Source organism: Actinacidiphila sp. DG2A-62 (assembly GCF_035825295.1).
In the GTDB taxonomy this organism is placed as follows: domain Bacteria; phylum Actinomycetota; class Actinomycetes; order Streptomycetales; family Streptomycetaceae; genus Actinacidiphila.
Genome location: NZ_JAYMGI010000002.1, coordinates 743,407 through 1,204,779 on the forward strand (window position 1 = coordinate 743,407; position 461,373 = coordinate 1,204,779).

Here is a 461,373-nt window from a genome sequence, read left to right on the forward strand (position 1 = left end):
GCCGCACGTGTCGGTACGGGTGCACCGCGCCCGCGCGACGGCCCTGGACGACGCGGACGACGCGGACGACGCGGACGACGCGGAGGGCACGGACGCCGCGGAGGGCACGGACGCCGCGGCCGACACGGACAGCACGGACAGCGCGGACCCCGCGAGCGCCGTCGCCTACAGGCACGGCCCGAACGACGCCGACCCCCAAGGACCGTCCCCGCGGCAGACGCTGACCCTCTCCGACGGCCTCGCCCTCACCGGCATCGACGCCGTCGTCCTCGCGCAGGGCCACGTGGCGACCCGGCCCGCCCCGGACGAGCGGGCGCTGGCCGACGCCTGCGCCCGGCAGGGCCTGGTCCTGCTGCCCCGGGCCAACCCGGCCGACCTCGACCTGTCCGTCGTGCGCCCCGGCGAGCCCGTCCTGCTGCGCGGCCTCGGGCTGAACTTCTTCGACCACATGGCGCTGCTGACCGAGGGCCGCGACGGAACGTACACCCGCGTCGCCGGCCGCCTCGTCTACCGCCCGTCGCACCGCGAGCCGCGGCTGTTCGCCGGCTCCCGGCGCGGCGTGCCGTACCACGCCCGCGGCGAGAACGAGAAGGGCGCGTACGGCCGGCACCTGCCCCGGCTGCTCACCCCGGACGCCGTCGCCCGGCTGCGCGAGCGCGCGGCGGCCGGGGACCCGGCGGGCTTCGGCAGGGACCTGTGGCCGCTGATCGACACGGAGGTGCGGAGCGTCTACTACGGCGCGCTGCTGGCCGCCGACGGCCGCGGGGACCGGCGGGAGGAGTTCGTCGCGGCCTGCCTGGCGACGCCGCGGGGCCGGCGGAGTCCGCGCTTCTGGACGCGTACGGCATCCGCCCGCGGGAGCGGTGGGACTGGGAGCGGATCGCCCGGCCCTACGGCGACCGGCGCTTCGCCGACCGGTCCGCGTACCGCGCCTGGCTGCTGGAGTACCTCGCCGAGGACGTGCGGGAGGCGCGCCGCGGCAACGTCGGCGGGCCGCTCAAGGCCGCCCTCGACGTGCTGCGCGACCTGCGCAACGAGGTACGGCTCGCCGTCGACCACGGCGGCATCGACGGCGGCTCCTACCGCGACGAACTCGACGGCTGGTACACGCCGTTCAACGGCTTCCTGTCCATCGGGCCGCCGGCCTCGCGGATCGAGGAGCTGATCGCGCTGATCGAGGCGGGCGTCGTCGAACTGCTCGGGCCCGGCCTGTCGGTCCGGGTCGGCGACGGCGCGTTCGTCGCCTCCTCGCGGCGGGTCGGCGGGGAGCCGGTCCGGGCGCGGGTGCTGATCGACGCCCGGCTCCCGCAGCCGGACCTGCGCCGCACCGACGACCCGCTGCTCCAGCACCTGCTGGCGACCGGCCAGTGCCGCCCGTACGTCATCGCGTGCGCGGCCCGCGCCTCCGGGCCGGCAGTCGCCGCGGGCGGCGCGGACGTCCCCGGCACGGCGGACCTCCCCAGCACCGCGGACCTCCCCGGCACCGCGGACCTCCCCGGCACGGCGTACGAGACGGGCGGGCTGGCCGTCACCGAGCGGCCGTACCGTGTCGTGGACGCGCAGGGGCGGCCGCACCCGCGGCGTTTCGCCTACGGTGTCCCCACCGAGGCGGTGCACTGGGTCACCGCCGCGGGCATCCGGCCCGGTGTGAACTCGGTGACGCTCGGCGACTCGGACGCGATCGCCCGAGCGGTCCTCGCGCTCACGCCGCTCTCCGCACCTGGCCCGCTCCCGCCGCCGGGCCGGCTGGTCCCGTCGCAGGCGGGCGGCGGCGGGAGCCGGCGAACCGGCATCGACCTGACGGAGATGGTGACATGACGCGGACCGGGGGCGCCCTGCCGGGGCCCGCCGTCGACCTGGGCCTGCTCTCCCCCGTGTGGGCGGGCACGCCGGTGGAGGCCGCGGCGGCCGACGGCGCCTGGCTGCAGGCGATGCTCGACGCCGAGGCGGCCCTCGCCCGGGCCCAGGCCCGGCTGGGCACGCTGCCCGGCTGGGCCGCCGAGGCGATCACCGCGGCGGCGCGCGCCGAGCGCATCGACCTGCGGGCGGTGGCGCTCGCCGCGCGGGAGACCGCGAACCCGGTCGTCGCCCTGGTACGGGAGTTGACCGCGGTGGTGGCCGCGGACCGCCCGGAGGCGGCGGAGTACGTCCACCGCGGCTCGACCAGCCAGGACATCCTGGACACCGGCGCGATGCTGGTGTGCACGCGATCACTGGCCCTGGTCCGGGCCGATCTGGACCGGACCGCGGACGCGCTCGGCCGCCTCGCCGGCGAGCACCGCGACACGCTGGCCGCCGGCCGCACCCTGGCACTGCACGCGGTGCCCACCACCTTCGGGCTGAAGGCCGCCGGCTGGCGGGAGGTGGTGCTCGACGCCTCGGAACTGGTCGGCCGGGTGCTGGACGGCGGCCTGCCGGTGTCGCTCGGCGGGGCGGCGGGCACGCTCGCCGGGTATCTGGAGTACGCGGCGCTCGACGGGGCGGCCGCGAGAGGGTCCGGCGACGGCAGCGACGCGGGTCGCGCAGGCGAACAGGGCCGGCCTGCCGTCGGGGACGTCCGGCGGCCGGACCCCGGGGACTACCTCGACCGGCTGACCGCCGCGTTCGCCGACGAGACGGGCCTGGCCGTACGGCTGCTGCCCTGGCACGCGCTGCGCACGCCCGTCGCGGACGTCGCGGCGGCGCTGGCGTTCACCGCGGGCGCGCTGGGCAAGATGGCCGCCGATGTGCAGACGCTCGCCAGGACCGAGGTCGGGGAGGTCTCGGAGCCGGCCGTGGCCGGGCGCGGCGGGTCCTCGGCGATGCCGCACAAGCGCAATCCGGTGCTCTCCACGCTGATCCGCAGTGCCGCGCTCCAAGTGCCGGTGCTGGCGGCCGGGTTGACCCAGTGCCTGGTGTCGGAGGACGAGCGGTCGGCGGGGGCCTGGCACGCCGAGTGGCAGCCGCTGCGCGCGTGCCTGCTGCTGACCGGCGGGGCCGCGCACACCGCCGTCGAGCTGGCCGAGGGCCTCGTCGTCAGGCCCGAACGGATGCGCGCCAACGTGGAGTTGACGGGCAGCCAGGTGGTGTCGGAACGGATCGCCGCAGTCCTCGCGCCCCTCGTCGGCAAGGCCCGGGCCAAGGCGCTGCTCACCGACGCCTCGATCGAGGCGGACCTGAGCGGGCGGCCGCTCACCGCGGTGCTCGCCGAGGTCCCCGAGGTCGCGCGGCGCCTGGACGCCGAGGCCCTCGCCGAGCTCGCCGACCCGGCCGGATACACGGGCGCGGCCTCCCCCTCGTCGCCCGCGCCCTCACCCGTCAGCCCCCGAGTTGACCCGGCCCGGCCCGGACCCGGCCGTTCGGCCGGCCCCGGCGGCCGACTCCGGTCAGGCGGATGACGTCGGCCGGATCGAGCCGGGTCGGATCGGATCAGGCCGGATCATGCCGGATCGGGCCGGCACAGGATTCCCGTGCACCTCGTGCAACCGTTCAGCCCCTCCAGGCGGTGAGCGCTGTGAGCGCGCCGTCGCGTCAGCGGCCGCTGCCCGGATCAGCTGTGGGGTGTCGCGGCGACCGCCTGCTCGGCGGTCCAGCGGTCGATCCGCTCCCACTGCCGCAGCAGCCACTCGCCGCGCGCGTGGTCGCCGGGCGGGACGTCCGCCGCCGCGACCCGCCACCAGTGGACGCGCACCGGCCGCCGCAGGGGCAGTTGGGACCAGACGGCGCGCGGTGAGGCGAGGGTGTCGAGGCCGGCGTGGGCGACGAAGACCACGTCGGCGCCTGGAGCCGCGGCCAGCGCCGCCAGGCTCCCGCCGGGGCGCGGCGGCAGCACGTAGCGCAGCCGGGCGGCGCGCGCCGCCCAGCGGTACCGCCCGAGGCGCAGCAGCCGCGCCACGGCCCTGCGGTGGCGCCCCGGGGTGAAGTTGCCGCCCTCGGGGAAGATCACCAGCGCGTCCCGCGGCCGCAGTCCCGCCGCCAGTCCCGCGACCGCGTCCTTGGCGGTGCCCCGGGCGGGCGGCAGGAAGCGGTGCGGGACCCGGCCGAGCAGGACGTCGAGGCAGGGGTCGGCGCGCAGGATGCCCTTGAGCACGGTGTGCGGCCGCAGGCCCGCCTCGCCGAGCAGGATCTGCAGGAGCAGGAAGGAGTCGCCGAGTCCGGCGTGCCGGACCAGGAACAGCAGGGGGACGTCGGCGTCCCGCCCGGCGGCCGGCAGCCCGGGGGTCAGCCGCACGTCCAGGCGGAACAATCGTTCCGCCGCCCGGCGCAGCACCGCGAGCAGCCGTGTCAGGAGGGCGAACGCGTCGGTCGCCCGGCGGGCCCGCGCGCCCGGTCCGGGCAGCGGCCGGCGCAGGAAGAGCGCGGCCCCGGCCAGCAGCCCGGCGAGGTCGACCACGAGGTAGAGCAGCGCGAAGCAGGCCAGCCGGGTCGCCCGCCACGGCCCCCGCGCGGCCAGCGACACGGGCGCGCCGACGACTGCCACGACGACGAGCAGCGCCGCGGCCGACGGGACCGCGGCGAGCAGCAGGGCCGTGGTGAGGGTCCGCCGCGCGGTGGTGACCAGCGCGGAGGCCGACGCGGCGACAGCGCGGCGGGTACGGGAGCGCGCCGGCCGCTCCGGGCCGCGGAGGGGACCGGCCCCGACCTGGGCGGCTCCGGCCTGGGCGGGCGCGGGCTGGGCGGGTGCGGCCGGTGCGGGCGCGGGCTGGGCGGGCGGGGCCCCCTCGGGCGCGAACTCCTCGGAGCTGAGCGGCGCGGACGCGGACGGCGCATGCGCGGACTCGGACGCCGACGGCGCGGACGCGGACGGCGCGGGCGGTGCCGCTTCAGGCGTGAGCGGCTGCGCGGGCGCGGCCTGTGCGGGAATGCCTGCCGTCCCGCTGGGCCGTGCCGGGGGCACCGGGTCGCCGGGGGCCGCGGTCCCCGGATCCCCGGAAGCGGCTTCGGGCTCGGTCACGCCGGACCGCCCGGCGCGTCCGGCGCGTCCGGCGGGTCCGGCGCGTTCCGCGCGTCGAGTGCGGTTTCCAGGTAGCGCGAGGACGCGGCGTAGGCGCGTTCGATGCGTTCCGCGGTCTGTCCGAACGCGCGGTGGCGCAGCTGGCTCAGTGGCCCGCCCGCCTCGCCGGCGCCCGCTCCGCTCGGCAGCACATGGACGGTGACGTCGGGCGGCAGGTCGGCCATGTCGCGGGCGAACCGGTGCCTGCGGGCGATCTCGAAGGCGACCGTGGCGACCTCCCAGGGGAGCCTCGGCGGGGTCAGCGGCCGTTCGATCCTGCCGACCTGCAACACGTAGATCTCGCGGGCGCCGAGGGCGACGGCCCGGCCGACCGGGATGCTGTTGACCAGGCCGCCGTCCACGAAATGCCCGCCGTCCAGGGCGACCGGCGGCAGCAGTCCCGGCACCGCGGACGAGGCGAGCACCGCGGGGACCAGCGGCCCCTTGTCGAACCAGTGCTCCGCGGCCAGTTCGATGCTGGCCGCCACGCACTGGAACGGCAGCGGCAGATCCTCGATCGACGCCGCCCGCAGGTGGGTGCGGAGCAGGTCGACGAGCGGCGCCGGCGGGTACAGGTGGGTACGGCTGCGGACCGCGGTGGAGACCCGCCCCACCAGCGATCCCGCGAACACCCCGGCCCGGCCCAGGCCGGTCCACAGCTCGATCAGCCGGTCCACGGACGCCTGCGAGGGTTCGGCGGCCACCGCCGCGCCGTTGATCGCGCCGACGGAGGTTCCCAGCACCAGGCCCGGCCGCACCCCCGCGGCGAACAGCGCCTTGAGCATGCCGACTTCGTACGCTCCCAGCGCGCCGCCGCCGCCCAGTACGAAGGCGGGGCCGGCTGCTTCGTGCCCGCGGTCGTCCATGCCTGCCGCCTGCCCCGCGGCGGGCCCGCCACGCCCACGCCTGCGCGGACGCGCCGGGGCGGCCTGCCGGGCCCCGCCGCCCGGCGCGGCCCGAAAAAATGAATAAAACACGCTAATCGGGCAGGCGTCAGGCACGTCAACCGCCGGAGGGCTGCCATGTCGAAGAGCAGGAAGATCTCCAAGGGCGACCGCGTGTCGTGGCGGAGCCACGGCGGGACAGCGGTGGGCACGGTGACACGCAAGATCACCGATCGCCGCCGGGCCGCCGGCCGCACCGTGGACGCTTCGCCCGACGATCCCCAGTTCGAGGTGGAGAGCGAGAAGTCGGGCGGCACCGCCGTGCACAAGCCCGGCGCCCTGCACAAGGAAGCCCTGCACAAGGAAGGAGACGGCTGATGGCCTCGGACCCCAGCGGTCGGCAGCGCGACGAGATCCGCCGCGACTTCCGGGAGGCGGTCAACATGACGCCCGCCGAGCTGGAGAAGTGGCTCGCGACCGACGAGTCCAAGGCGGTCGGGCAGCACAAGGACGGCGGGGAGAGCGTCGGCCACGCCTCCGGCCGCCGGATCGTGACCCTGCTGCGCACCGCGAAGGACGACCTGGACGACGACGACCTCGGCCACATGCGCAAGGTCACCGGCTACGTGCACCGGCACATGGCCCAGCGCCCCGCGGGCGACACCTCCGGCTCCACCTGGCGGTACTCGCTGATGAACTGGGGCCACGACCCCGAGAAGTGACCGGCACGCGGTTTGCCCCCTCATGCCGCGGGAACGCGCGCAGCGTGCAGAAGTCGACGACACACCCGGCCGACCGGTTCTACCGGGACATCGGCGACGACGTCGGCCGTCGCGCACAGCGACTGTGGCAGATCGCGCTGGACCTGCACCGTCGTCCTGAACTCGCCTTCCAGGAACGCTACGCCGCGCGGCTGCTCACGGCCGAGCTGGAGGGCGCGGGTTTCGCGGTGGAGCGCGGGGCGGCCGGCATGGACACGGCCTTCGTGGCCCGTACCGGCACCGGCGGCCCGCCCCGGGTCGCGCTCCTGCTGGAATACGACGCCCTGCCGGAGATCGACCACGCGTGCGGGCACCATCTGATCGCGACCGCCGGACTCGGCGCCGGGCTGGCCCTGCGTACGGCGCTGGCCGGCGTCGACGGCACCGTGCTGGTCGTCGGCACCCCGGCCGAGGAGTCCGGCGGGGGCAAGGTGATCGCGACGCGGGCGGGGCTCTTCGACGGCGTGGACGCCGCGCTCATGGTCCACCCCGGGGTGCACGACTGGGCCTGGGCTCCCCTGGCGGCCTCCGGCCAGGTCCGCATCGGGTTCCACGGCCGCGCCGCACATCCGCTCGGCGCGCCCGGGGAGGGCATCAACGCGCTCGACGCGCTCGTGGACCTGTATGCGGACGTGCGCGCGCTGAACCGCACCCTCGGCCCCGGTTCGCACGTCCAGGGCATCGTGACGCACGGCGGCGAGGCCACCAATGTCATCCCGCCCTACGCGGAGGGCCTGTTCGGGCTGCGCGGCGCGACCACGGCGGTCCGCGACGAGCTGGCCACGGACCTGGCCGACCGTGCCCGCCGGGTGGCCCGCGCGACGGGTACGAGAGTCGAGATCTCCACCGCGGACCGCGGCTACCACCACTTCCGTGACAATCCCCCGCTCTCGGGGCGGTTCGCCGGTCATCTGGCCCGCGCGGGCATCGAGCTGCGCGAACCGGAGCCGGGGGTGTTCCTGGGCTCCTCCGACATCGGCGACGTCAGCACACGGGTGCCCGCGCTGCACCCGTTCGTCGCGATCACCGACTCCGGCTCCGACCACACCCCCCGGTTCGCCGCCGCCGGAGCGGGCGACCGCGCCCGCGCCGTGATGCTCGCCTGCGCCGAGGCCCTGGCGCGTACGGCCGCCGACGTACTGGTGTGCGACGGCTTTCGCGAGGAGATCTGGAAGCGCTGGCGTGACGCGCCCGGCTGACCGTTCGGGAACCCGCCCACCACGAGCCCGCGCGCTCACCCGTCGCGGGACCTGACGTCCTCCGCGAGCGGGCCTCGGTCTCGAACGCTTCGTGCCCGCTGGGCGCGCTCGGGCCGCGCGCGCCCAGCGCGGTGTCACCGGGGTCAGCGGGCGGCGGGGCGAGGGACCGTGGCCGGGGTCGGCGCCGGCGTGTCGGTTCCGGCCGCGGGCCGGACCGGGCGGCGGATGCCGACGAGGAAGAAGACCAGCACGGCCGCGGCCAGCAGGGCCGTGCCGCACAGCGCGAGGCAGACGTGCAGCGCGTCGGTGAAGGACAGGGCGAGCGCGTGCCCGGCGTCGGCGGTGCGGTCCGGCCGCAGGCCGAGGCGGGCGACGACGGCCGCACCGTGGCGGGAGACCTGCTCGTGCACGAGGGTCTGCTCGCGCGGGGACAGGCCGGAGGAGGCGAGGTGCCCGGGCAGCGCGCCGGACTGCCGGCTGGTGAGCACCGCGCCGAGGACCGCGGGCCCGAGCGCGCCGCCGGCCTGCCGCAGGGTGTTGCTGCCCGCGCCCGCCATGCCGGCCAGGTGGTGCGGGACGCTGCCGACGGCGATCGCGGTGATCGGGGTCATCACGAAGGCGAACCCGACGCCGACCGCGACCAGCGGCAGCGCCTCGGCGACGAAGCCGCTGTCGGCTTCGACGGAGAACAGCGCGAGGCAGCCGCCCGCGGTGACCACCAGGCCGAGCACGAGCAGCAGGCCGGGGGCCGCCCGGTTCATGAGCCGGGCGACCACGGGGCCGGAGAGGACCATGAGTCCGAAGGGCACCAGGAACCGCCAGGCGATCTGCAGCGCCGACAGCCCCTGCACCTGGCCGAAGAACAGGCTGAGGAGGAATATCAGGCCGACCAGCGCGAACATCGCGAGCACGATCGCCACGCCCGCCCCGGAGTAGGCGCGCGAGGCGAACAGGCTCATCCGCAGCATCGGCGCATCGGAGCGCTGCTCGACCAGCACGAACGCCGTCAGCGACACGGCCGCCACGGCGAACGCCGCGACCACCCTGCCGAGCCCCCAGCCGGACGAGCCGCCCTCGATGACCGCGTAGACCAGCGCCGCTATGCCCAGGAGGGCGGTCACCTGGCCGGGGACGTCGAGCCGGGGGGCCTGCGGCGCGCGGGAGTCCTCCAGCAGGAACACCGCGGTGGCCAGGCCGGCCGCCGCGACGACGAGCGCGGGCAGGAAGATCCACCGCCAGCTCGCGTGCTCCAGGATGACGCCGGTCAGCAGCGGCCCGAGCGCCATTCCGAGCCCGAGGCAGGTGGCCCACGCGGCGATCGCCTTCGCCCGGGTGCGGAAGTCGGGGTGGGCGTGGCTGATCAGCGCCAGGGTCGAGGTCAGCAGCGCGGCGGCGCCCGCGCCGGAGACCGCCTGGCCCACCCACAGCTGCGCCGCGCCGTGCGCGGTGAGGTTGACGGCGCAGCCGACGGCGAACAGGACCATCCCGCCGAGGTACGCCTTCTTCCGTCCGTACTTGTCGCCGATCAGCCCGGAGGTGAGGATCAGCGCCGCCATCGCCAGGACGAAGGAGTCGCTGATCCACTGCAGGTCGGAGGTGGACGCGCGCAGTCCCCGCTGGATGGTCGGCAGCGCCACCGACACCCCGCCCACGGGGACGTACGCCACGAAGACCCCCAGGCAGGCCAGGAGGGTCGTCAGCGTGGCGCCCCTCCCGCCCTGGTCGGCCACCGGCCGGTGGGGACCGGCTGTCGTCGTCTCGGTCATGGGCTTCCCCGCATTCACAGATGGTGGATTAGTTATCAGGTACCTGCGATCATCGCACATGTCTGTCATGAAGGGTGATTCCCTAGACTGGAGGCGCCGCCCGGGCCCGGAGGGAACGCGGACGCACGCCGGAGCAGAGAGGTGCTGACATGCCGACCGACTTGCCGACGGACCCGCACGCCGAGCCGGGCCCCTGGCGCGAGGGAATGCCGCATCTGCTGTGGCGGGCGCAGCAGGCGGCGCAGCGGCGGCTGCAGGAGTCGCTGGAGGATCTGGGGGTGACCACCACGCAGCTCGCCCTCGCGGCCAACATCCAGGACTACGGCCCGCTGTCCGCCGCCGACCTGGCCCGCGCGCTGCGCCTGACCCCGCAGAGCGTGACCACGGCGATGAACCAGCTCGTCGAGCACGGCTGGCTCACCCGCCGCCCCCACCCGGTGCACAAGCGCGTCGTGCTCTTCGACCTGACCCCGGAGAGCGCCGAGAGTCTCAGGGAGGGCCGGCTGCGGGCGGCGGAGCTGGGCGACCGGATGAGCCGCGCCCTGGCCGGTGACGACACCGGCGCCTTCCTCGGCCAGTTGCGCCGCATCAGGGACGAGCTGGAGGGCGACGACCCGCCGGTGGCGCCGCTGTGGCCGGAGCGCGTGGACGCCCAGAACCGCCGGACCTGACGCGCGCGCGACACCCGCATCGGCCACCCCGGCGCGCCGGCACCGCACCGCGCCCTGACCGCCTCCCGGCTGGTCACGTTGTTCCCGCTGACCGGTGGGCCGGAGACGACCGCGCTCAGCCGGGGCCGAGGAGGTAGGTCCCCTGCTCGACGCCCTTCAGGACGGCGTCGGCGGTCGCCTCCGCGGTCAGGCCGCTGGAGTCCAGAACGTGGGTCTCGTAACCGCCCAGGCCGCTGAACTGCTCGTGCAGCGACCGGATGGGTTCGGGGTCGGTCAGGACGTCGCCGGTGCGCCCCGTCGCCCGTTCCAGTGTGGTGTGCCGGTCGGGGCGGAGGACGACGTAGTCCAGCGGCACGTCCTGCTCGTGGGCCGCGGTGCGGAACAGGTCGATGAACCAGGGGCCGACGACGCCGTCGCAGACCACCTGGAAGCCGCCGCGGGCATAGCCGAAGGCCGCCGCGACCAGGACGTCCAGGACCACTTCGTTCTGCCGGTGGGCCTCGGGCAGGTAGGGCGCGATCCGGCCCTGCTTGATGTAGTGCCAGAAATCGTCGCCGTGCAGGTTCACGCTGGGCCTCAGCCGGTCGGCGAGCAGGGCCGCCACCGTGCTCTTGCCGGCTCCGGGCGGCCCCGTCAGCACGGTCACTCGACCACGCCGCAGGGACGTCGGCCGGACGGTCGGGGAGGTCATGCCACCACCGTGTCACGCGGTCCCGGCGAAGGCATGGGCATTGCGTGCGCACCAGTTCGCGAACGTCCTCGGTTCGCGTCCCAGCAGCCGTCGCACGGTGTCGCTGCGTACGCCCACGGTGTCCTGGCGCATCAGCGTCAGTCCCTCGACGAGCGCCTCGGCCAGCGCCGGCGGTGCTCCGCCGGGATAGCGGAACCGGACGGCGTCTGCGGTAGTGGCCACCGGCCGTACGTCTATGGCGCGGCCGATCGCGTCGGCCAGGATCCGGACCTGCTCGGCGACGGTGAGGCTCTCGCCACCGGTCAGCAGGTACTCCCGTCCTTCGTGGCCGCCCTCGGTGAGCGCGAGGGCGGCGACGGCGGCGATGTCGGCCGGGTCGATCGGCGCGGCGCGTCCGGGCCCGACCGGGTCGAGGACGCAGCCCTCGGCCCGAAGGGTGGGCAGCCAGTCGAAGGCGTTGGTCATGAAGCCGGTCGGCCGCAGGACGGTGGCGGGGATGCCGGACCCGCGGATCGACTGCTCCCGCTCGTGGTGCCAGCGGCCCATCGCGGGCATCGGGTCGCCGATGACGGCGTACGAGGACAGGTACACGATGCGCCGCACCCCGGCCGCCGGGGCGGCGGCGAGGATGTTCTCGGTGTGCTCCAGGCCGGTGCCCGGGACCAGCAGGAACAGGCTTCGCACGCCGTCGAGGGCCGCCGTCAGGGTCGCGGGCTCGCCCAGGTCGCCGACGACGCGCTCAGCCGATTCCGGGAGGCCGGCCGCACGTGCCGGGTCGCGCACCAGGATGCGCAAGGGCGCGCCCAACGCGTCCAGTTCGCCGACCAGTTCGCGGCCGATGTGCCCGGTGGCACCGGTGACCAGTAGCATGACGACCCCCCAAATCGTTTACCGGTTTACGAATGCAAGAACGTTAACCGGTGAATGAAATCCCTGTCAATCGGCGCCGACGACCCCGCCGCCCGTCGGCCCCACCCACCCGGAGGTCCCTGGTGCCGGAATTCCTCGACCTGCACGGCCGGACGACGAAGGCGATCCGATCGGCGGCCGACGACGCGCTACGGCGCCACGGGCTGCGCCTCGGCCAGGACCACCTGCTGGCGGCCCTGTGGGAACAGGACGGCCGCACTCCCGGGGAGATCGCGGCCGCCACGAACGTCACGACGCCCGCCGTCACCAAGGCCAGTGCCCGCATGGTCGAGGCCGGGCTGATCAGCCGGCGTCGCGACGAGCGGGACAACCGCCTCGTGCGGCTCTACCTCACCGACGCCGGACGTGCCCTGCGCGCACCGGTGGAGGCCGAACGGCGACGGCTGGAGGAGAAGATCACCGAATCCCTCACCGCGGACGAACGCGAGCACCTCATGAGCGCGCTGGCGAAGATCCACCGGTCGGCCGTCGAACTGCTGGCGGCGCAGCCACCGCAACCGGCCGCCGCCCCTGACCGGCGGACCACCGGGTAGCGCGCTCCCGCCGACTCCACCTGCCGCGGCCGGCCCGAGTCGTTCCTCGCCATGGGTGACGTCGCGTCACCGGGCGGCGTGTTCAGCCAGTCGGCGACCGAGGGCGAGAACCGCCGCTTTGAGGGCTTCCGGCTGTTGGACGACGAAGGGCCGGTCCAGCATGGCGAGTGTGCCGGCGACCCATTCGAGGCGTTCGGCCCGCAGGAACACCCGCAGCCAGTCCTGACCGTCCGCACCCTCGGGCGGGGACGCCGGCGTCATCGTCCCGAGCGTCTCCGGGATCCAGCGCCGCACATGGGCCGGATCGGCGCGGATGAGCACGCAGACGTCGTATCGCGAAGGCGCCGCCGACAGCGGCCCCAGCACCTGGGCCACCGGGTCGACGGTCGCGGGCGCTTCGAAGGCGCCGGGCAGAAGCCGCAGATCGGCCATCCGGTCCAGGCGGTAGGTACGCTGCGCCCGGCGGTCGGCGTCGAAGCCGGTGAGGTAGAGCAGGTTTCGGTGCGCCACGATGCCGTGCGGCTCCACGTGCCGCGTGGCCGCGCGCCCCTGCCGCGTGCGGTACGCGAACGCCACCGGGCGCCGGTCCCGTGCCGCCTCGGCCAGGCCGAGCAGCGTCCGAGCGCCTTCGTCGGCACCGGGGCGAGCTTCGGCGTCGTCGTGGTCCTCCGCGTCCGGGTGTCGCTCGCCGGTGAAGTCCACCGCCCGCAGTACCGCGTCGATGCGGCGGGCGAGCGCGGCGGGCAGCACTCGGCGCACCTTCGCCGTGGCCGTCTCCATCGCCAGCGGGGTCACCGGACCGCTGTGCGCGTGCTGGGTGACCAGCAACGCCCACACCACGGCCAGGCCTTCCTCGTCGTTCAGCATCAGCGGCGGCATGCGGTAGTGACGGGCCAGCCGGTAGCCGCCGTACCGACCGCGGACCCCCTCCACGGGGATGTCCATGTCGCGCAGCTGCTCGACATAGCGACGCACGGTGCGCTGGTCGACTCCGAGGCGCTCGGCGAGGTCGACGACAGTGCGCGTCCCTCCCGCCTGCAACAACTCCAGCAGGGCGAGGACGCGCGCGGTTGGTCGGGCCATGCCTGCGATGATGCGCCATTTCCGGGCGGAATATGACCTGTATTCGCTCTACGGTGACCACATGACCGCCTCAGCCGCAGTGCAGCTCGCCTCCGTCCGTCTCATCACCGAGGACATTCCGCGGCTCGTCCGCTTCTACCAGGCCCTCACCGGTGCGACCCCGCAGTACCTCACCGAGGATTTCGTCGAACTGGTGACCCCCTCGGCCACCGTCGCCGTCAGCGGCTCCGCCCGCGTCGCTTTCATCACCGCCGACACGCCCCGCGCGGGCGCTAACAGCAGTGCGATCGTCGAGTTCCTCGTCGAGGACACCGACGCCGTGTACAAGAGGCTCGCGACCGAGTTCGGCGACGATCTCGATGTGGTCCAGCCTCCGACCGTGATGCCGTGGGGCAATCTGTCGGCTCTTGTCCGCGACCCCGACGGATCCCTCGTCAACCTCTACACGCCGGTCACACCCGAGGCATGGCAGCTCCAGCGCAACCGGACGCCGAAGCCACCGCACGCCGGCCGGTAGAGCGGCCGGCCGCCGTTTCGCGTCGGCCTACCCGCGCGGGCGGGCGCGCGAGCGTTGCGCTCGCCGAACCCTGCCGCGCTCGGGGCCTACCCGCGCGGGCGGGCGCGCGAGGGCGCTCGACCGGCCGGGGGCGGGACACGGCGGCGAGCGCGCGCCGCGCGTACGTCCCGCACCCACCGCCCCAGCGCGGCACGACCGCCCCACAGGACGGCCACCAGGGGGAGGGCGCCGAAGAAGATCAGGGCGATCGGCGTCGCGATCGTGGCGCCGTCCGTGGCGGAGTAGTCGTGGCCGGACACGTGCCGGACGTCGATGGTGCGGCCCTGCACGTTGCTTGAGGGTTTGACCCGGGCGTGCGGGTCGACGGTGCGCTGGTCGCCGGAGTGGTAGACGCCGGAGCACGCCCACGACGGGTCGGAGCCGCCCTCGTCGTGGCACGAGGTGACATGGATGGTTCCCGGCGTTCCGGCCCAGCCCGCCGCGTAGGCCAGCTTCCACGCGCCCAGACCGATCAGCCCCAGGCCCAGCAGCACGAAGACGACCGTCAGCGCGGCGCTGCCCAGCAGACGGCGCAGGCTCGGTGGCCGGCCCGCACCTCCTTTGCGCCGCGGTGCGGCTGTCGCGGGCTTGCGGGACTTCGCGAGCGACACGGGCTTTCGGGCCTGCTTCCGGCCGCTCGGCGCCGCCTTGGTGCTTCTCGCCACGTCACGCCTCCGTCGCTGACCGCCGCCCATGGCGGCCGGGTCGGTGCCTGCCTCGGATCAAGGTAGCCCCTCTCGGGCAACGCGCGTCCTGGTTGCGGAAATCGAACGCCACCGGCGGCTCCTCTCCCCGCCGGCTCACGGCGCCTCCCTGGCCGGCCCGGCAGGTGGAGCGGGCGCGCGGCATAACCGGTTGGTGCCCGCCAGGGGCCCTGGGAGCATGGCGGGCATGCACCGGCTCAGCGACGCCCTCGGGCACCTTTGCTACGACGTGGCCGGCGACGGGCCGCCCGTCGTGCTCGTGCACGCCGGGGTGGCCGACCACCGCATGTGGGACGCGGTCGTGCCCGCCCTCGCGCGGCGGTACGCCGTGATCCGCTACGACCTGCGCGGCTTCGGCGCGTCCCCGCCGCCGACCGGCCCCTTCCGCGAGACCGACGACCTGCGCTCCCTGCTGGACCACCTCGGCCACGACCGCGTCCGGCTGGTCGGCGCGTCCTGGGGCGGCCGGGTGGCCGTGGACTTCACCCTCACCCACCCCGACCGGGTGCGCTCCCTGGCGATCATCTCCGCGCCCTGGCCGCGCTACCCCTGGTCCGGACCGATGATCGCCTACGACGAGGCCGAGACCGCCGCCCTGGAAGCCGGCGACCTGGACGCCGCGGTCCGCGTCAACCTGGACATGTGGCTGCGCGGGCCGGCCCGGAGCTGGGACGAGGTGCCGGACGGCCTCGCCGACCGGCTCCGCGGCCCCCTGCGCACCTCGCTGGCCCATCAGGCCGTCCTGGCGGAGCACTCCCAGGGCCCGGCGAGCGGCGACCTCGGCGCCCTCTGCGTGCCGGTGCTGGTCGGCGTCGGGGCCCTCGACGTCCCCGACTTCCAGGACATCGCGCGCCGCTACGCCGCCGCGATCCCCGGCGCCACCCTGGTCGGGTTCCCCGCCTCCGCCCACCTCGTCGCCCTCGACGCACCGGCCGAACTCCTCGCCGCCCTGCGGCCGTTCCTCGCCCGCTGACGCAAGCGGGCGGTTCGGGGTTCACGCCGGCGGTTCGGCCGGACCGCTCCGGGCGATCTGATCGGCCGCGTAGTCGCACAGCGCCGACCGGTGCGGCAGGCCGGTCTTCTCCAGCAGCCGCGCCACGTGCTTCTCCACCGTCCGCGGGGAGATGTAGAGCCGTTCGGCGATCTCCTGGTTGCCCAGGCGCGGCGCCAGCAGCAGGAACACCTCGTACTCGCGCGCGGTCAGCCCCTGGCGCAGCAGCGGGGCGGGGACGGCCGGCGTACCCCGGCGCCGCTGGCGGACCGTCGCGCCCGCCCGGCGCAGCAGGTCGCGGCAGCTGTTGGCCACCGCCGGGACGCCCGCGCCGTGGAAGTACTCCTCCGCCTCGCGCAGCCACCCCACCGGGTCGCCCCAGCCGCCGGCCAGCGCCGCCGGCGCCACCAGCCGCTGGCCGAGGCGGCGGGCCATCAGGAACGGTTCGCCCGCCTCCTGCGCCTGCGCCACCGCGGCCTCGGCCTGCGCGCCCCGCCCGGCCCGCCCCTCGTGCACCGCGAAGGCGAGGCGTTCGAACTGCCGGTTCCACGGCAGGGCCGCCGAGGGGTCGGCCGTGACCGCCGCGTGCTCCCGCGCGTCGGCCTGCCCGGTCAGCGCCCGCAGCAGCGGGCGCAGACCGTAGCGGCCGTTGAGGTAGTGCACGGAGGGGTTCCCCTGCTCCCAGGCGAAGGCCTCGTCCAGCTCGCGCAGCGCCCGCTCGTGGTCCTCCTCCAGCAGCGCGCAGATCGCGCGGCTGCCGAACGCCTGCGGCGACTGCAGGGACTCCTCGCCGCCCCAGCGCCGGAACTCCGCGAGCTCCTGCTCCATCTGCCGGCGCTGTCCCTGGTGCGCGGCCAGCGCCACACGGGTGAGCAGGACGAACTGGTGGTTGTCCGCGTCCCGCAGCCGGGCGGTGCCCTCGGCGCAGCGGTCGGCCAGTTCCCTGGCCGCGGCGTAGTCACCGCGCAGCACCTGCTGCATGGCCATCGCGGCCTCGGCCCGGTACATCAGGGCCAGGGCGCCGTGGCCGAGCGCGGCACGGTGGGCGCGTTCCAGCCGTGCGGAGGAGCCGGTGCACATGAAGTCGTTGACGCCCAGCCACATCAGGGTGTCGAGCTGCCACGCGGTCAGCCGGTGCTCGTTGGCGAGCACGAGGCACTTCTCCAGGTACGCGTCCGACTGCTCGAAGCCGTGCCGGCGGGCCAGCACGGCGAACAACTGCCATGCCTGGCAGGCGATCTCGGGAAGCCCCTCGCGTTCGGCGCCGTCCGCCGCCTGCCCGGCGAGCCGCTCCGCCTCCCGGGTGCGGTCGCCGGCGCTCTCCCGCACGCCGGCCAGGATCAGATGGGCCTCGACCATGTCGACGGCCGGTCCCAGCGCGGCCGCGGCGGACGGACCGTCGCTGTCGGGGACCAGCCGCAGCAGTTGGCGGACCTGCCGCACCCGCCGTGCGGCGTCCTCGAACCGCGCGGCCGTCACCGCGACCCAGGCCAGGCGCGCCTGCAGACGCGCCGCCCGGACCGCGTCGAGCGCGCCGGGACCGGCCTCGGGCAGTTCGTCGGCGAGCGCGCACGCCCGGTCCAGCTGGCCGTTCTCCGCGAGTGTGTCCACCAACTGCTCTACCAGCGGCGCCCGCTGGGCGGCGTGCTCCGCGCCGGGCAGCAGGTTCACGGCCCGTTCGAGCAGGGACACGGCGGAGTCGACGGCGCCGCTCTTCCGCGCGGACCTGCCCGCCTCGGCGAAGCGCAGCGCGGCGGCGTGGGCGTCGCCCGCGGTCTGCCGCAGACCCGCGACCAGGACGCACCAGTCCCCGGGCAGTCCCGGGTGCGCGCGTTCGATCGCGTCGGCCCCCCGGGCCGCGATGGCGGCGCGTTCGGCCGGTACGAGCCCGGCGACCAGCGCCTCCGCGGTGAGTGTGTGCCGGAACTCGTACCAGTCGCCCACCGGACGCCCTGGTACGACCAGATGAGCGTCCATGCACGCCCGCAGATGGACCAGCAGATCGCGGTCCGGCAGCCCGCTGACCGCCTGGAGCACGGCGAGCGAGAACCTCCGCCCCAGCACGGCCGCGCTGTTGAGCACCGACCGCGTGTCCGGGCCGAGCCGGGCGCAGCGCTGCGCGACGCTGTGCACGACCGTTCGGGGCACGTCGATGTCCAGATCGCCGCAGACGTCCCAGCTCCCGTCCGGCCCGCGGCGCAGCACGTCGGCGCCGACCATGCCGCTCAGCAGCTCCTCGACGACGAACGGGTTCCCGTCGGCGTCGCGGGCGAGCCGGTCGGTCACCTCCTGGGGCAGCCTGCGGGCCGCGTCGTCCGGCGCCGGCCCGGTGGCCGCCAGCGCCGCCTCGGCCATCGCCCGCACCGCCTCGCCGGTCAGCGGGCGCAGTTCGCTGAGCACCGCGGACCGGCGCTGCGCCAGCCGGCGCGCCGCCTCCTCGCCAGGGCCCGGCCCCGGCCGCAGCGTCGCCAGCAGCGCGATCGGCTGCCCCCCGATGTTGTCGCACAGGTACTCCACCAGGGCGAGCGTCTCGGTGTCGGCGTCGTGGACGTCCTCCAGCACCAACAGGCAGCCGGGGCGGGCGTGTTCGGTCAGGTCGCGGCCGATGGCCACCAGCAGCCGCAGCATCGCCTCCGCGGTCTCCACCGGGGAGGCCGGCGCGCCGGCGCGGTCGGCGGTGCGCCATTGCGGCAGCAGCCCGCCCAAGGCCGAGCGGTAGGGGCTGAGTTCGGGATCCTCGGGGAGCCCGCCGAGCCGCACGAAGGACAGCAGTGCCTCGGCGACCGGCCGGTACGGGGTCACCGGTCCGCTCCCCGCGCCCGATCTGCCGCGGAGCACCGCCATACCGAGGGTGAACGCGCGGTAGGCGCACTCCGCGGCCAGCCGCGACTTGCCGATCCCGGCCTCGCCGAGCAGGAACACCGCCCTGCCTTCGCCCGCACTGGCCGCGTCGAGACCCGCGTCCAGCACGGCGAGCTCGGCGCGGCGCCCGATCACCGCCGGCGAGGTTATGAGCACCAACGGAGGGTATCTCCGGATCTCTTCTTCTGCCAGGTCCGAGAGTCAGGACGGGAGCGCGGCCCTCAGTATCCGCCGGTGTCGCTCAAGGACGTCAGCGTCAACGAGTAGGTGGGCAGGTCGTCGGCGACGCTCTCGCCGGTCAGGCCCGCCAGCAGCCGAGCGCGGCGGCCGACGATCGCGCCGGCGCCCAGGCGGATACTGCCTGCCGGGTGGTCGGATACCGCTCCGCCGCGGGCGGCCGGATTCTTCCACGCGTCGACGCGGGCGTTGTCGCTCATCGGTTGCTCTCCTTCGAAGGGCCGGGGGCGGAAGGTCGCGAGGCCGGCGACTGCAACAGCAGCACCGAGGGTACGCGCGCACCGAAGCCGAGCCGCAGCAGCTCGTACCCGATGCCGGCCAGGCCGGTCAGCAGCCCCGGACTGCTGACCGAGTCGGGGGTGGCGCAGCGAGGACCGAACCGGTCCAGCGCGGCCAGCAGCGCGCCCGCGGGCGGGTGGGACACGCCGGGGTCCGCGTGTCCCGCGCGGGTCGCGACGAGGAGGAGGTCGAGGGCTCCCGCGGCTCCGGCGCCCAGGCTGTGGTTCCCGGCGGTCGGCGCGGCGGCGTGCTCGACGGCGTGCTCGACGGCGCGGTCCAGCAGCCGGGCCAGCTCGGGCACGCCGGCCGCCGCCGGGCTGTCGGCCGTCGCCAGTGCGAGGCCCTGCAGCTCGTCGCACCAGCCGGTCCCGGCGGGGGCCGCCGCGCACCGGGCGGCCGCGGTGCGCAGCGCCGCCAGACCGGCCGAGGCGTACCCGGACCCGCCGCCGGCCGCGGCGAACCGCAGCAGCGCCCAGCCGACCCCGGCGGCGCCGGCGCCGAGGCCGCCGGCCGGCAGGGACCGCGGCGCGCGGGCGGCGAGCCGGTCGGCGCAGGCGCGCGCGGTGAGGCCGGCCGTCGCCGAACCCGTCGTCTGCCGCACGGCGAGCATCGCCGCCAGGCAGCCCGCGTCGCCGTCCAGGACTCCGGGCTCCGGATCGGGGCCCGCAGCGGCGGCGGCCAGGTCCACCGCATCGTCGGCCCAGCGGGTCACCTCGGAGTCGTCCAGCAGGTGGGCGAGGCGGTGGAGCGCGTAGGCGATCCCGCCCAGACCCGCGAAGCCCGCGCCGATGTCGGGCAGGTCGGCGGGCCGGGCCGCCAGGGCGGCGAGCAGGCCCGGCAGCGGGGCCAGCGCCCGGCGCGCGACCGCGGCGTACCGCTCGGTGCCGGTCAGGTCGGCGAGCTGCGCCAGGAAGAGCGCGGTGCCGCAGTAGCCGTGGGGCAGTCCCGCGCCCTGCGGTTGCACGCTCCAGATCCGGTCGGTCACGTTCCGGTCGGTCCAGATCCGGTCGGTCACGTTCCGGTCGGTCCTGTCCCGGTCCGTCCGGATCCGGTCGTCCAGGGGTTCCAGGCACAGCCAGTTGACCCGTCGTCCGTCGTCCTGCGCGCGGGCCAGGATGCGGTCGGCGATCCCGCAGGCGGCGGCGAGCAGCCGCTCGGCGTCCGGCACCGTGGCGGCGGGGCCGCCGCTCGGCGGGTGGAGTGCGCGCGCTTGCCCGGCGCGGCGCCGGGTGGCGAGCGTCGCGCGGATGACCCACTCCTGGTCGAAGCGGTCCGTGTCGCCCATCGCCGCGATGCGGCGCTCGGCGCGGGCCAGCCCTGCCTCGGCGACCAGCCCGCCGTCGGTCACCATGCGGCCGTCGGCCAGCGGCCCGATGGCCAGCTCCGTCGACCCGGGGGCGCCGGCGGCCAGCGGGACGTCGCCCGCCCACAGTTCGGCCAGTTCGGCGGCGACCAGGGCGGAGGAGGCCGGGCCGCCGCCCGCCGGGTCGCGGCACATGTCGGCGAGGAGGCGGTCGCGGTCGCGGGCGTCGCGGAGCACGTCGGGGTGCGTGGACTCGTCGAGCAGGGTCGTGTACCAGCGGGTGGGGCGCAGCACCGTCCTCGTCGCGTCCCCGGCGAAGCGGGCGAGCAGGCCGCCGGGGCCGGTGAGTTCGCCGCGGTGGCGGACGATCACGTCGTAGCCCGCCCGGAAGCCGGCGACGAGCGCGTCGACGTGGAGCACGGCGTCGGTGCGGTCGGCCGCGGCGTCGGCCGCGTGGTGGGCCGCGCGGTGGGCCGCCGGGCCGGTCGCGGTGGGGGCGCCGCCGGCCGCGGGGCGACCGGTCGCGGCGGTGGAGCCGGCCTCCTCGGCCCGCAGCCGTGGCCGGTTGGCCGCACCGCGGAACGTCCCCACGGTCCGTACCAGGCGCATCGTGTCCGTCCCGGGCTCCGACCAGCCGGTCACCTCGTCGGGCAGCGGGCTGTCGCGGTCGCCGCCGAGCCCCGAGACGTCCAGCACGCCGTGCTCGCCGACCAGGAAGACCGGCAGCAGCGCGGTCCGCGCGACCGACGCGGCCAGTGCGGCCTGTGCCGGGTCCCCGCCCGAGGGCCGGCGCAGGTCGGGGTGGAAGAGCGTCTCCAGATCCACCAGGACGGGCTGGTCCGCGCAGGCGATCACATTCTCGAAGTGCAAATCGGTGGCGCCCAGCGCGTGCACCAGCGCCAGCAGGGCGCCGAGCCGCCGGTAGAACCGGTCCACGTCGGCGGCGCCCTCGCACGGCGCGGCCGACGCGTACTCGACCCAGCCGTGGTGCGGCCGGGTGAGCACCGCCAGACGGCGCAGGCCCAGCCCGCCCAGGCGGGAGTCGAACCAGGAGACGGCGTCGTTGAAATGCCGGTGCACGCCCAGCGGCCGGGGCTTGTACACGACGCGCGCGCCGCTCTCGAAGGTCAGCACGGCGACGGCCCGGCCGCCCCTGTGACGGTCCCCGGCTCCGGTGTCCACCCGCGCCAGCCGGCCGGGGTCGACGCCGCCCAGGATCCCGGCGACCAGTTCGGCCCTGTCCTCGGCCAGCCGCTCCAGCAGCTCGGCCCACGCGGCGACGGCCTGGTCGCACGCCTGCGCCAACAGCCGTGCCAGCACCGGGTACTCGGTGACCAGGGCGGACAGGCCCCGGCGTCCCGAGGTCTGCCGGACGAAGTCGCGGAACCGGGCCTGCGGGGTGGCTCCCGACAACTGCCCGCGCTCGCGGGCCACGTTGAGCTCCAGCACCAGGGTCCGCCGGGCGAGGCGCACCAGCGACCGGCTCATCTGCTCGGTGAAGCACTCCCGCAGGCCCTCGGCGTCGGTCGTCCCCGCCGCACCGCGCGGGGCGCGGGCCCACGGGACCCGGTCGGCGGCCGTCCTGGTGAACGGCGCGAGCACCGCCGCGAAGCCCGCCGACCACGAACCGTCGGCAGGGAGCGGCGGATCGAGTTCGGCACGCGCCAGCGCCTGTTCGACCGTGGCGGCCCAGGCGGGCTTGCCGACCGGGTCGGCGAGAGCTGTGGACGCCCCGGTTTGCGCCGCGCTCTGGGCAGACGGCCGCGGCGACGCCGCCGAGGGGCGCCTGGTCCTCGCCTGCGCCGCGGGACCGGCTGCGTCGGCGGGGGCGGGGGGCCGAGCCGGCCGTTCGGCCGGAGCCACGCCGCCGGTCCACCAGGTCTGCGGAACGATCACGCCCGCGATCATGTCATCGCCCGCCCGCACGCCCTATGGGGGACGGCCCCCATATTTCGGCCGCCGCCGCGCACGCGGCCTTCGCGCGCGGCGAATGCGGGGGGCGGTCCCCATAGGAAGCCGGCACGGCGCGGACGATGCTCGGTCCCGTCACGCCGACCGCCCCTCGGCAGGACGTCGGCAGAACGTCGGCAGAACGTCGGCAGAACGACGGCCCCGGCACGGCGGGGCGTCGGTCCCGGGGGTTCCCGGGACCGCTCGGAAGAGGACCGCCGGACGGGACGACCGCCCGGAAGAGGACCGCCGGACGGGGACGACCGCCCGGAAGAGGACCGCCGGACGGGGACGACCGCCCAGCACACGAACTCCGTGGAGGCACGCCATGAGCGACGACCGGACCGCGCAGCGGCCGGCGCAGGGCTCCGACACCGCAGGAGAGTCCGCCGCGAGATCGCCCGCCGCCCGCGCGGCCGGCCGCCGGCTCGCCCGGCGACGACGGCACCGGACCGTGCTGGCCTGCCGCCGTGCACACCGGTCCACCGTCGCGCAGGCGAGGGACCGGGCACGGGCGCGGGCGGCGCTGCCGCTCGGCGGCCCCGGGCCGGCACGCGGGTCCGACGCGGCGCGCCCGGGGGCCGCCGTCGCCGAGGCCGACGCCCTCGCGGCGGTGATCGACGCCCCGCACGGGCAGTTGATGCCGGCGATGGACGCCTTGTTCCTCGGCCGTCTCGCCGGGGCGGACGCGCCGGCCGCCGCCTCACCGCGCTTCGACGCCTGGTACGGGGACCGCGAGGACGGGGTGCCGGTCGTGGCGGGAGGCGGCCCCGCGGTCGGCGCGTCGGCGCACGGCGAGGGCGGCGCGGCGCGCGGACGCCCGCACCGGCCGCGGCCCCGCGGCGGCGACCGCGGCACGAGCGCCGGGCGCTCCGCCGCGCACCAGTGGAGCGTGCCCTACGGTCTGGCCCTGCTGCTCGGCTGCCTGGACGCGGCGGCAGGCCGGGCGGAGCACACGGCGCTCGCCGCGCGCCCGGCGGGCCAGCTGCCGTGGAACGCCCACTTCGCGCACCTCGCCGCCGCGGTGCTGGCGGGCCGTGAGGGTGACTGCGACGCCGCCGAGGAGGAGCTGCGACGGGCGGTCGCGGTCGCCGCGAGCTGTCCGCCGGTCCGGCACCTCGGACTGGGACTGGTCGCCCGCACCGCCGCGCGCGACGGCTGGGGCGAGCCGATCCGCTGGCTCCAGGAGGCCGAACGCTTCTACTCGGAGCACGCGCTCCACCCCGCCGCCCGCCACTGCCGCGACCAGTTGCGCGCGCTCGACGACCGCACGCGCACGCGGCAGCGCCGGCCCGGCAGCGGCGACGTGCCGGAACACCTGTGGTCCCTCGGCGTGACCGTGCGCGAGTTCGACGTGCTCACCCGGCTCGGCCGCCGCCGCACCAACCGCGAGATCGCGGCCGAACTCCACCTGTCCCACCGCACCGTCGAGCGGCACGTGGCCAACCTGCTGGAGAAGACGCACGCCTCCAACCGCCGCGAACTGGCCGCGCTGCTCGTCCCCGAGCGCAAGGAGCCGGCCGGCGCGCAGGGATGAGCCGTCGGCGGCGCACCGCGACGCCCCCGGCGTCCGCGGGCCGTTCGCGCGGCCGCGGCCCCGCGCCGGATGAACAGGCCGCACACGGAGAGGACCCCGCAACCGCGATGTACCCCACGGAACCCCATTCCCCCGTCACCGTCGCGGAGTTGGTCGCCGCCTGCCGCGCCGGCGCGTCGCTGCTCGTGGAGATCGTCGGGGAACCCGGCAGCGGGCGCAGCCGGCTGCTCGGCGCGCTCGCCGACGACGCGCGGCGCGGCGGACTGCACGTGGTCCACGGCCTGCGGGCGGCGCCGCCCGGAGGCCGTGGCGTGGTGCGATGTCTCGACGACCTGGACCGGGCCGGACCCGAGACGGCGGGACCGCTCCGGCGGCTGCTGGCCGGGCCCCCGTCGGCGCCGACCGTGGTCGCATACGCGAGGGCCGCGGGCCCGGCGCCCCAGGACCTGGTGTGGTGTCTCGACGCCGCCGGCGCCGCCTACCGCCGGAACCGGATATCGCTCGGGCCGCTGACCCGCGAGGAGTTCGCCGCCCGGCTGCCGCCCGGCACCGACCCGGTGCGCGAGGCCCTGCTGTACGAGGTGAGCTGCGGCATGCCCGGCTGGCTGGACATGTTGTCCGCCCTGACGTCCGCCGAGTTGCGGGAGCTGGCGACCACCGACCACGCGCCGGGCGGTCTCCCGCTGCCCGCGGACGGCCCGCCGCTGCGCGAACTCGCCGGACTCGCCCCCGACCGGATCGAGGTGGCGCGCTGCGCGGCGGTGCTCGGCGATCCCTTCGCCCCCTCGCTGGTCGCCGCCGTCGCCGACCGGAGCACGGCGGCGGTCCTGACGGTGCTCGACGAGCTGGTGGCCCGCGGACTGGTCCGCGCGGTGGACGGCGCAACGCCGTTGTTCCGCTTCCGCCATCCGCTGCTGCGCACGCTGCTGTACGCGCGGACGCCGCCGGGACGGCGCATCGCCGCGCACACGCGGGCCGCGGCGGCGCTGGAGCGTGTCGGCGCGCCGCCGGCGCAGCGCGCACCGCACCTGGCGCGCTCCGCCGCGCCGGGCGACCGCGGGTCGGCCCGGCTGCTGGCCCGCGCGGCGCGGGACGTCCTGGACACGCGTCCGGCCGCCGCGGCGACGTGGTTGCGGGCGGCGCTGTACATCCTGCCCGACGACGCCCACGCCCCCGACGACGCCCCCGCCCACGCCCGCGACGTCGCCGACGTCGCCGATGGCACCCCCGGCTCCCCCGGCTCCGACGAGCGCTTCCGCATCGAGGCGCTGCTCTACCACGCGGCCGAACGCACCGGCCGGCACGCCGAGTGCAGGCGCCTGCTGCCCGGACTGCTGGAACGGGCGGTGCACCGGGCGCCGTCCGCGGCCGGCCGCGAGGACCTGCTCGACCGGGCCGTGCTCGTGGACCTGCACGCCCGGCTGGAATGCGGCCTCGGGCGGCACTCCTTCGCGCGGGCCCTGGTGGACGCCGAACTCGCGGCCCCCGCGCGGCCCACCGCCCGCGGCGTACGCCTGCTACTCCTGCGCAGGGCCGCGACGGCCGCGGCCCAGGGGGACGCGCCGACGGCGTGCGCCGACGCGGAACGGGCGCTTCGGCTCGCCGCCGGCGCCCCCGGCATGCTGGAGGTGGACGCCGCGGCCACGCTCGCCCTCGCCGGCCGCCGCGCCTCCTCGGCCGCTCCGCGCGGCGCCGGCGGGACGGAAGCGGCGGTCCGCACGGCCGACGCCCTGGGCGACGCCGAGTGGGCCGACCGGCTCGACGCCGTCGCCCGCCTCGGCCGCGCCCTCGACCTCGCGGAGCGGTACGGCGACGCGCTGCCCCTGTTCACCCGTGCGCTGGGCGTCGCCCGCCGCACCGGGCGCGTCGCGGCCGTGCCGACGCTGCTGCTCGGCCGCGGCCACGCCCGCGCCGCGCTCGGCGACCTGTCCGCCGCCCTGCGCGACGCCCGCGAGGCCGAGGAGACCGCGTCCCTGCTGGGCGACGCGGAAGGCGTCGGCTGGGCCCAACTGTCGCGGGCCCGCGCCGCCTTGTGGTGCGACGGGCCGGACGAGGCGGCCGACCTCGCCGCGCGGGTCCTGCGGCGGCACCCCGCTCCCGGCGCGCCGGCGGCGACGGCCGCCGGCGTGCTCGGACTGGCCCGGCTGGCCCAGGGCCGCCCGGAGGAGGCCCTTGAGCTGATTCTGCGCGCCGCCCGTGACGCGGACCGCGCGGCGCCGTGCGGCGCGGGGGCGCTGTGGTGGTCGGCCGCGGCCGACGCGGCGTGCCGGACGGGCGCCGCCGCGGCCGCCGGCGAGTACGCCGCCCTGGCCGCCGACCGCGCGGACGCCGAGGGCACGGCGGAGGCGCGGGCCGAGGCGCTGTGCGCGCGGGCCGGGCTCGCGCCGGACGGCGCCGCCCTGCCGATGCTGACCGCCGCGGTGGAGCTGTCGGCCGCGGCCGGTCTGGCGGTCCTGGAGTGCCGGGTGCGCCTGGAACTGGCCCGGCGGCTGGTCGCGTCGGGCCGGCTGGAGGAGGCGGCGGCCGAGGCGGGCCGGGTGAAGGAAGAGGCCGACCGGATGGACGCGCGCGCACTGCGCACGGCCGCCGTCGACGCGCAGCGCAGGATCGGGGCCTGCCGGCCGCGCGGGACGTCCGCGCCGCGCGGCGCGGGCGCCTTCGCCGGGCAGGAGCTGTCGGTGCGGGAGGAGGAGATCCTCGGCATGGTCTGCCAGGGGTTGTCCAACCGGGAGGTGGCGGGCGCGCTGTTCGTCTCGGTGAAGACGGTCGAGGCGCACCTGACGAGGATCTTCCGCAAGACCGGCGCCCGTTCGCGGGCCGCCTTGGTGGCCGCCTTCGGCGCGGCCCGCACGGTCGGGGTGTGAGACGGCGTCCGGCCGGCCTGCTGCCGGGGCGGGGCGGGGCGGCCGGCCGGGCGTGCTCAGGGGACCGGGACGGGGAGAGGGGCGTTCCAGTGGCCGACCAGGGCGGCGTACCCCGGATGTCCGGCGAGCAGTTCGGCGTGGCTGCCGAACGCGTGGCCGTCCGCGTCGAGGATCAGCACCCGGTCGGCGCGGGCGGCGCTGCTCAGCCGGTGGGCGATCACGACGAGGGTGCCGGGACGGCGGGCGAACGCGGACTCCACCGCCGCCTCGGCGGCGGGGTCCAGGTGGCAGGTCGCCTCGTCGAGGATCACCAGCGAGGCCGCCGAGGTGTACACCCGGGCCAGCGCGATCAGTTGACGCTCCCCGCTGGACAACGCCGCTGCCGGGTCGACGAGTTCGGCGTCGTAGCCGCCGAGTCGCGCCGCCAGCGGGCCGAGGCCGACCGCCGCCGCGGCCCGGTCCAGCGCCTCGTCGTCCGCGTCCGGCGCCAGGTAGGCGACGTTCTCCCGCAGGGTGCCGGGGAAGACGTACGCCTCCTGCGGCACCAGGGCGACCGTGGCGGCCCGTTCGGCGTCGGTGAGTCCGGCGATGTCGCGTCCGCCGACGGCGATCCGGCCCGCGTCCGGCCGTCCGATCCCGGCCAGCAGACCGGCCAGCGTCGACTTGCCCACGCCGCTCGGTCCGACCAGGGCCAGATGGCCGCCCTCGGGAAGGGTGAAGGACACGTCGCGCAGGACGGGAGCGGCGTGCGGGCCGTGGGCGAAGGTGAGCCCGGACACGGCGAGTTCCGCGCCGGCCGGGTTCCCGGCGCCCCCGGCCGGCCGGTGCGGGGAGGCCGGACGCGGCTGGTCCGCCGGGCCGGCCGGGGCCGACGTCGCCGCCAGCCGCGCGGCCAGCACCCGCAGCTGGATGACGTAGCCGGCCGCCACCCCGGTCATCTGCTGGAGGGCCGGGATCAGATAGGCGGTGACGTAGCTGATAGCGCCGATCACGTCTCCGGGCGAGACCGCGCCCCGGCGCACCAGCGACGGTCCGGCGAGCAGCAGGCCGAGGACGGGGAGCTGCCCGCCGATCAGCAGCACCGGGACGCGGAGCGCGGTCGTCCACGCCACCGTGTTCGCCGCGCGGACCGAGGCGTCGGCGGCCCGGGCCACCTCCGCGAGCGCCTCGCGGCGGGCCCCGAGGGCGGCGACGTCGCGCGCCGCCTCGACCACCGTGCCGGTCGCGGCCGCCACCCGCTCCTCGGCGAGCAGGAAGGCCGCCCTGCGCCGGGCCAGGGCCCGTGCCGCGGGGACGAACGCCGCCACGGCCGCCAGCAGCGGCGCCGCCACCACGAGCGCCATCCGCGGGTCCAGGGACGCCAGGCCGATCAGCGCGGCCACGAGGTTGACGCCGAGCGGCAGCGCCGTGCGCAGCAGGGCGCCGAGCGTGCCGCGCACCGCGTCGACCTGGCTGCTCAGCCGGTTCACGCCCGCGGCGTCCGGGCCCGCTCCCGGCAGGCCCTCGTGCACCGCCCGCCGCAGCGCGCCGCGCACGACCCGCCGCACCAGTTCGTCGCGCATCGGCTCGACGATCGCGGACAGCGGGTCGAACACCGCGCGCTGGGCGGCGGCGCGGACGCCGTACAGGGCGGCGATCGCGGTCAGCCAGAGGAGGCCGACGGCCGGGCGTCCGGCCAGGAAGCCCCGGTCGAGGGCGGTGGCCAGCATGCGTCCCGAGGCCAGCGCCGGCGCCGCCTGGACGGCCGACCAGCCCAGCGCCCGGAGCACGGACCGGCGGAGCCGGCCGTCGCCTCCCGCAACAGCCGCAGCCCCGGGTCACGCCCCACGATGTCCCGCATCACGCCCCCTGCTCCTCTCGTCGTCCACGTCGCCGCCGGTCTCTCGGGCACCGGTGTCCCAGGCGTCGGTCTGCGCCGCGTCCGCGGCGAACACCGCCCGGTACGCCGGGTCGCGCCACAGTTCGGCGTGCGTCCCGCGGGCCCTGATCCGGCCCGCTTCGAGCCAGACCACCTGGTCGCAGCGCGCGGCCGTGGCCATTCGGTGGGCCACCACGATCCGGGTGCGTCCGGCCAGCGCGCCGGTGACCGCCGCGCTGACCTCGGACTCGGTGACGGTGTCCAGCCCCGAGGTGGCGTCGTCCAGCACGTAGACCCGGGCCGGGCGGGCCAGGGTGCGGGCCAGGCCGAGCCGCTGCCGTTCGCCGCCCGAGAGCGGCACCCGCTCCAGCGGCGTGTCGTAGCCGTCGGGCAGCCGCCGGACGAAGCCGTCCGCCGCGGCCGTGCGCGCCGCGGCGTGCACGGCGGCCGCCGGCAGCGCGGGCCGGCCGTAGCCGATGGCCTCGCGGACGGTGCCGCCGAGCAGGACGGGACGTTCGAAGGCGTAGGTGACCGCGTCGCGCAGCGGGTCCTCGGCCAGCTCCGCGACGGGCCGTCCGTCGAGCAGCACCTCCCCCTCGTCGGGGTCGGTGAGCCGCCCGGGGAGTCCGGCCAGCGCGCTCTTGCCCGAGGCGGTGCGGCCGACCAGCGCCACGCAGGCGCCGGCCGGGATGTCCAGGTCGATCCGGTCGAGCACCGCCGTCCCGGCCGCCGGACCGGCCGCACCGCTCCCGGCGGCCCGTACGGTGACGGACCGGAAGGACACCGCTCCCGCGCCGGGAGCGGCGGCCGCGGTCCCGTACCCGACGCCGGGATGCGCGAACGTCCCGGCGAGGCGGCTCGCGGCGGCGCGGGCCTGGGCGAGCATGAAGAACGCGTCGATCTGCTGCACGGCGGGGAAGGCGAGCTGGAGGTAGCCGGCCACCGCCACCAGTTCTCCCGGCGAGAGTCGGCCGTCGGCCACGCCGAGGCCCGCCAGGGCGAGCACCAGCGCCTCGGTCAGCGAGGTGAGCAGGCCGAACTGCCAGACGGTGCCCTTCTGCAGCCGCCACATCCCGTACCCGGCGGCGGACACGTCCCGCAGCGGGGCGAGCACCCGGGCCGCCTCGCGGTCCAGGGTACCCGCGGCCCGGATGGTCCGCGCGCCGGAGAGCGCGGAGAGCAGCCGGCCGGCGATCTGGGACTGGGCGGCCAGGTACGCGCCCTGGACCGCGGTCACGTTCCCCACGAAGCGGCGGGCGGTCAGCGCCGTCGTCGGGACGACCAGCAGGAAGGCCAGTGCGCAGCGCCAGTCCAGCCACCACAGGGCGGCCAGCGCCGCGGCCGAACCGGTCACCGTCACGCCCCAGTCCGCTATCGCGACGGGCAGCGCCCCGGCCTGCTGGGTGGCCTGCGTGACCTGCGTGACGGCCTCGCCGGCCGGCACCGGCGAACGGCCGCCCTGGTCCAGCAGGTGGCCCACGGTGCGCAGTTGCAGCCAGCGGGTCCCGTAGGCGGCGCAGGAGACGCCCAGCGGCGCCATCACCGCGTCGCAGACCGCGCTGCCGGCCATCGTGGCGCCCCAGGTCAGCGCGGGGCCAACGCCGTCCCTGCCGTGCAGCACCGCGTTCACCGCGGCGGCCAGCAGGGCCGGCAGGGCCAGCGCGGCGGCGGTGCGCACCACCATCAGGGCGACCAGCAGGGACAGCCGGCCGCCGGTGTGGCGGACGGCGCCGGCCAGCAGCCGGCCCGCGCCCGGTGGCCGCTCCCCGCTCCCCGCGCCCGGATCGTTCCGTGTCACCTCTCTCGTCCCTCCTTCCCTCGCCCCCGGGGATGCCCCCGGCGACGTCCCCGGGGATCTCCGCCGGGGATCTCCGCCGGGGATCTCCGCCGGGGACGTCCCCGGGGACGGGGAGGGACGCCGGCGGTGTTCCGGCGCCCCTCCCCCGCCGCCTAGTTGGAGACCGTGCAGGTGGGGCCGCCGCAGGTGCTGCCGGTGCCGCAGGTGGGTCCCCCGCAGGTTTCCGTGGTGTTCAGCAGCGACGAGCTCTCCCAGTCGGCCGGCAGTGCTTGCAGGGCGTCCAGGTCGTGTTCCATCGCGTTCCTCCTCTCGTGGGGTCTCGTGGGGTCTCGTGGGGTCTCGTGAAGTGTTCGGGGTCGTCAGACGGTGGTGCGGGTCCCGGAGGCCGTCAGCCGGTGACCAGACAGGTGTCCGCGCACGTCTTGTTGGAGCAGGTCCAGGTGCAGATCTGCATCTCGGTGGTCTCCTGGCCGCCGGGCAGCGTCTGGAGCGCGTCGAGGTCGAGTTCCACGGTTCCTCCGGCTATTCGGTGAGCGTGCAGGTGGCGGGGCAGGAGTACGTGCTGCAGGTCCAGGTGCACTCCATCTCGGTGGTGTCCTCACCACCGGGGAGCAGCTCCAGCGCGTCGAGGTCGGCGTTCACGGCGTCCTCCTCTCTCGTGTCGTCTCGTGTCGTCTCGTGTCGCCTTCCGGTGCGTTCCGGCCGGCGCCGGAACGTCCGGGCGGGTGTGGTCAGTTGGTGGAGGTGCAGGTCTCACCGCCGCAGGTGTGGCCGAGGCCGCAGGTGACGGTGCAGGCCAACTGCGTCGTGGGCTCCTGCTCAGCCGGCAGGGCCTGCAGGGCGTCGAGGTCGATGTCCACGGGTTCCTCCTCTCGGTGTGGTGCCGGGTGGGCGGCCGCGCGGGGGCGCGGCCGGGTTTCCCTCCGCGGTCAGGGGCGGTCCGCCATCCAGGGGCGGGGGCCGCCGTGGTCGAGCCGCAGGAGGAAGCTGATGACGCCGGCGGTTCCGGTCTGGTAGCCGGCCGTGAAGGCGGCGGCGCTCTCGTCCGGGACGAGGCGCAGGCCGCCCACCACCGCGTGGCGCGAGTAGAGCACGGTGGCGAGATCCTCGGCCCAGGCGCGGTAAGCGCCGTCGGGCTGGGCCGCGGCGAGGTCGAGCAGGAACTCGCCGTCCCCGGCGAGGCCGTGGCACACGGCCGTCGGGGAGGTCCAGGCCGCCGCGCGGACGGCCTGGGCTGCCTCCCGCGCGAGTCTGAGGTGCCGTTCGTCCCCGGTGGCCTGCCACAGCCGCAGCAGGAAGGTGCCGACGCCGGAGGAGCCGCTGCACCAGTGGTAGATCAGCCCGCTGCCGGGCTTCTCGTCCACGTCGGAGCGCCACCGCGCGCCGACCGGTCCGCGCTCGGCCTCCGCCGCCAGGGTCTGCCCGGCCGTGACCGCCAGCTCCAGGGCGGAGCGCTGTCCGGTCGCGTCCGCCGCGGCCAGCAGGAACGCGCCGATGCCGGCGACACCGTGCGCGAATCCGAGGTGCCGGATGCCCGCCAGTTTGGAGTCGAAGTCCGGGGGGATCTGCCAGATCACCCGGTCTGCGGTGCGGTCGGCCGCGGCGGCGAGCGCGTCGGCGCACTCGGCGACCCGCTCCAGGAACTCGGCCGGCCGGTCGCCCGCCAGAACGTCAGCTGCGCGAGTCCGGAGCCGGCCGCGCCGTGGCAGATGTCCGGGTTGGGCCACACCACCGGGAGCGAGAGCGCCAGCTCCACGGCGTGGTCGGCGAGCGTGTCGTCGCCCAGGTGCCGGGCGGCGTCGTACAGCGCCCAGGCGGTGCCGGAGCGGCCGAAGTACAGGCCGGGCAGGAGCTGTGGGGCCTGCGTGCGGCGCCGGTCGATCCAGGAGGCGACGCGCCGTACGGCGTCCCGCAGGTCGGGGCGTTCCAGCGTCCGGTCCGCGCGGACCAGCAGCCCCAGCACGCCGGCCGCGCCGTACTGGACGTTGAGCGGGTCGGTGGAGTCGCCGAAGGCGCTGCCGGACCACAGGCGCGAGGCGGGGCCCTCGGGGTCGGCCATGTCGCGCAGCAGGTGGGCCAAGCCGTCGTCGACCAGTCCGGCCCGCAGTTCGGGCCCGGCGGTCGGGCGGTCCCGGCGGTCGCCGGAGCGCCGGACGGGGACGGGGGCGGGTTCGGCGACGGCCGCCGGCCCCGGCCGGGCGTCCTGTCCGCCGTCCGCCGCAGCCGTGCCCGCCGCCTCGACCCCGGCTTCGGCCTCGACCCCGGCTTCGGGTCCGGCCTCGGCCTCGGGTCCGGCCTCGGCCTCCGCCGCGGCTTCCGCGTCCGCATGCGCTGCCGCCTCCGCCGCCGCGTCGGCGAGGAATCCGGCCAGGCGCTCCAACGTCCAGCGGTCCTCCGGGCGTTCGGCCATCAGGCCGAGGATCGCCGGGGCGAGCAGCCGGGCCGCCGGACGCTCGTCGCCGACCAGCGACAGCACGCGGGCGATGCGCTCCCCCGCCGTGCGCTCCCCCGCCGTGCGGTCCGTCGGCCCGTGGGCCGGCCGCGCGGAGCCGGGGGCGTACGGACCGCCCGGGGCGAAGGACGGCGGGATGCCGGTGGCCAGGAAGTACAGCACTCCGCCGAGGGCGTAGCGGTCGACCTCGGTCCCGTACGCGGGCCCGACCCGCGGCTCCGCGGTCTGCTCGGGCGCGCCGAACCCGGGGGTGTGGGCGCGCAGGATGCGGGTGCCGGGGGTGGTGGCCCACTCGGCGTCGATCAGCACCAGCCGGTCCTCGGGCGTGACCATGATGTTGTTCGGCGTGAAGTCCTGGTAGACGACGCCGCGCCGGTGCACCGCGTCGAGGAGCTCGCCGAGTTTGCGTGCGAGCGCCAGCACCTGGGGGACGGGCACGAAGCCGGGCTCCGCCCGCCGCTCGGTGACCCAGGAGGTGAGCGGCTGCCCCGGCACCAGGCTCTGCACCAGGAAGGCGTGGCCGTCCTCCTCGAAGGAGGCGACCAGCTCCGTGCACAGCCCGCTGAGCGCGGTGAGGTTGGCGGCTTCCCGCCGCAGGCAGGCCCGCGCGTCCTCGCCGGTCACGTTCACCGCCACGTGGGCGCGGGCCTGCTTGACGATGACCTCGGCGCCGGTGCGCTGGTCGAGCGCCCGGTACACCCCGCCGCGGGCCGAGTGCCGGATCGCCTCCCGCACCACGAACCGGCCGGCCAGCAGCACCGGCTTGGCGCCCTGGACGGTGGCCGGGCGCCCCGGCTCGCCGGGGAACGGCAGCGGCGCCCACGGCGGCGGGCTGAACCACGCCTTGCGGTGATCGTCCGTCAGCGTGCCGTCGGGGGCCCGCAGGCGCACCTCGAAGGAGCCGTCGTTGGTCAGCACGGGCACGCCGCTGAAGCCGCCGAACCGGTAGTGGACCAGGCTGCCCTTGCGGTAGGGGCGGTCGGACAGGATCGCCGGGCCGGGCAGCCCGGCGGTCGCGTCGTCCAGCCGGGCCGCCAGCTCCCGCAACTCGTCGTCGTCGCGCGGGTAGACCGTGACGATCTTGCCGCACTGGGCGCGGTCGTAGTTGCCGGAGGTCATCTCCTCGACGGTCTGCAGGTCCCGCGCCGTCTTGAAGGCGCAGCCGGCCCGGACCAGCACCGCCGCCGCGCGGTGCACGACCTCCGGCGCGGACAGCCGGGTCGCCGAGACGTGCAGCTTCCACCCCTGGACGCGGCGCTCGTGCTCCGGTGGCGTCGCCCGGCACCAGACGCCGTCCTCCTCGACCTGCCAGTCCTGCTCGTCCAGCGTGGTGAGCACGGAACGCACCACGTCTGCGAGAGAAAATGTGAGCAACAGACCCCACTCCCCACGTCCGGCTGCCAGAGCCGGAGACCCGGCCCGCGAACGGCTCCACACTGGCGCGGCCGACGGGGGCCGAGCATTGGGGGAATCCCTAGGCCCGCCCCGCGCTCCCCCGCGGGGTCCGCGAACGCCGTGTGGGCCGCACCCCCAGGGGTGCGGCCCACACGGACTCACTCGGACGTACGCCCCGGCCGGCCCGGCGCAGGGGTCGGGCCGGCCGGGGCGGTCAGTGGATGGAGCAGTCGGAGCACAGCGTGGTGTCGCAGCAGCTGAACGACCACTGCCAGCTGCCGCCGATCACCCCGCCCCGCGCGACGTCGTCGATGTCGTACGAGCTGACGGGGCTGGGGGCGGACGCTCCTTGGGGCGCGTAGCTCTTCCACGCGTGCACGACGCCGTTGTCCAGGTCCATGGGGCGACCCTTCCTTTCGTTTCTGTCTCGGTGTCGGATGTGGTGCCGCGACCGCGCCGGGGGTCCCCGGCGCGTGCGCGCTTGGCGGTCCGCGCGAGCCGGTGAAGGGCCCTGTGCGCGGACTCAGACGAGGGGCGGCGGTGCCAGCAGGAGGACCGGCGGCACCTGCCGGGGAGCGGCGATCCGGAGCAGGCCGTGGCCGATCCCGGCCAGACCGGTCATCAGCCCCGGCGTGACCACACCGCCCGGGGTGCCGCACACCGGCCCGTCCCGCTCGATCCCCGCCACCGCGGCGGACGCCTCCAGGGCCCAGGCGCGGCGGGCCCCCGGCTCGCCGAGGTCGGCGGCCGCGGCCGGCAGTTCGAGGTTCCCCAGCGCGCCGTGGCACAGGCTGTGCCCGCGGTGCCGGCCGAAGCGCGCGGTGCTGTCGAGCGCGCGCCGCAGGTCCGCGAGGTGTTCGGGCGGGGCGTCGGCCCCTGGCGTCCGTGCCTGGACGCGCAGGGCCGCGGCTCGGGCGAGGCCGACGCCGGGGGCTCCGTGGCACCAGGTGTGCTGGCTGCCCGGCGGCGTCCTGCGGTGGTCGGGCCAGTTGCCCGACCGGGCGTCGTACGCGCCGTGCTCGTACGCGAACGCGCCCAGTCCCGCGGCCCTGGCGCCGTCGTCGCCGGTCCTCGCGGCGTACGACAGCAGCGCCCAGCCCGCACCGGCCGCGCCGTGCGAGAAGCCGAGCAGCGGGACGTGCCCGGCGCCCGGCCACGCCAGCGCGGCGCCGGCCGGCACCGCGGCGGCGACCAGCGCCTCGGCGCTGCGCTCGGCCAGCCGCCGCGCCTGCGGGCCGTGGCCGGCCGACAGGGCCTCGGCGACCGCGAGGCAGCCGGCGGTGCCGCTGATGACGTCGTGGGCGGTGTCCGGCCCGATCCGTTCCGCGGCGCGTGCCAGCAGCGGTCCGACCAGTTCGGCGGCGGGCGCGTCGTCGAGCAGCGCCGCGCACCAGGCGAGCGCGTACGCGACGCCGCTCAGTCCGGTGAACGCCCCCGCGGCGGCCTCGGCGCCGGGCTCGCCGCCACGACCGCCGCCGAGCGCCTCCCGGGCGTGACCGACCACCGGCGCCAGGGCGCTGCGGGCGAGGGCGGCGTGGCGCGGTTCGCCGGTGACGTGTGCGAGTTGCGCCAGGAACAGGGCGATGCCCGCGTACCCGTTGTACAGGTCGACGCCCAGCGGCCGTACCGACCAGCGCGATTCCTGCCACAGATCGAGGCCGAGCCAGCCCAGGCGCTTGCCGTCGGTGTACGCCGACGCCTCCAGGCGGTCCGCGACGGCCCGCGCGGCGGCCAACGCCCGCCGGGCCAGGTCCTCCTGCCGCTCGTCCGGTGCGCCCGGCCCGGCCGGTGCGCCCGCTCCCGGACGCGCGGGGGCCGGGTCGGGCGGTGCCGGCTCGGCTCCGTCCGGGCGCGTGGCCAGGTGCGCCGAGACGATCCACCGCTGGTCGTCGAGGTCGCGTTCGCCCATGCCGGCGAGGGTGTGCGCGACGCGGGCCGCGCCGGACTCCGGCAGCAGGTCGGGGACGGTCGCCCCGCCGGACGCGCGCACGTCGCGGGAGCCGACGCGGGCGGTGAACAGCGGGACGTCGCCCGACCACAGGTCCGCCACCTCGTGCCGGACCAGCCGGGCGCGGGCCGGATCGTCCGCCGTCCTGGCCCACAGCACGCCGAACACCTGGTCCCGGTCGAGCGCGTCGCGCAGCAGGTCCGGGTGCGTGGTCTCGGCGAGCAGCGTCGCGTACTCGTGGGTGGGGCGCGCGATGACGCGCGTGACGTCGCGGTCGAAGCGGGTCACCGCCCCGTCGGCGGACAGCAGTTCCCGCCGCCCGGCGAGGATCGCGCGGTAGCCCTCGCGGTAGCCCTCCAGCAGCGGGGCGGCGTACCGCGCCGCGTCCAGGTCCGTGCCGTCGAGCCGGGGCCGGTTGCCGGAGCCGCGCAGCACCGGCCGGACCCGTTCCAGGCGCATCGTGTCGGTGCCCGCCGCGGTCCAGTCCGCGACGCGGTACGGCAGGGCCGCGTCCTTGTCGCCCCCCATGCCGCCCGCGTCGAACGCCTGCCCGTCGGCGCCGACGACAAAGGAGGGCAGCAGCCCGACCCGGCCCACCGACTCGCGGTAGGCCGTCGTGGCCGGGTCGCCGTCCAGCGTCGGGCTGCCGAAGGAGCGCGGCAGGTCGGCGCAGAAGAGCGTTTCGAGGTCGATCGGGACGGGCTGGTCGCCGGCCGCGATCAGGTTCTCGAAGTGGAAGTCGACGCCGCCGAGGGCGTGCAGGAGCGCGAGCAGCGCGCCCTGGCGGCGGAAGTAGCGGGTCGCCGCGGCGGCGTCCGCGCAGGGCGCGGAGTCGACGAACTCGACCCAGCCGTGCTCCCCGCGGTCCACGACGGTCAGCGTCCGCAGGGCCGAGGAGGCGGGCAGCCGCCGGTTGTACCAGTCGACGGCGTCGTTGAAACGCAGGTGCATGCCCAGCGGCCGGGGCTTGTAGACGGCGCGGGCGCCGGAGGCGAAGGCGACGACGCCCACGGACCGGCCGCCGGCGTGGGTGTCGCCCCTGCCCAGTTCGACGCGGGTGAGGGGGCCCGGGTCCGCGCCGGCGAACAGCCGCCCCGCCAGCTCCGGCCGGTCCTCGGCCAGCCGCCGCAGGAACTCCGCGTGGACCATGGCCACTTGCTCGGCCGTCGCCGCCATCAGGCGGGCCAGCACCGCGTACTCGTCGAGCAGCGCGGCGAACGGCCCGGGGCGCTCGAAGTGCCGGACGAAGCACCGGAAGCGGTCCTCCGGCGTGTCGCCCTCCAGCCGTCCGGTGACGCGCAGAACGTTCAGTTCGAGCACGAGCACCCGGGTGGCGAGGCGCACCAGCCGCCGGGTTGCCTCGGCGCGCACCGCGTTCCTGACCAGCGCGCGGTCGGCGGCGCCGTACGGGTCCGCCGCGTCGGCCACGGCGTCGTGGGGGTTGGCTGCGTCGTGGGCGTCCGCCGCGACGTCGGGGGTGGTGGAGTCCGCGGCGGCGCGGATCTCGCCGGCGTCGCGGATTTCGCCGGCGGCGCGGATCGTCCCGGCGTCCCCGTCCCCGGCGTGGTCCGCCCCGATCCTGCCGGCGGCGTCCCCCACGTCCGTCCCGCCCGTGATCGCGTCGAACCGGCGCAGGGCCTCGCGCACGAACGGTTCGACGACGCGGGCGAAGCCGCGCTGCCATCCGTCGTGCGGTTCCCGCGAACGGCCCTGGTCTGTGCCCCGGCCCTCCGACGCCGCGGGCGGGCCCACCACCGGACTCGCCGCCGGACCCGTCGCGACGGCGGTACGGCCGTCCGCACCGCCGTCCCGGGTCGCCGCCGTCCCCGCCGTCCTCGCGATCCGCTCGACGTCCCGGGCCCAGGCGGGCTTGGCCAGCCGCCGTGCGAGGCGTTCGGCCGGTTCGGCGAGCAGCGCCCTGAGCTGTTCCGGCGTGCCGCCGTACTCGGCCGCCTGGCGGTCCAGGGCGTCCGGCGCGAGGTCGGCGAAGGCGTCGCGCCAGCGGCGGAAGCGGATGTCGGCCACGGCCTCGGCGTCACCGACAGCCACGACCTCGGCGTCGCCGCCGGCCCGGTGCCTGCGTCACCGACAGCCCCGGTGCCGGCGTCACCCCCGCCGCCCGCGCCCGCGAAGCCGGCCTCCGCGTCCGGCCACCCGGCGGCGCGTTCGTCGAGGCGCATCCCGCGGACCCACCAGGCCCCGGTCAGGGCGGGCCGGCCGCGGCGCTCCCAGGGCATGGCGAGCGGCCGCGCGGCGTGGTGCTGGCTCGTCGACACTGTCATGGCCTTCCTCGTGGCGGTCGGGTGACCGCCCACCAGTCGACCGCGAACGCCGCCGCGCCGCATGCGCGTTCACCACTCATATTTCGCGCCGGGGCGCGGGCGCGAGTTCGGCGTCCCGGCCGCCGGTGGGCGGCCGTCGGCACCGTCCGCACCGGCGCGCGGGCCGAAGCCGCCCCGGCGGGACGGAACTTGGGTGATCACCACTCATGCCCGGGACGCGGACTGCTGACATCGTCTCTCCCGGTCACGCCGCTCCGGCTCGTGGCGGCGGCGCAACGACCCGCCCGCCGAGCCCGAGCGACCCACCGAACCCGACGTCGCCGATCCAGCCCGAACGCCCACCGAACCCGACGTCGCCGCTCGGGCCCGAACCCCCACCGAACACCCGCCCCGTCCACCGGAGGGACCGTCATGAGTTCCATGCCGCTCGCACGCCGGCCGCTCCCGGCCCGGCGGGTCCCGCTCCGCGCCCCGCTGAGCTGGACCGGGCACGGCGCCGCGTGCCCGGCGGGGGTGCCGGGCTACCCCGGCCGGCGGGCATCCCTGCCCGGCAGGCGCGTGCGCCGGGCGACGGAACCCGGCGCGGCCTGCGCCCGTGAGATCCTCCGCGCGGCCGACCGGGGTCCGCTCGGCCGGCCGGGCGCCCACCGGGACCGGTTCGGCGCCGACGCGACCGGCGGCGCGGAACCCCTCCCCGCGCCGAGCGGGATCGCCCGGCGGACGGGGGTCGCCGCGTGAGCATCGACGTCTTCACCCTCGCCGACCCCGACGTCTACCTGCCGCCGTCCGCCGTCCCGGACCGCGCCCCGCGTCTGCGGCCGGGCGCCGTGCCGCCGGACTGGAGCGATTCGCGCACCGGGTGGTGGACGCAGTGGGCGCCGGCGGGCGGACCGCGGTTCGCCGACAGCGACCTGCGCGTCCACGCCGACGCGTACCGGGAGCCGCTGCAGCCGGTGCTGGACGCGTTCGCCGCGGCCTGCTTCGCGCTCGGCGTGCCGTTCCGGCACGTCACGCACCCGGAGGCGCACCGCCGGCTGAACCACCCGCGCGGATCGCGGGCGCAGGCCGGCAGGTTCGCCGTGGCGGCTCCCGCCGACGCCGCCGCGTCGGACGCCCTGCTGCGGGCCCTGCGCGCCACGGCGCTCTTCGAGACCGAGTCCGCCCCGCCGACCGGGGAGCGCCGCGACGGGCCGTCGCCCGCGCACCTCGGGCGGAGCCTGTCCGTCCTCCGCGCGGGGCGCACGCCCGACCCATCGCGCGCCGCGATCAGCCCGGACGGCACGCCGTCCGGGAGGACTCGCTGATGGGCGGCCTCCCGCCCGCTCCGACACCGCCGCCCGGCTACGAGGTGCGGCGGCTCAAAGCGGCCGGTCCGTCCGGGTACGCGTTCACCGCGCGCGACGTGCTCAGCGGCGCCGACGTCTTCGTGAAGCAGGTGCTCGCGCCCGCAGGGCCCGCCGGCCACGGCTTCCCGTCGGTCGCGCGGCTGCACGAGGAGTGGCGGGTCCTGACCAGGCTGCACCGCGAGGCGCCCGGCCTGTGCCCGCGTCCGCTGGCCCTCGTCGAGGACGGCGCGTATCCGTATCTGCTGACCGAGTGCGTCCCGGGCGTGCCGCTGACCTCCTGGGCCGTCGCCCACAGTCCGCTGGCCGATCCGGCAGCCACCGCGGAGGACTGGGCGCGCTACCACCGGCGCGTCGCGGACCTGCTGGTCAGGCTCGAACGCGACCTGCGGCGGCTGTGGCTCCTGGGCTGCCCGGCGGACGCGGTCCAGGCGCGTGACGTCCTCGTCGACGGCGCCGACCGGATCCGGCTGACCGGGGGTCACCTCCCCGCGCACACCGCGGGCGCCGGCCCGTCGCGCCGGTCCGCTCCCGCCGCCGACCCGTCCGCGACGGCCGCGCGCCTGGGCCTGCTCCTGCTGACACCGCTGGCCCCGGTGGCCGAGCGCCACCCGGGCGCGTTGGCGCACATCCGGCGCGACCTCACCGCGCGGGCCCCGGTGCCCTCGGAGCTGTGGCGCCGCGTCACGCGCCCGGCGGGGCCGCCTGTCGACGGCGTGGCGGGCGACGCCTTCCCCGGCCCGGAACAGGTCGACCTCCCCGGCCCGGAACAGGTCGACGCCGACGAGCGCGGCGCCCTCGCCGAGCTGCGCGACCGGGTCGCGCGGGGCATCCTCGACGCGGCGGCCGACCGGCCCTGGGGCGTCTTCCCGACCGTTCCGCAGGGCTACGAGACCAACACGCTCGGCGTGGCCTACGGCACCGCCGGGGTCCTCCACGCCCTGCGCGCCGCGGGCGCGGACGTGCCGGAGTGGATCGTCAGGCGGCTGCGCGCGGACGCGCTGGCGCGGGCCGACGCGCTCGCGCCCGGGCTGTACTCGGGTCTCGCCGGCATCGCCTGGGTGCTGGCCGACCTCGGGTACCCCGAGGAGGCGTGCGAGCTGCTCGGCGCGGCCGACCGCCATCCGCTGACCCGCGAGTCGGCCACCCTCGCGTGGGGCGCGGCCGGGGTCGCCCTGGCGCACCTCGCCCTGTACGGCCACACCCGCGACGCCTCCCACCTCGACCGCGCCCGGGCGCTGACGGCGCTGCTCGAAAGCGGGGCGGCCCGGCTGCTCGGCCCGCACGACATGACCGGCCTGTGGTACGGGCGCACCGGTCTCGCGTACGCCCTCCAGCAGGTGGCGGCCGTCACCGGCGAGGACCGCCCGCTGCGCGACGGCCTGCGGCTGCTGCACGCCGAGCTGGACCGGGCGAGGGAGTCCGGCGGCGAACTCGTCTTCCCGGTCTCCGCGAAGGACCGCAGGGGCGTGTACTACCTGTACTGCGGCACCGCGGGCTTCCTCACCGCCGCCTCCCGCCAACTGGCCGCCGCCCCGGACGAGCGGCTCGCCCGCGCCGTCCCGAAGCTCGTCGCCAAGGCGTCCATGACGTACGTGGCGCACGCCGGGCTCTTCCAGGGGCTCGCGGGGCTGGGGTTCGCCCTGGCCGAGTGCGGGCGGCTGCTGGACGACGAGCGGGCGCGGGCGGCCTCGTGGCGGTCGGCGCGGACGCTGTTCGCCCACGCGCTGCCCAGTGGCCGCGCCGTCCGCTTCCTCGGCGACCTGCGGCTGCGGCACAGCTGCGAGCTGTGGAGCGGGGCGTCCGGCGTGCTGCTCTTCCTGTCGCACCTGCTGCGCCCGCGCCCCGACCCGCTCTTCAGCGTCGACGCGCTCGCCGGCCGCGCCGGCCCGGCGTCCCCGAAGTCGCCGGAGCCCGCAGCGTCCCCGGAGTCCCCGGCGCGCACCTCCCAGATGTCCGCCCGTCGCCCGACGGCGCGGCAGCCCTGAAGAACACGAGAGATGAGGAGATTCCCATGAGCGAGGTTCTGAACCTCCAGGAGATGGACGTCCCGGCCCCCGAGGAGCTGCAGGACGAGCAGGGCAGCTGGTTCATCTGCAGCGACGCCAGCTGGTTCCTCTGCGCCTGACAGGCGCCGCAGGGGCGGCCCGTTCCGCTGTCGCGGTGCGGGCCGCCCCGGCCGTCCGCAGGTGGACCGCCGCCTGCCCCCCGCCCGGACGACGCGAGGCAGCAATGATCGAACAGACATACGCGATGGCCGACCCCGACTACTACGCGCCCGTCGAGACCCTCGCGGACCGCGGCCGGGTGTACGCCCCGTCGAAGGTCCCGCCCGGCTGGCACAGCGCCGACCGCCACCTGTGGCGCTCCTGGGGGCGCCAGAACGCGACGCTCCCGGACCAGGGCTGGAAGGTGCACGTCTCGGCCCGCGCCGAGCGGATCCCCGCCGTCCTCGACGTGGTCGCCGAGGAGTGCTTCGGCCGCGACATCGCCTTCAAGCACGTCGTGGCCGAGCGGTTCGTCCTGCTGCTCCAGCACAAGCACGCCTCCCGGACGCAGAGCGGCAAGCTCATCGTGGCCTACCCGCCCGACGAACGCGCCGCCGGAGCGCTCATGAGCGCCCTGGCCGCCCGACTGGAGTCCGAGCAGGGGCAGTTCATCCTCACCGACCGCCGCTACGGCGACTCGCGGGTGGTCCACTACCGCTACGGCTCCTTCACCCCCCGCCGCCGCCTGCTGCCGGACGGCACCGGCACACCGGTGCTGCGCGACGGCCGCGGGCGGCTCGTGGCCGACCGCCGCGAGCCGCGCTTCCACCTGCCCGAGGGGATCACCGACCCGTTCGCGGCCGGCGCCGCGCCCGCGGCGCCCGGCACCTCCTTCCACGGCTTCGCCTTCGAGCGGGCCCTGCGCCACAGCAACGGCGGCGGCGCCTACGCGGCACGGGAGATCGCCACCGGGCGGAAGGTCTTCGTCAAGGAGGCCCGCGACCACACCGGGCTCTCCTGGGACGGCCTGACCGCCGTCGAGCGCGCCCGGCGCGAGTGGGAGATCCTGCGGACCCTGCACCGCGCGCACCCCGGGATCTGCCCCGAGCCGATCGCCTACTTCCGGGAGTGGGAACACGAGTTCCTGGTCACCGAGTTCGTCGAAGGCGTCACGCTCACCTCGTGGGTCGCCGCCCACAGTCCGGTGACCCGGGTGGAGGCCGGGCCGCTGGAGTGCGAGCGGTACACGGCCGACTGCGAGGCGATCATCGCCTCGCTGGAGGGCCAGCTGCGGTCCTTGCACGCGTCCGGCTACCTCTTCGGCGACGTCAGCCCAGGCAACGTCCTGGTCGGCGAGGGCGCCCGGCCCCGGCTGGTGGACTTCGAGGCGGCCCGCGGCCTGCACGAGCGGGCCGTCTCCGTGGCCACCGACGGTTACGCGCCGTCCGCCGGCCTGGTCGGGGACGACCCGACGGTCCATGACCTGTACGGGGTCTCGGCGCTCGTCCGGCTGATGCTCGGCCCGACGTTCGCCGTCGCCGACCGCTGCCCCCACTCGCTGGACCATCTGCGGGCCGACCTTCAGGACCGGATGGCGGTGCCCGCCGCGCTGTGGGAGCGGGCCGTCCGCTACCACCCGGCCGACGGGCCGGCGCCGCTCCCCGGCCCCGGCGAGGTGGCGGCCGACCCGGAGCGCCATGTCCGCGGGCTGCGCGACGAGGTGGCGCGGGCGCTGACCGCGATGGCCGACCCGGAGCGCGCGGACACGCTGTTCCCCACCGTCCCCGACGGCTACGCCAGCAACACCGTCTGCGTCGCCTACGGTTCCGCGGGCGTCCTGCACGCGCTGCGGCACGGCGGCGTCGCCGTGGACGAGCGGGTCGTCGCGCGTTTTCGCCGCGACGCGCTGGCCGCGGCGGAGAGCCGGCCGCCAGGGCTGCACGTGGGACTGGCCGGCATCGCCTGGGTGCTGGCCGACCACGGCCGGCTCGACGAGGCGCGCGACCTGCTCGCCGCCGCGACCGCGCACCCGCTGACCGCCGGGCGGGCGGGCTTCGGCGAGGGCGCCGCCGGGGTGGCCATGACCCATCTGTCGCTCTTCGGCCACACCGGCGACGAGCGGCACGTCGAGACCGCGGAGCGGCTGCTGTCGGCGCTGCCGGAGGACGACGCGGAGCTGGCGGCGCTGCTCGACCGCGACGACCCGACCGGCTGGCTGCACGGCCGGTGCGGCATCGCGTGGGCGCTGCTGCCGCTGGCCGCGGTCACCGGGGACGCCCGCCACCTGCGGCGCGGGGTGCGGCTGTTGCACCGGGAGCTCGACCGGGCGACGCCGGGGGCGTCGGGGTCGCCGCACTTCCCGGCGTCGGCGAAGGACCGCAGGTCGATGCCGTACCTGTTCTGCGGCACCGCGGGGATGCTGCGCACCGTCGCCCGGTACACGCGGGCGTGCGGGGACGAGCGCCTGGCGTCCGTCGAGGGCGACCTGCTGCCGCGGCTGCGCACCACGTACACCGTCATGCCGGGCCTCTACCAGGGCCTGGCCGGACTCGGCTTCGCGCTCGCCGACCACGCGGGCGTCAGCGGCGACCAGGCGTCCGCCCGCTCCGCGCTGCGCACGGCCAGGGCCCTGTTCAAGTACGCGGTCCCCGGCGACACCGGGGTCAGGTTCCACGGCGAGCGGCTCAAGCGCTTCAGCGCGGACCTGTGGAGCGGCGGGGCGGGGATTCTGCTCTTCCTCGACCAGGTCCTCGACGCGGGCGACGACCGGCTGTTCAGCCTGGACCGGCTGAGCGCGCGCCTCGGCGCGAGCGTGGGCGTGGGCGTGGGCGCGGGCGCGAACACGGGCGCGGCGCGCGGCCCCGGCCGCGCGAGGATCGGCTGACGCGACGTCCGGGGAGTCCGCCGCCGCGACGTCCGGGGAGTCCGGGGTGCGCGCCGGCGGCGCACCCCGGTCTTGGCGACGACCGCCGCCGAGTTCCGCGTCGGCCTATCCGGTGGCCTTCGCCGCGTTCCGGAGCGCGGCCTGAAGCTGCTGCCTCACCTTGGTCAGCGCGGGCTGGTGCTGCTGAATCTCCTTGCGTTGCAGCGCCGCGTCCGCCTGGTACCACACCCGCACGAGCCCCGTCGTCGCCTTGCACGACACGTCCGCCACCGCCTGAGCGATCTCAGGGCCCGAGGGGGTGTCGCCGCCGATGCGATCGCCGGCGACCAGCGGATTGGCGATCGTGTAGCCGTTCTTCTTCATGCATGCCGACCAGGCGCCGATGGCGGCTCGCACCCGCGGCTGGGTCTGGGACATGTCGAGGCTGTCCTTGTTGAGCCGCTCGACGAGGGTCTGGTCGACGTTCTCCCCGGACTTTCTCGCAGCCTCTCCGAGACAGCCCCCCTGGGGAATGTCCTTGCCCCGGTAGTTCAGCCGCGCACCGGACTTCGCGGGCCCGGCGTCGGCTCTTCCGGTCAGGACCATGTACTCGGCGCGCGTGAACCTGGACGGCGCGGGCGGCTGCCCCGGGGGGTGCGCCAGGTGGTAGCCGTATGTACCGGCCTGCGCGGGGTCCATGATTCCGTAGCGACGCACCATGTTGGCGGCATCGACGCTCGGCGGCGGGTTCCTCCCGGCGGGCGTCGGCACATAGTGGAACCCGTATCGGGCCATGCACTCCGCCGTCATGCGGTGGCTCACGTTGTCGAGCGTCACCTCCTCCGGGTACGTCACCATGTACTCCTCCAGCGGCAGCACCAATCCCTTCGCCAGGCCCGCATCGGGTACCGCGGCCGGCCAGTTCTGCTGCGCGGCCGCGCCGCCGGGGCCGCGCGACACCGCGACAGCAGGCCTGTTCTCACGACCGGCTTCCCGCGGACCCGGCGAGCCGCACGCACTCGCGACCGCGACGACGGACAGCACGATCACCGCGCCTGTCATCGCCCGTCGACCGGGCCGACGTGGAGCACCGACGTTCATCGCCATCCCTGTTCTTCCCCCGTGATCATCGCAACGGCAGTCCGCCTGATCCGGATCACCGGTCCTCGGGCAGGTGTGAGCGGCTGCGTTTCGTCGGCCCATGGCACCTCGGACGAGGGATGGCGCTGATGCAACCGTGTTCACACAGGCACTCGGCGCCTAGCAGATGTGCTCCGCCGACGCGTTCTCGTTCTTGAGCGTCGAGTTCAGATTGGCGTTGGTGTTGACTCCGATGGTCTGGTAAGCCCCGGAGTAGTAGCTGTTGTAGTAGATGCGCACCGCGCAGGTGCTGCCGTTGTTGACCGAAGCCGCGTTGTTCTTGACGGCCTGCCCCGAGCCGTTCGTCCATCCGTCGAGGGGCTCGAAGACGTAGATGTAGTTGTTGATGTCGAGCCCGCCGTTGTAGGTCGTCGAGTAGCCGGCGAAGTTCGGAATGTCCTTCGCGAACGGAAAGGCCGCGCCCTCTTCGTTCGAGTTGTAGCGCATCGTGGTGCCGTAGTAGACGCAGTCCTGCGTCCCGAGCCCGTCGCATTCGTTGGACAGGTAGTACGTGTGGACGCCGGAGGCTGCGGCTCCTGGCGCGACGGCGAAGCCGCCCGCGGTGATCGCCATGAGCGAGACCAGCGAAAAGAGTGCACGCCTGGCGTTTCGAGTGGAACGCATGTCCATCCTTCGGTGAAGTGTGAGATGTGCTCGGCCGCCCTCGCGACTCGTCGCGGACGTGTCGGCGCCTTTTACCGGGAACTGCCGGAATCGATTCACCCATGACTCGCACCACCCCCATTGCGCCCCACACCCCCAAGAGCGAGGTCCCCGGATCCCACGACGGCATGTCGGCGTGATGATTCACCAGAGATCAACACAGCGTCAAGACCCGACTCCCCCGTCTCCGTCTGCGCACCCGTCGGTTGGGCGATGGGATCTGACCACGTCGCGCGCCGCGTGTCAACGACTTTCTTTTGGCCGCCGCGTTACGCGGTACCACCGTGGATGTAACCGGAAAGCACAAAGATGCCGCCAGCGACACAAGGTCACAATTTGGCGGGGTATGCCCGATTCGAAGCACGCATATGAGTCAAGCGCCGGTAAAAAGTCGCGCCGACGCCAAAAAGAGTCAACCGGAAGCGATTATTCACCTTTGCAGAGTGCAAGGTTGTTGCCGGGCCGCGCACGGGGCGCGTCCTTGGGAGGGGGACGGCGTGAGCCGGCGCGTCCGAGATGCCCGCCCGCAGACGCACCCGCACCCGCGGCTCCCGTTACTCCCGGGGGAGTAATCCGCGCCCCCCGCCACCCCGGGCAGTACCCGCAGGCTCCCCCTCGCGTCCGACGCGAACGGCTCCCCGTGCCGGAAGGCTGACAGGCGTCGATAGTCGCCGTAGCGAGGGAGAACTGCTCATGACGGTCGGGAAGACGGCCACGAGAGGCGTGGCGCGCGGGCGGGCTGTGCCCTGGGCGCTGCTCGGGCTATGGGTGGCCGCGCTGGTGCTGGTCCTCCCGTTCGCGGCGAAGCTCGGAGGGGTGCAGCACGACCGGGCCACCGACTACCTGCCCTCCAGCGCCGACTCGACCCAGGTGGCCCGGATACAGGACGCGCTGCCCGGCGGCGAGAGCACCGAGATGGTGATCGTGTACCACCGCGGCGGCGGGCTGAGCGCCGCCGACCGGCGGGTGGCGGCCGGGCAGGTCGAGGAGATCGCCAGAGCGCACGCGCTGGTCGGCGGAGTGCCCGAGGGGGTCGCGTCGCACGACGGCACGACCCTGATGTACCCCGTCGTCAGCAACGAGCCCGGGAGCGACGAGAAGCTACGGGACGCGCTCGTCGAGGACGTCCGGAGCATCGCCCGCGACCAGGGCGGGCTGAGCGTCGACGTGGGCGGCACCGCGGCGCTCAGCACCGACGCCGGGAAGGTCTACAACTCGCTCGGCGGCCCGCTGCTCTACACCACCGTCGCCGTCGTCGCCCTCCTGCTGATCCTGATCTACCGCAGCCCGGTGCTGTGGCTCGTGCCGCTCGTCGTCGCCGGCGTCGCCGACGCCACGTCGATGGGTGTCGCTTACGGGCTCAACCAGGCCTTCGGAACCACCGTCACGGGCCAGAGCTCCGGCGTGATGACGATCCTCGTGTTCGGCGCCGGCACCGACTACGCGCTGCTCCTCGTCTCCCGCTACCGGGAGGAGCTGCGGCGCATCGAGCGCCCGTACGAGGCCATGGTCGCCGCCCTGCGCGGCTGCGGGCCCGCCGTGCTCGCCTCCTCCGGCACCGTCGCCGCCGGGCTGCTGTGCCTGCTCGCCGCCGACCTCAACAGCAGCCGCGGCATGGGCCCGCTCGGCACAGCCGGCGTGCTGTGCGCGCTGATCGCGATGCTGACGCTGCTCCCCGCGCTCCTCGTACTGCTCGGGCGGCGGGTCTTCTGGCCGCTGGTGCCGGTCTACGGCAGCGAACCGAAACAGCGGCGGAGCCTCTTCGCGGCGATGGGCGACTCCGCCGGACGCAGGCCGCTGACCGTGCTGGCGACCGGAGCCGTCCTGCTCGGCGCACTCGCCCTCGGCACGCTCAACCTGCCGGGAGCGGTCAAGCAGGAGGACTCCTTCGTCACCAGGCCGGAGGCCGTCACCGCCATGGAGACCCTCGCCAAAGCCTTTCCCGACCGCGGCACCCAGCCCATCGACGTGATCACCCCGGCGGACCGCGTCGACCGCACCCTCGCCGCGATCCGGGACACCCGCGGCGTCGAGAGCGCCGAGAAGGGCCGCGCCGCAGACGGCTGGGCCGAGATCTCCGTCATCGCGAAGGACGCGCCCCAGTCGGCGGGAGAGACGGCCACCATCACGACCCTGCGCGGCGAGCTGAAGGGCTCGTACGTCGGCGGGGACAGCGCCGAGCAGATCGACCTGGAGAACACCAACAGCCGGGACACGAAGATCGTCGTACCCCTGGTCCTCGTCTCGGTGCTGCTCATCCTGCTGGTCCTGCTGCGCAGCCTCGTCGCGCCGCTCGTCCTGGTGGCCGCCGTGGTCGCGGTCTGGGGTGCGGCCCTCGGGATCGGCGGCCTGGCCTTCGGGCCGGTCCTCGGCCTCAAGGGAACCGATCCGGGGCTCCCGCTGCTGTCCTTCGTCTTCCTCGTCGCGCTCGGCGTCGACTACGGCATCTTCCTCATGCACCGGATGCGGGAGGAGTCCCTGGCCGGCGCGGAACCGGGCGCCGCCGCGCTCACCGCCCTGCGGAGCACGGGCGCCGTCATCGCCTCGGCCGGGCTGGTCCTCGCCGCGACCTTCGCCGTGCTGATGAACATGGGGCTCGTGCAACTCGTCGAACTCGGCTTCGTGATCGCCGTCGGCGTGCTCCTCGACACCTTCCTCGTACGGACGTATCTGGTGACCAGTGCCAGCGTCGCCCTGCGCCGGAGGATGTGGTGGCCGGGCAGCCTCTCCCGCGAACCCGCGCCCGGCGCCGCGCCGTCCGAACCGACGGAGCCGCCGCACCGTCCGGAACAGGTCGGCGCGCCCTGACCCACCGGGCCCACCGCAGCCGACCGGGCGCCTCTCCCGCCTTCTGCCGGAGGGGCGCCCCCCGTGACGGAGGATGGAGCCGTGCACGATCGGGAAGCGATTTCAGCCGCAGCGGACCTGGGCACCACCGCCGTGCGGGGTGACGCGCGGCCCCGCCGGATCGAACGCGTCATGGCGGTCGTCAACCGGGACCCGCTCACCGCTCCGCACCGCACCCGCAACGACGCGCTCCTCGCCGTCGGCGTCGCCGTGCTGGCCGTCGTCCTCGCGCTGTTCGTCGACGTCGACGACGGGCTCCCGCTCGGTCCGGCCGGCTGGGCCCTGCTGGCCGGCGCCCATGTGCCGCTGGTGTGGCGGCGCAGCCGTCCGCTGCTCGTGCTGCTCGTGGTGGCGTGCTGCGTCACCCCGTACCACGCCCTCGACTACAACCACGCCGTACCGATCCCCGCGACCCTCCTGGCGCTACACGGTCGCGGCGACCGGCACGGTGCGCCGCTCGCTGCTCACCGCTGTCGTCGTCATCGGCCCGACGCTGGTCATCAACAGCTTCACCAATCCCGACGGGGCACTGGAGCTCCTGCGGATCTCCGGCTGGATCATCGCGGTCCTGTTCTTCGGTGTCGACGCCCGCTTCTACCGCCAGTACGTCGCCTCCATCGTCGAGCGGGCCGAGCGGGCCGAACGGACCCGCGAGGAGGAGGCGCGGCGCCGGGTCGCCGAGGAGCGGCTGCGCATCGCCCGCGACCTGCACGACCTGCTCGCGCACAGCATCACCCTGATCGGTGTGCGGACGTCCGTGGCGGCGCACGTCCTCACCGCGGACCCGGACCGGCTCGACCGCGAGGCGGTCGCCCAGGCGCTCGACGACATCGCGGAGACCTGTCGGACGGCCCGGGGCGAGCTGCGTACGACGCTGGAGGTGCTGCGGGCCGACGACGCGGGCGGGAGTGTCGCAGGGGAACGGGAGCGGGAACGGGAGCGGTCTGCCGGGCCCGGCGCCGGCGCGGGTTCCGGTTCCGGGCTCGGCTCTCCGGACGAGCGCGGGCCGCTGCCCGGACTCGACGGGCTGGGCGCGCTCGCGGCGGCGGCCCGGGCGGCCGGGGCCACGATCGACCTGTCCGTCGACGCCGACGGCGTACCGCCCTCGGTGGGCGCCGCCGCCTACCGGATCGTGCAGGAGGCGCTCACCAACGCCGTACGCCACGGGGGCCGCGACGACCTGACCGTCCGGGTGGGGGTGCGGGCGGCGGGGGGACTCCTGCGGGTGACCGTCACCGACGACGGGCACGGCCGGGCGGCGGGCCACGGGGCGAGCGGCACGGTGCACGACCGGGTGGGGCGCGGGCAGGGCGGCGTCGGCGGAGCGCCGGGGTTCGGGCTCGTCGGAATGCGCGAGCGGGCCCGCAGCGTGGGCGGCACACTGGACGCCGGACCGGGCCCCGCCGTGGGCTTCGAAGTGACCGCCGTACTGCCGCTGCACCGGGAGGAGCCCTCGTGACCGTCCCGACGCCGATCCGCGTCCTGCTCGCCGACGACCAGACGCTCGTACGGGCTTCGTTGGCGATGCTCGTCGCGTCCGCCGGGGACATGGAGGTCGTCGCCGAGGCGGGCACCGGGCGGCAGGCGGTGGACCTGGCCCGTTCCGCGCGGGCCGACCTCGTCGTGATGGACATCCGCATGCCCGACCTGGACGGCATCGAGGCGACCCGGCTCATCGCCGCCGACGAGGACCTGGCGGGCGTGAAGGTCCTCGTCCTGACCACGTACGACACCGACGAGCACATCGTCGACGCGCTGCGGGCCGGGGCGTCCGGCTTCCTGGTGAAGGACATCAGGCCGACCGACCTCCTCGACGCCATCAGGACCGTGGCCGCCGGGGACTCCCTGCTCTCGCCGGGACCCACCTCGCGGCTCATCGCCCGTTTTCTGCGCGTCCCCGACACGCCGACACCGGCGGTGGGCGGCCCGGACGGGCTGTCCGAGCGGGAGCGGCAGGTGCTCACCCTGGTCGCGCGCGGGTTGAACAACACCGAGATCGCCGAGGCGCTGGGGCTCAGCCCGCTCACCGCGAAGACCCATGTCAGCCGGATCATGGGCAAGTTGGGGGCACGCGACCGGGCGCAGCTGGTGATAGCGGCCTACGAGTCGGGGCTCGTGACGCCGGGGACGGTCTGAGCGCCGCCGCCCAGCCGCGTCCCCGCGTGTCGTCCCGCTCTACCCGCTGTCGCCCGACGCCTTGCCCGCCACGGCGGCGGCCGCGCGGACGAAGCCGGCCAGGGCAGGGGAGGTGGCGTGCTCGGGCCAGGCGAGGACGAGGGTGGTGGGCTCGGCGTCATCGACCGGGACGGCGACCAGGTCGTCGCGGAGCTGTCCGCGGATCGAGGAGGGGAGGACGGCGACCATGCGGCGCAGAGCGATGAGGTGGAGGAGCTGCCCGAGGTCGTGGACCTCGGGTCCGGGTGAGCCGCCCTCGGACGCGCCCGGCCAGCGCGGCAGCGGCTCCCCGGCGAGGTCGTCCAGGCGGACCCGGGTACGGCCGGCGAGGCGATGCGAACGCGGCACCACGAGAAGTTGCGTCTCGGTCAGGAGGTCCTGGGTGTCCAGGCCGGTGAGGTCGTGGCGGGGGCGGTGGAGCAGGGCGGCGTCGGCACGCCCCTCCCGCAGGAGGACCTCACGCTCGCCGAAGCTGCACACCAGCTCGACCGGCAGCGCACCCGGCTCGGCCTGATAGGCGTCGAGGATCGCGGGCAGCAGGCCACCGTCGCCGCCCGGCTTGATGACCAGGACCAGACGCGGGTCGGCGCGGCCGGCCCGCCGGGTGCGGCGTGCCGCGGCCGACGCGGCGTCGAGCACCGTACGGCTCTCGCGGAGCAGGACGGCCCCCGCCTCGGTCAGTGCGACCCGGCGGCTGCCACGCTCCAACAGGGCTACGCCCAGCCGTCGTTCGAGCTGCCGGATGGCACGGGACAGCGGCGGTTGGGCCATCCCCAGTCGGGCGGCCGCCCGGCCGAAGTGCAGTTCTTCGGCGACAGCGGTGAAGTAGACGAGCTCGCGGACCTCCAGTCTTTCCATACCCGTACGGTATCGCTGGGTACCTGGTCGGTGTTGGAACTCCCGGCCGCCCTCGTGATGGGCTGGACGCATGACAGAAACCACGACTGCCCTGGTCACCGGCGCCAACAAGGGCATCGGGCGCGAGGTCGCAGCCCGGCTGGCCTCGCTCGGCACGAACGTCCTGCTGGGCTCGCGCGACCCGCACCGCGGTGCGGCAGCCGCGGCCGACCTGGGCCCGCGGGTGCACCCGGTCACCCTGGACGTCACCGACCGCGCCGGCGTCCTGTCCGCCGCCCGCTGGATCGAGGAGCGCTTCGGCCGGCTGGACATTCTGGTCAACAACGCCGGCGTCTCCGGCGACCTCGCCGCCCAGAACCCTGTCAGTGTCGAACTTTCCGCTGTACGCGAGGTGTTCGAGACCAACGTGTTCGGCGTGATCACCGTGACCACTGCGATGCTGCCGCTGCTCGCCCGCTCCCCCGCCGCCCGGATCGTCAATGTCAGCAGTGGACTGGGCTCCCTCGCCCGGATGACCGATCCCGAGGACTACTTCACCACCCGGCCCCCGTTGGCCGCGTACGTCCCGTCCAAGACCGCGCTCAACTCGCTGACCGTGCAGTACGCCAAGGCACTGCGCAGCCGCAACATCCTGGTCAACGCCGCCGATCCGGGGCCGTGTGCGACCGACTTCACCACCGCCTTCCCCGGCCTCACCCGCACCGCGGCCGACGGCGCGACCGTGGTTGTCCGCCTCGCCACGCTGCCCGACGACGGGCCGACCGGCGGCTTCTTCGACGAGCACGGCTCGGTTCCCTGGTGAGCTGCCTGTCAGGGAACCGAGGAACGGACCGTCAGGCGGCCTTGCCCTCCTGACCGAGAGCCCGCGGAACGACGTCCGCGGGCTCGACGACAGGGTCACCCCCTGCCGCGTGGTGGACGAGACCATCTGCCACTGCCACGCCGTCGACACGTTTTCCCGGCTACGGCGGCGGCGCAGGTGCGGCTGCTGAGAGGATCGCGTCCCGTGGCAACCGTTCCTTGGAGTACTCACACCGTCGACCTGCGGTCCGACAGCGTCATCAAGAGGTTCCGGCCCGAGGACAGTGGCAAGTGCGAGCGTGAGTGGCGTGCGCTGACCTTGCTGTCCGCGCACGCTCCCGGCTTGGCCCCGGTCCCTCAGAGCGTGGATCTCGCGGCAGAAGAGCCGGTGGTGGTGATGTCGCGCCTGCCGGGTGAGCCGTTGCGGGGAGAATCGCTCAGCGATCAACAGCTCAAAGCTCTGGCCGCGGCGGTGAACGAGCTGCATGCGGCTGTTCCGGCGGATGTTCTGGCCGAGGTTCCCGTCCGGCCTGGCCGGCAGCATCGGCTCATCGCCCGGATCCGCTCCTGGACGCCACACCTTCGACCGCGGATCAGCGACGCGATCGGGGAGGCGATGGACCAGGGTCTCACGTGGCTCGCCCGTTCAGGCATGGAGCACGTCGGCAGACCGGACGTCCCGATGGCCTTCGGCCCCGGGGACGGCAACCTCGCCAACTACCTGTGGGACGGCACTCGCGTGCGCGTCGTCGACTTCGAGGACTCCGGTCTCAGCGACCGGCCTTTCGAGCTGGCGGAGATCACGGAACACGTGGCCAGCTGGGTAGGCCCGCCGCTCGACGTCGAGACGTTCCTGGACCTGTTCGACCTGGACTCTGCCGAACGTGTGCGGTTGCTGGAATGTCGCAGACTGTTGGCGCTCGTGTGGTTGTTCCTCCTGTCCTTCGACGACCCCCGGCGTCCTCGCAACCCGCCGGGGACGGCCGAGCGGCAAGCCGTCCGGCTTTCCACCCTTCTCGCTTGAGATCCCGCGCCCGGTCGGCCTTCCCGTGACCCGGTGGGGGCGCTCCGACGCGGGAACGCAGATCCCGGAGATCGCACGGCGCCCCGTGACGGGGACACCGCGCTCGGGCGGAGCTTCGACGACGGGACCGACCTGTCCGGCGGGCAGTGGCAGAAGCTCGCCGTCGCCCGCGCCATGATGCGCACCGACCCGCGGCTGCTCCTGCTCGACGAGCCGACGGCGGCCATCGACCCGGCCGCCGAACAGGCGCTGCTGGACCGGTACGCCGCCGCCGCGCGGGCCATCGGCATGGCCACCGGCGCGGTCACCCTGCTCGTCTCGCACCGGCTCGGCACCATGCGCGACACCGACCTGATCGTGGTGCTCCGCGAGGGCCGGATCGCCGAGGCCGGCACGCACCGCGAACTCCTCGCACGCGACGGCTCGTACGCACAGCTCCACGCACTGCAACGCCAGGCGTACCGGTGAGCGGCGGGCCCGGCGGCCCGGTCCCGCGACCTGGTGCCCCGGCCACGTCCGCGGATCACGGGGTACCCGTCCGAAAGGGCGGATGGATGCGGCGCCCGAAGCCGGGCAGATGTGTCCGTACGACGAGACCAGCAGGAGGCTGTCGTGTCCGAACCCGCACTCGCCGCCCCCTACCGGGTCGAGGCCGTCGCCGCGGACGGCCAGTGGCACCTGACGGTACGCAGCCTGGACGACCATCCCGACCGGGGCGAAGTGGACGCCGTGGTGGTGACCGTGACGCCGGACCAGCGAAGCGACGGCCTGCCCGCGCGGGCTCTCGACGACATGCTGGGCCGGTGCGGTTTCGCCCGGGACGGCGCCTGGGAACGGCGCAGGGAGCAGGGGGACCACGGGGATCGTCAGGGGGACGAGGGAGCCGCGGAGCGGTGGAGCGCCCCCTGCCGGCAGTCGAACACCTGGAGCGCTCCGTCAGTCCCCGCAACGCCACCAGGTGCGGCTCACGACACGTCCGCGGACTGACGTGTCCTGACACGTCCTGACGCGTTCTGACGCGTTCTGACGTGTGCCCGCCGACGCAACCGCCGTCGGAGCCGCCCGTGAGGGGCCGGCTCCGACGGCGGCTTCGTCACACGGAGTGCGAGGCGCTCGGGCGGCGCCGGACGATCGCCCGGACGGCCCGGTCCCGCACCAGTGCGATGGCGATCACCACGGCGGCGGCCAGCAGGGAGAAGAGCACCTGCTTGCGGCCGTCGTGGTCGGTGAGCATGTACACCAGCACGAAGAGGATCATCGCGATGGTGGCCCACGTCAGGTAGGGGAACAGCCACATCCGCACGACGAGCTTCTCCGGGTCGTCGCGGAGGATCATCCGGCGCATCCTCAACTGAGTGCAGCAGATGACCAGCCAGATGAACAGGGCCACCGCCCCCGAGGAGTTCAGCAGGAAGGCGAAGACGCTGTCCGGCCACTTGTAGTTGAAGAACACCGCGAGGAACCCGAAGGCCACCGAGGAGAGGATCGCCACCTGCGGGACGCCACGCGCGCTCGTCCGCGCGAACGACTTCGGGGCGTCGCCGCGCCCGCCCAGCGAGAACGCCATCCGGGAAGCGGTGTAGAGACCGGAGTTGAGGCAGGACAGCACCGCCGTGAGCACCACGACGTTCATCACCTGCCCGGCGTGCGGGATCCCGACCGAGTCCAGCGCCGCGACGTAACTGCCCTGCTGGACGATCGACTTGTCGTTCCACGGCAACAGCGTGACGACCACGAAGATCGAGCCGATGTAGAAGACCGCGATGCGCCAGATGACGCTGTTGGTGGCCCGGCTGACGGCCCTGCGCGGGTCGGCGGACTCGCCGGCGGCGAGCGTGACGATCTCGCTGCCCATGAAGGAGAAGACGACCATGAGGATGCCGGTCAGGATCGCGCCGGGACCGTTCGGCAGGAAGCCGCCGTGGGACGTCAGGTTGGACAGCCCCGCCGATCCGTGCCCGGAGCCCGCGCCGTCACTGTGCAGCACCCCGCACAGCGCCAGCACGCCGACCACGATGAACGCGGCGATCGCCACCACCTTGATGCCGGCGAACCAGAACTCGAACTCGCCGTAGGAGGCGACCGAGGCCAGGTTCGACACGGTGAGCACGGCCATCACGATCAGCGCCCAGCCCCACTGCGGCACCGCCGGCATCCAGCCGTGCAGGATCGTCGCGCCCGCGGTCGCCTCGACAGCGAGCACGACGACCCAGAAGAACCAGTAGAGCCAGCCGATGGAGAACCCCGCCCAGCGCCCGAGCCCCTGGTCCGCGTACGCGGAGAACGAGCCCGACGTCGGGTAGGCCGCCGCCATCTCGCCGAGCATCCGCATCACCAGCACGACCATCGCGCCGACCAGAGCGTACGAGACCAGGATGGCCGGACCGGCGGCGGCGATGCCCGAACCGGAGCCGACGAACAGGCCGGCGCCGATCACGCCGCCGATCGCGATCATCGACAGGTGCCGGCTCTTGAGCCCGACCCGCAGGCCGCCGGAGACGGACTCCCCGGCGCCGGCGGATTCGAGGCCGGCGGCTTCGAGAGCGGAGCCCGGGGAACCCGGGGAGCCTGGTTCGGGACCGGAAGCATCGGTCGTCTGCTGTGTGCTCATGGGGGTCCTCAGCGATCGGTGGGGGACGGTGGGGGAACGCCTGTGTCAGGCCGGTCCGGGGCACGGCCGGCTGCCGGGAGCGGAACGGGCCGGTGGCGGGGAACGCGTCCCCGGTCCTCGCGGCGGACCGGAGGCGGACGGGGCGGATCGGGGCCCACCGGGCGCGGCAGTCGAGCCCCGCACCAGACGTGCCGTGGCGTCCCACCAGCACCAGCCGACGCGAGACTTCCAGCACTTTCGTGCTCACGTCAACGGCGGCCTCGTCCTACGGCGACGACCGCGGCCGTGGACGATCCGTGGCGACCAGAGGCATGTCCGGTTGCGCGTGCGACGCGAGGACATGCGCCCAGGTCAGACCCCCGCTCGCCCGAAACGGACGGCTCCGCTCCCCCACCACCCGCCCTCCGCCGCCCGTTTCGGCGGTGAGAAGATCGTCAGCCGACCGCAGCGCACGAGGGCAGGCCACGTCGGCGAGGTCGCCGTGCCCGCCCTGTTGCGCCCGGTCCACTGTTCGGCCGTCGCCGACGCACCAGTTCTTCGGTGGTCGCGACGGCCGGTGGCCGAGCGGCTCGACCACGCCGGCCGCCGGCACCTGTTAGGTGACGGCGGCCGGTGTCTGGGTCAGCGGTGCGAGCAGTCCATAGGTCCGCACGGTGGCGCCGAAGGCCCCCCGCGCAGCCGGGCGGGGCGCCCGCCGCGCCCATCCGGGTCACGAGGGCAGCAGGCGCAGCAGCTAGGGGCAGCGGCGTTCGAGGAGCGTCGTCACGCCGTACTCCCCGCCGGAGGCGACGACCGCCGCCCCGCGGAACCGTGGCGCCCGGTCAGGTGGCGTAGGTGCACTGGCTCCCGAGCAGCCACCCCTCGTCGACGGTGACCGTGGGGCAGGTGGCCACCGCGTTGACGAAGTAGTAGTGCAGGGGCGGATTGACGAACGTCGCGGTGACGTTCAGCTTGGCCACGGTGATGACGTAGGGGGCGCCGGTGTCGGTGAAGGCGCAGCCGGATGAGACCCACAGTTTTCCGTCGAGGATGCCTCTGAAGGGGCTGGTGGTGTAGCCCTCGGCGCACGAGGCGGTCGTACTCGCCTGCGCGACGGGGGCGTTGACGGCCAGGGCGGCGGAGCAGGCCACGGCGGCGGCCGCGGCGGCCAGCGCGCGGCGTGCGGAGCGGAGCGTCACAGGGTCTCCCGGGGGGCGTCGGGTCACAGGCTCGGCAAGTGTGGCGTACCCGCGCCCCCGCGCGGAAGACGGCCTCGACCAGGCCCCACACCAACCGCCCGTCACGGCGGGGCCGTTGCAGGTGACAGGACCGGCTGGTCGTTCACAGGCGCCCCCTGCCAGGACCGGTCAGTCCAGCGCCTGGTGCAGTCGCACGATCAGGCCCGACGGGGGGTTGCGCATCTCGACCAGGTCGCACAACTGGTGCATCATCCAAATGCCTCGGCCGCCGGCCGGGACAGCGGATCGGGACGGCGGCGGCCGACGAGCGCGTCGGTGAGCTGTCCGCGGTCCGTCACCTCGGCGATCAGGGTGCTGGTCGTGCGCCACAGCCGCAGGACGCCCTGTCCTCCGCCGTGCCGCACCGAATTGCCGGTGGCCTCGTTGACGGCCAGCACCCAGTCGGTGTGTCGACGCGGGGACAGGCCGGCCGTCCGTCCCCAGCGCCCTGCCGTGTCACGGACATCGGCGAGGTCCTGCTCCCTGAAGTGCAGGACGAGTGGGTCCGCCGGCTCGTCCAGGGGCTCGTCGCAGTCGCGGCAGACCGTCAGCGGGTCCTCGTAGCGCGGGCTGTGCCGGAAGCCGTCGGGGTCTCCGACAACAGGGTGGGTGCGGTGCGCCTCCGCCAGTACCCGCTCCGGCAGGGCGGTGTCGTAGGGGCACAGGATCGTGACGGGGCGGCCGTCGAACGCGAGGTTGATCAGCGCCTCGTGACGAGTCGCCTCGCGCACCTCCGCCGCGCTGCGCCCGACCCAGATCGGTTCGCCCACGACGGATGGGCGTCGGTCCCGGTACCGGTCGGCGAAATGCTGCAGCAGCGACAGGATGCGTCCGGGGTTGCGTCCGGCCTCCCGCATGTCGACGAAGGTGACGTCCTCGTGTCCGGTGTCGGCGGCGTCCCGGAGCAGTTGCAGACGTGTATCGGGAACGGCGACCAGGACAGGGCGCCCGGCGGCCACCCCCGCGCGGACGAATGCCGCGACGCCCCGCAGGTAGTCCTCATCGGTGGTGTAGAAGAGGGCGGGGTGATGGAAGGAGGGGGCGCTCCGGTCCTCGGCCGATGTCGGTGTGTAGGTCGTCACTGGCCAACTCCTTGGAGGGCGGCCCGCAGCTCGGGGAAGAGCTCCAGCATGCGGTCGAGCGCGGGCGGCGCTCCGACGAGTCGCAGCGCCGATCCCGGCACGCGCCGCCGCGCGGCGTGGGCGATGTCGGCGAGTGCGGAGACGTCCAGATGGTCGAGGCCGGACAGGTCCAGAGTGACCTGTTCCGCCGTGGACGCGGCGAGTGCGGCTGACGCCGCGGCAACCACGCGGCGACTTTCGTAGCCCGCGGAGCCGGACAGCCGGAAGCCGGGCTGTCCGGCCAGAGGCGCGACCGAGAGCCCACGCCGACTGCCGGAGCTGCCGGAGCCGGACGCGGCGCCCTTCCGCGTCAGATGGGCGCCCGCCAGCACGTCGAGGACCTGGGGCGCCAGCAGACGCCGGTCGTAGAGACACCAGGCGGTCAGCGGCAACTGCTCGAAGACCTCGTGGTGGATCCGCAGTTCGTACTCCAGCAGGCGCTCCGCGCCGGTTATGTCCCGGGTGGCCCAGGACATCTCGCCGATCACCCGCAAGCTCCTGTACCCGTCCCCCACGGCGCTCTCGACGGCGCGGTGCCACAGTCCGATCACGGTGTCGGGGTCGAACCGGCCTCCGGCCAGGTAGGTCTCACCTGCGGTGGTCACCACGAACTGCCCTCGCCGGACCGCGGAATCCGAATCCACGCCACGCTCGGCGAGCGTACGGATCACGAAACCGGGGTCGGTGGCATCCGCGACGTACTGCACCTGCTCGCCCCTTTCGAGGCCCGCACAAACGAAGGGCACGAGGAGAGCGGCCCACTCCTCGTCGGTGGAGTACTCCACCGCGACATGCCGCTCCGCTGCGGCGTCGCAGTCGGCCGATCCGCTGTGCCGCATCAGCCTTCCTTCTGGTCGCGCGTGGTTCAGCCACCCGCCGATGGGGCTGCTACCACCTTATCCATTGCTGAGCTCCGCGGGCAGCTGATCTGCTGCTCGACGAGGCAGAACTCTCCGAGTGCCCCGGCCTCCCGGGGCCGTCGCCCGGGCAGACGTGTACGGACCGTGCCCGAGTGGCGCACTGTCTGTGCCCGGAAGGCGGCGGGGCGCTGAGGAGGAGGTCGGCGGTGCGCCAGCCGGGGTGGGAGGATGGGGGCATGGACATTCGCGCGCGGAACAATGTGACGGTGCTCGGCCGGGCCGGGCGGCCGGTGGTGGTGCTGGCGCATGGGTTCGGCTGCGATCAGAACATGTGGCGGTTGGCGGTGCCGGCGCTGGCCGACGACTACCAGGTGGTCCTGTTCGACTACGTCGGCTGCGGTGGTTCGGATTTGTCGGCGTTCAGGCAGGAGCGGTACGGGTCGCTCGAGGGCTATGCCCGGGATGTGGTAGAGGTCTGTGACGAGCTCGACGTGCGGGATGCGGTGTTCGTCGGGCATTCGGTCAGCGCGATGGTGGGCGTGCTGGCGGCGCGGATGGCGCCGCAGCGAATCGGTGCCCTGGTGATGGTGGCGCCTTCGCCCCGGTACATCGACGACGACGGCTACCGGGGCGGTTTCAGCGCACAGGACATCGATGAGCTGTTGGTGTCGCTGGAGTCGAACTACCTGGGTTGGTCGGCGGTAATGGCCCCGGTGATCATGGGGAATCCGGAGCGTCCGGAGCTGGGGCAGGAACTGACCAACAGCTTCTGCGCCACCGATCCCGACATCGCGGCGGTCTTCGCCCGCACCACGTTTCTGTCCGACAGCCGCGAGGACCTTGCACACGTGACAGTGCCCACTTTGATCCTGGAGTGCGCCCAGGACGCGATCGCCCCCCGCCAGGTCGGCGCATACGTACATGCCGCGATCCCCTCGTCACGGCTGGTCACCCTCGACGCCACCGGTCACTGCCCGCAGCTGAGCGCGCCGGAGGCCACCAACAAGGCGATCGTCGAGTTCCTGGCGGCGCTGCGGTGATGGACCGCGCCGGCGACGGGGTCGGTGACCCGGCCGGTACGAACGCCGCGTTCGCGGCCCTGCTGGAAGACAACGCCGAGGACCTGTACGAATCAGCCCCCTGCGGCTACTTGTCGACGCTCATGGACGGCACCATAGCCAAGATCAACACCACGTTGTTGGACTGGCTGGATCTGCGGCGCCAGGCTGTGGTGGGCCGTCTGCGCTTCCCGGATCTGCTGACCATCGGGGGAAAGCTCTATCACGAGACACACTTCGCGCCGCTGCTGCGCATGCAGGGCGAACTGCGCGGCATCGCACTGGAGATGAAGGCCGCTGACGGGCGCCGACTGCCGGTGCTGGTCTCTTCCGTGGTCAAACACGGCAGCAAAGGCGAGTCGCTGCTGATTCGCACAACCGTCTTCGACGCATCCGACCGCCGCGCCTACGAGCAGGAGCTGCTGCGCCGCCGCAAGGAAGCCGAACAGGCCCGCGCCGAGGCGGAGGCGGCGCGCCGTCAGGCAGAGGAGGATCGGGCAAGGCTGGCCGACGCCCTCACCGCGCTGCAGCAGTCCCTCGTGCCGTCCTCGCTACCCGCCGTACCGGGGGTGGAGACAGCTGCCCACTATCACACCGCCTCTCCCGACCAGCTGGGAGGTGACTTCTACGACCTGTTCCCGCTTGCCGACGGGCGATGGGCGTTCTTCCTCGGCGACGTCAGCGGCAAAGGGCCCCAAGCAGCGTCCGTGACCTCGCTGACCCGCTACGCCCTGCGTGCCGCAGCCATCCACGACCCCGACCCGACCGCCGCGCTAACCACTTTGAACACCGTCCTGCACGAGCGCTACGCACGCGGCGGTGACCCCCGCTTCTGCACCGCCATCTTCGGCGTCCTCGACACCACCCGCCGCGACCACGCCACCGTACGCCTGGCCTCCGGCGGACACCCCCCGGCGCTGGTCGTGCGGGCCGACGGCCACGCCCACTACCTCCCCACCCCCGGGGGGCTCCTGGTCGGCGCCCTACCCACCGCGGGCTTCACCACCGCGCACACCACTCTCCGTCCCGGTGACATGTTGCTGCTCTACACCGACGGCCTCACCGAGGCCCGCACCGGCCCCACCCGCCGGCACCTGTTCGGCCACGACGCCCTGCACGCCTTTGCCACCGACCACGCACCCGCCACGCCCCAGGGCATGATCGCCTCCCTGACCGGCCTGCTGGAAAGCTTCGACGACGGACTCGACGACGACACCGCCCTGCTCGCCATCGGCCTTTCCCCGGCCCCCGCCATCACGAGCACGAGAGCGAATCCGCCGCTATGAGTCCGCTGACCGTCACCCGCCGCAGCACCGCGACCGGCCTGTGCTGACCGCATGCGACCTCGGATCTCCAGGAGCTGTTCGCCGAGCACGGTCGGAGAGCTGAGTGCCAGCCATGATCCACTGGGTGACGCCCTGGGCGGACTCCTCGTTGATCCAGCGTGAAGGACCAGCAAACCACTCCAGACCGTGCGAACCAGGCGAAGGCGCCGTCCTCTCTCACGGACGTCGCCCGGCCCTATGGGGCAGCGCCGGCACGAGTGGCGCTGCGCTTCCGGCTGGAGGCCGTGCTCGCCTACAGGCTGGGGGTCGGCTCCGCGCCGCTGCGCAGCACGCGGCCGTGCTGAAGCGCCCCTACGGCCCGGCTAGGTTCGGTCCCTGGCCGACTCGTATGCTGCGGCCATGACCGAGACCCGAAACCCGACACCGCATGAGGCTTTCGAGCTGCTGCTGGCCGGCAACCAGCGCTTCGTCGCCGGTACCCCCGAGCACCCGAACCAGGACGCTGCCCGCCGCGCCGAGACCGCTCCGTCCCAGCAGCCCTTCGCGGTGCTGTTCGGATGTTCGGACTCCCGGCTGGCCGCCGAGATCGTCTTCGATCGCGGCCTGGGCGACCTGTTCGTCGTGCGCACCGCCGGCCACGTCATGGGCCCGGAGGTGCTGGGCAGCATCGAGTACGGCGTGGACCTGCTGAACTGCCCGCTGGTGGTGGTTCTCGGCCACGACTCGTGCGGCGCGGTCAGCGCGGCGTGCGCGGCACTGGATGAGGGCCTGGCGCCCGCCGGATACATCCGCGACGTCGTCGAACGGGTCACCCCTCACGTGCTGGCCGCACGCACCGCCGGACGCCTCCAGCCCGAAGAGATCCTCACCGAGCACGTCGGCCGCACCGTCGACATGCTCCTGGACCGCTCCCGGATCCTGGCCGACAGAGTCACTGCGGGCCGGACCGCCGTCGTCGGCCTGTGCTACCGCCTCAGCGACGGTACTGCCCAGGTCGTCGCCGCCCGCGGCCTCGAAACGGCAATCGCCCCCGCCTCCTGATCCTGCGGTCGCCCGGGTGCAGAGCGCCGGGCCCATGGCCGGTCACCCGGCCGTCCAGGGCCCCGCGGCCCGGCGCAGACGATCGACGATCGCCAGCCCGATACCGTTATACCCGACAGGCGCGCGGCGACGAGGTCGCGCCCCTGCCGGTCGAGCTCGCGCAGGTACTCATACAGCACAGGCCTCCGCCCCCCACCGGGTGCCGAGGAACCCGGGTCCGGCACAGGAAGCACTGACCGCCAGCTGGCAGAGCAGCAGGAACGGCCTGTGCCAATAGCGCGCCAAGTCCGAGCCCCCTGCCGTGCTCAGACCACGACGAGCCAATCGGCGGAACACCTGAAGGCCAGAATGGATGGCCTCGAAGCTGTGGGCAGATCACAGGTCGTGGTCGTGGCCTACGCGTACGGCATGGTCAGCCCCGGCTGACTCAAGGACTGAACCCCAGGGTCCCACGGGCCGCTTTCCGCACGGGCGGCTGTACGGTGTTGAACGGGCAACGCAAGCCGTCCCGCTTGGAGCGGTACAGGGTGGGAGAATTGCTCGGGTGAGGGAACCGGGCAAGGACATCGAGGCGGCAGCCGGGGTACTGCGCTCCGGCGGGCTGGTCGCGCTGCCGACGGAGACAGTTTACGGGCTGGGTGCGAACGCGGAGGATGCCACTGCGGTGCGGCGGGTTTTCCAGGTCAAGGGGCGCCCGCCGTCCCACCCGCTGATCGTGCACCTCGCGAGCGCAGGGCAGTTGGGTGAGTGGGTCGAGGAGGTGCCGGACACGGCTCGTGTGCTGGCCGACCGGTTCTGGCCGGGGCCGTTGACCTTGGTGTTGCCGCGCGGTCGCCGGGTGCCGTTGGAGGCGACGGGCGGTCTGGAGACGGTGGCCGTGCGGGTGCCTGACCATCCGGTGGCACTTGCGTTGCTGGCAGCGTTCGGCGGGGGTGTGGCGGCGCCGTCGGCCAACCGTTTCGGCTCGGTCAGTCCGACCACCGCCGACCACGTCCGGGCGGAACTCGGTGATGCCGTTGACTTCATCCTCGACGGTGGTCCCTGCCAGGTCGGTGTCGAGTCGACCATCGTCGATGCCAGGGGCGGGGTTCCGAGCATCCTCCGGCCCGGCGGGGTGACGCGCGAGGCGCTCGAAGACGTGGTGGGGTCAAAGGTCGCGGTGACGGCCGAGGCGGCCGGCGGTGTCCGGGCCCCCGGCCAGCACCCGTCGCACTACGCCCCGCGGGCACGGGTGGTCCTGGTGGAGCCGGAGCAGGTTGCCGCGCAGGCGCACGTGGCCCAGGAGCAGGGGCACCGGGTGGGCGTTCTTCTCCCACCACTCGTTGCCGCTGGTGTCGTGGTGAAGGCTGACGCGGTAGTGGAGGTTCCCGCTTCGATGGGCGCCTTCGCCCGCGGGTTGTATGAGTACCTGCGCGAGTTCGACCGGCAGGGGTGCGACCTCGTCGTCGCGTCCCTGCCGGCGCGGGACGGTCTTGGACTGGCGATCGTCGATCGTCTGCGCCGGGCCGCGGGGCCCCGGACGGCCGGGTGACCGGCAGCAAGCCCGGAGGCGATCGGCATCCAGGGTGGTTTCGGGGCCAGGAGGCGGTAGGCAGTTCTGCTTGACAGGCCCGCAACAGGTCCCACAGGCAGGTCCGCGCCCGTGTCGATCACGCCTTCGCCCGCATGAAGACCTGGAAGATTCTCCGCGACTGCCGCCTCGGAGACGACGGCGTCCACCACGCCATGCTCAACATCGCCCGGATGCACGACCTCCGCCTCGCGGATAGGCGAGCGGTCGGGCCGGTCACCGAGCACGTCCGCGTCGGGCAGAGCTTATGCACGGGACGGGGCTTCGGTGCGGCGCTCGCAACGAACCCGGGCGCAAGGGGGTGGCGGTCGGCTCGAGCCCGGCGGGCGAGCCGCGCACCAACGCGCGCCGCTCCCCGAGATGCCCGGTCCGCAGTCCTTCCGCTCCCCTCCTCTACCAGCATGAACAGGGGCACAGAGGGGATGTCAGCGTGCCGGAGCGGCCCGGTGGACATCACTACCGCAGGTCAGACGCGAGCTGCGAGGCGACCTTGACGAAACGGTGCGCGCAGTCCGTTGTTCAGTCCGCTGCGTAGTCCCTTGCTCCGGCAGCCTCCCCCGTCGGCGGCCGGGCCCCCGCGCACCCAGGCAGGGTCATGGACTGCCGGGCCGGGCGGTGTGATCGCGGTGGTGGCGGGTGCGGCGGGCCTCTTTCAGCTCGGCCTCGTAGAGGTGCCGACGGCCTCTGGCCAGGTCTTGGCGGATCTGCTGCTCCAGTGTGGTGAAGGGACGGTAGTACGTGGCGTCGTACGCTTCGATGATTTGAAAGGTCCAGTGGCCGGGGATGACGTTGCGTCCGAGGATCTCCCGTTCCACCTGATCGGCGTATTTGTCGTGCCCAGCCTCGCGCAAAAGCCGGACCGCCTCGTCCAGCTCGAAATCGGCGCCACCGGTCAGCTGGTGGAATTCGTGAAGAGCGCCGCGGGCACGCTCGGTGGTCTCCAGCGCCTTCGACAGCGCGCCGAGCGCCTCGACGGTTTCGTCGCTCATCCCGGCGGGGCGCTGATGTGCCCGGTCCGGGCCGTCGTCTTCATCGCTCATTACTTTCACCTGCCCGCCCGCGCCTACCGGAGCGGTCCAGTCGTCCACCGCCTGCTGGACCCACTGCACACCAACGGCAGCGGCGCGCAACACGACCTTCGCCTGCACCTCGCGCAGACACCCACCGCCGCTCGTCGGGAGCGCAGCCGAACAAGGTCCGGCTCCCGGTATGCCCTCGACCCGGCCTCCGACATGAGCCCGGGGGCTTGCAGAACGCATGCCCACCGCGGTGCCGCTCGCCGCAGGGGCCCCCGCAGCAAGCGGCGGACACGTCGTGGGGGGCGGAGGCCCCGGAGACACCGCCGTGCCTCCCATGGCTTCGGCTCACTGGTTGCCCGGTCAGTCCTCGTACTTTGCCAGCGCCAGGCCGAGGCCAAAGAATGTGGGCGCCCATTCCCCGACGAAAATTCCCCACCGGTCGGCACGCGCCAGGCCCTTTTCCTCCGCCTGGAGAGATCCGGCCCACGACAGGACCGTCAGGCCGATCGATGCGAATGCGGCGGTGTAGCAGTGCTCACTGCGCAGACCCTTGTCATGCAGCGTCTTGACAACCATGGGTGACCTCCTCGGTTTGGAACTCCAGCCTTGCCCGCGCCGGCCGTCAAAGCGCGCGATGGGCGTCCAGACGAGTGACGGATCAGTCCGGCCCGGGCCGCGCCGCGCACAGTTGCCCGCCGGGTCACACAACTGTCATGGTCCCCGCGCCGGGCGCGATCACCACCTCTTGGCCATGCCGCCAGGGCACCACCCAAGCGGGGCTGCGGCGCTCGGCGGCGCTCAGGAAGTCGGACAGCGGCGACTTCATCACGGTGTAGTCGTCGTAATGCACCGGCAGCACGTGATGTGGCCGCAGCATCCCGGCGAGCGCGGCTCCGCGCTCGCCATCCAGGGTGACGGTGAAGCCGCCCGGCAGCCGGGTGCCGCCCAGGTGCAGCACGCCCACGTCGAGGACCGGAAACCGGCGGGCGATCTCGCGCAGCCCGCCGAAGAGCATGGTGTCGCCCGAGACGTACACGCGTACCCGCACTGGGCCGTCCGCAGGGCCGAATTCCAACAGGCTGCCCATGACGGGGGGCAGCAGCAGCCGCAGCGGGCCGTGGCCGGCGTGCCGGGCGGGCAGGGCGGTCAGCCGCACCTGGTGCCGTCCGCGGGTGAGTGTGTGCTCCTGCCAGTCCCGCAGCCCCGCGGCCCGGTGGAAACCGTGCAGCAGGTGCAGCCGGCGGGCCGCGTGCGGAGTGGTGAGGACCGGCAGCGAGCGGTCCAGTTCGCGCCGCGCCGTCCGGTCCCAGTGGTCCCCGTGAAGGTGCGATAGCAACACGGCGTCCAGGGCGGGCAGTTCCCTGACCGACAGCACCGGTTCGGTCAGCCGCCGCGAGAACAGTCCGTAGCCCAGGTAGGCGTACTGGCCGCGGTGCAGGAAGTTCGGGTCGGTCAGCAGAGTGAGTGCGCCGTACCTGATCAGCAGGGTCGCGTTTCCGATGAAGCGGATTCGGACCGCTGGATCGTCTCCGGTGCTGGTGCCGGAACCGTTGCCGCCGTCAGTGCCGTCGGACATCGTGCCTCCTCGCGGTGGCGGGGTCGCTCCCGCCGCAGCAAATGCCGCTGCGGCTCAGCCGCCGCCATGTGCCGGACGCCGGGCCCGCCGCGGCGTCGCCCCGGTGCGACGGCACCCGCCTGCCGCAGGACGGTCATGGCCGACGGGGGTAAGGTCATGTCCCTGCCCGGGCCCGCGGGCCAGCGGCCCGGCGCCACGCGGCGAGCCATCCGGCTTCCAGCGCCGCATCGAGCAGGTAGGTGGGCGAAATTCGGCCCTTGGGCACATAGAGCAGGTCGATGGCCAGCAGCGTCAGGGCGGTGCCCGTCCCGGTCACGCGGGCCTGTGCAGTATCTTCGGGGTTGCGCGCGGCCAGGAGCTGCGCGACCCCCGCGGAGGTCAGCAGCCCACCTGTGGTCATCTGCAGCCACTCGTCAGTCTTCGAGCCGAAGACCCACTCAAAGCTCCTGCGGTGCACCAGCGGCCACAGTCCGCCGACGAGGTTGAACACGCCCTGACCGACGGCCACCTGTACGGCGGCCCCGGTCTTCCGCTTCCCGTGCCGGTCCGGTCCGCCGCCGGACCGTCCGCGGCGCCAGGTCCTGCCCGCGACGCCGAGCGCGAGGGCCGCGGCGCCCAGGGCCGGCGGGACGAGCCTTCGGTACGCCGGTTCCCCGGTGGAGCCGGACGAGGCGTCGCGGAGCCGGTCGAAGGGGCTCAGTGGGATGCCCAGAAGGGCGTTGCCCGGCGGGCGCCGCGGCACGGCCGGATGCGGGTGGGTGGGCGCCGTGCGGCGTACCCCCTCCCAGGCGGCACCGATCTCGCGCAGCCGGCGCGTGTCCAGGCCGTCGCGCAGGCGCGGCAGCAGCAGGTCCTCCTCGTCGCGGATGTCCTGTCGGATCAGTGCGCAGGCCCGCTGCATCCAGGCCCGGCGCCGCGGGTCGGCATCGCCGGCCTTCTCGATACGGGCGACCAGGTCGTTGATGGCCTGGTGCTCCTGCTCGACCCGCTCGGTGAGCTTCTCGCCGTCCGGTGCGAGCCGTCGCAGCACCGGCCACAGGACCGTCTCCTCCGCGAAGGCATGGGTGAAAACCAGCTGCACCAGGCTCTTCCACGCCTCCCGACTCGGAGCGCTGTCCGGGGCATCGGAGAGACAGGCGGTCATCAAGGTGTCGATATCGGCGTGGTCACGGCGCTGCCGGACCAGGATGCTGTCCGGCCCGCCGAGTTCCTCGACACTCTGCTCGCTGATGGAGACGGTCATGATGTTTCCTCCTCCGGGCGAACGCCCTTCTGGCCGGCCGCCAGCTCATGCGGGGTGTGTGCGTCCGGCTCGATCATGGTGGTGCCCTTTCGCGTACGGGGACCCGCCGCGGTTCTCCGCCTCGGCCCCGGGCCTACCCCGTCGGTGGTGGGTGATGCGGCTGCTCATGGACGCCTGTCCCGCTGCCGGGTCCCGGGCCCGCTCGCCGCGTGGCCGGCGAGTGCGGCCGGCTCACGGTCCGGGGTCCGGCGGCCAGTCGTCAGGCCGCGTCGGCTCGTCCGTCCGGCGCTGGTCCAGCCAGAGGTGGACGGCCGCCTCGATCGCCTCCTGCCCGGCCAGTACGGTGCCGGCCTCGGGTGCCCGCCTGTCTATGCGGATCAGGCGCGCGCACAAACCGGCGTCGGAGCAGCGCCAGGTACGGATGAGCAGGGAGGCCGTGCGGTCCTCGTCGGACGCGCCGGGGCCTGGGGTGTCGGGGCCGAATGCGTGTGCGCTCATGATTCCGTCCTGGGTTGTGGCGTCACCGCGGTGTCGCTGTTGCCGTCGGGCCGACCGGCCCGAGGGCGGTACGGCCGCGTGACGAGGAGGGCGGCGAAGGCGCGGGCGAAGCTGTCGCGCCGCCGCGGCCGGTACGCCGTCTGGTGGGCCGGCGCCGCGCCGGAGCGGCGCGCCCGGTTCCGCAGGCGCGTCGCGAGGCTGCCGTCTCCCGCCCCTCACGACAGCAGCGGCCGGATGAGCAGGAAGACATTGAAGCCGCTGATCAGCGCGGCGACCGCGGAGGCGGCCAGCGTGGTGGCCCGGCGGTTGGCCCGGCAGCCCATGACCGACCGGCTGGCGGTCAGCCACACCAGGGGCACCAGCGCGAAGGGGATACCGAAGGAGAGCACGACCTGGCTGAGGACCAGGGCGCGGGTGGGTTCAGTGCCCGCCGCGAGCAGCGCCAGGGCGGGCAGCAGCCCGGCCAGGCGGCGGGCCGCCATGGGCAGGCGGCGGCGCAGGAACCCGCTCATGATCGCGTCACCGGCGCTGACGCCGACGCTGGAGGAGGCCAGGCCGGCGGCCAGCAGCGCGAGCGCGAAGGCAACCGCGGCGCCCCTGCCGATCTGCCTGCCCAGGCCGGCGTGCACGGCCGCCAGGGTGTCGGCGGGCACGGGTGAGGCGTGCAGCGCGCCGGCCGCGACGGCGAGCATGGCGGCGTTGGCGAGCCCTGCCGTGCCCAGGGCCAGTGCGATGCCCCCGAGGCGGGTCCGGGGAGCCCGGCCGCTGCCGCTGCCGGCGGAGCGGCTGGTCAGCGCGGAGTGCAGGTAGATGACGTGTGGCATGACGGTGGCGCCGATGATGCCTGTGGCCAGCAGCAGACTGTCCTGGCCGGCCAGGCGTGGGAGCATCCCGGCACCGGTTGCGGACGCGGTGCCCGCGCGCAGCGCCTGGTAGAGGAACCCTGTCAGGACGACCAGCAGCATCCCGGCGACCACTCGTTCGAAGCTCCGTCTCCCCCACGGTGCCAGCACCAGGACGGCGAGCGCCGCCCCGGCGGTGAGGGCGGCGCCCGCGAGAAGCGGCACGCCGAACAGCAGGCGGAGGGCGACGGCACCCCCGATGATCTCGGCGAGGTCGGTGGCGATGGCCACCGCTTCTGCCTGGGCCCACAGCAGCCAGGTCACCGGACGGGGGCAGTGAGCGCGGCACAACTCGGCCAGGCTGTGTCCGCTGGCCTCGCCGAGCTTCGCGGACAGGTACTGCACCAGTACGGCCAGACCGTTCGCCGCGATGACCACCCACAGCAGCAGGTAGCCGTAGGAGGCGCCCGCGGCGGTATTGACGGCGAAATTGCCCGGGTCGACGTAGGCGACGGACACCACGAACGCCGGCCCGCAGCAGGCCGTCCATTGCCTCAGGCGGCGGTATGCGGATCCGCCCCGGGAGGAGCTCGCGTCTCGGGGTGTCGCCGGCGGGGGCGGCACCGGCCGCCGCACGGGGACGGCGGCCGTCCTCTCCACGACCGGAAGGTCCTGATAGCGGCCGGGATCCAGCATGGGACTCAGCCCCTCCGTGCGCGGTGTGCGCGCACCGTGATCCGGGCGGTGGTGCAGCCGACCAGTGCCAGCGCCGTGATGCTTCCGGCGACGGTCCGTGCGGACACGGCCGCCGCGAGCGCGACCGCCTGCACCACGAGCAGCACGGGCAGCGGCCCGCGAACCGCACGACGGGTGGAGGACGAGGGAACAACCATGGGAGGACTCCCGGCGGGAAGGGAGGGCGCGTCACGTCGGACGGGCCGGGACGGTGCGGTGGGCGGCCGGAGGGGGCGGGGACCGGAGCTGTCCGACGCGGGTGGCCGGCCGGGCCGCGGACGGGTGCACGGCGGGTGCACGGCCCGCCGGGTTGGGGCTCCGGCGGGCCGGCGCAGCCTTAGGTGAGCTTGTCCTTGAGCTTGCCCATGGGGCCGGTCTCGGTGCCCAGCGCGGGAGAGGCCGGCGCGCCGCGGCTGCCGTCGTAGGTCGCGTACAGCTTGGGGTCCGGCGGAGGGGCGATGCCGGTGTCCCCCTGCGCCACGGGCTCGGCCACGTAGGTGATCGGATCGCCGTTGGGAGTGGGCGTACCGATCCATCCACCCTGATCGCCGGCCTGGCCGTCGGACAGGTGCCACACCGCGTGGGCGTCGCCAGTCTTCTCCTCGTCGAACAGCGCGTTTGGGGCGACCGGGGTCGGCTCCAGCCCGTCGGCCTGGAGCTCCTCGATGGCTTTCAGCCACTGCAGCTGGTGCACGGTGTCGCGGGCGAGGTTGAATTGCAGCATGTCCCGTACTCCGGCGTCGTCGGTCATCTGGTACAGACGGGCCGTCTGCAGCCGGCCGTGGGCCTCGGCCGCGGCGTTGGCCTGGAAGTCGGCGAGCAGGTTTCCGCTGGCCACGACGAACTTGCCGCTCCACGGGTAGCCGTTCGCGTCGATGGGCATCGCACCGCCGCCGGAGACGATGGCGTGCTGCGGGTCCATCCCGCCCAGCACGGCGCCGACCACCGGATCGGCGGCGGCCGCCTTGGTGGTGGCGGTGGCCGGCGCGCCCTCCAGGAGCCGTGCGACCATCGTGGCGAGCATCTCTACGTGACCGATCTCCTCGGTCGCAGTGTCCATGATCAGGTCCTTGTACTTGCCCGGTACTCGGCAGTTCCAGCCCTGGAACAGGTACTGCAGGGCGACCGTCATCTCGCCGAAGGCCCCTCCGATGAGTTCCTGGAGCTTGTGGGCGTAGACCGGGTCGGGCTTGTCGGGCTTGGCTGCGTACTGCAGCTGGGAGGTGTGACGGAACATCGTGTACGGCTCCTCGACTCCCCCGCGCGGGGGGCTGGGATTGGCAGCCGCGGTCACCGGCGGGAACCGGGACGCGGCCGGGCTTCACTGCCCAGGGGAGCGTGTCGCCGTCACGGGCCCGTCACCGGATGCGTGTGCAATTCATCCGCATATGTCCGCCGTCGGCCGGGCACGCGACCGACGTAGGCCCCGGGCATGTGCGGGGATCCCGCCCTCGCCCCCCGACCGACAAGGAGGCGATGTGCCCCCGCCCGCTCACTCCCCCGCCCCGGCCGCGAGCACGGGCTCCCACTGGGACCTGCACCTGCTGGGTTCCTTCGCCCTGACCCACGGCACGCGCGGCGTCGATGTCCCGCCGCTGCCACAGAAGCTGTTTGCCTTCCTGGCCGTGCACACCCGTCCCGTGCCGCGCATGGAGCTGGCGCACGCGCTGTGGCCCGACCACGAGGAATCGCGTGCCTCGGCGAACCTGCGCTGCGCCCTGTGGCGGCTGCCCGGCGGCCGCCGGCCCGGCCACGCGCTGGTGGACGAGCACCGCACGGGCCTGCAAATCGCCCCGCACGTGGCGATCGACGCGCGGCTGCTTCAGCAGCAGGCCGCGGTGCTGGGCAGAGCTGCCGAGGCGGGAGCGACGGCGGCTCTGCCCAGCACCGGGACGCTGTGCCAGGATCTGCTGCCCGACTGGCACGACGACTGGCTGCTGGCGGCCCGCGAATGGCATCGGCAGCTGCGGCTGCGAGCCCTGGAGCAGTTGGCCGCGCACCAGTGCCGGGCCGGTCGGCTGGAGGAGGCCCTGGAGGCCGCGATGGCGGCGGTGGCCTGCGAGCCGTTGCGGGAGAGCGCGCACCGCGCGGTTGCGGCCGTCCACCTGGCCGAGGGAAATCCTTCCGAGGCGCTGCGGCACTACGACCGCTACCGCGAACGCCTCCGTGACGAGCTGGGCATAGCCCCCTCCCCCCGCTTCCGCGACCTGCTCGCTCCCTTGCTGGCCCGCCCCCTCGACCGGTGAGACCCAAGCCCACTTCGTGGCGCCCGATGCCCGGGCGGCGGTGGGTCTGCCGCTGGGCAGGGACACCATCCGAGGGACGGGTTCTCAGCCGCCGTGCGCACAGGTGGTGAGCACAAGCGTCGCGGTAAGGGCAGCGGTCAGCGCGAAGGCTGCCAGTACGGTGGCGGTGCAGCGGCGCAGCAGGCGGGTCCGCAGGATGTGGTACCGCTGTTCGTATTCCTGCCGCAGTTCGCCGGCACGGACAGCCGCGGCCCTCAGCTGGTGGCGGGAGATCTCCAGACGGGCCCGCGTGTAGTGGTGCACGACCTGCTCGCGCTGCGCAACCAGCAGCCAGGGCATGAGCTCGGCGAAGGCTTCGGCTTCCTCGCGGGCGAGGGAGCGTTCGCGTTCCGTGAGCAGATAGACCTCGATCCGGTTGATCTCCGCCGCGATGTCGGATCCGGCTCGGGGGATGTCCTGGTCCCTCACGGATTGTCGCCTTCGGAGGGAGACGCCAGGCCCCTGCCGGGCTCGACGGCGTCGCGGCGCCCGCCCTGGAGTTCTTTCTCGGCGGTGGCGATGCCGGGATGGTGAAGGTCGAAGGCGGGGGATTCGGAACGGATGCGAGGCAAAGTCAGAAAGTTGTGCCGGGGCGGCGGACAGGACGTGGCCCATTCGAGGGACCGGCCGTAGCCCCAAGGATCGTCCACCATGACCGGCTTGCCGTACTTGGCGGTCTTCCACACGTTGTACAGGAACGGCAGGGTGGACAGGCCGAGCAGGAACGAGCCGATCGACGAGACGGTGTTCAAGGTGGTGAAGCCATCGGCCGCCAGGTAGTCGGCGTAGCGACGGGGCATGCCCTCGGCACCCAGCCAGTGCTGGATCAGGAACGTGGTGTGGAATCCGACGAACAGCGTCCAGAAGTGGATCTTCCCGAGCCGTTCGTCGAGAAGCCTGCCGGTCATCTTCGGCCACCAGAAGTGGAAGCCGCCGAACATCGCGAAGACGATCGTACCGAACAGCACGTAGTGGAAATGGGCGACGACGAAGTAGGAGTCGGTCACGTGCCAGTCCAGCGGCGGTGAGGCAAGGATGATCCCGGTCAGGCCGCCGAACAGGAACGTCACAAGGAAACCGACGGACCACAGCATCGGGGTCTCAAAACTAAGGGAACCGTTCCACAAGGTGCCGATCCAGTTGAAGAACTTCACTCCCGTCGGGACGGCGATCAGGAACGTCATGAACGAGAAGAACGGCAGCAGGACCATACCGGTGGCGAACATGTGGTGCGCCCAGACCGTCACCGACAGACCGGCGATGGCCACGGTCGCGCCGACCAGGCCGACGTATCCGAAGATCGGTTTGCGGGCGAACACCGGGAAAATCTCGGTGACCACCCCGAAGAACGGCAGCGCCAGGATGTAGACCTCGGGATGGCCGAAGAACCAGAACAGGTGCTGCCACATGATCGCGCCGCCGTTGGCGGCGTCGAAGACGTGGGCGCCGAACTTGCGGTCTGCCTCCAGGCACAGCAGCGCCGCCGCCAGAACCGGGAAGGCGAGCAGGACCAGCACCGAAGTGAGCAGCACATTCCAGGTGAAAATCGGCATGCGGAACATCGTCATGCCCGGGGCCCGCATGCACACGATGGTGGCGACGAAATTCACCGCGCCCAAGATCGTGCCGAACCCGGCGAGCCCCAGGCCCATGATCCACATGTCGGCGCCCACAGTGGGGCTATGCGCCTTGTCGCTGAGCGGGGCATAGGCGGTCCAGCCGAAGTCCGCACTTCCGTTGGACGTGAGGAAACCGGCCACCGTGATCAGCCCGCCGAACAGGAACAGCCAGTAGGAGAACATGTTCAGACGAGGGAAGGCGACATCCGGCGCCCCGATCTGCAGCGGCATGACGGCGTTTGCGAACCCGGCGAAAGTGGGAGTGGCGAACAGCAGCAGCATGACCGTGCCGTGCATGGTGAACATCTGGTTGTACTGCTCGTTCGACAGGAACTGCATCCCTGGCCGTGCCAGTTCCGCGCGCATCACCATCGCCAGCGCTCCGGCGAACAGGAAGAAGCAGAACGACGTGATCAAATAAAGGTGCCCGATCTTCTTATGGTCGGTGGTACTGAGCCAGGTGACCAGAATGCGGCCACGCCGGCCCGAGACGGGGCGCTGCGCCGACGCCTCGGAGGGTGCTGTCACAACCATGGGTTCCGCCCCGTCCTGATCCGAACCGCTCGGCGGCAGCCATCTCGGCCACCGGCCGCGCACATGTGGCACCGCGTGCGTCATCGACGGCGCCCACGGCAGCGACCGCTCCCGACACCCCACATACCTACGCACGGCAGCGATCAGGTCACTCATAGTAGTCACAGTTGGTTCGCTCGACACGCAGGCAGGGCAGCGACACGCGGGCGCCCGCCGTCCTGCGAGCCAATACCGACACCCTCGCCGCCGACGCCGGCGACCACATCTGGCCGGGTGGGAGGGTTGGCGCCCGGCAACGTCCGAGCGTCCCCGGAAGCGCGAGCGCCCGCAGGTCCTCCGGCGAGTGCCCCACGATCTTTGCGGCGCACTCGGCGCAGCGGGACGGGGCACGCGCTTGCCGTCCCCGGAAAGCCCGGTCACGTCGAACAGGACCCCGTCGCCCGGCTCGATGTCGCCGTCCCGGCTGCGCTCCGGGCGCCGTTGACGTTCTGCCGGTCGCCGGTGATCGGCCGGACTGGGACGAGCTGACCCGCCGAGCGCCAGGGCTCCACACGCTCGTATGCCGAGCGCCCGACGATCCGGTCGCACACCTCGGCGCGCCGCCTGGGGCGCGGCTCGTCAACCGCGTTGGCCCAGTGGGTGCCGCCGCAGTGCAGATGCCTTCCGGACTGTGACCGCGCAGGGCGTTTCGGGCACGGGCACGACGTAGCGAATCGTCTCGTCGCACCCGGCGTCGTCCGCCGCCAGGTCCCCGCCCGCCGCGGTGTCGACCGCCGTTGGCTCCTGGGCCGGGTCCGCCGGCCGGGGCGGCTGATTTGCCGCTCCCAACCGCACGGCCACGCGTGGTTGCATTAGAGCTCGGGGTAGCATCTCTGCCGGGCCGCCGCTTGGGGAACTCCTCCCTCGTCAACGGCCTGACGCCCAGCTCCGCGAACGCGCTGCGGTTTCAGCCGGACGCCGGTCCGCGACGAATTCCCAGTCGGCACCCTGCGCGGCGGGGTCGACGGACTCCGTCCAGTGCAGCGCGGACGACGTCCACGACGTGCGCGGGTCCGAGCACACTTGTACCGCATCCGCCCGCCGCATCCACCACGCACCTGCAACCGCCCCGGGTTGCTGTGCCGCGACGCGATGAACACCGCCACCGGCCCCTCGTCAGATGCCGGGACGTTCTCGGCGGCCGCGGCCACCCGGGAACCGGAGGGGCCGGCAGAGTGGGGGTCGGACGCGGCGGCCGGACGTACCGCCGCCCACGCCGCCTCCTTCGCCGCGCGCGCCTTGACCAGCTGCCGCTTCCCGCCCGCCTCGGAGACACCCGCGCCCGCCTTCCGCTCCCCCTGCGGTTCGGCGCTCGCAAGCTTCTGTCCCAGCCGGGACGCACCGTCGAGGGACTTGCGGGGCACCTCGTGCAACAGCTTGCCCGTGCTGGTGGCCGAGCTGGCGCCCGGCATGGCCGAGCGGGGAGCCGGCGTCATCGTGAACATCGGTTCGTGGATGGCCCGCGTGGGCGTCCCCTACAAGGCCCTGTGCCCGGCGACCAAGGCAGCCGTGGAACAGCTGACCCGGGCCTGGGCGGCGGAGTACGGGCCTCGCGGCGTCCGTGTGAACACCGTCGCGCCGGGAGCGACGGCCACCCGCGGCACGTCGGCCGACGCCGACCGGATGGCGGAGCTGACGAAGGGGACCCCCGCGGGGGCTCCGGTACGGCCCGTCGACATCGCCTACGCGGTCCGCTTCCTCGCCTCCGACCAGGCCGCGCTCGTCCACGGCGCGACGCTCGACGTCGACGGCGGGATCGCCGCCACCCGGCTGCGCTGACCGCCGGCGGCTCCGCGCCGTCGCCTCACCGCGACAGCCGGCGGGAGCCGTCCGCGGTGAAGACGTGGCGGCGCGCCGCGGTGATGTCGACGCCGACCTCCTGGCCGGGGGCGACGTTCAGGAAGCCGGGGGCGCGGGCGAGCAGGTCGGTGCCCGCGACGGTCACCGCGACGTCGGTGGCGTGGCCGAGCGGCTGGGTGAGTTTGACCGTGGCGCGGATGTCGCCGTCGCGCGGCTCCTCGTGCACGGCCAGTTCGTCCGGGCGCAGCCCCAGCCGCACCTTCTTCTCCGTGATGCCCTCGCCGGGGACGGCGATGCCGGTGCCGGGCACGACCAGCCGGTCGCCGTCGGCCTCGGCGTCGAAGAGGTTGATGGATGGCTTGCCGACGAAGACCGCCACGAACTCGGTGGCCGGGCTGTCGTAGATCTCCTGGGGCGTGCCGTACTGCTCCAGCCGGCCGCGGCTCATCACGGCGATCTTGTCGGAGAGGGTCAGCGCCTCCTCTTGGTCGTGGGTGACGTAGACGCTGGTGGCGCCCAGCTCCTGGTGGAGCTGCTTGAGCTCGGTGCGGGTGCGGTCGCGCAGCAGCGCGTCGAGGTTGGACAGCGGCTCGTCGAAGAGGAACACCGCCGGGCGGCGGGCGATGGCCCGGCCGAGCGCGACGCGCTGGCGCTGCCCGCCGGACAGGTCCCTGGGCTTGCGGTCCAGGAACGGTTCGAGCGACAGCCGCGCCGCCGCGTCCCGCACCCGCTGGTCGATGTCCTGCCGCGGGGTCTTGCGCATCCGCAGGCCGAACGCCATGTTCTCGTAGACCGTCATGTGCGGGTAGAGGGCGTAGTCCTGGAAGACGAACGCCAGGTCCCGCTTGTCCGGCGGGAGTTCGTCGACCCGGCCGCCGTCGATGGTGATGGTGCCGCCGGAGACGTCCTCCAGTCCGGCGATCATGTTCAGTGTGGTGGACTTGCCGCAGCCCGACGGCCCGAGCAGCGTCACGAAGTGGCCCTGCTCGACGGTGTAGGAGATCTCCTCCACCGCGGAGGTCTTGCCGTCGTAGGACTTGTGGACCCGGTCCAGGACGATCTCGCCCATCAGCCCTTCACTGCTCCTTCGGTAAGGCCGCGCACGATCCAGCGTTGTGCGGCGAGGGCCAGCAGCATGACCGGCAGCGTGGTGATCACGCCGGCGGTGGCCGCCGAGGTGTAGTCGTTGGCGAACAGCCCCTGGAACGACGCGGTCCTGACCGGCAGCGTCGTGGCGTTGCTCGCGGTGAGGATCTTCGCCAGGAAGAAGTCGCTCCAGGCGGTGATGAAGGCGAAGACGCCGGTGGCCGCCAGGCCCGGCGCGGCGAGCGGCGCCGCGATCCGCCACAGGATCTGCCACCTGCCGCAGCCGTCGATCCGCGCGGCCTTCTCCAGGCTCAGCGGGATGTCCTCGAAGAAGCCCACCATCATCCAGACCACCAGCGGCAGGATGAACGCGGTGTAGGTGATGATCAGCGCGGCCGGGGTGTCGAAGAGGCCGAGCGTGCGGATGACGATGAACAGCGGCACCGCGAGCACGATCACCGGGATCGCCTGGGTGGACATCATCGCCAGCAGCAGGACCTGCTTGCCGCGGAACCGCAGCCGGGCCAGTCCGTAGGCGGCGATCGAGCCGAGCGCCAGGCAGATCAGCGTGGTGAGCAGGCCCACCATGGCGGAGGTGAGCATCGGCTTCAGGAAGCTGCTCTGGCCGAGCAGCCGCCGGTACGAGGACAGGGTGAGGTCGCCCGGGTCGAGCCGCGGGTTCTCCCGCTGGAGGTCGTGCGCCGGGAAGACGCTGTAGACGACCATCCACACGAACGGCGCGATGAAGTACAGCAGGGCCACGACGAGCAGGAAGCGGTGCAGCACCGTGACGGCCCGCTTCCTGCCCCTGCGGGACAGTCCGCGGCGGCGCGGCGAGGGGGCCGGGGGCGCCTGCGTCGCCGGGCCGCCGGCGGGCTGGCCGCCGCCCGGTGCGGTGGCGGTGCGGAAGGTGGTCACGCGGTCCTCCTCCTCGGGCCCAGGCCGCCCGGGCCGCGGCGGCCGATGCCGCGGGCCACGAACCACGACGGCGCGCGGAACAGCAGCATCCAGAAGACGGCGATGAGCAGCACCAGCGCCATGATGCTGATGGCGATGGCCGCGCCGTAGCCGCGGTCGAGGTTGCTGAACGTCGTCAGGTAGGCGAAGAAGTTGACGGTGGTGGTGCCGCCGGCGGGACCGCCGGAGCCGCCGGTGAGCACGTAGATGGTGTCGAACACCTTCAGCGACCACATGCTCTGCACGATGAGGGCGAACAGGATCGTGGTGCGGATGCTGGGCAGGGTGATGAAGGCGAACCGGCGGATCGCGCCGGCGCCGTCGATGCTGGCCGCGCGGTAGAGGTTGGCCGGCACGCTCTGGAGCGCGGCGATGAACAGCAGGGTGAGGAACGGCAGCAGCTTCCACATCTCGGCGAAGATCAGCACGTTCATCGCCGAGGTGGGCGAGGACAGCCACTGCTTGTTGCCGTCGATGATGCCGAGGCCCCGCAGCACGGTGTTGGCGATGCCGGTGTCGCCGTCGAAGATGAGGTGCCACATGATCCCGTTGACCACCGGCGGCACCGCCCACGGGACGAGCAGCAGCACGCGTGCCAGGGCGCGGAAGCGGAACTGCTGGGTGAGCAGCACCGCGAGCCCGATGGCGAGCGCGACCCCGGCCAGCACGGTGATGACCGAAAAGTACACCGTGCGGTTGAGGGCCTCGCGGTAGGCGGGGTCGGTGAACAGCTGGTGGTAGTTGTCCGTGCCGGTGTACGGGTGCACGGGGCTGATCTTGTCGTTCCACTGGTGCAGCGACAGCCAGCCGGCGTAGCCGATGGGGTAGGCGAACAGGGCGAGGACGACCAGCACGGCGGGCGCCATCAGCAGCAGGTTGAACCGCCTGTCGCCGCGTTCGGCGCGCCCGCGCCGGAGGCGCCCGCCGCCGGGGGCGGTCGGGGCGTGCGGGCGGCTGGGTGTGGTCAGCGTGGTTGCCGGCATGAGGTGACCTACTTGTACTTGGCGATGATCGCCGACGCCTGGTCGGCCGCCGTGTCGAGGGCCTTCTTGGGGGTGGTCCTGCCGAGCATCGCCGTGGTGATGCCGGTCGACAGCTGCTGCACGACGTCGCTGTACCAGGGCGCGCCGAAGCGCTTGATCGGGTAGCGCGACTCCTGGAGGTAGGTGCTGACGATGGGCAGGTGCGAGGTGACGGTCTTCTCCTGGAGCAGCGAGGTGGTGACGGGGAACCAGCCCTCCTTCTGCACCATCTCGCGCTGCACGGGCGCGGTCGTGACGTACTGCAGCCACTTCAGCGCCGCGGCCTTGTTCTGGGAGAAGGCGTTGATGGCGAAGCCCTCGGAGCCGTCGATGGACGCCGACTTCACCGTGATGCCGGGCAGGATCCCGTTGCCGACGGCGGACGCGCCGAGCGCGCCCTGGGCGACGGCCACGGGGTACTGGGCCGGCCAGTTGAAGACGATCGCGGCCTTGCCGTTGGCGAAAAGGGTGTTCAGGTCGCTGGAGTTGGTGATCTGCAGGCTGGAGGGGCTCATCACCTTGTCGGTGCGCAGCAGCCTGACCAGCCGGTCGAGGGCGTCGACGCCCTTGTCGCTGTTGAACGCCGGCTTGTTGTCGGCGTCGTACATGGTGCCGCCGTTGAGCAGGAGGACGCGCAGGAAGTTCTGGTAGGCGCCGTCGGTGTTGCCCATGTCGGCCGCGTAGCCGTAGACGCCGCCGCCGGTCAGCTCCTTGGCCGCCGAGACGAAGTCGTCCCAGGTGGCGGGGGCGGTGTCGGGGGCGAGTCCGGCCTTGTCGAAGAGGTTCTTGTTCCAGAACATGGTCTGGGCGCTGGCGAACTTCGGCAGGCCGTAGACGGTGCCGCCGTAGGACACGGCGTCCAGCGCGGCCGGCAGGACGCCCTGGGGGACGGCGGAGCGGTCCAGCGGCTGCAGCCAGCCGGCCCGGCCGAACTCGGCGGACCAGGCGGCCCAGGTCATCACCACGTCGTAGGAGGAGTCCTGCGCGGAGAAGAGGGTGGCCAGCCGGTCGTGCAGGTCGTTGAAGTTGGCCTGCTCGTACTTCTCGACCTTGATCCCGGTGTCCTTCTCGAACTGCGCGACGACGCCCGACTGGAAGATCTTGTTGGTGTTGTCGTCGAGGATGCGGATGCTGCCGCCGGCGGAGGAGGCGGGGGCCAGCGGGCTCGCGGACGTGCCGGCCGTGCCGGTGCTGCCGCCGGAGCACGCCGTGAGTCCGGCGGCGGCGATCAGGCCACCGCCGAGGGCGAGCGCCGAGCGGCGGCTCGGCAGCGAGTGCGAGGACTGCGTGTGCTGCGAGTGATGGGCCATGGTGGCTGCTCCATAGGGGTGGCGCTCAGGGCGGCGCTGGGGCGGTGGGGTCCGGCGCGCTGGGGTCGAGTCTCCATCCGCTGACCGGATACATGCGACATACGGTGATGTGAGTCATATCTCCGACGGTCCGGGGCCGGCGGATCGGGTCGGGAGGCTCGGGCCAGGGCCCGGTCGGGGCTCGGTCGGGGCTCGGGAGTCTCAGGCCGCGGGCGTCGCGGCGAGCGGTACGGCCTCGCCGGTCCGCAGGGACTCCAGGACGGCCAGGACGACGTCGGTGACCAGCGCTCCCTGGTCGAGGCCGGGGCCGACCGGCTTGCCCTCGGCCAGCGCGGCGACGAAGGACTGCACCATCCAGGTCGGCGGGCCCTGCAGCCGCCCGTCGATCTCGCCGCCGAGCATGCCGGGCCAGGTGTAGGAGTCCCCGGCGTGGCGGAAGCTCTGGTCCTGCAGGTCGACGTCGACCGCGGAGCGGCTGCCCACCACCTTGTACTGGAAGTCGATGATCGACGGCGAGGACTCCGGCAGCACCCAGGTGGAGGTGAGGTTGGCGGTGGTGCCGTCGGCGAAGGTCAGCAGCGCGTGCACGACGTCCCAGGTGTCCACCCCGAGTTCGGCCAGCCTGCCGCGCGAGCCGCGGGCGACCACCGAGGCCACCGGCTTGTCCGCGACCCACAGGGCGGCGTCGACGGTGTGGCTCATCAGGAACCAGGCCGGCGACGACCTCGCCGCCCACGGGATCATCCGGGTCGGCACGTAGTAGGTGTTGCTGAGCAGGATGTTCTGCGTCAGCACGTCGCCCAGCGCGCCGCCGGCCGACAGGTCGTGGATGCGGCGGATGGCGGGGTTCCAGCGGTTCTCGAAGCCGACCATGCACTGCACCCCGGCCTCCCGCACCGCCTCGGCGATCGCGCGGCAGTCCTCCGCGGTCGTGGCCAGCGGCTTCTCCAGCAGCAGGTGGGCGCCGCTGCGCGCGGCGTCGACGGCGGCCTCGCGGTGGGCGAAGTCGGGCGTCGCGACGATCACCGCGTCGAGGCCGCCGCGCTCCAGCATGGCCCGGTGGTCGGTGAAGGCCGCGAGGCCGAACTCGTCCGCCGCCTTCTGTGCCGTCCGCGGGTCGAGGTCGCAGACCGCGGTCACCCGGGCGCCGGGGAAGCCGGCGAGCGACTGCGCGTACATCTGCCCGCGGATTCCGGCGCCGACTATGCCGACGTTCACCATCGAGGACTCCTGACACGACTGTTCGGGGAGCGAGGGCTCCGGGATGCGCACCCGCACTGCGTCCGCGGGTCGGTTCACCCCGCAACCACCGGGGCGAGGGTTTGTAAGCTATCCATGCGAACCTGGGAGGTCAAGGGTTGCGCTCGACCGTGTCCGTCGCCTTACATCGCAGGTAGCGCGCGTGATGTCGGGCGCGTTTCCCGCGTGTGACCGGTGGTCGATCCACAGAACAGCCCGTTCGTCGCCTGGGTTTGTATGATGACGAGCCAATTGCTGTACTGGTCCGGCTACCCAACCGATCGATGGAGCCGCCTTGAGGTCCGATCACGACCGCCGGGACGCCCGCACTCCCGCGGCGCCGCGGCCGACACAGCCCCCGGTCCCGATCCCGGCGTCGGCGCCCGTGCCGGCATCGGCCCCGGTCCCGGCATCGGCCCCGGCACGGCCGCGGCGCGCGGCCACCCCGCTGATCTCGCCGAGCCTGGCCAGCCAGGTCAACCGGGCCCGGGTGCTGCAGTCGCTCTACGACATCGGCCCGCTGTCCCGCTCCGACCTGGCGCGGCTCACCGGCACCACCCGGGCCGCGATCGGCACGATCGTCCAGCCGATGATCGACAGCGGCATCCTCGCCGAGGGCGATCCGCGCTCCAGCGGCGCGTCGGGCGGCAAACCGGCCCGGCCGCTGTGGTTCTCCCCCTCCGGGCCGTCCATCGCCGCCGTGCACCTGCTGCCCGGCCACGTGAAGGCCGCCATGGTCAGCGCCGCGGGCGAGATACTGGCCACCGCCGAGGACCGGTTCCGGCCGGACGGCACGGACCCGGACGCGGTGGTGGAGACGGTGCTGGCCTGCCTGGAGCGGGTGCTGCCGTCGCGGGGGACGCCGCCGATGGGCGTCGGCATCGCGGTCGGCGGCATGGTCGACACCGACACCGGCACGGTGGTGAAGGTCAACCTCGCGCCGGTGCTGGACGGCCTGCCGCTGGGCCCGCTGCTCTCCCGCCGGCTCGACCTGCCCGTCTACCTCGACCACCACCCGCGCGTCCAGGCGCTCGGCGACCGCTGGTTCGGCCAGGCGCGCGGGGTCCAGTCGTTCGCCTCGCTCTACCTCGCGGACGTGCTGGGCGTCGGGCTCGTCCTCGACGGCGCCGTGCAGCGCGGCCAGGCCGGGGCCGGCGGCGAGATCGGGCACACGGTGGTCGAGCTGGACGGCCGCGAGTGCGAGTGCGGGCGGCGCGGCTGCTGGGAGACGATCGCGACCGACCGCTGGCTGCGCGACGAGGCGGTACGGCTGGGGCTGCCCGCCGCCCCGAGCATGACCGCCGGTTCGCTGGCCCGGCTGGCCGCCCGCGACCACCCCGGCGCCGCGGACCTGCTTGACCGGTTCGCCCGCAACATCTCCGTGGGCATCGTCAACCTCCAGCAGATCCTGGCGCCCGGCCTGTTCATCCTGCACGGCAACGCCATCGCCGGCGGCGACGCGTTCCGCCGCCGGATCGAGGAGCACGTGGGCTCCCGCATCCCGCAGCGCGCGCCCGGCCCGCCGCAGATCGTCTTCGCCGAGGCCAACGACCACGTCACCGCGCTCGGCGCGGCCGGCCTGGTCCTCTCCCACACGCTGCGGCTCATCGCCTGAGCCCGGGGCCGCGGGAGGGCCGCCGTCCACCGGAACCGCCGGGCCGCCGGGTCCGACCAAGGCGCCGGGGGCGCCCGGGGCGTCGGGGTCGCCCGGGCCTCATTGGAACGCGGGCGCGGCCCCCTCCGTATCTGCACGTCAAGACTTGGCAACGATTTTCATCACGCACCTCACGAGCTGGTCATGGCAATCATTGTCATTTAGCGTGGTCGGTGTCCGGCTCGGCGCGGCCGGACCAGGACACACCTGTGATGACCCGCCGCTCCGACCCCGTTCGTGGAGGACCCCATGCACCCGTCCCCGTCCCGCAGCCTGGCGCTCGTCGCCGGCGCCTCCCTGGCCCTCCTGGCAGGCTGCGGCAGCTCATCGGACTCCGGAGGCGACGGGGCGCCGGCGTCGTCCGGTTCCGCGTCCGCCTCCGCGTCCGGCGCCACGATCTCGGTGGTCGCCTCCACCAACGTCTACGGCGACATCGTGAAGCAGATAGGCGGCGCGCGGACCGACGTCACCTCGATCATCAGCGACCCGGACCAGGACCCGCACTCCTACGAGGCCAACACCCGCAACCAGCTGGCCCTGTCCAGGGCGAAGGTCGTCATCGAGAACGGCGGGGGCTACGACGACTTCGTCGACCGGATGCTGAAGAGCAGCGGTTCCTCGGCCGAGGTGATCAACGTCGTGAAGTTCTCCGGCAAGACCGCCCCCAAGGGCGGCGAGCTCAACGAGCACGTCTGGTACGACTTCCCGACCGTCGCCCGGCTCGCCGACGACATCGCCGCCGTCCTCGGCCGGGCCGACCCGAAGGACGCCGCCGCCTTCACCGCGAACGCCGCAGCCTTCAAGTCCCGGATCGCGCCGCTGGAGGCGCAGGAGGCGCAGATCAAGAAGGAGCACGGCGGTGAGGGCATCGGCATCACCGAGCCGGTGCCGCTGTACATGACCGAGGCCAGCGGGCTGGTCAACAAGACGCCCGAGGAGTTCAGCGAGGCCGTCGAGGAGGGCAGCGACGTCTCGCCCAGGGTTCTGCGGGAGACCCTCGCCCTGTACAGCGACAAGCAGGTCAAGGCGCTGGTCTACAACGCCCAGACCTCCGGCCCGCAGACGGAGAAGGTCCAGAAGGCGGCGAAGGCGGCCGGCATCCCCGTCGTGCCCGTCACCGAGACCCTGCCGGACGGCAAGGACTACCTCGCCTGGATGACGGCGAACGTCGACGCGCTCGCGAGCGCGCTGGCCAAGTGAGGGGGACGGCGGTGGCTTCCGTACCCCCGGCACGCCGGAGCGGGGCCGGCGCACACCACGGCGCTCCCGGCGGCGCACCCGGCGGCGCCCGCGACAGCGCACCCGGCGGCGCCCGCGACGGCGCTCCCGGCGGCGCGCCGCTGATCAGCCTGCGCGACGCCGCCGTGTCCTACGGTTCGCGCACCGTGTGGAAGGGACTCGAACTGGACCTGCGGCCCGGGGAGTTCCTGGCCGTCCTCGGACCGAACGGTTCGGGCAAGACCAGCCTGGTCCGGGCCCTCCTGGGACGGCAGCCGCTGTCCGCCGGCACGCTGACCGTGCTCGGCCGGCCCGCGCACAAGGGCGGCCGGCACATCGGCTACGTCCCGCAGCAGGCCGCGCTGTCCGCGCAGGCGATGGTGCGCGCCCGCGACCTGGTGCGCTTCGGCCTGGACGGACACCGCTACGGGCCGTGGCCGCGCACCGGCGCGGTCCGCCGCCGGGTGGACGAGATCCTCGCCTCGGTCGGCGCGTCGGCCTACGCCGACGTCCCGGTCGGCATGCTCTCCGGGGGCGAGCGGCAGCGCGTGCGCATCGGCCAGGCCCTGGCCACCGACCCGCGCATCCTGCTGTGCGACGAGCCGCTGCTGTCCCTCGACCTGAACCACCAGCGGGCCGTCACCGAACTCGTCGACGCCCGGCGTCGCTCCCACGGCACGGGGATCGTCTTCGTCACCCACGAGATCAACCCGGTGCTCGGGCTGGCGGACCGGGTGCTCTACCTCGCGCGCGGCGGCCACCGGATCGGCACGCCGGACGAGGTGCTGTCCTCGGAGTCGCTCTCCCGGCTGTACGGCACCCAGGTCGACGTCGTACGCGTGCGCGGCCGGGTCGTGGTCGTCGGAGCGCCGGACGAGACCGCCGCGCCCCCGCACCATCCCGACCCGGGGGCGGTCGAGCCCCGCGGCACCGCACGAACCCACGAGAGCGACGGAGTCCGGTCATGATGCTCGCCGACGGGATCTGGCACCAGATCTTCGCCTTCGACAACTACGGCGACCTGCTGTCCCTGGTCCGCAACTCCCTCATCGCCGGCGCCGCGCTCGGCCTGGTGGGCGGCCTGGCCGGGGTGTTCGTCATCATGCGCGACCTGCCCTTCGCGGTGCACGGCATCAGCGAGCTGTCCTTCGCGGGTGCGTCGGCGGCGCTGCTGATGGGCGTCAACGTCGTGGCGGGCTCGATCGTCGGCTCGCTCCTGGCGGCCGGGGCGATCGGCGTGCTGGGCGCCCGGGCCCGGGACCGCAACTCGGTGATCGGCATCCTGATGCCCTTCGGACTCGGGCTCGGGGTGCTCTTCCTCGCCCTGTACAAGGGCCGGGCGGCCAACAAGTTCGGTCTGCTCACCGGGCAGATCGTCGCCGTGGGCACCCCCGAGATGACGTGGCTGCTCGGCACCTCCGCCCTCGTCCTGGTCGTCCTGGCGCTCATCTGGCGCCCGCTGTCCTTCGCCAGCGCCGACCCGGACGTCGCCCAGGCCCGCGGGGTGCCGGTGCGCAGCCTGTCGTTCGCCTTCATGCTGGTGCTCGGCCTGACCGTCGCCCTGTCGGTGCAGGTGGTCGGCGCGCTGCTGGTCCTCACCCTCGTCGTCACCCCGGCCGCGGCCGCCGCCCGGGTCACGGCGTCACCGGTGCTGCTGCCCCTGCTCAGCGTGGTGTTCGCGGTGGCCTCCATCGAGGGCGGCATCCTGCTCGCACTGGGCAGCAGCATTCCGATCAGCCCGTACGTGACCACCATCTCGTTCACCGTCTACGTCGTCTGCGCGGTGGCGGGCCGCTACCGCACTCAGCGGTGGGGCAACCGGAGGACGGTCCCGCAGCCGGCCTGAGCCCGTTCGCCGTCTTCCGCTCTCCCCTGCCGACGCACGCTCGGGGAGAGCCGGGGCGGCGGGAGCCGGAGTGCCCGGACCGTGCCGGGAAGAAGCCGCGGGTCTGCCCTTCCGTACCTGGTGGGGGCCGTCGGCGTGCCGTATACCGGTCACTGGTCCCGGGCGTTCTCGCCCCGAAGGAAGGAGCAACATGCGCGCCACCGCTCGCGCCGAAGAGCCGAGCCGTACCCCGGCCACGCCCGCGCCGCGGCCGGAGCGCCGTCCTCAGCACGGCCTGCTCCACCTCCAGCGCACGGCCGGGAACACCGCCGTGACCACCTCCGCCCTCGCGCGGGGACACCACCTCGTGCAGCGCGCGCGGGACGAGACGGCGACCGAAGGCCCGGCGTCGACGAGCGCGGAGGCGTCCCCCTTCACGTACAAGAACTTCCGGTTCACCAACCTGAACCACACGGAGGGGAAGTACCGCGACAAGGCCGTCCGGCTGCTCGGGCTGCTCGACAAGCACGCCTCCGTCAGGAAGTACGTGGGCGGTCGCCCCTGCCACATCACCCTGCGGCTGCGCACCATGGAGGCGCCGGCCGACATCAGCGACCGGGGCGAGATGATCGAGATCAACCTGGCCAGCTACTACTTCGAGAAGTACGACATGGGCTACATCGCGGGCATGCTGATGCCCGAGTTCGGCATCCACCCGATGGCCGCCGCCGCGGCGGCCCCGACGCCGCGGCCGGCGTGAGCACGACGCGTGGGCAGCGGGGGCGTCAGAAGGCAGCGAAATCCAGGACCAGACGCCCGCGAACACCGCCCGCGGCCAGCCGTCGGTGGGCCTCGGCGGCCTGGCCGGCCGGCAGCACATCGGCCACCCGCAGCGTCAACTCGCCCGCCTCGGCCTGATCCCGCAGCCGAAGCAGCCGGGCGTGGTCGGTCGCCACGTCGGTGACCAAGACCTTGTGCAGGTGGACACCGCGGTCGACGGGGCCGTCCCAGAAGCGGACGACGGCAAGCCCGCCACCGTCCCGGACCGCCGCAACGACCTGCGCGTGCTGCGCGGCGCCGTCGATCACGGCGTCCACCCCGTCCGGCACGAGCGCGCGGAACCGGGCGGCGACGCCGTCGCCCCGGGGCACGACCTCGTCCGCGCCCAGTTCCTTCACCAGCCGGCGGTCGGCCTCCGAGGCGTCCGCGAGCACCCGCAGCCCTTCGGACGTGGCCAGTTGCACGGCGTATCCGCCGAAGGCGCCGGCCGCTCCGGTCACCGCGACGGTGCCGCCGGCCGGCGCGGCCACCAGATCCAGCGCGCGCCGGGCGGCCAGGGCGTTCATCAGCAGTGTCGAGGCGGCGGGGAAGTCCGCGCCGGACGGCATCGGCACCACTGATTCCGCCGGCGCCACGACGAGTTCGGCGTAGGCGCCGCCGCGCGGGCCGTATGCCTGCAGGATCGCGACCACCGGATCGCCGGGCCGCAGCGAGGTGTCGGTGTCCGGGCCGATCGCGTCGACCACGCCGGCGGCGTCCATGCCCGGCACGTAGGGACCGGGGCGGCCGTCGAACCATGCCTTCACGGCGCCGGCGCGCAGCATGGTGTCGGTGGGGTTGACCGCGGCGGCGTGCACGCGGATCCGCACCTCGCCGGGACCCGGGACGGGATCGGGCAGGTCGATCACTCGCAGCACGTCGGGGCCGCCGAACTCGGTCAGGCCGATCGCACGCATGGCCGGTCCTCCCTTCTTGGTTGTGTTCTCGACGCGGGTTCGACGGTCACTGCTCGACGGGGATCCTGGCCGCTGCGGGATTGCCCACCGACCAGCGCGAGCTGACCCGGTTGCGGCGGACCAGCCACACGTGGTCGTGGTCGCGGACCAGCTCGGTCTCGAACCGGTTGCCCAGCAGCAGGTGGTCCTGGAAGTCGACCGAGGGCCCTTCGCCGGTCCGGTGGTGCTGTCCGATCAGGTAGCAGGTCAGCGTGGCGGTGTCGCCGTCCACCCACACGCGGATGTTGGACAGGGCGTGGAAGGTGTCCATCGCCGTTCCCACGGTCCGCATCAGCGTCTCGACGACCTGTTCGCGGCCGACGTAGGGCTCGAACACGTAAATGCTGTGGTCGATGCCGCCGAGGTCGAACACGGCGTCCTCGGTGAAGGCGGAACGCAGCAGTTCCTCGTCGCCGAAGTCGATTCCCTCGACGATCCGGGTGACCGCGTCCACGATGCCGTCCCGGTCGGTGTATGCCGTCGTCTCGGTGAGAGCCATCAGGTGTCTCCGCTCATCAGCAACGCCAACGTTGGCGTTGGTCATTCGCCGAGCGTAGTACCCGCCACCGCCAACGGCAACGTTGGTGTCGGTGCTAGCCTTCGCACATGAAGCGAACCGTCGACGACACGCGCCGCCTGCTGCGGGAAGCAGCGCTGGTCGAGTTCGCCGAGCACGGGCCCGACGGCACCACCGTGACCCGCATCGCCGCTCGGGCCGGCGTCAACAAGGAACGGCTCTACGCCTACTTCGGCGACAAGGACGCCCTCTTCGACGAGGTGCTCACCGAGGCCCTGGAGGAGCTCTCCCGCGTCGTCGCCCCGGACGGCCTGAGCTTCGGCGACATGGGCGAGGTCGCCGGCCGCACCTTCGACTACTACGGGGAGCACCCCGAACTGGCGCGCCTGCTGCAATGGGAGGGCCTGCGCGGCGCGCCACCGGTCAGCGCCACCGTCCGCGTCGAGCACTACAGCCGCAAGGTCGCCGCCACCGCCCAGGCCCAGCGCGACGGGACCGTCGACGGCGGCATCGACGCCGGCCACCTCATGTTCATGATCATCGGACTCGCGGCGTGGTGGTTCAGCGTCCCGCAACTCGCCGCCATGATGACCGGCGCCGAGGCCGCCGACCCGGACGAGCGGGCCCGACGGCGCGCCTTCGTCGTGGAGGCGGCCCGGCGCCTGACCCGGCCGCGGCCGGACGTCACCGCTTCCTGAGACGACGTTCGGATGTGGCGGATCGTGCTACGCGGCACCGACGCGCGTAGCACGATCCGCCACATCGCTCAGACGCGGTGCCGGCCCCGCGCGGCTCCTTTGCGCCGTGGGTCGCAGACAGGGGACCGGGGCCGATGAGGGCCAGGCGGCGGCCGTAAGGAGGTCGACCCCGCCGCGGCCCGCGGTGGGCCTGGAGCGGGGCCAGGCCCTGGACCTGATCGCCGGTCCCCCGGCCTCGCCGTAGCGTACGCCGTCGTACGTTCCCACCCCGGGGGTCGCGCGGACCCCGGCATGCCCCGGCGTGTTCCGCGGCCCTACACTGCGGCGAGCCGCTCTCGCGGCACAGGGATTGGGGGGGCGGATGCGGAAGAGGCTGCGAGCTGCCGTTGTCGCGGTGGCGAGTGCGGTGGGGGTGGTGGCCGGCGGCACGGCGCCCGCGCACGCGGTGTCCGGCTGGGACCGGTGCCCGAGGGGCAGCGTGTGCCTGTTCGACGGCGACGGCGGCACGGGGTCGATGATCGCCTACTCCAGTCCGCAGGCCGGCCTGGGATCGTGGGACAACCGGGCGAACTCGGTGTACAACCGCACCGGCCAGCACTTCATGTGCATGTACCCGCAGGCGCAGTACAAGACCACCGTGCCGAACGCAGACGACTCCATCTGCTACCTCGGCAGCGGCAACGACCAGGTGGAGCTGAAGGGGGACGGCGAACCGCTCTGGAACGGTCTGAGCTCGATCCGGTGGGCCCACACCTGGCGCCAGGCAGCGGGCGGCCCGGAGTACCGGTCGTGGGCCACCCCGCTGGTTCTCCCGCCCGGACCGGCCCAGCCCTTCGCCGACCTGAACGGCGACGGCACACCCGACCAGCTGAACCGCACGTGGAACGGGCACTTGTGGTTCCTGAAGGGCGACGGCTCCGGCGTGTACGTGGGGTCGGGCTGGAACCAGATGACCGCGCTGACCCGGCACGGGGACTTCAGCGGAGACGGACACGAGGACCTGCTGGCGCGCGACGGCTCGGGCAAGCTGTGGATCTACCCCGGCAACGGCAAGGGCTGGTTCGGCGCCCGCAAACTCATCGGCACCGGCTGGAACCAGATGACCGCGCTGCAGGCCGCCGGCGACATGAACTCCGACGGCCACGACGACCTGCTCGCCCGCGACTCCACCGGCCGCCTGTGGATCTACCCCGGCGACGGACACGGCCGCTACGGAACACGCAAGCTCATCGGCGCCGGCGGATGGTCGATGTTCCCCACTGTCCTCGGCATCGGCGACGTCGACCGCGACGGCCGCCCCGACCTCCAGGCGGCCGGCGACGGCGACTACTACACCGAGGCCCGCCTCTACTACGGCACCCCCGGCGGCAGCATCGCCCAGTACGGCGACAACTCCCCCGTCGACCTCGGCGACCGTCTCTTGTAGCACTTGTAGCAGAGGCGGACCCGGGGCCGGCGGAGGGCGAAAACGACGCGGACCACGTCGCCGTGCTCGTGTCCGGGCGGCCGCATCCGGCGTCTGGGGCGATCGCCGCAGGAGGCGCCCGGCCGGGCACGGATCAGTAGCGGGCGCCGACGACCTGCTCGGCCAGGGCGTCCAGCACCGCCAGGTCCTCCTCGGTCAGCCGCACGTCGAGGGCGGCGGCGTTCTCCTCCACCCAGCGCACGCGCTTGGTGCCCGGGATCGGCACGACCGGGACGCCGAGGCGGGGCGCCTGGGCGGCGACCCACGCCAGGGCGACCTGGCCCGCCGTCGCGCCCTTGGCGGCGGCGATCCGGGCGGCCTTCTGGGCGATCGAGCGGTTGGCCGCGGCCGCGTCCTCGGCGAACCGGGCCAGCCGGCGCCGCCCGTCGCCGGACGCGAGCGCGCCCGCCTCCACGGTGCCGGTGAGGAAGCCGCGGCCGAGCGGGGAGTACGCGACCAGGCCGACGCCCAGCTCCCGGGCGGCGTCGGCGACCGTCGCCTCCGGGTCGCGGGTCCACAGCGAGTACTCGCTCTGCACCGCCGCGACCGGGTGGACGGCGTACGCGGTCCGCAGCTGCTCGCCGGTGACCTCCGACAGCCCGATGGCGCGGACCTTGCCCTCGGCGACCAGCTCGGCGAGCGCGCCCACCGACTCCTCCAGCGGCACCTGCGGGTCCACCCGGTGCAGGTAGTACAGATCGATCCGGTCCGTGCCCAGCCGCAGCAGGGAGGCGTCGGCGGCGGCCTTGATCCGCTCGGGGTCGTTCCTGACCACGAGCCGGCCGCGGCCGGTGGTGAAGTCCATGCCGGTCTTGGTGGCGATCTGCGCCTCGTCGCGCCGCCCGGCCAGTGCCCGGCCGACCAGCACCTCGTTGTGGCCGAGCCCGTAGGCGTCGGCCGTGTCGATGAAGGTGACGCCGAGGTCCAGGGCGCGGCGGACCGTCGCGACCGACTCGTCCCAGTCCGCCGCCCCGTACACCGAGCTCATCCCCATGCACCCCAGGCCCTCCGCGGACACGGTCAGCCCGCCCAGTTCCACTCGCTGCATCACGGCGCTCCTGTCTTCTGCCTGCGGGACCCTCCCGCCCTTCCACCCTGGGCCGCCCGCACGGTCTCGGGCAGTGCCGGAAACTTCCTGGGAGAAGCAGGACCAGGCCGGCGGCCTGGACGGCGCCTACCGTGGAAGGCATGGACAGGCCGAACACGCTGGGCGAGTTCCTGCGGGCGCGCCGCGAGCAGGTGCGCCCGCGGGACGTGGGGCTGCGCGCCATCGGGCAGCGGCGCACCCCGGGGCTGCGCCGCGAGGAGGTCGCCCTGCTCGCCGGCATCAGCACCGACTACTACCTGCGTCTGGAGCAGGGCCGCGACCGCACCCCCTCCGCGCAGGTGGTCACCGCCCTCGCCCGCGCCCTGCGCCTGGACCCCGACGAGACCGCGTATCTGCACGGCCTGGTCCGCCCCCGGCCCCGCCCCGGGCGCACGCGTCCGCAGCAGGTCCCCGCGGGCACCCGGATGCTGGTCGACGCCCTGCCGATGCCCGCCTTCGTGGAGGACCGCTGCCTGGACGTCCTGGCCGCCAATGCCGCCGCCCAGGCGCTCTCGCCGAACCTCCGGCCCGGCGCCAACCGGCTGCTCGCCGCCTTCCTCGACCCGGGTGAACGCGAGCTGTACGAGGACTGGGAGCAGGCCACCGCCGCCGCGGTCGGCCAGCTGCGCGCGGTGCTGGGCGGGTACGCCGACGATCCGCGGATGACCGCGCTGGTCGGCGAACTCGCCCTGAAGAGCGAGCGGTTCAGAAGGCTGTGGGCCCGGCACGACGTCGTGCGGCGGGCCGGCGGCCCGGCCCGCCTGCGCCATCCCGCGGTCGGGCCGCTGGAGCTGCGCCGCGAGAAGCTGGTGGTCGCCGGGACCGACGACCAGGTGCTCGTCGTCTACCACGCCGAGCCCGGCACCCCTTCCGCCCGGGCGCTCGCGCTGTTCGGCCCGGGCGCTCGCGCTGTTCGGCGCGAGCGCGGCCGACGCCGGAGCCGGGACGGAGTCGGCGGGGCCGCGCGAGCCCGCGCGGGACCGGCTGCGGCGCCCGCCCGCCTGACCCCGCCGTGCCGGCGGGCGCCCGCCTGCTCCCCCTCGGCGGCCTCGGAGCACCCGCGCCCGCCCGGCCCGGGCCGCCGCCTTTGGAGGCCGCGGCCCGGGCCCCCTCGCATCCCCCGTGGAATCGAACGGTCAATCGAACTAGGTTGGAGGGATGAGCGAGGACCAGGATGTGGGCGAGCACCGGCGGCCGGCACGCCTGCCGCGGGCCGACGGGCCGCTGGTCGACGTGACCCTCCCGGACGGGCAGCACCTGTACGCGGTCGTGCGCTCCCGCCGCCGCGAGGACGACGGCTCCTGGTGGTACGACCTGCAGATCCACCTGCCCAGCCAGGGCACCGAGCGCGACCGGCTCCTGGCCGTCCCGGCCGCCGTCGACTTCCGCGCCCCCGCCGGCGCCTGCACCCCCCTCGACGGCCAGGACTACGACCACGTGCCCACCGTGCGCGCCGGCGTCACACCGCCCTGGCGGATCGAGGAGCCGGTCTACTTCACCAACGACCCGGGTCCGGCCCGCATCGTCCACCGCGGCGACTGCCGCGCCGTACGCGACGTCTCCCACCCCGCCACCGCCGACCAGGCCCGCGCCGCCCTCGAACACCCCGACACCGCCCCCTGCCCCCTGTGCCGGCCCGACCGGCCCCTGCGCGCCGCCGCTTAGCGGGTCGTCCGGAGCTGACGCACGGCGCCGATGCCCGTACCGGCTGCGCGGTCCCGGGACCGGCGGAGTCGGGACCGGCGGGTCCCGGGACCGACCGTGCGGGTCAGCGACCGTGCGACATCAGCACTCGTGCGTGGCCCCGTGGTTGCTGAGATAGACGTCGCTGAACCAGCCCTCCTGGCTCGTACCGGAGATCCGGCCGTAGGTCCAGGTATCCATCGTGATGCCGTTGCCGGTGACCGAGCTGCCGTAGTCGTAGCACCAGTAGTAGATCTTCGTGCCGGCGGCGGCGTATCCGTACGCGTCGCAGTACGTGTACGGGCCCTCGCGGCGGGCGAGGCTGTCGGCGGTGACCGTGCCGCTGCCCGCGTCGGCGTTGTGGTGGTAGAAGCTGCAGGCGACGTCGGGCGATACGTCGGCCGGCGTCGACGCCGACGCCGATGGCGCGAGGACGAGGCCGCTACCGAGCAGCGCGGCGCCTGCCATGAGTCCGATGTGCGTCTTTTTCAGCACGTGGGTTCCCTCCCCGTGGTCGAGTGTGATGTCCGGTTCAGGTCTGCCGCACCCGTCCTGCGGCGGCAGAGACTTGACTGGGACGCGTCACAGCGTGCGCGTCGGGCGTCGCCCGCGGCAAAGTGTTCAGCTGCCGCTGAACTGTCGGACGGGGGCAGGCGCGGGACCGGACGTCGGGGGGGCCGTGTGCTGAGGGTGCGTTTCACCGCGGAGGACCTGTTACGGGTCCGGATGGCCGAGGAGCCCGCACCTCTGATGGAGCTGGGCCTCGCGCTCATGACGCTCACGCGTCCGGCGGACCCGGTGTTCCTGCGGTGGCGGCGCCGCGCCCAGCAGTCCCTCCCGCCGCAGGCCCGGCCCATGCTCGACCTGCTGTCGCCGACCGGCAAGAGCCCGCTGTTCCTCGACCCGCCCACCGCGGGCTTCGCCGAGGGAATGGACGCCGTCCGCTCGACCCCGCGCGCGTACGTCCGCTCCGAGCTGCTCAGGGTGCGCGCTCCGGAGCGGCCGCGGGCACGGTGGGCCCGCGGGCTCGCCGACGGCGACCGCGAGTCCTGGCAGCTCCTCGACCGGTCGATGACCGCGGCCTACGAGAGCCTGCTCGCCGGGGCCTGGCCGCGTGTCCGGGCCGGATTCCACGCCGAGGCGGCGTGGCGTGCGCGGTCCCTGGCCCGGCACGGGCTGCTCGCCACCCTGACCGGGCTGTCCCCCTCGGCCCGGTGGGACGGCATGACCCTGGAGTTCCCGCGCGCGTACAACCGCGAGGTCCGGCTCACCGGCCAGGGCCTGGTGCTGTTTCCCTCGCTGCTGTGGACCGCCTATCCGCTGATCGCCCCGCAGCCCGAGGGTCCCGCCGTCCTCGTCTACCCGGCCGTCACCCCGCTGCCGCTCCAGGAGGCCGCCACCGCCCCGACCCCCTCGACGCCCTCCTCGGCACCACCCGCGCGGCGATGCTCCGGCTGCTGACGACGCACCACACCACCACGGGCCTGGCCAAGGCACTCGACATCAGCCCCCCGGCGGCCTCCATGCAGGCCAAGACCCTGCGTGACGCCAGGCTGATCACCACCCAGCGCGACGGCAGGAGCGTGTCGCACTACTGCACCGCGCTGGGCCTCGACATGATCTCGGCATCGACGCCCCCACTGCGCTGAGGGCCGCCGGCGGCACACCTGCCGACGCCGACGCACACGGGCGTCACATGGTGCCTCCCCCTCCCCGCAGGGCTTCACACCCTGCGCCGCGGCGTCCGGTGCTCCCTGGCCGCCAGGCCGGGGTGCGCTGGGCATCAACGGGCAGGCACGACGTCACGCCCGTGGCCTACGGCTCTCGCCCGAGGATGTCGTGCCACAGCGCCTGCTCGCGGGCGTCCGGTGGGGTGGCGCCGGGCATCCGCTCGGGGTGGCCCGGGGGCGGGCCCGTCAGGGGGCGCGGGGCGGGCGGGGGCTGGGCGGTGTCCCCCGCGCACAGCCGGCCGATGAGGATCAGCGTCTCCCAGAACTCCCGCAGCGCGCGCAGCACGGCGCGGCGCGCCCGCGCCCTGGCGCGCAGCGTCGCCGCCCGCAGCCGCGCGGGCCCGGCCGGCGGCGCCGGCGTCCGCACCCGCGCGGACCCGCCGCTCACTGCGGCGGGTTGCCGTGCTTGCGCGACGGCAGGTCAGCGTGCTTGGCGCGGAGCATCGCGAGGGAGTCGATGAGGACCGCCCGGGTCTCGGCCGGGTCGATCACGTCGTCGACCAGGCCGCGTTCGGCCGCGTAGTACGGGTGCATCAGCTCCTGCCGGTACTCCTTGACCATCGTCGCGCGCACCGCCTCCGGGTCGTCCGCCTCCGCGATCTGGCGGCGGAAGATGACGTTGGCGGCGCCCTCGGCGCCCATGACGGCGATCTCGTTGGCCGGCCAGGCGAACGCGAGGTCCGCGCCCACCGAGCGCGAGTCCATGACGATGTACGCGCCGCCATAGGCCTTGCGCAGGATCAGCGAGATCCGCGGGACGGTGGCGTTGCAGTAGGCGTACAGCAGCTTGGCGCCGTGCCGGATGATGCCGCCGTGCTCCTGGGAGATGCCCGGCAGGAAGCCGGGCACGTCGACCAGGGTGACGATCGGGATGTTGAACGCGTCGCACATCTGGACGAACCGCGCGGCCTTCTCCGAGGCGTGGATGTCCAGGGCGCCGGCCATCGACATCGGCTGGTTGGCGACGATGCCGGTGACGTGGCCGCCCATCCGCACCAGGGTGCACAGGATGTTCGTCGCCCAGCTGGAGTGCACCTCGAACTGCTCGCCGTCGTCGGCCAGTTCGGCGATGACGGCGCGCATGTCGTAGGCCCGGTTGGGGTCGGCCGGCACCAGGTCGAGCAGCGCCGGCGTGCGCCGGTCCGCCGGGTCGTCGGCCGGGTGGTACGGGGCGAGTTCGCGGTTGTTGGCGGGCAGCAGGGAGAGCAGGTAGCGCACGTCCTCCAGGCAGCTCTCCTCGTCGTCGTGGACGAAGTGCGCCACGCCGGAACCGGTCGCGTGGACGTCGGCGCCGCCGAGGCCGTCGTGGCCGACCTGTTCACCGGTGACGGCCGCCACGACGTCGGGACCCGTGACGAACATCTGCGAGGTGCCGCGGACCATGAAGACGAAGTCGCTGAGCGCCGGGGAGTACGCGGCCCCGCCGGCGGACGGGCCGAGCATCACCGAGATCTGCGGGATCACCCCGGAGTTGCGGGTGTTGCGGCGGAAGATGCCGCCGTAGCCGGCGAGCGCGGTGACGCCCTCCTGGATGCGGGCGCCCGCGCCGTCGTTGAGGGAGACCAGCGGGGCGCCGGTGGCGGCGGCCAGGTCCATCAGCTTGTGGATCTTCTCGGCGTGCGCCTCGCCGAGCGCGCCGCCGAAGATCCGGAAGTCGTGGGCGTAGACGAAGACCCGCCGGCCGTGGACGGTCCCCCAGCCGGTGACCACCCCGTCGGTGTGCGGGCGCCTGGCCTCCATGCCGAAGCCGGTGGCGCGGTGCCGCCGCAGCTGCTCGATCTCGGTGAACGAGCCGGGGTCCAGGAGCAGTTCGATCCGCTCGTAGGCGGTCAGCTTGCCTTTGGCGTGCTGCTTGGCGGTGGCCGTCGGGTCGGTTCCCTCACGGGCCGCCAGCTTGAGCCGGAGCAGTTCCTCGGGGCCGGAGCCCGTGTGTGCCTGGTCCACGAGACGCATGGATGGGTCAACTCCCGTTCGGGTGGCGGCGGTCGCACGGCCGGGGCGCGGCGGCGCCCGGCCGTGCTCGGTCAGGCGGCGGCGTCCGCGAGCAGGCGGGCCGCTTCGTGCAGGTCGCGCGGGGCGGCGCCGGAGGAGGCGACGAAGCCGTCGGGGCGCAGCAGCAGGAAGGAGGCGCCGGGGCGGGCGACGTGCCGGTGGACGGCCAGGCCGGGCCGCTGCGCGGCGAGGTCCCGGGCGGCCCGGGCCAGGGGGCCGTCGGCCGGCCCGGTGGTGACCAGCCGGAAGGGCGCCGGGTCCGGGCTCGCGGTCTGCTCGGCCCAGTGCGGGGTGCGCGCGCCCGGCGCGGTGACGCGCCGGGCCCGCCGCCCGCCGCGCTCGGCCGCGGCGGTCAGCGGACCGGCCGGGTACTGCACCCGCCAGCCGGCCAGCAGCGGTATCAGCCGGCGGCGCAGCACCCCGGTCGCCTCCAGCAGCCGCCAGCCGGCGTTGCGGGCCCGCGCCGCGCGCGGTCCGAGGGTGAACATCCGGGTGAAGCGGCCGGTGTTGGCGACGGTCAGCTCGGCGGCGTGGCGCCGCTCGACCGCGTAGGTGTCGAGCACCGCGGGGTCGAGGCGGCCGTCGATCACCCCGGCGAGCTTCCAGGCGAGGTTGTGCACGTCCTGCAGGCCGAGGTTGAGGCCCTGGCCGCCGATCGGCGAGTGCGCGTGGGCGGCGTCGCCGACCAGGAAGACCCGGCCCCTGCGGAAGTCGGCGGCGATCCGTTCCTGGCTGCCGAAGGTGGTCAGGGTGTCCAGCTCGCGCACCTGGAGGCCGCCGGGGCCGCGCAGGTCCAGCAGGTGCTGCACGGTCTCCGGGGTGACCGGTGTGTCGGGCCCGACGGGGGTGCCCAGCCGGGTGATGCCGCCGGTGAGCGGGGCGTAGACCATCGGCCCGGTGGAGCGCAGGAAGTAGTGCACCGCGCCGCGCTCCGCCTCGCCGTCGATGCAGCCCTCGGCGGCGAGGTAGGTGGTGGGCAGGCTGGAGCCGGGGAAGTCGATGCCCAGGCTCTGCCGCACGGTGCTGCCGATGCCGTCCGCGCCGATCAGCCAGTCGGCCTCGATCAGCTCGGTGCCCTCCGGCCCGGTCGCCTTGACGGTGGCGCAGTCGCCCTCGGCGGTCACGTCGGTGACCCGCGTCGAGCGCTCGACCCGGCCGCCCAGCCGGACCAGCTCCTCCTCCAGCAGCGCGCTGGTGCGGTCCTGCGGCAGCAGCAGCGCCTGGTTCTCCTCGCCGATCTCGCTGCGCAGCCGGCGGCCGCCGTCGAGGTGGTAGACCAGCGCCTTCAGCGGCAGGCCGCGGCGCACCGCCTCGTCGTGGAGCCCGAGGTGCCGCAGCACCGCCAGGCCGAGCGGCCACAGCAGGATCGCCCGGGAGCCCTGGTTGGGCCCCGCCTCGGCCTCCAGGACGCGCACCGGCACGCCGCGGCGCAGCAGTTCGCAGGCGGCGGCCAGTCCGCAGGTGCCGCCGCCGGCGATCAGCACTGGGACACGCTTGGTTCCGGGATTCATCGCTCTCCTCCGCGTAGTACGTGGTCGAGCCAGTCGCCGATGGCGCGGGCGGTGGGCTGCGCGTGGTCCTCGATCAGTGCGAAGTGGTCGGCGGGCAGGTCGCGGACCTCGTGCGGCTGCGGCCAGTCCGCCCGCCAGCGGTGCTGCTCGCTCCAGCCGGGCACCGGCTGCGCGGCGCATACCAGCAGGGTCGGCGCCTTGACCTGGGCCGGGACGAAGTCGCCGAGCAGCCGCAGGTAGCCGCCCATGGCGGTGAGGCGGGCGTCGTCGAGCGGGCCGAGCGGCGCGAGCCGGTCGGCCATGCCGCCGATCAGCTGGGCGCCGAGGCGGTCGAGGACGCCGTCGCCGAGCACGTGGGCGTCGATCAGCACCAGGGCCTCGGGGTGCGTCCCCCACTCCTCCAGGCGCTCGGTGACCGCCTGGGCCAGCAGCCCGCCGGAGGAGTGGCCGAGCAGCACCGCGGGCCTTCCGGCGGCCTGTTCGCGCACCGCGGCCGCGGCGGCCTCGACCAGGGCGTCCAGGTCGGCGGGCAGCGGCTGGCCGGCCTCGAAGCCGGGCAGCGAGAACGCCGACACCGTACGGTCCCCGGGCAGCGCCGCGGCGAGCCGCACGTACTGCGTCGGCCCCGAGGTGGCGAGCACGGTGGGGAAGCAGAACACCTGGGCGCGGCCCGTCCCCTCTACCAGCGTCACCGCGTCCAGGGCGGCCGGCCGCGGGGTGGCGCGGAAGAGCGGCCGGAAGGACGCGGCGGAGCCGAGGAGGTCCAGGAAGGCGCCGGTGCGGCCGAGTTCGCGCGCCCGGGCGAGCATCGGCGCCAGCAGGACCGGCGCGAAGGAGGCGGGTTCGCCGAAGGCCGGGGGCTGTCGAGCGGCGACGGCTTGCCCGGCCGCGGGGTCCGCTTCGGTGACGCCGGCCGCCGCGGGTGCGGCCGGGCTGTCCGGGCCGGTGTCGGCCAGCAGCCGGGCCAGGCCCGCGGGGGTGCGTCCGCGCAGCACGGTGTCGGCGGCCAGCCGCAGTCCGGTGCCCGAGGCGAGGCGGTTGCGCAGTTCCAGGGTGGTCAGGGAGTCCATGCCCAGGTCGAGGAAGGGGCGTTCCGGGTCGACGGCGTCGGCGTCGGCGTGGCCGAGCACGGCGGCGGTCTCGGCCCGTACGTGGTCCAGCAGCGCCGCGCGGCGTCCGGCCGGGTCCAGGCCGGCCAGGTCCGCGAGGCGGCCGCCGGGCAGTTCGGCGGGCCGGCCGGGGGCGGGCTGCCGCCGGTCCCGGACGTCGGGCAGGTCGCCCAGCAGCGGGCTGGGCCGCGCGGCCGTCACCCGCGGCAGGTAGCGGTCCCAGTCGACGTCGACCACGACGGTGGTCCGCTCCCGCCGGTCCAGGCACTCCATCAGGGCGGTGAGCGCCAGGTCGGGGTCGAGGGCGGGCAGCCCGCGCTGGACGAGGCGCTCGCGCCGGGACCGCTCGAAGGCGCGCTCGGCGTCGGTGGCGCCCTCGTTGTCCCAGCCGCCCCAGCCCACCGAGGCGCCGGGCAGTCCGAGCGCGCCGCGGTGCACGGCCAGGGCGTCGAGGTACGCGCTGGCCGCCGCGTAGGCGCCGACGCCGACCCCTCCGCCGAGGGTGGCGGCGAAGGAGGAGAACAGCACGAAGGCGGACAGGCCGCGGTCGGCGGTGAGTTCGTGCAGCAGCCGGGCGGTGCCCGCCGTGACCGCGAGCACCCGCGCGAAGCGGTCGGCGGGGAACTCGGTCAGCGGCCCCTCCTCCAGCAGCTCCTCCAGGTGGAAGACGGCGTCCAGCGGCGCGGTCGCGGGGATGCCGTCGAGCAGCCGGGCCACGGCGGCGCGGTCTTCCAGGTCGCAGCCGACCAGCTCGGCCCGCGCGCCCAACGCGGCCAGCTCGGTGGACAGTTCGGCGTCCAGGACGGTGAGGGCGGCCGGGTCGGCGTCGGGCGGCGCGACCAGCAGCAGGTGTTCCGCGCCCTCCCGGGCCAGCCGCCGGGCCAGGTGGGCGGCGGCGGGCTGGAGGGCTCCGGTGATCAGGACCGTACCGGAGGGGCACCAGGTGCCGGCCGCCGCCGTGGGCCGGCCCGCCCGGGTCAGCCGTGCGGCGAGCAGCCCGGCCCGGCGCAGGGCGAGCTGGTCCTCCTCCGGCGCGGCGAGGGCGTGCGGGAGCAGCGCGAGCAGCCGCTGGTCGGGGGTGTCCCGCGGGGCGCCGCCGGGCAGGTCGACCAGACCGCCCCAGGTGGCCGGGTGCTCCAGCGCCGCCACCCGGCCCAGGCCCCACACCTGCGCGTGCCGGGGGTGGGTCAGCGGGTCGGAGTCCGAGGTGCTGACCGCTCCTCTGGTCAGGGCCCACAGCCGGGCGTCGAGGCCGGCGTCGGCGTGCGCCTGGATCAGGGCGAGCGTGTCCAGGACCGCGTCGTCCTCGCCGAGCGCCAGCAGCGAGAGCACGCCGGCCGGTGCGCGGCCGGCGGCGGCCTCGCGGAGCCGGTCGGCGAGGACCCGCCGGTCGGGGTGGGCGGCGACGCGCACCGGGCGCACCCCGGCGGCGGCGAGCGCGTCGAGGACCGCGGCGACGTGGGGGTGGTCGTGGGGGCTGTCGTGCGTGGCGTCGTGGGAGCTGTCGTGGGAGCTGTCCTGGGAGCTGTCCTGGGAGCTGTCGTGCGTGGCGTCGTTCCCGGCGGCGGGCGCGGCGGGGACCACGGCGAGCCACTCGCCGCTCGCCACGGGGGCGGCCGGCGCGGACCCGAGGGCCTGCCAGGTCAGCCGGTAGCGCCAGGAGTCGATGCGGGTCCGGGCGTCGCTGCGTTCGCGCCAGGCGGCCAGCGCGGGCAGCACCTTGCGCACCGCGGCGCTCGCCGGAGTCTCCAGCAGGCGGGCCAGGCCGTCCGCGTCCCCGCTCCCGACCGCCTGCCAGAACGGCGCGTCGGCGGCCGGACCGGCGGCCTCGGACGCCGCGGTGGCCTGTGGGGTGGCGACCCAGTAGGGCCGGTGCTGGAAGGGGTAGGTGGGCAGGGTGAGCAGGGGCGCGGCGGGCAGTGCGGGCGTCCAGTCGACGCTCAGGCCGGTCGCCCAGGCGGCGGCCAGGGCGGCAAGCAGCCGGTGGAGGCCGCCGTGGTCGCGGCGCAGCGTCGTCAGCGTGGTGACCGACGCCCCGGCATGGTCGGCGGTCTGCTCGATGTGCTGGGTCAGCACCGGGTGCGGCGACGGCTCCACGAACACGGTGTGCCCGTCGGCCAGCAGCGCCTCCACGGTCTGCCGGAACGCCACCGGACGCCGCGCGTTCTCGAACCAGTACCCCGGCGTCAGTTCGGCGCCGTCCGCGATCCGTGAGGTGAGGGTGGAGTAGAAGGGCGTCGTGGTGGCGGTCGGGACCAGCCCGGCGATGCGGGCCGGCACCTCGTCGCGCAGCGGGTCCACGGCGGCGCTGTGGCTGGGCACGGTCGCCGGCACGACGCGGGCGGGCACGTCGCGCGCCCGCAGCCCGGCCACGATGTCCTCCAGGTCGGCCACCGGGCCGGCGAGGTTGGTGGCCGTCGGACTGTTCACACCCGCGACCGTCACAGCCGGGCGGTCCCCGATCAGCTTCTCGACGTCCTCCGCCGGAAGTTCGACGGCCGCGATCGCACCACGCCCCACCAAGTGCTCCGCGAACACCTGCGAACGCGATGAGATGACGCGGGCCGCCTGATCGAGCGTCAACGCACCCGCGAGGTGCGCCGCCGCGATCTCCCCCTGCGAATGCCCCACATACGCATCCGGCACCACCCCATGGCCCAGCCACATCCGCGCCAACGCCACATTCACCACGAACAACAACGGCTGAAGAACATCGATCCGCTCCAGGACCTCCGACCGCTCCGCGGTGGCCCGCAGCATCTCCTCGACATCCCACGGCACATGGACCCGCAGCGCCGCCGCCACCTCCCGCACATGACCGGCGAACACCGCGCTGCCCTCCAGCAGATCCAGCGCCATCCCCGCCCACTGCGACCCCTGACCCGGCAGCACGAACACCGCCTTGCCGGACTCGGCCGCCTCGTCCTGCACCAGCGCCGGGTGCGGACGGTCCTCGGCCAACGCACCCAGCACGTCCAGCAGTTCGTCCCGGTCCCCGGCGACCGCCACCGCCCGGTGCGACAGCGCCGCACGACCCACCGCCAACGTCCGCGCGACAGACGCGAGGTCGAGTCCGGGGCGCTCCGCGAGGTACGCGCGCAGCCGGGCGGCGTACGCGCGCAGCGCCTCGGGGGTCTTCGCCGACACGAGGAAGGGCAGCGCGGACGGGACCGCCGTCCCCGCAGCGGCGGGCCGGCCGGCGTCGGGCGACGGTGTGGCGGCCTCGTCCCGGTCGGCATCCGCCGCCGGGCCGGCGGGCTCGCGCCGAGCGTCGAACTCCGTGTCGTGCGGGGGTTCTTCCAGGATGGCGTGGGCGTTGGTGCCGCTGATCCCGAAGGAGGAGACCCCGGCGCGGCGCGGCCGGCCGTCCCGCGTCGTCCAGTCGCGCTCCTCGGTCAGCAGCGCGACCGCGCCCGACTCCCAGTCCACCATCGGCGTGGGCTCGTCGACATGCAGCGTCCGCGGCAGCCGCTCGTGCCGCATCGCCTCGACCATCTTGATCACGCCCGCGACGCCCGCCGCGGCCTGCGTGTGGCCGATGTTCGACTTCACCGAGCCGAGCCAGAGCGGGCGTTCCCGCGGACGGTCGGCGCCGTAGGTCGCCAGCAGCGCACCCGCCTCGATCGGATCGCCCAACCGCGTACCCGTCCCGTGCGCCTCCACCACGTCCACGTCCGCGCCGCTCACCCCGGCGTCGGCCAGCGCCTGGCGGATCACCCGCTGCTGCGCCGGACCGCTCGGCGCCGTCAGACCATTGCTCGCACCGTCCTGGTTCACCGCCGTGCCCCGCACCACCGCCAACACCCGATGACCGTTGCGCCGCGCGTCGGACAACCGCTCCAGCGCCACCATGCCGACGCCCTCGGACCAGCCCGTGCCGTCCGCGGCGGCGGAGAAGGACTTGCAGCGGCCGTCCGCCGACAGGGCGCGCTGGCGGGTGAGTTCGACGAAGATGCCGGGCGTCGACATCACGGTGACGCCGCCGGCCAGCGCGAGGGCGGACTCGCCGCGCCGCAGCGACTGGCAGGCCAGGTGCAGGGCGGTCAGGGACGCCGAGCAGGCGGTGTCCACGGTGAGCGCGGGGCCTTCGAGGCCGAGGGTGTACGCGATCCGGCCCGACGCCACACTCGGGGTGCTGCCGGTCATCAGGTAGCCCTCGGTGAGGGCGGTGCCCTGGTCGAGCCGGGGCCCGTAGTCCTGGAAGGTCGCGCCGACGAAGACGCCGGTCGGTGAGCCGGCCAGGCCGGCCGGGTCGATGCCGGCGTTCTCCAGCACCTCCCAGGACGTCTCCAGCAGCAGCCGCTGCTGCGGGTCCATCGCCTGCGCCTCGCGCGGGGAGATCCCGAAGAAGGCGGCGTCGAAGCCGGTCGCGTCCGCGAGGAAGCCGCCCTCGCGGACGTAGTGCCGGCCGGGCAGCAGGCCCTCGGGGTCGTACCGGCCCTCCAGGTCCCAGCCCCGGTCGTCGGGGAACGCGCCGATCCGCTCCTCTCCCCCGGCCAGCACCTGCCACAGCTCGTCGGGCGAGGAGATGCCGCCGGGGAAGCGGCAGGCCATGCCGACGATCGCGACCGGGTCGTCGTCGGCCGCGGGGTCGCGGACGGCGGGGGCGGACCCGTCCGCGGGGGCGGCGTCCGCGGTGCCGAGCAGTTCACCGGTCAGGTGGCGGATGACCGCCTCGGGGGTCGGGTGGTCGAAGACCAGGGTCGTCGGCAGCCGCAGCCCGGTGGCGTCCGCCAGCCGGTTGCGGAGGTCCACGCCGGCCAGCGAGTCGAAGCCGAGCGCCTTGAACGGCCGTGTCAGGTCCAGGCCGTCCGGGGTCTCGTGGTCCACGGCGGCGGCGACCTCCTCACGCACCAGCCGGGGCAACTCGGCGGCCAGCCGCACCCGTTCGGCGTCCGGACCGGCGGCGGCCGGGTCCGCGGGGACGGGCGGCGCCTCCGCGGCGCCGCCGTCCACCGCGCCGGCCGCCGGACCGGCGAGCGCGCCGACCGCCGCACCGGCCCGCGCGCTCGCCGGAGCCTGGGAGCCGGTGGCGGTCGCGGACGTCCGCACCCGCCGGGCCAGCACCCGCCCGTCCCGCAGCGCGAACTCGCCGGGCCCCGCCGACAGCGCCGACGCCAGCGGTCGCAGCGACGCGTGGGCCGGACCGAGGTCGACCAGGGTCAGCCGCCCGGCGTGCGCGTCGGCGACCGCCCGCAGCAGTGCCCACAGCCGGGCGGGACCCGGCTCGGGGACGGGGTCCGCGGCGGTCGCCGCGACGGCGCCGCGGGTGGCCACGACGAGCCGGGCCGCGGCGAACCGCTCCTGCCCGAGCCACGCCTCGATCCCCGCCGCCGCCTCCTGCGGATCGGCGCCGTCCGCGGGCACGACGACCACCGGCGGCACCGGGGTCCCGCCGTCGACCGCGCGGCCCAGCGCCTCCAGGCCGGCGTGCAGGGAGACGCCCGAGGCGGCGCCGGTGAGCACCGCGGCGAGTCCGAACGGGTCGGGGCCGGCGATCACCCAGTGCGCGCCGACGGCGCGTTCCGATGCGGCGGGCAGCGCCGTCCAGCCGGCCGCGGGGCGCGGGCCGGCCGGGGCCAGCCAGTACGGCAGGCGCTGGAAGGGGTACGTCGGCAGGGGCAGCCGGCGCCCTTCGGGGCCGGCCGTCTCGGCCAGCACCCGGCGCCAGTCCCACCGCACCCCGTGCACGTGCAGGTCGGCGAGCGCGGCGAGCAGCGTCGGGACCTCCTCGCGGCCGGCCCGCTGCGTGGCGGCGAACACCGCGCCGCCGCGCTCGGCGCTGTCCCGGCCCATCGCGGTGAGCACGGCGTCGGGGCCGACCTCCAGGAAGGCGGTGACGCCCTCGGCCTCCAGGGTGCGTATCCCGTCCAGGAACCGGACGCCCTGCCGGGCGTGGCGCACCCAGTGGTCGGCGCTGCCGAGCGCGGCGGGGTCGATCACGCCGCCGGTCAGGTTGGAGACCACGGGAATGCGCGCGGCGCCGTAGGCCAGCCCGGCGGCGACCGCGCGGAAGTTCTCCAGCATCGGCTCCATCAGCGGCGAGTGGAAGGCGTGGCTGACCTGGAGCCGCCGGGTCTTGCGGCCGCGCTCGCGCCACAGCGCGCAGACGGCGGCGACCGCGTCCTCGTCGCCGGCGACGACGCTGGAGCCGGGCGCGTTGACGGCGGCGACCACCACCCGGCCGCCGTGCGGGGCCAGGGTCGGCAGCAGTTCCTCCTCGCCCGCCTGGACGGCGACCATCGCGCCGCCGGCCGGCAGCCGCTGCATCAGCTCGCCGCGCGCGGCGACCAGCGCGCAGGCGTCCGCCAGCGACAGCACACCGCTGACGTGGGCGGCGGCCAGCTCGCCGACCGAGTGCCCGAGCAGCAGGTCGGGGGTCAGACCCCAGCTCTCCAGCAGCCGGAAGAGGGCGACCTCGAAGGCGAACAGGGCGGGCTGGGTGTACCGGGTCCGGTCGAGCAGGGCGGCGGCGTCCGCTCCGTCGGCCCCGCCTCGCGACGCGGCGGACGCGGCCCCCGCCTCCTCCGCCGTGCCGCCGCGCAGCACCAGCTCGGCGAGCGGCCGGTCGAGGTGCTCGTCGACGTGCGCGCACACCGCGTCGAACGCCTCGGCGAACACCGGGAAGCGGCGGTGCAGTTCGCGCCCCATGCCGGGCCGCTGGCTGCCCTGGCCGGTGAACAGGAACGCGGTCCTGCCGGCCGTCGCGGCGTTCCCGGACGCTCCCGCCGCGGGCCGCCTGCCCTCGGCGACCTGTCGCAGCCCGGCCAGCAGGCCGTCCCGGTCGCGCGCGAGCACCACGGCGCGGCGGTCGAAGGCCGTGCGGTGCACCGCCTGCCCGTACGCCACCTCCGCGACGTCGATGCCGGGCCGGTCCTCGACGAACGCGGCCAGCCGCCGCGCCTGGTCGCGCAGCGCCCCCTCGGTCCGCCCGGACAGCGGTACGGGCACGCGCTCGCCGGCACGTTCAGCCGTACGGCCGTCCGCGGCGGCCGGGGCGCCGGTCGGGGCGGCGGTCGCGGCGGCGGCCGCGGCGGCGGCCGGCGCGTCGGGTGGGGCGGTGGTCGCGGCGGGCGCGGCGGCCAGCACCAGATGGCAGTTGGTGCCGCCCATGCCGAAGGAGCTGACGCCGGCCAGCAGCGGAGCGGGGCCGGCTCCAGCGGCAGCAGGGTGTCGGCGACCCGCAGCCGCAGCTCGTCGAGGGGGATGCGGGGGTGGGGGGCGCGGAAGTTCAGGCTCGGCACCAGGGCGCGCTCGTGCAGGCACAGCACCGTCTTGATCAGCCCGGCGATGCCCGCCGCGCCCTCCAGGTGGCCGATGTTGGTCTTCACCGAGCCGACCAGCAGCGGGTTCGCCGCGTCCCGGCCGCCGCCGAGGACCGCGCCGAGCGCGGCGGCCTCCACCGGGTCGCCCACGGGCGTGCCGGTTCCGTGCAGTTCGACGAAGCGCACCTGGGCCGGCGCCACGCCGGCGCTGCGGTACGCCGCGCGGACGACGTCCTGCTGCGCCTCGGCGCGCGGTGAGGTCAGGCTGTCGCCGCCGCCGTCGTTGTTCACCGCGCCGCCGAGGATGACCGCGAGCACGGTGTCGCCGTCGGCCTCCGCCTGCCGCAGCGTCTTCAGCACGACCAGTCCGCCGCCCTCGCCGCGGACGTACCCCGAGGCGCGCTCGTCGAAGGTGAAGGTGCGGCCGTCCGGGGAGAGCGCGCCGAACCGCTCGCCGAGGGTGAAGCCGTCGGGGTCGAGCGCCAGGCTGACGCCGCCGGCCAGTGCGACCGTCGAGGCTCCGCTGAGCAGGCTCTCGCAGGCCAGTCGCACCGCCACCAGCGAGGAGGACTGAGCGCTGTCCACGACCATGCTGGGGCCGCGCAGCCCGAGCGCGTACGACAGCCGGTTGGCGATCAGGGCGCGGCTGGTGCCGGTGATGCTGTGCGGGGTGATCGCGTCGGTCCCGAGCGTGCCGGCCAGCCGGGCGTAGTCGTCCCAGATCGCGCCGACGAACACGCCGGTGGCGGTGCCGGACAGCGTCGCGGGGACGATCCCGGCGTGTTCCAGCGCCTCCCAGCCCAGTTCCAGCAGCAGCCGCTGCTGCGGGTCCGTGGCGGCGGCCTCGCGGGCCGAGAGGCCGAAGAACTCCGCGTCGAACGCGTCCACCCGGTCCAGGAAGCCGCCGCGCGGGGCCCCGCCCGGCCCGCCGGACGCGGCGTCCGCCGGCCAGGGCCAGGCCGGCGGCGGCCCCACGGCCTCCCGGCCCTCGGCGAGCAGGGACCAGAACTCCGCCGGGCCGGACGCGCCGGGGAAGCGGCAGGACAGGCCGACGACGGCGACGGCCTCGGTGGTCGGCTCGGCGGACCCGGACGCGGACCCGGTGGGCTCGGGCATGCTGGTGCTCCTCCTCAGCGGTCGTACTCGTAGAAGCCGTGACCGGTCTTGCGGCCGTGCCGGCCCGCCTCGACCATCCGCAGCAGCAGCGGCGGGGGCGCGTACAGCGGCTCCTTGAACTCCTGGTAGAGGGCCGCGGCCACGTCGGCGACGGTGTCCAGGCCGACCAGGTCGGCGAGTTTGAGCGGGCCGACGGGGTGCGAGCAGCCGAGCACCATGCCCCGGTCGATCACCTCGGGGGTGGCGAACCCGGACTCGACCATCCGCACGGCCGACAGCAGGAACGGGATCAGCAGGGCGTTGACCACGAACCCGCTGCGGTCCGCCGAGCGGATCACCTCCTTGCCGAGCACCCCTTCCGCGAAGTGCCGGGACCGCTCGTAGACGGCCTCCTCGGTCTGCAGCGAGCAGATCAGCTCGACCAGCGGCATGGCCGGCACCGGGCTGAAGAAGTGGGTGCCGACCACCTGGCCGGGGCGGGTGGTGGCGCGGCCGATGCGGGTGATGGGCAGGGAGGAGGTGTTGGTGGCCAGGACCGCGTCCGGGTCCTTCACGATCCGGTCCAGCTCGCCGAACAGCTCCAGCTTGAGGTCCTCGCGCTCCAGGACGCTCTCGATGACGATCTGACGGTCGGACAGGTCGTCCAGGGCGGTGGTGAAGGTCAGTCTCCGCAGCGCGTCGTCGCGTTGCGAGCCGGTCAGCCGTCCCTTGCGCACCCGGCGGTCCATGGACGCCTCGACGCGTTCGCGGCCGGCGCGGGCGGAGGAGGGCCGGGAGGCGACCACGGTGACCTCGCAGCCGGCGAGCGCGGCGACCTCGGCGATGCCGGAGCCCATCAGCCCGCAGCCGACGACGCCGACCCGCTCGATCGGCTCCGCGGGGACGGCGGCAGAGGTCGCGGCGGTCATGCGTCCACCGCCCAGCGCATCACGCAGGCGCCGACCGCCATGCCGCCGCCGAAGCCGGCCAGCACCACGGTCTCGCCCTTCTTCAGCCGGCCCTCGCGGTCGGCGTCGGCCAGCGTCAGCGGCACCGACGCGCTGCCGACGTTGGCGTACTTCTCCACGGTGCGGTGGGTGACCGCTCCGCCGAGCCCGCTGGCCTCAGCCAGTTCCTGGATCAGCGCCCCGTTGGGCTGGTGCGGGACGAAGTGGTCGACGCCAGCGGCCTCGACGCCGGCCGCGTCGAGCAGCCGCTCCAGCACGGGCGGCACGTGCTCCAGAACGAACTGGCGGACCCCGCGGCCGTCCATGCTGACGGTGTGCGCGGCGGCGTCGACGGTCTCGTGGGAGGCCGGCAGCCGGCTGCCGCCGGCCTCGATCTTCAGCAGGTCGTGGGCGTCGCCGGCGCTGGACAGGTCGACGGCGGTGATGCCGTAGCCCTCGGGCACCACGCCGACCACGGCCGCCGCGGCGCCGTCGCCGAGCAGCACCGCGGTGCGGCGGTCGGCGAAGTTCGCGAACCGCGAGTACACCTCGGTGGAGATCAGCAGGACCAGCGCCTCGGGGCGGTTCTGCAGCAGCGCGCGGGCGAGTTCCAGGCCGTAGACGAAGCCGCTGCAGGCCACGCTGATGTCGAAGCAGGCCGCGTTCCTGGCGTCGATGGCGTCCTGCACCAGGCAGGCGGTGGGCGGCTGCGGGGAGTCGCCGGTGCCGGTGGAGACGATGATGTAGTCGATCCGCTCCGGTCCGAGTCCGGCCCGCAGCAGGGCGTCCTCGGCGGCGCGGGCGCCCAGGTCGGAGGCGGCCTCGGCAGGGGCGGCCCACCGCCGGGTGCGGATGTGGGTCTTGCGCTCGATCCACTCCTCGGTGGCGCCGACGCGCCGGGCCACCTCCTCGTTGCCGATCTCCTCCTTCGGGACGTACGAGCCTGTGGCCACGATGCCGACGGGATGTCCGGTCACCTTGGGGACCGCCTTTCAACGGGTCGGGGCTCAGCGAGCCGGCGCGGGCGCGGAGAGGTCCCCGGCGGGCAGCCGGAGGGGGTTGATGCGGTCGTCCCCGCCGAGGCGGGCACGGGTGGCCAGGTCGGTGACGCCGAGGCCGGGCTCCGGGGCCAGGCAGAGCACGCCGACCTTGCCGATGTGCCGGTTGAGCTGGACCCGGCGGGACGCCTCGGCGGCGTCCGCCAGGGTGTGGGTCTCGGAGAGCGCGGGCATGATCCGGCCCTGCTGGAGCAGCCGGTTGCACTCCCACGCCTCCTGGTAGTTGGCGGAGTGGCTTCCGACGATGCGTTTGAGGTTCATCCACAGGTAGCGGTTGTCGTAGGTGTGCTGGTAGCCGGTGCTGGAGCCGCAGGTGACGACGGTGCCGCCGCGGCGGACCAGGAACACCGAGGTGGCGAAGGTCGCCTGGCCGATGAAGTCGAAGGCGATGTGCGGGTCCTCGCCCAGCTCGCGGCGGATGATCCGGCCGATCCGCTTGCCCAGGTCGATGGCCTGGGCCGGATCGGGGGGCCCGCCGCCGTCCGCGCCGAGTTCCGCGCGGTTGATGACGAGGTCGCAGCCCATCCGGCGCAGCACCTCGGCCTTGGCCTCGGAGCTGACCACCCCGACCGGGATGCCGCCGCCGTTCTTCACCAGCTGCACCGCGAAGGCGCCGAGGCCGCCGGTGGCGCCCCAGATCAGCACGATGTCGCCCTGCTTCATCCGCGCGCCGTGCTCGCCGGCCCTGAGCCGCCCGGTGCGGTGGGCCTCGTCCAGCGTGATGGGGATGGAGGCGCTGCCGACGTTGCCGTACTTGTGCACGGTGCGGTGGGTCTCCGCTTTCGTCAGGCCGCTCTTGCCGACGAGTTCCCGCAGCAGCGCGCCGTTGCCCTGGTGCGGGATGAAGTGGTCGACGTCGGCCAGCGGCACCCCGGTCTTCTCGGCCAGGTGCTCCAGCCGGGGCGGCACGTCGCGCAGCACGAAGTCGCGCACCTCGCGGCCCTCCATCCGGAAGTAGTGCTCGCCCGCGGCGACCGTGTCGTGCGAGGCGGGCTTGCGGCTGCCGCCGGCCTCGACGCGGATCAGGCGGTGGCCGTCGCCCCGGCTCTTCAGGTCCACGCCGACGAATCCGTAGGGCCGCTCGACCGGACCGACCAGGGCCGCTCCCGCGCCGTCGGCGAAGAGCACCGCGGTACGGCGGTCGTCGAAGTCGAGGATGCGCGAGTACACCTCGGCGGCCAGCACCAGCACCAGGCTGCCGGGGTTGAGCGCGATCAGGTCGCGGGCCAGCGCGAGCCCGTAGACGAAGCCGCTGCACACCACGTTGAGGTCCAGGCAGGCCGCGTTGAACGCGCCGATCTCCTTCTGCACCAGGTTGGCGGTCGGCGGCGACGGGGAGTCGCCGGTGGAGGTGGAGACGATGATGTAGTCGAGGCGGGCGGCGTCCACGCCCGCCTGGGCCAGGGCGTTCTCGGCCGCGCGGGCGGCGAGGTCGGACGCGGCCTCGTGCGGGGCCGCGTAGCGGCGGGTGCGGATCAGCGTCTTGCGCTCGATCCACTCGGCGGTCGTGCCGACCCGCGCAGCCAGCTCCTCGTTGCGGATCTCGTCCTTGGGCAGATAGGAGCCGGTCGCGAGGATGCCGGCGGAGTCGTTCGCCACGGTCGGAAACACCTTTCGTCGAGACGGGTCGGGGGCCCTCACTCGTGGGTCGGCCCCTGGTGCTCAGGCGGCGGTCACCGCGGTACGCAGCGGGTTGAGGCGCTCCTCGCCGATGCGTGCGCGGGCGGCCGGGTCGGTGACCCCCAGGCCGGCCTCGGGCGCGAGGCAGAGCACGCCGATCTTGCCGATGTGCCGGTTGAGCTGCACCAGCCGCGTGGCCTCGCCGATCTCGTCCAGCGGGTACACCGCGGACATGGCGGGCATGATCCGGCCCTGCTGGACCAGCCGGTTGCACTCCCACTGTTCCTGGAGGTTGGCGGCGTGGCAGCCGATGATCCGTTTGAGGTTCATCCACAGGTAGCGGTTGTCGTAGGTGTGCTGGTAGCCGGTGCTGGACCCGCAGGTGACCACCGCGCCGCCGCGGCGGACCAGGAACACCGAGGTGGCGAACGTGGCCCGGCCGTTGTTGTCGAAGGCGATGTGCGGGTCCTCGCCCAGCTCGCGGCGGATGATCCGGCCCATCCGCTTGCCCAGGTCGATCGACTCCTCCGGCGTGGGCCGGCTGCCGCGGGAGGCGCCCAGCTCGGCCCGGTTGATGACGACATCGCAGCCCATCCGGCGCAGCACCTCGGCCTTGGCCTCGGAGCTGACCACCCCGACCGGGACGCCGCCGCCGTTCTTCACCAGCTGCACCGCGAACGCCCCAGGCCGCCGGTCGCGCCCCAGATCAGCACGATGTCGCCCTGCTTCATCCGCGCGCCGTGCTCGCCGACCAGCATCCGGTAGGAGGTGCCCGCGCACTGGGTGGTGGTGGCCGCCTCCTCCCAGGTGAGGTGGGCCGCCTTGGGCAGCAGCTGACTGGCGCGGGCCACCGCGTAGTGGGCCAGGCCGCCGAAGTTGGTCTCGTAGCCCCAGGCCCGCTGGTCCGCGCCGAGCATGCCGTCGGAGTGCGTGGCCGGCTCCTGGTCGTCGACCTCGACGGCGCTGAGCACCACGTGGTCGCCGATCCTCCAGCGGCGCACGCCGCTGCCGGTGCGCACCACCACGCCGGCCGCGTCCGAGCCCAGCACGTGGTACGGCTGGTCGTGCCGCGCCGCCCACCCGCCCCTGCGTCCGTAGCGCTTGAGGAAGTCGAAGGTCGGCAGCGGGGAGAACGTGGCGGACCACACGGCGTTGTAGTTCACCGAGCTGGCCATCACCGCGACCAGCACCTCGTCCGGGGCCAGTTCCGGCATCGGCACCTCACCGACCCGCAGGGTGCGGCGGACGTCCTTGTCCGCCCCCTCCCCGCGCCGTCGAACGTGCCCACGTCCTCCACCCGCAGATGCGCCGCCAGGTAGCGGTCGGGCAGGGGTGCGTGCTCCAGGCGGTCGCGGTCCCCGCCCGCGAGTACGGCCTCCGCCAGAAAATCCATGGGTGTTCCCTCACGATGATTCGGAAAAAACCGGATGGAGAACCGAGAGCGCGGCCCGTGCGGGCCGGCGGCACAAAAGAAGGAGGGCGATTTCCCGCATCTGCGGATCTGCCGCTGCATTCGATTCTAGAGTGCGGTGAGGTTCGGGCCAACGCCCGTTGACCCTTACTGCCCCCTACTGGAATTCCCCCCTTTCCCGCAGCGGGGAAAGGGGGAATTCAGGGGCCGGGACACGGAGAATTGAAGGGGCCGAAACCCCGCGGTAACCGGTGCGCGGTGCGCCGCTCGCGGCGCCTTACGCCGACACCGGGCCGCCCAGGCGCACCGGCAGCTCCGCCAGCGTCCTGATGACCAGCGCGCCGTTGAACACCGGCTGGTCGACGGCCAGTTCGACGTCGTGGGCGGCCAGCGCGTTGAGCACGACCTGGGTGGCGAGCCGGGCGACCGGCGCGGCCACGCAGAAGTGGATGCCGTGGCCGTAGCCGAGGATCTTGGTGGGGGTCCGGGACAGGTCGAGCCGGTCGGGGTCGGGGTAGACCGCCGGATCGTGGCTGGCCGAGCCCATCGCGAGGAAGACCTGTTCGCCGGCGGCGATCTCGTGGCCGGCCACCTCGACCGGTTCCAGCGCCGCGCGGGTGAGCAGGAACAGCGGACCGTCGAAGCGCAGCAGTTCCTCGACGGCCGGGCCGATCCGGTCGGCGTGCTCGCGCAGCCAGCGCAGCTGGTCGGGGTTGCGCAGCAGCGCGAGGGCGGAGTTGCTCATCTGCGCCGCGGTCGCGCCGAAGCCGGCGGCGAGCAGGTTGACGCAGATCACCGCGAGTTCGTCGTCGGTGAGTCCGTCGTCGCCGTCCTGCACCCGCACCAGGTCGCTGATCAGGTCGTCGCCGGGCTCGGCGCGCCGCCGCCTGGCCAGCTCGGCGGTCAGCCGGGCGAACCACAGCCGGCCCTCGTCGCGGCGGGTGGCCTGCTCGGGGGTGAGGGTGAAGTCGGGGTCAAGTCCGCGGGCGCTGTCCGCGGAGTAGTCGAACGCCTGCTGGTGGAACTCGTCGGGGATGCCCATCATCTCGGTGAGCACCAGTCCGCCGAGCGGCCGGAAGACCGTGGAGACCAGGTCGACCGTGCCGTCTCCGGCCTCGGCGACGGCGCGTGCCTCGGCCAGCAGCCGGTCGGTGTGGGCGCGGGTGCGCGAGCGCAGCCCCTCCACCATGCGCGGGGTGAACGCCCTGGACACCAGGCCGCGCAGCCGGGTGTGGTCCGGCGGGTCCTGCATCGCCAGGAACCGGGTGGGCGGACCGCCGTCGATGGACAGCTCCTGGCTGCGCACCGCCTCGCTGTCCCCCAGCCGAAGCGGGGGTCGGACAGCACGGAGGTGACGTGCTGGTGGTCCAGCAGGGTGACGATGCCGGCCGGGGTGCGCACCGCGCCGCCGGTCTCCTCGCGTATCTTCCGGAACACCGGATAGGGGTCGGCGTGGAAGGCCGGGTCGAAGGGGTTGAACGGCAGGAGCTGGGTGACGAACGCGGGGTCGAAGGCGGGAGCCTCGGTCATGTGGTTCTCCGTAGGTCGTCAGGCGGAAGCGGCCCGGCGCCGGTCGGGCACCAGCCGGACCGGCAGGTCGAGCACGATCGTGTGCTTGTTGCTCGGCTGGTAGGCGACGTCGCCGGTGAGCTGGATCTCGGTGACGCGTTCCAGGAGTTCCTCCAGCAGCAGCCGGACCTCCAGGCGGGCCACCTCGGCGCCCAGGCAGTAGTGGTTGCCGTGGCCGAAGGTCATGTGGGGGTTGAGCACCCGGCCGATCGCGAAGCGGTCCGCCTGCGGGAAGACCCGTTCGTCGCGGTTGGCCGACGGCCACCACAGGGTGACCTTCTCCCCGGCCCGGATCAGGGTCTCCCTGACGTGCACGTCCCGGGTCGCGGTGCGGCGGTTGTACGGGTTGGGCGGCGCCCAGCGGAGCATCTCCTCGACCGCCCACCCCGCCTTGGAGCGGTCCGCGCGCAGCTGGCGCCACTGCTCGGGATGCCGGGCCAGGGCCAGCAGCCCGCCGGCGATGGTGTTGCGGGGCTGCTCGGCGCCGGTCAGCAGCAGGAGCAGCAGGTTGGCCTCCCGCTCGTACGGGGTGAGCGGCGGCTCGCCGGCGTCCTGCGGGATGTCGCCGTTGGCCAGCGCCGAGCCCAGGTCGGGGCCGGGGTGGGCCTGCTTGTGCAGCAGCAGCTCGTGGGCGTAGTTCTGGGTGGCCAGGAACGTCTCCTTGGAGCGCTCGCTGGGCAGGCCGGAGCGGCGCTCGATGAAGCCGGTGGAGTCGTGCGCCCACGACGCGATCTTCGCCCGATCGGCCGGGGGCACCCCGAGCAGCACCGCCAGGTTGCCGAAGGCGTACGGCTCGCAGATGTCCGAGGCGAGGTCGATCTCGCCGCCGCGCTCCAGCGCCGCGTCGATCAGGGAGGCGGCGAAGGCCCGCATGTCCGCTTCGAGCGCGGCGACGGCGTCCCCGGTGGCCGCCGGCGTCAGCAGGTGCTTCATCAGGTGGTGCCGGGGGTTGTCCAGCATCGGCATGATCACCCCGGCGAGCACCCCGAACGCCATGTCGTCCAGGTGCGAACCCCCCTTGGGCCGGCCGCCGCCGCCCTGCGCCGAGAAGATCTCGGGGTGGGTGGCCGCGTACTCGATGTCGTGGTACCGGCTGAGCACCCAGAACCCCTCGCCGTCCTCGGTGAGCCCCGGCGGGTGGAAGAACACGGGCGCCTCCTCCCGCAGCCGGGCGAAGACGTCGTACGGGAAGCCCTCCGGCGCGCGCGCGAAGCGCTGATGGTCGGTCAGGTCGAAACCGCCCAGCACAGGCGGGAGTTGCTCGACGATGTCGGTCATGAGGGTCCTTCGGTCGGAAGAGTCCGGGAAGGCCGCGGGTCAGGAGACCGCGGCTGCCGACAGCCGGCTGATCTTGGCGTAGTCGGGCTCGTCGGGGGCGCCCAGGCGGCGCCAGAGGCCGGCGAGCCGGTGGCGGGCGGCGGTGCAGTGGACGTCGGCGAGTTCCTGCTGCTGGTCGCCGCCCTCGGTGGCGGCCCTGGCCAGGACCGCGGCGACCGAGAACAGTTCGGCGGCGATCCGGCCGAGCAGCCGCAGCGTCTCCTGGCGGGCGAACAGTTCCTCGGGGTCCTGGTGGCGGGCCACCAGGCGGGCGCTGACCCGGTCGAAGCGGCGCAGCCCCTGCCGGGCGGCGGCCAGATGGGCCTGGTTGGCGGGGATCAGGTCGGCCCCTGGGCCCGTGGCGGCCACTCCGGACGCGGCGCCGGACGCGGCGGACGCGGTGCCGGCCCCGCCGCCGGTCGTCACGCCCGGCGCTGCGCCGGCCGCCGCGGCGGCCGCCGTGGCGTAGCGGCCGGTCAGCAGCAGCCTGGCCGCCTGCACGTCCAGCAGGAAGTCGACGTTGCCGGAGATCCGCAGCCCCCGCGCGTCGCGGAACAGCCGCTCCACCGGCAGGGGCACGGCGCCGCGGCGCTCCTTGCTGTGCGCCGTCTCGAAGCCCTCGCCGCCCAAGAGGCTGACGGTCCGGTCGACGATCCGCCACGCGGTGACCGTGACCAAGTTCTTGGCCGCGGCCCGCTCGAACCACCGGTCCTCCAGGCCCGCGTCCAGCAGGCACCAGCGGACGACGGTGTCCATCGCGAAGACCTCGGCCGCGGTGGTCGCCAGGATCCGCTGGACCTGGTCGTAGTCGCCCAGCGGACGGCCGTTGACGGAGCGCCGGGCGACGAAGGAGTGGGACCACTCCAGGCACTGCCGGGCGATCGCCAGCGCCGGCGCGGCGTTGAAGAACAGCGCGCTGAGCAGGGCCACCGAGCCGACCGGCGGCGGGAAGCGGGGCAGGTCGGGCTCGCCGAGCAGGACGTGCTCGCGCGGCACGCGCAGCCCGTCCAGCGTCAGCGCCGCGTTCGGCAGGCCGCGGCCGCCCATGAACTCCAGCCGGGAGCGCACCCGGAAGCCGGGGTCGGAGGTGTCGAGGAAGAACACCCCGACCCGGCGGTGCCCGTCCTCTCGCGCGGTGGCCAGCACCGCCAGCAGGTCGGCGATGTCGCCGTTGCCGGTGAAGACCTTCTCGCCGGTCAGCAGGTAGCCGGTGCCGTCCTCGGTCGGCACCGCGGTGGTCCCGGGCCAGGCGTTGTTGGCGCCGGCCGGCTGGTGCCGGCGAAACCGGAGACCGTGCCGGCCGCGATCCGCTCCTCCACCCAGCCGCGCAACGGCCCCTCGGGCAGCGCGGCCAGCAGTGCCGCCGCGCCGACCGCGTTCTGGATCGCCAGCGTCTGGCCGACCGGCAGCGACACCGCGCTGATCCGTTCGACCAGCCGGAAGGCGTCGTAGTCGGACATCTCGCGGCCGCCGAGCGCGGCGGAGTTGCGCACCCGGAACCATCCGCCGTCGCGCAGCCGGTCGAGCAGGCCGGCGGGCAGCTCACGGGTCCGGTCGATCCGCTCGGCGTCGACGAGGCCGCCGACCAGCTCCGCCGCCTCGTCGATCAGCGCGTCCGCGGCGGCCGCGACCGCCGGGTCGGGCGCCGGGAAGGGGTGCAGCGCGTCCCGGTCGAGCCGCCCGGTCTGCAGGGCGGTCACGAAGGAGGCGGGGGGTCGGGGAACGTCTTCCGCGGGGTTGACAGGCATGGTGCGCACGCTCCTCTCGCGGCCCGGCGCCCGTTCGGGCCCGGCTGGCTGGCACGCTAGGTTCGCGCGCCCCCTACCGCCAACCCCTCACTCCCCGCGGAACCCCCCTAGTCACAGCGCAGATGAGCGGGCGTCACCTGCCGGAACGCACGAACCGGGCCCCAGCGGGACCCGGTTCGGTGGAGGAGGCAGGCGTGTCCGGTCAGGACGCGACCTTCTCGCGTTCGGCGTCGAACACCTCGCGGGAGGCGACCACCTCGTCGCGGTGGCGCAGCGCCCAGCGGGCGAGCGCCGACAGCGGCTCCTCCAACTCCATCGTCATCTCCGACGCGGTGTACTCCACCTTCGGCGGTACCGTCGGGTACACCGTCCGGATGATGAGGCCGTCCCGCTCCAGATTCCGCAGGGTCAGGGTCAGCATCCGCCGGCTGATGCCCTCGATGCCCCGCTCCAGCTCGGTGAAGCGGACCGGCCCCTGGGTCACGGCCAGGATGATCTGAACACTCCACTTGCTGCCCACCCGGTCGATGATCTCCCGGACCGGGCACGCCTCGGCATGGGCCGCGAGCCGCACGGACACATCGGTGTTTCGCTGGGACATAAAAGTGCCTCCTTACGCGCCACTTCAGCATCACAGATGATGGCCTCAGTAACAAGACGTGCCCTAGGGCGCACTTTCCGTGCTGCCCGACGCGGGCCCGCCCGGCCCGCGCCGCGGGCCCGGCCCGCCGTGGGCACACGACCCCCCTGACGATCCGAAGGACGAGTCCCTTCCATGGTTGATGCTGCCCCCCGCCCGCCTTCGAGCCCCGGGACCAGGCTCGCCCTGCTGGCGTTCGCCCAGTTCATCATCACGTTGGACTTCAACATCGTGTACGTGGCGCTGCCCGACATCGGCAGCGACCTGGGCTTCACGGTCCAGTCGCTGCAGTGGGTGGTGAGCGCGTACATCGTGGCGCTCGGCGGGCTGCTGCTCTTCGGCGGCCGGGCCGCCGACCGGCTCGGCGCCCGCCGCATGTTCATGGTCGGCCTGCTGATCTACGCCGTGTCCTCGCTGACCGGCGGCCTGGCCGGCGACTCCGGTGTCCTGCTGGCCGCCCGCGCGGTGCAGGGCATCGGCGGCGCGCTGCTCTTCCCCTCCACCCTGCGGCTGGTGTTCACCAGCTTCGAGGAGGGGCCGATGCGCAACAAGGCCCTGGTGGTCTACGGCGCGATCGGCGGCGCCGGCCTGTCCGCGGGCGCCCTGCTGGGCGGTGTGCTGACCAACTACTCCGGCTGGGAGTGGGTGTTCTTCGTCAACGTGCCGCTGGCCCTGGGCGCGGCGGCGCTGGCGCCGCGGGTGCTGCCCGCCGACACCTTCTTCCCCGGCTCCGGCAAGGGCTTCGACCTGCTCGGCGCGCTGATCGCCACCGCCGGGGCCACCCTGGTCGTCTTCGGCCTGGCCAGCGGGCCGGACGCCGGGTGGACCTCGTTGCGCGGCCTCGGCTCGATCGTCGGCGGCGCGGTGCTGCTCGCGCTGTTCCTGCTGGTGGAGTCCCGCGCCGGCAGCCCGCTGATGCCGCTGCGGCTGCTGCGCCACCGCAGCCTGGCGGTGACCATGCTGGTCGCCTTCATCTACCAGGGCGGACTGGGCGGCGCGTACTACCTGTTCACCACGTATCTGCAGGACGTGCTGCACTACAGCCCGCTGGCCGCCGGCGTGGCGTTCCTGCCGCCGACCTTCGCCTCGATGGCCTTCGCCGCCAAGTTCAGCACGTCGCTGCTGAACAAGCTGGGCATGCGCGGCGCCCTGTTCGCCGGCACCCTGTGCACCGGCATCGGCATGGCGGGCCTGTCGCTGGCGTTCACCTCGGACGGCTCGTACTGGATGCTGCTGCCCGGTCTGATCGTGTGGTCGGTCGGCGGCGCGCTGGCCATCCCGGCGATCTTCGCCGGCGCCGGGGCCGGGGTCGCGCTGCTGGAGCAGGGCGTCTCCTCCGCGATGGCGACCACCGCCCGCCAGATCGGCGGCGCGGTCGGCCTGGCGGCGCTGGTCGCGGTGGCCAACGCCGGTGTGCACGTCCCCAAGCACGGCATCCCGCCGGTGGGCGACCTGACCGACGGCTTGCGGGTGGCCGGCCTGGTGGGTGCGGCCGCGACCGTCGTCGGCGCTTTCCTGGCCCTGCTGCACCGCAAGGCCGAGCCGGCGCTGGCGCCCGCGGCCGCCGCGGTGACCACCTCCGACGAGCCCGCCGCCGCGTCCTGAGACCGGCGGCAGACTCCCCGACAGAAGGCAGGATGCGATGGCCGCGGCACCCGCGCCCGCCGGATCGCAGGCGTCCGTCGCCGCCATAGCGGAGCTGAGCGCCGCGCTGGCCGACGTCGCGGACGCGGTCCGCCCCGGGCACCTGGGCGAACGCACGCCGTGCAGCCGGTTCTCGGTGGCCGGACTGCTCGCCCACCTCGCGTACTCGCTCGGATCGTGCGAGCGCGCGGCGCGCAAGGACGCGGCGTTCGACACGGCGCGCGGCGCGCAGCCGGGTGCCGCGCCGACCACCGCGCGGGACGTCGCGCGGGACGTCGCGCCATCCACCGCGCGGGACGTCGCGGCGGCCTCCCGCCGGACCGGCGCGGCCTGGCAGCGGCCCGAGGCCCTGCTGGGCAGCACCGAGTTCGGGCTGGTCCCGGGCCGAGCGCGCGGCCCGGAGAAGCTGCCCGCCGCCTTCGCGGTGCTGGTGACCGTGCAGGAACTCGGGCTGCACGGCTGGGACCTGGCCTCGTCGATCGGCCTGCCGTTCCGCGTCTCGCAGGAGACCGGGCGGGTGCTGGTCGAGGCGGTGGGCGTCTTCGCCGCCAGGGCCCGGCCGAGCGGGAGTTACGGACCGGCGCTCGACGTCTCGCCCAACGCGCCCGCGCTGCTGCGCGCGCTGGCGGCGAGCGGCCGCAGCCCGTCCTGGAGCAGCCGGCCGCGCCTGCGGCCGGTCGACTGAGTTCCCCGAACCGCGCTTCGCCGCGCCGGCCCCCGTACGGCGCGGCGGAGCGCTTTTTCCACTGCCCCCAGAAAGGCGGCGGAGGAGATTTCTGGGGTTGGTTATAGGGGTCGGCCGTCGATAGCGTCCGAAGAGGCGAGTCGGCCGTGACAATCCGCTGGAAAGGTCGAGACGATGCGGTGGGACGACATTTACGTGGGCGGCGTGGCCGCTTTCCTGGGGCACAAAGAGGATGTGCACGAGGCGCTGGCGGACGGCCGCTACGACGCCGAGGAGCACGAGGAGAACGACTACCTGTTCGTGCGGGTGGAGGACGAGTTGACGCCCGCCGACATGGCGGTGCGGGCCGCCCGCGAGGCGCTGGGGCGGGCCGGGACGCCGGACGGCGGCGTCGGGCTCTACCTGCACGCGGCCTCCACGTTCCAGGGGCTCGACCACTGGACGCCCGGCTCGTACATCCAGGAGCAGACCGCCGGCGGCACCGCCCCGGCGCTGGAGGTCCGGCAGGCGTGCAACGGCGCGATCATGTCGCTGGAGCTGGCGGCGGCGTACCTGACCGCGAAGCCCGAGCCGTCGTCGGCGCTGATCACCACCGGCGACCGCTACAACCCGCCGGCCTACGACCGCTACCGCACCGACAAGAACATCCTGCTCGCCGACGGCGCCACCGCCCTGGTGCTCTCCCGCGGACGGGAGGGCGTGGCCCGGCTGCTGTCCACCGCGACGGTCGGCGACACCGGGCACGAGGCGCTGGGCCGCGGCACCGGCGGCTGGCAGCAGTCGCCGGGCGACGCCGGGCTGCCGATCCTGCTGCGCGAGCGGAAGAAGGAGTACCTGATCGGCGGCGGGAAGATCGAGGACATCATCCGCACCCTGACGGTGCGTCAGCAGCAGGCGATGGACACCGCGCTGTCCGACGCCGGGGTGACGGCCGCCGACGTCGCGCGGTTCGTCTACCCCAACATCGGCCGGGTCGCCCAGGACTGGGAGATCCGCAAGGCCGCGGGCATCACCGAGGAGCAGACCACCTGGGCGTGGGGCCGCGAGGTCGGCCACATCGCTGCGGGCGACCAGTTCGCCGGCCTGGCCCACCTGCTGGAGTCCGGCGCGGTGCGGCCCGGCGACCGGGTCGCGCTGGCCGGCGTGGGCAGCGGCTACAACTTCGGCTGGGCGGTGGTGGAGATCCTGCGGACCCCCCAGTGGTCGACGACGGCGAGCTGACGCCGCGGCGCGACCCACGCTCGGCATGGACACGCGGACCCGCGCTCGGCAGGGAAGGGGAGGCACGTGCACCTCACCGACGGAGTGACCCTGGTGACCGGCGGCGCGTCCGGGCTCGGACTGGCCGTGGCCCGGCACGTCGCCGCGGCCGGCGGCGCGGTGGTCATCGCCGACCTGCCGGGGTCGGCCGGGCGCGAGCGGGCCGCGGAGATCGGCGGCAAGGTGCTCTTCGCGGCGGCCGACGTCACCGACGAGGCCGACGTCGAACGGGCGCTGGACCTGGCCGGGACGCTCGGCCCGCTGCGGTTCGTGGTCAACTGCGCCGGGGTGATCAACACGATCAGGACCGCGGGCCGCCACGGCCCCTTCCCACTCGCCGAGTTCGCCCGCGTGGTGCAGGTCAACCTGGTGGGCACCTTCAACGTGATCCGGCTGGCGGCACAGCGGATCGCGCGGGCGGAGGCGGTGGGCGGCGAGCGCGGAGTCGTCGTCAACACCGCCTCCGTCGCGGCCTTCGAGGGGCAGGTCGGCCAGGCCGCGTACGCGGCGTCCAAGGGCGGCGTGGCCGGCCTGACGCTGCCGGTCGCCCGCGACCTGGCCGGTCTGCTGATCCGGGTCGCGGCGATCGCGCCCGGACTGTTCGACACGCCCATGCTCGGCGAGCTGCCGGAGGCGGCGGTGGCCTCGCTCAGCGCGCAGACCCCGCACCCCTCCCGGCTGGGCGCGCCGGCGGAGTACGCGGCGCTGGTCGCGCACGTCATCGCCAACCCGATGATCAACGGCGAGGTGATCCGGCTCGACGGCGCGATCCGCATGGCGCCACGGTGATCCTGCCGTAGTCTCGCCGGCGGCCGGCCGGCACGCGGCGCGGCGCGGCGATCCACCGCGGTACCCGCACCCGTACCCGTCGAACAGGAGCGAGCGATGCGCATCGGCATGCAGCTGGACCACCGGCGCGGCTTCCTGGAGGCCGTCGAGGAGCTGCGCGACCTGGAGCGGGCGGGCCTGGGGATCGTGTACGTCTCCGAGCTGTACAGCTTCGACGCGGTCAGCCAGCTCGGCTACGTCGCCGCCGTCACCGACCGGCTGGAGATCGCCTCCGGCATCCTCCAGGCGTACACCCGCACGCCGACGCTGACCGCGATGACCGCCGCCGGACTGGACTACGTCTCCGGCGGCCGGTTCACGCTGGGCATCGGGGTGTCCGGGCCGCAGGTCGTCGAGGGCTTCCACGGAGTGCCGTACGACGCGCCGCTGGGCCGCACCCGCGAGATCGTGGAGATCTGCCGCAAGGTGTGGCGCCGGGAGACCCTGGTGTACGAGGGCCGCCACCACCGCATCCCGCTCGGGCCGGACCGGGGCACCGGCCTGGGCAAGCCGCTGAAGCTGCTCAACCGGCCGGTGCGCGAGCGGATCCCGGTGATGATCGCCGCGACCGGGCCGAAGAACACCGCGCTGGCGGCGGAGATCGCCGAAGCGTGGGAGCCGATCTTCTTCCACCCCGAGCGCGCTGGGGAGGTCTTCGGCGCCGCCCTCGGCGAGGGCGGGGCCCGGCGCGACCCGGCGCTCGGCGAGCTGCAGGTCCACGTGGACGTGCCGGCCGCGCTGGGCGACGACGTGGCCGACGCCCTGGACGCCGCCCGGCTGCGGCTGGCGCACTACATCGGCGGGATGGGCGCCCGCGGCCGCAACTTCTACTTCGACCTGGCCTGCCGCTACGGGCACGGCGACGCCGCGACGCGCATCCAGGACCTGTACCTGGACGGCCGGCGGCGCGAGGCCGCGGCGGCGGTGCCGGACTCCCTGGTGCGCGGCGTGTCGCTGATCGGGTCGCCCGCCGAGGCGGCCGACCGCATCGCCGCGTTCGCGGCGGCCGGGGTCACCACGCTGTCGCTGAGCCCGATGGGCCGGGCGGCCGGCAGCCGCGAGGGGCGGCTGCGGCTGGTCGAACAGGTCGCCGCGCTGGCCGGCTGACCGCGAGTGGCCGCCCGCGGGCCGGCCGGAAGGAGCGCTGGGTCCGATGGAGCGCGGACTGTTCGACGAGGACCACGAGGCGTACCGGAAAACCGTGCGGGCGTTCCTGGACCGCGAGGTGGTGCCCGGCTACCAGACGTGGGAGGAGCAGGGCCTGATCCCGCGCGAGGTGTGGCGGGTGGCCGGCCGGCAGGGGATCATCGGCCTGTCGGCGCCGGAGGAGCTGGGCGGCGCGGGCGAGTCCGACTACCGCTACCGGGTGGTGGTCGCCGAGGAGATCGCCGCCGTAGCCGCCACCTCGCTGGGCGCGGGCCTCGGCGTGCAGGACGACATCGTGCTGCCCTACCTGCTGGATCTGGGCACCGAGGAGCAGCGGCGACGCTGGGTGCCGGGGCTGGCGGCCGGCGAGCTGATCGGGGCGATCGCGATGACCGAGCCGGACGCGGGCAGCGACCTGCGCGGCATCCGCACCCGCGCGGTGCCCGACGGCGACGGCTGGGTGCTCAGCGGGCAGAAGACGTTCATCAGCAACGGCGTCCACGCCGACGTGGCGGTGGTGGCGGCCAGGATCGGGGCGGCCGACGGCTCGGAGGGTCCGGGTGGTCCGGGCGGGGGCGGCTTCGGCCTCTTCGTCGTCGAGCGCGGCGATCCGGGCTTCCGGCGCGGCCGCAAACTGGCCAAGGTCGGACTGCGTGCCCAGGACACCGCGGAGCTGTTCTTCGACGACGTGCCGCTGCCGGCGCTGGCTGCTCGGGACGCCCGGCCGCGGCCTGGCTCATCTCATGGAGCGGCTGCCGCTGGAACGGCTGTCGGTCGCGGTGCAGGCCCTCGCCTCGGCCACCGCGGTCCACCGCACGACCGTCCGCCACTGCTTCAGTCGCCGCGCCTTCGGCCGGCCCATCGGCGACTTCCAGCACATCCGCTTCGTGCTCGCCGAGACGGCCACCGAGCTGGACGTCACGCGCGCCTACGTGGACCGCGCGGTGCTCGCCCTCAACGACGGCGCGCTGGGCGCGGTCGACGCCGCCAAGGCCAAGTGGTGGGCCACCGAGCTGCACAAGCGGGTCGTCGACGCCTGCGTCCAACTGCACGGCGGCATGGGATACATGCTGGAGCACCCGGTCGCGCGCGCGTTCGTCGACGCACGGGTGCAGACGGTCTACGCCGGGACGACGGAGATCATGAAGGAGATCATCGGCCGCGACCTGGCGGGCTGACCGGCCGCCGGGGCGGCCGACCGACCCGGCCCGGTGGCGGGACCTCGGCCGCGCCGCGGGCGCCGCCGGACCGGGCATCCGGTCCGGCGGCGCCCGTCCGGTCAGCTGGCGTGGTACTGCGCCGGCGCCTCGGGAAGCGCCTCACCGCCGGGGGGCGGCTCGGTGGCCAGGGGCAGCAGGGCCAGCTGGTCGCGGCGGGTGACGTTGAGCTTGCGGTAGATCCTGGTGAGGTGCTGCTCCACCGTGCTGACGGTGATGAACAGCTTCCTCGCGATCTGACGGTTGCTCATCCCGCGCGCGGCGAGGACCGCCACGCGCTGCTCGGCCCGGCTCAACGGCACCGGCCGCGGCATGTCGGCCCGCGCCGCGCCCAGGGCCGACGCCTCGGCACGGACCTGCGCCCCGGCGCCGGACGGCGCGGTGGGCGGTGTGTCGGCAGGCGGTGGGCCGGCCGACGGCGCCGCCTCGCCGCGCGGGGCGGGCACCAGGGTCCGGCCGCGCGTCCCGTTCTCCGCGCCGCCGCGCACCGGCTCGACGGCGGTGCGGTCGAGCCCGAGCAGCCGCACCTCGCTGCGACCGCCGATCCGTTGGGCCCGGCGCAGCACGTCCCGGGCCTGGCCCCCGCGACCGGCCCGGTCCAGCGCCCGGCCGAGGTCGGCCGCGGCGTGCGCCAGTTCCAGCGTCTTCTCGCTCTCCTCCAGCACCCCGACGGCCTGTTCGAGCAGCGCCACCGCGCGCTCCGGGTCGTCCTCCGCGGCGGCCAGCAGCCGCAGCGCCTGGGCCTGCTCCTCGTGCTGGCCGGGGGCGCTGAGGGAGGACTGCTCCCGGGCCAGCTTCCTGGCGTCGGCGCGGCGGCCGAGCGCCAGCAGGCTGCGGGCCGCGTCGGCGCGCCAGGACACCGGCTCCACGCCCCACTCGGCGACCCGGTCCCCCAGCCGCCGGAAGTCGTGCAGGGCGGCCTCGTAGCGCCCGGCGGCGTGGTGGTAGCGGCCGCGGGCCCGCAGGTAGTACATCCCGACGGTGGTCGTGAACGTCGCCTCCGGCACCGGCACCTGCAGGAAGGCGCGCACCTCGTCCAGCCGGTCCAGCTCGGTGTAGGCCTGGATCAGCACGCCCAGCGGCAGTCCCACGCCGATCCCCCAGCCGCGGGTGGACATCGAGTCCAGCGCCGCCCTGGCGTCCTCGGCGGCGCCCAGCACGTCACCGCGCTGCAGCGCGGCCAGGGCCTCCGCGGTGCGGAAGAACGCCCCCCAACTGGTCGCGCCCTGGGCCTCGGCCTCGGCGCGCAGCCGCGCCGACCACTGCCCGGCCATCGCCAGCCGGCCGTTGCGCAGCAGCACCATGACCGCCAGCAGGGACAGGCCGACGGTCCGCTCGCGCAGCGGGTGCTCGTGCAGGTACTTCTCGGCGATGCCGGCGGACTGCCGGGACGGCGGTTCGTTCATGCCGCTGCGCAGCCGCAGGTAGGTCTCCAGCAGCGGGGACGGGCCGCCCGACTCCGCGGACCCGGCGCCGTGGCCGTCGATCCCGTCGGGGAACAGCTCGCCGGCGAGCCCGGGGAACAGACAGCTGAGGAAGATGCCCAGGAGCATCGAGCTGACCGAGCGCTGGTCGGAGACGAGTGTGGCGCGCCGCATCGCGGCGCGCCACACGTCCAGGGCTCCGGTGACGTCCCCGGACCACAACAGCAGTCCGACCGGCGCCAGGCTGTCCTGGCTGGTCAGATGGCCCGCGTCGGCCGCGGCTCGCAGCGCGGGCAGCCGGCGCAGCGCCGTCTCCGGGTCGATCCGCCACTCCGCCCGGGCCATCCGGGCCAGCACCGCGGCCAGTTGCCGTTCGTCCGGGCCCAGTTGTCTCACCCGGCGCAGCAGGCTGACGGCCGGCCCCACCGTGCCCTCGCCGAGGGCCTGTTCCGCGCCCTGGAGCAGGAAGGACACCAGCGCGTGGTCGGTCACCTCCACCGTCGCGATCTGCTGCGCGACGGTGGCGGCGTCCGCGCCGACCGCGTAGAGCAGGGCGCCGGCCCTGCTCTGCAGGGCGGCCAGCAGCTCGGGCGCGGTGTCCGCGAGCACCGCGGCGCGCGCCTCGGGGTGCCGGAAGCGGCCCTCGTGGATCACGCCGGTCTGCTCCAGTAAGGTGACCGCCCGGCAGACCGAGCCGATGTCGATGCCCATGAGCTCGGCCACCCGCTCGCCGCAGGCGTTCTCACCCAGCACGGCGAGCGCGCGGGCGACGTCGAGGACGAGCGGGTCGCTGCGGTGCAGGCAGCTCAGCAGCGCGTGGGTGAACGCCATGCCGACGAAGGGTCGCGCGGTCGTGCTGCGGCGCTCCGCCTCGCCCCGGCCGCGCCAGTCCTCGATCAGCGCGTGCAGCAGCAGTGGGTTGCCGCCGCTCACCGCGTACCAGTGCGGCACCGCCTCGCGCGCGGCCCGGTCGCCGAAGTGCTCGGTCAGCAGCTCCGCCACCCCGGCCTCGGACAGCGGTCCCAGGGCGATGCGCCGGGTGGGGAACTCCGAGGGGAACTCGGCCCGGAACAACGGCGTCGCGGCGCGCAGCCGCGGTGACTCGGTGAGCACCATCAGCACCGGGACGCGGGCCAGCCGCCGCAGCAGGACGGCGAGACAGTGCAGGGACGGCGCGTCCGCGTAGTGCACGTCGTCGATGGTGATCAGCACCGGCCGGCCGGCGCCCTCCAGCAGGTCGAGCATGGTGGCGCAGAGGCGGTGGAAGGCGTAGATGGCGTCCTGGCCGACGGTGTCGGGTTCGAACCGCCGGGAGGTGCCGAGCGTCTGCAGCAGATTGTCCATCCGCGTGCTGTCGGCCTCGGGTATGTCCGGCGTCCGCAGCATCTGCCGCAGGACGGCGGTGGGCATGCGGTGCTCGGCCCGTGAGGCGGCGGCGCTCAGATGGACGGCGCCGGCGCGCACGGCCTGCTCCGCGAAGAGGCGCAGCAGTTCGGTCTTCCCGCTCGCGACCGCGCCGCTGATGATGGCAACCTGTCGTCTTCCCTCCAGTGTTTCGGTGAACAGTCGATTCAGCATGGCCAGATGGTGGTCTCGCTCGAACAGCATCATCGAAGCGTTTCTCCCAGAGTGAGGCCCAGCCTGCGCGGAGCCCCCGCTACGCGTGGCAGAGTGTGCAGCAGGTTCCCGTGCACTGGACTCAGGTCGATCGATGCATACCAACGGGCCTTGGCCCCCGTGTTGGTCCTTCAGTCGTTTCAAATGCAACTGTAGCAACGCGCGCAGCCAGGTCCGGCTTTCTCCCGGACGTTTACAGGCTTTTGACGCGCCAAAACCGGAAGCACTCGATCAAAGTATGAGGTGACAGACGCGCGGGGACCGGGCAGCCCAGGGCGCGAGCCTCGCAACATAGGGGTTTTTCTGGAGCTCTAGGGGTGTTCCGGCGGGCGCGCCGGGCATGACGTGAAACATCCCGGCGCCCGGGGGCCGAGGACTGGACCCGCGTACAGCGGCAGACCCGAGTCCGGCGGCCGTGCATCCGGTATACGATCCGTGACCGTCGTCCTTGCGGCCACAGCGGAACGGCCCCGCCGCACCCGGGTCGTCCGGGTGCGGCGGGGCCGTTCGCGGCGGTGCCGCCGGCCTCAGCCGGTGTAGTGGGAAAGCACTTCGAAGTACGCCGACTCGGGCGCCTGGACCCAGAACGGGTCAAGCAGGTTCTTCCACTGGCCGTAGAGGTCCGAGCCGCGGAATTCGGCGACCGCCTGCTCGTCCGTCGCCCAGGCGAGAATGAGCAGATACCCGCCGGTCGCCTTGGTTTCCCGGAGAAGGTCCACGAACTGGAATCCGGCGGCCTTGGCGACGACCTCCTGAGCCTCAGTGAAAGCCCTCTCGAATTTCTGCTGCTGGTCCGGCTTCACCGAAAGGAGTGCGTGTTCGATCAGCATCGCCAAAAATCCTCTGCGCTGGGTGTTCCGTACGGAGAAGACCACGCGGCCTCTTTCACGCCGCATGCTCCTCGTCCATGGTCGAGCGAAAAGCAGCACAAGGGAAGAAGGCACATTGATGTCACAGGGTTACCAGCCTGTGCCCCCAGCATGTGCCGGGCACGCGGCGTCCGGTCTGCCCTGTCCAGGTGACGCGGTGGGGAGCGGCGGTGTGGCGGCTGCCGGTCGGGGTACCCGCTTGCCACCGTGAATCGCGGGCGGACGACCGACAGAATCGAGGAAGCGTGCAGATCGGCTACAAACTGGCCTCCGAGGCGTTCGGCCCGGAAGAGCTGGTACGGCAGGCGGTGCTCGCCGAACGGGCCGGGTTCGATTTCGTGGAGATGAGCGACCATTTCCACCCGTGGCTGGACGCGCAGGGTCACTCGCCGTTCACCTGGACGGTGCTGGGCACGATCGCGGCCAGGACCGAGCGCATCGGGCTGGCCACCGGCGTCACCTGCCCCACCGTCCGTTACCACCCGGCGATCATCGCTCAGGCCGCCGCGACGCTGGCGCTGCTCTCCGACGGCCGCTTCACCCTCGGCGTGGGCGCCGGCGAACGGCTCAACGAGCACGTCGTCGGGCCCGGCTTCCCCGGCTCGGTGCCGGAGCGGCACGCGCGGCTGCGCGAGGCGCTGGAGATCATCCGGCTGCTGTGGCGCGGCGGTTACCAGTCGTACCGGGGCGCCCACCTGACGCTGGACGACGCCCGCGTCTTCGACCTGCCGTCCCGACTGCCGCCGATCGCGGTGGCGGCCGGCGGCAAGGAGGCGGCGCGGCTGGCCGCCGAACTCGGCGACGGTCTGTTCGCGACCGAGCCCCGCGGCGACCTCGTCGAGACGTTCCGGGAGGCCGGCGGCAGCGGGCCGCGCTACGCCGAGGTGCCCGTGGCCTGGGCGGGCGACGAGCACACCGCCGCGCAGGCGGCGCTGAAGACGTCGCGGTGGGCGGTGACCGGCTGGAAGGTGATGAGCGAGCTGCCCAACCCGGCGAACTTCGAGGCCGCGTCCGCCACGGTGCGCGAGGAGGACATGCTGTCCCAGTTCGCGTGCGGGAACGATCCGGCGCGGTACGTCGAGGTGGCGCGGCCGTTCGCGGACGCCGGGTTCGACCACCTGGTGATGCAGAACGCCGGCCCCGACCCCGACGGGTTCATCGACTTCTACCGCTGGGAACTCGACCATCGGCTGCGGGCGCTCACGCCGTCGGGCGCCGCCGCCTGACCGCCGCGCGCGGGGCGGGCGGCGGTCACGACCGGGAGGCGTCGAGGGCGTAGGCAGGAACCGGGAGGCGCCGGCACCGGGGCGGAAGGCTCCCGCGTCGCGCCGACGCCGACGTCAGGGCCGTGCAGGGCCGGAGCCGCGCAGCCGCTCCAGGCGCAGGACGGCCAGCAGGGCGAGCGTCTCGCGCCGGGTGTCCCCCGTCTCCCGGAACAGCCGCGCCGCGTCGGCCTGCGCCCGGATCGCCTGGCCGAACAGCCCGCCGGCGCCCAGGCAGCGGCCGAGGTTGGCCAGCGCCTGCGCCTGGCCGTGGCGGTCCCCGAACTCCCGCGCCACCGCGAGGTCCTGGCGGTGCGTGTCGGCGGCCTCCTGCCAGCGGCCCAGCGCCAGCAGGGTCAGGCCCGCGTTGTTCAGCGCCCGCGCGCGGGCGTAGCGGTCACCGGTCTCCTCGAAGACGGCCAGCGCCCCCGTGTGGGCGGCGTGGGCGGCCGTGACGTCCCCCGCCTCCTGGAGCGCCACTCCCAACTGGCTCAGCGCGGTGGCTTCGTGGTGGCGGTCGGCACTCTCCCGGAAGCCCTCGCCCGCCCGCCGCAGCGCGTCGACGGCCTCGGCGGTCCGGCCGAGCGCGGTCAGGGCGACGCCGAGGTTGAGCAGCGCCTTGGCCTCGCGGTGGCCGTCCCCGACCGCGCGGTGGACCGCGCCGGCGGCCCGATGGGCGGCGGCCGCCTCCGCGTACCGGCCGGACTCCATCAGCGCGAGACCCAGGTTGTTCAGCGCCTGCGCCCGGCCGTGGGCGTCGCCGGCCTGCTCCAGGACCTCGGCGCCGGCGCCGGCGTCCTCGACCGCCTGCGGGAAGCGCCGGGTCTCGATCAGCGTCAGCGACCGGCTCACCAGCGCCATGCCCAGGTCTGCGGGACCGCCCGCGCGACGGATCAGGGCCAGCGCCTCGTCGTGCGCGGCGAGCGCGGCGTCGTACTCCCGCAGATCCCGGTGCGCCCCGGCCAGGTTGCTCAGCACCAGGCCCTCCTGCCGTGCGTCGCCGGCCTGCCGGAACAGCCGCAGCGACGCGCGGTACGCGTCGGCGGCGGCCGAGAAGCGGCGCGAGGCGCCCAGCGCCATGCCGAGGTCGTTGAACGCGTTGGCCTGGTGGGAGGCGCCGCGCGGCTCGCCGCGCTCCACCGCCGCCTGCGCCAGCGCGACCCAGTCGGCGAGGTGGCGGCGCAGCCCGAAGAAGCGGCGCAGCACGTAGAGGAGGATCGACAGGTCGCGGCCGGGCGCGGACAGGGCGGTCGCCACCAGGGCGGCCCGCTCGCCCTCCAGCCAGGCCAGTGCGTGCGCGCGGTCACGGAAGCGGTCGGGCGGCGGGTCCCGCCGGGCGGGGTCCAGATGGGCGTCCGCCTTCGCCGCGTCGACGGTGAACCGCGTGCGCAGCCGCTCCAGCGCCTCCTCACGCCGGTCGGCGGCGGCGTGGGCACGCCCTTCCTCCTCGGCGAACAGCCGGACCAGGTCGTGCATCGACCACCGCTCGCCCTCGTGCGCGGACAGCATGGGCGACGGCGCCGGAGCGGCCGGCTGGAGGAGGTGGGCGCGGGCGAGCCCGGCCAGCAGCCGCCGCCCCGCGCCGGGCGGGGCGCCGAGCAGGGCCTCGGCCGCGAGCGTGGAGACGTCCGCGCCGGGCGCCGCCGCGAGCAGCCGCAGGGCGCGCCGCAGCCGTTCGTCCCCCAGCCGCCGGTACGACAGCCCGATCGACGCGCGCACTTCGAGCGGCCGGCCCTCCTCGTCGTCCCCGTCGTACGCGAGGGCCTCCAGCCGAGCCTGCTCCAGTTCGGCCGCCGCCTCGGACAGCGGGCGGCGCGGCGGTTCGCGCAGACCCGCCGCCACGATGCGCAGCGCCAGCGGCAGGCAGCCGCACAGCCGCGCCACGCGCTCCGCGTCCTGCCGGTGGTCCCCGACCCGGTCGTCGGCGACGCCGCCGACGCGCAGCGCCCGGTCCAGCAGATCCACGGCGTCGGGCAGGTCGAGGGGCCCGAGCAGGACGCGGTGGGCGGGCAGCGAGGACAGCGAGTGCCGCGACGTGACCAGCGCGCGGTGCGGGCCCGCCGGGAGCAGCCGGCCGATCTGGCCGGGCTCGTGCACGTTGTCCAGCACCATCAGCAGCGGCCGGCCCGCACGCGCCAGCTCGCCGAGGTGCCGGCGCCAGCGGTCGCACTTCTCCTCGGGGTCGTCCGGCACCTCGGCGCCGGGGACGCCGACCGCGCGCAGCAGCCGGTCGGCGACCGCGCCGGTCCCGACTGCGGGCTGGTTGCTGTAGCCGCGCAGGTCGGCGAAGACGACGCCGCCGGGGAACCAGCCGCGGTCGCGCGCCAGGCCGGCGGCGTACAGCGCCAGGGCCGTCTTCCCGACGCCGCCCATGCCGGCGACCGCGGACACGACGACGGCGCCGACGTCGGCTTCGCCTTCGGCTCCGGTCGCGGATGCGGCTCCTGTCGCGGATGCGGCTGCGGTCGAGGCGCGCGGCGCGTGCGCGGGCCGCCCGGGGTCGAGCCGGTCCAGGATCTCGGCCAGCTCGGCCGCCCGGGCGGTGAACGCGGAGGGCAGCGGCGGCAGGGTGTCGACGGCGGGCGGCACGCTCTCGCCGGCGGCGTCGGCAGCCGCAGCCGCACGGCTCCCGGGCCGGCCGCCCGGCGCGGAGCCGGCCGCCGCGCGCGCCGCGGCCGGCTCGGCCCGTAACCGCTCCGCGTCCCCGCCCATCCGCCCCTCCCGGCCCCAGCTCCCGCTCCGGCTCCGGCTCCGGCTCCGGCTCCGGAACTTCTCGGACGCCGTCGCGGACATGGTCCCACGGCCCGCGGGCAGGGAGCAGAGTGGTCGGCCCGCCTGTGCGGAACCCGGCCTGCCCGTGGGCCGGGCGGCCGGCGCCGCCGCGTGGGCGTGACCGGCGGGCTTGGGGCGCGTTCACAGCGTGTGACGCTCCCGGCGCCGAGGCCTTCGCGGAATCACCGCCGGGCGTCCGGGGTTGGGGGAAGGGTCACGACCACCAGAGGGAGAATCGATGAAGTTCGGAATCTCGACGTTCGTCACCGACGACGGCATCGGACCGGCGGATCTGGGGCGCGCGATCGAGGAGCGCGGGTTCGACGCGCTGATGATCGCCGAGCACACCCACATCCCGGCGAGCCGGGAGTCGGCGTACCCGGGCGGTGGGGACCTGCCCGCGCCGTACTTCAAGACGCTCGACCCGTTCGTCACGCTCGGCGCGGCCGCGGTGGCGACCGAGCGGATCCAGCTGGTCACCGGCATCGCCCTGCTGATCCAGCGCGATCCGATCGTCACCGCCAAGGAGGCCGCCACCATCGACCTCATCTCCGGCGGGCGTTTCGTCTTCGGCGTGGGCGCGGGCTGGAATCTGGAGGAGATGCGGAACCACGGCACGGACCCGAAGACCCGCGGCAAGCTGCTCGACGAGCGGATCGAGGCGATCAAGGCGCTGTGGACGGACGAACCCGCCGAGTACCACGGCGAGTTCGTGGACTTCGACCCCGTCCACCTGCGTCCCAAGCCGGTCCGGCGGCCGCACCCGCCGATCTTCGTCGGCGGGGACTCCGCCGCCACCGAGCGGCGCGTGATCCGGCACGGCGCGGGCTGGATCGCCAACCCGCTGCCCGTCGAGCGGCTCGCCGCCCGGATCTCCTCGATGCGCGAGGCCGCGGGCCGAGAGGTCCCCGTGGCGATGTTCGGCACCCCGGTGGACCCCGACCGCTGGCACGCCTACCAGGAGCTGGGCATCGAGACCCTCGGGCTCATGCTGCCCTCCGTGCCGCGTGACGAGAGCCTGAAGCTGCTCGACGAGTTCGCGGAGGCGGTCAGCCGCTTCGAGCGCGGCTGACCCCGGGGGGCGACGGGACCGCCGCCCGGGGCGGGGAGGCCGCCGCCGGACTCGCCCCCCCGCACCGGCGTGCTCGACCGCGGGGCGAGCCCCGACACGCTGGGCCATCAGGGTGCCGCGAGTCGGCCGCCCCGGGGCGTCGGCCCGGTCAGCGCGTCGGTGCGGGAGCGGATCTGGGAGTGTGTGACGGGACCTGCGCCCGTTCCCGTGCCGCTCTCGTCAGGAGGCTCCGCGTGCCCGACGTGCCGCTGTGGCTGTGGCTCGCCTTCGTCGCGGCCGTGATCGGGTCGCTGGCGGTCGACCTCCTGGCCCACCGCGACACCCATGTGATCGGCTTCCGGGAAGCCGCGCTGTGGAGCGCGTTCTGGGTCGGCCTCGCGCTGGCCTTCGCCGGGCTGGTCTTCGGCGTCCTGGGCAGGACGGCGGGGGTGGAGTACACCACCGCGTGGCTGCTGGAGAAGAGCCTGTCGGTCGACAACCTGTTCGTCTTCGCGCTGATCTTCGGGTATTTCAGGGTGCCGCGGGAGTACCAGCACCGGGTGCTCTTCTTCGGCGTCATCGGAGCGCTGGTCTTCCGCGGGCTCTTTCTGGCGGCGGGCGTGGCGGTGGTCACCCGGTTCTCCGCGGTGCTGTTCGTCTTCGCCGCCATCCTGCTGTACAGCGTCTACAAGATCCTGCGCGGCGAGGACGAGAGCTTCGACCCGGGGCGGAGCCTGGCCGTGCGCCTGCTGCGCAGGGTGGTCCCGGTCCGCGAGGAGTACAGCGGGGCGAAGTTCTGGGTCACCGAGGGCGGCAGACGCCTCGCCACGCCGCTGCTCGCGGTGGTGGCCGCGGTGGAGGCGGCCGACCTGGTCTTCGCCGTGGACAGCGTGCCCGCCGTGCTGGCGGTCAGCGACGACTCCTTCATCGTCTACAGCAGCAACGCGTTCGCCATCCTGGGCCTGCGCGCGCTCTATTTCATGCTGGCAGGGCTGCTCGACCGCTTCCACTACCTGGGCAAGGGGCTGGCGCTGATCCTGGCGTTCATCGCCGTCAAACTCATCCTCCAGGCCGCCCACAAGACGATCGACCACGCGGTGCCGGAGATCCCGTCCCTGGTCAGCCTGGCCGTCATCGTCGTCGTCCTGGCCGCGTCGGTCGTCCTGAGCCTCGTGCGCCCGCCCGCGGCCGCGTCGTCCGGCAGCGCTCCCCCGCCGGACGCGGGACCGGGCGCGTGAAGCACGCTGCCGGGGCCCGGCGGGCGCGGCTGCCCGTTCATCCCCGCTGTGCCAGGGCGATCAGGCGCTGGAGGTGCAGGCCGCGGGCGGCGTCCAGCGGACCCGGGACCTGGGCGCGGACGGCGGCGGCGAACTCGGCGCGCAGCAGCGGCCAGCTCTCCCGGTGGCTGGCGCCGTGGCTGTCCCACACCAGTTCTCCCGCGTCGCCGAAGAGTTCGACCCGGGTCCGGGCGCGCGGCAGGCGGACCGCGCCGGACAACGACGCCTGGCTGACCGCTCCGTTCTCGTGGCGGCAGGACAGCTCGATCCAGCGGCGCGGGTCGCCGGTGGCCTCGACCGCGACGATGGTGCCGACGGCGGCGTCGAGCAGGTCCAGCAGATGCGGACCGAGGTCGAGCAGCGCGCCCTCGGTCAGCCGCCAGCCGGTCGCCGCCTCGCCGCCGAGGAAGGCGCCGTGCAGGTAGCAGGATCTGGCTCCGGTGACCGGGGTCCTTGCTGCCTGCTCCAGGAAGGCCCGGGTGGTGGGGTGGTAGCGCTTGGTCAGCACCATCTGCGATACGACCCCGGTCTCGGCGACGGCGGCGGCGACCGCCTCGGCCGCCGGCAGGTCCGCGCCCAGCGGCTTGTCCAGCAGCAGGGCGCGGCCGGCGCGTGCGGCCCGCACCGCCAGGGGGGCCTGGACGGCGGGCGGCACGGCGAACGCCACCGCCTCGCAGGAGGCGAACAGGTCGTCGACGTCGGTGACGGCGGTGGCGCCGTGCGCGGCGGCGAGTGCGGCGGCGGCCTGCTGCCGCCGGGCCCAGACGGCAGTCAGGGTGGTCTCGGGCCCGGCGGCCAGCATGGGGGCGTGCATGTCGCGCGCCCAGGGGCCCGCGCCGACCAGACCGACGCGGACCGGCGCGGGGGCAGGGGGAAGGGAGGTCATGGGAAAGGCTCCGCGGCGGGAGGAGGGCGCCGGCCGGTCAGCCGACGAGGGTGTCGTCCCCGCCGGCGCGGGCTCGGCGGGACGGGTCGTATCGGGTTGGGCCGTATCGGGCTGCACCGTATCGGGCTGGGCCGTTGCCGCGAGCGCTTCGGCGGGCGCGCTCGCGGCGAGGCCGCTCAGCCGCAGATCCGCCTGCTCGGGGGCGTAGAGGTGCTCGACGACCATCTCGCACGCGCCGATCAGCGCGGCCCGGTCGCCCAGCCGCGAGGTGACGATCTGCAGGCTGCGGGTGGCCCGCGGCAGCGCGCGCTGGTACATCAGCTCCCGCACACCGGTGAGGAACTGGGTCTCCGCCAGGTCGCCGGCGATCATCAGCACGCCGGGGTTGAGCAGGGTCACCGCGGTGGCCAGAACCTCGCCGCAGCGCTGACCGGCCTCGCGGGCCAGCCGCACGGCGTCCGGATGCCCGTCGTCGAGCAGGGCCCGTACGTCGGTCCCGGAGGCGGCGGGGACGCCGAGCGCGGCGAGCTGCCCGGCGACCGCACGACCGCTGGCGACCGCGGCGAGGCAGCCGTAGGAGCCGCACATGCAGCGAGCGTCCGGCCGGTCGTGCAGGCGGATGTGGCCCAGGTCGCCGGCGCCTCCGTCGATGCCGCGGAACGCCTTGCCGTCGACGACGACGCCCGCCCCGATGCCGGTGGAGACCTTGACCAGCATGAAGGTCGAGCAGTCGGAGTGACCGCGGCGCTGTTCGCCGAGCGCCATCAGGTTCGCGTCGTTGTCGACCAGCACCGGCAGGGCGGCGTCGGTGCCGGCCCGTGCGGCAAGTGCCGCGCGCAGCCGTTCGCGGATCGGATGGGCGTCCCAGCCCGGCATGATCGGCGGGCGGATGACCAGGCCGGAGTCGAACTCGACGGGTCCCGGCACCGACAGCCCCACGCCGCAGACCTTCGCGGCGGGCTGCCCGCTGCCCGCCAGCAGGTCGGCGAACCACCCGGCCAGGGTGTCCAGGACCGTGTCGGGGCCGTCCGCGATGCGCAGTTCGCCGCGCCGCTCGGCGACGACGTTCCCGGCGAGGTCCAGGACCGCCGCATGGGCGTGGGTGGTGTCCAGGTCGGCGCAGAGCACGGCGGCGTGCCCGGTGTCGAAGGCCAGCCGGACCGACGGACGGCCGCCGGTGGACATCTGACCCGGTGTCGAGGTCACCCAGCCCGCCTCGAAGAGCTGGTCGAGCCGGTTGCCGACGGTCGAACGGGACAGGCCGGTGAGGGTCTGCAGCTCGCCGCGGGTGCCGGCCTGGCCGGTCCTGATCAGCTCCAGCAGGTACCCGGCGGTGCTCCGGGGGGATGGCATCGGACGGGTCTCCTCCGTACGGGTGGGGCGCGGTGGGCAGCGGCGCGGGCGGTGGCGCGGCGGGGCGTGCGGCGGGTGCCGCGGGTTGCGGCTCAGCTCTTGTCAGCGCCGCTGGTCAGTCCCTCGGTGAGGAACCGCTCCGCGGCGTAGAACAGAACTATCACGGGGATGGTCAGCACCACGGACCCGGCCATGAGCACCGTGGTGGGCACCTCGATGGCGTTGTCCATCTGCGACAGCCCCAGCGAGACCGTCCACTTGGAGGGGTCGGCGGCCAGGAAGAGCAGCGCGAACAGGAACTCGTTCCAGGCGATCATGAACACGTACAGGCCGGTGGCGATCAGCGACGGCGCGGCCAGCGGCAGCACCACCCGCCACAGGGTGCGCAGCCGCGAGCAGCCGTCCAGGGCGGCGGCTTCCTCGATGCTCGCCGGGATGGTGGTGAAGTAGTTCCTGAGCATGTAGATGGACACCGGCACGGTCTGCGCGATGTACACCACCGCGAGGCCCACCAGGCTGCCTTGCAGGCCGAGCCGGGCGAACATCACGAACAGCGGCACCGCGAGCAGGGTCGACGGGAACAGGTAGACGGCCAGGAACAGCGCGCTGATCTGGCCGTTCCCGGTGAACTTCAGCCGGCTGATCGCCCATGAGCCGGGGATCGACGCGGCCAGGGTGAGCACCACCGTGCCGAGCGAGACCAGGGCCGAGTTGCGCAGCATGCCCAGCAGCCCCTGGCCGCCCTTGGACGTCGGTTCCAGGATGTCCTTGTACGTGCTCAGGGTGATCTCGTGCACGGGCACCCACAGCCGGCCGGGGTGCAGCAGCAGTTCGCCGGTGGGCCGGAACGACAGCATCACCATGTAGTAGAACGGCAGGACCGTGGCCAGCAGCAGCGCGGCGATCACCACGTACCGCAGCGCGCCGAACAGGCGGTCCTCGAACTGTGCGCGGCTCATGCCTCTTCCTCCTGGACGCGCTTGGCGAAGAACACGAAGTAGACGCCGAGGAGCACCATCAGGATCACCGCGAGCACCAGGGCCTGCGCGGCGGCGGCGCCGACGTCGTAACTGGCCGTCAGGAAGTCGTAGACGCGCACGGACACCACGTCGGTGCCGGAGTCCCCGCCGGTGAGCAGGTAGACGTCGTCGAACTTGTTGAAGGTCATGATGAACCGCAGCACCGACAGCAGGGCGATGACCGGCATCAGCTGCGGCAGCAGGATGTGGCGGAACCGCTGGGTGACGGTGGCGCCGTCCACGGTGGCGGCCTCCTCGATGCCGGCCGGGACGGCCTGCAGCCGGGCCAGCAGGAAGAGGAAGGCGAACGGGAAGTAGCGCCAGATCTCGAAGGCGACCACGGTCAGCAGCGCGAGCGGCAGGTGCATGTGGACGCCGAGCACGTTCGCACGGTAGGAGTCAGTGGACAGGAACGCGATCGGCTTGTGCCAGCCGAACAGGTGGCGGCCCCAGTTGTTCACGATGCCGGTCTGCGGGCTGAGGGCGGTCTCCCACACGAAGGTGACCGCCACCACCGGTGCCACGTACGGCAGCAGCATGGTGCTGCGCACGATCCCGCGTCCGCGGAACGGGCGGCGCAGGGCGAGCGCCGCGACGAGCCCCAGCACGATGGAGCCGACGGTTCCGCCGACGGTGTAGAGCAGCGTGGTCCACAGCGAGGACCAGAAGCCCGGCGAGCTGAAGACCAGGTTGAAGTTGCGCCAGGTCCAGTTGCCGAAGAGGTTCATCGTCTGCAGGTCGATCAGCCGGGCGCGCTGGAAGGCCAGCAGAACGGTCCAGGCGATCGGCAGGACGACGATCACCAGGACGACCAGCAGGGTCGGCGAGATGAAGGCCAGCCCGGCCCGGTTGTCGCGCCGCTGCGAGGGCGAGCGGCGGCGGCGCCGTACGGCGGTGGGTGTGCTCATGGGGGTTTCCTCGGGTCTCGGGCGCGCGTCCTCGGGCGCCGTGCTGCCGCTGCCGCGGGGGACGTCCACCTGCTCCCCGACCGGGCCGCTCACTGGGCCAGCGTCTTCCGCAGGGCGGAGACGGCCCGCTGGGCCTGGTCCGCGGCGTCCTTCGCGGACGTGCCGTCGCCGCCGGTCATCGAGCCGATGGCCTGGGGCACCGGGAGCGAGCCCTCGGTCGCCCCGACCAGCGCGCCCTGTCCCTGGGTGATGCCCCAGCGCTGCATGTTGCCGACGCCGGCCAGCAGTCGGTCCAGGAAAGCACCGGGGAACAGCTGGTCCATCGGCTTGAGGGTGTCGACGCCGATCTTCATGGTCCGCCAGTCGGTGACGTACTTGCGGGGCTCGGCGGCGGTGCCGTCGCGGACCGGGATCTTGCCCTCGGGCTCCATGCCGATCCAGCCCTCGTAGCCGCCGGACATCATGAACTCGACGAACTTCTCAGCCGCGGCGGTGTGCGCGGTCTTGGTGATGGTCCAGGACGAGATCTCGCCGAACTGGGCGGGGGCGGCGCCGTCGGGTCCCTTGATCGCCGTGACGATGCCGGAGTTGCGCGACAGGAACGTCTTGTCGGACCTGCACTGAGGGCAGTTGGGCAGCACGTCGTCGCGCAGGCCGGCCAGCGAGTCCAGCAGATAGGTGGACCAGACCACCATGGCCGACTGGCCGGCCTGGTAGGTGGCGCGGGTGGTGTCGACGGTCTGGGTGCCCGCGGGTCCGGTCGCGGCCAGCCGCGCGTAGGTGCTGAACGTCTTCTCGCAGGCCGGGCTGGTCAGCGAGACCTTGCCGGCCGCGGTCACCAGCTTGCAGCCGTTCGCCACGGCGAAGTCCTCGAAGCTCTGCTGGGTGAAGACGTCGCGCGGGTCGGTGGCGAGCGAGATGCCGCTCGTCGAGCCGGTGTCGAGGGTCTCGGCCGCCTTGACGATGGCGGCGTACGTGTCGGGCACGGGCAGGTGCGCCCGGGCGAACAGGTCCTTGCGGTAGACGAGGATCTGCTGCCACGAGTCGCTGGGGACGGCCAGCGGCGCGGCGCCGTCGCTGGTGAGCTTGAGCGCGTTGGGGTTGAAGGTGGTGCGTCCGAGCGCCTGCAGCACCCGCGCGGTCGCGCCGGTGTCCAGCAGGCCGTTGGTGTACATCTGCCAGACGGGGGCGAGCGGGATGCCGCCCATGACGTCCGGCAGCTTGCCGGCCGCGGCGGCGGACTCCATGAGCTGCGGGAGCTGCCCCTCGTCCACCCCCACGAGCTTCACCTTGACGCCGGACTGCCGCTCGAAGACGTCGATGAGCTTGCGCGTCGCGGCCATCCGGTCGGGGAGGTTCTCCTCGCTCCACACCGTGATGCTGTTGCCGGTGCGCGAGGTGGCGCCCTGGCCGCAGCCGGCGAGCAGGCCGGCGCCCAGGGCGACGGCGGCGGCAGCGGCGACGCCGCCGGTGAAGCGGCGTCGGAGCCGGCGTCGGGGCCGGGCTCCGGTGCGGCGCCCGGGCCGGCTCCCGGCCGCGCCGACACCCCCGTCCCTGCCCGCGCCTCTGAGCAACCACATGCGCATGAACCGTCCTCACTTGCACGACGTGCGTTAACGACGTGTTGCATAACAGCACCACTTTTGCGTGTTGACAAGACTTAAGTCTGGGATATCTTCGACACAAGTCGACGTCATCTGCCTGTCAGTGGCGCTCATCTCGGAGCCCGGAGTCATCGTGGAACGCATCGTCCAGTTCACCGGCCCTCGCCAGGTCGAGGTCGCGCCCGTCGAACCGCAGCCGCTCCCGCCGGGGCACCTGCGCGTCCGCACCCGCTTCTCCGGCATCTCCGCGGGCACCGAACTGACCGCCTACCGCGGCACCAACCCGTACCTGACCCGCACCTGGGACCCCGGGTCCCGGCTCTTCCGCGACGACGAGGCCGGCATCGCCTACCCGGTCGCCGGCTGGGGCTACTCCGAGGTCGGCGAGGTCACCGAGGTCGCCCCCGACGTGGCCGGCGCCCAGGGGTGCCGGCCCCCGGCGACGTGGTCTGGGGCATCTGGGGCCACCGCAGCGAAGGCGTGGTGCCGGTCGCGCGGATGACCGGCCACCTGCTGCCGGCCGGACTCGACCCGCTGGCCGGCGCCTTCGCCCGGGTCGGCGCGATCGCGTACAACGCCGTGCTCGCCGCCGACATCCACCTCGGCGAGCAGGTCGCGGTCTTCGGCCAGGGGGTCATCGGGCTGCTCGCCACCCGGCTCGCCCGGCTCAGCGGCGCGGAGGTCATCGCCGTCGACGCGCTGCCGGCCCGGCTGGAGGCGGCCCGCGGCCACGGCGCGTCGCACGTCCTGGACGCCCGCGCGGGCGGCGTCGCCGAGGCCGTCAGGGAGCTGACCGACGGGCGCGGCGCGGACGTGGCGATCGAGATCAGCGGCGCCTACCCCGCGCTGCACGAGGCCCTGCGCACGGTCTGCGTCGGCGGCCGGGTGGTGGCGTCCGGCTTCTACCAGGGCGAGGGCGTGGGACTGCGACTCGGTGACGAGTTCCACCACAACCGGGTGCAGCTGGTCTGTTCGCAGATCGGCGGCGTGCCCGCGCAGTTGGCGCACCGGTGGGACGTCGAGCGACTGCAGAGCACTTTTCTGCGCCTGGTCGCGGCCAGCCGGGTCGACACCGGCGGCCTGGTCAGCCACCGGGTGCCCGTCGCCGAGGCGCCGGCCGCGTACGCGCTGCTCGACGAGCGGCCGGCCGAGGCGCTCCAGGTCGTCCTGGAGTTCTGAGACCCGGCGGCCCGTTCCCGGCCCGCGTCACGCGTCGCGCGCGGCCCGCCGCCAACCGCCTTCCCGAACCGCCCCCGAACGCCCCGAATCCCCGCCCTCCGGACCGCTTGAGAAAGGCTCTCCCCTCCATGCTCAACCTCGCCTGCCAGGAGCAACTGCTCCCCGGCGACACCCTTCAGGCCAAGTGGGAGTTCGCCCAGGAGGCCGGGTACGACGCCATCGAGCTGCGCGGCAAGGGCGGCTTCTCCTTCCGTGACCGGCTGCCGGAGCTGCGGGCCGCGCTCGCCGACGGCGTGGTCATGCCCACCGTGTGCGTGGACATGCTGCACTTCTTCGGCGCCTTCGACGCCGAGCAGCGCCGTGACGCGATCGAGCAGATGAAGTCGCAGCTGAGCGTGATCGCGGAACTGGGGGGCCTGGGCGCACAGACGCCGGCCTCCTACGGGATGTTCTCTCGCCGCCTGCCCCCCTTCGAGCCGCCGCGCTCCACGGCCGAGGACCGCGAGGTGCTGCTGAGCGGCCTGGCCGAACTGGGCGAGCATGCCCGGGCGGAAGGCGTCGCCCTGTTCCTCGAACCGCTCAACCGCTACGAGGACCACATGGTCAACCGGCTGGAGCAGGCCGTGGAGCTGATCCGGGACGTCGGTCTGGACTCGGTGCGGATCGGCATCGACAGCTACCACATGAACATCGAGGAGGCCGATCCCGCCGCCGCGATCCTGGCCGCCGCGCCGTACATCGGCCACGCCCAGGTCAGCGACTCCAACCGGTTCCAGCCCGGTGCCGGGCACCTGGACTGGGGGGCCTGGCTCGGCGCCCTGGACGCCGCCGGCTGACGGCGGATACCTCGCCGTGGAGTGCCGGCTGACCGGCGATCCGGAGCAGGCGGTGGCTTCGGTGCCGGCGTTCCTGCGGCGGGCGGCGGCATGACGGCCCTGCTCGACGCCGGCGTCCGACCCGGCCGCGAGCGGCGCCGACGGCTGCGCGCCGACGCGGCCCGCGTGCTGCTCGCCAACTGGTCGGGCGCGGGCACCGTCCCGTCCCGATCGCTGTACCCGCACCAGTGGAGCTGGGACTCCGCCTTCATCGCCATCGGCCTGCGGCACCTCTCGCCGCGCCGCGCCCAGCAGGAGCTGGAGTGGCTGCTGAGCGCACAGTGGGCCGACGGCCGTATTCCGCACATCGTCTTCAACCCCTCGGTGCCCGCGGGCGCCTACTTCCCCGGGCCGGACTTCTGGCGGTCCGCCGACGCGGGCGCGGACCGCGGTGCGCCCGCGCTCGCCCAGACCTCGGGGATCGTGCAGCCGCCGGTGCACGCCCTGGCCGCCTGGCTGGTGCACCGGGCCGACCCGCGCGAGTCGGCACGCCGCGGCTTCCTGTCCAGGGTCGCGCCGCGCCTCGCCGCCTGGCACGCCTACCTGGGCGAGCGGCGGGATCTCGGCGGAGGCGGGCTGAGCGGCGTGGTGCACCCCTGGGAGCCGGGCTTCGACAACAGCCCGTGCTGGGACGCGCCGCTGGCCCGTGTCGTGCCAGGCCGCCGAGGACTCCTACCGGCGCGTCGACCTCGACCACAGCGTCCCCGCCGACCGGCCGACGGACACGGACTACGCGCGGTACGTGCGGCTGGCCCGGGACTACCGCGACCACGGCTACGACGACGCCGCGCCGCACGCCTTCCGCGTCGAGGACCCCGGGTTCAACGCGCTGCTCATCATCTCGGAACACGCGCTGGCCGACATGCTCGCCGAGCTGGGCGACGACCCGGAGCCGGCCAGGTCCCGCGCCCGGCGGCTGACCGCGGCTCTCGTGGGCCGGTTGTGGGACCCCCGAAGGGGCCTGTTCGCGCCGCGCGACCTGAGCGACGACCGGCTGCTGCCCGTGGCCTCGGTGAGCGGCCTGCTGCCCCTGGCCGTCCCGGGACTGCCCCCGGAGACCGCCGAAGCCCTGATCCGCACCGCGACCGGCGAGCGCTTCGGGCTGGGCCGCGTCCACATGGTGCCCAGCTACGACCTGACCGCGGCGGAGTTCGACGCCAACCGCTATTGGCGCGGCCCGAGTTGGTTCAACACCGCGTGGCTCGTCCACCGCGGGCTGCGCGCGCACGGCGATCCGCAGCAGGCGGAGGAGTTGCGCCGCGGCATCCTGCGGGACGCCTGGGCGAGCGGTTTCGCGGAGTACGTCGATCCGCACACCGGTGCGGGTCGCGGCATCCGCGACTTCAGCTGGACCGCGGCACTGGCGCTCGACCTGCTGGAGGATCCGGGGGACGAGCAGTGAGCCGGGAGGAGGGCACGGCCGGCGACGGCGACCGCGTGCTGGTGGACCGCGGCACCTTCGCGCTGCTCGGCCGCGACGGAAGCGTCACCGGCCGCCGCGGCGCCACACCCGACGGGCTGTTCGTGGACGACGCCCGGCACCTCAGCCGCTGGCGGATCACCGCCGACGACCGACCGCTGACCGTGCTCACGGCCGGCGGGGGACTGCCGTCTGCGTCCTGCCGGCCACTCGGGACGAGCCCTCGCCGTTCACCGTGACGCGGGACCAGGCGGTCGCCTCGGGCGTCCTGGCGGAGCGGCTGACCGTGCTCAACAACCTGCCGCGGCCGGTGACGGTGGTGCTCGGCCTCGACGTCGACGCCGACTTCGCCGACCAGTTCGAGCTGCGCTCCGACGGCAGGACCTACGACAAGCCGGGCGCCGAGCGCGGCACGGAGATCGGCACCCCGGCTGCGGGCGGCACGGGTGTCACGTTCCACTACCGGCGGCCGGGCGGCTGGTCGGCCGCCACGTCGGTGAGCTGCGACCCGCCGCCGGACGCGATCGCCGAGCCGGACCCCGGGACGGGATGTGTGCTGACCTGGCGTCTGCGGCTGCCCGCGCACGGCGCCAGCCGGATCGACCTCACGGTGCGCGCCACCCCCGGCGGGCGGACTGTTCCCGCCGGCGGCCCGGCGAGGCCGCAGATGCTCACGAGCGCGCAGCCCTCCCGCGCCGCCTCGCCGCCCGCAGCCGTGCGCGCGGACCTGGCGGCCGACGCCGCCGCGTACGCCGACGGCTTCGCGCTGCCGGCGCACGGTGGGACGCCCGGTGCGGCACCGGGCCTGCCCGGCTTGGAGAAGTCGGTCCGGCGCGGCATCGCCGACCTCGCCGCGCTGCGCGTGCCCGCCGCGGGGCCCGACGGCGAACCGCTGCTCGTGCCGGGCGCCGGAGCCCCGTGGTTCCTCACCCTCTTCGGCCGCGACTCGCTGCTCACCTCGCTCTTCTGCCTGCCGTACCGCCCTGCCACGGCCGCGGACACCCTCCTGGCGCTGGCCGCCGCGCAGGGCTCGGCCCGTGTCGCCGCCCGGCTCGAAGAGCCGGGGCGGATCCCGCACGAGCTGCGCCGCGGGGAGCTCGCGCACTTCGGGCAGGTGCCGTACGGCCGCTACTACGGCTCGGTCGACGCCACCGCGCTGTTCCTCGTGCTGCTGCAGGCGTACACGGAGCGCACCGAGGACACCGCTCTCGCCCGCAGGCTCGAACCGCACGCCCGTGCCGCCGTGGCGTGGATGTTCGCCGACGGCGGGATCGACGACCACGGCTGGCTGGTCTACCGCTCCGACGAGCAGGCGGGCGGCCTGGCCAACCAGAACTGGAAGGACTCGGCGGGCGCGGTGTGCTTCGCCGACGGCAGGCAGGCGACCGGCGCGATCGCCGTGGCCGAGGCGCAGGGCTACGCCTACGACGCGCTGCGCCGGACCACCGCGCTCGCCGAGGAGGTGTGGGCGGACCCGGAGTGGGCCCGGTCGCTGCGGCACGCCGCGGCGGACCTGCGCCGGCGCTTTCCCGAGGAGTTCTGGCTGTCGGCCGCCGACTTCCCGGCCCTCGCCCTCGACGGCGAGCGGCAGCGGGTCGACGCCCTGGCCTCGGACGCGGGACACCTGCTGTGGTCCGGCATCCTGGACCCGGACCGGGCGCGGCGGGTCGCGCGCCGCCTGCTGGAACCGGACTTCTTCTCCGGCTGGGGCATCCGCACCCTGGCCGCCGGCCAGATCCCGTACCACCCGCTGGCCTACCACCGCGGCGCCGTCTGGCCGCACGACAACGCGGTGATCGCGCTCGGAATGGCGGCGCAGGGACTGACGTCCGAGGCCCGCACCGTGGCGGAGGGCCTGGTCGCCGCCGCGCGGGCCCGCGGCTGGCGTCTGCCGGAGGTCATCTCCGGGTACGGCCGGGAGGTGCATCCCGAGCCCGTGCCCTATCCGCACTCGTGCTCGCCCCAGGCCTGGGCCGCGGCCACCCCCCTCGCCCTCCTCACCGCCGTGGGCCCGCGACCCGCCGGGTCCGCCGGGTGAGACGGTGCGGCAGGGGCGGGCACGCGGGTCGCCGGGCCGGCGCGGGGCGTCCCGTCGTCACGGGTGGTCCGGCTGCTGCTCGGGCGGGACGCCGCCGCCGGGTCCGCCGCCCTTGTCGCCCTTCTCCATGCCGTGCGGGCGGGCGCTGGGGCCGCCGGGCCCGACCTTCCCGTCCTGGCCGGCCTTCTCCTGGGCCGACTCCTGTACGGCGGCGCCGCGGTCGCTGCGCCGCACCTCGTTGGACTGCGGCTTCTTGCCCATGTCGGGTCCTTCCTGCCGTAGGAGCGGAACCCGCCCGGTCCCCCGCGCCCCCGTGCGTGCGGCGAGTCCCGTGGTCTTCGCGACGCCTTTCCGCGGCGTGTCCCGCGAAACCCCCGTACGAGCAGCAATCGATCCCTCCCCCGCGCTCATGAGCGCCCCGGAAGCGGGTACCGGGAGGCCGTGACCGCGACGCGGACCGCGGGGACGCCCGGGGCGCGCCCCGGGAGTCGGCCGGGGCGCCGCTGCGCCGGTGCGCGCGAGAGCCGAGTCCGACAGCCGAGTCCGACAGCCGAGGAGGAGCGAAGCCATGACGCAACCGCCGCAGGAGCAGAAGCTGCCGGGCACCGAGGACCGGATGGAGCCGCGACCGGACCACGGCGAGCAGAGTTACCGGGGCTCGGGCCGGTTGGCGGGCAAAGCCGCGGTGATCACCGGGGGCGACAGCGGGATCGGGAAGGCCGTGGCCATCGCCTACGCCCGCGAAGGCGCCGACGTGCTGATCTCGTACCTGGACGAGCACGAGGACGCCCGCGACACCGCCCGCTGGGTGGAGGACGCCGGCCGGAAGGCCGTGCTGGTGCCCGGCGACCTGGCCGACCCCGCGCACTGCCGGGCGGTGGTGGCCGAGGCCGTGTCCGCCTTCGGCAGGATCGACGTGCTGGTCAGCAACGCCGCCTACCAGATGACCCACACCACGCTGGAGGAGATCCCCGACGAGGAGTGGGACCACACCCTCGCGCTCAACCTCGGCGCGCTGTTCCACCTGACCAAGGCGGCGCTCCCGCACATGAGTCCGGGCTCGTCGATCATCGGCTCGTCGTCGGTCAACTCCGACCAGCCGTCCCCGACCCTGCTGCCGTACGCGGCGACGAAGGCGGCCATCGCGAACATGATCGCCAGCCTGGCCCAGCTGCTCGCCGAGCGCGGCATCCGCGCCAACAGCGTGGCGCCCGGTCCCATCTGGACGCCGCTCATCCCGGCCACGATGCCCGCCGAGCACGTCGGGGAGTTCGGTTCCAACGTCCCGCTCGGACGTCCGGGCCAGCCGACCGAGGTCGCCCCTGTCTACGTGATGCTGGCCTCCGACGAGGCCTCGTACGTCTCGGGCGCGCGCGTCGCGGTCACCGGCGGCAAGCCGATCCTGTGACGCGCGGCGCCGGCCCGTCGTCGGCGCGGGCGGGCCCCCGCGCGGTCAGGGCGCGGACGCGGAGGTGCTCTCGCGCACGACCAGGTGGTGCGCGGTGGTGACGCGGCGTGCGGGCAGGTGGTCGAGGCGGCCGTAGACCCGGTCGGCCAGGCACTGCAGGGCCGCCGCGGCGATCTCCTGCTTGTGCGGGGAGACCGTGGTCAGCCGCGGGGTGGAGTAGCGGCCGTCCTCGATGTCGTCGAAGCCCGCCACCGCGAGGTCCCGCGGCACCCGCAGTCCGCGCCGCAGCGCCTCGTAGAGCGCGCCGAGGGCCAGTTCGTCGCTGAAGCAGAACACCGCCTCGGGGGCCGGCCGGCGTCCAGCAGGCGGCTCATCGCCCGGCGGCCCTCCTCGCGGTGCAGGGACTCCACCGGGACCTCCAGCCGCGGGTCGGCCGGCACGCCCGCCGCCGCGAGCGCCTCGCGCATGCCCTGCGCGCGCAGTGCCGCCGTGCCGTTGGCCAGGTGCGGCTGCAGGCCCACGGCGGCGATCCGGGTGCGGCCGGGCGCGAGCAGGTGGGCGGTGACCTCGCGGGCGGCGGCCACGTTGTCGATCGCGACGTGGTCGGCGGCGCCGCGCGGGTCGCTCTCGCCCAGCACCACCAGCGGTGTGCCGTCCGCGTGCCGGCGCAGCTCCCGGGTGCCGATCGACCACGGGCTGATGATCATCGCGTCGACCGCGTGCCGCCTGCTCTCGGACAGGAACCGCAGCTCGCGCTCGGCTGATCCGCCGGTCTGCTCGATCAGCAGCGTCCAGCCGCGCTCCTCCGCGGCCTCCACCAGCAGTCCCGCCAGCTCGCCGAAGTAGGGCGAGTGCAGCTCGGGGATGGCCAGGCCGATCAGCCCGGTGCGCCCCTGGCGCAGGTTGCGGGCGGCGAGGTTGGGCCGGTAGCCCAGCTCGTCGATCGCGCGCTGGACCCGCTCGCGGGTGGCGGCGGCCACCGGCGCGGTGTTGCTGACGACGTTGGACACGGTCCGCATGGACACGCCGGCCCGCTCGGCCACGTCCTTGAGCTTCGCGGCCACCGCCACCACCTTCCGCCTCAACGGGCTCCGCAGACGCCCCGATCATTCCACGCCCTGCGTGACGCCTGCGCGCGGTCGCCGCGACTGGTCGGCCGGGTCGCCTCCACCGACTATTGCCACGTTGCATTCTTCGTTGCAATAGTAGCCGGACACCGTGGCCGGCACCGGACGCCGGCCGCGTCCAGGACGAGGAGAACGCCATGCAGTCCACCCCCCGAAACACCGCCGGCGCCGCCGGGAACACCGACGCCGCGGGCGCCACCGCCGGCACCGGAGGCGCCGCCGACGCCGCCGCCACCGCCGCCCCCACCGCCACCGCCGACGTCGCCGCGGCCGTCGAGGCCCTGTACACCGACGGCATCACCGCGCTCCGCGGCGCCTTCACGCCCGAGTGGGCGGACCGGATGCGCGAGGACATCGAGGCCGCGTTCGCCGAGGCGCGGCAGCGTCCGGGCGGCGCGGTCGGCCGCGGTCCGAACCGCTACTACGTGGAGATCCACCCGGAGCAGATGCGCGGCTTCGCCGACCTGGCCGGCCACCCGTGGGTGCAGGGCGTGTGCGAGGCCGTTCTCGGTCCCGACTACCGGATCGTCGAGTTGGGCTTCGACGTGCCCCTGGAGGGGGCTGTGGACCAGCCGTGGCACCGCGACTTCCCCTCCCCGCGCGAGACGTGGGGCGAACGGCGGCTGACCTCCCTGGCGTTCAACGTCACCGGCGTCGACACCCGCGAGGACATGGGCCCGTTCGAGATCGCGCCCGGCACGCAGTGGGAGCGCGGCGACGACTTCGACCACGAGATGTTCCCGCCCCGCTCGTCCTTCCCGCGCTACGCCGCGCGGGCGGTGCGCAAGTACCCGCGGCGCGGCGACGTCTCGGTGCGCTCGGCCCTCACCATCCACCGCGGCACCGCCAACCACTCGGCCACCGCGCGCCCGGTGCTGGTCCTCGGCGTCGACGCGCCGGGCGCGGGCAACGACGCGCACCACGGCATGGCGATCACCCCCGCCGCCCTGCGCGGCCTGCCCGAGTCCGTCCGCGCCCACCTGCGCTGCCCGGTGGTGGACACGCTGCCGCCGCTGGTGCAGAAGCACACGATCGAGGGCCTGGTGATGGGCGAGGCGTGACGCCGGTCACCGACGGTCCGCGGCACGGCGGTTGAAACCGCCGCAATTCGCTGAGCATACGTTCGAAGGGTCCAGGGCAGGCGACCTGCAACCGTGACCCGCACGGTCCGGTCTCCGGCCGGCCCGATCCGTCTGGACGAGGCATGACGACAAAGGACAGCAGCAGCACTGACGCCGAGGCCCGGGCTTCCATGCCCGAGGTCATGCGCACCATCACCCGGCAGATGAGCGAGATGTTGGGGCTCCAGCCCGCGGGCGTGTCCGCGGTGGAGTCCACGGAGCAGGGCTGGCGGGCGCACCTCGAAGTGGTCGAACTGGAGCGCATCCCCGAGACCACGAGCGTGATGGCCACCTACCGCGTCGACGCGGACGCGAGGGGAGAGGTCGTCGGCTACGAGCGGATCCGCCGCTACTCCAGGGGCCAGGTGGACCGTTGACCGGTGCTTCGCGGGCCCGACGGACCGACGTGTCCGTACGGCGGCGGCAACAGCCGCGCCAAGGCGCGCCTCCCCCGGCCGGTCCCCGAGCGGCCCGGTCCCGGAGGCGCTACGCAACGGAACAGGAAAGAGATGATCCGACGTGAGTGTCGTCGCACAGAGCAGCTCGTCCGTGTCCCGTGGAGGGGGCTCGGGCAATCTCTACGACGTACTTGAACTGATCCTCGACCGGGGCCTGGTGATCGACGCCTTCGTCCGGGTGTCCCTGGTCGGGATCGAGATCCTCAAGATCGACGCCCGCATCGTGGTGGCGAGTGTGGACACGTATCTGCGCTTCGCCGAGGCCTGCAACCGGCTCGACCTGGAGTCCGGGCGCAAGGCGCCCTCGCAGCTGACGGACCTGGTCGGCGAGGCCACCGAGTCCGGCGCGAAGGGGAAGTCCAAGGGGGCGCTGAGCGGCGCCGTCGAAGCCATCACCGAGTCGCTGCACGGTGGCGACGACGACTCCGACGACGAGAAGAGCGGGCGCCGCAAGTCCGCGTCCTCCTCCTCGTCGTCCTCGTCGGGCGCCGGCCGTCGCACCGCGACCCGACGCAGGGAAGAGTGAGCCGTGGCCACCTACGTCTACGCGATCGCCGGCCGTGAGCACCCGCTGCACCTGGACGGCGCCGGCGGTGTCGGCGATCCGGCACGCGAGTTGAGGACGCTGCGGGCGGACGAGCTGGAGCTGGTGGTCAGCGACGCGCCGGAGGGCCTGCGCGCCAAGCGGCGCGACGTGGTGGCCCACCAGGGCGTGCTGGAGCGCCTGTTGGAGCAGGGACCGGTGCTGCCGATGCGCTTCGGTCTGGTCGCTCCCGACGACGGCCGGGCGGTCGAGGCGGTCCGCGAGAAGGCCGGCGAGTACGCCGACCGGCTGCGCGAACTCGACGGCTGCCGCGAGTACAACGTCAAGGTGACGCGCGTCGAGGAGGAGTTGCTGCGGCAGATCCTCGCGGAGGTCCCCGAGGCCCGCCGGCTCCAGGCGCTCAGCCGCGAGCGGCCCGACGACCCGAACCGGAAGATGGCCCTGGGCGAGTTCCTGGCCCACCAGGTCCAGGCGCGGCACGAGCAGGACGCCGAGCGGATCGTCGCCGGCCTCGCGCCGTCCGCGGTGCGCTGCACCGTGGGGCAGGCGACCGGCGACGCGTTCCTCAACGTCTCCTTCCTGGTGTCCCGGGACCGGGCCGCCGCGTTCGTCGAGGCGGTGCACCAGGAGGCGGAGCGCCGCGGCGACGGCTACGCCTTCCGCACCCACGGGCCGCTGCCGCCGTACAGCTTCGTCTGACCCGCCCGGTCCTTCTCCGGCGCCCGGCCGCCGGCCGTTCCTCCGGCCGGTCCGGCCGCCGCGCCCCCGACCCTCCAGGAAGGTCTCCACGCCATGGGACTCGTCACCGGGCTGCTCACCCTGCCGCTGGCGCCGGTACGCGGCGCGATGTGGGTCGTCGACCAGGTGGTCACGCAGGCCGAGCGGGAGCTGTACGACCCCGCGCCGGTACGCGAGGCGCTGGTCCGGCTGGAACAGGAGCTGCTCGACGGACGCATCGGGGAGGAGGAGTTCGACCGGCGCGAGGACGAGCTGCTCGACCGGCTGGAGTGGCTGGAGGCGCGCTCCCGGTCGCTCCCCCCGGACTGAACCACCACCGCCCGCGGCCGTACGGGCCGCGGCGACGACAAGGAAGCGCAAGGCACGTGATGACGAATGCGAAGATAGGGATCGCCCTGGCGGGCGGCTACGTCCTGGGACGGACGAAGAAGGCCAAACTCGCCCTCGGCCTGGGGATGTACCTGGCCGGCAAGAAGCTCGATCTGAACCCGGCGGCGCTGGGCAAGGCGCTCGCGGGCTCGCCCGTGCTCGGCGAACTGCGCGGGCAGGCGGGCGAGCAGTTGCTCACCGCGACCAAGAGCGCGGCCAAGGACGCGCTGACCAAGCGCGTCGGGAGCATCGCCGACTCGCTGCACAGCCGTACGCAGGGCCTGGGTCCGGGCTCCGACGAGGCCGCGCAGGCCGAGGGAGCCGACGAGGCCGACCGGGCCGACCGGGCCGGCGACGACACCGAGGACGACGCCCAGCGGGACGGCGGGCGGGACGCCGCGCCGAGCCGCGGCACCACCGCCGGGCGGACCGCGAAGAAGACGGCCAAGAAGGCCGCGAAGCGCCCCGCGAAGAAGACCGCCGGGTCGGCCTCCGGGCGGGCGGACGGCGCCCGCTCCTCGGCGTCGTCCGCCCGCAAGTCCGCGTCGGCGTCCGGCCGCAAGGCGGCGGGCACGGCGCGCGGCGCGGCCTCGCGGACGACCCGGGCCACCCGCGGCACGGGCGGCAGGGGAGGCGACCGTGGCTGACACGAAGCTGAGCACCCTCAAGGGCGCGCTCACCGAGACCCCCGAGGCGCAGCGGCTGAAGGAGGAGCTGTCCGGCTACCTCCAGGCGCGCGCCCGCAAGACGGTCAGCGACCTCGGCGACCGACTGGGCCAGGGCCTCAACCGGCTCGGCGAGTCCGGCGGCGGCGCGGCGTCCACGGCGGTGGCCAAGGGACGCGAGGCGCTGGACGAGGGCCGCTCCCCGGCGCGGGCGCTGGCCGCGGCCGGCAAGAGCCACCTCAAGGAGACCCTGAAGGGGAAGGCCAAGGAGATCTTCGGCAAGGGACGCAAGAGCGGCGGAGGCGGAGGCGGCGCCAAGCGGGTCACGATCGTCGAGGACATCGACGTCGGCGTCCCGGTGCGCGAGGCGTACGACCAGTGGACGCAGTTCCAGGAGTTCAGCACCTTCGCCAAGGGCGTCGTCAGCGTCGAGAGCGTCGACGACACGTCCGCCAACTGGAAGGTGAAGGTCGCCAAGTCGACCCGCAGTTGGCGGTCCAACGTCACCGAGCAGGTGCCGGACGAGCGGATCGCCTGGACCACGGAAGGGGCCAAGGGGACGGTCCGCGGGGCCGTGACCTTCCACCCCCTCACCGAGGACCTGACCCGGGTGCTGCTGGTCCTGGAGTACTTCCCCAAGGGCTTCATGGAGAAGACCGGCAACATCTGGCGCGCCCAGGGCCGCCGTGCCCGGCTCGACCTGAAGCGCTACCGCACGTTCGTGATGCTGCGCGGCGAGGCGCCGGACGGCTGGCGCGGCGAGATCCGCGACGGAGAGGTCGTCGTGGACCACGAGGACGCGGTCCGCGAGGAGGAGGCGTCGGCCGGGGCCCGTGACGAAGAGCCCAGGGACGACGAGCCCCGCGAGGAGGAGCCCCCCGAGGACGAGCTCCCCGAGGACGAGGCCGCGGAGGACGAGGCTCCGGAGGACGAGGCGGCCGAGGACGAGCTCCCCGACGAGGAGTACGCGGACGACGACGAGTTCGCGGACGAGGACCTGGCGGAGGACGCCGAGCCGGACGAGGACGAGCTGCCCGAGGACGAGCCGGCCGAGGACGACTTCCCCGAGGAGGACGTGGAGGCCGCCGAGGACGCCGAGGACGAGGACGCCGAGCCTGTCGAGGACACCGACGACCCCGACGAGGAAGAAGAGCCGGCCGAGGAGGGCGGCCGGCGGCGGGCCGGGGCGCGCACCGGGCGCGGAAGGAGCTGATCCCACGTGAACGGATCGATGGCCGAGCGGATGGGGTCGCCCATGGCCGCGGCCCCCTACGGCCAGGCCGCCGGCACCGCCAACCTGGCCGACATCCTGGAGCGGGTGCTCGACAAGGGCATCGTCATCGCCGGCGACATCCAGATCAACCTGCTCGACATCGAGCTGCTCACGATCAAGCTGCGGCTCCTCGTCGCGTCCGTGGACAAGGCGAAGGAGATGGGCATCGACTGGTGGGAGCACGACCCGTCGTTGTCGTCGGGCGCCCACGGCGGCGGTGCGGTGGCGGACGGCTCCCGCTCCCGCGGCTCCGACGCCGTGCCGGCCGGCCGCGGCTCGGCCGGCGCCCTCCCCGGTGAGCCGGGCGCCGACCAGGACGCCGGCGCTGGCGGGAGCGCCGACCGGGACGCCGACCAGAGCGCGGAGATCGAGCGGTTGCGGGCCGAGGTCGCGCGGCTGCGCGCCGGCCGCGACGACTCCGGGGAGGCGGACCGATGAGCGCGCCGACCCGGACGGCGACGCTCGTCTACGTGTACGCGGTCGGCCGCGACGTGGCGGCCCTGGACGCGGTGGCGCGACGGTCCGGCGCCGCCGGGCACGGCGGCGCGCCGCTGCGGGTGGTGGAATCCGGCGGCCTGGGCGCGCTGGTGTGCGACGTCCCGGCCGACCGGTTCGGCGAGGAGGGCCTGAAGCGGCGGCTCGACGACCTGGCGGCGCTGGAGGAGCTGGCGCGGGGACACCACGGCGTGGTGGCCGCCGCGTTCGACGCGGTGACCGTGCTGCCGATGCGGCTGGCGTGCGTCTACGCCGACGACGCGGGCGTGCGCGGCATGCTGGCGACGGAGGCCGGCGGCTTCTCCGCCCTGCTCGACTCGCTGGAGGGGCACCGGGAGTTCGGCGTCAAGGTATACGCCGATCCGCGGTCGGCGGGATCTCCGCCCTCGCCCGCCCGGCCCGAGGGCGCCGAGGGTGAGGGCGCGCGCCGCGCGGGCGGCCCGGGCATGGACTACCTGCGCAGGCGCCGCGCCCAGCGCGACGGCGCGCGCCGCGCGTACGCGGAGGCCGAGGCGATGGTGCAGCGCGTCGTGGAACGCGCCTCCGCGTTCGCCACCGCGCACGCCCGCCACCGGCCCCAGCAGGGCGCCCTCGCCTCGGGGCCGGGCGAGAACGTCGCCAACCTGGCGTTCCTGGTGCCCCGCGCGCGGCAGGAGGCGTTCACCGCCGCGATGGAGGCGCTGGGGGCCACGCGTCCCGGCGTCCGGGTGGAGGTGACGGGCCCGTGGGCCCCCTACTCGTTCGCCACCGCGCAGGACGGAGCGGTCGATGGGCCGTGACGAGCCGGGCGGCGCGTCCTGGGCGGACCGCACGCTCCCGTCCCCGCCTTCGCCGCCATCGCGGGTGCCGGCGTACGAACCCGCGCCGGTGGGGCGGCAGGTCGCGCTGATCGATCTGCTGGACCGGCTGCTCAACGGCGGCGCGGTGCTGACGGGCGACATCGTCCTGTCGATCGCGGACGTGGACCTGGTCCACATCGACCTGCGGGCCGTGATCCGCTCCCTCGGCCCCGACGCGCCGTCGCCGTGGGCCTGATCCACCCGCCGGACGCGGGTCGTGTCCATGCGCGGGCCGCGGGTCGCGTCCATGCTCGTGCCGCGGGCCGTGCCACCGAGGGGAGGCCGTGTCGATGACCGACGGGGAAGCCGTGCCGGCGGCCGACGAAGAAGCCGTGTCTGCGGCCGGCGACGCCGGGTGGGAGGAGCTGGCCGCGGCCGCGTCCCAGGCCGTCACCCGGGCCGCGTCCCGGGCGGGGACGGGGCTCGCCGCCCGGCTGGACACCGACCCGGACACCGTGGAGCGCGACTTGATGAAGCTCGTGCTGACGCTGGTCGAGCTGCTGCGGCAGCTCATGGAGCGGTCCGCCCTGCATCGCGTCGACAAGGGCGACCTGAGCGAGGAGCAGGAGGAGCGGATCGGCCGCACTCTCATGGTGCTGCACGACCGCATGCGGGAGCTGTGCGCGCAGCAGGGGCTGACGATGGCCGATCTCAACCTGGACCTCGGGCCGCTCGGCTCGCTGCTGCCGTACGACGGGTGAGGGCGGTCCGGCCGTGACGGCGACGCGCGGGCCCGGCAAGGGGTTTGCGAACAGGTGAGCGGTAAGACGAAGTGTCATGGACGACGACAAGAGCACCTCGCGAAACGAACCGGACACCTCGTCCTCCGGCGCGGCGAAGAGCCGTGGGACCGCGGCCGAGAGCGGCACGGAAACGCGCGCCCCGGCGTCCTCCCGGTCCGGGAGGACCGGCGGTTCCAGCACGTCGGGCGGGTCGGCGAAGAAGACCGGCCCCGCGCGCACGTCCGCCGCCAGGAAGGCCACGGCCGGCAAGGCCGGCGCCCGCAAGCCGACCACCCGCAAGGCCGCGGCGCGCAAGCCGGCGGCCTCCACGACCGCGGCCCGCTCCGGCGACGCGAGCCGCGGCGCGGCAAGCGGCGGCACGGCGAGCGGCGGCACGGCGAGCGGCGGCACGAGGGCCGGGAGCACGGCGCAGCGCGCCGCGAAGGCGACGTCGAAGACGACATCGAAGGCGGCGTCGAGCGCGGCCGGCGACTCGGCCGTCACGGACGCGGCGCACACCGCGAAGTCCACCGTCGCGGCGGCCAAGAGCGCCGGCGGCGACACGGCGCGCGCGGTGGCCGGCACGGCCGCCGCCCGGCTGGACGCGGGTCGGCGCGCCGTCGCCTCGCTCCCGAAGGCCGCCACGTCGGGCGTGCTGGCCCTGAACCGGCTCCTCCACCTCAAGGGGGCGGTCGTGGCCGGCGCCGGAGCGACCGCCGCCGGCCTCGTCGCGGTCGGCTACACGGTCGGGCGCAAGTCCGTGGACCACGCCTTCGGGCCCCTCACCCGCGCCACCGGCGGCCGTCTCTGAGGCCGTTCGCCCGCTCCCGCCCCGTCGCCCGCAGCACGGGTGTGCGCCGACGGGGTGAAGGACGCCGCGCCGGGGAACCCGGCGCCGCCGCGGACCGACGGGTGGTGTGACGGCGCCGACCGGCCCCGTCACACCACGACCGGAGGCGCGGCACGCGCCTCCCGGACACCAGGAGCGGCGCGATGAGCACCAAGGACTACCTCGTCACCGGCATGACCTGCGGGCACTGCGCGGACAGCGTCCGCCGCGGACTCACCGCCGTGCCCGGAGTGGCGGACGTGACGGTCGACGTCGCGGCGGGCGCGGTCACCGTCGCCGGAACGGACCTCGACGACGCCCTCCTGCGCGCGGCGATCACCGAGGCCGGATACGAGGTGGCCACCCCTGTCGCCCTCTGACGCCGCGACGGCGCGCCGTCCCGGCCGGGCCGTGCCCGCCCGGGACGGCGCGTGGCCGGTGGCGCGCGAGGCGCAGGCGTGCGGCGGAAGGGCGGGGAAAACGCCCGGCATGGACGCTGAAGAGCAGGAGCCGCGCCCGGAGCGCGGGACGGGGCGGGAGGGCGGACCGGGGCCCGCGCGGCCGGCGGTGCTGGCCGGCGTGCTGATCGTGGCGCTGGGCGTCGTGGCGGCCGTGGTGCTGACCGGGAACACCGGCGGCCACTCCGACCACGGGCCCGCGGCCGGGCTGTCCGGCCTGTCGGCGCGTGGCGCGTCGCCCTTCCGGGCCGGCGACGCCGGGACCGTCGTCCTCGACGGGGTGTCGGGCAGCGTGCAGGTGACGGCCGATCCCGACGCGGACACGGTGAGCGGCAGCTTCCACCGCCAGGACGGCACCTCGGCGCCGCTCCAGGGCACGATGAGCACCGCGGGCGACGGCGCCGGGCCGGGCGGCCGCACCCTCACCGTCCGCTGCCTGGACGACGACGGCCCCGCGCCCTGCGCCGGGACCCTGCGACTGACCGTGCCCGAGCACACCGCGCTGCGGATGCGCCAGACGTCGGGGTCGACCGTCATCGACGGGCTCGGCGGCGATCTCGACCTGGACGCCGCGTCCCTCCAGCTCACCGTGCGCGGCCTGCGCTCCCCGCACGCCGACGTGAACGTGGTGTCCGGCAGCGCCGACCTCGGCTTCGCGGACGCCCCGGCCGACCTCGACCTGCACGCCTCCTCGGCCTCCGTCGCGGTCCGGCTCCCGCAGGTCGACGGCGGCTACGCGGTGACGACCGCGGCGGCCTCCGCGAACGTCCGGGTGGGGGTCCCGCGCGCCTCGGGGGCCGCCCACCGGGTCGCCCTGACCGTGACCTCCGGCTCCCTGTCGGTCCAGAACGCCTGCGCCGGCGGGCGGCGATGAATCCACCGGGAAAAGCGGGGAACGCGCACGTCATGACCGATCACGACGACGACGTCAAGACGCCCCACGCCCCCGGCTCCCAGCCGAGCACCCGCCCGGACTCCGACGAGCCGCAGACGATCACCGCCCCCACGCCCCCCGTGGCGTGGACCACGGGTCCGCCGAAGGAAGGCGACGTGACCGACGAGGAGCACCCGCCGAAGCACGCCGGAAAGCACGCCGGAACCGGCGACGACGACGCGGCGACCGGCGACTGACCCCGTCCGACGCGGCGACCGGCGGCCCGGCGACCGGCGCCTGACCGGCCACGGCCGCCGGGCCGGTGTCCGGTGCTCCCTCGCCTGCGTGCGCTGGGGCGGGCGGACGCCCCAGCGCCGTTGCCGCTACTCCCGCAGGTACGTCTCGCTGAAGCTGGTGCCGCTGGAGCCGAGCGCGCTGGTCCGGGCCTCGTAGGCGCCGTTCGACGGGTCGAGCGCGACCGGGTTGAAGGAGCCGAGCGAACTCCCGTTGACCGTGGCCGAGGTGAAGGTGAGGGTGCCGAAGTTCGGGTAGGCCCCGGTCGGCGACTCGATGATGACCTCGGCGCTGGTCCGCTGGGCGGACAGGGACTTGGACGTGGTGTAGGTCCAGCCGCGCGTGGAGTCGGTCAGCTTCAGGGTGTACTTGCTGCTTCCCGCGTAGGTCACCGAGGCGGTGATGTGGTCGCCGGCCGACACCGGGTACGAGGTGCGGCTGAGGTAGACCGGGTTCGCGGGGTACATCTCGTACCAGGCCTGGTGCACCGGGCTGCCGCTGGAGCAGTCGGTCGCCACCCCGGTCTGCTCCACCGTGGACGAGCCGTATCCGTCGATGCCGACCCAGGGGGCGTAGAGGTCGTCGGTGGAGTTGCAGGTCGCGTTGGCCTCGGTCCAGGCAGCCGAGACCGAGGTGAAGCCGCTGCCCTGGGCCGCGTACCCGCCCCAGTTGTAGCCGTTGATGTTGTAGTGCAGGGGGCGGAAGGACAGCCCCGTCGCGGCCGCCGCGCTGGCCGGCACGGCGGGCGCGGCGAGGGTGGCCGCCGCGACCGCGACGGTGGCGACGCGGGACAGGAATCTGCGCATGCTGGCTCCTTCGTGGGGACGATCAGGATGCTCGAAGCGCCAACCCCTGAGCCGTGTGGGGGATTTGGGGCGGCAGTACAGAATCACCGACCGCCATGCACCTGTCAATATGCTCTCGGCACGGGGTGCCGCGGCGCCGTCCGGGCCCGCGCAGGCAGGCCCCGCACCGACAGACCCCGCGCTCAGAGGAAGGCCCGGGCTTTCGCCCGGGCCTTCCTCGTCCGTTCCGGCGTCACACGCTGGTGAGCGCCTGCGCGGAGAGCTGTTTGACGAGGGTGTCGGTCCACCGCATCTGACGCAGCGTCTGGGGGTGGCAGTCCGCGGCCAGTTCGAGCAGGCGGCGGTCCCTGGACGCCTGGGCCGCCTGCGCGAGCATCTCCCAGTACAGCGAGTTCCCGGCGGCGGACAGGTGGAGTTCGCGCAGGTCGTGCAGGAGGAGCAGGGCCGGCTCCGGTCGTCTGCCGACGGCCTCGCCGGCTTTCTCCCGCAGCGTGGCGACCAGGCCGGGCGGCCGGCTGCGCGGTCCTGACAGGTCGAGGCCGTAGTGGCCGGCGATGTCGGCGAGGCGCCGGGTGTGCTCCTGCGACCAGCGGGCGAGGTCGGTGGCGATGTGGCGCACCTCGTGCTCGGCGCCGTGGCGTTCGGCGACGCGCAGCAGGTCGTCCGCCAGGGAGCGTTCGCCGTGGTGGAGGGCGCGCAGTGTCAGTTCGAGGCCTTTCACGACCGTCCTCCTCGCTCGCCGGGGACACTGCTGTGCGCGTGCGCCCGGGGGCCTCCGGCGGTCGCCGGGACGCCCCGCGCGCGCACGGGGGCCGAGGCCGTGGTCGTCGGCGCGGGCGCGGGGCGCCCGTCACCGCGTTCCAGCAGGCGGACGCCGGCCGTGCCCGTCTTGAAGATCGGCTGTTTGGAGACGGGGTCCCAGTCCGTGATCGTGGTCTCGTTGGCGGCGCGGGGCCCGGCGGGGTCCGCCGCTCCGCCGGACCGGTCCCAGTAGCCGTAGTGGAACGGCAGGAACAGGACGCCGGGCCGCACCGCGCTGATCCTCAGCCGGGCGCGGACGGCGCCGCGCGGGCTGCCGACCTCCAGCAGATCGCCCTCGGCGAGGTCGAGCGCCGCCGCGTCCTCCTCGCTCATCTCGACCCACACCTCGGGAGCGGCGGCGTCGAGCTGGGGCGCGCGGCCGGTCTTGGTCCGGGTGTGGAAGTGGTACAGCGTGCGACCGGTGGTGAGCCAGAAGGGGTGGTCGCGCGACGGCGTCTCGTGCGGCGGGCTGTACGCGGCGGCCCGCAGCATCGCCTTGCCGTCGGGGTTGAGCGAGCGGTACTCCACCTCGCTGATCTCCGCCCCGGTCACCAGGTCCTTGCCGAACGACTCGCAGGCGTCCGGGTGCGCCCACCGGACCCCGTCGGCGTAGAGCCGCTCGGTCCCCTCGGGGTGCTGCTCGTCGCACGGCCACTGGATGCCGCTGGGCGCCGCCCGCAGCCGTTCGTGCGACAGGCCGGTGTAGTCGCAGGGGCGCCCGGCGCTGCACCGCTTCCACGCCTCGAACGCCGAGGACGGGTCGTGCCAGCCCACCAGCGGCCCGCCGTCCTTGTCCCGGAAGTCCATCCGGCGGGCGTAGTCCAGGAAGATGTCCAGGTCGGGGCGGGCCCGGCCGGGCGGCTCGACGGCCTTGTCCGACAGGTGCACGGTGCGGTCGGCGTTGGTGAAACAGCCGGTCTTCTCCCCCAGGTGGCCGCGGGCAGCACCACGTCGGCGAACTGCGCGGTCTCGGTCACGAAGAGGTCCTGGACGACGGTGAACAGCCCCGGCCTGCCGAGGACCGAGCGGATCCGGTCCAGTTCGGGCAGCGAGACCGCGGGGTTGGTGCCGCTGATCCACAGCATCTTGACGCTGCCCTGCTCGGCGTAGCGGAAGATCTGCATCGCGTGGGTGGGCGGCGCGTAGTGCGGAATGGTCAGCGGGTCGACGTTCCAGACCCGGGCGAGGTCCGCCACGTGTTCGTCGTTCTCCCAGTTGCGGAAGCCGGGGAGGTCGCCGTCGGCGCCGCACTCGCGGGTGTTCTGCGCGGTGGGCTGCCCGTTCATCTGCAGCACGCCGCAGCCGGGCCGCCCGAGCATGCCGCGCAGCACGTGCAGGTTGTCGACCTGCACGGCCGCGGCGGTGGCCTGGTGCGACTGGTAGAAGCCCTGCAGCACCGTGGACAGGAGCCTGCGGGCGCCGCTCAGCAGCTCCGCCGCCTCCTCGATCCGGGCGGCCGGCACGTCGCAGACGTCCGCGGCCCACGCCGGGGTGCACGCGTCCACCTCTTTCGCCAGCTCCTCGTACCCGACGGCGTGCGCGGCGACGTACTCCTCGTCGATGGCGCCGGTGCGGATCACCTCGTGCAGCAGGGCGTTCATCAGCGCCACGTTGGTGCCCGGCCGCGGCGCCAGGTGCACGGCCGCGTGGGCGGCGACCACCGTGCGCCGCGGGTCGACCGCCAGCAGCCGCGGCGGGTCGGCGCCCTCCAGCCGGTCCAGCATCCGCATCCACAGCACCGGCTGGGTCTCGGCGACGTTGTGCCCGAAGAGCGCGATCACGTCGGCGTGGTCGACGTCCTCGTAGGAGCCCGGCTGGCCGTCGCAGCCGAAGCTCTGCTTGAGCGCCTCGTCGGCGGTCGCCGTGCACAGCCGGGTGTTGCCGTCGAGGTGGTTGGTGCCGATCCCGGCGCGGGCGAGCACCGCGAGGGTGTAGTACTCCTCCAGGAAGAGCTGGCCGGTGGTGTAGAAGCCGATCGACCCGGGCCCCGACGCGGCGAGCAGCTCCTTGGAGCGGGCCACGATCCGGTTCATCGCGGTGTCCCAGTCCGACTCCACCAGCCGGTCGCCCTCCCGTACCAGCGGCCGCGTCAGCCGGTCGGCCGCGTGGTTCGCCTGCCAGCCGAAGAGGTCCTTCGGGCCGAGGCGGCCGCGGTTGACCCGGTCCTCGGCGCGGCCCCGCACCCCCACGATCCGGCCCTCGGCCACCGCGATGTCCATCGCGTCACCGTTGGAGTGCAGCAGCGACGCCGACCGCACCCACGACCGGACCTGCGAGGCGTCCACCCCCTCGGCCAGGTAGCTGTCCACCCGCTCGGGCCATCGCCCGCCCGCCGCGTAGGGGGTGCGCTCACCCCACGGCCGCGCGATCCGATCCGTCGTCGACTCCATCAGTCCGCTGCCTCTCGCCTGAGCTTTGGTCCACGGGTACCCGCACAGGGCGACACATGCCCCGGGGGCGACGGTCTTTCCGCGGGCGCGACCGCTCCCGGCGTGCGGGCCCGGCGGACAATCGGCGGGATGCCCGGCGGGCGGTCGCGCGTGCGTCGCGCGGGCCGGCGCACCGGTCGTCGCGAGGGCCGGAGGGCGGGCCGGCGCGGAGCCGGCGCGCGGTGGGCGATCACGCCCGTGCTCGTACGATGGTGTGATGCGTGAGGCTGACGCGACGACGCCGCAGGGGCCGACGGCGCACGTGTCCGTACTGCGGCTGCTCGCGGCCGGCCTGGAGGGGCTGGCCGGCGCGGGGCCGGGCGGGGCGAGTCCGGTCGGGGCGAGACCGGTCGGCGCGGGGCCCGGCAAGCCGGCGGAGCTGGCGCGTCCGGAGGAGCTGAACCGTCCGGAGGAGCTGGACCGTCCCGTTGACGGCGCCGCGCCGGACCGCCCGGCCGACGCCGCGGGGCGCCTGCCGGCCGACGACACGGTCCGTGTCCCCACCGCCTCCCTGAGCAGACTGTGGTCGCTCGGGCTGGTCGCGACCGACGACCCCTGCCTGGGAGTGAAGGCCGCCGGGCGGTGGCGCCTGGGCCGGCTCCAGCTGATGGACTACCTGGTCGCCAACGCTCCCACGCTCGCCGAGGCGCTCAGGGTGATGGAGCGGTACGCGGCCCTGCTGAACACCGCCCCCAACGAGATCCGGCTGACCGGCGGCGCGGGGAGCCCGGGGACCGTCACCTACCAGATCCGCTCGGGCGACCCCGAGGTCGACGCGGTGGCCAGCCAGTACGCGCTCGCGGCGGCGCTGTTCCGCGCGCGGTACGTCGCCGGGCGGGAGATCCGCCCGTTGCACGTCGGGCTGACCTCCGCCGCTCCGCCGCGGCACCGGGAGCTGGCCGACCGCTTCGGCGCGCGCCGGATCGACTTCGGCGCCGAGACCACCACCATGACCCTCGCGTCCGCCGACCTGTCGCTGCCGCTGCCGGATGCCGACCCCCGGCTCGGCGCCGTCCTGCGGCAGCACGCGGCCGAGGTGATCGCGGCGCAGGCGTCCGCGCCGGCCGGGGCGGTCCCCTCGCCCTTCACGGACCGGCTCCGGCGGGTGATCGCCGCGCATCTGGCCGACGGCGGCCTGTCGCTGCCGGAGGTGGCCGGGGCGCTGGCGCTGAGCCCGCGCAGCCTGCAGCGCCGGCTGGCCGGGGAGGGCACGACCTGGAGCGATCTGGTCGACGAGGTGCGCCGCGAGCGCGCCGCGGCGCTGCTGGCCCGGGGGCTGAGCCGGACGGCGGTCGCGGCGCGGCTGGGCTTCGCCGACGCGCGGGCACTGCGCGGCGCGCTGCACCGCTGGCGCGCCGGCCCCGGGCTGTGAGGTCCCCGCACACCCGTGAGAGCGGCACGTCGCCGCCACAGGTGCGGGTGGCGCGTCACCACCGCTGAGGGTGGCGCGCCGCCGCCCGTGAGATTGGCGCGCCGGAGCCGCCTCGTGGCGCGCCGGAGCCTCCGGGCGGGCGGGTCGGGCTCGCGATGATCGAACGCAGATCACCGCGAGCGAAAGGCACGCACATGACAGTCGCCGATCAGGAGATCGTCGAGCGGTTCCCGGTGGGTTACCACCCGCTGCACCCGAACGTCTCGCTCAACTTCCAGCTCAACCGGTTCTACGGCTGGGCGAACGAGGAGCGGATGCTGGAGGAGATGCGGGCCGCGGGACGGCGCATCCACAGCTACTCCGACTGGACGCGGGAGATACTGGCGCTCAGCGACGAGGCGCTGGCCGCCGAACGCCACCTGCCGGCCGCGTACTACGCCCGCGCGGCGCAGTTCTTCCTCGACCCGGACGACCCGCGGTTCGAGCCCGCCGGGCAGCGCTTCCTCACCCACGCCGAGGCCGGGAACCGGGTCACCGCGGCCGACCGCCACCTCGTCCCGTACGGGGCGGCGCGGCTGACCGCCTACCGCTTCACCCCGCGGCGGCCGCGCGGCGCGATCGTCGTCTTCGGCGGCTACGACAGCTACATCGCGGAATGGCTCCCGGCGGCGCTCGCCCTGCGCGACGCCGGGCTGGACACCGTCGTCTTCGACGGCCCCGGCCAGGGCACGGTGCTGGAGGCGGGCACCCCGATGACCCCCGAGTGGCACCTGCCGGTGGCCGCCGTCCTGGACCACTTCGGCCTGTCCGACGTGACGTTGGCGGGCTTCTCCCTCGGCGGCGGCCTGGTCATGCACGCGGCGGCGTACGAGCCCCGGGTCAGCCGGGTCATCGCCTGGGACATCCTCCCCTCCCTCCTCGAAGCGTCCGGCAAGCTCTTCCAGTCCATCGGTCTGGGCGCGATCACGGCGAACCTCGACACCCTCCCCGCGACGGTGTTCGACGCGGCCGTCGAGGAGGCGTGCGCGAACGACCTGCTGACGCAGTGGTTCGTCCGGCAGGGCAAGCGCGTGATGGGCGCGGCGACGCCGGCCGAGCTGTTCAGGGCCTGGCGCGCGTACCGCACCGACGAGGTGTCGCCCCTCGTCACCCAGGACGTCCTGCTGCTGGCGGGCGCCGCGGACCACTACGTGCCGCTGCACATGCTCGGCGACCAGGTGCTGACGCTGCCCGCCGCGCGCTCGGTCACCGCGCGGATCTTCACGGAGACCGAACAGGCCCAGAACCACTGCCAGATCGGCAACCAGGGCCTGGCGCTCCAGGTCATCCTCGACTGGCTCGACACGTCCGGCGGCCGCACGCCCGCCCCCGCCGCCCGCTGATCCGCGGGGCGGCGCGGAACCGGCCCCGGTGGCTCCCCCGGCCGAAGCGTCCGGGCTTCGGCTTCGGCGGCCCCGGGGACGGTCAGGGAGCAGCCCGCGGCGCTTGCGCCGGGACACCGCATGAGCTCCGACGGCCCCGGGAGCGGTCAGGAACGACGACGCCGACGTGCGCCCCACGACCGGACGGGGTGACGCTCCAGCAGCGCCGCGACGATGATCCCCGCACCCCCGGCCACCCCCACACCGCCGACGACGCGGTACGCCCAGTCGCCGTTCAGCACCGCCCACACCGACCACAGCAGGCTGAGGCCGAACCTCACATGCCCGACAGCCCTGCGCCACCGCGGAACCGGCTCCGCCACGACCGTCCCCCTCCCCGGCCTCCGGGGCGCCTCCGGCAGCTCGCCGGCACCCGGGTGCACCGCCTAGTGCGCCAACACCACAGCGAGCCAGCACAAGCAGAGCCCCGCGGCGGTGAGGCCCGCGCGCGCCGCCCGGGACGGCACGCCGCGTCGCAGCGTGCGCGACGCCAGCGCGCAGCCGCCCAGCATGAGCACGCTGACGGCCAGAGTCCGACTCTCCGTCATGACGCCTTCCCCCCTCGACGCACCGCCCGCCGCGGCCGGCCCGGTCGTCCCCGGCCCGGTTCCCTCCCCGCTCGCGTGTGGCGCACCCGGAGTGTCTCATCGCCCACCCGCCGGCGGACGCGCGAGTCCAGCGCGGCCCCGGCGGTGCGCTGCCCACCATCGCCCGCCGACGCGAGCCGCGCCGCGCCGCCGCCGCGTCCCGCCACACCCGCCCCAGGAGTTGACTGCGCAGCACCAAAGCGACCAGGATCGACCGCGCGAGAGTGACAACGTTGTCGCACGGAAGGATCGCCATGAGAACGTTGAAACGCGTGCTGGCCGCCCTGACGCTGGCCACCGCGGTGACCGTGACCTCCGCCGCGGCCGGGGGTGTCGCCGACGCGGCCGAGCGAGGGCCGGCGTTCGCGAAGGACCCGACCACGCTGGTCGACACCTCGATCGGCAACAACGGCGACGGGACCACCTTCCCCGGCGCCGCGGTCCCGTTCGGCATGGTGCAGTTGAGCCCCGACACCCAGCTGAACCAGTACGCCTCCTACGACTACGCCCAGCACAGCATCCTCGGCTACAGCATGACCCACCTGTCGGGCGTCGGCTGCCAGACGATGGGCAACTTCCGCTTCATGCCCACCACCGGCGCCGTCACGTCGTCGGACCCTGCGCGCTACGCCGCGCAGTTCAGCCACGACCACGAGACCCGCGCGCCGGGCTACTACGGCGTGACCTTCGACAACGGCATCCACAGCGAGCTGACCGCGACCGAGCGCACCGGCCAGCAGCGCTACACCTATCCCGCCGGGTCGGGCGCCGAGAACGTGCTCATCGAGGTCGGCCAGAGCAACGGCAGCACCTACGCGGGCGACGTCCACGTGGTCGGCGACGACACCGTGGAGGGGTGGCTCCAGGGCGGCGACTTCTGCGGCGAGACCGGCAAGGAGCGCTACCGGATCTTCTTCAGCGCGAGATTCGACCGCCCCTTCGCGAGCTTCGGCACCTGGACCGACGACACCCTCACCGCGCACAAGAGGGACGCCTCCCGCGGCAGTTCGCGGGCCGGCGCGTGGGTCACCTTCGACCCGGCCAAGGGCGGCCGGGTCGGGGCGTCGGTGGGCCTGTCGTACACCTCGATCGACGGCGCGCGGCTGAACCGCGGGGCCGAGCAGCCCGCGTCCTTCGACAAGGCCCGCGACGCCGCGCACCGTTCGTGGCAGGACGAGCTGGGCCGCATGCGGGTGGCCGGCGGCAGCACCGCCGACCAGCGCACGTACTACACCGCGCTCTACCACTCGCTGCTGGACCCGGCGATCGGCTCCGACGTCGACCACCGCTACCGCGGCTTCGACGACGCCGTGCACCGGGCGACGTCGACGTACTACCAGATGTTCTCGCTGTGGGACACCTACCGCTCGCAGAACCAGCTGGTGGCCCTGCTGGAGCCCGGCCGGGCCGCCGACATGGCCAGGTCCGTGCTGCACATCTACCAGGACGGCGGATGGCTGCCGCGCTGGGCACTGGCGAACAGCGAGACCAACGTCATGAGCGGCGACCCGGTCACGCCGTGGATCGTCGACATCTACAACCGCGGCCTGCTCGACCGGACCACCGCCGACCAGCTCTTCGACGCGCTGTGGAAGAACGTCAACGAGGTCCCCGCCGACCAGTCGATCTTCCGCGGCCGCGACGGCAACCCGTCGTACGTGCGCAACGGCTGGGTCGCCTACCAAAACCTGCCGGGTTACACCTACGGCGACAGCCGTCAGGCGGGCTCGGCCACTCTTGAGTACGCGCTCGCCGACTGCGCGCTGTCCACGATGGCCAAGCGGCTCGGCCACCGGGACCAGGCCGCGACGCTGGCCTCGCGCTGCGACAACTTCACCAAGCTGTGGGAAACCGGCGTGACTTCGCACGGCTTCACCGGCTTTCCGGTCGCCAGGAACGCCGACGGCTCGGTGGCCGGCGACCCGGACCCGACCCAGACCGCGCCGTTCCACGAGGGCACCGCGTGGCAGTACCAGTGGCTCGCCCAGCAGGACCCGCAGACCCTGTTCGGGCTGATGGGCGGCCGGGCGCAGGCCGAGCAGCGGCTCGACACGTTCTTCGACCTGCCGACCGTGCTCACCGACCCGGCGAAGGCGGCGTCCGACTCGTGGGTGACCGGCGCCTACGACTACCACAACAACTTCGCCTTCAACCCGAACAACGAGCCGGACTTCAGCGCGCCGTGGATGTACGCGTGGACGGGCGCGCCGTGGAAGACCTCGGCGGTGCTGCGCGCGCTGCGGACGCTCTTCACCGACGATCCTTACGGCATGCCCGGCAACGACGACCTCGGGGCGACCTCGTCGCTGCTCGTCTTCGCCATGGCCGGCGTCTTCGAGCCGCAGCCCGGCTCGGCGGCCTACGTGATCAGCGCGCCCATGTTCGACAAGGTCGAGATCAGACCGGCGCACGGGCGGACGATCAGGATCGAGGCCCCGGGCGCCGACGCGTCGAAGCTGCAGTACGTGTCCTCGGTGCGCACGAACAGGGGCGCGCTGGACCGCAGTTGGCTCTCCCACGCGGATCTGCTGCGCTCCGGCACGATCCAGGTGGGCCTGTCCGACCGGCCCTCTAACTGGGGCGTCGACGCCGCCCCGCCCGCCCTGGCCCAGGACTGAGTCCCGTGGTGCGGTCCCTCGCGCGGGGGCCGCACCACGCGCCTCGACGCCGGGCCGGCGGCAGGACAGCGGCGGATCAGCGACAGATCAGCGGCGGGCCCAGTGCTGGCCCCACGTCCCGGTGCAGGTGTAGAGCTTGACCGCCGCGCCGTCCGCGGAGTTCGCCTGCCACAGGTCGACGCACTTGCCGGACTGCTCGGCGTGGATCAGGCCGTCGCTGCCGAGGGTGAACTGCTGGGCGGGGTTGCCGCTGCAGTACGCGATCTGGACCACCGTGCCGTCGGTGGTGGCGCCCCAAGCCGCGTCCATGCACAGGCCCTTGGTGCGGATCGTGCCGTCGGAGGCGAACGTCCACTGCTGGTTGACGTTGCCGTTGCAGGACCACAGCTCCAGCGGGGTGCCGTCCGAACCCGCCGAACCGCTCAGGCACTTGCCGGACCGCGGGTTGTAGATCGTGCTGCCCGCGGGCGGCTTGGGCGCGGCGGGCGCCTTCTGCGTCGGCGCCTTGGTGGTGGTGGCGCTGCGCGGCTTCGAGGTGGTCGTGGTCGTCGTGCGGTGGGTGGTGGTCGTGCGGGTGCTGGTGCCGCCGCCACTTGCGGAGCCGCCGGTGCCGCCCGCGCCGCTGGAGCCGCCGCTGCCTCCGGTGCCTCCGGCGCCGCCGCCGGAGACGTGCTCGGGCGGCGCGGTGGGCGCGTGGGTGCGGGCGGCCGGATGCGCGGTGGTCGCGGACGGCGTGGGCGTCGTCGTGGTGGCGCTCGCGGCGGCCGTGGTGGCGGGGAGGGTCGCGGACGGTACGGCCGCGGTCCGCGCGGCGTCGGCGACCGTGTCGGCCGCGGGTCCGCCCTTGGCGCCGGAGCCGGCGGTGAGCAGCGAGACGAGCAGCACGACGGCGCCGACCACGGCGGCCGCGCCGGTCACGGTCGCCCAGACGCGGACCCCGGGCAGCAGTCCGCGGGGCGGGTCGCCGGGGTTGCGGGCGAAGGTGTCGGAGAAGCGGCTCGGGCGGTCGGGGCCGGTCACGGGTGACTCCGGGGGTCTGAGGGGCGGGGGTGCGGGTGGGGTGCGGGTCGGCGGTCGGGTCGGGGCGGCGGTCTCACAGGTGCCTCACAGGTGCGCCGCCACCTGCTGCGGCAGGTCCTCGGTCTGCAGGCGCACCAGGTCCTCCGCGGTGGGGTCGGCGAGTTCAGCCACCCGCTGGGCCTGCCGCGCGGTCATCTCCTGGAAGACCTGGCGGGCCGAGCGGCCGTTGCCGAAGCCGCGGCCGCGCGGCAACCGGCCGAAGAAGGCGGCGAGTTCGGTGCGCGCCTGCTCGGTCAGCTCGTAGCAGTGCTCGGCCGCCTGGTGCTCGACGATCGAGACCAGTTCCGCGTCGTCGTAGTCGGTGAAGGTCAGGGTGTGGCTGAACCGGGAGGCCAGGCCGGGGTTGGAGGCGATGAAGCGGCCCATCTCGTGGGGGTAGCCGGCGGCGATCACCACGATGTCGTCCCGGTGGTCCTCCATCAGCTTGACCAGGGTGGCGACGGCCTCGGTGCCGAAGTCGTTGCCCATGTGCGCGGGGGCGAGGGCGTACGCCTCGTCGATGAACAGCACACCGCCCAGCGCCTGGGTGAAGGCGGCGGTGGTGCGCGGCCCGGTGTGGCCGACGTACTCGCCGACCAGGGCGCTGCGGTCGACCTCGACCAGGTGGCCGCGGCGCAGCAGGCCGAGCGCCTTGAGCAGGCGGCCGTAGAGCCGGGCGATGGTGGTCTTGCCGGTGCCGGGGTTGCCGGCGAAGACCAGGTGGCGGCCGAGCGGCGGCGCGGGCAGCCCGGCCTCCTCCCGCCGCCGGACCGTCTGCATCAGCTTGACCAGGGCGCCGACATCGCGCTTGACGCTCTCCAGGCCGACCAGCGCGTCGAGTTCGGCGAGCAGGTCGTCCAGGTCCTCCTCGACGGGCTCGGCGGGTCCGACGGCCGATTCGCCGGCCGGGTCCCCGGCCGGCGCGGCGGGCGCGCCGCCGTACGGCACGGGCTCGGCGGACGGCGCGGGTCCGCCGGGGCCTGTCGGGCCGCCGGGGGCGCCCGGTCCGAGCGGGTGGCCGGGTCCCGCGGGGCCCACCGGGCCGCCCGGCGCCCCAGGCCCACCGGGCCGTACGGGTCCGCCCGGTCCCCCGGGGGCGCCAGGGCCGCCGGGGCCCACGGGCCCGCCCGGTCCCGTGGGGCCGCCGGACGCGGCGGCCGTGTGCGGCATGCTCGGCCGCCGCACGCCGTATGAGAAGCAGCCGTCGAAGGCCGGCCGCGCGCCGTCCTCCAGGCGGAGGTCCTCGGCGCAGTCGCGGACCCGGCAGCGGCGGAAGTGCGGCGCGGCGTCGCGCGCGACGTGCAGGGCGGGGAAGCCGGAGCCGGCCACCTCGCAGGAGGCGAACACGCCGCCGGCGCCCTCGGCGAGGTAGATGCCGGTCTTGGCGCAGCCGTCGACCAGCAGCCCGGTGACGTCGGGGGCGGCGCCGGTCCACACCACCACGCCTGAGCCGGCGCTGGCCTCGACCGAGCCGCCGCGCACCCGGGCCGTGCCGCCGGTGTCGACGACGATGCCGGCCGCGCCGGGCCCGGCGACCCTGACCTGCTCCAGGGCCGCGGCGCCGCCGCCGGCGATCCGCACGCCGATGGTCCCGGCGCGCAGCACCGCGCAGTGGTCGAGCACGGTGGGCGTCTGCGACTCCGCGTGGACGCCGGTCCCGGCTCCGGCGACCCGGCAGCCGCCGGCGGTGACGGCGGCCCGGTCGGCGGCGTGCAGGCCGGACATCGCGGCGCCGTCCACGGCGCAGTCGGCGAGTTCGACGCGGGCCGAGCCCACCGCGTGGACGCCGTGCTCGGGGCTGTCGCCGATCCGGCACTCGCGCAGCCGCACGGTGGCCTCGTCGGCGGCGTGCACGGCGCTGAACGCGGCGCCGGAGACCCGGCAGTCGACGAGTTCGGCGACGGCGGCGCCGAGCACCAGCAGGCCGTTGGCGCGCGATCCGGTGACCGCGCAGCCGGTGGCGGTCAGCCGCGCGCCGTCCTGGACCAGCAGGCCGCTGGTGGCGGCGCCGGTGATCCGGCAGTCGGCGAGTTCGGCGCGGGCCGAGCCGGTGAGCCGGACGCCGACCGCGCCGGGCGCCTCGATCCGCAGGCCGGAGGCGACGACCCGGCCGCCGTCGTCGGCGAGCAGGGCGCTGCCGCCGGTGTCCCGCACGGTGCAGTCGGTGAGCGCGAGGCCGGCGCGGTGGCGGACCCGGATGCCGGAGCCGGTGGCGCCGAGCAGCCGCAGCCGGTCGGCGGCGAACCGGGCGGCGCCGGTGAGCAGGATGCCGATGCCGTCGGCGGCCTCGACGCGGGTGTCCTCGGCGCGGCCCCTCGCGGTGCCGGACAGGTGGAGGGCGGCGCCGCCGGTGGCGGTGACGCGGCAGCGCTGGAGGAGCAGCGCGGGGTGCGCCGGGCCGTCCATGGCGTCCGGGTCGTCCCGGCCCGCGGGACCGGCCGGGCCGCCGCCCGGCTCGTGGAGACGGCGCAGACCGCCGAGGCCGCTCCCCCGGTCGAGGCCGTCGCGACCGCGCGGGCCGCCCGAGCCCGCGCCGCCGGAGCCGCCGAAACCGTCCTCGCCGCCGAAACCGCCCGCGCCGCCGGCGTCGCCCGCGCCGCCGCCGTCCTCGGTCCCGAAGGGGTCCCCGCCGCCGACGCCGTAGTCCGGATCGGCCTGCGGGCTGCCCGGGTGCGCGTCGCCGCGTCCCGCGCCCTTCGCCTCGATGCCGCCGCCGGAGACCGCGCAGTCGTGCAGCGCGAGCGCCGACCCGTCCAGGACCAGCACGGCCGGGGTGTACGAGCCGGCCGCGTCGCCGCCGCGCACCGCGAACCCGTGCACCGCACAGGTGCGGGCGGTGACCGTGAGCGCGGGCGTCTCCTCGTCGTCGGAGAGCAGCACCACGCTGCCGGGCCCGTGCTCGGTCATCAGCGTCAGCGACCGGTCGACGGTGAGGTTCTCGCGGTACTCGCCGGGCGCGACGAGCACGGTGTCGCCGGCCCGGGCGGCGCGCACCGCGGCGGTCAGCGTGCGGTGGGCGCCGCGGCCCTTGGGCGCGACGGTGTGGACGCGGTCGGTCACGTCTGCGGCGTCCCTTCGCCGTCGGGGCCCGGCCGCGGCGCGGGCTGCGGGGTGGGTACTGGCGCCGGTTCCGGTACGGGGGCGGGCTCCGGCACGTACCACGACGGGTGCAGGTCGGCGCGGAACAGGTTGGTCAGCGCCCAGGTCGTCATCTTCTCCGGCAGCTTGAAGGCGAACTGCGCGACGAAGTCGCCGAAGCCCTGCCGGTGCCACAGCCGCGCGCCAAGACCGTTGAGCACCAGGTTCTTGCCGAGTCCCGTGGTGACCGTGCCGGTCAGCGAGGAGGCCGCGCTGATCAGTCCGTCGAGCGCGGCCGCGCCGCCGGACAGCGTCACGGAGTGGCCGTCGGCGTCGGTGACCCCGAACACGGCGGCGTTCATGCTGCCGTTGACCCAGCCGCTGAGGACGCTGACGCCGCCGCTGTAGGCGAAGTCGTAGGTGCCGCCGCGCCAGCGGATCGGCGTCTCGTTGCCGGCCCACTCGTTGGACCAGTGCTTGTCGTGGTTGAACGGGTGCCGGTTCCAGCCCTTGCCGCCGTCGACGTTGGCCAGGCCCATCCGCCAGTCGCCGCTGTGCCGGAGCATGTCCAGGCGGTTGTCGTGGACGAGGGTGCCGACCGCGGTCTTCAGCCCGGAGCTGACCGAGGCGTTGGCGAACGCCTTGAGGGCGTCCTTGCCGGTGAACGGCTTGTTCTGGATGTCGGCGACGATCGCGTTGATCGCGAGGTTCGCGGTGAACTCCAGGATGAACTCCTGGAAGAACTCGATGGCGGCCTTCTCCGCGATGAGCTTCCACTGCGGCTGGTACAGCGCCTCGCCCAGGCGCGGCGCGTCGAAGCCGGCGAAGTCCCACTGGAGCCGGTTGGCCTCGCGGATGCGCCGGCCCAGCCGCGCAGCTCGGTGAACGCGCCGCGGAAGTCGACCTCGCGGCCGGTGAGGTGGAACCGGCCGAAGGCGTCGGACTCCCAGACGAAGCCGCCCGCGGTGCGCTGGGCGATGACGTGCCCCGCGGCGTCGTAGTGCCGCCACTGGCCGAGCCAGCTGTCCTTCTCCAGGAAGCCGCCGCCGGGCAGTGCCGTGCGCTCCCTGACCACCGCGCCGTGGTCGAACTCCTTCCAGGTGCCGGCTGGCGGGGCCTGGTCGCCGCCGCCGAGGAACTCCCTGACCCGGCCGTTGACCGCGGTCGCGGGCACCTCGCGGACGACGACGGGGGCCGCGCCGTGCGCCACGACGGTGTCCTGGAAGCGGGTGGCGCCGTCGACCCAGGTGTTCGACCAGCCGCCGCGCCCGTCGCCCAGGGAGGGGTCCCACCACTGCCGTACGTGCGCGCCGTCGCCGTAGTCCACCGGCCGTCCGGCCCGGTCGAACTTCTGCCACTGCCAGCTGTGCGCGCCGGTCGCCGGGTCGGTGACCCGCCAGGAGTCGACGTAGTGGCTGTCCAGGACGGTGCGCACCCGCACCGCCTGGTCGCCGGCCGGGCCGCGCTCGAAGTGCACGAAGGAGTCGTCGTACGGGGTGGGGCCGTTGTAGCCGCGGCCGTACCTCACCGGTCCGGTGGCGGGCGCGCCGGCGCCGTCGCCGCGGTCGGTCCAGAACCACGAGCGGGTGTCGGCGCGGCCGTCGTAACCGGTGAAGTTCCAGCGGGTGTTGCCGCTGGGGACGCTCATCTCGACGGTGTGCGGGGCGCCGTCGGCGCCGGGCCATTGGTCGGTGCGGCCGACGATGGCGCCGTGCGGGTCCTTGAGCACCGAGACGTGCGGGTCGGCGAGGCCGCCGGTCACCTTGAACTCGCGGACCGTGCCGTCGGCGTAACCGGCCCGCGCCACCTGCCAGTTCGCCGCCTGGTTCGGGTGGTACCAGTCGTTCGGGCCGGCCGCAGGGTCGAAGCGGTCCTCCCAGATCCGGCCGTCGGGCATGCCGGCGGTGTCGACGCGGTGGCCGGAGGGGTGGCCGGCGCCCTCGGTCCACGGGGTGAAGTGCGGGTCGGCGTGGACGCCGGCGGGCAGCGGCACGGTGTCGCCGACCTTGAGCGTGTTGCCGTTGCCGAGCTTGAACGAGCCGCGCACCAGGGTGCCGTCGGGGGCCAGGTCGAAGAAGCTCTCGTTCATGCCGGTGAAGCGGTAGCCGTGGGTCTGCGCGCCGGTCGCCGTATCCGTCCGCGTCCAGTGCGACATCTGGAAGCGGGTGTCGCCCTTGAGCCAGGCGCGGCCGTCGAAGGCGGCCTCGGGGATGCCCATGCCGATCACCGGGTTGCGGCGCACCCACTGCGGGGGGCGCTGCTCGGACCAGCGGGTGACCTCCAGCAGGCCGCCTCCGCCGGGGAGTTGCTCCAGGGCGCCGGTGGGCTTGCCGTGCGGGGACTGGGAGTTCCACAGGGTGTGTCGGACCGGGCCGCCCGGCGTGGTGACGGTGACCGTGCGCGGGGCGCCGTTCGCGTCGAGGGTGAACTCCTTGTACTGCAAGGCGTTGCCCTGCGGCAGGTGGGCCGGTCCCCACTGGCGCTGGGCGACCGCGCCCGCGCCGTCGTGGCCGAGCCGGTCGGTCCAGCCGCCGTCCCAGTCCCAGGTCCGCGTGCCGGTGGCGTTCGGCACCGGGACGCGGTCGGGCTTGTCGTAGCGCATCCAGCGCCAGATGCCGCCGTCCTTGTAAGCGAAGACGCTGCCGCCCACGCCCTGCCGGAAGTCGTGCACGGTGCGCAGGTGGTGGTCGACGCCCTTCCAGTCCTTGCCGTCCATGGTGCCGTAGTGGCGGGTGCCCCAGTTGACGGTGGCGCCGGTGCCGTCGACCTGGGTCCACCGGGTGCGCTGGCTGCCGTTCCAGCGGACGAAGCCGGTGCTGTCGATGGAGCGCACCGAGTCCAGGGCGCCGCCGCCGGGCAGCGGCCTGCGGTCGAAGATCTCCACGGTGGTGCCGCCGGGCTTGGCGACCAGCCGGACGCGCCCGGCGTCGTCGGCGACGTCGATGGCGCCGGAGTGCAGCAGGTCGCGGCCGGCTCCGGTGACGGCGGCGCCGTTGCCGTCCACCAGCTGCCAGCTGCGCTGCCCCGGCCGCAGGTCGAAGTGCCGGTCGGGGACGGCCCGGCCGTCGCGGGTGACGTTGATCCGCTGCACGGTGAGCCTGCCGTCGGCGCCGAACTGGCGGTACTCCCCCGCCGTCGGGCCGCCGCCGGGGCGGGTGATCCGCCACTCGCCGCCGTGGTGGGTGAGGTCGGCGAGGGGGTTGCCGTGCGCGTCCAGGCCGAGGTGGACGGGGCCGGCGGGGCGGCGCCGGCCGCGGCGGGCGCCGGATGGCGGGTGACGCCGAACTGTCCCAACTGCCGGTCGTCGAAGCCGTGCAGCATCACCGCGTGGTCGCCGAGCGCGCCGGTGGCCGGGTCGAAGGTGCGGTAGTCGCCGCGGGCGGTGTCGGTGACCCGCACGGTGGCCGGGGCGCCGTCGGCGGCCAGGTCGACGCGTACGGCCTGGTGCGGCACCGGGGCCCAGTCGCCGTCGACCAGGGTGCCCGCGTGCGCGCCGGGAGGGGTCTCGGCGTAGCCGAAGAAGTGGCCGTTTTCGTCCAGCAGTTGCCGGCCGTCGCCGATGTGGGTGCGGGTGGCGTCGTAGAGCGTGTACGCGGCGGGGCGGCCGGGGGCGCCGCCGGTCTCGACGCGGATGCCGCCGCCGAGGTGGTCCATCGCGCGGCCGGGCCGCAGGTCGCCGGCGAGCCCCTCGACGTGGCCGGCGCCGATGGCGTCGGCGGGCATCACCGCGAAGCCGTGCACGGTGCCGTCGGCGCCGCGCAGCGGGGCGCCGATGCCGACCGCGGCGCCGGTCGCGGGGTCGTAGCGGACGAACTCGCCGCCGGTGCCGTCCTGGATGACCTTCAGTCCGGTGACCGTGCCGGCGCCGTCGGTCTCGGCGACGACAAAGTGGCCGGGCACCGGCGTGCCGTCCGGGCCGATCCAGCGGGCCGGGGCGCCGTTGCCGGGCGCGGGGAACTCCAGGGCCCCGGTGTCGATGCCGCCGGTGGTGATCCGGTGGCCGTCCCACAGGTGGTCGCCGATCGGGTCGAAGACCTGGTAGCCGGGCGCGGCGCCGGCCGCGCCGGGGTGGTCGACGCGCAGCGAGCCGTCGCCGAGCACGGTGACGGTGTGCGGGGCTGCCGCGCTCTCGCCGGGCAGTTCCAGGTGGGCGTGGACGCCGTCCCGGGTGTAGGCGATGTGGACGGCGCTGCCGCGCGGGACGCCGCCTCCGCCGCCCAGCGGCACGACCTCCACGAGCCGGCCGCCGTCGACGCCGTCGACCGTGATGACCGGCACGTCGGAGGCGCCGCCGGGCAGCCGCGGGCGCTCCTTGAGCGACTGGAGCATCAGGTCGCGCAGCGCGTGGTCCATCGCCACCGGGTTGACGCCGACCTCCCGCAACTGCCGTACCGCGTCGGCGAACGTCTGCCGGGCCTCGCCCAGGCGCACCTGAGCGTGCTCCAGGGGACTGACGCCGTGGGAGGGACCGCCGGGGAAGGAGGCGAGGTAGTCGACGTGCTGCTCGGCCTGTCGCAGGTCGTGCGCGGCGAGCTGGAAGCGGCCCCACGCCTCCGTCCGGGGCGCCCGCATCGGGTCGTCGGCGGCGCCGAACAGCGCGGCCCTGCTCTCGCTGTCGGCGTGCCATGCCTGGTCCAGCTCGCCGCCGGTCAGCCGCGGCGGCCGCGTGCGCGGCGGCTGCGCCGCGGGCAGGGCCTGCGCGGCGGCGACGTGGGCGGGCTCGACGTTCGCGGCCTCGACGTTCGCGGCCTCGACGTGGGCGGGCCGCACGGCGGCGGGCTGTCCGTGCGCGCCGTCGACGTGCGCGGGCGGCACGGTGGCCGGGTCGACGCGCGTGGGCTGTCCGTGGGCCGGGTCGAGGTGCGCCGGGTCGACGTGGGCCGGATCGACGCGCGGCGGCTCGCTGTGTGCGGGCGTGGCGTGGACGGGTGTGGCGTGGACGGGTGTGGCGTGCACGGGTGTGGCGTGCACGGCCTGCGGAGTGGGCGCGGCGTGCACCGGCACGGGCGTCGGCGCCGCCTGGAAGCCGGACCCGCCGAAGTGTCCCAGGCCGCCGTGGTCCAGCAGGTCCATGGCCGCGCCCAGGCGCTGCGCGGGCGGCAGGTCGAGGCCGCCGGGCGCGGTGAAGGCGGCCGGCGCCTTGCCCTTGCCGCCGAGGCCGGCGACCGGCTCGGCCGGCTGCGGCAGGTCGGTGCCGGCGTGGGTGCCGTAGTGCGCGGTGGCCACCGGCGGGACGCTCGCCCCGGGCGTGGGCGCCGTGGCGGCGGCGACCGTGTGCGGCGTCACGTCGTGCGTCGGCGCGACCGGCGTCGTGTTCACGTTCACGTCCACGGAGTGCGGGGGCGCGGTCGTCGCGCGGACGTCGACGGTGTGGACGCTCGCCGCGTTCACGGTCGTCGTGTGCACGTCCACGGAGCGCACGTCCACGCCGTGCACGTCCGCCGCGTTGACACTCGTCGTGTGCACGTCGACCGTGTGGACGTCCGCCGCGCTCACGGTCGTCGTGTGCACGTCCACGGCGTGGATGTCCGCCGTGTGCGGCGCGGCCGGGGGCGGGGCGGCGGTGACCGGCGTGGTGGTCGCGTCCACGGTGTGGACGACGGACGGCGGCGGGGTCGCCGTGATCGTCGCGGGGGTGACGTCGGCCGTGTGGGCGAGGACCGGCGTCGGCGTGATGTCGGCGATGGCGTGGCCGGCGCCGGCCGTGGCGGCCGGACCGAGGTCGGCGGCCACGTGGTGCGCGATGGTGGCGGTGATGTGACTGTCGGACAGGCCGCCCAGGTGCGGGGTCGGCACGGTCGCGGTGGTGACCTCCAGGTGCGAGATCGGCGAGATGTGGACCGTGGCGCCCGCGTCGACGCCGACGTGCACGGCGGGCGGCGTGGTGGTGGCGATGTGCGCGGCGTCCGGGACGGGGATCGCGGCGTGCACCGCGGCGGGCGGCAGCACCAGGTCGGTGGCCTGGTGGATCACGGCGGGCGGCGCGATGCTCGCGGTCAGCTGGTGGATCGTCGGGTTCGGGATGCCGCTGACGCCGGCGTGTTCCGCGCCCACCGCGATGTGCACGGGCGGCGGGGTGAACAGGCCCGCGACCGGCTCGGGCAGCTTGCTGAACGCGGGCGCGGCGTCGACGGTGACGCCGTCCGCGCCGTGCGTGATGGTGGCCCAGTCGCCGATGGTGACCGAGGACAGTTTGCCGACCGGGATGTCCAGCAGCGCGTCCATCCGCAGGCTCGCCTGGTGGGAGAAGGTCAGCGGCGCGCCGAAGTCGGTGCCGATGGTGAGCGCGGGCGGGTTGGGCACCAGCAGACCCGGCGCGGTGAAGCCGGCGGCGCCGGGCGCGTGCGGCAGCGGCATCGGTCCGAGCGCGTTGGTCCACTGGTCGACCTGGATGCGGGTGGCGGCCAGGTCGTGGGTCGGGATGTCGACCAGCGGGTTGACGTTGTGCACCGTCGCCGGGGTCGGGATGTGGCTGACCCCGCTGCCGACGGCCTGCACGGTCGGCCGTACGGTGGCCGGGGGCACCGCGCCGAACCGGAACTTGCCGAAGACGCCGCGGTCGATCACTGCGATCTTGGTGGCGCCGAAGACGCCGAACTCGCCGATCTCGTCGCCCTCGGCGGGCAGGAAGATCCGCAGCCACTTGGCGCCGCCGAACTCCGCCTTGGCCCAACTGGCGGAGTTGACGCCGAACTTGGCCACCGCCGGGCCGATGCCCTTGACGAGTCCGGGGATGCCGGTGATGCCCTTGATGACGAACAGCGCGCCGGACTTGACGATGGTCGCGCCGAGTTGGCCCAGGCCCTTGCCGACGCCCATCACCCACAGGCCGCCGGCCTTGGTCCAACTGCCGGTGGCCAGCGCGAGGTCGTGCAGCGACGGCAGCGCGACGAACGGCTTGGCGATGCCGCGCAGCATGTCCTTGAACAGGTCGAGGGAGGCGATCGAGGCGGCCTTGATGCCGTTCTTGAGGAGGTTGGCGCCCTTGGTCAGCAGGGAGAGGATCGGCAGCGCCCGGGTGCTCGGAGCGATCAGGCCGAGCGCGGACAGGAACAGGTCGAGGATGCCGGCCTTGCCCTCGGCGAAGTCCACCGCGGTCTTGATGAACAGCGTGAGGTTGACCGCGATCGCCAGCAGCGCCACCGGGCCGCCGAAGATCAGTGCGGGGATCACCAGGGCGATGGCGATCCACTGGAAGATCTCCCAGAACTCCGCGCACGGCGACACCGGGGACTTGATGTGCCCGGAGGACTTGCGCAGCGTGGAGGTCGCGGTCTTCGCCGCCTCCGACTGGGCGCTGCCGGCCGCCTTGGCGTTGGCGGCCAGGGTGTCGCGGTCGGGGTCGTCCTGGGACAGGCCTCTGCCCTGGTCCAGCGCGGCGTCGGCCTTGCTCTGCGCGTCGGACATGGCGTCGGCGTAGGTGCTCAGGGCGCCGCTGGACCACTCGAAGGCGTCCGCGATGCTCTGCACGAAGCCGCGCAGCCGGCCGCTGATCTGGTTGCGCAGCTCCTCCGCGGTCTGTCCGACGAAGGTCTCGGGGCCGGTCTTGTTCAGCACCGTCTCCATCGCCGTGTCGATCTTCCTGGCGGTCTTGCCCAGGGAGCCGATGGACTCGGCGACGGTACGGATGCGTGCCGGGTCGCCTGGCGTGGGGTCGCCGTGCAGACCGAGGGCGTCCCAGTCCGTCGGGCGTGACATCCGGGCCTCCTGGTGCCGCCGAGTGGTGCCGAGTGGTGCCGAGTGGTGCCGAGTGGTGCCGAAGCGCGTCCGCCTTGACCACGTACGGGAGCGCGCCGCGGTTCAGTCCCGCCCCGGTTCTCTTTCCGCCCGCCCCGCCCGCCGCGGGAGTCCGGTCGAACGCCCCGGCGCGGGCCCGGGATCGGCGGCGACACAGGCCCCGGGGGCGGCGGCGCGGGCGGGCTCCGAGGGCGGCGGCGCGGGCGGGGTGAACCGTCCGGGGCGCTGGGACGTGAAGGGAGGGGGCCGCACGGCCCGCCCCGGGGCACGCCCCGGCCCGCAGCGGACCGCCGCGCGCACCGAGCCGGCAGCCAAGGAGGACGGACAGTGGTCGACTTCGCCCTCGACTACGGGGTCCTGCACTCGGCCCGCAAGGACCTGCACGACCTCGCCGACGAGATCGGCCCCACCCTCAAGAGCAGCGACTACGCCACCCTCGGCGAGGACAGCTCGGGCGTGGCCGGCGACGTGTTCGGCAACGCGGAGCTGGCCGCCGCCTTCAGCACGCTGTACTACCGCTCCAAGCACCCGATGGAGAAGGCCGAGGACGACCTGCGCAAGCTCGGCGACACCTTCGGCGCGGTCGCCGACGGCTTCTTCAACATCGACGCGCAGATCGCCGAGGGCGCGGGCGTGATGGGCCAGAACCTGGGCCTGGACGACTGGCGCGGCAAGCACGACGCGTGGCTCGGCCACGACAAGTGGGTGGCCGACAACAAGCTCTGGCAGCAGTACCTGGCCAACAAGGGCGCGTGCGACGTGGACGACATCTCCACGCTGCCGGACTTCTGCAAGGCCACCGACCCCGGCCCCGAGCCCACCGATCCCGGCCCGCCGCCCACCGACCAGGTGATCCACACCCCGGACGGCGGCACCGTGCACACCACGCTGACGCTGGACGACAAGTACAACGTGACCACCGAGAAGACCACCGTCACCACCGGCGGCGGCCAGACGTACACCTCCACCACCGCGTACAAGCCCGACGGCCGCTCGTACGTCACCGACACCACCTACGCCGACAACAGCAGCAGCCACGCCGACGTGACGATCAACGCGGACGGCACCGGCACGATGACCGTGACCGACGGCGACGGCAAGGTGAGCACCTACTCCCGCAGCGGCCCCGGCGCCAAGTGGGACCAGACCTCCGGCGAGGGCATGGACGACGACTGACCGACGCCGCCCCCCGCGCTCCGCGCTCGCCCTGCCGCCGGCGCGCTCCCCCGCTTCCCTCCGCTGTCACCCTTCCGACCGACGATCCCTGGAGCCTTCCGCCATGCCCAACATCTCCCTCGACTACGAGCAGATCGACACCGTCTCCGGCAAGCTGGACGCCGCCAACGAGAACATCGTCCCGATGCTGAACCAGCTGCTGACCGACGTGAACGGGCTGCTGGACAACGGCCTGGTCTTCGAGCAGTCCAGCCCGGCGCTGCGCGAGTCCTACCAGAAGTTCAACACCGCGCTGCTGCAGGCGGTCCAGGGCATCAAGGACTTCGCCTCGCAGTTCCGCGGCATCAAGGACTCGATGTCGCAGAACGACGCGGACATGGCGCAGAAGATCCGCGACGCCGCGAACAAGGGCTGACCCCGCGCGGTCCGCTCCGCCCGGCCCGGCCCGGAGCCGGTCCGCCCGGTCCGGCTCCGCCCGCTCCACCGACGCCGCGCCGCCCCTTTCTGCCAGGGGGCGGCGCGGTCGGCGTTGCGCGGGAAAGCCTTCAGCCGGACGCTGCGCGACGCCTCTCCTGCTCGGACGAGTCTTGCTCGGGCGAGCAAACGCGCGTACCGTCTTGCTCATGCAAGCAAGAGATAGCGCGGTCAAGCAGACGGGCGGGCGGGGGCAGCGCGGCACCTTCACCGAGGCAGGGCGCCGCGCGCAGATCGTCGCCGCCGCCATCGAGGTCATCGCCGAACTCGGCTACCACCGCGCCTCGTTCGCGCGGATCGCCGATCGGGCGGGGCTGAGCAGCACGGGGCTGATCTCCTACCACTTCAACGGCCGCGGCGATCTGATGCGCGAGGTCGTGAGCGAGGTGATCAAGCTGGCCGACGGCTATATGCGCCCCCGTATCGAGGCGCAGACGAGTTACGCCGCCCGGCTGCGGGCGTTCATCGAGGGCAACCTCGACCTGTGCGCCGACCACCCGCAGGAGCTGGCCGCGCTGGTCGAGGTGATCGCGAACTCGCGCGGCGAGGACCCGGGGATGGTCGCCTTCCTCGACGTCACCGAGGGCACGCTCGCGATCCAGGTGGAGCAGCTCCGCAAGGCCCAGGCCGCGGGCGAGTTCGGCGCGTTCGAGCCGTGGACGATGATCCGCGCGATCCGCGCCGCCATCGACGACGTGGTGCGGCGCGCCGTGCGGAACCCCGCACTCGACGTGCGGGCCGCCGGCCGCGAGCTGGCGGACCTCTTCGACCGTGCGACCAGGAGGACGGCATGACAGCGGCGCGGACGCAACGGGAAACGGCTCCGGCACCGGCACCGGCCGGCGATGCCGGCACCGCCACCGGGCCCTGTGCGACCGGCACGGCGGGTGACGAGCAGGCCGCCGCGGCCGAGCGCCGCCGGCGGACGACCGCCCTGCGCCGACGGCTGGTGGGCCAACTGGTCTTCGAGCTCGTCCTGCCGCTCGGCTCCTACTACGCGCTGCGCGGGATCGGGGCCGGCCAGTGGCTGTCGATGATCGTCGGCAGCGTGCTGCTCCTGCCCTGGATCGGCTGGGGCCTGGTGCGGCAGCGGCGGCTGGAGACGATGGCGGTGTTCACCCTGAGCATCGTGGTGGCCGGCAGTCTGATCTCGCTGCTGACGGGCAGCCCGCGGGTGCTGATGATCCGCGACAGCTGGCTGACCGGCGCGATCGCCGTATGGGTCCTCGGCACCCTGTTCACCCGCCGCCCCTTCATGATGACGGCCTCGCGCGGCATCGTCATCGCCAAGGTCGGCGAGGAGGGGCTGGCCGCGTGGGAGGCCCGCTGGGACGTCGAGCCCCTCTTCCGCCACCACCTGCGCTTCATCACGGCCGTCTGGGGCGCCGGCTTCCTGCTGGACGCCCTCGCCCGCATCGCCCTCGCCTACACCATCCCGGTGGACGCCTTCCCCCTGACCAGCACCCTCCTGTGGCTGGCGATCCTCGGCTGCCTGATCGTGTTCCACAACGTCTACATCACCAGGAACGGCCTCAAGCTCTGAGCGCCGCACCGCCGGGGCGAAGACCACGGATCAGTCCTGCTGCTTGAGCGGGGTGAGCGGCACCTGCACGGTCTGCACGGTGCCGGCCGGGCCCGAGGTGAAGGCGCGGCCGGCCGGGGCGTAGGACCGCACCTGGTTGAACGACAGCCGGGCCCCGATCAGGTCGCCGTCGCCGGTGGCCTTGGGCGACAGCAGCAGACCGCGCCGCGAGCGCTTGGCCGCGGTGAGCCAGCTGCCCAGACCGAGTGTGAGGGTCTCGGTGGGGGCGGCGGCGACCAGGCCGAGACCGCGTTCGCGGCCCGCGACGGCGACGCCCTTGAGCACCTGCTCGGCGGCGCCCATGGCGATCAGGTCGGCGTCGTCGACCATCACGACGCCGGGCCCGCCCAGCGCCTCCAGCGCCTCGCGCACCGCGTCGGCGGACGGGTCGGGATCGCTGAACACCCGGGCCCCCGGGTGCGCCGCGAGCGAGCGCAGCGGCGAGTCGCGGGGCGCGAGCACCACCAGCGAGGTGCCGCCGGCCAGCAGGGACACGGCCAGGCAGGCCAGCACGTTGCTGCGGCCCGAGCCGGGGCCGCCGGCCACCACGAAGGTCGGCGCGGGGCCGGTGAAGTCGACGCCGACCGCTCCCCCGTCGTCGCCGCCGATGCCCAGCAGCCCCCACAGCGGGCGGCGCAGTTCCCGCGGCACCTTCTCGTAGGCGTCGGCGAAGGCGACGGTCGCGGGCAGCGGCGCGACCGGGAAGGGCCGCCGGGCGGCGGGCACCCGGGCGTCGCGGGAGGCCGCCGCCGCGGCGATCTCGCGCAGCGCCGCGGCCTGCGCCTGGCCGCTCTCGTCGTCGGCGAGCACCGCGATCTGCGTCTCGGTGCGGCTGATCAGGTGCCAGCCGCGGCCGTCGGGCACCGAGGCGGGCACCTGGCTGGGCAGCATGCCGAGCAGGCTGTAGTCGGAGCGGTCGCTCTGCCGCAGCAGCACCTTGTTGTCGTTGTGCGCGGCGATCCGGCCGGCGATCAGGGAGCGCTCGGAGGTGGCGATGACGTGCACCCCGGCCGCGGCGCCCTCCCGCAGCAGCCGGGTGACGTCGTTGAACAGCCGCCCGTTGTCGTAGTCGTCCAGCACCGGGGCGAGCGCGTCCCAGCCGTCGATGAACAGCATGACGTGCGCGGGCCGTTCGGCGGCCGGCAGCAGTTCGCGCAGCTCGACCAGGCCGGAGCAGGCGCGGGCCGCGCACATCTCCTGACGCCTGGTCAGCTCCGAGGTGAGCCGGTTCAGCAGCCGGTCCAGGTGCTCCAGGTCGTGCCGGGAGACCACCGCGCCGCAGTGCGGCAGCTTCGCGACCGCGGCCAGTCCGCCGCCGGCCGCGTCGATGCCGTACATGTGCAGGTCGGCGACGCCCACCCGGCGGGCCGCGGAGCCGGCGATGGTGCGCAGGGCCTGGGTGCGGCCCGAGCGCGGCGCGCCGATCAGGTACAGGTGGCCGAAGGTCGCCAGGTCCACGGTGGCCACCCGGCGCTCCTGGAGCTGCGGCACGTCCTCCAGTGCGTACGGGATCAGCGGCGGCAGCGCCCCGGAGCGGCCGCCGGCGGGCGCGCCGGGGCGTTCCACCTCGGGCAGGTCGTCCAGCCGGACCTTCTCCTCCAGCGCGGGCAGCCAGGGGCTGGGCTGCGGGGTGAAGTCGTCCAGCAGGCCGGCCGCCTCGCGGATCGCGCCGACCAGCGCCTGCAGGTCGGTGGGGTGCAGCGGTCCGGGGGCCTCGGCGCCGTCCTCGTCGCCCGAGGGCAGCGCGACCGGGCGACCGAGCCGGTTCCACGGCAGCGCGGCGGCGCGCACCGCGGCCCGCGCGGCGTTCGCCTCGCCGCCGTCGGCCGGCGGTCGCTCGGCGCCCACCCACGCGGACTGGAAGGGGATCGCGGACCGGTGCCCGTAGCGGACCAGGGCGCGGCCGGGGGTGCCCGGGGAGATGTGCACGGCGTCGCTGGTGTCGATGATGTCCTGGCTCTCCACCACGTCGGTGACGCGCAGCGCGATGCGCAGGTTGGTGTTGGCCTTGATGTCGGGGGTGACGGCGCCGGCCTGCCGCTGGGTGGCCAGGATCAGGTGGATGCCGAGCGAGCGGCCGCGCTGGGCGATGCTGATCAACCCGGTGATGAACTCGGGGACTTCGCGCACCAGCGTGGCGAACTCGTCGATGACCAGCAGCAGTCGGGGCAGCGCGGGCAGTTGCGGGTCGGCGGCCCGCTTGGCCCGGTACTCGGGGTGGTCCTTGGCGTCGTGCTCGGCCAGCAGCCGCTCCCTGCGCCGCAGTTCGGCGCCGAGCGACTCCAGGGCGCGCTGCACCAGGTGGGCGTCGAGGTCGGTGACCATGCCGAGGGTGTGCGGCAGGTGGGCGCACTCGCGGAAGGCGCTGCCGCCCTTGTAGTCGACCAGCACGAAGGTGAGTTCGTCGGGCCGGTTGGTCGCCGCGAGCGAGGCGACGAAGGTCTGGAGCAGTTCGGACTTGCCGGAGCCGGTGGTGCCGGCGACCAGGCCGTGCGGCCCGTCGCGGACCAGGTCCAGGCTGAGCGGCCCGTCGAAGCCGGTGCCCAGCACGAAGGAGGTGGTGGCCGGGCGGCGGCGCCAGCGGGCCGCCAGCGCCTCGGCGTCCGGGGGTTCCTGCCGCAGCAGTTCCAGCAGTCGGACCTGCTCGGGCAGTCCGCTGTCGTTGTCGGGGCTGACGTCGTGCAGCGGCGCGAGCGAGCGGGCGACCCGCTCGCACCAGGCCGGCGCCACCAGGTCGGCGCGCACCCCGGACACGTCGGGCATGCCGGTCCTGCGGATGGTCAGGTCGGCGCCGGCCAGGGTGAGCACGGCCGCGCACTCCTCGGGCAGCAGCCGCTCCTGCTCGTCCAGGCACAGGCTGAACACCCGCACGGCCGGGCCGTCGGTGAGCACCTGCACCATGCCGGGCACGTCGCGCAGCCGGCGGGCACTGTCGGCGACGACGAGGATGTCGGGCGCGGTGAACATGGCCCGGCCCATGGAGGAGCCGAGGGCCCGCTGCCGGGCCTGGATCTGCGAGACGAGTTCGGTGACGCGGTTGGCGACGCTCTCGGAGTCGTTGCCGACCGCCACCAGCGGGCCGCCCGCGCCCGGCGGCCGGGCGTGCGGCAGCCAGCGCACCCACGCCCACTCCTGCGCCCGGGTGTCCTCGGTGAGCAGCACGACGTGCAGGTCGCGCGGGCTGTGCAGGACCGCGGCCTGGGCCACGCACCAGCGGGCCAGCGCCTGCACCGGCGCCGCGGGTCCCGCGACGCCGACCACGCCGAGTTCGGCGATCTCCACGCCGATCGGGATGTCGGGCAGCGTCCAGCGGATCTTGCGGTGGTTCTCGTCCCTGGCGGGGTCGTCGACGGCCTTGACCGACGGCAGGTCCACGGTGCCGACCCGCAGCACCAGGTGGTCGGGGTCGCGGCGGCGCCGCTCCCACAGCCGGACGCCGGGGCCGGTGGCGGCGAGCCCCACGGCGGCCGGGTCGGGCCCGGTGACGCAGCGCACCCAGCGCTCCCTGACCACCGCGGTACGGATCTCCCGCTCCACCACGCGCCGCCGGGAGCGGTAGCGGCGGTGCGCCTCCTCGGTGGCCTTGCGGTTGTTGCGACGGCCCGACACCCAGTTGGACAGCGCCATCAGCGGCGTGAACACCAGGAAGACCAGGTAGTAGTACGACTTGAAGACGCCCACCATGACCAGGCCGAGCACCACCGGCGCGATCATGATGACGAGCGGGAACGGCGCCTTGGCGCGGGCGCCGGGCCGGCTGGGCATCTTCAGCGGCTCGGCGTCCAGGTGCGGGACGATGCGCGGCGGACGGTTGTAGTCCAGGCCGAGCCCGTCGGCGGACTCGGTGACCGCGGCGTCCGGCTCGACCGGGGCGACCAGGCGCAGCAGTGTGCCGCCGCCGACCGCGAGGTCCACCTCGCGCGGCCAGGCGAGCCCGCCGTGCGGCGGCTGCGGCGCGCCGCCGGCCGCGCGCCGGTCCGCCGCGAGCCGCGCCTCCTCCTCGGCGGCCTTGACGGCCTCCAGCTTCTCCTCGGGCGTGGAGCGTTCGGGGGCGGCGCCGGTGAACGGATCGATGTCCGGGGGCGGTTCGGGCAGGCACAGCCGGACCGCGCCGTCCTCGCGCGCGCCGGGCCGCTCGTCGTGCACGTACGCGCCGCCGTCCGCGGTCACCGTCACCCACACCCCCGACTGCGGGGCGTCGGCGCCCGGGGCGACGCGGATCGCGCAGCCGGCCGCGGACCCGATCTCGTAACTGCCCTGCGCCAGCCGCCAGCTGCGGCCCGAGCCGGGTCCCGAGACGCTGTGCACCTCGGCCAGCACCGGTTCGCCGGCCGCCACGGTGACGCGGCCGGCGGCCTGGTCGCGGTCGGTGGCGGGGCCGCCGAGGCCGAGCACCGAGCCCTCGCGGATGCCGCTGCCGCGCACCGGCAGCTCGGGGTCGAGCGCGGTGGCGCCGAGGTACAGCCGCGGGGTGCCGCCGTGGTGTTCGCCGGCGAGGAAGGCGTCGAGGCCGCCGCCGGGCGCGCGGGACCCGGTGGGGGGTGCGGCTGCGGCCGCGGCTGAAGCGACGGCTGGGGCCGAGGCGGCGGAACGGCCCGCGACGGCGGCGAGCAGCGCGTCGGGCTCCGCGTCCGGGTCCGCGTCCGGGTCCGCGTCGAGGTCCGCGAGACCGGCCGGCGGCCGGGGGCGCGCCGCGAACGGCGCGTCCTCGTCCTCCTCGCGGCGCGCGACGGCAGCCGCCAGCTCCCCCACGGTGCACCCGTCCGGGAGGTCCAGCAGGTGATCACGCCGCGTGGCGTCCGCGGCGTCGACGGTGGTGATGATCAGCTTCACGGTGTCCAAGCAGGTCGCAGGAGAACGGAGTTGACGCCCGGCGCCGGCCGACCCGGCGCGGCGGGACGCGAGCCGCCGCGCGCCGCGCGGCGAACGGAGGAAGAGCCGCCCACCGCGCCGGCGGACACGCCCGAAGGTCCCGAGCGCCGTCCCACCGCCGCACCCGGACCACGGCCCGCCCCGCGCCCGGCACCGGAACACGAGCGGGGTCCCGGGCCGCGCTCGCGCGAGCGAACCCGCGTGACCGGCGTGACCGGCCCCGAGCATCGGCCACCGAGCAGGGCCGCAGCCGCCGCCTCCGACCATCGGTCAGCGCAGCCACGGACCACGCGCGGCGCGGCGCCGGAGCACGAGCGGGGTCCCAGATCGCGCTCGCGCGAGCCGACCCGCGCGACCGGCCCCGAGCATCGGCCACCGAGCAGGGCCGCAGCTGCGGCTGCCGCCTCCGACCATCGGTCAGCGCAGCCACGGACCGCCCCGCGCCCGGCATCGGAGCACGAGCGGGGTCCCGGATCGCGCTCGCGCGAGCGAACCCGCGCGACCGGCCCCGAGCATCGGCCACCGAGCAGGGCCGCAGCTGCGGCTGCCGCCTCCGACCATCGGTCAGCGCGGCAACGGACCGCGCCCGGTGCGGCGGGGTTCGCAGCGGCTGTGCGGGTCGCCTCTGGCAGAGGCAGCGCAGCGTGTGCGAGGCGGGCGGTCATGGCGCGCCCGGGGACCTTGTCGGTCTCGGCGAGGTCGTCCCGCGCGCCGACTCCGGAGGTCGGGACGGCTGTCGGAAACGTCCGCGGAAGGCGGCGCGGGCCGGCGGCACGACGGGCGGTCATGGGGCGCCCGGGGAGGTCGTGGCGCCCGGCGAGGTGGTTCCGCGCGCCGGCTCCGGGGCCGGGGGTGCGGCGGCGGGCGCGGGGGCGTCCGCGGCCGACTCGGCGGGGGCGGCGGGGTCCGCCGCGAGGGCAGGCTCGGCGGCGGGGGCCGGTGCGGAGTGCGCCGCGGAGACGCCGGTCGGCCAGGGCTCCTCGGCCGACGGCCGCGGCCGCGCGAGCGCCGCCGCGCGCTCGTCGCCGCGCGGGCGGGCCGCGGCGGAGCGGCCGAGGGCCGCCCCGCCGACGAGGACGCCGGACTCGGCCGTGGCGGCGGCACGAGCCGGCGGGCGGAAGGGCGGCAGCGCGCCGATCGCCCTGGCGACCGCGCGCGGCAGCGCGGTGGACTCCGGGCGCACCGGCGTGCCGTGCACCACCACCGCGTCGTGGCGGCCCACCGACACGAGCCGGGCGCGGCCCTGCGCGCGGCCGCGCAGCAGCACCGAGGGGCCGTCGGGGTCGAGCAGCGCGGCCGGCGGCTCGGCGCAGACCGCGAACGCCGGCATCCCGCCGTGCGCGCGCCGCCAGGCCGCCGCGTCGCGCAGCGCCTGCTGCGCCGGCGGCCCGCTGAACCGCGGGTGCACGCCGTCCGCGACGGTCACCGCGCCGTCTGGCAGCCGCCGCTCCAACTGCGCGGCCAGCGCCTGGAGCAGCGCGTCGGCGGTCTGCCGGTCGCCGTAGAGGGCGGTCAGCGCGGGCCCGTCGAACAGGTCGAGGAAGACCACCCGGTCCTCGTCGGCGCCGAAAGCGGCCAGCAGCACCGGCGGCGCGGGCGCGGGGTGCGGACCGGGCGCGGCGTGCGCGTCGGGCGCGGGCGCCGGCTCGTCCCACGTCTCGCGCAGGCTCCACCACAGGTGCGGGTCGCTCTCGTCCGCGGTCCACGGCGCCGGCGGCGCGACCGCGTCGAGCCCCGCGGTGTGCACGCCGACCAGGTCGGCGCCGACCACCGCGGCGTAGGGCCTGCGCCGCCCGCGGCCCGCCTCGTACGCCGCGCGCATCGCCCGCTCCCCCGCGTGCCACACCGCCGCGTCCCCCAGCATCCGCGCGAGCAGCCGCAGTTGGCGGCGGTAACGGACCCACCGGCGGACCGGCGCGGCGAACGCGGCGGCGGTCAGCCGCAGTTCGCGGCGGGCCCGGCGGCGCACCACGTACCAGCCGCCGACCCGGCGGGCCAGCCGGTGCGCGACCACCAGCAGCGCGACGGCCAGGCCGATCACGCCGAGCACCTGGGTGATCCCGGTGCGGTGCTCGGTGACCGCGTGGAAGGGGCCGCTCGCCGCGACGACCGTGGCGCCGGTCATGCGGCCGCCCGCCCGCCGCGGCCGTAGGGGCGCTCCTCGTACGGGTCGTCGTCCTCGAACGGCTCGTCCTCGTAGGGGCGTTCGGGCGACGGCCGGTCGTCCTCGTACGGCTCGTCCTCGTACGGCGAGCCCAGTTCGCGGCGGAGCGAGCGGACCGCGTGGTACGTCCGCGACTTGACCGTGCCGCGCGGGATGCGCAGCGCCGCGGCGACCTGCTCGCCGCCGAGGTCGAGCATGTAGACGTACACCAGGATCTCGTGCTGGGCCCGCGGCAGCCGGTGCAGGGCCGGCAGCAGCCAGCGCCGGTCGACCACGCGCTGCTCGACGTCCTCGCCGTGCGGGCCGTCGTCGCGTACGTCGCCGGCCCCGCCGACCGGGATCGCGCGGTCCTTGCGCCAGGTGTCGACCGCGAGGTTGCGGGCGGTGCGGAACAGCCAGGGGCGGATCGGCCGCTCCTGCCACTCCAGCCGGTCGGCGTGCAGCCAGGCCCGCAGCAGCGTCTCCTGGACGACGTCCTCGACGTGTCTCATGTCCGGCGCCAGCAGTTTCACCACATATCTGAGCAGTGCGTCCCGCTCGTTGCGCAACCTGCCGGCAATGATCTCAGCTCCGCCCAAGGGCGGCCGAGTCCGCGTCGTCACGGCGTCAAGACCCCGATCCATGGGAACCCTGTTTCGTCAACTCACCGTAGTTGCACCGGAGTTCACAAACCGCGACGGGTGATCCAACAGCCGATGGCGATCGTCCGACCCACAGGTGAACGCCCCCACCCCGCACGTCCCGGCCCCGCCCCCGCGCGCCTGCGGCCCGTCACCGCGCGTGCGGGCCGCCGGCCTTTGAGCGGTCATCAGCGGCCCTTTGCGCCTCCTCCGGGCGTGCGCTCGGGCTCCAGCCGGAGCCCGCGGCCCTGCCAGCGGCGGCGCAGCCACCGGTCGTGGCTGGCCAGGACGATCGCGCCGGGGCCGGTACCGAGGGCGGCCTCCAGCTCGTCGCACAGCGTCGGCGACAGGTGGTTGGTGGGTTCGTCGAGCAGCAGGAGCTGCGGCGGGCGCGCGACCACGAGGGCCAGCGCGAGCCGCCGGCGCTGTCCCACGGACAGCTGTCCGACGGGTCGGCCCAGATCGGCCTCGTGCAGCAGGCCGAGCGAGGCCAGCGGCACCTCTTCCGCGCGCTCCGGGCCCAGGGACCGCAGGTAGGTGTCGCGGACGGTGCGGTCCGGCCGGTCGAACACGGTGTCCTGGGCGAGCAGCCCGACAGTCAGCCCGTGCCGCCTGCGCACCTCGCCCTCGGCGGACAGCCGCCCGGCGAGCACGGCCAGCAGCGTCGACTTGCCGGCCCCGTTGCCGCCGGTGACCAACAGCCGGTCGGTGGCCGACACCTCGAGACCGCCGAGCGCGAGACGGCCTGGCACCCGCACCCCTCGCAGGGACACCAGCGGCTGCGAGGACGCCGCCGCCGGCGCGGCCAGCTCTCCCGCGGCGAACCGCAGCGGCCGCGGCGGCTCGGCGACCCGGCCGCGCTCCAGCTCCTCCAGGCGTCTGGTCGCGTTGCGCACCCTCCGCGAGATCTGCTGCTGGACCCGCCCGCCGCGGTGGCCGTAGCCCATCTTCTCGTTGTCGCGCCGCTCCCGGTCGGGGGCGAGGCGGTGCGCGCTGATCTGCGCGGAGCGGCGCAGGGCGGCCAGTTCCTCCTGTTCCTCTGCGTACTGCCGCTCCCAGCGCTCCCGTGCGGCGCGCTTCTCCCGGACGTAAGCGCTGTAGCCGCCGCCGTAGCGGACGGGGCCGGCCGCCGCCGGGTCGAGGTCGATCAGGTCGGTGCACACGGCGTCCAGGAACGCCCGGTCGTGGCTGGCGACCACGACGGCCCCGGGCAGGCCGCGCAGCTGCTCCTCCACGAAGGCCGCCGCGTCGTCGTCGAGGTGGTTGGTCGGCTCGTCCAGCAGGAGCGCGCCGGGCCTGCGCACCAGGAGTGCGGCCAGGGCCAGCCGGCTGCGCTGCCCGCCGGACAGTGATCCCAGAGCGCGGCCGTGGTGCAGCGCGCCCAGTCCCAGGCCGTCCAGGACCAGGGCCGCGCGCCGGTCGGCGTCCCAGACCCCCCGGTCCCGGGCCCGGTCGAGTCGGCTGCCGTAGGCGTCGAGGAGTGCGCGATGCTCGGGGTCGTCCTCGGGGACGCGGGCGAGCGCGGCGCCGAGCCGTTCGAGTTCCGCGAGGTCCTCGCGGGCCTCGCGGAGCGCCTCGTCGAGCACCGAGGCGATCGTCGCGCCTGCCTCGAAGGGCATCTCCTGACGGAGGAAGCCGAGATCGGCGGGGCGCGAGACGCTTCCCGCGTCGGGTGCGTCGACGCCGGCGAGCACCCGCAGCAGGGTGGACTTGCCGGCGCCGTTCTCCCCGATCAGGCCGACGCGGCGGCCCGGCGCGGCGGTCAGCGAGAGGCCGTCGAGGACGCGCCGGCCTCCCGCGGCGCGGACGATGTCGTGGGCGAGCAGGGCGGCTAGGGGCATGGGGGTTTTGTTCGATGTGTTCGGTGGACGGCCCGCGGGGCGCACGGCGCCTCGGACGCGGGCCACGGCGCATGCCGGCGGCTCACACCGCGGGCGCCCCGGTCTCCTCCAGCGCCCCGCCGGCCAGCCGCAGCCAGCGGTTGACGCCGATCGCGGCGAGGAACCGCTCGTCGTGGCTGACCACCATGAACGCGCCCCGGTAGGCGTTGAGGGCGCTTTCCAGCCGGCCCACGCTGACCAGGTCGAGGTTGTTGGTCGGCTCGTCGAGCAGCAGCAGGTGGGGCCGGCTCGGCGCACAGCACGCAGGCCAGGGTGGCCCGCAGCCGCTCGCCGCCGGACAGGACGCCGACCGGCAGGTGCGCGCGGACGCCGCGGAAGAGGAAGCGCGCGAGCAGGTTCATCCGCTCGGCCTCGGGTCGCTCCGGCGCGAAGGCGGCGAAGTTCTCCGCCACGGTGCGGCCGGGGTCCAGCAGGTCGAGACGCTGCGACAGGTACGCGATTCGGCCGTCGTTCCGGGTGATCTGCCCGCTGTCGGGGGCGAGTTCGCCGGTGATCAGGCGCAGCAGGGTGGTCTTGCCCGCGCCGTTGGGCCCGGTCAGGGCGATGCGCTCGGGGCCCCGGACCGACAGGCCGACGCCGCCGTCGGCGAACACCGGCCGTCCCGCGTGGTGGACCTGCAGGCCCTCGCCGAGGAAGAGGGTGCGACCGGCGGGCACCTGCGTGTCGGGCAGGTCCAGGGTGATCCGCTGCTCCTCGCGCAGCGCGCGGCCGGCCTCGTCGAGGCGCGCCTTGGCCTCGCCGACCCGGGACGCGTGCATCTGGCCGGCTCGGCCCGCCGACTCCTGTGCGCCGCGCTTCATGGTGCCGGCGAAGATGCGGGGCAGTCCCGCGCTCTTGAGGTTGCGGGCGGCGTTGCTCGCGCGGCGCTCGGCGCGTTCACGGGCCTGCTGCAGTTCCCGCTTCTCCCGCTTCAGTTCCTGTTCGGCGTTGCGGACGTTCTTCTCCGCGACCTCCTTCTCGGCCCGCACCGTCTCCTCGTACTCGGTGAACGTGCCGCCGTAGAAGCGCAGTTCGTCGCCGCCGAGCTCGGCGATGCGCTCCATGCGGTCGAGCAGCGCGCGGTCGTGGCTGACCAGCAGCAGGCAGCCGGTGACGTCGGACAGCACGTCGTAGAGCTTGTGCCGGGCCTCCAGGTCGAGGTTGTTGGTCGGCTCGTCCAGCAGCAGCACGTCCGGGCGCCGCAGCAGCTGGGCGGCCAGGCCCAGCGAGACGACCTGGCCGCCGCTGAGGGTGGCCAGGCTGCGGTCCAGGGCGAGGTGCGCCAGGCCCAGGCGGTCGAGCTGGGCGCGGGTGCGCTCCTCGATGTCCCAGTCGTCGCCGATGGTGGCGAAGTGCTCCTCGCTGACGTCCCCCGCCTCGACGGCGTCGATCGCGCGGATGACGGCGGCGACGCCGAGCACCTCGGCGACGCTGAGATCACCGGTCAGCGGGAGGGTCTGCGGCAGGTAGCCGAGCGTGCCGCCGACCGACAGCGAGCCGGAGGCGGGGGTCAGCTCGCCGGCGATCAGCTTCAGCAGGGTGCTCTTGCCGGAGCCGTTGGGGGCGACCAGGCCGGTGCGGCCGGCGGTCAGGGCGAAGGACAGGTCCTGGAAGACCGGGGTGTCGTCGGGCCAGGAGAACGACAGGTTCGAGCAGACGACGGTGACATCGGACATGGGGCGACCTCGAAGAGGTGGCGGGCAGACGGAGACCTCTGCCCTGGGCAGACGGGGAACGCGGCACCTGCGGTCCACGCGGGACCGGGGCGGCCGGAAAAGGGGTACGACAAACGGGCCACGGCAGCGCTCCCGAGCGCGTCCGACGGCCGTCAGATCCGGGTCTCACCCGGAGATGTCGTCGTCACCCGCCACGTCTGTCACTCCTCGCCTGCACGGTCTGTGTCGCTGCCAGTTTAACAGCCGCCCCCGTTCTCGCCCGGAGCCGCGGCGCTCTCCCAGGTCCTTGCGGGCGCCCGGGGCGGCACACACGCGTGCGCCGCTTAGGACCTGGACCTCCCGCGTGACCCCTTCGATCGGTCGTCTCCGCCCGAACGCCGTCCCATCGGCGCGGAGCACCCTTGCAGCGGAAGCCGGTCGCCTCCCCTTCCCCAACCGTTCAACTCCCGTCCCCTGCCACGGCCGTGTGGTGTCTCTAAGTTCCCTGAGGGTCGTGCGCGAAAGAAGGGACTATGGACACTCTGCTCGCCGTCCGGGCTCGGGGGATCACCAAGTGCTTCGGTGACGTCGTCGCGCTCGACGGCATCGATCTCGACGTGGCCCGAGGGCGCGTCCACGGGCTCGTCGGGCCGAACGGCGCCGGCAAGACCACTTTGCTGGGCATCCTGCTGGGTCTGGCCGCGGCCGACAGCGGCGAACTCGACGTCCTGGGCGTCACGGCGGGCCGGGCGCTCGCCGCGCCGGCCGGGGTGGCGGGGTTCGTCGACGGTCCCGGACTCTACCCCACGCTGACGGCACGTCAGAATCTCTCCGCGCTCGCGGCGCTGCGCGGCCTGGACGCGCGGACGCCGGGCATCGACGCGAGCCTGCGCGAGGTGGGTCTGACCGAGGTGGCCGACGACCGGGTCCGCGGCTTCTCCCTCGGCATGCGCCAACGCCTCGGTCTGGCCGCCGCGTTGCTCACCGGGCCGCAACTGCTGGTGCTGGACGAGCCGGCGAACGGCCTGGACCCGGCGGGCAAGAAGCACGTGCACGGGGTGCTCACCCGGCTCGCCGCGGAGGGCACGGCGGTGGTGCTGTCCAGCCACCGGATGGACGACCTGGAGGCGCTGTGCTCCGAGGTCACCATCCTGTCCACCGGGCGCGTGGTCTTCTCCGGCCCGCTGGGCGAACTGGCCGCCGAGAACCGCGAGCTGGACTACCGGCTGCTCACCTCCGACCCGCGGGCCGCGCGCGAGGCGGCGGCCGGCGCGGCCGGGGTGCGCGTGGTGACCGGCGCGGTGGAGTGGCGCGGCGCGGAGGCGCTGGTGGTGCGCGCGCTGGTGCCGGCGCTGGACGCGCTGGTCGCCGACCTGGTGCGCGACGGCGTCGCGGTGCGTGAACTGGCGCCCGTGGTCTCGCCGTTGGAGGCGGCCTTCCTCCGCCTGACCGACACGGACGCCGACGCCGGGACCTCGGGCGCCGAGGCCGGGACCGGTGCGCGCGCCGCCGACGCGGACACCGATGCCCGCACCGGCGCCGCGGCCGAACCGCCCGCCGAGCCCCCGCGCCCCGCGGCCGCGGCGCAGCCGAAGGAGACCGCCCGATGACCGCCACCGCCACCGCGACCGCGCGCCCGGACGCCGGAGCCGCCACCGCCGCCGCCGTCCGCCCGGTCTCGGTGCTCCGCGGCTACCGCTTCGAGGTCGTCAAGCTGGTCTCGCAGTGGCGCGTCCGGCTGCTGGTGCTGGCCTGCTGGCTCGCGCCGGGGCTGTTCGTCGCGGCGGTGGGCCAGCAGAGCACGCTGCCCACCGACACCCTGTTCGGCCGCTGGATGCACGCGACCGGCTGGGCCGGCCCGCTGGTGGTGCTCGGCTTCTCCGGGACCTGGGCGCTGCCGCTGCTGACCTCGGTGGTGGCCGGCGACGTGTTCGCCGCCGAGGACCGGCTCGGCACCTGGCGCCATCTGCTGGTGGCGGTCCGCTCGCCGCGCCGGATCTTCGCCGCCAAGGCGCTGGCCAGCCTCACCGTGATCGTGCTGATGCTGGCCGGGCTGGCGCTGTCCGGTGTGGCCGGCGGCCTGCTGGCGGAGGGCAATCACGCGCTGGTGGGCCTCGACGGCCGACTGCTGCCGCCCTCGCACGCCGCCGGCGCGGTCTTCCTGGCCTGGGCCTGTGTGATCGCCCCGACGCTGGCGCTGGCCGCGATCGGCCTGCTCGGCTCGGTGGCGCTCGGCCGGTCGCCGATGGGGCTGCTGCTGCCCGCGCTGGTGGCGCTGGCGATGCAGCTCGCCCAGATGCTGCCGCTGCCGGTGGCGGTGCGGGTCTCGCTGCCCGGCTACGCCTTCATCGCCTGGAACGGCCTGTTCACCGGCCCGCGGCAGACGACGCCGCTGCTGATCGGCATCGTGGTCGCGCTGGTGTGGGCGGTGGTGGCCACCACGCTGGCGTATCTGCTGTTCCTGCGGCGGGACTTCACCAACACCGCGCACGACGCCTCGGGCCGCCGCGCGATCGGCGCGGGCCTGGTGCCGCTGGCCGCGCTGCTCGGCGTGACCGTCGCCGTGGTCGGCGTGTCGACCTCGTCGTCGGGCACCGGGATCACCCAGGCGAAGGTGCAGCGCTCGGTGTCGGTGGCCTTCGCCCACCTGTACCGGATGCAGACCCGCGAGCTGCACCGCCCCGCCGTCACCGAGGCGCAGCTGCGCACCTCGGCCGCGTGCAGCAAGGGCGATGTGCGGGACGACGCCCACGGCGCGGGCAACGACTGGCGCTGCGTCGTGTCCTGGCACGTGCCGGGCGTGTCGATCACCGGGACGGCGATCTACCAACTGGATGTCACCGCGGACGGGAGGTACGTCGCCGACGGCGACGGCCCGAAGGAAGTGAACGGCTACTTCCTGCTGCACACCGATCAGGGTGATGCGCCCAACCCGCTGTGGCAGTTCGACGGCAACGTCGATCTGCTCTCCACCACCCCGAAGGGATAACCATGCAGGTAACACGGCAGCGTCGGACGACCGAGAGGGAGTTCACCCTTCTCGGCCGGCGCGTCGGCCGCCGGACGACGCTGGTGACGGCGTGCATCGCCGTCGCCCTGGGCGTCACCGGGACGGCTGTCGCCTCGACGACGCAGTTCGGCACCCAGCAGGTCGGCCAGGTCACCCCACAAGGCCAGGTTGTCTCCGACGATCAGTACATCAACCCGTACGGCGACCGCACCGTGATCAACGACGGCAAGATCATGTCGTCCGCGGTGAGCCCGGACGGGAGCACGCTCGCGGCGGCCGTCACCGACGGCGACGCGGCGCTGGTGCTGATGGACCTCAAGACCGGGCAGGTCAAGCAGCGGGTCGGCACGAACGCCGCCGACACCCTGAAGATCAAGAGCGCGTCGATCGGCCAGGAGGGGCCGACGTACTCGCCCGACGGCAAGCAGCTGTGGCTCGGCCAGAGCGACGGCTACACCAAGTTCACGGTGGCCGCGGACGGCACCCTGTCCAACCCGGTCGCGGTCTCGATCCCGGCCGACGGCGGCAAGCAGGCGCTGGTGGGCGGGGCGGTGTTCTCCGCCGACGGCTCCACCGTCTACGCGGCGGTCAACGGCCAGAACCGGGTGGTCGCCATCGACGCGGCCACCGGTGCGATCGAGCAGAGCTGGGCGACCGGCATCGCGCCGCGCGGCCTGGCCCTGGTCGGCGGCAAGCTCTACGTCAGCAACGAGGGCGGACGCCAGGCGAAGCCCGGCGAGACCACCATCAACTCCTACGGCACCGACGTGCAGGCCGACCCGAAGACCGGCGCCTCGACCACCGGCACGGTCAGCGTGATCGACGTGGCGAACCCCGCCGCGGCGGTCGGCACCATCGGCGTCGGACTGCACCCGACCGCGGTGTACGCAAAAAACGGCACGGTGTTCGTCACCAACACCGCCGACAACAGCGTGTCGGTCATCAGCACCGCCCGCGGCAAGGTCGTGCAGACCATCTCCACCCAGCCGTGGCCCGAGGCCTCGGTCGGCTACGAGCCCGACGCGGTGACGCTCACCGACGACGGCCGGCTGCTGGTGACGCTCGGCCGCGCCAACGCGGTCGCGGTGTACCGGTACAGCGGCGCCCAGCAGCCGGTCTCCTACGTGGGCCTGCTGCCGACGGACTACTTCCCCGCGGAGATCACCACCGTGGGCAAGCAGGTCGTCGTCTCCAACACCCGCGGCGTGGACGCCCGCCGCCCGGACGCCTCCGGGCACGCCACCCACGACACCACCTCCAGCCTGACGCAGTTCACGCTGCCCAGCGACAAGGTGGTCAGGTCGTACACCGCGAAGGTCTTCGCGCAGAACGGCTGGACCGAGGGCGACGTCAAGCTGGCCAAGGGCCACAAGGCCAAGGCGGTGCCGGTCCCGGCCAGGATCGGCGACCCGTCGACGATCAAGCACGTGTTCCTGCTGGTCAAGGAGAACCGGACCTACGACCAGGTCTTCGGCGACATCCCGCAGGGCGACGGCGACCCGGCGCTGACCCAGTTCGGCGAGAACGTCACGCCCAACCAGCACGCGCTGGCCGAGCAGTTCGGGCTGTACGACAACTTCTACGACGTCGGCACGAACTCCGCCGAGGGCCACAACTGGCTGATGCAGTCGGACAACCCGGAGTACACCGAGTCCTCGGCGGGCGAGTACACCCGCAGCTACGACACCGAGAACGACGTGCTGGGCCACCAGAAGTCCGGCTTCATCTGGACCGGTGCGCAGGCGGCGGGCAAGTCGGTGAAGGACTTCGGCGAGTTCCAGTCGATCGAGAGCAAGCCGGCCGGCGCGACGTGGCAGAACCTGTACTGCGACGCCAAGACCATGGACGCCACCGGCGCGCCGACGCAGTACCCGATCGCGACGGGTTCGGCGATCCCGTCGCTCAACGACGTGTCGGTGCAGGGCTTCCCGCAGTTCGACCTGAACGTCCCGGACGTCTACAAGTACCAGGTGTGGAAGCAGGACTTCGAGAAGAACGGTCCGGCGAACCTGAACATGTTCTGGTTCTCCAACGACCACACCGGCGGTCCGGCGAACGCCGCCGCACAGGTCGCGGACAACGACCTCGCGGTCGGCAAGGTGGTCGACGAGATCTCGCACAGCAAGTACTGGAAGGACTCGGCGATCTTCGTCGTCGAGGACGACTCGCAGGCCGGCCTGGACCACATCGACGGCCACCGCGCGCCGGTCCAGGTGATCAGCCCGTACGCCCAGCACGGCGCCGTGGACAACCGGTACTACTCGCAGATCACCATGGTCCGCACCATCGAGCAGATCCTCGGCATCCACCCGATGAACCAGAAGGACAGCGCGGCCACGCCGATGTACGGCGCGTTCACCAAGCGCCCGGACTACACGCCGTTCACCGCGGTGCCCAACCGCACCTCGCTGACGCTGGGCCTGTCCACGCTGCCGCCGTGCGGCGCCGACACCCCGGCGCCGCAGGACCCGACGGCGGCGCCCGCGCCGACCAGGGTCTTCGTGCCGGCCGCGGAGAAGCAGGTCGCCGCGCAGTGGCAGACCTGGAAGTCCCACCAGCGGCTGACCGGGAACAAGGCGGTGCCCGACTTCGCCAACCCCGAGCAGATGAACCGCTACACCTGGTACGAGACGCACAACTGGACCACGCCGTACCCGGGTGACCACAAGATCTACGCGCCGAACGACGTGCCCGGCGCGTACGTGCCGTCGGCCGACGCGGACGACCAGTAGGAACCGCGGCCGGACCTCCGGCGGGATCGCCGGGACAACGGCCGGAGCGCCACCGCACCACCGCGACACACCCGGGCCCCGGGCCGGCTCACCGCCGGCCCGGGGCCCTTCGCAGGTCGTCCCGCGCGGCGCCTACGGGTACGAGGTCAGCGTCTCGTGCGTGTGGCTCGCGGTGACCGCCGCGCCGCTGCCGTCCACGATGTGGTTGATGGTGCCGGCGCCGCCGAGCACCGTGGTGACCATGTCGTGGAACTTCACGCCGGCCGTGGTGGGCGTCTCGATGGCGTGGCCGAGGACCAGGTCGGGGTGGTCTCTGAGGTAGGCGTAGACGCCGACGCCCCACGCCTCGTGCCTGGTCACCGAGTTGGCGACCTTGTACGACGCGTAGCCCAGGTCGCCGCCGCTGGTGGTCCAGCTTGCCTGGTCCGGGACGTCGTAGGGGGTCTCGCTCTGGTAGAAGTACACCCGGCCGCCGTTGGCGTTCCAGGTGGTCTGGTACTTCTCGTAGTGCTCGACCGCGAGGCCGTAGAGCGTGGCGTTCGCGCCGTTGACGACCAGGCCCTGTGCGGCCGGGTTGGTGCTCCAGCCGACGCCGTTGGAGTGGTCGCCGCGCCACAGCCACAGGTCGTCGCCGACCACGTCGGCGCTGTTGATCACCAGGGTGGTGGTGGCCTTGCCCGCGATGTCGCCGCCGACGCGGAAGAAGACGTCCTGCAGCACCGTCGGGTCGGCGGCGTGGCTCGCCGTGGAGCCGCTGGGGCCGATCTGCATCAGGGTCGCGGAGTTGGTGGTGTTGGCGCTGATCAGCAGGCCCGCGATGTCGATGCCGTCGACGTCGGCGGTGGTGATCGCGGTGACGCCGTTGTCCGGGACCAGCGTGGCCAGCCCCATGCCCAGCACGATGGTGTCGGGCCGGGTCACGTCCAGCGGGGCGGACAGGTGGTAGACGCCGGGCGTGACCAGGAGGTTCTTGCCCGCGGCCAGCGCCGCGTTCATGGTCGCCGCGGTGTCGCCGGGCTTGGCGATGTAGAACCGGTCGATCGGGACGGAGGTGCCGGGCGCGGTGCCGTTCACCCAGTCCGGGCCCTGGACGCCGGTGCGCAGCGCGGGGGCGAAGACCTGCCAGTCGCCCGCGGAGTCGACGTACAGGAACGGCTTCTCCTTGGAGACCGGGCTCTGCGCGACGGCGGTGTCCGGCGGGTTGGGGAAGGTGGTGCCGGGGGCGCCGGTGTCGCCGACGAAGACCATGTTCCAGTTGGAGCCGTTCCAGCTGCCCATCGAGGAGTTCTTGGTGAGGAACTGCTGCTGGGTGCCGGAGCTGATCTGGCCGGTGACGCGGGAGTCGCCGATGTAGCCGCCGCTCGACCAGTTGCCGGAGGTGCCGTGCGTGTTGTCGTACAGCAGCATGCCGCCGTGCACGTCCATCCGGCGGAACGGGTCGGCCTGGGAGACCGCCCACATGGTGCTGCCGGAGCTGGGACTGAGCGACATGTTCTCCACGTCGCGCCAGAAGTTCTGGGTGGCGTTGCCGTCGCTGGTGTGCCCGGCGACGTGGACGCCGCCGCCGGTGATGGACACCTGGTCGGGTGACAGGCCGAGTCCCGCGACCTGGGTGTAGTAGCCGACCGGGATGTCCACGTTGTAGGTGCCGGGGGTGAACAGCAGCGCGTTGCGCTGGGTGCCGAACTCGTTGCCGGCCTGGGCGTTGTAGACCGAGGTGATCTTCGACTGGATGGCGGAGGCCGACATCGACGGGTCGAAGACGGTGACGTTGGGGCCGAAGTCCGGGGTGCCGGGCGGGTTGGTGGGCGGGGTGCCGCCGGTGCCGAGGCCGAAGGACTGCGCGGCGGTGCCGTTGCACGTGTACTGCTGGAGCTGGACGCTGTCGGCGGTGGAGGCGCCCGGCACGTCCAGGCACTTGCCGCTGTTGCGGTTGACGAAGTGGAAGGCGCCGGAGGACTCGGCGACCGGCAGCCACTGCTGGTTGGCGCCGCCGCCGTACAGCCACAGCTGGGTGGGCGCGCCGTCGGCGGTGGACACGTCGGTCTCGTCCCAGACCTGGTCGGGCGCCGCGGCGAGGCCGATCCGGTAGTAGCCGCTGTCGGTGGCGGTGAACTGCCAGGACTGCGCGGAGCTGCCGTTGCACGTGTACTGCTGCACGGCGGTGCCGTTGCCGGTGGCGGCGGCGCGGGCGTCGACGCACTTGCCGCTGCCGGCGCCGACGACCGTGGTCGGGGCGGTGGGGACCGTGGCGGCTCCGGCGTCCCGGGCGGTGGCCAGGGCGAGGCCCGCGCAGGCCGGCAGCAGGAGCGCCGCGGCCAGCGCGGCGGTTCTCCTGCGGCGCCGCGGACGGCCGGGGGGTTGGGGAGCGTGGGGTACCTGGGGCACAGGTGTCTCCTCGTCGCGTTGTGGGGGTCGCGATGCGCAGTGGACGCTAGGGGCCCGGCTCGTGAGGAGTCAATACACATCAAAAAATAAGTCGTGAACTATGCGCGCGGGGGCCGTCGCGCACGTGCGCGACGGCCCCCGGAAGCACGGAGTCCGCAGGTGGAAGCCGGTCAGGCGTCCAGGACGTTGGTGGCGAGCAGGCCGATCAGCACGAAGCCGACCACGATCCGGTAGATCACGAAGGAGTTGAAGGAGTGCCGCGCCACGAACCGCAGCAGCCAGGCGATCGAGGCGTAGGCGACCACGAACGACACCAGCGTGCCGATGGCGAGCGCGGGCATGCTCACGCCCCCGCTGGTGGCGTCCTTCAGCTCGTACAGCCCGGCGCCGGTGAGCGCGGGCAGGCCGAGGAAGAACGACAGCCGGGTGGCGGCGGTGCGGTCCAGGTCGCGGACCAGCGCGGTGGAGATGGTGGCGCCGGAGCGGGAGAAGCCGGGGAACAGCAGCGCCAGGATTTGCGAGGTGCCCACCAGCATCGCGTCCTTGACGGTGACCTCGTCCTCGCCGCGCTTGAAGCGCGCCATCTGCTCGGCGCACCACATCACGACGCTGCCGCCGATCAGCGACAGGGCGACCACCCACAGCGAGCCGAGCGGTCCGTCGATCAGCGGCTTGGCCGCGAGGCCGACGATGACGATGGGGATCGTCGCGTAGATGACCCACCAGGTGAACTTGTAGTCGTGGTTGTCGCGCTCCCTGCTGTTCGTCAGCCCGCGCAGCCACGCGCCGACGAACCGGGTGATGTCCTTGAAGAAGTAGACGAACACCGCGGCGATCGCGCCGACCTGGATCACCGCGGTGAAGCCGACGACCGCGTCGTCGTCCACCGGGATGTTCATCAGACCTTCGGCCATCTTCAGATGTCCGGTCGAGGAGACCGGCAGGAACTCGGTCAGCCCTTCGACGATGCCGAGAACGACGGCTTGGCCGACGCCGATGACGCTCATGGGTTGTGTGGTCCCGTCCCCTGCTCTGCCGGTGCTCATCCCGGCGCCCGCGACGACTACATTCGCGTAGACGTCCGAGCAGACTCTAGAGGATCAGCGGCCGGACCCCGAATCCGGGGCCCGGCCGCCGGGACCTGGCGCCCGGGGCGGGTCAGCAGGGACCGAGGTCCTGCCAGACGCCCCACTGGCCGGTGGTGCCGGGGGTCTCCCCGGTGGTCCACCACTTGGCCTTCCAGGTGTGGCCGCCGTAGGAGACGGTGTCGCCGCCCACGTAGACCGCGGAGGACTGCCAGGGCTGCGCGGTGCAGGCCGAGGAGCCGCCGGTGACGGTGAGGGTGAAGGTCGCCGTGTGGGCGGCCGAGCCGGCGGCGCCCTTCACGGTCAGCGCGTAGGTGCCGGAGACCGCGGCGGAGGTGGTGGCCACGGACAGGGTGGCGCTGCCGCCCGCGGTGACCGAGCCGGGGCTGACCGAGGCGGTCACGCCGGCCGGCGCGCCGCTGACGGTCAGGGCCACCGACTGCGCCGAGCCGCTGGTCACCGCGGTGTGCACGGTGGAGGTGGTGGAGCCGCCCGCGGCGACGGTGGCCGAGGCCGGGGAGAGCGACACCGAGAAGTCGTTGGCCGGCGGGGTGGTGGTGCCCGCGCTGGTGAACGGCTCGAAGGTGTGGCTGAACTGCCAGGTGCTCTGGGTGGTGCCGGAGCAGGAGTCGGAGCCGCCCTGGCCGGGGCAGTTGCCGTTGTCGCGCTGCAGCGCCCAGAAGGACAGGGTGTTGATGCCCTTGCCGACCGCCCAGTTGTAGACGGTGGTGGCGTTGGCGGTGGTGAAGGTCTCGGCCGCGCCGTAGTCGTCGATGCCGGGCATCTCGGTGACGCCGACCATGCCCCACAGCTGCGCGTCGGTCTTCGACGGGTAGAGCTGCGCCAGTTGGTCGTGCAGGCCCTGCGCGGCGGTCTCGGTGTCGGTGGCCATGTTGTGCGTGGCGCCGTCGTAGTAGTCGAACGTCATCAGGTTCACGACGTCGAGCTTCACGCCGTTGGAGATGGCGTTGCGCAGGATGGGCAGCGTCGAGCCGTCGCCGAGGGTGCCGTCCACCAGGCCGTGGGTGGTGGTCGGGAAGGTGTACGAGAACTGCACGGTGCGGCCGTTGGCCGCCGCCCAGTCCTGGACCTGCTTGACGGCCTTGTTCCGGCGGTCCAGCGCGGCGGACTTGGTCAGCGAGTTGTCCTCGACGTCCAGGTCGATGCGGCTGACGTCGTAGGTGGTGATGACCTTCTCGTAGGCGGCGGCGATGGAGTTCACGTCCGTGCAGCTGTCGGCGATGTCGGTGCCGCTGTTGTCGGCCGCGTAGCCGCCGAAGGACGGGATGACATCGCCGCCGCCGGCCTGGAGGGCGTCGATGTCGGAGCCGAAGTTCGCCTGCGCGATCGGCATGCCGCTGTCGCCGTTCCAGTAGGCGGTGCAGGACCCGGCCGAGGCGGTCTGGATGAAGGCCATGGTGAGGTACTTGTTGCCCGAGGCGGAGGCGAGCCCGGACAGGCTGTCGCCGTTGTACGCCTCGAAGTACGGGGCGAACACATGGGCGGGCAGCGGGGTGGCGGCGTGCGCGGCGCCGGCTCCGGTCAGTGCCAGTCCGGCGGAGGCCGCGACGGTGGCCAGTCCGGTGAGCACGGCGCGCGGGCGGGCCCAGCCCCGCGCGCGGCGGGCTATGGGGAGGGATCTGCGAACGGGTCCGGTCATGGACCGCGCTCCCTTCGACGGTGGGGGCGTCAGCACGGGAGGGTGCTGGTCTGGACCAATACTCTTGGTCCGACCCACCGAACTGTCAAGACTCCTAACAGATAATCCGCGCACCGCGGCCGCATCCCGCGGGCTCCCGCACCCCGCCGCCGCGGGTCACCGCCGCGCCGCTGCGGACGCGGCGGTGACCCCTCATGAGCTGCCCGGACGCACCCGGACCGGCTCAGCGCCCCCAACTGGTCAGGGCCAGCGCGGGCACGAAGCGCGCGGCGTCCGGCGTGCCCACACCGGTCGCCATGTCGTAGCCCTTGACGGCGGTGTAGCCGGTGACGCCGTCGTAGGAGTTGTTCGTGCCGTCGGCGACGTCGACCACGCCGCCGAACTTCGCGCCGCCCTTGGCCAGGGCGTAGAGGGCCTGGTGGATGTCGCCGACCCGGTGGCCGCCGAACTGGTCGGCCAGCGCGACGATCCCGGAGAACAGCGGGCTGGCCTCGCTGGTGCCGCCGTAGACGTCCCAGCCGACCGCGGTCGGGTCGTAGCTGGAGTACACCCACGCGCCGCCGTCCACGGCCGCGGACATCGAGATGTCCGGGGTGCCGCGCCGGTCGCCGACCACGTTCCTGACGCCGTTCTGGTACGAGGGCCGGGTGAAGACGTGCGACTGGCCGCCGCCGCCCGCGCCGTAGTCGTTGTAGACGCTGTCCGGGGCGGTGCGGTCGCCCGCGTCGTCCAGGTGCAGTTGGGTGCCGCCGATCGAGGTGACCAGCGGGTCGGCGGACGGCCAGGAGTTCACCGGGTACGGGTAGTTGCCGCTGCCGTCCTCGGTGGCGTCGGTGGCCCCGCCGTCCCCGGAGGACGCCAGCACCGTCACGCCGTGCTTCTGCGCGTCCTTGAACGCGTACCTGAGCTTCTGGATGCTGGAGAAGTCGCCCTGGTCGAAGCCGGGGAAGGTGTTCTCGGTGGCGCCGAAGCTCTGGGTGATGACGTCGCCGACGCCGCGGTCGATCAGTGCCTTCTCCGCGTCCATCATCTCCGGCAGGCCGGTGACGCCCTCGGTCTCGGCGACGCCGGTCTCCACCAGCACGATGTGCGCGTCCGGCGCGACGGCGTGCGCCATCTCGACGTCGAGCGTGGACTCCCCGGCCCACCCGGTGTGGTCGGGGTCAGTCGGGTCGAACGGCGGCACGTCGCCCCACTTGACGACCTGCACCTTGCTGCTGGGGATGCCGAACTGGGCGCTGTAGACGTCGAGGTCGTGCTGGATCGTCGGCGAGCCGAACGAGTCCACGATCACGATGGTGCGGCCCTTGCCGGTCACCCCGGCGCGGTACAGCGGCTTCAGGTCGTACGCCTGCCGGTACTGCAGCGGCGTGTAGCAGTTGATGCCCCACTTGGCCTGGCACTGGGCGCTGCTCAGCGGGCTGCTGACGCCGTGCACGAGCCGGTGGCCGGTGACCGCGGGCACCGCTTTGACGGCCGGCGCGGCCTGGGCCGCGGGCGCCGACCGGGCGGGCGCGGCGAGCGCCGGCCCCGCCGACGGAGCTGCGATCAGAGCGGCGGCGGTGAGGGCGGTGACGCCGGCCGCGGCGGCCACGGCGCGCGGCCGCGGACGAAGTCTGTGCATGGACGCTCCTTGTGTCGACGATCTCCACATGTGCCGTACGACCGCGCAGGGCGGTTGACGCGATCACATATCCGGATCATCGGCTGAACAAGCGAATACGCCGTTTGCAGGGCTGCGCTTTACCCGGACGGCCGAATCCTTGGGCAAATCATGGGCATGACAGGTCTGGACACGCCGCCCTCCGCGTGCGGGACGCCGCCCGCGAGGCGACGCCGCGTCAGGGACACCGCCGCGGCGCCGGGGAGGCGACACGCCGTCAGGACACGATGTCCTTGGTGCGAAAGCCCCGGAAGGCGAGCGCGCCGAGCACCAGCGCGTACGAGACGGAGACCGACAGGCCCTGGAGCATGCCGGTCCACTCCATGGTCGGCTGGATCGCGTCCGCCCAGGCGAACTGCCAGTGCGCGGGCAGCACGTCCCGCCACGAGCCGAGCGCGGTCACCGCGTCCAGCACATTGCCGACGATGGTCAGCCCCACCGCGCCGCCGACCGCGCCCAGCGGCGCGTCGGTGACCGTGGAGAGCCAGAACGCCAGCGCCGCGGTGACCAGTTGGCCGACGAAGATGTACGCCACCACGACCGCGACCCGCGGCAGCGCGCTCCCGGCCGGCAGCGCCCCGCCGGCCGGCAGCTCCAGATCGCCCCAGCCGTACGCGACCGTGCCGGCCGCCAGCGCGACCGCCGGCAGCAGCACGATGGCGGCGGCGCTGAAGCCCAGCGCCACGGTCAGCTTGACCGCCAGCAGCCGCACCCGCGGCACCGGCGCGGCCAGCAGGTAGCGCAGGCTGGACCAGCCCGCCTCCGAGGCCACCGTGTCGCCGCAGAACAGCGCCACCGGCACCACCAGCACGAAGCCGGCCGAGACGAACAGGCAGGTCGCGGCGAAGTTCGCGCCGGAGGCGGTGGCGGTGTCGATCAGCGTCGGGCCTCTGCGGCCGCCGCCGTCCGGGGTGCCGCCGATCGCGAACGCGGCGATCAGGATGAACGGCAGCGCGACCAGCAGCGCGAAGACGATCAGCGTGCGCCGTCTGCGCACCTGGCGGCGCGCCTCGACCCGCAGCCGCAGCGTGCGGCCGGGCCGGTAGCCGGGCGCGGTGCCGCCGCTGCCGCGCGGATCGCGCGGCGCGAGGGCCGGGCCGCCGCCGGGAGCCGGACCGTCCGGGGGCGGTCCGGCGGCGGGGGTGCGGCCGGGCGCGCCGCCGGGCGTGCTCCCCTCACCGGGCGTCGGCGCGGGGACGGGCGCGGGTGCGGGCGCGGCGCTCATGCCGGGCCTCCGATCAGGGTCAGGAAGGCGTCCTCCAGCCGGCGGTGCGGGCCCACCTGGGTCACCGCCACCCCCCGCCGGACGAGTTCGGCCACCAGTTGCGGGGCGGTCATGCCGTCGAGCACGGCGAGCAGGCCGTCCTCCTCGCGGACCGCGGTCGCCACGCCGGGCAGCGCGGCCACCTCGTCCACCAGGGTCTGCGGCAGCTCGCCCTCGACGCCGATCAGGACGGTGTCCGCGGACCCGACGATCTCGGCGACCGGTCCCGCGGTCACCAGCCGGCCGCGGTCCATCACCACCAGGTGCGAGCAGGTCTGCTCGACCTCGGACAGCAGATGGCTGGAGACGATGACCGTGCGGCCGGTCCCGGCGTAACGGATCATCACCTCGCGCATCTCGCGGATCTGCGGCGGGTCCAGGCCGTTGGTCGGCTCGTCGAGGATCAGCAGGTCGGGCAGGCCCAGCATGGCCTGGGCGATGGCCAGGCGCTGCCGCATGCCCTGCGAGTACGTGCGCACCGCGCGCTCCAGCGCGTCGCCGAGCCCGGCGATCTCCAGCGCCTCGGCCAGGTGGGCGTCCGTCCCCGGTCGCCCGGTGGCCTGCCAGTACAGGTCGAGGTTGGCGCGGCCGGTCAGGTGCGGCAGGAAGCCGGCGCCCTCCACGAACGCGCCGACCCGCGAGAGCACCGGCGCGCCCGGCCGCACCGTCTCGCCGAAGACCCTGATCTCCCCCTCGTCCGGGCGGATCAGGCCCATCAGCATGCGCAGCGTGGTGGTCTTGCCCGCGCCGTTCGGCCCGAGCAGGCCGAGCACCTGCCCCGCCTCGACGCGGAAGGACAGCTCGCGCACCGCGTAGCGGCCCGACGCGCCCGCGTACCGCTTGCTCAGCCCGGTGATGGTCAGCGGCACCTCGGCCAGCGCGGGGTCCGCGGGCCGGGGCCGGACCCGGCGGCGGCCGGTGAGCAGCAGGGCCGCGGCGACCGCGAGCGCCACCGGCGGCAGCACCCACACCCATCCCGGCAGCGGCGCGGCGTCGGCCGCCAACTGCGGGTCGGTGGGCAGCATGAGATCCGGCGAGGCCAGCGAGACGGTGTAGGCGGCGGGCGCGGCCGGCGACGCGTAGCCCATGTCGGTGCTCGCCAGCACCAGCGCGAGCCGGTGCCCGGCGGCGAACCGGTGGTCGACCGCGGGCAGGCGCACCCGTACGGCCGTCCCCTGCGGCGAGCCGGCGATCCGCAGCGGGGTGGCGAGCGAGGCGGGCAGCGTCTGCTTGCCGTCCGGCCCGACGTCGTAGAGCTTGGCGAAGAGCACCGCGTCCGGTGCGCCGGTGGCGACCTTCACGGTGACCGAGGGCGCGCCGGTCACGGTGACCGCCTGGGAGAGCTTCGCGGAGGTGAACCGCGCGAACTGCCCGGGGAAGTCCACCGACAGGCCGGCGCCCGCCGACGACAACGCGGACAGCGAGGACAGTCCGCTCAGCGTGCCGAGGCCCGGCACCGAGGAGATCGCGGGCGGCGCGCCGCCGGGCGGGTTGGCGACCGGCTGCGCCGGGCCGGCCAGCGCGATCTGCCGGCGCCGGGAGCCGTCGAGCCCGGGGTAGCCGCCGCCGCTCGCGCCGCGCAGCACCGCGGTGCCGTCGGTGGAGTCCAGGCCGCCGGTGCGGGTGACGCGGAAGGCGGGGCCGGTGTGCGCGGCGGAGTCGCCCTTGAGGTAGTGGTCGAACCAGGCGCTCACCCTGCGGTCGATCCTGGCGTCCTCGGTGTCGCCGCCGTCGTGGCCGCCGGAGATCCAGTCGACGGACACCGGCGCGCCGGCCGCCCGGATCGACCGGGCCATCGCGTCGGACTGGGCGAGGGTGAACAGCGAGTCGCTCTGGCCCTGCACGATCAGCGCGGGGACCTTGATCCGGCCGGCGAGCGCGGACGGGCTCAGCGCGGTGAGCTTCGCGACGGCCGCGGCGTCCGGCCGCCCGGACTGCGCGACGCGCTGGTACAGCGCGCAGATGTCCGGGGTGAAGCGGCCGCACAGCGGTGCGGCGACGGGCCCCTGGGCGCCGGCGGCGCCGGTCGGCGCGGACGGCGCGGACGGCGCGGACGGTGGGGGTGTCGGCTGCGGGGACGCGGGGCGCGCGGTGTCCGCCGGGGCGCCGGCCGGGGGTTCCGCGGACGACGGCAGGGAGCCGGAGGAGAAGAAGACGCCGGCCCACAGCTTCTTGTAGACGCCGTCCGGGAAGAGCGCGTCGCTGAGGTTCCAGTACGTCTCGCGCGGCGCGATCGCGTCGATCCTGCGGTCGTGCCCGGCGGCCAGCAGCGAGACCGCGCCGCCGTACGAGACGCCGGTGATGCCGACCCGCGGGTCGCCCGGCGCGTCCAGCCGCACCTCGGGCCGGGCGGCCAGCCAGTCGACGAGCCGGCTGACGTCGGCGACCTCGGCGTCCGGCGCGTTCAGCGCGATCGAGCCGCCGGAGCGGCCGAAGCCGCGGGCGGACCAGGTCAGCACCGCGTAGCCGTGCCGGGCCAGCGACTCCGCCTGGCCGCGCACGTCGTCCTTGCTGCCGCCGAAGCCGTGCGCGAGCAGCACCGCTGGTCTGCGCCCGGCGCCGCCCGCGGTGAAGTACGAGGTGTCCAGGCGGACTCCGCCCGCGCCGGTCAGCATCGCGTCGCTGCGGTGCACCGCGGGCCCGCCGCCGGACGCCGCGGCGGCGGCCGCGGCTCCCCGCCGGCGAGCAGCACGGCGAGCGCGCCGACCGCGGCGAACCACCGGGCGCGCCGGGACCGCGGCAGCCGCGGCCGTCGAAGATCCATCCCCCGATCCTAAAGCCGACGCTCAGCCGGAGCTTCATGTGGCGTACGCGACGCTCCCGGAGCCGGCGGACCTGCTGAAGCGGCTGCACTGGCTGGAGAAGCCCGGGTTTCCCGGCTGCGGGATGACACCCCGGTGAACTTCGGGCCTGCCCGCAGCGGTTCCCACGTCACCCGGCTCTGCCGAAGTCCTGCCCCGATGGCCTACTTGGCGTCGGCGACGACGACGATCTGACGGATGTGGGTGCCTTCGACGGCGGAGCGGAGGAGGAAGTCGGCGACGTTCTCGCGAGCGGTCGAGGGGAAGAGCGACAGCTTCTCGAGATCCTCCAGCACGATCGCCGAGTAGCGGGTGTTGCTTCGGTTGCTCAACGGACCGGGGTATTCGACGGTCCATTTCAGGTCACTGGCCTTCAGGAGCGCTTCCGCCGCGACCTTGTCCTCGTATTTCTTTTGGAGCATGCTGCTCACAATGGCGTGTACGAGGAATGAGGTTTTGGGAAGGGAGTCGCCGACTCCGAAGGCGGACACGATGAGGAATCGGTCGACGCCGGAGATTTTCGCCGAGGCGATGACCGCGCGGACGGTGTCGGTGATCAGCGTCGGGGCTTCGCTGGAGTTTCCGAGCGTGCTGATGACAGCGTCGTGGCCCTCGGCCGCCGCCGCGATCACGGCGGCGTCAGTGGTGGCTCCGCTGACGACCTGGGCGCGCGGGTCAACCTTGGCGTCGGCCCTCCGAACGAGAGCGGTGACGTGGTGTCCCTGGTCGAGTGCCTTTTTGACGAAGTGGACGCCGGTACGACCGGTTGCTCCGAGGACGAGAAACTTCATGACGTTCGCTCTCTGTCGAGGCTGAGTCGAACCTCCTCAGAGCGCCGCCGATGCCGGCGCGCCGTATGCGGTGAAGGTCCGATCGCCAATTTTAGTCATAGAACCTGACTAAAGACAAGGCGACGCCCGAGTATGCCGAGGCCCGCCGAGCCAGGTGGACCGGGCACGCGCGAGCCGGTTGCGGACGCGATTCTGGGTGGGGGGCAGCCCACGTACGGGTCGGTGATCTCGCACCGCTGCCCCGGATCGCCGCCGGCCCGGCCCCGGCGGCGCGAGCACAGTTCCCACCCTCCGCCCGCGCCGTCCGCCCCCTCTCTGGAACCTCGTCCCAAGATCATTGCCACGGCGTACGATACTAAGGATTGCTGACTAATGTGGCGGCCGGTGAATGGAGGGGCGCTGCCGCCGCCACCGGACAGCAATCGGCGGCGTCGGCGTAAGTCTGCGGGGCGCGGGCGGTCCGGGATGAAGGGGAGCGGGGCGCCGACGATGCGGTGCCGCCGGGACTAGCGGGCGTACGGGTCGGTGATCTCGCGGAGCTGGTCCAGGATCTGGTGCAGCAGGGCGAAATTGCGGGTGCCCAGATACGCCTTCCACTCGGCGAGGATGTCGTCGAGTGTTGCTGAGGCCACCTCGACGGCCCGCCGACCGCGTTCCTCGATCACGATCAGCCGGGCGCGGCCGTCACTGGGGTCCGGCACCCGGCGGACGTAACCCAGGCGTTCCAACTGGTCGACCAGTACGCCGGCGCTCTGCTTGGTCACCTGTGCCTGGTCCGCAAGGTCCGTGAGGCGTGAACCGTCCGGGGCGATCCGCTGGAAGACCCGGCACTGGGCGAGCGTCCAGTCGTCGAACCCGGCGTCCTGGAGAGCCCGGAACATCCGGTCCTCGGAGTACCGATAGGGGATGAACAACAGCACCCCAAGGTTCATCCGCTGCTCGTCGTCCATGCCTCTCTCGGCCTCATCGCTCACCTGATCCCACGAGGTCCACACCCTACGCCAACGCCGCTGAGCCAGGCCGCCGCCGACCCCGTCGCGGCAACGCGCGGACACCGCCGCGGGCCGGCGCGCCGGCGGCTGAAGGTGACCGTCACCGTGGCCCGCGCGGAGGTTCGGGGTGCGGTGTGGGATCGCTGGACGGTCAGCGGCGGATCGTGGCGGTTTCGCGGGTGAACTGGCGGTGGCCGATCAGTTTGTAGGCCAAGCGTGCCGGCGCCGGCACGACTTTCAGAAACGTCTGCCTTTCCACGTCATCGGCCTCCTCGGTGATGTGGCCGAGCATGACCAGCCGCCGCGTGAGCGGAATCGCGCTCATCCCGTGCTTGCCGAGCGCGTCCCATTCGCGCTGCGTCACCGTGACGGAGACGATCGGAAGCAGTTTCTGCTCCTCCTCGGCCAGGTGATCGATCAGCGTCGGCATCATGGCCTCGATGAGGGCCGCCATCCGCTCGCCGGCGGCGGCGTCCGCGCTCGCCGTCCATCCGGGCAGCTCCGCGCCGATGCCCGTGACGGCATTGTCGACCTGCTCGTGCTGGGCGTCCATCCGGTCCATCAACTCGGGGTCGAGCGCGGCCCGTTCGCGGAGCAGGGGGAAGAGCAGCTCGTCCTCGCCGCAGTGGTGCGTGTGCAGGAAGCTCACCATCTCCCGGGCGTGCGCGCCGATGACCTTGGACCGCGCGCGGTCACCGGCCGCGGAGCGCAGCAGTCGGGGCAGCTGACCGAACTCGCGCCGGATGACGCGGTGGATCAGGACCATCTCGTGGGTGTCGACGACGGCCCGCCTGCCCGTCGGGCTTGATGACGACGTCATAGCGCTACCTCTTTCTTTCTGTCTTCTCCGCATGTGAACAGTCCTTGGGTCGCGCCGAGACGTGGCGCGCCTGCCGACGGCCGCGTCAGGTGACCCTGGATCGATGCTATTGGTCAGTAACTCTTACGACCATACACCGTGGCAATGGCGGACGGCGTGAGGTCACAAGAGGGCATCCATCGCTGGACAGCCCGTCATCACAGCCCGTCGACACCCAGCGGAGACACTCGGCGGCGCCTTGACGAAGTCAGTTCTACTGACTAATCTCATCAATGATCCTGACGATCTAGTGATGGGTGATCGCGCAGGGGCGCGGCCCGGCAACTTCTCTCTCGGCGCCCGGCGAGTCCGGCCGGCCGAGTTCCCTCCCCGTTCGCCTCGGAACCCCGTATCAAGCAAAGGACCACAGGCCATGATTTTGATCACCGGAGCCACCGGCACCATCGGTTCGGAAGTCGTCAAAGCGCTTCTCCCCGCCCAGGCGGATCACCTTCGGGTCCTCACCCGCAATCCCGACGCGGTTTTCCCCGAAGGCACCGAGAAGGTCGTGGCCGATCTCGGCGACGACGATCTGGCACCCGTGCTGGACGGCGTACGCACCGTGTTCTCGCTGACCGAGGGGCTCAACATAGCCGCGCACGGCCGGCGGCTCATCGACGCGGCGCAGCAAGCGGGCGTCGAGCGGATCGTCAAGCTGTCCGTACGCAACGTCGCACACGGCGCCACCGACCCGATCACCAGTCTGCACCGGGCCGACGAGGACGCCATTGGCGGCAGCGGCATCGACTGGACGTTCCTGCGGCCCACTGGCTTCATGTCCAACGCGCTCAACTGGGTAAGAATGATCACGGGCGACCAGGTCGTGCACGCCCCGTTCGCCGCGGGCCGGGGCGCCTTCGTCGACCCCGCGGACATCGCCGCGGTCGCCGCGGCCTGCCTCACCCAGGGCGGCCACCACCACCGGATCTACGAGCTCACGGGGCCCGATCCGCTCAGCCCCGCCGACCAGGTCGCCATCCTCGGCAAGGTGCTGGGCCGCGACCTGCAGTACGCCGAGGCCGATCCGACCGGCTGGGTCGCGCAGATGGTGTCCTACGGCATGCCCGAAGAGCACGCGAACGCCGTCAAGGAGCAATTCCGCTCCACCCTGGAACCGTGGAGCGCCGAGCCGACGGACGACGTCACCGCCGTCACGAACCGCCCGGCGCGCAGCTTCACCGACTGGGCCGAGGCCCACCGCAACGAGCTGCTCGCCCCCGCCAGTTGGTGACATGGTCCCGGCGACGGCCCACGCCTGCTTCGCCCGGGTGACCCCAGGGCGGTGAGTTGCCGGAGGTACGGCCGACTTACGATGTCCGACCGGCCGTTGACACCCCACCGGGTCCACCTGCGCGGCGCAGCACCCGAATCCGCCCCGTTGGCCCGGTCGGCCGGACCGTGCCCTGTGCGGCGAGGTGTCGAACGTATCGAACGAGGAGCAGTGAGGCATGAACGACCACGTCGAGCAGAGTGATCCGGCGGCCATGCTGGAAGGTCATCTGTGGGCGCTGGCCGCGATGGTCGCGACCTTGCGGGAGACCGGGACGGGCTCGTTGGAGGAGGCTCTGGCGGCGGACCCGGCGCGTACCGCGGTGCTGGTGGCGGCCGGAGTGGTGCGACGGGACGGGGAAAAGCTGGTCCCCGCTCCCGTGCTGCAACTCGGTCCCGCGGCTTCCAACATGGCGTCGGCTCGGCTCAGTTCGATGCGGCAGGCGGTCGCCGCAGCCGGCGGCGAGGCCGTGACGGGGTGGGACGCGCAGAGCGACGACGTACTGATCGATCAGGGACGCGCCTCCGCGGGCACCGGGCACGCGCTCGCCACCCGTCTCGTGCCCTCGCTGCCGGGACTCGCCGACCGGCTCGCCACCGCGGGCAGCCGCGTCCTGGACATCGGCACCGGGACCGGGGCACTCGCCCTCGCGCTGGCCCAGGACCTGCCGCAGGTCCACGTGACCGGGATCGACAGCCTGGAGCGGGCGATCCGGCTGGCCCACCGGGAGCTGGACAAGGCAAGGCCCGGTGCCGCCGACCGAGTCGAGGTGCGGCATCAGGACGCCGTCGATCTGCGCGAACGGGATCTCTACGATCTGATCTGGCTGCCCGCGCCGTTCCTCTCCGACGACGTGCTGCAGGCCTGTCTCCCCCATGTGGCGGCTGCCCTCACCGACGGCGGATGGCTGGTGACGGGCACCAACCCCGCACCCCACGACCCCCTGCTCGCCGCCGTCGCCGACTGGACCGCCGCCCGCAACGGCGGCAGCGCCCTGACCGCCCCCGCATGAGCCGCGCACTCAGTGACCTCGGGTTCCAGGACCTCCGCCACATCCCCACGGCCCCTGGCGGCCCCGTACTCGTAGCCGCCCGCCGCCCTGACCGCACCACATCCCCGTCGTGACGGCTCGGCGGCTTCACGGAAGCTGCTTGAGGACGTCGCCTGCGGGGCAGCTCGGGATCGTCTGCCGGTCGCGCCTCCAGCACGTCGGCTGGCACATCCGCGATCCACTCGCCGACCGTCGGCAGCGAGGTCGCGCCGGCCAGGATCGCGCACGCGTAAGCGCCGGCGTCCACGACTGCGCGCACGCGAATTCCCGCCGGCCGCGGGGCCGACGGGGAATTCACTTACCGGGCGGCGGAATTCGCCTGCGGCACGGTGATCATCCGCCTTTCGGCGATCAGCCGGTGGAAGGGGATCAGCGGTGCGACGAGGAACGCCTCTTGCGCGTGATCACCAATGCGCCGGCGCCCACGACCACCGCGGCCGCGGCGATTCCCGCGATCACCGGCGTGGCGTTGGAGCTGCCGGTCTCCGCGAGGTCGCCGGACGCGGGCGAGGTCGTGGCCGGGACCGCGGGGGCGCTGCTGGTGGGCGGCGCGGTCGTGGTCGGCGTCGTCGGCGGCGCGGTCGTGGTGGGCGGCACGGTGATGGGAGGCGCGGTCGTCGGCGGGGCCGTGGTGGGCGGCGCCGTGGTCGGCGGCGTGGTCGTGGGAGGCGGCGTGGTCGGCGGCTTCTCGCACGGCTGCGAGGTCTTGACCTGGTCGACGTTGTAGCGAGAGCCGTCCCCCGCGGTCACCACCAGGCGCACCTGGAGCGGCGCGTCGTGCGGCGGCAACGCGCCGGTGTAGGTGAACGTGCTGCCGAAGTCGGGGTTGTCGGCCAGCGCGCCCTCGCCGCCGACGATCTTCAGCGTCACGGAGTTCGTGACCCGCTTGTTGTAGTCCTTCAGATGCACGGACACCGAATCGCACGTCACCGACCAGTCGCTGGTGTGCGCGGACGCGGGCGACGCGAACACCACTCCCCCGATTGCCACCGCGGCGATCATGGCGGCGCCCGTCACGGCGGATCTTCTGCGTATCCGATACGGCTCTCTCATCACTGCTCCCACTGCTCCCTGGAATTTGCGGAACCGCCCCCGGGCCACTCCCCGTTCGGCTTTCGTTGCGTTGGACCGGGAAGCTACACCCGGGGTTGTACGCGGTCGCGCGCGGGGGCCGTGATGTACGCGTTCCGAAGAATTCCGCGGCCGTGATGTCGGCGCCCGGCAGTAGGCTCCGCGGCATGACCAGGAAACTCTCGCCGGCGCAGCGCAGGGCGGTGAGCGGCTCCGACCCGTCGACCGGGCGGCTGTCCGCGGACCCGCGGGTGTGCACCGCCCTGGTCGCCGCGGGCCTCGCGGTGCCGCACGGCCGCGGCGGCCACCACAGCCACTACCTCACCGCCGAAGGGCGGCGGCTGCGCGAGGAGTTGGCGCAGGCCGCCGGGCGAGGCGCGGGGCGCGCAGGCGTCCGGGAGGGCGCGGACGGGCCCGGCGAGGAGGGGCGTGGAGGCATCCCGGGGGGCGCGGACGGGCGCGGAGAGGGCCACGGGGACATGAAGCGCGGCGGCGGCGGCGAGCCGCCGGAGGGCCCGGCGGCCGGGGGCTCGTTCCGCGCGGACGACGGCACGGGCGACCGGCCGGCCCCGCCGCCCGCCGTGCGGGCCCGGCGCGCCGCGGAGGTGGCCGCGGCCTGGGAGGGCCTGCTGCAGATCCGCGCGGTGCTCGCGAACGGCGCGACCGGCGTCCCGGCGCCCTGGGAGCGGGACCGGCCGGTGCACGCGGTGGCGCTGGCGCTGGAGGCCGCGGGCTGCCCGCCGGCCCGCCCGGACTCCCCCGGCTACCGGGTGACCGCCTCGGCGCACCCCGGACTCGCCGAGGTCACCTGGACGCAGCCGACCTCCGCGCCGGCCGCGCTCGCCAAGTGCGCGCGGCTGCTGGCCGCGTACGGCTGGCAGCCGACCACCCACCGGACCCGCGCCGGCGACCCCTACCTGCTCACCTCCCCGGCCACCCGCTGACCCGCCGCGAGCCGGCCCCTGACACGCCGCGCGCCGGCCGCACGCCCCCCGGCCCGCATGACCCCGGCCGCGCGCCGCCCGCGGCGCCGCACCCGCCCGCGTCGCGCCACCCGCGGCCCCGCGCCCACCCGCCGCGCCACGCCCCCGGAGACGGCGGAACGGCGTCCGGCCGGGGCCGCCTGTTCCACCGCCTCCGGGGCACGCTTAGAGTCGTTGACCATGGAATATCGTCATCTCGGCCGGAGCGGCCTGGTCATCAGCGCGATCGCGTACGGCAACTGGCTCACCCACGGCTCACAGGTGGAGGAGGACGCGGCGACGGCGTGTGTGCGCGCCGCGCTGGACGTCGGGATCACCACCTTCGACACCGCGGACGCCTACGCGCAGACCCGCGCGGAGTCGGTCCTCGGGCGGGCGCTGAAGGGCGAGCGCCGCGAGGGCCTGGAGATCCTCACCAAGGTGTACTGGCCGACCGGTCCCGGCCGCAACGACCGCGGTCTGTCCCGCAAGCACATCATGGAGTCCATCGACAACTCGCTGCGCCGACTGCAGACCGACCGCGTCGACGTCTACCAGGCGCACCGCTTCGACCGGTTCACGCCGCTGGAGGAGACGATGGAGGCGTTCGCCGACGTCGTGCACGCCGGCAAGGCGCACTACATCGGCGTCTCGGAGTGGACCGCGGACCAGATCCGCCGCGCCCACGCGCTCGCCCGTGAACTGCACGTCCCGCTCGTCTCCAACCAGCCGCAGTACTCCGCGCTGTGGCGGGTCATCGAGGGCGAGGTGGTGCCGACGAGCGAGGAGCTGGGCCTGGGCCAGGTGGTGTTCTCGCCGGTCGCGCAGGGCGTGCTGACCGGCAAGTACGTGCCCGGCGGGCAGCCGCCCGAGGGGTCGCGCGCCACCGACGACAAGGGCGGCTCCGGCATGATCAGCCGCTGGATGCGCGACGAGGTGCTGGAGCGGGTCCAGCTGCTCAAGCCGCTCGCCGCCGAGGCCGGCCTGACCATGGCCCAGCTCGCGGTCGCCTGGGTGCTGCAGAACCCGAACGTCTCGGCGGCGATCATCGGCGCCTCCCGTCCCGAGCAGGTCGCGGAGAACGCGAAGGCGGCCGGCGTCCGGCTGGACGCGGACCTGATGGCGCGGATCGAGGAGGCGCTGGCTCCGGTCGCCACCACCGACCCCAAGCGCGTGCACGACAACGTCCCGGCGCAGCGCCCGTGACGCCGTACGGCGACCGGCCGGGCGTAGACTGACTACACCCCTGTAGACACGTGGGCCCGCGCCCCTCGCGGGCGCGGGCCCACGGTCGCGCGGGGTGCACGTCCCACCGCCGACGGCCGGGCGGGCCCCGCCGGCCCGAGACCCGGGGAAAGGCCCGCCCGACTCCATGCTGCGGCCCGTACTCTCGCGCCCCCGGCTGCTCGTGCTCCCCGCCCTCCTCGCCGCCGCCTTCGCGGTGCTGGCCTGGGTGGTGCTCTCCCGGCACGGCGCCCCGTACCCGGTGGACACCCGGCCGCACCGCTGGTCGGTCGCGCACCGGCCGCACTCCGCGGCGGTCGCCGCCCGCGCCGTCACCGCCGCGGGCACCGGCCCGTACCCGTATCTCGCGGCGGCCGTCGGCGGCTGGCTGGCCGGCGGCCGGACCGCCCAGCGCGGCGCGGCGACCGCGCTGCTCGCGGTGGTGGCGCTGCTGGCCGGGCAGTCGCTGCGCACGCTGCTCGCCGTGCTGCTGGGCCGGGCCAGACCGCCGGCCGCGGACTGGGCCGCCCACGCGGCCGGCCACTCCTTCCCCTCGGGGCACACCGCGTCCAGCGCGATGGCCGCGGGCCTGCTGTCCTGGGGCCTGCTGCGGGTGCTGCCCGCGGTCGCAGGACGCGCGGCGGCGGCGGTGTGCCTGCTGGCCGCCGCGGCGATCGGCTGCAGCCGGGTCTATCTGGGCGTGCACTGGCCGACCGACGTGCTCGGCGGCTGGCTGTTCGCCGGGTGCTGGCTGGCCGCCGTCCTGCCGCCGCTCGCCGCCTACGCGGACGGCGGCGGGACGAGCGGCGGGGCGGACGGCGGACCGGACCAGCGGCCGGACGGCGGACCGGACCAGCGGCCGGACGGCGGACCGGACCAGCGGGCGGACGGCGGGACGGGTCAGACGGACACGCCGTGAGCGCGCAGGTAGCGCAGCGGGTCGATGTCGTCGCCGTAGACCGGGCCGGTCCTGATCTCGAAGTGCAGGTGCGGCCCCGTCGCGTTGCCGGTCGAGCCGGAACGCGCGATCCGCTGGCCCTCGTTGACGTGCTGGCCGGCCTTCACCGAGATCTGCGACAGGTGCGCGTACTGGCTGTAGTGCCCGTCGGCGTGCCTGATGACGATCTGATAGCCGTAGCTGCCGCCCCAGCCCGCGGTGACGACCGTGCCCGAGGCGACCGCGTGGACGGCGGTGCCGGTGGAGACCAGGAAGTCCACGCCGGTGTGGTAGCCGCTGGCCCAGCTGCTGCCCGACTCGTGGTACGGCGTGCCGATGGGCGCGTGCTCGACGGGGAGCGTGTATCCGGTACGCACGGGGGCGGACGCGGGCTTGGTGTGCCGCTCCAGGGTGCGGGGCCGGCGGACTTGGCGGCGGGCTTCGGCTTGGCCTTGGGCGCGGCCTTCGGGGCCGGCTTCGGCGCCTTCGGCGCGGTCCTGGTGGTCGTCCCCGGCCCGGACCTCGGCTTCGCCGCGGGGTGCGCGGCGGGCGCGGTGTGGCCGACCGCGAGCCGCTGACCGGGGAAGATCAGGTCGGGGTCGGCGCCGACGACGCTTCGGTTGTCGCGGTACAGCTGCGGCCAGCCGCCCTTGACGTGCTGGTCCTCGGCGATGCCGGAGAGGGTGTCACCGGCCGCGACGGTGTACCGGTCACGGCCGGCGGCGGGATGGGCGGGCGCGGGGTGGGTCGCCGCCGCGGGCTTGGCCGCCGGCGTGCCGGCCGCCTTGGCGTGATCGGTGTGGGCCGCAGGATGCGCGGTGACGTGCGTCGCGGTCTGCTTCGTGTGCACGCTGCTCGCCGGCCGCTTCTTGGACGCGGGCACGTGCACGGTGTGCGAGGCGGTCGCCGCCTCGCGGGTCAGTCCGGCCCGCACCGAGCAGACCGGCCAGGCCCCGGGCCCCTGGCTGCGCAGCACGGCCTCGGCGACCGCGATCTGCTGGTTCTTCGTGGCCAGGTCGGCGCGTGGCGCGTAGGCGCCGCCGCCGAAGGACTTCCAGGTGCTGGAGGCGAACTGCAGCCCGCCGTAGAAGCCGTTGCCGGTGTTGACCTGCCAGTTGCCGGAGGACTCGCAGTTGGCGACCTTGTCCCACACCCCGGCGGTCTCGGCGTGCGCCGTGCTCAGGCCGATGAGCGGCAGGGCCAGCCCGGCGCCGCTCGCCGTGACGGTCAGCGATGCCTGGGAGACCCGGCTCGGGCGGTATCTGCGGTGGCGTCCGCGTAAGGCCATGGCGCGCGTCCTCTCCTGGACCGTGGCCGGCTTCCGGCCCGGGCGGGGCCAAGATAGGCCGGTGCGCGGCGGCCGACAAGGGCGCGTCGGGCGCACGCGGCGACCCGCCCCGCGCCCCGGCCCCCCGTGGAGCCGGACCCGGCGGGCCCGCCGGCGCGGCGCGCCCGGGGGAATGCCGTGCGGCGGCGCGCGTTGACCATGGAGTGAGTTCCGTGCTGCGTGACACCCCGTTCTCCGTGCTCGACCGCTCCCGCACCCGCGAGGGATACGACATGGCGCGGGCGCTGCGGGACACGGTCGCCTTCGCCGGGCGCGCGGAACAGCTCGGCTACCGCAGGTTCTGGGTCTCCGAGCACCACGGCGTGCCCGGGGTCGCGGGCTCCGCGCCGACCGTGCTGGCCGCCGCCGTCGCCGCAGCGACCTTCCGCATCCGGGTCGGCACCGGCGGGGTGATGCTGCCCAACCACCGGCCGCTGGTGGTCGCCGAGCAGTTCGGGGTGCTGGAGTCGCTGCACCCCGGCCGGATCGACATGGGCCTGGGCCGCTCGGTCGGCTTCACCGGCGCCGTCCGCGACGCGCTGGGCCACGGCAAGGAGGACGCGGCGGCCTTCGGCGGGCAGGTCGAGGAGCTGCTCGGCTGGTTCACCGGCACGCAGAGCGCGTACCCGCGGGTGCACGCCTGGCCCGCCGAGGGGCTGCGGCCCGCGCCGTTCCTGCTGGCCACCGGCAGCGGCGCGGACCTGGCCGCGGCGCTCGGCCTGCCGCTGGTGATCGGCGGCATCCGCGGCGAGGAGGCGATGCTGCGCGCGGTGGACCGCTACCGCGCGGCGTTCCGGCCCTCGGCGTGGGCCGCCGAGCCGTACGTGGTGCTCTCCGGGACGGTGGCCGTCGCCGACAGCGACGAGCGGGCGCGCCTGCTGCTGGTCCCCGAGGCGTGGGCGACCGCCTGGTCCCGTACCCACGGCGTCTTCCCCCGCTCGCGCCCGCCGCGACGGTCGCCGCCCGCGCGATGACCGCGCCGGAGCGGGACCGCTTCGAGGAGGCGCTGCGCGGCCACGTCCACGGCACGCCGGAGGACGTCGCGAAGACGCTGGAGTCGCTGCTCACCCGCAGCGCGGCGGACGAGTTCCTGGTCACCACCAGCACGTACGACCGCGCGGAGCTGTTGGAGTCCTACCGGCTGCTGGCGGAGCTGCGGCGCGAGGCGTGAGGCGTGAGGCCGCGGCGGGCCGCGCTCGGGCGCGGGGCGGGGGTCGCAGGGTGCTAGGCGGGCGTGCGGCGTGCGCGCTGTCGGCCGGCGCGGAATGCCCTGCCCACGCGGGTGCCCGGCGCGCGAGGCGTACGGCGTCTGACGGCACGCCATGCGCGGGTGTGCGGTACGGCGGCATCCTGTGACGACTCGCTGACAGATCGACAGGTCGACAAGCCGATGCGCCGACTTATCGACTCACTCGGCCGCGCACGCGCTTCCCGCACCGGCCGGACTCCCTGACGCCGCGTCCGCCCGCCTGCGGGGGCTCTCGCCCTAACCGCACCGACCGGCAAGGGTCCGCCTCGGGCTGTCCCCGCGCCCTGTCGCACCGATCCGCAGGCGTCTGCGCGCCGATTGACGCGCCGTTCGCAGGCGCCCCGAGCCGGGCTCGCCGCCCCGCGCCGCCCGCCCATGACGCCGGCTCACACGGCGTCCGTCCGGTTCACACGGCGCCCGTGCAACGCCCCCTCCGCTCCCGCCGGCCAGGCGGAAGCGGGCCCGCGCGTCACCCGGAGGCACGTCGGGCTCATCCGGATGGACCGCGCCGCCGCGCACGACCGCCGCGGCCGTCCTTACCTGACGGCATGACAGCTTTCCGTCCCCCCTTCGACCGCACCGCGCCGGCCCCGCCCGCCGGCGCCTCCCCCGGTGGCGCGGACGCCCCGGCCGCCGGCTCCCGCGGCCCCGCCGCCCGCCGTACGACGACCGGGCCCGTACGCCTGCGGGACGGCGAGCCGCGCAGCCGCCGGCCGCGGGACCGCCGGCTGCCGCGGGCCGCCGCCTCGCTCGCCGCCGCCTGCTGCCTGTGCGCGCTGTCCGCGGCGCCCGGTGCGGCGGCCTCGGGCGGCGGACACGGCCGGAGCGGGTCCGGCGACGCGTCGTCGGTCCGCGCCTCGGGCTCCGACCAGGGCTCCTCGCTCGCCTCCGTGACGTCCGGGTCCGCCGAGTCGGCGGTCGCCGGCGGCGCGCTGCTCGCCGAGCCCGGTGTGCACGTGCTGCCGCACACCGGCGTGCCCGACCTGCCCACGGGCCTGTCCGCGCTGGCGTGGACCGTCTCCGACGCGCGCACCGGACAGGTGCTGGCGGCGAAGAACGCGCACCGGCAGCTGCCGCCGGCCTCCACGCTCAAGACGCTGTTCGCCGACACCGTGCTGCCGCGCTTCCCGCGCGAACAGACCCACAAGGTCACCCCCGAGGACCTGGCGGGGATCGGCGCGGGCAGCAGCCTGGTCGGCGTGCAGGCGGGTCAGACGTACACCGTCGCCGATCTGTGGCGCGGCGTCTTCCTGGCCTCCGGCAACGACGCGGTGCACGTCCTGGCGCACATGAACGGCTCGGTCGCCACGACCGTCGAGCAGATGCAGGCCAAGGCGCGGATGCTCGGCGCGCACGACACGCATGTGGTCTCCCCGGACGGCTACGACATGCCGGGCCAGGTGTCCTCCGCCTACGACCTCGCCGTCTTCGCCCGCGCGGGCCTGGCGGACCGGGACTTCGCCGAGTACTGCTCCACCAAGTGGGCGCAGTTCCCCGGCGGCTACGACAAGAACGGGCACTACGTGTCCTCGTTCGGCATCCAGAACACCGACCGGCTGCTCACCGGCGCGGGCGGCGTGACCCCGTACCCCGGGATCATCGGGGTGAAGAACGGCTACACCACCAACGCCGGCAACACCCTCGTCTCGGCGGCCCGGCGCGACGGCCACACGCTGATCGCCACGGTGATGAACCCGCAGTCCGGCCTCCCGCAGGCGGTCTACACCGAAGCGGCCAAGCTGCTGGACTGGGGCTTCGCCGCGGTCGGCCGCACCACCTCGGTCGGCACCCTCAACGCGGCGCGTCCGGCGAGCTTCCAGGGCAGCCCGGGCCGCGGCCCGCTCGCGCCGGTGCACGGACCGACCCCCACCCGCGCGGTCCCCGAGGCCCCGGCCGCCGCGCGCTCCGGGTCCGGCTCCCCGACCGCGTGGTACGTCGGCGGCGGCCTGGCGGTCGTCGCGGCCGCGTCGGTGCTGGTGCTGCGCCGAAGGTCGGCCGCGCAGCGCTGACCTGCGGCGACCTCATGTCGCAACGGCGGCCCGCCCGGTGACGCGACCGGGGCGGGCCGCCCGCGCGTCGGAACGTGCTACACTTACCGTAGGGACGTATAGGTCTGTGCCCTTCCGTAGGCACCGGTCCCTCGTGTCTCACCCGGACTGCGATCCGCCGGGACCGGCTTCATCCTCATCCGGTTCCCGTTCCGGCCCCCTCCGGTTGTCCTTCCGTCACACGTCGCACCGGCGACCGCAACCGGTCCCGTACGCCGTGACATACGCGGCCCATGGAGCGTGACAGTCCCGCTCGTGCCGCACCTCCCCTCCCGGAACGCTTTCCCGCCTTCCACGCAACGTGCGTCCTCGAAAGGACGAACCACATGACAGAAACTCTCGAACGCCCCGCTGTCCGGCCGCAGTCGCCGCCGCAGCGGGTGGTCGGCGTACTCGACGTCGACCGGAACGGCAACGGGCACCTGCGGGGGCCCGGACTGCTGCCCGAGCCCGACGACGTGCAGGTGCCGCAGGCGCTGATCCGCGGCTCCGGGCTCCGCAGGGGCGACCTGGTGGAGGGCGTCGTCGGACGCCGCCCCGGGGTGCTCGGCGAGGCGGCCCTCGCCGCGGGGCCGGCCGGGGACCATGAACTCCCCCGTCAGCGGCAGGCGTTCGCCGACCTGACACCTGTGCACCCGCACCGCAGGCTGCGGCTTGAGAGCCCGGCGCTGAAGGGCTCGGGCGCGGTGGCCGGGCGGGTGATGGACCTGATGAGCCCGGTCGGCAAGGGCCAGCGCGGGCTGATCGTGGCCCCGCCGAAGGCCGGCAAGACCGTGGTGCTGCAGAGCATCGCCGCCGCCGTCGCCGACAACCACCCCGAGTGCGCGCTGATGGTGCTGCTGCTGGACGAACGCCCCGAGGAGGTCACCGAGATCCGCAGGAGCGTCCGCGGCGAGGTGATCGCCTCGACCTTCGACCGCCCGGCCAAGCAGCACATCGCCGTCGCAGAACTCGCCGTCGAGCGGGCCAAGCGGATGGTGGAGCGGGGGCAGGACGTGGTGATCCTGATGGACTCCCTGACCCGGCTGTGCCGGGCGCACAACACCGCCGCGGCGAGCGGCGGCCGCACCCTGTCCGGCGGCGTGGACGCCTCCGCGCTGCTCGGCCCGAAGCGGGTGTTCGGCGCGGCCCGGCAGACCGAGGAGGCCGGCTCCCTGACCATCCTGGCCACCGCGCTGGTCGACACCGGTTCGCGCGCCGACGACTTCTACTACGAGGAGTTGAAGGGCACCGGCAACATGGAGCTGCACCTGGACCGGTCGCTCGCCGAGCGGCGGCTGTTCCCCGCGATCGACGTGACCGCCTCCGGGACCCGCCGCGAGGAGCTGCTGCTCTCACCGGCCGAGGCCCAGACCGTCCGCGGCCTGCGGCGCGCGCTGCACGGCCGCGACGCGCAGAGCGGCTTGGAGGTGCTGCTGGACCGGATGCGGCAGACGCCGGACAACGCGGCGTTCCTCCGGAAGATCCAGGGCACGCTGCCCGAGCACGGCTGAGTCGGCCGCGTCCCCCGCTCGTCGGCGCGGGGAACGGCGCGCGGGTGGGGCGGCTACCGGGAGAGGGCGGCCACCTGGGCGCGAGGGAGGCGGGCCAGGTCGGCGGAGTCGATCTCCAGGGTGCGGTCGGCCGATCCGGCACCGCAGTAGACGGGGCCGCCCGGGTCGGCGACCGCGGCGTCGATCAGGCACGGCCCCCCGGGCCGGTGGCTGACCGGCGGCACGCCCCCGCCTGCCCGCCGCCCTGCGCCGGCGCATGCGCGCCCACGACTTCGTCGTGGCCGACCACGTCCCCGCCCTCTTCGAACGCCGCAACGGCGGGGCGTTCATCGCGGCCGGCGGGTCATGCAGCCGCGTGCGTGGGGGCGGTCCAGCCGGTAGCCCGGATCCACGCGGCCAGGTCCAGGGTGGCCGACTCGATCGAGCGCACCGCCGCGGGGTCCGACGGGTGGTCCGCCGCCTTCGCGAACTCGCGGAACATGACCTTGTCGAGGTCGTTGGGGAGCACGCTCAACGGCAGGGCCTCGTACCGTGCCGGGAGCCCGGCGCGGGCGCCGAACGCCGCGGCGATCTGGGGGCCCGTCAGCTCGTCGCCGACGAGTTCGACGGCTCCGCCGGGCGCCTGCGCGCTGCCGAGCAGCAGCGCGGCGGCGACCCGGCCGATGTCCCTGATCGAGATCATCTTCAGGGCGACGTCCTCCGGCAGCGGCAGCCTCAGCACGATCTCCCCGTGCTCCAGGCTGGGCGCCATCACGCTCGCGAAGTTCTCCATGAAGGCGGTCGCGCGAACCATCGTGGCCCTGAGCCCGGACTTCCCCAGGTACTCCTCGATCGCGTGCTTGGAGTCGTGGTGCGGCACGCCCGACTCCCGGTCCGCTCCGAAGACCGAGTGGAACACGACGTGCGGGACGCCCGCCTCGACCGCCGCGTCGACGAGCGCGGTCCCTACGCGGATCTCCGCCTCGACCTCTTCGAGGCTGTTCGCCTCCGGGGTCATGAACGAGAACCCCTCGACCGTCGCCAGCGCGGCGGCCAGCGACGCCGGGTCGTCGGTCCGGACGGCCGCCAGCTCGACGCCGCGGGCGGCCAGCGCCCGAGCCCGGTCGGACCGCGGGTCGCGGACCAGCGCCCGCACCCGCGCCTGGTGGTCCAGCAGCGCGTCGACCACCGCCCCGCCCTGTTGCCCCGTCGCGCCGAAGACCGCGACCGTTCCGGCCGTCTGTGTGCTCATCGCTGCCACCCTTCATTGGTTCATGACATGAACGAAAGTAGTTCATGCCATGAACCTCGTCAAGGTCGGGTGGAGGGGTACGTCACGGGGGACCTCGCAGGTGACCTCACGGTGCGGCGGGTCGGTTCGAGGTGGGCGCGGAGAGGTCCGAGGTGTCCACGATGGCGGTGGCCACGCGCTCGAAGTCGCGCTGGTCGTCGGCGTCGAGGTTCCTCGCGATCTCGGGCAGGCGCGTGGCGATCTCGGCGTAGATGGCGTCGCCGAGCTCCTTGCCCGTGGGCGTCGCACTGAGCATGACGACCCGGCGGTCCTGCTCCGAGCTCGCCCGGCCGACCAGCTCGCGCCGCGCGGTGCGATCGACCAGCTGGCTCAAGGCGTTCTTGGTCATGCCCAGTGACGCGGCGAGGTCGGCCATCTGCCGCGGCTCGTTCCTGACCGCGCAGAGCAGGGTGGCCTGCGAGGGGGTCAGGTCGAACTCCGCGCAGATCTGCGCGTACTTGCGTTGAATGAGAACCGAGAGCCAGAAGAGCTTGTCGCCATAGTCCACGCCGACCTCCCCGGTCCGATGCCGAACGATCAGCCTACTCGTCACGGGCCGGCGGCCACGCCACTCAACAGGAGATACGCACACCTCAGCGAGACCGGCCGACCTCGTCCGCGTAAGCAACCGCCGCCCCGGCCCCGTCCACGCAAGCAACCGCCGACCCGGCCCGACCCCGTCCACGCGGGCAGCCGACGCCACGGGGCCGCGCCCTCGCCGCCCGACACCGCCGACTCCTCGACGCGGCCGTACGGTCCTCCGCCACAGGCCGGCGACACGCCCTTCGGCCTGACGGCGCGCGGTCGGTCGGGCCGGACCGAGGAGCAGCCCGGGACGGGCTGAAGGGGAGGCGCCGCCGTGCTAGCGTCCACGACCACCATGACTGTCGCCATCGCGCCGCTGACCGACGATCACATACCCCTGGCCGCGCAGCGGTACGACCGCTGGTTCGCGCGCGCCCGCCGGCCCCCCTCCCAGCGCTCCTGGCTCGCGGACGGCCCGGTCCGCGGCGACGAGCTCCTGGGCAAGCTCCGGAACGCGCCCGGCCTGGAGGCGTGCCGCGCGCTGGACGCCGAGGGCGGCCAGATCGGGCATCTGGCCGCCGTGCCCGTCGACCTCGCGCCCGACGACCCCGCCGCCCTGCGCAGCCACCCGCGGTCCGCCCTGGTGCCGCACGGCGGCCACGCGCTGCCGTCCGGCCGGGAGAGCGAGGTGCTGCGCGCGCTGTACGCCCGGGTCGCCGAACGTCTGGTGGCCGACCGCCGGCTGGTCCACTACGTCGACGTACCGGCCGGCGAGACCGCGACCGCGCCGTGGTCCGACATGGGCTTCGGCCGCGAGGTCGTGCACGGTCTGATGGCGGTCAAGGCCCGCGGCCGGCAGCCGCGCGGCGTCGAGGGCCTCGGCATCCGCAGAGCAGGGCCGGGGGACCTGCCGCAGATCGGGCGGATGGCGGCGGAGTCCTCGCGGCGGCAGCGCGGCGCCGCGGTGTTCAAGCCGCAGCCCGAGGGCCCGCTGGCCGCGCTGCGGCTGCACTACGCCGACGCGCTCGCCGATCCCCGCTGCGGCGCGTGGATCGCGGCACGGCGCGGCGAGGAGATCGGCATGGTCGTCGTGGTCCCCGCGGCCCCCGACCCGGTCACCCCCGAGTCGTGCGTCGAACTCGTCGAGGCGTACGTCGAGCCGGTCGCGCGCGGCGAGGGGATCAGCCGGGTGCTGCTTGCCACGGCGCTGGCCTGGGCGTACGACAACGGTCACCGCTACATGTCGGCGCGCTGGTACTCCGCGTCGCCGCCGGCGGCCGACCACTGGCCCCGGATCGGCTTCCGCCCGGTCGCGTACCGGCTCAGCCGTACGCTCGACGCCCGCATCGGAGGCCCCGCCGGCACCTACTGACCCCCGGCGGCCGTGCCCGTCCGGGCTGCCCAGGTTGCTCTCTGCGCGGACCGTCCCCCGGAGGGCGATTGCTCGCGCCGTTCCCCGCGCCCCTGTAACGCAACGCCCGGCGTTGGGCTGCTCAGCGCTCGGCGTAAAACGAATAGGGAGGCGCGGAGAACGGCGCGACCGACCATCCCCGACCGGGTGGGGGGCAGCGCCGCCCTCCTACGACGATGTCCGGCGGAACTCCTGGGCGGTCCCAGGCAGGTCAGGCTGTGGCCGGAGAGTCGCCGGCGGTCGGGTCGTCGGTGCGGTGGCGTTCCGCCCAGTCCTCGCGGGCGGCGGCGAGTTCCGGTGCGACGGAGTGGGTGAGGTGGTCGGCGAGGGCCCGTAACCGCCGGCCGAGGTCGGCCACGCCCGCCGGGTCCAGGTCGGTGATCCACCAGTCGTCCACGACCTGGACGTTGACCACCGGCAGCTCAGGATCGCCATCCTCGCCGAACGGCCGGCAGTCGATGGTGGCGACGAGCACCCCCGCGTCCGTCGCCGGATCCACGCCCTGGGTCACCGGAACGATCAGACCACCCCGGTTGGCCTGATGCCCGATGGCGGCCAACTCCAGGTGCAGCCGCTCCGGACGCACACCCGTCCTGCTCGGATCGTCCTCGGCCCACCACGGCAGATAACCGCGCACCACCTCACCACTGGTGGTCGACACCGCCCAGGTGCGGACGGACGGCGCGGTCGATGCGGGTCCATGCCCGTCGAAGCGCGTCACGGGCACACCCCGTCACCTGGTGCGGTGCACACCGCCCAGACCACCTTGCCCGGCCCGTCCCGGTCGCCCACGCCCCACATCCCGCGGGTGAGCGCGTCCACCAGGCCCAGACCGCGCCCGGACTCCTCCTCCGCCCCCGCGTCACGAAGCTCGGGCTTGCCCTCACCGGCGTCATGCACCTCGATCCGCACCCCGTCCGCCAACCGCTCGAACCGCGTCGCGATCAACCGACCATACGGCGGACGCGCATGCGTGATCGCGTTCGTCACCAACTCCGAGAGGATCAACTCCGCCTCGTCCAGGACATGCGACAAACCCCAGGCGACAAGATGCTCAGCGAGCAACCGCCGCGCCCTGCTCACCGAACGAGGAGTGGGCGGCCACAGCTTCTGGACGACGGACGGACGTTTCTCGCTGATTGCCGCGGTCGCGGCAGGGGCCGTCACGCGGGCCCCTGGTACACGCACGGATGGTGGTTAAGCTCTTGCACGTCGACGCTCCTCAGCAGCGTTGGCCACGCCCCCGGGCCGGTCGCACGGTCGCGGGGGTCCTCTTGGCCAATGACGCTAGGGGCGGTCGCCGCCGAGTAGGGGTACAGATCGTGCCCCCTTGGTCACGCCGCGAGCACGCCCATCTTCACGGCGAGTTCAGACGCCCGGCGGCGACGTGCTGGATTCTTCGACTCGGTCTCCTCCAAGACGATCCGCTTCGCGTACCCGTTGTACTTGATCGTCTCCGGGGCAGCTTCGTATGCCTTGTCCAACGTCGCCAACGCCACGTCCGGCTGCCCGTCCAGCTGGTAGCCCCGCGCCTCCTCGATCCGGTGGCGGGCTCGGCGCGGCCGGGATCGAATGGTGTCGGCGTCAGCCGCCGCGGCCTGCCGGACGGACTCGCTGCCCGCGTGCAGTTCGACGGCCACCGTCACCGCATGGGCTCCCATGATGGCCCGCGAGAACGACGTGATCGGGTCGTAGTAGTCCGCGGGCAGGCGTTCGGCCATGGCTCGGGCCTGGTCCCAGTACCGCCAGGCCGTACCCGTCTCGGTGCGACGCGCGGCCGTGTACCCGGCCTCGAACGTCAACGCGCCGGCGACGGCCAGCACCTCGTCCGGCGCATCGGGCAGCAGCGGCATCAGGTACTCGAGGCTTTCGAGGTTCACGGCGTCCGCCGCACCGAAGTGGGCCGGGCCGGAATCCCGGTGGGCCTGGCCGGCCAGCCAGGCCGCCACTCCGATGGCGCGTGCGTCCTCGCTCTCCTGGGCCGCGATCAGGCACCGCTCAGCCACCCGCCACAGCAACGCCGCATCGGGCTGGTACGCCACGAAGAACTGGCACAGCGCATACGTCTCGCTGAGAACCGCCTGCGCAGCTCGCCGCTGGCCCGCGCCATCCGATTGCCGAACCGCCGCCTGGCAGTCCCGGATCAGATCCGGCAGGAGAGACCCGACCACTTCGCGGTGGTGGGGCGACCTGTGCCGGGCGGCCCAAGCCCGGTCGAGCCGGGCTCGCAGGTGCGCCACGGGCGGCGCCTCGTGCTCCGACCTGACGGGATAGGCATCCACCGCCGCTTTGACGGCAGCCAGCCTCGGATGCCCGGGCCCCACGAACAGGTCGACGTGAACGGTCTGGCTCCCCGTGAGGTCGGCCAGGTCCGCTACGCGCAGGATCTCGGCGATCCGCAAGATGATCTCGAGCTTCGGTGTCTTGAGCCGACCGCTCTCCACACCCTTCACCCAGGAACCGGTGAACCCGAGGAGGCCGCCCAACTGTTCTCGGGTGATCCCCCTTCGTGTGCGGAGAATCTGCAGCCTCTGGCCGAACACCAGCGGGTCTGCGTACGGGTCCGGCGTGCCGTCTGAAGCCATCAGGCCCTGCCCCTCCTCGCAGCTTCGTCACTGCCAGACTAGGGGTAGGGCCGTCCCCGTGTGCCCACTGGCGTCCGGGACTTCGACGCGAAGGTGCACGACGTCTGCATGCGGCAGGGAGCACAGGAACGTGACGCGCGTCGGAATCACCGGGCACCGCGGCCTGCCGGACGAGGTCGAGGCGTGGGTTCCGACTCCCACGCGCACATGACCGGCAGCGAGATCCTCGTGGACCTCGCGGACGAGGTGGTCGCCGTCTGGGACGGACAGCCCCGGCCGCACGCGGTCCACGGCGCCTCACGTGGGCTTGCGCCACACCGAGATGTGCTTCGGGGAGTCCTGGGTGAACGCTGACCCGTCCCAGTCCGCGACGCGGCGCTCCCGTTCGAGCCCGGCGATCCGCGCCATCAGGTCGAGCTCCGCCGGCCACGCGTAACGGTGCCGGGAGTTGTCACGGCGGTAGCGGCCGTCCTCGCCGTCGCGGGTGAGATGGTGCGAGACGAGGATCTGCTCGACCAGGTCGAAGGTGTCGAAGCCGAGGTGCCGTTCGGAGACGTCGAACGGCACCGCGACCTGCCCCGGCGGCAGGAAGCGCAGCGGCGGCACGCCCAGCTCGATGACGAATCGGCCGCCGGGCGCCAGGTGGCGCGCGGCGTTGCGGAAGCACGCGACCTGCTCGTCCTGCGTCAGGAGGTTCGTGATCGTGTTGTAGACGAGGTAGACCAGGGTGAACTCCCCCGGGACGACGGTCGTGGCCATGTCCCCGATGGCCACGGGGAGCGCGTCCTCGTCGATCTTGCGCCGCAGGACCGCCGCCATGTGCTCGGACAGCTCGATGCCCACGACGGGCACACCGCGTTCCCGGAGCGGGACGCCCACCCGTCCGGTCCCGATGGCGAACTCCAGCGCCCGGCCGTCTCCGGCGAGTTCCGCCAGGAAGTCCAGGGTCGGTCCGAGAGCGGCGGCCGAGGACGACGCGGCTTCCTCGGCGTCGTAGCGGTCGGCGGTCGCGCGGGTCCACAGTTCACTGCTCGTCACAGGTGGCCACTGTGCCGGGCGCCGGGGACGCTGTCGACGCATTTACGCGCGCCGCGGCCGAGCGTGTACCGGCTGCGACCGGGGTCAGCCGGTCCACGCGGGGCGCGTGGGGTCGTCCGCGCGGACGACGACGTCCGCGGCCTCCTCCGGCAGCGCCTCCCGCGCGTAGCGCGCGTACGCCGGAAGCGTCCACCGCTCCCCCGGCTCGGTCCTGCGCTCCAGCGCCCCCGCCGAGAGCCTCAGATGGACTGTCAGGTCGAACGGCAGGCCCTGCCCGAGCAGCAGCGGCCCGTCCAGCACCAGCACACCCCCGGGCGGCAGCGCCACGTACCCCGCCCGGGTCGAGCGGTCGGTCGCGGGATCGCGCAGCGACGGCAGCGCGCGCCCGCTGCCCCCGGGCCCGAGCGGGTCGAGCACCTCGCGGCGCAGCGCCCCGGTGTCCAGCCACAGCGTGTAGTACGCCTCGACGTCCTCGTGCCCGTACTCCAGCCGCAGCGACGCGGGCCGCCAGAAGTCGGTCGCGCGCACCCGCAGCACCGGCCGGCCCAGCGCGGGCAGCGCCGCCGCCAGGGCGTCGGCGAGGACGCCGGTGCGGGCGGCGGGCGCGCCGTCGACGGCGACCCGCCACCAGGAGCCGCCGTCGGCCGGCGCGGTCGTCGCCAGGCGTTCCGCGAGCTCCGCGGCCATCCGGTCCCAGGTGATCGGTTCCAGTCGCACGGCCTCATTCTCACCCGGCGGCCGGTCCCGGCCGTCACCCGGCCGCCACCCGGCCGTCACCCGGTCGGCGCAGGCCGGTGCGGCGGGCGGGGCGCGACCGGGCGGCCCGCGGCCCGGCGCCGGGCCGCCCACCTCACCCAGGTGGGGGAAATGATCGACAAATCACCCGTCTGCCGCCATGCGCGATCCATCACTTCCTGTGAGCCTGGAAGAACTCATGGTGACCGTCCCCATCATCCAGGAGAAGAGCAATGATCCTGTCCATCTCCGGCGTCGTCCTGCTCGGCGTCATCGTGTTCCTGTTCTTCCGCAAGGACGGCCTGAAGCCCTCGCACGGCGTGGTGTGCGCCCTCTTCGGCTTCTACATGGCCAGCACGGCGATCGCGCCCAGCATCAGGGCCGGCGGCGCGAGCCTGGCGGGGCTGATCGGCGGTCTGAAGATCTGAGCGCACGCCTTCGCGCCGCGGCCGCTCCCGCCGCGCGTGCCACGGGTCCGGCGGCGGCCGACACCGCCCCGGGCCCGTGCACGGGTTCCCCCGGCTCGTCCGCTTCCCCCGGTTCCCCCGGTCCGTCCGGCTCCCCCGGCTCGTCCGGCCCGTCCGGCCCGTCCGAGCGGCGGTCCACCGGGCCGTCCCCGTGTCCCCCACCTCCCCGCGGCGTACGCGTCCCCCGCGCGCCCCTCGTACCGCGACCGGTACCCCCACTCGAACGACCCATGGAGCACCCGTGGCCAGGCGTCCCCTTCCCAGCATCCTGACGAGCGGCCGGCCGGCGCTGGTCCGCGGCCGCGACATGGCCCGCAGCGCGGCCGACGGCGCGACCGACGTGCTGCACCCCGTGATCATCATCGCCCGCGGCATGCGCCGGCAGGCCGCCTGGGCGGGAGGCTGGTGGGCGCGCACCCCCAAGGACCGGCGCGGCAGGCCCTGCTGCTGGCGGCCGCGGCCGCGGTGATCGTGGTGATGATGCCCTACGGCCCGATCCTGGCGCTGGTCGCGCTGGCCGCCTCGGCGGCGTGGATGGGCCGGGACCGCACCGCGCCGGCGCCCGCGAGCCCGACCGAGGCGGAGTCGGTGCGGCTGCAGTCGCTGTACGAGGCGCTGGTGCCCTATCTGTCGGTGCCCGGCGATCCGGCGCCGCTGTACGCGCCGGACGGCAGCTGGGAGCGGGTCTTCGACGAGTACGCCTTCGAGGACGGCCGGCTGACCCGGCTCCACCTGCGCTACCCGGCGTACTTCACCGACGGCGAGGCGGACTCGCGGGCCAGGGTCGAGCAGTTGCTGCACGCGAAGGCGGGGCGCGGCCGGGAGTACCGCTTCGACTGGAACGAGGAGGAGAACCACGTCGGCCTCACCGTGCTGCCGCCGCTGCCGACGGACGTCGTCGCGCAGCGGTTCGTCGCCTCGCCCGGGGAGACGGTGCTCGGGTTCACCGACGCGGAGGCGGTGCAGCGGACGGTGCCGGTGGTGGTCGGCGAGGAGCGCCGCGACGCGCCGCCGGTGGTGTGGCGGACCGGCGCCCGCTCGACCGAGCCGCACCTGCTCGCGCTCGGGCAGCCCGGCACCGGGACGACCACGCTGCTGCGGTCGATCGCGCTGCAGGCGCTGCAGCACGGCGACGTGGTGGTGCTGGACGGCAGCGGGAGCGGCGAGTACGCGTTCCTGGCCGGGCGACCGGGCGTGCTGGCCGTCGAGGACGGGCTGCTCGGGGCCGCGGCCACGCTGGAGTGGGCGGCGCACGAGACGGAGCGGCGGCTGATCGCGGTCAACCGGGCGCGGCAGTCCGGCAGCCCGGTGCCCGAGGACGTACGGCGGCCGCTGTGGATCGTGGTGGACCGGCCGACCGCGCTCAGCCAGCTCGCGCACGCCGAGGGGCGGCCGGACCCGCAGAACCTGCTCGACGTGCCGCTGCGGCACGGCAGGACCGCGAACGTCGCGGTGGCGGTGGCGGACCAGCTCGACGCGACGGAGGCGCTGGCGCCGGTGGTGGTCGCGCAGACCAGGGCGCGGGTGGTGCTGGGCGGGCTGGCGCCCGAGCATGTGGCGGCGGTGCTCGGGGAGCGGCCGCGGACGACGCCGGCCGGGGAGGTGCCGCCCGGACGCGGATACGCGCGGCTCGGGGCGGGGCCCGTGCTGCGGGTCCAGGTGCCGGTGACGCCCGATCCTTTCGACGAGGAGGCGTCCGCGTCCGCGCGGGACGCCGTCCTCTCCCTCCTCCCGGGCGCCGAGCCCCCCGCGCCCGTTCCCCCCTCCCCCGCCGCGCCGCCACAGCCGCAGCCGCAGCCGTCCGAGGCTCCGCCGGTCACCCTCCACAAGGACACGGTCATCCGCACGGTCGCGGATCTGGAGCTCAACTAGGGAGGGCACCGGCGGTCCGGCCTCACCTCGGACCACGCGGCGCCGGTGCCGTGGATCGGCCAGCGTCCGCGGCCGTGCCGCCAGTGGCCCGGTCACGACGCTGCTCCGTCCATGCCGGGCGCGTGGGGGAAGCCCTTCGTCGTCACTCGCCCTTCGTGCGCAGTTCCCACGGCCGCATGCCGAGGACATGCGCGATGTTCCCCTGCATCTCGACAGCGGACGGCAGCGGGCGCCACAGCACGGACAGTTCAATGATCTTGCCGTCCGAGTCGAACCGGGCGTAGTCCATCCCGTGGACCACGGTGCCCTCGATCTGCAGCCGGAAGAACGCGGACTGGTGGGCCTCGCCGCTGAGGACTTCCTCCGTGGTGAGGTCGCCCAGCTCGTAGACAGCCTGCAGAACGTCCGCGACGGCGTCGCGGCCGGTGACCGGCTCACCGAGGATCGGGCTGTTCAGCACCACCTCATCGGCGAGGCACGAAGCGACGGCGTCTTTGCCCGCGCGGCCGTCCACGCAGGCGAGGAGGGACTCGAAGGCGGTGCGGCTCTGGGGGGACGTGATCATGGCTGCTTCCTTGCTGTGCGAGACCTGGCTGATGCGTTCACCAGCCAGGGGAGCGGGCCGGGCTGCCCGACCCATGTGAGACAGAGTATCAAATTGAGAGTCAGTCTTAGACGGTGAGGCCGGCAGCTATACTCGCCCGTGATGGATACCTCGTCCGATCTCAGCGGCGGCACGGCCGCGACACGGCCGCTGCGAAGTCGGGCCCGCGCGGTCATGAAGGCCGAAGTGGTCGCCGTGGCGTCACGACTGTTCGACGAACAGGGGTTCGACCACACCACCGTCGACCAGATCGCCGCCGAAGCGGGGCTCTCCCGTGCGACGTTCTTCCGGTACTTCAAGACCAAGGAGGACGTCGCGCTCGACGACCTCCATGAACTAGGCCGGCGAGTCGCCGCCGCGTTCATCGCGCAACCTGACGGAGAGCAGCCGTGGACCGCCCTTCGCCATGCGTTCGACGTCATCACCGAAGCACACGCGAGCGACCCCGAGCGCTCCCTGCGCTTCTTCACGATGATGTGTGAGACACCCTCGCTCAAGGCGCGGCACTGGCAGAAGCAGCAGCGCTGGCACGAACTGCTGGACCCGGAGATGCGCCGCCGACTCGGCCGGCCGCCCACCCCGCACGATCCGGTGGCGGCGGCGCTCGTGGGTGCCGGTCTCGCGTGTCTCGACGCAGCCACCGAAGCATGCCTGGCGTGCAACGGAACCGAAAGCCTGGCCTCGCTTCTCGACCAGTCCATGGGAGCGCTGGGCAACTGAGTGGCGCTGTTGGAGGTCCGCCAGACCCGGCCCCGGACCCAGGCTGCGCAGACCGTCCACGTGAACGCCGAGACGCCCGCCCCGGAGCCATCCCAGGTATGTCACGTGGTGGCACATCGCCCGAGCCGCCCTCATCCTGCTTCAGCTCTCCCACCGTCCACTCACAGGCGCGATCTATGCTGAGGCAAACGGGGTCCCGTCGTGACGCACCTGCAGGGAGACAACGTTGGCAAGGATCGCTCTCTTCGGCGCTACCGGAATGATCGGCAGTCGCATCTTGAGCGAGGCGCTCGATCGCGGCCATGACGTCGTGGCTGTCGTGCGCGATCGTACGAAGCTGACTCGGACTCATCCGGCCTTGCGCGTGGTGACCGGTGACGTCCTCCAGCCGACGTCGGTCAGCTCCGCCGCCAGGGGCGAAGATGTCGTGGTCAGCGCGGTCGGTGGTGGTCACGGCAACGGTCCCGGGCATCTCGCCACGGCCGAACCGGCCGTGAGATCGCTGGTGGCCGGGCTACGCGCACTCGATGGCGGCCCGGGTGGCACACGTCTGATCTCGGTCGGCGGAGCCGGATCATTGCGCGTCTCAGGGGGTAAGCGACTCTGGGACACAGCGGGACTACCGGAGCACGCGCTCCAGATCATGCACGCAAGTGGCGACGCACTGGAATATGTCCGCACCGTCAACGACGTTCGCTGGACGATAATTAGCCCACCCGCACGGATCGGGCCCGGTCCCCGGACCGGAACGTACCGCAGCGCGCTGGAAGACCTCGTCGTGGACGCGGACGGCGAGAGTCGGATCTCCACCGATGACTTCGCCGTTGCCGTCGTCGACGAGATCGAGCACGCACGGCACATCGGCGAGCGGTTTGCCGTGGGCTACTGAACTCTTCCGCGGCGTTGCGCCATGACGGCTCGTGATCTTCAGGCTGTTCGGTCGCGTTCCAGACGCAGTAGCGGCGGCAAGAGCCGGGGCGTGGCCGGCGAGGTCAGGCCCTCGCGCAGGTAGCGGTGGACGGTGGTGACCCGGCCGGCCGCCCCACCTCGCCGAGCGCGTGAAAGAGCCGGGTCGTGGCGTACGCCGAGTGTCCGCCTTCGTGCAGCAGAAGCGCCACGGCGCGGAACTGCGCGCCCCCGTACGGCAGATGCCGCGCGCCGCCGTGCTCGTCGTCGAGGAATTGCCACAGGGGGAGGCGGCCGCCTTGGGGTGGGACGACTTCCTCGGGGTCCGGAACCCGGGTCTCAAGAGGTAGTCGGCGAGCGATCGCCCTGGCGACCGGAGAGTGACGTCGGCGCCAAGCCCCGGTCCGCTGGCATGCCAGGGTCGGAGGCACCCCGAACCCCTGCTGGCGGGGTGGCGCCCGGCGGCGGGTTCACGCCGGAGTGCGGGGCGCACGGGAGGTCGGGGCGAGCGCCCCGCGGGGCCTTCCGCACGCTCTACCGGGTGGCGGCGAGCGGCCGAAATGATGAGCGCACCGCACGGTGACCCGCACCCCCGCCCTCCCCGGCGGGGGTTCGACGGAAGGAGCCCATGGTGTTGCTTCTCATCTCCCCGGACAGCGTCGAGGAAGCCCTCGACTGCGCCAAGGCCGCGGAGCACCTCGACATCGTCGACGTCAAGAAGCCCGACGAGGGCTCGCTCGGCGCCAACTTCCCCTGGGTCATCAAGGCGATCCGCGACGCCGTCCCCGCCGACAAGCCGGTGTCCGCCACCGTGGGGGACGTGCCGTACAAGCCCGGCACGGTCGCCCAGGCCGCGCTCGGCGCGGCCGTGTCCGGCGCCACGTACATCAAGGTCGGCCTGTACGGCTGCACCACGGCCGAGCAGGGCGTCGAGGTGATGCGCGGGGTCGTCCGGGCGGTGAAGGACCACCGTCCGGACGCGCTGGTCGTCGCCTCCGGCTACGCCGACGCCCACCGGATCGGCTGCGTCAACCCGTTGGCCCTGCCCGGCATCGCCGCACGCTCCGGCGCGGACGCGGCCATGCTCGACACCGCGATCAAGGACGGCTCGCGGCTGTTCGACCACGTGCCGCCGGACGTGTGCGGCGAGTTCGTCCGGCTCACCCACGCCGCCGGCCTGTTCGCCGCCCTCGCCGGCAGCGTCAAGCAGGCGGACCTCGGCGAGCTGACCCGGATCGGCACGGACATCGTCGGCGTGCGCGGCGCGGTCTGCGAGGGCGGCGACCGCACCGCAGGAAGGATTCAGCCGCACCTGGTGGCCGCCTTCCGCGCGGAGATGGACCGGTGCGCCCGGGAGCACGCGACCGCGGGTTCCGCGGTCCCGGCCGTTCCCCCGCAGCTGACCGGTCCCACCGGTGCGGCCGCTTCCGCCGTCCCCGCCGCCGGCTGACCGCCGGCATGCCGACATCCGCACCCGGCCGCGGCGTCCCCGGCCGCCGGGCCGCGACGTTCGCCGTCCTCGACCCGGCCACCGGTGAAGCCGTCGACGAGTGCCCCGACCAGCGGCCGGAGGAGCTGGACGCGGTGGTCGACCGGGCCCACCGGGCCTGGCCGGCGTGGCGCGCCGACCCGGCCGCCCGCAGCGGTGCGCTGCGGGCTGCGGCCGACGCGGTGGAGGCGGCCGGCGACACTCTGGCCCAGCTGCTCACCCGCGAGCAGGGCAAGCCGCTGGCCGAGTCCTGCGCGGAGGTCGCCCGGACCGCGGCCCGCCTGCGCTACTTCGCCGGCCTGGCCCCCAGGACCCGGCGGATCGACGACGGCCGGCCGGTGGACAGCGAGGTCCGCTGGCGGCCGGTCGGGCCCGTCGCCGCGATCGTGCCGTGGAACTTCCCGCTGCAGCTCGCGGCGGCGAAGTTCGCGCCCGCGCTCGCGGCGGGCAACCCCGTCGTCCTCAAGCCGTCCCCGTTCACCCCGCTGGCCACCCGGCTGCTCGGCTCGGTGCTCGCCGCGGTCCTGCCCGAGGACGTGCTGACCGTGGTGACCGGCCGCGAACCGCTCGGCGCGCGGCTCGTCGCGCACCCGGGCATCCGGCACGTCACCTTCACCGGCTCGGTGCCCACCGGGCGGGCCGTGGCGGCCGGCGCGGCGGCCTCGCTCGCCCGCGTCACCCTGGAGCTGGGCGGCAACGACGCGGCCGTGCTGCTGGACGACGTCGAGGTGGACCGGATCGCCGACCGGCTGTTCTGGGCGGCGTTCCGCAACTGCGGCCAGGTCTGCATGGCGGTCAAGCGGGTCTACGTCCCGGCACGCCGCCACGCGGAGGTGGTCGAGGCCCTCGCCGAGCGGGCGAAGTCCGTCGCCGTGGGGCCGGGGCTCGACCCGCGCACCCGGCTGGGCCCGGTCAACAACGCCGACCAGCTGGCCCGGGTCCTGCGGGTCACCGAGCAGGCGCTGGCCGACGGCGCCCGGGCGGCGGCCGGCGGCCACCGGCTGGACCGGCCGGGCCACTTCTTCGCCCCCACGGTCCTCACCGACGTGTCCCCGGACAGCGCGGTGGTGACCGAGGAGCAGTTCGGACCGGTGCTGCCGGTGCTGCCGTACCGGAGCGTGGACGAGGCGGTCGAGGCGGCCAACGGCACCGGCTTCGGGCTGGGCGGCTCGGTGTGGGGCGCCGACCTCGACCGGGCCGAGGCGGTGGCCGAGCGCCTCGAGTGCGGCACGGCCTGGATCAACCACCACGCCGAACTCTCCCTCGCGCAGCCCTTCGCGGGCGTGAAGGACAGCGGCGTCGGCGTCGCGGGCGGCCCGTGGGGGCTCTACGGCAATCTGCGGCCGTTCGTCGTCCACCGGCCCAGGGAGGAGGTGTGACGGTGCGGTTCCAGGCGGCGGTCCTGCGGGCGTACGAAGAGCCGTTTACGGTCGAGGAGGTGGTGCTGCGGGCGGAGCCCGGAGCCGGCGAGATCCTGGTCGAGATAGCGGGCTGCGGGATGTGCGGGACCGATCTCGCGGTCCGCCGCTCGGGCGGGCGCAGCCCGCTGCCGGCGGTGCTCGGCCACGAGGGGCCGGCGTGGTGGTCCGCACCGGCGGGCCGGGCGACGGTACGGAGGCCGGCGGCGCCTCGGGCGGCGCCTCGGGCGGCGGCTCGGGCGGCGGCTCGGGCGGCGACACCGCCATTGCGGTCGGCGACCACGTCGTGCTGAGCTTCGACTCCTGCGGGCACTGCCGCAACTGCCGCGCCGCGGCCCCCGCCTACTGCGACTCCTTCGCCTCCCTCAACCTCTTCGGCGGCCGGGCGGAGGACCCGCCCCGGCTCACCGACGCGTCCGGCGCGGCGCTGGCCCCGCGGTGGTTCGGCCAGTCCTCCTTCGCCCGGTACGCGCTCGTGCCGGCCCGCAACGCCGTGCGCGTCGACCCCGCGCTGCCCCTCGCCCTGCTCGGACCGCTCGGCTGCGGCTTCCTCACCGGAGCGGGCGCCGTGCTGAACTCCTTCGCAGCGGGGCCGGGCGACACCCTCGTGGTCCTCGGCGCGGGCGCGGTGGGCCTGGCCGCGGTGATGGCGGCCACCGCCGCGGGCGCGGTCACGGTGGCCGTCGACCGGCACCCCGGGCGGCTCGAACTGGCGGAACGCTTCGGCGCGGTCGCGCTGTCCGCGGGGACGGCCAGGCTGCCCGAGCGCATCCGGCGGCTGACCGGCGGCGGCGCGCAGTACGCGCTGGACACCACGGCCTCGCCCGCGCTCGTCAACGACGCGCTGCGGGCGCTGCGCCCCACCGGCACGCTCGGCCTGGTGGCACGGCTGCACGCCGCGCTGCCGCTGGAGCCGGGCACGCTGGACCGGGGCCGGGCCGTCCGCCACATCTGCGAGGGGGACGCCGTCCCCGCCCTGTTGATCCCCCGGCTGATCGGGCTGTGGCGGGCCGGGCGGTTCCCCTTCGACCAGCTGATCCGCACCTATCCGCTGACCGAGGTCAACGAGGCCGAACGCGACTGCGACGCGGGCCGCGTGGTCAAACCCGTGCTGCTACCGGAGGGAACGAGCCGATGAGTTACGTGGAACGCGTCGAGCCGGAACACGTCGGGGCGCAGGCGCAGGCGTCCGGGGCCCCGGGCGCCGGCGCCCCGGCCCTGGGCCAGGACCTGGACCCGGGCCCGGGCCCGGGCCCGGACCCAAGCCCGGACATGGCCCTGGACCTCGACGCGGTCGCGGGCCGGTACGCCGACGCCCGCGGGGACGGCGTGGACGCGGGCGTCGGCCTGACCGCCCTGCTGGTGGCCGCCGCCCGCGCGATCGAGACCCACCGCCACGACAGCCTGGCCCAGGACCCCTACGCGGAGCACTTCGTGCGCGCCGCGCCCGCCTGCGCGCGGTGGCCGGTGCGCATCGAGCAGGTCCCGGCCGGCGACCGCGACCCGCTGTGGGGCCGGTTCGCCCGCTATTTCGGCCTGCGCACCCGGGCTCTGGACGACTTCGTCATCCGGTCCCTCGGGGCGGACGGGCCGCACGGGCCGGGCGCGCGGCAGGTGGTGCTGCTGGGCGCGGGGTTGGACACCCGCGCGTTCCGGCTGGACTGGCCGCCGCACTGCACGGTCTTCGAAGTGGACAGGGCGGGCGTGCTGGCGTTCAAGCACCGGGTACTCGCGGACCTGTCGGCGGTGCCGCTGGCGCGGCGCGTGACCGTCCCGGTCGACCTGCGCGACGACTGGGTGAGCGCTCTGACCGCCGCCGGCTTCGACCCGGCCGCTCCCAGCGTCTGGCTGGCCGAGGGGCTGCTGTTCTACCTGCCGAGCGCCGCCGAGAGGTATCTGATCGACACGGTGGACGAACTGGCCGCCGGGGGAAGCGCGCTGGCCTTCGAGGCCAAGCTGGAGCGGGACCTGCTGGCGTACCGCGACAGCGCGATCTACACCGCGACGCGCGAGCAGATCGGCATCGACCTGCTCCGCCTCTTCGACAAGGGCCCGCGCCCGGACTCCGCGGGCGACCTGCGGGCCAAGGGCTGGTCGGCCGTGATGCGCACGCCCTTCGACTTCACCGACCGGTACGGCCGCGGCCCGCTGCCCGAGCCGAACGACGCGCTGGAGGGCAACCGCTGGGTGTTCGCGCACAAGCCCCGGAGCTGATTCAGACGGAGTGGGCGGCGCCGCGTACCGAGCTGCGGCGCGGGGCGGCGCCGTGGGCGTTGGGGCCGTGGGCGCCGTCGAGGGCCTGGAGCACGGCCACCGCGATCCACCCGACCGGCGGGAGCAGCAGGAGAAGCTGCCACCAGCCGGAACGGCCGGTGTCGTGCAGCCGGCGGCAGCCGGCTGCCAGGCCGGGGACGATCACCGCCAGGCCGTAGAGCAGGTCCGGCAGCCGGGTCCCGATCACCGTGTCGACACAGACCAGAAGTGTCGCCACCACGATGTTGACCAGGACGAAGAACCAGTATTCGGTGCGGGAGGCCCGGCCGCCGAACACGGCGTACTTCTCCCAGGCGCGTAAGTACCAGTGCATGATCCGCCTCCTGTGGTTCGGGGTGGGGCCCCGCCGCCGCGTCCTCGGGCGGTGGGGTCCGCCTACTGGTGCGGCTGCCCCTGTTCGGCGGCGGCATTCGCCTGATGGCCCGTCAGGACGCCTGCCCGGTGCGGCGCTCGCGGTCGGCGATCGCGACGGAAGCGCGGAGGGGACGCATGGCGCCGTGTGTGCGGGTAGGCGGTCGGACGGGGGAGACCATCGACCCACCCGACCTTTCGGAGGAATCACCATGGACTGGCGGAACCAGGCCAGGTGCAAGGACGCGGACCCCGAGCTCTTCTTCGCCGTGGGGACCGCGGGTCCGGCTCTGCTGCAGATCCAGAAGGCCAAGGCCGTCTGCGGCCGGTGCCCCGTGCGGGAGCAGTGCCTGCAGTGGGCGCTGGAAGAGCGCCAGGAGTACGGCGTGTGGGGCGGCATGTCCGAGGACGAACGCCGCGCGCTGCGCCGCCGCATGTCCCGTCAGGGCGCGAAGGCCGGGTCGGGCCGGCGGAGTTGAGCCGCCGTCGCCCTCGGGCGGGCGACGGACGCCCTGGGCCGGGCCCTACGCGACGAAGAGTCCGGTGGGCTCGCCGTCCGCGCCCGCGCCCGAGCGGACCAGGCGGGCCGCTTCGGCGAGTCGGACGCCGGCCTCGTCGGCGGCCGGGTCGCTGACCGTGAAGGGGACGCGGACGTAGGACTCGAACGCGCCGTCGACGCCGAACCGCGGCCCTGACGGCACGCGCACCCCCAGGCGCTCCCCCGTGACCGCCAGCCGCGAGCCGGAGAGCTCGCCGGTGCGCACCCACATCGTCATGCCGCCGCGCGGCACCGCGAACTCCCACTCGGGGACGTGCCGGCGCAGCGCCGCCGCCAGGTCGTCGCGGCACTCGCGGGCCCGGGCCCTGCGGGCGGCGAGCGCCTCGTCCCAGCCGCCCTCCCGCAGCAGCCAGGCGACGGCGAGCTGGTCGACCACCGGCGAGGCCAGGTCGAGGTAGGCGCGCGCGGACACCAGCCGGCGCACCGCGTCCGGCGTGGTGCGCACCCAGCCGATCCGCAGCCCGGCCCACACCGCCTTGCTGGCCGAGCCGACCGTCATGACGGTGCCGCCGCGGTCGAAGGCGGCCATCGGCCGGGCCCCGGGCTCCTCGCCGTCCAGGACGAGCTCGGCCATGGTCTCGTCGGCCACGACCACCGTGCCGGCCGCCCGCGCGGCCTCCACCAGGTCGCGCCGCTCGTCGTCGCCGATCAGCGTGCCGGTCGGGTTGTGGAAGTCCGGCATGACGTACGCCATCCGGGGGGCCGCGTCGCGCAGCACCCGCCGCCACGCGTCCATGTCCCAGCCCAGCAGCCGCTCGCGCAGGGCGACCGGCACCAGCCGGGCGCCGGTCTCGCGGAACAGCTCCAGCACGTTGGCGTAGCTGGGCGACTCCACCGCGACGCGCTCGCCGTAGCCGACCGCGCGCCGGGCGGCGGCGCCGATGGCGCCCATCGCGCCGGTGGTGACCATGATCTGCTCGGGCATGGTGGGCACGCCGCGCAGGGTGTAGCGGTCGGCGATGGCCTCGCGCAGCACCGGCAGGCCGGCCGGGAAGTCGCCGTGCGTGGCGGCGTAGGCCGGCAGCTCGGCCAGGGCGCCCTCCATCGCGCGGCTCAGCCACGGCTCGGTGGCCGGCAGCGAAGCGGTGCCGAGGTCGATGACCCGGCCGGCCGCGTCCGGCGGCAGCGGTTCGAGGCTGCGCGAGGGCAGCACATGGCCCTCGGGGATGGCCGTCCAGCTGCCGGCGCCGCGCCGGGACTTGGCGAAGCCCTCGGCGCGCAGCGCCTCGTAGGCGGCGGCGACGGTGGTCCTGCTGACGCCGAGGGCGAGCGCCAGCTCGCGTTCCGCGGGCAGCCGCGCGGCGACCTGGATGCGGCCTTCCAGCACCAGCAGGCGCACCCCGTCGGCCAGCTCGCGGTAGGCGGGCAGCCGGCGGGCGTGCGGGCGGACCGGCTCGGCGGGCCGGGGGCGGGGGGCGAGCAGCCGGGCGAGGTGGGCGGCGCCGACGGCCGCGGTCCACTGTGGCATCGAATTCAGTCCACCTCTCCCTGATTGGCTCTGGCGTGGCCGGTCCCCCGAGCCACAGAGTGACATGCGCGTCCAGCCGACCGCCAGGGGGTTCCGTTGTCCCGACGTGCGCCGTTGTCCCGTGCCGTCCCGTCCCGAAGCGCGCCGTCCGGCGGCGAGCCCTCCCGTGGCGCGCCGCCGCGTGCCGTGCCCTCCCGCGGCGCGCCGCCGCGTGCCGTGCTCTCCCGCGGGCCGGTGCCGCGCGGCCCGGTGCCGTACCGGCGGCTGGTGCGGCTGTACGCGGGGCTCGCCCTCTACGGCGCCAGCGACGCGCTGCTGATCCGCGGCAACCTGGGCCTGGACCCGTGGGACGTCTTCCACCAGGGGCTGTCGCGGCACACCGGCGTGAGCATCGGCAACGTCTCCATTGTCGTCGGCGCGGCGGTGCTGCTGCTGTGGTGGCCGATCCGGCAGCGCCCGGGCCTTGGGACGGTCTCCAACGTCTTCCTGGTGGGCGCCTTCATCGACCTGACGATGGCCGTGGTGCCGCACTACGATGCGCTGGCCGTGCGCGTCCCGCTGCTGGTGGCGGGCGTGGTGCTCAACGGCCTGGCGACCGGCCTCTACATCACCGCGCGCTTCGGGCCCGGCCCGCGCGACGGCCTGATGACCGGGCTGCACCGCAGGACCGGCCGGTCGGTGCGGCTGATCCGCACCGGCATCGAGGTGACCGTGCTGGCGGCGGGCTTCGTGCTGGGCGGCGGGGTGGGCGTGGGCACGGTGCTCTACGCGGTCGCGATAGGCCCGCTCGCGCAGTTCTTCCTGAAGCTGTTCGCGCTGCCCGAGGAGGGCGGGGCCGGTCCCGGTGATCGCGACGCCGACGGCGACGGCGACGCCAAGGGGGTGCGGGCCCACCGAGGCGCGCGGGCCGACCGAGGCGATCGCGACAGCCGCGGCGGTTCCGGGGGCCGCCCGGCCGATCCTTCTGCGCGGGTTCGCCGGGAAGCGCCCGAATGCGCGGCGGCGGACCCGATTTAGCCTTCGGGCGTGCGGACCGGTAGTGTACGCGGTTGGCCCTGAAGCTTGACCGTTACTGCACGCAAAACATACGACATCACCGGGTGACATCTTCGTCCAGATGTGACAAATCGGGCACCGGTGGGTACAAACAGGGGCGACACGACGGGCGACGCATCTCCCGAAACGGGAATCTTCACCGCCGACCGGACGTTGACCGGATGACGACGACAGCGACACCTGTCCTGTGGGCGACCAAGCCCGGGAGGCACGATTCATGAGTGAGCGAGCTCTCCGCGGCACGCGACTCGGGGCCACCAGCTACGAGACCGACCGCGGCATCGATCTGGCCCCGCGCCAGACCGTGGAGTACGCATGCCGGAACGGCCATCGATTTGAGATGCCGTTCTCGGTTGAGGCCGAGATCCCGCCGGAGTGGGAGTGCCGCGCCTGCGGCCAGACCGCCCTGCTGGTGGACGGCGAGGGCCCCGAGGAGAAGACCAGCAAGCCCGCGCGCACGCACTGGGACATGCTCATGGAGCGGCGCACGCTGGAGGAGCTGGAGGAAGTGCTGGCCGAGCGGCTGGCCGTCCTGCGCTCCGGGGCGATGAACATCGCCGTGCACCCGCGGGACAACCGAAAGAGCGCGTGACATCGTTCGGGGCTCGGCCCGGCTCGCTCCCGAGCCGGCGCTGAGCCCCCTTTTGTGCCCTGAGCAGGTGCCCCCAGGCTTGTGAGCGGGCCCGGTCCGGCCGGACCGGGCCCGCTCACTGCGCTGCGCGGCCCTCGACGGCCTCAGCGGCGGTCGTCGTCCACGACCTCGCCCTGGATGACCTTGCCGTCCGGGCGGTGGATACGCGCCTGCTCCTCGGCCTGGCGCGCCTGCTGGAAGAGGTCGCCGAAGGAGCCGGGGTCGCCCGTGGCGGCCGGGTGCCGGCGCAGATGGCGCTCGGCGGCGCGTTCGGCGCCCGCGCCGATCAGCCGCCGGGTCGGCGGGAAGAGCAGCAGCAGCGCCACCGCGTCGGAGACGAAGCCCGGGATGATCAGCAGGATGCCGCCCAGCATGTGCAGTCCGGTGCGGCCGCCGCCGGCCGGGGCCGCCGGAGCCTCGGGCGCGGCCCGGCCGCTCTGCCGGGCCTGCTGCGCCTGCACCGAGGCGGTCAGATTGCGCCACGCGCTGCGCCCGGCCCGCTTGATCGCGGCGGCGCCCAGCACGAAGCCGGCCACGATGCACAGGAACACCACGAAGCCGCTCGTCGCGTCCGCCACCGCGATGAGCAGCCATATCTCCAGCACCGCCCACGCCGCGACGGCCAGCGGCAGCAGCCGCACCCGCCTGCGCCGGCGTCCTGGCGCCTGGGGGGCCGGGCGCGGACGGACCGGGGGCGGTGAACTCGTCGTCATACCCCCAAGTGTGCCAAAGACGAGGTAAAGGCCGGGTCGGTGCGGCCGACCGCGGTGGACTCGGGACTCGCGCCCGGACACGATGTCCGGCGTGAGCCACTCCCCCGCCGCCCCGCCAGGTCCGACACCCCCGCGCACGCCCCGCCAGGAGCATGCGCTGCCCGCCTGGCGGCGGGTGACCCGCGGCGAGCCGCGCTGGGCCTCCACCGCGTCCGTGGTGGCCGTGGTGGCGATCCAGCTCACCCTGCCGGCCCGGCTCGCGGCGCACCCGCGGGCCCTGATGCCGGCGGTGGAGACCGCGCTGCTGCTGGTGCTCGTGCTGATCAACCCGCACCGGATCGAGCGCCGCTCGCGCACGTACCGGGTCGCCGCGCTGACGATGACGCTGGTGATCACCGGTGCGAACGCGTACTCGGCGATCCGGCTGGTGGCCGGGCTGGTCCGCGGCACCGACGCCTCGCCGGCCGGGACGCTGCTGCTGACCGGCGGCGCGATCTGGCTGACCAACGTCGTCATCTTCGCGCTGCTGTACTGGGAGCTGGACCGCGGCGGCCCGGCCGCCCGCGCGCAGGGCGAGCGCGACGTGCCGGACTTCCTCTTCGTGCAGATGCAGTCGCCGGAGCTGGCCCCCGCGCACTGGGAGCCCGCCTACTTCGACTACTTCTACCTGTCCTTCACCAATTCCACGGCCTTCAGCCCCACCGACGTGATGCCGGTGACGCGCTGGGCGAAGGCCCTGATGCTCGCGCAGTCCGCGGTGTCGCTGCTGACGGTGGTGCTGGTGGTGGCCAGGGCCGTCAACATCCTCACGTGACGGGCCGCTCCCCCGCCGGGGTCACTGCTGCTTGCGGCCGACGACCTTCCCCGCACGCGCGCCCACGCCCCACGCGGTGACCCGCCACAGCGCCTCCGCGACGATCGCCCGGCTCATCTTGCTGTCGCCGCGCTCGCGCTCGACGAAGGTGATCGGCACCTCCACCACGTGGAAGCCCGCCTTGACCGCGCGCCAGGCCAGGTCGACCTGGAAGCAGTAGCCGGCCGAGGCGACCTCGTCCATGCCCAGGCCCTCCAGCGTCTCCCGGCGGAAGGCCCGGTAGCCGCCGGTGACGTCGTGGATCGGCACGTCCAGCATCATCCGCGAGTAGCGGCTGCCGCCCCGGGAGAGGTACTCGCGGGACTTCGGCCAGTTGACCACCCGGCCGCCGGCGATCCAGCGCGAGCCCAGCACCAGGTCGGCGCCCTTGAGCGCGGTGAGCAGCCGGGGCAGCTCCTCGGGCTGGTGGGAGCCGTCGGCGTCCATCTCGACCAGCACGCCGTAGCCGTGCTCCAGGCCCCAGGCGAAGCCCGCGAGGTAGGCGGCGCCCAGGCCCTCCTTGCCCTTGCGGTGCAGCACGTGCACGTGCTCGTCGGAGGCGGACAGCTCGTCGGCGAGCTTGCCGGTGCCGTCGGGGCTGTTGTCGTCGGCGACCAGCACGTCCGCGTCCGGCACCGAGGCCCGGACCCGGCGGACGATCGGCTTGACGTTCTCGGCCTCGTTGTAGGTCGGGATGATGACCAGGACCCTGCCGAGCGGGCCGAAACGCCGCTGCTCGTCCTCGTTCACTGCTGCTACTGCCCTTTCGCCGTGCCGGTGCGGTCGCGCCTGCCGAGGGCGACGGCGGCCGCGCAGGACAGGAGCCCCACCATAGCGAGAGTCCACTCCGGAGCGGCGCCGACGCGGTCGGCGACGGTCTTCTCGTCGCGCAGCGGGATGTCCGCGCTCAGCACCTGCTGGGTGAACTCCGCGCTGCGCTGTTCGATCTTCCCATCCGGCGCGACGATCGCGCTGATCCCGCTGGTCGCGGCGGTGACGACGGCCCGCCCGTGCTCGATGGCGCGCAGCCGGGACATCGCCAGCTGCTGCTGGGGCTGCCCGGTGCGGCCGTAGGTGGCGTTGTTGGTCTGCACGACGATCGCGCGGGCGCCGGCGTTGACGGTGTCGCGCACGATGCCGTCGTAGGCGACCTCGAAGCAGATGACGTCGCCGAGCCGGGCGGGGCCGATCTGCAGCACCCCGGTGTCCTTGCCGGGGTAGAAGTCCCGCGGGATCTCGTTGAGCATCGGGACGACCTTGGTCAGCTCCTTGCGGAACGGCACGTACTCGCCGAACGGCACCGGGTGCTGCTTGGTGTAGTGGGCGCCGGGCCCGGTGACCGGGTCCCAGACGATGCCCTCGTTCTGCACGTGGTCCTTGTCGGGGCCGTCGACCAGGACGCCGACCAGCACCGGCACGCCGACCGCCTGCACGGCCTCGGCGATCTTGTAGTACGCGGCGGGGTTGCGGAAGGGGTCGAGGTCGGAGGAGTTCTCCGGCCACAGCACCAGGTCGGGCTTGGGGGTGCGGCCGGCCTTGATGTCGGCGGCGAGCTTCAGGGTGGCCTGCACGTGGTTGTCCAGGATCTTCATCGGGCGGCCGAGGAAGTGCAGGCCGGGCTGCTGCACGTTGCCCTGGACGACGGCGATCCGCACGTGCCCGTCGGCGTCGGTGTGCACCGGCACGAACAGCCCGGCGCAGAAGACCGCGGCGGACAGCAGCAGCGCGCCGGCGCCGGGCAGCGCGGCCCGCAGCGTGCGCGGCAGGCCGCCGCGCACCTGCCGGTGGGCGGCGAGCACGGCGGCGGCCAGCAGGGTGCCGCTGAGCGCCACCGCGAAGCTGACCAGCGGCGCGCCGCCGAGCGCGGCCAGCGGGGTGTACGGGGAGCCGGTGTTGGCGAAGGCCAGCCGACCCCAGGGGAAGCCGCCGAACGGCAGCCGGTCGCGCACCAGTTCCTGCGCGACCCACAGGCACGCGGTCCACAGCGGCCAGCCGCGCAGCCGCCCGCAGACCACGATCAGCGCGGTCATGGCGACGAAGTACAGCGCCTCGACGCCGGACAGCACCACGACGGCGATCCAGATCACCGAGCGCAGCCAGACCAGCAGCCACAGGAAGAAGGGGAAGGCGAAGGCGAAGCCCAGCCAGGCGCCCTGGCGCACCGTACGGCCGCGCAGCAGCACCGACAGGCCCGCGACGGAGACGATCGACAGCGGCCACACGTCGTAGGGCGGGAAGGAGGCGGCCATCGCCAGGCCGAGGGCGGCGGCGACGGCGCTGCTGGGCGCGGCGGCGCGGGCGGTGACGGCGAAGCGCGCCCGCCGCGCGGCCCAGACGGCGCGGCGGCCCCGGGCAGGCTCGGGGGCGGCTCCCGCGGCCGGTGTGCCCGGTGCGGCCGCCGGGTGCGGGGCCGAGCCGGGCGGGGCGGCCTGCGGGGCCTCCTGCGGGGCCTCCTGCGAGTCCGGGGCGGTCGCTTCCGCGTCCTCGGGGAGCGTCGCCGCGGGGCGGGACTGCGGGCGCAGCCGGGGGGTGGGATCGGGGCGCAGGCCCACGGTGCGGCCTTCCTGCAGGTGGAGAGAGGTGGTGAAGGCGACCGTACCTCCTGTTCGCCCACGCGTCAGTCGCGGGTCGGCAAAGCGCGGCCCCGCGGCCGGGCAAGAGCCGGCCGCCGCGCGAAGCGACGGAACGGGCCCGGATGCCCTTCGGGCCGACCTGGGGCTCGCTGGCTGCGGGCCGGCGCGAGGCCGTTGTCTACTGGGCGTCCGGGCCCTTCCCGGGTCACACCTGCCGATCGGGCGGCGCTCCCACTCCGTACCCTCGCGGGCGGAGCGACCCACTGGCGAGCCGCGCGCCGCGTCGCAGGCGCTGGACCTGGCTGCCAGTGGCGGCGTGCACGTGCGGCGCGACGCCCCATGGCCCAGCGGTGGTCGACGCAACGGCGGAGAGCCCCCGGTCCGACGTCCTGTGGTGGACTTGGCCGAACCTACTCGCCTCCGACCGACACCTGTCAACACCCCTGTGACCTGCGGGGTTTCAGCAAATCAGCAGGTCAGTGAGGAGTGGCCGACGACCCGGCGACACGCCGCCGCCCGGCCAGGGCACACCGTTCGGACGCATGGCGGCGGCGGGCCCTCACCCGTTCGGACCCGCGTACACGGTCCGTCCGCCCACCACCGTGCGCAGCGCGGTCGGCAGCGGACCGCCGGGGGTGAGGTCGGGCAGGCCGGGGGTGCCGGAGCGGGGGTCGGTCGACCAGTTGGCGACCCGTTCGTCGGGGGCCTGGACGACCAGGTCGCCGACGCTCCAGACCGCGTAGTCGGCGGGCGCGCCGGGCACCAGGACGCCCGCGTCGTCGCGGCCGACGGCCCGCCAGCCGCCGCGGGTGTGCGCGTTGAACGCGGCGCGGGCGGAGATCCGGTGCTCCGGTGTGCGGTGGAAGGCCGCGGCGCGCACCGCGCCCCACGGGTCGAGCGGCGTGACCGGACTGTCCGAGCCGAGCACCAGCGGCACCCCGGCGCGGGTCATCGCCGCGTACGGATTGAGGGCCGCGGCCCGCTCCGCGCCCAGCCGCTGCGCGTACATGCCCTCCGCGCCGCCCCACGCGGCGTCGAAGGCGGGCTGCACCGAGGCGACCAGGCCGAGGTCGGCGAAGGCGGCGATGGACTCCCGCGACATCAGCTCGGCGTGCTCCACGCGGTGCCGCAGCGCGCGCACCCGGGCCAGGCCCAGCTCCTCGGCGGCGGCCCGCGCGCCGGCCACGACGGCGTCGATCGCGGCGTCGCCGATGGCGTGGAAGCCGGCCTGGACGCCGGCCCGCGTGCACACCAGCAGGTGCCGGGCGATGGTGTCGGCGTCCAGGTGGGCGATGCCGGTGCCGGGCGCGTCGGCGTAGGGCGCGTGCAGGTGGGCGGTGCGCGAGCCGAGGGAGCCGTCCACGAAGAGGTCGCCGCCGGCGCCGACCGCGCCGAGGTCGCGGAGTCGGTCCAGGTCGGCGGACCCGGTCGCGGCCTGCGCCCAGTAGCCGATCACCCGGGGCCCGGCGGGGTCCTGGCGGCCGTCCTGCCCGGCGGCCAGCGCGAGCAGCGCGGTCAGGTCCTCCTCGGAGGAGATGTCGGGGCCCGCGCACTCGTGCAGGGTGCCGATGCCGCGCGAGGCGGCGTGCGCGAGTGCCGCGCGCTGGGCGGCGGCCCGCTGCTCGGGCGTGATCGCGCCGTGGGCGGCGCGCCGCACGGCGTGGTGGGCGTCGCGGGTCAGCGGCCCGTCGGGGTCGTACCCGGGCAGGTCGCGGACCCCGGGCACCAGGTCGAGCAGCGCGGTGGTGACGGCGGCGGAGTGCACGTCGGTGCGGCTCAGGTAGAGCGGCCGGCCGCCGGCCGCCCGGTCCAGCTCCTCGCGGCCCGGCGCGCGCCGCTCCGGCCAGCGCGTCTCGTCCCAGCCGTGGCCGAGCAGGACGCGGTCGCCGGGCCGGGCGGCGGCGTGCGCGGCGATCCGCTCCAGCGCCTCGGGCAGCGAGCGGGCGTCGCCGAGGTCCAGACCGGTCAGCGCCAATCCGGTGGCGGTGACGTGCACGTGGGCGTCGGTGAACGCCGGTGCGACCAGCGCGCCGTCCAGGTGCACCACCGCGTCCACGCCGTCCGCGAAGGAGTCCGCGGCGCCCTCCGAGCCGACCCAGGCGACCGTGCCGCCGTCGACGACCATGGCGGTCGCGAAGGGGTCGGCCGGGCTGTAGACGAAGCCGCCGCGCAGCAGCACGGTGCCGCCGGGAGCGGGGGTCGCGGCGGGGTCGGCGACGTGGTGGGCGGGGGCGGCGCCGGTCGGGGACGGCGAGGGGGCGGGGGTCGCCGCGGGGGCGGTGCTGTCGTGCATACGGCCAGTCTGCCCCGGCCCGCGGACATCCCCGCCCACGGGGGTACGGGCGCGGGGGTACGCGGGCTGCGGAGGCCGCGCCGGTCGGGGGACGGCGGGCGCCGGAGGCGGCGCCGGTCGGGGGACGGCGGGCGGCGCGTACCCCCGCGGAGGCGGCACGGCGCCGCGCGTGTCCGCGCGTGTCCGCGCGGTGGCGAAACCCGGCGGCGCGCCCGGCCCCGGACGCCGGCGGCGGGTCAGACGCGCGGCGGCCGGGACTCGTAGGGCGTGGAGAGCACCACCGTGGTGCGGGTGGAGACGCCGGCCAGGGTGCGGATGCGGCCGAGCAGGTGCTCCAGCTCGATCGGGGTGGCGACCCTGACCTTCAGGATGTAGTTCTCGTCGCCCGCGACGCTGTGGCACGCCTCGATCTCGGTGATCTCGGCCAGCCGGTCGGCGATGTCGTCGGGGGCGCTGGGGTCGAAGGGCTTGACCGAGATGAACGCGGTCAGCGACAGGCCCACCGCCTCCGGGTCGACGATGGCCGCGTAGCCGCGGATCACGCCGCGCTGCTCCAGCCTGCGCACGCGCTGGTGCACCGCCGAGGTGGACAGGCCCGTCGCCTTGCCCAGATCGGTGTAGCTCATCCGCCCGTCGGCGACGAGAAGTTCCACGATGTGCCGGTCCAGCTCCTCCACAGCGGTGACCTTACCGGTAGGGCGGCCGGTCGCGTCACGTCGCGGGAGCGCCGTGCCGGGCCCCGGTCCGCTCCCCCGCTGCGGGTCACTCCCCCAGGACGCGCCGCAGGTAGGCGTTGCGGAAGACGCCCGCCGGGTCGGTCTCGGCGACGAGCGCCAGGAAGTCGGCGGTGCGCGGGTAGGCGGCGCGCACCTGCGCCGGGTCGAGGGTGAAGAGCTTGCCCCAGTGCGGCCGGACGCCGAGCCCGGCCAGCGCGGCCTCCAGCTCGCCGAGCACCGGCAGCACGGCCGCGGTGTCCTTGACCCAGGTGAAGTGCAGCGCGACGGTGGCCCTGCCGTACGCGGGGCTGAGCCACAGCCGGTCGGCGGCGACCGTCCGCACCTCGCAGACCTGGAGCACCGGGGCGATCCGGTCGGCCACCTCGGCCAGCGCGCGCAGCGCGTCGCCGGCGTGCTCGCGCGGCAGCAGGTACTCCGACTGCAGTTCCTCGCCGCTGCTGGGCACGAAGCCGGGCCGGAAGTGCGGCAGCCGCTCGTGCCAGGGGCCGGGCACGCCGTCCTGCGGGGTGCAGTGCACCGGGTCCATGCCGGGCACCGGGTGCACCGGACCCGCGGCGGGCACGGTCCACGGCAGGTCGGGGTCGGCCGCGCCGTCGAGCTGCTTCAGCCACACCTGGCCGAACCGCGGCGCGCGCCAGTCGGTGAACATGCTGACGCTGTAGGCGGCGCCCATGACCGCGTCGAAGTGCTCCACGGCGTCGCCGAGCGCGAGGCCGGTGCGGACCCGCTGGCGGACCGCGAAGCCGGGCACCGTGTCCAGGGTGAGGTGGGTGACGACGCCGAGGGCGCCCAGGCCCACCACCGCGCCCTCCAGCCGGTCGGGGTCGGTCGCGCGGTCGAAGGTGAGGGTGTCGCCGCCGGCGGTGACCAGGTCCAGGGCGCGGACCGAGGTGCCCAGGCCGCCGTTGGCGTCGCCGGAGCCGTGGGTGCCGGTGGCGACCGAGCCGGCCACCGAGATGTGCGGCAGCGAGGCGGTGTTGGGCAGGGCGAGGCCGTGCCGGTGGAGTTCGGCGGCGAGTTCGGCGTAGCGGACCCCGGCGGCCACCCGTACCGTGCCCGCGGCGGTGTCGACGTCGATCTCGGGCGGCAGCGCGCGGACGTCGATCAGGTCGCCGTCGGTGTCGGCGATGTCGCTGAACGAGTGGCCGCTGCCGAGGGCCTTGGCGCGGCGGCTGCCGGCGACGACGGCGCGCAGTTCGTCCAGGCTGCCGGGGCGGTGCACGCGGGCCGCGGAGAAGGCGAGGTTGCCCGCCCAGTTGGTGGGCGCGCCGGGCGCGGGGCGGCCCGCGCCGCCGCCCGCGGCACCACCGGCGCCGCCCGCGCCGGCGCCCGCTCCGCCGCCCGTAGCCGTCCCGTCGCGTCCGTCCGTTCGCATCGCCGCTCGCCTCCGCTTGTCGGCGGAACCGCCCTGGCCTCGCCCGATGGCACTGTATAGCGCCCTTGTGCAAGCCGACGCGCGCGGGGAGGCGGTGCGCGCGGGGGTGCGCGGACGCACACGGGGGGCGCACGGTGCACGGGTTCACAGGCATGTGACGAAGGCCACACTCCGTGCGCTGCCGGGTCTTCAGGTGGCGTGATTACCCGCGTAGCGCGGCGGGAAGTGCTCGCTATGGCCGAGAGCGCGTAGTCGCCCGGCCGGCCCGACGGAGGGCATCCACCCAAGGGGGAATCGCCATGCGCAATCACGTGCGCCACAGCCGCGGCGAACGCGGCACCTCCGCCTTCGAGGAGGGCGAAGCACGCGAGCCGCTGCCCGTCCCGGTGCTCACCGGCCTCGCCGCCCCCGGCGCCGGAGCCGCCGGTGACAGCGCCGACGACGACGGCAGCGGCGACGACATCCTGTCCGCACTGCCGGACGACGACGCGGAGGAGGCGTTCGAGGACGAACTCGCCGATGTCGTACGCCTGTCCTGCCCCGACTGCGGCCGCCCGATCGCGGTCGTCGCGGACCGGGACACGCTTCCCCAGCACGCCGTGTGCCCCACGCCGTGGGACCCGTTCGGCCTGACCGTCTGCCCGGGCTCGGGCCGCGCGGTGGCCGACGCCCGGCCGCTGGACGCCGGGCAGGACGAGCCGCAGGAGCGGGCCGTGCTGCTCACGCTGCCCGCCGGGCTCGACTGGCGCACGCAGCCGTTCTCGCACGTCGGCGGCCCCGGCTCGCGCCCGATGCGGGTGCCGCCGCAGCGCCTGGCCGCCTGACGGCCGCTCCCGGCGCGCTGTCGGGGCCCGCGCCGCGATCGCCGCGGGCCCCCGCGCCGCCGCCCACGCCGTGGCGCGCCCGCCGCTCCCGCGGTCGGGCGCACCCCGGCGCGCCGGCGGGTCAGTCCCGCGTCTCGGGGCCCGCGACGTGCCGGGCGACGACCATCCGCTGGATCTGGTTGGTGCCCTCGACGATCTGCAGCACCTTCGCCTCGCGCATGTACCGCTCCACCGGGAAGTCGGCGGTGTAGCCGTAGCCGCCGAGCAGTTGGACCGCGTCGGTGGTGACCTTCATGGCGGTGTCGGTGCAGAACAGCTTGGCCATCGCGGCCTGCGCGGAGAACGGCTCGCCCGCGTCGCGCAGCCGGGCCGCGGCCAGGTAGAGCGCGCGGCCGGCCTCGATGCCGGTCGCCATGTCGGCGAGCATGAAGCGCAGCCCCTGGAAGTCGGCGATCGGCCGGCCGAACTGCCGGCGCTCGTGCAGATAGGCCACCGCCGCCTCCAGCGCGGCCTGGGCGACGCCCGTGGCGCACGCGGCGATGCCCAGGCGCCCGGAGTCCAGCGCGGCCAGCGCGATGGCGAAGCCCTGGCCCTCCTCGCCGATCCGCCGGGAGTCCGGCACGGTCACCCCGTCGAAGTGGATCTGCGCGGTCGGCGAGCCCTTCAGGCCCATCTTCCGCTCGGGGGCGGCCGCGCTCAGGCCGGGCGCGTCGCCGGGCACGAGGTAGGCGGAGATGCCGTGCGCGCCCTCGCCGCCGCTGCGGGCCAGCACGGTGTAGAAGTCGGCGACGCCGCCGTGGGTGATCCACGCCTTGGTGCCGTCGAGGGTCCAGTCGTCGCCGTGGCGCACCGCGCGGGTGCGCAGGCTGGCCGCGTCGGAGCCGGAGGTCGGCTCGGACAGGCAGTAGGCGCCGAGGGTGGCGCCGCCGAGCATGTCCGGCAGGTGGTCGGCGCGCTGCTGCTTGGTGCCGAAGGCGGCGACCGCATGGCTGGCCAGGGTGTGCACGCTGACGCCGAGGCCGACCGTGAGCCGGGCCGCCGCCAACTCCTCCAGCACTTGGAGGTACACCTCGTACGGCTGGCCCCCGCCGCCGTACTCCTCCGGATAGGGCAGGCCGAGCAGACCCGCCTCGCCGATCAGCGTGAAGACCTCGCGCGGGAAGCGCCCGGCGTCCTCCTCCTGCGCCGCCTTCGGGGCGATCTCGCGCTGCGCGATCTCCCGGGTCAGCGCGAGCAGCTCGCGGGCCTCCTCGGTGGGCAGCCGCCGCTGTGGCGCTGCGGGCGAAGCGGGGTGCGACGTCATCGGCACATCCTCCCTGTCGGGGGCGACGGCGGCGGCCGGCCAGGGTGTGGCGGCTCCGTCGGGTGAGCAGTACCCGCATCCGTCGTCCTGTGCCGGGTCTCGGCACGTTCCGACCAACGGTTACGGCGGGTTGGAGTATGCCCGATCGGCGGCACGCCGTCACCGGTGACCGTCTACGCTTCGGCCATGGACTTGCTGGGGGAGGCCGATCCGCGGTCGATCGGCGGCTATCCGCTGTTCGCGCGCCTCGGCGCGGGCGGTATGGGCCAGGTGTACCTGGCACGGACACCGGCCGGACGGCCGCTGGCGCTGAAGACGCTGCGCGGCGAGTTCGGCGGCGATCCGTCGTTCGGCGAACGGTTCGCGCGGGAGATCCGCAGCGCGGACCTGGTGCGCTCGCCGTGGACCGCGGTGGTGGTGGACTACTCCCCGGCCGGCTCCGGGCCGCAGTGGCTGGCCACCGAGTACGTGCCGGCGCCGTCGCTGGCGGAGTGGGTCGCGGCGGCGGGGCCGCTGCCGCGCGACGCGCTGACGGCGCTGGCGGCCGAGCTGTGCGAGGGGCTCCAGGCGGTGCACCGGGCGGGGCTGGCGCACCGCGACGTGAAGCCGTCGAACGTCCTGCTGCCGCGCACCCGGCCGCTGCTGATCGACTTCGGCATCGCGCGGGCCGCGGAGGACTCCCGGCACACCCGGGCCGGCGGGGTGATCGGCTCCCCCGGCTACATGGCGCCCGAGCAGGCCACCGCGGGCGTCTCGGCCGAGCCGGGCGACGTCTTCGCGCTGGGCGCGGTGCTGGTCTACGCGGCCGCCGGCCGCGGACCCTTCCACCGGCCGGGCGAGGAGGCGTCGACGCCCTCGCTGCTGTACCGCGTCGTGCACGAGGAGCCCGATCTCGGCGGCGTGCCCGAGGAGCTGCTCCCGTTCGTCCGGGCCTGCCTGGCCAAGGACCCGGCCGCGCGGCCGACCGCCCGTGACGCGGCGGCGCTGCTCCCGGCCGCGGGGGCAGGGACCCGGGCGGGCGACCGGACCGCCGCCGCGTGGGCGGCGCACCTGCCGCCCGGTCTGGACGCGGAGATCGCCTCCCGCGAGGCCGCGGCCGCAGCGGCCCTCGGCCGGGACCCGCACGCAGGCGCGGGCGCGGCGGGCACCGCGCCGACGGCGTCCCCCGCTGCGGCCGCCGGCGCGGTGGGCTCCGCCGGCGCGGTGGCCTCCGCCCGAGCGCTGAGCGACGGCCGGCCGCCGGCGGCCCCCGCCGGTACAGCCTCCGCCGGTGCGGGCCACGCGGACGGTGCTGGCCTGGCGGGCACGGGCCACGCGGGCGGCGCGGAGCACGCGGGAAGCACCGGCCACGCGGGCGGTACGCGCCTGGCGGGCGGTGCCGGCCCCGTGGGCAGTGCCGGCCGCCCGGGGACCGGCCACGCCGGCGGTACGGCGCTGGGGCCGTCGCCGTACTCGCCCGGAGTGGCCGCGCAGGCGGGCCCCGGCACGGCCGCCACCACGCCGTACGGCCATCCCGCGTACGGCCGGCAGACCGCGCCGCAGACCGCTCCGGCGCCCGGCGTGGGACCGGCCGGTCCCACGGCACCCGCCGGCTGGGGCGGCGTGCCCCGGCCGGTGCCCACGGGGCCGGGGCAGCCCCGGCGCGGCAGGGGCGTGCTGGTCGCCGCGGTGGTCGCGGGTGTCGTCGTGCTGGCGCTGCTCGGGCTGCTGATACGCAACCTGGCCGACTCCTCGAAGGGCGACGACGCGAACGGCTCGGGCGGCGGCTCGGGCGGCCCCACCACCTCGTCCACTGCCTCCGCCGCCACCTCCACCTCCGCGTCCACCTCCGCGTCCACCGGCGCCGTGGACCCCGACGCGCTGCCCGCGTCGTGGGTCGGCACGTGGAGCGGCACCGGCCCCGGCGACCCGAGCGGCTCGGGGGGCGGGCCGCGCACCGACAGCTTCAAGGTGACGCTCACCCTGACCGGCGGCCGGCGCGGCGACGTGGTGGGCCGTCAGGTCAGCCACGTGCACGACATGGACTCCAGCGCCGACGCGGGCTGCACCGAGACGCTCAAGCTGGCGTCGATGGACGGGGACACCGCACGGTTCACCGCGGTGACCGCGCGCCACACCGACAGCTCGGCCGGCGGCGTGTGCCTGCCGGGCAACACCTACGAGGTGACGATGGTCGACGGCGCCCTGCACCTGGGCGCCGGTTCGCAGGCGGCGGGGTCGCCGGCCACGTTCACCAAGGTGACCTGAGACGCGGCAAGGGCGCCGGGACGCCGGGGCCCGGCCCGCTGAGCCCACGTCGGCGAGCCGCTCAGCCCACGTCGGCGAGCGTCAGCGTGTGCAGCCGCTCGGGCGGTCCCGGCTTGGCGTAGTACCAGCCCTGGCCGTGGTCGCAGCCGAGCGCCCGCAGGTGGTCGGCCTGGGTGCGGGTCTCCACGCCCTCGACGGTGACCGTCAGGCCCAGCCCGTGGGCGAGCGAGACGATGCCCTCGACGATCTTCAGGTCGACCGGGTCGGCCGGCCTGCGGCGCATCCCGCGGGTGAAGGCACGGTCCAGCTTGAGCACGCTGACCGGCAGCCAGCGCAGCGAGCTGAGGTTGGAGTAGCCGGTGCCGAAGTCGTCGAGGGCGATCTCGACGCCGAGGTCGGCGATCCGCCGCAGCGGTTCGAGGGTGTCCTCGTCCGCGCCGATCAGCGCGCTCTCGGTGACCTCCAGGCACAGCGAGGCGGGCGGCAGCCCGGTGCTGTCGAGTATCGCGGCGACCTCGCGGACCAGGCCGGGGTGCTGGAGCTGGATCGGCGAGACGTTGACGTTGACCCGCGGCGGCCGGCCGTCGCCGTGGTGGTCGCGCTGCCAGGCGCGGGCTTGCTCGGCGGCGTTCTCCAGCACCCAGCGGCCCAGCGGCACGATCTGGCCGGTGCTCTCGGCGAGCGGGATGAAGTGGTCGGGGCCGAGCACGCCGTGCGCCGGATGGCACCAGCGGACCAGCGCCTCGGCGCCGAGCACCGCGCCGTCCTGGAGCGCGATCAGCGGCTGGTACTCGATGAAGAACTCGCCGCGCTCCAGCGCGCCGGGCAGCCGGTTGGTCAGTCCGTGCCGGGTGATGGCGCGGGCGTCGGCGTCCGGGTCGGCGACCTCGTAGCGGTTGCCGCCCAGCTCCTTGGCCCGGTACATGGTGATGTCGGCGCTGCGCAGCACGTCGGCGGCGGCCCGGGAGCCGACCGGGCCGTGCACGATGCCGATGCTGCCGTGCACCGGCAGTTCGCGGCCGTCGAGGGTGACGGGGTCGGCGAGCGCGTCCAGGACGCGCTGGGCCAGGCCGGTGACCGCGCGCAGGTCCGGCGGGTCGGTGTAGAGGGCGACGAACTCGTCGCCGCCGATCCGGGCGACGATCTGGTCGTCGTCGGTGAGGCAGCCGCGCAGCCGCTCGGCGACGGCCACCAGCAGCCGGTCGCCGACCGCGTGGCCCAGGCTGTCGTTGACCGCCTTGAAGCCGTCGAGGTCGAGGTAGCAGACGCCGATCCGGCTGTCCGGGCCGGTGCCCTCCAGCGCCTGGTCCAGGCGTTCGAAGAACAGCGCCCGGTTGGGCAGTCCGGTCAGCGCGTCGTGGGTGGCCTGGTGGCGCAGGGTGCGCAGCAGCCCGCGGCGCTCGGTGATGTCCTCCATCAGCGCGATCTGGTACTGCGGGCGGCCGGCGGCGTCGCGCAGCAGGGAGACCTGGAGGTTGGTCCACAGCACCGTGCCGTCGGCCCGCGGGAACGCCTTCTCCACCTGGTAGCCGTCGCGATCGCCGCGGACGAGTTCGGCGTTCAGGCCGTAGTTGGCGGCCAGGTCGTTGTCGGGGTGCACCCACTCGCTGACGTTGCGTCGGGTGGCGTGCGCCTGGCTGCCGAACATCCGGGTCAGCGCGTCGTTGACCTCCAGCACGTTGCCGTCCATGTCGGCGATGCCGATGCCGACGGCGGCGCTCTCGAAGACCGCGCGGAAGCGCTCCTCGCTGGCCGCCAGCGCCCGTTCGGCGTCGGCCTGGGCGGCGAGCGCGGCGCGGGAGATCGACTCCTGCTCGGCCAGGGTGCGTTCGCGCAGCGCCTGGGAGAAGCCGACGGAGATCGCGTGCTGCAGCCGCGAGCAGCGGACCCGTGCCTCGTCGGCCGGGATCCCGGGGCCGGGCGGGCAGTAGAGCACCAGGTAGGCGTCGACCACGCCGAGGATGCTCGGCAGCGCCTCGGGGTCGGTGCAGTGCGCGGCGACCAGCGCGGCGCCGACCGGCACGGCGGCACGCGGGTCGAAGGGCCGGGCGGCCAGCGCCTCGCGCAGCACCCGGGCCAGCGGCACCAGGTGCCCCTCGAACTCGCCGCGGGTCATGGACGTCGCGGTGACCGGGTAGATGGCCCGGCTCCATATGGCCGCGAAGCGGCGGAGGCTGTCCTCGGGCTCCGGTCCGCCGTCCGCGGACCGGCCGGCCGCCACCGGGCCCGCTGTCACGCCTTCAGTCCCACACCGGCGAGGCCGTTGAACACGGCCGGGTCCTCGTCTCCCTCCGGCGGGGTGTCGGGACGCCAGTAGGGCAGGGCGACGATGCCGGGCTCGACGATCTCGAAGCCGGCGAAGAAAGGTTCCAGCTCCTCGGCGGTGCGGGCCAGCAGCGGGGTGGAGGTGCGCTTGTACGTCTCGGCGACCTGGCGTTCGGCCTGCGGGGTGGGGCCCAGCACGGTGGCGTGGGTCATCACCATGATGCTGCCGGGGGCGAGGGCGTCGCGCAGCGTGGCGATGATCTCGGCGGGGTGCTCGTCGTCGGGCAGGAAGTGCACGACGGCGACCAGCATCAGCGCGATCGGCCGGTCGAAGTCCAGCAGCCGGCGGGTCTCGGGGTGCTCCAGGATGGACCGCGGGTCGCGCAGGTCGGCGGCGGCGATGGTGGCGTTGTCGTTGCCCTGCAGGACGGCCTTGCTGTGCGCGACGGCGACCGGGTCGTTGTCGACGTAGACCACCCGGGCGCCGGGGCTCTCGGCCTGGGCGACCTCGTGGACGTTGCCGAAGGTCGGGATGCCGGAGCCGATGTCGAGGAACTGGGTGATGCCGCGCTCGACCGCGAAGCGCACCGCGCGGCGCATCACCGCCCGGTTCGCCTGGCCGATTTTCGGGATGCCGGGGAGCGCCGCGAGGGCCACCCTGGCGGCTTGCCGGTCGACCTCGAAGTTGTGCGAGCCGCCGAGGAAGTAGTCGTAGATCCGGGAGACGCTCGGCACGGTGATGTCGACGCCCTGCGGGGCCCACGATGGACGGTCGCTCACGGTTTGTCTCTCCAGGTCATGGGGCTGGGCGGACGCGTCTGGCCGGATGCCGGCACGGGGTGGCGGCCCCGCGGCGCGTTTGCAGTCGCTCACGGCCGCAGTCACGAGGCTACTGATCACCTGTTCGGAGTGAAACACAGAACCGGAGATCCGAGGTCCGTTTTCGGACAACAAGCACCGGCATGTGCACGTGCGAAAACGCGCAGGTGCGGGTACACGAAAGAACGGCGGCGGGCCCGCGACCGGATCCGGTCGCGGGCCCGCCGTAGGGTTCAGCGGACTCCCGGGAGGCGCGCGGCGGGCCGCCGCGCGGGGCTCGGCGGAGGGCTCAGCAGGGGCCTTCGTCCACCCAGACGCCCCACTGGCCGGTCGTGCCGGGGACCTCGTTGGTGGTCCACCACTGGGCCTTCCACTTGTGCCCGTTGTACTGCACCTCGTTGCCGCCGACGTAGACCGCGCCGGCGGTCCAGGTGGGCAGGTTCGCGCAGTTGCCGCCGGGCGAGGTGGGCGGCGGGGTGGTCGGCGGGTTGGTGGGCGGCGTTGCACCCGCGAACTGCACGGAGTACTTGGCGAACTCGTAGTCGGTCTGCGGCACGCTGCTGCACGAGCCGGACGTGCTGCCGTTGTTGTCCGGCGGGCTGCACTGCCGGTCGCGGTTGAGCGACCAGAAGGTGAAGCGGCCCATGCCGTGGCTGGTCGCGTAGTTCAGCACCGTCTGGAAGTCCGACTGGTAGAAGTACTCGCCGGAGTCGCTGCGGCCGTTCATGCCGGAGAAGCCCTCGTGGGCGTAGGCGGTCGCGGTGTCCCAGCCGAAGGTGTTCTTCAGCAGGCCGTTGAAGGAGTCGAGCGCGGCGGTCTGCGAGGCCGCCCCGTTGAAGCCGCCGTCGAACGGCATGATGGAGAAGTTGTTGGGCGTGAAGCCCTGTGCCTTGGCCTCGTTGAGCATCTGCTGGCCGAACCAGCCGGTGCCGGCCGCGGTGCCCGGTGTGGTCACCGAGACGTAGAGACCGGGGTTGTTCTGCTGGAGGATCTTGGCCGCGCCGATCTCGTGGGAGACCGCGGCGGTGTTCTCGTACTCCGGCTCCTCCAGGTCGAAGTCGATCGCTTTGAGGCCGTACTTGGTGATGACCTGCTGGTAGGCGGCGGCGGTCGAGGCGGCGTCGGAGCACGCCTGGCCGAGCTTGGTGCCGCCGTAGCCGCCGATCGAGATGGAGACGTCGCCGCCCTTGGCGCGGATCGCGGAGATCACGTTGCCGACCGCGGTGTCCGAGGAGACCGGCGCGGTGCCGCCCCAGGTCGGGCTGCAGCCGCCGCCGTTGGGGGCCAGGATGAAGGCGAGCTGGAACGCCTTCAGGCCGGTCGCGTCCATGATGGCGGTCGCGCTCGGCGGGTTGTTGTCCAGCGGCATCAGGTACGGCGCCGCGGCGTACCACTGGCTGCTGAGGGCGGCGTGCGGCGTCACGGTGGCGCCGTCGGCCTGCCCCGCGCCGAATGCCGTCGCGGCGCCCAGCCCGGCGACGGCCAGGGCCGCGGCGGCCACGCCCGAGCCGATTGCTTTCACACGTTTCACGTCGGACCTCCTGTGGGGGAACGTGGCAAGCAGAATCCTGCGCTGACGCGAACCCGTCAATGTTTTGGTCCAGACCTTTAGAGCAACCCACAAGATTGGTCTCTACCACCTGGCGCGACAGGGGCCGACGCGAGGACCCCACCCCCTCGAACGGGGGTGGGGTCCTTGGGACGCGCGGGACTCACGAGGCCCCCGCGCCGGCTCGCGGCGCCCGGGTCAGACGACGCCGACCGACGCCAGCGCGCGCCGCTGGCCGGGGCTGGGGAAGGCGGGGAAGTAGAGGTAGCACACCCCGCCGGTGCCCGAGCCGGTGCCGCCGGACGCGGTGATCCGCTTCGTACGCAGCCAGATGGTCTCGAACTGGGCCCGCTTGTAGACGTTGCGGACCGCGTCGTCGCTGTCGCTGGCCGGGTCGTTGGCCACCACGTCGCCCTCGGGCGTGAACCCGGCGATGCACATCAGGTGGCCCGAGGTGCCGTAGCCCGCGCCGTCCAGCTCGGAGGCCAGGAAGGACTGGGACGTTATCACCGGGATGCCGGCCTTGATCAGCCGCTCCACGTCGTTCAGCGAGTGCAGCCGGGTGATGACGCCCTGCAGGTCCTTGTAGGTGGCGGCGTAGGCGGCGTTGAACGGCCAGTTGCCGCAGCCCTCGTACTGGTAGTCGTAGGTGTAGCGGGCGCCCTGGTCGACCTGCGGGTCGGCGTACGAGGGGTCGACCCAGGCCAGGTCGGCCGCGGTGGGCCCGCGGCCCCAGTACTCGATGACCATGGTGGACGAGGTCGGGCTGCACCAGGCCTCGCCGCCGTTGTCGTACTCGGGGTACTGGCCCTTGTGAATGTTCTGCGAGTAGCGCGGCACCGGCAGTTCGACACCCGCGCCGACGCCCGGCGTCGAGGTCGGCACGGTGAAGCGGTCCGGGATGTTCGACGCCATCGCGCCCAGCCGCCAGACCAGCGGCGTCGCGGTGCTGCCGGGCTTGCGGAAGAGCGTCAGCCGCAGCCGGTAGGAGGCCAGCAGCGGGCCCGCGGCGGTGTCGTCGATGGAGAAGGTGTCGGTCCAGATGCTGCTCTTGCCGTCGGTCTGGTCGTCCACCGAGGTGCGGCGGATGTCCTCGGGGCCGTCGCCCGCGGTCCAGCGGCCCATCACGTACGCCGGCGTCGCGGTGCCGTCGGTGTAGGTGCCGAGCAGTTCGACCTGCAGCCAGGTGCCCGCAGGGGTGTGCGCGTTCCAGGAGGAGATCAGCTCGCTCGCCGGGTGCGGCACCGTGCGCTCCGGCGACGTCCAGGAGGCGTACTCCCAGGTCGCGGTGGTCCCGGTGTGCGGGTCGGTGTAGTCCAGCGTGCCGGTGGCCCGGCCGATGGCGACGCCGGGCCGCCGTCCGGGGACCGGCACGGTGCCGTGGTGGGTGCCGAACAGCCAGTCGGGCAGCGACGTCCACCCGTGGTAGTCGACCGGCGCGGCGTCGGCGGCCGCGGCGCCGCCCGGCGCGTGCGGTGCGGCGCCGGCGGCCGGCCCGGCGGCGTCCGGCGCCGCCTCGGGAGCGGCGGCGGACGCGGTCTGCGCGGTCGCGGTGGCCGCGGCCGCCGCGAGCGCGGCGGTCAGTACGGCACGCCGGGGCGCGGTGTGGGTCATGGGTTCCCCTCGGTTTCCCTCGACGTGGACGGGAATGCCGCCGCGCCCGCGGACAGGCGCGGGGCGGCGGTGCGCACCACTATGGTCGTTCGCCCGCCGTTTCCACCAGGCTTGTCGGCCCGCCATCAGGACCAATATTGGTCTCCACCATTGGCGCTCACCCGGGGAGAACCACCAGGTCACGCCCGGTCAGATTGAGCCGCTCGCCGCCGTCCGGGGTGCACACCGCGATGTCCTCGATGCGCGCGCCGAAGGTGCCGGGCAGATAGATGCCCGGCTCGACGGAGAAGGCCATGCCCGGCTCCAGCGCCCGCGTGCTGCCGGCCACGATGTACGGCTCCTCGTGCGTCTCCATGCCGATGCCGTGGCCGGTGCGGTGGACGAAGTGCTCGCCGTCGCCGGCCGCGGCGATGATGTCCCGGCCGACCGCGTCCAGCTCCTCGGAGGTGATGCCGGGCCGCACCGCGTCGGTCTGCGCGGTCTGCGCGCGCAGCAGCACCTCGTACAGCTCGCGGAAGGCGGCCGGCGGCTCCCCCACGGCGTACGTGCGGGTGGAGTCCGAGCAGTAGCCGTCCTCGGTGGTGCCGCCGATGTCGACCACCACCGGGTCGCCGGTCCTGATCACCCGGTCGGAGACGTCGTGGTGCGGGCTGGCGGAGTTGGGGCCCGAGCCGACGATCACGAAGTCCACGGTGGCGTGGCCCGCCTCGATGATGGCGTCGGCGATGTCCTTGGCGACCTCGCGCTCGGTGCGGCCGGGCCTGAGCCACTCGCCGACCCTGCGGTGCACCCGGTCGATCGCCGCGCCGGCCCGGCGCAGCGCCTCGACCTCGCCGGGGGACTTGCGCATCCGCAGCACCGAGAGCACGTCGCCGGCCAGCGCGGCCTGGGCGCCGGGCAGCGCGGACTGGAAGGCCAGCAGCTTCTCGGCCCACATCTGGTTGTCGACCGCGAACGCCCGGGTGCCGGCCGGCAGCCGGCGGGCGATCAGCTCGTACGCGTCGTCGGTCTCGTCGTAGGCGGTGACCTCCAGGTCCAGGCCGCCGGCCGGGGAGGCGAGCGCGGCGGGGTGCTCCAGCCGGGGGACGACGAGGAAGGGGTCGGCGCTCGCCGGGACGACCAGGCAGGTCAGGCGCTCCAGCGGCAGCGCCTGATAGCCGGTCAGGTAGCGCAGGTCGGCGCCGGGGGCGATGAGCAGGGCGTCCAGGCCGGCGTCGCCGACCGCCCTCTTGGCGCGGGCCAGGCGCTCGGCGTCCAGCGGGCCGGCTCCCGCGGTGCGTTCGTCCATGCGGCCACGCTAACTCCCCGCCTGGGACGCCGCGCGTATTTTTCGTCCCCGTGCGGCGTCGCGCCCGCCCCGCCGGGCCGGGACGCGGCTCATGGGCGGACGCGACCCCGGACGCGACACAACGTAGAGTCGACGCGTGGAGGAGCCGGACTGGGGAGATGCGGTGGCCGCACGCGAACCGTCGTGCGGGCCGGTGAGACTGGTCGCCGTCGACGGCCACGCCGGTTCCGGCAAGACCACCCTGGCCGGCAGCATCGCCGCGGCCCTGGGCGGCGCCCCCGTCGTGCACACCGACGACCTGGCCACCCACGACGAGCCGTTCGCGTGGACCGGACGGCTCGCCGCCGAGGTGCTCGCCCCGTTCGCCGCCGGCCGCCCCGCCCGGCACCGCGTCTACGACTGGACCGCGCGCGCGTTCCGCGGCACCCGCGAGATCGCGCCGGCGCCGGTCGTCCTGCTGGAGGGCGTCGGCTCCGGCCGCGCCGCCCTGCGCCCGCACCTCGCGCTGGTGCTGTGGCTGGAGGTCGACCCGTCCATCGCCCGCGCGCGCGGCCTGCGCCGCGACGGCCCGGGGCTCGCGCGCTTCTGGACCGGCTGGACCCGCGCCGAGGACGAGCACTTCGCCGCCGACCCCACCCGCCCGTACGCCGACCTGCTGGTCCACCAGACGCCGGACGGCTACCGCGCCGCGCCGGGGCCCTCCCGCGATCACCGAGGGTGATCACTGAATATGCCCGGGTGACCACCCGCCGGACGGTCCGCGACGGCCGCGCACACCCGCCTGCGGCGTCGGGCGTAGGCCGCGCCATCACCGCTTGACCGCCTGGGTATGCAGCAATTACGTTTTCAACTAGCGGTCTTGGACGACCGCTCGCAGAACGCGGAGCCCCCGGTTGTTCCCCCGTGACCGGGGGCTCTGCTCTGCCCCCAACCCGCTGCCGCCGCCCGTGATGTCCGATCCACGCCCGCGCGCGCTCACCGTGCGTGAGCACCCGGCGCTCGTCCGTCCCCGCGCCCGGCGCACGATGCGGACCACCGCGATCTTCGTCGCACCCTACGGCGCCGCGAACAACGCGGGTACGATGCGAAACGGGGTGGCGCAGCGCCTGGGGAACGCTGCTGCATGCCTCAACTCCCGCCCGGCCGTGCCGGGTTGGGCGAGGCGTCGGCGAGGCGGGGGACTGGTTAGGTGGGGACTTGATGGACTTCGGCACCGACCGCCCGGGCTCCCCGGCCGACTTGGCCTGGCTGCGCGGCGTCGACGCGTACACCGTCGGCGCGTACGCGCAAGCCGAGGAGGAGTTCAGGGCCGCGGTGCGGATGGACCCGGGCATGGCGGACGCCTGGCTGGGCCTGCACGCGCTGCGCGCCGACACCTCGACGGCGCTGCTGCAGATGTACCGGCACCGCGAGCGCTTCGGCGAGCAGCGCGCCGGCCACCGCAGGACCCTCAACTCCTGGTACTGGCTGGGCTGGTGGGTGCAGCCCGTGCTGGAGACCAGCCGCGACCTGCTGCTCGCGCACGCCTCGCACTGGCTGGACGGCCGCCATGTCGCCGAGCTGGACCAGGCGTTGGCCGACTGCCCGCCGGTCGACACCGATCCGCAGGTCCGCTTCCTGCACGCCTGCCGGGCGTATCTGGTCAAGGACTGGGAGCACCTGGTGCGGCACACCGAGCCGCTGCTCGGCGACCCGGTCCTGGGCATCGAGGCGGGCCTGTTCGGCGGCATGGCCCGGGTCCGGCTGGAGATGTGCGGCCAGGCCGAACCGCTGCTCGCCGCCGCGCTGATGCGCTGCCGCAGCGAGCAGCCGCAGCGCAAGGAGCTGCGCTACTGGCTGGCCCGCGCCTACGAGGGCACCGGCCGCACCGCGGCCGCGGTGCCGCTGTACCGGGCGGTGCACCGGGTGGACCCGGCGTTCATGGACACCGCGGCCCGGCTGGCGGCGATCCACGAGTCCGACGACGGCCTGGACGAGGGCGCGGGCCTGGCCGCGGTGTCGCTGGCCGGCGCCGGCCAGTCCGTGCCCGAGGGCGGCGCCGACATGGAGGCCGCGCTGCTGGCCGACGCCCCCTCGGGCGGAACCGCGGCGGCCGAGCTGGACGACCCGCTGACCGCGCCGGGCCCGATCGAGGACCCGCTGCGGGACCGCTCGCAGAGCTCCTTCGGCGCGGCGGCGGCGCCCCAACTGCCGCTGGGCGGCGCCGATCCGGTGCTGCTCACCCAGGCGCTCGCCGAACTCGACCGGATGGTCGGCCTGGAGCCGGTCAAGCGCCAGGTGCGGGCGCTGTCCGCGCAGTTGCGGATGGCCGGGCTGCGCTCGGCGCAGGGCCTGCCGGTGCAGCCGCCCAAACGGCACTTCGTCTTCTCCGGCCCCTCGGGCACCGGCAAGACCACCGTCGCGCGGATACTCGGCCGGGTCTTCTACGCGCTCGGGCTGCTCGGCGGCGACCACCTGGTGGAGGCCCAACGCTCCGATCTGGTCGGCGAGTTCCTCGGCCAGACCGCGGTGAAGGCCAACGAGCTGATCGACTCCGCGCTCGGCGGCGTGCTCTTCGTGGACGAGGCGTACGCGCTGTCCAACTCCGGTTACAGCAAGGGCGACGCGTACGGCGACGAGGCGCTGCAGGTGCTGCTGAAGCGGGCCGAGGACAACCGGGACCGGCTGGTGGTGATCCTGGCCGGCTACCCCGAGGGCATGGACCGGCTGCTGGCCGCCAACCCCGGGCTCAGCTCCCGCTTCACCACCCGCGTCGACTTCCCCAGCTACCGCCCGCTGGAGCTGACCCGGATAGGCGAGGTGCTGGCCGCGGAGAACGGCGACCACTGGGACGACGAGGCGCTGGACGAACTGCGCGCGATCAGCGGGCACGTGGTCGACCAGGGCTGGGTGGACGAGCTGGGCAACGGCCGGCTGCTGCGCACCCTGTACGAGAAGAGCTGCGCCTACCGCGACCTGCGGCTGTCGGAGTACCCGGCCACCCCCACCCGCGAGGAGCTGGCCACCCTGCGGCTGCCGGACCTGATGCAGGCCTACGGCGAGGTGCTGTCGGGCCGCGGCCCCGCGCTGCCGCCGCCCGAGCCCACCGCCGAATAACGTGCGCCGGGCCCGGCGGACGCGCCCGGGGACGCGCCCGGCCCGGCGGACGCGCCCGGCCCGCCGGCGGCGGCCCCCGGTCGGCGCCGCCGACCGGCATCCGCCGCTGCGCGTCCGCCGGCCGGGCCGACCCGTGTCAGGGCTGCGCCACCGCCCGGGCCGGGTCCGCCAGGCCCTCCCCGGCGCCGCCGGAGCCCGCGCCGTCGGAGCCCGCGCCGCCGGAGCCCGCGCCACGGGAGCCGCCCGCGGACCGCCCCGGTCCCTCGGGCTCCTCGGCGGCGGTGTGCGCCGGGTCGCGGACCTCGCCGACCAGCATCTCCAGCACGTCCTCCAGGGCGACCAGGCCGAGCACCCGGCCGGAGGCGTCGGCGACCGCGGCCAGGTGGGTGGCCGCCCGGCGCATCGCGGTGAGCGCGTCGTCCAGCGGCAGGTCCGCGGCCAGCGTGGTCATCGGCCGCCACAGCCGGGCCGGCACCGGCCGGTCCGGGTCGTCGGCGTCCAGGACGTCCTTCACGTGCAGGTAGCCGAGGTAGGCGGGGCCGCCGCCGGCCGCGGGACCGGCCACCGGGAAACGCGAGTAGCCGGTGCGCACGGTCACCTCCTCGACCTGCCGCGGCGTCGCGGAGGGCTCCAGGGTGACCAGCTCGGCCGGGGTGAGCAGCACCTCGGTGACCGGGCGGGTGCCCAGTTCCAGCGCGTCCTCCAGGCGCTCCTGCTCGTCGTGGTCGAGCAGGCCGGCCTGCCGGGCGTCCTCGACCAGCTCGGTCAGCTCCGCGCTGGTGAAGACCGCGTCGACCTCGTCCTTCGGCTCGACGCCGCAGGCCCGCAGGATCAGCCGGGCGCTCGCGCCGAGCACCACGATCACCGGGCGGAAGACGCGCGCGAAGCCGACCAGCCCCGGGCTGAGCCACAGCGCGGTCTTCTCCGGGTCGGCCATCGCCAGGTTCTTCGGCACGAGTTCACCGATCACCAGGTGCAGGAAGACCACCAGCGCCAGCGCGATCACATAGCCGGCCGGGTGCACCAGGTCCTCGGGGACCCGGACCGCGGAGAACAGCGGTTCCAGCAGGCGCGCGACCGTCGGCTCGGCCACCGCGCCGAGGGTCAGCGAGCAGACCGTGACGCCGAACTGCGCGGCGGCCATCATCTGCGGCAGGTGCTCCAGGCCGTACAGCACCGTACGGGCCCGGCGCTGCTCGCCGGCGAGCGGTTCGATCTGGCTGCGGCGGACCGAGACCAGGGCGAACTCCGCGCCGACGAAGAAGCCGTTGCCGAGCACCAGCAGGACGGCGAAGAGGAGTTGCAGCGCGCTCATCGTCCGCCCGCCTCCCCCGCGCGGTCGCCCGCCGCGTCGGCGGTGTCCCCGGCGTCGGCGGTGTCCACGGTGTCAGCGGTGTCAGCGGTGTCCATGGCGCCGGCAACGTCCGCCAAGCCCGCGGCCTCACCGGTGTCCGCGGCGTCCCCCGCGGGGCGCGGCGCGCCGACCGTGCCGACCCGCTCGGCCGGCGCGGTGACGCGCTCGCGGCGCGCCGGAGACGCGGCGGCCTCGCCGCCCTCGGGGGCCGTCGCGCCGCCCGCGTCCTGCGTGCGGACGATCCGCACGCGTTCGGCCCGGTGGTGACCGACCTCCTCCACCCGCAGCAGCCAGCCCGGCAGCTGCGCGGTGTCGCCGGGCGCGGGGATGCGGCCCAGCAGGTCGGCGACCAGGCCGGCCACCGTCTCGTACGGGCCCTCGGGCGCGGTCAGGCCGATCCGGCCGAGGGTGTCCACCCGGCAGCCGCCGTCGGCGTCCCACGCGGGCCGGCCCTCGTCGGCCGGCGCCTGGGCCAGCTCGGGCAGGTCGACCGCGTCGTGCTCGTCGCGCACCTCGCCGACCAGCTCCTCGACGATGTCCTCCAGGGTGACCACGCCCGCGGTGCCGCCGTACTCGTCGACCACCACCGCGATGGGCTGCTGGCTGCGCAGCAGGCCGAGCAGCGTCTGCGCGGGCAGCGTCTCGGGCACCAGCAGCGGGGCGACCGCGATCCGGGCGACCGGGGTGCGGGCGCGCAGCTCGCCGGGGACCGCGAGGGCGTCCTTGAGGTGGACCATGCCGCTGATGTCGTCCAGCCGCTCGCGGTAGACGGGGAACCGGGACAGGCCGGTCGCGCGGGTCAGGTTCAGGACGTCCGCGGCGGTCGCGGTGTCCTCCAGCGCGCTGACCCGGACCCGGGGCGTCATGACGTTCTCCGCGGTCAGGTCGGCCAGCGACATGGTGCGCACGAACAGGTCGGCGGTGTCCTGCTCGATCACCCCGGCGAGCGCGGAGTGCCGGGCCAGGGAGACCAGCTCGGTGGGGGTGCGGGCGGAGGCCAGCTCGTCGGCCGGCTCCACGCCGAGCATCCGCACCAGCTTGTTGGCCGCGCCGTTGAGCAGTTCGATGACCGGGCGGAAGGCGCGGGAGAAGGCCCGCTGCGGACCCGCGACCATCCGGGCCACCGCCAGCGGCCGGGAGACCGCCCAGTTCTTCGGCACGAGCTCGCCGACCACCATCTGCAGCGCGGAGGCGACCGCCATGCCGAGCACGACCGCGACGCCGGACGTCGCGCCGTCCGGGACGCCGGCCGACCCCAGCGGGCCTTCGAGCAGGCGGGCGAGGGCAGGTTCGGCGAGCATGCCGACGACCAGCGAGGTGATGGTGATGCCGAGCTGGGTGCCGGACAGCTGGAAGGAGAGTTTGCTCAGGGCGGCGACGACGCTGCGGGCGCGGCGGTCGCCCTCGGCCGCGGCCCGCTCGGCGGCCGGCCGCTCCACGGTCACCAGGCCGAACTCGGCGGCGACGAAGAAGCCGTTGGCGAGGATCAGGACGAGGGCCGCCGCGAGCGGCAGGAGGGAGCTGATCATGGTGCCGCCGCTCCTGGTCGCCGGGAGGTCCCGGAGGAAGGGGCGGCGCTGGTACTACAGGACGGTTCGTCCATCGGGGTGGGGGTGTCACTCCTCGGCTGGTCGGTGCCCCGCGGCCGGCGCGGGCGGTGGTGCTGCGGGGCGGGCCCGTCGGCTCGCGGCCCGCATCCAGGGTAATCACTGCGGCGTTGCGTGCGAAGGACGGCGTGGCGCGCCCCGCGCCATGTGGCGGGGACCACACGGTGCGGGCGGCGGGTCAGGCGTCCCGGTGCGGTCCCGCGGTGCGCTCGCCGCGGGCCTCGCCGAGCTCCTGCGCCAGCGCGCGCAGCCGCCGCGCGTCGCGCAGCGCCTGCTGCCGGGCGATGCCGGGCTGGATGCCCATCACCGCCAGGGTGGTGCCGTCCGCGAGGTCCAGGTGCACCCACGCGTCGCCGTGCCGCAGGTTGACCCCGAGGATCTCGGCCCAGGCCAGGCGGCGCCGGACGGTGAGGTTGACCACGGTCAGCCCCTCCGCGTCGGCGACCGCCCGGGGCCGCGCGAGCAGGGTCAGCACGGCGCCGATCAGCACCCCGGTGACCACCACGGTCACCCGGTCGCCGGTGCTCCACGGCGACGCGCCCTCGCGCGGCATCAGCACCGCGACGGTGCTGAGCACGACGACCAGCGCCACGGCGAGCGAGAGCAGCAGCACCCGGGTGACCAGCGGCCGGAAGGTGACCGGCAGGCCCAGCGCGGCGGCCGGCGCGCCGTCGCCCGCGGGGCCGGAGGGGCCGGGCGCGGCGGGGCCGTCGCCGGCCGGCCCGGAGGCGGGGCCGCTCACAGCCGCGCGGCGTGGATGCCGGTGGTGAGGATCGCGCGGGCGCCCAGGTCGTACAGCTCGTCCATGATCCGCTGCGCGTCCGCGGTGGGGACCATGGCGCGGACGGCGACCCAGCCCTCGTGGTGCAGCGGGGAGACGGTCGGCGACTCCAGGCCGGGGGTGAGGGCGACGGCCCGCTCGACCTGCTCGACCCGGATGTCGTAGTCCATCATCACGTAGCGGCGGGCGACCAGGACGCCCTGCAGGCGGCGCAGGAACTGCTGCACCTTGGGCTCCTCGGGGTCGGCGCCGGTGCGCCGGACGACGACCGCCTCGGACTCCATGATCGGCTCGCCGAAGGTCTCCAGACCGGCGTTGCGCAGCGAGGTGCCGGTCTCCACGACGTCCGCGATGGCGTCGGCGACGCCGAGCTTGATCGCGGTCTCCACCGCGCCGTCGAGGTGCACCACGGAGGCGTCCACGCCGTTGTCGGCCAGGTGCTTCTCGACCACCCCCTCGTAGGAGGTGGCCACGGTGCGGCCGGCCAGGTCCTGCACGCCGGTGGCGGTGCCGGGGCGGCCGGCGTAGCGGAACGTCGAGCGGGCGAAGCCGAGTTGCAGGATCTCCTCGGCGTTGGCCCCGGAGTCCAGCAGCAGGTCGCGGCCGGTGATGCCGATGTCCAGCCGCCCGGAGCTGACGTAGATCGCGATGTCGCGCGGGCGCAGGTAGAAGAACTCGACGCCGTTGGCGGCGTCGACCATCACCAGTTCCTTGGACTCCTTGCGCTGGCGGTCGCCGGCCTCATGCAGCATGGCCGCCGCCGGTGCGGACAGTGAGCCCTTGTTGGGGACGGCGATGCGCAGCATGAGGACGGGTTCCTTCTCTTCGGGGCGTTTCGTGCGGGCGGACGGAGGACGTGCGGCGGACGGCACGGCGGGAGGACCCGGGGGCGGGACGGCTCCGGCCGTGCTCACAGATGGGCGTAGACGTCGTCCAGGGAGATCCCGCGGGCGACCATCATCACCTGGACGTGGTACAGCAGCTGGGAGATCTCCTCGGCGGTGGCGTCGGCGCCCTCGTACTCGGCGGCCATCCACACCTCGGCGGCCTCCTCGACCACCTTCTTGCCGATCGCGTGCACGCCCTTGCCCACCAGCTCGGCGGTGCGGGAGGTGCCGGGGTCGCCGGTGGCGGCCTTGTGCCGGAGCTCGGCGAAGAGCTCCTCGAATGTCTTGTTCGCCATGGTGGTCCTAGCGTACGGGGAACCGGGCCCGGCTCACCTCCACGGTTCGGATACTGAACGCAGCAGGGCCGCGGTCGCCACCGCCGCGGTCACCGCCTCGTGTCCCTTGTCCTCGGTCGAACCGGGCAGCCCGGCGCGGTCCAGGGCCTGTTCCTCGGTGTCGCAGGTGAGCACGCCGAAGCCGACCGGCACGCCGGTGTCCACCGAGACCTGGGTGAGTCCGGCGGTCACGCCCTGGGAGACGTACTCGAAGTGCGGGGTGCCGCCGCGGATGATCACCCCGAGCGCCACGATCGCGTCGTAGCCGCGGCCGGCCAGCACCTTGGCCACCACCGGGAGTTCGAAGCTGCCCGGCACCCGCAGCAGCGTCGGCTCGTCGATGCCCAGGTCGCGCAGGGCGCGCACGGCCCCGTCGACCAGGCCGTCCATCACCTGGGTGTGCCACTGCGCCGCGATCACCGCGACCCGCAGGTCGGCGCAGTTCTTCACGGTCAGCTCGGGGGCGCCCTTACCGCTCACGGGTGCTGTCTCCTCGGTACGTCGGTACGTGCTGGGGGGTACGGGGGGTCGTGCGGGTGTCGTGCGGGTGTCGTTCAGTGGCCGGAGGCGTCCAGCCAGGGCAGGTCGTGGCCCATCCGGTCGCGCTTGGTGCGCAGGTAGCGCAGGTTGTGCTCGCCCGCGGCCACCGGCACCGGTTCGACGCCCAGGACGTCCAGGCCGTGCCGGACCAGCGCACCGGTCTTGTCGGGGTTGTTGGTCATCAGCCGCAGCGACCGCACGCCGAGGTCGGCGAGCATGTGCGCGGCGGCGCCGTAGTCGCGCGCGTCGGCGGGCAGGCCGAGTTCGAGGTTGGCGTCGAGGGTGTCGCGCCCGCGCTCCTGCAGTTCGTAGGCGCGCAGCTTGGACAGCAGGCCGATGCCGCGGCCCTCGTGGCCGCGCAGGTAGAGCACCACGCCGCGGCCGGCCTCGGCGACCCGGCGCAGCGCGGCCTGCAGCTGCGGGCCGCAGTCGCACCGCTGGGAGCCGAAGACGTCGCCGGTCAGGCACTCGGAGTGGACCCGGACCAGCACGTCGGAGCCGTCGCCGATGTCGCCGGCGACCAGCGCGATGTGCTCCACGCCGTCGGCGGTGCTGCGGTAGCCGTAGGCGGTGAAGTCGCCGTAGGCGGTGGGCAGCGCGGTGTGCGCCTCGCGCCGCACGGTGGGCTCGCTGGAGCGGCGGTAGGCGATCAGGTCCTCGATCGAGATGATCGCCAGGCCGTGCTTGCGGGCGAAGGGCACCAGCTCCGGCAGCCGGGCCATGGTGCCGTCCTCCAGCGCGATCTCCACGATCGCCGCGGCGGGCCGCAGTCCGGCCAGCCGGGCCAGGTCGACGCCGGCCTCGGTGTGTCCCGCCCGGGTCAGCACGCCGCCGGGCCGGGCCCGCAGCGGAAAGACGTGGCCCGGTCTGACGAAGTCCCCGGCGGTCGCGGTGGGGTCGGCCAGCAGCCGGATGGTGGTGGCGCGGTCGGCGGCGGAGATGCCGGTGGTCACGCCGTGCTCGGCGGTCGCGTCGACCGAGACGGTGAACGCGGTGCGCATCGACTCGGTGTTGGCCTCGACCATCTGCGGCAGGTCCAGCCGGTCCTGGGCGGGCCCCTCCATCGGCACGCAGATCAGCCCGCGGCACTCGTTCATCATGAACGCGACCGTCTCCGGGGTGATCTTCTCGGCGGCCACGACGACGTCGCCCTCGTTCTCCCGGTTCTCGTCGTCGACGACCACGACCGGGCGGCCCGCGGCGATGTCGGCGACGGCCCGTTCGACGGGGTCGAGCCGGAGCGTGGCGGTCCAGTCGTCCTGCAGTGCGGTAACGGCGCTCATGCCGCTACTCCTTCCGCGACGTCGGTGCCCTGGGAATCCTGGGGGTGGTCGGTGACGGCGCCGGGTGCGGCGTCGTCCCGGTGCTCGGAGCCGCGCTGTACGGGGTCGGCGCCGTCCTGCTCCGCGGGTCCGCGGCCGGCGGGCGCCGCCCGCCGGGTCTGCTGCCACCACGCGTACATGCCGGCGAGGACCAGGACGAAGTAGATGATGTAGACGAGCCCGGAGAAGGGCAGGCCGCTGTGGAAGTTGAGCGGCACGCCGACCACGTCGACGGCGAGCCAGGCGAACCAGAACTCGACCCAGCCGCGTGCCTGCGCGACCATCGCGGCGAGCGTGCCGACGAAGATGTACGCGTCCGGCCAGGGGTTCCACGACAGCGACGGGTAGGCCAGGAAGAGCGAGGCGACCGCGACGGTGCCCAGGCCGGTGGCCACGACCAGCAGCGCGCGCTCCTTCCAGGTGGCGAAGCGGATCGCCACCCGGCCGCTGTCCGCCCGGCCGCGCCGCCACTGGAACCAGCCCCAGCCGGCCACCGTGATCACCACGAACTGCTTGCCGACGCCGCCGCCGAGCTGCGCGCTCCAGAACGCGGCGACCAGCACCGCGCCGGACAGCAGCTGCACCGGCCAGGTGAGCATCGCGCGCCGCCAGCCGAGGGCGAGCGCGGCCAGGCCCAGCAGGTTGCCGATCATGTCGGACCACATGACGTGCTGGTCGAAGGCGGTGAACGCCTCGCTGTTCAGCCAGTGCAGGGCGCTCACTTGACGGCCTCCGCAGCGCGGACGCGTGCCGCGGCGTCCGGGGTGTCGCCGGCGGCGGTTCCCGGGACGCCCGCGCCGGCGGCCTGGTCCGCCGCGCGGTCGCCGAGCATCCGCTCGACGTACTTGGCGATGACGTCGACCTCCAGGTTGACCGGGTCGCCGGGCTGCTTGATGCCGAGCGTGGTCAGCGCGAGGGTGGTCGGGATGAGGCTGACGCTGAACCAGTCGGGCGCGGCGTCGACCACGGTGAGGCTGATGCCGTCCACCGTGATGGAGCCCTTCTCGACCACGTAGCGGCTCAACTGCGCGGGCAGCGCGATCCGGACGATCTCCCAGTGCTCGGCGGGGGTGCGCTCCAGCACGGTGCCGGTGCCGTCGACGTGGCCCTGCACCAGGTGGCCGCCGAGCCGGCCGCCGAGGGCCATCGGCCGCTCCAGGTTGACCCGGGAGCCGGGGGCGAGCGCGCCGAGGCTGGAGCGGTTCAGGGTCTCGGCCATCACGTCGGCGGTGAAGGAGCCGTCGCCGAACTCGACGACGGTCAGGCAGACGCCGTTGACGGCGATCGAGTCGCCGTGCTTGGCGCCTTCGGTGACGACGGGTCCGCGGACGGTGAACCGGGAGGCGTCGCCCAGATTCTCGACGGCGGTGATCTCACCCAGTTCTTCGACGATTCCGGTGAACACTTCAGCTCTCCTGGGGAGTTCGGGGAGTGGGGACGGCGGTGAGGCGCAGGTCCGGCCCGAGGCGGGCGACATCGGTCACGGCCAGCCGCAACGCCTGGGCGATGGTGCTGATTCCGGCGTCGGCCAGGGCCGCGGGCCCGGCGCCGAGCAGCGCGGGCGCGAGGTACGCGGTGACGGCGTCGACCGCGCCGGCCGCGACGAACGCGCCGGCCAGCGTCGGGCCGCCTTCCAGCAGGACCGAGCGGACGCCGCGGGCGTGCAGTTCGGTCAGCAGCGCGGGGATGTCGAGACCGGTCCCGCCCGCGCCGCCGGTCCCGCCCGGGGCGGTGGCCGCGTACGGCAGCCGGACCGTGTCGACGCCCGGCAGGTGGGAGGTGTCGGCGTCCTTGCCGACCGCGACCAGGGTGGGAGCGGCGTCGTCCAGGACGGGCGCGGTGGGGGTGATGCGGGCGCGGGTGTCGACGACCACCCGCAGCGGCTGGGTGGCGCCGTCGATGCCGCGCACCGCCAGGTGCGGGTCGTCGGCGACGAGGGTGCCGGAGCCGACCACGACCGCGTCGGACTCGGCGCGCAGCCGGTGCACGTCGGCGCGGGACTCGGCCGAGCTGATCCAGCGGCTGGTGCCGTCGGCGGCGGCGATCCGGCCGTCGAGCGTGGCGGCGTACTTCCACCGCACGTGCGGGCGGCCGAGCCGGACCGAGGTGAGCCAGGCGGTGTTGACCGCGGCGGCCTCCTCCGCGAGCAGCCCGCCCTCGGTGTCGACGCCGGCCGCCCGCAGGGTCTGCGCGCCGCCGGCCGCGGCCGGGCTAGGGTCGGCGACCGCGTACACGACGCGGGCCACGCCGGCCTCGATGAGCGCCTGGGCGCAGGGGCCGGTCCGGCCGGTGTGGTTGCACGGTTCGAGGGTGACCAGCGCGGTGCCGCCGCGGGCCCGGTCGCCGGCCGCGCGCAGCGCGTGCACCTCGGCGTGCGGGCCGCCGGCCCTGCGGTGCCAGCCCTCGCCCACGGTCTCGCCCGCGGCGTCGAGGACGACACAGCCGACCACGGGGTTGGGGGCGGTGGCGCCGAGGGCGCGTGCGGACAGCGCGATCGCGCGCCGCATCGCGGCTGCTTCCGTGGCGGTGTCGGCCACCGGGTCCTCCTGCCTCATCGGGCACGGACTCCGGGGCATCGGGACTCAGCGGGGTTTCTCCGGGGGTTCTGGCGCCTGCGGTCCTCGCGCTTCGCGCGGTCCCGCCTGCGGCGGCGAACTCCTGAGTGAACGCCCGCCGCGCACTGCCTCCCATCCGGACTTTCACCGTCGGTCCAGGAATTTCACCTGGTCAACCGGCCGCTGGTTGCGGTCGGGTCGCGGACTGTAACCGCCGGTTCGGAATTTCACCGACCCCGGAGTGCGCGAACGTCACTACTGACTTCAGTCTGCCACGCCCGCTCCCCCTGCTCCAGCCTCCGCCTGTGCACTGCCTCACACAGGGCACGTCCGAAGTAACGCGCGGCGACGGGTCCGGGCGCGCGGGCGGCGGGGAAACGGCAGGCGGGGCGGGCGGGCGGCGGCGACGCCGGGCCGGGATCGGGAGGCTGCGGGCCGGGGTTGGGGACTGCGGCCCGGCCCGGCCCGGCCCGGCAGGCGGCGGCCCGCGCCGCCCGTCCCGGCAGGCGGCGGGACGGGCGGCGGGACGGGGTGCGAGGTCGGCCCGGCAGGCGGCGGGGCGGGCCGCGGGGTCGGCCGCGCGGGGCGGGGGCGGTCGGCCGCTCGCGCGGCCGGCGCGGGCGGGGGTCAGCCCTGCGGGCTGAAGAGGTCGTCCTGCGCGGCGTCCATCGCCGTGACCACCGCGCCGCGCAGCACGGGCTGCGCGCCGGCCACGGTGGGGACGACGGCGGTGTGCAGCGGGGAGATGGCCGCGAGCCGGTCGGCGACCCGGTCGGCGAGCGCGGCGCCGCCGGCCTGGCCGACCTCGCCGGCCAGCACCACCTGGCCGGGGTCGAGCACCGCGCACATCGCGGCGGCGCCGAGCGCGATCCGCCCGGCCAGTTCGTCGAGGAAGCCCTCCCCGCGGACCCCGCGGCCAGGGCGGCGCGCACGGCCGCCGCGGCGGCGTCCGCGTCGTCGTCGCGTTTGCGGGTCCCGGCCGGGGCGGGCGCCGCGACGGGCACGCCGTGCCGGTCGGCCAGGGCGCGCACGGCGCGTCCGCCGACCAGCCCGTGGTAGCCGCTGTCGCAGTCCGTCGCGGTGGGCAGCGCGCCGTCGGGCGAGATCGGCAGGAAGCCGACCTCGCCCGCGCCGCCGGAGACGCCGCGCCGCAGCCGTCCGTCCAGCACGACCGCCGCGCCGACGCCGGCGCCCAGCCACAGCAGCACGAAGGTCTCCGCGTCCGGCTCCCCCTCGTCGGCCCGCGCCTCCTGATACCGCGGCCCGCCGGCGCGCTCGTGCGGCAACCCGGCGCGGCGCCCGTCCCGGCCGCCCGTCTCTGACGTCTCCGCGCCCGCACCCCGTTCGTCCGCGCCAGCTCCGCCCTCCGCGCCGGCTCCGCCCTCCGCGCGGGCCCGCTGCTCGGCGACCGCCGCGAGGTTCACCTCGTTCTCCAGCAGCACCGGCACGCCGAAACTCTTGCGCACCTCGTCGACCAGATCGCCGTGCCAGCCGGGGAGCGCCCGCGTGGTGCGGATGCGGCCGGTGACCGGGTCGATCATGCCGGGCGCGCCGAAGGCGACGGTGTGCAGCGCGTCGGCCCCCGCGTCCCGGGCGGCGCCACGCAGCAGGCCGATGCCGTCCCGCACGGTGGCGGCGGGATCGGCGTCCTGCGGCACCCGCAGCGACGCGCGGGCGACCGTACGGCCCAGCAGGTCGGCGATCTCCACCCGCACGGAGTCCAGCCGCACGTCGAGTCCCGCGACGTACGCGCGGTCGGCGACGATGCCGTAGACGCGGGCGTTGGGGCCGCGGTTGGACTCCCCCGCCTCGCCGACGACCTCGATCAGGCCCGACTCCCGCAGCCGCTCGACCAGATCGGCCACGCTCGGCCGCGACATGCCGATGAGGTCCCTCAACCGCCCGGCGGTGAGCGGGCCTTCGCGCTGCAGCAGGCGCAGCGCCAGCCGGTCGTTGATGGCCCGGGCGGTGCGGGGCGAGGCGCCCCTCCCGGCGTGCACGCGGGAGACGGTCATGGGGCGATCCTTCCAGAACGGGGGCCTGGCCCCGCCCGGCGCCGCACCGGCCGGGCCGGCGCCGTGCCCACTCCCGGCGAGGGTCCGGACGAGGCCCCGGCGGAACGCTCCGGGCGGACGTCCCGCGGCGAACTCCGCGCGAGGGGGGCACTCGGCGCGACGGCCTCGACCGCGGCAGCCGGGGCAGCCGGGCCGCGCCTTAACTTTCAGGCAGGCTTCCTGATAGTTTACGCCCATGGAGAGCGCTCCCACCGCGTCACGGTGGTCACCGCGCGGCGTCCGCGGCCACCACGCCGCCATCGCCGTGGTCTTCGCCGTGCACGGCGCGGTGCAGGGCACCTTCGCCGCCCGCATCCCGTGGATCAAGGACCATCTGGGCCTGGGCGCGGGCGCGTTGGGCCTCGCGCTGGTGTGCCCGGCGATCGGTTCGATGCTGTCGATGCCGCTGGCCGGTCGGGTGGTGCACCGGCTGGGCTCGCGGACCGCGCTGCGACTGCTGCTCGGCATGTGGTGCTCGGCGCTGGCGCTGCCCGCGCTGGCGCCCGGCCTGCCGTGGCTGTGCCTGGCGCTGCTGGTCTTCGGCGGCAGCGCGGGCATGGCGGACGTGGTGATGAACGCGGTCGGCGTCGCCGTCGAGGAGCGCAAGGGGAAGTCGATCATGTCGGGCCTGCACGGCATGTGGAGCGTGGGCACGCTGACCGGCGCCGCGATCGGCGTGCCGGCCGCGCACGCGGGCCTGGACGGCCGGTCCCACCTGGCACTGATGGCGGCGGCGCTGCTCGCGGTCTCCCTCGCCGCGACCGCGCGGACGCCCGACATCCGCTCCGCGCGGGACCAGGACGCGCCGCCGCGGTTCGCGCTGCCGCCGCGCTCGGCGCTGGTGATCGGCGCGGTCGGCTTCTGCGCGGTGTTCGCCGAGGGCGGCAGCGCGGACTGGTGCGCGGTGTACCTGCGGGAGGTGGCGCACGCCTCGCCCGCGATCGCCGCGCTCGCGTACACGGCGTTCTCCTGCACGATGGCCGCGACCCGACTGCTCGGCGACCTCGCGGTGCGCCGGCTGGGCGCGGCGGCGACGGTCAGGGCCGGCGGGGGCGTCGCCGCGGTGGGCGGGCTGCTGGTGGTGGCCGCCGGTTCGCCGGCTCCGGCGATCGCCGGATTCGGCCTGGTGGGCGTGGGCATCGCGGTCGTGGTGCCGCTGTGCTTCGCCGCCGCCGGGCGGCGCGGGCCGGTGCCCAGCCAGGCGATCGCGGGCGTCGCCACGGTCACCTACACCTCGGGGCTGGTGGCGCCGGCGGCAATCGGCGGCATCGCCGGAGCGAGTTCGCTGACGGCGTCGTTCGGCCTGGTCACCGTGCTGATGCTGGGCCTGGTGCTGGGCGGCGGGGTGGTCCGCTCGGCGGGTACGACGGTCGCCGCCTCGTCGGGCGCGGACCGGGAGGGCGTCACGACCGCGAGCACGTCGCCGTAGCGGCCGAGGCCGTGGGGAGGCCGGAGGCCGGGGCTGGAGGGACCGCGGGGCGCCGCGCGGGCCGGGCATCGACGCGGGCCGTCCGGCGGATACCGGACCTTTGTCACCAAGGGGGCCCGGCGGGCGCGCACGGGGGAATCGAGCCCGCCGGACCTTCTTCCACGGTAGCGGTCCCCCGCCGCCGCTTGGGGTGACCCAGCGGCAATTCATGCCGCGCGAATACGCCATGGCACAGGCGCGCCGCCATCTTCCGCGCCGCGTACGGGAGTTGGCGCGCAGGTAGGGGTCCTGGACGACGGTCGGAACGGGTGCGGTCGGGCGTTCGGGCGGTCGGCGTATTCCGTGGCCGCGGCCCGCGCGCCGCGCCCGCCGCGCGGCGGCGTCCCCGGAAGCTGTCCGCATGCGCACAGTGACAGGCGGTTCCGGACGCCCTACGGCACCCCACTCCACCGAAACGGGCGGAACCGGGCATTCGCGATGCGAACCGGGCGAGGCCGGACCGGACGACAGCGCTCGCGACCACGACACCGCCCGACACCACGACGCTCGGCACCACGACACCACTCGGCACCACGACATCCCCGCCCCCGCTGACCCGTGCCCGGACCCCCTCCCCCGTCCCACGGGGCCCGCGGGCGGACGGCGGCCGGCCGGGTCCCGGCGGCGGCCCGGCGCACTCGCCGAGGAGCCGCGACGCGAGCGGCCCGGGGTGGAGGACGCGGCACGGCGGATGCGCCGGCTGGCGCGGGAGCAGGGGCACGGGGACGGAGTCGCCGTCTTCGCCCGGGTGTACACCTCGGTGACCGAGGAGATCGCGCGCCGGGTGGCGGCCGGCGACTTCGCCGATCCCGCGGCGGCGGGGACGCTGGCGACGCTCTTCGCCGGGCGCTTCCTGGACGCGGTCGCGTCGCCGCACCCGCCGGCCTGCTGGCGGCCGCTGCTGCGCTCCCGCGACCGTACCGGCCTGCATCCGCTCCAGTTCGCGCTGGCCGGCGTGAACGCGCACATCGGCCACGACCTGCCGCTCGCCGTGGTGGACGCCTGCCGCGCCACCGGGCGCGAACCGGCGGCGCTGGAGGGGGACTTCGACCGCGTCGGCCGGGTGCTGGCCGCGATCGAGGTGCGGGTCAGGGAGGAACTCATGCCCGGCCCCGACCCGTTGGAGGCGTGCGAGCCGCTCACCCACCTGATCGGCACCTGGAGCCTGTCCCGGGCCCGGGACGCCGCGTGGGCCTCGGCGCTGCTGCTGTGGTCGCTGCGCCGCCGTCCGCGGGCCTACCGCGAGTGCGAGCGCCGGCTGGACGCCGCCGTGGCACTGGTCGGCCGGCTCCTGCTGACCCCGGTGTGACGGGGGCGGCGGCCCTCCGACGGCAGTGCTCAGTCCTCCGGCAGCTCCACCGGCGCGATCTCGTCGAAGACGTCGCCGGGCCCCGGGTTGGCCGGGTCGGTGGCGCCGCCGAGGTGGTGCATCACGCCCCACACCGCGTTCAGCGCGGTCTGCACCGCGCCCTCCGCCCAGCCCGCGGTCCACGACACGTCGTCGCCGGCCAGGAACAGGCCGCGCCGGTCCGCGGGCAGCGCGTCCTGCATGAAGTGCGTGAACAGCCGGCGCTGGTAGCGGTAGTGGCCGGGCAGGTTCGCCTTGAACGCGCCCATGAAGTAGGGCTCGTCCTCCCAGGAGACGGTCACCGGGTCGCCGATGACGTGCCGGCGGATGTCGACGCCGGGGTAGATCTCGCCGAGCGACTTGAGCATGACCTCCATCCGCTCGTGCGCGCTCAGCGGCAGCCACTTCAGGCTGTCGTCGCACCAGGTGTAGGACAGGCAGATGACCGCGGGCCGGTCCGGGCCGTCGTCCAGCAGGTAGGTGCCGCGGGTCATCCGGTCGGTGAGCGTCATGGACATCACGTCACGCCCGGTGCGCGGGTCCTTGTCGCGCCAGAACGGCCGGTCGACCGGCACGAAGAGCTTGCTGGACTCCATGTAGTGGGTGCGCTCGACAGCCGTCCAGTGGTCGATCGGCAGCAGCGAGTCGTCGCAGGCGATCTTGGAGAGCAGCATCCAGCTCTGCGCGGTGAACACCGCCGCCCGGTAGGAGCGGATGGCGCCGGTCGCGTCGGTGACGGTGATCCGGTCGCCGGCGGTGCGGTACAGCCCGGTGACCGCGGGCCGCGGCGTGCCGCCGTGCAGCGAGGCGAGCGAGGTGCCCTGCGGCCAGTGCAGGATCTTGTCCGGCGCGCGCTCCCACAGCCGCAGCGGCAGTTGCTGGCTGCCGCCGACGATGCCGCGGTGGTCGTCGTCCGCGCCGGTGTAGACGACCCGGAGGATCTCCAGGATCGAGTTGGGGAAGTCGGTGTCCCAGCCGCCGGTGCCGAAGCCGACCTGGCCGAAGATCTCCCGGTGCCGGAAGGAGCGGAAGGCCGGCGAGTCGCACAGGAAGCCGTAGAAGGTCTGGTTGTCCAGGCGTTCGACCAGCGCGGACCACAGAGCGCGGATGCGCGGCACGTCGCGGGTGCGCAGCGCGTGCTGCATGGCGGAGAAGTCGGCGCCCTCCTCCAGGCAGGTGTTCCAGGCGTGCATCACCTGGTGGTAGACCTCGGGCAGGTCCTCGACCGATGTGGCGTAGTGGCTGCGCCCCTTGAGGTCGACGACGGTCGAAGGCGTCGCGGGGGCCAGCGGGTTGGGGAACGGCTTGGTGCGCAGGCCCACCAGGTCCACGTAGTGCTGGAACGCGGTGGAGGACGGCGGGAAGCGCATCGCGCCCATCTCCGCGGTGAGTTCGTCTCCCCCGGCGATGCCCGAGCAGCCGTCGAAGCCCACCGTGCGCAGCCGGCCGCCGATCCGGTCGGCCTCGTACACCACCGGGCGCAGGCCCATCGTCATCAGTTCGTACGCGGTGACGATGCCGGACAGACCGCCGCCGATGACCGCGACCTCGGTGCCGTGCTCGGTGGCCGGCACGGAGCCGAGGCCGGCCGGGTGCGCGAGGTAGTCGTCGTAGGCGTACGGGAAGTCGGGGCCGAACATGGTCAGCGGCGGCTGTGCCCGAGCCGGGTGGTGCGGCTCCTCGTGGACGGCGGTGGGCACGGACGTCATGGGCGGTTCTCCTGGACTGCGGCGGTGGGTCCGCGCGGTGGCGGCGAGGGGAGGACGGGGGCGGGGCGGACGGCTGTCGGGCGGCGGGGCGGCGGACCGGTCACCCGGAGGGGCCGAGCGAGCGGTACAGCTCCGGGCGGCGGTCGGCCAGGTACGGCGTCTCGGCCCGTGCGCCCCGCAGCACCTCCAGGTCGACGTCGGCGACCAGCAGTTCGGGCCCGGCGCCGGCCCGTGCCCGCACCGCGCCGTCGGGTCCGGCCAGGCAGCTCAGCCCGGCGAAGTCGAACTCCCCTTCCGGGCCGCACCTGTTGACGTAGGCGATGTACAGGCCGTTCTCGTACGCGCGGGCGGGGACCAGGGTGTGCGCGACGAATTCGTAGGGGCGCATCAACGCGGTGGGCACCACGAGGAGTTCGGTGCCGGCCAGCGCGTGGGCCCGTACCGCCTCGGGGAATTCGACGTCGTAGCAGATCAGCAGGCCGACGCGGACGCCGCCGAGGTCGGCCTGCACCACCGGGTGCTCGCCCGCCGTGAACACGGCGCGCTCGTAGGCGCCGAACAGGTGCGTCTTGCGGTAGGCGGCCAGGGTGCGGCCGTCCGGGCCGACGAGCCGGGCGGTGTTGTGGACGCGCGCGCCGTCCCGCTCGGGGCAGCCGTAGACGACGGCCACGCCGTGCCGGGCGGCGATGGCGGCCACCGTGCGGGCGGCCGGTCCGTCGGCGGGTTCCGCGGCGTGCGCCATGCGGTCGCCGAGCGCGTAGCCGGACAGGAAGAGCTCGCCGGTGGCCAGCAGCGCGGCGCCGCGGGCCGCGGCCCGTGCGGCGGCGTCGTCCAGGGCCGCCAGGGCCTCGTCGGCGCCGTCGGGGACACCGCGGGGACCTTGCAGCAGCGCGGTGCGCAACGGCGCCATGGGGCCTCTTTCGCCTGGTCAGAAGGGTCGTGGAAGGTCGCTTCGACGGTACGGCCGACCCGGCGGCGAACGGAAGGCGTGATCCTTGCGCCCTGGGGGGCGATTCGTTGCGTGTCACCGGCACGGAACGGCGATTCGTTGCGCACACGTCCCCCGAAGGTGTGACGGTGCGCCGCGGGCAGACGCGCGGCGCGCGCACAAAGGGCGCGAGGCGCGGAGAAGACGCGAGGCGCGGAAGGGCGCGGCGCGCTGGGGGATCACGGCGCGCTGGGGGATCACGGCGCGGGAAAGGGCGCGGGCGCCCGCCCCGGTGTGGGGCGGGCGCCCGGGCCGTGCTGCGCCCGGATCGGTGCTTCGGCACGGACCGGCCGGCGGCGCCGGCAGGCCGGGTCGGTCAGCGGAACCGCTGGTCGCGGCGGTCCTGCCCGGTCTCCCGCGTGCCCTTCCGCTCGCTCTCGACCGCGGCGGTGTCGGACTCGATCCGCTCCTTGCGCACCCTGCCGTGCACGGTGCGCTGCTCGGTGTGCTCCTCGACCCGCATCCGCACGCGCTCCTTGGGCACGATACGGGTGTCGACCACCGGCTGCTCCTCGTGGAGCGTCACGACCTGCTCGTCCTCGGTGATCGAGGACTCCCCGATGCCGGACCGGGTGGCGTCGGTGATCGGCTCGCGTTCCAGCCGGATCTCCTCGTGCGTGACCGGTACGGTCTGCTCGACGTCCTCGACGTCCACCACCTTGTGCAGCCGGGCCCGGCCGGCCTCGCGGCGCTCGACGTGGACGCTCATCTCCTCCTCGGAGCGGATCATCTCCTCGCCCAGCGTCTTGCCGGAGTCGCCGGCCGCCGCGTCGGCGGAGAGCCGCTCGGCGGGTCCGGTGCGGCCGGTCGCGTAGGCCGCGGGGCCCGCGCCGGCGCCGATCCCGGCCTCGCTGCCGGACACGGCGTCGGCGTCCCGGCCGCCCCTGGCGTGCCGTCCGCCGCCGCCTGCGGCCCCGGCAGCTCCGGCCGTGCCCGCCGCGGCTCCCCCGGCCGCCGCCTTCTGGCCGGTGCCCTGGCCGGCCCTGCCGCCGCCGGCGTTCTCCAGGCCGTAGTAGGCGTAGAGGTGGCGCTCCTCCTCCACCGAGAGATGTCCACCCGAGTCCACGTCGACGTTGGGCGCGCCCTTGACCTTGTCCTTGTCGTACGGGATCTCCAGGTGGTCCTCGACCAGTCGTGCGGACCGGGTCGGCACGAAGGTCTCGTTGTTGCCGAAGAAGCCGGTCTTGACGGTCACCCACTCGGGGTCGCCGGTGGCGTCGTCCAGATACATGTGCTTCGCGTCGCCGATCTTCTTCCCCTCCGAGTCGTGCACCGGATGGCCCACGACCTGGGATATCTGCTCGCGCGTGATCATCTGTCGCCTCCTCGGGCTGACGTGGCCGATCTCCGATCCGGCCTCACCATCCGCATTGCCCCGATCCACCGGGCAAAACCCCCCAAAGGCGACCAACTGCGACATTTACCCGCGCTGGGCGGCAGGGGGACGCGGGTCAGTCGGGGCTGCCGGCGCCGTAGCGGCGCACCAGCGGCGAGAGGACCAGGACCGACTTGGTCCTGGTCACGAAGGGTTCGCCGGCGATCTTCTCCAGCACCTGCTCGAAGTGCCGCACGTCGGAGGCGAAGACCTGGACCACCGCGTCGGCCTCGCCGGTGACGGTGGACGCGGAGGCCACCTCCGGGTAGCGGGCCAGGCCGCGCCGGATGTCGGAGGGTGAGGTGTTGTGCCGGCAGTACAGCTCGACCAGCGCCTCGGTCTGCCAGCCGAGCGCGGCCGGGTCCACCCGTACGGTGAAACCGGCGATCGCGCCCGAGGCCAGCAGCCGGTCCACCCGGCGCTTGACGGCGGGCGCGGACAGCCCGACCTCGGCGCCGATGTCGGCGTAGGAGCGGCGGGCGTCGGCGGCCAGCGCGCGGACGATGCGTTCGTCGAGTTCGTTCAGCGGCACGTCCGGGAGTCTGGCACGCGCGGCGCCGGCCGGCGCGCCCGCTATTGCCAGCTGGCGTGCAGCGGCTTGCCCTCCGCGTAGCCCGCCGCGCTCTGCACGCCGACGACCGCGCGCTCGGCGAACTCCTCCAGCGACGCCGCGCCCGCGTAGGTGCACGAGCTGCGCACCCCGGCCACGATCGCGTCGATCAGGTCCTCCACGCCCGGCCGGGCCGGGTCGAGGAACATCTTCGAGGTGGAGATGCCCTCCTCGAACAGCCCCTTGCGGGCCCGGTCGTACGCCGACTCCTCGCTGGTCCTGTTGCGCACCGCGCGCGCCGAGGCCATGCCGAAGGACTCCTTGTACGGGCGGCCGTCCGCGGTCTGCTGTAGGTCGCCGGGCGACTCGTAGGTGCCGGCGAACCAGGAGCCGACCATCACGTTGGACGCGCCGGCCGCCAGCGCCATCGCCACGTCGCGCGGGTGGCGCACCCCGCCGTCCGCCCACACGTGCCGGCCCAGCGCGCGGGCCTGCGCGGCGCACTCCAGCACCGCGGAGAACTGCGGGCGGCCCACCCCGGTCATCATCCGGGTGGTGCACATGGCGCCCGGTCCGACGCCGACTTTGACGATGTCGGCGCCCGCCTCGATCAGGTCGCGCGTCCCGGCCGCGGAGACCACGTTCCCCGCCACCACCGGGACCCGCGGGTCCAGCCCGCGCACCGCGCGGACCGCGGCCAGCATGGACTCCTGGTGGCCGTGCGCGGTGTCCACCACGAGGGTGTCCACGCCCGCGTCCAGCAGTTGCTTGGCCTTGCCCGCGACGTCCCCGTTGATCCCGACGGCGGCGGCGATTCGCAGCCGCCCGCCGGCGTCGACGGCCGGCTCGTAGAGGGTGGCGCGCAGCGCGCCCTTGCGGGTGAGGATGCCGGCCAGCCGGCCGTCGGGCCCGACCGCCGGGGCCAGCTTGCGGTGCGCGTCCTCCAGCCGGTTGAAGGCGTCCCTCGGGTCGATGCCCTCCTCCAGCAGCACCAGGTCGCGGGACATCACCTGGGCGACCTGGGTGAAGCGGTCCACCCCGGTCAGGTCGGTCTCGGTGACCACGCCCACCGGCCGACCGTCCTGGACCACCACGGCGGCGCCGTGCGCCCGCTTGGGCAGCAGGGCCAGCGCGTCGGCGACGGTCTGGGTGGGCGCCAGGGTGATCGGGGTGTCGAGGACCAGGTGGCGCTGTTTGACGTAGGACACCACGTCGGCGACCACGTCCAGCGGGATGTCCTGCGGGATGACCACCAGGCCGCCGCGGCGGGCGACGGTCTCGGCCATGCGGCGGCCCGCGATGGCCGTCATGTTCGCGACCACGAGGGGGATGGTGGTGCCCGTCCCGTCGGGGGACCGCAGGTCCACTCCCTGCCGAGAACCGACCGCGCTGCGGTTCGGCACCATGAAAACGTCGTCGTACGTCAGGTCGTACGCGGGCTGAACATCGTTGAGGAAACGCACGTACTTCATCGTTGCATGACGCACCGGCCGCTGCCTACGGACGAACCTCCGGCACTTCGGGTCCCGGATTCGTGTCTTCCTCCAGGACCACGATCAGCTCGGTGTCGGTGTGCCGCCAGAACAGCTCGGCGTCGCGCAGGATGTCCTTCACGATCCGCCACTCCCGGGGCAGCGCCGCGGCGAAGCCGGTCCAGCCGCGGACGTGCAGCCGCCTGCCGCCGGGTTCGGCCGGCCACCAGGACAGGTCGGTGAGGCAGTCCGCGAGCGCGTCCCAGCTGCGGCCGAACCAGTCGGGCAGCCGCAGGTCGGCGCTGCAGCGGTCCATGAACGCCTGCCGGTCGCCGACGCCGCTGAGGTCGAGCACGAGCATGCGCCGATGCTGCCACAACCGGACATCCCGGGCGCGGCAGCGCGCCCGCGCGCGCCGCGTCGGCACGTCTCGGGACGCGTCCGGGCGACTTTAGGACGCCCGGCGGGACTCGGCGGCGCCGGGCCGGGGCCCGGCAGCGCCCCACGCGGCTCAGGAGCCGTCGGGGTCGGCGCGCTCCAGGGCCGGGCGGGCGGCCGGCGCGGTGCTGCCCAGCAGCCGGTCCGCGGCGGCGATGTCGGTGACCAGGCTGGTCACCAGACCGGAGCGGAGCACCGCGTCGATCGCGGCGGCCTTGCGCCGGCTGCTGGCGATGGCCAGCACCTCCGGGATGCGGCGCAGCCGGTCCGCGTCGATGGTGATGCAGCGCTCCCCCAGGTCGCGGCCGACCCGGCGGCCCTGCGCGTCGAACAGGTGCGAGGACATCTCGGCGGCGACGCCGAGGCCCGCGTAGTGCTCGCGCTCGGCGTCGGTGAGCGCGTCGTGCACGGTGGAGATCCCGGCCTCCCACGAGCCGACCGAGACCACCGCGACGGTCACCTTGTCGAAGTAGCCCATCGCCGCGGCGATCTGGCTCTGTGAGCGCAGCGCCGCGGCGGTGCCGGGGTCGGCCAGCACCATCGGCGCGTACAGCGGGTGCGCCTCGCCGCCGGAGACCGCGGCGGCCGTGCGGACCGCCTCGACCGAGCCGCGCTCGGCGGTCCCGACGTCGTAGACGCCGGTCAGCTGCACGACCGTGCAGGGCGCGAGCCGGTCCAGCGCGTTGGCCATGGTGATGATCGAGCGGCCCCAGGCCAGGCCGAGCACGTCGCCGTCGTCGACCAGCTCGCCGAGCAGGCCGGCGGCCACCGCGCCCAGATTCTCCGGGTCGGGCGCGTCGGCCTGGTCGGCCGGCGTCTCGACCACCACCGCGTGCCGCAGCCCGTAGTGGGCGCGCAGCGCGTCGGAGCGCTCGGCGTCCAGCTCCGCGGGCACCCTGATCTCGATCCTGACCAGGTCGCGTTCGAGGGCGGTCTCCAGCACGCGGGCCACCTTGAAGCGGCTGACCCCGAACTCCTCGGCGATCTGGATCTTCGACTTGCCCTCCAGATAGAAGCGACGTGCCATCGCCGCCGCCTGGACCATCTCGCCGGGGCCCATGCGTACCTGTGTGCGGCCTGCGCTCACGTCCCTACTCCCCAGTCGCCCACTTGATCAGCTCCTCCGCTCATCCTCCCAGACCCGCGGGGTTACGGGCGCGTAACCTTGCAGGAGCGCGCATATCCGCACAGGAACGTTTTCCTGCCGGACACCGGGCGGTCCACCGGGCCCCGGACGCGGGGGCTCAGTGCGGGCCGGCCGCCTCGGCCCGGGCCCGCAGCGCGCGCACCGCCGCCGCCGGGTCGTCCGCGCCGTAGACCGCGGAGCCGGCCACGAAGACGTCCGCGCCGGCCTCGGCGCAGCGCTCGATGGTCTCGGCGGAGACGCCGCCGTCGACCTGCAGCCACATCTGCAGCCCGTGCCTGGCGATCAGCTCCCGGGTGCGGCGGATCTTGGGCAGCATGATGTCAAGGAACGCCTGGCCGCCGAAGCCCGGCTCCACGGTCATGATCAGCAGCATGTCGAGTTCCGGCAGCAGGTCCTCGTACGGCTCCACGGGCGTGGCGGGCCGGAGCGCCATCGAGGCGCGGGCGCCCTTCGCGCGGATCTCCCGGGCCAGGCGGACCGGCGCGGCGGCGGCCTCGGCGTGGAAGGTCACCGAGGAGGCGCCGGCCTCCACGTAGGCCGGCGCCCAGCGGTCGGGCTGCTCGATCATCAGGTGGCAGTCCAGCGGGATGCCGGTGGCCTTGCGCAGCGACTCCACCACCGGGACCCCCAGCGTGAGGTTGGGGACGAAGTGGTTGTCCATCACGTCGACGTGGAGCCAGTCGGCTCCCTCCACCGCCTGCGCCTCCTCGGCGAGCCGGGCGAAGTCCGCGGACAGGATGCTGGGGCTGATCTGCACGGTCATACGCCCAGGAAACCAGATCAGGGGACCCGCCGACACAGCCGGTGGCCCCGGCCCCGCACGGTCCGGGCCCCAGCCCGCGCCGCCCCAGCCCGCGCCGCCCCGGGCCGCGCCGCCCCGGGCCGCGCGGGTCAGGCCGCGCGGGTCAGGCCGCGCCGCCCCGGGCCGCGCGGGTTCAGGCCGTACGGGTCAGGCCGTGCGGCGCAGCAGCGCCAGGTACATCGCGTCCGTGCCGTGCAGGTGCGGCCACAGCTGCACGTCGGGGCCGTCGCCGAGCGAGGTGACGCCGGGCATCAGCGGCCGCGCGTCGACGCGTTCCGCCGCGGCGCGGCCGGAGCGCAGCACGTCGTCCACCACCGCGCGGGTCTCGGCCAGGTGCGGCGAGCAGGTCGCGTAGCCGACGACGCCGCCGACCCGTACCGCCTGCAACGCCTCGGTGAGCAGCCCGCGCTGGAGCGGTCCGAAGCCGCCGACGTCCTCCGCGCGCCGCCGCCAGCGGGCCTCGGGGCGGCGGCGCAGCGCGCCGAGCCCGGTGCAGGGCACATCGACCAGCACCCGGTCGAAGCTGCCGGGCGCCCACGCCGGGCGGGTGCCGTCGGCCACCACCACCTGGTACGGGCCCGGGTTGCCGTGCAGCGCGCGGCCGACCAGCCGGGCGCGGTGCGGCTGCTTCTCCGCGGCGACCAGCCGGGCGCCGCGGCCGGCGGCGAGCGCGGCCAGCAGCGCGGCCTTGCCGCCGGGGCCCGCGCAGCCGTCCAGCCAGCGCTCGTCGCGGCCGTCCAGCGGGGCCGCGGCGAGCGCGGCGGCGACCAGCTGGCTGCCCTCGTCCTGCACGCCGGCCCGGCCCTCGCGCACCGCCTCGACCGCCGCCGGGTCGCCGCCCTCGGCGAGCCGCACCGCGTACGGCGACCAGCGTCCCGGCCCGACCGCGCCGGCCGGCAGCGACGCCTGGATCTGCGCGGGCGTGGTCCGGCCGGGCCGGGCGGCGAGGGTGACCTCGGGGCGTTCGTTGTCGGCGGCGAGCAGCTCCTCGATGCCGGCCCGGCCGCCGCCGAGCGCGTCCCACAGCGCGGAGACGATCCAGCGCGGGTGGGAGTGCACGATCGACAGGTGCTCCTCGGGGTCCTCGTCGTACGGCGGGGCGACCTGCGCCAGCCAGCCGTCCAGGTCGTGCGCGCAGATCCGGCGCAGCACCGCGTTGACGAACCGGGCCCGGCCGTCGCCGAGCACCACCCGGGCCAGCTCGACGGTCGCCGAGACCGCGGCGTGCGCGGGGATGCGGGTGGCGAGCAGTTGGTGCGCGCCGAGCGCGAGCACGTCGAGCACCGGCGGGTCCACCTCGCGCAGCGGCCGGTCTACGCAGGCCGCGATCACCGCGTCGTAGGTGCCCTGGTGGCGCAGCGTGCCGTAGACCAGTTCGGTGGCCAGCGCCGCGTCCCGCCGGTCGAACGTGCCGCCCTTGGCCGCCGCCTGCTCCTCCGCGCCCCGCAGCAGCGCCGGCAGGACGAGGTTGGCGTACGCGTCGCGCTCGTCCACCGCCCGCAGCGCCTCGAAGGCGAGGATGCGGACGGGGTCGCGCTGCGGTCGCCGGTACGGCTTGCCGCCCCCGGCGCTTTTCGGGCGGCCGGGGCTGCGGCGGGTGGTCTCGGTCACGAGAAAGGTGCTCCGCGGTCGGTGTCGAGGTGGTGCGGTGGTCGGCGTCAAGCGTACGTCGGGCGCGCGGCGGCAGCCCGGGGTGAGCGTCGGCGCAGGTGGGCGCGGTGGTCGGGGATCGAGGGGCGAGCGGGCGGACGCCGGGTGCCGGGCCGTGCGCGGCGGGCGTCCGGGGGCCGGTGGCTCAGCCGAGCCGCGCGCCGGAGGACAGGCGCAGCCCGCGGGCCCAGTCGGCGGCGGGCATCCGCTTTTTGCCCTGGGCCTGCACCTCGCCGAGCCGGACCGCGTGGCTGCCGGTGCCGACCAGCACCGCGTTCTTGGCCACGTCCAGCTCGCCGGGGGCGAGGTCGTCGCGCTCGGGGGCGAGCCGCACCGGGCCGAGCTTCAGCCGCTCGCCGTCGATCAGCGTCCACGCGCCGGGCGCCGGGGTGCAGCCGCGGACCAGCCGGTCCACCCGCAGCGCCGGGGCGGCCCAGTCGACCTGCGCGTCCTCGACGGTGATCTTGGGCGCGAGGGTGATCCCCTCGGCGGGCTGCGGCTGCGGCGCCAGTTCGCCGCGCTCGATGCCGTCCATGGTCGCGGCCAGCAGCCGGGCGCCGCTGAGCGACAGCCGGGTGAGCAGGTCACCGCTGGTGTCGGCGGGCCGGATCTCCTCGGTGACGACGCCGTAGACCGGGCCGGAGTCCAGGCCCTGTTCGATCAGGAACGTCGACGCGCCGGTGACCTCGTCGCCGGCCATCACCGCGTGCTGCACGGGCGCCGCGCCGCGCCAGGCGGGCAGCAGCGAGAAGTGCAGGTTGACCCAGCCGTGCGCGGGCACGTCCAGCGCCGCCTTGGGCAGCAGCGCGCCGTAGGCGACCACCGGGCAGCAGTCCGGGGCGATCTCCCGCAGCCGGGTCAGAAAGTCCTCGTCGCGCGGCCGGGCCGGCTTGAGCACCTCGATCCCCGCCTCCTGCGCGCGCTGCGCGACCGGGCTGGCCAGCAGCCTGCGCCCGCGGCCCGCGGTCGCGTCGGGCCGGGTGACGACGGCGACCACCTCGTGCCGGTCCGAGGCGAGCAGGGCGTCGAGCGCGGGGACGGCGACCTCGGGGGTGCCGGCGAAGACGAGCCTCATCGTGCGGGGTGTGCCTCTCGGTGGACGGACGCGGTGGATCGTACGGGCGGTTGCGCGGCGGCGGGCACGCGCGGGCGGGCCGGCGGGTGCCGGGGGGCGCCCCGGAGCGGCTACAGCGCGCGGCCCAGGGTGTCGTGCGGGGAGAGCTTGACCCGCGGCGCGTCGCCGTTCGCCCACTCGGCCTCGCGGATCGCCCGGAGCGCGGCCTTGCGCTGCTCGGCGTCGAGCCGGTCGATGAAGATCACCCCGTCGAGGTGGTCCGTCTCGTGCTGGATGCACCGGGCCAGCCGCTGGGTGCCCTCGATGGTGACCGGGTCGCCGTACATGTTGAAGCCCTTGGCGACCACGCCGTACGCGCGGACGCAGTCGTACATCAGTCCGGGGAGTGACAGGCAGCCCTCGGGGCCGTCCTGCTCCTCCTCGCTGAGCGTCAGGTCCGGGTTGATCAGGTGGCCCAGCTCGCCCTCGACGAAGTACGTGAACACCCGCAGCGAGACGCCGATCTGCGGCGCGGCCAGGCCGGCGCCCGGCGCCGCCTGCATGGTCTCGGTCAAGTCCCTGACCAGGTTGCGCAGTTCGAGGTCGAAGGTGGTGACGGGCTGTGCCGTCATGCGCAGCACCGGGTCGCCGAACAGGCGGATGGGCTTCACGGACACGTGGGGCTCCTGGTGCCGGGCGGGCGTGGGCGGAGCCCGATTCTACGGCGGCGCGCCCCGGGGGTGCACACGGCTTCGCGCGCCCCCCGGCCGGGTCGCCGCGCCCCTGGGTGCGTGACCCCGCGGGGCGGTGGCGCGTTGGTCAAGAGAGTTTGACCCGAAATCGGGTCAATGGCACGTCCGTACGTATCGCACACCGGGCCCGCGGGACGTCGGGTCCGCCCACGCACACCGCCGGTTGGAGAGGCTTGTTGATGCCCGACCACGCAACCCCTGATGCCCAGGCCCGCGCCAGTCTGCACCTGTTGGTGCGGGACATCGAGAGGGTCCGCCGACAGGTGGACGCGCTGCGCACCCTGACCGCCCAGTTGGGCAATGTGTACCGGCCGCGGCGCGGCGGCCCCACGGCCGGATTCGTGGTGTACGGGCGGGCGCCCGCGCCGACCGTGCGGCTGGCCCAGGAACTGCGCGACAACGTGGAGGCGCTGGTCACCGCCGCGGTGGAGTTCGACCGGTCGCTCGGGTTCTCCTGGGACGCGGTGGGCTCGGCGCTGGGCGTGACCAAGCAGGCGGTGCACCGGCGCTACGGTGGCCGCCGGCCCGCCGCGGCCGCCGCCTCCCCGGCCGCCCCGGACGCCTCGCCGCTGCGCCCGGCGCCCGCGGTCGCGCCCCTCCCCTCCGTCCCGGCGGCCCGCACGCCGCTCTCGTCGCCGCACACCCCCTGAGTGCAGCGCGACGCTGGGCGTTGAGCCCGCCGGGGCAGCGCCCAGCGCCGAGCCGGCCTGACTAACCGATGTCCGGGGGGTCGAGGCGGATGATCAGGGGGCCGGGGGCGCTGCGCGCGGCCCGGTGCACGCGGGCGTGCTTGAGCGCCGCCGCGAGCGCCGCGCCGGCCGCCGGCGGCACCCGGACCAGGAGGCGTTCCCACGCCTCTCCGCGGGGACGCCCCGGCGGCGCGACCGCCGGCACCGGCCCGAGCAGATCCGCCCCCGGCGGCAGTCGCACCGTGTCCACCAGGTCCGCGACCGCCGCGGGCGGCCCGCTGACCGCGGCCATCCGAGCCACCGGGGGGAACCGCAGCTCCGCCCGCTCCGCCAGCTCCCGCAGCGCGTGCCCCGCCGGGTCCCACCGCACCAGGGCCTGCACGGGCCGGAGCGTCGGCTCGGCGAGCACCACGACGGTCCCGCCGTCCGCGGCCGGCCGCACCAGCGCCGCGGCCAGCGCCCAGCGGCGCAGCGCCTCCTCGCCGGCCCGCAGGTCGGGCCGGTTCAGCAGCGCCCAGCCGTCGAGCAGCAGCGCTGCGGCGTAGCCGGGACCGTCGGGCACCGGCTCGGCGCCGGGCGTGGCGACGATCAGCGCGGGGCTGTCGCCGACGGTGGCCAGCACAGTGTCGCGGCCGGACGTGCGTACCGGCACACCGGCGAACGCCCGGCCCAGCTCCTCGGCGGTGCGCCGGGCGCCGACGACCTGGGCGCGCAGCCGGAAGCCGCCGCACTGCGCGCAGGACCAGTCGGCCGCGGGCCGCCCGCACCAGCCGCAGGCCGGGGTGCCGCCCTGTTCGCCGACCTCCAGCGGTCCCGCGCAGGCGGCGCACCGCGCGGGCTCGCGGCAGCGGTCACAGGCGAGCCGGGGGACGTAGCCGCGGCGCGGCACCTGCACCAGCACCGGTCCGGTGGCCAGCGCCTCGCGGGTGACCTGCCAGGCCAGCGTGGGCAGCCGGGCGGCGCGGGCGGCCTCGTCGCGGGCCTGGTCGGCGTCGGAGACCGTCCGCACCAGCGGCGCGGCGGCGCGCACCTGCTCGCGGGCCGCGGCCAGCGGCAGCGCCCAGCCGCTCTCCACCAGCTGCGCGCCCTCGACGGTGCTGGTGACGCCGCCGAGCAGCAGGGCGGTGCGCTGTTCGCGGGCGCGCAGCAGCAGCACGTCCCGGGCGTGCGGCTGCGGGGCGTGCTGCTCGGCGTGGCTGGAGTCGCCGTCGTCCCACAGCGCGACCAGGCCGAGGTCGGCGACGGGCGCGAACGTCGCGGCCCGGGTGCCGACGACACAGCGCACCGCGCCGCGGCTGACGGCGAGCCAGCGCCGGTAGCGCTCCTCGGGCCCGGCGTCGGCGGTGAGCAGGACGTGCCGTCCCGCGCCGATCAGCTCGGTGAGCGCCGCGTCGACGCGGGCGGCGGCGCGGCCGTCCGGCAGCACCGCGAGGGCGCCGCGGCCGGTGGCCAGCGCGGTGGCCAGCGCGGTGGCCAGTTCACGCGGCCAGTGCGGTCCCGGCAGCGCCAGCCACACCGCGCGCGGGGTGTCGCCGCGGGCCAGCGCCTGCAGGTACGCGGGGCCGGTGGTGTAGCGGGTCCAGCTGCCGGGCTCGGGCAGGGCGGGGTCGGGCAGCCGCTCCGGCGAGGGGTCGCGCTCGGCGCGGGCCATCCGGGGCGGCACGGCGAGCTGCACGACGTCGGCGAGCGCGCCGGCGTAGCGGTCGGCGACCTGGCGGCACAGATCGAGCAGCTGGGGGCCCAGGACCTGCTCGGGGGACAGCACCTGGGCGAGCGGGGCGAGCGGGCCGTGGAAGTCGCTGTCGGCCCTGCGCTCCACGATGAACCCGTCGTGCAGGGTGCCGCCCTCGCGGCGGCCCTTGACCACGCGGGCGCCGAAGCGGACGCGGACCCGGACGCCGGGCTGGGCGTCGGCGTCCATCGCGGCGGGCACGGCGTAGTCGAAGAACTGGTCCAGGTGGACCAGGCCCTTGTCGACGAGGACGCGGGCGACCGGGAGCCCGTCGGCGAGCGCCGCGCCGCGCCAGGTCCGCGGCAGCGCGCGGGGACGGTCCGCGGGGCGGGGGGTGTCGCGAATCAACGCGAGCTGCTCCGCGGGGTCGTCCTGGTCGCTCACGTCGGCCATCTTCGCAGACCGGTCGGACAGCCGGCGGCCGGCGCGGCCCGGGGCGCCGCGGCCGGCCGGGCGGGCGGGGTCCGCGGTCGCGCGGCGGGGGCGGACCCCCGCCGCGGACGGTCGGGTCAGAGCCCCGCGGCCGCGCGGAGTGCGTCGACGCGGTTGGTGCGCTCCCAGGTGAAGTCCGGGAGTTCGCGGCCGAAGTGGCCGTACGCCGCGGTCTGCGCGTAGATCGGACGGAGCAGGTCCAGGTCGCGGATGATCGCGGCCGGGCGGAGGTCGAAGACCTGGGAGATGGCCTGCTCGATCTTCTCGACCTCGACGTGCTGGGTGCCGAAGGTCTCGACGAACAGGCCGACCGGCTCGGCCTTGCCGATCGCGTAGGCGACCTGGACCTCGCAGCGCGCGGCCAGGCCCGCGGCCACCACGTTCTTGGCGACCCAGCGCATCGCGTACGCCGCGGAGCGGTCGACCTTGGACGGGTCCTTGCCGGAGAAGGCGCCGCCGCCGTGCCGGGCCATGCCGCCGTACGTGTCGATGATGATCTTGCGGCCGGTCAGGCCCGCGTCACCCATCGGGCCGCCGATCTCGAACCGGCCGGTGGGGTTGACCAGCAGCTTGTAGCCCTCGGTGTCGAGCTTGATGCCCTCGTCGACCAGCGCCTTCAGCTCGACCTCGACCACGAACTCGCGGATGTCGGGCGCGAGCAGCGACTCCAGGTCGATGTCGGAGGCGTGCTGGGAGGACACCACGACGGTGTCCAGGCGGACCGCCTTGTCACCGTCGTACTCGATGGTGACCTGCGTCTTGCCGTCCGGGCGCAGGTAGGGGATCGTGCCGTTCTTGCGGACCTCGGTCAGCCGCTTGGACAGCCGGTGCGCCAGCGTGATCGGCAGCGGCATCAGCTCGGGCGTCTCGTCCGAGGCGTAGCCGAACATCAGGCCCTGGTCGCCCGCGCCCTGCTTGTTCAGCTCGTCCTCGGTGGCGGCGGCGCCGGCCACCCGCTTCTCGTACGCGGTGTCGACGCCCTGCGCGATGTCCGGCGACTGGGCGCCGATGGAGACGGAGACGCCGCAGGACGCGCCGTCGAACCCCTTCTTGGAGGAGTCGTACCCGATGTCGAGGATCCGGTTGCGCACGAGGGTGGCGATGTCGACGTACGCCGAGGTCGTCACCTCGCCCGCGATGTGCACCTGGCCCGTGGTGATCAGCGTCTCGACGGCGACCCGCGAGGCGGGGTCCTCCGCGAGGAGGGCGTCGAGGATCGTGTCGCTGATCTGGTCGGCGATCTTGTCAGGATGTCCCTCGGTGACGGACTCCGAGGTGAAGAGGCGGCGGGACACATCGCTCCCTGGGGTTGCAGCGGCTGCTGGCTGAATCTTGGCTGACGGCACGGGGCTGCGCCCGGCACATCCCGGCAAGCTTATCGTCCGTGTCGCGCCGACGGGCGGCCATCTCGCACCTTGGATATGCGGTGACCTGTGTGACCTTGTCCCGGCGGCGCCCGGCGGCGACACGGAAGGGGAGCGGCACGGGGCGGGAGAGGGGCGGGAAGGGGCGAGAAGCGGAGCGGAGGGGAAGCGGAAGGCGAGCGTTCAGTTCCGGCCGCTCGCACCCGGACCGGCCAGGCGTGTCGCGACCAGGTCCCACACCTGGTCGGCGAGCGCTTCCTTGGGCCCGTACGGCACCGGGGTCGAAGTGCCGTCCGCGCCGAGGACCACCGCCTCGTTCTCCTCCGCGCCGAACGCCTTGCGTTCCCCCACCTCGTTGACCACCAGCAGGTCGCAGCCCTTGCGGGCGAGCTTGGCCCGGCCGTTGGCGAGCACGTCGTCGGTCTCGGCGGCGAACCCGACCACCACCTGGCCGGCCCGCGGGCGGCGGGCGGACAGCTCGGCGAGGATGTCGGGGTTGCGGACCAGGGCGAGCGGCGGCGGCTCCTCGCCGTCCTTCTTCTTGATCTTTCCGGCGGCGTAGTGCGCGGGGCGGAAGTCGGCGACCGCGGCGGCCATCACCACCGCGTCGGCGTCCACGGCGGCCTTCAGCACGGCTTCGCGCAGCTGCTCGGCGGTGCCGACCGCAACCACGTCGGCGCCGGCCGGGTCGGCCAGCGAGGTGTTGGCGGCCACCAGGGTGACGCGCGCGCCGCGGGCGACGGCGGTGCGCGCCAGCGCGTAGCCCTGCTTGCCCGAGGAGCGGTTGCCGAGGTAGCGCACCGGGTCCAGCGGTTCGCGGGTGCCGCCGGCGCTGATCACGACGTGCCGGCCGGCCAGGTCGGGCGCGGCGGCGCCGCGGGCCAGGGTGCGCCGGCAGACCTCGAAGATCTCGGCCGGGTCGGGCAGCCGGCCCTTGCCGGTGTCGACGCCGGTGAGCCGGCCGACCGCGGGCTCGACGACCACCGCGCCGCGGCGGCGCAGGGTCGCCACGTTCTCCCGGGTGGCCGGGTGCTCCCACATCTCGGTGTGCATGGCGGGCGCGAAGACCACCGGGCAGCGGGCGGTGAGCAGGGTGTTGGTGAGCAGGTCGTCGGCGATGCCGTGGGCGGCCTTGGCGAGCAGGTCGGCGGTGGCCGGCGCGACCACGACCAGGTCGGCGTGCTGCCCGATCCGCACGTGCGGCACCTCGTGGACGCCGTCCCACACCCGGGTGGCGACCGGCTGCCCGGACAGCGCGGCCCAGGTGGCCTCGCCGACGAAGTGCAGCGCGGACTCGGTGGGCACCACGCGCACCCGGTGGCCCGATTCGGTGAGCCGGCGCAGCAGCTCGCACGCCTTGTACGCGGCGATGCCGCCGCTCACGCCGAGGACGACGTTCGGCGTGCGGTCCCGCGCGCCGGGCGCGCCGCCCGCGTCGCCGGCGCCGCCGCCGTCCTGCGTGCCGCCGTCCGTACCGACCGTCGCTGCCACGTGACCGCCACCTTTCGCATCCCGCCGGGCCCGCCACCGGCCGGCCCGCTGCCACTCCCCCATGACACACCACGGGCCCGGCGGTCGCGCCGCCGGGCCCGTGGTGGTGGTGCCGATGCGCCGACTCAGACGGTCGGCGGCGCCTCGACGGCCTCGGAGGTGAGCAGCCCTGCGTTGATCTCGCGGAGCGCGATGGACAGCGGCTTCTCGTGGACGTGGGTGTCCACCAGCGGGCCGACGTACTCCAGCAGGCCCTCGCCGAGCTGGGAGTAGTACGCGTTGATCTGCCGGGCGCGCTTGGCCGCGTAGATCACCAGGCTGTACTTCGAGTCGGTGGCCTCGAGCAGCTCGTCGATCGGCGGGTTGATGATGCCCTCGGGCGTGGTGATGGAAGAGGACACGCTCTACCTACCCCTACTAGTGGAAGTGGATCATGCAATCCCCATCAAGGCTAGCAGCTCGCTCGCTACCGCCTCGACGGAGGTGTTGACAAGGGTCGCGTCGAACTCGGGCTCTGCGGCCAGTTCGACCCGCGCGGTGGCCAGGCGCTCGTCGATGACCTCGGCCGACTCGGTGCCGCGGCCGGTGAGCCGGCGGACCAGTTCCTCCCAGCTCGGCGGCGCCAGGAAGACCAGCCGGGCCTCGGGCATCGACGCGCGCACCAGCCGGGCGCCCTGCAGGTCGATCTCCAGGAGCACCGGCTCCCCGGCCGAGAGCTTGTCGAGCACGGCGCGGCGCGGGGTGCCGTAGCGGTTGCCCGCGAACTCGGCCCACTCCAGCAGTTCGCCGTTGGCGATGAGTTTGTCGAACTCGTCGTCGTCGACGAAGAAGTACTGCACGCCGTGCTTCTCGCCGGGCCGGGGCTTGCGCGTGGTCGCGGACACCGAGAGCCAGACCTCGGGGTGCACGCTGCGCAGATGGGCGACGACCGTGCTCTTGCCGACCCCCGAGGGGCCGGAGAGCACGGTCAGCCGCGGATGTACTGCAGGGCTCATGGAGCGATTATCCCTGCTTCACGACGGTGCCGGGACCGTCAGGCGGCGGTGCCGCCGAACTCGCGCTCCAGGGAGGCGATCTGGTTGGAGCCCAGACCGCGCACCCGGCGGCTCTCGGAGATGCCGAGCCGCTCCATGATCTGCTTGGCGCGGACCTTGCCGACGCCGGGCAGCGATTCGAGCAGGGCGGAGACCTTCATCTTGCCGATGACATCGTTCTCCTGGCCCTGCTTGATCACCTCGTGGAGGGAGGCGCCGGAGTGCTTCAGTCGGTTCTTGACCTCGGCGCGCTCCCGGCGAGCCGCAGCGGCCTTTTCGAGCGCGGCAGCGCGCTGTTCAGGGGTAAGGGGCGGAAGAGCCACGCCTACGTCACCTCGGATGTAGAGCAATCGGATATGGACCGTGTAAACCTGACCGCCCCGCGTCGCAGGGCGACGAGCGCCGCATCTGTACGGCTCGCTCTCGACGGAGACTAGCGGTCCGGACGGCCCAAGTCAGCGAGAACAGACGAAAAGTCCTGGTCAGCCTCGATCCGCCGCCGATCCGAGGGGATATTCGGGACATACCGGAACGGGAATCGGGGTCAATGGGACCGGTTGTTGAATCCGGCCCTTTTTTGGTCCTTTTCCCGTGCGATTGCACGACGGCAATACCGCCGGTTTCGCCCGTTCAGGTGAACGCCGCGCGCACCTGCTCCACGTACGAATCGACCGCCGCGCGCAGCCTTCCGGCGTCCGGTCCGTGCCGCAGCACGTCCCGGCTGACGCTCGGCAGGACGTCGGGCAGCGCGGCCCCGAAGACCGCGGGGAGGTCGGCGGGGGCCGCACCCTGCGCGCCGACGCCGGGGGCGAGCAGCGGGCCGCCCACGGCGAGGTCGGCGCGCGCGTCGCCGATGGTCGCGCCGATCACCGCGCCCACCGAGCCGAGCGGGGTCGCGCCGGCGTTCTCGGCGGCGATCGCGTCGAGCACGGTCTGCGCCACCGAGCGGCCGTCGGCGGCCGTGGCCCGCTGCACCTGCGCGCCCTCGGGGTTGGAGGTCAGCGCGAGCACGAAGACCCCGGACCCGGCGGCCGCGGCCGCGTCCAGCGCCGGGCGCAGCGAGCCGAAGCCGAGGTAGGGGCTCACCGTCACCGCGTCGCTGAACAGCGGCGAGTCGGGGTCGAGGTAGGTGGCGGCGTAGGCGGTCATCGTGGAGCCGATGTCGCCGCGCTTGGCGTCCATCAGCACCAGGGCGCCGCGGGCGCGCGCCTCGGCGACCGCGCGCTCCAGCACCGCGATGCCCCGCGAGCCGAACCGCTCGAAGAAGGCGGACTGCGGTTTGAAGGCCGCCACGCTGTCGCCGAGCGCCTCGACCACCGTCATCGTGAACCGCTCCAGCCCGGCCACGTCGTCGCCCAGGCCCCAGCCGGTGAGCAGCGAGGCGTGCGGGTCGATGCCGACGCACAGCTGGCCGCGGTCCCGCATCGCGCGGTGCAGCCGGGCCCCGAAGGGCTCGGGGCCCGTGCCGGCGGCCGCGCCGTCCGCCCGGCCCGTGCCGGTGTTGCTCGTCGGTCCGCTCGTGCCGGTCATGCGGAAGCCTTCCTGCTGGTGGCGGCGCCGACGGCGTCGGCGAGGGTGGCGTACGGGCTCGCGGCCAGCCGGGCGGCCAGACCCTTGTGGACCGCGCGCATCCACAGCGGCCCGCGGTAGACGAAGGCGCTGTAGCCCTGGACCAGGGTCGCCCCGGCCAGGATGCGCTGCCAGGCGTCCTCGGCGTCCTCGACTCCGCCGACGCCGACCAGCGTGACCCGGTCGCCGACCCGCTCGTAGAGCCGGCGCAGCACCTGCAGGGAGCGGTCCTTCAGCGGCGCCCCGGACAGGCCGCCGGTCTCCGCGGTCAGCGCGGCGTCCGAGCGCAGGCCCAGGCCCTCGCGGGCGATGGTGGTGTTGGTGGCGATGATGCCGTCCAGGCCCAGCTCCACCGCGAGGTCGGCGACCGCGTCCACGTCCTCGTCGGCGAGGTCGGGGGCGATCTTGACCAGCAGCGGCACCCGGCGGCCGGGGACCGCGCGGTCGGCGGCGGCGCGGACCGCGGTGAGCAGCGGGCGCAGCGCCGAGGTGGCCTGGAGGTCGCGCAGGCCCGGGGTGTTGGGCGAGGACACGTTGACGACCAGGTAGTCGGCGTGGGCGGCGAGCCGCTCGGTGGAGGTGACGTAGTCGGCGACCGCGTCCTGCTCGGCGACGGCCTTGGTCTTGCCGATGTTGACGCCCAGGGTGGTGCGGAAGACCGGGCGGCGCGCGGCGAGCCGGGCGGCGACGGCGGCCGAGCCGTCGTTGTTGAAGCCCATCCGGTTGATCAGCGCGCGGTCCGCGACCAGCCGGAACAGCCGGGGCCCGGGGTTGCCGGGCTGCGGCTGCCCGGTGACGGTGCCGATCTCGACGTGGTCGAAGCCGAGCATCGCCAGTCCGTCGACGCCGGTGGCGTTCTTGTCGAAGCCGGCGGCCAGCCCGAACGGGCCGTGCATCCGCAGTCCCAGCGCCTGGGTGCGCAGGCTCGGGTGGCGGGGCGCGAGCACCGCCGCGGCGAAGGTGCGCAGGACCGGGACGCGGGCGGCGAGCCTGATCCAGCCGAAGGCCAGGCGGTGGGCCCGCTCGGGGTCCAGCCGCCGGAACACCAGGTGGAAGAGGAGCGCGTACGGTCCGCCCGGCCGCCGCCCGGCCGCGGGTGCGGCCGGGCGGTGCTGCGCGGTCTCGGCGAGGTCGGGCACGGTCTCAGCCCTTCCGCGCCTGGGTCAGCAGCTCGGCGTGCTCCTGCAGGCAGCGCACGCCGATGTCGCCGCGGGTCAGCGCGTCGATGCCCTGGACGGCCGCGGCCAGCGCCTGGACGGTGGTCAGGCAGGGGATGCCGCGGGCGACGGCGGCGGTGCGGATGTCGTAGCCGTCCAGCCGGCCGCCGGTGCCGAACGGGGTGTTGACGATGAGGTCGACCTCGCCCTCGTGGATGAGGGTGACCACGGTCGGCTCGCCGTCGGCGCCGACGCCCTCGCTCTGCTTGCGCACCACCCGCGCCGGGATGCCGTTGCGCCGCAGGACCTCCGCGGTGCCGGAGGTGGCCAGCAGTTCGAAGCCGTGCTCGATCAGCGCCCGCGCGGGGAAGATCAGCGCCCGCTTGTCCCGGTTGGCCACCGACACGAACGCGCGGCCCTTGGTGGGCAGCGCGCCGTACGCGCCGGCCTGCGACTTGGCGTAGGCGGTGCCGAACACCGCGTCGATGCCCATGACCTCGCCGGTGGACCGCATCTCCGGGCCCAGCACGGTGTCCACGCCGCGGCCCTGCGGGTCGCGGAAGCGGGACCAGGGCAGCACCGCCTCCTTCACCGAGATCGGCGCGTCCAGCGGCAGCTCGCCGCCGTCGCCGGAGGCCGGCAGCAGCCCCTCGGCGCGCAGGTCGGCGATGGTGGCGCCGAGCGAGATGCGGGCGGCGGCCTTGGCCAGCGGCACCGCGGTGGCCTTGGAGGTGAACGGCACGGTCCGCGAGGCGCGCGGGTTGGCCTCCAGGACGTAGAGGATGTCCCCGGCCAGCGCGAACTGGATGTTGATCAGGCCGCGCACCCCGACGCCCGCCGCGATGGCCTCGGTGGAGGCGCGCAGCCGCTTGATGTCGTGCCCGCCGAGGGTGATCGGCGGCAGCGCGCACGCGGAGTCGCCGGAGTGGATGCCGGCCTCCTCGATGTGCTCCATCACACCGCCGAGGTACAGCTCGTGGCCGTCGTAGAGGGCGTCCACGTCGATCTCGATGGCGTCGTCGAGGAACCGGTCGACGAGCACCGGCCGGGTCGCGCTGATCTCGGTGGACTCGGCGATGTAGGCGGCCAGCCGGGTCTCGTCGTAGACGATCTCCATGCCGCGCCCGCCCAGCACGTACGAGGGCCGGACCAGCACCGGGTAGCCGATCTCGTCGGCGATGGCCTTCGCGCCGGGGAAGGAGGTGGCGGTGCCGTGCTTGGGCGCGGGCAGTCCGGCCTCGGCCAGCACCTGCCCGAACGCCCCGCGGTCCTCGGCCAGGTGGATCGCCTCGGGCGAGGTGCCGACGATCGGCACCCCGTTGTCCTTCAGCGCCTGCGCAAGGCCCAGCGGGGTCTGCCCGCCGAGCTGCACGATAACGCCGGCGACCGGGCCCGCGACGGTCTCGGCGTGCACGATCTCCAGCACGTCCTCCAGGGTGAGCGGCTCGAAGTAGAGCCGGTCGGAGGTGTCGTAGTCGGTGGAGACGGTCTCGGGGTTGCAGTTGACCATCACGGTCTCGAAGCCGGCGTCGTGCAGCGCGAACGAGGCGTGCACGCAGGAGTAGTCGAACTCGATGCCCTGGCCGATCCGGTTGGGACCCGAGCCGAGGATGATCACCGCGGGCTTCTCGCGCGGCGCGACCTCGCTCTCCTCGTCGTAGGAGGAGTAGAAGTACGGGGTCCTGGCGGCGAACTCGGCGGCGCAGGTGTCGACGGTCTTGTAGACCGGGCGGATGCCGAGGGCGTGCCGGACCTCGCGGACCACGTCCTCGCGCAGGCCCCGGATGCCGGCGATCTGCGCGTCGGAGAAGCCGTGCCGCTTGGCCTCGGCGAGCAGCTCGGGGCCGAGCCTGTCGGCGGCGGCGATCTCCTCGGCGATCTCGGCGATCAGGAACAGCTGGTCGACGAACCACGGGTCGATGCGGGTGGCCTCGAAGACCTCCTGCCGGCTCGCGCCGGCCCTGATCGCCTCCATGACGGTGTTGATCCGGCCGTCGGTGGGCACCCCGGCCTTCTCCAGCAGGGCGGCCTTCTGCCCCGCGTCCGGCCTGGTCAGCGGGGAGAAGTCGAACTGCGAGCCCTTCTTCTCCAGCGACCGCAGCGCCTTGTTCAGCGCCTCGGTGAAGTTGCGGCCGATGGCCATCGCCTCGCCCACCGACTTCATCGTGGTGGTCAGCGCGGCGTCCGCGGCCGGGAACTTCTCGAAGGCGAACCGCGGCACCTTCACCACCACGTAGTCCAGCGTCGGCTCGAACGACGCGGGGGTCTGCTCGGTGATGTCGTTGGGGATCTCGTCCAGGGTGTAGCCGACGGCCAGCCGGGCGGCGATCTTCGCGATCGGGAAGCCGGTGGCCTTCGACGCCAGCGCCGAGGACCGGGACACCCGGGGGTTCATCTCGATCACGATGACCCGCCCGTCGGCCGGGTTCACCGCGAACTGGATGTTGCAGCCGCCGGTGTCCACGCCGACCTCGCGGATCACCTCGATGCCGATGTCCCGCAGCACCTGGTACTCGCGGTCGGTGAGCGTCATCGCCGGGGCCACGGTGATCGAGTCGCCGGTGTGCACGCCCATCGGGTCGAGGTTCTCGATGGAGCACACGACCACGACGTTGTCGTTCTTGTCGCGCATCAGCTCCAGCTCGTACTCCTTCCAGCCGAGGATGGACTCCTCCAGGAGCACCTCGGTGGTGGGCGACAGCGCGAGGCCCTGGCCGGCGATCCGCCGCAGCTCCTCCTCGTCGTGCGCGAACCCGGAGCCGGCACCGCCCATGGTGAAGGAGGGCCGCACCACGACCGGGTAGCCGCCGAGGGTCTCCACGCCCGCCAGCACGTCGTCCATGGAGTGGCAGATCACCGAGCGGGCGGACTCGCCGTGCCCGATCCTGGCCCGCACCGCCTCCACGACGGCCTTGAACTGGTCGCGGTCCTCGCCCTTGTGGATCGCCTCCACCCGGGCGCCGATCAGCTCCACGCCGTACTCGGCCAGCACACCGCCCTCGTGCAGGGCGATCGCGGTGTTCAGCGCGGTCTGGCCGCCGAGCGTGGGCAGCAGCGCGTCGGGGCGCTCCTTGGCGATGATCTTCTCGACGTACTCCGGGGTGATCGGCTCGACGTAGGTGGCGTCGGCGATCTCCGGGTCGGTCATGATCGTGGCCGGGTTGGAGTTGACCAGCACCACGCGCAGGCCCTCGGACTTCAGCACCCGGCAGGCCTGCGTGCCCGAGTAGTCGAACTCGGCGGCCTGGCCGATGACGATCGGGCCGGAGCCGATCACCAGGACGGACTGGATGTCTGTGCGCTTAGGCACGCTGGGCTCCCTGCTGTTCTGCCATGAGCTGGACGAAGCGGTCGAACAGGTACGCGGCGTCGTGCGGTCCCGCCGCCGCCTCGGGGTGGTACTGGACGCTGAACGCCGGCCGGTCGAGCAGCCGCAGCCCCTCCACCACGCCGTCGTTGAGGCAGACGTGGCTGACCTCGGCGCGGCCGAACGGGGTGTCGCTGACCCGGTCCAGCGGGGCGTCGACGGCGAAGCCGTGGTTGTGCGCGGTGACCTCGACCTTGCCGGTGGCGCGGTCCTGCACCGGCTGGTTGATGCCGCGGTGGCCGTACTTCAGCTTGTAGGTGCCGAAGCCGAGGGCGCGGCCGAGCAGCTGGTTGCCGAAGCAGATGCCGAACAGCGGGGTGCCGCGGCCCAGCACCTCCTGGATGACGGTGAGGTCGGCGGTGGCCGGGTCGCCGGGGCCGTTGGACAGGAACACGCCGTCGGGCGCGGCGGCGTACACCTCCTCGGCGGTGGCGGTGGCCGGCAGGACGTGCACCTCGATGCCGCGCTCGGCCATCCGGCGCGGGGTCATGCCCTTGATGCCGAGGTCGAGGGCGGCGACGGTGAAGCGCGCGGAGCCGAGCGGCAGCTCCCTGCCGTCGGGGCCGATCGCGGGGACGGTGTACGGCTGCGCGGTGGCGACCTCGGCGGACAGGTCCGCGCCGGTCATCTGCGGGGCGGCCTTGACCTCGGCCAGCAGCGCGGCCTCGTCGGCTCCGGCCTTCGCGCCGGAGAAGATGCCGACCCGCATGGCGCCGCGCTCGCGCAGGTGGCGGGTGAGGGCGCGGGTGTCGACGCCGCTGATGCCGACGACGCCCTGCGCGGTCAGCTCCTCGTCCAGGGTGCGGCGGGAGCGCCAGTTGGAGGGGGTGCGGGCGGGGTCGCGGACCACGTCGCCGGCCACCCAGATGCGCGAGGACTCGGGGTCCTCGTCGTTGACACCGGTGTTGCCGACGTGCGGGGCGGTCATCACCACGACCTGGCGGTGGTACGAGGGGTCGGTCAGCGTCTCCTGGTAGCCGGTCATGCCGGTGGAGAACACCGCCTCGCCGAAGGTCTCGCCCACCGCGCCGTAGGCCCGGCCGCGGAAGACGCGGCCGTCCTCCAGGACGAGTACGGCGGGCGCGGCCGCGGCCCGGGGGGAGGTCGTCATCGTGCGCCTTCCTTGTCGTGCAGGACATCGTGCGGGACTGCGTCGCCGGCGGGCGGGGCTGCGCCCCCGGCGGCCGGGGCCGCTTCCCCCGCGGGCGGGGCGCCGGCGGCCCCGGGGGCGGCGGGCACGGCGTGGGCGGCGTGCAGCGCGCCCAGCCGCTCCACCCAGCGGGGGTGCTCGGCGGCGTGGTCGGAGCGGAAGCCGGAGTCGATCAGGGTGCCGCCGTGCTCCCAGGTGACCACCAGCAGGCCGCCCTCGGGGAGGACCTTGCCCGCGATCGCCCGGTCCAGTCGGGCGCCGCGCAGCGCGGCGGCGGGAATGAAGAAGCCGGGCGCGCCGGTGCGCTCGACCCGCAGTCCGTCGTCGGTGAGGGTGAGCGCGGCCTTGCTGCGCACGCCCAGGCCGTGGGCGACGATGCGGTCGAGCCACTGCTCGGCGGTGGTGGAGCCGTGGTAGCGGCCCTCCATGGTCAGCGGCGGCTCGCCGTCCAGGCCGGTGGCCGCCGCGGCGTCGGGGTCCGGGTCGCCGTCGCCGTCCGCCGCGCCGGCCGTGCGGTCCGGGGCCTGCGGCAGCTCGGGCAGGCCGCCCTGGAGGGTGCGGCGCCACTGCCAGCCCTGGCGCATCAGCCAGTACACCAGCGCGACGAACAGCAGCAGGCCGACGATCCAGCCGATCCGGTCGGTCCAGTCGGTGACCTTCGCGGAGTGCTTGCCGTCGTCCGCGGCGGCCGAGGTCGCGCCGGCCGCGTGGGCGGCGCGGGCCATGGCGCCCGCCAGCAGGGTCGAAGGAGTCGTCACGTGAGCTTCCCGTCCATCACCGTCGCACGGCCCCGCAGGAAGGTCGCGACGACCCGGCCGGGCAGCTCGCGGCCCTCGTAAGGGGTGTTGCGGCTGCGGGAGGCGAAGCCCGCGGGATTGACGGTTCCACGGTATGCGGGATCGACCAGCACCAGATTGGCGGGCTCCCCCGCGGCGACCGGGCGGCCGTGGCCGGCCAGCCGGCCGATGGCCGCGGGCCGGGCGGACATCCGGTCCGCCACGCCCGCCCAGTCCAGCAGCCCGGTGTCGACCATGGTGTGCTGCACCACGGACAGGGCGGTCTCCAGGCCGACCATGCCCATGGCCGCCGCCGCCCACTCGCAGTCCTTGTCCTCGTGCGGGTGCGGCGCGTGGTCGGTTGCCACGCAGTCGATCGTGCCGTCGGCCAGCGCCTCGCGCAGCGCCAGCACGTCGGCCTCGGTGCGCAGCGGCGGGTTGACCTTGTAGACGGGGTTGTACGTGCGCACCAGCTCGTCGGTGAGCAGCAGGTGGTGCGGGGTGACCTCGGCGGTGACGTCCCAGCCCTTGGACTTGGCCCAGCGCACGATCTCCACCGAGCCTGCCGTGGACAGGTGGCAGATGTGCACGCGGGAGCCGACGTGCGCGGCCAGCAGCACGTCCCGGGCGATGATCGACTCCTCGGCGACCGCGGGCCAGCCGGTCAGGCCCACCTCGCCGGAGACCGCGCCCTCGTTCATCTGCGCGCCCTCGGTCAGCCGCGGCTCCTGCGCGTGCTGGGCGACCACGCCGTCGAACGCCTTCACGTACTCCAGCGCGCGGCGCATGATCACCGCGTCGTCCACGCACTTGCCGTCGTCGGAGAAGACCCGCACGCCGGCCGCGGAGTCGGCCATGGCGCCCAGCTCGGCGAGCTGCTTGCCCTCCAGGCCGACGGTGACCGCGCCGACCGGCTGCACGTCGCAGTAGCCGGACTCGGCGCCGAGCCGCCAGACCTGTTCCACGACGCCCGCGGTGTCGGCGACCGGGAAGGTGTTGGCCATGGCGTGCACGGCGGTGTACCCGCCGACCGCGGCGGCCCTGGTGCCGGTCAGCACCGTCTCGGAGTCCTCCCGGCCGGGCTCGCGCAGGTGGGTGTGCAGGTCGACCAGGCCGGGCAGCAGCACCAGGCCCTCGCCCTCGACGACCCGGGCGCCGTCGGCGGGCAGGTTCTCGCCGACCGCGGCCACCCGCTCGCCCTCCACCAGCACGTCCCGGGGCGCCGCGCCCAGCAGGCGGGCGCCGCGGATCAGCGTCCTGGGGGTGTCGCTGTCGCTCATGGTCACTTGCTCTCCTCGGTGCGGGCGGCGGGGGCGGTGTCGGTGTCGGCGGGCACGGGGGCCGCGACGGCGGGCTCGGAGCCGCCGAGCAGCAGGTACAGGACGGCCATCCGGGTGCTGACGCCGTTGGCGACCTGCTCGACGGCGGTGCAGCGCGGCGAGTCGGCGACCTCGGCGGTGATCTCCATGCCGCGGTTCATCGGTCCGGGGTGCATCACGATGGCGTGCTCGGGCAGCGCCGCCATCCGCAGGCCGTCCAGGCCGTAGCGGCGGGCGTACTCGCGCTCGGTGGGGAAGAACGCGGCGTTCATCCGCTCGCGCTGCACCCGCAGCATCATCACCGCGTCGGACTTCGCCAGCACCGCGTCCAGGTCGTAGGAGACCGCGCAGGGCCACTTCTCGACGCCGATGGGCAGCAGCGTGGGCGGCGCGACCAGGGTGACCTCGGCGCCCAGCGTGGTGAGCAGCAGCACGTTGGAGCGGGCGACGCGGCTGTGCAGCACGTCGCCGACGATGGTGATCCGGCGGCCGGACAGGTCGCGGCCGGGCGCGGACAGGTGGCGGCGCACGGTGAAGGCGTCGAGCAGCGCCTGGGTGGGGTGCTCGTGGGTGCCGTCGCCGGCGTTGACCACCGAGGCGTTGATCCAGCCGGAGGTGGCCAGCCGGTGCGGCGCGCCGGAGGAGTGGTGGCGGATGACCACGGCGTCGGCGCCCATCGCCTCCAGGGTGAGGGCGGTGTCCTTCAGCGACTCGCCCTTGGAGACCGAGGAGCCCTTGGCGGAGAAGTTGATGACGTCGGCGGACAGCCGCTTGGCGGCGGCCTCGAAGGAGATCCGGGTCCGGGTCGAGTCCTCGAAGAACAGGTTGACGACGGTGCGGCCGCGCAGCGTCGGCAGCTTCTTGATCGGGCGGTCGGCGACGCGGGCCATCTCCTCCGCGGTGTCGAGCACGAGGATCGCGTCGTCGCGGGTCAGGTCGGCGGCCGAGATCAGATGGCGCTTCACAGGGGTCACTCCGGGGGTGCTGGGCAGACCGGGCGGGTGCGGGGGCTCGGCGGCGCCCGGTGGGGCGGGCCGGCCCGTCGGGGCGGCGGTGCGGCCGGGGCCGGCCGGTGGTGCACCGGGGCGTGCGGGTCCGGGTCGTGGTGCGGTCCGGGACCTCGCGGCGGCTCGGGCCGACCGGACCGGTCGGGTCCCGGTCGGGTCCCGGTCGGGTCCCGGTCGGGTCCGGGTCGGGCGCGGGGCGGTCCGCCGCGGGTGCGTGCGGGCCGGCCGGGGTGCGGCCGGACGCGCGGACACGGGGTGCGCCGCCGGTGCGGTACGGGTCGCTAGCTGTCGGCGAGCTGGCCGAGCAGCACGCTGTCCCGGCCGTCCTCCTCGCTGAGCAGCACCTTGACGGTCTCGCGCAGCGAGGTGGGCAGGTTCTTGCCGACGTAGTCGGCCCTGATGGGCAGCTCGCGGTGGCCGCGGTCGACCAGCACGGCCAGCTGCACCGCGCGGGGCCGGCCGATGTCGCCGAGGGCGTCCAGGGCGGCGCGGATGGTGCGGCCGGAGAAGAGCACGTCGTCGACCAGGACCACCAGGCGGCCGTCGACCCCGTCGCCGGGGATCTCGGTGGCGGCCAGCGCGCGCGGCGGGTGCAGGCGCAGGTCGTCGCGGTACATGGTGATGTCGAGCGAGCCGGCGGCGGCCGGGCGGCCGGTGATCTCGGCGAGCTTGTCGGCGAGCCGGCGGGCCAGGAAGACCCCGCGGGTCGGGATGCCGAGCAGGACCACGTCGTCGGCGCCCTTGGCGCGTTCGACGATCTCGTGGGCGATCCGGGTCAGGACCCGGGCGATGTCCGGTGCTTCGAGCACCGGGCGGGCGGGCGCGGAGAGCGCTGCGGACGCGGCGGACGCGGAGGGCCCGGGAGCCCCGGAGGCCCCTGGGGGCGCCGCCTGCGCGCCGGTGGTGCGGTCGTCGACCATGGTCGAGCAGACCTCCTTCCCCGCCTCACAGGACGGTGTTAAAGGACGTCAGAGGTACGTCACCGACGATATCAGGTGCCCTCGACACGCCACGGGGCGGGACGGGGGCCGGCCGGGGAGGGAGTCTCGGCGGGTCCGGGAGGCGTTCCGGAGACGTTCCGGAGACGTTCCGGAGGCGCCCGGACCCGTTCCGGAGGCCTTCCGGTCGCCGCAGGTCAGCGCTGGTCAGCGACCGGTCGGCGGCATTCGGCTTGACGACGCCGGATTACGCTGCGTAACCTCACAGTGAGTCACCGAGTTTCCGTCCGGGGAGCCATATGTCCAGCGATTACGCCAAACAGCTCGGAGCCAAGCTCCGCGCGATCCGCACGCAGCAGGGGCTGTCCCTGCACGGTGTCGAGGAGAAGTCCCAGGGCCGCTGGAAGGCCGTGGTCGTCGGGTCGTACGAGCGCGGCGACCGCGCCGTCACCGTGCAGCGCCTCGCCGAGCTCGCCGACTTCTACGGCGTCCCGGTGCAGGAGCTGCTGCCCGGCACCACCCCCGGCGGCGCGGCGGAGCCGCCGCCGAAGCTGGTGCTCGACCTGGAGCGGCTGTCCCAGGTCCCGCCGGAGAAGGCCGGCCCGCTGCAGCGTTACGCGGCGACGATCCAGAGCCAGCGCGGCGACTACAACGGCAAGGTGCTCTCCATCCGCCAGGACGACCTGCGCACGCTGGCCGTGATCTACGACCAGTCGCCCTCGGTGCTGACCGAGCAGCTGATCGGCTGGGGCGTCCTCGACGCGGACGCACGGCGCGCCGTGCAGCACGAGGAGGGCTGAGCGCCCGCTTTCCGCAGAATCTGCAGAAACGTCCCGCCGCCGGGGCGGACCCGTTCGGGTCCGCCCCGGCGGCGGTTCGCTTCCCGCGCGACTCGCCTCCCCGCGCGCCTCGCCTCCCCACGACTCCCTTGCCACGCGGCTCCCTTGCCGCGCGGCTGCCTTGCCGCGCGGCTGCCTTGCCGCGCGGCTGCCTTGCCGCGCGGCTGCCTTGCCGCGCGGCTGCCTTGCCGCGCGGTTCCCTTGCCGCGCTCGGCGAGCGCCTCGGCCGACCGGCGGCGTCTCGCGACCCGCTGGAAGCCGAAGCAGGCCGTCTCAGCCGACCGGGCGGCGTCCCGCCGGGCGGGTGGTGAAGGCGCCCCGGCCCTGGGTGCGGGTGCGCAGCGCGGTCGCGTAGCCGAAGAGGCGGGCCAGCGGGACCGTCGCGGTGACGGCCGTGGTGCCGGTCCGGCCGGGCGCCGAGCCGGTGACGTGGCCGCCGCGCGCCGCGAGGTCGCCGAGCACCGCGCCCACGAACGCGTCGGGCACCGTCGCGGTGACCTCGGCCACCGGTTCCAGCACCGCCATCACGCACGAGCGCAGCGCCGCGCGCAGCGCGAACCGCCCCGCGGCGCGGAACGCCGTCTCCGAGGAGTCCTTCGGATGGGTCGCGCCGTCCGTCAGCGTCACCCGCAGCCCGGTCACCGGGTGACCGGCAAGCGGACCCTCGGCGAGCGCGTCCCGGCAGCCGGCCTCGACCGCGCGCACGTACGCGCGCGGCACCCGGCCGCCGGTGACGGTCGAGGTGAACACGAACTCCTCCTTTCGGTCGGCCTCTTCGACGGTCAGCGGCGCCACGTCGATCACCACGTGGGCGAACTGCCCGGCGCCGCCGTCCTGTTTGACGTGCCGGTAGAGCATCCCCGTCACCCCCCGGACCACGGTCTCCCGGTGGGCGACGCGCGGCGGGCCCACCGCTACGCCGATGCCCAGCGTGCGGCGGATCTTCTCCACGGCGACCTCCAGGTGGAGTTCCCCCATTCCGGCCAGCACCGTCTGACCGGTCTCGGGGTCGGTCCTGACGGCCAGTGACGGGTCCTCCTCGGCGAGCCGGGCCAGTGCGGCGGCCAGCCGCCCGGTGTCGGCGTCGGCCCGCGCCTCGACGGCCACCGAGACCACCGGGGCCGCCGGTCGCGGCGGTTCGAGCAGCAGCGGCGCGTCCGGCGCGCACAGCGTGGCGCCCGCCGCGGCCGCCTTCGGCCCGACGACGGCGACGATGTCGCCGGCCGTCGCGCGGTCCAGCTCCCGGTGCCGGTCCGCCTGGACCCGCAGGATGCGGGCGATCCGCTCGCCCCGGCGTGCTCCGGCGTCCAGCACCGTGTCCCCCTTCCGCAGCGTTCCCGAGTAGATCCGCAGGTACGTCAGCCGTCCGGTGGCAGTCACCGCCACCTTGAACACCAGCGCGGCGAACGGCGCCGCCGGGTCGGCCGCCCGCTCCACCGGACCGTCCACCACGTCCGCCGCGGCGCGCACCGCGTCCGTACCGCCGCCCACGACGCCGCGCACCGCGGGGACGTCGAGCGGTGAGGGCAGGTACGCCGTCACCGCGTCGAGCAGCGGCTCGATGCCGCGGTTGCGGTAGGCCGAGCCGCAGAGCACCACCACGGCCGCGCCCTGGCGGGTCAGGTCGCGCAGCGCCCCGGCCAGCGTCGCGGTCGCCACCGCGGGCTCCGGCACCATGGCTTCGGCTCCCGGCGCCTCGGACACCGACGCTGCCGCCGACGTTGCCGCCGACGCGGACGCCGCGGACGGCGCGGACGGCGCGGACGCCGCGGACGGCGCGGACGGCGCCGCGCAGAACTCCTCCAGCACCGCCGGGTGCAGTTCGGCCACCGCCTCCTCCAGCTCCCTGCGCCGCCGCGCCGCCTCCGCACGCAGCTCCCGCGGCACCGGACCCTCCCGGTACGCCGTGCCGCCCACCGCGGAACCGGCCCCGCCGGCGGCCCCGCCGCCGTCCGCCTCGCCGTCCGACGGCCAGGTCAGCGCCCGCATGGTCAACAGGTCCACGACACCCCTGAAGCCGTCCTCGCGGCCGATCGGGAGCTGGACGACCAGCGGCACGGCGTGCAGCCGGTCCCGGATCGAGGCGACCGCCGCGTCGAGGTCGGCGCCCGCGCGGTCCAGCTTGTTGACGAAGGCGATCCGCGGAACGCCGTGCCGGTCGGCCTGCCGCCACACCGTCTCGCTCTGCGGCTCCACGCCGGCCACCGCGTCGAAGACCGCGACCGCGCCGTCCAGCACCCGCAGCGATCGCTCGACCTCGTCGGAGAAGTCGACGTGGCCCGGGGTGTCGATCAGGTTGACGCGGTGGCCCCGCCAGTCGCAGCTGACGGCCGCGGCGAAGATCGTGATGCCGCGGTCGCGCTCCTGCGGGTCGAAATCGGTGACGGTGGTGCCGTCGTGCACCTCACCGCGCTTGTGGGTCGCCCCGGTGAGGAAGAGGACACGCTCGGTGACGGTCGTCTTGCCCGCGTCGACATGTGCGAGGACGCCGATGTTGCGGACGCCGGCAAGAGACCGCGGCCGCTCGCCGCCCCGCCCACGGGCCGGCGTCCCGGCGGCGGCCGGCGCGGGCACGGTACGGGCGGATGCGGCGGGGGCGACGGTGGGCGGAAGGTGCGGGGTGTGCGGGGTGTGCGGGATGTGTGGGGTGCTGCGCACGGCCGAGGGCCTTTCTGCGGGATCCGGTCGGAGGGCGCGCGATGACCCGGACGTGGGTACGGCTCCGCCGCGCACCGGCCGCGGCGCCGCGAACGCGACCCCGAGCGGGTACGGGTGCGGTGGGCCGCAGGAGTGCGGGTGGGGCCGACGGGGAACGGCCGCCGGGAGGCGAGGCAGCGCAGAGCGCCGCGGCCCGCGCGAGGCGGTCCGCGCCGACGTGCTCCGCTCCACGCGGTGCGCGCGGGCCGGGACACGGCGAGCGAACACGCCGGGCGGACCCGCGTGCGGCGCGGCCTCAGACGGGCGTCACGTCACGGGGACCCGGGCCGGCCGCGCAGCCGGCGCCGGGCGGCCCGAGACACCAGGATCACCTCGTGGCGTGCGGCGGGGACGACGGCAGCGGTGCGCTCACGCATGTCGGCCTCCCCTCGTAGGACCGCGCGGGCCGCGCGGCGCTCGTCGTCGCGCGGGCCCGCCGGTGCGGCGGGGGTGCGCGATGTCATGGAGCGTAACGGCCGCGCCCGGGTCCGGGCAGCCGGTTTTCCGCGCGGGGACGCGCGCCTGACTCTCCGTCACCCTCCGTACAGCCGCGAGACCACCTCCGGCAGGAGCCGCTCGGACAGGCGTGGCGGGAGGGCTTCCAGGACGGCCAGGACGGGCGCGCCGCGAGGCGGCAGGGCGCCGTCCGCGCCGACGCCGGCGGCGTCCAGCGCGAGGGCGACCTCGGCGGGGCCCAGGGTGTCCGGGTCGAGCGTGGCGGCGAGGCCGACCAGCGCGGGGTCGACGGCGGGCGGCCCGGTGCGCCGGGCGCGCCGCGCGGCCACCGCCAGCGCCGCCAGCAGCTCGTCGATCCGCTCGGGCGCGGCGACCGCGGCGGTCACCGTCAGGTGCACGTTCGACGGCGAGCCGGCGAAGGACGGCTGCGGCTGGAGGTACCAGCCGAGCAGCCGCATCTCGTCGGCCAGGACGAAGGGGTGCAGCTCGGGGTCGCCGGACGCGACGGCGACGAGGGAGGCGTCGGGCGCGCCGAGCACGTACAACCCCTCGATGCCGCCGATCCCGTCGACGAGCCGGCGGGTCGCGGTGTGGACGCGGCGGGACAGCTCCGCGTACCCGTCGGGGCCGATGTGCCGCAGCACCGCCCACGCCGCGGCGAGCGGACCGGCCGACTTGGTGCCCTGGAGCGTGGCGTTGACCACCGGGTAGCCGGGCCACGCGGCGTGCGCGAACCAGCCGTGTCGGCGCAGCTCGGCGTCGCGGAACAGCAGCACCGACGCGCCCTTGGGCGTGTACGCGTACTTGTGCAGGTCCACCGAGAGCGAGCTGACGCCGGGCACCGACAGGTCGAACTCCGGTACCCGCGCCTCCTGTTGCGCGACCCCCGGCTCCTCCCCCGCACCCTCCGCCGGTGCCTGCGCCGCCCGCCGCAGATGGCCCAGGTGCCAGCCGCCGATGCACGCGTCGACGTGGCAGAGCACTCCGTGGCGGGCCGCGGCCGCGGCCACCGCGGCGACCGGGTCGACGACGCCGTGCGCGTACGAGGGCGCGGAGACCACGACCAGCGCGGTGCGTGCGGTGAGCGCGGCGTCGACGTCCTCGGCGCGCACCCGGAAGGTCCGCGGGTCGACGGGCACGCTCACCGGCGTCAGCCCGAACAGCTTCGCGGCCTTGTGGAAGGCGGCGTGCGCGGTGGCCGGCAGCACCAGTTCGGGAGCGGTGACGCCGCGCCGCCGGGCGTGCTCGCGCGCGGTGAGCACGGCCAGCAGGCAGCTCTCGGTGCCGCCGCTGGTGAAGACGCCCACGGTGCCGGGACCGCCGCCGAGCAGCTCCGCGGCCTGCCCCACGACGTCGTTCTCCAGCGTGACGACGCTGGGGAAGGCGGTCATGTCCAGGCCGTTGACCCCGGCGAAGGCGGCGTGCGCGGCCTGCGCCAGCTCGTCCACGCCGGGCAGTCCGCTGTCGTAGACGTAGGCCATCGTGCGGCCGCCGCGCACCGGCAGGTCGGCGGCGCGCAGCGCGGCGAGGCGGGCGAGCAGTGCCCGCGGGGTCCGGTCCATGCGGCGGACCCTAGGGCCGGGCCGGGACATGCACCAGGCCCGAAGCAGAACATGGTTCACCTTCTGCTGTCGGGCCTGGTCCCCACCGTGCGCCGGTCAGCGCTGGAGCGTGGGCTTGAGCTCCAGCAGCCGGCCGAGCAGGCCGTTGACGAACGACGGCGAGTCGTCGGTGGAGAACTCCTTGGCCAACTGCACGGCCTCGTCCAGCACCACCGCGTCCGGGACGTCGTCCTCCCAGAGCAGCTCGTAGGTGCCCAGCCGCAGCACGTTGCGGTCCACGGCCGGCATCCGGTCCAGGGTCCAGCCGACCGAGTAACCGGCCAGCAGCTCGTCGATCCGGCCGGCGTGCGCGGCGTACCCCTCGACCAGCCGCATCGTGTACTCGGTGACCGGCGGCTGCCGGTCGTCGGTCCGCGCGAGCCGGATCCAGTCCGCCATGACGGCCCTCGGGGCGGCCCCCCGCTGTTCCGCCTCGAAGAGGATCTGGAAGGCGCGCTTGCGGGCCTTGTTGCGAGCAGCCACGGTTAGCTGTTCACCCGGCCGAGGTAGTCGCCCGTGCGGGTGTCGACCTTGACCTTCTCACCCGTGGTGATGAAGAGCGGGACGCCGATCTCGTAGCCGGTCTCCAGGCGGGCGGGCTTGGAGCCGCCGGTGGAGCGGTCGCCCTGGACGCCGGGCTCGGTGTACTCGATCACCAGCTCGACGGAGGCGGGCAGCTCGATGTAGAGCGGCGAGCCCTCGTACATCGCGACGACCGCCTCGAAGCCCTCCAGCAGGTAGTGGGCGGCGTCGCCGACGACCTCGGGGGCGATGGTGATCTGGTCGTACGTCTCGGTGTCCATGAAGACGAAGTCGGCGCCGTCCTTGTAAGAGAACTGCATGCCGCGCTTGTCGACGTTGGCCGTCTCGACCTTCACGCCGGCGTTGAAGGTCTTGTCGACGACCTTCCCGGAGAGCACGTGCTTCAGCTTGGTGCGCACGAAGGCGGGGCCCTTGCCGGGCTTGACGTGCTGGAACTCGACTACGGTCCAGAGCTGGCCGCCGTCGAGCTTGAGCACGAGGCCGTTCTTGAGGTCGTTCGTGGTGGCCACGGTTGCGGAATCTCCTGAAGTGCTGCTTCGGGACCGAGGAGACCCGCGCCCGTCACAGGGCGAGCAGCTCCTTGGTCGTGATGGTGAGTAGCTCGGGCCCGCCGTCCGCCGTGGGACGCACGACGAGGGTGTCGCCGATCCGGACACCGCCACGGCCCGGAAGGTGGACCCCCGGTTCGACGGTGACCGGCACGCAAGCGTCCAGTTTACCCATGGCCGCAGGTGACAACTGCGGGTCCTCGTCGATTTCGAGGCCCACGCCGTGGCCCGACCACGGCGCCAGGCCCTCCGCGTGGCCGGCCGCGGTGAGCGGCCGGCGGCTGGCCTGGTCGACGTCCCGGCAGGCCACACCGGGTGCCAGCGCTTCGCGGCCGGCCTTCTGGGCGTCGAAGACCAGCTCGTACAGCTCGATCTGCCAGGCGGCCGGTGCGGTGCCGATGACGAAGGTGCGGCCCGCCTCGCAGCGGTAGCCGCGGTAGCAGGCGCCCAGCCGCACGGTGAGGAAGTCGCCCTCCTCCACCCGGCGGTCGGTGGGCACGTGGCGGGCGGTGCCGGAGTGCGGACCGGCGCCGACGGAGGTGGGGAACGCGGCGCCGTCCGCGCCGTGGTCGACCAGCCGGCGTTCCAGCTCCAGCGCGAGGTGCCGTTCGGTGCGGCCGACCAGGATCGACTCCAGCAGCTCGCCGAGCGCCTGGTCGGCGATCTCGGCGGCGATGCGCAGCGCGGCGATCTCGTGCTCGTCCTTGACCAGCCGCAGCTGCTCGACCGCCCCGGCCAGGTCGCCGAGCGGCAGGCCGCCGGCCACCGAGCGCAGCGCGCGGTGCCGGGCCACGGTCAGGTGGTGCTCCTCGACGGCCAGGCACTGCGCGCCCTGCTCGCGGGCGAGGTCCGCGGCGGCGACGGCGGCGTCGCCGCCGGGCGAGGGCAGCACGGTGGCCCGCACGTCGTCGGGACGCGGCTCCTCGCGCGGGTCGTCGGGCGGTGGGCGCAGGTGCACCAGGGTGTCCTGCGCGCCCGGGCCGACCAGCAGCGCGGCGCCGGGCGGCGTGCGGCCGGTCAGGTAGAGCACGTTCGCGGGCAGGGTGACGAGCGCGGCGTCCTGGCCCGCGGCAGCACACCGTTCGCGCAGCCGGGCCCTGCGAGTCGCATGCACCTCCGCCATGCGCCTGAGCTTAAGTCGGGCGGCGGGCCGCTGCCCCTTTTCCGGCCGGTCCGCTCGCCCAGACGGGGTCGGGGACTACCAGACCGCGGGGCCCTGGAGACTGCGGGTGACCACGCGGTCCAGCGCGGCGGCCGCGGACTCCACGTCGAGCTGCGAGTTGTCGATGATCGGCAGGCCCGAGCCGTACCAGCCGGCCATCCGGCCGTGGATGCGGGCCACCTCCTCGTCGGACAGCCGGCGGTTGCCGGAGCGCTCGGCGTTGCGGGTGAGCACCACGTCGAGGCCGGGCAGCAGCACCACCGGCAGCAGTCCCGGACCGACGTGCCGCTTCCAGCCGCCGAGGCCGACCGCGGGCCAGTCGGGGAAGACCGCGTCGTCGATGATGCAGGACACGCCGTTGGCCAGGAAGTTGCGGGCGGCGAAGCCGCAGGTGCGGCGGGCCAGCCGGTACTGCGCCTCGGAGTGCTCGTTCCACCCGGTCTGCGGGTCGGCGAAGCCGGACCTGACCCATTCGCGGACGTCGTCCAGGCTGATGTGCGCGGTGGGGGCGGCGCGGTGGTCGGCCCAGTGCCGGGCGATGGTGGTCTTGCCCGCGCCGGCCGCGCCGATGAGCAGCACGGCTATCGGGGCCTGGGCGGCGGTGGGCGGCTGCACCGGGGCGGCCGAGGGCAGCGGGAAGTGCCCGGTGCCCCCGCCGGGCTGCGGCGCTCCCGGCGCTCCGACAGCGTGCTGCATCTCGGCCCACTCCATCCCGCATCCGTACCGGAGGCTCAGCGACATGACCGGCCGGTAGCGGGCCGTCGAGACGGAACGGTACCGCCACCGGGCGTCCATGTGTAAACGTCCGCCCCGCCGCCGGGGTGCCCGCGCCGGCGGCACGGTCCGGGCCGGTGGTACGGGGCCGGTGCGGGCGGTACGGGTCGACGGGTCCAGCGCGTCTTACGGGTTACGCGCCCTCGATCTCCTCGGCGATCGCCCGCAGCGCCAGCCGATAGGAGCCGATGCCGAACCCGGCGACGGTCCCCGAGGCGACGGCGGCGACCACCGAGGTGTGCCGGAACTCCTCGCGGGCGTACGGATTGGAGATGTGCACTTCGATCAGCGGCGCGGTGCGCTGGGCGGCGGCGTCGCGCATGCCGTAGGAGTAGTGGGTGAAGGCACCGGGGTTGAGCACCACCGGCAGCCGGCCGTCCGCGGCCTCGTGCAGCCAGCGGATCATCTCGCCCTCGTCGTTGGTCTCGCGCACCTCGACCTCGAAGCCCAGCTCGGCGCCGAGCTTGGTGCACGCCTCGACCAGGCCGGCGTAGGAGGTGGAGCCGTAGACGTCGGGCTCGCGCGAGCCCAGGCGGCCCAGGTTGGGGCCGTTGAGCACCAGCACCCGGCGGGTCACTCGGCCACCTCCCCGTAGGCGGCGAGCAGCACCGCGGGGTCAGGGCCCTCCAGCACCGACGGCTTGCCCAGGCCGTCCAGGACGATGAAGCGCAGCAGGTCGCCGCGGGACTTCTTGTCGACCTTCATCGTCTCCAGCAGCCGCGGCCACTGGTCGCCGCGGTAGGTCAGCGGCAGCCCCACCGAGCCGAGCACCGCGCGGTGCCGGTCGGCGGTCGCGTCGTCCAGCCGGCCGGCGAGGCGGCCGAGTTCGGCGGCGAAGACCATGCCGACGGAGACCGCGGCGCCGTGCCGCCAGTTGTAGCGCTCGTTCTTCTCGATGGCGTGCGCGAGGGTGTGGCCGTAGTTGAGGATCTCCCGCAGCCCGGACTCCTTCAGGTCCGCGGAGACCACCTCGGCCTTGACCCTGATGGCCCGCTCGATCAGCTCCGCGGTGTGCGGTCCCGCGGGGCTGCGGGCGCCCTCGGGGTCGGACTCGACGAGGTCCAGGATCGCCGGGTCGGCGATGAAGCCGGCCTTGATGACCTCGGCGAGCCCGCTGACGTAGTCGTGGGGCGGCAGCGAGTCCAGCGCGGCCAGGTCGCACAGCACGCCGGCCGGCGGGTGGAAGGCGCCCACCAGGTTCTTGCCCTCGGCGGTGTTGATGCCGGTCTTGCCGCCGACCGCCGCGTCCACCATGCCGAGCACGGTGGTGGGGACGGCGATCCAGCGCACGCCGCGCAGCCAGGTCGCCGCGACGAAGCCGGCCAGGTCGGTGGTGGCGCCGCCGCCGACGCCCACGATCACGTCGGTGCGGGTGAAGCCGGTCTGGCCGAGCGCCTTCCAGCAGTAGGCGGCGACCTCGGCGGTCTTGGCCTCCTCGGCGTTGGGCAGCTGGATCGCGACGGCCTGGTAGCCCTGCTCGGCCAGGTCCTCGCGGATCGCCTCGCCGGTGCCGGCCAGCGCCTCGGGGTGCAGCACGGCGACGCGGAGCGCCTTGGGCCCGATCAGGCCGGGGAGTTCGCCGAGCAGCTGGCGGCCGACCAGCACGGTGTACGGGTCGGTGCCCGCGGTGCCGGCGATGTCGATGCGCAGCGGCGGCGCGGCGGGGTCGGCGTCCGGGCCGGCGCCGGGGGCGACGGCCTTGTCGCTGGTGGAGTCGTTGCTCATGCGTCCTTCAGTTGGAGTGCGTCGAGTACGGCCGCGGCCACGTCCTGCGGGGTCCGGGCGTCGGTGCTGACGACGGCCCGCGCGACCTCGGTGTACAGCGGCCTGCGGACCTCCATCAGCTCGCGCCACTGCTGCCGCGGGTTGACCGCGAGCAGCGGGCGCGGCGCGTCGAGGCCGACGCGGCGGACCGCGTCGTGCAGCCCGACCTCCAGGAACACCACGGGCAGGCCGGCCAGCAGCGCGCGGGTGCCGTCGTCCATGATCGAGCCGCCGCCGAGCGACAGGACGCCGTCGTGGCCGTCGAGGGCGGCGCGCACCGCGGCGCGCTCCAGGGCGCGGAAGTGCGGCTCGCCCTCGTCGATGAAGATCTCCGGGATCGTCTTGCCCGCGGCCTGCTCGATGTCGGCGTCGGTGTCGCGGTAGGCGACGCCCAGGCGGTCGGCGAGCAGCCTGCCGACCGTGGACTTGCCGGCGCCGGGCGGGCCGACCAGCACGACGGCGGGCGGACCGCCGGCGCGGGCGGGGCGCACCGGGCCGGCGGGCGCGGCGTCCGAGGCGTCCTGGGCATCCGCGGCGCCCTGCTCCTGCGCGGCGTCCGCCGCGTGCGCGTCGCCGGCCTGCGCGGGGGTCACCGGATCGCCAGATTGTCGAGGAAGCCGCGCACGTTGCGGCGGGTCTGTACGACGGAGTCGCCGCCGAACTTCTCGGCGACCGCGTCGGCCAGCACCAGCGCGACCATGGCCTCGGCGACGATGCCGGCGGCGGGCACCGCGCACACGTCGGAGCGCTGGTGGTGCGCCTGCGCGGGCTCGCCGGTGGTGACGTCGATGGTGCGCAGCGCACGCGGCACGGTCGCGATGGGCTTCATCGCGGCGCGCACCCGCAGCACCTCGCCGGTGCTCATGCCGCCCTCGGTGCCGCCGGACCGCCCGGTGGCGCGGCGCACGCCCTCGGGGGTGGGCACGATCTCGTCGTGCGCCTGGGAGCCGGGCACCCGGGCCAGGTCGAAGCCGTCGCCGACCTCGACGCCCTTGATCGCCTGGATGCCCATCAGCGCGCCGGCCAGCCGGGAGTCCAGCCGGCGGTCCCAGTGGACGTGCGAGCCGAGGCCGACCGGCACCCCGTAGGCCAGCACCTCGACGACGCCGCCGAGGGTGTCGCCGTCCTTGTGGGCCTGGTCGATCTCGGCGACCATCGCCTTGCTCGCGTCGGCGTCCAGGCAGCGGACCGGGTCGGCGTCCAGCCGGGCCTCGTCGCCGGGCACCGGCAGCACGCCGTACGGCGCCTTCGCCGCGGCCAGCTCGACCACGTGCGAGACGATCTCGATGCCGGCGGTCTCTTTCAGGTACGAGCGGGCGACCGCGCCGAGGGCGACGCGGGCGGCGGTCTCGCGGGCGCTGGCCCGCTCCAGCACCGGCCGTGCCTCGTCCAGGTCGTATTTCTGCATGCCGGCCAGGTCGGCGTGGCCGGGGCGGGGCCGGGTCAGCGGCTCGTTGCGGGCCAGGCCGGCCAGAACCTCCGGGTCGACCGGGTCGGCGGCCATCACCTGCTCCCACTTGGGCCACTCGGTGTTGCCGACCATGATCGCGACCGGGCTGCCCATGGTCAGCCCGTGCCGTACGCCGCCGAGGAAGGTGACCTCGTCGCGCTCGAACTTCATCCGGGCGCCGCGACCGTAGCCGAGCCGCCGCCGCGCGAGCGCGTCCGCCACCAGGTCACTGGTGACGGGCACTCCGGCGGGCAGTCCTTCCAGCGTCGCGACGAGCGCGGGGCCGTGCGACTCCCCCGCGGTCAGCCAGCGCAACCTGCTCAACGGTGCTCCCTCGATGTGCGCGTCCCCGGTCCGACCGCCCCCGAGCGGCGGCCTCCCGTCCTCTCCCCCGATCCTCCCACGCCGACCCGCCGCGACCTGACACAGTCCAGCGTGCGGACGCGATCGGTGCGCCCCGGTTCCGCGCGGCTACCGACAACGGGATGCCCGTCGACAGCCGTCAGCCCTCCGCCCCCCGGACCACCTCCGAGGCCACGTCGAGCGCTTTCCGTTCCCCGTCCAGCACTCCGTTCAGTCGGGAGGCGCTCTGGCGAATGACTCCTTTTTCGAACTCTGTCTCCGCGGAGAACCAGACCCCGACGAGGTTCGTCCTGGCTTTGCACGCGACATCCGCCGTAGCCACCTTGATCTCCGCCGGGCTCGGAGTGGCTCCACGGAATCTCTTGTCGTCGATGGCGGCGAGGGGGTCCGGGTAGGAGAATCCGTTTCCGCTCATGCAGTCAGACCACGCTTTGAAGACCCGCTGCACTTCGGGGTCCGATTTCGTGACGAAGAAGCTCCGAGCGTTCAGGTCCTGTGGGAAGTCGTCGATCTCGGACCCATCCTTTCCGAAGATCGCCTTTTCGGCCACACCGGAACAGCCGCCGGGCGCGACGGTCTTCCCGTTGACTAACGGGCTGGACTTCCCCAACGTGCCCGATTCCCCGGTCAGCGCGGCCCGAGCCTCTCCGTCAGGAGGGTTCGGAGTCGCCGGCTTCACCCCGCGCGGGTCGCGGTCTGCGAGGTGGTAGCCCGAGGACGCCGCCATCTTCGCATCCGTCAGCCCGTACCGACGGTCCATGCGACTGCGTGGTCCGAGCCCGGGGCCGGGCGGCGGCGCCTTGTAGGTGAGCCCGAACCCCTTCATGCATCGGGCGACCAGGATGCCCTGAGCCGCCTGCAACTCTTCCAGGTCCGCGGTCGAGAAGAGGTACCTCTCGACGGGGAGCACAAGGTTCACGCTCTCCACCACGTGCGGGGCCGGGCCAGGTGCCTCGGGAGACGAGGCCCGTTCACCGGCCCGGCAGCCGGAGACCGCGAGAGAAAGACCGCACGCAAGGACTCCGGCCACAACGTAGCGGTGGCTTCTGCTGCCCACATCCACCCCAATCGACGCCGCTTGAGGGCACCGACCCCCGGCTCCTCGTCCTCTCCGAGTCCCGGGGGCCGGTGCCGGTCCGCACCTAGCCGACCCACTCCCAGGAGGCATTCTCGTTGTAGGTGTTCACGAGATTGCGGCTCGTGTGGGACTTCACGTCGTCGTAGACGCCCGCGTAGTTGGAGTTGTAGAAGACCCGCGCAGTACGCGTCCCCCAGTTCTCCGCCGAGGCGGCGTTGTTCTTCACGGCCTGCCCCTGACCCGCCCCCGGCTCCGTGAAGACTGCGCCGGCAAAGTTCTGCGCGACGAAGAAGCAAGCACTTGAGCCGGCCTTGTTCGAGTTGTAGTACAGCACGAACCCGAAGTTCTCGGAGCAGACGGAAGCGGGTGCGGCCGACACCGCGGGGGAAGCGAACGCAGGCGTGGTGAGACTTGCGGCGGAAACAGCGAGCACGGCGGCGGCAACTGCAATGCGCTTTCTCATGTATTCCTCTCCTCGATCGAATGTGCGGTCGCGCGAGTTGCGAATGCCCTTTCCACCCGCCCCTCGACCAACAGCATGCAGTCCCCCGACTCATCTGACAAGAGCGCCATTAATCTATTTCCGCATATTAGTGCAAACGTATGGGTACCATAGTAAATGCGGCTCCGGGCAGGCGGTACGGGTGATTTTCCCAGGGCAGCGGAGTTCGGAGTCGGCCGGAACCGCGGGCCGGCCGGGGTGGTCAGCGGCGGGCGGTGAGGGCCGCCTCGCCGGCGGCGCGCATGGCGGCCAGGGGGGCGGGGGTGCGGCCGGTGTGCTGTTCGACCTGGAGGACGGCCTGGTGGACCAGGAGGTCGAGGCCGCCGAGGACCGCGCCGCCGCGCCCGGCCCACGCGGCGGCGAGCGGGGTGGGCCACGGGTGGTAGAGGACGTCGAAGAGGGCGCCGGGGCGTTCGGGCACGTCGGCGGCGAGGTGGTCGGCCGCACCGGCCGGGGTGGTGGCGACCACCAGCGGCTCGCCGAGCGCCTTGGCCGCGTCGGCCCAGTCGGCGGTGGCGACGGCGACGCCGAGCCGCTCCCCCACTGCCGCATCTGCGCCGCGCGCTCCGGACCGCGGACGTACGCGGTGACCGGCCCGGCGCAGATCCGCGCGAGAGCGGCCAGCGCGGAGGAGGCGGTGGCCCCGGCGCCGAGCACGGCCGCCGAGGGCACCCGGGTGATGCCGCGCTCGGCCAGCGCGGCGAGCAGCCCGGGGATGTCGGTGTTGTCGCCGTACCGGCGGCCGTCCGCGCCGAACACCACGGTATTGACGGCCTCGACGGAGGCGGCGGTGTCGCTCACCTCGTCCAGCAGCGGGATGACCGCGCGCTTGAGCGGCATGGTCAGCGACAGGCCGGCCCACGCGGCCGGGTCGAGGTCGGCGAGGAAGCCGGGCAGCGCGTCCTCCCCGACCTCGAAGCGGCCGTACGTCCAGCCGGTCAGGCCCAGCGCGGTGTACGCGGCGCGGTGCAGCACCGGGGACAGCGAGTGCGCGATCGGTGAGCCGAGCACCGCGGCGCGGCGGGCGCCGGTCATTGGCTGTGGGTCTTCTGGTAGTCGTTGAAGTCCTGCACGTTCTTCATGTGGGTCGCGTAGCTGTCGGTGAAGCGGGTGTCGCCGGGCTTGACCGTGACGAAGTAGAGCCAGTTGCCGTCGGTCGGGTTGAGCGCGGCCTCTATGGCCTCGTGCCCGGGGTTGTCGATCGGGCCGGGCGGCAGGCCCTTGTTGGCGTACGTGTTGTAGGGCGACTTGAAGGTGATGTCCTTGTTGGTCGTCGTGAGCGTCGACCGGCCCATGGCGTAGTTGATGGTCGAGTCGAACTGCAGCTTCATGCCCTGGTCGAGCCGGTTGTAGATGACCCGGGACACCTTGCCGAAGTCCTGCTGCTCCTGCGCCTCGGCCTGGATGAGGCTGGCGATGGTCAAGACCTGCAGCGGCGTCTTGCCGACGTTCTTGGCCTCGTCGACCAGTCCGTCCTTGGTGTACTCCGCGTTGGCCTGGGCGACCATCTGCTTGACGATGTCCACGGGCTTCATGCCCTTGGCCACGCTGTAGCGGGTGGGGAAGAGGAAGCCCTCGACGTTGCCCTTCGCCCAGGCGGGCAGGCCCAGCTTCGCGCCCTTGACCTGTTCGGCGGTGGTTCCGGCGCTGAGGCCGAGCTTGCCGTCGATCATCGAGTAGATCCTCGTCGCCCGCAGACCCTCGGCAATGATCATCGCGCTCTGCGACTTCGGATCGAGCATCATCGTCACCGCGGACGCCGCGGACATCTGGCTGTGCAGGACGTAGACGCCGGCCTGGATCGTGCGGCCCTTGGGGTTCTTCTGGGCCGCCGCGGCGAAGGCGTCGACGCTTTTGACCACGCCGGCCTTCTTGAGGATGTTGCCGATCGTGTTCAGGGAGGAGCCAGAGGGCACTTCGACCTGGACGTCGCCGGTGCCCTGGCCGGAGTAGTCGGGCGCGGGGCCGAAGTGGTTCTCGTAGAAGGAGTAGCCGAAATAGGCCGCGCCGCCGAGGCCGCCGGCCAGGACGACCGCGACCACCAGGCACGCGCAGCCGCTGCGGCGCTTCTTGCCGCCCCTGGGCTGGGAGGCCGCGCCGCGCCGGCCGCCGGCCGCGGCCGGGACGTCGTCCTCGTCCTCGTCGTCGCCGCTCGCGAAGAACGCGTGCTCGCGCGGATCGGCGTCGTCGCCGGCGTCCCAGTCCCCGGTCTCCTCCGGCGCGGTGCGCATCGGCCGGGTCATCGGCTCCTGCCGGTGTCCGCCGCCGGGCGTCCCGCCGTCCACCGGACCCGGCCCCGGGCCCTGCCCCGGTCCGGGCCCCTGGCCCTGGCCCGCCCCCGGCATCCCCTGCTGCGGCATGGCCTGCTGGGGAGCGTGCGGCTGCGGCTGCTGGGGGTGCGGCTGCTGGGGCTGCTGGGGCTGCTGCCGGTACTGCGGCTGCTGCGGCGGCGGGTAGCCGTTCTGGCCGTAGAAGTCCTGCTGCGAGCCGTACGGGTCGTGCGGCTGCAGACCGCCGTACGGGTCCTGCTGGGGGTAGCCGCCGGTCGCGTAGGAACCCGTGTCGTACGACCCGGTGTCGTAGCCGTCGTAGCCGTCGTACCCGGCCTGCGGGTACGCCTGCCGGCCCTGCGGACTCTGCGGGTGCTGGCCCTGCGGGTGTCCGCCCTGCTGGGGGTACTGGTGCTGGGGACCGCCCTGCTGCGGGTAGCCGTAGCCGCCCTGCCCCTGCTGGTACTGCTGCTGGTGCTGACCGCCGGCGTACGGGTCCTGCCAGCCGCCCGGCTGCTGCTGGGATTGCGGCTGCTGGGGCTGGTAGCCCTGGCCCTGGTACCCCTGTTCGTAGACGTCGCCGAAGAGCGGGTCCTCGGGGTGCCACGGTTCGGAGCCGGAGCCCCGGCCATAGTCAGTCATCGGTCCCCTTGGTACGCGGCCGGCAACGGGTCTGCCGACCTTGCGAAACGGGCGGCGCCCCCGGGGGCGCCGCCGTACCGCGCGGAACGTTACCGTACCGCGATCAGATGACCGATTCGACGCTCTCGCCGGGCGCTTTACCCGACACCCGTTCGGTCTCCAGCGCGCTCTGCAGGATGACCACGGCCGCGGCCTGGTCGACTACCGAGCGTCCCTTCTTCGCCTTCACCCCGGAGGCCCGCAGGCCCTGCGTGGCCGTCACGGTCGTCATCCGCTCGTCGACCAGGCGCACCGGCACCGGGGCGATGGCGTTCGCCACACTCTGCGCGAAGGCGCGGGCCTTGGCCGCCGCCGGGCCCTCGGTCCCGTTGAGGGACCGCGGCAGCCCGACGACGACCTCGATCGGCTCATACTCCGCGACGAGCGCGGCGAGGCGGCGCAGCGCGGCGGGCACGTCCCGGCCCGGCACGGTCTCCACGGGGGTGGCGAGGATGCCGTCCGGGTCGCACGAGGCGACCCCGATCCTGGCGTCGCCGACGTCCACGGCGAGCCGCCGTCCCCTTCTCATCGTGCCCTCCGCACTCCGCTTCTCATCGGGCCCCCGAGCCCCGTGCCGTCCGTGCCGTCCGCGCCGTCCGCGCCGTCCGTCCGCGGCTCTCAGGCCCGCTCGGCGACCAGCCGGTGGACCGCCTCGATCGCGTCCGGGACCGCCGCCGGGTTCTGGCCGCCGCCCTGGGCGACGTCGTCCTTGCCGCCGCCCCCGCCGCCGAGGGTCTTGGCCGCGGTGCGGACCAGTTCGCCGGCCTTGATGCCGCGCCCGCGGGCCTCCTCGTTGGTGGCGACGACGGTGAGCGGGCGTCCGTTCGCCACGGTGAACAGGGCGACGACGGCCGGCCGCGCGCCGCCCGGCGCGGACTGCAGCCGCTGGCGCACGTCGAGCACCAGCCGGCGCAGGTCGTCGGCGCCGGTGCCGTCCGGGACCGTGCCGGTGACCAGCGCGACGCCCTTGACGTCCGCGGCGCTGTCGGCGAGGCCGGCCGCGGCGGCGAGCACCTTCTCAGCGCGGAACTTCTCGATCTCCTTCTCCGCGTCCTTCAGCCGGGCCAGCATCCCGGCGATCTTGTCGGGCAGTTCGTCGGGCCGGCCCTTGACCAGCTCGGTGAGCTGCGCGACGACGGTGTGCTCGCGGGCCAGGAAGTTGTACGCGTCCACGCCCACCAGCGCCTCCACGCGGCGTACGCCGGAGCCGATCGAGGACTCGCCGAGCAGCTTGACCAGGCCGAGCTGCGCGGTGTTGGCGACGTGGGTGCCGCCGCACAGCTCCTTGGAGAAGTCGCCGATGGTGACCACCCGGACCTGCTCGCCGTACTTCTCGCCGAACTCGGCGATCGCGCCCTCCGCCTTGGCCCGGGCGATCGGCATCACCTCGGCGGTGACGTCGAGTTCACGGGCCAGCACCTCGTTGATCTTCTGCTCGACGTCGGTGAGCACGGTGCCGGGCACGGCGGTCGGCGAGCCGAAGTCGAAGCGGAAGCGGCCGGGCGAGTTCTCCGAGCCGGCCTGGGCCGCGGTCGGGCCGAGCGCGTCGCGCAGCGCCTGGTGGGTGAGGTGGGTGGCGCTGTGCGCGCGGGCGATGGCCCGGCGGCGCACCAGGTCGATCTGCGCGTACGCGGAGGCGCCGAGGGCGACCTCGCCGACCTGCACCACGCCCTTGTGCACGCTGACGCCGGGCACCGGCCGCTGCACGTCGCGGACCTCGACCACGGCGCCGTTGTCCAGCCGGATGCGGCCGGTGTCGGCGAGCTGGCCGCCGCCCTCGGCGTAGAACGGGGTGCGGTCCAGGACCACTTCCACCTCGTCGCCCTCGGTGGCCGCGGGCGACGGCAGGCCGTCCACCAGCAGGCCGACGACGGTGGCCTCGTTGCTGTTGTCGGTGTAGCCGGTGAAGACGGTGGCGCCGGAGCGGTCGGCGACCTCGCGGTAGGCGGACAGGTCGGCGTGGCCGGTCTTCTTGGCGCGCGCATCGGCCTTGGCGCGGTCGCGCTGCTCCTTCATCAGCCGGCGGAAGCCGTCCTCGTCCACGGTCAGGCCCTGCTCGGAGGCCATCTCCAGGGTGAGGTCGATGGGGAAGCCCCAGGTGTCGTGGAGCAGGAACGCCTGGTCGCCGGAGAGGACCGTGCCGCCGGCCGCCCGGGTCTCGCTGACCGCGGTGTCGAGGATGTTGGTGCCGGCCTTCAGCGTCTTGAGGAACGCCGCCTCCTCGGCGAGCGCGACGGTCTCGATGCGCTTGCGGTCGGTCAGCAGCTCCGGGTACTGCTCGCCCATCGTGCGCAGCACCACGTCGATCAGCTCGGCGGCGACGGCGTCGTGGGCGCCGAGCAGCCGCATGTTGCGGATGGCGCGGCGCATGATCCGGCGCAGCACGTAGCCGCGGCCCTCGTTGCCGGGGGTGACGCCGTCGCCGATGAGCATCATCGAGGTGCGCATGTGGTCGGCGACCACGCGCAGCGACACGTCGGTGGCGTGGCTGTCGCCGTAGCGGACGCCGGTCAGCTCGGTGGCCTTGTCGATGACGACGCGCAGGGTGTCGGTCTCGTACATGTTCTGGACGCCCTGGAGGATCATCGCCAGGCGTTCCAGGCCGAGGCCGGTGTCGATGTTCTTGGCGGGCAGGTCGCCGAGGATCGGGAAGTCCTCCTTGCCGTCGCCGGCGCCGCGCTCGTACTGCATGAAGACCAGGTTCCAGATCTCCACGTACCGCTCGTCGTTGACCGCGGGGCCGCCCTCGGGGCCGAACTCCGGGCCGCGGTCGTAGTTGATCTCGGAGCAGGGGCCGCAGGGCCCGGGCACGCCCATGGACCAGAAGTTGTCCTTCTTGCCCAGCCGCTGGATGCGCTCGGCGGGGACGCCGACGACGTCCCGCCAGATCTGCTCGGCCTCGTCGTCGTCCTGGTAGACGGTGATCCACAGCTTCTCCGGCTCCAGGCCGTAGCCGCCCTGGTCCTGGGGCAGCGTGAGCAGCTCCCAGGCGAGCTTGATGGCGCCTTCCTTGAAGTAGTCGCCGAAGGAGAAGTTGCCGCACATCTGGAAGAACGTGCCGTGCCGGGTGGTCTTGCCGACCTCTTCGATGTCGGGGGTGCGCACGCACTTCTGCACGCTGGTGGCGCGCGCGAAGGGCGGCTTGACCTCGCCGAGGAAGTACGGCTTGAACGGGACCATGCCCGCCGGGACCAGCAGCAGCGTCGGGTCGTCGGCGATGAGGGACGCCGACGGCACGACGGTGTGCCCGCGCTCCTCGAAGAAGCGCAGCCAGCGGCGGCGGATTTCGGCCGACTCCATCAGTGTTCGTCCTTCCGGTCGTACGCGGTGTACGTGATGCCCCGGCGCGCCGCCGGGTGGTCGCTGTCCCGGGCGGGCAGGCCCAGGGGTGTCGTGCCCTCGGCGTCCTCGCCCTGCGGCAGGCCGAGGGCGTCCTGCAGTTCCAGCTCGCGCTGGGCCATGCCGGACCGGACGTCGCGGGCGAACAGCCGGAGCTGGGAGCCGGTGCGCACCGCACGCCGGGCCGCGGTCGCGGCCAGGCTGTCGGGGCTGAGCCTGCGCACCGCGCGCTCGACCTTGACGGTGGCCCAGACGCCGGTGGTGGCGCCGGTCAGGAACCAGAACATGCGGCGGAACATGGGCGTTCAGTCCTTGGATCGGTCGCGGCGGGCCGCCCGGCGGGCGGACGGCAGCACCTTGCCGGTGAGGGTACGGGCGCGGGAGGCGTCCCGGGCGCGGCCGGCGTCCGCGGTCCTGAGCCCGACCGCGCGGCGCACGCCGTAGGAGAACGCGGCGACCTTGACCAGCGGGCCGCCGAAGGCGGTGGCCACGGTCGAGCTGAGCGCGGAGGCGTTGGCGGTCACCTCGGCGACGTCGGCGGTGATCGTGTCGACGCGGTCGAGCTGGGTGTGCGCGCTGCGCAGGGCGTCGGAGGCCTCGCCGAGCAGGGGCACGGCCTGTTCGGTGATCCCGGTCACGAGCTCGCTCGTGGCGCGGAGGGTCTGCGCGAGGCGGGCGAGGGCGAGCGCGAGGAAGGAGACGAGGATGGCCCAGAACAGGGCGATGATGAGGGCGGCAAGCTCTTCACCCGTCACGCCTGGTTCTCCTTCCGCGTACGCACGGCGCTGTCCGTCCCGACCCTATCGCGTGCGCGGGCTTCCCCCGCCCGTCCCGGGCTGCCCCGTCCCCTCTGCGCCCGGACCTTCCCCGCGTGGGCGGTTGCTCGCGCAGTTCCCCGCGCCCCTTCGACCCGACGTCCGGCGTCAGCTCACCAGGGGCGCGGGGAACGGCGCGACCAGCCGCCTACCGGGGGAAGATCCGGCAACCGGGAGCACGGGGCAGCCCGCACGGGCAGGGGCGTTGTACGTAGCGCGAGCGTGGAAGTACGCTCCGTGCATTATGCGCAACGCCGGCAACCTCCCGGCCGACCTGGCCGACTTCCTCGGCCGGGAGACCGAACTCCGCACCCTGTCCGACCTCCTCGCCCGCACCCGCCTCGCGACCGTCACCGGCCCCGGCGGCGTCGGCAAGTCCCGTCTCGCCCTGCGGTGCGCCCGGCGCCTGCAGGACCGTTTCGCCGACGGCGTCTGGGCCGTCGAGCTGTCCGCGCTGCGCGACCCCCGACTGCTGGAGCAGACCGTCGCCGACGCGCTGCGGCTGCCCGACCACACCACCCGCCCGCCCCGCACCGCCCTGGCCGACCGTCTGGCCGACCGCGAACTGCTGCTCGTGCTGGACGGGTTCGACCGGCTGCGGGAGGAGGCCGCGGAGCTCGTCGCGGCGCTGCTGCGGGGCGCGCCGGGACTGCGCGTGCTCGCCGCGGGCCGGCGGCCGCTCGGCCTGACCGGCGAGCGCCTGCTGCCGCTCGCGCCGCCGGAACCGGCGGACGCCGTGCGGCTGTTCACCGAACGGGCCACCGCCGTGGCGCCGGACTTCGCGGTCACCGAGGCCAACGCCGCGGCCGTGCACGAGCTGGTGGCGCGCCTGGACGGGCTGCCGCTCGCGCTGGAGCTGGCCGCGGTGCGGCTGCGCGCGCTGTCCGTGGACCAGGTGCTGGACCGGCTCGACGACCGGTTCCGGCTGCTGACCGGCGGCGATCCGGCGGCGCCGGCCCGGCACCGGGCGCTGCGCACCGCGATCGGCTGGAGCCACGAGCTGTGCACGCCGCGGCAACGCCTGCTGTGGGCGCGGCTGTCGGTGTTCGCCGGCGGTTTCGACCTGGACGCGGTGGAGTACGTGTGCGTGGGGCCCGACCTGGCCGAGGGCGACGTCGCGGAGACCCTGGCCGACCTGGTCGCGCAGTCGGTGCTGGTCCGCGAGCACGGCGTGGACGGCCGCACCCGCTACCGGATGCTGGAGACGGTGCGGGAGTACGGCGCGGTGTGGCTGTCCGCGCTCGGCGACGAGGCGCGGATGCGGCGCCGGCACCGCGACTGGTACCTGGGACTCGCCACCTGGTGCGAGCTGGACTGGTTCAGCCCGCGGCAGGCGGAGGTGGCCGCCCGGGTCGCGGCCGACCTGCCGAACCTGCGGCTGGCGCTGGAGTTCAGCCTGGACGGCGCGCAGGACGCGCCGGCCGAGGACCCGGTGGTCGGCCAGTACCTGGCGGCCACGCTGTGGTTCTGCTGGGTCGGCTGCGGCCGGCTGGCCGAGGGCCGGCATTGGCTGGGGCGCGCGATGGAGGCGAGCGACGAGCCGACCGACGCCCGCGCGAAGGTGATGTGGGTGTTCGGCTACGTGGCGCTGCTCCAGGGCGACTCGGCGGCGGCGCTGGCGGTGCTCCAGGAGTGCAGGACCCAGGCGCGGGAGAGCGGCAACGCCGGCGCGGAGGCGTACGCGGTGCACCGGCTGGGCTGCCTGGCGCTGGTCTCCGACGACATGCCGCGCGCCGAGCGCTTCATCGGCGAGGCGCTGCTGCGCTACCGCGGCATCGGCGAGCTGAACAGCAACGTGCTGATGGGCCAGGTCGAGCTGGCGATGGCGGTGGCCTTCCAGGGCGACGTGGAGCAGGCGGTGGAGCTGGCCGAGGAGGTCAGGGAGATCTGCCGGGACCACGGCGAGCGCTGGACGCTGGCCTATGCGCTGTACGTGCTGGCGTACGCGTCGTGGCTGGCGGACGAGCCGGACCGGGCCAGGCGGCTGGCCGAGGAGGCGCTGGAGATCGACCACGCGTTCCACGACCTCGTGGGCGCGGTGCTGGCGCTGGAGCTGCTGGCGCTGATCACCGAGGGCGAGGGGGCGCCGCGGGAGGCCGCGGTGCTGCAGGGCGCGGCGGGCCGGCTGTGGGAGTCGGTGGGGCTGCGGCTGTTCGGCTCGCGGTACTTCAACGCGCCGCACGCGGTGTGCGAGCAGCGGGTGCGGCGCGCGCTGGGCGAGCCGGGGTACGCCGCGGCGCTGGTCGAGGGCGCGCGGCTGGGGCTGGACGAGGCGGTGGAGCGGGCGCTGCGGCGGCCCCGCAGCCGCGGCGGCGCGGTGGTGCCGGGCGCGGGCGGGGCGCCGCCGCAGGAGCCCGCCGCCTCCGGGGAGGCGGCGGGTCGTGGTGCTCCGGATCAGCGGGCGTAGAACTCCACGACGAGCTGCTCGTCGCAGATCACCGGGATCTCGCTGCGGTTGGGCTCGCGGTCCAGGCGGAACGCCAGCGCCTGGAGGTTGACCTCCAGGTAGCGCGGGCCCTCGCCCTCGCCGGCCCAGCCGCCCTCGCGGGCGACCACGAACGGGGTCTTCTCCCGGGACCGCTCGCGGACCCGCACGACGTCGTCGGGGCGGACCCGGAACGACGGCTTGTCGACCTTGCGGCCGTTGACCTCGATGTGGCCGTGCACGACCATCTGGCGCGCCTGGTAGATGGTGCGGGCCAGGCCGGAGCGCAGCACCAGCGCGTCGAGCCGGCGCTCCAGCTCCACGATCAGCGCCTCGCCGGTCTTGCCCTGGACCTTCTTGGCGCGGTCGTAGGCGCGCAGCATCTGCCGCTCGCTGATGTCGTACTGCGCGCGCAGCCGCTGCTTCTCCAGCAGCCGGGTCTTGTAGTCGCTGTTCTGCTTGCGGCCACGGCCGTGCTCACCCGGCGGGTAGGGGCGTGCCTCGAAGTACTTGACCGCCTTCGGGGTGAGCGCGATGCCCAGCGCCCGGGACTTCTTGACCTTGGGACGCGACTGATTCACGTGCGTCGAACCTCCGTTGCATGTTAGGTAAGGCTTACTTTATCCGAGGAGTGCGCGGGAATTCGACTCGGGAACCCCATGCCCGGAGCGCCCCGGACCGTGCCGATCCGCCGGATCGCAGGTCCCGGAGGCGCGGGGCGATGGTCAGCCGCGTCCCGAAGAGGAAGGAGCGCGCCCCCGGCCCTGGGCCGCGGTGCGCGCGCGCACTCCGTTCGAGGGTAACCCGGCGCTCGCCCTGCTCATTCCTTCTCCGCCGCCGGAGGCTCGGAGGTGGCGGGCGGGGCGGGCGCGGGCGGGGCCGGAGGCGCGGGCGCGGGCGGCGGCGGGTCGCCGGCCAGCCGGCGGCGGACCCGGTCGGCCACGTCGGCGTAGCGCGCCTCCGCGCCGTAGCGCGTCGGCTCGTAGTAGCGGCGGCCGCGCAGCTCGTCCGGGGCGTACTGCTGCGCGGCGATCGCGCCCGGCACGTCGTGCGGGTAGACGTAGCCCTGGGCGTGGCCGAGCTTGACCGCGCCCTTGTAGTGGCCGTCGCGCAGGTGCGGCGGGACCGGACCCGCCTTGCCGGCCCGTACGTCCGCCAGGGCCGCGCCGATCGCGGTGGTCGCCGCGTTGGACTTCGGGGCCAGCGCCAGCGCGATCGTGGCGTGGCTGAGGATGAGGGACGCCTCCGGGAAGCCGATCATGGCGACGGCCTGCGCCGCGGCGACCGCGGTGGGCAGCGCGGTCGGGTCGGCCAGCCCGATGTCCTCGCTGGCGGAGATCATCAGCCGCCGGGCGATGAACCGCGGGTCCTCGCCCGCCTCGATCATCCGCGCCAGATAGTGCAGCGCCGCGTCCACGTCCGACCCGCGGATCGACTTGATCAGGGCGCTCGCCACGTCGTAGTGCTGGTCGCCGGCGCGGTCGTACGTCACCGCGGCGCGGTCGACGGCCTCCTCCAGGGTGGCCAGGGTCAGGGTGCCCTCGCCCTTGGCCAGCGCCGAGCCCGCGCCGGCCTCCAGCGCCGTCAGCGCGCGGCGGGCGTCGCCGCCGGCGATCCGCAGCAGGTGCGCCTCGGCGTCCTCCGGGAGCGTCACCGCGCCGGCCAGTCCGCGGTCGTCGGTGAGCGCGCGGCGCAGCACCCCGCGCACGTCGTCGTCGGTGAGCGGCTCCAGGGTGAGCAGCAGCGAGCGGGACAGCAGCGGCGAGATCACCGAGAAGTACGGGTTCTCGGTGGTGGCCGCGATCAGGGTGACCCAGCGGTTCTCCACCGCGGGCAGCAGCGAGTCCTGCTGGGCCTTGCTGAAGCGGTGGATCTCGTCGAGGAAGAGCACGGTCTCGCGCTGGTAGCCGCCGGACTGGCGCTTGGCGCTCTCGATGACCGCGCGGACCTCCTTGACGCCCGCGGTGATCGCCGACAGCTCCACGAACCGCTTGTTGGTCGCCTTGCTGACCACGTAGGCCAGCGTGGTCTTGCCGGTGCCCGGCGGCCCCCACAGGATCACCGACGACGCCCCCGCGGGTCCTCCGGCGCCCTCCCCCACCAGTCGGCGCAGCGGTGAGCCGGGACGCAGCAGGTGCTGCTGCCCGACCACCTCCTCCAGGGTGCGCGGGCGCATGCGGACGGCGAGCGGGCTGCTGCCGGGGTCGCGCTCCTGGCGCTCCTCGGCGGCGGCGGTGAACAGGTCTGGCTCCACGCCACCGAGCCTAGGCCACGCCTACGACAGCACGCCGCCCCGAGGGACGGCGTGCGGGAGGCGCGAGAGGCGCTGGAGATGCGAGAGGCGCTGGAAGTGCGGCCGCCCGGTCAGAACGCGATCAGATGAGGGTCTTCCAGTAGTACCAGAACTTGACCAGGATCGCGGTGGCGATCACGCCGTACCACAGCACCGGCACCACCCAGTGGAACTCCAGCACCAGCGAGCGGGCGCCCTCGGGCACCTTGTACAGCCGGTGCTTGATGTTGTGGACGGCGGTGTACCAGAAGATCAGGATCGTGACGACCCAGGCCAGGGAGCACCACAGGCAGATCGCGTGGATGTTGTAGATGGTCTGGTACTGGAGCCAGGTGATGAAGCCGACGCCGAACAGGCCGCCGGCCTGCAGGCCGTACCAGAACCACGGCTTGTAGCGGGCGCCCGCCAGCATGCCCATGGCCAGGCAGATCACCACGGGGTAGGCGACCAGGCCGATGATCGGGTTCTGGAAGCCGAAGGCGTGGGCCTGCGAGCTCTCCATCACGTTGCCGCAGGAGATCACCGGGTTCAGGCTGCAGGCCGGGGTGTAGGTCTTGCCCTCCACCTTGGCCTGCAGCAGTTTGAACTTGTCGTCGGTGATCACGAAGGAGGCGACCAGACCCAGCGCGCCGCAGATCAGCAGCAGCCAGGTGAAGGCCCGGCCCGCCGCGAGCCCACCGGATGCCTCGGGTTCCCGATCGCCGTGCGTGCGGGGCTCGTCAAGAGCGGAAGCAGTCATGGGTGGCCGTTTCTCCGTGTCGTGGGGGCGGGCACCCCTCATTGTGCACGAGAGCCGTCAGGACGGAGTAAGTCCTGACGCGACTCCACCCGGACGAGCGGTTTGAACCAGCCGCTCCTTGACGGCGGCCACGATCTCCCCGGTCGGCACCGGCCCCTGCTCGCCGCTCTCCAGGTCCTTGAGCTGGACCACGCCCTCGGCCAGGTCCCGCTCCCCCGCCACCAGCGCGAAACGGGCGCCCGAGCGGTTCGCGGACTTCATCGCGTTCTTCATGCCCTTGCCGCCGAACGCGAAGTCGGCCGCGACGCCGGCCCGGCGCAGCGCGGTGACCGCGGTGAACAGCGTCCGTCGGGCCTCCTCGCCGAGCGGCACCGCGTAGACGTCCGTGACCGCGGGCAGCTCCAGCTCCACGCCCTCGGCGCGCAGCGCGAGCACCGTGCGGTCCACGCCCAGCGCCCAGCCGACCGACGGCAGCGCAGGGCCGCCGATCATCTCCGACAGGCCGTCGTAGCGTCCGCCGCCGCCGACCGCGGACTGCGAGCCGAGCCCGTCGTGGACGAACTCGAAGGTGGTGCGGGTGTAGTAGTCCAGGCCGCGGACCAGCTTCGGGTCGTCCTCGAAGGCCACGCCGGCGTCGGTCAGCAGCTCGCGCACCTGCTCGTGGTAGGCCTTGCACGCCTCGCACAGGTGGTCGGCGATCAGCGGGGCGCCGGCCAGCTGCCGCTGCACCGCCTCGCGCTTGTCGTCCAGCACCCGCAGCGGGTTGATCTCGATCCGCGCCCGGGTCTCCTCGTCCAGGTCCAGGCCGCGCAGGAAGTCCTGGAGGGCGGCGCGGTAGGCCGGGCGGCACTCCTTGTCGCCGAGCGAGTTCAGCAGCAGCCGGAAGCCGCGCAGGCCCAGCGACCGGTAGGCGTCCACCGCCAGGACGATCAGCTCGGCGTCGAGGACCGGGTCCTCCGCGCCGATGGCCTCGGCGCCGACCTGCGAGAAGTGCCGGTAGCGGCCGGCCTGCGGCCGCTCGTAGCGGTAATACGAGCCGGAGTACCAGAGCTTGACCGGCAGGTTCCCGGCCTTGTGCAGGTTGGCCTGGAGGGCGGCGCGCAGCACCGAGGCGGTGCCCTCGGGACGCAGCGCGAGCTGGGTGCCGCCCTTGGTGGTGAGGGTGAACATCTCCTTGGTCACGATGTCGGTCGACTCGCCCACCCCGCGGGAGAACAGCTCGACGTTCTCGAAACCGGGGGTCTCGACGTAGCCGTAGCCCGCGCGGCGCGCGGGGGCGGCGATCGCCTCGCGCACCGCGAGGTACGTCGCGGAGTCGGGCGGCAGCAGGTCGTAGGTGCCCTTGGGGGCCTGGAACGTGCTCACAGCGGCAGTCGTCACAATCCTCGTCGTGGAGTCGGCTGCGGGCCGGCTCCGGCGGCGCGGGCCGCCTCGCCCAGGTAGGGGTTGGCGGCGCGTTCGCGGCCGATGGTCGTCTGGGGGCCGTGGCCGGAGAGCACCACGGTCGAGTCGTCGAGCGGCAGGCACACGCGGGCCAGCGACTCGTACAGCTCGGCGGTGGACCCTCCGGGCAGGTCGGTGCGTCCGACGGAGCCGGCGAAGAGCAGGTCGCCGGAGAACAGCACCGGGGGGATCTCGGCGGTCTCGGGCGTCCGGTACGTCACCGACCCCTTGGTATGGCCGGGCGCGTGCGCGACGGAGAACCGCAGGCCCGCCAGCTCCAGCACGCTGCCGTCGGACAGCTCCCGCAGGTCGTCGGGCTCGCCGACGGTCAGCTCCCCGAGCAGCTGCGCTCCGATGGCCTGGCCGAGCGCCTTCTCGGGGTCCGCCAGCATGTAGCGGTCCTCGGGGTGGACCCAGGCGGGCACGCCGTGCGCTCCGCACACCGGGACCACGGAGGCCACATGGTCGATGTGGCCGTGGGTGAGGATCACGGCGACGGGCTTGAGCCGGTGCTTGGCGAGCAGGTCCTCGACTCCCGGGGCGGCGCGGTGGCCCGGGTCGATGATCACGCACTCCTCGCCCGCGGCGGGGGCGACCACGTAGCAGTTGGTCCCCCAGGCCCCTGCGGGGAACCCGGCAATGAGCACGTTCGTCCTTCTGTCGTCCGCGGATCGCGGCGTATCACGTCGGTGTACGAGCCTACCGGCGTCGGCGCGGCGGCCGCCAACTCGTTCCGTGCCCGGGCGCCGCGGCGTGTCCGGCGCCGCCGTGCGGGGCCGCCGGGCCCGCGACGGGGGGCCGCCGAGCCTGTGAACCGCCCGGGCGGACTGGACTGCGGGCCCGGCGGACGCGAAGATCTGCGGACGGCACACGACCAGCGATGAACAGCGACGAGACGACGGAGACGGCGAAGTGGTCACCAAGGATCAGCGGCGGCGGCAGCTCGCCCGGGAGAAGTTCGAGCGGCAGCAGCAGCGCCGGGTTCAGCAGCGCCGGCGCTCCAGGGTGCGCACGGCGGTGATCGGCGGTGTGGTCGCGGTGGTCGCCATCGGCCTGATCAGCGCGTACGCCGGCGGCGCCTTCGACAGCGACAGCGGCAAGAAGAAGGACGACGCGGCGGCCTCGCCGTCGGCCACCCCGTCGGCCTCCGCCGCGGCGGCCAAGGACCCGTGCGCCAAGCCCGCCGCGGGCAAGCCCGGCACCCAGCAGTGGAAGAAGGAGCCGGCGGTCACCATCGACAAGACCGCGCACTACACCTTCACGCTGGACACCACCTGCGGCGCCATCCCGATCTCGCTGGAGGCCGCGAAGGCTCCCGAGACGGTCAACTCCTTCGACTTCCTGGCCGGCAAGGGCTTCTTCGACCACACCAAGTGCCACCGCCTGACCACCAGCGCAATCTACGTGCTGCAGTGCGGCGACCCGACCGGCACCGGCAGCGGCGGCCCCGGCTACACCATCGGCGACGAGAACCTGACCGCCTTCGGCAAGGCCGGCGCGAGCGGCTCGGTGACGTACAAGGCGGGCACCGTCGCGATGGCCAACACCGGCCAGAAGCACACCGGCGGCAGCCAGTTCTTCCTGGTGTACAAGGACAGTCCGCTGCCGCCCAGCTACACCCCGTTCGGCACGATCAGCGCGGACGGCATGAAGGTGCTGTCGAAGATCGCCGCGGCCGGCGAGAGCAGCGGCCAGGGCGACGGCGCCCCGAACGCCACCGTGGTGATCAACAAGGCGACGGTCACCAAGTCCTGATGACGGCCCGGTGGCCGCGCCGCTCCTGATCGGTGACGGAATCGGTATCTGAATCGCGATCGGTCCGGCATCGGATGCGGACAGCCGGGCCGCCGGTCGCCTATGTTGGCGTTGGACCGGTCGGGGCGTGCGGCTCTGGCAGGAGTGAAACTGTGGACGATGTCCGTCGGGCGCGATTCGGCGGGGCATCACGTGAGGGAGGCGCTGTGAGCAGCGACCCGTGGGGCCGCGTCGATGAGACGGGGACCGTGTACGTGCGTACGGCCGAGGGGGAGAAGGAAGTCGGGTCGTGGCAGGCGGGGTCGCCGGCCGAGGCCCTGGCCTACTTCGAGCGCAAGTACGAGGGTCTCGTCGTGGAGATCGGCCTCCTCGAACGACGCGTACGAACCACCGACCTGGCGCCCAAGGACGCCCTGACCGCGATCGAGCACCTGCGGGCCGCGGTCGCCGAGGGGCACGCGGTGGGCGACCTGGAGGCGCTGGCCAAGCGGCTGGACGCGCTGGTGGCGCTGGTGGACTCCCGGCGTGAGGAACGCAAGGCGGCCCGGGCCAAGCAGACCGAGGAGGCCAGGACCGCCAAGGAGCAGCTGGTCGCCGAGGCCGAGCAGCTCGCGGAGAGCGAGCAGTGGCGCACCGCGGGCGAGCGGCTGCGCGCCCTGGTCGACACCTGGAAGGGCCTGCCCCGGCTGGACCGCAAGACCGACGACGAGCTGTGGCACCGCTTCAGCCACGCCCGTTCGGTCTTCTCCAAGCGCCGCAAGGCGCACTTCGCCTCCCTGGACGCGCAGCGCGAGGACGCGCGGCGCACCAAGGAGAAGCTGGTCAGCGAGGCGCAGGCGCTGTCGGGTTCGACCGACTGGGGGCCGACCGCGGCCCGCTACCGCGAGTTGATGGCGGAGTGGAAGGCGGCGGGGCGCGCGCAGCGCGAGGCCGAGGACGACCTGTGGAACCGTTTCCGCGGCGCGCAGGACGTGTTCTTCGCGGCCCGCTCCGAGGTGTTCGCCGAGCGCGACTCCGAGCAGCGCGAGAATCTGGCGCGCAAGGAGGAGCTGGTCACCGAGGCGGAGAAGCTGCTGCCGGTGACGGACCTGAAGGCCGCGCGGGCGTCGTTCCGCTCCATCAACGAGCGCTGGGAGGCGATCGGCCACGTGCCGCGGGACGCCCGCCCGCGGATCGAGGCGCGTATGCACGCCGTCGAGCGCGCGTTGCAGGAGTCCGAGGAGGCCGAGTGGCGGCGCACCAACCCCGAGGTCCGGGCGCGGGCCGCGGGGCTGACCGGGCAGCTGCAGGCGGCCGTGGACAAGCTGCGCGGGCAGATCGAGGCGGCCAGGGCGTCCGGCAACACCGCCAAGGCCGACAAGCTGCAGTCCGAACTGGACGGCCTGGCAGGCGCTGCTGGACGCGGCGCTGAAGGGCATGGGCGAGTTCGGCGGCTGAGGCACCGTCCCGGGTCGGCCCGGCCGGCCCGGCTCCCGCTCCCGCCTGAGCCCGCCGGGCCGGCCCCGGCGTGAACGGTCCGACGAACGGCCCCGGTTGCGCGTGCGCGCCGGGGCCGTACGACTCCGATGCCACGAACGCGTCTTGGCCCAGGCCCTGGTGACACACGCTCAAGGACGAGGGTCCGTTTGGGGCGATGGCGCACGGCATCAGCGCGGGTACGGCGGCGGGGAGCGCCGGCTGCGCGGTGCGTTCCGCACCCCGGCAGGCCGGGTCAGGGGCGGTCGCCGGTGCCGCCGCTGGTAGGGGCGGAGGTCGGCTGGTGGCCACCGGGGCGCGGCGTCTGCCGGGTGTCGTGGATGCTGTCGCGGGCGGCTGCGGCGACCGCCTGCGCAGTGATGCCGAACTCGGTGTAGAGGCGCTGATAGTCGGCGGAGGCGCCGTAGTGTTCCAGGCTGACGATGCGGCCGGCGTCACCGACCACGTCGCGCCAGCCCTGTGCGACCGCGGCCTCGACGCTGACCCGCGCCCGCACCGCCGGCGGCAGGATCTCGTCCTGGTACTCCACCGGTTGGGCGGCAAACCATTCCCTGCACGGCATCGACACCACCCGGACCGCCAGGCCGTCGGCGGCCAGCAGATCGCGGGCGTCCAGGGCGATCTGGACCTCGGAGCCGGTGGCGACCAGGATCACCTCGGGCACGGCGCCGTCGGCTGCGTCGGCGAGAACATAGCCCCCCTTGGCCGCTCCGCGGGCAGGGGCGTATGCGCCGTTGCTCCGGTCCAGGACCGGCAGGTTCTGCCGGGACAGGACCAGTGCGGCGGGCCGGTCGTGGTGTTCCAGGATGGTCCGCCAGCAGGCGGTGGTCTCGTTGGCGTCGGCGGGCCGGACGACGTCGAGGCCGGGGATGGCACGCAGTGCTGCGAGGTGTTCGACGGGCTGGTGGGTGGGTCCGTCCTCGCCCAGGCCGATGGAGTCGTGGGTCCAGATGTAGGTAGCGGGCAGTTGCATCAGGGCGGCCAGGCGTACGGCGGGGCGCATGTAGTCGGAGAAGGTCAGGAAGGTGCCGCCGTAGGGGCGGGTCAGGCTCTGCAGGGCGATGCCGTTGAGGATCGCGCCCATGGCGTGCTCACGGATGCCGAAGTGCAGGGTCCGCCCGTAGGGGCCGCCCTTCCAGTCCTTGGTCTGGCGGTCGGCGGGGATGAACGACGGCTCGCCGTCCATGGTGGTGTTGTTGCTGGAGGCGAGGTCGGCCGAGCCGCCCCACAACTCGGGCAGGATCGGCGCCAGCGCGGTGAGGACTTTGCCGGACGCGGCGCGGGTGGCCATGCCCTTGTCGTCGGCGGGGAAATTTGGCAGCGCGTCGGCCCAGCCGTCGGGAAGTTCCTGTTTCTGCAACCGATTGAGCAGCGCCGCCCGGTCCGGATTGCTCCTCTGCCAGGCGGTGAACCGCTCGTCCCAGCGGGCGTGGGCCTGCCGGCCGCGGTCCGCCGCCTGCCGGGTGCGCGCCAGGACTTCGTCCTCGACGGTGAAGTGCGCCTGCGGGTCGAAGCCCAGCAGCCGCTTGGTGGCGGCGACCTCGTCCTCGCCGAGCGCCGAGCCGTGGGCCTTGCCGGTGTTCTGCTTGGTCGGGGCGGGCCAGCCGATCAGGGTGCGCAGCATGATCAGGGAGGGGCGGCCGGTCTCCTGCGCAGCGGCGCGGGTGGCGGCGAGCAGCGCGTCGACGTCCTCGACGTATTCACCGCTGCGCGTCCAGTCCACGGTCTGGACGTGCCAGCCGTAGGCGGCGAAGCGGGCCGGGACGTCCTCGCTGAAGGAGACGTCGGTGTCGTCCTCGATCGAGATGTGGTTGGAGTCGTAGAAGACGGTGAGGTTGCCGAGTTCCTGGTGACCGGCCAGGGAGGCGGCCTCGGCAGTGACGCCCTCCATCAGGTCGCCGTCGGAGGCGATGACGTAGACGTGGTGGTCGAACGGGCTGGTGCCCGGCTCCGCGTCCGGGTCGAGCAGGCCGCGTTCGCGGCGGGCGGCCAGCGCCATGCCGACCGCGCTGGCCAGGCCCTGTCCCAGCGGCCCTGTGGTGATCTCCACCCCGCGGGTGTGGCGGTGCTCCGGGTGCCCGGGGGTGGCCGAGTCCCAGGTCCGGTACGCCTCCAGGTCCGACAGCTCCAGGCCGTAGCCGGCCAGGTAGAGCTGGATGTACAGGGTCAGGCTGGAGTGCCCGCAGGACAGCACGAACCGGTCCCGGCCCAGCCACTGGTCGTCGGCCGGGTCGTGCCGCATGACGTTCTGAAAGAGCAGGTAGGCCAGCGGGGCCAGGCTCATCGCCGTGCCGGGGTGACCGTTGCCGACCTTCTGCACCGCGTCTGCCGCCAGCATCCGCACGGTGTCCACCGCCCGCACGTCCACCCCGTCCCAACCGGCCCGCTCCGCCACCGGAAGCGCCAAGGACTGGTCGCGTCCTGCTGTGCTTCCGGAATGCTCACTCGCCATGCTGCTGCTCCTTCGTCGAATCGATGACCGGACGGCGGTACAGCGCCCGTACGGAGGGGTCCGCCGTACTGCCGTCCGCGTGAGGTGCGTCGTCCCGCGGGCCGCGGCGATCCCTCGCCGGCAACGGCGTGAGGGATCGTCCCGGGGAGCAATCAGCTGCCGGGCGCGGTCCGGGCATCGAGCGCGCGGGCGGCTGCCGCGGTCCGCAGCTCTTCCAGGGCCGTGCTCTGCCGCTCGGCGCGTTCCAGCAGGGTGTCCAGCTTCGCGGCGTCCAGGCGCCGGTCGGTGTCGGCCCGGGCGCGCAGGGTGCGCCAGCACGCTGCTTTGCCCAGGACGCCCAAGAGCATCGCCTCGGCTTCCAGGACCTCGCTGAGGGGGGAGCGCGAGAAGAGGTGGCCGTTGGTCTTCAGGCGGCCGGCCTTCTCCGCGACCCAGCCCAGAGCCGCCCTGGCGCGATCGACGGACACGCCCAGGTCGGACATGATCTGCGCCAGCGCGTCACGGTCCTCCTCCACCTGGCGGGCCAGGTCCGTCAGGACCGCTTCCTTCTCCTTTTCCGTCGCGGCGCCGGCGGCGCGACGGAAGAGCTCCAGGCCACCGGTCGCACCGGTGTAGTGGTCGTTGAGGTAGATCGCCAGCAGGTCGGCGCTGTCGGAACCTCCGTCCGCGGCCCCGGCCGCCGGTCCGGCGCCGGAGCGCATCGCCTCGCCCACCGATGCCGCGAGCTGCGCCCAGCTGGCCTCGAACTTCTCCAGCCCCTCGCGCTCCAGGGCGTCGGTCACGTCGGCGAAGTCGATGCCGACCGCCTGAAGCGACGCCAGGTGGGCTTCGGCGGCTGCGTAGTGGGCGGCCGACGGCTCGGCGCTCGCAGGAGGCGTGCCGTGGTCGGCGAACGCAGCAAGAGTGGCGCCGGGCATCGTGTTCACGGTGCCCGGAATGGCCAGCTCGCTGACGTACATCGTGTCCGGGTAGTCCGGGTTCTTCACTCCGGTGGACGCCCACAGCGGTCGCTGGACGTTGGCTCCGGCCGCGGCCAGGCGCCGCCAGCGCGGCTCGGCCACCATGTGCTCGTATGCCCGGTAGGCCAGCCGGGCGTTGGCGACCGCGGCCCTGCCCTTGAGGTTCCGGGCCTCGGGGGTGCCGATCTCGTCCAGGCGCCGGTCGGTCTCGGTGTCGACCCGGGAGACGAAGAACGACGCGACCGAGTGGATGCCCGACAGGTCATGTCCGGCGGCCTGGGCCTGCTCCAGGCCGGCCTGGTAGGCGTCCATCACGTCGCCGTAGCGGTCCAGGGAGAAGATCAGCGTGACGTTGACGCTGATGCCGCGGGCGATGACGGCGGTGATCGCGGCCAGTCCCTCACGGGTGGCCGGGATCTTCACGAACAGGTTCGGCCGGTCGATCGTCTCCCACAACCTGCCGGCCTGGTCGATGGTGACGTCGGCGTCGCGCGCCGATCCGGGATCGACCTCGATCGAGACCCGCCCGTCGACCCCGCCGGTGCGCTCATGAACCGGAGCGAGAACGTCGCAGCCCTCGCGGACATCGTCCGTGGTCAGCGCGAAGACGGCGTCATCGACGCTCGCGCCCTTCCCGCTCAGCGCCCGCAGCTGCTCGTTGTAGCGGTCGCCCTCGGACAGCGCGGAGGCGAAGATCGTGGGATTCGTCGTGACCCCCACCACATGCCGGTCCGCGATCAGCTTCTTCAGCTCACCACCGGCCAGCAGCTCACGCGACAGGTCGTCCAGCCAGACCGACACCCCCGCAGCGGACAGGGCGGCAAGCGGATCAGACGCACCGATAGCAGACATGAGCAAACCTCCAGAAGCGGTGATCAGCAGCTCAGCAGGAAGCTGAACCCGCCGAGGGCGCTGCCCGTCCGACAGGGGACAGACAGAACAACGGCTATACCCGCCTCCCCGCTCTCACCGGTCTCAAGCCCTCAGCAGCGACATCACCCCCCGCAAGGCGCAACACAACCGCGGCAGGTGCATGAAGGCGCTGGGAACCCTGCGCGAGGAGCAGGCGCGCCGGACCCCGCCACCGCACAGCCGCAGGACTTGGTCAACCGCGTCACCACCGCCAGCGGGCCCGGTGAGCCGACCGAACGGGACCACACGGCCGACGAGGCCGCTCACAACTCCTCCGCCGAGGTCAGCTGATCGCCTCGCCCCCTCGCGACGGAGGGCCGGCACCGCGCGATCGCCACCCGCTTGGCGTAGCGCCGCGCGGTCGCGTGGGCCGCGCGGGGGTCAGCCGGCGGCGCCGTCCGGACGGGCCGCCACGCGGCCGGCGGCCGGGCCGAACTCCATCAGGTCCAAGGCGTGTTTGAGCACCTCGCAGGCCTGGATGTGGTTGCCGGACTCCTGCAGGAGGTCGGCGAGCCGGCGGCAGACGAGGACCGCCTCCGGCCCCGCCGAGGTGTGGGTCTGGGCGAACGCCTGCTCCAGCACCTCGACCGCCTCCTTCACCTGCCCGGTGTCGGCGAGCAGTTCGCTCAGTTCGAGCTGCACCGCGAACGTCCCGCCGCCGTGCCCGGCCCCCTCGCGCATCGCGAGCCGCAGGATCGGCAGGGCGTCGCGGCTGCGCCCTGCGGCGCGCAGCCTGCGGGCCAGGCGCAGCCCGGAGGCGACCATCGCCGAGCGCACCTCGTGCGGCAGCACCGGCCCCGCCGGGCCGGGCTCCGCGGCGACGGCCCGGTTGCGCACCAGCGGCAGGCGGCCGACCGCGTCCTCCTGTGAACGGCGGGGCAGCGGGCGGTTCTTGGCCCGCAGCCGGCGTTCGAGCTCCTGGAACAGCGTGTCCAGGTCGATCAGCGCGGGGCCGTCCGGGATGCCGAGCCGCAGGATGTCCAGCAGCTCCCCGGTGAACGCGGTGTGCGTCTCGCCGTCCGGCGCGAGGGCGGCCCGGTCCCGGGGCGAGGCGGTGAGCACATAGGCGCCGTCGACCGCGGTGTGGCCGGCCACGCTGTCGGCCTCGCTCAGGGTGCGGGCGGCGCGCCCGCTGAAGCAGCAGTCGAGCACGACGATCTTGCGCCGTGCCTCGGAGCCGCGCACCACCGCGCGCAGGTGCTCGTAGGCCACGGCGGTGTAGCCGGTGTGGGCGCGCGACCCGGTGAGCGCCAGGTAGAGGTCCGAGGACTCGGTGTCGCGCAGGCCGTGGCCGGCGTAGTAGACCAGCAGCGTGTCGGTGGCCTCGCGGCCGGCCCGGTACACCGGGTCCAGCAGCTGCGTCGGGTCCTGCGGGTCGCCGACGACCTCCCGGTGCGCCTCGGGCAGGCCCCACAGCAACGGGTCGGCGAGCGCCTGCGACAGGTCCCGGAGGTTCGCGCCGACCGCGGGCAGCTGCTCCAGCTGGCTGTACGAGGAGGTGCCGATCAGCACGGCGCGCGAGGCGTTGGGGTCAGGGAGCTGCACGGCCGCCTCCGTCCTCGCCGGACGCCGGCTCCGGTACGGGCTCGGGCGCGAACGCGGGCCCTGGCGCGGGCACCGCGGGCGGCGGCGCGGCCGCGGGCGCCGGTACGGGTGACGGCGCGCGTACGGGCGCGGGTGGCGGCGGCGCGGGCGGCGGCGGCGCGGCCGCAGGCGCCGGTACGGGTGACGGCGCGGACGGCACGGCCGTGAGCAGCGGGGCCAGCAGGCGGGCGAGCGCGGCCGGGTCGGCACCCGGGTCGGCGGGCAGCTCGATCTCCGTACCGCCGCGGCGCAGCACCACGACCCTGCGGCGGGACCGCTCCGCCCGCGCGTCCCGCCACTGCGCGACCGACACCGCGAGCGCGCCCAGCGAGATCCCCGAGCCGACGGCGAACTGCAGCACGTCGAAGCCGAGCCCCATCTCGCCGGGCGCGGGCGGCGCGCCCACGATCCGGCCGCCGTCCAGGCCCTCGGCCGCGGCGACGCCCTCGTCCGCGCGCACCCAGCGCAGCAGCGAGCGCAGGTCGTCCTCGTGGTCCCCGTCCGGTCCCGGGGCCCCGTCGGGGCCCGCGCCGGGGGTCAGCACGAGCACGTCGACCGGGACCGTCCCCGTCCCCGGCCGTTCCCGCCGTGTCATCGGACCTCCCCCTCCTGCGCGTCGCAGCGCTCGCTCACCGAGGCGAAGACCGCGAGCGCCTCCGGGCCCGCGTCGAGCCGGGCCAGGCAGACCGCCTGCCAGTACTCGGCGGCCAGCGTGGTGGCGTGGTCGCGGCCCAGTTCCGCCGTGCACACCCGGGCCACCGCGGTCAGCATGCGGAACGCCTCCTGGAGCTCGCCGCGCTGCACCAGCGTGACCGCCTCGCGCAGTCGCGAGGCGGCGTTGCCCGCGGTCATGCTGCTCATCACCAGCTGCCGGGTGGCGTCGCTGAGCACCAGCGGCCGGGGACCGGCGGCCGACGACGCCGGGGCCGACAACCGGACCACGTGCTGCTCGTGCCCGCGGAGCCGGGGCAGGGCCAGGGCGTCCCAGACGCCGGTCACGGGCGCGTCGGGCCCGTCGAGGTACTCCGGCAGCGAGGCGTCCGGCGGCGCGGTGCGGCCGGCGCCGGTCATCGCGGCGAGCGCCTGCGCCTGGACCCGGGCCCCGACCTTGCCCACGAGCCGCATCCGGGAGGACGCGCCGGGCTGGTGGGGCAGCCGGGCGCGAACCTCCTCGGCGGTGCGCGGGCGGTGCGCCGGGTCGATCGCGACCAGCTCGTCGACCAGTTCGCTCAGCGCGGCGAAGGCGACCGGCTCCGGGTGGTCGGCCGCGCGTAAGGCCAGCGAGGGGATGCCGTCGCCCACGATCCGCAGCACCACCGCGCCGATGTCCTCCTCCGCCTCGAACGGCGGCCGGCCGGTGAGCAGGGTGTGCAGGCAGGCGCCGAGCCCGTACAGGTCGGTGACCGGCTGCGGGGCCCGGCCCTGCACGGCCTCCGGCGACATGTAGCGCGGGGTGCCGACGGCGGCGCTCACCGCCGTGACGACGCGGTGGTCGACGGCCCTGGCCAGGCCGAAGTCGAAGAGGACGACCTGTCCCGAGCGGGTGACCATGACGTTGGACGGTTTGACGTCGCGGTGCACGATGCCGGCCTCGTGCACCGCGGACAGGCCCTCGCAGATGCCGGCGGCGATCTCGCAGACCACGTCGACGTCGAGCGGCCCGTCCTCGGCGAGCGAGGCCAGGTCGACGCCGTCGAGCAGTTCCATCACCAGGTAGGGGATGTCGGCGTCGGTGCCGCCGACGTCCAGCACGCGGACCACCGCGCCGCTGTTCACCCGGGCCAGGGTGAGCGCCTCACGGCGGAAGCGCTCGCGCACCACCGGGTCGAGGGACGGCCGCGTGCCGGCGCCCCCGGGGGCGTCGTCGAACGGGGCCAGCAATTTGACGGCCACGCGGCGACCCAGCACCGTGTCCAGCGCCTCGTGGACGCGGCCGCCGCCCCCGCCGCCGAGCGGTCGTTGCAAGGCGTAGCGACCGCCCAGGAGCCGGCCGTCCGGACGCTCTCCTGCCACCACCGGTTGGTCCTCCCCCGTCCGGCCTGTCAGCTCGTCGTCACATCATGCACCCTGCCCGCCCGGCGCCCTCCGGGGGTTCCCGCGGACGCCACCGCCGCCTCCGGTCCTAGCGCTGGCGGCCGGAGGTGACGCGGTAGACGTCGTAGACGCCCTCGACGCCGCGGACCGCCTTCAGGACGTGGCCGAGGTGCTTGGGGTCGCCCATCTCGAAGGTGAAGCGGGAGGTGGCGACGCGGTCGCGGGAGGTCTGGACGGCCGCGGACAGGATGTTCACGTGCTGGTCGGACAGCACCCGGGTGACGTCGGACAGCAGCCGGGAGCGGTCCAGCGCCTCGACCTGGATGGCGACCAGGAACACCGAGGACTGGGTGGGCGCCCACTCGACCTCGATGATCCGCTCGGGCTGCTGGGACAGGGAGTCCACGTTGACGCAGTCCGCGCGGTGCACCGAGACCCCGTTCCCGCGGGTCACGAAGCCGATGATCGGATCGCCCGGCACGGGGGTGCAACATCGGGAGAGCTTCACCCACACGTCGCTGGTGCCCTTGACGATGACCCCGGGGTCGGCGTTCGCCCGCCGCTTCGTCCGGCCCTGGGTCGGGGTGGTGATCTCCGCGATGTCCTCGGTGGCGCCCTCCTCGCCGCCGAGCGCGTCGACCAGCTTCTGCACCACCGACTGCGCGGTGATGTGGCCCTCGCCGATCGCCGCGTAGAGCGCCGAGATGTCGGGGTAGCGCATCTCGTGCGCGAGCGTCACCAGCGAGTCGCCGGTCAGCACCCGCTGGATCGGCAGGTTCTGCTTGCGCATCGCGCGGGCGATGGCCTCCTTGCCCTGCTCGACCGCCTCCTCGCGGCGCTCCTTGGAGAACCAGGCGCGGATCTTGTTGCGGGCGCGCGGGGACTTGACGAAGCCCAGCCAGTCCTGCGAGGGCCCGGCGCCGGCCGCCTTGGAGGTGAACACCTCGACGGTGTCGCCGTTGTCCAGGGTGGACTCCAGCGGCACCAGCCGGCCGTTGACCCGGGCGCCGATGGTGCGGTGGCCGACCTCGGTGTGCACGGCGTACGCGAAGTCGACGGGGGTGGCGCCGGCCGGAAGCGCTATCACGTCGCCCTTGGGCGTGAAGACGAAGACCTCGCTCTGCGAGAGGTCGAAGCGCAGCGACTCCAGGAACTCGCCGGGGTCCTCGGTCTCCTTCTGCCAGTCCAGCAGCTGCCGCAGCCACGCCATGTCGTTGACCGCGTCGTCCTTCTTGTCCGAGCGCGGGCTGTCGGTGCGCACCTTGGAGGCGCCGGCCACCGCCTCCTGCTTGTACTTCCAGTGCGCGGCGATGCCGTACTCGGCCCTGCGGTGCATGTCGAAGGTGCGGATCTGCAGCTCGACCGGCTTGCCGCTGGGGCCGATCACCGTGGTGTGCAGCGACTGGTACATGTTGAACTTCGGCATCGCGATGTAGTCCTTGAACCGGCCGGGGACCGGGTTCCACCGCGCGTGAATGGTGCCGAGCGCCGCGTAGCAGTCGCGGACGGTGTCGACCAGGACGCGGATGCCGACCAGGTCGTAGATCTCCGCGAAGTCGCGGCCGCGGACGATCATCTTCTGGTAGACGCTGTAGTAGTGCTTGGGGCGGCCGGTGACGGTGGCCTTGATCCGGGCCGCCCGCAGGTCCTGCTGGACCTGGTCGGTGACGACCGCGAGGTACTCGTCGCGCTTGGGGGCGCGCTCGGCGACCAGGCGCACGATCTCGTCGTACATCTTGGGGTAGAGGATCGCGAAGGCGAGGTCCTCCAACTCCCACTTGATGGTGTTCATGCCCAGCCGGTGGGCCAGCGGGGCGTAGATCTCCAGGGTCTCGCGGGCCTTCTTCTCCTGCTTCTCCCGCTTGAGGTAGCGCATCGTGCGCATGTTGTGCAGCCGGTCGGCCAGCTTGATGACCAGCACCCGCGGGTCCTTGGCCATCGCGACGACCATCTTGCGGACCGTCTCGGCCTGCGCGGCCTCGCCGAACTTGACCTTGTCCAGCTTGGTGACGCCGTCCACCAGCAGCGCGACCTGGTCGCCGAAGTCGCGGCGCAGCTGGTCCAGGCCGTACTCGGTGTCCTCGACGGTGTCGTGCAGCAGCCCGGCCATCAGCGTGGCGGGGTCCATGCCCAGCTCGGCGAGGATGGTGGTGACGGCGAGCGGGTGGGTGATGTACGGGTCGCCGCTCTTGCGCTTCTGGCCGCGGTGCCAGCGCTCGGCGACCTGGTAGGCGCGCTCGATGCGGCGCAGCTGCGCGGTGTCGCCCTTGGGATCGTTGCCCCGGACCACCCGCAGCAGCGGTTCGAGCACCGGGTTGTACGGGCTGGAGCGCTGCACGCCGAGCCGGGCGAGACGGGCCCTGACCCGGCTGGAGGAGGCGCCCGGGCGGGTGAGGGCGACGCTGCCTGGCGTCCGCACCGGGCGTATGGCCGGCGGCGCGGGCCGGGCGGCTGCGGTGCTCTCGGTGGCGCCGGCGGCCGGGCCCGGAGCGGCGTCGTCCGCGCGGCCGGCGCCCGGATCGGGCCTGCCTGCGGCGTCCAGTGGCTGGGCCTGGTCTGGCAAGTGCACTCCTCACACGGTGGTGGGAGTCCCATGGTATCGACCTGGGGCGATCCGTGACGGCCCGCGGGGGCAAGGCGGCCCCCGCGGGTGCGGTCAGATCACGATCAGCGCGTCCAGCGCCGCGCCGGACAGTGCCGTGGCCAGGCGCTGCCTGCCGTCGAGGAAGCCCAGCTCCAGCAGGACCGCGACGCCCACCACCTCGGCGCCGGTGCGGCGGATCAGCTCGACGGCGGCCTCGGCGGTGCCGCCGGTGGCCAGCACGTCGTCGATGACCAGCACCCGGTCGCGGGGGCCGAAGGCGTCGGACTGGATCTCGATCTCCGCGGTGCCGTACTCCAGCGCGTAGCTCTGGCCGAGGATCTCGCCGGGGAGCTTGCCGGCCTTGCGGACCGGCACGAAGCCGAGGTGGGCGCGGGCGGCGGCGGGTGCGGCGAGGATGAAGCCGCGGGCTTCGAGGCCGACCACCTTCGTCGCCGCGTGCCGGCGGCAGAGCGCGGCGAGGGCGTCCACGAGGGCGTTGAAGGCGACCGGGTCGGCCAGCAGGGGCGTGATGTCCTTGAAGACCACGCCGGGCTGCGGGTAGTCGGGCACGTCCCGGATGCGGGAGACGAGCAGGTCCCGCAGTTCAGCGGAGGCGATTTCCGTCGAGGTCATGGCGCGTTTCTCTCGGTCGGGGCAGGGCGGGCGGGGCGTCGGGCGGCCCGGGTGGGGCCGGGGCGGGCCGGGCGGTGTCGGGGCGCGGCGGGGACGCGGGGGGCACGGGGGGCGCCGCCGGGCACAAGCGCGCCGCCGCCCGGCGGGAGGCCGGACGGCGGCGGACTGGGCTTCAGCGGCGCTTGCCCGAGGGCCGGCCGCGGCCGCGGTTGGTGCGGTTCGGCTGGTTGCGGACCGGGCGGCTGCCGCTCGCGGAGGAGCCGGCGGCCCGGCCGCGCGGTCCGACGACGCCGGCCGCGGCGGGCGCCGCGTCCTCGTCGTCGTCCGCGTCCGGCGTGTCGGCGGACTCGGCGTCCTCCGGGTCCTCGCCGCGCGCGGCGGCCTGCGCGGCCTTGGCCGCGTCCGAGGCCCGCTTGGCCAGCACCCGCTTGCGCAGCGACCGCATCTGCGGCTCGCGCTCCTTGAACTCGGCGACCAGCGGGGTCGCGATGAAGATCGAGGAGTACGCACCGGCCGTGAGGCCGATGAACAGCGCGAGCGCGATGTCGTTGAGCACACCGGCGCCGAGGATGCCGCCGCCGATGAAGAGCAGCGCGGCGACCGGCAGCAGCGCGACCACCGTGGTGTTGATCGACCGCACCAGGGTGCTGTTGAGGCTGCGGTTGGCGATGTCGCTGTAGGTGAAGCGGGACTGCCGGGTGATGTCCTTGCTGGCTTCCTTCAGACCGTCGAAGACGACGACGGTGTCGTAGAGGGAGTAACCGAGGATGGTCAGCAGGCCGATCACGGTGCCCGGCGAGACCTCGAAGCCCACCAGGGCGTAGACGCCGGTGGTGATGGTGAGGTCGTGCAGCAGGGCGATCAGCGCGGCGAGGGCCATCCGCCACTCGAAGGCGATGGCGAGGTAGATCACCACCAGGACCAGGAAGATGATCAGGCCTTCCAGGGCCTTGTTGGAGATCTGCTTGCCCCAGCTCGGGCCGATGATCTCGGCGTCGATCTGCTGCGACTTCAGACCCAGGTCCTTGGCGATCTCCGGCTGGAGGCGCTTGGACTCGTCGGTGGACAGGTCGGCGATCTGGATGCGCAGGCTGCCGTTGCCGAGCTTCTGGATGGTGGCGTCGTGGCCGCCGGTGTCGCCGCTGATCCGGGACTGCGCCTCGGCCACCGAGATGTTGCTGTGCTTGGGGGTGTTGAAGACGGCGCCGCCGGAGAAGTCGATGCCGAGCTTCAGGCCGTTCACCGCCAGGCCCACGATCGCGACGACGGTCACCAGGATCGAGAAGCCGTACCAGATCTTGCGCTTGCCGACGAAGTCGTACGAGACCTCGCCGCGGTGCAGCCGGTGCCCGAGCTCGCTGAGCTTCGACATCAGGCCTCCTTGGTCTCGTTGCTGATCGGGCGGCGGACGCTGCGCAGCGGCGCCTTGGTGCCGAGCGACTCGGGGTTGAGGCCGGACCACTTGTGGCCCTTGGCGTAGAAGGGGCGCCTGGCCAGGATCGTCATCAGCGGCTTGGTGAACAGGAAGACCACGGCCACGTCGAGCAGGGTGGTCAGACCGAGGGTGAAGGCGAAGCCCTGCACCTTGCCGACGGTGACCACGTAGAGCACCGCGGCCGCCAGGAAGGACACGAAGTCCGACACCAGGATGGTGCGCCGGGCGCGCGGCCAGCCGCGGGCGACCGCGGGTTGCAGCGAGCGGCCCTCGCGCAGCTCGTCCCTGATTCTCTCGAAGAAGACGATGAACGAGTCGGCGGTGATGCCGATGGCGACGATGGCGCCGCAGACGGCCGGCAGGTTCAGCGCGAACCCGATCGCGGTGCCGAGCAGGCACATGATCGTGTAGGTCAGCGCCGCGGAGACGGCCAGCGACAGGACGGCCACGAAGCTCAGGCCGCGGTAGTAGGCCAGCAGGTAGACCACGACCAGCGCGAGGCCGACGGCGCCGGCGATCAGGCCGCCGCGCAGCTGCTCGCCGCCGAGCGAGGCGGAGACGGTGGTCTTGTCCAGGGTCTGGAAGCTCAGCGGCAGCGAGCCGTACTTCAGGGTGTTCGCCAGATTCTCCGCGGAGTTCTGGGTGAAGCTGCCGGAGATCTGGGCGCTGCCGCCGGTCAGGGCGTAGGAGACCGAGGGGGCCGAGACGACGGTGCCGTCCAGGTCGATCGCGAACTGGTTGTTCGGCGAGGTGGCCTTGGCCAGGTCACCGGTGACCTTGGTGAACTGCGAGGCGCCCTTGGAGTCGAAGCTGAGGTTGACCACCCAGCCGTTGCCCTGCTGGTTGTCGAAGGCGGCGTTGGCGCCGTTGACGTTCTTGCCGAGGATGAGCGCGGGGCCGAGGACGTACTTGATCGAGTCCTTCTTGCCCGGGTTCTCGCAGCCGAGCACCTTGTCGGTGGGCTTGGTGTTCGAGCCGACCGCCTGGGCCTGCTTGGTGTCGGAGCAGTCCAGCTTGGCGAAGGCGGCCTGCAGGTCGGCCGGGATGCTGGTGTCGCCGACCTTGCCGGTCGCCGTCGACGAAGACGAGGAGGACGAGGGGGTCGCGGTGGGCGACGGGGTCGGCGCCTTGTCGGTGCCCTTCAGCGCGTCGGTGACCGCGCGGCCCTGCTTGCTCGGCGTGGTGGACGGGGTGCCGGACGCCTTGGACGACGGCGTGGCCGAGCTCTTGGGCGTGGCGCTGCCGGACGGGGTGGGAGTGGCCGACCCGGAGGGCGTGGGGGTCGGGGTCGCGGGGGTGGGCACGCCGTTGTCGACGGCGAGCACCTGGCGGAAGTACAGCAGGGCGGTGGTGCCGACCTGCTTCTCCGCCTCGTCCGCGTTCACGCCCTTGGGGATGTTGACGATGATGTCGCGGCTGCCCTGGACCTGGGTCTCCGCCTCAGACACGCCCATGCCGTTGACGCGCTGGGAGATGATGTCCTTGGCGATGTTCATATTGGTCTTGTTGACCGCGTTCGCCTGATCGGCCTTGGCTTCGAGCGTGATGCTCACGCCGCCCGCGAGGTCGATGCCCAGCCGGGGGGTCTTCTGGTCGGCGAGGAAGATCCCGCCGGTCAGCGCCACCAGCGCGATGAGGATCACGGCCAGAGCGCGCCCGGGGTATCCCTGGTTCCCCGAGGACCTGCGGCCCTTCTTGGCTGCTGCCACCTTCTTGTTTCTCCCTGTCCTACCGTCCCGCGAGCCTGCGCGCTCGAAGGGCGGCCACGAGTGTTGGAGCCGGACCCTTACTTCGCGCTGTCGGACGACTTCCCGAGGTCGACCACGGCGGCGTCCCGGTCGCCGTCCTGCTGCTTCGCGGAGGCGGACGCGTCCCCGCCGTCCTGCTCCGCCGCCTCGTGGGCGCCGTCGCCGGCGTCGGCGGAGTCGGCCGGAGCGTCCGTGTCGTCCCCGTCGGCCGTGTCGTGGAGGCCCTCGGGCTCCTCCGGCTCGATGCCGTGCACGATCCGGTTGAACTCGTCCTCGCCGAGGACCGCGCCGATCGCGTTCTTCGCGAAGTGCGCGTGCACGCCGTCCGTCAGCTCCAGGAGGACCGTGTCGTCGTTGACCTCCTTCACCACGGCGTAGAGACCGCCGATGGTGCGGACGCCGGCACCGGGCTCCATCTGGTTGCGCATCTCGACGGCCTGGCGCTGCTTGTTCCGCGCCGAACGGGTCATGAGGATCATGGCGCCGATCATGACGACGAAGATGAGGATCACGGGGTTCACGGTCTGGACGTTCCTTCGCACGGCCGGTGTGGAGGTCGGCCTGGGTTTCGGGATGTGTGTGCCGATCCACAGGAAAGGAAGGGCGCGTCGGCGGAGTCTAAGCGCTGGCTCGCCGTGGTAACAACGCCCAGCGTGGCACAGCAGTTCCTGAACGTGTGAGTCTAGCCGAGATCAGGGACCGAAAAGACCGCTCTGTCCCGGTCCGGGAGCACCCGTCCCCGGCGCCCCGCCGCCCCCGCCCGCCCCGTACGCCTGGCCCGGCGGCGGCGTCAGGCCCAGGTGGGCCCAGGCGGCCGGGGTGGCCACCCGGCCCCTGGGGGTGCGGGCCAGCAGCCCCTCGCGGACCAGGAAGGGCTCGGCCACCTCCTCGACCGTCTCCCGCTCCTCGCCGACCGCGACGGCCAGCGTGGACAGCCCCACCGGGCCGCCGCCGAAGAGCTGGAGCAGGGCGCGCAGCACCGCGCGGTCCAGCCGGTCCAGCCCCCGGCCGTCGACCTCGTAGACCTCCAGCGCGCTGGCGGCGATCTCCCGGGTGATGACGCCGTCGGCCCGCACCTGCGCGTAGTCGCGCACCCGGCGCAGCAGCCGGTTGGCGATGCGCGGGGTGCCGCGGGAGCGGCCGGCGATCTCCGCGGCGCCGCCGGCGGCCACCTCGACGTCCAGCAGCCCGGCCGAGCGGTGGATGACGCGTTCCAGCTCGGCGGGGGCGTAGAACTCCATGTGCGCGGTGAAGCCGAAGCGGTCGCGCAGCGGCGGCGGCAGCAGTCCGGCCCTCGTGGTGGCGCCGACCAGCGTGAACGGCGGCAGCTCCAGCGGGATGGCGGTGGCGCCCGGGCCCTTGCCGACGACCACGTCGACCCGGAAGTCCTCCATCGCCATGTACAGCATCTCCTCGGCGGGCCGGGACATCCGGTGGATCTCGTCGAGAAAGAGGACCTCGCCGTCCTGCAGCGAGGACAGGATCGCCGCGAGGTCACCGGCGTGCTGGATGGCGGGGCCGGAGGTGATGCGGATCGGCGCGCCCATCTCCGCGGCGATGATCATCGACAGGGTGGTCTTGCCCAGGCCCGGGGCGCCGGAGAGCAGGACGTGGTCGGCGGTGCCGCCGCGCTGCCTGGCCGCCTTGAGCACCAGGTCGAGCTGCTGGCGGACCCGCTCCTGGCCGATGAACTCGGTGAGGTCCTTGGGCCGCAGCGCCGCCTCCACCGCCTGGTCCTCGCGGTCGGCTGCGGCGCCGACCAGTCGCTCGGGGGTCTCGGCGGGGTCGTCCCAGTTCATCGTGGTCTCTCGGATCGGGTGCGGGTACCGGGCGTCATCGGGTGCGGCTCCCGCGCGGCCGGCGTGCCGCGGCTCGGGGGCGCGCGGGGTGCGGGGGCGTGGCGCGGGGGCGCGCGGTGTGCGGGCGCGCGGCGTGCGGGCGGCGGCTCATCGGGTGCGGTTGAGGCTCTGCAGGGCGGCCCGCAGCAGCGCGCCGACATCGGGCTGCGCGGCGGCCTCGGCCTGCGGCTCCACCGCGGCCACCGCCTCGTCGGCCTCCCGCAGCGCATAGCCGAGGCCGAGCAGCGCGGCGTGCAGCTGCTCGCGCCAGGACGCGCCGACCGGGGCGCCGACGCCGCGCCCGGCGCCCGCGCCGACCGGCTCGCCCAGCCGGTCCTTCAGCTCCAGCAGCAGCCGCTGGGCGCCCTTCTTGCCGATGCCGGGCACGGCGGTCAGCGCCTTCTCGTCGCCGGCCGCGACGGCCGCCCGCAGGGCGTCCGGGCGGTGCACCGCCAGCATCGTCTGGGCCAGCCGCGGTCCGACGCCGCTGACGGTCTGCAGCAGCTCGAAGACCTGCCGCTCGTCCTCGTCGGCGAAGCCGTACAGCGTCAGCGAGTCCTCGCGGACCACCAGGGAGGTGGCCAGCCGGGCCTGCTCCCCCACCCGCAGCGCGGCGAGCGTGCCCGGCGCGCACTGGACGGCCATGCCGACGCCGCCCACCTCGATCACCGCGGTGTCCGGTGCGAGTGCGGCCACCTGGCCGCTGACGAAGGCGATCACGCGCGGGGCTCCTGGATGCGTACGGTCGGGGGACGGCGGGCGGCGACGGCCTGCTGGATGCGGGTGGCGGCGGCGCCGCGCCAGATGTGGCAGATGGCCAGCGCCAGCGCGTCCGCGGCGTCGGCCGGCTTGGGCGGGGCGTCCAGCCGCAGCAGCCGCGTCACCATCGCGCCGACCTGCGCCTTGTCGGCGCGGCCGCTGCCGGTCACCGCGGCCTTGACCTCGCTGGGGGTGTGCAGGTGCACCGGCAGGCCGCGGCGCGAGGCGCACAGCAGGGCGACCGCGCTGGCCTGCGCGGTGCCCATCACCGTGCGGACGTTGTGCTGGCTGAAGACGCGCTCGACGGCGACGGCCTGCGGGCGGTGCTCGTCCAGCCACGCCTCGATGCCGCGCTCGATCAGCACCAGCCGCTCGCCGATCGGGGCGTCCGCCGGGGTGCGCACCACGCCGACGCCGACCATCGACAGCCGGCCGCCTGGCGCGCCGTCGACCACGCCGACGCCGCACCGGGTCAGCCCCGGGTCCACGCCCAACACCCGCACCGCGCGCCTCCCTTCGCACCGCCGTTCGCCCTGTTCCGGCAGGCTATCGGTTGCCGCCGACAATCGGCGGACCATGCGGAAGGGGCCGGCCGGGTGTGTCCCGGCCGGCCCCTTCCGCGCGTGTGCCGCCGGCTGTCGGCGGGTCGGCCCGCTGCGGCGGGTCAGGCGTCGACCTTCTCCATGATCTCGTCGGAGACGTCGAAGTTGGCGAAGACGTTCTGCACGTCGTCGCTGTCCTCCAGCGCGTCGATCAGCTTGAAGATCTTGCGCGCGCCGTCCTCGTCCAGCTCGACCTGCATGGTCGGCAGGAAGTTGGCGTCCGCCGAGTCGTAGTCGATGCCGGCCTCCTGCAGCGCCTTGCGGACCGGCACCAGGTCGGTGGCCTCGCTGATCACCTCGAAGGAGTCGCCGAGGTCGTTGACCTCCTCGGCGCCCGCGTCGAGCACCGCGCCGAGCACGTCGTCCTCGGACAGGTCGCCCTTGGGGACGATCACCACGCCCTTGCGGTTGAACAGGTACGACACCGAGCCGGGGTCGGCCATCGAGCCGCCGTTGCGGGTCATCGCGACGCGGACGTCGGAGGCCGCGCGGTTGCGGTTGTCGGTCAGGCACTCGATCAGCACCGCCACGCCGTTGGGGCCGTAGCCCTCGTACATGATGGTCTGGTAGTCGGCGCCGCCGGCCTCCTGGCCGGAGCCGCGCTTGACCGCGCTGTCGATGTTCTTGTTCGGCACCGACTGCTTCTTGGCCTTCTGGATGGCGTCGAAGAGGGTCGGGTTGCCGTCGGGGTCGGCGCCGCCGGTGCGGGCGGCGACCTCGATGTTCTTGATCAGCTTCGCGAAGAGCTTGCCGCGCTTGGCATCGATCACGGCCTTCTTGTGCTTCGTCGTAGCCCATTTAGAGTGGCCGGACATCCGACAGTCTCCTTCGCGTCACCTGGTGCATTCTTCGTCGCGCCGTCGATCCTACCGGTGAAGCGTCAGCTCCTTGTGCGCACGGCGGTCACGAAGAGTTCGTGGACCCGGTGGTCGCCGGTCAGCTCGGGGTGGAAGGACGTCGCCAGCACGTTGCCCTGGCGGACCGCCACGATGTGGCCGCCGTGCTCGGCGAGCACCTCGGCGCCGGCGCCGACCGACTCCACCCACGGCGCCCGGATGAACACGCCCTGCACCGGGCCGCCCGGCACGCCGCGCACGTCGACCTGCGCCTCGAAGGACTCGTTCTGCCGGCCGAAGGCGTTGCGCCGCACGATCATGTCGATGCCGCCGAAGGTCTCCTGGCCGGACCGGGGGTCGAGGATCTTGTCGGCGACCATGATCAGGCCGGCGCAGGTGCCGTACACCGGCAGCCCGTCGCGGATCGCCGCGCGCAGCGGCTCGGTCAGGCCGAACAGCGCGGCCAGCTTGGAGATGGTGGTGGACTCGCCGCCCGGTATCACCAGGCCGTCGACGCCCGCCAGTTCCTCGGGGCGCCGGACCGGCACGGCCGCGGCGTCCGCCGCGGCCAGTGCCGCCAGGTGCTCCCGTACGTCGCCCTGGAGCGCCAGGACGCCGATGGTGGGACCGCTCGTCATCGTCGCCGCGCCCTACCAGCCGCGCTTGGCGTACTGCTCGGACTCCGGGAGGGTGTCGATGTTGATGCCGACCATGGCCTCGCCGAGGTTGCGGGAGGCGTCCGCGACCACCTTGGGGTCGTCGAAGAAGGTGGTGGCGCGGACGATGGCCGCGGCGCGCTTGGCCGGGTCGCCGGACTTGAAGATGCCGGAGCCGACGAAGACGCCCTCGGCGCCGAGCTGGCGCATCAGCGCGGCGTCCGCGGGGGTGGCCACGCCGCCGGCGGAGAACAGCACCACGGGCAGCTTGCCCAGCTCGGCGACCTCCTTGACCAGCTCGTACGGGGCGCGCAGGTCCTTGGCCGCGGCGTACAGCTCGTTGTTGTCCAGGCCGCGCAGCCGGGAGATCTCGCCCTTGATCTGGCGCAGGTGGCGGACCGCCTCCACCACGTTGCCGGTGCCGGCCTCGCCCTTGGAGCGGATCATCGCCGCGCCCTCGGCGATCCGCCGCAGGGCCTCGCCGAGGTTGGTGGCGCCGCACACGAAGGGGGTGGTGAACGCCCACTTGTCGGAGTGGTTGACCTCGTCGGCCGGGGTGAGCACCTCGGACTCGTCGATGTAGTCCACGCCGAGCGCCTGGAGCACCTGGGCCTCGACGAAGTGGCCGATCCGGGACTTGGCCATCACCGGGATGGAGACGGCGTTGATGATGCCCTCGATCATGTCCGGGTCGGACATCCGGGCCACGCCGCCCTGCGCGCGGATGTCGGCGGGCACCCGCTCCAGGGCCATGACGGCGACCGCGCCCGCGTCCTCGGCGATCTTCGCCTGCTCGGGCGTGACGACGTCCATGATCACACCGCCCTTGAGCTGCTCGGCCATCCCGCGCTTGACGCGAGCGGTGCCGGTCTCGGGGGTGGTGGCGGTGGACGGTGTGGTGGACAAGGTGACCTCACTCCTGACGTACGGAACGCGGCGGGCCGCCGGGCGGGCGGCCCCTGGGCCGTGGCGGGGCCACGGTCGTCTCCATCGTCCGGCGGTGGGCGGGTGGCCGAAAAGGGCCAATTCCGCGCAGGTGGCTTCTCCGGTGGCGCGGGTGGACCGCCCGGCCCGGACGGTCAGCGCAGGACCGAGGCGCCGCCCTCGGAGGTGAGGTGGGGCGGCGGCTCGTCGTCCATCTCGAAGGCGAGCGGGAAGGGTGCGTGTCCGGCCAGGCGCAGCCAGCGCACCAGGCGGTGGTCGCGGACCGCGCGGGCGGCCCGCACGGCGTCGTTGTGGAACCGCCGGGCCATCGGCACCCGCCGTACGCACTGGGTGAGTTCGCCGATCGCCGCCGCGCCCCCGGGGGCGTCGCCGACCGCGGCGACGGTCTCCCGCTCGGCGAAGACCGCGCGCAGCGCCTGGCTCAACTCGCTCTCGGCGACCTCGCGTTGTTCCGGCTCCGCCTGGCGGGCCGCGTGCGCGGACTCGTACAGCACGATGGAGGCGGCGGGGTCGAGCAGGCCCGCGGTCGCCAACTCCTGGGCGACCGAGGCGCGGCGCAGCAGTTGCGCGTCGAGCGCGGCGCGGGCGGCGTCGATCCTCGCGTGGAGCCGGTCGAGGCGACCGGCGGTCCAGCTCAGGTAGAGCGCGACGGCGATCACCGCGAGGGCGATCCAGATCCAGGCAGTCATGGTCCGGCTACGGTACCGGGTGCTCCCGGGCGATCCTGCCCGTCCGGGCTGCCCTTCCCTCCCGGCTGCCGGATCTTCCTCCGGTGGGCCTCTCCGCCCGTCCGGGCTGCCCCTCCCTCCCGGCTGCCGGATCTTCCCCCGGTGGGTGGCTGGTCGCGCAGTTCCCCGCGCCCCTTGAACGCACCGCTCGGCGCGAGCGCATCAGGGGCGCGGGGAACTGCGCGACCAGCCCACTACTTGGGGAAGGTCCGGATCGAAAGGGATCGGGGCAGCCCGGACGGGCGGAGAGGCCCACCGGGGAAGGTCCGGGCAGCGGGGGCCGGGAGGGTCGACGGGGCGGCCCCCGTCAGTCGCGCGAAGCGCGCAGGCGGGCGAGGAACCCCACCCGGTCGTCCGCCGCGACGTGCGTCGCCCCCGCCGTGACCGTCTCGTAGACGGACAGGATGTCCCCGCCCACGACGGACCAGTCGAAGCGCCGCACATGCGCGGCCCCCCGCTCCCGCAGCTCCGCCCGCCGCCCCGGATCGCCGAGCAGCCGCACCGCCGCCGCGGCCAGCGCCTCCGCGTCCTCGTTCGCGTACAGCTCCCCCGCCGCCCCCTGGTCCAGCACCTGCGCGAACGCGTCGAGATCGCTGGCCAGCACCGGCGCGCCCGCCGACATCGCCTCGACCAGGATGATCCCGAAGGACTCGCCGCCGGTGTTGGGCGCGACGTACAGGTCCACGCTGCGCAGCAGCCGCGCCTTGTCCTCGTCGCTGACCATGCCGAGGAACTCCACCCGCTCGCGCATCGCGGCCGGCAGGCCCTCGACCGCCTGCTCCTCGTCGCCGCGCCCCGCGACCAGCAGGCGGACCCCGGGGCGCTGCTCCAGGATCGCCGGCAGCGCCCGCATGAGCACCGGGAGGCCTTTGCGCGGCTCGTCGATGCGCCCGATGAAGCCGATGGTGTCGCCCTGCCACTCCTTGCGCGGTTCGGCGCGGGCGAAGAAGTCGACGTCCACGCCGTTGGGGATGACCACCGCGTCGCCGCCGAGGTGCTCGACCAGGGTGCGCCGGGCGTACTCGCTGACCGCGATGCGGGCCCTGATCTTCTCCAGCGCGGGCTGCAGGATCGGGTACGCGGCGATCATCGCGCGCGAGCGCGGGTTGGAGGTGTGGAAGGTCGCCACGATCGGGCCCTGCGCGGCCCAGCAGGACAGCAGGCCGAGCGAGGGCGACGCGGGCTCGTGGATGTGGATGACGTCGAAGCCGCCGTCGTGCAGCCAGCGCCTGACCCGCGCGGCCGACAGGAAGCCGAAGTTGAGCCGGGCCACCGAGCCGTTGTACGGCACCGGCACCGCGCGGCCGGCCGAGACCGCGTACGGCGGCAGCGGCGTCTCGTCGTCGGCCGGCGCGAGCACGGAGACCTCGTGGCCGAGCCCGATGAGGTGCTCGGCCAGGTCCCGGATGTGGAACTGGACGCCGCCGGGGACGTCCCAGGAGTACGGGCAGACGATCCCGATCCTCACGCGTTCTCCGTCCCGGAGCCGTCGCCGCCGACCGTCGCGCTGCCCGTCCCGCCGTCCTCCGCACCACCCGCCGTGCCGGACGCCGTGCCGCCCGCCGCCGTGCCGCCCGCCGCCGCGCCACCCGCCGCACCGGCCGCCGTGCCGGACTCCTCCGCACCGCCCGCCGCCGCGCCTGCCGCCTGCGGCCGGGGCGGCAGATCCGCCAGCCACAGTCGCTGCAGCATGTGCCAGTCCTGCGGGTGCTCGGCGATCCCCGAGGCGTACGCGTCGGCGAGCCGCTGCGTCATCACGGCCGTGCGCCGCGCCCGGTCGCCGTCCGCGGGGACCTCCACCGGCGGGTGGACGCGGCCCTGCATGACGGGCGAGTCGTCGTACCAGAGGGTGACCGGCAGCAGCAGCGCGCCGGTCTGCTGGGCGAGCATCGCCGGTCCCGCGGGCATCCGCGTCTTCTCGCCGAAGAAGTCGACCTCGACGCCGTTCGCGGACAGGTCGCGGTCGGCGACCAGGCAGACCAGGCCGCCGGCTCGCAGCCGCCGGGCCAGGGTGCCGAAGGCGGCGCCGCCGGTGTGCGGCAGCACCTCCATGCCCAGGCCCTCGCGGTAGGCGACGAACCGGTCGTACAGCGTCTCGGGCTTGAGCCGTTCGGCGACCGTGGTGAACGGCGTCTCCAGCTTGGTGGTGACCCACGCGCCGGCCAGGTCGTAGTTGCCCATGTGCGGCAGCGCCAGGATGACGCCGCCCCCGGCGGCGAGCCCGCCGGTGAGGTAGTGCACGTCCGCGGGGTCGAAGCCGCCGCGGATGCGGTCCTTGCTCCACGCCGGCAGCCGGAAGGACTCCATCCAGTACCGCAGGTACGAGCGCATGCCCGCGCGGGACAGCTCGCGCAGCCGCGCCTGGTCCGCGTCCGGCACGACCCGTTTCAGGTTGGCCTCCAGCCGCCGCACGCCCTTGCCGCGACGCCGCCAGGCGGCGTCGGCGATGCCGCGGCCGAGCGCGGCGGCGGCCGGCTCGGGCAGCGTCTTGACCGCGCCCCAGCCCAGTCCGTACAGCCCGTCGGTCAGGCTGCCCCTGAGCCGGGCGGCCCGGGAGGCGTCCCCGTCGCTCACGCGCCGCTCCCCTGGCCGGCCTTCTCCAGCGCCACGGCGGCGTCGGCCTCCGCGGCCTCGCGGCGCACCGTGACCACCCGCTGGATCAGCGTGATCAGGCTGCCCACGGCGACCACCCACAGCGCGACCGGCAGCAGCCACTGGATGCCCGGCACGCCGAAGGTGCGGTGGAAGCCGGCGAAGCCGCACAGCACCAGGGTGATGACCAGCCGCTCGGAGCGCTCGACCAGGCCGTTGACGTTCACCGGCAGCCCGATCGCCTCGCCGCGGGCCTTGGTGTAGGACACCACCTGGCCGCTGGCCAGGCAGAAGAGCGTCACCGCGCAGAGCGTGAGGTTGTCGCCCTTGCCCGCGTACCACATGGCCAGGCCGCCGAAGACCGCGCCGTCGGCGACCCGGTCGAGGGTGGAGTCCAGGAAGGCCCCCCAGCGGCTGGAGCGGTTCATCTGCCGGGCCATGTTCCCGTCGATCATGTCGGAGAACACGAAGCAGGTGATGACGACGGTGCCCCAGAAGAACTGGCCCATGGGGTAGAAGACCAGGGCGCCGGCGACGACGCCGGCGGTGCCGATCAGGGTCACCGCGTCGGGCGAGACGCCCTTGCGCAGGAGGAACGCGGCGAACGGCGTGAGAACACGCGTGAAGAACGCACGCGCGTACTTGTTCAGCATGGTCTTCCCGACGGGTCGGTGCGGATGATGTGCTTCCCCGCGGCCTGCGGGAGTGCGGCCCGCGCGCTGCGGGTGCGCCCGCCGCGCGGCCACCGGATGGCCCATCGTAGCCAGCCGCGCGACCCGGATCGCGTGTGGCACCTCAACGACGTATGGACGGACCGTGACGATGGTGGGAAGGTCGAATGACCGAGGGCGTCGCCGTGGCCGCCCCGAGTCGTCCGCGGTCCCTCCGACGCCCTGATTCGCGCGCCCGCCCCGCGGGCGCGGTCCCCCATGCGGTGAGGACCGGGAGGCGAGACACATGGGTGGTGCGTCGGACAGGAACAACGGGCAGCCAGGGGCCGCCGGAGGGGCACCGGAGGCCGGCCGCCCCGAGGACATACGGAACGTGGTGCTGGTCGGCCACAGCGGTGCGGGCAAGACGACGCTGGTGGAGGCGCTCGCGCTGGCCACCGGCGCGATCAACCGGGCGGGCCGGGTCGAGGACGGCGGCTCGGTCTCCGACCACGACGAGATCGAGCAGCGCCAGCGGCGCTCGGTGCAGCTGTCGCTGGTCCCGGTGGAGTGGGACGGCATCAAGATCAACATACTGGACGCCCCCGGCTACGCGGACTTCGTCGGGGAGCTGAGGGCCGGTCTGCGGGCTGCGGACGCGGCCCTCTTCGTCGTCTCGGCGGCGCAGGACGGCGAGGGCATCGGCGGGGCGACCCGGCTGGTGTGGGACGAGTGCGCCGCGGTGGGGATGCCCCGCGCGGTGGTCGTCACGCACCTGGAGTCCGCGCGGGCCGGCTTCGAGGAGACCGCCGCGCAGTGCGCGGCCGAGCTGGGCGGCGACGACCCGGACGCGGTGCTGCCGCTCTACCTGCCGCTGCACGGCGAGCCGGGCCCGGACGGGCACGCGCCGGTGACCGGCCTGGCCGGGCTGCTGTCGCAGCGGGTCTACGACTACTCCGGCGGCGAGCGCCGGGAGGCCGAGCCGGACGCCGGGCTGCTGCCGGAGCTGCGCGAGGCGCGCAACCGGCTGATCGAGGGCATCATCGCCGAGAGCGAGGACGAGACCCTCATGGACCGCTATCTGGGCGGCGAGGAGATCGACGTCGCCACGCTGATCGCCGATCTGGAGCGGGCGGTGGCGCGCGGCGCCTTCCACCCGGTGCTGCCGGCCGCGCCCGCGGCCGACGGCGCCCGGCAGGGCCTGGGCGCCCTGGAGCTGCTCGAACTGATCACCCGCGGCTTCCCGACCCCGCTGGAGCGCGCCGCCCCGCCGGTGACCAGCCCGGACGGCACGCCGCTCGGGCAGCCGGCGTGCGACCCGGGCGGCCCGCTGGCCGCCGAGGTGGTCAAGACCTCCTCCGACCCGTACGTCGGCAGGATCAGCCTGGTGCGGGTCTTCTCCGGCACGCTGCGGCCCGACGAGACGGTGCACGTCTCGGGGCACGGCATGGAGGACCGCGGCCACGAGGACCACGACGTGGACGAGCGGGTCGGCGCGCTGTCGTCGCCGTTCGGCCGGCAGCAGCGGCCGGTGTCCGCCGCGGTGGCCGGGGACCTGGTGTGCGTGGCCAAGCTGGCCCGCGCGGAGACCGGCGACACCCTGTCGTCCAAGGAGCACCCGCTGCTGATGGAGCCCTGGCAGATGCCGGACCCGCTGCTGCCGGTGGCGATCGAGGCGCACAGCAAGGCCGACGAGGACAAGCTGTCGCAGGGGCTGGCGCGGCTGGTCGCCGAGGACCCGACGATGCGCCTGGAGCAGAACCCGGACACCCGCCAGGTGGTGCTGTGGTGCCTGGGCGAGGCGCACGCGGACGTGGCGCTGGAGCGGCTGCGCAGCCGGTACGGCGTGCAGGTCGACGCGGTGCCGCACAAGGTGGCGCTGCGCGAGACCTTCGGCGAAAGTGCTGCGGCCCGCGGCCGGCACGTCAAGCAGTCCGGCGGGCACGGTCAGTTCGCGATCTGCGAGATCGAGGTGGAGCCGCTGCCGGTGGGCTCGGGCATCGAGTTCGTGGACAAGGTGATCGGCGGCGCGGTGCCGCGGCAGTTCATCCCGTCGGTGGAGAAGGGCGTGCGGGCGCAGGCGGCCCGCGGCGTCGGCCTCGGCTATCCGGTGGTGGACATCCGCGTCACGCTCTCGGACGGCAAGGCGCACTCGGTGGACTCCTCCGACGCCGCCTTCCAGACCGCGGGCGCGCTGGCGCTGCGCGAGGCCGCCTCGGCCTGCCGCATCCACCTGCTGGAACCGGTGGACGAGGTGGGGGTGCTAGTGCCCGACGCCTTCGTGGGGCCGGTGATGAGCGATCTGTCCTCGCGCCGCGGCCGGGTGCTGGGCACCGAGCCAGGCCCGGGCCGTTCGCTGGTACGGGCGGAGGTGCCGGAGATCGAGATCGGCCGGTACGCGGTGGACCTGCGGTCGCTGTCGCACGGCACCGGCAGGTTCAGCCGGCACTACGCACGGCACGAGCCGATGCCGGCACAGGTAGCGGCGCGGCTGCGGGAGCAGGAGGAGCGGCAGGCCGCCGCGCACTGATCCGCGGCGGGCGGGCTGCGCGTCCGGGCGTGTCCGGCGCGGCTCGGGCGCGGCCGAGGGCCTACCCGGGGGCGTACTCGACCGGTCGGATCACGCCAACCCTGCGGCGCGGCATATGACAAGGGCCAATCGGCGGCCCGCACCCCCGGTGCGGGCCGCCGCGCGGCTAGTCTGGGGAGGCTGCGGACGTGTGACGGCCCCGGGCGCGGGGAATGGGCCGTTACGACCGGTCGGAGCCGGTGAAGTGGCGGGCACGACGGCCGAGTTGGGGGCTGCGGTGACGGACGGTTTCGACTTCAGCCCAGGGGCGCAGATCCCGCTCACGGGCGTCGACGGCGAGACGGGCGCGACGCAGGCGCTCTCCTCCGCCGCGTACCGCGACACCCCGGTTCAGAGCCTGATCGACGTCAACGACAAGGCGTCGCTGTCCAGCGGGCGGATCGCGCTGTTCCGGCCCAATCTGGGCGAGGCGTTCTCCCGCGCGGTGCAGGTGCGGATGCTCGGCGCGGCCCGCGGCGAGCTGGTGCAGTCCTTCGGCATCGAGCCGCAGACCGTGGTCGAGCACTGCCTGGCCGCCAACCGGCTGCGCCAGGAGCGCGACGCCCGGCTGACCGTGGTGATGGGCGTCTTCGGCCTGCTCTTCCTGCCCGGCGTGCTGCTGTGGCTGGGCGCCTTCCAGCTGCGGGCCGCGCTGGCCACGATGCGCAGCAAGGGCAGGCGGGCCGGCGCCTGGGCGGCGTGGTGCTCGCGGTCGCGGTGGCCTTCACCGTGCTGCTGGCGATCCGGCCGCCGTTCAGCGGCTTCTGGAGCCTGTACTTCCGGGTGCTGATGATCTTCCCGGTGATCGGCTGGTATCTGGCCAAGCGGATCTGCGAGCGCACCGCGAAGGATCTCAGGGACCGCTGGAGCGATCTGGCCGGCGGCTCCGGCGTCGGCGCGAAGATCCCGGAGGCGGTGCCGCGCAACCCCGGGCAGACCCGCGCGGAGAACCTCCGCAAGAGCCTGGCGAAGCTGTCCGCCGAGCAGAACAGCAACGTGGTCTTCTACGCCGGGCCGCGCGGCATACTCGGCATGGGCAGCCGCTGGGGCAGCTGGCAGATGGCCGAGGAGCTGACCCCGCGCGAGGGGCTCGCCGAGATCAACCCGTTCCGCAGCTGGGACGTGGTCCGGGCGATCCACGACCGGCTGAAGCTGCTGGAGCGCACCCCGATCCACACCGGCGGCTTCCCCAAGCCGTCCATACGCCACTGGGTGGTGGTGCCGATCGGCGAGAACGCCGGCAGCATCAAGCGGCCCACCGGCACCGAGGTCGAGGGCTACACCGTCAAGGACTTCGAGATCCAGCGGATCTGCAACACCCAGCAGTTCGGCAAGGGCAACCGGCACTACCTGGGCATCCAGTTCGTGCTGTGGGACGGCAATCTGGTGATCACCCTGATGATCACCGTGACCGTGCTCGCCCACACCCTGCGGGTGGAGGTCACCGGGCACGCGCTCGGGCCGATCGACGGGCTGTTCACCGGCAAACCGTCCGCGCCGACGAAGACCGTCAGCAAGTCGGTGAAGTTCTGGGAGACCAAGACCGTCAACCTGCCGCTGATCGGCTCCGACGAGGTGGTGCGGCTGGCCGCGCGCGCGCCGCTGACCTGGTTCCCGCCGATCCTGGACCACCTGGGCGGCACCCTGAAGCTGCCTGAGCCGTTCGGCCTGCGGCACACCTGGGCGGACAAGCCCTGGCAGCACCGCTTCATGGCGGACGACGCGCTGCGCGCCGCCACCCCGGTGCTGCGCGCGGTGCACGCCGCCGCGATCCAGGTGATGGAGGAGAACGGCGTGGACGTCTCGCGCTTCACCAGCCGCTCGATGAGCCTGAGCGGGCAGGTGCAGGAGGCGGCGCCGAAGAAGGCCGACGTCTACGACGCGTAGCCGGTCACCGCTCCCCCGTAGCCGGTCACCGCTCCCCCGCCCCGGCCGGCGACCGCCCCGGCCGGCGACCGGCTCGGCCCGCTCAGCCCTGCCAGCGGTCCGCGAGCAGCTTGCGCGTCTCCTGGAGCAGTTGCGGCAGCACCTTGGTGTTGCCCACCACCGGCATGAAGTTGACGTCGCCGCCCCACCGCGGCACCACGTGCTGGTGCAGATGGGCGGCGATGCCCGCGCCGGCCACGGCGCCCTGGTTCATGCCGATGTTGAAGCCCTGTGCCCCCGACGCCCCGCGCAGCGTCGTCATCGCCTGCTTGGTGAACGCCGCCAGCTCCGCCGTCTCCGCGCCGTCGAGCTCGGTGTAGTCGGCGACGTGCCGGTACGGCACCACCATCAGGTGGCCGCTGTTGTACGGGTAGAGGTTGAGCACCGCGAACACCCACTCGCCGCGGGCGATCACCAGGCCCTCCTCGTCGGACAGTGACGGGATCGTGCAGAACGGACATCCGTCCCCGGCCCCCGGGCCGGTGGGCTTGTTCTCCCCCTGGATGTACGCCATGCGATGCGGGGTCCACAGCCGCTGGAAAGCGTCCGGCACCCCCGCCCCGGTCTGCTGCTCCGGATCACTCGTCATGCGGATCAGCATATGGCCAACCCCCCGCACCGCGTGTCGCCGGGCCCGGTCCCGGCCACCGCCGCGATCCTGGCCGGATGGACGCCGACACCCCGCTGGCCCGCTGGGAGAGCCGCAGCGAGCCGCCCCTGTTCGCCGCCTCCCTGCTCTACCTCGGCGCCTACGCCGTCCACGTGCTGGACCCCGGCCTCCCGGCTGTCGGACACGCCCTGCTGGAGTGCCTGATCGGCCTGACCTGGGCGCTGTTCGCCGCCGACTACGCGCTGCGGGTGCGGCTGCGCGGCGAGCGCTTCGGCCCGCGCTACGTGCGGCGGCACCTGCTGGAGACCGTGGTCGTCCTGCTGCCGCTGCTGCGCCCGCTGCGGATGGTGGAGATCTACCAGGTGGTCCAGCGCGGCCGGCAGCGGCCGAAACTGAGCCTGTACGGCCGGGTGATCGCGTACGCGGGCACGACCGCGGTGCTGCTCGGCTTCGCCGGCGCCCTCGCGGTCTACCAGCAGGAGCGCGGCGCCCCCGGCGCGACGATCCGCACCTTTGGCGACGCGGTGTGGTGGACCTGCTCGACGCTGACCACGGTCGGCTACGGCGACGTCACCCCGGTCACCGCGGCCGGCCGGGCGCTCGCGGTGGTGCTGATGCTGCTCGGCCTGGCCCTGCTGGGCGCGGTCACCGGGTCCTTCTCGTCCTGGCTGCTGCAGGTCTTCACCCGGGAGGACGAGGAGCCCCCGGCGCGCTGAGCTGCGCGCCGGGGGCTCTCGACGAGGGCGGCCCGGAGCCGGGGGTACGGACGGCGCCCGCCCGCCGGCCCCGCCCGCGTCACCGCCCCTTCGGCCCGTCGGCCCTTCGACCCGCCGGCCCTTCAACCCGCCGGCCCTTCGACCCGTCGGCTCAGACCTGCACGCGGCGCTCCACCACGTCCACGAGCTTGGCCAGCGCCTGGTCGCGGGGGATGCCGTTCTCCTGCGAGCCGTCGCGGTAGCGGAAGGACACCGTGCCGCCGGCCATGTCGTCGTCACCGACGATGATCATGAACGGGACCTTCTGCTTCTGCCAGGTCCTGATCTTCTTCTGCATCCGGTCCGAGGAGGCGTCGACCTCGACCCGCAGCCCCTGCCGCTTGGCCTCCTCGGCGAACTCCCGCAGATACCCCACATGGCCGTCGCCGACCGGGATGCCGACCGCCTGAACCGGCGCGAGCCAGGCCGGGAACGCACCCGCGTAGTGCTCAAGCAGCACCGCGAAGAACCGCTCGATCGAGCCGAACAGCGCGCGGTGGATCATCACCGGCTGCTGCCGGGAGCCGTCGGCCGCGGTGTACTCCAGGCCGAAGCGGGCCGGCTGCTGGAAGTCCACCTGGATGGTCGACATCTGCCAGGTCCGGCCGATCGCGTCCCTGGCCTGCACCGAGATCTTCGGTCCGTAGAAGGCCGCGCCGCCGGGGTCCATGACCAGTTCCAGGCCCTGCTTGCCGGCCGCCTGGCGCAGCTGCTCGGTGGCCTCGGCCCACTCCTCGTCGGAGCCGATGAACTTGTCGGAGTCCCCGCGGGTCGACAGCTCCAGGTAGAAGTCGCTCAGACCGTAGTCGCGCAGCAGGTTCAGCACGAAGGTGAGCAGCGAGTCCAGCTCGTCGGGCACCTGCTCCTTGGTGCAGTAGATGTGCGAGTCGTCCTGGGTGAAGCCGCGGGCCCGGGTCAGGCCGTGCACCACGCCGGACTTCTCGTACCGGTACACCGTGCCGAACTCGAAGAGCCGCAGCGGCAGTTCACGGTAGGAACGCCCGCGCGCCCGGAAGACCAGGTTGTGCATCGGGCAGTTCATGGCCTTGAGGTAGTAGTCCTGCCCCTCGAACTCCATGGGCGGGAACATGCCGTCGGCGTAGTGCGGCAGGTGCCCGGAGGTCTCGAACAGCTTGGCCTTGCTCAGGTGCGGGGTGTTGACGAACTCGTAGCCCGCCTCCTCGTGGCGGCGGCGCGAGTACGCCTCCATCTCCTTGCGGACGGTGCCGCCCTTGGGGTGGAACACCGCGAGACCCGAGCCGAGTTCGTCGGGGAACGAGAACAGGTCGAGTTCACTGCCGAGCTTGCGGTGGTCGCGCTTGGCGGCCTCCTCCAGGAAGTCCAGGTGCGCCTTCAGCTCCTCCTTGGTCGGCCACGCGGTGCCGTAGATCCGCTGGAGCTGCTTGTTCTTCTCGCTGCCCCGCCAGTACGCGGCGGCGTTGCGCATCAGCTTGAAGGCCGGGATGTAGCGGGTGCTGGGCAGGTGCGGGCCGCGGCACAGGTCCTTCCAGCACAGCTCGCCGGTCTTCGCGTCGAGGTTGTCGTAGATGGTCAGCTCGCCGCCGCCCACCTCCACGTCGGCGCCGTCCTCGGCGTCGGCCGCGGCGCCCTTGAGGCCGATCAGCTCCAGCTTGTACGGCTCGTCGGCGAGTTCCTGGCGGGCGGCCTCGTCGGTGACGACGCGGCGGGAGAAGAGCTGGCCGCGCTTCTGGATCTCCTGCATGCGCTTCTCGATGGCCTTGAGGTCATCGGGGGTGAACGGCTCGTCCACGTCGAAGTCGTAGTAGAAGCCGTCCTTGATGGGCGGGCCGATGCCCAGCCGGGCCTGCGGGTGCAGGTCCTGGACGGCCTGCGCCATCACGTGGGCGGTGGAGTGCCGCAGGATGTTCAGGCCGTCGGGGCTGGTGATGTCCACCGGCTCGACCTCGTCGCCGTCGGCCACCTCGTAGGCCAGGTCCTTCAGCTGCCCGGCGACGCGCGCGGCGACGACCGAGCGCTCGCCCGGGAAGAGATCGGCGGCGGTCGTCCCCGTCGTGACCACCCGCTCCTCCGGTTCGGCGGAATCGCGTTTGATGATCACACGGAGGTCTGACACCGGTCTGCTCCTGACTTGGTCACGTCGGTGGTTCGGACGGCGTACGGGACACGTACGCGCCGGGGCGCGGGCGGCACAGGCCGCCGCACGCGAATCGTACCGAGCCGGGCGGCGGGACCGACAATCCTTTGCGTCGAAGCCGCCGACGCTCGTGCGCGGCGTACGCGATCCTCCGTCCGCCCGCGGCCGTCTGGGGCCGCCTTGCTAGGGTGCGGCTGTGCCATCGGTCAGGACGTTCCAGGTCACCTTCGACTGCGCGCGGCCCGTGCGCGTCGCACGCTTCTGGTGCGACGTGCTCGGATACGCGGTCTCACCGCCGAAGGGGTTCGGGACCTGGGAGGAGTACGAGCGCTCGCAGCCGCCGGAGGAGCGGGACTCGTGGCGCGCGTGCACCGACCCGACGGGCGTCGGCCCCCGGCTGTACTTCCAGCGCGTCCCCGAGGGCAAGGTCGTCAAGAACCGGGTGCACCTCGACGTCCGCGTCGGCACCGGCCTGGTCGGCGAGGAGCGTCTCGCCGCCCTCGAAGCCGAGTGCGCCCGCCTCCTCCCCCTCGGCGCGACCCGCCTCCGCCTCCTGTACGACGGCGGCGACGACTCGTGCATCGTGATGCAGGACGTCGAGGGCAACGAGTTCTGCCTCGACTGACCCTGGAGGCTGCCGTCTCCGCCCCCGTTCACACCTGCGGCCCCGGCGCATGCGTTCGCACGGTGCGCCCCTGGACCCGCGACGCCGTCGAGGGGTGGGAACTTTGGGCTTCGGCGTACAGCTTCTCGAAGTACGCGAGGAAGGGGCCGTCCCGGTACTCCCGCTCGGCCCGCACATAGGGGACGATCGCCTCCCACACCTGGATGATGCGGAAATGGAAGAGGCCGAGCGCGATCCGGCGGTTGATGGCCCCGAGTTCGTACATCACGCCGATGCTCTCGTAGAGGAAGGCGACGTTCCACACCGCGTTGCGCTCCCGCTCGGGGAGCCGGCTGACGGGGATGCCGTCCTGCGGATGGTCCGAACGCAACCGGGTCACCACGTAGTGCATGTCGTTCTGGTAGTCCTTGTTGCGGACGTCGCGCAGGTAGATCTCCAGGACCGCCGCGAAATCGACCGCGCTCCTGCTCTGACGGTCCTGCCGCCAGGCGACGACGATCGAGACGGCCAGCGCGACGACGGACGCGGCCAACGAGATGATCTCACTCACGCTTCCCCCCAGTGCCGACGGTGGCGCCCCGGCAGTGAGGACGACGGTCCGCCACTCCGCGGTTCTCGCCGCGCCCCGCCCGCCCCAGCCGGGGACAGGTAGCGCCACCCGGAGGGGCGGGCTCGGTCATGGAGACGACGGCACGTCGGTTGAACGTCGTACGTTTACCGTCCGCCTTGAGAATCTTGCTTGTCCCGCCGATCACCTTGGTGTGATCCTTCTACCGAACGAAGGACACGCGAATGGCTCACCCCCGCTGGCGTCACATGCTTGACGAGTCGAAGCGTCACGCCCTCAAGGGTGTGGACGAGTGGAACTGCTCCACCGGCAACTTCGGCGACTTCCTCACCCACATGCACAAGGCGTGGCACTACCTCTTGCACGCCGAGTTCAAGAAGGACGGTGTCGACTACCACTACAAAGAGTCGAACGGCCAGTACAAGATCATCGACGGTGAGCCGAAGGCGTGGGACCTGGAGTGGTGTGTCAAGCAGCGCTACACCAACAGCGCCGACCCGGTGCGCCTGAACCTTGAGCTCTTCGTGGCCCTCCGGAACAAGGTTGAGCACCGGTACGAGCACAACCTCAAGATCGTGACCGGCGGCAAGGCTCAGGCGCTCGTCATGAACTACGAGCGTGAACGGGTGGACCACTTCGGTTTCGACTACAGCCTTGCCAACGTGCTCCGCTTCCCCATCACCCTCCAGTCGTTGACGGCGGAAGGACAGGCCGAGCAGCGTGAGGCGGCCGCCAAGCTTCCCAAGGCGACGCGCGACCTCGTGACGCGGTTCGAGGCCAGCATGGACGAGTCCGTGAAGGACGACCTCCGCTACGACTACAGGGTGCGACTGGTGCCCATCATCGGCAACAAGACCGACGCGGATCTCGCTGTGAACTTCGTCAACTTCGACGACTTGACCGACGAGGAACGTAAGACCATGACGGAAGCCGGGCGCACGGGCACCGTCATGACCAAGTTGAAGCACGTCGAGGTGGCTAACAAGGCGAAGCTCCGCGCAACCACCGTGGCCGAGCGCGTTGAGGCACGATTGCCCTTCCACTTCAGTGCGTACGGCGAGCACACCGAGATGTGGCGACGGTTCAACATCCGGCCCCCCAAGGGCACCTCGGACCCGTGCATCACCAATGCCCGGTACTGCATCTACGACGAGCCGGTGAACACCTACCTGTACACCGACGCCTGGGTGGAAAAGGTCATCAAGGAGATCGGAACCGTCGACAAGTACCGCACCTTCTTCGGCAAGGAGCCCCGCATGAAGAACATGGCCACCTTGCCGCAGCAAGCGGTGTCCGACGAGCAGACCATAAGCAGGTCCGGGTGACCGAGGCTGGCCGCCGTCTGCTACTCGGCGGCGCGGCTTCGGGCTGCGAGCACCGGGATGGCCGCGATCTTCTCGGCGGTCAGGTCGTTCCAGACCAAGCCCTGCGGCCGGCGTCGGTTGGTGCAGCGGATCACCTCGTCCGGCGTCACGATGATGTCCACACTGAAGTCGTGATCAGTCTCGGGGATGTCCTCCCCGACCACCTGGAGGCCATGCACCGGCGCCACGATCACCGTCGCATCGGTCACGAGTCCGGCCTCGATCAGCAGCGCGACCTCTAGGTCGGAGTACCCGGCCCCCTTGCCGATGCGTGCTCCCGACCGGTGGACCGCCACGCTGCCGCAGATCACCACGTCGATCGGCCGCAGGGCATCAACGCCCAACCGGCGTGCGACCCGAGCCGCGCCCCGCTTCTCGGCGGCTTCCGCAGGAGAGACCGTCAGCGTCTTCGGGTCGAGCAGGTAGAACGGTTCCAGGCTCGCCATTCTCGGCACGGCCATGTACAGCAGCTTGCCGTCCTGGAGTGCACGAGTGCGCACCGGAAGCTGTGCCCAGTCGGGATTGGCCTTGACCGTGGTAGCTCGTTGCCACTCAGGCAGCTCGGCCAGGCGCTCAGCAGTTGCCTCGTTGCCGTAGAAGCCAGGAATCTTGCCGTACGAGTCGGCTGGCGCTCCGCCACCGTCGATGAGGCGACGCCACACCCGGTCACGGACAGCTTGCTTGGCCTGGTCGATCCCGCTCACGTGCTCACCCGTTCTCAGATCGGACGATCGTGCAGCGAAGCAGCGCCCGACCTCGATGCCGGGCCGGGCGCTGCTGTACGGTCGCGGACCTGCGCCCCTACGCCTGCCCGAACTCGCCCTCGCGGGCGGCGGCGACGAACGCGGCGAACTCGGCGTTGGTGAACGCCAGCGCCGGCCCCGAGGGGTCCTTGCTGTCACGCAGCGCCCGACCGCCCCCGGGCAGAGCGGCGACCTCCACGCAGTTGCCGTTGTTTCCGGAGTACGACGACTTCACCCACTCCAGCGGAGCCGCCGCGGATCGGTTGGTTGGCTTCATCGGTCCTGTTCCATTTCGTGAAGGGCGTCCTGGATGAGCGCCCGGGACCTGCTGACGTTGGCTGCGGCCATGTTGAGACGGCGGAACAACGTGGTGTACGTCTCCACGTCGGCCGGCTCTTCGTAGTAGAGCGTGCTGGTGGGCGACTCCGTGTACACGACGTCCGTCTCGGCCGAGGTCGGGAAGCTCATGATGACGAACGGCCCGAACAGGCAGGCGTTCATGGGATCTTCGCGCGGCAGCACTTGCAGCTCGACGTTCTGCTTCCGGCTGTCGGCAACCAGGGACTCAAGCTGCGCCTTCATCACGTCGCGGCTGCCCACCCGGTGGTACAGCACGTTCTCCGCGATGATCACCCAGAGCTGAACCGGGTCGTCCCTGGTCAAGATGTTCTTCCGCTCGCCGCGCACCTTGATCTGCGCTTCGATGCCCTCCTCGGTGGCATCCGGCGCCTGGAGCTTGATGAGCGCTTCGGTGTACTCGGGCGTTTGCAGCAGGCCAGGCACCAGGTTGGTCTCGACGTTGTACAGCTCCGAGGCGTCCCACTCAACGGCGGCATAAGCCGCGTACGCCGGGTCGACCACGTTGACGTACCGGCTCCACCAGCCCTTCTGCTTGGCCTCGCGCGACAGCTTCTCGATCGCCGCTCGTTCGGTCGGGTCGGTGACGTTGTAGGCATCCATGAGCGCCCGGAGGTCGGGCAGGCGGATGCCCGACTGAGCGTTCTCGATCCGGCCGACCTTCGACTCCGCCGACCCGAGCACCTTGGCCGCGTCCGCGTGTGTCAACCCGGCGATGTTCCGCAGCTCCTTGAGCGTGCGCGCGAGCCGCCTCTGACGAAACGTCGGGTTGTTGTTGATGGGCAACGATCGGCCGCCTCTCCTACGCCTTCTTGCAGGTCAAGTGTGCCGCTCCGACACGGTGAGGGCAACAGGCATTCGACTCTACTCAAAGTAGGGACTTGATACTCTGGCTTATCTACAGTGCATAGTACCTACTGTGTCAGTAGCTCCTTATCGTCTGCCCGGGCCGCTGTCACCCACCCAACCGCGCGCTCGTCCGAGAGGATTGAGGATGGCTGCACCCAGGTCGCTACAGGTGCGGTACCGGAGATACCGCCCTGCCGTACCCGTCGCTCGCGCCAAGGCCAGGGCCGTCGCGGACGAGTGGTACTTATCCCAGCACATCGCTGACTCCTTGGAGTGGGTGGTCGCCGAACTGGTGACGAACGCCGTGATCCATGGTCGAGCGACTCGCGGAAGCCACGTCGTGGTGGCCTACCACCTCGATGACGGTCTCCTCCGCGTCGAGGTCCGCGACACCGCTGACGGGCTGCCACGTTTGCTCTCCCCAGCCCCTCCGGACCGGGAAATCCCGCTCAGCGGTCGCGGACTCAGGATCGTGGCTTCGCTGGCTGACAGCTGGGGCGTCACACCCCGGGTGATCGGAAAGAGCGTGTGGGCCGAGTGGGCCGTCGCCACCAGGGAGTCCGCGCAGGAAAAGAGGAGTCATGCCCGCTGACGATCGAGGAGCGCGGGACGACATGACCGCCGCCCACCAGTCGAAACCGCCGATCTACGGCTACATGCGTGCGCACCCCGGCATTCCCGAAGCCGAAGTATTGAGGGACGAGCTACGGCTCTTCCGCTGGGCGCAGCTCGAAGGCTACGACCTGGCCGTCATCTTCCAGGAAGAAGAAGAGGGCAGCATCGCTGCGCTGACCGAGCTGGTCGAACAGCTCAAGCTCACCGACGACCCCGCCATCGTGGTGCCGTCCATGCAGCACTTCGGCAGCGGCCGTGTTCTCCAGGAACACCTGTGGGCGTACATCGTGCACTGCGTCGACGCCGAGGTGTACGAGGCGGGAGACCGATGACCGAAGCCCTCAAGATGTGCGGGTTCTTCGGCCCCGTACGGGAGGCGGCCTCGTGACCACACCGTCCACGCCGCTCGCGCCCAGGACCCTCTACGTCTCCAACATCCGCCTGGCCTCGGTGCTTACAGCCGTCAGCTTGTCGCGGGAGTTCATCCGGCAGACGCTCCAGCAGTGGCAGCTCAAGGAGCACATTGACAGCGCCGAGCTGATCGTCTCCGAGCTGGTGACCAACGCCGTCAAGATGACTGGCATCCCCGACCCCGATCCCAAGTGGGGCGACATACAGGGACACCACCTCATCGGAGTACAGCTCCGCTCGGTCGACGGGAAACTGTACGTAGAAGTCTGGGACCCGGGCACCGGCTCACCCGTCGTTCCCGAGCAGAGCCTCGACGCGGAAGGCGGTCGCGGCCTCTTCCTGGTCGAGACGCTGAGCAAGCGGTGGGACGTCTACCGCCCTCGTAGGGGCGGCAAAGTCGTCTGGGCCGAACTCGCTCTCAGCGACCCGATGACCGCTTCGCTGCCGACCGAAGCCCTGCCGCAGCGTGCATCAGGCAGTCGTGGCCCCACGGCCGACAGGGAATGGGAACTCCTGGACACGGCTCTCACGCAGCGGGTCCTCGATGGACTTGGCCAAGCCCCTCAGCATGACTACGGGTGCCGCCGGACAGCAGAACGGGGGCCGGCCCGGTGGGCGGCCCCCGAGGGGTGTGCCGGCTCTGGAGCCGGGGGGGGTGGGCGATACTGGGATCGAACCAGTGACCCCTTCGGTGTGAACGAAGTGCTCTCCCGCTGAGCTAATCGCCCGGGACGCCTTGAACAATACAGGCCCGAGGGCCGGGCGTTCAAACGAGAGGGCCGGCCGTGGCGGACGCGGCGAGCAGGGCGTGCAGGCCGGCCCGGCCGCGGCGCATCATCATCGCGTGGTTCGCGACGAACAGCGGCCGGCACGGCACCGCGAACGCGCGCATCAGGAGTTTGCGCACCTCGACCTCCTGCTCGAACAGCAGCCAGGTGCCGCCCGGCAGGTCCGGCACGGAGCCGTCCGCCGGAGTCGGGGGCCGCGACGGCGGCGCGCTGCTCGCCGCCGCCGGGCCGTCGGCCGGACCGTCCGCTGGCGCGGAGGCGTGCGGGCGGACGGGGCTGTCCAGGACCGTCCACCGCACCCACCCCTCAAGATCGCCGGTCATGGCGATCTCCAGCACCCGCGCCCGCGGGTCGTGGCGGGTCGCGGACGCGGCGACGACCAGGTCGTACGGGAGGACCGAGCGGAACCTGAGCACGCCGCTGGTCTCGCCGGTCTGCTGGACCTCGCGGATCTGCGGCCACCACTCGGGGTACCGGTCGGGGCGCTCCAGGACGCGGTAGACGGCGTCGGGGGCCGCGTCGAGGTGCCAGGCGCTGCGGAATCGGTAGTGACTCCAGTCCATAACCCCAGTGTGCGCCGCCGCGACCGGCCCCGGAGCCGTACCCGAAAGCTCCCCGCCGTGTCGCGGAACTCCCGCTCGGTGGGGGCTCGGCGCCCAAGTCCCTCACGCCGCCCGGCACTCGGGGCACGGACGCGGTCGGCGCCCGGCTCCCGTACGCGGTCGGCGCGCCCCCCTTACGCCGTTCAGCGCGCCGGCCGCAGCCCGTCCATCAGAAGGTCCAGCAGCCGGCCCGCCCTGGCCTCGTGCTCCGGCGAGGGCGCGACGGTGAAGATACCGATGAGGCAGGCCGCGATGTCCTCCGCGGTGACGTCGTCGCGCAACTCGCCCGTGCTGCGGCCGGCGTCGAGGAGGACGTCGATGGCCGCGAGCAGCTCGGTCTGGGTGCGGGCGTGGGCGATCTCGCCCGACTCGATCATCGCGAGCAGCGTGTCGAGCATGCCGTTCTTCGTCGCTATCCACTCCCCGAACAGGTCCATCCAGCGCCGCAGCGCCGCGGGCGGCGGGAATTGGACGAGCAGGTCGCGGGCGCCGGAGGTGAGCCGGGCGACCTGGTCGCGGTAGACCGCGTCGACGAGGGACTCGCGGGTGGGGAAGTGCCGGTAGAGCGTGGCGATGCCGACGCCCGCCTCGCGTGCGATCGCTCGCATCGACGGCTCGGTGTCGGCGGAGACGAACATACGGGTCGCCACGGCGAGGAGTTGGTCGCGGTTGCGGGTGGCGTCCGCTCGCAGCACGCCGGCCTGCGCTTCTTCCAAAACGGATCACGCTCCGGTTATGTGTTAGGGTTCGACTAAACGGAGCATAGTCCGCTTTTGCTCCGCCCGTTCTCGTCCCGAGGGAAACACGTGAGCATGCAAGAACCGAGCGGCACCACGTCGGCGGCCACGAGCAGGGCGGTCCTGTTCGAGTCGTTCGGCGGCCCCGAGGCCCTGACCGTCCGCGACGTGCCGGCGCCGCAGGCGGGCCCCGGGCAGATCCGGGTACGCGTCACCGCGGCCGGACTCAACCCGATGGACTGGTTCATGACCTCCGACGCGGAGACCGCCGCGCGCTTCGGGCTGAGCCTGCCGTGCGGGTTCGGCACCGACTACGCCGGGGTCGTGGACCAGGTCGGCGCCGGCGTGACCGGCTTCGCGGTCGGCGACCGCGTGTTCGGCGGCGCGCTGTCCCGCGCGGTCGCCGACCACGTGGTGGTCGACGCGGCGGGGACCATCGCGGCCGGCGGCGACGCCCACCACACCCCCGACGGTGTCGACGACCGCACCGCGGCCACCCTCTCCATCGCGGGCTGCACGGCCGCCGCCGCCCTCGCCGTCGTCAAGCCCGGACCGGGCGACACGCTGCTCGTCGGCGGCGCGGGGGGCGGCGTCGGCGTGTTCGCCGTCCAGCTCGCCCGGATCGCGGGCGCACGGGTGATCGGCACCGGGTCGGCGACGTCGGCCGACGCCCTGCGCGCCCTCGGCGCCGAGCCGGTCGCCTACGGCGAGGGCCTGGTCGACCGGGTCCGCGCCCTGGCCCCCGGCGGCGTCACCGCGGCCGTCGACCTCTTCGGCACCGACACGGCGCAGGCGGCACGGGACCTCGGGGTCCCGGACGCACGCATCACCACCATCGCCGCACAGGTCGACGGGATCACGCCGACGAACGGCGCCAACGCCGCCCCCGGCACCCTTGAGGAGATCGCCGGCCTGGTCGCGGAGGGGCGGCTGCGCGTGCCTGTCGCGGCATCCTTCCCGATGGAGCGGATCCGCGACGCGGCCGAACTCCAGGCCGGCCGCCATGTGCACGGGAAGGTCGTCGTCGACCTGCAGTAGCCCCCGGACGACGGGGAGCACCGACCGCATGCGTTTCAGGGGCCGCCCGGCTGGGCGGCCCCTGAAACGCATGCGGTTCGTCGAAACCACGGGTGGGCGATACTGGGATCGAACCAGTGACCCCTTCGGCGTGAACGAAGTGCTCTCCCGCTGAGCTAATCGCCCGGGCGAGAACAAGATTACCGCACCCTCGGGGCGCTCGTGACCAGCCCGCGGCCGGGCCCCGCCGCCGCGCCGCGCGGGCGGGGAAGCCCCCGCGACCCTTGGCCCGAACACCACCTTTTTCGTCACGCTCCGCAGTCACGAAGCCCCGCGAGGAGCGTTGCCGGCGCTCACCGAGATGGCCGCCGCGCAGGTCCGGGCGCTGCGCCGGACGAGCTACCAGAAGCCGCACAAACACCTCAGAGTGGTTTACAACGTCCTCGCAGGTGGCATGTCGATTTCGCCGACGTGCGAATCCCCCGAGCGCACACTGAGCGAAAGGCCATGGCGCTTATGAACACCACGGTCAGCTGCGAGCTGCATCTGCGCCTCGTCGTGTCGAGCGAATCCTCACTGCCTGTACCCGCGGGCTTGCGGTACGACACGGCAGATCCGTATGCCGTGCACGCCACCTTCCACACCGGAGCCGAAGAGACGGTCGAATGGGTGTTCGCCCGCGACCTGCTCGCCGAGGGTCTGCACCGCCCCACCGGCACCGGCGACGTCCGAGTCTGGCCGTCCCGCAGCCACGGCCAGGGCGTCGTGTGCATCGCCCTCAGCTCCCCGGAGGGCGAAGCCCTGCTCGAAGCCCCGGCGCGGGCCCTGGAGTCCTTCCTGAAGCGGACGGACGCCGCGGTGCCGCCGGGCACCGAGCACCGCCATTTCGATCTGGACACGGAGCTCTCGCACATCCTCGCGGAGAGCTGACCCCGGGTTCCCGACGTCCGCGGCCGTCCTACTCGGGGGACAGCCCGGACCAGCGACCAGCAGCACCGGCAGACCCGCGCCGGTGTCGTCGCCGCACGCACGAGAGCCGTCGCCGTGGAGGCCACACCCCCACGGCGGCGGCTCTCGCGCGCTAGAGTCGTCCGGGACGCACCCCACACCGCCGGCAGGGAGCGACCCCGTGCTGATCAACCATGACACCAGATGCGCGCTGGACAGCGTGGTCGACCTGGTGAACACCCAGCCGAGCATCGAGGGGCACGAGGCCCTCGCCGACGTCGCGTCGCTGCGGCGGTTCGTGGAGCGCAACCGGGTCAGCGAGGTGGGCCGGCTCGACCGGCGCGACGTGCTCAGCGTGCACGCGGTGCGCAGCAGGTTCTCCGAGGTCTTCGCGGCGCGCGACGACGCCACCGCGGCGCGGATGCTCAACGAGATGATCGCCGCGGCGGGCACCACGCCGCGGCTCACCGACCACGACGGCTACGACTGGCACGTGCACTACTTCGCGCCCGGCGCCTCGCTCTCCGACCACCTCGCCGCGGACTGCGGCATGGCGCTGTCCTTCCTGATCGTCGCGGGCGAGCGGGAGCGGCTGCGCCGCTGCGACGCGCCGGACTGCCGCCGGGCCTTCGTGGACCTGTCCCGCAACCGGTCGCGCCGCTACTGCGACAGCCGCACCTGCGGGAACCGGCTGCACGTCGCCGCCTACCGCGCCCGGCGCCGCGAGGCCGCCGCGGGCTGACCGCCCGGACCCGCCCGTTCGGCGCCGGACCGCCTCAGAGGAAGAGCAGGTCCCATACGGCGCCGCCGCCGATCAGCCCGCCGATGACGCACAGGAAGAGCATCAGCGGAGGCTGCGAGAGGGCGTAGAGACAGCCCCGGGGCTCCTCGGCGCCCATCGCGACCGCCGCCTCGACCGGGGAAGCCGGCACGGACGGCGCGGCGGGGGCGGCAGCGGTGCGGGGGGCCGGTGCGGCGTGGGGGGCGGGCGGGGTGTGGGGGGCGGGTGCGGCGGAGCCGCTCGACGCGGGGTTGCGTGGGGCGGAAAGCGGCGCGAGCGAGAGTTCCGAGCGGTCCGCGCGCGGCGCCTTCAGGCAGTCCCGTGGGGAGGTGAGCACGCACCGATGATCGCGCAGCGCAAGATCGCGTGTGGTCCAACACGCGGAGTTTACAAGGCCGTTTACCTGGGTCTCGGATGCCGGATACCGACAGCCGAGACAGCTCGTCCCAGATAGTGTGCGTCGGTTGGGCACCCGCGGGAAGGGCCGCCGAGCACTCGCGGCACCGGTGCGGGTGCGCGTCAGATCCCGCGGCACGGGTGCGGGTGCGCGTCAGATCCCGCGCCGCCGCAGGATCTCCTCCACGTCCTCGAACCCGGAGAGCCCGCTGTCGCCGCCGCGACCCCTCTTCGGTTTCCCGGCCCCCCGGCCGGCACCGCCGTCCGCGCCGCCGGAGGTCCGGCCCGTGCCGAGGGCGGCGGGGGCGCCGGCGCCCGCTCCGGAGACGCCCGCGGGCTCGGCGGCCCGGTCCGTGGCGCGACCGCCGCCGCGGCCGGCGAACAGGCGAGTGATGCCGTAGAGCCCGGCGGAGCAGGCGAGGACCGCGAAACCGGTCCACACCGAGGGCTTGAAGACCAGGTCGGCGGCCCAGTCACCGACCGCGGTGCCGATCTTGCGGCCCAGGGTGACCAGGCCGGCCATGGCGAGGCCGACCGGCAGCAGCGCGACCGCGGCGATCCGGGTGGCCCGCAGGTAGCGCCTGCGGTACGCGGTGAGCACGGCGATCGCCAGTCCGGCCGCGGACAGCGCGGCGCAGAAGGTCGTGGTCAGCATCGTGCGGCTCCCCAGGCGGTTCGGCCGGTCCCGCGGGGTCCGGCCGAGGGCCGCCGCGGGTTCGTCCCTCCATCCTGCCTCGCCCCGCCCCTCGCCGACCACGGTGCGAGCCGGTCTCCGGGCGGACTTCAGGGTCATCTGCGGGAGATCTCCGGGGCGGCTCATCCCCAGGTGCGGTGCGGGGTCCTCCCCAGGTGCCGCGGGGCCTCCTCCGCGAGTGGGAGACTGGGCGCCATGACCGACCCCGCCCCGGACGCGACCCCCGCAGCGACCCCGTCCGCCACGACCGCCCCGTCCGCCGCCGAGAAGCCCGCGGGAACGCCCGCCGGAACTCCCGCGGCGACTCCCGCGGCAGCCTCCGCGGGGACGCCCGCCGGCTCCTCCCCGCGCCGGTTTTGGAGTTCTGGTGCGAGCTGCAGTGCCCCGACTGCCGCACCGCCCTCGGCGACCTGGCGGCGCTGCGCGAGCGCTACGGCGACGCGCTGGACATCCAGTTCCGGCACTTCCCGCTGGACAAGCACCGGCATGCCCTGGCGGCGGCGCAGGCGTACGAGGAGGCGCACGCGCAGGGCCGCGGCCGGGAGTACGCGGAAGCGGTGCTGGGCCGGGTCGAGGAGCTGGAACGCCGCGGCGAGCCGCTGCTGGTCGAGGTGGCGCGCGATCTCGGTCTGGACGCCGAGGAGGTCGACACCGCGCTGGTCGACGGCCGCCATCTGCTCGTGGTCGACTCCGACGAGGCCGAGGGCAAGGCGATCGGCGTCACCGGCACGCCCACGTACGTGATCGGCGGGGAGCTGCTGGACGGCTCGAAGAGCCAGGAGGGGCTGCGCGCCCGGATCGAGGCCGTCGCCGACCGTCTGCTGGCCGGGCGCGACTGAGCCGCCGGGCGGCCCGGGACCGGGCGCGCCGCGCGCCCGGCGTCCGTCGCCCCCTCAGAGCAGCCGCTTCTCGAAGTGCCGTGCGGTGGTGCGGTAGCCGAGGGACGCGTAGAGCCGCAGCGCCGTGGTGTTCGCGGAGAAGACGTTGAGGCCGAGGACGGCGCATCCGACCTCGCGGCAGTGGTTCTCCGCGGCGAGCATGGCGGTCCTGCCGTGTCCGCGGCCCCGGTGCTCGGGGGCGACCTCGACGTTGAACACCCACGGCGGCGCGTCCGTGCGCAGCCAGACGAAGCCCACCCCTTCGCCGTCGTGGTCGATCCCGAGCATCGCGGTGCCGGGCGCCGGCTCGCCGTCCCGCAGCAGCGCGGCGACGCCGTCCCGGCCGCGGCGCTCGGCCTCCTCGGGCGGCATGCCGCCGGCCACCACCGCGTCGACGTAGGTCCGGTGGCCGCGTTCCAGCCAGGGCCGCGCCTGCGCGCCGGTGAGCGTGCGGGCGGTGCTGCCGTGCGGGAGCGCGGCGGGCGGGCCGGTGACGTCCTTGGCCATGTGCCGGCTGCGCTCCGCGTAACCGAGGGAGTGCGCCAGCCGCAGCGCGTACTCGGCGTCCGGCGGCACCGAGGCCAGCGCCACCGCGCAGCCCCACGAGCGCAGCACCTCCTCGGCGGCGAGCGCGGCGACGGCGCCCCGCCCGCGCCGCCGGTCCGGCTCGGCCACGAACAGCGCGCCGATCTCCCCGACGCCTTCGCCGAGCCGGCCGCCGGCCCGCAGTTCGACGCCGCCGACCGGACGGCCGTTGACGCACACGGTGTACGGGCGGAAGCGCTCCGCGTCCGCACCGCGCGTCTCGGGTCCCGCCGGCCGCAGGGTGGTCGTCATGGGTCACGCTCCCGGGGTGTGCGCCGTGGCCTGTGCTGTCAGGGTGTGCCGTGCGCGGTCACGGGTTCGGGTGCTGCGCGGCGCGCTCGGCGAAGATCCGCATCGCCTTCGCGGTGACCGGACCGGGCGCGGCGGGCAGGTCGCGGTCGTCCACGCGGTGGACGGCCTGGACGTCCCGCAGGCTTGAGGTCAGGAAGACCTCCTCGGCCTCGTAGAGCGCGTCCATCGGCAGGTCGGCCTCCTGCGCGCCGGCCCACTCGATGACCAGCGCGCGGGTGATGCCGGCCAGGCAGCCGGACTCCAGGGGCGGGGTCAGCAGCCGGCCGCCGAGCACCACGAACACGTTGGAGCCGGTGCCCTCGCACAGCCGGCCCCGCGTGTTGGCGAACAGCGCCTCGGAGCCGCCCTCGCGGTGGGCGCGGTCGAGCGCCACGACGTTCTCGCCGTACGAGGTCGTCTTCAGGCCGGCCAGCGCGCCCTTCTCGTTACGGGTCCAGGGCACGGTGACCACGGCGGTGGTGTCCGGGCGCTCGGTCGCCTCGGCGAGGGCGACGACCAGGGTGGGGCCCGCGTCCCCGCGGTCGGAGCCGAGCGGGGACAGGCCGCCGGTGTAGGTGATGCGCAGCCGGCCGAGCGGCATCGGGTTGGCGGCGAGCACGGCATCGCAGGCGCGGGCCACCTCCCGCGGGTCGGGCTCGGGCAGTCCGAGGCCGCGCGCGGACCTGGCCAGGCGCTCCAGGTGCCGCGTGGTGGCGAAGGCGCGGCCGTGCACCGCCTTCAGCGTCTCGAAGACGCCGTCGCCGACGGTCAGCCCGTGGTCGAACACCGACACCGTGGCGTCCTCGGTGTCCCGCAGGCCGCCGTCCACCCAGATCCTCACGACAGGGTTCCTCCGTTCGTCCGCGGGCCGGCGGGGTCGCCGGCGGCCGTGCTCCGGCCGGCCGGCCCGTCGGTCCGGTCGGTTCCGTGGCCTCCCGACCCGTACATCCCCGACGCTACCGCCAGCAGCCGTGACGCCTTCAACTCGGTTTCGGCCCACTCCCCCGCCGGGTCCGAGTCCCAGGTGATCCCTGCGCCGGTCCCGAACCGCAGCACCGGTCCGCCGGGCCCGGTCCGGTCGATCCAGAACGTGCGGATGCCGACGGCGAGTTCGGCGGTCCCGCGGTCGGCGTCGACCCAGCCGACCGCGCCGCAGTACGGGCCCCGGGGAGCGCTCTCCAGGTCGGCGACGACCCGCAGCGCACGGGACTTGGGCGCGCCGCTGACCGAGCCGGGCGGGAACGCCGCGCCGAACAGCTCGGGCCAGCCGGCGCCCGGCCGCAGGTCGCCGCGGACCGTGGAGACCAGGTGGACCAGGCCGGGGTGCGACTGGTACGCGCACAGCTCGGGCACGGTGACTGAACCGGTGGCGCAGACCCGGCCGAGGTCGTTGCGCACCAGGTCCACGATCATGACGTTCTCGGCGTGGTCCTTGGGCAGCATCTCGGCCGCGGTGCGGGCGGTGCCCTTGATCGGTCCGGACTCCACGCGGGCGCCGTCGCGGCGCAGGAACAGCTCGGGCGAGGCGGTGGCGATCTCCACACCGTGCGCGGGCAGCCGGATCGTCCCCGCGTAGGGGGCGGGGTTGCCGAGGGCGAGCAGGCCGGCGAGGGCGTCGATGTCGGCGGGGACGGGGGCGGGCGCGGGAGCGTGGCGTGCGCAAGCGCCGCCGGGAGCGGGAGCGGCGGTCGGGGCGGCGGGAGCCGCGGGCAGGGGCGCGGTCAGCACCCGGCACAGGTTGACCTGGTAGACCTCGCCGGCGGCGATCCGCTCGCGGATGGCGCGGACGCCGGCCTGGTAGCCGGCCCGGTCGGCGGAGGAGGTCCACGCGGACGGCTCGGGTCCGCGCCAGCGGCGGGCGCGCGCGGCCGCGTCGTCCGGGGCGCGGCGCACGTCGCCGAACCGCGCGCAGACCGTGCGGCCCTCGAAGTCCGCGGCGACCGCCCAGAATCCGGCGCCGTCCAGCGCGGCGACGTCGTCGGTGACGTCCCGCAGGTCGGAGGCGAGGAGAGCGCCGAAGCGGGCCAGGGGTGGGAGGTCGCGCACCGTGTTTCCCGGGGGTCTGGGCAGGTCGGGGGCCGAGTCTAGGCCCGGCACCGGCGGCGCCGGCAGGGGCGTCCCCGGCGTCAACTCCTTGTCATTGTCCCGGCACGCTGCGGAAACCGGTTTTTGAGCTGGACCGGGAATCCGCTAGAGTTCACCTCGTCGCCCAGGAACGTGATCCGGGGTCGGCAGGCGGACGTGGCTCAGTTGGTAGAGCATCACCTTGCCAAGGTGAGGGTCGCGAGTTCGAATCTCGTCGTCCGCTCGATGTGGGGGAACGACCCGAACCCCCGCCGCGTTGGTGGAGTGGCCGAGAGGCGAGGCAACGGCCTGCAAAGCCGTCTACACGGGTTCAAATCCCGTCTCCACCTCCAAGGACGATTAGCTCAGCGGGAGAGCGCTTCCCTGACACGGAAGAGGTCACTGGTTCAATCCCAGTATCGTCCACCACGGTGTTCCGCCCTGATCGGGCGGACTCGGCACCGGACCCGCGCGATTAGCTCAGCGGGAGAGCGCTTCCCTGACACGGAAGAGGTCACTGGTTCAATCCCAGTATCGCGCACTGCGGCGGTCGCCCCGGCGGGTGGCCGCGACCGGAGCACGTGGAGCCGGAGCACGGACGATTAGCTCAGCGGGAGAGCGCTTCCCTGACACGGAAGAGGTCACTGGTTCAATCCCAGTATCGTCCACGCGCAAGCACACCGGAGGGCCGGAGGCGTCGAGCCTCCGGCCCTCCGCGCTGTGTGCGGCCGCCGGGAAGGGCCGGCCGGAGAGGCCGGCCGGGGTCGGGAAAGACCTGGGCGGACCCGGGCCGGGAGAGACTCGGAAAGGCCCGGGCGCGGAAAGACGCGGAAAGACATAGTGCCCGGGCATCAGCTGATACCCGGGCACTGTCGTCCGCCGTACCCCCGTCCCCACGGGGTGATACCGGTGTGTCCCCGGTCCGGACCGCTCTTCCGGACCTTGAAGCGTTGTGACGCGCCCCAGTGGGCCGGCCACGGACGACGACTGTGGGGGCGGCGGACGCTTGACCTCGGGGGACGAGTGCTTCGTCCGCCGCTTGACCTCCACAGTAGGCGCGGACGCGGGGCCGGTCGTCATGCCCGCGGACCCCTTTGAACGCCACCCGGAGGATGACAGCCGGGGCGCCGGCTGACTCCCCTGGGTGGAGGCGGGCCGCCGTCGCCCCAGGGTGATCCCTGATGCGGCGGCGCTGCGGACCGGTGCGGCCGACGTGTCGGCCCGTTCAGCCCGTCGGTTCGTCCTCCCGCGGGATCGGCTGCTCGACCAGCGCGAGCACCCGGGTGGCCATGAAGCGGGCGGTGCGCACCACCGTGCCGCTGCGGGTGACCTCGCTGACCTCGACCACCCCGCGGCGCACCGCCGTCTCGACCCGGCGGCCCGCGCGGGTGGCGACCACTTCATACGTGCGGGTGGTGTCCCCCGCGTCGACGACTATCTCCACACGATCACCTTTCACGGCGTCACTCCCCCTTGTCGCGGCGGCCGTTGGTGAAACGGGGCCTCGGATCGCCGCCTCGCGAACCCGCTCCCACCGTCCAGGTTCCCACCCGCCACCGACAATTCACGGCTCGTCGCCTGCGGGCCTTCAGCGCGCACGGGCAGTTCAGTCCGTAAGCTGTGGGCGGCCGAAGCGGCCAGTCAGCGGAGTGGGGCCTCCCCACCACCGGAGGTAGGGGACGGACTTCAGATGGCGATGATGCGGCTCCGACGCGAGGACCCGCGGGTCGTCGGCGCGTTCCGGCTGCACCGCCGGCTGGGCGCGGGCGGCATGGGCGTGGTCTACCTGGGCGCGGACAAGCGCGGCCAGCGGGTGGCGCTGAAGGTGATCAGGCCGGAGCTGGCCGAGGACCAGGAGTTCCGGTCGCGGTTCGCCCGCGAGGTGTCGGCCGCGCGGCGCATCCGCGGGGGCTGCACGGCACGGCTGGTGGCCGCGGACCTGGAGGCCGAGCGGCCGTGGTTCGCCACGCAGTACGTGCCCGGGCCGTCGCTGCACGACAAGGTCGCCGAGCACGGTGTGCTGCCGGCCGCGGAGGTCGCCTCGATCGGCGCGGCGCTGGCCGAGGGCCTGGTCGCGGTGCACGAGGCGGGGGTCGTGCACCGCGACCTGAAGCCGTCGAACATCCTGCTGTCGCCCAAGGGCCCGCGCATCATCGACTTCGGCATCGCCTGGGCGACCGGGGCGAGCACGCTGACGCACGTGGGCACCGCGGTCGGCTCGCCCGGCTTCCTCGCGCCCGAGCAGGTGCGCGGCGCGGCGGTGACGCCGGCCACCGACGTGTTCGCGTTCGGCGCCACGCTGGCGTACGCGGCGACCGCCGACTCGCCGTTCGGCCAGGGCAGTTCCGAGGTCATGCTGTACCGCGTGGTGCACGAGGAGCCGGACCTCGGCGGGGTGCCGGACGCGCTGGCGCCGCTGGTCTACGCGTGCCTGGCCAAGGACCCGGAGACGCGGCCGTCCACGGTGCAGCTGTCCGAGCGGCTGGCGGAGATCGCGGCGCGCGAGGCGCGCGGCATCGGCGCGCCGGCGCTGCCGCACGGCGAGATCCCGAAGGCGGCGGGGCCGCGGCCGGAGCGGCCGGTCGGGCGGCGCGCCGAGGAGTACGCGCAGCAGCGCACCGAGCGGCGGTCGGCGCCGGGCGTCGCGGCCACCGGCTCCGGGCGGCGCGGCGCGGCGCGTCCGCAGGGCGGCGGCTCGGCCACGGACGGCGGGCGCGCCGCGGGCCGGACCCCGGGTCCGCGCACCCCCGCGCGGCGCGGCCCGGCCCGTGGGACGGCGCCCGGTCGCGCGACGCAGGGGCGTACCGCGGCCGACCGCCCGGCCTCCGGCGGCCCGCGGACCCCGGCCCGCACGGCGGGCGGCCGGCCGTCCCGCCCGGCCGGCCTCCGGCTGATGCGGCAGCGGCTGTTCGTGTTCGTGTTCGTCACGCTGATCGCCGCGGTGTGCATCGCGGCGCTCCAGGGCTGCCACAGGTTCTGACCCCGGCCGCCCGCGTTCCCCGCGTGCCCTGCGTGCGGCGGCTCGGGGCTGGGCGCGGCAGGCGAGCCGGACGCGGCGGGCGGCGCCGGTCCGGCGACGTGCCCGTCGTCAACAGCGGCCACGCGCCGCGCGCCTGGGTGCGGCGGCTCGGGCCGGGACGCGGCATGCGGGGCCGGACGCGGCGGGCGGGGCCGGGCCGGCGACGTGCCCGTCGTCAACAGCGGCCACGCGGCCCGGTCGGCCGGAGTGGCCCTCGCCGGAGGTTGAAGGCGGGCCGGCGGGAGGCGGGAGCCCGCGGCGGCCACGCTGCGGCCCGGCCGGTCGGCGTCGCTCTCCTCCCCTCCCCCTTGCCCTCCCCCTCGCCTGAGGCGGACCCGCGACGGGCGCGGCCCGGGGACGAGTTGACGGAAGGGCGTACGGGAGGGTGGCGGGCGGGGCGATTGTGGGTTAGCTTGAACAAGCGCTTGCTTAGAACGCTGACGCGTCGTCGAGCCGGCGCGACCGCCTGGTGCCGAGGGGAAGGACTTCCGCGTCGATGACGAGCAACGCCACCCCGGAAGGGGTCCGCGCGCGGGTGCGCGAGCTGCTGGCCGCGCACGATCCGGCGGCGCTGGAGCCGCTCGACTTCCTGCGGGCCCGCTTCGACGCGGGCCTGGCCTGGGTGCACTTCCCCGAGGGCCTGGGCGGCCTCGGCGCCCCCCGCGCACTGCAGGCGGTGGTCGACGCCGAACTGGCGGCGGCCGGCGCGCCCGACAACGACCCGCGGCGCATCGGCATCGGCCTGGGCATGGCCGCGCCGACCATCCTGCGCTACGGCACCGAGGAGCAGAAGCACCGCTTCCTGCGCCCGCTGTGGACGGGCGAGGAGGTCTGGTGCCAGCTGTTCTCCGAGCCCGGCGCCGGCTCGGACCTCGCGGGACTGCGCACCCGCGCCGTACGGGAGGACGGGGGCGGCGACGGAGGCGGCGACTGGATCGTGGACGGGCAGAAGGTGTGGACGTCCAGCGCCCACAACGCCCGCTGGGCGATCCTCATCGCGCGCACCGACCCGGACGTCCCCAAGCACCAGGGCATCACCTACTTCGTGTGCGACATGACCGACCCCGGCGTGGAGGTCAGGCCGCTGCGGCAGATCACCGGCGAGGCGGAGTTCAACGAGGTCTTCCTGACCGGCGTGCGGATTCCCGACGCGCACCGGCTCGGCGCGGTCGGCGAGGGCTGGCGGGTCGCGCAGACCACGCTGATGAACGAGCGCGTGGCGATCGGCGGTTCCGCGCTGCCCCGCGAGGGCGGCATGATCGCGCCGGTCGCGGCGGCCTGGCGAGAGCGGCCCGGGCTGCGGACGCCGGAGCTGCACGACCGGCTGCTGACGCTGTGGGTCGAGGCGGAGGTGGCGCGGCTGGGCGCCGAGCGGGTCAGGCAGCAGCTCGCGGTGGGCGCGCCCGGCCCCGAGGGCAGCGGGCTCAAGCTCGCCTTCGCCCGGCTGAACCAGCAGATCAGCGGCCTGGAGGTGGAGCTGCTCGGCGAGGAGGGGCTGCGCTACGGCGACTGGACGATGGTCCGGCCGCAGACCGTGGACTTCTACGGCCGGGACGCCGGCTACCGCTACCTGCGCGCCAAGGGCAACTCGATCGAGGGCGGCACCTCGGAGGTCCTGCGCAACATCGTCGCGGAGCGGGTGCTCGGCCTGCCCGCGGAACCCCGTATCGACAAGGACGTCGCGTGGAAGGACTTGCCCCGATGAGCGCTTCGACGCAGCCCGGCACGGGCCCGGACTCCGGTATGCAGCCCGGCGGTACGCAGCCGGGCGGCGGCACGGGCCCGGGTCAGGAGCGCGGATCCGGCTCCGGTGCGCAGCCCGACCTGCTCTACACCGATATCGAGGAGGACCTGCGCTCGACGGTCCGCGACGTGCTCGCCGACCGCTGCCCGCCGGCCTCGCTGTCGGCCCGGGTCGAAGCCGCGGCCGAGGGAGCGGCGGACGGCGGACCGGCGGACGGCCGGTCGGCGGAGCCGTCCGCACGGGCGTCCGCACGGCCGTACGACCCGGCGCTGTGGCGGGTGCTCGGCGCCGATCTGGGCCTGGCCGGACTGCTGGTGCCGGAGAAGCTGGGCGGCCAGGGCGCGTCCGCGCGCGAAGCGGCCGTCGTGCTGGAGGAGTTGGGCGCGGGCGTCGCGCCGACGCCGTTCCTGGGCAGCGCGGTGCTGGCGACGAGCGCGCTGCTGGCCTGCGACACCGCGGACGCGGGCGTGGCGGCGCTGCTGGGCTCGCTCGCCTCGGGCGCCGCTACGGGCGCCCTCGCGGTGCCTCTCGCGGCGGCGCCGGGCAGCGCGTTCCCCGGTGCGGTCCGCGCCGACGCCGCCGGCCGTCTGACCGGCACGGTCACCAGCGTGGCCGACGCGCTCGCCGCCGACGTGCTGGTGGTCCCGGCGGTCGGGCCCGACGGGCCGGGGCTGTACGAGGTCGCGGCCGGCGACGCGGCGGTGACCCCGTTCGTGTCGCTCGACCTGACCAGGCCGCTCGCCGACGTGGCGTTCGACGGCGCGGCGGCCCGCCCGCTCCCCTCGGCCGACGCGGCGGCCGCGCTGGACGCCGCGCTGCTCGCCGGGGCCGGGCTGCTGGCCTCGGAACAGTTGGGCCTGGCGCAGTGGTGCCTGGACGAGACCGTGCGGTATCTGGGCGAGCGCCACCAGTTCGGCCGCGTAGTGGGCGGCTTCCAGGCGATCAAGCACCGGCTCGCCGACCTGTGGCTGGAGGTCGTCTCGCTGCGCGCGGCGGCGCGCTCCGCCGCGGACGCGCTGGCCACCGGCACGGACGCCGCGATCGCGGTGCGCGTCGCGCAGGCGTACGCGTCGGGCGTCGCGGTGCACGCGGCGGAGGAGGCGGTCCAGCTGCACGGCGGCATCGGCATGACGTGGGAGCACCCGCTGCACCTCTACCTCAAGCGGGCCAAGGCGGACCAGATCGCCGTCGGCACCGCCGGCCGCCACCGCGCCGCGCTGGCCCCCCTGCTGGACCTGCCCGCGGCCTGAACGGGACGCCTCCGGCTGGCGGACGGCTGCGGGGACAAAGCGCGACCGGTCGCGGTCTGTCCCGGGCGCGGTCACGGGCGCGGTCACGGGCGCGGTCACGGGCGCACGGCGCGCCGGACGCCGCCCGGCCGCAGACCGCGCACCGGCAGGAGCGCTCCCCGCGCCGGACGCCGCCGGCGCCGGGGCAGGCGTCGAACTGCGCGCCGGCCACCCCGCCCGGAGCCGCCCGGGTCGCCCACGGCGAGCGCCCCGGCGAGCCCCGGTCCGCCACCGCGCCCGCAGCCCCCGGGGACCCGCCCAGGGCACGCGCGGCGAATCCCAGCCCGCGACCGCGACCGCCGACCGGACGTCGGCGCGGGCCGCGCCCGGCTCTCCCCTGCGCCATCGGCCCCGGGGCCGCCCCAAGGCACGCGCGGCGGACCCCCGGCCCGCCACCGCGCCCGGGTCAGCGTGCGACCGGGCCCCGGCCGCACGCCCGCGCAGGCCGTGGCCTGACCGAGGCCGCGCTCGTCGCCGGGCAGGCCACTGCCTGGGCCTCCCGGTCCGCCCCGGCCGCAGCCCGACCGTGCGTACGGGCCGAGCACGGCCGCGAATCGTCGGCCGCGGCCGGGCGGTGGCCGGGAGCGGCGGGGAGGCCGGGGCGGCGGCGCGGGTCAGGTGCGGGTGTAGACCGTCTGGAAGCGGAAGTACGCGTCGAAGCCCTCCGGGCCCAGTTCGCGGCCCAGGCCGCTGGCCTTGATGCCGCCGTAGGGCGCGCCGAGGTCGAGGTCGAAGAAGTTGACGCCGACCGTGCCGGTCTCGACGCGGCGGCTGACCGCGAGGGCCCGTTCGACGTCGCTGGTCCAGATCGTGCCGCCGAGGCCGTAGGGCGAGTCGTTGGCGAGGGCGACGGCGTGGTCGAGGCCGTCGTAGGGGACCACGCACAGCACCGGGCCGAAGATCTCCTCCCGCACCGCGGGGTGGGAGTGGTCCAGCCCGGTCAGCACGGCGGGTTCGGCGAAGTACCCCTGCTCGGGGACGTCTCCGGCACGGCGGGCGGTGGCCAGCCGCCCGCCGTCGGCGAGCGCGGCGGCGACGCGGGAGCGCACCCGGTCCCGGCGGGCGGCGCTGAGCAGCGGGCCGAGCCGGGTCTGCGGGTCCAGCGGATCGCCGATCGGCAGCGCGTCGGCCGCTGCGGCGATCCGCGCGGTGATCTCGTCGTGGCGTGCCCGCGGCACCAGAACCCGGGTCGACATGTAGCAGGCCTGGCCGCTGTGCAGCAGCGCGGCGGCGGCCAGCCCCGCGGCGATCTCCTCCGCGTCGGCGTCGTCCAGCACGATGGCGGCGGACCTGCTGCTCAGCTCCAGGACCACCGGGCGCAGCAGTTCCGCGCACGCCGCCGCGACCTTCCGGCCGGCCGCGGTGGAGCCGGTGAAGGACACCTTGTCCACGCCGGGGTGGCGGACCAGGGCGGCGCCGGTGACGTCGTCGCCGGGCAGCAGGTTGAGCACACCCGGCGGCAGTCCGGCCCGCTCGGCGGCGGCCACGATCGCGCGGGCGCCGAGGAAGGTGTACGGCGACGGCTTGAGCACCACCGTGCAGCCGGCGGCGAGCGCGGGCGCGAGCTTGAACATGGTGATGGGCTGCGGGAAGTTCCACGGCGCGACCACCGCGACCACCCCGGCCGGCAGGCGGCGCACATGGCTGTGGCCGGCTCCGTCGGCGCGCGGGCGGCGCTCCTCCAGCGGTGTGTTCCTGGCCAGGGCGGCGTGGTAGCGCAGGATCGCGGCCGGCGCGTAGCCCTCGGCGGGCACCGCGGTGCTGATCGGCATGCCGTTCTGGACGCTGGTCAGCGCGGCGCGCTCGGGCGCGTTCTTCTCCAGTTCGGCGGCGAACGCCTCCAGCAGGACGGCGCGGGCCACCGGGTCCAGGCCGGCCCAGTGCGGGTCGCGCAGCGCCCGGCGGGCGGAGGCGACCGCGCGGTCCACGTCGGCCGGGCCGGCCAGCGGCAGTGTGCCGGCGTCGCGCCCGTCGGCGGGCGAGACCAGCGGGAAGCGGGCCCCGCCGGAGGTGGCGAGCCACTGCCCGTCGGCGTGCAGGGGACGGCCCGGATCGTCGGCGCCCGGCGCCCCGTCCGGGCCCGGTGTCTCGCCCGGGGTCGGCGCCTCGTCCGGGCCGGCGGATCTGTGCGGCGGCTGCGGTCGGTCGGCGGAGGGCACGGGCGCGGCATCCGCCCGCGTGTCCATGGGAGCGTGCATCGGCGTGTCCTTCGGTCGGCAGAACGGGAGGTACGCGGAAAGAGCTGTACGCGGGGGGATGTGCGCAGGTACGGGACGACGGAGGCGCGGGCCGTACGGAGACGCGGCCGTGCGGAGGCGCGGCTGTACGGAGGTGGGGCTGTACGGAGGTGCGGGGCACACGGCGGTACGGCCGTACGCGCGTCGAGGGTACGCGGGGGTCGCGCGCGGCGCGGAGGAGCGTACGCGGTGGGCGGCGGCGCGTGTCGGACGGGCCGGGACGCGCTGCCGCCCACCGGACGCGGTCCGCGGCTCCCGACGGGGGGAGGGAGCCGCGGACCGGCAGGGGGGCGGGGCCGTGGAGGTGTCAGGTCGTTCGGGGAGCGTGCGCCGCGTCGTCCGCGAGGCACGCGCGGGCCCGGTCCCGGGCGGCGCCGGTCGGGGGTCCGGCACCGCCCGGGCGGGTTCCGGCGCCCTGGAACGCCGTACGGGACGACGGGGCGGCACCGGAGCCGGTGGCCCCGTCCCCGCTCCGGGCCGAAGCGGGGACGGGGTGCTGGGGGGCGGTCAGCCCGCCTTGGCGCCCTGCAGTTCGGGCGAGGCGTCCTCGGCCGGCTGGTCGCCGCGCGGCTTGCCCGGCGCGAAGAACGCCGCGGCCATGCCGACGAGGGAGGCCGCCGCGCCCAGCCCGAGCGCGGCCCGGAAGCCGTCGACCGCGGCGGAGGCCGAGGAGTAGTCGCCGTTGGCGGCGAAGACCGCGCCCATGAAGGACACGCCGAAGACGCCGCCGAGTTCTCGCATGGAGCTGTTGGCGCCCGAGGCGATGCCCATGTCCTCCGGCTGCATCGAGGCGAAGACCAGGTTGATGCCGGTGGGCAGGGCCATCGCGATGCCGGCGCCGCCGAGGATCAGCGGCGCCACCAGCGCGCCGTAACCAGTCCCGTCGCCGACCGCCAGGGCCAGCCAGCCCAGCGAGACCGTCAGCAGGAACAGGCCGGCGATCATGAAGGGCTTGTTGCCGTACGTGTCGGCCTTGCTGCCGGCCAGTGGCGCGACGATCATCGGCATCGCGGTCCAGGCCAGCAGGCGCAGGCCGGTGGCGAGCGGTCCGTCGCCGAAGCCGACCTGGAACAGCTGGGACAGGATGAACAGCGCGCCGATGAGGGCGAAGTGCTGGAAGAAGGCGGCGATGTTGGCGACGCTGAAGCCGCGTACCCGGAAGTAGCGCAGCGGCAGCATCGGCTGCGGGGCGCGGCGTTCCCACATCAGGAAGGCCACCAGGAGCACCGCGCCGACCGCGAAGGCGGTGAGCGGCTCGGCGTCGCCCCAGCCGACGGCCGGCGCCCGGACCGCGCCCCACACCAGGCCGAGCAGGCCGAGCGAGGCGAGCAGCAGGCCGATGACGTCGAGCTTGGGCCGCGGGCCGCGGCTCTCCTGGAGCAGCACGGCCGACAGCACGGTCGCGGCGCCGCCGATGGGGACGTTGATCCAGAAGATCCAGTGCCAGGACAGGCCCTGGGTGATCAGGCCGCCGAGCAGCGGTCCCGCGGCGATGGCCAGGCCCGAGACGCTGCCCCACACGCCCATCGCCTTGCCGCGGGTCTCGGGCGGGAAGGCGTTGCTGAGCAGGGTCAGGCTGACCGGGATGGCGATGCCGGCCGCGACGCCCTGCAGCACACGGGCGATGACCAGCACCTCGACGGAGGTGGACAGCGCCGCCATGGCGGAGGCGAGGGTGAAGACGCCGAGGCCGGTGGCGTAGACGCGCAGCCGGCCGAAGCGGTCGCCGAGGGCCGCGCCGGTGAGCATCAGGCAGCCGAACGCCAGGTTGTAGGCGTTGATCGTCCATTCCAGGTCGGACAGGCTCGCGTGCAGATCGGTGCGCATCGTGGGCAGGGCGGTGACGACCACCATCACGTCGAGCGAGGTGAGGAAGGCGCACACGGCGACGAGTGCGAGCGTCCACCCTGGACGCACCGGTCGGGTCGTGGCGTGGGACGCGCTCATGGCTGACCCCCGGTCTGGTCGTGGATGTGGGGACGGTTCACGGTGCTCAGTGCTCGCAGTGCTCGCAGGACCCGCTCGCGGCGGCGCGCTCGGCGGCGGTGGCCGGCTCGCCGTTCTCGCCGTGCGGGAGGTACTGGTCGTGCAGCCGCCACCACTGGTAGGCGGGGCCCTGGGGCCAGCCCTCGGGCGAGTCCTCCCAGGTCTCCTGGCGGCCGAAGGGCGTCATGTCCAGCAGGTTGAGGTCCATGCGCAGGCGGTCGACGCCGCGGGCGGCGGTGAAGTAAGTGCGGAAGACCCGCTCGCCGTCGCGCAGGAAGACGCTGAGGCCGAAGCCGCCGTCCAGGCCGCAGTCGGCGGAGAACTCCTCGCCGATGCTGGAGTACCAGGGCACCGTCCACTCCATGCGGGTGCGGTACTCCTCCAGCTGGGCCAGCGGCGCGGGCGAGGTCAGCACCAGGTTGGTGTCGCGGGCGCGCAGGTGGGCGAGGTTGCCGATGTTGTCGGTGAAGCCCGAGCAGCCGGGGCAGCGGTGGTCGGAGCCCGGGGTCATCATGAAGTGGTAGACGATCAACTGCCGCCTGCTGTCGAACAGGTCGAGCAGGCCGACCTTGCCCTCCGGGCCCTCGAAGACGTAGTCGGTGGCGAACTCGACCATGGGCAGCCGGCGCCGCTCGGCGGCCAGCGCGTCCATCGCCTTCGTGGCTTCCTTCTCCTTGACCAGCAGTGCCGCGCGTGCCTGCGCCCATTCCTCTGCGGACACCAGCGGCGGCATGTTCACGCTCATGACTCTCCTCGCGCATTTCCGGGTGCGGTGACACCGGGCGTTCGCGGCGTCACACAGCGCCTGACCAACGATACGGTAGCAGCAACTCCTAATTTCTAAGAGCCCATCACCAAAAGAGTAACCCCGGGCTATGATGAACGCATGACGGGAAAGCGCACATACGGGCAGGCGTGCGGTGTCGCCCACGCGATGGACCTGCTGGGCGAGCGCTGGGCGGTGCTGATCGTGCGGGATCTGATGCTGGGACCCAAGCGCTTCAGCGACGTGCAGGCCGGACTCCCCGCCGCGGGGCCGAACGTGCTGACCCAGCGGCTGCGGGACCTGGAGGCCGCGGGCATCGTGCGGCGCAGGACGCTACCGCCGCCGGCCGGCTCGAAGGTCTACGAGCTGACCGAGTGGGGCGCCGAGCTGGAGCCGATCATCTCCCGGCTGGGCCTGTGGGGTTCGCGCTCCCCCGTGGTGCCGGTCAGCGGGGACTACCCGCCGGACTCGCTGATGCTGTCGCTGCGCTACTGCTTCGAGGCCGACGACGACCCGGGGTGGAACGCGGTCTACGACATCCGGCTGGGCCGCGAGCAGTTCACCGCGACGGTGGCCGCCGGCCGGCTGGAGCAGGTGGTCAGGGACCATCCCAGGACCGGCCCCGACACGGTCATCGCAACCGATCCGCTGACCCTCAGCGAGGTGATGGCGGGCCGCCGCGACGTCCGCGAGGCGGTGGACGAGGCCCGGATAACGCTGGACGGCGACGCCGAGGCGGGCTTCCGGCTGCTCGCCGCCGCGCGCAGGTGAGCCGCGCGGACCCGACCGTCCGAGCTCGTGTGCGCCGCGCGGCCCCTGCCGTCCGCGCGCATGTGAGCCGCACGGACCCGGCCGTCCGCGCGCACTCGGCACGATCGGAGAGGCCGCGGCGGACAAGCACGATCCGAGGTGCACCGGCCCGGCGGCGCGGCGCAGGCTGACGGACAGCGCGGCCGGCCTGCTGCCGGACCCGCCCCGCGACGACGCCACGGGAGGCCACGCATGGTGCAGACGAGGGTTCCGACCCGTGAGGAACTGGTGCGACGCGCAGCGGACCTGGTGCCGCTGCTGCGGGAACGCTCGCTGGAGATCGACGCCGCGCGGCGGCTGCCGCCGGACGTGCTGCAGGCCGTGGTGGACTCCGGGCTGCTGCGGATGCGGGCGCCGCGGCAGTACGGCGGGTACGAGAGCGACGCCCGCACGCTAGTCGACGTGCACGCCGAACTGGCCCGCGGCAACAGCTCCGCCGCCTTCTGCGTGTCCGTCTGGTCGCTGCTGATATGGATGGCCGGGCTGTGGCCCGACGAGGTGCAGGACGAGGTCTTCGCCACCCCGGACGTGCGGGTCAGCGGCACCCTCGCGGTCGGCGGCAGCGCCCGCCGCGTCGACGGCGGCTGGGTGTTCAACGGCACCTGGAAGTTCAACAGCGGTGTGCTGCACAGCCAGTGGAAGGTCACCGCGGCCATGCCGGAGGGCCCCGAGGCGGCGGCCGGCCCGGTCACCGCGCTGGTGCCGGTGGAGGCGCTGCGCATCGTGGACGACTGGGACACCCTGGGCCTGCCCGGCTCGGGCAGCGTCACCACCGTCGCCGAGGACGTCTTCGTGGCCGACCGGTACGTGGTGCCCACCGGCGACCTGCTGCGCGACCAGTGCAAGTCCAAGGCCAACTACGGCAAGGCCGACTACCAGGTGCCGATGCTGGTCACCTCCACCGCGGCCACCGGCGGCCAGCTGGTCGGCGCGGCCAAGTACGCGATGGAGGTGTTCCTCGACCGGCTGGAGGGGCGCCCGCTGACGTACACCGACTACGCCGCCAAGCGCGAGGCGCCGGTGACCCATCTCCAGGTGGGCGAGGCGCAGTTGCTGATCGAGGAGGCCGAGGCGCGGATGCACCGCTTCGCCGACCTGATCGCGGACAAGTCGGCGCGCGCCGAGGAGTGGACGCAGGACGAGCGGGTGCTGTCCCGGGTGCAGCTCGGCCGCACCGCCCAGCTCGCCAAGCGGGCGGTGGACATCCTGGCCAGCGCCGGCGGCGGGTCGTCGATCTTCCGTGACGTGCCGCTGCCGCGCATCCAGCGCGACGTCCACGCGGTGACCATCCACGCGCTGACCCACCCCGACACCAACATCGAGCTGTACGGCCGGATGCTCTGCGGCCTGGAGCCCAACTCCGCCTATTTGTAGGCCCGTCCGGGGCCGCTGACCGGTCCCGCAGGCGGTCCCTCCCCCGATCCGGCAGGCCGGGACGGGCCGGGCGCATCCCGTCGGCCCCGTCCCGCCCGGCCTGCCTCCGCATGCCCGCGGGCGCGCCCCGGCGCGCCCGCGCACGCCCCGGCACACCCCGCCGTGCCGAGGCATGCCCCCGTACGCGCCGCCGTGTCGAGGCATGCCCCGGTACGCGCCCCCGTGGCGCCGGTTTCCCGTGTTCCGACCGCTTCGCACCGATTGGAGACGACATGCAACCGTTCCGCGTGAACATCCCCCAGGAGGCGCTGGACGATCTCAGGCAGCGGCTGGGCAACACCCGCTGGCCGATCGGCCTCCCGGAGGACGGCTGGTCCCGCGGCGTCCCGCAGGACTACCTGCGGGAGCTGGCCGCGTACTGGCGGGACTCCTACGACTGGCGGAAGCTGGAGGACCGGCTGAACGCGCTCCCCCAGTTCACCACCGAGATCGACGGCGCCAACGTGTACTACCTGCACGTGCGGTCGCCCGAGCCGGACGCGGTGCCGATGATCATCACGCACGGCTGGCCCGGCTCGGTGGTGGAGTTCCTCGACGTCATCGGGCCGCTGACCGACCCGCGGTCGCACGGCGGCGACCCCTCGACCGCCTTCCACCTGGTGATCCCGTCGATGCCCGGCTACGGCTTCTCCGGCCCGCCGGCCAGTCCGGGCTGGACGGTCAAGCGGGTGTCGGAGGCGTGGAAGGAGCTGATGAGCCGGCTCGGCTACGACCGGTACATCGCCCAGGGCGCCGACTTCGGCTCCGCGGTGGCGCTGGTGCAGGGCCTGGTCGACGCCGAGAGCGTCATGGGCGTGCACGTCAACACCCTGGTGACCGGGCCGGGCGACGACCCGGCCGAGCTGGAGGGGCTGACCGACCGGGACCGGTCGGGCATGGCCCGCACCGAGCGCTTTCTGACCGTGCTGGCCGGCTCGATGAAGCTGTACTCGACCCGCCCGCACACCGTCAGCTACGGGCTGCACGACTCCCCCGTCGGCCAGCTCGCCTGGGTGATCGAGAAGTACAAGGACTGGGCGGACGCGCCCGGCGTGCCCGAGGACGCGGTGGACCGCGACCGGCTGCTCGACATCGTCTCGGTGTACTGGCTGACCCAGACCGCGGGCTCCTCCGGCCAGTTCTACTACGACAACGTCGACTTCCTGCCGATCTCCGGCAACGCGGGCCACTACTTCCCGCTGCCGATGCCGGTGGGCGTGGCGACGTACCCCGAGGGCCCGTTCAAGCCGGTGCGCCGGTTCGCCGACCGGGAGTTCGCCAACATCGTGCAGTGGCGCGAGTACGACCGCGGCGGCAACTTCGCCGCGCTGGAGGAGCCCGACCTGTACGTGGACGACGTGCGTGCCTTCGCCCGACTGCTGCGCGAGCAGTCCTGACCCACGAGGAGAGACATGTCCACCACGAGCGCGCCCTGGGGCGACGCCACGGCGATCCTGGCCGCAGCCGGGGTGCCGGAGGACCCGGGGTACTACCACGAGTTCACCGCGGCCGACGAGAAGGCCGTGCTGACCGTGCCGATGCGCATCCAGCAGGCATGGGAGCTCAACGACCCCGACCTGTTCGCGGAGACCTTCGCCGAGGACGGCAGCCTGCTGATGCAGGACACGCAGCTGACCAGCCGCGAGGAGATCAGGACCTTCATGCGGGACGGGTTCGGCGGCGCGTACCGGGGCGCGAAGGTGCGCGGCTGGCCGCTGTCGGTGCGCTTCCTCGCCCCCGACGTGGCGGTCGTCGTCAGCCAGGGCGGCATCATCCTGGCCGGCGAGGAGGAGGTGGCCGACGCCCGCCGGGTGCGGGTCACCTGGGTCGTAGTCAACAAGGACGGCGTGCCGCGGCTGTTCTCCCACCAGAGCAGCCCGCTGGCCGGCTAGCCGACCGCCCGGAGGAGGCCCCGAGATGACGATCCGACCGGGGCGGCCGCCCCCGACTTCACCCTGACCGACCACAACCGCCGCGAGGTGTCGGTCGGCGCGCTGTGGCGGGACCGCAGTGTGCTGCTGGTGTTCTACCCGTTCGCCTTCAGCCCGGTGTGCGACGGCGAACTGTGCCAGGTGCGCGACGAGTTGGAGCAGTACCAGGCGACCGGCACGCAGGTCGTCGGGGTGTCCGTGGACACCCCGTTCGCCCTGCACGCCTGGGCCGAGCAGCGCGGCTTCGGCTTCCCGCTGCTGTCGGACTTCTGGCCGCACGGCGAGGTCGCCCGCTCCTACGGCGTCTTCGACGAGCGCCTGGGCGTCGCGCTGCGCGGCACCTTCCTGATCGACCGCGGCGGCGTGGTGCGCTTCAGCGAGGTGCAGGGGCCGCGCGAGGCGCGCGACCAGGAAGGCTGGAAGAAGGCGGTGGCCGCGCTCGACGGCTGAGCCGGCCGGTCTGCGCAAGGGGCCCGCGGCGCGCACGACGCGCGGCGGGCCCTTTGCCGTGTCCGGCGGGTCCGGCCGGTCCGGCGGGTCCGGCCGGTCCGCCACACCCGCGCGCCGCCCAGGTCCGGCGCGTCCGTGCGTCCGTCGGGTCCGCCGTGTCCGGCGTGTCCGGCGTGTCGGGGCAGCGAGAAGCGCCGGGGCGCTCACGCAACGCCCCGGCGCCGTGACGCGGCCCCGGACCGGACCGCCGTCCCGGTCGGCCCGCCGATGGCCGACCGGGAGTTCCTCGTGCCGCCCGCGGCTCAGGCCGTGGCGGCCTCCGGCTGCGCCGCCGGCAGCGGGGCGACCCCGCGCACCAGGTCGGCGGCCTTCTCCGCGAGCGCGACGACCAGCGCGTTGGGCTGGCCCCGGCCAGCCGCCGGCAGCACCGACGCGTCGACCACCCGCAGCCCCTGCGCGCCGCGCACCCGCAGTTCCTCGTCGACGACCGCGCCGATCGCGCAACTGCCCGCCGCGTGGAAGATGGAGTGCGCGTAGCGCCGCACGTACGCCTTCAGGTCGGCGTCGGAGTGCGAGGCCGGCGCCCGGTGCACGTCGCGGACCCACGCGGCCAGCGGCTTGCGGCCGGCGATGTCGAATGCCAGCCGCAGCGCGGCGACCGCGGTATCGAGGTCCTCGGGCTCGGCGAAGTAACGGTGCTCGATCCGCGGCTTGGCGGTGGGGTCCGCCGAGGCCAGGCTCACCCGGCCGCGGCTGCGCGGGGTGAGCAGCGCGGGGCCGCAGGACAGCGCGTGCGCGGTGGGCAGGCCCAAGCCGCTGTCCACGAACATCACCGGCGCGGCGAAGAACTCCACGTCGGGCGCGGGCAGTTCGGGCCGGGTGCGGACGAAGCCGCCGGCCTCCGGGCCGTTGGAGGTGAGCGGGCCGCGGCCCTCCTCGGCGAACCGCCTGACGTCCTGCGGGGTGCCGGCGGCCAGCAGGCTGACCGGCTCGGTCCCGGTGACGTTGAGCGGGATCAGCGGGTGGTCGTGCAGGTTCGCGCCGACCTCGGGGTGGTCCAGCGCCACGTCGATGCCGAACATGCCCAGCTGGTCCGCCGGGCCGATGCCGGAGAGCATCAGCAGCTGCGGGGAGTTGTAGGCGCCGGCGCACAGGATCACCTCGCGCTCGGCGCGCACCACCACCTCCTCGTCCAGCCGCCGGCCGGTCACGCCGACCGCGCGGGCCCCGTCCAGCAGCACCCGGTGGACCCGCACGTCGGTGCGCACGGTCAGGTTGGGCCGGTCCGCCGCCGGGCGCAGGTAGGCCGCCGCGGTGCTGTGCCGGCGGCCGTCGCGCTGGGTGACCTGGAAGAAGCCGAAGCCGTCCTGCCGGGCGCCGTTGAAGTCGTCGTTGGCCGGGTGTCCGGCGGCCAGCGCGGCCTCCACGAAGGCGGCGGCGAGCACGTTGCCCGAGCGGCCGTCGGCGACGCCCAGCGGGCCGCCGGCGCCGTGGTAGTAGGACGCGCCGCGCTCGTTGTCCTCCGAGCGGCGGAAGTACGGCAGCAGCTCGTCGTAGCTCCAGCCGGCCAGGCCCCACTCGTCGAAGTCGCGGCGGTTGTTGCGGGCGTAGACCATGGCGTTGACCGAGCTGGTGCCGCCCAGCACCCGGCCGCGCGGCAGGTAGACGCTGCGGCCGTGCAGGGCCGGCTCCTCGGCGGTGGCGTAGTCCCAGTCCACCTCGGTGCGGAACAGCCGGGAGAAGGCGGAGGGGACGTGGATGTTCTCGGCGCTGTCGACGGGCCCGGCCTCGATCAGGCAGACCCGCAGCGACGGGTCCTGCGACAGCCGCGCGGCCAGCACGCAGCCGGCCGAGCCCGCGCCCACGATCACGTAGTCGTACGTCGCGTCGTCGTTGTCGGCGGTCATGGCGTCGTCCTCACACGTAGAGCGTGTTGGCGTCCAGGCCGCTGAGCACGCGGCCGTAGAGCTCGAACGCGGTGGTCGGGTAGATCAGCGCGTGCAGGTTGGTGGCCTGCACGTTGCGGTTGATCCGCTGCATCGCGGCGTCGTCGTACAGCGAGGAGCCGCCGCTGGCGGAGGCCAGCACGTCGACGGCGTCCTTGGCGAGCGCCGAGACCATGCCGACGTCGGCGCGGCTGCGGGCCCGCTCGCGCAGCGTCCAGGACTCGCCCGCGCGGGTCTTGGCGTCCAGCACGTCGGCGATCCGGAAGCTGTGGAACTCCGCCTGGTCGGTCTTCAGCGCGGCCTCGGCGAGCTGGAGGTGGGTGACCGGCGCGTCCCGCTGGGTGGCGTACTCGGTGTAGGTGATGGAGCGTTCGGGCATCCGCCGCACGAAGACGTCCATCGCGCCCTGCGCCATGCCGAGCAGGGTGCCGACGGTGGCCGCCGCGGTCACCGGCATCAGCGGGGTGCGATACATCACCGAGTCGGCGTTGGCCTGCGAGCGGTACTGCTGGGTCAGCACGTCCACCAGCGGCATCGTCCGCTCGGCGGGCACGAAGACCTCGCTCGCCGCGGTGCTGACGCTGCCGGAGCCGCGCAGGCCCGCCACGTGCCAGTCGTCCACGATCTCCAGGTCGGACAGCGGCACCAGCGCCATCAGCGGCTGCATGCCGCCGTCCGGCGTGGGCGTCATGGCGATGATCTCCTGCCACTGGGCGTGCAGGGCGCCGCTGATGAAGCCCCACTTCCCGGTGAGCCGGAAGCCGCCGTCGACCGGCTCGGCGTGGCCGCTGGGGCTCAGCGTGCCGCAGATCCGCACGTCGGGGTCGGCGAAGACCTCGTCCTGGACGTGGTCGGGGAAGACCCCGGCCATCCAGGCGGGGATGGTGTAGATCGACGTGACCCACCCGGCCGCGGCGTCGCCGCGGCCGAGCGCCGCGCCGATCGCGACCAGGGTGCGGGCGGAGATCTCCCGGCCGCCGTAGCGGGCCGGTTTGCGCAGCCGGAAGAAGCCGCCGTCGGCGAGCGCGGCCACCACGTCGTCGTGCAGCCGGCGGTTCTCGTCGGACCACCGGGCGTGCTCGTCCAGCAGCGGCGCCAGGCCGGCGGCGCGGCCGACCAGCTCGTCGTGTTCGCGCTGCTCGTCGTGGTGGGTGTGCGCGTCGCGCTCGTGGTGCTCGTCGCGCGCGGGCGCGTCGGTGACGGTCACGGGGCCTCCTCGCAGATGGACGCACACCGGTGGCGACCGGGGCGTGGCGGATCGATCCGGGCGGGTGGGAAGGGCACGGCGCGGACCCGTCCGGGCGGGACGGGGCAGGTCGCTGCGGTCCCTCCATCGTTTCGGCGGGGCGTTCCCGGTGCACCTCCGGTCGTGCTGGCCGCCGCCGCGCACCGGCCCGCCGCACATCCGAAGGTGCCCGCGCGCACGGCGCGTTGCGACGATTCGAGCGGTTCCCCCGCGTCTCGGATCGAGGAGAGGACTGTCCATTGAGCGAGAAAAGGGCCGAGCACTGGTGCTCGGGGAAGCATGGCCGGGATGCTCGCCGCCCGGGTCCTGGCCGAGGTCCACGACGAGGTCGTGGTGGTCGACCGGGACGAGCTGACCGGTGTGGACGCGGCCCGGCGCGGTGTGCCGCAGGGGCGGCACGCGCACGGTCTGCTGGCCCGCGGACAGCAGATCCTGGAGGACCTCTTCCCGGGGTTCACCGCGGAGCTGGAGGCCGCCGGGATACCCGTCGGCGACCTCGGCGGCCAGGTCCGCTGGTACTTCGACGGGCACCGGCTGAGCCCGGGCCCGACCGATCTGCGGCTGGTGGGGGTGGCCCGGCCGGTGCTGGAGGGCCATGTCCGCCGCCGGGTGGCCGCGCTGCCCGGTGTGCGGTTCCTGGAGGGCGCGGACATCGCCGGGCTCACCGTCTCCGGCGACGGCGGCCGGGTCACCGGGGCCCGGGTGCACCACGAGGGGCGCGAACAGGCGCTGGCAACCGACCTGGTGGTGGACGCCACCGGGCGCGGCTCGCGGGCGCCGGTGTGGCTGGAGGAGCTGGGGTACGGCCGGGTGCCGGAGGAGCGCATCAGGATCGACCTGACGTACACCAGCGTGATGTACCGCTGGCGGACCGATCCGTTCCGCGGTGACATGTCGATCAACCCGGTGGCCACGCCGGCGAATCCGCGCGGCGCGTTCCTGCACACGCTGGGCGGCGACCGCTGCATGCTGTCGCTGACCGGGGTGCTGGGCGACCGGCCGCCGACCGACCCGGAGGGGCTGATGGCGTACGCCACGTCGCTGCCGGTGCCGGACGTCGCGGAGGCGCTGCAGGACGCGGAGATGCTGGGCACGCCGGTCTCCTTCCGGTTCCCGGCCAGCCAGCGGCGGCGGTTCGAGCGGCTGCCCCGGCTGCCCCGGGGGTTCCTGGTGGCCGGCGACGCGGTGTGCTCGTTCAACCCGGTCTACGGCCAGGGCATGGCGGTGGCCGCGCTCCAGGCGGTGACGCTGCGCCGGCACCTGCTGCGCGGCGGCGACCCGGACCCGCGGGCGTACTTCGCGGACATCGCCGGGGTGGTGGACGTGCCGTGGGAGATCGCGGCCGGCGGCGACTTCGCCTTCCCACAGGTGGAGGGCCGGCGGACGCTGAAGGTGCGGATGGGCAACGCGTATCTGGCCCGGCTGCACGTCGCGGCGCGCTCGGACGCGGTGCTGACCGAGCGGTTCCTGCGGGTGGCGGGCCTGGTCGACCCGCCGCAGGCGCTGATGGCGCCGGCGACCGCGCTGCGGGTGCTGCGCGGCTCGCGCGCGAAGGCGGCCTGACCGCCTCCCCCGGCTGCACGGGACGAGCCCGCGGCGTGCGCGCCGCGGGCTCGTCCCGTGTGCCCCCGGTACGGTGCCGGGGGTGCGGTGGGTCAGGCCAGGGTGCCGTCCGGGCGGAGCCGGCCGACGACCTCCAGGACCGCGTCGACCGCGCGGGCGGCCTGCTTCTCGTCGATGACCAGCGGGGGCGCCAGCACGAGCATGCTGCCGTAGGGGCGGGCGATGACGCCGTGCCGCCTGCGGATCTCGAAGGCGACCTGCTCCACCGGGCCCCAGGCCATGGGGGCGCGGGTGGCGGGGTCGGCGAGCAGTTCCAGCGCGGCCAGCGAGCCGGCCACCCGCAGGTCGCCGACGACCGGCAGCTCGGTGGCCGGGGCCAGTCCTGCGCCCAGCCAGTCGGCGATCACGCCGGCCTTGGCGATGAGTCCCTCGCGCTCGATGATGTCGACCGTCGCCAGGCCCAGGGCGCAGCTGACCGGGTGGCCCTGGAAGGTGTAGCCGTGGAAGAAGCCGCCGGTGGTCAAGATGGTGTCGGCGATCTCGTCGGTCATCAGGGTGGCGCCGAGCGGGACGTAGCCGCCGGCGATGCCCTTGGCCATGGTGATCATGTCGGGTTCCATGCCGCGCGGGCCGCTGTCGAACCAGTGGCCGGTGCGGCCGTAGGCGGTGACCACCTCGTCGGCGATGAGCAGGATGCCGTTGCGGCGCAGCACCTCGCGCACCCGCGGCCAGTAGTCCTGCGGCGGGACGAGCACGCCGCCGCCGGCCATCACCGGCTCGCCGATCATGGCCGCGATGTTGCCGGCGCCGATCCGGGCGATGGTCGCCTCCAGCTCCTCGATGAGGAAGTCGGTGGTGTCCCGGCCGCCGTACAGCTCGGCCGCCCGGTAGGGGTAGGGCGGGCTGAGCTTCTCCACGTGCGGCAGGTTGGGGCCGACGCCCTCGTGCATGGGCGGCAGGCCGGTGGCGGTGCCGCTGCCGTAGGTCGCGCCGTGGAAGGAGTAGTGGCGGGCCAGGATCCAGGTGCGGTCGGGCTCGCCGCGGCGGTGGTGGTAGAGCCGGGCGGCGCGCATCGCGGTCTCCACGGACTCCGAGCCGCCGCTGGTGAAGAAGACCCGTTCGATGCCTTCGGGGGCCAGCCGGGCGATCCGCGCGGCGAGCCGGATCGCCTGGTCGTTGGAGAACTCCAGCAGGCTGGTGAAGTACTCCAGCGTGCCGATCTGCCGGGCGGCGACCTCGGCGAGCTCCTTGCGGCCGTGGCCGAGCGGCGAGTGCCAGACGCCGCCGCCGGCCGCGTCCAGCAGCTCGTTGCCGCGGGCGTCCCACACCGTGCAGCCCTCGCCGCGGACGATGACGGTGCGGTCGTGGATGTCGCCGCGCTGCATGGAGCGGAACAGGTGGCGCCGGTCGAGGTCCTCCAACTCCTGGGCGGTGGCGGTCTGGTCGGGCGAGGTGATGGTCATGGGCGTCTCCTGGGTGGCGTCGGCGGAGGTCCGCCGGGTCAGCGGGCGGTGTCGGCGAGCAGGTGCGGGTCGGCCGGGTCCAGCGGCGGGCGGCCGGCGATCAGGTCGGCCGCCTTCTCGCCGATGGCGATGGCCGAGGCGTTGGGCGCGCCGCGCCCGGTGGTGGGCATGACTGAGACGTCGGCCACCCGCAGGCCCTCGATGCCCATGACCCGCAGCTCGGGGTCGACGACCTTGCCGATGGCGCAGGTGCTCGACCCGTGGAAGATCGAGTGGGTGTAGCCGCGGATGTACTCGGTCAGGTCGGCGTCGGACTCCGAGGCGGGCGCGTTCAGCCACGCCTGGTGGTAGGGGCCCATCGCCTTCTGCCGGGCGATGTCCAGGCCGATCCGCACGCCGGCCAGCGCGGTCCGCAGGTCGTCCTCGTCCTGGTAGTAGTTGTGCTGGATCTTCGGCTTGGTGGTGGGGTTGTTCGAGTCCAGCGTGACCTCGCCGCGGCTGCGCGGGGTGAGCATCACCGGGCCGTAGGTGATGGCGTGCCCGGTGGGCAGGCCGAGGCCGCTGTCGGCGAACATCAGCGGGCCGGAGAAGTACACGACGTCGGGCGCCGACAGCCCGTCGCGGGTGCGCACGAAGCCGCCGGCCTCGGGGCCGTTGGAGGTGAGCGGGCCGCGGCCCTCCTCGGCGAACTGCCGTACGTACTCCGGCTCCTCGGCGATCAGCAGGCTGACCGGCTGGTCGTGGGTGAAGATCAGCGGGACCAGCGGGTGGTCCTGGAGGTTGCGGCCGACCTCGGGGTGGTCGAGCACCACGTCGATGCCGAGCATCCGCAGGTGGTCGGCCGGGCCGATGCCGGAGAGCATCAGCAGCTGCGGGGAGTTGTAGGCGCCGGCGCACAGGATCACCTCGCGCTCGGCGCGCACCACGACCTCGTCGTCCAGCCGCGAGCCGACGACACCGACGGCGCGGTTGCCCTGGGTGAGGACCTTGTGCACCTGGATGTTGGTCTCGACGGTGAGGTTGGGCCGGTCCATCGCCGGGTGAAGGTACGCCACCGCGGTGCTGCACCTGCGGCCGTCGCGCTGGGTGACCTGGAAGAAGCCGAAGCCCTCCTGGTCGCCGGCGTTGAAGTCGTCGTTGGCCGTCCAGCCGGCCTGGCCCGCGGCCTCCAGGAACGCCTGGGACTGGATGTTGCGCGAGCGGCCGTCGCTCACCGACATCGGGCCGCCGGCGCCGTGGTAGTACGACGCGCCGCGCTCGTTGTCCTCCGAGCGGCGGAAGTACGGCAAGAGCTCGTCGTAGCTCCAGCCGGGCTGCCCCCAGGAGTCGTAGTCCAGCTTGTTGCCGCGCAGGTACAGCATGGCGTTGATGGAGCTGGTGCCGCCCAGCACCCGGCCGCGCGGCAGGAAGATGCGCCGGCGGCGCAGCGCGGGCTCCTCGTGGCTGTCGTAGTCCCAGTCCACCCGGGTGCGGAACAACTCGCCGAACGCGGCGGGGATGTGGATGGTTTCCAGGTCGTCGGAGGGGCCCGCCTCGATCAGGCAGACCCGCACCGAGGGGTCCTCGGACAGCCGCGCGGCCAGCACGCAGCCGGCCGAGCCCGCGCCGACGATCACGTAGTCGTACATCACAGCACTCCTGAAGTCGTAGCGGTCGGGATCGGCGGCGCGCGGCCGCCGGGTCGCAAGGGGCGGTGGCACCGCCGGGTCACAAGGGCGGCCGGGGCCGCCGGGTCATGAGGAGCCGCCGCGGGCCGCCGGATCGCAAGGGCGCGGCCGGGGCGGCCCGTTCACACGCGGGGGCCGGGGGCCGCGGGGTCGAAGTCGGCCGAGCCCGGCCGCAGGCCGGGTCCGCCGGCCGGCCCGGCCGACCCGCCCTGCCCGGGCGTGTCGGCGGCGCGGGCGTCCGCGGCGATCCCCCGGTAGACGGCGGGCCGGCCGCGGCGCAGCCACAGCGCGTAGCCCAGTCCGCCGACCGCGGCGGCGGCCAGCAGCCAGGGCAGGGCGTTGACCGCGGTCGCCGACGTGCCGGTCAGCAGCGGGAAGTTGTCGACCAGCAGCACGGTCGAGGCGATCAGCCCGGCCGCGCCGATCAGCGGGGCGAGCACGGTGCGCCACCAGTGCCCGTCGTCGCGGCGGCGGAAGAACCCCACCACGGCGACGGCCGCCGCCGCCTGAAGCGCCACGATGCCGAGCGTGCCCAGGCCCAGCAGGCTGGTGGCCAGGCTGGTGTACGGGTCGAGGCCGCCGGCCGCGAAGGCCGCGACCACCACGACGGTCAGCCCGCTCTGCACGGCGCTGGCGCGGTGCGGCGAGGAGTGCCGCGGGTGCGCCCTTCCGAGCCGGGCCGGCAGCAGCCGGTCCCGGCTGAGCACGAAGGTGTAGCGGTTGGCCGCGTTGTGCAGCGCCAGGGTGGCCGCCAGCATGCTGGTGCACAGCAGCGCCTGCATCACCGAGGACATGGTGGAGGACACGTAGCGGGTGCTGAGCGAGAAGAAGAGGTTGCCCAGCTGCTCCCCCGCGCTGCCCCTGACCTTGTCGGGGCCCTCGGCGCCGACCGCCACCCACGCGGTGAGCGCGTAGAAGCCGGCGATCACCACGACCGATGCGTAGGTGGCCCGGGGCACCGCGCGGGTGGGGTTGCGGGCCTCCTCCCCGTACAGCGCCGCGGACTCGAAGCCGATGAAGGACATGAAGGCGAACATCACGCTGACGCCGAGCGCGCCGCTGAAGACGGTGTGCGGCTGGAACGACGCGCCCGGCAGGGCGTGCAGGCCCCGGTCGGCGAGGATCGCCACGTCGAGCACCGCGAGGACGCCGATCTCGGCGGCCATCAGCACCGACAGCACCCGGGCGGACACGTCGATCTGGCGGTAGCCGAGGACCGCGACCACCGCGACGGCGAGCCCGGTCCACACCTCCCAGGGCAGCGTCAGCCCCCAGCCGGCGACGGTCAGCCGCGCGAAGTACCCGAAGGCGCCGGTCAGTCCGATCGCCGCGGCGTTGTACGACACCACGGCGACCAGTCCGGCCGCGACCGCGAGCGGCCGGCCGAGGCCGAGCCTGACGTAGGTGTAGAAGCCGCCGGCGTGCACGATGCGGCGGCTCATCGCGGCGTAGCCCGCCGAGAAGCACAGCAGGACGACGCCCGCGAAGACGAACACCGCGGGCAGCCCCGCGCCGTCGCCGAGTGCGAACGCCAGCGGGACGGTGCCGACGACGCAGGCCAGCGGCGCGGCCGCGGCGACCACGAGCAGCACGATCTTCGGGGTGGTGAGGGTTCCGCGCAGATGCGCCGGCTCCGCCATGGGTCACTCCTGTCGTTCGGGGCGCGGTGGGTGGGGGCCGGGCCGGCCGGGCTCCGGCGGGGCGCCGCGGGCGGTCAGCCGCCGAGCGGGCTGGTCTGGTGGGAGAACAGCTGCCAGTCGCCGCCGCGCTTGACGACGACCCACTGGCCGCGGAAGGAGTTCTCCGGCAGCGGCGTCTCCTCTCCCTTGCGCAGCACGCCGCCCTCGGTCACCGCGACGGCGACCTCGTCGGTGAGCAGCCTGATCTCCACCGGGGTCTCGGAGATGCGCGAGCCCGCGTAGGCGCCCTTGAAGGCGTCGGCGAGGTACTGCTCGATCTCGGCGCGGCCGCGCAGCTGCACGTCGCCGATGAGTTCACTGCCGTCGTCGGTGAACAGCGCGCTGTACGCGCCGGCGTCGCCGGCCTCCCAGGCGACGCGGGCCCGCAGCGGCACGGTGAGCACCGCGCCCTCGGGGCCGTTGGAGTACGGGCCGTACTGCGTCGCCCACTGCTTCGCCTGGTCCACCAGGGACCTGGCTCCTGCGGTCATGGGGTGACTCCCTTCGTCCTCGTGTCGTACACGTGCCGTGCCTGCGGCACGGGTTGGTTCTCGGTGGGGTGCGGTGCGGGTGCGGTGCGGGTGCGAAGCACGTACGCGTGCGGGCTGGGTGCGTGCGGGGGCGGATCGGGGTGCGGCGGGGAGGCGCGGCGGGTCCGGGCGGACCGGACCCGCCGCGCCCGGTGTGCGGTTACCAGCGCAGGGTCGCGCCGGCGCCCCGCGGGCTGTTCTGGTAGCTGGCGAGCTGCCACTGCCCGTCGGCCTGCTTGACGCACACCCAGGTCGAGCGCACGGCCAGCTCGTCGTCGATCTCGGTCTCACCGGCCGCGAGGATGCCGCCGTGCGTACGCAGCACGGCGACGTTCTCGCTGGGGAAGCGGACGTCGACCGGGGCGCCGGTGACACCGGTGCCCTTGAACGGTCCGGCGTACGCCGCCGCCATGAACTGGCGGATCTCGTCGCGGCCACGCTTCAGGACGTCACCGGGGAGGATGAGGATCCCGTCCTCGGTGAAGACCTCGGCCACGCCTTCCGCGTCGTTGCGCGCCCACGCGGCCACCAGCCGCAGCGGAACGCTGAGCGCCTCCTTCTCCCGGTCGCTGGTGAACGCGCCGTAGTACGCGTCCAGATCACTCGCAGCCGTCAGGGTCTGCGTCATCTCATCCACTCCTTTAGGGACACGCGGCGGCCCGGGTACCGGCAGTTCCAGCACACCGCACGACCTACTGTGGAGAAGTGACGTAACCACTTCATCTTTAATAGTGCTATACCCTCGAAGACGAAGTCCGGAGCCGCATCCCGGCCCCCGGAGCGGGTACGCATCCGGTGCGGGAGGGGGCGATCCGACACCGGTCTAAACCTCTTCACGCCTTCCGCATGCCTTCCGTATGCCTTCTGCCCATCCGCCGCACGCCTTCTGCTTGCCTCCTGCAATCGTCCTCGGGTCCGCACGTTCGAAGAAATCCGACGCAGCGTTTCCCGATAGCCGCATTCCTCGTTTCGCACTTCTTCCGGGTTGCCCTTCCGGAGCACGTCAGGGGCACAGTGGGTACGTTCCGTCGCCGACTTGAGTGGCGGTTCCATGCTTGCCCGATGTGAGGCCCGCTGCTACGGTTGTGGACCGTTGTCACCAGACAATTCGTTCGTCAATACCGTGAAGTGGCCAGGGCGTTTGGTGCAGCGCCCGCCTTTTCGGTCACGTGAGGCACGTACGCGATACCGGCATGCTCAGGCATGCATTCCAGGGGTGCACGATTTCGTCAGCTCTCTGCCGAGCCAGCTTGGAGAAGAGATGGACCCTGCCGCGAAAACGCCTGACCTCACGATGGAGCAAGCAATAAGTCGGGCCATCCAGATCATGAAGGTGAATTTGTCCGACCCGCTGACTATGGACGACATCGCCCGCGCGGCGATGTACAGCAAGTTCCACTTCTCACGGGAGTTCCAACGCGTCACAGGAGTATCACCGGGACGCTTCCTGGCGGCGCTCCGCCTGGAAGCCGCGAAAGCGCTTCTCGTCACCACGTCGCTGAGCGTCATCGAGATCAGCCACCGGGTCGGATACACCAGCGTCGGCACTTTCAGTTACCGGTTCGCGCAAGCCGTCGGTCTTGCTCCCTCGGCCTTCCGCAAGGCCGGCGGGCGGCGGGCGGCCGTGCGCACCCGGGACCGCGGCGACCAGCGCCCGGAGGACCGCGGCGGCCGGGGCCGGCCCGCGGCGCGGAGACGGTGACGGTGCGCGGTCAGATCAGCGCGCCGCCGGAGCAGCGGCACCGGCCGGTGGCCGTGGCGCTGTTCCGCACGCCGTACCCGCAGGGCCTGCCGGTGCGCTGCGCGCTGCTGCGCCGGCCCGGGCCGTTCGTCCTCGACGAGGTGCCGCCGGGCCGCTGGCACCTGATGGCCTGTTCGGTCCCGGTGGGCTACGGTGGCCCGCTCGCCCCCGCGGGCGTGCTCCCGGCCATCGCGGACCCGGTGGCGATCGACGCCCGCCCCGGGGTGCCGGTGCTCCCGGCCGACCTCGCGCTGCGCGCGCAGAACGAACTCGACCCGCCGATCCTGCCGGCCCTGCCGGACATCTCGTCGGCGGCGTTCCAGGACGACGCGCGGCGCGCGGCCGGATAAACCGGATAAAGGGGCGGGGCCGAACAAGGGGGCGAGGGCCGAACAAGGGCGGCCGGGGGCCGCCGAGGGCCGGGGAGACGAAGACGGGCCGCCGGGGCTTCCAGGGAGCCGCCGGGGGCCGGGGGAAACGGGCCGGGGGAAACGGGCCGGGGACGGCCGGGGGTGCGCGCCGGGGAGCCGCAAGGACCGCCGGGGGTCAGTGCGGCGGCGCGGCCAGAGCGTAGAAGGCGACCGCCGCGGCGGCGCCGACGTTGAGGGAGTCGACGCCGTGGGACATCGGGATGCGCACCCGGGTGTCCGCCGCCTGCTGGGCGCGACGGGTCAGGCCGGGGCCCTCCGCGCCCAGCAGCAGGGCGAGCCGGTCGTGCCGGGGCAGCGCCGCCAGGTCCACGGCGTCGGCGGCCGGGGTGAGGGCGGCCAGGTGGAAGCCGGCCGTCCGCACCACCGCGTCCAGGTCCTGCGGCCAGCGCTCCAGCCTGGCGTACGGCACGGAGAACACCGCGCCCATCGACACCTTCACCGACCGCCGGTACAGCGGGTCGGCGCAGTCCGGCGAGAGCAGCACCGCGTCCATGCCCAGGGCGGCGGCGCTGCGGAAGATCGCGCCGATGTTGGTGTGGTCGTTGACCGCCTCCATCACCGCGACCCGGCGGGCCGCGGCCAGCAGCGCGGCCGGCTCGGGCAGCGGCTTGCGGTGCATGGCGGCGAGCGCGCCGCGGTGCACGTGGTAACCGGTCACCTGCTCGACCACCGCGGGCGCCACCACGTAGACCGGCGCGTCCGACGCGGCGATCACGTCGCCGAGCGCGTCCAGCCACTTCTCGGACAGCAGCAGCGAGCGCATCGCGTAACCGGCCGTCAGGGCCCGGCGGATCACCTTCTCGCCCTCGGCGATGAAGAGCCCCTCGGCCGGCTCCCGGCGGCGGCGCAGTTCGACGTCGGTCAGCGCGGTGTAGTCGCCGAGCCGGGGGTCGTCCGGGTCGTCGAGGGCGAGCGGATCAGCCACGGCCGTCCGCCGCGCCATGGTCCTCCGCCACGCCGCCGAGGTCGCCCGGGACGGCCGGGTGCCCGGCGTCGGCCAGGTCCCCGGGGTCAGGGGAGCCGAGGAGGTCGCCGGGTTCGCGGGGGCCGACGCCGACCACGTCGCCGATCACCACGACGGCCGGCGCCCGTACGCCCTGCTCCGCGACCGTACGGGCGACGGTCCCCAGCGTGGCGTCGACCCGGCGCTGGGCCGCGGTGGTGCCCTCCTGGACGACCGCGACCGGCGTGCCGGCCGCGCGCCCGCCGGCGATCAGGGTCTGCGCGATCGCGCCGAGGCGCTCGACCGCCATCAGCAGCACCAGCGTGCCGCGCAGCCGGGCCAGCGCCGACCAGTCGACCAGCGAGCGCGGGTCGTCGGGCGCCACGTGCCCGCTGACCACGGTGAACTCGTGGGCCACGCCGCGGTGCGTGACCGGGATGCCGGCGGCGCCCGGCACGCTGATCGAGCTGGAGATCCCGGGCACCACGGTCACCGCGATGCCCTCCGCGGTCAGCGCCTCGACCTCCTCCATGCCGCGGCCGAAGACGTACGGGTCGCCGCCCTTGAGCCGGACCACGGCCCTGCCCGCCTTGGCGTGCTCCACGAGCGCGGCGTTGATGGCCTCCTGGGCCATCGCCCGGCCGTACGGGATCTTCGCCGCGTCGATCACCTCGACGTGCGGCGGGAGTTCGTCCAGCAGGTCGCGCGGGCCGAGCCGGTCGGCGATCACCACGTCGGCCTCGGCGAGGAGCCTGCGACCGCGCACGGTGATCAGGTCGGGGTCGCCGGGGCCGCCGCCGACCAGCGCGACGCCGGGCTGCCGGGCCCGGTGCCGCGGGGCGCCGAGGGTGCCGTCGCGCAGGCCCGCGACCACCGCGTCCCGCACGGCCGCGGAGCGGCGCGGGTCGCGCCCGGTCAGCACGGCCACGGTGACGCCGTCGGTGCGGCCGGTGGCCGGGGTCCACGCGGAGGCGGCCTCGGCGTCGTCGCTGCGCACGCACCACACGCGGCGGGACTCGGCCTCGGCGGAGGCGGCGGCGTTCGCGGCGGCGTCCGGGGTCGCGACCAGGGCGTACCAGGCGCCCTCCAGGTCGCCCTCGCGGTAGCGCCGCGGCTCCCAGCGGATCTCGCCGGCCGCGGCCATCGCCTCCACGGACGGGGTCACGGTCGGCGAGACCACGACGATGTCCGCGCCGGCGGAGATCAGGGCGGGCAGGCGCCGCTGGGCCACCTGACCGCCGCCGATCACGACGGTGCGTCGGCCACGCAGTCTCAGCCCCACCGGATACGCCGGTACGTCTTCCCGCACGTTTCCCACTCCTCCCGAATGCCCCTACCTTAAGCGCCCGCCTCGGACCCCCGGCCCGCCCGACCTGCCCCTTTCCCCCGGCAACCGGATCTTCCCCCCGGTGGCCCCGTCCGTCCGGGGGCGCCCCGATCCCCGGGCTGCCGGAGCTTCCCCGGTGGGTGGCTGGTCGCGCAGTTCCCCGCGCCCCTGGGGAGCCGGCCTCGCAGGTCAGCGCGGCCTCCCCCGGCGCGGGCTGCGCGGACGCCGGGCGTGCACAAACAGGGGCGCGGGGAACTGCGCGACCAGCCCACCACTCACGGAAGGTCCGGCGAACAGGCGACCGGGGCAGCCCGGAAGGGCAGCAGCACCACCGGGGGAAGATCCGGCAACCGGGGTCCGGGGCAACCCCGGGCGGACCGGGCGGACCAGCAGAGCCGCCTCACCCCTTCTCGGTGACGCCCGCCGCGTCGAACGTCGCGACCTCGTGCATGACCCGCGCCGCGCTCTGCACCAGCGGCAGCGCGAGCAGCGCGCCGGTCCCCTCGCCGAGCCGCAGATCGAGGTCGACCAGCGGCCGCAGGCCCAGCGTGGTGAGCGCGGCGACGTGCCCCGGCTCGGCGCTGCGGTGTCCGGCGACGCACGCCGCGAGCACCTCCGGCGCGATCGCCCGGGCGACCAGCGCCGCCGCCCCCGCGCTGACCCCGTCGAGGATCACCGGCGTCCGCAGCGCCGCCCCGCCGAGCAGCAGCCCGACCATCGCCGCGTGCTCCAGCCCGCCGATCGCGGCGAGCACGCCGATCGGATCGGCCGGGTCCGGCCGGTGGCGGTCCAGCGCGCGCCGCACCACGTCGACCTTGCGCGCGTGCATCTCGTCGTTGATGCCGGTGCCGCGCCCGGTGACCTCGGAGGGGTCGGCGCCGGTGAACACCGCGATGAGCGCCGCCGACGCGGTGGTGTTGGCGATGCCCATCTCCCCGGTGAGCAACGCCTTGTTGCCCGCCGAGACCAGGTCCCGCGCGGTCTCGATGCCGATCTCGATCGCCCGCAGCGCCTCCTCCCGGCTCATCGCCGGGCCCGCGGTGAAGTCCGCCGTGCCGGGGCGCACCTTGCGCGGCAAGAGGCCCGGGGTGCTGGGCAGTTCACCGGCCACGCCGACGTCGATGACGCAGACCTCCGCGCCGACCTGGTTGGCGAACGCGTTGCACACCGCGCCGCCGCCCAGGAAGTTGGCGACCATCTGGCCGGTGACCTCCTGCGGCCACGACGTCACGCCCTGGGCGTGCACCCCGTGGTCGCCGGCGAAGATCGCGACCGCCGCGGGCTCGGGGATCGGCGGCGGACACTGCCGCGAAAGGCCGCTGAGCTGCGCGGAGATGATCTCCAGCATGCCCAGCGCACCGGCCGGCTTGGTCATCCGCTTCTGCCGCTCCCACGCCTCGCCGAGCGCCTTCGCGTCCAGCGGGCGGATGCCCCGCAGCGTCTCCTCCAACAGGTCGTGCGGCTCCTCGCCGGGCAGCGCCCGGTTGCCGTACTCCTCCTCGTGCACCACCCACGACAGCGGGCGGCGCTGCGACCACCCGGCCTGCATCAGCTCGGGCTCGTCCGGGAACTCGTCGACGTACCCGACGCACAGGTACGCGACCACCTCCAGGTGCTCGGGCAGGCCGAGTTCCTCGACCATCTGCCGCTCGTCGAAGAAGCTGACCCAGCCGACGCCCAGGCCCTCGGCCCGCGCGGCGAGCCACAGGTTCTCCACGGCGAGCGCGGAGGAGTACGGCGCCATCTGCGGCTGCGTGTGCCGGCCGAGGGTGTGCCGGCCGCCGCGGGTCGGGTCGGCGGTCACCACGATGTTCACCGGCGTGTCGAGGATCGCCTCGATCTTCAGCTCGCGGAACTGCCGCGCCCGGCCCTTCGGCAGCGACTTGGCGTACGCGTCGCGCTGCCGCATCGCCAGCTCGTGCATCCGCTCACGGGTCTTCTCCGAGCGGATCACCACGAAGTCCCAGGGCTGCGAGTGGCCGACGCTCGGCGCGGTGTGCGCGGCCTCCAGGACGCGCAGCAGCACGTCGTGCGGGATGGGATCGGGGCGGAAGCCGTTCCGCACGTCCCGCCGCTCCCGGATCACCCGGTGCACGGCGTCCCTGACGGCCGGGTCGTACGGCTCGGCGGCCGTGACCTCGCCCGCGGGCACGTCGGCGTCCGCGGGCACCTCCGGGTCCGCCGGCGCGGTCCCGCCGGTGGTCGCGGTCCCACCCGCGGCGGGGGCCGTGCCCGGCCCTTCGGCGGAGGCCGCGGGCGCGGCCTGGGCCGCCGCCGGCTGCGCGGCTTGCGTCTCCTGCGGCGCGGCGACCGGCGCCGCGCCCGGCGCGGTCTCGGCCTCCGCGACGGCCTTCTCGGCCTGCGGTCCGGCGGCGGCCTGTGCGACGGCGGCGGTGCGGCGCCGGGCCGCCCGCCGGGGCTTGGCGGTGCCGCCGTGTCCTGCCGCCCGCCCGGTCGCGGTCTCGCCCTCGGCCGCACCGGTGGGCCCCGCGACGGGGGCGGCGTCCGCGACGGCGCCCTCCTGCGTCGGCTGCGGCTGGGCGCCGGCTTCCTGGAAGCCGTCAGCCTGCGCCTGCTCGGCCGCGTGCGCCGCGCCCTCGGCGGCCTCGCCCTCCGGCGCCGGAGCAACGTCCCCGGTGGCCGGCACGGCGTCCGGCTGAGCGACGGCGGTTTCCGGCGCGGCGGCGTCCAGCGCGACACCCTGTGCTGCCGCAACGGTCGCGGTCGGCGGTACGGGCGCGGTCTGCGCCGCGTCACCGGGACCGCCCGGCGCGGCGGCGGGCTGCGCGGCGGCATCCGGCCCCGCGCCGTCGCCGGGTGCGGGCCGCACCGCGGCGGGCGCCGGGCCGTCCGGCTGACCGGCGTCCCGCACACCGCCGGCCGCGACAGCGGCGGCCGTCCCGTCGCCGGCCTGAGCGGCTGGCGCGGCTGCCACGGGTGCGACAGTTGCCGCCGGTGCCGGAGCCTGGGCCGCGTCGGCCGAAGCACCCTCCGCCGGTGCGGAGTTCGGCGCCGCCTCCACGAAGTGGTCCGCGGCACCGGCCAGGTGGGCGTCCGCAGCGGGGGCGGCGAGGGCGTCCTCGGCCACCGCCTCAACGGTGCTCTCCCCCGCGTCAGCCACCGCGTCGGAGCCGACTGCCGCCCCCTGAGCGGCAGTCGGCGCCGACGCGGCGGGCGCGCCCGCCGCGGCCTTCGCCGCGCGCCGCCTGCCGTAGGGGCACCCGCCTGCGCGGATGCGTTCCCTCCCTCGGGAACGCCCGCGGCAGCGGTCTTGCTCGCGCGCCGGCGTCCCGTGGGAGCGGCGGTCGCCGCAGCCGCGTCCGGCCGGTCCTGCGCCTCGACGCCCTCGGCCGCCGTTCCGCCCGCGTCGGGACCGGCAGCACCGCCCTGTCCCTCGGCATCCGGCTGTACCACGGCCTGACCTCCGGCCGCCTGCCCGGCCTCCCCCGGCCCACCGGCCGGCGTGACCGCCGTACCCGTACCCGGCGGGGCACCGGCTCCGGCATCGGCCACGTCGGTCACCGCACCGCCCGGCCCGACGCCCGTAGCCGCACCACCCGCGGGAGCACCGGCCACGCCCGGGGCCGACTCAGCACCGACCCCCGCATGCGCGCCGCCCGCCGGCTCACCCGTCGTCCCGACGCCCGTACCCACACCGCCCGCAGGTGTACCGGCCACGCCCGGGACCGGCTCAGCACCGACCCCCGCATGCGCGCCGCCCGTCGGCCCGACGCCCGTACCCGCACCACCCGCGGGAGCACCGGCCACGCCCGGGCCGGCTCAGCACCGGGTGCCGCCTGGACGCCGTCCGGCGCCGCACCGGCGGGCGCGGCTGCCGCATCCGGGGCAGCGCCCGCTTCGGCGTGGCCGCCGTCCGCCTCACCGACCGGCTCGACGCCCGTACCGGCGTGGCTCTCGGGGCCACCCGCCGGCTGGACGTCGGCGCCCGGGGCGTTCTGCGCGGCCACGCTCTGCGGGGCGGCGCCCGCCGCACCGGCCGCGGCCTCGACGCCCGGCTGCGCGGCCCCGCTCGGACCCGCGGTGTGCGGTTCCGCGCCGGGGTCGGCGGCGGCCTGGGGCACGCCTGCCGCCGGGCCGTCCGCGGCCGGCGCGGGCTCCGGTCGCACGCCGCCGTCGACCGGAGTGGCGGCCGTGCGGGCCGCGGCGTCCGCCGGGCCGCCGGCGGCCGTTCCCGCCGCGGCCGGATCGTCGCCCTGTGCGGCCACGGCGCCCGCGACCGAGCCGTCCACGGCCTGGCCACCGGCTTGTTCCGGCAGGTACGTCCCGCCGGCGGGCGTTCCCTGCACGGGAGGCGCCTGGCCCGGACCGGCGACAGCCTCAGCGGCGGCGTCCGCGCCGGCGACGTCCGGTGCGGCGTCGGACACCGCGGCGTCGCCCGCGCCAGGCGCCGCGGCCTGCTCGGCCGGGACGCCTGTCCTGGGGCCGGTTCCGGTGGGCCGGCGGGGCCAGGCGCGGCTGCCCGCGGCCGGGCTCGTGGACTGCGCGGGGATCGCCGCACCGCCCAGCGCCGCCACGCCGTCGAGCGAGACCGGCGCGGACACCTCGGCGCCCGGGGCGTCTTGAGCGCCCGGCACGCTCTGGGCGTCGTGCGCGTCGGGCAGGCCGTGGCCCTCGCCGGCGTACGCGACGCCGCCGGGCGGTGTCGCGGCGTCGTCGGGCATGTCGGTGGTGTGGTCGAAGGGCACCGGGCCCGAGCCGCCGGGCACGGCGACGCCCGCCGCACCGGCCGCCGCGAACTGGGGGCCCTCGGCCGAGACCGCCGCCGGGAAGCCGACGCCCTGCGAGACGTTCGGGGCCGCGCCCTGCGCGGGGACGACCGGCTCGCCGACGGGCGCGTGCCCGCCCGGCACAGCGGGCGCGGCGGGCGCGGGAGCCGCACTCGCCGGGTCCGCGGGAGCTTTTTGCGCGGCGGCCGGGGCCGCCTGCGCGGGGCTGACCACGCTGTCCGCGTGCGGGATCAGGGACCGCTGCGAGGGCGTCTCCGCTCCCGCCGCCGGCCAGGTCCCCGTGGGCTCGCCGGTCTGCTGGGCGGGGATGCCGGAGGCGTCGTCGCGCGGGACGTCCAGGTACTCGGGGCCGACGGTCGGCGGGCCGGAGACGGCCGGGCCGCGGTCGGCGAGCGAACGCACCGACACCCCGCCGGTGTTGGGCTCGGGGATGGGCGGGCCCATGTGCAGCGGGCGGCGGGGGGCGGGCGGCGGCGTGGGGACGGAGTTCTCCACCGGGACCTCCGTGGGCACCTCGACGGAGATCCGCCCCGCGCCCGGGTACGCCTGCGGGGCACCGCCGTCGTACGGCTGCGGCGCCGCGCCCGGCCCGGTCCCCTCGCCCTGCGCCGGACCCGGTGCGAAGCCCTGCTGCGGAGCGGGCCCGGCACCTGCGGCCTGGGCCGGGGGCTGGACGGGGCCCTGGAGCGGGTTCTCCGGCTGCGGCGGCACCGGCTGCGGGTCGCTCCACGAGCCCTGTGCGCCCGGCATCAGCAGCACGTCGTCCTCGTCGTCCAGCGCGCCGCCGGGCGGGGCCGGCTGCTCCAGGTACGCGTACTCGGGGAGCGGGTCGGTGAGCGGGTCGCCGCCCCAACCGGGCTGCTGCGGCACACCGTTGCCGTAGGAGTCGTAGGCACCGCCGGGCTGCGCGCCGCCGGGTGCGTCGCCGCCGGGCAGTGCGCCGTGCGGCGCGGGAGCCGCGCCGTTCTCCGGCAGGCCCTCGGCGGAGTTCCGACCGGTGTCCGTCATGCGTGCCCCTCGCCCATCGGTTTCGCTCCTTCCAGCCGTCGCGCGCGACCGCTTCCGCACGCGTGCCGCCACCCCGAACGGACAACGAGTGCGCCCGGAATGCGGCACGTCGGCGCCGGCCGTCCCGAACACGCGAACGGTCCGTCGACGCCCGAGGACGGCACAACGGTCCGCCAGCCTACCCCGCTGCCCACGGGCGTCCGGCCAAGAGTCCGAACCTCGGGACGTATCTCACACGACTCTCGTAAATCCCGGTGCCACCAGCGGAAACGTGCTAATCAGCAGTGTCGTCGACCATGGTCGGAAACGGGTCGGCGAGGCCCAAGCGGCCGTCCCTCAAGGGGTGTTCGGGATCAGCGGCGGGTGCCGGTCAGCAGGAAGCTCACCGACCGGTCGCGCTCGGCCCATTCGCCGTCCAGTTCGACGGACTGCACCAGTGCGCGCTCCACGTCGTAACCGCCTTCCTCCAGCGCCCTGCTGACCGCTTCCGCCTCGTCGCGGTTGCCCGCGCTGGTGACGATGCGCTCGGGGCGGCGGGCGGCGACGGCGGCGGTGACCTCCGCGTCGGTGCAGCCGATCCGGACCACGTCCGGCTCGGGCAGGTCCTCCAGCGCGCCCGGCGCGGAGCCGTGCACGACCTGGAGTTGGACGCCGGCCCTGCGGCCGGTGGCGGTGATCCAGTCGCAGGCGTCCGCGTCCGCGTCGACGGCGATGACGGCCGCGCCGAAGCGGGCGGCCTCCACCGCCACCGCGCCGTCCGCGGCGCCGATGTCCCACACCAGGTCGCCGGTGCGCGGGCCGAGCCTGGCCAGTTGGAAGGCGCGGACCTGTGCGGGCAGGTCGCCGCCGTACTCCGAGGAGGGCAGCGCCCAGCCGCGGACCGGTCCGGGGAAGCCCGGGTCGCGGCCGGCGATCCAGCCGCCGCGGCCGGCCACCTCGGGGGCGGCGGAGGAGATGCCGCCGACCACGAGCACCACGTTGGGGTCGCGCCAGATGTGGTCGGCGACGTTGTCGGAAGTGATGACCGTGACCTCCTCCTGCTCGGTGCCGAGCGCCTCGCAGATGACGAAGGTGCGGTGCACGCCGTCGAGCAGCAGGGCGAGTTCCGCGGGTCCCGCGCCGGGCGCGGTGAGGACGGCGACCTTGGGGTAGGCGCGGCAGACGTTGACCGCGCGGCGCAGCGTACGGCTGGTGGCGACGACCACCCGGGCGTCGTCCCAGGGCATGCCGGCGCGGGCGAAGGCCTGGGCGACGGCGGAGACGCCGGGGACGACCTCGATCTCCAGGCCGTGTTCGGGGGCGCGCAAAGCGCGGACCACGCCGAAGAAGCCGGGGTCCCCGTCGGCGAGCACGACGGCGGTGCCGCGGTGCTGGGCGATGCGGCGGGCGGCGATGTCGATGCTGCCGAGGACGATCTGCTCGGCGTCCTCGGGCACGTACGGCAGCGCCAGGTGGTGCCGGGTGCCGGCGACGAGGGTGGCGGCGCCGAGCGCGGCGAGCGCGGCCTCGGTGGGGGCGAGCCGTCCCATCCGATCACGGTGACCCGGTCGGCCATCTCGTCTGCCTCCAGGCGTGTGCGGGTCGCTGTGGGGGCCGGGTCCGCGAGGGGCCGGCGTCCGCGGGAGCGCCGGGTCCGTGGCCCGGGGGAAGAACCCTAACCGGGCGCCGCCCGACGGCGGGCGGCAGGGTCGGCGACCCGGAGCGTGCCTGGTCGCAGGGCCTCAGCGCCAGTGGGCGTAGGCGGTGCGGTCGCTGGGGTCCGCGGGGTCCGGGTAGGACGACGCGTAGGACTCGTAGGGCTCCTCGTCGCCGTCCGGCGCCGAGGCGTCGTCCAGGTCCTCCGGCAGCAGGCTCCACACCAGCAGGTCGGTGCGGGTCTCGACCCAGCCGGCGTCGGCGGGGCCGGCGCCGTCCGCCCGGTGCGCCCGGTCCGCCGCGTCCCGGCCGCTGTGCTCGGGGCGGGTGCGGACCAGGCCGGCGCCGCGCAGCACGCCCTCGCTGACGCAGCCGATCTTCTGCGCGACCTGCTGGGAGGCGGTGTTGTCCGCGGCGGTGCGCAGTTCGACGCGCTGGAAGCCCTGTTCGCGGAAGAGCCAGCGGCAGACGGCGAGGACGGACTCGCTGGCGTAGCCCTCGCCGCGGGCCCAGGCGGCGGTGAGGTAGCCGATCTCGGTGCCGCGGATGCGCCAGTCGGTGCGCTGCAGGGTGACCGTGCCCACCAGCCGCTGGGTGAGGAACTCGGTGACGGCCAGCACCAGCCCGCGCCCCTCGGTGCGTTCGGCCGGGGCGGTGGTGGTGACGAACAGCCGGGCGTCCTCCGCGGTGTAGGGGTGGGGCGCCCCGGTCCAGGCGGTGACCAGGTCGTCGTTCATCATCTCGGTGAGCGCGGGCAGGTCCGCCTCGTCGTAGGGGCGCAGCACCAGCCGGTCCGTGCTGAGAGTGATGTCCGGGAAGGTGGCTGTCATTCGCTGCTCCGTAACCAGGGCATGGGTGGACTGCACAGCATGCAACATCGGACGCGGCGTCCGCCGGGCAGGGTGGCCGCGGGGGCGTGATGGCGCTCTTGCGGGTGAACGCCCTTCCAGAGTAGGGGGAATGCCCGTCGCGAGGAGTATCCGTGGACGTCATCCGATCCTGCTACCGTCAGCCCGCGTGACAGTGCACCACGCAGCAGGAGTCGGCTATCAGCGGGCCGCGGGGGTATATGAGCGCTCCCGGCCCTCCTATCCGCTCTCGGCGCTCGCGGCGCTGGCCGACGTGTTGCCGCTGGAGGCCGGCCGGACGGTGGTGGACCTCGGCGCGGGCACCGGCAAGTTCACCCGGCTGCTGGCACTGACCGGCGCCGAGGTGCTCGCGGTGGAGCCGGTGCGGGAGATGCGCGAGCGGCTGGCCGAGCTGCTGCCGGGGGTGGCGGTGACGGCGGGGACCGCGGAGGCGACGGGCCTGCCCGGCGGGTGCGCGGACGCGGTGGTGGCGGCGCAGTCCTGGCACTGGTTCCAGGCCGACCGGGCGCTGGCGGAGGTGGAGCGGCTGCTGCGGCCGGGCGGCGCGCTGGTGCTGGTGTGGAACACCTACGACACGTCGGTGCCGTGGGTGCGCGACTTCCAGGACATCTACTTCCGGCTGGCGCCCAAGGACCTGCCGAGTCCGCCGCTGGCGCCGCGGCCGGGCGAGCCGTACCGGCAGGACGGCTGGCGGGCGGTGTTCGACGGCCGGCCGGGGTGGGGCCGGATCGAGGAGCGGCACTGGCCGAACCCGCACTCCACGACGGTGGTGGACGTGGTGGAGCGGATGATGTCCTCCAGCCACATAGCCGTGCTGGACGCGGCCGCGCAGGAGCGCGTGCGCGCGGAGGTGGAGGCGGTGCTCGGCGACCACGGGGTGGCCGGGCCCGACGGCGCGATGGAGCTGCCGTACACCACGGACGTCTACTGGCTGCGGTACGGCTGAGGGCGCCGGTACGGGGGCGCGCGGTACGCGGGCGGGTGCGGACCGGACCGCCGCGCGGGCGGCGCGGGGCGCGCGACTGGACCCGCGAGGTTTTCTCTGACTAAGGTCAGAGAATGGATGCGGCACAGATCGAGCAGGTGCGGCGCTTCAACCGCACGGTGACCGGGCGCGTGGGCGTGCTCCACGACCACTACCTCGGCCGGGACCGGCCGATCGGCGAGGCCCGGCTGCTGTGGGAGGTCGGCGCGGACGGCCAGGACGTACGCCGGCTGCGCGACCGGCTCGGACTCGACTCGGGGTACGTCAGCCGGCTGCTGCGCTCCCTGGAGGCGGCCGGCCTGGTCACGGTCGAGCCGCTGCCCGATGACCGCCGGGTGCGCACCGTGCGGCTCACCGCCGCCGGCCGCGCCGAGCGCGACCTGCTGGACGCCCGCAGCGACGCACTGGCCGGCTCGCTGCTCGATCCGCTCAACGCCGGGCAGCGCGCCCGCCTCGTCGCCGCGATGGCCGAGGTGGAACGGCTGCTGACCGCGGGCACCGTCGCGCTCGACGTGGTGGACCCGGGCCATCCGGACGCCGAGCACTGCCTGCGCCGGTACGTCGCCGAACTGCGCGAGCGCCTCGACACCGGCTTCGACCCGGACCGCAGCCTGCTGCCGGACGCGGGCGAACTGCGCCCGCCGCGCGGCGAGTTCCTGGTCGCGCGGCTGCACGGGGAGCCGGTGGGCTGCGCCGGGCTCAAGCTTCCGGCCGGCGCCCCCGCGGAGGTGAAGCGGATGTGGGTGGCGCCGCACGCCCGCGGGCTCGGCCTCGGCCGCCGTTTCCTGGCGGAGCTGGAGGCGCGGGCGGTGGCGGCGGGCCGCGACCTGCTGCGCCTGGACACCAACAAGGCGCTGGAGGCCGCGATCGGCCTCTACCACCGGGCCGGCTTCCGCGAGGTCCCGGCGTTCAACGACGAGCCGTACGCGCACCACTGGTTCGAGAAGCGGATCGGCGGCGACGTCGCGTAACCGCGCGGTCGCGCGGGCCGGCCGGGGCGGGACGCCGGCGGCGAGGTGGAGCGGCGGCCCGGCGGCGACCCGGCGGGCGGGCGGCGACCCGGCGGGCGGGCGGCGACCCGGCGGCGACCCGGCGGACGGGCGGGGTCACCGCCCGTAATACAGTCCTCCCATGCTCGACGCGGTCATCATCACGGTCTCCGTCACGGCGCTGCTGCTCGCGGTGTGGTGCGGCTACGCGGCGTACCGCGACTCGGCGACCAAGGACTGGCACTTCGCCGGGATGGCCGTGGTGACGCTGGCCACCCTGGTCCAGCTGGTGATCTCCGTGGTGCAGCTGGCCCGGGGCGACCGGCCGGAGCAGGGCATGGCGGTCTTCCTCGCCTATCTGATCGGCGCGGTGTGCGCGATCCCGGCGGCCGCCTTCATGTCGCTGGCCGAGCGGACCCGCTGGGGCTCGGCGATCGTCGCCGCCGGCGCAGTGATCGTCGCGGTGCTGGAACTGCGGCTGCACGAGATCTGGGGAGGCGGACATGGCTGAGACGCACGCGGAAGGCCGGGGCGGCGAGAACGAGAACCCCGCCGGAATCGGCAAGGGGCCCGGACGGCTGCTGCTGTGGCTCTACGGGATGTTCACCGTGGCCGCGCTCTCCCGGTCGATCGTGCAGATCTGCACCAAGTTCCACCACGCGCCGCTGGCGTACGTGCTCTCCGCCGTCGCCGGCGTCGTCTACGCGGTGATCCTGGCCGCACTGGTCAAGGGCGGCGAGTCGGCGCGCAGGGTCGCGATGGTGTGCTGCTCGGCCGAGCTGCTCGGCGTCCTCACCGTGGGCACGCTGACCATCGCGGACTCCTCGGCGTTCGCCGACTCGACGGTCTGGTCCTACTACGGCGCCGACTACCTGCTGCTGCCGATCGCCCTGCCGGTCGCCGGGCTGCTGTGGCTGCGCCGCTCGGCGGCCGCGGACGGCGCCCGGTCCGGGTCCACGCGCGGGACCGGGACCGGGACGCCGGTGCTCAGGCGCTCGCCGCGTAGCTGACCGTGGACGGTTCGGGACGGGCCGGCTTCTCCATGTGGACCAGGCTCAGCCGGCGGGTCACCGGCTCGGCCGCGCCCACCTGCTCGTAACCGAGCTTGCGGTACATCCGGAGGTTGACCTCGCTGCGGTGGCCGGTGAACAGGCGGTACCGCTTGGCCTCCGCCTCGGCCGCCAGCCGCGTCTCCAGCGCGGACAGCAGCCGGCCGCCGAGGCCGTGCCGCTGCAGCCGGGGGTGGACGATGAGCTTGCCGATCCGGGCCGTGCCGTCGTCGTCGACGGCGCCGCGCACCGAGCCGACCACCTCCTGGCCGAGGCGGGCCACCAGGACGACGCCCTGGGCGAGTTCGGCGCGCAGTTCGTCCAGGGTCTGGGTCAGCGGTTCGATGGTGTAGTCGCCGTAGAGCTCTGCTTCGCCCTGGTAGCAGAGGTACTGGAGTTTCAGGATCTTCTCGGCGTCGCTGTGCTCCGCCGTAGAGATGGTCACGCTCATGCCCATGCGCGCAGGCCTCCCCTTCGAATCCGTCCGGGCAGTTGAGGGTGGGTGAGAGCGCCCGGGACGTGTGCCTGAGCGGAGTTGGTGCGGGTATGCGCCGCCTCCGTGGCGCCGATGATCGCACAAACATTCCGGCCGGGTACCGCCCCGCGCTACCCGTCTCAGTCCCGTCCGGGCGTGCCAAGGGTGCCCACTGCCGCTGACTGTTTACCGTGCATTACCCCGTACCACCGGGATTCCAACCCTCGATTTCAGGAGACTTCTCAGACATCCCAGACAGCGCGAGCGCAGCGGCCCCAGGCTGCCCTGTGAGATTCCCAACTCCCGGGAGATTTCCCGGTAGGTGAGGTCGGAACGGGACATCAGCGCGGACACGAGCTGCGGGCACCGGCCGGGCAGCGCGCGCACCACGTCGCCGATCGCCGCGCGCCGCTCGGCGGCCAGCGCCAGGTCCTCCGCGCCGGCCCCGGCGCCCGCGGGCTGGTGCGGGTCGGCGCCGAGTCCCGCGGGGGCGGACCGCCGAGGGCGGGCGCCGAGTCCCGCGCGTGCGGCCCGGCGCGCCTCGGCGCGGACCGCCCCGCGCAGCCAGCGCACCGGTTCGGCCGGCGCCGCGGGCAGTTCCAGCAGCCGCAGCCAGACGGCCTGTTCGACGTCGGCGGCCTCGACCGCGCCGCCCGGCGGGGCCTCGGCGGCGGCCTCCGCGGCCAGCAGCGGGAGCAGCCGCGCGTGGCGCTCGTACCGCTCCTGGAGCGCGGTGTTCATGGGAGCGGGGGACGGCACGCGGGGCATGGAACCGTGCATACCGGCTGCGCGGGCCGCGGCGGCGCGGGCACGCCGCCGCGGCGGTTCCCGGGGCGGGTGATCTTCACCCGATCAGGCGGCCGGCGCCCTCGGCACGGCAGGTCAGCACCGGGTCAACAGTGCGTATCCGGTGGGTGAACCCGGCGTGCGCGGGCGCCGGATGCGGAAGTATCGTCCTGGGGTACGGGCCGGTAGGGTCGTACCGAGGTACTCGCAACGTACTCGCACCTGTCGACCGTCTGACCGTCACCGTCCGGAGGGGTCCTTGTTCTCCCGCATGTCCCGCAGCGTGCTCAAGGTGATTCTCGGTGTGCTGATGCGCGTGCTGTACCGCCCGGTGGTCGAGGGCGTGGAGCACATCCCGGGCGAGGGGCCGGTGATCGTGGCGGGCAACCACGTGACGTTCATCGACTCGATGTTCCTGTCGCTGGTGGTCGAGCGCCAGGTCTACTTCATCGGCAAGGACGAGTACGTCACCGGCAAGGGCCTCAAGGGCCGGCTGATGGCGTGGTTCTTCACCACCTGCGGCATGATCCCGGTCGACCGCGACGGCGCCCGCGGCGGCGTCGCGGCGCTGATGACCGGGCGCCGGGTGCTGGACGAGGGCCGGATCTTCGGGATCTACCCGGAGGGCACCCGCTCCCCCGACGGCCGGCTCTACCGCGGCCGCACCGGCATCGCCCGCCTGGCGCTGATGACCGGCGCGCCGGTGGTGCCGTTCGCGATGATCGGCACCGACAAGGTGCAGCCGGGCGGCAAGGGCATGCCGCGGATCGCGCCGGTGACGGTGCGGTTCGGCAAGCCGCTGGACTTCTCCCGTTACGAGGGCATGGACCGCGACCGCTATGTGCTGCGGGCCGTCACCGACGAGGTGATGAGCGAGGTCATGCGGCTCGGCGGCCAGGAGTACGTGGACATCTACGCCACGAAGGCGAAGGCCGCCTGACGCGCTGAGCGCCCGGCCGGCCTCCCGAGCACCCCGTCGGCCTCCCGGAGCAACCCGCCGCCTCCCGAGGCGCCCGCCGGCCTCCCGGTCGCCGGACACGGGCCGCCGCACGCGGGGCTGCTCCCTGGGCCGGCCGCCGGTTCCGCTGTCCGCGGGGCCCGCTCCACGCGGGTTCCGCTTCCTGTCAGATCCACCCGTTCGTGGTAACCCGCCGTCGGCGGGAACCGACGGCCCGTCACCATCCGTCTACGGGGTGGACGGGCCGGCGACGGTCGATACGGACCGGGCGCACCCGGTCGGCGGAAGGGGGGTTCACGGTGGTGTCGGACGCGAGACGGGTGATCACGGCGCGGGTGCTGCGGCGCACGGCGCTGGCGACGGCGCTGGCCGCCGCCGTGGCGGCGACCGTGGTGTACGGAAGCGGCCCGGCGCCGGACCGCGGCGCCGGCCGCGCGGACTCCCACGGCCGGACGACCGCGCTGCGGCAGGCGGAGCTGCCGGCCGCCGCGCCGGCCGAGGACCAGTCGTGCCGTCCGCTGGAGAGCTACCGGCCGGCGGGAGCGCTGCCGACGCCGGGCCACATGCCCGCGGGCTCGACGATGGCGGACATCGTCAAGCGCGGCCGGCTGATCGCCGGGGTGGACCAGAACTCCTACCTCTTCGGCTACCGCGACCCGCTGACCGGCCAGCTCGACGGGTTCGAGATCCAGCTGCTGCGGCGGATCTCCACCGCGCTGTTCGGCAGCCCTGACCGCATCCAGTTCAAGACGGTCACCTCGGCCCGGCGCATCCCGGTGCTCACCGACCACTCGGTGGACATCGTGATCGACTCGATGACCATCAACTGCGAGCGCTGGAAGTCGGTCGCCTTCTCCACCGACTACATGGACGCCGGGCAGCGGGTGCTGGTGCCCAAGTCCTCGACCGCGACGTCCATAGACGACCTGGGCGGCAAGCGGGTCTGCGCGGCCGGCGGCACCACCTCGATCCAGACGCTGAGGAGCCTCAAGAAGCACCCGGTGGTGCCGGTGGCGGTCGCGGACTGGACGGACTGCCTGATGCTGATGCAGCTGGGGAAGGTGGACGCGGCCTCGACCGACGACACCATCCTGATCGGCCTGCAGGCCCAGGACCCGGACACCAAGCTGGTCGGGCCGCGCTTCACCCAGGAACCGCACGGCATAGCGATGCGCAAGGACCAGACGGACTTCGTGCGGTTCGTCAACGGGGTGCTGGAGCAGATGCGCGAGGACGGTTCGCTGGTCTCCCTGGAGCGGCGCTGGCTCGGCTCGTCCGCCGACCAGTTCATACCGCCGCCCCAGCCCTCGTACCGCGACTGACCCGCCCTGACCCGCCCTGATCCGCCCGCGCGCCCGGTGGGGCGGGTGCTGCCGGCGCCCGGCTCCTGCCAGGCGCTCGGGCCTCCTGCCGGAGGCCCGAGCGCGGGGCTCACCTCTTCGCGTCGGCCCAGGCGTGCTGCGCGGCGAGGTCCGCCTTGAAGTCGGCGAGCTGCGTGGCGACCGCGCTGGGCGCGGTGCCGCCGCGGCCGTCGCGGGAGGCGAGCGAGCCGGGGACGTTCAGCACCTCGCGGACCGCGGGCTCCAGGTGCGGGGAGATCTTGGCGAACTGCTCGTCGGTGAGCTGGTGCAGCTCGATGCCCTCGGCCTCGCAGACCTTCACGCACTCCCCCGCGACCTCGTGCGCGACCCGGAAGGGCACGCCCTGCCGCACCAGCCACTCGGCGACGTCGGTGGCCAGCGAGAAGCCGGCCGGGGCCAGCTCCTCCAGGCGCTCGCGGTGCACGGTGAGGGTGGCCACCATGCCGGTGAAGGCGGGCAGCAGCACCTCCAGCTGGTCGCAGGAGTCGAAGACCGGCTCCTTGTCCTCCTGGAGGTCGCGGTTGTAGGCCAGCGGCAGCGCCTTGAGCGTCGCCATCAGGCCGGTGAGGTTGCCGATCAGCCGGCCGGACTTGCCGCGGGCCAGCTCGGCGATGTCGGGGTTCTTCTTCTGCGGCATGATCGACGAGCCGGTGGAGAAGGCGTCGTGGAGGGTGACGAAGGAGAACTCCTTGGTGTTCCAGAGGATGATCTCCTCCGCGATCCGCGACACGTCGACGCCGATCATCGCGGTGATGAAGGCGAACTCGGCGACGAAGTCCCGGGAGGCGGTGCCGTCGATGGAGTTGGCGACGCTGCCGTGCTCGAAGCCGAGGTCCCTGGCGACCGCCTCGGGGTCCAGGCCGAGCGAGGACCCGGCCAGCGCGCCGGCGCCGTAGGGGGAGACGGCGGTCCGCTCGTCCCACTGCCGCAGTCGCTCGGCGTCCCGGGACAGCGCCTGGGCGTGCGCGAGGACGTGGTGGGCGAAGAGCACCGGCTGGGCGTGCTGCAGGTGGGTGCGGCCGGGCATCGCGGTGTCCGGGTGCGCCTCGGCGAGGCCGACCAGCGCGTCCTGGAGGTCGGCGATCAGTCCGGCGATGATGCGGGCGTGGTCGCGCAGGTACATCCGGAAGAGGGTGGCGATCTGGTCGTTGCGGGAGCAGCAGGCCCGCAGCTTGCCGCCGAGGTCGGGGCCGAGCCGCTCCAGCAGGCCGCGCTCGAGGGCGGTGTGCACGTCCTCGTCGGCGACGGTGCCCTGGAAGGCGCCGGAGGCGACGTCGGACTCGAGGGTGTCCAGGCCCGCGATCATCCGGTCCAGCTCGTCGGCGGTGAGCAGGCCGGCGCGGTAGAGCACCCGGGCGTGGGCGCGCGAGCCGGCGATGTCGTACGGCGCCAGGCGGAAGTCGAAGTGCACGGAGGCGGACAGCTTCTCCAGCGCGGCCGACGGGCCGTCGGCGAAGCGCCCGCCCCACAGCTTGCCGCCGCCCCGCGCCGTGCCGGCCGTCTCGTTCGCGCCGGCCCCGGCCGTCCCGGCCCCCGTGTCGTCGTGGCTCACTGCACTGCCTCCAGATGATGTGCGGTATGGCATAAGTATGCACTAGTCGGCATTTCTTCAATTCCGTGGGCCGGGAGGCGTGCCGCGGGGACTCAGGCCTCGCCCTCGGCGAGCCGCAGCAGGTGGTCGGCGAGCTTCTGGCCGCCGGCCGGGTCGCGGCTGATCAGCACCACGGTGTCGTCGCCCGCGATGGTGCCGAGGATGTCGTGGACCTCGGCCTGGTCCATGGCGGAGGCGAGGAACTGCGCGGCGCCCGGCGGGGTGCGGACCACCACCAGGTTGGCCGAGGCCTCGGCGGAGATGAGCAGTTCCGCGGCCAGCCGCCGCATCCGCTCCTCCTTGACCGACTCGCCGAGCGGCGCCTGCGGGGTGCGGAAGCCGCCCTCGGAGGGCACCGCGTAGATCAGCTCGCCGTCGTTGGTGCGGATCTTGACCGCGCCGAGTTCGTCCAGGTCCCGGCTGAGCGTCGCCTGGGTGACGCTCAGCCCGTCGTCGGCGAGCAGCTTGGCGAGCTGGCTCTGCGAACGCACCGGCTGCCGGCCGAGGATGTCCACGATCCTGCGGTGCCGTGCGGTACGTGTCTGCGGTACGGCCTGGCCGCCGTGCTGCTGCGCCTCGCTCATCGTCTTGTCAGTCTCCGTTGTCTCACGTGTCCCGCGCCTGGTCGAGCACGCCGGGCAGCGCCCGCAGCAGCGCGTCGGTCTCCGCGTCGCCGACGATCAGCGGCGGCGCGAGGCGAACGGTGTCGGGCACGGCGGCGTTCACCAGGAAACCGGCGTCCTGAGCCGCCTGCTGCACCCGCGCCGACAGCGGCTCGGTGAGCACGATACCGATCAGCAGCCCCGCGCCGCGTACATGATCGACCAAGGGGTGTTGCAGCGCCTCGATGCCCTGCCGCAGCTTCTCCCCCTGCCGCTTGACGTGGTCCAGCAGATCGTCGGCGGCGATGGTGTCGAGCACCGCGAGGGCGGCCGCGCAGGCCACCGGGTTGCCGCCGAAGGTGCTGCCGTGCGCGCCCGGCGTGAGCAGGTCAGCAGCAGGCCCGAAGGCGACCGCCGCGCCGAGCGGCAGACCGCCGCCCAGGCCCTTGGCGAGGGTGACCACGTCGGGGTCGACGCCCTGCGCCTGGCACTCGAACCAGTGACCGGTGCGGCCGATGCCGGTCTGCACCTCGTCGAGCACCAGCAGCGTGCCGGTGGCCGCGGTGATCTCACGGGCCGCGCGCAGATAGCCGGCCGGCGGCACGACGACGCCGTTCTCGCCCTGGATGGGCTCCAGGATCACCAGCGCGGTGTCGGTGTCCACCGCCGCCCGCAGCGCGCCCTCGTCGCCGTAGGGCACGAACGTCACCTCGCCGGGCAGCGGTTCGAACGCCTGCCGCTTCTTCGGCTGGCCGGTGAGCGCCAGCGAGCCCATGGTGCGGCCGTGGAAGCCGCCCTCGGTGGCGACCATGCGGGTGCGGCCGGTGAGCCGCCCGATCTTGAACGCGGCCTCGTTGGCCTCCGCGCCGGAGTTGGCGAAGAACACCCGGCCGCGCCGTCCGAACAGCTGCAGCAGCCGCTCGGCCAGCGCCACCGGCGGTTCGGCGACGAACAGGTTGGACACGTGCCCGAGGGAGGCGATCTGCCGGCCCACCGCCTCGACCACCGCGGGGTGCGCGGTGCCCAGCGCGTTGACGGCGATGCCGCCGACGAAGTCGGTGTACGCCTTGCCGTCGGCGTCCCAGAAGGTGGCGCCCTCGCCGCGGACCAGCGGCACCCGCGGGGTGCCGTAGTTGTCCATCAGCGACGCCTGCCAGCGCCGGGTCAGCTCCTGGTTGCCGGTGGTGCCGCTCACTGCGCTCCCCTTTCGCTGCCGTGCGTGTCGTTCTCCGGGGCGCCCGGGGCGTCCGGGGCTTCGCGGACTTCCGGGGCGTCCGGAGCTTCACGGACTTCCGGGGTGTGCGGGACCGCCGCGTCGTCCGGGACCTCGTCGGGCACGACCATCGTGCCGATGCCCTCGTCGGTGAAGATCTCCAGCAGGATCGCGTGCTGGACCCGCCCGTCGATGACGCGGGCGGTGTGCACCCCGCCGCGCACCGCGTGCAGGCAGCCCTCCATCTTCGGGACCATGCCGCTGGACAGCTCCGGCAGCAGCTTCTCCAGCTCGGAGGCGGTCAGCTTGCTGATCACCTCGTCGCTGTTCGGCCAGTCCTCGTACAGGCCCTCCACGTCGGTGAGGACCATCAGCGTCTCGGCGCCGAGCGCGGCGGCCAGGGCCGCGGCGGCGGTGTCGGCGTTGACGTTGTAGATGTGGCCGTCGTCCGCGGCGCGGGCGATGGAGGAGACGACGGGGATGCGGCCGTCGTCCAGCAGCGCCTGGATCGCTCCGGTGTCGATCTCGGTGATCTCGCCGACCCGGCCGATGTCCACGGCCTCGCCGTCGACGGTCGGGTAGTGCTTGACCGCGGTGATGGTATGCGCGTCCTCGCCGGTCAGGCCGACCGCGAGCGGGCCGTGCCGGTTGAGCAGGCCGACGAGTTCGCGCTGCACCTGGCCGGCCAGCACCATGCGCACCACGTCCATCGCCTCGGGCGTGGTCACCCGCAGGCCCGCCTTGAACTCGCTGACCAGGCCGTGCCGGTCCAGCTGCGCGCTGATCTGCGGGCCGCCGCCGTGCACCACGACCGGCTTGAGGCCGGCGTGCCGCAGGAAGACCACGTCCTGCGCGAAGGCCGCCTTCAGGTCCTCGTCCACCATGGCGTTGCCGCCGAACTTGATCACCACGGTCCTGCCGTGGTGCCGGGTCAGCCAGGGCAGCGCCTCGACCAGGACCTGCGCCTTGGCCAGCGCGGTGTGCTTGCGCGGCGTCGCCCCGGGCCGGGCGGCCGGCGTCTGCGGCGCGCTCACGAGCTGTACGCGCTGTTCTCGTGGACGTACTCCGCGGTGAGGTCGTTCGTCCAGATCACCGCGGACTGCTCGCCCGCGTGCAGGTCCGCGGTGATCGCGACCTCCCGGAAGCGCATGTCGACCAGGTCGCGGTCCTCGCCGACCGCGCCGTCCCGGCAGACCCAGACGCCGTTGATGGCGACGTCCAGCTCGTCGGGCTCGAAGGCCGCGCTCGTGGTGCCGATCGCGGACAGCACCCGGCCCCAGTTGGGGTCCTCGCCGTGGATCGCGCACTTGAGCAGGTTGTTGCGGGCGATGGAGCGGCCGACCTCGACGGCGTCCTGTTCGGTGGCCGCGCCGACCACCTCGATCCTGATGTCCTTGCTCGCGCCCTCGGCGTCGCCGATCAGCTGCCGGGCCAGGTCGTCGCAGACCGCGCGGACCGCCTCGGCGAAGTCCCCGTAGTCGGGGGCGGCGCCGGAGGCGCCGGAGGCCAGCAGCAGCACGGTGTCGTTGGTGGACATGCAGCCGTCGGAGTCGACCCGGTCGAAGGTCTGCCGGGTGGCGTCGCGCAGCGCCTTGTCCAGCACGCCGGCGTCCACGTCGGCGTCGGTGGTGAGCACCACCAGCATGGTGGCCAGGCCCGGCGCGAGCATGCCCGCGCCCTTGGCCATGCCGCCGACCGTCCACGCCCCGCCCGGGCCGGTGACGACCGCCGTCTTGTGCACGGTGTCGGTGGTCTTGATGGCGATGGCGGCCTTCTCGCCGCCGTGCGGGGACAGTTCGGCCGCGGCCAGGTCGACGCCCGGCAGCAGCTTGTCCATCGGCAGCGGTACGCCGATCAGGCCGGTGGAGGCGACCGCGATCTCGCCGGCGCTGTGGCCGAGCGCCTCGGCGGCGCGCTCGGCGGTGGCGTGGGTGTCCTGGAAGCCCTTCGGCCCCGTGCAGGCGTTGGCGCCGCCGGAGTTGAGGACCACGGCGGTCACCGCGCCGCCCTTGACGACCTGTTCGGACCACAGCACGGGCGCGGCCTTGACGCGGTTGGAGGTGAAGACGCCGGCCGCGGCGCGCGAGGGGCCGGTGTTGACCACCAGTGCCAGGTCCGGCTGCCCGCTGTCCTTGATCCCGGCCGCGACACCCGCCGCCGTGAACCCTTTCGCTGCCGTGACGCTCACGGTGCGACTCCTGTCGTGGAAAGTCCGGTCGCCTCGGGGATGCCCAGGGCGATGTTCATGCTCTGCACCGCGCCGCCCGCGGTGCCCTTGGTGAGGTTGTCGATCGCCGAGGCGGCGATCAGCCGGCCCGCGGCCTCGTCGTGCGCGATCTGGAGCTGGACGGCGTTGGAGCCGTAGACCGAGGCGGTGGCCGGCCAGCGGCCCTCCGGCAGCAGGTGCACGAACGGCTCCTCGGCGTACGCCTTGTCGTACGCGGCGCGCAGGTCCGCCGCGGTCACGCCGGGCAGCGTCCTGGCCGAGCAGGTGGCGAGGATGCCGCGCGGCATGGGGGCCAGGGTGGGGGTGAAGGACACGGTGACCCGGCGGCCGGCCGCGGCGCTGAGGTTCTGCGCCATCTCGGGCGTGTGCCGGTGCCCGCCGCCGACGCCGTACGGGCTCATCGAGCCCATCACCTCGGAGCCCAGCAGGTGCGGCTTGGCGGACTTGCCGGCGCCCGAGGTGCCGGAGGCGGCGACGACCACCGCCTCGGCCTCGACCAGGCCCGCGGTGTACGCGGGGGCCAGGGCCAGGGAGACGGCCGTCGGGTAGCAGCCGGGGACCGCGACGCGCTTGGACCCCTCCAGCGCGGCGCGGCCGCCCGGCAGCTCGGGCAGGCCGTACGGCCAGGTGCCCGCGTGCGGCGATCCGTAGAACTTCTCCCAGTCGGCCGCGTCCTTGAGCCTGAAGTCGGCACCCATGTCGACCACCAGCACGTCGTCGCCGAGCTGCTGCGCGACGGCCGCGGACTGGCCGTGCGGCAGCGCGAGGAAGACCACGTCGTGGCCGGCGAGCGCCTCGGCCGAGGTCGGTTCCAGCACCCGGTCGGCCAGCGGCAGCAGGTGCGGCTGCACCGCGCCGAGCGGCTGTCCCGCGTTGCCGTGCGCGGTCACCGCGCCGATCCGCACGCCGGGGTGCCCCAGCAGCAGTCTGAGCACCTCTCCCCCGGCGTACCCGCTGGCCCCGGCCACCGCCACCCGCACCGTCATCGCCGCCTCCTCCTGGTCAGGCAGCATGACTATACGGGACTCCGCACTTTTATGCAAAGCATGCGCACGAACTCCCGCCCACCGCACCCCTGCGCGCCGCGCGCCCGCACACCTCCCGGCCCGCCCGCCCGCCGAACCCCCGCACGCCCCCCGCACGCCCCCCCGCACGCGCCGGTCGGGTACCCCGCGGCCGGATCGCCACACCCCGCCACCCCTTCCCGGCGCGCGACGGGATATCTTGATGTCAAGCAATGTTGGAGACTGGAGCGGAGTAACCGGTGGCTGACTCGACCATCATCTATACGCACACCGACGAGGCCCCGGCCCTGGCCACGTACTCGTTCTTGCCCGTGATCGAGGCCTACGCCTCGACGGCCGGGGTCGGCGTGGAGAGCCGCGACATCTCGCTGGCCGGGCGGATCATCGCGAGCTTCCCCGAGTACCTCCAGGAGGAGCAGCGGATCGACGACGCGCTGGCGGAGCTGGGCGAGCTGGCCCAGCGGCCCGAGGCGAACATCATCAAGCTGCCGAACATCTCCGCGTCCATCCCGCAGCTCAAGGCGGCCGTCGCGGAGCTCCAGCAGCAGGGCTACGCGCTGCCGGACTACCCGGACGAGCCGAAGACCGACGAGGAGCGCGAGGTCCGCGCCCGCTACGACAAGGTCAAGGGCAGCGCGGTCAACCCGGTGCTGCGCGAGGGCAACTCCGACCGCCGCGCCGCCGCCGCGGTGAAGAACTACGCCAAGGCGCACCCGCACCGCATGGGCGCCTGGACGGCCGACTCCCGCACGAACGTCGCCACCATGGGCGTGGACGACTTCCGCAGCACCGAGAAGTCCGTGGTGATCGGCAAGGAGGGCTCGCTGCGCATCGAGCTGGCCGGCGACGACGGCAGCACCACCGTGCTGCGCGAGTCGGTGCCGGTGCTGGCCGGCGAGGTCGTCGACGCCTCGGTGATGCGGGTGGCCGCGCTGCGCGAGTTCCTGACCGCCCAGGTGGCCCGTGCCAAGGCCGAGGGCGTGCTGTTCTCGGTGCACCTGAAGGCCACCATGATGAAGGTCTCCGACCCGATCATCTTCGGCCACGCCGTGCGCGCGTTCTTCCCCAAGACCTTCGCCGAGTACGGCCAGGTCTTCGCCGACGCCGGACTGACCCCGAACGACGGCCTGGGCGGCATCCTGGCCGGCGTCCAGGCGCTGCCCGAGGGCCCGGCGATCAAGGCGTCCTTCGACGCCGAGCTGGCCGAGGGCCCGGCGATCGCCATGGTCGACTCCGACCGCGGCATCACCAACCTGCACGTGCCCAGCGACGTCATCGTGGACGCGTCCATGCCGGCCATGATCCGCACCTCCGGCCACATGTGGGGACCGGACGGCAAGGAGGCCGACACCCTCGCGGTGCTCCCGGACAGCAGCTACGCCGGCGTGTACCAGGCCGTCATCGACGACTGCCGCGCGCACGGCGCCTTCGACCCGGCCACCATGGGCTCGGTCCCCAACGTCGGCCTCATGGCGCAGAAGGCCGAGGAGTACGGCAGCCACGACAAGACCTTCGAGATCCCGGCCACCGGCACCGTCCGCGTGGTCGACCAGGACGGCGCCACCGTGCTGGAGCAGGCGGTCGGCGCCGGCGACATCTTCCGGATGTGCCAAACCAAGGACGCGCCGATCCAGGACTGGGTCAAGCTCGCCGTCACCCGCGCCCGCGCCACCGGCGACCCGGCGGTCTTCTGGCTGGACGAGACCCGCGCGCACGACGCCCAGCTGATCGCCAAGGTCCGGCAGTACCTCCCCGAGCACGACACCGAGGGCCTGAGGATCGAGATCCTCTCCCCCGTCGAGGCGACCAAGCTCTCCCTGGAGCGCATCCGCCGCGGCGAGAACACCATCTCGGTCACCGGCAACGTGCTGCGCGACTACCTCACCGACCTGTTCCCGATTCTGGAGCTGGGCACCAGCGCCAAGATGCTGTCGGTGGTGCCGCTGATGAACGGCGGCGGCCTGTTCGAGACCGGCGCTGGCGGCTCCGCGCCCAAGCACGTGCAGCAGCTGGTCAAGGAGAACTACCTGCGCTGGGACAGCCTGGGCGAGTTCCTGGCGCTCGCGGTCAGCTTCGAGCACCTCGCGCAGACCACCGGCAACGCCCGCGCGCAGGTGCTGGCCGACACCCTCGACCGGGCCACCGGCACCTTCCTCAACGAGGACAAGTCGCCGAGCCGCCGCCTGGGCGGCATCGACAACCGCGGCAGCCACTTCTACCTGGCGCTGTACTGGGCCCAGGAGCTGGCCCGGCAGAGCGACGACGCGGAGCTGGCCGCGGCGTTCTCGGGCCTGGCCAAGACCCTCGCCGACGCCGAGCAGACCATCGTCGACGAGCTGATCGCGGTCCAGGGCTCGCCCGCCGACCTCGGCGGCTACTACCAGCCCGACCCGGCCAAGGCCGCGGCCGTGATGCGCCCGTCCGCCACCTTCAACCAGGCGCTGGCAAGCCTGCGCTGACCACCGTCCGCGCAATCCGCCGCGCGCGCCGGCCGCACACCCGCGGCCGGTCCGCGCGGCACCCGCGACCGCCCCGGCCGACCTCCCGTCGCCCGGGGCGGTCCGTGCCTACGGTGGCGACCGCCCGCCGCGAAGGCCGACCGCGATCGTCCGCGGGCGGGCGCGATCGTCCGCGGGCGGGCGCCCGAACGGCGCGGCCCTCAGTCCCTGACCGCGCGCAGCAGCACGAACTTCGGGTCGGACGCGACGAGTTCGCAGGCGCCGAACAGCCGGCGCAGCCGCACGTGGTAGCCCAGGTGCCGGTTGCCGACCACCCACAGCTCGCCGCCGGGCCGCAGCGCCGCGCGTGCGGTGCCGAACATCCGCCGCGCGACCGCGTCGCTGGTCGCCCGGTGGCTGTGGAACGGCGGGTTGTTCAGCACCAGGTCCGCGCTGGCCGGCGGCGCGTCGGCCAGCGCGTCGCCGACCAGGAACTCGGCGGCGGCGCCCGGCCCGGCGTTCTCCTCGAAGGTGGCCCGCGCGGAGGCCACCGCCTGGTGCGACTCGTCCACGAACAGCACCGTCGAGCGCGGGTTGGCCAGCGCCGCGGCCGTGCCGACGACGCCGTTGCCGCAGCCCAGGTCGACCACCCGGTCCGGGCCGCTGCGCCGCGGCAGGTGCGCGAGCAGGAAGCGGGTGCCGATGTCGAGGCGGTCGGCGCAGAAGACGCCCGCGTGGTTGGTGACCGTGCGCCCGGACATCACGCCGATGCCGTCGGGCAGCGCGTACCGCAGCGGCCAGGGATTGCGGCCGCGGGTGCGGCCCGGGGCGGGCGTGCAGTGGATCAGCCGCGCCTTGCGGACCGCGAGCGAGGTGCGGGTGGGGCCGAGGACGCGTTCGAACAGCCGCAGCGTCGAGGTGTGGATCTCGCTGACCATGCCGGCGCCCAGCACCAGCGTGTCCCGGCCGAGCGCGGGCGCGATCCGGTGCAGCTGGTCCTCCAGCAGGGCCAGGCTCTTGGGCACCCGGATCAGCAGCACGTCGACGGCGTGCGGCGGCTCGTCGCGGGTGGACAGCAGCCGCACCGCCGCGTCCGGCGCGTTGCGCCGCAGATTGCCGCGGGTGGCCTGCTGGCCGAGGTAGGAGTCCGAGATCTGCGTCAGCTCCTGGCCGGCGGGGGCCGCCGCGGCCAGCGCCGTGGTCAGCGCGCCCCAGCGGTCGCCGACGACCGCCACCCGCCCGCCGAGGTCCGCGCCGGCCTCGGCCAGGTGCGCCAGCGCGTACGCGTCCGCCGCGTCCCACGCCCGCAACTGCTCCCGCTGGTCCGCGGGATACCGGTCGAGCCCGACCTCGCCCCACGGCGTGTCCATGATCTCCATCGCCCCACACCCTACGTCCTGCGGCCCAGGTGGCCGCAGGACGCGGGGCAGTCGCGCCGGCCGCCCTAGACCGAGGCGAACTCGGTGGCGGCCCCGTCCCCGTCGAGACTGAAGCCGAGCTGCTCGGCGACCAGGGTCGTGCCGTCACTGAAGTACAGCGTCACCCGGGCGTCGTCGACGGACCAGTTGTCATTGCCGTTGGTCTTGATCCACATCCAAACCTTGAAGCCCCTGCAGTCGGACTTGAGCGCACCGGGCGCCTCGACGACCAGGGGCACGATGTGGTGGGAGTCGTCGTTGTACGTGGTCATGTCCTTGCCGGAACTGTCCGCATTGCTGACCGAGGCCAGCAGGGACTGCTCGTCACCGGTCTTCACCGTGACGTAGATTCCGGTGTCGTGGTCCTTGTTGTCCTCGTCGCCGGTCAAGGTGAAGAGTTCGACCCGGCTGAGCGTGGCTCCCCCGCAGCCCTCCTCCGAACTCCCGACGCACCGCGCGGAAACCCCTTCCTCGACCTTCACCGATCCCTGCCCCGCGTCGCATTCTCCGGTCATTTCGGCACCTACCCCCGGTAGCGCCCCCGAACGGGCGGTCTGCCTCCGATATCCCCCGCGGTCACCGCCCTCAATTGCGGCCGCGGAAGAGAAATGATTCAGCACCCCGAATTCATATGAGACGACCGCTGATCACGTGTCTCACGTGCGCGACGGGCGCCTCGCGGGGACCGCCCCGGCCGCCGAGCGCCGCCGTGCCGACGCGCTGAGCGCTCCGGCCCCGGCGAGGACGGCGAGGAGGATGCCGCTGAACCAGAGCATGGCCGTGGTCGCGGTGGTGTACTGCGTGGCGATGCCCAGGCCGATGGCCGGGACGACCAGGCCGAGGTAGGAGATCAGGAAGAGGCCGGCGAGGGCCTCGCCCCGGGTGGCCGGCGCGGCCATGGCGGTGACGGCGCCGATCGCGGACTTGAAGAGCACGCCCGCGCCCGCGCCGGCCAGCGCGCCGCCGACGAGGAAGCCGGCCAGGTCCGCCGCCTCCATGCCGACGGCCAGCACGACCAGTCCGGCCGCCTCGCCGACCAGCCCGGCGGCGATCCTGCGCCCCTGGCCGACGCGGTTGGTGGCGGACTGGGCCACGGCCGCGGTGCCGAACACCGCGAACACGATGGCGCCGGCCAGCAGCCGGCTCGGGTGCCCCAGCGTGCCCGCGACGAACCCCGGCGCGAGCGACGTGAACAGCCCGAAGATCGCGAAGGCGGCGAATCCGCTGACCGCCGCCGCCACGTATCCCGCACGGTCGCCGTGGTCGGCGCTGATCCGCTGCGGACGCCAGCCCGGCCCCTCCGGCCGCTCCGCCACGTCCACGGTCTCCGGGGTCACCGCGACGGCGACGACGCCGAGCAGCAGCAGGACGGCGAAGACCACGTAGGGCGTACGGATCGGCGCGCCGAAGAACTGGGCGAGGAAGCCGGAGATGAGCGTGCCCACGCCGAGCCCGCCGATGTTGGCGGCGGTGGAGACGACCTCGAACCTGCCGCGGCCGGCGTGCGGCCGGCTCACCGTGTGGAGTTCGTGCAGGTGCGCGGTCGCGGTCGCGGTGATCATCCCGACGCCGAGGCCGGTGATCAGCCGCGCGACGATCAGCCCGGGCAGCGCCGGCCACACGAGGAACAGCACGGCCGCCACGACCTCCAGGGCCAGCGCCGGGACCATGACGCGCTTGCGGCCGACCCGGTCGGAGATGTGCCCGACCAGCAGCAGGCTGGCGACCACGCCGACCGCGTAGACGGCGAACACGATGGTGACCGTGAACGTCGAGAAGCCGTCGCGGTGCTGGTAGAGCGGGTAGAGCGGGGTCGGCACGGTGGAGAACGCCATCGCGGTCAGGAAGCCGGCCGCGACGAGCCAGAAGCCGATGCCGTGCCGGGGCCGCGCGGACGCCCCGATGTCCCCGGCCGGTCCGGTCCCGCCGCGGGCCGCCGCGCCGATGTCCGTGACGCCGATGCCGTCCATGCTCATCATTCGCTCCTCGATGGTCCGCCTTCACGAACTCCTTCGAGCCTGCTGCGACGCAACCATCATGTCCAACGACCATTCATGCTCGTGACCAGCACCAGATGAGATGATCGAGGGGTGGAGCTGAGACATCTCGAGTACTTCGTCGCCGTCGCCGAGGAGCGGAACTTCACCCGGGCCGCGGAGCGGCTGCACGTCGTGCAGTCGGGGGTCTCGGCGGTCATCAAGGCGCTGGAGCGCGACCTGGGGGCGCAGCTGCTCGAACGCGACTCCAAGCGCGTGGAGCTGACCGACGCCGGCCGCGCCCTGCTGCCCAAGGCGCGGGCCGCGCTCGACGCCGTGCGGGACGCCCGGGACGCGGTCGGGGAGGTCGAGGGCGGCCTGCGGGGAACGCTGCGCATCGGCACGCTGATCTCCGTCGCTCTGGTCGACGTGCCCGCGCTGCTCGGCGCGTACCACCGCCGCCACCCCGGCGTGATGATCATGCTGCGCGCGGCTCCGTCCGGCTCCGAGGGCCTGGTGGCCGCGCTGGCCGACGGCTCGCTCGACCTCGCCTTCGTGTCGTTGCCGTCCCAGGCGCCGGCCGGCATCCGGGTGCGGGAGCTGGCCTCGGCCCCGCTCGACCTGGTGGTGCCGGCCGATCATCGGCTCGCGGACCGCGAGGAGGTCGCGCTGGCGGACATCGCGGGCGAGATGTTCGTCGACTTCCCGGTGGGCTACGGCAACCGCGCCGTCACCGACCGCGCGTTCGCCTCGGCGGGCCTCCACCGCCAGGTCTCCGTCGAGATCACCGACATCGCCGCCGGCGCGGCGTACGTCCGCAACGGCCTCGGCGTGGCGCTGCTCCCCCGCTTCGTCATCCGCCGCCGCAAGGACCTGCGCCGCCTCGCCGTCACCGGCGCGGACCTGAACTGGCCGCTGGGTCTCGCCATGTCGCAGACCCGCCGCCCCAGCGCGGCGGCGCGCGCCATGATCGAGATGATCACCACCCGCGGCGCACCCGCCGGCACCGGCACGTAGCCCGCGCCCGAAAGCCGCTCGTCCGTGGCCTCCGCCGCAGCGTCGAGGACCGCAGCGTCGAGAGCGACGTCGTCAGCCATGACGTTTCCTCTCGCCGGAGAACGAGCGGTCAACCCGTCGCTGCGTCAAGCCAACCCGCTGGTACTGCGGCGCTGCACGGTCCTCGTCATCGCATGCCTAGCGGGCCCACTGCCCGCCCCGCTGCGCGTAGCGGTCCTGGACGAGGGTCATGGCGCCCAGCGGGTCCGCGGCGACCTCCTTCGCGGAGAAGTAGACGTTCCCGCGGACCTCGGGGTGCTCGGCGCACAGGTCGAGGTGGCGCAGAAGTTCGCTCGGGTCCTGCCAGGCCGCGGGCTGCCCCGCGGCGCCGACCTTGTACAGGGCCTCGCCGACGTACAGCCGCGCCCGGGTGCCGCGCACGACGTCGGACCACCACGGCACCAGCACGCCGTAGTCGGCCGCCGCGAAGCCGATGTTCCAGTAGACCTGGGGGCAGATGTAGTCCAGCCAGCCCTTCATCACCCAGCCGCGGGTGTCCGCGTGCAGGTCGTCGTAGGTCTGCACGCCGGCCTGGGTGGCCGAGCCGAGGGGGTCGCTCGCGGCGTTGCGCCAGACGCCGAACGGGCTGATGCCGAACCGCGCCGACGGCCTGATCCGCCGAATCCGCTCCGCGGTCTCGCGCACCAGCAGGTCGCAGTTGTTCCGCCGCCAGGCGTCGCGGTCGGGGAAGCCGGCGCCGTAGCGGGCGTACGCGTCGTCGTCGGCGAAGGTCTGGCCGGCCACCGGGTACGGGTAGAAGTAGTCGTCCCAGTGCACCGCGTCGATCGGGTAGCGGCGCACCGCGTCGAGCATGGCGTCCTCGACGAACCTGCGCACTTCGGGCAGCCCCGGGTTGTAGTACAGCTTGCCGCCGTACGGCAGCACCCACTCCGGGTGCAGCCGCGCCGGATGGGTGGCGACGAGGTCCGCCGGGTCGGCGGTCATCGACACGCGGTAGGGGTTGAACCACGCGTGCAGCTCCAGGCCGCGCCGGTGCGCCTCGTGCACGGCGGCGCCCAGCGGGTCCCAGCCGGCGTCCCGGCCCTGGACGCCGGTGAGGTAGCGCGACCACGGCTCGTACGGCGACGGCCAGAACGCGTCGGCGGTCGGCCGGACCTGGAACATCACGGCGTTGAGCCGGCGCTCGACGGCGAGGTCGAGCAGGTCGCACAGCTCCTGGCGCTGCTCGGCCGGGCTCAGGCCCGGTGCGGACGGCCAGTCGGTGTTGGCCACGGTGGCGATCCACATCCCGCGCAGTTCCCGGTGCGGCCCGCCGCGACCGTGGCCCCGGGGTCCGGCGGCGGTCCCGGCCGGGCTCGCGCCGGGCGCCGGGCCCGCGGCGTCCGCGCCCCCGGGCCGCGCGCCGGCCTCCGCGGCCGACGCCGAGCCGGCCGGCACGGTCGAGCCCAGTACGGTCGAGCCCAGCGCGCCCGCCGCCGCGGCGGTGAAGCTCCTGCGGGTGAGCCGTTCCATCTCTGCCTCCTGATCGTCCGTCACGATCCGCCGATGATGGGCCCATCCGCCCCTGGCGGCAACCGCCGACCGGTCTACGCCACTGGCGGCGCGCTTCCGACGCCGCCACGCCGCGCGCCGCGGCCCAGCCCCGCACGCCCGCGGGTCCGCGCCGCGGAAGCCCGCAGGTCCCGCCCCGGAAGCCCCCGCGGCCCGCCGCGGAAGCACCCCCGGGGGGCCCGGCCCGGTCCCGCGGCGGAGCGCTCGCGGACCCGGGGGTAACGTCTGCGGAGTACCCCTGGCACGCACCGGTACGGGTCCGGTGACCGCTCGGCGACGGGCGGCGGGGGACGCCTCCCAGGCGACGGCTCTGGGGGGAGGGCAGCGAGCGAGGGGCTGACGAGTGAGTGACATCCAGCGCGTCGGAGTGGTCGGCGCGGGGCAGATGGGTTCCGGCATCGCCGAGGTATGCGCGAAGGCCGGGCTCGACGTCAGGGTCGCCGAGACCACCGGCGACGCGCTGGAGCTGGGCCGGGCCCGGCTGGCCAACTCCCTCGGCCGGGCGGCCGAGCGCGGCAAGATCACCGAGGAGGAGCGGGACGCCGCGCTGGGCCGGCTGAGCTTCACCACCGATCTCGGCGAGTTCGCCGACCGGGACCTGGTGATCGAGGCCGTGGTGGAGAACGAGCAGGTCAAGACGGACATCTTCCGGGTGCTCGACCAGGTGGTGACGCGCCGCGACGCGATCCTGGCGTCCAACACCTCCTCGATCCCGCTGGTCAGGCTCGCGGTGGCCACCTCGCGCCCGGACCACGTGCTGGGCATCCACTTCTTCAACCCGGCGCCGGTCCAGGCCCTGGTCGAGCTGATCCCGGCGCTCACCACCTCGGCGGACACCGTCAAGCGCGCGGAGCACCTGGTCGGCGAGGTGCTCGGCAAGCACGCCATCCGCGCCCAGGACCGCTCGGGCTTCGTGGTGAACGCGCTGCTGGTGCCGTACCTGCTGTCCGCGATCCGGATGTACGAGTCGGGGATCGCCACCCGCGAGGACATCGACAACGGCATGGAGATGGGCTGCGCCCACCCGATGGGCCCGCTGAAGCTGTCCGACCTGATCGGTCTGGACACGGTCGCGGCCATCGCGGACTCGATGTACGCCGAGTACAAGGAACCCCTGTACGCCGCGCCGCCGATCCTGCAGCGGATGGTCGACGCGGGCCGCCTCGGCCGCAAGACGGGCGCGGGCTTCTACTCGTACTGATCGGCGGCCCGGTCCGCGGACCCCGGCGGGCGTGCCGCAGGCGCCCCGTGCGGGCGCGGGCCGGGCGCCGCACGGGGCGCTCGCCGGCGCGGTACGCCCGCGCGGCGTCACGCCTTCTCGTAGGCGCTGACGACCTCCTCGGTCGGGCCGTCCATCACCAGCTCGCCCTTCTCCAGCCACAGCACCCGGTCGCATGTGTCCCGGATCGACTTGTTGTTGTGGCTGACCAGGAAGACCGTGCCGGCCTCCTTGCGCAACTCCCTGATCCGCGCCTCCGACCGCTTCTGGAACGCCCGGTCACCCGTCGCCAGCGCCTCGTCGATCATCAGCACATCATGATTCTTCGCCGCCGCGATCGAGAACCTCAACCGCGCCGCCATACCCGAGGAGTACGTCCGCATCGGCAACGAGATGAAATCACCCTTCTCGTTGATCCCCGAGAAATCCACGATCCCCTGATACCGACGCCGCACCTCCTCCTGCGACATCCCCATCGCCAGACCACCCAGGATCACATTCGTCCCACCGGTCAGATCATTCATCAACGCCGCGTTCACACCCAACAACGACGGCTGACCATCGGTGTAGACCTTGCCGCGCTCGGCGGGGAGCAGCCCGGCGACCGCCTTGAGCAGCGTCGTCTTGCCGGAGCCGTTGGAGCCGATGATGCCGATCGCCTCACCGCGGTACGCCGTGAAGGTGACGCCCTTGACGGCGTGCACGGTCTGGACGTTCGGCGAGCCCTGCCGCAGCAGCAGGCGGCGCAGCGCGGCGGTGGCGTTGCCGTGGCCCGCGTCGGCGCCGTAGATGCGGTAGACGACGTGGAGCCCGTCGACGATGACGGTGGGCACGCGGGAGCCGCCGGCGCCGCCCTCGGGCTCGCCGGGGGCGGGCGGGTCGGCCTCGGCCGTCGGCCCGTCCCGCAGCGCGGTCGCGTTGGCGGGGTCCGCGCCGGCCTGCCCGGCGGCCCTCCCGTCGGTCTTCCCGCCGGCGATGTCGCCGGGCTTCGCCTCGGTTGTGCCGAGAGCCTTCTCGGCGGTCTGATCAGCCACGTCCGTACTCCTCCTCGGACGACCAGAAGAACGCGTACCCGGCGCCGGCGGCCGCACTCGCCCAGACCAGTGCGAGCGGCCACACGTGCGGCGGGAGCTGCGCCCGGGTCACCGTGTCGATGAGCGCGTACCTCATCAGGCTCACATAGATCAGCGCCGGGTTCGCCTCCAGCAGCAGCCGCAGCGGGTGCGGGGCGCCCGCGGAGAACCGGCTCAGGTCGTAGAAGACGCCGGAGACGTAGCCCCAGGTGCGCAGCAGGAACGGCAGCACCTGGACGAAGTCGGTGGTGCGGGCGCCGAGGCGGGCCAGCGCCAGGGCGAGCCCGGCGTTGAAGACCGACTGCAGGACCAGGGCCGGCACCGCCAGCAGCCAGCGCGTGGTGACCGGCACGCCGACGCCGGCCACCACGAGGGCCAGCACGCCCAGGGAGAGCAGCAGCTGGCGCAGCTGGGTCAGCGTCGCGGCCAGCGGCAGGGCGGCGCGCGGGAAGTGCAGGGCGCGCACCAGGCCGATGTTGTCGGTGAGCGAGCGGGCCCCGGACAGCGCCGCGGACTGGGTGAAGGTGAAGACGAAGACGCCGGTGCACAGGAACGGGACGTAGTCCGGCACGCCGCGCCCCGTGCCCAGCAGCAGGCCGAAGACCAGGAAGTACACGGCGGCGTTGAGCAGCGGCGTCAGCACCTGCCACAGCTGGCCGAGCCGGGCGCCGGAGTACAGGGCGGCCTGGCGGGCGGAGGCGAGCGCGGTGATGAAGTGGCGGCGGGCCCACAGCTGGCGGGCGTACGCGCCGGGGCCGGGGCGCGCACCGCTGACCGTGAGCCCGTGGGCGGCGGCCAGCGCGGCGGGGCCGGTCGCGGCGCGGTCCGGCACGGGCGCCGCGGGGCGCGCCGGGGTGAGGAGCATACGGACCTCGCTTGCGTCGGAACGGAACCGTATCGTCGTGGTGCGGCGGTCAGCGTAGTCCGGGGCGACGCCGGAACGCAACCGTTCCGTCGTGACGTGGGCGTATCGGCGGGATAGGATCGTCCGCCATGAGCACCGAGCCCACTCCCCCGCCGGGGCCCGCGCCCGCGCCCGGGACTGATTCCGGGTACGCTTCCGCGTCCGATGCCGCTGCCGCCCGGCGGCAGCCCGCGGGGGCGGCGGTGCTGCGCACGGAGGTCACCGAGGCGATCCGGGCGGCCGTCTTCGCGGAGCTGGCCGCGGTCGGCTACGGCCGGATGTCGATGGAGGGGATCGCGCGGCGCGCGGGCGTCGGCAAGGCGGCGGTCTACCGGCGGTGGCGGTCCAAGCTGCCGCTGGTGCTCGACGTGGTGTCCGCGGTGGCCGGGCAGGGGCTGCCGGCGCCGGACACGGGGTCGCTGCGGGGGGACGTGCGGGCGGTTCTGGGGGTGGCGGCGCGGGCGCTGGCACATCCGGCGGTGGCGCAGATCCTGCCGGATCTCCTCGCGGAGGCGGCGCGCGGTCCGGAGCTGGCGCAGGCGCTGCGCGGAGCGTTGCGGGGGGCGCGGGGCGGCGTCGTGGAGGTCGTGCTGGCGCAGGCGGCGGAGCGCGGTGAGCTCCCGCGCGATGTGGACGCGGACCTGGCGTTCGGCCTGCTCGCCGGGCCGCTCTACTGGACCGTGGCGGTCATGGGCGGCGCGCCCACCGACGCGGAACTCGACGCCCTCGCGTCATCCGTGGCCGCCGCCCTCCGCACGGCCTGACGGGACTCGGTGGTCCTCCCCCAAGCGCCGTCGGCGGCTCTCCGTCCCGGGCGGGGACGGAGAGCCGCCGACGGTGAGGTGAAACCTCGGGGCTCAGGCGCCGCGCAGGGCCGCTCCGGTGCGAGCGGCGGCTGCCGCCACCGCCGCGTCGCGCGCGGCCGAGGCTTCCTCCGCGGTGAGGGTGCGGTCGGCCGCGCGGAACCGCAGCGCGTAGGCGAGCGACTTGCGCCCCTCGCCGATCTGCTCGCCGGTGAAGATGTCGAACAGCCGCAGCGACTCCAGGAGGTCGCCCGCGCCGTCGCGCAGCGCGCGCTCGACCTCCGCGGCCGGGACCGCGGCGTCCACGACGAGCGCGACGTCCTGCGTGGCGACCGGGAACGTCGACACGCGCGGCCCGGTCGCCCGGGCGCCGCCGATCGCCTCCAGCCGGTCCAGGTCGACCTCCATCGCGCAGGTCCGCTCGGGCACGCCCAGCGCCTTGGTCACCCGCGGGTGCAGCTCGCCGGCGTGGCCGACGACCTCGCCGTCGCCCGCGACGAGTTCGGCGCAGCGCCCGGGGTGGAAGGGCGCCTGGCGGCCCTGGCGGACGGTCAGCGACACGCCCGCCTCCGCGGCGACGGTCCGCGCCGCCTCGACCGCGTCCGCCCAGCTCACCCGGTGGCCCGGGCCCCACCAGCCGGCCCGTTCGCGGGCGCCGGCCAGCACCACGCCGACGTGCCGGGGCTGGTCGGGCAGCGCGGCCTTGAGCGCGGCGATCTCCTCGTCGGTCGGCCGGCGGTCGACCGGCAGCCGGGGCGGCGTGCTCTGGCCGTCGACCGGGTGGAAGACCAGGCCGGTCTCGAAGAGCGCCAGGTCGTGGGTGCCGCGCCCGTCGTTGCGGCGCAGCGCCGCGAGCAGTCCGGGCAGCAGCGTGGTGCGCAGGGCGGGCTCGGTGTCGTCCAGCGGGTTGGCGAGCACGACGGTGCGCCGGCGCGGGTCGTCCGGCTCGTAGCCGAGCTGGTCGAAGACCTCGGCGCCCAGGAAGGGGTAGCTGGGGGCCTCGACATAGCCGGCGCTGGCCAGCGCGCGGCCGATCCGGCGGCGCAGCCGCTGCGACCCGGTCAGGCCGCGCTGCGACGGCGGCTTGGGCAGCGTGGAGGGCAGGTTCTCGTAGCCCTCCAGCCGGATGACCTCCTCGGCGAGGTCGTTGGGCGCCGCCAGGTCGGGCCGCCAGCTGGGCACGGTGACGATCAGCTCGTCGGAGCCGTAGACGTCGCAGCCGATCTCCTGGAGCCGGCGCACCACGGTCTCGCGGCCGTACGCGGTGCCGGCGACGCGGTCCGGGTGGTCGGCGGGCATCGCGATGGTGTGCGGGGCGGACGGTGAGACGGCCTCGGTGACGCCGGGCTCCGCGGTGCCGCCGGCCAGCAGCACCAGCAGGTCGACGGCGCGCTGGGCGGCGGCGGAGGTGGCCTG

The 461,373-nt window shown here is 74.3% G+C and carries 361 protein-coding genes, 7 tRNA genes, 26 pseudogenes and 1 riboswitch (2 of these 395 cut by a window edge); of the genes and pseudogenes, 149 read left to right on the forward strand and 245 right to left on the reverse strand.

Going from position 1 to position 461,373, the window contains the following annotated elements:
• Positions 1 to 1,165, forward strand: the 3' portion of a protein-coding gene (locus VSR01_RS03645; protein WP_326447840.1) for an FAD/NAD(P)-binding protein. Its footprint begins 395 nt before the window's first position; only the last 1,165 of its 1,560 coding nucleotides appear in the window; its start codon lies beyond the left edge, outside the window; its stop codon occupies positions 1,163 to 1,165.
• 649 nt (positions 1,166 to 1,814) lie between these two features.
• Positions 1,815 to 3,377 carry a lyase family protein gene (locus VSR01_RS03655; RefSeq protein ID WP_326447841.1) on the forward strand — a complete coding sequence of 521 codons (1,563 nt, stop codon included), beginning with the start codon at positions 1,815 to 1,817 and terminating at the stop codon, positions 3,375 to 3,377.
• 152 nt (positions 3,378 to 3,529) lie between these two features.
• Here the strand turns inward: VSR01_RS03655 and VSR01_RS03660 are convergent, their stop codons facing one another.
• Positions 3,530 to 4,933, reverse strand: coding sequence for a hypothetical protein (locus VSR01_RS03660; protein WP_326447842.1), 1,404 nt, complete (start codon positions 4,931 to 4,933; stop codon positions 3,530 to 3,532).
• A complete protein-coding gene (locus VSR01_RS03665) occupies positions 4,930 to 5,838 on the reverse strand; it encodes a patatin-like phospholipase family protein (protein WP_326447843.1) in 909 nt (302 codons plus the stop codon). Before VSR01_RS03665 ends, VSR01_RS03660 begins: the two co-directional genes overlap by 4 nt.
• Before the next feature lie 156 nt (positions 5,839 to 5,994).
• On the opposite strand from VSR01_RS03665, the gene VSR01_RS03670 reads away from it, so the two are divergent.
• Genes VSR01_RS03670 through VSR01_RS03680 form a run of 3 tightly spaced genes read left to right on the forward strand, consistent with a single transcriptional unit; the run spans position 5,995 to position 7,816 of the window.
• Positions 5,995 to 6,234, forward strand: coding sequence for a DUF2945 domain-containing protein (locus VSR01_RS03670; RefSeq protein WP_326447844.1), 240 nt, complete (start codon positions 5,995 to 5,997; stop codon positions 6,232 to 6,234).
• Positions 6,234 to 6,578 carry a DUF3140 domain-containing protein gene (locus tag VSR01_RS03675; protein WP_326447845.1) on the forward strand — a complete coding sequence of 115 codons (345 nt, stop codon included), beginning with the start codon at positions 6,234 to 6,236 and terminating at the stop codon, positions 6,576 to 6,578. The genes VSR01_RS03670 and VSR01_RS03675 overlap by 1 nt, the downstream gene beginning before the upstream one ends.
• A 44-nt stretch (positions 6,579 to 6,622) precedes the next feature.
• On the forward strand, positions 6,623 to 7,816 hold the full coding sequence (locus VSR01_RS03680) for an amidohydrolase (protein WP_326447846.1): 1,194 nt from the start codon (positions 6,623 to 6,625) through the stop codon (positions 7,814 to 7,816).
• 143 nt (positions 7,817 to 7,959) lie between these two features.
• On the opposite strand, the gene VSR01_RS03685 is transcribed toward VSR01_RS03680, so the two are convergent.
• A complete protein-coding gene (locus VSR01_RS03685; protein ID WP_326447847.1) occupies positions 7,960 to 9,582 on the reverse strand; it encodes an MFS transporter in 1,623 nt (540 codons plus the stop codon).
• A 149-nt stretch (positions 9,583 to 9,731) separates the two neighbouring features.
• On the opposite strand from VSR01_RS03685, the gene VSR01_RS03690 reads away from it, so the two are divergent.
• Positions 9,732 to 10,253, forward strand: a complete 522-nt coding sequence (locus VSR01_RS03690; protein WP_326447848.1) for a MarR family winged helix-turn-helix transcriptional regulator — start codon at positions 9,732 to 9,734, stop codon at positions 10,251 to 10,253.
• A gap of 115 nt (positions 10,254 to 10,368) precedes the next feature.
• Here the strand turns inward: VSR01_RS03690 and VSR01_RS03695 are convergent, their stop codons facing one another.
• Positions 10,369 to 10,944 (reverse strand): AAA family ATPase, encoded by a 576-nt coding sequence (locus tag VSR01_RS03695; RefSeq protein ID WP_326447849.1) that lies wholly within the window; start codon positions 10,942 to 10,944, stop codon positions 10,369 to 10,371.
• Positions 10,945 to 10,956: 12 nt separating this feature from the next.
• Entirely contained in the window at positions 10,957 to 11,814 is an 858-nt protein-coding gene (locus VSR01_RS03700) for an NAD(P)H-binding protein (RefSeq protein ID WP_326447850.1), read from the reverse strand.
• Between the two features lie 122 nt (positions 11,815 to 11,936).
• Here VSR01_RS03700 and VSR01_RS03705 point away from each other — a divergent pair, with 122 nt between their 5' ends.
• Positions 11,937 to 12,407, forward strand: coding sequence for a MarR family winged helix-turn-helix transcriptional regulator (locus tag VSR01_RS03705; RefSeq protein ID WP_326447851.1), 471 nt, complete (start codon positions 11,937 to 11,939; stop codon positions 12,405 to 12,407).
• Positions 12,408 to 12,473: 66 nt separating this feature from the next.
• Here VSR01_RS03705 and VSR01_RS03710 read toward each other — a convergent pair whose 3' ends face one another.
• Complete coding sequence (locus tag VSR01_RS03710) at positions 12,474 to 13,490, reverse strand: helix-turn-helix transcriptional regulator (protein WP_326447852.1); 1,017 nt, start codon at positions 13,488 to 13,490, stop codon at positions 12,474 to 12,476.
• Here VSR01_RS03710 and VSR01_RS03715 point away from each other — a divergent pair.
• Positions 13,489 to 14,007 carry a VOC family protein gene (locus tag VSR01_RS03715; RefSeq protein WP_326447853.1) on the forward strand — a complete coding sequence of 173 codons (519 nt, stop codon included), beginning with the start codon at positions 13,489 to 13,491 and terminating at the stop codon, positions 14,005 to 14,007. The genes VSR01_RS03710 and VSR01_RS03715 overlap by 2 nt on opposite strands.
• Before the next feature lie 86 nt (positions 14,008 to 14,093).
• Here the strand turns inward: VSR01_RS03715 and VSR01_RS03720 are convergent, their stop codons facing one another.
• Positions 14,094 to 14,711 carry a hypothetical protein gene (locus VSR01_RS03720; protein WP_326447854.1) on the reverse strand — a complete coding sequence of 206 codons (618 nt, stop codon included), beginning with the start codon at positions 14,709 to 14,711 and terminating at the stop codon, positions 14,094 to 14,096.
• Between the two features lie 217 nt (positions 14,712 to 14,928).
• Between VSR01_RS03720 and VSR01_RS03725 the strand changes: the two genes are divergently transcribed.
• A complete protein-coding gene (locus VSR01_RS03725) occupies positions 14,929 to 15,723 on the forward strand; it encodes an alpha/beta fold hydrolase (RefSeq protein ID WP_326447855.1) in 795 nt (264 codons plus the stop codon).
• Positions 15,724 to 15,744: 21 nt separating this feature from the next.
• On the opposite strand, the gene VSR01_RS03730 is transcribed toward VSR01_RS03725, so the two are convergent.
• From VSR01_RS03730 to VSR01_RS03740, 3 genes are all read right to left on the reverse strand, one after another.
• Positions 15,745 to 18,759: a helix-turn-helix transcriptional regulator gene (locus VSR01_RS03730; RefSeq protein ID WP_326447856.1), complete on the reverse strand. Its 3,015-nt coding sequence runs from the start codon at positions 18,757 to 18,759 to the stop codon at positions 15,745 to 15,747.
• Between the two features lie 65 nt (positions 18,760 to 18,824).
• Positions 18,825 to 19,040, reverse strand: coding sequence for a hypothetical protein (locus VSR01_RS03735; protein ID WP_326447857.1), 216 nt, complete (start codon positions 19,038 to 19,040; stop codon positions 18,825 to 18,827).
• Positions 19,037 to 22,318 (reverse strand): type 2 lanthipeptide synthetase LanM family protein, encoded by a 3,282-nt coding sequence (locus tag VSR01_RS03740; RefSeq protein ID WP_326447858.1) that lies wholly within the window; start codon positions 22,316 to 22,318, stop codon positions 19,037 to 19,039. Before VSR01_RS03740 ends, VSR01_RS03735 begins: the two co-directional genes overlap by 4 nt.
• Before the next feature lie 382 nt (positions 22,319 to 22,700).
• Between VSR01_RS03740 and VSR01_RS03745 the strand changes: the two genes are divergently transcribed.
• Positions 22,701 to 23,909 carry a helix-turn-helix transcriptional regulator gene (locus tag VSR01_RS03745; protein WP_326447859.1) on the forward strand — a complete coding sequence of 403 codons (1,209 nt, stop codon included), beginning with the start codon at positions 22,701 to 22,703 and terminating at the stop codon, positions 23,907 to 23,909.
• Between the two features lie 107 nt (positions 23,910 to 24,016).
• On the forward strand, positions 24,017 to 26,773 hold the full coding sequence (locus VSR01_RS03750) for a helix-turn-helix transcriptional regulator (protein WP_326447860.1): 2,757 nt from the start codon (positions 24,017 to 24,019) through the stop codon (positions 26,771 to 26,773).
• 56 nt (positions 26,774 to 26,829) lie between these two features.
• Here VSR01_RS03750 and VSR01_RS03755 read toward each other — a convergent pair whose 3' ends face one another.
• From VSR01_RS03755 to VSR01_RS03800, 10 genes are all read right to left on the reverse strand, one after another.
• Complete coding sequence (locus VSR01_RS03755; protein ID WP_326447861.1) at positions 26,830 to 28,542, reverse strand: ABC transporter ATP-binding protein; 1,713 nt, start codon at positions 28,540 to 28,542, stop codon at positions 26,830 to 26,832.
• Between the two features lie 48 nt (positions 28,543 to 28,590).
• Positions 28,591 to 30,429 (reverse strand): ABC transporter ATP-binding protein, encoded by a 1,839-nt coding sequence (locus VSR01_RS03760; RefSeq protein ID WP_326447862.1) that lies wholly within the window; start codon positions 30,427 to 30,429, stop codon positions 28,591 to 28,593.
• 152 nt (positions 30,430 to 30,581) lie between these two features.
• Positions 30,582 to 30,725 (reverse strand): ALQxL family class IV lanthipeptide, encoded by a 144-nt coding sequence (locus VSR01_RS03765; protein WP_326447863.1) that lies wholly within the window; start codon positions 30,723 to 30,725, stop codon positions 30,582 to 30,584.
• A gap of 92 nt (positions 30,726 to 30,817) precedes the next feature.
• A complete protein-coding gene (locus VSR01_RS03770; RefSeq protein ID WP_326447864.1) occupies positions 30,818 to 30,940 on the reverse strand; it encodes an ALQxL family class IV lanthipeptide in 123 nt (40 codons plus the stop codon).
• Between the two features lie 11 nt (positions 30,941 to 30,951).
• Positions 30,952 to 31,071, reverse strand: a complete 120-nt coding sequence (locus VSR01_RS03775; RefSeq protein WP_326447865.1) for an ALQxL family class IV lanthipeptide — start codon at positions 31,069 to 31,071, stop codon at positions 30,952 to 30,954.
• 89 nt (positions 31,072 to 31,160) lie between these two features.
• Positions 31,161 to 31,289 carry an ALQxL family class IV lanthipeptide gene (locus VSR01_RS03780; protein WP_326447866.1) on the reverse strand — a complete coding sequence of 43 codons (129 nt, stop codon included), beginning with the start codon at positions 31,287 to 31,289 and terminating at the stop codon, positions 31,161 to 31,163.
• Between the two features lie 69 nt (positions 31,290 to 31,358).
• On the reverse strand, positions 31,359 to 32,096 hold the full coding sequence (locus tag VSR01_RS03785; protein WP_326453482.1) for a lanthionine synthetase LanC family protein: 738 nt from the start codon (positions 32,094 to 32,096) through the stop codon (positions 31,359 to 31,361).
• Positions 32,003 to 34,231: a class IV lanthionine synthetase LanL gene (gene lanL / locus VSR01_RS03790; protein WP_326447867.1), complete on the reverse strand. Its 2,229-nt coding sequence runs from the start codon at positions 34,229 to 34,231 to the stop codon at positions 32,003 to 32,005. The genes VSR01_RS03785 and lanL overlap by 94 nt, the downstream gene beginning before the upstream one ends.
• Positions 34,232 to 34,490: 259 nt before the next feature.
• Positions 34,491 to 34,676, reverse strand: a complete 186-nt coding sequence (locus tag VSR01_RS03795) for a hypothetical protein (RefSeq protein ID WP_326447868.1) — start codon at positions 34,674 to 34,676, stop codon at positions 34,491 to 34,493.
• A gap of 123 nt (positions 34,677 to 34,799) precedes the next feature.
• Positions 34,800 to 38,273: a type 2 lanthipeptide synthetase LanM family protein gene (locus VSR01_RS03800; protein WP_326447869.1), complete on the reverse strand. Its 3,474-nt coding sequence runs from the start codon at positions 38,271 to 38,273 to the stop codon at positions 34,800 to 34,802.
• A gap of 967 nt (positions 38,274 to 39,240) precedes the next feature.
• On the opposite strand from VSR01_RS03800, the gene VSR01_RS03805 reads away from it, so the two are divergent.
• The 3 genes from VSR01_RS03805 to lanKC all read left to right on the forward strand — a co-directional run bounded on the left by VSR01_RS03805 (position 39,241) and on the right by lanKC (position 44,721).
• Complete coding sequence (locus VSR01_RS03805; RefSeq protein ID WP_326447870.1) at positions 39,241 to 39,810, forward strand: class III lanthionine synthetase LanKC N-terminal domain-containing protein; 570 nt, start codon at positions 39,241 to 39,243, stop codon at positions 39,808 to 39,810.
• Positions 39,810 to 41,837, forward strand: coding sequence for a protein kinase/lanthionine synthetase C family protein (locus VSR01_RS03810; RefSeq protein ID WP_326447871.1), 2,028 nt, complete (start codon positions 39,810 to 39,812; stop codon positions 41,835 to 41,837). Before VSR01_RS03805 ends, VSR01_RS03810 begins: the two co-directional genes overlap by 1 nt.
• Before the next feature lie 244 nt (positions 41,838 to 42,081).
• Positions 42,082 to 44,721 (forward strand): class III lanthionine synthetase LanKC, encoded by a 2,640-nt coding sequence (gene lanKC, locus VSR01_RS03815; protein ID WP_326447872.1) that lies wholly within the window; start codon positions 42,082 to 42,084, stop codon positions 44,719 to 44,721.
• Positions 44,722 to 44,826: 105 nt separating this feature from the next.
• Here lanKC and VSR01_RS03820 read toward each other — a convergent pair whose 3' ends face one another.
• Together VSR01_RS03820 and VSR01_RS03825 are read right to left on the reverse strand one after the other, a co-directional pair.
• Positions 44,827 to 45,750 carry a hypothetical protein gene (locus VSR01_RS03820; RefSeq protein WP_326447873.1) on the reverse strand — a complete coding sequence of 308 codons (924 nt, stop codon included), beginning with the start codon at positions 45,748 to 45,750 and terminating at the stop codon, positions 44,827 to 44,829.
• Between the two features lie 210 nt (positions 45,751 to 45,960).
• A complete protein-coding gene (locus tag VSR01_RS03825) occupies positions 45,961 to 46,464 on the reverse strand; it encodes a hypothetical protein (protein ID WP_326447874.1) in 504 nt (167 codons plus the stop codon).
• A gap of 732 nt (positions 46,465 to 47,196) precedes the next feature.
• On the opposite strand from VSR01_RS03825, the gene VSR01_RS03830 reads away from it, so the two are divergent.
• The 3 genes and pseudogenes from VSR01_RS03830 (at position 47,197) to VSR01_RS03840 (ending at position 51,486) form a co-directional block, all read left to right on the forward strand.
• Positions 47,197 to 49,311: an MMPL family transporter gene (locus VSR01_RS03830; RefSeq protein ID WP_326447875.1), complete on the forward strand. Its 2,115-nt coding sequence runs from the start codon at positions 47,197 to 47,199 to the stop codon at positions 49,309 to 49,311.
• 171 nt (positions 49,312 to 49,482) lie between these two features.
• A pseudogene (locus VSR01_RS03835) lies at positions 49,483 to 50,809 on the forward strand (sensor histidine kinase).
• Positions 50,810 to 50,874: 65 nt separating this feature from the next.
• The gene (locus tag VSR01_RS03840; protein ID WP_442785641.1) at positions 50,875 to 51,486 is read left to right on the forward strand and encodes a response regulator; all 612 of its coding nucleotides are present in this window, start codon (positions 50,875 to 50,877) and stop codon (positions 51,484 to 51,486) included.
• Between the two features lie 39 nt (positions 51,487 to 51,525).
• Here the strand turns inward: VSR01_RS03840 and VSR01_RS03845 are convergent, their stop codons facing one another.
• Entirely contained in the window at positions 51,526 to 52,383 is an 858-nt protein-coding gene (locus tag VSR01_RS03845; RefSeq protein WP_326447877.1) for a LysR family transcriptional regulator, read from the reverse strand.
• Positions 52,384 to 52,453: 70 nt separating this feature from the next.
• On the opposite strand from VSR01_RS03845, the gene VSR01_RS03850 reads away from it, so the two are divergent.
• The 4 genes from VSR01_RS03850 to VSR01_RS03865 all read left to right on the forward strand — a co-directional run bounded on the left by VSR01_RS03850 (position 52,454) and on the right by VSR01_RS03865 (position 55,195).
• The gene (locus tag VSR01_RS03850; RefSeq protein WP_326447878.1) at positions 52,454 to 53,185 is read left to right on the forward strand and encodes an SDR family oxidoreductase; all 732 of its coding nucleotides are present in this window, start codon (positions 52,454 to 52,456) and stop codon (positions 53,183 to 53,185) included.
• A 204-nt stretch (positions 53,186 to 53,389) separates the two neighbouring features.
• Positions 53,390 to 54,208, forward strand: a complete 819-nt coding sequence (locus VSR01_RS03855; RefSeq protein ID WP_326447879.1) for a phosphotransferase family protein — start codon at positions 53,390 to 53,392, stop codon at positions 54,206 to 54,208.
• A 33-nt stretch (positions 54,209 to 54,241) separates the two neighbouring features.
• The gene (locus VSR01_RS03860; protein WP_326447880.1) at positions 54,242 to 54,676 is read left to right on the forward strand and encodes an ATP-binding cassette domain-containing protein; all 435 of its coding nucleotides are present in this window, start codon (positions 54,242 to 54,244) and stop codon (positions 54,674 to 54,676) included.
• Positions 54,677 to 54,820: 144 nt separating this feature from the next.
• Positions 54,821 to 55,195, forward strand: coding sequence for a hypothetical protein (locus VSR01_RS03865; RefSeq protein WP_326447881.1), 375 nt, complete (start codon positions 54,821 to 54,823; stop codon positions 55,193 to 55,195).
• 106 nt (positions 55,196 to 55,301) lie between these two features.
• On the opposite strand, the gene VSR01_RS03870 is transcribed toward VSR01_RS03865, so the two are convergent.
• The 4 genes from VSR01_RS03870 to VSR01_RS03885 form a co-directional block, all read right to left on the reverse strand.
• The gene (locus VSR01_RS03870) at positions 55,302 to 56,819 is read right to left on the reverse strand and encodes an amino acid permease (protein WP_326447882.1); all 1,518 of its coding nucleotides are present in this window, start codon (positions 56,817 to 56,819) and stop codon (positions 55,302 to 55,304) included.
• An 821-nt stretch (positions 56,820 to 57,640) separates the two neighbouring features.
• Positions 57,641 to 57,997: a hypothetical protein gene (locus tag VSR01_RS03875; protein WP_326447883.1), complete on the reverse strand. Its 357-nt coding sequence runs from the start codon at positions 57,995 to 57,997 to the stop codon at positions 57,641 to 57,643.
• A 248-nt stretch (positions 57,998 to 58,245) separates the two neighbouring features.
• Positions 58,246 to 59,118, reverse strand: coding sequence for a sensor histidine kinase (locus VSR01_RS03880; RefSeq protein WP_326447884.1), 873 nt, complete (start codon positions 59,116 to 59,118; stop codon positions 58,246 to 58,248).
• On the reverse strand, positions 59,115 to 59,996 hold the full coding sequence (locus VSR01_RS03885; protein WP_326447885.1) for an MEDS domain-containing protein: 882 nt from the start codon (positions 59,994 to 59,996) through the stop codon (positions 59,115 to 59,117). The genes VSR01_RS03880 and VSR01_RS03885 overlap by 4 nt, the downstream gene beginning before the upstream one ends.
• Positions 59,997 to 60,253: 257 nt before the next feature.
• Between VSR01_RS03885 and VSR01_RS03890 the strand changes: the two genes are divergently transcribed.
• From VSR01_RS03890 to VSR01_RS03910, 5 genes and pseudogenes are all read left to right on the forward strand, one after another.
• Positions 60,254 to 61,057 carry an alpha/beta fold hydrolase gene (locus VSR01_RS03890; RefSeq protein WP_326447886.1) on the forward strand — a complete coding sequence of 268 codons (804 nt, stop codon included), beginning with the start codon at positions 60,254 to 60,256 and terminating at the stop codon, positions 61,055 to 61,057.
• Positions 61,057 to 62,361 carry a PP2C family protein-serine/threonine phosphatase gene (locus tag VSR01_RS03895; RefSeq protein ID WP_326447887.1) on the forward strand — a complete coding sequence of 435 codons (1,305 nt, stop codon included), beginning with the start codon at positions 61,057 to 61,059 and terminating at the stop codon, positions 62,359 to 62,361. The genes VSR01_RS03890 and VSR01_RS03895 overlap by 1 nt, the downstream gene beginning before the upstream one ends.
• A gap of 399 nt (positions 62,362 to 62,760) precedes the next feature.
• Positions 62,761 to 63,402: a carbonic anhydrase gene (locus VSR01_RS03900; protein ID WP_326447888.1), complete on the forward strand. Its 642-nt coding sequence runs from the start codon at positions 62,761 to 62,763 to the stop codon at positions 63,400 to 63,402.
• Positions 63,403 to 63,946: 544 nt separating this feature from the next.
• Positions 63,947 to 64,933 carry an L-threonylcarbamoyladenylate synthase gene (locus VSR01_RS03905; RefSeq protein ID WP_326447889.1) on the forward strand — a complete coding sequence of 329 codons (987 nt, stop codon included), beginning with the start codon at positions 63,947 to 63,949 and terminating at the stop codon, positions 64,931 to 64,933.
• Between the two features lie 74 nt (positions 64,934 to 65,007).
• Positions 65,008 to 65,166: pseudogene (locus VSR01_RS03910) on the forward strand (IS5/IS1182 family transposase); the annotation flags it as partial.
• 399 nt (positions 65,167 to 65,565) lie between these two features.
• On the opposite strand, the gene VSR01_RS03915 reads toward VSR01_RS03910, so the two are convergent.
• The 8 genes from VSR01_RS03915 to VSR01_RS03950 all read right to left on the reverse strand — a co-directional run bounded on the left by VSR01_RS03915 (position 65,566) and on the right by VSR01_RS03950 (position 72,122).
• Positions 65,566 to 66,012, reverse strand: coding sequence for a hypothetical protein (locus VSR01_RS03915; RefSeq protein ID WP_326453483.1), 447 nt, complete (start codon positions 66,010 to 66,012; stop codon positions 65,566 to 65,568).
• A 339-nt stretch (positions 66,013 to 66,351) separates the two neighbouring features.
• Entirely contained in the window at positions 66,352 to 66,567 is a 216-nt protein-coding gene (locus tag VSR01_RS03920) for a hypothetical protein (protein ID WP_326447890.1), read from the reverse strand.
• Positions 66,568 to 66,691: 124 nt separating this feature from the next.
• The gene (locus VSR01_RS03925) at positions 66,692 to 67,567 is read right to left on the reverse strand and encodes an MBL fold metallo-hydrolase (RefSeq protein ID WP_326447891.1); all 876 of its coding nucleotides are present in this window, start codon (positions 67,565 to 67,567) and stop codon (positions 66,692 to 66,694) included.
• Between the two features lie 154 nt (positions 67,568 to 67,721).
• On the reverse strand, positions 67,722 to 68,810 hold the full coding sequence (locus tag VSR01_RS03930) for a hemerythrin domain-containing protein (protein WP_326447892.1): 1,089 nt from the start codon (positions 68,808 to 68,810) through the stop codon (positions 67,722 to 67,724).
• Between the two features lie 231 nt (positions 68,811 to 69,041).
• Complete coding sequence (locus VSR01_RS03935) at positions 69,042 to 69,308, reverse strand: hypothetical protein (RefSeq protein ID WP_326447893.1); 267 nt, start codon at positions 69,306 to 69,308, stop codon at positions 69,042 to 69,044.
• A 215-nt stretch (positions 69,309 to 69,523) separates the two neighbouring features.
• Positions 69,524 to 70,846 carry an Nramp family divalent metal transporter gene (locus VSR01_RS03940; RefSeq protein WP_442785393.1) on the reverse strand — a complete coding sequence of 441 codons (1,323 nt, stop codon included), beginning with the start codon at positions 70,844 to 70,846 and terminating at the stop codon, positions 69,524 to 69,526.
• 5 nt (positions 70,847 to 70,851) lie between these two features.
• Positions 70,852 to 71,043: a hypothetical protein gene (locus VSR01_RS03945; protein ID WP_326447894.1), complete on the reverse strand. Its 192-nt coding sequence runs from the start codon at positions 71,041 to 71,043 to the stop codon at positions 70,852 to 70,854.
• 179 nt (positions 71,044 to 71,222) lie between these two features.
• Positions 71,223 to 72,122: a manganese catalase family protein gene (locus VSR01_RS03950; protein WP_326447895.1), complete on the reverse strand. Its 900-nt coding sequence runs from the start codon at positions 72,120 to 72,122 to the stop codon at positions 71,223 to 71,225.
• 241 nt (positions 72,123 to 72,363) lie between these two features.
• Between VSR01_RS03950 and VSR01_RS03955 the strand changes: the two genes are divergently transcribed.
• Positions 72,364 to 73,131: an AfsR/SARP family transcriptional regulator gene (locus VSR01_RS03955; protein WP_326447896.1), complete on the forward strand. Its 768-nt coding sequence runs from the start codon at positions 72,364 to 72,366 to the stop codon at positions 73,129 to 73,131.
• Positions 73,132 to 73,215: 84 nt separating this feature from the next.
• On the opposite strand, the gene VSR01_RS03960 is transcribed toward VSR01_RS03955, so the two are convergent.
• A complete protein-coding gene (locus VSR01_RS03960) occupies positions 73,216 to 73,599 on the reverse strand; it encodes a hypothetical protein (RefSeq protein WP_326447897.1) in 384 nt (127 codons plus the stop codon).
• Positions 73,596 to 75,323, reverse strand: coding sequence for an aa3-type cytochrome oxidase subunit I (gene ctaD, locus VSR01_RS03965; protein ID WP_326453485.1), 1,728 nt, complete (start codon positions 75,321 to 75,323; stop codon positions 73,596 to 73,598). Before ctaD ends, VSR01_RS03960 begins: the two co-directional genes overlap by 4 nt.
• A 1,131-nt stretch (positions 75,324 to 76,454) precedes the next feature.
• Between ctaD and VSR01_RS03970 the strand changes: the two genes are divergently transcribed.
• Positions 76,455 to 77,141, forward strand: a complete 687-nt coding sequence (locus VSR01_RS03970; protein WP_326447898.1) for an SDR family NAD(P)-dependent oxidoreductase — start codon at positions 76,455 to 76,457, stop codon at positions 77,139 to 77,141.
• A gap of 25 nt (positions 77,142 to 77,166) precedes the next feature.
• Here VSR01_RS03970 and VSR01_RS03975 read toward each other — a convergent pair whose 3' ends face one another.
• From VSR01_RS03975 to VSR01_RS03995, 5 genes are all read right to left on the reverse strand, one after another.
• On the reverse strand, positions 77,167 to 78,231 hold the full coding sequence (locus VSR01_RS03975) for an ABC transporter ATP-binding protein (protein ID WP_326447899.1): 1,065 nt from the start codon (positions 78,229 to 78,231) through the stop codon (positions 77,167 to 77,169).
• Positions 78,231 to 79,166, reverse strand: a complete 936-nt coding sequence (locus VSR01_RS03980) for a carbohydrate ABC transporter permease (RefSeq protein WP_326447900.1) — start codon at positions 79,164 to 79,166, stop codon at positions 78,231 to 78,233. The genes VSR01_RS03975 and VSR01_RS03980 overlap by 1 nt, the downstream gene beginning before the upstream one ends.
• Complete coding sequence (locus VSR01_RS03985; protein ID WP_326447901.1) at positions 79,163 to 80,188, reverse strand: carbohydrate ABC transporter permease; 1,026 nt, start codon at positions 80,186 to 80,188, stop codon at positions 79,163 to 79,165. The genes VSR01_RS03980 and VSR01_RS03985 overlap by 4 nt, the downstream gene beginning before the upstream one ends.
• An 8-nt stretch (positions 80,189 to 80,196) precedes the next feature.
• Positions 80,197 to 81,537, reverse strand: a complete 1,341-nt coding sequence (locus VSR01_RS03990) for a sugar ABC transporter substrate-binding protein (protein ID WP_326447902.1) — start codon at positions 81,535 to 81,537, stop codon at positions 80,197 to 80,199.
• Between the two features lie 201 nt (positions 81,538 to 81,738).
• A complete protein-coding gene (locus tag VSR01_RS03995; RefSeq protein WP_326447903.1) occupies positions 81,739 to 82,758 on the reverse strand; it encodes a Gfo/Idh/MocA family protein in 1,020 nt (339 codons plus the stop codon).
• 403 nt (positions 82,759 to 83,161) lie between these two features.
• Here VSR01_RS03995 and VSR01_RS04000 point away from each other — a divergent pair, with 403 nt between their 5' ends.
• From VSR01_RS04000 to VSR01_RS04020, 5 genes are all read left to right on the forward strand, one after another.
• Positions 83,162 to 84,391: an ROK family protein gene (locus VSR01_RS04000; protein WP_326447904.1), complete on the forward strand. Its 1,230-nt coding sequence runs from the start codon at positions 83,162 to 83,164 to the stop codon at positions 84,389 to 84,391.
• A 288-nt stretch (positions 84,392 to 84,679) separates the two neighbouring features.
• Positions 84,680 to 85,630: a metal ABC transporter solute-binding protein, Zn/Mn family gene (locus VSR01_RS04005; protein WP_326447905.1), complete on the forward strand. Its 951-nt coding sequence runs from the start codon at positions 84,680 to 84,682 to the stop codon at positions 85,628 to 85,630.
• A gap of 140 nt (positions 85,631 to 85,770) precedes the next feature.
• A complete protein-coding gene (locus VSR01_RS04010; RefSeq protein WP_326453486.1) occupies positions 85,771 to 86,616 on the forward strand; it encodes a metal ABC transporter ATP-binding protein in 846 nt (281 codons plus the stop codon).
• Positions 86,613 to 87,494, forward strand: a complete 882-nt coding sequence (locus VSR01_RS04015) for a metal ABC transporter permease (protein WP_326447906.1) — start codon at positions 86,613 to 86,615, stop codon at positions 87,492 to 87,494. Before VSR01_RS04010 ends, VSR01_RS04015 begins: the two co-directional genes overlap by 4 nt.
• A gap of 190 nt (positions 87,495 to 87,684) precedes the next feature.
• A complete protein-coding gene (locus VSR01_RS04020) occupies positions 87,685 to 88,233 on the forward strand; it encodes a hypothetical protein (RefSeq protein ID WP_326447907.1) in 549 nt (182 codons plus the stop codon).
• Between the two features lie 25 nt (positions 88,234 to 88,258).
• On the opposite strand, the gene VSR01_RS04025 is transcribed toward VSR01_RS04020, so the two are convergent.
• A complete protein-coding gene (locus VSR01_RS04025) occupies positions 88,259 to 89,209 on the reverse strand; it encodes an NADP-dependent oxidoreductase (RefSeq protein ID WP_326447908.1) in 951 nt (316 codons plus the stop codon).
• A 46-nt stretch (positions 89,210 to 89,255) separates the two neighbouring features.
• The gene (locus tag VSR01_RS04030) at positions 89,256 to 89,747 is read right to left on the reverse strand and encodes a nuclear transport factor 2 family protein (RefSeq protein WP_326447909.1); all 492 of its coding nucleotides are present in this window, start codon (positions 89,745 to 89,747) and stop codon (positions 89,256 to 89,258) included.
• A gap of 107 nt (positions 89,748 to 89,854) precedes the next feature.
• Between VSR01_RS04030 and VSR01_RS04035 the strand changes: the two genes are divergently transcribed.
• Both VSR01_RS04035 and VSR01_RS04040 read left to right on the forward strand, forming a co-directional pair.
• Positions 89,855 to 90,463 carry a TetR/AcrR family transcriptional regulator gene (locus VSR01_RS04035; RefSeq protein ID WP_326447910.1) on the forward strand — a complete coding sequence of 203 codons (609 nt, stop codon included), beginning with the start codon at positions 89,855 to 89,857 and terminating at the stop codon, positions 90,461 to 90,463.
• 394 nt (positions 90,464 to 90,857) lie between these two features.
• Complete coding sequence (locus tag VSR01_RS04040) at positions 90,858 to 91,889, forward strand: FG-GAP-like repeat-containing protein (RefSeq protein ID WP_326447911.1); 1,032 nt, start codon at positions 90,858 to 90,860, stop codon at positions 91,887 to 91,889.
• Between the two features lie 133 nt (positions 91,890 to 92,022).
• Here the strand turns inward: VSR01_RS04040 and VSR01_RS04045 are convergent, their stop codons facing one another.
• On the reverse strand, positions 92,023 to 92,976 hold the full coding sequence (locus VSR01_RS04045; RefSeq protein WP_326447912.1) for an aldo/keto reductase: 954 nt from the start codon (positions 92,974 to 92,976) through the stop codon (positions 92,023 to 92,025).
• A 140-nt stretch (positions 92,977 to 93,116) separates the two neighbouring features.
• Here VSR01_RS04045 and VSR01_RS04050 point away from each other — a divergent pair.
• Both VSR01_RS04050 and VSR01_RS04055 read left to right on the forward strand, forming a co-directional pair.
• Positions 93,117 to 93,845, forward strand: a pseudogene (locus VSR01_RS04050) (helix-turn-helix domain-containing protein); the annotation flags it as partial.
• A 328-nt stretch (positions 93,846 to 94,173) separates the two neighbouring features.
• Positions 94,174 to 94,680, forward strand: a complete 507-nt coding sequence (locus VSR01_RS04055; protein ID WP_326447913.1) for a DUF6233 domain-containing protein — start codon at positions 94,174 to 94,176, stop codon at positions 94,678 to 94,680.
• A 120-nt stretch (positions 94,681 to 94,800) separates the two neighbouring features.
• On the opposite strand, the gene VSR01_RS04060 is transcribed toward VSR01_RS04055, so the two are convergent.
• A complete protein-coding gene (locus VSR01_RS04060; protein ID WP_326447914.1) occupies positions 94,801 to 95,193 on the reverse strand; it encodes an SH3 domain-containing protein in 393 nt (130 codons plus the stop codon).
• A 186-nt stretch (positions 95,194 to 95,379) separates the two neighbouring features.
• Here VSR01_RS04060 and VSR01_RS04065 point away from each other — a divergent pair, with 186 nt between their 5' ends.
• Both VSR01_RS04065 and VSR01_RS04070 read left to right on the forward strand, forming a co-directional pair.
• Positions 95,380 to 96,159 carry an ArsR family transcriptional regulator gene (locus VSR01_RS04065; protein WP_326447915.1) on the forward strand — a complete coding sequence of 260 codons (780 nt, stop codon included), beginning with the start codon at positions 95,380 to 95,382 and terminating at the stop codon, positions 96,157 to 96,159.
• Positions 96,144 to 96,347: a helix-turn-helix domain-containing protein gene (locus VSR01_RS04070; protein ID WP_326447916.1), complete on the forward strand. Its 204-nt coding sequence runs from the start codon at positions 96,144 to 96,146 to the stop codon at positions 96,345 to 96,347. The genes VSR01_RS04065 and VSR01_RS04070 overlap by 16 nt, the downstream gene beginning before the upstream one ends.
• 166 nt (positions 96,348 to 96,513) lie before the next feature.
• Here VSR01_RS04070 and VSR01_RS04075 read toward each other — a convergent pair whose 3' ends face one another.
• The 14 genes and pseudogenes from VSR01_RS04075 to VSR01_RS04140 form a co-directional block, all read right to left on the reverse strand.
• Complete coding sequence (locus tag VSR01_RS04075; RefSeq protein ID WP_326447917.1) at positions 96,514 to 96,816, reverse strand: DUF6059 family protein; 303 nt, start codon at positions 96,814 to 96,816, stop codon at positions 96,514 to 96,516.
• Positions 96,813 to 98,381: an acyl-CoA carboxylase subunit beta gene (locus VSR01_RS04080; RefSeq protein WP_326447918.1), complete on the reverse strand. Its 1,569-nt coding sequence runs from the start codon at positions 98,379 to 98,381 to the stop codon at positions 96,813 to 96,815. The genes VSR01_RS04075 and VSR01_RS04080 overlap by 4 nt, the downstream gene beginning before the upstream one ends.
• Before the next feature lie 71 nt (positions 98,382 to 98,452).
• Positions 98,453 to 99,931, reverse strand: a complete 1,479-nt coding sequence (locus VSR01_RS04085) for an FAD-dependent oxidoreductase (RefSeq protein ID WP_326447919.1) — start codon at positions 99,929 to 99,931, stop codon at positions 98,453 to 98,455.
• Positions 99,928 to 108,153 (reverse strand): type I polyketide synthase, encoded by an 8,226-nt coding sequence (locus VSR01_RS04090; protein ID WP_326447920.1) that lies wholly within the window; start codon positions 108,151 to 108,153, stop codon positions 99,928 to 99,930. Before VSR01_RS04090 ends, VSR01_RS04085 begins: the two co-directional genes overlap by 4 nt.
• 173 nt (positions 108,154 to 108,326) lie before the next feature.
• A pseudogene (locus VSR01_RS04095) lies at positions 108,327 to 109,421 on the reverse strand (polyketide synthase); the annotation flags it as partial.
• Positions 109,422 to 109,435: 14 nt separating this feature from the next.
• Positions 109,436 to 110,329 carry a 3-hydroxybutyryl-CoA dehydrogenase gene (locus VSR01_RS04100; RefSeq protein WP_326447921.1) on the reverse strand — a complete coding sequence of 298 codons (894 nt, stop codon included), beginning with the start codon at positions 110,327 to 110,329 and terminating at the stop codon, positions 109,436 to 109,438.
• Positions 110,326 to 111,324, reverse strand: coding sequence for a 3-oxoacyl-ACP synthase III family protein (locus VSR01_RS04105; RefSeq protein WP_326447922.1), 999 nt, complete (start codon positions 111,322 to 111,324; stop codon positions 110,326 to 110,328). Before VSR01_RS04105 ends, VSR01_RS04100 begins: the two co-directional genes overlap by 4 nt.
• A gap of 30 nt (positions 111,325 to 111,354) precedes the next feature.
• Positions 111,355 to 113,004, reverse strand: a complete 1,650-nt coding sequence (locus tag VSR01_RS04110; protein WP_326447923.1) for a beta-ketoacyl-ACP synthase 3 — start codon at positions 113,002 to 113,004, stop codon at positions 111,355 to 111,357.
• A 63-nt stretch (positions 113,005 to 113,067) separates the two neighbouring features.
• A pseudogene (ccrA, locus tag VSR01_RS04115) lies at positions 113,068 to 114,418 on the reverse strand (crotonyl-CoA carboxylase/reductase).
• A 295-nt stretch (positions 114,419 to 114,713) separates the two neighbouring features.
• Entirely contained in the window at positions 114,714 to 115,742 is a 1,029-nt protein-coding gene (locus tag VSR01_RS04120) for a cytochrome P450 (RefSeq protein ID WP_326447924.1), read from the reverse strand.
• Between the two features lie 242 nt (positions 115,743 to 115,984).
• The gene (locus VSR01_RS04125) at positions 115,985 to 117,283 is read right to left on the reverse strand and encodes a cytochrome P450 (RefSeq protein ID WP_326447925.1); all 1,299 of its coding nucleotides are present in this window, start codon (positions 117,281 to 117,283) and stop codon (positions 115,985 to 115,987) included.
• 39 nt (positions 117,284 to 117,322) lie between these two features.
• Entirely contained in the window at positions 117,323 to 118,552 is a 1,230-nt protein-coding gene (locus VSR01_RS04130; RefSeq protein WP_326447926.1) for an acyl-CoA dehydrogenase family protein, read from the reverse strand.
• Positions 118,519 to 119,070, reverse strand: a complete 552-nt coding sequence (locus VSR01_RS04135; protein ID WP_326447927.1) for an acyl-CoA dehydrogenase family protein — start codon at positions 119,068 to 119,070, stop codon at positions 118,519 to 118,521. Before VSR01_RS04135 ends, VSR01_RS04130 begins: the two co-directional genes overlap by 34 nt.
• A 202-nt stretch (positions 119,071 to 119,272) precedes the next feature.
• Positions 119,273 to 119,671, reverse strand: a complete 399-nt coding sequence (locus tag VSR01_RS04140) for a winged helix-turn-helix transcriptional regulator (protein ID WP_326447928.1) — start codon at positions 119,669 to 119,671, stop codon at positions 119,273 to 119,275.
• Between the two features lie 174 nt (positions 119,672 to 119,845).
• On the opposite strand from VSR01_RS04140, the gene VSR01_RS04145 reads away from it, so the two are divergent.
• The 6 genes and pseudogenes from VSR01_RS04145 (at position 119,846) to VSR01_RS04170 (ending at position 126,451) form a co-directional block, all read left to right on the forward strand.
• Entirely contained in the window at positions 119,846 to 121,315 is a 1,470-nt protein-coding gene (locus VSR01_RS04145; RefSeq protein ID WP_326447929.1) for an MFS transporter, read from the forward strand.
• 37 nt (positions 121,316 to 121,352) lie between these two features.
• Entirely contained in the window at positions 121,353 to 122,039 is a 687-nt protein-coding gene (locus VSR01_RS04150) for a TIGR03086 family metal-binding protein (RefSeq protein ID WP_326447930.1), read from the forward strand.
• Positions 122,040 to 122,213: 174 nt separating this feature from the next.
• On the forward strand, positions 122,214 to 123,260 hold the full coding sequence (locus tag VSR01_RS04155) for a ketoacyl-ACP synthase III family protein (RefSeq protein ID WP_326447931.1): 1,047 nt from the start codon (positions 122,214 to 122,216) through the stop codon (positions 123,258 to 123,260).
• Between the two features lie 66 nt (positions 123,261 to 123,326).
• Positions 123,327 to 124,088, forward strand: coding sequence for an SDR family NAD(P)-dependent oxidoreductase (locus VSR01_RS04160; protein ID WP_326447932.1), 762 nt, complete (start codon positions 123,327 to 123,329; stop codon positions 124,086 to 124,088).
• 96 nt (positions 124,089 to 124,184) lie between these two features.
• A complete protein-coding gene (locus VSR01_RS04165) occupies positions 124,185 to 125,234 on the forward strand; it encodes an LLM class F420-dependent oxidoreductase (RefSeq protein ID WP_326447933.1) in 1,050 nt (349 codons plus the stop codon).
• Positions 125,235 to 125,280: 46 nt separating this feature from the next.
• Positions 125,281 to 126,451, forward strand: a pseudogene (locus tag VSR01_RS04170) (acyl-CoA dehydrogenase family protein).
• Positions 126,452 to 126,552: 101 nt separating this feature from the next.
• Here the strand turns inward: VSR01_RS04170 and VSR01_RS04175 are convergent.
• Positions 126,553 to 129,525, reverse strand: a complete 2,973-nt coding sequence (locus VSR01_RS04175) for a helix-turn-helix transcriptional regulator (protein ID WP_326447934.1) — start codon at positions 129,523 to 129,525, stop codon at positions 126,553 to 126,555.
• A gap of 533 nt (positions 129,526 to 130,058) precedes the next feature.
• Positions 130,059 to 130,361 carry an antibiotic biosynthesis monooxygenase family protein gene (locus tag VSR01_RS04180; protein WP_326447935.1) on the reverse strand — a complete coding sequence of 101 codons (303 nt, stop codon included), beginning with the start codon at positions 130,359 to 130,361 and terminating at the stop codon, positions 130,059 to 130,061.
• A 284-nt stretch (positions 130,362 to 130,645) separates the two neighbouring features.
• On the opposite strand from VSR01_RS04180, the gene VSR01_RS04185 reads away from it, so the two are divergent.
• Positions 130,646 to 131,626, forward strand: coding sequence for a TIGR03557 family F420-dependent LLM class oxidoreductase (locus VSR01_RS04185; protein ID WP_326447936.1), 981 nt, complete (start codon positions 130,646 to 130,648; stop codon positions 131,624 to 131,626).
• A gap of 114 nt (positions 131,627 to 131,740) precedes the next feature.
• Here VSR01_RS04185 and VSR01_RS04190 read toward each other — a convergent pair whose 3' ends face one another.
• On the reverse strand, positions 131,741 to 134,374 hold the full coding sequence (locus VSR01_RS04190) for a tetratricopeptide repeat protein (protein WP_326447937.1): 2,634 nt from the start codon (positions 134,372 to 134,374) through the stop codon (positions 131,741 to 131,743).
• Between the two features lie 298 nt (positions 134,375 to 134,672).
• On the opposite strand from VSR01_RS04190, the gene VSR01_RS04195 reads away from it, so the two are divergent.
• Both VSR01_RS04195 and VSR01_RS04200 read left to right on the forward strand, forming a co-directional pair.
• The gene (locus tag VSR01_RS04195; RefSeq protein ID WP_326447938.1) at positions 134,673 to 135,506 is read left to right on the forward strand and encodes an LLM class F420-dependent oxidoreductase; all 834 of its coding nucleotides are present in this window, start codon (positions 134,673 to 134,675) and stop codon (positions 135,504 to 135,506) included.
• Positions 135,507 to 135,739: 233 nt separating this feature from the next.
• A complete protein-coding gene (locus VSR01_RS04200; RefSeq protein ID WP_326447939.1) occupies positions 135,740 to 136,723 on the forward strand; it encodes a TerC family protein in 984 nt (327 codons plus the stop codon).
• A gap of 37 nt (positions 136,724 to 136,760) precedes the next feature.
• On the opposite strand, the gene VSR01_RS04205 is transcribed toward VSR01_RS04200, so the two are convergent.
• From VSR01_RS04205 to VSR01_RS04225, 5 genes and pseudogenes are all read right to left on the reverse strand, one after another.
• Positions 136,761 to 137,648, reverse strand: a complete 888-nt coding sequence (locus tag VSR01_RS04205) for a Gfo/Idh/MocA family protein (RefSeq protein ID WP_326453487.1) — start codon at positions 137,646 to 137,648, stop codon at positions 136,761 to 136,763.
• Between the two features lie 162 nt (positions 137,649 to 137,810).
• Positions 137,811 to 139,001, reverse strand: a pseudogene (locus VSR01_RS04210) (ROK family protein); the annotation flags it as partial.
• A 92-nt stretch (positions 139,002 to 139,093) separates the two neighbouring features.
• Positions 139,094 to 139,960 (reverse strand): carbohydrate ABC transporter permease, encoded by an 867-nt coding sequence (locus tag VSR01_RS04215; protein ID WP_326447940.1) that lies wholly within the window; start codon positions 139,958 to 139,960, stop codon positions 139,094 to 139,096.
• Positions 139,957 to 140,928 carry a carbohydrate ABC transporter permease gene (locus VSR01_RS04220; RefSeq protein WP_326447941.1) on the reverse strand — a complete coding sequence of 324 codons (972 nt, stop codon included), beginning with the start codon at positions 140,926 to 140,928 and terminating at the stop codon, positions 139,957 to 139,959. The genes VSR01_RS04215 and VSR01_RS04220 overlap by 4 nt, the downstream gene beginning before the upstream one ends.
• A gap of 89 nt (positions 140,929 to 141,017) precedes the next feature.
• On the reverse strand, positions 141,018 to 142,508 hold the full coding sequence (locus tag VSR01_RS04225; RefSeq protein WP_326447942.1) for an ABC transporter substrate-binding protein: 1,491 nt from the start codon (positions 142,506 to 142,508) through the stop codon (positions 141,018 to 141,020).
• A 157-nt stretch (positions 142,509 to 142,665) separates the two neighbouring features.
• On the opposite strand from VSR01_RS04225, the pseudogene VSR01_RS04230 reads away from it, so the two are divergent.
• The 5 genes and pseudogenes from VSR01_RS04230 (at position 142,666) to VSR01_RS04245 (ending at position 148,044) form a co-directional block, all read left to right on the forward strand.
• A pseudogene (locus VSR01_RS04230) lies at positions 142,666 to 143,711 on the forward strand (zinc-dependent alcohol dehydrogenase).
• Between the two features lie 128 nt (positions 143,712 to 143,839).
• Positions 143,840 to 144,641, forward strand: a pseudogene (locus VSR01_RS04235) (sugar phosphate isomerase/epimerase family protein).
• Positions 144,638 to 145,988 (forward strand): annotated as a pseudogene (locus tag VSR01_RS04240) (MGH1-like glycoside hydrolase domain-containing protein). The pseudogenes VSR01_RS04235 and VSR01_RS04240 overlap by 4 nt, the downstream one beginning before the upstream one ends.
• Positions 145,985 to 146,245 (forward strand): glycogen debranching N-terminal domain-containing protein, encoded by a 261-nt coding sequence (locus tag VSR01_RS37640; protein WP_442785394.1) that lies wholly within the window; start codon positions 145,985 to 145,987, stop codon positions 146,243 to 146,245. The pseudogene VSR01_RS04240 and the gene VSR01_RS37640 overlap by 4 nt, the downstream one beginning before the upstream one ends.
• Positions 146,242 to 148,044 (forward strand): glycogen debranching N-terminal domain-containing protein, encoded by a 1,803-nt coding sequence (locus VSR01_RS04245; RefSeq protein ID WP_442785395.1) that lies wholly within the window; start codon positions 146,242 to 146,244, stop codon positions 148,042 to 148,044. The genes VSR01_RS37640 and VSR01_RS04245 overlap by 4 nt, the downstream gene beginning before the upstream one ends.
• A gap of 57 nt (positions 148,045 to 148,101) precedes the next feature.
• Here VSR01_RS04245 and VSR01_RS04250 read toward each other — a convergent pair whose 3' ends face one another.
• Positions 148,102 to 148,305, reverse strand: coding sequence for a hypothetical protein (locus VSR01_RS04250; RefSeq protein WP_326447943.1), 204 nt, complete (start codon positions 148,303 to 148,305; stop codon positions 148,102 to 148,104).
• Between the two features lie 307 nt (positions 148,306 to 148,612).
• Here VSR01_RS04250 and VSR01_RS04255 point away from each other — a divergent pair, with 307 nt between their 5' ends.
• Positions 148,613 to 149,452: an SDR family oxidoreductase gene (locus tag VSR01_RS04255; RefSeq protein WP_326447944.1), complete on the forward strand. Its 840-nt coding sequence runs from the start codon at positions 148,613 to 148,615 to the stop codon at positions 149,450 to 149,452.
• 45 nt (positions 149,453 to 149,497) lie between these two features.
• On the opposite strand, the pseudogene VSR01_RS04260 reads toward VSR01_RS04255, so the two are convergent.
• Positions 149,498 to 150,516 (reverse strand): annotated as a pseudogene (locus VSR01_RS04260) (LacI family DNA-binding transcriptional regulator).
• 200 nt (positions 150,517 to 150,716) lie between these two features.
• On the opposite strand from VSR01_RS04260, the gene VSR01_RS04265 reads away from it, so the two are divergent.
• The 15 genes from VSR01_RS04265 (at position 150,717) to VSR01_RS04335 (ending at position 160,221) form a co-directional block, all read left to right on the forward strand.
• Positions 150,717 to 151,640 carry a phytanoyl-CoA dioxygenase family protein gene (locus VSR01_RS04265; protein ID WP_326447945.1) on the forward strand — a complete coding sequence of 308 codons (924 nt, stop codon included), beginning with the start codon at positions 150,717 to 150,719 and terminating at the stop codon, positions 151,638 to 151,640.
• Between the two features lie 143 nt (positions 151,641 to 151,783).
• Positions 151,784 to 152,077 (forward strand): gas vesicle protein GvpO, encoded by a 294-nt coding sequence (locus VSR01_RS04270; protein WP_326447946.1) that lies wholly within the window; start codon positions 151,784 to 151,786, stop codon positions 152,075 to 152,077.
• Between the two features lie 142 nt (positions 152,078 to 152,219).
• Positions 152,220 to 152,684, forward strand: coding sequence for a gas vesicle structural protein GvpA (locus VSR01_RS04275; RefSeq protein WP_326447947.1), 465 nt, complete (start codon positions 152,220 to 152,222; stop codon positions 152,682 to 152,684).
• Positions 152,685 to 152,687: 3 nt separating this feature from the next.
• Positions 152,688 to 153,401, forward strand: coding sequence for a GvpL/GvpF family gas vesicle protein (locus tag VSR01_RS04280; protein WP_326447948.1), 714 nt, complete (start codon positions 152,688 to 152,690; stop codon positions 153,399 to 153,401).
• Between the two features lie 93 nt (positions 153,402 to 153,494).
• Entirely contained in the window at positions 153,495 to 153,749 is a 255-nt protein-coding gene (locus tag VSR01_RS04285) for a gas vesicle protein GvpG (protein WP_326447949.1), read from the forward strand.
• A gap of 59 nt (positions 153,750 to 153,808) precedes the next feature.
• Entirely contained in the window at positions 153,809 to 154,456 is a 648-nt protein-coding gene (locus tag VSR01_RS04290; RefSeq protein WP_326447950.1) for a hypothetical protein, read from the forward strand.
• Entirely contained in the window at positions 154,449 to 155,687 is a 1,239-nt protein-coding gene (locus VSR01_RS04295) for an SRPBCC family protein (RefSeq protein ID WP_326447951.1), read from the forward strand. The genes VSR01_RS04290 and VSR01_RS04295 overlap by 8 nt, the downstream gene beginning before the upstream one ends.
• A gap of 30 nt (positions 155,688 to 155,717) precedes the next feature.
• Complete coding sequence (locus tag VSR01_RS04300; RefSeq protein ID WP_326453488.1) at positions 155,718 to 156,185, forward strand: gas vesicle protein; 468 nt, start codon at positions 155,718 to 155,720, stop codon at positions 156,183 to 156,185.
• Positions 156,182 to 157,021, forward strand: a complete 840-nt coding sequence (locus VSR01_RS04305; protein WP_326447952.1) for a GvpL/GvpF family gas vesicle protein — start codon at positions 156,182 to 156,184, stop codon at positions 157,019 to 157,021. The genes VSR01_RS04300 and VSR01_RS04305 overlap by 4 nt, the downstream gene beginning before the upstream one ends.
• A complete protein-coding gene (locus VSR01_RS04310; RefSeq protein ID WP_442785396.1) occupies positions 157,011 to 157,277 on the forward strand; it encodes a gas vesicle protein in 267 nt (88 codons plus the stop codon). Before VSR01_RS04305 ends, VSR01_RS04310 begins: the two co-directional genes overlap by 11 nt.
• 94 nt (positions 157,278 to 157,371) lie before the next feature.
• Complete coding sequence (locus VSR01_RS04315) at positions 157,372 to 157,782, forward strand: gas vesicle protein K (protein ID WP_326447953.1); 411 nt, start codon at positions 157,372 to 157,374, stop codon at positions 157,780 to 157,782.
• A 76-nt stretch (positions 157,783 to 157,858) separates the two neighbouring features.
• Positions 157,859 to 158,614, forward strand: a complete 756-nt coding sequence (locus tag VSR01_RS04320) for a hypothetical protein (RefSeq protein ID WP_326447954.1) — start codon at positions 157,859 to 157,861, stop codon at positions 158,612 to 158,614.
• Positions 158,615 to 158,796: 182 nt separating this feature from the next.
• A complete protein-coding gene (locus VSR01_RS04325) occupies positions 158,797 to 159,012 on the forward strand; it encodes a heavy-metal-associated domain-containing protein (protein ID WP_326447955.1) in 216 nt (71 codons plus the stop codon).
• Positions 159,013 to 159,121: 109 nt separating this feature from the next.
• Complete coding sequence (locus VSR01_RS04330; protein WP_326447956.1) at positions 159,122 to 159,964, forward strand: hypothetical protein; 843 nt, start codon at positions 159,122 to 159,124, stop codon at positions 159,962 to 159,964.
• 32 nt (positions 159,965 to 159,996) lie between these two features.
• Entirely contained in the window at positions 159,997 to 160,221 is a 225-nt protein-coding gene (locus tag VSR01_RS04335) for a hypothetical protein (protein WP_326447957.1), read from the forward strand.
• A 126-nt stretch (positions 160,222 to 160,347) separates the two neighbouring features.
• On the opposite strand, the gene VSR01_RS04340 is transcribed toward VSR01_RS04335, so the two are convergent.
• From VSR01_RS04340 to VSR01_RS04350, 3 genes and pseudogenes are all read right to left on the reverse strand, one after another.
• Entirely contained in the window at positions 160,348 to 161,064 is a 717-nt protein-coding gene (locus tag VSR01_RS04340; protein ID WP_326447958.1) for a G1 family glutamic endopeptidase, read from the reverse strand.
• Between the two features lie 232 nt (positions 161,065 to 161,296).
• Positions 161,297 to 161,785: a hypothetical protein gene (locus VSR01_RS04345; RefSeq protein ID WP_326447959.1), complete on the reverse strand. Its 489-nt coding sequence runs from the start codon at positions 161,783 to 161,785 to the stop codon at positions 161,297 to 161,299.
• Positions 161,782 to 164,255, reverse strand: a pseudogene (locus VSR01_RS04350) (molybdopterin oxidoreductase family protein). The gene VSR01_RS04345 and the pseudogene VSR01_RS04350 overlap by 4 nt, the downstream one beginning before the upstream one ends.
• 256 nt (positions 164,256 to 164,511) lie before the next feature.
• On the opposite strand from VSR01_RS04350, the gene VSR01_RS04355 reads away from it, so the two are divergent.
• A complete protein-coding gene (locus VSR01_RS04355) occupies positions 164,512 to 165,666 on the forward strand; it encodes an AraC family transcriptional regulator ligand-binding domain-containing protein (RefSeq protein ID WP_326447960.1) in 1,155 nt (384 codons plus the stop codon).
• A 194-nt stretch (positions 165,667 to 165,860) separates the two neighbouring features.
• The gene (locus tag VSR01_RS04360) at positions 165,861 to 167,048 is read left to right on the forward strand and encodes an alpha/beta hydrolase (RefSeq protein ID WP_326447961.1); all 1,188 of its coding nucleotides are present in this window, start codon (positions 165,861 to 165,863) and stop codon (positions 167,046 to 167,048) included.
• 146 nt (positions 167,049 to 167,194) lie between these two features.
• Here VSR01_RS04360 and VSR01_RS04365 read toward each other — a convergent pair whose 3' ends face one another.
• Positions 167,195 to 167,368 carry a hypothetical protein gene (locus VSR01_RS04365; RefSeq protein WP_326447962.1) on the reverse strand — a complete coding sequence of 58 codons (174 nt, stop codon included), beginning with the start codon at positions 167,366 to 167,368 and terminating at the stop codon, positions 167,195 to 167,197.
• A 105-nt stretch (positions 167,369 to 167,473) separates the two neighbouring features.
• The gene (locus VSR01_RS04370; RefSeq protein WP_326447963.1) at positions 167,474 to 167,635 is read right to left on the reverse strand and encodes a hypothetical protein; all 162 of its coding nucleotides are present in this window, start codon (positions 167,633 to 167,635) and stop codon (positions 167,474 to 167,476) included.
• A gap of 293 nt (positions 167,636 to 167,928) precedes the next feature.
• On the opposite strand from VSR01_RS04370, the gene VSR01_RS04375 reads away from it, so the two are divergent.
• The gene (locus VSR01_RS04375) at positions 167,929 to 170,292 is read left to right on the forward strand and encodes a GH92 family glycosyl hydrolase (RefSeq protein WP_326447964.1); all 2,364 of its coding nucleotides are present in this window, start codon (positions 167,929 to 167,931) and stop codon (positions 170,290 to 170,292) included.
• A gap of 87 nt (positions 170,293 to 170,379) precedes the next feature.
• Here the strand turns inward: VSR01_RS04375 and VSR01_RS04380 are convergent, their stop codons facing one another.
• The 4 genes from VSR01_RS04380 to VSR01_RS04395 all read right to left on the reverse strand — a co-directional run bounded on the left by VSR01_RS04380 (position 170,380) and on the right by VSR01_RS04395 (position 182,127).
• The gene (locus VSR01_RS04380) at positions 170,380 to 171,312 is read right to left on the reverse strand and encodes an RICIN domain-containing protein (protein WP_326447965.1); all 933 of its coding nucleotides are present in this window, start codon (positions 171,310 to 171,312) and stop codon (positions 170,380 to 170,382) included.
• An 84-nt stretch (positions 171,313 to 171,396) separates the two neighbouring features.
• Positions 171,397 to 174,411 (reverse strand): right-handed parallel beta-helix repeat-containing protein, encoded by a 3,015-nt coding sequence (locus tag VSR01_RS04385; RefSeq protein ID WP_326447966.1) that lies wholly within the window; start codon positions 174,409 to 174,411, stop codon positions 171,397 to 171,399.
• Positions 174,408 to 174,995: a hypothetical protein gene (locus tag VSR01_RS04390; RefSeq protein ID WP_326447967.1), complete on the reverse strand. Its 588-nt coding sequence runs from the start codon at positions 174,993 to 174,995 to the stop codon at positions 174,408 to 174,410. Before VSR01_RS04390 ends, VSR01_RS04385 begins: the two co-directional genes overlap by 4 nt.
• 1,657 nt (positions 174,996 to 176,652) lie before the next feature.
• Positions 176,653 to 182,127: a putative T7SS-secreted protein gene (locus VSR01_RS04395; RefSeq protein ID WP_326447968.1), complete on the reverse strand. Its 5,475-nt coding sequence runs from the start codon at positions 182,125 to 182,127 to the stop codon at positions 176,653 to 176,655.
• Positions 182,128 to 182,493: 366 nt separating this feature from the next.
• Between VSR01_RS04395 and VSR01_RS04400 the strand changes: the two genes are divergently transcribed.
• From VSR01_RS04400 to VSR01_RS04415, 4 genes are all read left to right on the forward strand, one after another.
• Complete coding sequence (locus VSR01_RS04400; protein WP_326447969.1) at positions 182,494 to 183,342, forward strand: hypothetical protein; 849 nt, start codon at positions 182,494 to 182,496, stop codon at positions 183,340 to 183,342.
• Positions 183,343 to 183,445: 103 nt separating this feature from the next.
• Entirely contained in the window at positions 183,446 to 183,757 is a 312-nt protein-coding gene (locus VSR01_RS04405; RefSeq protein ID WP_326447970.1) for a WXG100 family type VII secretion target, read from the forward strand.
• Between the two features lie 208 nt (positions 183,758 to 183,965).
• Positions 183,966 to 184,610 (forward strand): TetR/AcrR family transcriptional regulator, encoded by a 645-nt coding sequence (locus VSR01_RS04410; RefSeq protein ID WP_326447971.1) that lies wholly within the window; start codon positions 183,966 to 183,968, stop codon positions 184,608 to 184,610.
• Positions 184,607 to 185,359 carry a VC0807 family protein gene (locus VSR01_RS04415; RefSeq protein ID WP_326447972.1) on the forward strand — a complete coding sequence of 251 codons (753 nt, stop codon included), beginning with the start codon at positions 184,607 to 184,609 and terminating at the stop codon, positions 185,357 to 185,359. The genes VSR01_RS04410 and VSR01_RS04415 overlap by 4 nt, the downstream gene beginning before the upstream one ends.
• Before the next feature lie 30 nt (positions 185,360 to 185,389).
• Here VSR01_RS04415 and VSR01_RS04420 read toward each other — a convergent pair whose 3' ends face one another.
• From VSR01_RS04420 to VSR01_RS04440, 5 genes and pseudogenes are all read right to left on the reverse strand, one after another.
• Positions 185,390 to 190,231, reverse strand: a complete 4,842-nt coding sequence (locus VSR01_RS04420; protein ID WP_326453490.1) for an FtsK/SpoIIIE domain-containing protein — start codon at positions 190,229 to 190,231, stop codon at positions 185,390 to 185,392.
• A gap of 823 nt (positions 190,232 to 191,054) precedes the next feature.
• On the reverse strand, positions 191,055 to 192,395 hold the full coding sequence (locus VSR01_RS04425) for a hypothetical protein (RefSeq protein ID WP_326447973.1): 1,341 nt from the start codon (positions 192,393 to 192,395) through the stop codon (positions 191,055 to 191,057).
• On the reverse strand, positions 192,392 to 193,057 hold the full coding sequence (locus VSR01_RS04430) for a sigma-70 family RNA polymerase sigma factor (RefSeq protein ID WP_326447974.1): 666 nt from the start codon (positions 193,055 to 193,057) through the stop codon (positions 192,392 to 192,394). The genes VSR01_RS04425 and VSR01_RS04430 overlap by 4 nt, the downstream gene beginning before the upstream one ends.
• A 185-nt stretch (positions 193,058 to 193,242) precedes the next feature.
• A complete protein-coding gene (locus VSR01_RS04435; protein WP_326447975.1) occupies positions 193,243 to 194,895 on the reverse strand; it encodes an ABC-F family ATP-binding cassette domain-containing protein in 1,653 nt (550 codons plus the stop codon).
• A gap of 82 nt (positions 194,896 to 194,977) precedes the next feature.
• Positions 194,978 to 196,610: pseudogene (locus VSR01_RS04440) on the reverse strand (ABC-F family ATP-binding cassette domain-containing protein).
• Between the two features lie 512 nt (positions 196,611 to 197,122).
• Here VSR01_RS04440 and VSR01_RS04445 point away from each other — a divergent pair.
• The 3 genes from VSR01_RS04445 to VSR01_RS04455 are packed head-to-tail and all read left to right on the forward strand — an operon-like array spanning position 197,123 to position 202,331.
• Positions 197,123 to 198,199 (forward strand): ABC transporter ATP-binding protein, encoded by a 1,077-nt coding sequence (locus tag VSR01_RS04445; RefSeq protein WP_326447976.1) that lies wholly within the window; start codon positions 197,123 to 197,125, stop codon positions 198,197 to 198,199.
• The gene (locus tag VSR01_RS04450) at positions 198,196 to 199,578 is read left to right on the forward strand and encodes an ABC transporter permease (RefSeq protein WP_326447977.1); all 1,383 of its coding nucleotides are present in this window, start codon (positions 198,196 to 198,198) and stop codon (positions 199,576 to 199,578) included. The genes VSR01_RS04445 and VSR01_RS04450 overlap by 4 nt, the downstream gene beginning before the upstream one ends.
• A 2-nt stretch (positions 199,579 to 199,580) precedes the next feature.
• Positions 199,581 to 202,331 (forward strand): alkaline phosphatase family protein, encoded by a 2,751-nt coding sequence (locus VSR01_RS04455; protein WP_326447978.1) that lies wholly within the window; start codon positions 199,581 to 199,583, stop codon positions 202,329 to 202,331.
• A 132-nt stretch (positions 202,332 to 202,463) separates the two neighbouring features.
• Here the strand turns inward: VSR01_RS04455 and VSR01_RS04460 are convergent, their stop codons facing one another.
• The 9 genes from VSR01_RS04460 to VSR01_RS04500 all read right to left on the reverse strand — a co-directional run bounded on the left by VSR01_RS04460 (position 202,464) and on the right by VSR01_RS04500 (position 215,741).
• The gene (locus VSR01_RS04460) at positions 202,464 to 204,719 is read right to left on the reverse strand and encodes an RICIN domain-containing protein (protein WP_442785397.1); all 2,256 of its coding nucleotides are present in this window, start codon (positions 204,717 to 204,719) and stop codon (positions 202,464 to 202,466) included.
• 170 nt (positions 204,720 to 204,889) lie between these two features.
• On the reverse strand, positions 204,890 to 205,726 hold the full coding sequence (locus VSR01_RS04465) for an undecaprenyl-diphosphate phosphatase (RefSeq protein WP_326447979.1): 837 nt from the start codon (positions 205,724 to 205,726) through the stop codon (positions 204,890 to 204,892).
• A 151-nt stretch (positions 205,727 to 205,877) separates the two neighbouring features.
• Entirely contained in the window at positions 205,878 to 207,464 is a 1,587-nt protein-coding gene (locus VSR01_RS04470) for a carbohydrate-binding protein (protein WP_326447980.1), read from the reverse strand.
• 223 nt (positions 207,465 to 207,687) lie between these two features.
• Positions 207,688 to 209,088 carry a S53 family peptidase gene (locus VSR01_RS04475; protein ID WP_326447981.1) on the reverse strand — a complete coding sequence of 467 codons (1,401 nt, stop codon included), beginning with the start codon at positions 209,086 to 209,088 and terminating at the stop codon, positions 207,688 to 207,690.
• Between the two features lie 256 nt (positions 209,089 to 209,344).
• Positions 209,345 to 210,352, reverse strand: a complete 1,008-nt coding sequence (locus VSR01_RS04480) for an ABC transporter permease (protein WP_326447982.1) — start codon at positions 210,350 to 210,352, stop codon at positions 209,345 to 209,347.
• A complete protein-coding gene (locus VSR01_RS04485) occupies positions 210,349 to 213,006 on the reverse strand; it encodes an alpha/beta fold hydrolase (protein ID WP_442785642.1) in 2,658 nt (885 codons plus the stop codon). Before VSR01_RS04485 ends, VSR01_RS04480 begins: the two co-directional genes overlap by 4 nt.
• Positions 213,007 to 213,356: 350 nt before the next feature.
• A complete protein-coding gene (locus tag VSR01_RS04490) occupies positions 213,357 to 213,983 on the reverse strand; it encodes an NAD(P)-dependent oxidoreductase (RefSeq protein WP_326447984.1) in 627 nt (208 codons plus the stop codon).
• 506 nt (positions 213,984 to 214,489) lie between these two features.
• A complete protein-coding gene (locus VSR01_RS04495; protein WP_326447985.1) occupies positions 214,490 to 214,933 on the reverse strand; it encodes a MarR family winged helix-turn-helix transcriptional regulator in 444 nt (147 codons plus the stop codon).
• Between the two features lie 193 nt (positions 214,934 to 215,126).
• The gene (locus VSR01_RS04500) at positions 215,127 to 215,741 is read right to left on the reverse strand and encodes a hemerythrin domain-containing protein (RefSeq protein ID WP_326447986.1); all 615 of its coding nucleotides are present in this window, start codon (positions 215,739 to 215,741) and stop codon (positions 215,127 to 215,129) included.
• Positions 215,742 to 216,207: 466 nt separating this feature from the next.
• Between VSR01_RS04500 and VSR01_RS04505 the strand changes: the two genes are divergently transcribed.
• Positions 216,208 to 217,065 (forward strand): NAD(P)H-binding protein, encoded by an 858-nt coding sequence (locus VSR01_RS04505; protein WP_326447987.1) that lies wholly within the window; start codon positions 216,208 to 216,210, stop codon positions 217,063 to 217,065.
• Between the two features lie 217 nt (positions 217,066 to 217,282).
• Positions 217,283 to 218,116, forward strand: a complete 834-nt coding sequence (locus tag VSR01_RS04510; protein ID WP_326447988.1) for an SAM-dependent methyltransferase — start codon at positions 217,283 to 217,285, stop codon at positions 218,114 to 218,116.
• A 408-nt stretch (positions 218,117 to 218,524) separates the two neighbouring features.
• On the opposite strand, the gene VSR01_RS04515 is transcribed toward VSR01_RS04510, so the two are convergent.
• On the reverse strand, positions 218,525 to 219,172 hold the full coding sequence (locus VSR01_RS04515; RefSeq protein WP_326447989.1) for an LAETG motif-containing sortase-dependent surface protein: 648 nt from the start codon (positions 219,170 to 219,172) through the stop codon (positions 218,525 to 218,527).
• A gap of 221 nt (positions 219,173 to 219,393) precedes the next feature.
• Here VSR01_RS04515 and VSR01_RS04520 point away from each other — a divergent pair, with 221 nt between their 5' ends.
• The 3 genes from VSR01_RS04520 (at position 219,394) to VSR01_RS04530 (ending at position 222,331) form a co-directional block, all read left to right on the forward strand.
• Positions 219,394 to 220,170, forward strand: coding sequence for a hypothetical protein (locus VSR01_RS04520; RefSeq protein ID WP_326447990.1), 777 nt, complete (start codon positions 219,394 to 219,396; stop codon positions 220,168 to 220,170).
• 219 nt (positions 220,171 to 220,389) lie between these two features.
• Entirely contained in the window at positions 220,390 to 221,394 is a 1,005-nt protein-coding gene (locus VSR01_RS04525) for an aldo/keto reductase family protein (protein WP_326447991.1), read from the forward strand.
• Positions 221,395 to 221,560: 166 nt separating this feature from the next.
• Positions 221,561 to 222,331, forward strand: a complete 771-nt coding sequence (locus VSR01_RS04530; RefSeq protein ID WP_326447992.1) for a phosphatase PAP2 family protein — start codon at positions 221,561 to 221,563, stop codon at positions 222,329 to 222,331.
• Here the strand turns inward: VSR01_RS04530 and VSR01_RS04535 are convergent.
• Positions 222,313 to 223,637, reverse strand: a pseudogene (locus tag VSR01_RS04535) (transglycosylase family protein). The gene VSR01_RS04530 and the pseudogene VSR01_RS04535 sit on opposite strands and share 19 nt — an antisense overlap.
• 203 nt (positions 223,638 to 223,840) lie before the next feature.
• On the opposite strand from VSR01_RS04535, the pseudogene VSR01_RS04540 reads away from it, so the two are divergent.
• The 3 genes and pseudogenes from VSR01_RS04540 to rho all read left to right on the forward strand — a co-directional run bounded on the left by VSR01_RS04540 (position 223,841) and on the right by rho (position 228,466).
• Positions 223,841 to 224,847, forward strand: a pseudogene (locus tag VSR01_RS04540) (MsnO8 family LLM class oxidoreductase).
• 626 nt (positions 224,848 to 225,473) lie between these two features.
• Positions 225,474 to 226,934 carry a D-alanyl-D-alanine carboxypeptidase family protein gene (locus VSR01_RS04545; RefSeq protein WP_326447993.1) on the forward strand — a complete coding sequence of 487 codons (1,461 nt, stop codon included), beginning with the start codon at positions 225,474 to 225,476 and terminating at the stop codon, positions 226,932 to 226,934.
• A 272-nt stretch (positions 226,935 to 227,206) separates the two neighbouring features.
• The gene (gene rho, locus VSR01_RS04550) at positions 227,207 to 228,466 is read left to right on the forward strand and encodes a transcription termination factor Rho (RefSeq protein WP_442785398.1); all 1,260 of its coding nucleotides are present in this window, start codon (positions 227,207 to 227,209) and stop codon (positions 228,464 to 228,466) included.
• A 53-nt stretch (positions 228,467 to 228,519) separates the two neighbouring features.
• Here rho and VSR01_RS04555 read toward each other — a convergent pair whose 3' ends face one another.
• The 3 genes from VSR01_RS04555 to VSR01_RS04565 all read right to left on the reverse strand — a co-directional run bounded on the left by VSR01_RS04555 (position 228,520) and on the right by VSR01_RS04565 (position 230,244).
• Positions 228,520 to 228,690 carry a YbaK/EbsC family protein gene (locus VSR01_RS04555; protein WP_326447995.1) on the reverse strand — a complete coding sequence of 57 codons (171 nt, stop codon included), beginning with the start codon at positions 228,688 to 228,690 and terminating at the stop codon, positions 228,520 to 228,522.
• Between the two features lie 119 nt (positions 228,691 to 228,809).
• Positions 228,810 to 229,697 (reverse strand): NmrA/HSCARG family protein, encoded by an 888-nt coding sequence (locus VSR01_RS04560; RefSeq protein WP_326447996.1) that lies wholly within the window; start codon positions 229,695 to 229,697, stop codon positions 228,810 to 228,812.
• Between the two features lie 106 nt (positions 229,698 to 229,803).
• Positions 229,804 to 230,244: a MarR family winged helix-turn-helix transcriptional regulator gene (locus VSR01_RS04565; RefSeq protein WP_326447997.1), complete on the reverse strand. Its 441-nt coding sequence runs from the start codon at positions 230,242 to 230,244 to the stop codon at positions 229,804 to 229,806.
• Positions 230,245 to 230,616: 372 nt separating this feature from the next.
• On the opposite strand from VSR01_RS04565, the gene VSR01_RS04570 reads away from it, so the two are divergent.
• Positions 230,617 to 231,633, forward strand: a complete 1,017-nt coding sequence (locus VSR01_RS04570; protein ID WP_326447998.1) for a GNAT family N-acetyltransferase — start codon at positions 230,617 to 230,619, stop codon at positions 231,631 to 231,633.
• Between the two features lie 250 nt (positions 231,634 to 231,883).
• On the opposite strand, the gene VSR01_RS04575 is transcribed toward VSR01_RS04570, so the two are convergent.
• From VSR01_RS04575 to VSR01_RS04595, 5 genes are all read right to left on the reverse strand, one after another.
• Complete coding sequence (locus VSR01_RS04575; RefSeq protein WP_326447999.1) at positions 231,884 to 232,393, reverse strand: DUF6907 domain-containing protein; 510 nt, start codon at positions 232,391 to 232,393, stop codon at positions 231,884 to 231,886.
• Positions 232,390 to 232,839, reverse strand: a complete 450-nt coding sequence (locus VSR01_RS04580; RefSeq protein ID WP_326448000.1) for an ATP-binding protein — start codon at positions 232,837 to 232,839, stop codon at positions 232,390 to 232,392. The genes VSR01_RS04575 and VSR01_RS04580 overlap by 4 nt, the downstream gene beginning before the upstream one ends.
• A 167-nt stretch (positions 232,840 to 233,006) precedes the next feature.
• Entirely contained in the window at positions 233,007 to 234,257 is a 1,251-nt protein-coding gene (locus VSR01_RS04585; protein WP_326448001.1) for a helix-turn-helix domain-containing protein, read from the reverse strand.
• Between the two features lie 297 nt (positions 234,258 to 234,554).
• A complete protein-coding gene (locus tag VSR01_RS04590; RefSeq protein ID WP_326448002.1) occupies positions 234,555 to 235,295 on the reverse strand; it encodes a class I SAM-dependent DNA methyltransferase in 741 nt (246 codons plus the stop codon).
• Positions 235,296 to 235,379: 84 nt separating this feature from the next.
• Positions 235,380 to 236,012, reverse strand: coding sequence for a uridine kinase (locus VSR01_RS04595; protein WP_326448003.1), 633 nt, complete (start codon positions 236,010 to 236,012; stop codon positions 235,380 to 235,382).
• A gap of 251 nt (positions 236,013 to 236,263) precedes the next feature.
• Here VSR01_RS04595 and VSR01_RS04600 point away from each other — a divergent pair, with 251 nt between their 5' ends.
• Positions 236,264 to 236,458: a hypothetical protein gene (locus VSR01_RS04600; protein WP_326448004.1), complete on the forward strand. Its 195-nt coding sequence runs from the start codon at positions 236,264 to 236,266 to the stop codon at positions 236,456 to 236,458.
• Between the two features lie 280 nt (positions 236,459 to 236,738).
• Positions 236,739 to 238,369, forward strand: a pseudogene (locus VSR01_RS04605) (hypothetical protein).
• 142 nt (positions 238,370 to 238,511) lie between these two features.
• Here VSR01_RS04605 and VSR01_RS04610 read toward each other — a convergent pair.
• Complete coding sequence (locus VSR01_RS04610; protein ID WP_326448005.1) at positions 238,512 to 238,934, reverse strand: nuclear transport factor 2 family protein; 423 nt, start codon at positions 238,932 to 238,934, stop codon at positions 238,512 to 238,514.
• A gap of 141 nt (positions 238,935 to 239,075) precedes the next feature.
• Between VSR01_RS04610 and VSR01_RS04615 the strand changes: the two genes are divergently transcribed.
• From VSR01_RS04615 to VSR01_RS04640, 6 genes and pseudogenes are all read left to right on the forward strand, one after another.
• Positions 239,076 to 239,693, forward strand: a complete 618-nt coding sequence (locus VSR01_RS04615) for a TetR family transcriptional regulator (RefSeq protein WP_326448006.1) — start codon at positions 239,076 to 239,078, stop codon at positions 239,691 to 239,693.
• Positions 239,694 to 239,919: 226 nt separating this feature from the next.
• Positions 239,920 to 240,582 carry an NAD(P)-dependent oxidoreductase gene (locus VSR01_RS04620; protein WP_326448007.1) on the forward strand — a complete coding sequence of 221 codons (663 nt, stop codon included), beginning with the start codon at positions 239,920 to 239,922 and terminating at the stop codon, positions 240,580 to 240,582.
• Between the two features lie 648 nt (positions 240,583 to 241,230).
• Complete coding sequence (locus VSR01_RS04625; RefSeq protein ID WP_326453492.1) at positions 241,231 to 242,049, forward strand: (5-formylfuran-3-yl)methyl phosphate synthase; 819 nt, start codon at positions 241,231 to 241,233, stop codon at positions 242,047 to 242,049.
• 8 nt (positions 242,050 to 242,057) lie between these two features.
• Positions 242,058 to 243,467: an aldehyde dehydrogenase family protein gene (locus VSR01_RS04630; RefSeq protein ID WP_326448008.1), complete on the forward strand. Its 1,410-nt coding sequence runs from the start codon at positions 242,058 to 242,060 to the stop codon at positions 243,465 to 243,467.
• Between the two features lie 2 nt (positions 243,468 to 243,469).
• A pseudogene (locus VSR01_RS04635) lies at positions 243,470 to 244,644 on the forward strand (zinc-binding dehydrogenase).
• Positions 244,645 to 244,778: 134 nt separating this feature from the next.
• Complete coding sequence (locus VSR01_RS04640; protein ID WP_326453493.1) at positions 244,779 to 245,720, forward strand: class I SAM-dependent methyltransferase; 942 nt, start codon at positions 244,779 to 244,781, stop codon at positions 245,718 to 245,720.
• A 1-nt stretch (position 245,721) separates the two neighbouring features.
• On the opposite strand, the gene VSR01_RS04645 is transcribed toward VSR01_RS04640, so the two are convergent.
• Positions 245,722 to 246,093 carry a DUF805 domain-containing protein gene (locus VSR01_RS04645; protein ID WP_326448009.1) on the reverse strand — a complete coding sequence of 124 codons (372 nt, stop codon included), beginning with the start codon at positions 246,091 to 246,093 and terminating at the stop codon, positions 245,722 to 245,724.
• Between the two features lie 250 nt (positions 246,094 to 246,343).
• Between VSR01_RS04645 and VSR01_RS04650 the strand changes: the two genes are divergently transcribed.
• Positions 246,344 to 246,610 carry a WhiB family transcriptional regulator gene (locus VSR01_RS04650; protein WP_326448010.1) on the forward strand — a complete coding sequence of 89 codons (267 nt, stop codon included), beginning with the start codon at positions 246,344 to 246,346 and terminating at the stop codon, positions 246,608 to 246,610.
• Positions 246,611 to 246,655: 45 nt separating this feature from the next.
• Here VSR01_RS04650 and yczR read toward each other — a convergent pair whose 3' ends face one another.
• On the reverse strand, positions 246,656 to 248,158 hold the full coding sequence (yczR, locus tag VSR01_RS04655; RefSeq protein ID WP_326448011.1) for a MocR-like transcription factor YczR: 1,503 nt from the start codon (positions 248,156 to 248,158) through the stop codon (positions 246,656 to 246,658).
• Between the two features lie 216 nt (positions 248,159 to 248,374).
• Here yczR and yczE point away from each other — a divergent pair.
• Both yczE and VSR01_RS04665 read left to right on the forward strand, forming a co-directional pair.
• Positions 248,375 to 248,998, forward strand: a pseudogene (gene yczE / locus VSR01_RS04660) (membrane protein YczE); the annotation flags it as partial.
• Positions 248,999 to 249,431: 433 nt separating this feature from the next.
• Complete coding sequence (locus VSR01_RS04665) at positions 249,432 to 249,806, forward strand: RNA polymerase-binding protein RbpA (RefSeq protein ID WP_326448012.1); 375 nt, start codon at positions 249,432 to 249,434, stop codon at positions 249,804 to 249,806.
• 143 nt (positions 249,807 to 249,949) lie between these two features.
• Here the strand turns inward: VSR01_RS04665 and fxsA are convergent, their stop codons facing one another.
• The gene (gene fxsA / locus VSR01_RS04670; protein WP_326448013.1) at positions 249,950 to 250,558 is read right to left on the reverse strand and encodes an FxsA family membrane protein; all 609 of its coding nucleotides are present in this window, start codon (positions 250,556 to 250,558) and stop codon (positions 249,950 to 249,952) included.
• A gap of 91 nt (positions 250,559 to 250,649) precedes the next feature.
• Here fxsA and VSR01_RS04675 point away from each other — a divergent pair, with 91 nt between their 5' ends.
• The gene (locus VSR01_RS04675) at positions 250,650 to 251,372 is read left to right on the forward strand and encodes a DUF1345 domain-containing protein (RefSeq protein WP_326448014.1); all 723 of its coding nucleotides are present in this window, start codon (positions 250,650 to 250,652) and stop codon (positions 251,370 to 251,372) included.
• Positions 251,373 to 251,393: 21 nt separating this feature from the next.
• On the opposite strand, the gene VSR01_RS04680 is transcribed toward VSR01_RS04675, so the two are convergent.
• The 5 genes from VSR01_RS04680 to VSR01_RS04700 all read right to left on the reverse strand — a co-directional run bounded on the left by VSR01_RS04680 (position 251,394) and on the right by VSR01_RS04700 (position 258,389).
• Entirely contained in the window at positions 251,394 to 252,161 is a 768-nt protein-coding gene (locus VSR01_RS04680; RefSeq protein ID WP_326448015.1) for a polyprenol monophosphomannose synthase, read from the reverse strand.
• Positions 252,162 to 252,166: 5 nt separating this feature from the next.
• Complete coding sequence (gene lnt, locus VSR01_RS04685; RefSeq protein WP_326448016.1) at positions 252,167 to 253,963, reverse strand: apolipoprotein N-acyltransferase; 1,797 nt, start codon at positions 253,961 to 253,963, stop codon at positions 252,167 to 252,169.
• Positions 253,964 to 254,543: 580 nt separating this feature from the next.
• A complete protein-coding gene (locus VSR01_RS04690) occupies positions 254,544 to 256,109 on the reverse strand; it encodes an amidohydrolase (RefSeq protein ID WP_326453494.1) in 1,566 nt (521 codons plus the stop codon).
• A 404-nt stretch (positions 256,110 to 256,513) separates the two neighbouring features.
• Positions 256,514 to 256,954 carry an Lrp/AsnC family transcriptional regulator gene (locus VSR01_RS04695; protein WP_326448017.1) on the reverse strand — a complete coding sequence of 147 codons (441 nt, stop codon included), beginning with the start codon at positions 256,952 to 256,954 and terminating at the stop codon, positions 256,514 to 256,516.
• 85 nt (positions 256,955 to 257,039) lie between these two features.
• Positions 257,040 to 258,389 (reverse strand): D-arabinono-1,4-lactone oxidase, encoded by a 1,350-nt coding sequence (locus tag VSR01_RS04700; RefSeq protein ID WP_326448018.1) that lies wholly within the window; start codon positions 258,387 to 258,389, stop codon positions 257,040 to 257,042.
• Between the two features lie 473 nt (positions 258,390 to 258,862).
• On the opposite strand from VSR01_RS04700, the gene VSR01_RS04705 reads away from it, so the two are divergent.
• Positions 258,863 to 259,213, forward strand: coding sequence for a hypothetical protein (locus VSR01_RS04705; RefSeq protein WP_442785643.1), 351 nt, complete (start codon positions 258,863 to 258,865; stop codon positions 259,211 to 259,213).
• A 121-nt stretch (positions 259,214 to 259,334) separates the two neighbouring features.
• Here the strand turns inward: VSR01_RS04705 and VSR01_RS04710 are convergent, their stop codons facing one another.
• Complete coding sequence (locus tag VSR01_RS04710) at positions 259,335 to 260,516, reverse strand: acyl-CoA dehydrogenase family protein (RefSeq protein ID WP_326448019.1); 1,182 nt, start codon at positions 260,514 to 260,516, stop codon at positions 259,335 to 259,337.
• Between the two features lie 186 nt (positions 260,517 to 260,702).
• On the opposite strand from VSR01_RS04710, the gene VSR01_RS04715 reads away from it, so the two are divergent.
• Positions 260,703 to 262,763, forward strand: coding sequence for a serine/threonine-protein kinase (locus VSR01_RS04715; RefSeq protein WP_326448020.1), 2,061 nt, complete (start codon positions 260,703 to 260,705; stop codon positions 262,761 to 262,763).
• A gap of 61 nt (positions 262,764 to 262,824) precedes the next feature.
• On the opposite strand, the gene VSR01_RS04720 is transcribed toward VSR01_RS04715, so the two are convergent.
• The 5 genes from VSR01_RS04720 to VSR01_RS04740 all read right to left on the reverse strand — a co-directional run bounded on the left by VSR01_RS04720 (position 262,825) and on the right by VSR01_RS04740 (position 270,298).
• Positions 262,825 to 264,999 (reverse strand): putative bifunctional diguanylate cyclase/phosphodiesterase, encoded by a 2,175-nt coding sequence (locus VSR01_RS04720; RefSeq protein ID WP_326448021.1) that lies wholly within the window; start codon positions 264,997 to 264,999, stop codon positions 262,825 to 262,827.
• Entirely contained in the window at positions 264,996 to 265,808 is an 813-nt protein-coding gene (locus VSR01_RS04725) for an SAM-dependent methyltransferase (protein ID WP_326448022.1), read from the reverse strand. The genes VSR01_RS04720 and VSR01_RS04725 overlap by 4 nt, the downstream gene beginning before the upstream one ends.
• 328 nt (positions 265,809 to 266,136) lie before the next feature.
• The gene (locus VSR01_RS04730; protein ID WP_442785644.1) at positions 266,137 to 267,348 is read right to left on the reverse strand and encodes a chitinase; all 1,212 of its coding nucleotides are present in this window, start codon (positions 267,346 to 267,348) and stop codon (positions 266,137 to 266,139) included.
• A gap of 246 nt (positions 267,349 to 267,594) precedes the next feature.
• The gene (locus VSR01_RS04735; RefSeq protein ID WP_326448024.1) at positions 267,595 to 269,010 is read right to left on the reverse strand and encodes a C39 family peptidase; all 1,416 of its coding nucleotides are present in this window, start codon (positions 269,008 to 269,010) and stop codon (positions 267,595 to 267,597) included.
• Positions 269,011 to 269,167: 157 nt separating this feature from the next.
• Positions 269,168 to 270,298 carry a M24 family metallopeptidase gene (locus tag VSR01_RS04740; RefSeq protein ID WP_326448025.1) on the reverse strand — a complete coding sequence of 377 codons (1,131 nt, stop codon included), beginning with the start codon at positions 270,296 to 270,298 and terminating at the stop codon, positions 269,168 to 269,170.
• Between the two features lie 163 nt (positions 270,299 to 270,461).
• On the opposite strand from VSR01_RS04740, the gene VSR01_RS04745 reads away from it, so the two are divergent.
• Positions 270,462 to 271,019 (forward strand): uridine kinase family protein, encoded by a 558-nt coding sequence (locus VSR01_RS04745; RefSeq protein ID WP_326448026.1) that lies wholly within the window; start codon positions 270,462 to 270,464, stop codon positions 271,017 to 271,019.
• Between the two features lie 479 nt (positions 271,020 to 271,498).
• Complete coding sequence (locus VSR01_RS04750; RefSeq protein ID WP_326448027.1) at positions 271,499 to 273,394, forward strand: AAA family ATPase; 1,896 nt, start codon at positions 271,499 to 271,501, stop codon at positions 273,392 to 273,394.
• 136 nt (positions 273,395 to 273,530) lie between these two features.
• Here VSR01_RS04750 and VSR01_RS04755 read toward each other — a convergent pair whose 3' ends face one another.
• The 11 genes and pseudogenes from VSR01_RS04755 to VSR01_RS04805 all read right to left on the reverse strand — a co-directional run bounded on the left by VSR01_RS04755 (position 273,531) and on the right by VSR01_RS04805 (position 284,790).
• Complete coding sequence (locus VSR01_RS04755; protein ID WP_326448028.1) at positions 273,531 to 274,709, reverse strand: hemolysin family protein; 1,179 nt, start codon at positions 274,707 to 274,709, stop codon at positions 273,531 to 273,533.
• A complete protein-coding gene (locus VSR01_RS04760; protein WP_326448029.1) occupies positions 274,706 to 276,277 on the reverse strand; it encodes a hemolysin family protein in 1,572 nt (523 codons plus the stop codon). The genes VSR01_RS04755 and VSR01_RS04760 overlap by 4 nt, the downstream gene beginning before the upstream one ends.
• 256 nt (positions 276,278 to 276,533) lie before the next feature.
• Positions 276,534 to 277,097, reverse strand: coding sequence for a PH domain-containing protein (locus VSR01_RS04765; protein WP_442785399.1), 564 nt, complete (start codon positions 277,095 to 277,097; stop codon positions 276,534 to 276,536).
• Complete coding sequence (gene hisG / locus VSR01_RS04770; RefSeq protein ID WP_326448030.1) at positions 277,094 to 277,942, reverse strand: ATP phosphoribosyltransferase; 849 nt, start codon at positions 277,940 to 277,942, stop codon at positions 277,094 to 277,096. Before hisG ends, VSR01_RS04765 begins: the two co-directional genes overlap by 4 nt.
• A 104-nt stretch (positions 277,943 to 278,046) precedes the next feature.
• Positions 278,047 to 278,319, reverse strand: a complete 273-nt coding sequence (locus tag VSR01_RS04775) for a phosphoribosyl-ATP diphosphatase (RefSeq protein WP_326448031.1) — start codon at positions 278,317 to 278,319, stop codon at positions 278,047 to 278,049.
• A 33-nt stretch (positions 278,320 to 278,352) separates the two neighbouring features.
• A complete protein-coding gene (gene ribH, locus VSR01_RS04780) occupies positions 278,353 to 278,838 on the reverse strand; it encodes a 6,7-dimethyl-8-ribityllumazine synthase (RefSeq protein WP_326448032.1) in 486 nt (161 codons plus the stop codon).
• 74 nt (positions 278,839 to 278,912) lie between these two features.
• Positions 278,913 to 280,181: a bifunctional 3,4-dihydroxy-2-butanone-4-phosphate synthase/GTP cyclohydrolase II gene (locus VSR01_RS04785; protein WP_326448033.1), complete on the reverse strand. Its 1,269-nt coding sequence runs from the start codon at positions 280,179 to 280,181 to the stop codon at positions 278,913 to 278,915.
• Between the two features lie 128 nt (positions 280,182 to 280,309).
• Positions 280,310 to 280,942: pseudogene (locus VSR01_RS04790) on the reverse strand (nicotinamide mononucleotide transporter family protein); the annotation flags it as partial.
• Positions 280,939 to 281,625 (reverse strand): riboflavin synthase, encoded by a 687-nt coding sequence (locus VSR01_RS04795; protein ID WP_326448034.1) that lies wholly within the window; start codon positions 281,623 to 281,625, stop codon positions 280,939 to 280,941. The gene VSR01_RS04795 and the pseudogene VSR01_RS04790, both read right to left, overlap by 4 nt.
• Position 281,626: 1 nt before the next feature.
• Positions 281,627 to 282,775 carry a bifunctional diaminohydroxyphosphoribosylaminopyrimidine deaminase/5-amino-6-(5-phosphoribosylamino)uracil reductase RibD gene (gene ribD / locus VSR01_RS04800; RefSeq protein ID WP_326448035.1) on the reverse strand — a complete coding sequence of 383 codons (1,149 nt, stop codon included), beginning with the start codon at positions 282,773 to 282,775 and terminating at the stop codon, positions 281,627 to 281,629.
• Between the two features lie 118 nt (positions 282,776 to 282,893).
• Positions 282,894 to 283,024: riboswitch (FMN riboswitch) on the reverse strand.
• On the reverse strand, positions 283,003 to 284,790 hold the full coding sequence (locus VSR01_RS04805; protein WP_442785400.1) for an ROK family protein: 1,788 nt from the start codon (positions 284,788 to 284,790) through the stop codon (positions 283,003 to 283,005). Its footprint overlaps the riboswitch before it by 22 nt.
• Positions 284,791 to 285,025: 235 nt before the next feature.
• Here VSR01_RS04805 and VSR01_RS04810 point away from each other — a divergent pair, with 235 nt between their 5' ends.
• Together VSR01_RS04810 and VSR01_RS04815 are read left to right on the forward strand one after the other, a co-directional pair.
• Positions 285,026 to 286,258 (forward strand): MFS transporter, encoded by a 1,233-nt coding sequence (locus tag VSR01_RS04810; RefSeq protein ID WP_326448036.1) that lies wholly within the window; start codon positions 285,026 to 285,028, stop codon positions 286,256 to 286,258.
• A gap of 709 nt (positions 286,259 to 286,967) precedes the next feature.
• Complete coding sequence (locus VSR01_RS04815) at positions 286,968 to 287,606, forward strand: DUF5995 family protein (protein ID WP_326448037.1); 639 nt, start codon at positions 286,968 to 286,970, stop codon at positions 287,604 to 287,606.
• A 29-nt stretch (positions 287,607 to 287,635) separates the two neighbouring features.
• Here the strand turns inward: VSR01_RS04815 and VSR01_RS04820 are convergent, their stop codons facing one another.
• The 11 genes from VSR01_RS04820 to def form a co-directional block, all read right to left on the reverse strand.
• Entirely contained in the window at positions 287,636 to 289,354 is a 1,719-nt protein-coding gene (locus VSR01_RS04820) for a flavin monoamine oxidase family protein (protein WP_326448038.1), read from the reverse strand.
• A 100-nt stretch (positions 289,355 to 289,454) separates the two neighbouring features.
• Positions 289,455 to 290,264: a carbon-nitrogen hydrolase family protein gene (locus tag VSR01_RS04825; protein WP_326448039.1), complete on the reverse strand. Its 810-nt coding sequence runs from the start codon at positions 290,262 to 290,264 to the stop codon at positions 289,455 to 289,457.
• Positions 290,265 to 290,658: 394 nt separating this feature from the next.
• Positions 290,659 to 291,657 carry a PRC and DUF2382 domain-containing protein gene (locus VSR01_RS04830; protein ID WP_326448040.1) on the reverse strand — a complete coding sequence of 333 codons (999 nt, stop codon included), beginning with the start codon at positions 291,655 to 291,657 and terminating at the stop codon, positions 290,659 to 290,661.
• Positions 291,658 to 291,793: 136 nt separating this feature from the next.
• A complete protein-coding gene (locus VSR01_RS04835) occupies positions 291,794 to 292,249 on the reverse strand; it encodes an Lrp/AsnC family transcriptional regulator (RefSeq protein ID WP_326448041.1) in 456 nt (151 codons plus the stop codon).
• A gap of 41 nt (positions 292,250 to 292,290) precedes the next feature.
• Complete coding sequence (locus tag VSR01_RS04840; protein WP_326448042.1) at positions 292,291 to 293,739, reverse strand: GuaB1 family IMP dehydrogenase-related protein; 1,449 nt, start codon at positions 293,737 to 293,739, stop codon at positions 292,291 to 292,293.
• A 25-nt stretch (positions 293,740 to 293,764) separates the two neighbouring features.
• On the reverse strand, positions 293,765 to 294,100 hold the full coding sequence (locus VSR01_RS04845; protein ID WP_326448043.1) for a barstar family protein: 336 nt from the start codon (positions 294,098 to 294,100) through the stop codon (positions 293,765 to 293,767).
• 150 nt (positions 294,101 to 294,250) lie between these two features.
• A complete protein-coding gene (locus VSR01_RS04850) occupies positions 294,251 to 295,237 on the reverse strand; it encodes a sugar-binding transcriptional regulator (protein WP_442785645.1) in 987 nt (328 codons plus the stop codon).
• Between the two features lie 184 nt (positions 295,238 to 295,421).
• The gene (rpe, locus tag VSR01_RS04855) at positions 295,422 to 296,087 is read right to left on the reverse strand and encodes a ribulose-phosphate 3-epimerase (RefSeq protein ID WP_326448045.1); all 666 of its coding nucleotides are present in this window, start codon (positions 296,085 to 296,087) and stop codon (positions 295,422 to 295,424) included.
• Between the two features lie 186 nt (positions 296,088 to 296,273).
• On the reverse strand, positions 296,274 to 297,737 hold the full coding sequence (locus VSR01_RS04860; protein WP_326448046.1) for an RsmB/NOP family class I SAM-dependent RNA methyltransferase: 1,464 nt from the start codon (positions 297,735 to 297,737) through the stop codon (positions 296,274 to 296,276).
• A gap of 184 nt (positions 297,738 to 297,921) precedes the next feature.
• A complete protein-coding gene (gene fmt, locus VSR01_RS04865) occupies positions 297,922 to 298,851 on the reverse strand; it encodes a methionyl-tRNA formyltransferase (RefSeq protein WP_326448047.1) in 930 nt (309 codons plus the stop codon).
• Positions 298,852 to 298,961: 110 nt separating this feature from the next.
• Entirely contained in the window at positions 298,962 to 299,507 is a 546-nt protein-coding gene (gene def, locus VSR01_RS04870) for a peptide deformylase (RefSeq protein ID WP_326448048.1), read from the reverse strand.
• A 254-nt stretch (positions 299,508 to 299,761) separates the two neighbouring features.
• Between def and VSR01_RS04875 the strand changes: the two genes are divergently transcribed.
• Entirely contained in the window at positions 299,762 to 300,232 is a 471-nt protein-coding gene (locus VSR01_RS04875) for a hypothetical protein (protein WP_326448049.1), read from the forward strand.
• A 61-nt stretch (positions 300,233 to 300,293) separates the two neighbouring features.
• On the opposite strand, the gene VSR01_RS04880 is transcribed toward VSR01_RS04875, so the two are convergent.
• The 14 genes from VSR01_RS04880 to pyrR form a co-directional block, all read right to left on the reverse strand.
• Positions 300,294 to 302,396, reverse strand: coding sequence for a primosomal protein N' (locus tag VSR01_RS04880; RefSeq protein WP_326448050.1), 2,103 nt, complete (start codon positions 302,394 to 302,396; stop codon positions 300,294 to 300,296).
• 116 nt (positions 302,397 to 302,512) lie between these two features.
• Complete coding sequence (gene metK / locus VSR01_RS04885; protein ID WP_326448051.1) at positions 302,513 to 303,730, reverse strand: methionine adenosyltransferase; 1,218 nt, start codon at positions 303,728 to 303,730, stop codon at positions 302,513 to 302,515.
• 252 nt (positions 303,731 to 303,982) lie between these two features.
• Positions 303,983 to 305,290: a bifunctional phosphopantothenoylcysteine decarboxylase/phosphopantothenate--cysteine ligase CoaBC gene (gene coaBC / locus VSR01_RS04890; RefSeq protein WP_326448052.1), complete on the reverse strand. Its 1,308-nt coding sequence runs from the start codon at positions 305,288 to 305,290 to the stop codon at positions 303,983 to 303,985.
• 125 nt (positions 305,291 to 305,415) lie between these two features.
• Entirely contained in the window at positions 305,416 to 305,691 is a 276-nt protein-coding gene (gene rpoZ, locus VSR01_RS04895) for a DNA-directed RNA polymerase subunit omega (RefSeq protein ID WP_326448053.1), read from the reverse strand.
• A gap of 30 nt (positions 305,692 to 305,721) precedes the next feature.
• Positions 305,722 to 306,285, reverse strand: coding sequence for a guanylate kinase (gmk, locus tag VSR01_RS04900; protein WP_326448054.1), 564 nt, complete (start codon positions 306,283 to 306,285; stop codon positions 305,722 to 305,724).
• Between the two features lie 38 nt (positions 306,286 to 306,323).
• Entirely contained in the window at positions 306,324 to 306,647 is a 324-nt protein-coding gene (locus VSR01_RS04905; RefSeq protein WP_031515413.1) for an integration host factor, read from the reverse strand.
• Positions 306,648 to 306,954: 307 nt separating this feature from the next.
• Positions 306,955 to 307,854, reverse strand: coding sequence for an orotidine-5'-phosphate decarboxylase (pyrF, locus tag VSR01_RS04910; RefSeq protein WP_326448055.1), 900 nt, complete (start codon positions 307,852 to 307,854; stop codon positions 306,955 to 306,957).
• Positions 307,851 to 309,032 carry a quinone-dependent dihydroorotate dehydrogenase gene (locus tag VSR01_RS04915; RefSeq protein WP_326448056.1) on the reverse strand — a complete coding sequence of 394 codons (1,182 nt, stop codon included), beginning with the start codon at positions 309,030 to 309,032 and terminating at the stop codon, positions 307,851 to 307,853. Before VSR01_RS04915 ends, pyrF begins: the two co-directional genes overlap by 4 nt.
• A gap of 4 nt (positions 309,033 to 309,036) precedes the next feature.
• Positions 309,037 to 312,360, reverse strand: a complete 3,324-nt coding sequence (gene carB, locus VSR01_RS04920) for a carbamoyl-phosphate synthase large subunit (RefSeq protein WP_326448057.1) — start codon at positions 312,358 to 312,360, stop codon at positions 309,037 to 309,039.
• Positions 312,353 to 313,528, reverse strand: a complete 1,176-nt coding sequence (gene carA / locus VSR01_RS04925; protein WP_326448058.1) for a glutamine-hydrolyzing carbamoyl-phosphate synthase small subunit — start codon at positions 313,526 to 313,528, stop codon at positions 312,353 to 312,355. The genes carB and carA overlap by 8 nt, the downstream gene beginning before the upstream one ends.
• Positions 313,525 to 314,292, reverse strand: a complete 768-nt coding sequence (locus tag VSR01_RS04930) for a PH-like domain-containing protein (RefSeq protein ID WP_442785646.1) — start codon at positions 314,290 to 314,292, stop codon at positions 313,525 to 313,527. Before VSR01_RS04930 ends, carA begins: the two co-directional genes overlap by 4 nt.
• A gap of 29 nt (positions 314,293 to 314,321) precedes the next feature.
• A complete protein-coding gene (locus VSR01_RS04935; protein ID WP_326448059.1) occupies positions 314,322 to 315,623 on the reverse strand; it encodes a dihydroorotase in 1,302 nt (433 codons plus the stop codon).
• Between the two features lie 2 nt (positions 315,624 to 315,625).
• A complete protein-coding gene (locus tag VSR01_RS04940; protein ID WP_326448060.1) occupies positions 315,626 to 316,627 on the reverse strand; it encodes an aspartate carbamoyltransferase catalytic subunit in 1,002 nt (333 codons plus the stop codon).
• Positions 316,628 to 316,950: 323 nt separating this feature from the next.
• Positions 316,951 to 317,589, reverse strand: coding sequence for a bifunctional pyr operon transcriptional regulator/uracil phosphoribosyltransferase PyrR (gene pyrR / locus VSR01_RS04945; protein WP_326448061.1), 639 nt, complete (start codon positions 317,587 to 317,589; stop codon positions 316,951 to 316,953).
• Between the two features lie 317 nt (positions 317,590 to 317,906).
• Between pyrR and bldD the strand changes: the two genes are divergently transcribed.
• Positions 317,907 to 318,407, forward strand: coding sequence for a transcriptional regulator BldD (bldD, locus tag VSR01_RS04950; protein ID WP_033174517.1), 501 nt, complete (start codon positions 317,907 to 317,909; stop codon positions 318,405 to 318,407).
• A gap of 312 nt (positions 318,408 to 318,719) precedes the next feature.
• On the opposite strand, the gene VSR01_RS04955 is transcribed toward bldD, so the two are convergent.
• The 19 genes and pseudogenes from VSR01_RS04955 to VSR01_RS05045 form a co-directional block, all read right to left on the reverse strand.
• Positions 318,720 to 320,939 carry an elongation factor G gene (locus tag VSR01_RS04955; RefSeq protein ID WP_326453497.1) on the reverse strand — a complete coding sequence of 740 codons (2,220 nt, stop codon included), beginning with the start codon at positions 320,937 to 320,939 and terminating at the stop codon, positions 318,720 to 318,722.
• Between the two features lie 476 nt (positions 320,940 to 321,415).
• Positions 321,416 to 321,607, reverse strand: a complete 192-nt coding sequence (locus VSR01_RS04960; RefSeq protein WP_326448062.1) for a hypothetical protein — start codon at positions 321,605 to 321,607, stop codon at positions 321,416 to 321,418.
• Positions 321,608 to 321,676: 69 nt separating this feature from the next.
• The gene (locus VSR01_RS04965) at positions 321,677 to 323,161 is read right to left on the reverse strand and encodes a pyridoxal phosphate-dependent decarboxylase family protein (RefSeq protein WP_326448063.1); all 1,485 of its coding nucleotides are present in this window, start codon (positions 323,159 to 323,161) and stop codon (positions 321,677 to 321,679) included.
• Positions 323,162 to 323,257: 96 nt separating this feature from the next.
• Positions 323,258 to 323,683: a transcription antitermination factor NusB gene (gene nusB / locus VSR01_RS04970; protein ID WP_326448064.1), complete on the reverse strand. Its 426-nt coding sequence runs from the start codon at positions 323,681 to 323,683 to the stop codon at positions 323,258 to 323,260.
• Positions 323,684 to 323,685: 2 nt separating this feature from the next.
• Positions 323,686 to 324,252 carry an elongation factor P gene (gene efp, locus VSR01_RS04975; protein ID WP_326448065.1) on the reverse strand — a complete coding sequence of 189 codons (567 nt, stop codon included), beginning with the start codon at positions 324,250 to 324,252 and terminating at the stop codon, positions 323,686 to 323,688.
• Positions 324,253 to 324,304: 52 nt separating this feature from the next.
• Entirely contained in the window at positions 324,305 to 325,414 is a 1,110-nt protein-coding gene (locus tag VSR01_RS04980) for an aminopeptidase P family protein (protein ID WP_326448066.1), read from the reverse strand.
• Between the two features lie 75 nt (positions 325,415 to 325,489).
• Complete coding sequence (locus VSR01_RS04985) at positions 325,490 to 326,149, reverse strand: AAA family ATPase (protein ID WP_326448067.1); 660 nt, start codon at positions 326,147 to 326,149, stop codon at positions 325,490 to 325,492.
• Between the two features lie 211 nt (positions 326,150 to 326,360).
• Positions 326,361 to 326,804 carry a type II 3-dehydroquinate dehydratase gene (aroQ, locus tag VSR01_RS04990; protein ID WP_326448068.1) on the reverse strand — a complete coding sequence of 148 codons (444 nt, stop codon included), beginning with the start codon at positions 326,802 to 326,804 and terminating at the stop codon, positions 326,361 to 326,363.
• Positions 326,801 to 327,952: a 3-dehydroquinate synthase gene (gene aroB, locus VSR01_RS04995; RefSeq protein WP_326448069.1), complete on the reverse strand. Its 1,152-nt coding sequence runs from the start codon at positions 327,950 to 327,952 to the stop codon at positions 326,801 to 326,803. The genes aroQ and aroB overlap by 4 nt, the downstream gene beginning before the upstream one ends.
• Complete coding sequence (locus VSR01_RS05000) at positions 327,949 to 328,482, reverse strand: shikimate kinase (protein WP_326453498.1); 534 nt, start codon at positions 328,480 to 328,482, stop codon at positions 327,949 to 327,951. Before VSR01_RS05000 ends, aroB begins: the two co-directional genes overlap by 4 nt.
• A gap of 98 nt (positions 328,483 to 328,580) precedes the next feature.
• Complete coding sequence (aroC, locus tag VSR01_RS05005; protein ID WP_326448070.1) at positions 328,581 to 329,765, reverse strand: chorismate synthase; 1,185 nt, start codon at positions 329,763 to 329,765, stop codon at positions 328,581 to 328,583.
• Between the two features lie 178 nt (positions 329,766 to 329,943).
• Positions 329,944 to 330,723: a hypothetical protein gene (locus VSR01_RS05010; RefSeq protein WP_326448071.1), complete on the reverse strand. Its 780-nt coding sequence runs from the start codon at positions 330,721 to 330,723 to the stop codon at positions 329,944 to 329,946.
• A gap of 223 nt (positions 330,724 to 330,946) precedes the next feature.
• Entirely contained in the window at positions 330,947 to 331,345 is a 399-nt protein-coding gene (locus tag VSR01_RS05015; RefSeq protein WP_326448072.1) for a peptidase inhibitor family I36 protein, read from the reverse strand.
• A gap of 241 nt (positions 331,346 to 331,586) precedes the next feature.
• Positions 331,587 to 332,419: pseudogene (locus tag VSR01_RS05020) on the reverse strand (shikimate dehydrogenase).
• Positions 332,416 to 334,296: an endolytic transglycosylase MltG gene (gene mltG, locus VSR01_RS05025; RefSeq protein WP_326448073.1), complete on the reverse strand. Its 1,881-nt coding sequence runs from the start codon at positions 334,294 to 334,296 to the stop codon at positions 332,416 to 332,418. The pseudogene VSR01_RS05020 and the gene mltG overlap by 4 nt, the downstream one beginning before the upstream one ends.
• A 103-nt stretch (positions 334,297 to 334,399) precedes the next feature.
• Complete coding sequence (ruvX, locus tag VSR01_RS05030; RefSeq protein WP_326448074.1) at positions 334,400 to 334,864, reverse strand: Holliday junction resolvase RuvX; 465 nt, start codon at positions 334,862 to 334,864, stop codon at positions 334,400 to 334,402.
• Positions 334,865 to 334,953: 89 nt separating this feature from the next.
• The gene (alaS, locus tag VSR01_RS05035) at positions 334,954 to 337,635 is read right to left on the reverse strand and encodes an alanine--tRNA ligase (RefSeq protein WP_326448075.1); all 2,682 of its coding nucleotides are present in this window, start codon (positions 337,633 to 337,635) and stop codon (positions 334,954 to 334,956) included.
• Entirely contained in the window at positions 337,635 to 337,973 is a 339-nt protein-coding gene (locus VSR01_RS05040) for a DUF6167 family protein (RefSeq protein ID WP_326448076.1), read from the reverse strand. Before VSR01_RS05040 ends, alaS begins: the two co-directional genes overlap by 1 nt.
• 6 nt (positions 337,974 to 337,979) lie before the next feature.
• Complete coding sequence (locus VSR01_RS05045) at positions 337,980 to 338,429, reverse strand: DUF948 domain-containing protein (RefSeq protein WP_326448077.1); 450 nt, start codon at positions 338,427 to 338,429, stop codon at positions 337,980 to 337,982.
• A 304-nt stretch (positions 338,430 to 338,733) separates the two neighbouring features.
• Here VSR01_RS05045 and VSR01_RS05050 point away from each other — a divergent pair, with 304 nt between their 5' ends.
• Entirely contained in the window at positions 338,734 to 340,896 is a 2,163-nt protein-coding gene (locus VSR01_RS05050; protein WP_326448078.1) for an ATP-binding protein, read from the forward strand.
• Here the strand turns inward: VSR01_RS05050 and rpsD are convergent.
• The 5 genes from rpsD to VSR01_RS05075 form a co-directional block, all read right to left on the reverse strand.
• The gene (gene rpsD, locus VSR01_RS05055) at positions 340,884 to 341,495 is read right to left on the reverse strand and encodes a 30S ribosomal protein S4 (protein ID WP_326448079.1); all 612 of its coding nucleotides are present in this window, start codon (positions 341,493 to 341,495) and stop codon (positions 340,884 to 340,886) included. The two genes, VSR01_RS05050 and rpsD, sit on opposite strands and share 13 nt — an antisense overlap.
• A 239-nt stretch (positions 341,496 to 341,734) precedes the next feature.
• The gene (locus VSR01_RS05060) at positions 341,735 to 343,168 is read right to left on the reverse strand and encodes a replication-associated recombination protein A (protein WP_326448080.1); all 1,434 of its coding nucleotides are present in this window, start codon (positions 343,166 to 343,168) and stop codon (positions 341,735 to 341,737) included.
• Between the two features lie 121 nt (positions 343,169 to 343,289).
• Positions 343,290 to 343,946 carry a vitamin K epoxide reductase family protein gene (locus tag VSR01_RS05065; RefSeq protein ID WP_326448081.1) on the reverse strand — a complete coding sequence of 219 codons (657 nt, stop codon included), beginning with the start codon at positions 343,944 to 343,946 and terminating at the stop codon, positions 343,290 to 343,292.
• Positions 343,947 to 344,003: 57 nt separating this feature from the next.
• Positions 344,004 to 345,311: a histidine--tRNA ligase gene (hisS, locus tag VSR01_RS05070; protein ID WP_326448082.1), complete on the reverse strand. Its 1,308-nt coding sequence runs from the start codon at positions 345,309 to 345,311 to the stop codon at positions 344,004 to 344,006.
• An 11-nt stretch (positions 345,312 to 345,322) separates the two neighbouring features.
• Positions 345,323 to 346,036 (reverse strand): MBL fold metallo-hydrolase, encoded by a 714-nt coding sequence (locus tag VSR01_RS05075; protein WP_326448083.1) that lies wholly within the window; start codon positions 346,034 to 346,036, stop codon positions 345,323 to 345,325.
• 265 nt (positions 346,037 to 346,301) lie between these two features.
• Between VSR01_RS05075 and VSR01_RS05080 the strand changes: the two genes are divergently transcribed.
• Both VSR01_RS05080 and VSR01_RS05085 read left to right on the forward strand, forming a co-directional pair.
• On the forward strand, positions 346,302 to 347,144 hold the full coding sequence (locus VSR01_RS05080) for a peptidylprolyl isomerase (protein ID WP_326448084.1): 843 nt from the start codon (positions 346,302 to 346,304) through the stop codon (positions 347,142 to 347,144).
• Positions 347,145 to 347,350: 206 nt separating this feature from the next.
• Positions 347,351 to 348,581, forward strand: a pseudogene (locus tag VSR01_RS05085) (DUF349 domain-containing protein).
• A 274-nt stretch (positions 348,582 to 348,855) separates the two neighbouring features.
• Here the strand turns inward: VSR01_RS05085 and tkt are convergent.
• The 20 genes from tkt to pgsA all read right to left on the reverse strand — a co-directional run bounded on the left by tkt (position 348,856) and on the right by pgsA (position 372,570).
• Positions 348,856 to 351,072 carry a transketolase gene (tkt, locus tag VSR01_RS05090; protein WP_326448085.1) on the reverse strand — a complete coding sequence of 739 codons (2,217 nt, stop codon included), beginning with the start codon at positions 351,070 to 351,072 and terminating at the stop codon, positions 348,856 to 348,858.
• Positions 351,073 to 351,224: 152 nt separating this feature from the next.
• A complete protein-coding gene (gene tal, locus VSR01_RS05095) occupies positions 351,225 to 352,883 on the reverse strand; it encodes a transaldolase (RefSeq protein WP_326448086.1) in 1,659 nt (552 codons plus the stop codon).
• A 441-nt stretch (positions 352,884 to 353,324) separates the two neighbouring features.
• On the reverse strand, positions 353,325 to 354,488 hold the full coding sequence (locus tag VSR01_RS05100; RefSeq protein ID WP_326448087.1) for a caspase family protein: 1,164 nt from the start codon (positions 354,486 to 354,488) through the stop codon (positions 353,325 to 353,327).
• The gene (locus VSR01_RS05105) at positions 354,475 to 355,122 is read right to left on the reverse strand and encodes an effector-associated constant component EACC1 (protein ID WP_326448088.1); all 648 of its coding nucleotides are present in this window, start codon (positions 355,120 to 355,122) and stop codon (positions 354,475 to 354,477) included. Before VSR01_RS05105 ends, VSR01_RS05100 begins: the two co-directional genes overlap by 14 nt.
• Positions 355,119 to 356,540, reverse strand: a complete 1,422-nt coding sequence (locus VSR01_RS05110; protein ID WP_326448089.1) for a serine/threonine-protein kinase — start codon at positions 356,538 to 356,540, stop codon at positions 355,119 to 355,121. Before VSR01_RS05110 ends, VSR01_RS05105 begins: the two co-directional genes overlap by 4 nt.
• A 109-nt stretch (positions 356,541 to 356,649) precedes the next feature.
• Positions 356,650 to 358,989 carry a RelA/SpoT family protein gene (locus VSR01_RS05115; protein ID WP_326453499.1) on the reverse strand — a complete coding sequence of 780 codons (2,340 nt, stop codon included), beginning with the start codon at positions 358,987 to 358,989 and terminating at the stop codon, positions 356,650 to 356,652.
• A gap of 228 nt (positions 358,990 to 359,217) precedes the next feature.
• Complete coding sequence (locus VSR01_RS05120; RefSeq protein ID WP_326448090.1) at positions 359,218 to 359,778, reverse strand: adenine phosphoribosyltransferase; 561 nt, start codon at positions 359,776 to 359,778, stop codon at positions 359,218 to 359,220.
• Positions 359,779 to 359,950: 172 nt separating this feature from the next.
• Positions 359,951 to 361,150: a protein translocase subunit SecF gene (secF, locus tag VSR01_RS05125; protein WP_326448091.1), complete on the reverse strand. Its 1,200-nt coding sequence runs from the start codon at positions 361,148 to 361,150 to the stop codon at positions 359,951 to 359,953.
• On the reverse strand, positions 361,150 to 362,922 hold the full coding sequence (gene secD / locus VSR01_RS05130; RefSeq protein ID WP_326448092.1) for a protein translocase subunit SecD: 1,773 nt from the start codon (positions 362,920 to 362,922) through the stop codon (positions 361,150 to 361,152). The genes secF and secD overlap by 1 nt, the downstream gene beginning before the upstream one ends.
• A gap of 77 nt (positions 362,923 to 362,999) precedes the next feature.
• Complete coding sequence (locus VSR01_RS05135) at positions 363,000 to 363,452, reverse strand: preprotein translocase subunit YajC (protein ID WP_442785647.1); 453 nt, start codon at positions 363,450 to 363,452, stop codon at positions 363,000 to 363,002.
• 201 nt (positions 363,453 to 363,653) lie between these two features.
• On the reverse strand, positions 363,654 to 364,760 hold the full coding sequence (gene ruvB / locus VSR01_RS05140) for a Holliday junction branch migration DNA helicase RuvB (protein WP_326448094.1): 1,107 nt from the start codon (positions 364,758 to 364,760) through the stop codon (positions 363,654 to 363,656).
• Between the two features lie 147 nt (positions 364,761 to 364,907).
• Positions 364,908 to 365,519, reverse strand: coding sequence for a Holliday junction branch migration protein RuvA (gene ruvA, locus VSR01_RS05145; RefSeq protein ID WP_326448095.1), 612 nt, complete (start codon positions 365,517 to 365,519; stop codon positions 364,908 to 364,910).
• Positions 365,516 to 366,061: a crossover junction endodeoxyribonuclease RuvC gene (ruvC, locus tag VSR01_RS05150; RefSeq protein WP_326448096.1), complete on the reverse strand. Its 546-nt coding sequence runs from the start codon at positions 366,059 to 366,061 to the stop codon at positions 365,516 to 365,518. The genes ruvA and ruvC overlap by 4 nt, the downstream gene beginning before the upstream one ends.
• 161 nt (positions 366,062 to 366,222) lie before the next feature.
• The gene (locus VSR01_RS05155) at positions 366,223 to 366,975 is read right to left on the reverse strand and encodes a YebC/PmpR family DNA-binding transcriptional regulator (protein WP_326448097.1); all 753 of its coding nucleotides are present in this window, start codon (positions 366,973 to 366,975) and stop codon (positions 366,223 to 366,225) included.
• Between the two features lie 65 nt (positions 366,976 to 367,040).
• Entirely contained in the window at positions 367,041 to 367,634 is a 594-nt protein-coding gene (pdxT, locus tag VSR01_RS05160) for a pyridoxal 5'-phosphate synthase glutaminase subunit PdxT (RefSeq protein ID WP_326448098.1), read from the reverse strand.
• 12 nt (positions 367,635 to 367,646) lie between these two features.
• The gene (gene pdxS / locus VSR01_RS05165; RefSeq protein ID WP_326448099.1) at positions 367,647 to 368,558 is read right to left on the reverse strand and encodes a pyridoxal 5'-phosphate synthase lyase subunit PdxS; all 912 of its coding nucleotides are present in this window, start codon (positions 368,556 to 368,558) and stop codon (positions 367,647 to 367,649) included.
• A 173-nt stretch (positions 368,559 to 368,731) separates the two neighbouring features.
• Positions 368,732 to 369,286 (reverse strand): hypothetical protein, encoded by a 555-nt coding sequence (locus VSR01_RS05170; protein WP_326448100.1) that lies wholly within the window; start codon positions 369,284 to 369,286, stop codon positions 368,732 to 368,734.
• A gap of 346 nt (positions 369,287 to 369,632) precedes the next feature.
• The gene (locus tag VSR01_RS05175) at positions 369,633 to 370,793 is read right to left on the reverse strand and encodes a glycosyltransferase family 4 protein (RefSeq protein ID WP_326448101.1); all 1,161 of its coding nucleotides are present in this window, start codon (positions 370,791 to 370,793) and stop codon (positions 369,633 to 369,635) included.
• Entirely contained in the window at positions 370,790 to 371,899 is a 1,110-nt protein-coding gene (locus VSR01_RS05180; RefSeq protein WP_326448102.1) for a phosphatidylinositol mannoside acyltransferase, read from the reverse strand. The genes VSR01_RS05175 and VSR01_RS05180 overlap by 4 nt, the downstream gene beginning before the upstream one ends.
• Complete coding sequence (gene pgsA, locus VSR01_RS05185) at positions 371,896 to 372,570, reverse strand: phosphatidylinositol phosphate synthase (RefSeq protein ID WP_326448103.1); 675 nt, start codon at positions 372,568 to 372,570, stop codon at positions 371,896 to 371,898. Before pgsA ends, VSR01_RS05180 begins: the two co-directional genes overlap by 4 nt.
• Positions 372,571 to 372,874: 304 nt before the next feature.
• On the opposite strand from pgsA, the gene VSR01_RS05190 reads away from it, so the two are divergent.
• Together VSR01_RS05190 and VSR01_RS05195 are read left to right on the forward strand one after the other, a co-directional pair.
• A complete protein-coding gene (locus VSR01_RS05190; RefSeq protein ID WP_326448104.1) occupies positions 372,875 to 375,097 on the forward strand; it encodes an elongation factor G-like protein EF-G2 in 2,223 nt (740 codons plus the stop codon).
• A 277-nt stretch (positions 375,098 to 375,374) separates the two neighbouring features.
• Positions 375,375 to 377,023: pseudogene (locus tag VSR01_RS05195) on the forward strand (hypothetical protein).
• An 82-nt stretch (positions 377,024 to 377,105) separates the two neighbouring features.
• On the opposite strand, the gene VSR01_RS05200 reads toward VSR01_RS05195, so the two are convergent.
• On the reverse strand, positions 377,106 to 377,663 hold the full coding sequence (locus VSR01_RS05200) for an HIT family protein (protein ID WP_326448105.1): 558 nt from the start codon (positions 377,661 to 377,663) through the stop codon (positions 377,106 to 377,108).
• A gap of 65 nt (positions 377,664 to 377,728) precedes the next feature.
• Between VSR01_RS05200 and VSR01_RS05205 the strand changes: the two genes are divergently transcribed.
• Positions 377,729 to 378,388: a potassium channel family protein gene (locus tag VSR01_RS05205; RefSeq protein ID WP_326448106.1), complete on the forward strand. Its 660-nt coding sequence runs from the start codon at positions 377,729 to 377,731 to the stop codon at positions 378,386 to 378,388.
• Positions 378,389 to 378,539: 151 nt separating this feature from the next.
• On the opposite strand, the gene thrS is transcribed toward VSR01_RS05205, so the two are convergent.
• Complete coding sequence (gene thrS, locus VSR01_RS05210; RefSeq protein WP_326448107.1) at positions 378,540 to 380,522, reverse strand: threonine--tRNA ligase; 1,983 nt, start codon at positions 380,520 to 380,522, stop codon at positions 378,540 to 378,542.
• Between the two features lie 217 nt (positions 380,523 to 380,739).
• On the opposite strand from thrS, the gene VSR01_RS05215 reads away from it, so the two are divergent.
• A complete protein-coding gene (locus VSR01_RS05215; RefSeq protein WP_326448108.1) occupies positions 380,740 to 381,168 on the forward strand; it encodes a VOC family protein in 429 nt (142 codons plus the stop codon).
• 28 nt (positions 381,169 to 381,196) lie between these two features.
• Here VSR01_RS05215 and VSR01_RS05220 read toward each other — a convergent pair whose 3' ends face one another.
• Entirely contained in the window at positions 381,197 to 381,718 is a 522-nt protein-coding gene (locus VSR01_RS05220) for a DUF4760 domain-containing protein (protein ID WP_326448109.1), read from the reverse strand.
• 242 nt (positions 381,719 to 381,960) lie between these two features.
• On the opposite strand from VSR01_RS05220, the gene VSR01_RS05225 reads away from it, so the two are divergent.
• The gene (locus VSR01_RS05225) at positions 381,961 to 383,061 is read left to right on the forward strand and encodes a DUF3644 domain-containing protein (RefSeq protein ID WP_326448110.1); all 1,101 of its coding nucleotides are present in this window, start codon (positions 381,961 to 381,963) and stop codon (positions 383,059 to 383,061) included.
• A 20-nt stretch (positions 383,062 to 383,081) separates the two neighbouring features.
• On the opposite strand, the gene VSR01_RS05230 is transcribed toward VSR01_RS05225, so the two are convergent.
• From VSR01_RS05230 to VSR01_RS05240, 3 genes are all read right to left on the reverse strand, one after another.
• Positions 383,082 to 383,804, reverse strand: coding sequence for a 5-formyltetrahydrofolate cyclo-ligase (locus VSR01_RS05230; protein ID WP_326448111.1), 723 nt, complete (start codon positions 383,802 to 383,804; stop codon positions 383,082 to 383,084).
• A 97-nt stretch (positions 383,805 to 383,901) separates the two neighbouring features.
• Positions 383,902 to 384,120, reverse strand: a complete 219-nt coding sequence (locus tag VSR01_RS05235) for a DUF397 domain-containing protein (RefSeq protein ID WP_326448112.1) — start codon at positions 384,118 to 384,120, stop codon at positions 383,902 to 383,904.
• A complete protein-coding gene (locus tag VSR01_RS05240; protein ID WP_326448113.1) occupies positions 384,117 to 384,986 on the reverse strand; it encodes a helix-turn-helix domain-containing protein in 870 nt (289 codons plus the stop codon). Before VSR01_RS05240 ends, VSR01_RS05235 begins: the two co-directional genes overlap by 4 nt.
• A 208-nt stretch (positions 384,987 to 385,194) precedes the next feature.
• Here VSR01_RS05240 and VSR01_RS05245 point away from each other — a divergent pair, with 208 nt between their 5' ends.
• The 3 genes and pseudogenes from VSR01_RS05245 to VSR01_RS05255 all read left to right on the forward strand — a co-directional run.
• Positions 385,195 to 385,641, forward strand: coding sequence for an ATP-binding protein (locus VSR01_RS05245; RefSeq protein ID WP_326448114.1), 447 nt, complete (start codon positions 385,195 to 385,197; stop codon positions 385,639 to 385,641).
• Entirely contained in the window at positions 385,631 to 385,996 is a 366-nt protein-coding gene (locus VSR01_RS05250) for a hypothetical protein (protein ID WP_326448115.1), read from the forward strand. Before VSR01_RS05245 ends, VSR01_RS05250 begins: the two co-directional genes overlap by 11 nt.
• 118 nt (positions 385,997 to 386,114) lie before the next feature.
• Positions 386,115 to 386,471, forward strand: a pseudogene (locus VSR01_RS05255) (ATP-binding protein); the annotation flags it as partial.
• Positions 386,472 to 386,731: 260 nt separating this feature from the next.
• Here the strand turns inward: VSR01_RS05255 and VSR01_RS05260 are convergent.
• The 3 genes from VSR01_RS05260 to VSR01_RS05270 form a co-directional block, all read right to left on the reverse strand.
• Positions 386,732 to 386,803, reverse strand: a tRNA-Val gene (locus VSR01_RS05260).
• Between the two features lie 38 nt (positions 386,804 to 386,841).
• On the reverse strand, positions 386,842 to 387,426 hold the full coding sequence (locus VSR01_RS05265; protein ID WP_326448116.1) for an SRPBCC family protein: 585 nt from the start codon (positions 387,424 to 387,426) through the stop codon (positions 386,842 to 386,844).
• 182 nt (positions 387,427 to 387,608) lie between these two features.
• Entirely contained in the window at positions 387,609 to 388,103 is a 495-nt protein-coding gene (locus tag VSR01_RS05270; protein WP_326453500.1) for a TetR/AcrR family transcriptional regulator, read from the reverse strand.
• 174 nt (positions 388,104 to 388,277) lie between these two features.
• Here VSR01_RS05270 and VSR01_RS05275 point away from each other — a divergent pair, with 174 nt between their 5' ends.
• On the forward strand, positions 388,278 to 389,240 hold the full coding sequence (locus VSR01_RS05275) for an NADP-dependent oxidoreductase (RefSeq protein ID WP_326453501.1): 963 nt from the start codon (positions 388,278 to 388,280) through the stop codon (positions 389,238 to 389,240).
• Positions 389,241 to 389,333: 93 nt separating this feature from the next.
• On the opposite strand, the gene VSR01_RS05280 is transcribed toward VSR01_RS05275, so the two are convergent.
• Positions 389,334 to 389,405 (reverse strand) — tRNA-Val (locus VSR01_RS05280).
• Positions 389,406 to 389,735: 330 nt separating this feature from the next.
• Between VSR01_RS05280 and VSR01_RS05285 the strand changes: the two genes are divergently transcribed.
• Entirely contained in the window at positions 389,736 to 390,149 is a 414-nt protein-coding gene (locus tag VSR01_RS05285) for an SsgA family sporulation/cell division regulator (RefSeq protein WP_003959770.1), read from the forward strand.
• A gap of 199 nt (positions 390,150 to 390,348) precedes the next feature.
• The gene (locus VSR01_RS05290; RefSeq protein WP_326448117.1) at positions 390,349 to 390,909 is read left to right on the forward strand and encodes a CGNR zinc finger domain-containing protein; all 561 of its coding nucleotides are present in this window, start codon (positions 390,349 to 390,351) and stop codon (positions 390,907 to 390,909) included.
• Between the two features lie 34 nt (positions 390,910 to 390,943).
• Here VSR01_RS05290 and VSR01_RS05295 read toward each other — a convergent pair whose 3' ends face one another.
• Together VSR01_RS05295 and VSR01_RS05300 are read right to left on the reverse strand one after the other, a co-directional pair.
• Positions 390,944 to 391,285: a hypothetical protein gene (locus VSR01_RS05295; RefSeq protein WP_326454008.1), complete on the reverse strand. Its 342-nt coding sequence runs from the start codon at positions 391,283 to 391,285 to the stop codon at positions 390,944 to 390,946.
• A gap of 213 nt (positions 391,286 to 391,498) precedes the next feature.
• Positions 391,499 to 391,999: a hypothetical protein gene (locus tag VSR01_RS05300; RefSeq protein ID WP_326448118.1), complete on the reverse strand. Its 501-nt coding sequence runs from the start codon at positions 391,997 to 391,999 to the stop codon at positions 391,499 to 391,501.
• 395 nt (positions 392,000 to 392,394) lie between these two features.
• Between VSR01_RS05300 and VSR01_RS05305 the strand changes: the two genes are divergently transcribed.
• Positions 392,395 to 392,877 carry a DsbA family protein gene (locus tag VSR01_RS05305; protein WP_326448119.1) on the forward strand — a complete coding sequence of 161 codons (483 nt, stop codon included), beginning with the start codon at positions 392,395 to 392,397 and terminating at the stop codon, positions 392,875 to 392,877.
• A gap of 54 nt (positions 392,878 to 392,931) precedes the next feature.
• On the opposite strand, the gene VSR01_RS05310 is transcribed toward VSR01_RS05305, so the two are convergent.
• The 3 genes from VSR01_RS05310 to VSR01_RS05320 are packed head-to-tail and all read right to left on the reverse strand — an operon-like array spanning position 392,932 to position 395,838.
• Positions 392,932 to 393,753 carry a GNAT family N-acetyltransferase gene (locus VSR01_RS05310; protein ID WP_326448120.1) on the reverse strand — a complete coding sequence of 274 codons (822 nt, stop codon included), beginning with the start codon at positions 393,751 to 393,753 and terminating at the stop codon, positions 392,932 to 392,934.
• 58 nt (positions 393,754 to 393,811) lie between these two features.
• Positions 393,812 to 394,633, reverse strand: a complete 822-nt coding sequence (locus VSR01_RS05315; protein WP_326448121.1) for an aminotransferase class IV — start codon at positions 394,631 to 394,633, stop codon at positions 393,812 to 393,814.
• On the reverse strand, positions 394,630 to 395,838 hold the full coding sequence (locus VSR01_RS05320) for a chorismate-binding protein (protein WP_326448122.1): 1,209 nt from the start codon (positions 395,836 to 395,838) through the stop codon (positions 394,630 to 394,632). The genes VSR01_RS05315 and VSR01_RS05320 overlap by 4 nt, the downstream gene beginning before the upstream one ends.
• Before the next feature lie 189 nt (positions 395,839 to 396,027).
• On the opposite strand from VSR01_RS05320, the gene VSR01_RS05325 reads away from it, so the two are divergent.
• From VSR01_RS05325 to VSR01_RS05345, 5 genes are all read left to right on the forward strand, one after another.
• Positions 396,028 to 396,100 (forward strand) — tRNA-Gly (locus VSR01_RS05325).
• A 35-nt stretch (positions 396,101 to 396,135) separates the two neighbouring features.
• Positions 396,136 to 396,209: transfer RNA gene (locus tag VSR01_RS05330), tRNA-Cys, on the forward strand.
• 1 nt (position 396,210) lies between these two features.
• Positions 396,211 to 396,285: transfer RNA gene (locus VSR01_RS05335), tRNA-Val, on the forward strand.
• A 40-nt stretch (positions 396,286 to 396,325) separates the two neighbouring features.
• A tRNA-Val gene (locus VSR01_RS05340) sits at positions 396,326 to 396,397 on the forward strand.
• 55 nt (positions 396,398 to 396,452) lie between these two features.
• Positions 396,453 to 396,524 (forward strand) — tRNA-Val (locus VSR01_RS05345).
• Between the two features lie 557 nt (positions 396,525 to 397,081).
• Here VSR01_RS05345 and VSR01_RS05350 read toward each other — a convergent pair.
• The gene (locus VSR01_RS05350; RefSeq protein ID WP_326448123.1) at positions 397,082 to 397,315 is read right to left on the reverse strand and encodes a hypothetical protein; all 234 of its coding nucleotides are present in this window, start codon (positions 397,313 to 397,315) and stop codon (positions 397,082 to 397,084) included.
• Positions 397,316 to 397,546: 231 nt separating this feature from the next.
• Here VSR01_RS05350 and VSR01_RS05355 point away from each other — a divergent pair, with 231 nt between their 5' ends.
• The 3 genes from VSR01_RS05355 (at position 397,547) to VSR01_RS05365 (ending at position 401,869) form a co-directional block, all read left to right on the forward strand.
• Complete coding sequence (locus VSR01_RS05355) at positions 397,547 to 398,836, forward strand: serine/threonine-protein kinase (protein WP_326448124.1); 1,290 nt, start codon at positions 397,547 to 397,549, stop codon at positions 398,834 to 398,836.
• Positions 398,837 to 399,371: 535 nt separating this feature from the next.
• The gene (locus VSR01_RS05360; RefSeq protein ID WP_326448125.1) at positions 399,372 to 400,580 is read left to right on the forward strand and encodes an acyl-CoA dehydrogenase family protein; all 1,209 of its coding nucleotides are present in this window, start codon (positions 399,372 to 399,374) and stop codon (positions 400,578 to 400,580) included.
• Positions 400,577 to 401,869: an acyl-CoA dehydrogenase family protein gene (locus VSR01_RS05365; RefSeq protein WP_326448126.1), complete on the forward strand. Its 1,293-nt coding sequence runs from the start codon at positions 400,577 to 400,579 to the stop codon at positions 401,867 to 401,869. Before VSR01_RS05360 ends, VSR01_RS05365 begins: the two co-directional genes overlap by 4 nt.
• Positions 401,870 to 402,522: 653 nt before the next feature.
• Here VSR01_RS05365 and VSR01_RS05370 read toward each other — a convergent pair.
• The 3 genes from VSR01_RS05370 to VSR01_RS05380 all read right to left on the reverse strand — a co-directional run bounded on the left by VSR01_RS05370 (position 402,523) and on the right by VSR01_RS05380 (position 406,876).
• The gene (locus tag VSR01_RS05370) at positions 402,523 to 404,106 is read right to left on the reverse strand and encodes an aldehyde dehydrogenase family protein (RefSeq protein ID WP_326448127.1); all 1,584 of its coding nucleotides are present in this window, start codon (positions 404,104 to 404,106) and stop codon (positions 402,523 to 402,525) included.
• A gap of 546 nt (positions 404,107 to 404,652) precedes the next feature.
• Positions 404,653 to 406,092 (reverse strand): MFS transporter, encoded by a 1,440-nt coding sequence (locus VSR01_RS05375; RefSeq protein ID WP_326448128.1) that lies wholly within the window; start codon positions 406,090 to 406,092, stop codon positions 404,653 to 404,655.
• Positions 406,093 to 406,138: 46 nt separating this feature from the next.
• On the reverse strand, positions 406,139 to 406,876 hold the full coding sequence (locus VSR01_RS05380; protein WP_326448129.1) for a DUF899 domain-containing protein: 738 nt from the start codon (positions 406,874 to 406,876) through the stop codon (positions 406,139 to 406,141).
• Between the two features lie 141 nt (positions 406,877 to 407,017).
• On the opposite strand from VSR01_RS05380, the gene VSR01_RS05385 reads away from it, so the two are divergent.
• From VSR01_RS05385 to VSR01_RS05405, 5 genes and pseudogenes are all read left to right on the forward strand, one after another.
• The gene (locus VSR01_RS05385; RefSeq protein WP_326448130.1) at positions 407,018 to 407,668 is read left to right on the forward strand and encodes a winged helix-turn-helix transcriptional regulator; all 651 of its coding nucleotides are present in this window, start codon (positions 407,018 to 407,020) and stop codon (positions 407,666 to 407,668) included.
• A 267-nt stretch (positions 407,669 to 407,935) separates the two neighbouring features.
• Entirely contained in the window at positions 407,936 to 409,081 is a 1,146-nt protein-coding gene (locus tag VSR01_RS05390; protein ID WP_326448131.1) for an acyl-CoA dehydrogenase family protein, read from the forward strand.
• Between the two features lie 272 nt (positions 409,082 to 409,353).
• Positions 409,354 to 410,517, forward strand: a complete 1,164-nt coding sequence (locus VSR01_RS05395) for an epoxide hydrolase family protein (RefSeq protein WP_326448132.1) — start codon at positions 409,354 to 409,356, stop codon at positions 410,515 to 410,517.
• 15 nt (positions 410,518 to 410,532) lie between these two features.
• Positions 410,533 to 411,012, forward strand: a complete 480-nt coding sequence (locus tag VSR01_RS05400) for an SgcJ/EcaC family oxidoreductase (RefSeq protein WP_326448133.1) — start codon at positions 410,533 to 410,535, stop codon at positions 411,010 to 411,012.
• 39 nt (positions 411,013 to 411,051) lie between these two features.
• A pseudogene (locus VSR01_RS05405) lies at positions 411,052 to 411,501 on the forward strand (peroxiredoxin); the annotation flags it as partial.
• 302 nt (positions 411,502 to 411,803) lie between these two features.
• On the opposite strand, the gene VSR01_RS05410 reads toward VSR01_RS05405, so the two are convergent.
• Both VSR01_RS05410 and VSR01_RS05415 read right to left on the reverse strand, forming a co-directional pair.
• Positions 411,804 to 413,408, reverse strand: coding sequence for a GMC family oxidoreductase (locus tag VSR01_RS05410; RefSeq protein WP_326448134.1), 1,605 nt, complete (start codon positions 413,406 to 413,408; stop codon positions 411,804 to 411,806).
• A gap of 10 nt (positions 413,409 to 413,418) precedes the next feature.
• On the reverse strand, positions 413,419 to 414,654 hold the full coding sequence (locus VSR01_RS05415) for an acyl-CoA dehydrogenase family protein (protein WP_326448135.1): 1,236 nt from the start codon (positions 414,652 to 414,654) through the stop codon (positions 413,419 to 413,421).
• Positions 414,655 to 414,972: 318 nt separating this feature from the next.
• Here VSR01_RS05415 and VSR01_RS05420 point away from each other — a divergent pair, with 318 nt between their 5' ends.
• Complete coding sequence (locus VSR01_RS05420) at positions 414,973 to 416,256, forward strand: FAD-dependent oxidoreductase (protein WP_326448136.1); 1,284 nt, start codon at positions 414,973 to 414,975, stop codon at positions 416,254 to 416,256.
• A 92-nt stretch (positions 416,257 to 416,348) separates the two neighbouring features.
• Here the strand turns inward: VSR01_RS05420 and VSR01_RS05425 are convergent, their stop codons facing one another.
• The 5 genes from VSR01_RS05425 to VSR01_RS05445 all read right to left on the reverse strand — a co-directional run bounded on the left by VSR01_RS05425 (position 416,349) and on the right by VSR01_RS05445 (position 422,223).
• The gene (locus tag VSR01_RS05425) at positions 416,349 to 417,719 is read right to left on the reverse strand and encodes an aminotransferase family protein (protein WP_326448137.1); all 1,371 of its coding nucleotides are present in this window, start codon (positions 417,717 to 417,719) and stop codon (positions 416,349 to 416,351) included.
• Positions 417,720 to 417,757: 38 nt separating this feature from the next.
• Positions 417,758 to 419,347 carry a GMC family oxidoreductase gene (locus VSR01_RS05430; RefSeq protein ID WP_326448138.1) on the reverse strand — a complete coding sequence of 530 codons (1,590 nt, stop codon included), beginning with the start codon at positions 419,345 to 419,347 and terminating at the stop codon, positions 417,758 to 417,760.
• Between the two features lie 161 nt (positions 419,348 to 419,508).
• Positions 419,509 to 421,026 carry an APC family permease gene (locus VSR01_RS05435; protein WP_326448139.1) on the reverse strand — a complete coding sequence of 506 codons (1,518 nt, stop codon included), beginning with the start codon at positions 421,024 to 421,026 and terminating at the stop codon, positions 419,509 to 419,511.
• Between the two features lie 74 nt (positions 421,027 to 421,100).
• Positions 421,101 to 421,556 carry an SgcJ/EcaC family oxidoreductase gene (locus tag VSR01_RS05440; protein ID WP_326448140.1) on the reverse strand — a complete coding sequence of 152 codons (456 nt, stop codon included), beginning with the start codon at positions 421,554 to 421,556 and terminating at the stop codon, positions 421,101 to 421,103.
• 199 nt (positions 421,557 to 421,755) lie between these two features.
• Positions 421,756 to 422,223: an SgcJ/EcaC family oxidoreductase gene (locus tag VSR01_RS05445; protein ID WP_326448141.1), complete on the reverse strand. Its 468-nt coding sequence runs from the start codon at positions 422,221 to 422,223 to the stop codon at positions 421,756 to 421,758.
• 588 nt (positions 422,224 to 422,811) lie between these two features.
• Here VSR01_RS05445 and VSR01_RS05450 point away from each other — a divergent pair.
• Complete coding sequence (locus tag VSR01_RS05450; RefSeq protein WP_326448142.1) at positions 422,812 to 423,297, forward strand: helix-turn-helix transcriptional regulator; 486 nt, start codon at positions 422,812 to 422,814, stop codon at positions 423,295 to 423,297.
• Positions 423,298 to 423,299: 2 nt separating this feature from the next.
• Complete coding sequence (locus VSR01_RS05455; protein WP_326448143.1) at positions 423,300 to 423,686, forward strand: hypothetical protein; 387 nt, start codon at positions 423,300 to 423,302, stop codon at positions 423,684 to 423,686.
• Between the two features lie 196 nt (positions 423,687 to 423,882).
• Here VSR01_RS05455 and VSR01_RS05460 read toward each other — a convergent pair whose 3' ends face one another.
• From VSR01_RS05460 to VSR01_RS05485, 6 genes and pseudogenes are all read right to left on the reverse strand, one after another.
• Positions 423,883 to 424,710 (reverse strand): TrmH family RNA methyltransferase, encoded by an 828-nt coding sequence (locus VSR01_RS05460; RefSeq protein ID WP_442785401.1) that lies wholly within the window; start codon positions 424,708 to 424,710, stop codon positions 423,883 to 423,885.
• A complete protein-coding gene (cobA, locus tag VSR01_RS05465) occupies positions 424,685 to 426,019 on the reverse strand; it encodes a uroporphyrinogen-III C-methyltransferase (RefSeq protein WP_326448145.1) in 1,335 nt (444 codons plus the stop codon). Before cobA ends, VSR01_RS05460 begins: the two co-directional genes overlap by 26 nt.
• Positions 426,020 to 426,437: 418 nt before the next feature.
• A pseudogene (gene cobT, locus VSR01_RS05470) lies at positions 426,438 to 428,600 on the reverse strand (nicotinate-nucleotide--dimethylbenzimidazole phosphoribosyltransferase); the annotation flags it as partial.
• A gap of 955 nt (positions 428,601 to 429,555) precedes the next feature.
• Positions 429,556 to 431,793 carry a hypothetical protein gene (locus VSR01_RS05475; protein ID WP_326448146.1) on the reverse strand — a complete coding sequence of 746 codons (2,238 nt, stop codon included), beginning with the start codon at positions 431,791 to 431,793 and terminating at the stop codon, positions 429,556 to 429,558.
• A 353-nt stretch (positions 431,794 to 432,146) separates the two neighbouring features.
• A pseudogene (cbiE, locus tag VSR01_RS05480) lies at positions 432,147 to 433,348 on the reverse strand (precorrin-6y C5,15-methyltransferase (decarboxylating) subunit CbiE).
• A gap of 166 nt (positions 433,349 to 433,514) precedes the next feature.
• Positions 433,515 to 434,258 carry a GNAT family N-acetyltransferase gene (locus VSR01_RS05485; RefSeq protein WP_326448147.1) on the reverse strand — a complete coding sequence of 248 codons (744 nt, stop codon included), beginning with the start codon at positions 434,256 to 434,258 and terminating at the stop codon, positions 433,515 to 433,517.
• Between the two features lie 187 nt (positions 434,259 to 434,445).
• On the opposite strand from VSR01_RS05485, the gene VSR01_RS05490 reads away from it, so the two are divergent.
• From VSR01_RS05490 to VSR01_RS05505, 4 genes are all read left to right on the forward strand, one after another.
• Positions 434,446 to 435,243 (forward strand): class I SAM-dependent methyltransferase, encoded by a 798-nt coding sequence (locus tag VSR01_RS05490; RefSeq protein ID WP_326448148.1) that lies wholly within the window; start codon positions 434,446 to 434,448, stop codon positions 435,241 to 435,243.
• A 113-nt stretch (positions 435,244 to 435,356) separates the two neighbouring features.
• Entirely contained in the window at positions 435,357 to 436,253 is an 897-nt protein-coding gene (locus VSR01_RS05495) for a bifunctional helix-turn-helix transcriptional regulator/GNAT family N-acetyltransferase (RefSeq protein WP_326448149.1), read from the forward strand.
• A 160-nt stretch (positions 436,254 to 436,413) separates the two neighbouring features.
• A complete protein-coding gene (locus tag VSR01_RS05500) occupies positions 436,414 to 436,782 on the forward strand; it encodes a hypothetical protein (RefSeq protein WP_326448150.1) in 369 nt (122 codons plus the stop codon).
• Complete coding sequence (locus VSR01_RS05505) at positions 436,775 to 437,281, forward strand: hypothetical protein (protein ID WP_326448151.1); 507 nt, start codon at positions 436,775 to 436,777, stop codon at positions 437,279 to 437,281. Before VSR01_RS05500 ends, VSR01_RS05505 begins: the two co-directional genes overlap by 8 nt.
• On the opposite strand, the gene VSR01_RS05510 is transcribed toward VSR01_RS05505, so the two are convergent.
• Positions 437,259 to 437,777, reverse strand: coding sequence for a GNAT family N-acetyltransferase (locus VSR01_RS05510; protein WP_326448152.1), 519 nt, complete (start codon positions 437,775 to 437,777; stop codon positions 437,259 to 437,261). The genes VSR01_RS05505 and VSR01_RS05510 overlap by 23 nt on opposite strands.
• 204 nt (positions 437,778 to 437,981) lie before the next feature.
• A complete protein-coding gene (locus VSR01_RS05515; protein WP_326448153.1) occupies positions 437,982 to 438,536 on the reverse strand; it encodes a sigma-70 family RNA polymerase sigma factor in 555 nt (184 codons plus the stop codon).
• A 316-nt stretch (positions 438,537 to 438,852) separates the two neighbouring features.
• Here VSR01_RS05515 and VSR01_RS05520 point away from each other — a divergent pair, with 316 nt between their 5' ends.
• Positions 438,853 to 439,521, forward strand: coding sequence for a lysophospholipid acyltransferase family protein (locus VSR01_RS05520; protein ID WP_326448154.1), 669 nt, complete (start codon positions 438,853 to 438,855; stop codon positions 439,519 to 439,521).
• A 320-nt stretch (positions 439,522 to 439,841) separates the two neighbouring features.
• Entirely contained in the window at positions 439,842 to 440,861 is a 1,020-nt protein-coding gene (locus tag VSR01_RS05525) for a glutamate ABC transporter substrate-binding protein (RefSeq protein ID WP_326448155.1), read from the forward strand.
• A 109-nt stretch (positions 440,862 to 440,970) separates the two neighbouring features.
• Here the strand turns inward: VSR01_RS05525 and argH are convergent, their stop codons facing one another.
• The 6 genes from argH to argC all read right to left on the reverse strand — a co-directional run bounded on the left by argH (position 440,971) and on the right by argC (position 447,519).
• Positions 440,971 to 442,371 (reverse strand): argininosuccinate lyase, encoded by a 1,401-nt coding sequence (gene argH / locus VSR01_RS05530; protein WP_326453502.1) that lies wholly within the window; start codon positions 442,369 to 442,371, stop codon positions 440,971 to 440,973.
• A 173-nt stretch (positions 442,372 to 442,544) separates the two neighbouring features.
• On the reverse strand, positions 442,545 to 443,075 hold the full coding sequence (locus VSR01_RS05535; protein ID WP_326448156.1) for an arginine repressor: 531 nt from the start codon (positions 443,073 to 443,075) through the stop codon (positions 442,545 to 442,547).
• 22 nt (positions 443,076 to 443,097) lie between these two features.
• On the reverse strand, positions 443,098 to 444,288 hold the full coding sequence (locus VSR01_RS05540; RefSeq protein WP_326448157.1) for an acetylornithine transaminase: 1,191 nt from the start codon (positions 444,286 to 444,288) through the stop codon (positions 443,098 to 443,100).
• Positions 444,285 to 445,340, reverse strand: a complete 1,056-nt coding sequence (argB, locus tag VSR01_RS05545; protein ID WP_442785402.1) for an acetylglutamate kinase — start codon at positions 445,338 to 445,340, stop codon at positions 444,285 to 444,287. The genes VSR01_RS05540 and argB overlap by 4 nt, the downstream gene beginning before the upstream one ends.
• Positions 445,337 to 446,494 carry a bifunctional glutamate N-acetyltransferase/amino-acid acetyltransferase ArgJ gene (gene argJ, locus VSR01_RS05550; protein WP_326448158.1) on the reverse strand — a complete coding sequence of 386 codons (1,158 nt, stop codon included), beginning with the start codon at positions 446,492 to 446,494 and terminating at the stop codon, positions 445,337 to 445,339. Before argJ ends, argB begins: the two co-directional genes overlap by 4 nt.
• Positions 446,491 to 447,519, reverse strand: coding sequence for an N-acetyl-gamma-glutamyl-phosphate reductase (argC, locus tag VSR01_RS05555; protein WP_326453503.1), 1,029 nt, complete (start codon positions 447,517 to 447,519; stop codon positions 446,491 to 446,493). Before argC ends, argJ begins: the two co-directional genes overlap by 4 nt.
• 278 nt (positions 447,520 to 447,797) lie before the next feature.
• Here argC and VSR01_RS05560 point away from each other — a divergent pair, with 278 nt between their 5' ends.
• A complete protein-coding gene (locus tag VSR01_RS05560) occupies positions 447,798 to 450,017 on the forward strand; it encodes an NADP-dependent isocitrate dehydrogenase (RefSeq protein WP_326448159.1) in 2,220 nt (739 codons plus the stop codon).
• Between the two features lie 200 nt (positions 450,018 to 450,217).
• Here VSR01_RS05560 and VSR01_RS05565 read toward each other — a convergent pair whose 3' ends face one another.
• The 3 genes from VSR01_RS05565 to VSR01_RS05575 all read right to left on the reverse strand — a co-directional run bounded on the left by VSR01_RS05565 (position 450,218) and on the right by VSR01_RS05575 (position 453,390).
• Complete coding sequence (locus VSR01_RS05565; RefSeq protein WP_326448160.1) at positions 450,218 to 451,375, reverse strand: methyltransferase; 1,158 nt, start codon at positions 451,373 to 451,375, stop codon at positions 450,218 to 450,220.
• 65 nt (positions 451,376 to 451,440) lie between these two features.
• A complete protein-coding gene (locus VSR01_RS05570; RefSeq protein WP_326448161.1) occupies positions 451,441 to 451,929 on the reverse strand; it encodes a hypothetical protein in 489 nt (162 codons plus the stop codon).
• Positions 451,930 to 452,070: 141 nt separating this feature from the next.
• Positions 452,071 to 453,390, reverse strand: a complete 1,320-nt coding sequence (locus VSR01_RS05575) for an MFS transporter (RefSeq protein WP_326448162.1) — start codon at positions 453,388 to 453,390, stop codon at positions 452,071 to 452,073.
• Positions 453,391 to 453,504: 114 nt separating this feature from the next.
• On the opposite strand from VSR01_RS05575, the gene VSR01_RS05580 reads away from it, so the two are divergent.
• Positions 453,505 to 454,407 carry a LysR family transcriptional regulator gene (locus tag VSR01_RS05580; RefSeq protein ID WP_326448163.1) on the forward strand — a complete coding sequence of 301 codons (903 nt, stop codon included), beginning with the start codon at positions 453,505 to 453,507 and terminating at the stop codon, positions 454,405 to 454,407.
• A 177-nt stretch (positions 454,408 to 454,584) separates the two neighbouring features.
• Here the strand turns inward: VSR01_RS05580 and VSR01_RS05585 are convergent, their stop codons facing one another.
• Positions 454,585 to 455,919, reverse strand: a complete 1,335-nt coding sequence (locus VSR01_RS05585; protein ID WP_326448164.1) for a glycoside hydrolase family 10 protein — start codon at positions 455,917 to 455,919, stop codon at positions 454,585 to 454,587.
• A gap of 382 nt (positions 455,920 to 456,301) precedes the next feature.
• Here VSR01_RS05585 and VSR01_RS05590 point away from each other — a divergent pair, with 382 nt between their 5' ends.
• A complete protein-coding gene (locus VSR01_RS05590) occupies positions 456,302 to 457,159 on the forward strand; it encodes a 3-hydroxybutyryl-CoA dehydrogenase (RefSeq protein ID WP_326448165.1) in 858 nt (285 codons plus the stop codon).
• A gap of 107 nt (positions 457,160 to 457,266) precedes the next feature.
• Here the strand turns inward: VSR01_RS05590 and VSR01_RS05595 are convergent, their stop codons facing one another.
• Together VSR01_RS05595 and VSR01_RS05600 are read right to left on the reverse strand one after the other, a co-directional pair.
• Positions 457,267 to 458,010: an ABC transporter ATP-binding protein gene (locus VSR01_RS05595; protein ID WP_326453504.1), complete on the reverse strand. Its 744-nt coding sequence runs from the start codon at positions 458,008 to 458,010 to the stop codon at positions 457,267 to 457,269.
• Between the two features lie 193 nt (positions 458,011 to 458,203).
• Positions 458,204 to 459,115, reverse strand: a complete 912-nt coding sequence (locus VSR01_RS05600; RefSeq protein ID WP_326448166.1) for an ABC transporter permease — start codon at positions 459,113 to 459,115, stop codon at positions 458,204 to 458,206.
• Positions 459,116 to 459,243: 128 nt separating this feature from the next.
• On the opposite strand from VSR01_RS05600, the gene VSR01_RS05605 reads away from it, so the two are divergent.
• The gene (locus VSR01_RS05605; protein ID WP_326448167.1) at positions 459,244 to 459,918 is read left to right on the forward strand and encodes a TetR/AcrR family transcriptional regulator; all 675 of its coding nucleotides are present in this window, start codon (positions 459,244 to 459,246) and stop codon (positions 459,916 to 459,918) included.
• A 93-nt stretch (positions 459,919 to 460,011) separates the two neighbouring features.
• Here VSR01_RS05605 and pheT read toward each other — a convergent pair whose 3' ends face one another.
• Positions 460,012 to 461,373 carry the 3' portion of a phenylalanine--tRNA ligase subunit beta gene (pheT, locus tag VSR01_RS05610; protein WP_326448168.1) on the reverse strand. The gene runs 1,137 nt beyond the window's last position, so 1,362 of the gene's 2,499 nt are visible here — the last part of the coding sequence; its start codon lies off the right edge, out of view; its stop codon occupies positions 460,012 to 460,014.

Coding starts and splice junctions, on each gene's coding strand:
- VSR01_RS05440 (WP_326448140.1), bottom strand. CDS start 421,556: ATGACCGCAGGAGCCAGGTCCCTGGTGGACCAGGCGAAGCAGTGGGCG.
- VSR01_RS04760 (WP_326448029.1), bottom strand. CDS start 276,277: ATGATCAGCTCCCTCCTGCCGCTCGCGGCGGCCCTCGTCCTGATCCTC.
- VSR01_RS03925 (WP_326447891.1), bottom strand. CDS start 67,567: ATGTCCGACGGCACTGACGGCGGCAACGGTTCCGGCACCAGCACCGGA.
- argC (WP_326453503.1), bottom strand. CDS start 447,519: ATGACGGTGCGGGTGGCGGTGGCCGGGGCCAGCGGGTACGCCGGGGGA.
- VSR01_RS04645 (WP_326448009.1), bottom strand. CDS start 246,093: ATGCACTGGTACTTACGCGCCTGGGAGAAGTACGCCGTGTTCGGCGGC.
- VSR01_RS05065 (WP_326448081.1), bottom strand. CDS start 343,946: ATGACTGCTTCCGCTCTTGACGAGCCCCGCACGCACGGCGATCGGGAA.
- VSR01_RS04270 (WP_326447946.1), top strand. CDS start 151,784: ATGACGACAAAGGACAGCAGCAGCACTGACGCCGAGGCCCGGGCTTCC.
- ruvB (WP_326448094.1), bottom strand. CDS start 364,760: ATGAACTGGGACGACCCCGCCGAGACCCCCGAGCGACTGGTCGGCGCC.
- VSR01_RS04370 (WP_326447963.1), bottom strand. CDS start 167,635: ATGACGGAGAGTCGGACTCTGGCCGTCAGCGTGCTCATGCTGGGCGGC.
- VSR01_RS04965 (WP_326448063.1), bottom strand. CDS start 323,161: ATGGACCGGACCCCGCGGGCACTGCTCGCCCGCCTCGCCGCGCTGCGC.
- VSR01_RS04530 (WP_326447992.1), top strand. CDS start 221,561: ATGCTGCGGCCCGTACTCTCGCGCCCCCGGCTGCTCGTGCTCCCCGCC.
- VSR01_RS04465 (WP_326447979.1), bottom strand. CDS start 205,726: ATGAGCGTCATCGGCGTCGGCCAAGCCGTCGTTCTCGGCATCGTCGAA.
- VSR01_RS04005 (WP_326447905.1), top strand. CDS start 84,680: ATGCACCCGTCCCCGTCCCGCAGCCTGGCGCTCGTCGCCGGCGCCTCC.
- VSR01_RS05370 (WP_326448127.1), bottom strand. CDS start 404,106: ATGCACGCTCCCATGGACACGCGGGCGGATGCCGCGCCCGTGCCCTCC.
- yczR (WP_326448011.1), bottom strand. CDS start 248,158: ATGCCACAGTGGACCGCGGCCGTCGGCGCCGCCCACCTCGCCCGGCTG.
- ctaD (WP_326453485.1), bottom strand. CDS start 75,323: ATGGTTGTGACAGCACCCTCCGAGGCGTCGGCGCAGCGCCCCGTCTCG.
- VSR01_RS03685 (WP_326447847.1), bottom strand. CDS start 9,582: ATGACCGAGACGACGACAGCCGGTCCCCACCGGCCGGTGGCCGACCAG.
- VSR01_RS03885 (WP_326447885.1), bottom strand. CDS start 59,996: ATGCGGCACAGCGGATCGGCCGACTGCGACGCCGCAGCGGAGCGGCAT.
- VSR01_RS04980 (WP_326448066.1), bottom strand. CDS start 325,414: ATGGCGGAGGTGCATGCGACTCGCAGGGCCCGGCTGCGCGAACGGTGT.
- VSR01_RS04700 (WP_326448018.1), bottom strand. CDS start 258,389: ATGCGAACGGACGGACGCGACGGGACGGCTACGGGCGGCGGAGCGGGC.
- VSR01_RS04640 (WP_326453493.1), top strand. CDS start 244,779: ATGGCCCTGGACCTCGACGCGGTCGCGGGCCGGTACGCCGACGCCCGC.
- VSR01_RS03840 (WP_442785641.1), top strand. CDS start 50,875: ATGCTCGTCGCGTCCGCCGGGGACATGGAGGTCGTCGCCGAGGCGGGC.
- VSR01_RS05500 (WP_326448150.1), top strand. CDS start 436,414: ATGCTCGACGCGGTCATCATCACGGTCTCCGTCACGGCGCTGCTGCTC.
- VSR01_RS05380 (WP_326448129.1), bottom strand. CDS start 406,876: ATGAGCGTGAACATGCCGCCGCTGGTGTCCGCAGAGGAATGGGCGCAG.
- VSR01_RS05570 (WP_326448161.1), bottom strand. CDS start 451,929: ATGACCGGAGAATGCGACGCGGGGCAGGGATCGGTGAAGGTCGAGGAA.
- VSR01_RS04450 (WP_326447977.1), top strand. CDS start 198,196: ATGACCGCCACCGCCACCGCGACCGCGCGCCCGGACGCCGGAGCCGCC.
- VSR01_RS05385 (WP_326448130.1), top strand. CDS start 407,018: ATGACGGGAAAGCGCACATACGGGCAGGCGTGCGGTGTCGCCCACGCG.
- VSR01_RS05485 (WP_326448147.1), bottom strand. CDS start 434,258: ATGACAGCCACCTTCCCGGACATCACTCTCAGCACGGACCGGCTGGTG.
- VSR01_RS04445 (WP_326447976.1), top strand. CDS start 197,123: ATGGACACTCTGCTCGCCGTCCGGGCTCGGGGGATCACCAAGTGCTTC.
- VSR01_RS03935 (WP_326447893.1), bottom strand. CDS start 69,308: ATGAGCGCACACGCATTCGGCCCCGACACCCCAGGCCCCGGCGCGTCC.
- VSR01_RS04025 (WP_326447908.1), bottom strand. CDS start 89,209: ATGCGTGCGATCGGCCTGACCGAGTTCGGCGGCCCCGACGTGCTGCGA.
- VSR01_RS04985 (WP_326448067.1), bottom strand. CDS start 326,149: ATGCAGCACGCTGTCGGAGCGCCGGGAGCGCCGCAGCCCGGCGGGGGC.
- VSR01_RS04085 (WP_326447919.1), bottom strand. CDS start 99,931: ATGAATCCCGGAACCAAGCGTGTCCCAGTGCTGATCGCCGGCGGCGGC.
- VSR01_RS04520 (WP_326447990.1), top strand. CDS start 219,394: ATGACCAGGAAACTCTCGCCGGCGCAGCGCAGGGCGGTGAGCGGCTCC.
- VSR01_RS05300 (WP_326448118.1), bottom strand. CDS start 391,999: ATGCTGACCACGACCTTCTGCGCCGCGCTGTCCGCGGCCGGACTGGCG.
- VSR01_RS04480 (WP_326447982.1), bottom strand. CDS start 210,352: ATGAGCGCCGCGCCCGCACCCGCGCCCGTCCCCGCGCCGACGCCCGGT.
- rho (WP_442785398.1), top strand. CDS start 227,207: ATGGAGCGTGACAGTCCCGCTCGTGCCGCACCTCCCCTCCCGGAACGC.
- VSR01_RS04135 (WP_326447927.1), bottom strand. CDS start 119,070: ATGCCTGTCAACCCCGCGGAAGACGTTCCCCGACCCCCCGCCTCCTTC.
- VSR01_RS05200 (WP_326448105.1), bottom strand. CDS start 377,663: ATGCTGATCCGCATGACGAGTGATCCGGAGCAGCAGACCGGGGCGGGG.
- VSR01_RS04750 (WP_326448027.1), top strand. CDS start 271,499: ATGGACTTCGGCACCGACCGCCCGGGCTCCCCGGCCGACTTGGCCTGG.
- VSR01_RS05375 (WP_326448128.1), bottom strand. CDS start 406,092: ATGAGCGCGTCCCACGCCACGACCCGACCGGTGCGTCCAGGGTGGACG.
- ribD (WP_326448035.1), bottom strand. CDS start 282,775: ATGAGGCAGGAGGACCCGGTGGCCGACACCGCCACGGAAGCAGCCGCG.
- VSR01_RS03930 (WP_326447892.1), bottom strand. CDS start 68,810: ATGACCGTCTCCATCAGCGAGCAGAGTGTCGAGGAACTCGGCGGGCCG.
- VSR01_RS05605 (WP_326448167.1), top strand. CDS start 459,244: ATGAGCACCGAGCCCACTCCCCCGCCGGGGCCCGCGCCCGCGCCCGGG.
- VSR01_RS05515 (WP_326448153.1), bottom strand. CDS start 438,536: ATGAACACCGCGCTCCAGGAGCGGTACGAGCGCCACGCGCGGCTGCTC.
- VSR01_RS04090 (WP_326447920.1), bottom strand. CDS start 108,153: ATGGGCGGCACCAACTGCCATCTGGTGCTGGCCGCCGCGCCCGCCGCG.
- VSR01_RS03830 (WP_326447875.1), top strand. CDS start 47,197: ATGACGGTCGGGAAGACGGCCACGAGAGGCGTGGCGCGCGGGCGGGCT.
- fmt (WP_326448047.1), bottom strand. CDS start 298,851: ATGAGGCTCGTCTTCGCCGGCACCCCCGAGGTCGCCGTCCCCGCGCTC.
- VSR01_RS04650 (WP_326448010.1), top strand. CDS start 246,344: ATGGACTGGCGGAACCAGGCCAGGTGCAAGGACGCGGACCCCGAGCTC.
- VSR01_RS03890 (WP_326447886.1), top strand. CDS start 60,254: ATGGACATTCGCGCGCGGAACAATGTGACGGTGCTCGGCCGGGCCGGG.
- VSR01_RS04150 (WP_326447930.1), top strand. CDS start 121,353: ATGGCCGCGGCACCCGCGCCCGCCGGATCGCAGGCGTCCGTCGCCGCC.
- VSR01_RS05435 (WP_326448139.1), bottom strand. CDS start 421,026: ATGGCGGAGCCGGCGCATCTGCGCGGAACCCTCACCACCCCGAAGATC.
- VSR01_RS04315 (WP_326447953.1), top strand. CDS start 157,372: ATGACCGACGGGGAAGCCGTGCCGGCGGCCGACGAAGAAGCCGTGTCT.
- VSR01_RS04225 (WP_326447942.1), bottom strand. CDS start 142,508: ATGTGGTTGCTCAGAGGCGCGGGCAGGGACGGGGGTGTCGGCGCGGCC.
- VSR01_RS04735 (WP_326448024.1), bottom strand. CDS start 269,010: ATGACCCACACCGCGCCCCGGCGTGCCGTACTGACCGCCGCGCTCGCG.
- VSR01_RS04125 (WP_326447925.1), bottom strand. CDS start 117,283: ATGACCGACATCGTCGAGCAACTCCCGCCTGTGCTGGGCGGTTTCGAC.
- VSR01_RS04560 (WP_326447996.1), bottom strand. CDS start 229,697: ATGAGCACACAGACGGCCGGAACGGTCGCGGTCTTCGGCGCGACGGGG.
- VSR01_RS04195 (WP_326447938.1), top strand. CDS start 134,673: ATGAAGTTCGGAATCTCGACGTTCGTCACCGACGACGGCATCGGACCG.
- VSR01_RS04165 (WP_326447933.1), top strand. CDS start 124,185: ATGCGCATCGGCATGCAGCTGGACCACCGGCGCGGCTTCCTGGAGGCC.
- VSR01_RS05565 (WP_326448160.1), bottom strand. CDS start 451,375: ATGGAGATCATGGACACGCCGTGGGGCGAGGTCGGGCTCGACCGGTAT.
- VSR01_RS05355 (WP_326448124.1), top strand. CDS start 397,547: ATGGCGATGATGCGGCTCCGACGCGAGGACCCGCGGGTCGTCGGCGCG.
- VSR01_RS04155 (WP_326447931.1), top strand. CDS start 122,214: ATGCGGTGGGACGACATTTACGTGGGCGGCGTGGCCGCTTTCCTGGGG.
- carA (WP_326448058.1), bottom strand. CDS start 313,528: ATGACGACCTCCCCCCGGGCCGCGGCCGCGCCCGCCGTACTCGTCCTG.
- VSR01_RS04455 (WP_326447978.1), top strand. CDS start 199,581: ATGCAGGTAACACGGCAGCGTCGGACGACCGAGAGGGAGTTCACCCTT.
- VSR01_RS04145 (WP_326447929.1), top strand. CDS start 119,846: ATGGTTGATGCTGCCCCCCGCCCGCCTTCGAGCCCCGGGACCAGGCTC.
- VSR01_RS03990 (WP_326447902.1), bottom strand. CDS start 81,537: ATGGCCCATCACTCGCAGCACACGCAGTCCTCGCACTCGCTGCCGAGC.
- VSR01_RS03710 (WP_326447852.1), bottom strand. CDS start 13,490: ATGGCCCGACCAACCGCGCGCGTCCTCGCCCTGCTGGAGTTGTTGCAG.
- VSR01_RS04570 (WP_326447998.1), top strand. CDS start 230,617: ATGACTGTCGCCATCGCGCCGCTGACCGACGATCACATACCCCTGGCC.
- pgsA (WP_326448103.1), bottom strand. CDS start 372,570: ATGCTGAACAAGTACGCGCGTGCGTTCTTCACGCGTGTTCTCACGCCG.
- VSR01_RS04055 (WP_326447913.1), top strand. CDS start 94,174: ATGAGCGAGGACCAGGATGTGGGCGAGCACCGGCGGCCGGCACGCCTG.
- VSR01_RS04255 (WP_326447944.1), top strand. CDS start 148,613: ATGACGCAACCGCCGCAGGAGCAGAAGCTGCCGGGCACCGAGGACCGG.
- VSR01_RS04395 (WP_326447968.1), bottom strand. CDS start 182,127: ATGTCACGCCCGACGGACTGGGACGCCCTCGGTCTGCACGGCGACCCC.
- VSR01_RS04630 (WP_326448008.1), top strand. CDS start 242,058: ATGCCGACATCCGCACCCGGCCGCGGCGTCCCCGGCCGCCGGGCCGCG.
- pyrF (WP_326448055.1), bottom strand. CDS start 307,854: ATGACCGGCACGAGCGGACCGACGAGCAACACCGGCACGGGCCGGGCG.
- VSR01_RS04355 (WP_326447960.1), top strand. CDS start 164,512: ATGCGTGAGGCTGACGCGACGACGCCGCAGGGGCCGACGGCGCACGTG.
- fxsA (WP_326448013.1), bottom strand. CDS start 250,558: ATGACGACGAGTTCACCGCCCCCGGTCCGTCCGCGCCCGGCCCCCCAG.
- VSR01_RS04215 (WP_326447940.1), bottom strand. CDS start 139,960: ATGAGCCGCGCACAGTTCGAGGACCGCCTGTTCGGCGCGCTGCGGTAC.
- VSR01_RS03765 (WP_326447863.1), bottom strand. CDS start 30,725: ATGGAACACGACCTGGACGCCCTGCAAGCACTGCCGGCCGACTGGGAG.
- aroB (WP_326448069.1), bottom strand. CDS start 327,952: ATGAGCAACGACTCCACCAGCGACAAGGCCGTCGCCCCCGGCGCCGGC.
- VSR01_RS05050 (WP_326448078.1), top strand. CDS start 338,734: ATGCGCAACGCCGGCAACCTCCCGGCCGACCTGGCCGACTTCCTCGGC.
- VSR01_RS04715 (WP_326448020.1), top strand. CDS start 260,703: ATGGACTTGCTGGGGGAGGCCGATCCGCGGTCGATCGGCGGCTATCCG.
- gmk (WP_326448054.1), bottom strand. CDS start 306,285: ATGAGCCCTGCAGTACATCCGCGGCTGACCGTGCTCTCCGGCCCCTCG.
- VSR01_RS05360 (WP_326448125.1), top strand. CDS start 399,372: ATGACGAGCAACGCCACCCCGGAAGGGGTCCGCGCGCGGGTGCGCGAG.
- VSR01_RS04615 (WP_326448006.1), top strand. CDS start 239,076: ATGGATACCTCGTCCGATCTCAGCGGCGGCACGGCCGCGACACGGCCG.
- VSR01_RS04015 (WP_326447906.1), top strand. CDS start 86,613: ATGATGCTCGCCGACGGGATCTGGCACCAGATCTTCGCCTTCGACAAC.
- VSR01_RS05410 (WP_326448134.1), bottom strand. CDS start 413,408: ATGACCGCCGACAACGACGACGCGACGTACGACTACGTGATCGTGGGC.
- VSR01_RS05475 (WP_326448146.1), bottom strand. CDS start 431,793: ATGACGGACACCGGTCGGAACTCCGCCGAGGGCCTGCCGGAGAACGGC.
- VSR01_RS05205 (WP_326448106.1), top strand. CDS start 377,729: ATGGACGCCGACACCCCGCTGGCCCGCTGGGAGAGCCGCAGCGAGCCG.
- VSR01_RS05155 (WP_326448097.1), bottom strand. CDS start 366,975: ATGTCCGGCCACTCTAAATGGGCTACGACGAAGCACAAGAAGGCCGTG.
- VSR01_RS04600 (WP_326448004.1), top strand. CDS start 236,264: ATGATCCTGTCCATCTCCGGCGTCGTCCTGCTCGGCGTCATCGTGTTC.
- VSR01_RS04030 (WP_326447909.1), bottom strand. CDS start 89,747: ATGGCTCTCACCGAGACGACGGCATACACCGACCGGGACGGCATCGTG.
- VSR01_RS04375 (WP_326447964.1), top strand. CDS start 167,929: ATGAGAACGTTGAAACGCGTGCTGGCCGCCCTGACGCTGGCCACCGCG.
- VSR01_RS04825 (WP_326448039.1), bottom strand. CDS start 290,264: ATGGCGCCGTTGCGCACCGCGCTGCTGCAAGGTCCCCGCGGTGTCCCC.
- VSR01_RS05190 (WP_326448104.1), top strand. CDS start 372,875: ATGGGTGGTGCGTCGGACAGGAACAACGGGCAGCCAGGGGCCGCCGGA.
- VSR01_RS03745 (WP_326447859.1), top strand. CDS start 22,701: ATGAGCGACGACCGGACCGCGCAGCGGCCGGCGCAGGGCTCCGACACC.
- VSR01_RS04305 (WP_326447952.1), top strand. CDS start 156,182: ATGAGCGCGCCGACCCGGACGGCGACGCTCGTCTACGTGTACGCGGTC.
- VSR01_RS03735 (WP_326447857.1), bottom strand. CDS start 19,040: ATGAGCGACAACGCCCGCGTCGACGCGTGGAAGAATCCGGCCGCCCGC.
- VSR01_RS04035 (WP_326447910.1), top strand. CDS start 89,855: ATGAAGCGAACCGTCGACGACACGCGCCGCCTGCTGCGGGAAGCAGCG.
- VSR01_RS05600 (WP_326448166.1), bottom strand. CDS start 459,115: ATGCTCCTCACCCCGGCGCGCCCCGCGGCGCCCGTGCCGGACCGCGCC.
- VSR01_RS04285 (WP_326447949.1), top strand. CDS start 153,495: ATGGGACTCGTCACCGGGCTGCTCACCCTGCCGCTGGCGCCGGTACGC.
- VSR01_RS03850 (WP_326447878.1), top strand. CDS start 52,454: ATGACAGAAACCACGACTGCCCTGGTCACCGGCGCCAACAAGGGCATC.
- VSR01_RS04265 (WP_326447945.1), top strand. CDS start 150,717: ATGCAGTCCACCCCCCGAAACACCGCCGGCGCCGCCGGGAACACCGAC.
- VSR01_RS04290 (WP_326447950.1), top strand. CDS start 153,809: ATGACGAATGCGAAGATAGGGATCGCCCTGGCGGGCGGCTACGTCCTG.
- VSR01_RS03970 (WP_326447898.1), top strand. CDS start 76,455: ATGAACACCGCCACCGGCCCCTCGTCAGATGCCGGGACGTTCTCGGCG.
- VSR01_RS04485 (WP_442785642.1), bottom strand. CDS start 213,006: ATGCTGACCGGCGCGGGCGGAGTCCGCCTGGACACCTCGTACTTCACC.
- VSR01_RS04500 (WP_326447986.1), bottom strand. CDS start 215,741: ATGGTCCTGATCCACCGCGTCATCCGGCGCGAGTTCGGTCAGCTGCCC.
- VSR01_RS04775 (WP_326448031.1), bottom strand. CDS start 278,319: ATGGCGAACAAGACATTCGAGGAGCTCTTCGCCGAGCTCCGGCACAAG.
- VSR01_RS04490 (WP_326447984.1), bottom strand. CDS start 213,983: ATGAAGTTTCTCGTCCTCGGAGCAACCGGTCGTACCGGCGTCCACTTC.
- VSR01_RS03665 (WP_326447843.1), bottom strand. CDS start 5,838: ATGGACGACCGCGGGCACGAAGCAGCCGGCCCCGCCTTCGTACTGGGC.
- VSR01_RS04410 (WP_326447971.1), top strand. CDS start 183,966: ATGCAAGCAAGAGATAGCGCGGTCAAGCAGACGGGCGGGCGGGGGCAG.
- VSR01_RS05460 (WP_442785401.1), bottom strand. CDS start 424,710: ATGGCGCGGCGGACGGCCGTGGCTGATCCGCTCGCCCTCGACGACCCG.
- VSR01_RS05445 (WP_326448141.1), bottom strand. CDS start 422,223: ATGACGCAGACCCTGACGGCTGCGAGTGATCTGGACGCGTACTACGGC.
- VSR01_RS04220 (WP_326447941.1), bottom strand. CDS start 140,928: ATGAGCACACCCACCGCCGTACGGCGCCGCCGCCGCTCGCCCTCGCAG.
- VSR01_RS03795 (WP_326447868.1), bottom strand. CDS start 34,676: ATGGACCTGGACAACGGCGTCGTGCACGCGTGGAAGAGCTACGCGCCC.
- VSR01_RS05400 (WP_326448133.1), top strand. CDS start 410,533: ATGTCCACCACGAGCGCGCCCTGGGGCGACGCCACGGCGATCCTGGCC.
- secF (WP_326448091.1), bottom strand. CDS start 361,150: ATGTCGAAGCTCAGCGAGCTCGGGCACCGGCTGCACCGCGGCGAGGTC.
- VSR01_RS03690 (WP_326447848.1), top strand. CDS start 9,732: ATGCCGACCGACTTGCCGACGGACCCGCACGCCGAGCCGGGCCCCTGG.
- VSR01_RS03670 (WP_326447844.1), top strand. CDS start 5,995: ATGTCGAAGAGCAGGAAGATCTCCAAGGGCGACCGCGTGTCGTGGCGG.
- VSR01_RS05245 (WP_326448114.1), top strand. CDS start 385,195: ATGGCTGCACCCAGGTCGCTACAGGTGCGGTACCGGAGATACCGCCCT.
- VSR01_RS03915 (WP_326453483.1), bottom strand. CDS start 66,012: ATGAGCGATGAAGACGACGGCCCGGACCGGGCACATCAGCGCCCCGCC.
- VSR01_RS04430 (WP_326447974.1), bottom strand. CDS start 193,057: ATGGATCGGGGTCTTGACGCCGTGACGACGCGGACTCGGCCGCCCTTG.
- VSR01_RS05420 (WP_326448136.1), top strand. CDS start 414,973: ATGGCCGGGATGCTCGCCGCCCGGGTCCTGGCCGAGGTCCACGACGAG.
- VSR01_RS04310 (WP_442785396.1), top strand. CDS start 157,011: ATGGGCCGTGACGAGCCGGGCGGCGCGTCCTGGGCGGACCGCACGCTC.
- VSR01_RS04080 (WP_326447918.1), bottom strand. CDS start 98,381: ATGCGTCTCGTGGACCAGGCACACACGGGCTCCGGCCCCGAGGAACTG.
- VSR01_RS05135 (WP_442785647.1), bottom strand. CDS start 363,452: ATGATCGGCGCCATGATCCTCATGACCCGTTCGGCGCGGAACAAGCAG.
- VSR01_RS04690 (WP_326453494.1), bottom strand. CDS start 256,109: ATGGTCGTCGACGGCGGCACGGTCGCCTGGGTCGGCTCGGAGGGCGCC.
- VSR01_RS04880 (WP_326448050.1), bottom strand. CDS start 302,396: ATGGCCGACGTGAGCGACCAGGACGACCCCGCGGAGCAGCTCGCGTTG.
- VSR01_RS03870 (WP_326447882.1), bottom strand. CDS start 56,819: ATGAGCACACAGCAGACGACCGATGCTTCCGGTCCCGAACCAGGCTCC.
- alaS (WP_326448075.1), bottom strand. CDS start 337,635: ATGGAGTCGGCCGAAATCCGCCGCCGCTGGCTGCGCTTCTTCGAGGAG.
- VSR01_RS04320 (WP_326447954.1), top strand. CDS start 157,859: ATGGACGACGACAAGAGCACCTCGCGAAACGAACCGGACACCTCGTCC.
- VSR01_RS04960 (WP_326448062.1), bottom strand. CDS start 321,607: ATGACATCGCGCACCCCCGCCGCACCGGCGGGCCCGCGCGACGACGAG.
- VSR01_RS04325 (WP_326447955.1), top strand. CDS start 158,797: ATGAGCACCAAGGACTACCTCGTCACCGGCATGACCTGCGGGCACTGC.
- rpe (WP_326448045.1), bottom strand. CDS start 296,087: ATGACCGTGCAGATCAGCCCCAGCATCCTGTCCGCGGACTTCGCCCGG.
- VSR01_RS05105 (WP_326448088.1), bottom strand. CDS start 355,122: ATGACACGGCGGGAACGGCCGGGGACGGGGACGGTCCCGGTCGACGTG.
- tal (WP_326448086.1), bottom strand. CDS start 352,883: ATGTCTGCTATCGGTGCGTCTGATCCGCTTGCCGCCCTGTCCGCTGCG.
- VSR01_RS04545 (WP_326447993.1), top strand. CDS start 225,474: ATGACAGCTTTCCGTCCCCCCTTCGACCGCACCGCGCCGGCCCCGCCC.
- VSR01_RS04140 (WP_326447928.1), bottom strand. CDS start 119,671: ATGTCCCAGCGAAACACCGATGTGTCCGTGCGGCTCGCGGCCCATGCC.
- VSR01_RS05495 (WP_326448149.1), top strand. CDS start 435,357: ATGGATGCGGCACAGATCGAGCAGGTGCGGCGCTTCAACCGCACGGTG.
- VSR01_RS04175 (WP_326447934.1), bottom strand. CDS start 129,525: ATGATGCTGTTCGAGCGAGACCACCATCTGGCCATGCTGAATCGACTG.
- VSR01_RS04205 (WP_326453487.1), bottom strand. CDS start 137,648: ATGACCTCCCTTCCCCCTGCCCCCGCGCCGGTCCGCGTCGGTCTGGTC.
- VSR01_RS05285 (WP_003959770.1), top strand. CDS start 389,736: ATGAACACCACGGTCAGCTGCGAGCTGCATCTGCGCCTCGTCGTGTCG.
- VSR01_RS04100 (WP_326447921.1), bottom strand. CDS start 110,329: ATGACCGCCGCGACCTCTGCCGCCGTCCCCGCGGAGCCGATCGAGCGG.
- VSR01_RS05310 (WP_326448120.1), bottom strand. CDS start 393,753: ATGACGACCACCCTGCGGCCGGCGGGACCCGAGACGCGCGGTGCGGAC.
- VSR01_RS04805 (WP_442785400.1), bottom strand. CDS start 284,790: ATGACCGTCTCCCGCGTGCACGCCGGGAGGGGCGCCTCGCCCCGCACC.
- VSR01_RS04845 (WP_326448043.1), bottom strand. CDS start 294,100: ATGCTCGTGCTCGACCTCAGCGGCGTCGGCGACCGGCAGGCGTTCATG.
- VSR01_RS04495 (WP_326447985.1), bottom strand. CDS start 214,933: ATGGACGACGAGCAGCGGATGAACCTTGGGGTGCTGTTGTTCATCCCC.
- VSR01_RS04475 (WP_326447981.1), bottom strand. CDS start 209,088: ATGCACAGACTTCGTCCGCGGCCGCGCGCCGTGGCCGCCGCGGCCGGC.
- VSR01_RS03845 (WP_326447877.1), bottom strand. CDS start 52,383: ATGGAAAGACTGGAGGTCCGCGAGCTCGTCTACTTCACCGCTGTCGCC.
- VSR01_RS03825 (WP_326447874.1), bottom strand. CDS start 46,464: ATGCGTTCCACTCGAAACGCCAGGCGTGCACTCTTTTCGCTGGTCTCG.
- VSR01_RS04045 (WP_326447912.1), bottom strand. CDS start 92,976: ATGCAGCGAGTGGAACTGGGCGGGCTGACCGTGTCCGCGGAGGGCCTG.
- VSR01_RS04425 (WP_326447973.1), bottom strand. CDS start 192,395: ATGACCGGCGCCACGGTCGTCGCGGCGAGCGGCCCCTTCCACGCGGTC.
- VSR01_RS04180 (WP_326447935.1), bottom strand. CDS start 130,361: ATGCTGATCGAACACGCACTCCTTTCGGTGAAGCCGGACCAGCAGCAG.
- VSR01_RS04820 (WP_326448038.1), bottom strand. CDS start 289,354: ATGACGTCCGTGCCCACCGCCGTCCACGAGGAGCCGCACCACCCGGCT.
- VSR01_RS03700 (WP_326447850.1), bottom strand. CDS start 11,814: ATGCTACTGGTCACCGGTGCCACCGGGCACATCGGCCGCGAACTGGTC.
- VSR01_RS03975 (WP_326447899.1), bottom strand. CDS start 78,231: ATGGGCGAGATCGTCCTGGACCGGGTCCACAAGTCCTACGACGGCAAG.
- VSR01_RS05265 (WP_326448116.1), bottom strand. CDS start 387,426: ATGGACTGGAGTCACTACCGATTCCGCAGCGCCTGGCACCTCGACGCG.
- tkt (WP_326448085.1), bottom strand. CDS start 351,072: ATGGCGAGTGAGCATTCCGGAAGCACAGCAGGACGCGACCAGTCCTTG.
- VSR01_RS04435 (WP_326447975.1), bottom strand. CDS start 194,895: ATGCCCCTAGCCGCCCTGCTCGCCCACGACATCGTCCGCGCCGCGGGA.
- VSR01_RS04525 (WP_326447991.1), top strand. CDS start 220,390: ATGGAATATCGTCATCTCGGCCGGAGCGGCCTGGTCATCAGCGCGATC.
- VSR01_RS05510 (WP_326448152.1), bottom strand. CDS start 437,777: ATGGGCATGAGCGTGACCATCTCTACGGCGGAGCACAGCGACGCCGAG.
- VSR01_RS04330 (WP_326447956.1), top strand. CDS start 159,122: ATGGACGCTGAAGAGCAGGAGCCGCGCCCGGAGCGCGGGACGGGGCGG.
- VSR01_RS03810 (WP_326447871.1), top strand. CDS start 39,810: ATGGGCGGCCTCCCGCCCGCTCCGACACCGCCGCCCGGCTACGAGGTG.
- bldD (WP_033174517.1), top strand. CDS start 317,907: ATGTCCAGCGATTACGCCAAACAGCTCGGAGCCAAGCTCCGCGCGATC.
- VSR01_RS05425 (WP_326448137.1), bottom strand. CDS start 417,719: ATGACCATCACCTCGCCCGACCAGACCGCCACCGCCCAGGAGTTGGAG.
- VSR01_RS04470 (WP_326447980.1), bottom strand. CDS start 207,464: ATGACCGGACCCGTTCGCAGATCCCTCCCCATAGCCCGCCGCGCGCGG.
- VSR01_RS04300 (WP_326453488.1), top strand. CDS start 155,718: ATGGGGTCGCCCATGGCCGCGGCCCCCTACGGCCAGGCCGCCGGCACC.
- VSR01_RS04390 (WP_326447967.1), bottom strand. CDS start 174,995: ATGCTCCGGCACAGCGGCGACTGGCGGATGGGCCTGGCCAACGTCGAC.
- VSR01_RS04405 (WP_326447970.1), top strand. CDS start 183,446: ATGCCCAACATCTCCCTCGACTACGAGCAGATCGACACCGTCTCCGGC.
- VSR01_RS03985 (WP_326447901.1), bottom strand. CDS start 80,188: ATGCCGGCAACCACGCTGACCACACCCAGCCGCCCGCACGCCCCGACC.
- VSR01_RS03950 (WP_326447895.1), bottom strand. CDS start 72,122: ATGTTCCGTCACACCTCCCAGCTGCAGTACGCAGCCAAGCCCGACAAG.
- VSR01_RS05585 (WP_326448164.1), bottom strand. CDS start 455,919: ATGGAACGGCTCACCCGCAGGAGCTTCACCGCCGCGGCGGCGGGCGCG.
- VSR01_RS03995 (WP_326447903.1), bottom strand. CDS start 82,758: ATGGTGAACGTCGGCATAGTCGGCGCCGGAATCCGCGGGCAGATGTAC.
- mltG (WP_326448073.1), bottom strand. CDS start 334,296: ATGACTGACTATGGCCGGGGCTCCGGCTCCGAACCGTGGCACCCCGAG.
- VSR01_RS04415 (WP_326447972.1), top strand. CDS start 184,607: ATGACAGCGGCGCGGACGCAACGGGAAACGGCTCCGGCACCGGCACCG.
- VSR01_RS05040 (WP_326448076.1), bottom strand. CDS start 337,973: ATGTTCCGCCGCATGTTCTGGTTCCTGACCGGCGCCACCACCGGCGTC.
- VSR01_RS04710 (WP_326448019.1), bottom strand. CDS start 260,516: ATGACGTCGCACCCCGCTTCGCCCGCAGCGCCACAGCGGCGGCTGCCC.
- VSR01_RS05120 (WP_326448090.1), bottom strand. CDS start 359,778: ATGACCTCGACGGAAATCGCCTCCGCTGAACTGCGGGACCTGCTCGTC.
- hisG (WP_326448030.1), bottom strand. CDS start 277,942: ATGCTGCGCATCGCCGTCCCCAACAAGGGCTCACTGTCCGCACCGGCG.
- VSR01_RS03940 (WP_442785393.1), bottom strand. CDS start 70,846: ATGCTGGATCCCGGCCGCTATCAGGACCTTCCGGTCGTGGAGAGGACG.
- VSR01_RS05505 (WP_326448151.1), top strand. CDS start 436,775: ATGGCTGAGACGCACGCGGAAGGCCGGGGCGGCGAGAACGAGAACCCC.
- lanKC (WP_326447872.1), top strand. CDS start 42,082: ATGATCGAACAGACATACGCGATGGCCGACCCCGACTACTACGCGCCC.
- VSR01_RS05270 (WP_326453500.1), bottom strand. CDS start 388,103: ATGTTCGTCTCCGCCGACACCGAGCCGTCGATGCGAGCGATCGCACGC.
- VSR01_RS03715 (WP_326447853.1), top strand. CDS start 13,489: ATGCCTGCGATGATGCGCCATTTCCGGGCGGAATATGACCTGTATTCG.
- VSR01_RS04020 (WP_326447907.1), top strand. CDS start 87,685: ATGCGCGCCACCGCTCGCGCCGAAGAGCCGAGCCGTACCCCGGCCACG.
- VSR01_RS04935 (WP_326448059.1), bottom strand. CDS start 315,623: ATGAGCGACAGCGACACCCCCAGGACGCTGATCCGCGGCGCCCGCCTG.
- VSR01_RS04665 (WP_326448012.1), top strand. CDS start 249,432: ATGAGTGAGCGAGCTCTCCGCGGCACGCGACTCGGGGCCACCAGCTAC.
- VSR01_RS04830 (WP_326448040.1), bottom strand. CDS start 291,657: ATGATCACGCGCGAGCAGATATCCCAGGTCGTGGGCCATCCGGTGCAC.
- VSR01_RS04755 (WP_326448028.1), bottom strand. CDS start 274,709: ATGAGCGCGCTGCAACTCCTCTTCGCCGTCCTGCTGGTGCTCGGCAAC.
- VSR01_RS04930 (WP_442785646.1), bottom strand. CDS start 314,292: ATGGCCCGCGCCGCCCACGCGGCCGGCGCGACCTCGGCCGCCGCGGAC.
- ruvX (WP_326448074.1), bottom strand. CDS start 334,864: ATGAGAAGGGGACGGCGGCTCGCCGTGGACGTCGGCGACGCCAGGATC.
- VSR01_RS05365 (WP_326448126.1), top strand. CDS start 400,577: ATGAGCGCTTCGACGCAGCCCGGCACGGGCCCGGACTCCGGTATGCAG.
- pyrR (WP_326448061.1), bottom strand. CDS start 317,589: ATGGTCGACGACCGCACCACCGGCGCGCAGGCGGCGCCCCCAGGGGCC.
- VSR01_RS05225 (WP_326448110.1), top strand. CDS start 381,961: ATGGCTCACCCCCGCTGGCGTCACATGCTTGACGAGTCGAAGCGTCAC.
- VSR01_RS05430 (WP_326448138.1), bottom strand. CDS start 419,347: ATGTACGACTACGTGATCGTCGGCGCGGGCTCGGCCGGCTGCGTGCTG.
- VSR01_RS04505 (WP_326447987.1), top strand. CDS start 216,208: ATGATTTTGATCACCGGAGCCACCGGCACCATCGGTTCGGAAGTCGTC.
- VSR01_RS04510 (WP_326447988.1), top strand. CDS start 217,283: ATGAACGACCACGTCGAGCAGAGTGATCCGGCGGCCATGCTGGAAGGT.
- VSR01_RS03695 (WP_326447849.1), bottom strand. CDS start 10,944: ATGACCTCCCCGACCGTCCGGCCGACGTCCCTGCGGCGTGGTCGAGTG.
- VSR01_RS05250 (WP_326448115.1), top strand. CDS start 385,631: ATGCCCGCTGACGATCGAGGAGCGCGGGACGACATGACCGCCGCCCAC.
- VSR01_RS04360 (WP_326447961.1), top strand. CDS start 165,861: ATGACAGTCGCCGATCAGGAGATCGTCGAGCGGTTCCCGGTGGGTTAC.
- VSR01_RS03920 (WP_326447890.1), bottom strand. CDS start 66,567: ATGGTTGTCAAGACGCTGCATGACAAGGGTCTGCGCAGTGAGCACTGC.
- VSR01_RS04190 (WP_326447937.1), bottom strand. CDS start 134,374: ATGGGCGGGGACGCGGAGCGGTTACGGGCCGAGCCGGCCGCGGCGCGC.
- VSR01_RS04840 (WP_326448042.1), bottom strand. CDS start 293,739: ATGAAGTACGTGCGTTTCCTCAACGATGTTCAGCCCGCGTACGACCTG.
- VSR01_RS03900 (WP_326447888.1), top strand. CDS start 62,761: ATGACCGAGACCCGAAACCCGACACCGCATGAGGCTTTCGAGCTGCTG.
- VSR01_RS04585 (WP_326448001.1), bottom strand. CDS start 234,257: ATGGCTTCAGACGGCACGCCGGACCCGTACGCAGACCCGCTGGTGTTC.
- VSR01_RS03675 (WP_326447845.1), top strand. CDS start 6,234: ATGGCCTCGGACCCCAGCGGTCGGCAGCGCGACGAGATCCGCCGCGAC.
- VSR01_RS05170 (WP_326448100.1), bottom strand. CDS start 369,286: ATGACTGCCTGGATCTGGATCGCCCTCGCGGTGATCGCCGTCGCGCTC.
- VSR01_RS03895 (WP_326447887.1), top strand. CDS start 61,057: ATGGACCGCGCCGGCGACGGGGTCGGTGACCCGGCCGGTACGAACGCC.
- VSR01_RS04610 (WP_326448005.1), bottom strand. CDS start 238,934: ATGATCACGTCCCCCCAGAGCCGCACCGCCTTCGAGTCCCTCCTCGCC.
- VSR01_RS05275 (WP_326453501.1), top strand. CDS start 388,278: ATGCAAGAACCGAGCGGCACCACGTCGGCGGCCACGAGCAGGGCGGTC.
- VSR01_RS05520 (WP_326448154.1), top strand. CDS start 438,853: ATGTCCCGCAGCGTGCTCAAGGTGATTCTCGGTGTGCTGATGCGCGTG.
- VSR01_RS05535 (WP_326448156.1), bottom strand. CDS start 443,075: ATGAGCGAGGCGCAGCAGCACGGCGGCCAGGCCGTACCGCAGACACGT.
- VSR01_RS04785 (WP_326448033.1), bottom strand. CDS start 280,181: ATGAGCGCCGTTACCGCACTGCAGGACGACTGGACCGCCACGCTCCGG.
- VSR01_RS04740 (WP_326448025.1), bottom strand. CDS start 270,298: ATGGACGAACGCACCGCGGGAGCCGGCCCGCTGGACGCCGAGCGCCTG.
- VSR01_RS03945 (WP_326447894.1), bottom strand. CDS start 71,043: ATGGTTGTTCCCTCGTCCTCCACCCGTCGTGCGGTTCGCGGGCCGCTG.
- VSR01_RS03655 (WP_326447841.1), top strand. CDS start 1,815: ATGACGCGGACCGGGGGCGCCCTGCCGGGGCCCGCCGTCGACCTGGGC.
- VSR01_RS04850 (WP_442785645.1), bottom strand. CDS start 295,237: ATGGGCCCCGGCGAGATGGTCCAGGCGGCGGCGATGGCACGTCGCTTC.
- VSR01_RS03725 (WP_326447855.1), top strand. CDS start 14,929: ATGGCGGGCATGCACCGGCTCAGCGACGCCCTCGGGCACCTTTGCTAC.
- VSR01_RS04070 (WP_326447916.1), top strand. CDS start 96,144: ATGCTCCGGCTGCTGACGACGCACCACACCACCACGGGCCTGGCCAAG.
- VSR01_RS05015 (WP_326448072.1), bottom strand. CDS start 331,345: ATGAGAAAGCGCATTGCAGTTGCCGCCGCCGTGCTCGCTGTTTCCGCC.
- pdxT (WP_326448098.1), bottom strand. CDS start 367,634: ATGACGAGCGGTCCCACCATCGGCGTCCTGGCGCTCCAGGGCGACGTA.
- VSR01_RS05395 (WP_326448132.1), top strand. CDS start 409,354: ATGCAACCGTTCCGCGTGAACATCCCCCAGGAGGCGCTGGACGATCTC.
- VSR01_RS03750 (WP_326447860.1), top strand. CDS start 24,017: ATGTACCCCACGGAACCCCATTCCCCCGTCACCGTCGCGGAGTTGGTC.
- VSR01_RS04340 (WP_326447958.1), bottom strand. CDS start 161,064: ATGCGCAGATTCCTGTCCCGCGTCGCCACCGTCGCGGTCGCGGCGGCC.
- VSR01_RS05575 (WP_326448162.1), bottom strand. CDS start 453,390: ATGAGCATGGACGGCATCGGCGTCACGGACATCGGCGCGGCGGCCCGC.
- VSR01_RS04810 (WP_326448036.1), top strand. CDS start 285,026: ATGGAGAGCGCTCCCACCGCGTCACGGTGGTCACCGCGCGGCGTCCGC.
- VSR01_RS04250 (WP_326447943.1), bottom strand. CDS start 148,305: ATGGGCAAGAAGCCGCAGTCCAACGAGGTGCGGCGCAGCGACCGCGGC.
- VSR01_RS05235 (WP_326448112.1), bottom strand. CDS start 384,120: ATGAAGCCAACCAACCGATCCGCGGCGGCTCCGCTGGAGTGGGTGAAG.
- VSR01_RS04875 (WP_326448049.1), top strand. CDS start 299,762: ATGCCCGACCACGCAACCCCTGATGCCCAGGCCCGCGCCAGTCTGCAC.
- VSR01_RS04335 (WP_326447957.1), top strand. CDS start 159,997: ATGACCGATCACGACGACGACGTCAAGACGCCCCACGCCCCCGGCTCC.